The 461,373-nt window shown below is 69.7% G+C and carries 334 protein-coding genes, 3 tRNA genes and 1 pseudogene (2 of these 338 running past the window's edge); 201 read left to right on the top strand and 137 right to left on the bottom strand.

The genetic code is table 11. The features are described from left to right. The 40 genes and pseudogenes from rplA to G6O69_RS03035 all read left to right on the top strand — a co-directional run. A protein-coding gene (gene rplA, locus G6O69_RS03230) for a 50S ribosomal protein L1 (RefSeq protein WP_172302063.1) crosses the window boundary here: on the top strand, nucleotides 1-154 show its final stretch. It extends 545 nt beyond the left edge of the window; the window shows 154 of its 699 coding nt (coding positions 546-699); its start codon lies beyond the left edge, outside the window; its stop codon occupies nucleotides 152-154. A 285-nt stretch (nucleotides 155-439) separates the two neighbouring features. Further along, a complete protein-coding gene (gene rplJ, locus G6O69_RS03225; RefSeq protein ID WP_172302062.1) occupies nucleotides 440-964 on the top strand; it encodes a 50S ribosomal protein L10 in 525 nt (174 codons plus the stop codon). A gap of 72 nt (nucleotides 965-1,036) precedes the next feature. Beyond that, on the top strand, nucleotides 1,037-1,423 hold the full coding sequence (rplL, locus tag G6O69_RS03220; protein WP_172302061.1) for a 50S ribosomal protein L7/L12: 387 nt from the start codon (nucleotides 1,037-1,039) through the stop codon (nucleotides 1,421-1,423). Between the two features lie 165 nt (nucleotides 1,424-1,588). Further along, nucleotides 1,589-5,746 carry a DNA-directed RNA polymerase subunit beta gene (rpoB, locus tag G6O69_RS03215; RefSeq protein ID WP_172302060.1) on the top strand — a complete coding sequence of 1,386 codons (4,158 nt, stop codon included), beginning with the start codon at nucleotides 1,589-1,591 and terminating at the stop codon, nucleotides 5,744-5,746. A gap of 35 nt (nucleotides 5,747-5,781) precedes the next feature. After that, nucleotides 5,782-9,993: a DNA-directed RNA polymerase subunit beta' gene (rpoC, locus tag G6O69_RS03210; RefSeq protein WP_172302059.1), complete on the top strand. Its 4,212-nt coding sequence runs from the start codon at nucleotides 5,782-5,784 to the stop codon at nucleotides 9,991-9,993. Between the two features lie 221 nt (nucleotides 9,994-10,214). Then, nucleotides 10,215-10,586: a 30S ribosomal protein S12 gene (gene rpsL / locus G6O69_RS03205; protein WP_172302058.1), complete on the top strand. Its 372-nt coding sequence runs from the start codon at nucleotides 10,215-10,217 to the stop codon at nucleotides 10,584-10,586. A 17-nt stretch (nucleotides 10,587-10,603) separates the two neighbouring features. Further along, nucleotides 10,604-11,098: a 30S ribosomal protein S7 gene (gene rpsG / locus G6O69_RS03200; protein ID WP_172302057.1), complete on the top strand. Its 495-nt coding sequence runs from the start codon at nucleotides 10,604-10,606 to the stop codon at nucleotides 11,096-11,098. A 195-nt stretch (nucleotides 11,099-11,293) separates the two neighbouring features. Further along, nucleotides 11,294-13,480: an elongation factor G gene (gene fusA / locus G6O69_RS03195; protein ID WP_172302056.1), complete on the top strand. Its 2,187-nt coding sequence runs from the start codon at nucleotides 11,294-11,296 to the stop codon at nucleotides 13,478-13,480. 51 nt (nucleotides 13,481-13,531) lie between these two features. After that, entirely contained in the window at nucleotides 13,532-14,731 is a 1,200-nt protein-coding gene (gene tuf / locus G6O69_RS03190; protein ID WP_172302055.1) for an elongation factor Tu, read from the top strand. A 29-nt stretch (nucleotides 14,732-14,760) separates the two neighbouring features. Next, a complete protein-coding gene (gene rpsJ, locus G6O69_RS03185) occupies nucleotides 14,761-15,066 on the top strand; it encodes a 30S ribosomal protein S10 (protein WP_172302054.1) in 306 nt (101 codons plus the stop codon). Nucleotides 15,067-15,073: 7 nt separating this feature from the next. Then, the gene (gene rplD / locus G6O69_RS03180; protein WP_172302053.1) at nucleotides 15,074-15,727 is read left to right on the top strand and encodes a 50S ribosomal protein L4; all 654 of its coding nucleotides are present in this window, start codon (nucleotides 15,074-15,076) and stop codon (nucleotides 15,725-15,727) included. Next, nucleotides 15,724-16,011 (top strand): 50S ribosomal protein L23, encoded by a 288-nt coding sequence (rplW, locus tag G6O69_RS03175; RefSeq protein WP_172302052.1) that lies wholly within the window; start codon nucleotides 15,724-15,726, stop codon nucleotides 16,009-16,011. The genes rplD and rplW overlap by 4 nt, the downstream gene beginning before the upstream one ends. Nucleotides 16,012-16,015: 4 nt before the next feature. Then, on the top strand, nucleotides 16,016-16,840 hold the full coding sequence (rplB, locus tag G6O69_RS03170; RefSeq protein ID WP_172302051.1) for a 50S ribosomal protein L2: 825 nt from the start codon (nucleotides 16,016-16,018) through the stop codon (nucleotides 16,838-16,840). Then, entirely contained in the window at nucleotides 16,841-17,116 is a 276-nt protein-coding gene (gene rpsS / locus G6O69_RS03165; protein WP_172302050.1) for a 30S ribosomal protein S19, read from the top strand. It begins immediately after the preceding gene. Between the two features lie 2 nt (nucleotides 17,117-17,118). Next, nucleotides 17,119-17,460, top strand: a complete 342-nt coding sequence (rplV, locus tag G6O69_RS03160) for a 50S ribosomal protein L22 (RefSeq protein ID WP_172302049.1) — start codon at nucleotides 17,119-17,121, stop codon at nucleotides 17,458-17,460. Nucleotides 17,461-17,487: 27 nt separating this feature from the next. After that, nucleotides 17,488-18,165: a 30S ribosomal protein S3 gene (gene rpsC / locus G6O69_RS03155; RefSeq protein WP_172302048.1), complete on the top strand. Its 678-nt coding sequence runs from the start codon at nucleotides 17,488-17,490 to the stop codon at nucleotides 18,163-18,165. 27 nt (nucleotides 18,166-18,192) lie between these two features. After that, nucleotides 18,193-18,609 carry a 50S ribosomal protein L16 gene (gene rplP, locus G6O69_RS03150; protein WP_172302047.1) on the top strand — a complete coding sequence of 139 codons (417 nt, stop codon included), beginning with the start codon at nucleotides 18,193-18,195 and terminating at the stop codon, nucleotides 18,607-18,609. Nucleotides 18,610-18,620: 11 nt separating this feature from the next. Next, nucleotides 18,621-18,824 carry a 50S ribosomal protein L29 gene (rpmC, locus tag G6O69_RS03145; RefSeq protein WP_172302046.1) on the top strand — a complete coding sequence of 68 codons (204 nt, stop codon included), beginning with the start codon at nucleotides 18,621-18,623 and terminating at the stop codon, nucleotides 18,822-18,824. Between the two features lie 8 nt (nucleotides 18,825-18,832). Further along, the gene (gene rpsQ / locus G6O69_RS03140) at nucleotides 18,833-19,108 is read left to right on the top strand and encodes a 30S ribosomal protein S17 (RefSeq protein ID WP_172302045.1); all 276 of its coding nucleotides are present in this window, start codon (nucleotides 18,833-18,835) and stop codon (nucleotides 19,106-19,108) included. Between the two features lies 1 nt (nucleotide 19,109). Beyond that, nucleotides 19,110-19,478 carry a 50S ribosomal protein L14 gene (rplN, locus tag G6O69_RS03135; RefSeq protein WP_172302044.1) on the top strand — a complete coding sequence of 123 codons (369 nt, stop codon included), beginning with the start codon at nucleotides 19,110-19,112 and terminating at the stop codon, nucleotides 19,476-19,478. Next, a complete protein-coding gene (rplX, locus tag G6O69_RS03130; protein WP_172302043.1) occupies nucleotides 19,478-19,795 on the top strand; it encodes a 50S ribosomal protein L24 in 318 nt (105 codons plus the stop codon). Before rplN ends, rplX begins: the two co-directional genes overlap by 1 nt. A gap of 10 nt (nucleotides 19,796-19,805) precedes the next feature. Next, nucleotides 19,806-20,450, top strand: a complete 645-nt coding sequence (gene rplE, locus G6O69_RS03125) for a 50S ribosomal protein L5 (RefSeq protein WP_172302042.1) — start codon at nucleotides 19,806-19,808, stop codon at nucleotides 20,448-20,450. Nucleotides 20,451-20,465: 15 nt separating this feature from the next. After that, a complete protein-coding gene (rpsH, locus tag G6O69_RS03120; protein ID WP_172302041.1) occupies nucleotides 20,466-20,861 on the top strand; it encodes a 30S ribosomal protein S8 in 396 nt (131 codons plus the stop codon). A gap of 29 nt (nucleotides 20,862-20,890) precedes the next feature. Then, nucleotides 20,891-21,433: a 50S ribosomal protein L6 gene (gene rplF / locus G6O69_RS03115; RefSeq protein WP_172302040.1), complete on the top strand. Its 543-nt coding sequence runs from the start codon at nucleotides 20,891-20,893 to the stop codon at nucleotides 21,431-21,433. 45 nt (nucleotides 21,434-21,478) lie between these two features. Next, nucleotides 21,479-21,847, top strand: coding sequence for a 50S ribosomal protein L18 (gene rplR / locus G6O69_RS03110; RefSeq protein WP_172302039.1), 369 nt, complete (start codon nucleotides 21,479-21,481; stop codon nucleotides 21,845-21,847). A gap of 9 nt (nucleotides 21,848-21,856) precedes the next feature. Continuing rightward, nucleotides 21,857-22,357 carry a 30S ribosomal protein S5 gene (rpsE, locus tag G6O69_RS03105; protein ID WP_172302038.1) on the top strand — a complete coding sequence of 167 codons (501 nt, stop codon included), beginning with the start codon at nucleotides 21,857-21,859 and terminating at the stop codon, nucleotides 22,355-22,357. 1 nt (nucleotide 22,358) lies between these two features. Next, nucleotides 22,359-22,559, top strand: a complete 201-nt coding sequence (gene rpmD / locus G6O69_RS03100; protein WP_172302037.1) for a 50S ribosomal protein L30 — start codon at nucleotides 22,359-22,361, stop codon at nucleotides 22,557-22,559. 26 nt (nucleotides 22,560-22,585) lie between these two features. After that, the gene (rplO, locus tag G6O69_RS03095) at nucleotides 22,586-23,062 is read left to right on the top strand and encodes a 50S ribosomal protein L15 (RefSeq protein WP_172302036.1); all 477 of its coding nucleotides are present in this window, start codon (nucleotides 22,586-22,588) and stop codon (nucleotides 23,060-23,062) included. Between the two features lie 166 nt (nucleotides 23,063-23,228). Beyond that, complete coding sequence (gene secY, locus G6O69_RS03090; protein WP_172302035.1) at nucleotides 23,229-24,545, top strand: preprotein translocase subunit SecY; 1,317 nt, start codon at nucleotides 23,229-23,231, stop codon at nucleotides 24,543-24,545. 406 nt (nucleotides 24,546-24,951) lie between these two features. Beyond that, nucleotides 24,952-25,065 (top strand): 50S ribosomal protein L36, encoded by a 114-nt coding sequence (gene rpmJ, locus G6O69_RS03085; protein WP_172302034.1) that lies wholly within the window; start codon nucleotides 24,952-24,954, stop codon nucleotides 25,063-25,065. Nucleotide 25,066: 1 nt separating this feature from the next. Next, nucleotides 25,067-25,438, top strand: coding sequence for a 30S ribosomal protein S13 (gene rpsM / locus G6O69_RS03080; protein ID WP_172302033.1), 372 nt, complete (start codon nucleotides 25,067-25,069; stop codon nucleotides 25,436-25,438). Between the two features lie 11 nt (nucleotides 25,439-25,449). Continuing rightward, nucleotides 25,450-25,833 carry a 30S ribosomal protein S11 gene (gene rpsK / locus G6O69_RS03075; RefSeq protein ID WP_172302032.1) on the top strand — a complete coding sequence of 128 codons (384 nt, stop codon included), beginning with the start codon at nucleotides 25,450-25,452 and terminating at the stop codon, nucleotides 25,831-25,833. Between the two features lie 3 nt (nucleotides 25,834-25,836). Continuing rightward, entirely contained in the window at nucleotides 25,837-26,466 is a 630-nt protein-coding gene (rpsD, locus tag G6O69_RS03070; RefSeq protein WP_172302031.1) for a 30S ribosomal protein S4, read from the top strand. A gap of 13 nt (nucleotides 26,467-26,479) precedes the next feature. After that, nucleotides 26,480-27,502 carry a DNA-directed RNA polymerase subunit alpha gene (locus G6O69_RS03065; RefSeq protein ID WP_172302030.1) on the top strand — a complete coding sequence of 341 codons (1,023 nt, stop codon included), beginning with the start codon at nucleotides 26,480-26,482 and terminating at the stop codon, nucleotides 27,500-27,502. 5 nt (nucleotides 27,503-27,507) lie between these two features. Next, nucleotides 27,508-27,921: pseudogene (rplQ, locus tag G6O69_RS03060) on the top strand (50S ribosomal protein L17); the annotation flags it as partial. Between the two features lie 145 nt (nucleotides 27,922-28,066). Then, nucleotides 28,067-28,438: a flagellar biosynthetic protein FliO gene (locus G6O69_RS03055; RefSeq protein ID WP_172302028.1), complete on the top strand. Its 372-nt coding sequence runs from the start codon at nucleotides 28,067-28,069 to the stop codon at nucleotides 28,436-28,438. Next, nucleotides 28,428-29,042 (top strand): hypothetical protein, encoded by a 615-nt coding sequence (locus G6O69_RS03050; RefSeq protein WP_172302027.1) that lies wholly within the window; start codon nucleotides 28,428-28,430, stop codon nucleotides 29,040-29,042. The genes G6O69_RS03055 and G6O69_RS03050 overlap by 11 nt, the downstream gene beginning before the upstream one ends. Beyond that, nucleotides 29,039-29,452, top strand: coding sequence for a flagellar biosynthetic protein FliQ (locus G6O69_RS03045; protein WP_172302026.1), 414 nt, complete (start codon nucleotides 29,039-29,041; stop codon nucleotides 29,450-29,452). Before G6O69_RS03050 ends, G6O69_RS03045 begins: the two co-directional genes overlap by 4 nt. Then, entirely contained in the window at nucleotides 29,449-30,168 is a 720-nt protein-coding gene (locus G6O69_RS03040) for a hypothetical protein (protein WP_172302025.1), read from the top strand. The genes G6O69_RS03045 and G6O69_RS03040 overlap by 4 nt, the downstream gene beginning before the upstream one ends. A gap of 55 nt (nucleotides 30,169-30,223) precedes the next feature. Further along, nucleotides 30,224-31,639, top strand: a complete 1,416-nt coding sequence (locus G6O69_RS03035; protein ID WP_172302024.1) for a hypothetical protein — start codon at nucleotides 30,224-30,226, stop codon at nucleotides 31,637-31,639. 13 nt (nucleotides 31,640-31,652) lie between these two features. On the opposite strand, the gene G6O69_RS03030 is transcribed toward G6O69_RS03035, so the two are convergent. Next, entirely contained in the window at nucleotides 31,653-32,468 is an 816-nt protein-coding gene (locus tag G6O69_RS03030) for a hypothetical protein (protein ID WP_172302023.1), read from the bottom strand. Nucleotides 32,469-32,619: 151 nt separating this feature from the next. Between G6O69_RS03030 and G6O69_RS03025 the strand changes: the two genes are divergently transcribed. Beyond that, the gene (locus G6O69_RS03025; RefSeq protein WP_255215682.1) at nucleotides 32,620-34,758 is read left to right on the top strand and encodes an MYXO-CTERM sorting domain-containing protein; all 2,139 of its coding nucleotides are present in this window, start codon (nucleotides 32,620-32,622) and stop codon (nucleotides 34,756-34,758) included. Between the two features lie 105 nt (nucleotides 34,759-34,863). Here G6O69_RS03025 and G6O69_RS03020 read toward each other — a convergent pair whose 3' ends face one another. Then, complete coding sequence (locus tag G6O69_RS03020; protein WP_172302021.1) at nucleotides 34,864-35,907, bottom strand: hypothetical protein; 1,044 nt, start codon at nucleotides 35,905-35,907, stop codon at nucleotides 34,864-34,866. 865 nt (nucleotides 35,908-36,772) lie between these two features. Here G6O69_RS03020 and tssE point away from each other — a divergent pair. The 4 genes from tssE (at nucleotide 36,773) to G6O69_RS03000 (ending at nucleotide 41,837) form a co-directional block, all read left to right on the top strand. Further along, complete coding sequence (gene tssE / locus G6O69_RS03015) at nucleotides 36,773-37,156, top strand: type VI secretion system baseplate subunit TssE (protein ID WP_172302020.1); 384 nt, start codon at nucleotides 36,773-36,775, stop codon at nucleotides 37,154-37,156. 262 nt (nucleotides 37,157-37,418) lie between these two features. Next, nucleotides 37,419-39,194: a type VI secretion system baseplate subunit TssF gene (gene tssF / locus G6O69_RS03010; protein WP_172302019.1), complete on the top strand. Its 1,776-nt coding sequence runs from the start codon at nucleotides 37,419-37,421 to the stop codon at nucleotides 39,192-39,194. Further along, a complete protein-coding gene (gene tssG, locus G6O69_RS03005; protein ID WP_172302018.1) occupies nucleotides 39,191-40,258 on the top strand; it encodes a type VI secretion system baseplate subunit TssG in 1,068 nt (355 codons plus the stop codon). Before tssF ends, tssG begins: the two co-directional genes overlap by 4 nt. Nucleotides 40,259-40,307: 49 nt before the next feature. After that, nucleotides 40,308-41,837: an FHA domain-containing protein gene (locus G6O69_RS03000; RefSeq protein ID WP_172302017.1), complete on the top strand. Its 1,530-nt coding sequence runs from the start codon at nucleotides 40,308-40,310 to the stop codon at nucleotides 41,835-41,837. Nucleotides 41,838-42,602: 765 nt separating this feature from the next. Here G6O69_RS03000 and G6O69_RS02995 read toward each other — a convergent pair. Continuing rightward, nucleotides 42,603-43,646, bottom strand: coding sequence for a hypothetical protein (locus tag G6O69_RS02995; RefSeq protein ID WP_172302016.1), 1,044 nt, complete (start codon nucleotides 43,644-43,646; stop codon nucleotides 42,603-42,605). Beyond that, nucleotides 43,646-44,290, bottom strand: coding sequence for a hypothetical protein (locus tag G6O69_RS02990; protein ID WP_172302015.1), 645 nt, complete (start codon nucleotides 44,288-44,290; stop codon nucleotides 43,646-43,648). Before G6O69_RS02990 ends, G6O69_RS02995 begins: the two co-directional genes overlap by 1 nt. Before the next feature lie 498 nt (nucleotides 44,291-44,788). Between G6O69_RS02990 and G6O69_RS02985 the strand changes: the two genes are divergently transcribed. From G6O69_RS02985 to G6O69_RS02930, 12 genes are all read left to right on the top strand, one after another. After that, on the top strand, nucleotides 44,789-48,175 hold the full coding sequence (locus tag G6O69_RS02985; protein ID WP_172302014.1) for an FHA domain-containing protein: 3,387 nt from the start codon (nucleotides 44,789-44,791) through the stop codon (nucleotides 48,173-48,175). A 60-nt stretch (nucleotides 48,176-48,235) separates the two neighbouring features. Next, entirely contained in the window at nucleotides 48,236-48,880 is a 645-nt protein-coding gene (gene tssJ, locus G6O69_RS02980; RefSeq protein ID WP_172302013.1) for a type VI secretion system lipoprotein TssJ, read from the top strand. 50 nt (nucleotides 48,881-48,930) lie between these two features. After that, nucleotides 48,931-50,292, top strand: a complete 1,362-nt coding sequence (gene tssK, locus G6O69_RS02975; protein ID WP_172302012.1) for a type VI secretion system baseplate subunit TssK — start codon at nucleotides 48,931-48,933, stop codon at nucleotides 50,290-50,292. Nucleotides 50,293-50,319: 27 nt separating this feature from the next. Continuing rightward, the gene (locus G6O69_RS02970) at nucleotides 50,320-50,997 is read left to right on the top strand and encodes a DotU family type IV/VI secretion system protein (RefSeq protein WP_172302011.1); all 678 of its coding nucleotides are present in this window, start codon (nucleotides 50,320-50,322) and stop codon (nucleotides 50,995-50,997) included. A 31-nt stretch (nucleotides 50,998-51,028) separates the two neighbouring features. Next, nucleotides 51,029-54,688, top strand: a complete 3,660-nt coding sequence (tssM, locus tag G6O69_RS02965; protein ID WP_172302010.1) for a type VI secretion system membrane subunit TssM — start codon at nucleotides 51,029-51,031, stop codon at nucleotides 54,686-54,688. A 6-nt stretch (nucleotides 54,689-54,694) separates the two neighbouring features. Beyond that, nucleotides 54,695-55,642, top strand: coding sequence for a type VI secretion system-associated protein TagF (gene tagF, locus G6O69_RS02960; RefSeq protein WP_172302009.1), 948 nt, complete (start codon nucleotides 54,695-54,697; stop codon nucleotides 55,640-55,642). Between the two features lie 17 nt (nucleotides 55,643-55,659). Further along, complete coding sequence (gene tssC, locus G6O69_RS02955; RefSeq protein ID WP_172302008.1) at nucleotides 55,660-57,810, top strand: type VI secretion system contractile sheath large subunit; 2,151 nt, start codon at nucleotides 55,660-55,662, stop codon at nucleotides 57,808-57,810. Between the two features lie 145 nt (nucleotides 57,811-57,955). Beyond that, a complete protein-coding gene (locus tag G6O69_RS02950) occupies nucleotides 57,956-59,995 on the top strand; it encodes a serine/threonine-protein kinase (RefSeq protein WP_176396598.1) in 2,040 nt (679 codons plus the stop codon). 33 nt (nucleotides 59,996-60,028) lie between these two features. Further along, complete coding sequence (locus G6O69_RS02945) at nucleotides 60,029-61,873, top strand: penicillin-insensitive murein endopeptidase (protein ID WP_172302006.1); 1,845 nt, start codon at nucleotides 60,029-60,031, stop codon at nucleotides 61,871-61,873. A 52-nt stretch (nucleotides 61,874-61,925) separates the two neighbouring features. After that, complete coding sequence (locus tag G6O69_RS41870) at nucleotides 61,926-62,669, top strand: CPBP family intramembrane glutamic endopeptidase (protein ID WP_176396597.1); 744 nt, start codon at nucleotides 61,926-61,928, stop codon at nucleotides 62,667-62,669. Nucleotides 62,670-62,724: 55 nt separating this feature from the next. Further along, a complete protein-coding gene (locus G6O69_RS02935) occupies nucleotides 62,725-64,386 on the top strand; it encodes a SpoIID/LytB domain-containing protein (RefSeq protein ID WP_172302004.1) in 1,662 nt (553 codons plus the stop codon). Nucleotides 64,387-64,465: 79 nt separating this feature from the next. Then, nucleotides 64,466-65,464, top strand: a complete 999-nt coding sequence (locus G6O69_RS02930) for a questin oxidase family protein (RefSeq protein WP_172302003.1) — start codon at nucleotides 64,466-64,468, stop codon at nucleotides 65,462-65,464. A 14-nt stretch (nucleotides 65,465-65,478) separates the two neighbouring features. Here the strand turns inward: G6O69_RS02930 and G6O69_RS02925 are convergent, their stop codons facing one another. Continuing rightward, nucleotides 65,479-66,339: an NAD-dependent protein deacetylase gene (locus G6O69_RS02925; protein ID WP_346016998.1), complete on the bottom strand. Its 861-nt coding sequence runs from the start codon at nucleotides 66,337-66,339 to the stop codon at nucleotides 65,479-65,481. Between the two features lie 56 nt (nucleotides 66,340-66,395). Between G6O69_RS02925 and G6O69_RS02920 the strand changes: the two genes are divergently transcribed. Next, on the top strand, nucleotides 66,396-67,031 hold the full coding sequence (locus G6O69_RS02920; protein WP_172302002.1) for a rhomboid family intramembrane serine protease: 636 nt from the start codon (nucleotides 66,396-66,398) through the stop codon (nucleotides 67,029-67,031). On the opposite strand, the gene G6O69_RS02915 is transcribed toward G6O69_RS02920, so the two are convergent. The 8 genes from G6O69_RS02915 to G6O69_RS02880 form a co-directional block, all read right to left on the bottom strand. Then, nucleotides 67,025-68,311, bottom strand: a complete 1,287-nt coding sequence (locus G6O69_RS02915; RefSeq protein ID WP_172302001.1) for a PHB depolymerase family esterase — start codon at nucleotides 68,309-68,311, stop codon at nucleotides 67,025-67,027. The genes G6O69_RS02920 and G6O69_RS02915 overlap by 7 nt on opposite strands. Nucleotides 68,312-68,375: 64 nt before the next feature. Next, entirely contained in the window at nucleotides 68,376-69,953 is a 1,578-nt protein-coding gene (locus tag G6O69_RS02910; RefSeq protein ID WP_172302000.1) for a metallophosphoesterase, read from the bottom strand. A gap of 16 nt (nucleotides 69,954-69,969) precedes the next feature. Then, the gene (locus G6O69_RS02905) at nucleotides 69,970-71,730 is read right to left on the bottom strand and encodes a SulP family inorganic anion transporter (RefSeq protein WP_172301999.1); all 1,761 of its coding nucleotides are present in this window, start codon (nucleotides 71,728-71,730) and stop codon (nucleotides 69,970-69,972) included. A gap of 66 nt (nucleotides 71,731-71,796) precedes the next feature. Beyond that, entirely contained in the window at nucleotides 71,797-73,989 is a 2,193-nt protein-coding gene (locus G6O69_RS02900) for a phosphatidylserine/phosphatidylglycerophosphate/cardiolipin synthase family protein (protein ID WP_172301998.1), read from the bottom strand. A 145-nt stretch (nucleotides 73,990-74,134) separates the two neighbouring features. Beyond that, nucleotides 74,135-75,544: a DUF2004 domain-containing protein gene (locus tag G6O69_RS02895; protein WP_172301997.1), complete on the bottom strand. Its 1,410-nt coding sequence runs from the start codon at nucleotides 75,542-75,544 to the stop codon at nucleotides 74,135-74,137. Between the two features lie 14 nt (nucleotides 75,545-75,558). Further along, a complete protein-coding gene (locus tag G6O69_RS02890; protein ID WP_172301996.1) occupies nucleotides 75,559-76,449 on the bottom strand; it encodes a hypothetical protein in 891 nt (296 codons plus the stop codon). Further along, nucleotides 76,449-80,537 (bottom strand): DUF6531 domain-containing protein, encoded by a 4,089-nt coding sequence (locus G6O69_RS02885; RefSeq protein ID WP_172301995.1) that lies wholly within the window; start codon nucleotides 80,535-80,537, stop codon nucleotides 76,449-76,451. The genes G6O69_RS02890 and G6O69_RS02885 overlap by 1 nt, the downstream gene beginning before the upstream one ends. Before the next feature lies 1 nt (nucleotide 80,538). Continuing rightward, on the bottom strand, nucleotides 80,539-81,927 hold the full coding sequence (locus tag G6O69_RS02880; RefSeq protein ID WP_172301994.1) for a hypothetical protein: 1,389 nt from the start codon (nucleotides 81,925-81,927) through the stop codon (nucleotides 80,539-80,541). Nucleotides 81,928-82,118: 191 nt separating this feature from the next. Between G6O69_RS02880 and G6O69_RS02875 the strand changes: the two genes are divergently transcribed. The 4 genes from G6O69_RS02875 (at nucleotide 82,119) to G6O69_RS02860 (ending at nucleotide 87,793) form a co-directional block, all read left to right on the top strand. Beyond that, entirely contained in the window at nucleotides 82,119-83,873 is a 1,755-nt protein-coding gene (locus tag G6O69_RS02875; RefSeq protein ID WP_172301993.1) for a serine/threonine-protein kinase, read from the top strand. Next, the gene (locus G6O69_RS02870) at nucleotides 83,873-85,381 is read left to right on the top strand and encodes a protein kinase (RefSeq protein ID WP_172301992.1); all 1,509 of its coding nucleotides are present in this window, start codon (nucleotides 83,873-83,875) and stop codon (nucleotides 85,379-85,381) included. The genes G6O69_RS02875 and G6O69_RS02870 overlap by 1 nt, the downstream gene beginning before the upstream one ends. A 107-nt stretch (nucleotides 85,382-85,488) precedes the next feature. Further along, on the top strand, nucleotides 85,489-86,244 hold the full coding sequence (locus G6O69_RS02865) for a hypothetical protein (RefSeq protein WP_172301991.1): 756 nt from the start codon (nucleotides 85,489-85,491) through the stop codon (nucleotides 86,242-86,244). Between the two features lie 73 nt (nucleotides 86,245-86,317). Beyond that, nucleotides 86,318-87,793, top strand: coding sequence for a hypothetical protein (locus G6O69_RS02860; RefSeq protein WP_172301990.1), 1,476 nt, complete (start codon nucleotides 86,318-86,320; stop codon nucleotides 87,791-87,793). 331 nt (nucleotides 87,794-88,124) lie between these two features. Here G6O69_RS02860 and G6O69_RS02855 read toward each other — a convergent pair whose 3' ends face one another. Further along, nucleotides 88,125-88,280, bottom strand: coding sequence for a hypothetical protein (locus G6O69_RS02855; protein ID WP_176396595.1), 156 nt, complete (start codon nucleotides 88,278-88,280; stop codon nucleotides 88,125-88,127). A gap of 250 nt (nucleotides 88,281-88,530) precedes the next feature. Here G6O69_RS02855 and G6O69_RS02850 point away from each other — a divergent pair, with 250 nt between their 5' ends. The 4 genes from G6O69_RS02850 to G6O69_RS02835 are packed head-to-tail and all read left to right on the top strand — an operon-like array spanning nucleotide 88,531 to nucleotide 92,719. Continuing rightward, on the top strand, nucleotides 88,531-89,163 hold the full coding sequence (locus G6O69_RS02850) for a hypothetical protein (RefSeq protein ID WP_217909759.1): 633 nt from the start codon (nucleotides 88,531-88,533) through the stop codon (nucleotides 89,161-89,163). Then, nucleotides 89,160-90,515, top strand: a complete 1,356-nt coding sequence (locus G6O69_RS02845) for a hypothetical protein (protein WP_172301218.1) — start codon at nucleotides 89,160-89,162, stop codon at nucleotides 90,513-90,515. The genes G6O69_RS02850 and G6O69_RS02845 overlap by 4 nt, the downstream gene beginning before the upstream one ends. 11 nt (nucleotides 90,516-90,526) lie before the next feature. Further along, nucleotides 90,527-91,363: a hypothetical protein gene (locus G6O69_RS02840; RefSeq protein ID WP_172301989.1), complete on the top strand. Its 837-nt coding sequence runs from the start codon at nucleotides 90,527-90,529 to the stop codon at nucleotides 91,361-91,363. A 9-nt stretch (nucleotides 91,364-91,372) separates the two neighbouring features. Continuing rightward, nucleotides 91,373-92,719 carry a sigma 54-interacting transcriptional regulator gene (locus G6O69_RS02835; RefSeq protein ID WP_172301988.1) on the top strand — a complete coding sequence of 449 codons (1,347 nt, stop codon included), beginning with the start codon at nucleotides 91,373-91,375 and terminating at the stop codon, nucleotides 92,717-92,719. A gap of 80 nt (nucleotides 92,720-92,799) precedes the next feature. Here the strand turns inward: G6O69_RS02835 and G6O69_RS02830 are convergent, their stop codons facing one another. Then, on the bottom strand, nucleotides 92,800-94,797 hold the full coding sequence (locus G6O69_RS02830) for an ATP-binding protein (protein ID WP_172301987.1): 1,998 nt from the start codon (nucleotides 94,795-94,797) through the stop codon (nucleotides 92,800-92,802). Between the two features lie 151 nt (nucleotides 94,798-94,948). After that, nucleotides 94,949-96,589, bottom strand: a complete 1,641-nt coding sequence (locus tag G6O69_RS02825; RefSeq protein WP_172301986.1) for an IgGFc-binding protein — start codon at nucleotides 96,587-96,589, stop codon at nucleotides 94,949-94,951. Between the two features lie 56 nt (nucleotides 96,590-96,645). Here G6O69_RS02825 and G6O69_RS02820 point away from each other — a divergent pair, with 56 nt between their 5' ends. Then, complete coding sequence (locus G6O69_RS02820) at nucleotides 96,646-96,789, top strand: hypothetical protein (protein WP_176396593.1); 144 nt, start codon at nucleotides 96,646-96,648, stop codon at nucleotides 96,787-96,789. 113 nt (nucleotides 96,790-96,902) lie between these two features. Here G6O69_RS02820 and G6O69_RS02815 read toward each other — a convergent pair whose 3' ends face one another. The 3 genes from G6O69_RS02815 to G6O69_RS02805 all read right to left on the bottom strand — a co-directional run bounded on the left by G6O69_RS02815 (nucleotide 96,903) and on the right by G6O69_RS02805 (nucleotide 101,257). Beyond that, the gene (locus tag G6O69_RS02815; protein ID WP_172301985.1) at nucleotides 96,903-99,002 is read right to left on the bottom strand and encodes a P-loop NTPase fold protein; all 2,100 of its coding nucleotides are present in this window, start codon (nucleotides 99,000-99,002) and stop codon (nucleotides 96,903-96,905) included. A gap of 252 nt (nucleotides 99,003-99,254) precedes the next feature. Next, nucleotides 99,255-100,823 (bottom strand): M56 family metallopeptidase, encoded by a 1,569-nt coding sequence (locus G6O69_RS02810; protein WP_172301984.1) that lies wholly within the window; start codon nucleotides 100,821-100,823, stop codon nucleotides 99,255-99,257. Further along, nucleotides 100,820-101,257 (bottom strand): BlaI/MecI/CopY family transcriptional regulator, encoded by a 438-nt coding sequence (locus G6O69_RS02805; protein ID WP_172301983.1) that lies wholly within the window; start codon nucleotides 101,255-101,257, stop codon nucleotides 100,820-100,822. Before G6O69_RS02805 ends, G6O69_RS02810 begins: the two co-directional genes overlap by 4 nt. A 95-nt stretch (nucleotides 101,258-101,352) precedes the next feature. Here G6O69_RS02805 and G6O69_RS02800 point away from each other — a divergent pair, with 95 nt between their 5' ends. Continuing rightward, nucleotides 101,353-101,703 (top strand): hypothetical protein, encoded by a 351-nt coding sequence (locus tag G6O69_RS02800; protein ID WP_172301982.1) that lies wholly within the window; start codon nucleotides 101,353-101,355, stop codon nucleotides 101,701-101,703. Between the two features lie 27 nt (nucleotides 101,704-101,730). Here G6O69_RS02800 and G6O69_RS02795 read toward each other — a convergent pair whose 3' ends face one another. The 9 genes from G6O69_RS02795 to G6O69_RS02755 form a co-directional block, all read right to left on the bottom strand. Beyond that, nucleotides 101,731-103,740, bottom strand: coding sequence for a hypothetical protein (locus tag G6O69_RS02795; protein WP_172301981.1), 2,010 nt, complete (start codon nucleotides 103,738-103,740; stop codon nucleotides 101,731-101,733). A gap of 14 nt (nucleotides 103,741-103,754) precedes the next feature. After that, nucleotides 103,755-105,290, bottom strand: a complete 1,536-nt coding sequence (gene malQ / locus G6O69_RS02790; RefSeq protein ID WP_172301980.1) for a 4-alpha-glucanotransferase — start codon at nucleotides 105,288-105,290, stop codon at nucleotides 103,755-103,757. A 16-nt stretch (nucleotides 105,291-105,306) separates the two neighbouring features. Further along, a complete protein-coding gene (glgX, locus tag G6O69_RS02785; RefSeq protein WP_172301979.1) occupies nucleotides 105,307-107,376 on the bottom strand; it encodes a glycogen debranching protein GlgX in 2,070 nt (689 codons plus the stop codon). A gap of 73 nt (nucleotides 107,377-107,449) precedes the next feature. Continuing rightward, on the bottom strand, nucleotides 107,450-109,705 hold the full coding sequence (gene glgB / locus G6O69_RS02780; RefSeq protein ID WP_172301978.1) for a 1,4-alpha-glucan branching protein GlgB: 2,256 nt from the start codon (nucleotides 109,703-109,705) through the stop codon (nucleotides 107,450-107,452). After that, nucleotides 109,698-112,175 carry a glycogen/starch/alpha-glucan phosphorylase gene (locus tag G6O69_RS02775; protein WP_172301977.1) on the bottom strand — a complete coding sequence of 826 codons (2,478 nt, stop codon included), beginning with the start codon at nucleotides 112,173-112,175 and terminating at the stop codon, nucleotides 109,698-109,700. Before G6O69_RS02775 ends, glgB begins: the two co-directional genes overlap by 8 nt. Beyond that, nucleotides 112,160-112,987 carry an aldehyde dehydrogenase family protein gene (locus G6O69_RS02770; RefSeq protein WP_172301976.1) on the bottom strand — a complete coding sequence of 276 codons (828 nt, stop codon included), beginning with the start codon at nucleotides 112,985-112,987 and terminating at the stop codon, nucleotides 112,160-112,162. The genes G6O69_RS02775 and G6O69_RS02770 overlap by 16 nt, the downstream gene beginning before the upstream one ends. Continuing rightward, nucleotides 112,984-114,492, bottom strand: a complete 1,509-nt coding sequence (locus tag G6O69_RS02765) for an aldehyde dehydrogenase family protein (RefSeq protein ID WP_172301975.1) — start codon at nucleotides 114,490-114,492, stop codon at nucleotides 112,984-112,986. The genes G6O69_RS02770 and G6O69_RS02765 overlap by 4 nt, the downstream gene beginning before the upstream one ends. Before the next feature lie 16 nt (nucleotides 114,493-114,508). Continuing rightward, nucleotides 114,509-115,429 (bottom strand): deoxyribose-phosphate aldolase, encoded by a 921-nt coding sequence (gene deoC, locus G6O69_RS02760; RefSeq protein WP_172301974.1) that lies wholly within the window; start codon nucleotides 115,427-115,429, stop codon nucleotides 114,509-114,511. A 187-nt stretch (nucleotides 115,430-115,616) separates the two neighbouring features. Continuing rightward, entirely contained in the window at nucleotides 115,617-116,030 is a 414-nt protein-coding gene (locus G6O69_RS02755) for a hypothetical protein (protein ID WP_172301973.1), read from the bottom strand. A gap of 191 nt (nucleotides 116,031-116,221) precedes the next feature. Between G6O69_RS02755 and G6O69_RS02750 the strand changes: the two genes are divergently transcribed. Further along, a complete protein-coding gene (locus tag G6O69_RS02750) occupies nucleotides 116,222-117,964 on the top strand; it encodes a hypothetical protein (RefSeq protein ID WP_176396592.1) in 1,743 nt (580 codons plus the stop codon). A gap of 73 nt (nucleotides 117,965-118,037) precedes the next feature. Here G6O69_RS02750 and G6O69_RS02745 read toward each other — a convergent pair whose 3' ends face one another. Further along, nucleotides 118,038-118,349 (bottom strand): hypothetical protein, encoded by a 312-nt coding sequence (locus tag G6O69_RS02745; protein WP_172301972.1) that lies wholly within the window; start codon nucleotides 118,347-118,349, stop codon nucleotides 118,038-118,040. Nucleotides 118,350-118,575: 226 nt separating this feature from the next. On the opposite strand from G6O69_RS02745, the gene G6O69_RS02740 reads away from it, so the two are divergent. Next, entirely contained in the window at nucleotides 118,576-119,112 is a 537-nt protein-coding gene (locus G6O69_RS02740) for a hypothetical protein (protein ID WP_176396591.1), read from the top strand. A 40-nt stretch (nucleotides 119,113-119,152) separates the two neighbouring features. On the opposite strand, the gene G6O69_RS02735 is transcribed toward G6O69_RS02740, so the two are convergent. Beyond that, nucleotides 119,153-119,950 carry a hypothetical protein gene (locus G6O69_RS02735; protein WP_172301970.1) on the bottom strand — a complete coding sequence of 266 codons (798 nt, stop codon included), beginning with the start codon at nucleotides 119,948-119,950 and terminating at the stop codon, nucleotides 119,153-119,155. 102 nt (nucleotides 119,951-120,052) lie between these two features. Between G6O69_RS02735 and G6O69_RS02730 the strand changes: the two genes are divergently transcribed. The 5 genes from G6O69_RS02730 (at nucleotide 120,053) to G6O69_RS41865 (ending at nucleotide 123,943) form a co-directional block, all read left to right on the top strand. Next, entirely contained in the window at nucleotides 120,053-120,436 is a 384-nt protein-coding gene (locus G6O69_RS02730) for a helix-turn-helix domain-containing protein (RefSeq protein ID WP_172301969.1), read from the top strand. Continuing rightward, on the top strand, nucleotides 120,384-121,007 hold the full coding sequence (locus tag G6O69_RS02725; RefSeq protein ID WP_172301968.1) for an IS630 family transposase: 624 nt from the start codon (nucleotides 120,384-120,386) through the stop codon (nucleotides 121,005-121,007). The genes G6O69_RS02730 and G6O69_RS02725 overlap by 53 nt, the downstream gene beginning before the upstream one ends. An 81-nt stretch (nucleotides 121,008-121,088) precedes the next feature. Continuing rightward, nucleotides 121,089-121,472: a hypothetical protein gene (locus G6O69_RS02720; RefSeq protein WP_172301967.1), complete on the top strand. Its 384-nt coding sequence runs from the start codon at nucleotides 121,089-121,091 to the stop codon at nucleotides 121,470-121,472. After that, nucleotides 121,420-122,043 (top strand): IS630 family transposase, encoded by a 624-nt coding sequence (locus tag G6O69_RS02715; RefSeq protein ID WP_172301966.1) that lies wholly within the window; start codon nucleotides 121,420-121,422, stop codon nucleotides 122,041-122,043. The genes G6O69_RS02720 and G6O69_RS02715 overlap by 53 nt, the downstream gene beginning before the upstream one ends. 127 nt (nucleotides 122,044-122,170) lie before the next feature. After that, the gene (locus G6O69_RS41865) at nucleotides 122,171-123,943 is read left to right on the top strand and encodes an alpha/beta fold hydrolase (protein ID WP_172301965.1); all 1,773 of its coding nucleotides are present in this window, start codon (nucleotides 122,171-122,173) and stop codon (nucleotides 123,941-123,943) included. Here the strand turns inward: G6O69_RS41865 and G6O69_RS02705 are convergent. Further along, nucleotides 123,930-125,573 (bottom strand): family 10 glycosylhydrolase, encoded by a 1,644-nt coding sequence (locus G6O69_RS02705; protein WP_172301964.1) that lies wholly within the window; start codon nucleotides 125,571-125,573, stop codon nucleotides 123,930-123,932. The genes G6O69_RS41865 and G6O69_RS02705 overlap by 14 nt on opposite strands. 26 nt (nucleotides 125,574-125,599) lie before the next feature. On the opposite strand from G6O69_RS02705, the gene xdhA reads away from it, so the two are divergent. From xdhA to G6O69_RS02685, 4 genes are all read left to right on the top strand, one after another. Next, complete coding sequence (gene xdhA, locus G6O69_RS39685; protein WP_172301963.1) at nucleotides 125,600-127,114, top strand: xanthine dehydrogenase small subunit; 1,515 nt, start codon at nucleotides 125,600-125,602, stop codon at nucleotides 127,112-127,114. After that, nucleotides 127,111-129,447 (top strand): xanthine dehydrogenase molybdopterin binding subunit, encoded by a 2,337-nt coding sequence (gene xdhB / locus G6O69_RS39680; RefSeq protein ID WP_172301962.1) that lies wholly within the window; start codon nucleotides 127,111-127,113, stop codon nucleotides 129,445-129,447. The genes xdhA and xdhB overlap by 4 nt, the downstream gene beginning before the upstream one ends. 195 nt (nucleotides 129,448-129,642) lie before the next feature. Continuing rightward, nucleotides 129,643-130,584 (top strand): hypothetical protein, encoded by a 942-nt coding sequence (locus G6O69_RS02690; protein WP_176396590.1) that lies wholly within the window; start codon nucleotides 129,643-129,645, stop codon nucleotides 130,582-130,584. Between the two features lie 80 nt (nucleotides 130,585-130,664). After that, nucleotides 130,665-131,624 (top strand): hypothetical protein, encoded by a 960-nt coding sequence (locus G6O69_RS02685; RefSeq protein ID WP_172301960.1) that lies wholly within the window; start codon nucleotides 130,665-130,667, stop codon nucleotides 131,622-131,624. A 60-nt stretch (nucleotides 131,625-131,684) separates the two neighbouring features. Here the strand turns inward: G6O69_RS02685 and gspN are convergent, their stop codons facing one another. From gspN to G6O69_RS02615, 14 genes are all read right to left on the bottom strand, one after another. After that, nucleotides 131,685-133,157, bottom strand: coding sequence for a type II secretion system protein GspN (gene gspN / locus G6O69_RS02680; protein WP_172301959.1), 1,473 nt, complete (start codon nucleotides 133,155-133,157; stop codon nucleotides 131,685-131,687). A 3-nt stretch (nucleotides 133,158-133,160) separates the two neighbouring features. Next, complete coding sequence (locus G6O69_RS02675; protein WP_172301958.1) at nucleotides 133,161-133,760, bottom strand: hypothetical protein; 600 nt, start codon at nucleotides 133,758-133,760, stop codon at nucleotides 133,161-133,163. A 1-nt stretch (nucleotide 133,761) separates the two neighbouring features. Then, nucleotides 133,762-135,651, bottom strand: a complete 1,890-nt coding sequence (pilM, locus tag G6O69_RS02670) for a pilus assembly protein PilM (RefSeq protein ID WP_172301957.1) — start codon at nucleotides 135,649-135,651, stop codon at nucleotides 133,762-133,764. Between the two features lie 12 nt (nucleotides 135,652-135,663). After that, nucleotides 135,664-137,124: a type II secretion system protein GspK gene (locus G6O69_RS02665; protein ID WP_172301956.1), complete on the bottom strand. Its 1,461-nt coding sequence runs from the start codon at nucleotides 137,122-137,124 to the stop codon at nucleotides 135,664-135,666. Next, on the bottom strand, nucleotides 137,124-137,822 hold the full coding sequence (locus tag G6O69_RS02660; RefSeq protein ID WP_172301955.1) for a type II secretion system protein GspJ: 699 nt from the start codon (nucleotides 137,820-137,822) through the stop codon (nucleotides 137,124-137,126). Before G6O69_RS02660 ends, G6O69_RS02665 begins: the two co-directional genes overlap by 1 nt. After that, on the bottom strand, nucleotides 137,819-138,706 hold the full coding sequence (locus G6O69_RS02655; protein ID WP_172301954.1) for a prepilin-type N-terminal cleavage/methylation domain-containing protein: 888 nt from the start codon (nucleotides 138,704-138,706) through the stop codon (nucleotides 137,819-137,821). Before G6O69_RS02655 ends, G6O69_RS02660 begins: the two co-directional genes overlap by 4 nt. A gap of 3 nt (nucleotides 138,707-138,709) precedes the next feature. Next, nucleotides 138,710-139,597, bottom strand: a complete 888-nt coding sequence (locus G6O69_RS02650; protein WP_172301953.1) for a prepilin-type N-terminal cleavage/methylation domain-containing protein — start codon at nucleotides 139,595-139,597, stop codon at nucleotides 138,710-138,712. Nucleotides 139,598-139,603: 6 nt separating this feature from the next. Next, on the bottom strand, nucleotides 139,604-140,041 hold the full coding sequence (locus G6O69_RS02645) for a type II secretion system protein GspG (protein ID WP_172301952.1): 438 nt from the start codon (nucleotides 140,039-140,041) through the stop codon (nucleotides 139,604-139,606). A gap of 161 nt (nucleotides 140,042-140,202) precedes the next feature. Then, the gene (gspF, locus tag G6O69_RS02640) at nucleotides 140,203-141,447 is read right to left on the bottom strand and encodes a type II secretion system inner membrane protein GspF (protein ID WP_172301951.1); all 1,245 of its coding nucleotides are present in this window, start codon (nucleotides 141,445-141,447) and stop codon (nucleotides 140,203-140,205) included. 19 nt (nucleotides 141,448-141,466) lie between these two features. Beyond that, complete coding sequence (locus G6O69_RS02635; protein ID WP_172301950.1) at nucleotides 141,467-143,410, bottom strand: ATPase, T2SS/T4P/T4SS family; 1,944 nt, start codon at nucleotides 143,408-143,410, stop codon at nucleotides 141,467-141,469. A gap of 4 nt (nucleotides 143,411-143,414) precedes the next feature. Continuing rightward, nucleotides 143,415-145,691 (bottom strand): type II secretion system secretin GspD, encoded by a 2,277-nt coding sequence (gene gspD, locus G6O69_RS02630; RefSeq protein WP_172301949.1) that lies wholly within the window; start codon nucleotides 145,689-145,691, stop codon nucleotides 143,415-143,417. A 47-nt stretch (nucleotides 145,692-145,738) separates the two neighbouring features. Beyond that, the gene (gspC, locus tag G6O69_RS02625; protein WP_172301948.1) at nucleotides 145,739-146,761 is read right to left on the bottom strand and encodes a type II secretion system protein GspC; all 1,023 of its coding nucleotides are present in this window, start codon (nucleotides 146,759-146,761) and stop codon (nucleotides 145,739-145,741) included. A 22-nt stretch (nucleotides 146,762-146,783) separates the two neighbouring features. After that, entirely contained in the window at nucleotides 146,784-148,199 is a 1,416-nt protein-coding gene (locus G6O69_RS02620) for a sigma-54 dependent transcriptional regulator (protein WP_172301947.1), read from the bottom strand. Between the two features lie 189 nt (nucleotides 148,200-148,388). After that, nucleotides 148,389-148,946, bottom strand: a complete 558-nt coding sequence (locus tag G6O69_RS02615) for a hypothetical protein (RefSeq protein ID WP_172301946.1) — start codon at nucleotides 148,944-148,946, stop codon at nucleotides 148,389-148,391. 29 nt (nucleotides 148,947-148,975) lie between these two features. Here G6O69_RS02615 and G6O69_RS02610 point away from each other — a divergent pair, with 29 nt between their 5' ends. The 3 genes from G6O69_RS02610 to G6O69_RS02600 all read left to right on the top strand — a co-directional run bounded on the left by G6O69_RS02610 (nucleotide 148,976) and on the right by G6O69_RS02600 (nucleotide 158,188). Next, nucleotides 148,976-150,181, top strand: coding sequence for a sulfotransferase (locus G6O69_RS02610; RefSeq protein WP_172301945.1), 1,206 nt, complete (start codon nucleotides 148,976-148,978; stop codon nucleotides 150,179-150,181). Nucleotides 150,182-150,236: 55 nt separating this feature from the next. After that, nucleotides 150,237-156,644: a hypothetical protein gene (locus G6O69_RS02605; RefSeq protein WP_172301944.1), complete on the top strand. Its 6,408-nt coding sequence runs from the start codon at nucleotides 150,237-150,239 to the stop codon at nucleotides 156,642-156,644. Between the two features lie 92 nt (nucleotides 156,645-156,736). Further along, a complete protein-coding gene (locus G6O69_RS02600; protein WP_172301943.1) occupies nucleotides 156,737-158,188 on the top strand; it encodes an ATP-binding protein in 1,452 nt (483 codons plus the stop codon). A 178-nt stretch (nucleotides 158,189-158,366) separates the two neighbouring features. Here the strand turns inward: G6O69_RS02600 and G6O69_RS41860 are convergent, their stop codons facing one another. Then, nucleotides 158,367-159,086, bottom strand: a complete 720-nt coding sequence (locus tag G6O69_RS41860; protein ID WP_172301942.1) for a metallopeptidase family protein — start codon at nucleotides 159,084-159,086, stop codon at nucleotides 158,367-158,369. A 180-nt stretch (nucleotides 159,087-159,266) separates the two neighbouring features. Further along, entirely contained in the window at nucleotides 159,267-160,400 is a 1,134-nt protein-coding gene (locus G6O69_RS02590; RefSeq protein WP_172301941.1) for a helical backbone metal receptor, read from the bottom strand. Between the two features lie 47 nt (nucleotides 160,401-160,447). Between G6O69_RS02590 and metG the strand changes: the two genes are divergently transcribed. From metG to G6O69_RS02560, 6 genes are all read left to right on the top strand, one after another. Then, nucleotides 160,448-162,526 (top strand): methionine--tRNA ligase, encoded by a 2,079-nt coding sequence (metG, locus tag G6O69_RS02585; RefSeq protein WP_172301940.1) that lies wholly within the window; start codon nucleotides 160,448-160,450, stop codon nucleotides 162,524-162,526. 119 nt (nucleotides 162,527-162,645) lie between these two features. Beyond that, nucleotides 162,646-163,542, top strand: coding sequence for an ion transporter (locus tag G6O69_RS02580; protein WP_172301939.1), 897 nt, complete (start codon nucleotides 162,646-162,648; stop codon nucleotides 163,540-163,542). 193 nt (nucleotides 163,543-163,735) lie between these two features. After that, a complete protein-coding gene (locus G6O69_RS02575) occupies nucleotides 163,736-164,377 on the top strand; it encodes a DUF4331 family protein (protein ID WP_172301938.1) in 642 nt (213 codons plus the stop codon). 17 nt (nucleotides 164,378-164,394) lie between these two features. Further along, a complete protein-coding gene (locus G6O69_RS02570; RefSeq protein ID WP_172301937.1) occupies nucleotides 164,395-165,108 on the top strand; it encodes a DUF4331 family protein in 714 nt (237 codons plus the stop codon). Nucleotides 165,109-165,114: 6 nt separating this feature from the next. Continuing rightward, nucleotides 165,115-166,473, top strand: coding sequence for a hypothetical protein (locus G6O69_RS02565; RefSeq protein ID WP_172301936.1), 1,359 nt, complete (start codon nucleotides 165,115-165,117; stop codon nucleotides 166,471-166,473). Then, nucleotides 166,470-167,759, top strand: coding sequence for a serine hydrolase domain-containing protein (locus G6O69_RS02560; RefSeq protein ID WP_172301935.1), 1,290 nt, complete (start codon nucleotides 166,470-166,472; stop codon nucleotides 167,757-167,759). Before G6O69_RS02565 ends, G6O69_RS02560 begins: the two co-directional genes overlap by 4 nt. A gap of 4 nt (nucleotides 167,760-167,763) precedes the next feature. Here the strand turns inward: G6O69_RS02560 and G6O69_RS02555 are convergent, their stop codons facing one another. Beyond that, entirely contained in the window at nucleotides 167,764-169,404 is a 1,641-nt protein-coding gene (locus G6O69_RS02555) for a long-chain fatty acid--CoA ligase (RefSeq protein ID WP_172301934.1), read from the bottom strand. A 209-nt stretch (nucleotides 169,405-169,613) separates the two neighbouring features. Between G6O69_RS02555 and G6O69_RS02550 the strand changes: the two genes are divergently transcribed. The 3 genes from G6O69_RS02550 (at nucleotide 169,614) to G6O69_RS02540 (ending at nucleotide 174,273) form a co-directional block, all read left to right on the top strand. Next, nucleotides 169,614-170,684, top strand: a complete 1,071-nt coding sequence (locus tag G6O69_RS02550) for a Spy/CpxP family protein refolding chaperone (protein ID WP_172301933.1) — start codon at nucleotides 169,614-169,616, stop codon at nucleotides 170,682-170,684. Nucleotides 170,685-170,831: 147 nt separating this feature from the next. Beyond that, nucleotides 170,832-172,760: a HAMP domain-containing methyl-accepting chemotaxis protein gene (locus G6O69_RS02545; RefSeq protein WP_176396589.1), complete on the top strand. Its 1,929-nt coding sequence runs from the start codon at nucleotides 170,832-170,834 to the stop codon at nucleotides 172,758-172,760. 172 nt (nucleotides 172,761-172,932) lie between these two features. Further along, nucleotides 172,933-174,273, top strand: a complete 1,341-nt coding sequence (locus G6O69_RS02540; protein WP_346016997.1) for a 3-deoxy-7-phosphoheptulonate synthase class II — start codon at nucleotides 172,933-172,935, stop codon at nucleotides 174,271-174,273. 76 nt (nucleotides 174,274-174,349) lie between these two features. Here G6O69_RS02540 and G6O69_RS02535 read toward each other — a convergent pair whose 3' ends face one another. The 9 genes from G6O69_RS02535 to G6O69_RS02495 all read right to left on the bottom strand — a co-directional run bounded on the left by G6O69_RS02535 (nucleotide 174,350) and on the right by G6O69_RS02495 (nucleotide 184,036). Beyond that, nucleotides 174,350-174,901, bottom strand: coding sequence for a hypothetical protein (locus G6O69_RS02535; protein WP_176396588.1), 552 nt, complete (start codon nucleotides 174,899-174,901; stop codon nucleotides 174,350-174,352). After that, entirely contained in the window at nucleotides 174,898-175,269 is a 372-nt protein-coding gene (locus G6O69_RS02530) for a hypothetical protein (RefSeq protein ID WP_172301929.1), read from the bottom strand. The genes G6O69_RS02535 and G6O69_RS02530 overlap by 4 nt, the downstream gene beginning before the upstream one ends. A gap of 23 nt (nucleotides 175,270-175,292) precedes the next feature. Continuing rightward, nucleotides 175,293-175,688, bottom strand: coding sequence for a hypothetical protein (locus G6O69_RS02525; RefSeq protein WP_172301928.1), 396 nt, complete (start codon nucleotides 175,686-175,688; stop codon nucleotides 175,293-175,295). A 70-nt stretch (nucleotides 175,689-175,758) separates the two neighbouring features. Continuing rightward, complete coding sequence (locus G6O69_RS02520; RefSeq protein ID WP_172301927.1) at nucleotides 175,759-176,820, bottom strand: hypothetical protein; 1,062 nt, start codon at nucleotides 176,818-176,820, stop codon at nucleotides 175,759-175,761. Nucleotides 176,821-176,959: 139 nt separating this feature from the next. Continuing rightward, the gene (locus G6O69_RS02515; RefSeq protein ID WP_172301926.1) at nucleotides 176,960-179,662 is read right to left on the bottom strand and encodes a PAS domain-containing protein; all 2,703 of its coding nucleotides are present in this window, start codon (nucleotides 179,660-179,662) and stop codon (nucleotides 176,960-176,962) included. After that, nucleotides 179,659-180,393, bottom strand: coding sequence for a response regulator (locus G6O69_RS02510; RefSeq protein ID WP_172301925.1), 735 nt, complete (start codon nucleotides 180,391-180,393; stop codon nucleotides 179,659-179,661). The genes G6O69_RS02515 and G6O69_RS02510 overlap by 4 nt, the downstream gene beginning before the upstream one ends. Further along, entirely contained in the window at nucleotides 180,387-182,255 is a 1,869-nt protein-coding gene (locus tag G6O69_RS02505; protein WP_172301924.1) for a response regulator, read from the bottom strand. Before G6O69_RS02505 ends, G6O69_RS02510 begins: the two co-directional genes overlap by 7 nt. Nucleotides 182,256-182,596: 341 nt before the next feature. Then, on the bottom strand, nucleotides 182,597-183,472 hold the full coding sequence (locus G6O69_RS02500; protein WP_172301923.1) for a hypothetical protein: 876 nt from the start codon (nucleotides 183,470-183,472) through the stop codon (nucleotides 182,597-182,599). Nucleotides 183,473-183,475: 3 nt separating this feature from the next. After that, on the bottom strand, nucleotides 183,476-184,036 hold the full coding sequence (locus G6O69_RS02495; protein ID WP_172301922.1) for a hypothetical protein: 561 nt from the start codon (nucleotides 184,034-184,036) through the stop codon (nucleotides 183,476-183,478). Nucleotides 184,037-184,205: 169 nt separating this feature from the next. On the opposite strand from G6O69_RS02495, the gene G6O69_RS41855 reads away from it, so the two are divergent. The 4 genes from G6O69_RS41855 (at nucleotide 184,206) to G6O69_RS02475 (ending at nucleotide 189,952) form a co-directional block, all read left to right on the top strand. Beyond that, nucleotides 184,206-185,300, top strand: coding sequence for an AAA family ATPase (locus G6O69_RS41855; protein WP_172301921.1), 1,095 nt, complete (start codon nucleotides 184,206-184,208; stop codon nucleotides 185,298-185,300). 28 nt (nucleotides 185,301-185,328) lie between these two features. Next, nucleotides 185,329-185,889 carry a hypothetical protein gene (locus G6O69_RS02485; RefSeq protein ID WP_172301920.1) on the top strand — a complete coding sequence of 187 codons (561 nt, stop codon included), beginning with the start codon at nucleotides 185,329-185,331 and terminating at the stop codon, nucleotides 185,887-185,889. Between the two features lie 40 nt (nucleotides 185,890-185,929). Further along, on the top strand, nucleotides 185,930-188,227 hold the full coding sequence (locus tag G6O69_RS02480) for a hypothetical protein (RefSeq protein ID WP_172301919.1): 2,298 nt from the start codon (nucleotides 185,930-185,932) through the stop codon (nucleotides 188,225-188,227). 72 nt (nucleotides 188,228-188,299) lie between these two features. Then, nucleotides 188,300-189,952: a fumarate hydratase gene (locus tag G6O69_RS02475; protein ID WP_172301918.1), complete on the top strand. Its 1,653-nt coding sequence runs from the start codon at nucleotides 188,300-188,302 to the stop codon at nucleotides 189,950-189,952. 643 nt (nucleotides 189,953-190,595) lie between these two features. Here G6O69_RS02475 and G6O69_RS02470 read toward each other — a convergent pair. The 4 genes from G6O69_RS02470 to G6O69_RS02455 form a co-directional block, all read right to left on the bottom strand. Then, on the bottom strand, nucleotides 190,596-193,925 hold the full coding sequence (locus G6O69_RS02470) for a type 2 lanthipeptide synthetase LanM family protein (RefSeq protein ID WP_217909758.1): 3,330 nt from the start codon (nucleotides 193,923-193,925) through the stop codon (nucleotides 190,596-190,598). Further along, on the bottom strand, nucleotides 193,910-194,896 hold the full coding sequence (locus tag G6O69_RS02465; protein ID WP_172301916.1) for a hypothetical protein: 987 nt from the start codon (nucleotides 194,894-194,896) through the stop codon (nucleotides 193,910-193,912). Before G6O69_RS02465 ends, G6O69_RS02470 begins: the two co-directional genes overlap by 16 nt. Nucleotides 194,897-194,908: 12 nt before the next feature. Next, entirely contained in the window at nucleotides 194,909-195,616 is a 708-nt protein-coding gene (locus G6O69_RS02460; protein ID WP_172301915.1) for a nitrile hydratase subunit alpha, read from the bottom strand. 253 nt (nucleotides 195,617-195,869) lie between these two features. Further along, nucleotides 195,870-197,309 carry an RtcB family protein gene (locus tag G6O69_RS02455; protein ID WP_172301914.1) on the bottom strand — a complete coding sequence of 480 codons (1,440 nt, stop codon included), beginning with the start codon at nucleotides 197,307-197,309 and terminating at the stop codon, nucleotides 195,870-195,872. A 234-nt stretch (nucleotides 197,310-197,543) separates the two neighbouring features. On the opposite strand from G6O69_RS02455, the gene G6O69_RS02450 reads away from it, so the two are divergent. Then, nucleotides 197,544-197,846 (top strand): hypothetical protein, encoded by a 303-nt coding sequence (locus tag G6O69_RS02450; RefSeq protein WP_176396587.1) that lies wholly within the window; start codon nucleotides 197,544-197,546, stop codon nucleotides 197,844-197,846. Here G6O69_RS02450 and G6O69_RS02445 read toward each other — a convergent pair. From G6O69_RS02445 to G6O69_RS02420, 6 genes are all read right to left on the bottom strand, one after another. Continuing rightward, the gene (locus G6O69_RS02445; protein WP_172301913.1) at nucleotides 197,825-199,366 is read right to left on the bottom strand and encodes an outer membrane protein transport protein; all 1,542 of its coding nucleotides are present in this window, start codon (nucleotides 199,364-199,366) and stop codon (nucleotides 197,825-197,827) included. The genes G6O69_RS02450 and G6O69_RS02445 overlap by 22 nt on opposite strands. A gap of 86 nt (nucleotides 199,367-199,452) precedes the next feature. Beyond that, a complete protein-coding gene (locus G6O69_RS02440) occupies nucleotides 199,453-200,688 on the bottom strand; it encodes a hypothetical protein (RefSeq protein WP_172301912.1) in 1,236 nt (411 codons plus the stop codon). 259 nt (nucleotides 200,689-200,947) lie between these two features. Then, a complete protein-coding gene (locus G6O69_RS02435) occupies nucleotides 200,948-201,985 on the bottom strand; it encodes a hypothetical protein (protein WP_172301911.1) in 1,038 nt (345 codons plus the stop codon). A gap of 77 nt (nucleotides 201,986-202,062) precedes the next feature. Continuing rightward, nucleotides 202,063-204,192, bottom strand: a complete 2,130-nt coding sequence (locus tag G6O69_RS02430) for a M1 family metallopeptidase (protein ID WP_172301910.1) — start codon at nucleotides 204,190-204,192, stop codon at nucleotides 202,063-202,065. A 19-nt stretch (nucleotides 204,193-204,211) separates the two neighbouring features. Further along, nucleotides 204,212-206,551, bottom strand: a complete 2,340-nt coding sequence (locus tag G6O69_RS02425) for an ABC transporter substrate-binding protein (protein WP_217909757.1) — start codon at nucleotides 206,549-206,551, stop codon at nucleotides 204,212-204,214. 230 nt (nucleotides 206,552-206,781) lie between these two features. Beyond that, nucleotides 206,782-208,827 carry a serine/threonine-protein kinase gene (locus tag G6O69_RS02420; RefSeq protein ID WP_172301908.1) on the bottom strand — a complete coding sequence of 682 codons (2,046 nt, stop codon included), beginning with the start codon at nucleotides 208,825-208,827 and terminating at the stop codon, nucleotides 206,782-206,784. Nucleotides 208,828-208,927: 100 nt separating this feature from the next. On the opposite strand from G6O69_RS02420, the gene G6O69_RS02415 reads away from it, so the two are divergent. The 8 genes from G6O69_RS02415 (at nucleotide 208,928) to G6O69_RS02380 (ending at nucleotide 217,059) form a co-directional block, all read left to right on the top strand. After that, on the top strand, nucleotides 208,928-209,290 hold the full coding sequence (locus G6O69_RS02415) for a hypothetical protein (protein ID WP_176396586.1): 363 nt from the start codon (nucleotides 208,928-208,930) through the stop codon (nucleotides 209,288-209,290). A 30-nt stretch (nucleotides 209,291-209,320) separates the two neighbouring features. Beyond that, nucleotides 209,321-209,659, top strand: a complete 339-nt coding sequence (locus tag G6O69_RS02410) for a hypothetical protein (protein ID WP_217909756.1) — start codon at nucleotides 209,321-209,323, stop codon at nucleotides 209,657-209,659. A gap of 288 nt (nucleotides 209,660-209,947) precedes the next feature. Then, entirely contained in the window at nucleotides 209,948-210,733 is a 786-nt protein-coding gene (locus G6O69_RS02405) for a hypothetical protein (RefSeq protein ID WP_172301906.1), read from the top strand. A gap of 23 nt (nucleotides 210,734-210,756) precedes the next feature. After that, nucleotides 210,757-214,881 carry a type IV pilin biogenesis protein gene (locus tag G6O69_RS02400; protein WP_172301905.1) on the top strand — a complete coding sequence of 1,375 codons (4,125 nt, stop codon included), beginning with the start codon at nucleotides 210,757-210,759 and terminating at the stop codon, nucleotides 214,879-214,881. Nucleotides 214,882-215,023: 142 nt separating this feature from the next. Further along, a complete protein-coding gene (locus G6O69_RS02395) occupies nucleotides 215,024-215,476 on the top strand; it encodes a VOC family protein (RefSeq protein ID WP_172301904.1) in 453 nt (150 codons plus the stop codon). Further along, complete coding sequence (locus G6O69_RS02390) at nucleotides 215,473-216,429, top strand: sigma-70 family RNA polymerase sigma factor (protein ID WP_172301903.1); 957 nt, start codon at nucleotides 215,473-215,475, stop codon at nucleotides 216,427-216,429. The genes G6O69_RS02395 and G6O69_RS02390 overlap by 4 nt, the downstream gene beginning before the upstream one ends. Before the next feature lie 52 nt (nucleotides 216,430-216,481). After that, nucleotides 216,482-216,676, top strand: a complete 195-nt coding sequence (locus G6O69_RS02385; RefSeq protein ID WP_172301902.1) for a hypothetical protein — start codon at nucleotides 216,482-216,484, stop codon at nucleotides 216,674-216,676. Nucleotides 216,677-216,681: 5 nt separating this feature from the next. Next, a complete protein-coding gene (locus G6O69_RS02380) occupies nucleotides 216,682-217,059 on the top strand; it encodes a VOC family protein (protein ID WP_176396585.1) in 378 nt (125 codons plus the stop codon). 3 nt (nucleotides 217,060-217,062) lie between these two features. On the opposite strand, the gene G6O69_RS02375 is transcribed toward G6O69_RS02380, so the two are convergent. The 5 genes from G6O69_RS02375 to G6O69_RS41445 form a co-directional block, all read right to left on the bottom strand. Then, nucleotides 217,063-219,507 (bottom strand): GH92 family glycosyl hydrolase, encoded by a 2,445-nt coding sequence (locus G6O69_RS02375; protein WP_176396584.1) that lies wholly within the window; start codon nucleotides 219,505-219,507, stop codon nucleotides 217,063-217,065. 72 nt (nucleotides 219,508-219,579) lie between these two features. Further along, complete coding sequence (locus G6O69_RS02370; protein WP_172301899.1) at nucleotides 219,580-220,245, bottom strand: hypothetical protein; 666 nt, start codon at nucleotides 220,243-220,245, stop codon at nucleotides 219,580-219,582. 189 nt (nucleotides 220,246-220,434) lie between these two features. Further along, a complete protein-coding gene (gpmI, locus tag G6O69_RS02365; protein ID WP_346016996.1) occupies nucleotides 220,435-222,093 on the bottom strand; it encodes a 2,3-bisphosphoglycerate-independent phosphoglycerate mutase in 1,659 nt (552 codons plus the stop codon). 123 nt (nucleotides 222,094-222,216) lie between these two features. Next, complete coding sequence (locus G6O69_RS02360; RefSeq protein ID WP_172301898.1) at nucleotides 222,217-224,085, bottom strand: 5'-nucleotidase C-terminal domain-containing protein; 1,869 nt, start codon at nucleotides 224,083-224,085, stop codon at nucleotides 222,217-222,219. A 191-nt stretch (nucleotides 224,086-224,276) separates the two neighbouring features. Further along, nucleotides 224,277-225,956 (bottom strand): glycine-rich protein, encoded by a 1,680-nt coding sequence (locus G6O69_RS41445; RefSeq protein ID WP_172301897.1) that lies wholly within the window; start codon nucleotides 225,954-225,956, stop codon nucleotides 224,277-224,279. Between the two features lie 294 nt (nucleotides 225,957-226,250). Between G6O69_RS41445 and G6O69_RS02350 the strand changes: the two genes are divergently transcribed. Next, nucleotides 226,251-227,096: an intradiol ring-cleavage dioxygenase gene (locus G6O69_RS02350; RefSeq protein WP_172301896.1), complete on the top strand. Its 846-nt coding sequence runs from the start codon at nucleotides 226,251-226,253 to the stop codon at nucleotides 227,094-227,096. Between the two features lie 157 nt (nucleotides 227,097-227,253). Here G6O69_RS02350 and G6O69_RS02345 read toward each other — a convergent pair whose 3' ends face one another. From G6O69_RS02345 to G6O69_RS02305, 9 genes are all read right to left on the bottom strand, one after another. After that, nucleotides 227,254-228,258, bottom strand: a complete 1,005-nt coding sequence (locus G6O69_RS02345) for a phytanoyl-CoA dioxygenase family protein (protein WP_172301895.1) — start codon at nucleotides 228,256-228,258, stop codon at nucleotides 227,254-227,256. Between the two features lie 412 nt (nucleotides 228,259-228,670). Then, the gene (locus tag G6O69_RS02340; RefSeq protein WP_217909755.1) at nucleotides 228,671-229,249 is read right to left on the bottom strand and encodes a YdeI/OmpD-associated family protein; all 579 of its coding nucleotides are present in this window, start codon (nucleotides 229,247-229,249) and stop codon (nucleotides 228,671-228,673) included. Nucleotides 229,250-229,872: 623 nt separating this feature from the next. After that, nucleotides 229,873-234,666: a TIR domain-containing protein gene (locus G6O69_RS02335; protein WP_176396583.1), complete on the bottom strand. Its 4,794-nt coding sequence runs from the start codon at nucleotides 234,664-234,666 to the stop codon at nucleotides 229,873-229,875. Nucleotides 234,667-235,028: 362 nt separating this feature from the next. After that, on the bottom strand, nucleotides 235,029-235,214 hold the full coding sequence (locus tag G6O69_RS02330; protein ID WP_176396582.1) for a hypothetical protein: 186 nt from the start codon (nucleotides 235,212-235,214) through the stop codon (nucleotides 235,029-235,031). Nucleotides 235,215-235,587: 373 nt separating this feature from the next. Then, nucleotides 235,588-236,016 (bottom strand): hypothetical protein, encoded by a 429-nt coding sequence (locus G6O69_RS02325; RefSeq protein ID WP_172301892.1) that lies wholly within the window; start codon nucleotides 236,014-236,016, stop codon nucleotides 235,588-235,590. Then, nucleotides 236,013-236,606 (bottom strand): hypothetical protein, encoded by a 594-nt coding sequence (locus G6O69_RS02320; RefSeq protein WP_172301891.1) that lies wholly within the window; start codon nucleotides 236,604-236,606, stop codon nucleotides 236,013-236,015. Before G6O69_RS02320 ends, G6O69_RS02325 begins: the two co-directional genes overlap by 4 nt. Before the next feature lie 807 nt (nucleotides 236,607-237,413). Beyond that, the gene (locus G6O69_RS02315; protein ID WP_172301890.1) at nucleotides 237,414-240,725 is read right to left on the bottom strand and encodes a tetratricopeptide repeat protein; all 3,312 of its coding nucleotides are present in this window, start codon (nucleotides 240,723-240,725) and stop codon (nucleotides 237,414-237,416) included. Between the two features lie 71 nt (nucleotides 240,726-240,796). Beyond that, nucleotides 240,797-240,979 carry an antitoxin gene (locus tag G6O69_RS02310; RefSeq protein ID WP_172301889.1) on the bottom strand — a complete coding sequence of 61 codons (183 nt, stop codon included), beginning with the start codon at nucleotides 240,977-240,979 and terminating at the stop codon, nucleotides 240,797-240,799. Between the two features lie 173 nt (nucleotides 240,980-241,152). Next, nucleotides 241,153-241,226 (bottom strand) — tRNA-Arg (locus G6O69_RS02305). A 219-nt stretch (nucleotides 241,227-241,445) separates the two neighbouring features. Between G6O69_RS02305 and G6O69_RS02300 the strand changes: the two genes are divergently transcribed. Then, nucleotides 241,446-241,910 (top strand): hypothetical protein, encoded by a 465-nt coding sequence (locus tag G6O69_RS02300; protein WP_172301888.1) that lies wholly within the window; start codon nucleotides 241,446-241,448, stop codon nucleotides 241,908-241,910. A 14-nt stretch (nucleotides 241,911-241,924) separates the two neighbouring features. Here the strand turns inward: G6O69_RS02300 and G6O69_RS41850 are convergent, their stop codons facing one another. Next, on the bottom strand, nucleotides 241,925-242,344 hold the full coding sequence (locus G6O69_RS41850; protein ID WP_172301887.1) for a tetratricopeptide repeat protein: 420 nt from the start codon (nucleotides 242,342-242,344) through the stop codon (nucleotides 241,925-241,927). A 134-nt stretch (nucleotides 242,345-242,478) separates the two neighbouring features. On the opposite strand from G6O69_RS41850, the gene G6O69_RS41845 reads away from it, so the two are divergent. From G6O69_RS41845 to G6O69_RS02280, 3 genes are read left to right on the top strand one after another with little or no spacing between them, the layout of a single operon-like run. Continuing rightward, a complete protein-coding gene (locus G6O69_RS41845; protein WP_172301886.1) occupies nucleotides 242,479-243,465 on the top strand; it encodes a DUF58 domain-containing protein in 987 nt (328 codons plus the stop codon). Continuing rightward, a complete protein-coding gene (locus tag G6O69_RS02285) occupies nucleotides 243,462-245,690 on the top strand; it encodes a BatA domain-containing protein (RefSeq protein ID WP_172301885.1) in 2,229 nt (742 codons plus the stop codon). Before G6O69_RS41845 ends, G6O69_RS02285 begins: the two co-directional genes overlap by 4 nt. Next, entirely contained in the window at nucleotides 245,687-246,217 is a 531-nt protein-coding gene (locus G6O69_RS02280) for a hypothetical protein (protein WP_172301884.1), read from the top strand. The genes G6O69_RS02285 and G6O69_RS02280 overlap by 4 nt, the downstream gene beginning before the upstream one ends. 645 nt (nucleotides 246,218-246,862) lie before the next feature. Here G6O69_RS02280 and G6O69_RS02275 read toward each other — a convergent pair. Beyond that, nucleotides 246,863-247,609 (bottom strand): alpha/beta hydrolase, encoded by a 747-nt coding sequence (locus G6O69_RS02275; protein WP_172301883.1) that lies wholly within the window; start codon nucleotides 247,607-247,609, stop codon nucleotides 246,863-246,865. A gap of 156 nt (nucleotides 247,610-247,765) precedes the next feature. Here G6O69_RS02275 and G6O69_RS02270 point away from each other — a divergent pair, with 156 nt between their 5' ends. Next, the gene (locus tag G6O69_RS02270) at nucleotides 247,766-248,899 is read left to right on the top strand and encodes a rhomboid family intramembrane serine protease (RefSeq protein WP_172301882.1); all 1,134 of its coding nucleotides are present in this window, start codon (nucleotides 247,766-247,768) and stop codon (nucleotides 248,897-248,899) included. Nucleotides 248,900-248,912: 13 nt separating this feature from the next. On the opposite strand, the gene G6O69_RS02265 is transcribed toward G6O69_RS02270, so the two are convergent. The 3 genes from G6O69_RS02265 to G6O69_RS02255 form a co-directional block, all read right to left on the bottom strand. Next, nucleotides 248,913-250,361, bottom strand: coding sequence for a TIGR01777 family oxidoreductase (locus tag G6O69_RS02265; protein ID WP_172301881.1), 1,449 nt, complete (start codon nucleotides 250,359-250,361; stop codon nucleotides 248,913-248,915). Nucleotides 250,362-250,470: 109 nt separating this feature from the next. Then, entirely contained in the window at nucleotides 250,471-250,857 is a 387-nt protein-coding gene (locus tag G6O69_RS02260) for a glutaredoxin domain-containing protein (RefSeq protein ID WP_172301880.1), read from the bottom strand. Between the two features lie 143 nt (nucleotides 250,858-251,000). After that, nucleotides 251,001-252,386 carry a hypothetical protein gene (locus G6O69_RS02255; protein WP_172301879.1) on the bottom strand — a complete coding sequence of 462 codons (1,386 nt, stop codon included), beginning with the start codon at nucleotides 252,384-252,386 and terminating at the stop codon, nucleotides 251,001-251,003. Between the two features lie 31 nt (nucleotides 252,387-252,417). On the opposite strand from G6O69_RS02255, the gene G6O69_RS39655 reads away from it, so the two are divergent. Then, a complete protein-coding gene (locus G6O69_RS39655; RefSeq protein ID WP_255215680.1) occupies nucleotides 252,418-252,540 on the top strand; it encodes a hypothetical protein in 123 nt (40 codons plus the stop codon). A gap of 113 nt (nucleotides 252,541-252,653) precedes the next feature. On the opposite strand, the gene G6O69_RS02250 is transcribed toward G6O69_RS39655, so the two are convergent. Together G6O69_RS02250 and G6O69_RS02245 are read right to left on the bottom strand one after the other, a co-directional pair. Beyond that, nucleotides 252,654-258,260: an AAA family ATPase gene (locus tag G6O69_RS02250; protein ID WP_172301878.1), complete on the bottom strand. Its 5,607-nt coding sequence runs from the start codon at nucleotides 258,258-258,260 to the stop codon at nucleotides 252,654-252,656. Nucleotides 258,261-258,361: 101 nt separating this feature from the next. Then, complete coding sequence (locus G6O69_RS02245; RefSeq protein WP_172301877.1) at nucleotides 258,362-260,074, bottom strand: hypothetical protein; 1,713 nt, start codon at nucleotides 260,072-260,074, stop codon at nucleotides 258,362-258,364. A gap of 83 nt (nucleotides 260,075-260,157) precedes the next feature. On the opposite strand from G6O69_RS02245, the gene G6O69_RS02240 reads away from it, so the two are divergent. Together G6O69_RS02240 and G6O69_RS02235 are read left to right on the top strand one after the other, a co-directional pair. Further along, on the top strand, nucleotides 260,158-260,712 hold the full coding sequence (locus tag G6O69_RS02240) for a DUF3347 domain-containing protein (RefSeq protein WP_172301876.1): 555 nt from the start codon (nucleotides 260,158-260,160) through the stop codon (nucleotides 260,710-260,712). Continuing rightward, complete coding sequence (locus G6O69_RS02235) at nucleotides 260,709-261,944, top strand: MYXO-CTERM sorting domain-containing protein (RefSeq protein WP_172301875.1); 1,236 nt, start codon at nucleotides 260,709-260,711, stop codon at nucleotides 261,942-261,944. Before G6O69_RS02240 ends, G6O69_RS02235 begins: the two co-directional genes overlap by 4 nt. Before the next feature lie 217 nt (nucleotides 261,945-262,161). Here G6O69_RS02235 and G6O69_RS02230 read toward each other — a convergent pair whose 3' ends face one another. Then, nucleotides 262,162-263,415 (bottom strand): glycosyltransferase family 4 protein, encoded by a 1,254-nt coding sequence (locus G6O69_RS02230; protein WP_172301874.1) that lies wholly within the window; start codon nucleotides 263,413-263,415, stop codon nucleotides 262,162-262,164. 176 nt (nucleotides 263,416-263,591) lie between these two features. On the opposite strand from G6O69_RS02230, the gene G6O69_RS02225 reads away from it, so the two are divergent. From G6O69_RS02225 to G6O69_RS02185, 9 genes are all read left to right on the top strand, one after another. Then, nucleotides 263,592-263,665, top strand: a tRNA-Ile gene (locus G6O69_RS02225). 127 nt (nucleotides 263,666-263,792) lie between these two features. Then, complete coding sequence (locus G6O69_RS02220; protein ID WP_172301873.1) at nucleotides 263,793-264,527, top strand: C4-type zinc ribbon domain-containing protein; 735 nt, start codon at nucleotides 263,793-263,795, stop codon at nucleotides 264,525-264,527. A 3-nt stretch (nucleotides 264,528-264,530) separates the two neighbouring features. After that, nucleotides 264,531-265,337 (top strand): alpha/beta hydrolase, encoded by an 807-nt coding sequence (locus tag G6O69_RS02215; RefSeq protein WP_172301872.1) that lies wholly within the window; start codon nucleotides 264,531-264,533, stop codon nucleotides 265,335-265,337. Between the two features lie 196 nt (nucleotides 265,338-265,533). Continuing rightward, nucleotides 265,534-267,087 (top strand): TrkH family potassium uptake protein, encoded by a 1,554-nt coding sequence (locus tag G6O69_RS02210; RefSeq protein ID WP_172301871.1) that lies wholly within the window; start codon nucleotides 265,534-265,536, stop codon nucleotides 267,085-267,087. Between the two features lie 471 nt (nucleotides 267,088-267,558). Next, nucleotides 267,559-268,485, top strand: a complete 927-nt coding sequence (locus G6O69_RS02205) for a hypothetical protein (RefSeq protein WP_172301870.1) — start codon at nucleotides 267,559-267,561, stop codon at nucleotides 268,483-268,485. A gap of 2 nt (nucleotides 268,486-268,487) precedes the next feature. Next, nucleotides 268,488-270,869, top strand: coding sequence for a hypothetical protein (locus tag G6O69_RS02200; protein ID WP_172301869.1), 2,382 nt, complete (start codon nucleotides 268,488-268,490; stop codon nucleotides 270,867-270,869). Further along, nucleotides 270,862-273,504: a hypothetical protein gene (locus tag G6O69_RS02195; protein WP_172301868.1), complete on the top strand. Its 2,643-nt coding sequence runs from the start codon at nucleotides 270,862-270,864 to the stop codon at nucleotides 273,502-273,504. Before G6O69_RS02200 ends, G6O69_RS02195 begins: the two co-directional genes overlap by 8 nt. 52 nt (nucleotides 273,505-273,556) lie before the next feature. After that, nucleotides 273,557-274,234: a TrkA family potassium uptake protein gene (locus G6O69_RS02190; RefSeq protein WP_172301867.1), complete on the top strand. Its 678-nt coding sequence runs from the start codon at nucleotides 273,557-273,559 to the stop codon at nucleotides 274,232-274,234. Nucleotides 274,235-274,365: 131 nt separating this feature from the next. Then, nucleotides 274,366-275,268 carry a hypothetical protein gene (locus G6O69_RS02185; RefSeq protein WP_172301866.1) on the top strand — a complete coding sequence of 301 codons (903 nt, stop codon included), beginning with the start codon at nucleotides 274,366-274,368 and terminating at the stop codon, nucleotides 275,266-275,268. 4 nt (nucleotides 275,269-275,272) lie between these two features. On the opposite strand, the gene G6O69_RS02180 is transcribed toward G6O69_RS02185, so the two are convergent. Continuing rightward, nucleotides 275,273-276,484, bottom strand: a complete 1,212-nt coding sequence (locus G6O69_RS02180) for a TIGR04552 family protein (RefSeq protein ID WP_172301865.1) — start codon at nucleotides 276,482-276,484, stop codon at nucleotides 275,273-275,275. Nucleotides 276,485-277,056: 572 nt separating this feature from the next. Here G6O69_RS02180 and G6O69_RS02175 point away from each other — a divergent pair. Then, nucleotides 277,057-278,799, top strand: coding sequence for a peptide-N-glycosidase F-related protein (locus G6O69_RS02175; protein WP_176396580.1), 1,743 nt, complete (start codon nucleotides 277,057-277,059; stop codon nucleotides 278,797-278,799). On the opposite strand, the gene G6O69_RS41840 is transcribed toward G6O69_RS02175, so the two are convergent. The 4 genes from G6O69_RS41840 to G6O69_RS02155 form a co-directional block, all read right to left on the bottom strand. Beyond that, the gene (locus tag G6O69_RS41840; protein WP_172301863.1) at nucleotides 278,784-281,360 is read right to left on the bottom strand and encodes an amidohydrolase family protein; all 2,577 of its coding nucleotides are present in this window, start codon (nucleotides 281,358-281,360) and stop codon (nucleotides 278,784-278,786) included. The two genes, G6O69_RS02175 and G6O69_RS41840, sit on opposite strands and share 16 nt — an antisense overlap. Nucleotides 281,361-281,493: 133 nt before the next feature. Then, nucleotides 281,494-283,062 carry a choice-of-anchor L domain-containing protein gene (locus G6O69_RS02165; protein WP_172301862.1) on the bottom strand — a complete coding sequence of 523 codons (1,569 nt, stop codon included), beginning with the start codon at nucleotides 283,060-283,062 and terminating at the stop codon, nucleotides 281,494-281,496. Between the two features lie 61 nt (nucleotides 283,063-283,123). Next, on the bottom strand, nucleotides 283,124-284,536 hold the full coding sequence (locus G6O69_RS02160; RefSeq protein ID WP_172301861.1) for a hypothetical protein: 1,413 nt from the start codon (nucleotides 284,534-284,536) through the stop codon (nucleotides 283,124-283,126). Nucleotides 284,537-284,737: 201 nt separating this feature from the next. Then, nucleotides 284,738-285,310, bottom strand: a complete 573-nt coding sequence (locus G6O69_RS02155) for a thermonuclease family protein (protein WP_346016995.1) — start codon at nucleotides 285,308-285,310, stop codon at nucleotides 284,738-284,740. 118 nt (nucleotides 285,311-285,428) lie between these two features. Between G6O69_RS02155 and G6O69_RS02150 the strand changes: the two genes are divergently transcribed. Next, the gene (locus G6O69_RS02150) at nucleotides 285,429-286,019 is read left to right on the top strand and encodes a hypothetical protein (RefSeq protein WP_172301859.1); all 591 of its coding nucleotides are present in this window, start codon (nucleotides 285,429-285,431) and stop codon (nucleotides 286,017-286,019) included. 96 nt (nucleotides 286,020-286,115) lie between these two features. Here G6O69_RS02150 and G6O69_RS02145 read toward each other — a convergent pair whose 3' ends face one another. Both G6O69_RS02145 and G6O69_RS02140 read right to left on the bottom strand, forming a co-directional pair. Then, nucleotides 286,116-286,292 carry a hypothetical protein gene (locus G6O69_RS02145; protein WP_172301858.1) on the bottom strand — a complete coding sequence of 59 codons (177 nt, stop codon included), beginning with the start codon at nucleotides 286,290-286,292 and terminating at the stop codon, nucleotides 286,116-286,118. 64 nt (nucleotides 286,293-286,356) lie between these two features. Then, nucleotides 286,357-286,923, bottom strand: a complete 567-nt coding sequence (locus G6O69_RS02140; RefSeq protein WP_172301857.1) for a hypothetical protein — start codon at nucleotides 286,921-286,923, stop codon at nucleotides 286,357-286,359. Between the two features lie 224 nt (nucleotides 286,924-287,147). On the opposite strand from G6O69_RS02140, the gene lexA reads away from it, so the two are divergent. The 4 genes from lexA (at nucleotide 287,148) to G6O69_RS02120 (ending at nucleotide 292,191) form a co-directional block, all read left to right on the top strand. Beyond that, the gene (lexA, locus tag G6O69_RS02135; RefSeq protein WP_172301856.1) at nucleotides 287,148-287,795 is read left to right on the top strand and encodes a transcriptional repressor LexA; all 648 of its coding nucleotides are present in this window, start codon (nucleotides 287,148-287,150) and stop codon (nucleotides 287,793-287,795) included. A 771-nt stretch (nucleotides 287,796-288,566) separates the two neighbouring features. Then, nucleotides 288,567-290,942 carry a TonB C-terminal domain-containing protein gene (locus G6O69_RS41835; protein WP_172301855.1) on the top strand — a complete coding sequence of 792 codons (2,376 nt, stop codon included), beginning with the start codon at nucleotides 288,567-288,569 and terminating at the stop codon, nucleotides 290,940-290,942. A gap of 215 nt (nucleotides 290,943-291,157) precedes the next feature. Next, nucleotides 291,158-291,823 (top strand): STAS domain-containing protein, encoded by a 666-nt coding sequence (locus G6O69_RS02125; RefSeq protein ID WP_172301854.1) that lies wholly within the window; start codon nucleotides 291,158-291,160, stop codon nucleotides 291,821-291,823. Next, the gene (locus tag G6O69_RS02120; protein ID WP_172301853.1) at nucleotides 291,820-292,191 is read left to right on the top strand and encodes an STAS/SEC14 domain-containing protein; all 372 of its coding nucleotides are present in this window, start codon (nucleotides 291,820-291,822) and stop codon (nucleotides 292,189-292,191) included. Before G6O69_RS02125 ends, G6O69_RS02120 begins: the two co-directional genes overlap by 4 nt. A gap of 163 nt (nucleotides 292,192-292,354) precedes the next feature. Here the strand turns inward: G6O69_RS02120 and G6O69_RS02115 are convergent, their stop codons facing one another. The 4 genes from G6O69_RS02115 to G6O69_RS02100 form a co-directional block, all read right to left on the bottom strand. Beyond that, nucleotides 292,355-293,002, bottom strand: coding sequence for a hypothetical protein (locus G6O69_RS02115; protein WP_172301852.1), 648 nt, complete (start codon nucleotides 293,000-293,002; stop codon nucleotides 292,355-292,357). Beyond that, entirely contained in the window at nucleotides 292,999-293,625 is a 627-nt protein-coding gene (locus G6O69_RS02110; protein WP_172301851.1) for a histidine phosphatase family protein, read from the bottom strand. Before G6O69_RS02110 ends, G6O69_RS02115 begins: the two co-directional genes overlap by 4 nt. 243 nt (nucleotides 293,626-293,868) lie before the next feature. Further along, nucleotides 293,869-294,795, bottom strand: a complete 927-nt coding sequence (locus G6O69_RS02105) for a bile acid:sodium symporter family protein (RefSeq protein ID WP_172301850.1) — start codon at nucleotides 294,793-294,795, stop codon at nucleotides 293,869-293,871. A 317-nt stretch (nucleotides 294,796-295,112) separates the two neighbouring features. Then, on the bottom strand, nucleotides 295,113-296,852 hold the full coding sequence (locus tag G6O69_RS02100; protein WP_172301849.1) for a hypothetical protein: 1,740 nt from the start codon (nucleotides 296,850-296,852) through the stop codon (nucleotides 295,113-295,115). A 107-nt stretch (nucleotides 296,853-296,959) separates the two neighbouring features. On the opposite strand from G6O69_RS02100, the gene G6O69_RS02095 reads away from it, so the two are divergent. Beyond that, entirely contained in the window at nucleotides 296,960-302,836 is a 5,877-nt protein-coding gene (locus G6O69_RS02095; RefSeq protein WP_255215679.1) for an AAA family ATPase, read from the top strand. A gap of 6 nt (nucleotides 302,837-302,842) precedes the next feature. On the opposite strand, the gene G6O69_RS02090 is transcribed toward G6O69_RS02095, so the two are convergent. The 5 genes from G6O69_RS02090 to mxcH all read right to left on the bottom strand — a co-directional run bounded on the left by G6O69_RS02090 (nucleotide 302,843) and on the right by mxcH (nucleotide 310,626). Continuing rightward, nucleotides 302,843-304,894: a DEAD/DEAH box helicase gene (locus tag G6O69_RS02090; RefSeq protein ID WP_176396579.1), complete on the bottom strand. Its 2,052-nt coding sequence runs from the start codon at nucleotides 304,892-304,894 to the stop codon at nucleotides 302,843-302,845. A 93-nt stretch (nucleotides 304,895-304,987) separates the two neighbouring features. Continuing rightward, nucleotides 304,988-305,500, bottom strand: coding sequence for a zinc ribbon domain-containing protein (locus tag G6O69_RS02085; protein WP_172301846.1), 513 nt, complete (start codon nucleotides 305,498-305,500; stop codon nucleotides 304,988-304,990). A gap of 170 nt (nucleotides 305,501-305,670) precedes the next feature. Beyond that, on the bottom strand, nucleotides 305,671-307,188 hold the full coding sequence (locus tag G6O69_RS02080; RefSeq protein WP_172301845.1) for a hypothetical protein: 1,518 nt from the start codon (nucleotides 307,186-307,188) through the stop codon (nucleotides 305,671-305,673). An 80-nt stretch (nucleotides 307,189-307,268) separates the two neighbouring features. Beyond that, complete coding sequence (locus G6O69_RS02075) at nucleotides 307,269-308,189, bottom strand: hypothetical protein (RefSeq protein ID WP_172301844.1); 921 nt, start codon at nucleotides 308,187-308,189, stop codon at nucleotides 307,269-307,271. 52 nt (nucleotides 308,190-308,241) lie between these two features. Next, nucleotides 308,242-310,626 (bottom strand): TonB-dependent siderophore myxochelin receptor MxcH, encoded by a 2,385-nt coding sequence (gene mxcH, locus G6O69_RS02070; RefSeq protein ID WP_172301843.1) that lies wholly within the window; start codon nucleotides 310,624-310,626, stop codon nucleotides 308,242-308,244. Between the two features lie 129 nt (nucleotides 310,627-310,755). Here mxcH and G6O69_RS02065 point away from each other — a divergent pair, with 129 nt between their 5' ends. The 14 genes from G6O69_RS02065 (at nucleotide 310,756) to G6O69_RS02000 (ending at nucleotide 328,577) form a co-directional block, all read left to right on the top strand. Then, entirely contained in the window at nucleotides 310,756-311,037 is a 282-nt protein-coding gene (locus G6O69_RS02065) for a hypothetical protein (protein WP_172301842.1), read from the top strand. A gap of 5 nt (nucleotides 311,038-311,042) precedes the next feature. After that, nucleotides 311,043-312,653, top strand: coding sequence for a PepSY-associated TM helix domain-containing protein (locus G6O69_RS02060; protein WP_172301841.1), 1,611 nt, complete (start codon nucleotides 311,043-311,045; stop codon nucleotides 312,651-312,653). Between the two features lie 2 nt (nucleotides 312,654-312,655). Further along, the gene (locus G6O69_RS02055; protein ID WP_172301840.1) at nucleotides 312,656-313,942 is read left to right on the top strand and encodes a DUF4374 domain-containing protein; all 1,287 of its coding nucleotides are present in this window, start codon (nucleotides 312,656-312,658) and stop codon (nucleotides 313,940-313,942) included. Nucleotides 313,943-314,074: 132 nt separating this feature from the next. Next, nucleotides 314,075-315,790 carry a pyridoxal-dependent decarboxylase gene (locus G6O69_RS02050; RefSeq protein ID WP_172301839.1) on the top strand — a complete coding sequence of 572 codons (1,716 nt, stop codon included), beginning with the start codon at nucleotides 314,075-314,077 and terminating at the stop codon, nucleotides 315,788-315,790. Next, entirely contained in the window at nucleotides 315,787-317,148 is a 1,362-nt protein-coding gene (locus tag G6O69_RS02045; RefSeq protein WP_172301838.1) for a SidA/IucD/PvdA family monooxygenase, read from the top strand. The genes G6O69_RS02050 and G6O69_RS02045 overlap by 4 nt, the downstream gene beginning before the upstream one ends. After that, nucleotides 317,145-318,425, top strand: a complete 1,281-nt coding sequence (locus tag G6O69_RS02040) for an MFS transporter (RefSeq protein ID WP_172301837.1) — start codon at nucleotides 317,145-317,147, stop codon at nucleotides 318,423-318,425. Before G6O69_RS02045 ends, G6O69_RS02040 begins: the two co-directional genes overlap by 4 nt. After that, the gene (locus G6O69_RS02035) at nucleotides 318,422-319,084 is read left to right on the top strand and encodes a GNAT family N-acetyltransferase (RefSeq protein WP_172301836.1); all 663 of its coding nucleotides are present in this window, start codon (nucleotides 318,422-318,424) and stop codon (nucleotides 319,082-319,084) included. Before G6O69_RS02040 ends, G6O69_RS02035 begins: the two co-directional genes overlap by 4 nt. Next, nucleotides 319,081-320,964, top strand: coding sequence for an IucA/IucC family siderophore biosynthesis protein (locus G6O69_RS02030; protein WP_172301835.1), 1,884 nt, complete (start codon nucleotides 319,081-319,083; stop codon nucleotides 320,962-320,964). Before G6O69_RS02035 ends, G6O69_RS02030 begins: the two co-directional genes overlap by 4 nt. Then, a complete protein-coding gene (locus tag G6O69_RS02025; protein WP_172301834.1) occupies nucleotides 320,961-322,061 on the top strand; it encodes a heparan-alpha-glucosaminide N-acetyltransferase domain-containing protein in 1,101 nt (366 codons plus the stop codon). Before G6O69_RS02030 ends, G6O69_RS02025 begins: the two co-directional genes overlap by 4 nt. Then, a complete protein-coding gene (locus G6O69_RS02020; protein ID WP_172301833.1) occupies nucleotides 322,058-324,481 on the top strand; it encodes a GNAT family N-acetyltransferase in 2,424 nt (807 codons plus the stop codon). Before G6O69_RS02025 ends, G6O69_RS02020 begins: the two co-directional genes overlap by 4 nt. Before the next feature lie 61 nt (nucleotides 324,482-324,542). Then, entirely contained in the window at nucleotides 324,543-325,286 is a 744-nt protein-coding gene (locus tag G6O69_RS02015; RefSeq protein ID WP_172301832.1) for a hypothetical protein, read from the top strand. Between the two features lie 14 nt (nucleotides 325,287-325,300). After that, entirely contained in the window at nucleotides 325,301-326,023 is a 723-nt protein-coding gene (locus G6O69_RS02010; RefSeq protein WP_172301831.1) for a hypothetical protein, read from the top strand. Between the two features lie 66 nt (nucleotides 326,024-326,089). Continuing rightward, nucleotides 326,090-327,946, top strand: a complete 1,857-nt coding sequence (locus G6O69_RS02005) for a DUF6345 domain-containing protein (protein WP_176396578.1) — start codon at nucleotides 326,090-326,092, stop codon at nucleotides 327,944-327,946. Then, the gene (locus G6O69_RS02000) at nucleotides 327,933-328,577 is read left to right on the top strand and encodes a hypothetical protein (RefSeq protein ID WP_172301829.1); all 645 of its coding nucleotides are present in this window, start codon (nucleotides 327,933-327,935) and stop codon (nucleotides 328,575-328,577) included. Before G6O69_RS02005 ends, G6O69_RS02000 begins: the two co-directional genes overlap by 14 nt. A 78-nt stretch (nucleotides 328,578-328,655) precedes the next feature. Here the strand turns inward: G6O69_RS02000 and G6O69_RS01995 are convergent, their stop codons facing one another. Both G6O69_RS01995 and G6O69_RS01990 read right to left on the bottom strand, forming a co-directional pair. Then, nucleotides 328,656-329,171, bottom strand: coding sequence for a hypothetical protein (locus G6O69_RS01995; RefSeq protein ID WP_217909753.1), 516 nt, complete (start codon nucleotides 329,169-329,171; stop codon nucleotides 328,656-328,658). A gap of 13 nt (nucleotides 329,172-329,184) precedes the next feature. Further along, nucleotides 329,185-329,979 carry a TetR family transcriptional regulator gene (locus G6O69_RS01990; protein ID WP_172301827.1) on the bottom strand — a complete coding sequence of 265 codons (795 nt, stop codon included), beginning with the start codon at nucleotides 329,977-329,979 and terminating at the stop codon, nucleotides 329,185-329,187. A 157-nt stretch (nucleotides 329,980-330,136) separates the two neighbouring features. Here G6O69_RS01990 and G6O69_RS01985 point away from each other — a divergent pair, with 157 nt between their 5' ends. From G6O69_RS01985 to G6O69_RS01950, 8 genes are all read left to right on the top strand, one after another. Continuing rightward, nucleotides 330,137-332,350, top strand: a complete 2,214-nt coding sequence (locus tag G6O69_RS01985) for a hypothetical protein (protein WP_172301216.1) — start codon at nucleotides 330,137-330,139, stop codon at nucleotides 332,348-332,350. 224 nt (nucleotides 332,351-332,574) lie between these two features. Further along, on the top strand, nucleotides 332,575-333,156 hold the full coding sequence (locus tag G6O69_RS01980) for a MerR family transcriptional regulator (protein WP_176396577.1): 582 nt from the start codon (nucleotides 332,575-332,577) through the stop codon (nucleotides 333,154-333,156). Next, complete coding sequence (locus G6O69_RS01975) at nucleotides 333,153-334,373, top strand: IscS subfamily cysteine desulfurase (protein WP_172301825.1); 1,221 nt, start codon at nucleotides 333,153-333,155, stop codon at nucleotides 334,371-334,373. Before G6O69_RS01980 ends, G6O69_RS01975 begins: the two co-directional genes overlap by 4 nt. 181 nt (nucleotides 334,374-334,554) lie before the next feature. Further along, nucleotides 334,555-334,944: a Fe-S cluster assembly scaffold IscU gene (iscU, locus tag G6O69_RS01970; RefSeq protein ID WP_172301824.1), complete on the top strand. Its 390-nt coding sequence runs from the start codon at nucleotides 334,555-334,557 to the stop codon at nucleotides 334,942-334,944. 121 nt (nucleotides 334,945-335,065) lie between these two features. Next, nucleotides 335,066-335,452, top strand: a complete 387-nt coding sequence (locus G6O69_RS01965) for an iron-sulfur cluster assembly accessory protein (RefSeq protein WP_346016994.1) — start codon at nucleotides 335,066-335,068, stop codon at nucleotides 335,450-335,452. Then, nucleotides 335,424-335,987, top strand: a complete 564-nt coding sequence (gene hscB / locus G6O69_RS01960) for a Fe-S protein assembly co-chaperone HscB (protein WP_172301823.1) — start codon at nucleotides 335,424-335,426, stop codon at nucleotides 335,985-335,987. Before G6O69_RS01965 ends, hscB begins: the two co-directional genes overlap by 29 nt. A gap of 5 nt (nucleotides 335,988-335,992) precedes the next feature. Then, nucleotides 335,993-338,041, top strand: coding sequence for a Fe-S protein assembly chaperone HscA (gene hscA, locus G6O69_RS01955; RefSeq protein WP_172301822.1), 2,049 nt, complete (start codon nucleotides 335,993-335,995; stop codon nucleotides 338,039-338,041). Nucleotides 338,042-338,047: 6 nt separating this feature from the next. After that, nucleotides 338,048-338,398 carry a 2Fe-2S iron-sulfur cluster-binding protein gene (locus tag G6O69_RS01950; protein ID WP_172301821.1) on the top strand — a complete coding sequence of 117 codons (351 nt, stop codon included), beginning with the start codon at nucleotides 338,048-338,050 and terminating at the stop codon, nucleotides 338,396-338,398. 106 nt (nucleotides 338,399-338,504) lie between these two features. Here the strand turns inward: G6O69_RS01950 and G6O69_RS01945 are convergent, their stop codons facing one another. The 7 genes from G6O69_RS01945 to G6O69_RS01915 form a co-directional block, all read right to left on the bottom strand. After that, nucleotides 338,505-340,082 carry a DUF4215 domain-containing protein gene (locus G6O69_RS01945; protein WP_172301820.1) on the bottom strand — a complete coding sequence of 526 codons (1,578 nt, stop codon included), beginning with the start codon at nucleotides 340,080-340,082 and terminating at the stop codon, nucleotides 338,505-338,507. Nucleotides 340,083-340,156: 74 nt separating this feature from the next. Next, nucleotides 340,157-341,161 carry a hypothetical protein gene (locus G6O69_RS01940; RefSeq protein WP_176396576.1) on the bottom strand — a complete coding sequence of 335 codons (1,005 nt, stop codon included), beginning with the start codon at nucleotides 341,159-341,161 and terminating at the stop codon, nucleotides 340,157-340,159. After that, nucleotides 341,154-342,431, bottom strand: coding sequence for a hypothetical protein (locus G6O69_RS01935; protein WP_172301818.1), 1,278 nt, complete (start codon nucleotides 342,429-342,431; stop codon nucleotides 341,154-341,156). Before G6O69_RS01935 ends, G6O69_RS01940 begins: the two co-directional genes overlap by 8 nt. A 432-nt stretch (nucleotides 342,432-342,863) precedes the next feature. Then, nucleotides 342,864-344,579 carry a hypothetical protein gene (locus G6O69_RS01930; protein WP_172301817.1) on the bottom strand — a complete coding sequence of 572 codons (1,716 nt, stop codon included), beginning with the start codon at nucleotides 344,577-344,579 and terminating at the stop codon, nucleotides 342,864-342,866. Nucleotides 344,580-344,707: 128 nt separating this feature from the next. After that, nucleotides 344,708-345,151 (bottom strand): arginine repressor, encoded by a 444-nt coding sequence (locus tag G6O69_RS01925; RefSeq protein WP_172301816.1) that lies wholly within the window; start codon nucleotides 345,149-345,151, stop codon nucleotides 344,708-344,710. Continuing rightward, entirely contained in the window at nucleotides 345,148-347,088 is a 1,941-nt protein-coding gene (argJ, locus tag G6O69_RS01920; protein WP_172301815.1) for a bifunctional glutamate N-acetyltransferase/amino-acid acetyltransferase ArgJ, read from the bottom strand. The genes G6O69_RS01925 and argJ overlap by 4 nt, the downstream gene beginning before the upstream one ends. Next, nucleotides 347,085-348,071 (bottom strand): Asd/ArgC dimerization domain-containing protein, encoded by a 987-nt coding sequence (locus G6O69_RS01915; protein ID WP_172301814.1) that lies wholly within the window; start codon nucleotides 348,069-348,071, stop codon nucleotides 347,085-347,087. The genes argJ and G6O69_RS01915 overlap by 4 nt, the downstream gene beginning before the upstream one ends. 229 nt (nucleotides 348,072-348,300) lie before the next feature. Here G6O69_RS01915 and G6O69_RS01910 point away from each other — a divergent pair. The 6 genes from G6O69_RS01910 (at nucleotide 348,301) to G6O69_RS41830 (ending at nucleotide 355,750) form a co-directional block, all read left to right on the top strand. After that, nucleotides 348,301-348,373, top strand: a tRNA-Gly gene (locus G6O69_RS01910). 239 nt (nucleotides 348,374-348,612) lie between these two features. Continuing rightward, nucleotides 348,613-349,176: a hypothetical protein gene (locus G6O69_RS01905; RefSeq protein WP_176396575.1), complete on the top strand. Its 564-nt coding sequence runs from the start codon at nucleotides 348,613-348,615 to the stop codon at nucleotides 349,174-349,176. A gap of 150 nt (nucleotides 349,177-349,326) precedes the next feature. Then, complete coding sequence (locus tag G6O69_RS01900; protein WP_172301812.1) at nucleotides 349,327-350,871, top strand: thioredoxin domain-containing protein; 1,545 nt, start codon at nucleotides 349,327-349,329, stop codon at nucleotides 350,869-350,871. Nucleotides 350,872-350,927: 56 nt separating this feature from the next. Then, entirely contained in the window at nucleotides 350,928-353,048 is a 2,121-nt protein-coding gene (locus tag G6O69_RS01895) for a thioredoxin domain-containing protein (protein WP_172301811.1), read from the top strand. Nucleotides 353,049-353,192: 144 nt separating this feature from the next. Beyond that, a complete protein-coding gene (locus G6O69_RS01890; RefSeq protein WP_172301810.1) occupies nucleotides 353,193-354,812 on the top strand; it encodes a thioredoxin domain-containing protein in 1,620 nt (539 codons plus the stop codon). A gap of 2 nt (nucleotides 354,813-354,814) precedes the next feature. Continuing rightward, nucleotides 354,815-355,750 (top strand): TlpA disulfide reductase family protein, encoded by a 936-nt coding sequence (locus G6O69_RS41830; RefSeq protein WP_172301809.1) that lies wholly within the window; start codon nucleotides 354,815-354,817, stop codon nucleotides 355,748-355,750. On the opposite strand, the gene G6O69_RS01880 is transcribed toward G6O69_RS41830, so the two are convergent. Both G6O69_RS01880 and G6O69_RS01875 read right to left on the bottom strand, forming a co-directional pair. Beyond that, nucleotides 355,747-357,132, bottom strand: a complete 1,386-nt coding sequence (locus G6O69_RS01880) for a sigma-54 dependent transcriptional regulator (protein ID WP_172301808.1) — start codon at nucleotides 357,130-357,132, stop codon at nucleotides 355,747-355,749. The genes G6O69_RS41830 and G6O69_RS01880 overlap by 4 nt on opposite strands. Continuing rightward, on the bottom strand, nucleotides 357,129-358,745 hold the full coding sequence (locus G6O69_RS01875) for a HAMP domain-containing sensor histidine kinase (protein WP_176396574.1): 1,617 nt from the start codon (nucleotides 358,743-358,745) through the stop codon (nucleotides 357,129-357,131). The genes G6O69_RS01880 and G6O69_RS01875 overlap by 4 nt, the downstream gene beginning before the upstream one ends. Before the next feature lie 29 nt (nucleotides 358,746-358,774). Here G6O69_RS01875 and G6O69_RS01870 point away from each other — a divergent pair, with 29 nt between their 5' ends. Both G6O69_RS01870 and G6O69_RS01865 read left to right on the top strand, forming a co-directional pair. Beyond that, nucleotides 358,775-359,833 (top strand): efflux RND transporter periplasmic adaptor subunit, encoded by a 1,059-nt coding sequence (locus G6O69_RS01870; RefSeq protein ID WP_172301806.1) that lies wholly within the window; start codon nucleotides 358,775-358,777, stop codon nucleotides 359,831-359,833. Between the two features lie 24 nt (nucleotides 359,834-359,857). Further along, nucleotides 359,858-364,663 carry an efflux RND transporter permease subunit gene (locus tag G6O69_RS01865; protein ID WP_176396573.1) on the top strand — a complete coding sequence of 1,602 codons (4,806 nt, stop codon included), beginning with the start codon at nucleotides 359,858-359,860 and terminating at the stop codon, nucleotides 364,661-364,663. 253 nt (nucleotides 364,664-364,916) lie between these two features. Here the strand turns inward: G6O69_RS01865 and G6O69_RS01860 are convergent, their stop codons facing one another. Next, entirely contained in the window at nucleotides 364,917-365,261 is a 345-nt protein-coding gene (locus G6O69_RS01860) for a hypothetical protein (RefSeq protein WP_172301804.1), read from the bottom strand. Nucleotides 365,262-365,376: 115 nt separating this feature from the next. Here G6O69_RS01860 and G6O69_RS01855 point away from each other — a divergent pair, with 115 nt between their 5' ends. The 8 genes from G6O69_RS01855 to G6O69_RS01820 all read left to right on the top strand — a co-directional run bounded on the left by G6O69_RS01855 (nucleotide 365,377) and on the right by G6O69_RS01820 (nucleotide 372,726). Beyond that, the gene (locus G6O69_RS01855; protein WP_172301803.1) at nucleotides 365,377-368,100 is read left to right on the top strand and encodes a lanthionine synthetase LanC family protein; all 2,724 of its coding nucleotides are present in this window, start codon (nucleotides 365,377-365,379) and stop codon (nucleotides 368,098-368,100) included. A gap of 316 nt (nucleotides 368,101-368,416) precedes the next feature. Continuing rightward, nucleotides 368,417-368,710 (top strand): hypothetical protein, encoded by a 294-nt coding sequence (locus G6O69_RS01850; protein WP_176396572.1) that lies wholly within the window; start codon nucleotides 368,417-368,419, stop codon nucleotides 368,708-368,710. A gap of 34 nt (nucleotides 368,711-368,744) precedes the next feature. Beyond that, on the top strand, nucleotides 368,745-369,026 hold the full coding sequence (locus G6O69_RS01845; protein WP_172301801.1) for a hypothetical protein: 282 nt from the start codon (nucleotides 368,745-368,747) through the stop codon (nucleotides 369,024-369,026). Continuing rightward, a complete protein-coding gene (locus tag G6O69_RS01840; protein ID WP_255215678.1) occupies nucleotides 369,013-369,321 on the top strand; it encodes a hypothetical protein in 309 nt (102 codons plus the stop codon). Before G6O69_RS01845 ends, G6O69_RS01840 begins: the two co-directional genes overlap by 14 nt. A 147-nt stretch (nucleotides 369,322-369,468) precedes the next feature. After that, nucleotides 369,469-370,044 (top strand): RNA polymerase sigma factor, encoded by a 576-nt coding sequence (locus G6O69_RS01835; RefSeq protein WP_176396571.1) that lies wholly within the window; start codon nucleotides 369,469-369,471, stop codon nucleotides 370,042-370,044. After that, nucleotides 370,041-371,015: a hypothetical protein gene (locus G6O69_RS01830; RefSeq protein ID WP_176396570.1), complete on the top strand. Its 975-nt coding sequence runs from the start codon at nucleotides 370,041-370,043 to the stop codon at nucleotides 371,013-371,015. Before G6O69_RS01835 ends, G6O69_RS01830 begins: the two co-directional genes overlap by 4 nt. 87 nt (nucleotides 371,016-371,102) lie before the next feature. Beyond that, nucleotides 371,103-372,035 carry an alpha/beta hydrolase gene (locus G6O69_RS01825; protein ID WP_172301797.1) on the top strand — a complete coding sequence of 311 codons (933 nt, stop codon included), beginning with the start codon at nucleotides 371,103-371,105 and terminating at the stop codon, nucleotides 372,033-372,035. Between the two features lie 31 nt (nucleotides 372,036-372,066). Next, nucleotides 372,067-372,726: a hypothetical protein gene (locus G6O69_RS01820; protein ID WP_172301796.1), complete on the top strand. Its 660-nt coding sequence runs from the start codon at nucleotides 372,067-372,069 to the stop codon at nucleotides 372,724-372,726. On the opposite strand, the gene G6O69_RS01815 is transcribed toward G6O69_RS01820, so the two are convergent. Continuing rightward, complete coding sequence (locus G6O69_RS01815) at nucleotides 372,710-373,414, bottom strand: hypothetical protein (protein WP_176396569.1); 705 nt, start codon at nucleotides 373,412-373,414, stop codon at nucleotides 372,710-372,712. The two genes, G6O69_RS01820 and G6O69_RS01815, sit on opposite strands and share 17 nt — an antisense overlap. On the opposite strand from G6O69_RS01815, the gene G6O69_RS01810 reads away from it, so the two are divergent. Next, nucleotides 373,400-373,741: a hypothetical protein gene (locus G6O69_RS01810; RefSeq protein ID WP_176396568.1), complete on the top strand. Its 342-nt coding sequence runs from the start codon at nucleotides 373,400-373,402 to the stop codon at nucleotides 373,739-373,741. The genes G6O69_RS01815 and G6O69_RS01810 overlap by 15 nt on opposite strands. An 8-nt stretch (nucleotides 373,742-373,749) precedes the next feature. Here the strand turns inward: G6O69_RS01810 and G6O69_RS01805 are convergent, their stop codons facing one another. Together G6O69_RS01805 and G6O69_RS01800 are read right to left on the bottom strand one after the other, a co-directional pair. Then, nucleotides 373,750-374,817 carry a DUF2169 domain-containing protein gene (locus tag G6O69_RS01805; RefSeq protein WP_172301794.1) on the bottom strand — a complete coding sequence of 356 codons (1,068 nt, stop codon included), beginning with the start codon at nucleotides 374,815-374,817 and terminating at the stop codon, nucleotides 373,750-373,752. 6 nt (nucleotides 374,818-374,823) lie between these two features. After that, nucleotides 374,824-375,690, bottom strand: a complete 867-nt coding sequence (locus tag G6O69_RS01800) for a hypothetical protein (protein ID WP_176396567.1) — start codon at nucleotides 375,688-375,690, stop codon at nucleotides 374,824-374,826. 508 nt (nucleotides 375,691-376,198) lie between these two features. On the opposite strand from G6O69_RS01800, the gene G6O69_RS01795 reads away from it, so the two are divergent. Then, a complete protein-coding gene (locus G6O69_RS01795) occupies nucleotides 376,199-377,656 on the top strand; it encodes a hypothetical protein (protein WP_172301792.1) in 1,458 nt (485 codons plus the stop codon). On the opposite strand, the gene G6O69_RS01790 is transcribed toward G6O69_RS01795, so the two are convergent. From G6O69_RS01790 to G6O69_RS01780, 3 genes are all read right to left on the bottom strand, one after another. Continuing rightward, nucleotides 377,640-378,407: a PAAR-like domain-containing protein gene (locus G6O69_RS01790; RefSeq protein ID WP_172301791.1), complete on the bottom strand. Its 768-nt coding sequence runs from the start codon at nucleotides 378,405-378,407 to the stop codon at nucleotides 377,640-377,642. The genes G6O69_RS01795 and G6O69_RS01790 overlap by 17 nt on opposite strands. Nucleotides 378,408-378,496: 89 nt before the next feature. Beyond that, the gene (locus G6O69_RS01785) at nucleotides 378,497-379,435 is read right to left on the bottom strand and encodes a sulfotransferase (protein ID WP_172301790.1); all 939 of its coding nucleotides are present in this window, start codon (nucleotides 379,433-379,435) and stop codon (nucleotides 378,497-378,499) included. After that, nucleotides 379,416-380,072, bottom strand: a complete 657-nt coding sequence (locus G6O69_RS01780) for a hypothetical protein (protein WP_172301789.1) — start codon at nucleotides 380,070-380,072, stop codon at nucleotides 379,416-379,418. Before G6O69_RS01780 ends, G6O69_RS01785 begins: the two co-directional genes overlap by 20 nt. A gap of 196 nt (nucleotides 380,073-380,268) precedes the next feature. On the opposite strand from G6O69_RS01780, the gene G6O69_RS01775 reads away from it, so the two are divergent. Next, on the top strand, nucleotides 380,269-382,302 hold the full coding sequence (locus G6O69_RS01775) for a hypothetical protein (RefSeq protein ID WP_172301788.1): 2,034 nt from the start codon (nucleotides 380,269-380,271) through the stop codon (nucleotides 382,300-382,302). Here G6O69_RS01775 and G6O69_RS01770 read toward each other — a convergent pair. The 10 genes from G6O69_RS01770 to G6O69_RS01725 form a co-directional block, all read right to left on the bottom strand. Continuing rightward, on the bottom strand, nucleotides 382,255-382,968 hold the full coding sequence (locus tag G6O69_RS01770) for a 2OG-Fe(II) oxygenase (protein WP_172301787.1): 714 nt from the start codon (nucleotides 382,966-382,968) through the stop codon (nucleotides 382,255-382,257). The two genes, G6O69_RS01775 and G6O69_RS01770, sit on opposite strands and share 48 nt — an antisense overlap. Further along, nucleotides 382,965-383,480: a GNAT family N-acetyltransferase gene (locus G6O69_RS01765; RefSeq protein ID WP_172301786.1), complete on the bottom strand. Its 516-nt coding sequence runs from the start codon at nucleotides 383,478-383,480 to the stop codon at nucleotides 382,965-382,967. Before G6O69_RS01765 ends, G6O69_RS01770 begins: the two co-directional genes overlap by 4 nt. Then, nucleotides 383,477-385,432: a carbamoyltransferase C-terminal domain-containing protein gene (locus G6O69_RS01760; protein ID WP_172301785.1), complete on the bottom strand. Its 1,956-nt coding sequence runs from the start codon at nucleotides 385,430-385,432 to the stop codon at nucleotides 383,477-383,479. The genes G6O69_RS01765 and G6O69_RS01760 overlap by 4 nt, the downstream gene beginning before the upstream one ends. Continuing rightward, complete coding sequence (locus G6O69_RS01755; RefSeq protein WP_172301784.1) at nucleotides 385,429-386,133, bottom strand: hypothetical protein; 705 nt, start codon at nucleotides 386,131-386,133, stop codon at nucleotides 385,429-385,431. The genes G6O69_RS01760 and G6O69_RS01755 overlap by 4 nt, the downstream gene beginning before the upstream one ends. After that, nucleotides 386,130-386,864: a hypothetical protein gene (locus tag G6O69_RS01750; protein WP_172301783.1), complete on the bottom strand. Its 735-nt coding sequence runs from the start codon at nucleotides 386,862-386,864 to the stop codon at nucleotides 386,130-386,132. The genes G6O69_RS01755 and G6O69_RS01750 overlap by 4 nt, the downstream gene beginning before the upstream one ends. Before the next feature lie 12 nt (nucleotides 386,865-386,876). Continuing rightward, nucleotides 386,877-387,173 (bottom strand): hypothetical protein, encoded by a 297-nt coding sequence (locus G6O69_RS01745; protein WP_172301782.1) that lies wholly within the window; start codon nucleotides 387,171-387,173, stop codon nucleotides 386,877-386,879. An 868-nt stretch (nucleotides 387,174-388,041) separates the two neighbouring features. Continuing rightward, entirely contained in the window at nucleotides 388,042-388,635 is a 594-nt protein-coding gene (locus tag G6O69_RS01740; protein ID WP_172301781.1) for a hypothetical protein, read from the bottom strand. A 30-nt stretch (nucleotides 388,636-388,665) separates the two neighbouring features. After that, a complete protein-coding gene (locus G6O69_RS01735; RefSeq protein ID WP_172301780.1) occupies nucleotides 388,666-389,391 on the bottom strand; it encodes a hypothetical protein in 726 nt (241 codons plus the stop codon). A gap of 178 nt (nucleotides 389,392-389,569) precedes the next feature. Next, a complete protein-coding gene (locus G6O69_RS01730) occupies nucleotides 389,570-392,041 on the bottom strand; it encodes a VCBS repeat-containing protein (RefSeq protein WP_172301779.1) in 2,472 nt (823 codons plus the stop codon). 9 nt (nucleotides 392,042-392,050) lie between these two features. Further along, nucleotides 392,051-393,016 (bottom strand): alpha/beta fold hydrolase, encoded by a 966-nt coding sequence (locus G6O69_RS01725; protein WP_172301778.1) that lies wholly within the window; start codon nucleotides 393,014-393,016, stop codon nucleotides 392,051-392,053. A gap of 132 nt (nucleotides 393,017-393,148) precedes the next feature. Between G6O69_RS01725 and G6O69_RS01720 the strand changes: the two genes are divergently transcribed. From G6O69_RS01720 to G6O69_RS01590, 27 genes are all read left to right on the top strand, one after another. Then, nucleotides 393,149-393,724 (top strand): hypothetical protein, encoded by a 576-nt coding sequence (locus G6O69_RS01720; protein ID WP_172301777.1) that lies wholly within the window; start codon nucleotides 393,149-393,151, stop codon nucleotides 393,722-393,724. Beyond that, nucleotides 393,721-394,623, top strand: a complete 903-nt coding sequence (gene cyoE / locus G6O69_RS01715) for a heme o synthase (RefSeq protein ID WP_172301776.1) — start codon at nucleotides 393,721-393,723, stop codon at nucleotides 394,621-394,623. Before G6O69_RS01720 ends, cyoE begins: the two co-directional genes overlap by 4 nt. After that, nucleotides 394,623-395,348 (top strand): SCO family protein, encoded by a 726-nt coding sequence (locus G6O69_RS01710; protein WP_172301775.1) that lies wholly within the window; start codon nucleotides 394,623-394,625, stop codon nucleotides 395,346-395,348. Before cyoE ends, G6O69_RS01710 begins: the two co-directional genes overlap by 1 nt. Then, nucleotides 395,348-395,770, top strand: coding sequence for a cytochrome c (locus G6O69_RS01705; RefSeq protein ID WP_172301774.1), 423 nt, complete (start codon nucleotides 395,348-395,350; stop codon nucleotides 395,768-395,770). Before G6O69_RS01710 ends, G6O69_RS01705 begins: the two co-directional genes overlap by 1 nt. Before the next feature lie 362 nt (nucleotides 395,771-396,132). Continuing rightward, on the top strand, nucleotides 396,133-396,720 hold the full coding sequence (locus G6O69_RS41825; protein ID WP_346016993.1) for a cytochrome c3 family protein: 588 nt from the start codon (nucleotides 396,133-396,135) through the stop codon (nucleotides 396,718-396,720). Between the two features lie 16 nt (nucleotides 396,721-396,736). Beyond that, entirely contained in the window at nucleotides 396,737-400,192 is a 3,456-nt protein-coding gene (locus G6O69_RS01695; protein WP_217909752.1) for a Fe-S cluster-containing hydrogenase, read from the top strand. 3 nt (nucleotides 400,193-400,195) lie between these two features. Continuing rightward, entirely contained in the window at nucleotides 400,196-401,587 is a 1,392-nt protein-coding gene (gene nrfD / locus G6O69_RS01690; protein WP_172301772.1) for an NrfD/PsrC family molybdoenzyme membrane anchor subunit, read from the top strand. Between the two features lie 9 nt (nucleotides 401,588-401,596). Next, complete coding sequence (locus G6O69_RS01685) at nucleotides 401,597-402,148, top strand: DUF3341 domain-containing protein (RefSeq protein WP_172301771.1); 552 nt, start codon at nucleotides 401,597-401,599, stop codon at nucleotides 402,146-402,148. Continuing rightward, on the top strand, nucleotides 402,148-402,843 hold the full coding sequence (locus tag G6O69_RS01680; protein WP_172301770.1) for a cytochrome c: 696 nt from the start codon (nucleotides 402,148-402,150) through the stop codon (nucleotides 402,841-402,843). The genes G6O69_RS01685 and G6O69_RS01680 overlap by 1 nt, the downstream gene beginning before the upstream one ends. Continuing rightward, on the top strand, nucleotides 402,840-404,156 hold the full coding sequence (locus G6O69_RS01675; protein ID WP_172301769.1) for a hypothetical protein: 1,317 nt from the start codon (nucleotides 402,840-402,842) through the stop codon (nucleotides 404,154-404,156). The genes G6O69_RS01680 and G6O69_RS01675 overlap by 4 nt, the downstream gene beginning before the upstream one ends. Nucleotides 404,157-404,168: 12 nt before the next feature. Next, a complete protein-coding gene (locus tag G6O69_RS01670) occupies nucleotides 404,169-404,828 on the top strand; it encodes a hypothetical protein (RefSeq protein WP_172301768.1) in 660 nt (219 codons plus the stop codon). 14 nt (nucleotides 404,829-404,842) lie between these two features. Continuing rightward, nucleotides 404,843-405,730, top strand: coding sequence for an SCO family protein (locus tag G6O69_RS01665; protein WP_172301767.1), 888 nt, complete (start codon nucleotides 404,843-404,845; stop codon nucleotides 405,728-405,730). Next, nucleotides 405,727-406,746, top strand: a complete 1,020-nt coding sequence (gene coxB, locus G6O69_RS01660; RefSeq protein WP_176396566.1) for a cytochrome c oxidase subunit II — start codon at nucleotides 405,727-405,729, stop codon at nucleotides 406,744-406,746. The genes G6O69_RS01665 and coxB overlap by 4 nt, the downstream gene beginning before the upstream one ends. Before the next feature lie 18 nt (nucleotides 406,747-406,764). Continuing rightward, the gene (gene ctaD / locus G6O69_RS01655) at nucleotides 406,765-408,387 is read left to right on the top strand and encodes a cytochrome c oxidase subunit I (protein WP_172301765.1); all 1,623 of its coding nucleotides are present in this window, start codon (nucleotides 406,765-406,767) and stop codon (nucleotides 408,385-408,387) included. Nucleotides 408,388-408,449: 62 nt separating this feature from the next. Continuing rightward, nucleotides 408,450-409,121 carry a cytochrome c oxidase subunit 3 family protein gene (locus G6O69_RS01650; protein ID WP_172301764.1) on the top strand — a complete coding sequence of 224 codons (672 nt, stop codon included), beginning with the start codon at nucleotides 408,450-408,452 and terminating at the stop codon, nucleotides 409,119-409,121. A gap of 13 nt (nucleotides 409,122-409,134) precedes the next feature. Beyond that, nucleotides 409,135-409,566: a cytochrome C oxidase subunit IV family protein gene (locus G6O69_RS01645; RefSeq protein ID WP_172301763.1), complete on the top strand. Its 432-nt coding sequence runs from the start codon at nucleotides 409,135-409,137 to the stop codon at nucleotides 409,564-409,566. Between the two features lie 191 nt (nucleotides 409,567-409,757). Continuing rightward, nucleotides 409,758-410,843 carry a GTP 3',8-cyclase MoaA gene (gene moaA, locus G6O69_RS01640; protein ID WP_255215675.1) on the top strand — a complete coding sequence of 362 codons (1,086 nt, stop codon included), beginning with the start codon at nucleotides 409,758-409,760 and terminating at the stop codon, nucleotides 410,841-410,843. Nucleotides 410,844-410,868: 25 nt separating this feature from the next. Beyond that, on the top strand, nucleotides 410,869-411,279 hold the full coding sequence (locus tag G6O69_RS01635; protein ID WP_172301762.1) for a cytochrome c maturation protein CcmE: 411 nt from the start codon (nucleotides 410,869-410,871) through the stop codon (nucleotides 411,277-411,279). A 13-nt stretch (nucleotides 411,280-411,292) separates the two neighbouring features. Continuing rightward, nucleotides 411,293-413,326, top strand: coding sequence for a cytochrome c-type biogenesis CcmF C-terminal domain-containing protein (locus G6O69_RS01630; protein WP_172301761.1), 2,034 nt, complete (start codon nucleotides 411,293-411,295; stop codon nucleotides 413,324-413,326). Next, a complete protein-coding gene (locus tag G6O69_RS01625; protein WP_172301760.1) occupies nucleotides 413,319-413,801 on the top strand; it encodes a hypothetical protein in 483 nt (160 codons plus the stop codon). The genes G6O69_RS01630 and G6O69_RS01625 overlap by 8 nt, the downstream gene beginning before the upstream one ends. After that, nucleotides 413,798-416,041 (top strand): hypothetical protein, encoded by a 2,244-nt coding sequence (locus tag G6O69_RS01620; RefSeq protein WP_172301759.1) that lies wholly within the window; start codon nucleotides 413,798-413,800, stop codon nucleotides 416,039-416,041. Before G6O69_RS01625 ends, G6O69_RS01620 begins: the two co-directional genes overlap by 4 nt. Then, entirely contained in the window at nucleotides 416,038-416,754 is a 717-nt protein-coding gene (gene ccmA, locus G6O69_RS01615; protein ID WP_172301758.1) for a heme ABC exporter ATP-binding protein CcmA, read from the top strand. Before G6O69_RS01620 ends, ccmA begins: the two co-directional genes overlap by 4 nt. A gap of 165 nt (nucleotides 416,755-416,919) precedes the next feature. After that, nucleotides 416,920-417,096: a hypothetical protein gene (locus tag G6O69_RS01610; protein ID WP_176396565.1), complete on the top strand. Its 177-nt coding sequence runs from the start codon at nucleotides 416,920-416,922 to the stop codon at nucleotides 417,094-417,096. A 132-nt stretch (nucleotides 417,097-417,228) separates the two neighbouring features. After that, entirely contained in the window at nucleotides 417,229-417,975 is a 747-nt protein-coding gene (locus G6O69_RS01605) for a heme exporter protein CcmB (protein ID WP_172301757.1), read from the top strand. An 18-nt stretch (nucleotides 417,976-417,993) separates the two neighbouring features. Beyond that, nucleotides 417,994-418,680 (top strand): cytochrome c biogenesis protein CcsA, encoded by a 687-nt coding sequence (gene ccsA / locus G6O69_RS01600; protein WP_172301756.1) that lies wholly within the window; start codon nucleotides 417,994-417,996, stop codon nucleotides 418,678-418,680. 29 nt (nucleotides 418,681-418,709) lie between these two features. Continuing rightward, entirely contained in the window at nucleotides 418,710-419,003 is a 294-nt protein-coding gene (locus G6O69_RS01595; protein WP_172301755.1) for a hypothetical protein, read from the top strand. Between the two features lie 7 nt (nucleotides 419,004-419,010). Beyond that, nucleotides 419,011-419,193 carry a hypothetical protein gene (locus G6O69_RS01590; protein WP_172301754.1) on the top strand — a complete coding sequence of 61 codons (183 nt, stop codon included), beginning with the start codon at nucleotides 419,011-419,013 and terminating at the stop codon, nucleotides 419,191-419,193. 31 nt (nucleotides 419,194-419,224) lie between these two features. Here the strand turns inward: G6O69_RS01590 and G6O69_RS01585 are convergent, their stop codons facing one another. Continuing rightward, nucleotides 419,225-420,046, bottom strand: coding sequence for an AgmX/PglI C-terminal domain-containing protein (locus G6O69_RS01585; RefSeq protein WP_172301753.1), 822 nt, complete (start codon nucleotides 420,044-420,046; stop codon nucleotides 419,225-419,227). On the opposite strand from G6O69_RS01585, the gene G6O69_RS01580 reads away from it, so the two are divergent. The 4 genes from G6O69_RS01580 to G6O69_RS01565 all read left to right on the top strand — a co-directional run bounded on the left by G6O69_RS01580 (nucleotide 420,045) and on the right by G6O69_RS01565 (nucleotide 423,311). Further along, entirely contained in the window at nucleotides 420,045-420,194 is a 150-nt protein-coding gene (locus G6O69_RS01580; RefSeq protein WP_176396564.1) for a hypothetical protein, read from the top strand. The two genes, G6O69_RS01585 and G6O69_RS01580, sit on opposite strands and share 2 nt — an antisense overlap. Nucleotides 420,195-420,493: 299 nt before the next feature. Beyond that, nucleotides 420,494-420,700, top strand: coding sequence for a hypothetical protein (locus G6O69_RS01575; RefSeq protein ID WP_172301752.1), 207 nt, complete (start codon nucleotides 420,494-420,496; stop codon nucleotides 420,698-420,700). Nucleotides 420,701-420,962: 262 nt separating this feature from the next. Beyond that, nucleotides 420,963-422,387, top strand: a complete 1,425-nt coding sequence (gene ftsZ, locus G6O69_RS01570) for a cell division protein FtsZ (RefSeq protein ID WP_172301751.1) — start codon at nucleotides 420,963-420,965, stop codon at nucleotides 422,385-422,387. A 429-nt stretch (nucleotides 422,388-422,816) separates the two neighbouring features. Next, the gene (locus tag G6O69_RS01565; protein WP_176396563.1) at nucleotides 422,817-423,311 is read left to right on the top strand and encodes a hypothetical protein; all 495 of its coding nucleotides are present in this window, start codon (nucleotides 422,817-422,819) and stop codon (nucleotides 423,309-423,311) included. Here the strand turns inward: G6O69_RS01565 and G6O69_RS01560 are convergent. From G6O69_RS01560 to G6O69_RS01545, 3 genes are all read right to left on the bottom strand, one after another. Further along, on the bottom strand, nucleotides 423,283-435,447 hold the full coding sequence (locus G6O69_RS01560) for a type I polyketide synthase (RefSeq protein WP_172301749.1): 12,165 nt from the start codon (nucleotides 435,445-435,447) through the stop codon (nucleotides 423,283-423,285). The two genes, G6O69_RS01565 and G6O69_RS01560, sit on opposite strands and share 29 nt — an antisense overlap. Further along, nucleotides 435,440-448,489 carry a type I polyketide synthase gene (locus G6O69_RS01555; RefSeq protein WP_172301748.1) on the bottom strand — a complete coding sequence of 4,350 codons (13,050 nt, stop codon included), beginning with the start codon at nucleotides 448,487-448,489 and terminating at the stop codon, nucleotides 435,440-435,442. The genes G6O69_RS01560 and G6O69_RS01555 overlap by 8 nt, the downstream gene beginning before the upstream one ends. Nucleotides 448,490-449,449: 960 nt before the next feature. Continuing rightward, nucleotides 449,450-461,373 carry the 3' portion of a type I polyketide synthase gene (locus G6O69_RS01545; protein ID WP_172301747.1) on the bottom strand. The gene runs 826 nt beyond the window's last position, so 11,924 of the gene's 12,750 nt are visible here — the last part of the coding sequence; its start codon lies beyond the right edge, outside the window; it ends in the stop codon at nucleotides 449,450-449,452.

Below are 461,373 nucleotides of genomic sequence, written 5' to 3'. Positions count from 1 at the left end.
GCGCGAGAACCTCGAGGCTTTCCTGCGCACCCTCCAGCGCCTCAAGCCCTCGACCGCCAAGGGCAAGTACTTCAAGAGCGTCTCTCTGGCCTCGACCATGGGTCCCGGCATCCGCCTGGATACCAACGAGGTTCAGGCGATGGTCACCGACTAACCCTCAACCCCAACCTGGAATCGAAGACCCAAGGAGGCCGAAACACCGCAAGGTAATCGACCCACGCGCCCCCGAACTCCTTCATTCGGGGGACTCCTGCTCGAGACCGTCGGCGGTCCCCATGTGGACCTCAAATGCGCAAGCAGCCGGCCTAGGTAGGGAGAGGACTCGAAGGGCATCCAGCCGGGCCGCCGACAACGCAGGCGCCTGGTGCAGCTGCCGGCGACCTCTTCGACCACCCAGGTCCAAGCGGCACCGGCTCGAGAGCGGGCAGGGAGAACCAACATGGAAAAATCCGTCAAACACGCCCAATCCGCCGCGCTCCGTGAGCAGATCGAGGACCTCACGGCCCTCGTGCTCATCGAGTACGACCGCCTCACCGTCGCGGAGTCCGAGGATCTTCGTGGCAAGTTCCGCGAGGCGGGCTGCACCTACCGCGTCTACAAGAACTCCATCGTTCGCTACGCGATCGCTGGAACCACCCACGAGCCCATCACCCCCTACCTCAAGGGCGTGACTGGCTTGGCCTACAACGAAGACGACCCCGGCGCTCCCGCTCGGGTCGCGCGTGACTACGCCAAAGACAACGACAAGCTCCGGTTCAAGGCCGGCGTGGTCGACGGCGATGTCGTTGGTCCCGAAGCGGTCGGCAAGCTCGCCGACATGCCTGGGCCGCGCGAGATCAAGGCCAAGCTGCTGATGCTGTTCAAGACTCCGGCCACCCGCATGGTTCAAGTCATGCAGGCCGCGCCGCGAGACTTCCTCCGCGTGCTCAACGCCAAGAAGAAGAAGGACGAAGAGGCCGCCTGAGCCCGTCGCCCTTCCGACCCACCAAACTGGCCCCTGCGGCCCAAAAACGGTTTCCCAAGAAAGAAAAGAACAATGTCCGAGAACGTTACCCGTGAGCAGGTCATCGATTTCCTCAGCAACCTTTCGGTCATGGCCATGGCCGACCTCGTCAAAGAGCTCGAGGACAAGTGGGGCGTCGAGGCGGCTGCCGGCGGCGCCGTCATGATGGCGGGCCCCGCCGCCGACGCCGGCCCGGCCGAAGAGAAGACCGAGTTCGACGTGATCCTCGCCTCCTTCGGCGAGAAGAAGATCAACGTGATCAAGGCCATCCGCGCCGTGATCCCCGGCCTCGGTCTCAAGGAGGCCAAGACCCTCGTCGAGGGCGCTCCCTGCCCCGTCAAGGAGGCCGTCTCGAAGGACGAGGCCGAGGAGCTCAAGAAGACCCTCGAAGAGGCCGGCGCGACCGTCGAGGTCAAGTAGGCCGACCGAGCGGTCGCGCCTGTGTTCTCCGTGGATGGGGACCACAGGCGCGACCGATGCGTAATTGCAAGGGCGACCACGGTCGCCCACCGTCCCCGTCCACAAACCCACAACTGAATTACCCGCACGGGGCGGTCACAGACCGACAGCACGCGAGGAGACCGGATGGCGCGAATCCAGAACAACTTCAGGGTCCGAAAAAACTTCGGGAAGCTCAAGAAGATCATCGAGGTCCCCAACCTCATCGACATCCAGAAGCGCTCCTACGACAAGCTGCTTCAAGCCGATGTGCCCCCTGACGAGCGCGATCAGGTCGGGCTCCAGGCGGTGTTCTCGTCCGTGTTCCCGATCAAGGACTTCGGCGAGACCTCGTCCCTCGAGTTCGTCAGCTACGCCCTCGACCGGCCCAAGTACGACGTCGACGAGTGCCGCGCCCGCGGCATGACCTTCGCGGCGCCGATCAAGGTCGTCGTTCGCCTGGTGGTCTGGGACGTCGACGACGACACCAACACCCAGTCGATCCGCGACGTCAAGGAGCAGGAGGTCTACTTCGGTGAGATCCCGCTGATGACGGAGCACGGCACCTTCATCATCAACGGCACCGAGCGCGTCGTCGTCTCGCAGCTGCACCGCTCGCCCGGCGTGTTCTTCGACCACGACCGCGGCAAGACCCACGCCTCGGGCAAGAAGCTGTTCAGCGCCCGCGTGATCCCCTACCGCGGCAGCTGGCTCGACTTCGAGTTCGACCACAAGGACTTCGTCTACGTTCGTATCGATCGCCGGCGGAAGCTCCACGCCACCGTGCTCTTGCGAGCCCTGGGTTACTCCACCCAGGAGCTCCTCGACATGTACTACGACAAGGAGACCATCCACCTGACCGAGGGTGGCTCCTTTGCCCGCGAGATCGACTACGACCTGATCGCCGGCCAGCGCTCGACGCAGGAGATCCGTGACCCGGAGACCAACGAGGTCCTGGTCAAGAAGGGCAAGAAGCTCAACAAGATCCTGATCAAGCGCATGCGCAACGCGGGGCTCTCGCAGATCCCCGTGGAGGGCGACGAGCTCGTGGGCAAGGTCGCCGCCGAGGACGTCTTCGACGAGGAGACCGGCGAGGTCCTGCTCAACTGCAACGAAGAGATCACGGAGGATGTGCTCAACTCCCTCAAGGACGCGGGCATCTCGTCGTTCCGGATCCTCTTCATCGACGACTTCAACGTCGGCTCCTTCCTGCGCGACACGTTGATCGCCGACAAGCTGACCTCGTCCGAGGACGCGATCATGGAGATCTACCGGCGCCTTCGCCCCGGTGATCCGCCCACCCTCGAGACCGCGCGCAACCTGTTCGAGTCGCTCTTCTTCCGCGCCGACCGCTACGACCTGTCGACCGTCGGCCGCCTGAAGCTCAACCACAAGTTCGGCATCGACGAGGACCTCGAGACCAAGGTCCTGACCAAGCGCGACATCATCGAGACGGTCCGCTACCTGATCGAGCTGCGCAACGGTCGCGGCAAGATCGACGACATCGACCACCTCGGCAACCGCCGCGTCCGCGCGGTCGGTGAGCTCATGGAGAACCAGTACCGCATCGGTCTGGTTCGCATGGAGCGGGCCATCAAGGAGCGCATGAGCATGTCCCAGGAGATGGACGCGCTCATGCCCGCCGACCTGATCAACGCCAAGCCCGTGTCGGCCGTGGTCAAGGAGTACTTCGCCAGCTCGCAGCTGTCGCAGTTCATGGACCAGACCAACCCGCTGAGCGAGGTCACCCACAAGCGCCGGCTCTCGGCCCTCGGCCCCGGCGGCCTGACCCGCGAGCGGGCTGGCTTCGAGGTCCGCGACGTCCACCCGACGCACTACGGCCGCATCTGCCCGATCGAGACGCCGGAAGGTCCGAACATCGGCCTGATCGCGTCGCTCTCGACCTACGCGCGGATCAACGAGTTCGGCTTCATCGAGACGCCCTACCGCTCCGTCGAGGGCGGCCAGGCGACCACCGAGGTCGCCTACTACAGCGCGCTCCAGGAGCAGGGCCACTACATCGCCCAGGCCAACGCGCCCATGGACGATGACAGCCGCTACACCGGCGAGACCGTCCAGTGCCGCCACAACGAGGAGTTCGAGATGGTCTCCCCGGCGGAGGTCACGCTGATGGACGTCTCGCCCAACCAGCTGGTCTCCGTCGCCGCCTCGCTGGTGCCCTTCCTCGAGCACGATGACGCCAACCGCGCGCTCATGGGCTCGAACATGCAGCGCCAGGCGGTCCCCTGCCTGCGCACCGACGCGCCGCTGGTCGGCACCGGGATGGAGACCCACGTCGCCCGCGACTCGGGCTCCACGGTCGTCGCCCAGCGCGACGGCATCGTCGAGCAGGTCGACGGCGCGCGCATCGTCGTCAAGCCGGTCTCGAGCCGCGAAGAGGATCGCAGCATCCTCGGCGCCAAGCCCGACATCTACAACCTGGTCAAGTTCAGGCGCAGCAACCAGAACACCGCGCTGAACCAAAAGCCGATCGTCAACGTCGGCGACCGGGTCAAGTCTGGCGACGTGATCGCCGACGGCGCGGCGACGGAGCGCGGCGAGCTCGCCCTCGGGCAGAACCTGCTCGTCGCCTTCATGCCCTGGCAGGGCTACAACTTCGAGGACTCGATCCTGGTCTCCGAGCGGCTGATCCGCGAGGACGTCTACACGACGATCCACATCGAGGAGTTCGAGTGCGTCGCCCGCGACACCAAGCTCGGCAAGGAGGAGATCACCCGCGACATCCCGAACGTGGGTGAAGAGGCCCTCAAGAACCTCGACGACGCGGGCATCGTCCGCATCGGCGCCGAGGTCCACGCCGGCGACATCCTGGTCGGCAAGATCACCCCGAAGGGCGAGACCCAGCTCTCCCCCGAGGAGAAGCTGCTGCGGGCGATCTTCGGCGAGAAGGCCGGCGACGTGCGCGACACCTCGCTGCGCCTGCCCCCGGGCGTCTCGGGCATCATCATCGACGCCCGCGTGTTCGCTCGCAAGGGCGTCGACAAGGACATCCGCGCCCAGCAGATCGAGGACGCGGAGCGCGAGAAGCTCAGCCAGGATCACGGCGACAACGTCGCGATCGTCTCGACCGGCTACTACAACCGGATCAAGGACGTGCTGATCGGCAAGACCACCGCCGCCAAGTTGGTCGATGACCAGGGCGCGGTGCTCGTCGAGTCCGGCGTCGTGCTCGACGCTGGGGCGATCGAGGGCGTGGCCCGCAAGTACTGGCCGCAGTTCTCGCTGACCACCGCCGAGGACACGGAGCTGGTCGAGGCCCTCGGCCGCCGCCTCGAGAAGGATCTCGACGAGATCGAGACCATCTACCGCGAGAAGCTCGCCAAGCTCACCAAGGGCGACGAGCTCCCGCCGGGCGTGATCAAGATGGTCAAGGTCTACGTGGCCATCAAGCGCAAGCTCCAGGTCGGCGACAAGATGGCCGGCCGCCACGGCAACAAGGGCGTGATCTCGCGGATCCTGCCCACCGAGGACCTGCCTTACCTCGAGGACGGCACCCCGGTGGACATCGTCCTCAACCCCCTCGGCGTGCCCTCGCGCATGAACGTCGGCCAGATCCTCGAGGTTCACCTCGGGTGGGCGGCCCGCGAGCTCGGCAACCAGATCAACGCCTACATGGAGACCAACTTCTCCGCGGAGGTGCTGCGCGCCCAGCTCAAGAAGATCTACGAGACCGATGACGCCAACCGCTTCATCGACTCGCTGCCCGACGAGGACGTGATCCGCTTCGCCGACAAGCTGCGCCGCGGCATCCACGTGGCGACGCCGGTCTTCGACGGCGCGTTCGAGACCGAGGTCAAGGGCTTCCTGGGCAAGGCCGGGCTGCCCGACTCCGGCCAGGCCATCCTCTTCGACGGCCGCACCGGCGAGGCCTTCGAGGAGGACGTGACCGTGGGCATCATGTACATGCTCAAGCTCCACCACCTCGTGGACGACAAGATCCACGCGCGGAGCATCGGTCCTTACTCGCTGGTCACCCAGCAGCCCCTCGGCGGCAAGGCCCAGTTCGGTGGCCAGCGCCTGGGCGAGATGGAGGTCTGGGCCCTCGAGGCCTACGGGGCCGCCTACGCCCTCCAGGAGCTGCTCACGGTCAAGTCTGACGACGTCGTCGGCCGCATGCGGATGTACGAGTCGATCGTCAAGGGCCAGCCGACCATGCAGCCTGGCGTGCCCGAGTCCTTCAACGTGTTGTTGAAGGAGCTCCAGGCGCTTTGCCTCGACGTCGAGCTCATCAACGTCGACGACCCCAACCTTCGTAATCGCTCCTCGCTCTCGGCCGCCGAGTAGCCCAGCCGTCCCCCCGCGAAAGAGAGGAACCCCAGATGCGCGACATCTTCAGCTTCTTCGAAAAGCCCAAGGAGGCTGCGGTCTTCAACGCTCTGCGAATCGGTATCGCTTCGCCGAAGTCGATCCGCGAGCGCTCGCACGGCGAGGTCAAGAACCCGGAGACCATCAACTACCGGACCTTCAAGCCGGAGCGCGACGGTCTGTTCTGCGCCAAGATCTTCGGACCGATCAAGGACTACGAGTGCTTGTGCGGCAAGTACAAGCGCATGAAGCACCGCGGCGTCGTCTGCGAGAAGTGCGGCGTCGAGGTCATCCACTCCAAGGTCCGCCGCGAGCGCGCCGGACACATCGACCTGGCCACCCCGGTCGCGCACATCTGGTTCCTCAAGAGCCTGCCCTCGCGCATCGGCACCATCCTCGACATCCCGCTGACCAAGCTCGAGAAGGTGCTCTACTGCGAGAGCTACATCGTCATCGACCCGCGTGACTCGGGCCTCGAGGAGCGCGAGATCCTGTCCGAGGAGCGCTACGACCAGCTCTACGACGAGATCGGTCCCGACTCCTTCGACGCCGGCATGGGCGCCGAGGCGATCCGCGAGCTGCTCGCGCGCATCGACCCCGTGGTCGAGGCTCGCACGACTCGCGCCGACCTCGCGGCCGCGACCTCGGAGGCCAAGCGCAAGAAGCTGGCCAAGCGCCTGCGCGTGCTCGAGGCCTTCCGCAACAGCGGCAACAAGCCCGAGCACATGATGCTCGACGTGATCCCGGTGCTGCCGCCGGATCTGCGCCCGCTGGTCCCCCTGGACGGCGGCCGCTTCGCGTCCTCCGACCTCAACGACCTCTACCGCCGGGTCATCAACCGCAACAACCGGCTCAAGCGCCTGCAGGAGCTCGCCGCCCCGGAGATCATCATCCGCAACGAGAAGCGGATGCTCCAGGAGGCCGTCGACGCCCTGTTCGACAACGGCCGCCGCGGCAAGACCATCACGGGCCCCAACAAGCGCCCGCTCAAGTCGCTCTCGGACATGCTCCGCGGCAAGTCCGGGCGCTTCCGCCAGAACCTGCTCGGCAAGCGCGTCGACTACTCGGGCCGCTCGGTGATCGTCGTCGGCCCGGAGCTCAAGCTCCACGAGGTCGGCCTGCCCAAGAAGATGGCGCTCGAGCTGTTCAAGCCCTTCATCTACAACAAGCTCGAGCAGCGCGGCCTGGTGACCACCATCAAGTCCGCGAAGCGCATGGTCGAGCGTGAGGCCGAGGAGGTCTGGGACATCCTCGAGGAGGTCATCAAGGAGCACCCGGTGCTGCTCAACCGCGCGCCCACGCTCCACCGCCTCGGCATCCAGGCCTTCGAGCCGGTGCTGATCGAGGGCAAGGCCATCCAGCTCCACCCGCTGGTCTGTACCGCCTTCAACGCCGACTTCGACGGCGACCAGATGGCGGTCCACGTGCCGCTGTGCATCGAGGCCCAGATGGAGGCCCGCGTGCTGATGATGTCGACCAACAACATCCTCAGCCCGGCGAGCGGCAAGCCGATCATCGTGCCCTCGCAGGACATCGTCCTCGGCCTCTACTACATGACCCGCGAGCGCATCTACGCCCCGGGCGAGCGCAACGACGACCCCACCAAGGACGGGTTCTACATCGGCTACTTCGGCTCCCCCGAGGAGGTCCGGATGGCCTACGACCACGGCTCGCTGCACCTCCAGGCGCGGATCAAGGTCCGCATGGAGCCCGGCGGCCCGATGGTCGACACCACCTGCGGGCGCGTGCTGCTCTACGAGGGCGGCATCCCCAAGCAGCTGTCCTTCGAGGAGCTGGTCAACCAGCCCCTGGGCAAGAAGCAGCTCAACAACCTGATCGACCGCTGCTACCGCCTGTGCGGCCAGAAGGCCACCGTGCTGATGGCCGACTACCTGCGCAGCACCGGCTACACCGAGGCGACCAAGGCCGGCATCTCGATCTGCATGGACGACATGGCGATCCCCGACGCCAAGGCCAAGCTGCTCGACGACGCCAACTCCGAGGTCCGGCAGATCTCCGAGCAGTACTCGGACGGTCTGATCACCTCGGGCGAGCGCTACAACAAGGTCGTCGACATCTGGGCCAAGGTCTCCGAGGAGATCACGGCGGCGATGATGGACGGGATCTCCAAGGAGGAGATCATCGACCGGAGCACCGGCGAGAAGAAGTCGCAGAAGTCCTTCAACTCGGTCTACATCATGGCCGACTCTGGCGCGCGTGGCTCGAAGCAGCAGATGCGCCAGCTCGCCGGGATGCGCGGCCTGATGGCCAAGCCCTCCGGCGAGATCATCGAGCAGCCGATCACCACGAACTTCCGTGAGGGGCTGACGGTTCAGCAGTACTTCATCTCGACCCACGGCGCGCGCAAGGGCCTCGCCGACACGGCGCTCAAGACCGCCAACTCGGGGTACCTGACCCGCCGCCTGGTCGACGTCGCCCAGGAGGCGGTGATCACCGAGTACGACTGCGGGACCATCCAGGGTCTCGAGGTCTCGGCGCTGATGGAGGACACCGAGGTCATCGAGGCGCTCGGGGATCGCATCCTCGGCCGCGTGGCCCTCGAGCCGGTCTACCGGCCCGGGACCGACGAGATCATCGTCGACGAGGGCGACCTCATCGACGAGCAAGCTGCGACCGACATCGATCAGGCCGGCATCCAGACCGTGACCCTGCGCTCGGTGCTGACCTGCGAGGCCATGCGTGGCATCTGCGCCAAGTGCTACGGCCGCGACCTCGCGCGTGGACAGCTCGTCGACGTCGGCGAGGCGGTGGGCATCATCGCCGCGCAGTCGATCGGCGAGCCCGGCACCCAGCTGACCATGCGCACCTTCCACCTTGGTGGTGCGTCGATGACCACCGTCGCCAAGAGCGAGCTCGAGGCCCGCTTCGGTGGTGAGGTCAAGGTGCTCGACGCCGATCTCGTGCACCGCACGCGCACGGACAGCAAGACCGGTCAGCAGATCGACTACTGGGTGGTGATGAACCGTCACGCCCAGGTCCACCTGCTCGACGAGCGCGGCCGCATCCGCGAGCGCTACGACCTCCTCTACGGCTCGCACCTGCTGGTCGCCGAGGGAGCCAAGGTGCCTGAGAAGACGGTGCTCGCCCGCTGGGACGCCCACGTCATCCCGATCCTCACCGAGGCCAGCGGCACGATCGCCTACGGCGACATCATCGAGAACGTGACCATGCGCGTGACCACCGACGAGGTCACCGGGCACAGCTCCATGGTCATCGTCGAGAGCCGCGACAAGGACGCGCGTCCGCGCCTCGTGATCACCGATGACGAGGGCGAGACCGTGATGATCGGCCGCCACGCCGCCCGCTACTTCCTACCGGTCGGCGCGGTCTTCAACATCCAGGAGGGCCAGAAGGTCCAAGCGGGTGATGTGATGGCCAACATCCAGCGCGAGGCTCAGAAGACCAAGGACATCACCGGCGGTCTGCCCCGCGTCGTCGAGCTCTTCGAGGCGCGCACGCCCAAGGAGCACGCGATCATCGCCACCACCGACGGTGAGGTCTCCTTCGGCAAGGACAAGGGCGGCAAGCGCCGCGTGTTGATCACCCCCGAGGACGGCAGCGAGGTCCACGAGTTCCTCGTGCCCAAGCTTCGCCACCTCCAGGTCCGCGAGGGAGATCGCGTCCGCGCTGGCGAGAAGCTGATGGACGGCCCGGCCAACCCGCACGACATCCTCGCGGTGCTCGGCGAGAAGGCCCTGGCCACCTACCTGCTCGACCAGATCCAGGAGGTCTATCGCCTCCAGGGCGTGAAGATCAACGACAAGCACATCGAGGTGATCGTCCGCCAGATGATGCGGCGGGTGAAGATCATCGACCCCGGTGACACCAACTTCCTCGCCGAGGACCACGTCGAGCGCAAGCTCTTCCGCCAGGAGAACCAGCGCGTGTCCGCGCTGGGTGGCGCCCAAGCCACCGCGCAGCCGCTGCTGCTCGGCATCACCAAGGCCTCGCTCTCCACCGAGTCCTTCATCTCGGCCTCCTCCTTCCAGGAGACCACCAAGGTGCTCACCGAAGCTGCCCTCCAGGGCAAGGTAGATCACCTCCGCGGTCTCAAGGAGAACGTGATCATGGGCCGGCTGATCCCCGCCGGCACTGGGCTCTCGGTCTACGAGCGCCTGCACATGGAGACCGACGATCGCACCAGCGAAGCCGGAGAGCCGGCCGTTCGCCGGGCGACCGACCGCGAACTCGCGGGCCTCGAGTAGGCCCCGAGCCCGCCTCGGGCAGGCTGGCGGACCCCGCGCGGAGATCTCTGGGAGCTAAAAATTGTGCGAATCCCCCCATCTCCCCGCTCTTCAGCCTGCCCGATCCACTTGATCAGCAACCCAACTTCTCTATACTCCGCCTCCCATCGCCGCGGGACCCCCCGCAGGCGGTGACTCGTTGGCGTCCAAACTACGCCTCCCGGAACTTCGAAGAGATCCTCATGCCCACGATTCAGCAGCTCGTCCGCAAGGGACGCACGCGCCAGCCCAAGAAGGAGACCGCGCCCGCGCTCAAGGGCTGCCCCCAAAAGCGTGGCGTCTGTGTTCGCGTGTACACCTCGACGCCCAAGAAGCCCAACTCGGCGCTTCGCAAGGTCGCCCGCGTCCGCCTGACCAACAACATCGAGGTCACGAGCTACATCCCGGGTGAGGGCCACAACCTCCAGGACCACAGCATCGTGCTCGTCCGCGGCGGTCGTGTGAAGGACCTCCCTGGCGTTCGCTACCACATCGTGCGTGGCACCCTCGACACCATCGGCGTCGACGGCCGTCGTCAGCGGCGTTCCAAGTACGGGACCAAGCGTCCCAAGTGATCCGCTAGGAGAAGCAGATGTCGCGCAAGGGAATTAAGGCCAAGCAGCGCAAGCGGATCAGCTACGAGATCCGCTACACCGACCATCCGGCCGACGTGAACTTCGAGATTGCGAAGTTCATCAACGTCGTGATGCTCGACGGCAAGAAGTCGCTCGCCGAGAAGATCGTCTTCTCTGCCTTCGAGATCATCTCGGAGAAGACCAAGGACGATCCCGTCAAGGTGTTTGAGAAGGCCGTGGCCAACGTCCGGCCGCGCCTCGAGGTTCGCGCCCGCCGCGTCGGCGGCTCGAACTACCAGGTCCCCGTCGAAGTCCGCCCCGAGCGCAGCCAGGCTCTGGCGTTCCGCTGGCTGGTGAACTTCGCCCGCAACCGTCCCGAGAAGACCATGCGCGAGCGCCTCGCCAACGAGATGCTCGACGCCGCGCAAAACCGCGGTCTCGCGGTCAAGAAGCGCGAGGACGTTCACAAGATGGCCGAGGCGAACAAGGCCTTTGCCCACTACCGCTGGTGAGCAAAGCGATCTAAGCTCCCACCGCCAAAGACTTCGATGGCGATGCTTCCCGCGCACGGACCGTGCGCGGGATCAGCCACACCGGGCCCGGGCCCTGTCACACCCCCTCCCCCTTGGAGACGGATGACGGCCCCCGCGGCCCTAGCTCAGTTTCCTGCCTAGATCGCAGACCCCACCCCTCCCCGAACCTCCCCGATGAGCGCCAAAGCCAAAGCCCCCGAGCAGCGGATCGACATGATCCGCAACATCGGGATCATGGCGCACATCGACGCCGGCAAGACCACGACCACCGAGCGGGTCCTGTTCTACACCGGCAGCTCGCACTACATCGGCGAGGTTCACGACGGTGCGGCGCACACCGACTTCGACGAGGAGGAGCAGCGCCGCGGGATCACGATCTACTCGGTCGCCACCACCTGCTTTTGGAAGCCGGGTGACCCCGAGGCCCACGGCCCCGAGGACGGCGCTCACCGCATCAACCTGATCGACACCCCCGGACACGTCGACTTCACCGTCGAGGTCGAGCGTTCGCTGCGAGTGCTCGACGGGGCGATCGCCGTGTTCGACGCCGTCGCTGGCGTCGAGGCCCAGTCCGAGACGGTCTGGCGTCAGGCCGAGCGCTACAGCGTTCCGCGGATCTGCTTCATCAACAAGCTCGACCGCGTCGGGGCCACCGTCTCGCGGACCATCGAGATGATGCGCGAGCGCCTCGCCGCGCACCCGATCCTGATCACCATGCCCATCGGGCTCGAGGGCGACTTCGAGGCGATCGTGGATCTGGTGACCATGGAGCTGGTGACCTGGCCCGAGGCCGAGGACGACAAGGACAAGGGCCGGACCTTCGCGCGCGCCCCCCTGGCCGAGGACCACGCCGCCTACGACGAGGCCCGCGAGGCCCGCGAGGCGATGCTCGAGGCCCTGGCCGAGGTCGACGACCAGCTCATGGAGGTCTTCCTGAGCGAGGGCGCCGACGCCCTCTCGGTCGAGGACATCCGCGCCGGCCTGCGCCGCGTCACCTTGAGCCTCAAAGGCTTCCCGGTGCTGTGCGGCTCGGCGCTCAAGAACCGCGGTGTGCAGCCGCTGCTCGACGCCGTCGTCCACTACCTGCCCTCGCCCCTGGACATCCCCCCGATCGAGGCCGAGCTCGTCGACGGCCGCCACGCCGGCGAGCGCGTCGAGCGGACGCCGGACCCCGAGGGACCGCTGCTCGGCCTGGCCTTCAAGCTCGTCCAGGACTCGCACCGCGGCCCCGTGGTGCTCTTCCGGGTCTACTCGGGCACCGTCCACGTCAAGGACCAGATCTACAACGTCGCCCGCGACAAGAAGGAGCGCATCAACAAGCTGCTCCTCGTCCTGGCTTCGAAGACCGAAGAGGTCGAGTCCGTCGGCCCCGGCAACATCGCCGCCGCCGTCGGCCTGCGCTTCACGACCACCGGTGACACCCTGGTCCTGTCCAAGGACAAGGAGCACGTGGTGCTCCCGGGCATGCAGATCCCCGACCCCGTGATCTTCCGCTCCGTCGAGGCCAAGAGCGCCGCGGATCAGAAAGATCTCGATCAGGCCCTCGAGCGGATCCAAAAAGAAGATCCCAGCTTCACCGTCTACGAGGACAAGGACTCGGGTCAGACGCTGATGGCGGGGCAGGGCGAGCTCCACCTCGAGGTCATCGTCAACAAGCTCGAGCGCGACTATCGCGTGAAGGCCCGGGTCGGCAAGCCCCAGGTCGCCTACCGCGAGACCGTCTCCAAGCCCACGACGATCGAGTTCGAATACGACCGCGAAGTTGGCCAAAAGCGCCAGTACGCGAAGGTCAGCGTGGAGATCGAGCCCCAGGAGCGCGGCGCCGGCAACAGCGTGGTCTCCGCGCTCCCCGAGGACGACGAGGCCTACGCCAAGTTCCCGCGCGAGCTGCTCGCCGCCGCGCTGGAGGGGATCTCCGACTCGCTGACGCGTGGGCCGTTGCTCGGCTACCCCGTCGTCGACGTCACCGTGCGTTTGGTCGCTGCCTCCTACATCGAGGGCGACTCCAACGCGGCCAGCTTCCGGGCGGCCGCGACCATGGGGACCAACAAGGTCATTTTGGCCGCAGGACCCCGTTTGCTGGAGCCTGTGATGGATGTCGAGGTCGTCGGACCCGAGGAATTCATCGGCAACGTGCACTCCGACCTGAACACGCGTCGCGGTCGTGTTTTGGGCATGGGGACGCGTGGTAACGCCCAGGTCGTTCAGGCCCACGTCCCCTTGGCAGAGATGGTCGGCTATGCTACGTCGCTGCGCTCCGTGACCCAGGGGCGGGCGAGCCATTCAATGCAGTTCGCCGCCTACTCGGAGGTCCCCAGCGACCTCCAAGATCAAATCATCAAGAAGGTCCGCGGCTACTAGCTGCGCCAAGCTTCCGAGCTCCAACCCTACGCCCCAAGCAGAGATTTTCCCATGTCCAAAGAGAAGTTCGTTCGCGAGAAGCCCCACGTGAACATCGGGACCATCGGTCACGTGGACCACGGCAAGACCACGCTGACGGCTGCCATCACCAAGGTGTTGGGGCTGCGTGGCTGGGCCGAGAAGGTCGACTTCGAGAACATCGACAAGGCGCCGGAGGAGCGCGAGCGCGGCATCACGATCTCGACGGCGCACGTCGAGTACAACTCGGAGATCCGCCACTACGCGCACGTCGACTGCCCCGGGCACGCCGACTACATCAAGAACATGATCACGGGCGCGGCGCAGATGGACGGCGCGATCCTGGTCGTGTCGGCGCCCGACGGCCCGATGCCTCAGACGCGCGAGCACATCCTGCTCGGCCGCCAGGTCGGAATCCCGGCGATCGTGGTCTTCCTGAACAAGGTGGACCAGCTCGACGAGGAGGACGAGGAGATGCTCGAGCTCGTCGAGGTCGAGGTCCAGGAGCTGCTGAGCAAGTACGAGTACCCCGGCGACGACACGCCGATCATTCGTGGCTCGGCGCTGAAGGCCCTTCAGGCGGACAGCTGGGAAGCCGACGACGCGAAGTGCGTCTTCGAGCTGATCAAGGCTTGCGACGAGTGGATCCCGGAGCCGACGCGCGACCTGGACAAGCCCTTCCTGATGCCGATCGAGGACGTGTTCACGATCTCGGGTCGCGGCACGGTGGTGACGGGTCGCATCGAGCGCGGGATCGTGAAGGTCGGCGAGGAGATCGAGATCATCGGTCTGCGCGACACCCAGAAGACCACGTGCACGGGCGTGGAGATGTTCCGCAAGCTGCTCGACCAGGGCCAGGCTGGCGACAACGTCGGCTGCCTGCTGCGCGGCGTGAAGCGTGAGGACGTGGAGCGCGGTCAGGTGCTTGCGAAGCCGGGGTCGATCACGCCGCACACGACTTTCAAGGCTGAGGTGTACATCCTGAAGAAGGAAGAGGGTGGTCGTCACACGCCCTTCTTCAAGGGTTACAAGCCGCAGTTCTACTTCCGCACGACGGACGTGACCGGCTCGGTGGAGCTGGCCGAGGGCACGGAGATGGTGATGCCCGGCGACAACGTGAGCTTCACGGTGACGCTTGGTAAGACGATCGCGTGCGAGAAGGGGTCGAAGTTCGCCATCCGCGAGGGTGGACGTACTGTCGGCGCCGGCGTCGTCACCGAGATCATCGAGTAGCCCGGACCGAACGAACCAGGAGATCGACCGTGGCCAGCAAGCTTCGAATCACCCTGAAGGCCTACGACCACAAGCTGCTCGAGCAGTCGGCGACGGAGATCTCCGAGACCGCCCGCCGCGCGGGAGCCCAAGTCGTCGGCCCTGTCCCCCTCCCGACCAAGATCAACAAGTACACGGTCCTGCGAGGACCCTTCATCGACAAGAAGTCGCGCGAGCAGTTCGAGATCCGCACCCACAAGCGGCTGCTGGACATCATCGAGCCCAACCAGCAGACGCTGGACGCGCTCATGAAGCTCGACCTCTCCGCCGGCGTCGACGTCGAGATCAAGACCTGAGGAAGTCATGGCTAAGCTCAACGTCATCGACCTAGAGGGCAACGGCGTCGCGGAGATCGAAGTCTCCGACGAAGTCTTCGCCGCCGAGGTCAAGGAGCACCTGCTCTGGGAGGTCGTCCGCTGGCAACGCGCCAAGCGGCGCGCCGGTACGGCGAAGACCAAGGAGCGCAGTGAGGTCCACGGGACCCACGCCAAGATGTTCAAGCAGAAGGGCACCGGGCGCGCGCGCCACGGCTCCTCCCGCGTCAACGTCTTCCGTGGCGGTGGCCAGGTCCACGGACCCCGTCCGCGCAGCTACGAGTTCTCGGTCAACAAGAAGGCTCGCGCCGGCGCCCTGCGCTCGGCCCTCAGCCTCCGCGCCGGGGACGGGAACCTGGTCGTCATCCGCGACCTCGACATCCCCGAGGGCAAGACCCGCAACCTCGCGGCCGCGCTGACCAAGCTCAACGCCCCCAAGGCGCTGCTGGTCGACGACCGGGGCAACACCTCGCTGGTCCGCAGCTCGCGGAACCTGACCAGCGCCCAGCACATCGCCCCCGAGGGGCTCAACGTCTACGACATCCTCCGCTTCCCCAAGCTGCTGATGTCCGAGCGCTCGCTGCGCTCCGTCGAGGCGCGCCTGCTCGGCACGCCCGCGGAGACCGAGGGAGGTGCCCAGTGATCCCGCAAGAGATCATCATCCGGCCGATCCTGACCGAGAAGAGCACCGAGCTCGAGGCGGTCAACAACCAGTACACCTTCGAGGTCCATCGCGCGGCCAACAAGATCGAGATCCGCAAGGCCGTCGAGATGGTCTTCGGTGTCCGCGTCGACAAGGTCCGGACCATGGTCATGCGCGGCAACCTGCGCCGCGTCGGCCGCTTCACCGGCAAGACCCGCCAGTGGAAGAAGGCCGTGGTCACCCTTCACTCCGGTGACGCCATCGACCTGTACGGAGAGGACTGAGCCAATGGGCATCAAGAAGTACAAGCCGACCTCGCCCGGGCGCCGAGGGATGACCGCGACCGACAAGGCGCAGGTCACCGCCGACCGGCCCTTCAAGAAGCTGGTCAGTAGCAAGCACCGCAAGCAGGGCCGCAACAACAACGGGCGGATCACCTCGCGCTTCCGCGGCGGCGGCCACAAGCGGCTCTACCGCAAGATCGACTTCAAGCGCGACAACTACGGCGTGCCCGGCAAGGTGGCCACGGTCGAGTACGACCCCAACCGCACCGCCTACATCGCGCTGATCCACTTCGCTGACGGCGACAAGCGCTACATCATCGCGCCCGAGGGCCTCCAGGTCGGCGACACGGTGATCAGCTCCGCCAAGGCCGACATCAAGCCCGGCAACAGCATGCCGCTCTCGGCCATCCCCGTCGGTACGATCATCCACAACGTGGAGATCAAGATCGGCCGCGGCGGCCAGCTCGTCCGCACCGCCGGCGCCGGCGCGCGGCTGATGGCCCGCGAGGGCGCCTGGACCCAGATTCGCCTGCCCTCTGGCGAGGTCCGCCGCGTGCACATCAAGTGCCGCGCGACCATCGGCACCATCAGCAACGGCGAGCAGGGCAACGTTCACATCGGTAAGGCCGGGCGCACGCGCTGGCTCGGTCGTCGCCCGCACAACCGCGGCGTGGTCATGAACCCGGTCGACCACCCCATGGGCGGCGGCGAGGGCCGGACCTCCGGCGGTCGTCACCCGGTCACCCCCTGGGGCAAGCCCACCAAGGGTTACCGGACCCGGCACAACAAGCGCACCGACGTGTTCATCGTCTCGCGGAGGAAGAAGTAAATGCCGCGTTCCATTAAGAAGGGGCCCTTCGTCGATAAGAGCCTCTACGAGAAGATCACTCAGGCCATCACCGAGGGCGGTCGCAAGCCGATCAAGACTTGGTCCCGTCGCTCGACCATCCTGCCCGAGTTCGTCGGTGCCAACGTGATGGTCCACAACGGCAACAAGTTCATCCCCATCTACGTGACCGAGAACATGGTCGGTCACAAGTTCGGCGAGTTCGCGCCGACCCGCACCTTCAAGGGTCACGCCGCCGACAAGAAGGGCAAGCGCTAGTCATGGCCGTCGCAAGGCTTCGCAACCTCCGCATCGCCCCGCGCAAGGCCCGGATCATCGCTGATCTGGTCCGCGGCAAGGACGTGAGCACCGCGATCAACTCGCTGCGCTTCATGAACAAGTCTGGCGCCCGTGAGTTCTTCAAGCTCGTCGTTTCGGCCGTCGCCAACGCCGAGGACCAGGGCGAGCGCGCGGTCGAGGACCTCATCATCACCCGGGTCACCGTCGACCAGGGTCCCACGCTCAAGCGCTGGCGCCCCCGCGCCCAGGGCCGCGGCACTCGCATCCAGAAGAAGACCAGCCACATCACCCTCGAGGTCCAGCCGCCGTCCGCGGAGGCCTGAGTCTCGCACCTAATCAGGACCGTCAAAATGGGCCAGAAGACTCATCCCATCGGCTTCCGCCTCGGAATCGTCAAGACCTGGAACTCGCGTTGGTTCGAGGAGGGTCGCTACAAGCAGTGGCTGCACGAGGACCTCGAGCTGCGCGGCTTCCTCAAGCGCAAGCTGATCGCCGCCAGCATCTCCGAGATCACCATCGAGCGCGCCGCCAACAAGGTGAAGATCAACATCTTCTCCGCGCGCCCCGGCATCATCATTGGTAAGCGCGGCTCCGAGGTCGAGAAGATCCGCCGCGAAGTCCAGAAGATGACCGACTCCAAGGTCTTCCTGAACATCCAGGAGGTCCGCAAGGCCGAGGTCAACGCCCAGCTGGTCGCCGAGAACATCGGCCAGCAGCTCGAGCGCCGCATCGCCTTCCGTCGCGCCCTCAAGCGCGCGGTTCAGACCGCGATGAAGTTCGGCGCCAAGGGCATCCGCGTCAACGCCGCTGGCCGCCTCGGCGGCGCCGAGATGGGCCGCCGTGAGTGGTACATCGAAGGTCGCGTCCCCCTGCACACGCTGCGCGCCGACATCGACTACGGCTTCCACGAGGCCCGCACTCCCGCCGGACGCATCGGCATCAAGTGCTGGATCTTCAAGGGCGAGGTCTACGGTCCGATGAGCGGCGTCGACCCCCGCTTCCCCCGCCCGGTCAACAAGCGCAGCTGAACGACTAGCTAGATAGGAAGGCCAGGCATGCTTTCGCCAAACCGAGTCAAGTACCGCAAGGTCCACAAGGGCCGCATGAGGGGCGCCGCCAAGGGCGGCACCGAGGTTTCCTACGGGGACTTCGGCCTCCAGGCCCTCGAGTGCGGGTGGCTCACCGCCCGGCAAATCGAGGCCGCGCGTATCGCCATCAACCGCCGAGTCAAGCGCGGCGGTAAGCTCTTCATTCGGGTGTTTCCCGACAAACCGATCTCCAAGAAGCCCGCTGAAACCCGCATGGGTAAGGGTAAGGGCGGCCCCGAGTACTGGGTCGCCGTCGTCCGCCCCGGGCGGATGCTCTACGAGATCGAGGGCATCGAAGAGGACCTCGCTCGTGAGGCCTTCCTGCTCGCTCACCACAAGTTGCCCATCAAGACCCGCTTCGTGAAGCGCGAGCGCGTGGTCTGAGGAGGATGATGATGAAGCCCTCCGAACTCCGTGACAAGGACGACGCTGAGCTGGTCGAGCTCGAGAAGTCGCTGCGCGACCAGCTGGTCAAGATGCGCATCGGCAAGGCCACCAGCAAGGCCGTCAACACCGCTGATTTCCGGCGCATCCGCAGGGATATCGCCCGGATCCAGACCATCCAATCCGAGCGCAAGCTCGGCCTCGAGCGTAGCTGAGAGCTGTCATGAGCGAAGCCAACAACGCTAGCCAGTCGCGGCGCCGAACCCTGCTCGGGCAGGTGGTCTCGGACAAGATGGACAAGACCGTCGTCGTCCAGGTCACTCGGCGCTACAAGCACCCCCGCTACAAGAAGTACGTGCAAGAGCGCATCCGCTACAAGGCGCACGACGAGGCCAACGAGGCCCGCACCGGTGACACCGTGCGGATCATCGAGTCCCGTCCGCGCTCCAAGGACAAGCGCTGGGCCGTCCAAGCCATCCTGGAAAGGGGCGTGGGCTGAAATGATTCAGGTCGAGTCCTATCTGGATGTCGCCGACAACTCCGGCGCCCGCAAGCTCCGCTGCATCAAGGTGCTCGGCGGCAGCAAGCGACGCTACGCCAGCATCGGTGACGTCATCGTCGTCTCGGTCCGAGACTCGCTGCCCAACTCCAAGATCAAGAAGGGGCAGGTGATGAAGGCCGTGATCGTGCGGACCAAGAAGGGTGTGCGTCGCCACGACGGCAGCCTGATCCGCTTCGACAGCAACAGCGCCGTGCTGATCGGCAACGATCGCAACCCGATCGGCACGCGCATTTTCGGGCCGGTGGCTCGTGAGCTGCGTTGGAAGCGCTTCTTGCGAATCGTCAGCCTCGCTCCGGAGGTTCTGTAATGCAGAAGATCCGCAAGGGCGACGAGGTCGTCGTCATCACCGGCAAGAACAAGGGCAAGCGGGGCACCGTCCTGCGCGTGTTGCCCTCTTCCGAGCGCGTGCTTGTCCAGGGCATCAACGTCATCACCAAGCACGTCAAGCCGACGCGTCAAAACCAGCGTGGCGGCCTCGAGAAGCGCGAGGCTCCGATCCACATCTCCAACGTCATGATCGCCGACCCGCAAAGCGGTGAGCCGACTCGGGTCCGAATCCAGACCCTCGAGGGCGGCCGCAAGGTCCGAGTGGCCGTCAAGTCCGGCGAACAGATCGACAGCTGAGGGACACATCATGGCCAAGGCACAAGGGGGCGCTACCCCCAAGAAAAAGCAAGAGGCTGGCTACGCCTTCAAGTTCCCCCAGGTCCGTGAGGCCGAGCCCACTCGTGAGGGCTACGTCTCCCCGACCTACCAACGCTACATCGACGAGTGCGTCCCCGCGCTCAAGGAAGCGTTCAACTACAAGAACCCCCACACGATCCCTCGCGTCGAGAAGATCGTGCTCAACATCGGCCTCGGCGAGGCGATCAAGCAGCCCAAGCTGCTCGAGCAGTCCTTCGAGGTCCTGGGCAACATCACCGGTCAGCGGCCGGTCGTGACCCGCGCCAAGAAGTCCATCGCCGGCTTCAAGCTCCGTGAGGGCATGAAGATCGGGGCCATGGTGACCCTACGCCGGGCCCAGATGTGGGACTTCCTCGACCGGCTCCTGCTGGTCGCCCTCCCGCGGACCCGTGACTTCCGGGGCGTCAGCCCCAAGGCCTTCGACGGCCGCGGCAACTACACCCTCGGGATCAAGGAGATCTTGATCTTCCCCGAGGTCGACATCGAGAAGCTCAACGCGGTGCCGGGCATGAACGTCTGTATTCACACCTCGGCGCGCAAAGACGACGAAGCCCGAGCTCTGCTCAAGCACCTGGGGATGCCCTTCCGTAAGTAAGGAGCGCGTGCAACCATGTCCATGACCGATCCCATCGCCGACATGCTCACCCGCATCCGCAACGCTCTGCGGGCGGGCCATCGAAGCGTCGTCATCCCCGGCTCCAAGACCAAGCGCCGTATCGCCGAGATCCTCCAGCAGGAGGGCTACATCGACGGTTTCGAGTGGTTCGAGGACCAACGTCAAGGCAAGCTCGACATCCAGCTGCGCTGGGTGGGCGATCAGCCGGCCATCGAAGGCATCGCTCGCGTGAGCAAGCCCGGCCAGCGCCGCTACGCCCAGAGCAAAGAGATCCCGCAGGTCCGCAACGGCCTCGGCATCATGGTCATCAGCACCTCTCGGGGAATGATGACCGATCGCGCCGCCCGCAAGGCCGGCGTGGGTGGCGAGCTGATCTGTAGCGTCTGGTAGTCCCGCGCTGCCAAAAGGAGAGTTCGACTATGTCCCGCATCGGCAACGCGCCCATCACGATCCCCAAGGGGGTCAAGGTCAAGACCGAAGGTCAGACCATCGCGGTCGAGGGCCCCAAGGGCAAGCTCAGCTTCGATGTCCCCGAGCCGATCAGCTTCGCGCTCGAGGGCGAGGTCATCACCTTCAAGCGCCCCAACGACGAGCAGAAGATCCGTGCCCTGCACGGTATGGCTCGCGCGATGACCAACAACATGGTCGTCGGCTGCTCGGAGGGCTTCAAGAAGACCCTCGAGATCATCGGCGTCGGCTATCGTGCCGCCGTCAAGGGGCGCAACATCGACCTGACCTTGGGCTTCTCCCACCCGGTCTCTTACCCGCTGCCCGACGGGGTCGACGCTGAAGTCGACAAGGAAGGCAAGCTCCACCTGAGCTCGGCCAACAAGGCCTTGCTCGGCTCGGTCGCGGCGGACATCCGTCGCTACCGTCCGCCGGAGCCCTACAAGGGCAAGGGCGTCCGCTACGCTGGCGAGCACATCATCCGTAAGGAAGGTAAGGCTCGCGGTAAGAAGTAACTCGCACCCGCCGACCAACTCGGCGGCGGTATCCGAGACGAAGACATGGCTAAAAAGGACAAGACCCAAGCCCGCTTGCGGCGCAAGAAGAGCATCCGCAAGAGCGTCAGCGGCACCGCAGAGCGCCCGCGCCTTTCGGTGTACCGCAGCAACAAGCACATCTACGCCCAGGTCATCGACGACGACGCCTCCAAGGCGCTGCTCGCCGTCTCCGACCTCGTCAAGGAGCTCGGTGGCGAGCTCGAGAGCTGCGAGTCCAAGGTCGACCGCGCCCGCATCGTCGGTCGCGCCGTGGCCAAGGCTTGCCTCGACAAGGGCATCGAGAAGGTCGTTTTCGACCGCAACGGATACCTCTACCACGGGCGCGTCAGCGCCCTCGCCGATGCCGCCCGCGAGGCCGGCCTGCAGTTCTAGGAAGCACTCATGATCGACGTCGAATCGCTCGGAGATCTCGTCGACCGCGTGGTCGACATCAACCGCGTCGCCAAGGTCGTCAAGGGCGGCCGCCGCTTCGCCTTCTCGGCGCTGGTCGTCGTCGGCAACGAGAACGGCTGGGTTGGCTACGGCTACGGCAAGGCTCGGGAGGTCCCCGAGGCGATCCGCAAGGCCAACGACATCGCGCGCAAGAACCTCTTCAAGGTCCCCCTTCAGGGCGCCACGATCCCTCACCGGGTCCTCGGTCGCTTTGGGGCCGGTGAGGTCCTGCTGATCCCTGCCGCTCCCGGTACCGGCGTCATCGCTGGTGGAGCCGTCCGTGCCGTCGTCGAGTGCGCCGGCATCCACGACGTGCTCACCAAGTGCATCGGGAGCAACAACCCGCTCAACGTCATCCACGCCACGGTCACCGCGCTCAAGTCGCTTCGCAGCCCCGAGCAGGTCGCCCGTCGTCGCGGAATGACGGTGAGCCAGCTGATGGAGGCCTGAGATGGCGCTCAAGCTCAAAGTCACCCTCGTTCGCAGCGCGATCGATCGCTCGCAGAAGCAAAAGGCCACCGTGCGTGGTCTCGGCCTGCGCCGCCTCAACCACTCGGTGGTCCTCGAGGACACCCCCGCGATCCGCGGGATGATCCGCAAGGTTCAGCACCTCGTCACCGTCGAGCCCGCTGACGACGCGGCCAGCGCCTGAGCCGCTGACCCAAAGGAGTCGAGAAGATGGGTACCGAACTACATACGCTCAAGCCCCCCGCCGGCGCGCGCAAGCGCAAGAAGCGGCTCGGCCGCGGTCCCGGCTCGGGCACGGGCAAGACCGCTGGTCGCGGCATGAAGGGCCAGCGCGCCCGCAACACTGTGCCCCTGCACTTCGAGGGTGGTCAAAACCCCCTCCACCGTCGGGTGCCCAAGCGCGGGTTCACCAACATCTACCGCGTGGAGGTCCACGGCGTGAACCTCGACCGCCTCGAGCAGCTCGAGGCCGGCACCGAGGTGACCCCGGAGCTGCTCCACGAGCGCGGCTTCGTCCCCAAGAAGGCCACCATCATCAAGGTGCTCGGCTCCGGCGAGCTCACCAAGAAGCTGGTCATCAAGGTCCACCGGATCAGCGCCAGCGCGCGCGCCAAGGTCGAGGCCGCCGGCGGCAGCATCGAGCTGATCGGCGCCAAAGCCGAAGAAGCCCCGGCTAGCGAGGGCTGAACCAGCCTTCGCCCCTTGCGACCCCACGCTGTCTCTCGGCGTGGGGTCGTATGTATTTTGAGCGCTGCATGCGCTCTTTAGACGGTGTACATAGGGCCCGCGCCGTCGTCAGATTCCGCCGCCGAGCCGGCAAACTGAGCCCGACCCGCGCCAGCAAGTTCAGCCCATGGGCGTCATTATCAACATCTTCAAGCTGCCCGAGCTCCGTCGCCGCGTGCTGTTCACGCTGGCGATGCTCGCCGTCTACCGCTTCGGGATCTTCGTCGCCGTCCCCGGTGTCGACCGCACGGTGATGGACAAGCTGGTCTCACAGCAGACCGGCGGCTTTTTGGGCTACTTCAACATGTTCTCCGGCGGGGCGCTCTCGAACATCTCGGTGTTCGCCCTGGGGATCATGCCCTACATCAGCGCCAGCATCATCATGCAGCTGATGACGGTGGTCGTGCCCCGGCTCGAGCAGCTCCAGAAGGAGGGCGAGACCGGCCGGCGCAAGATCAACCAGTACAGCCGCTACGGGACCGTGGGCCTGGCGATGTTCCAGGGCTACATCATGGCCAATTTCCTGGTCAACGAGACCAGGCCAGGCCAGGCGCTGGTGCTCGAGCCGGGCATGCCCTTCAAGCTGATGACGATGCTGGCGTTGACCGCCGGCACCTGCTTCTTGATGTGGCTCGGCGAGCAGATCACCGAGCGCGGCATCGGCAACGGGATCTCGCTGATCATCTTCGCCGGGATCATCGCCGACCTGCCCGCGGCCACCTACCAGCTGGCGCAGAAGGCGGTCGACGACCCCGAGAACTTCGGCCCCATGAACCTGGGGATCTTGCTCGTGGTGGTGCTCGCGGTGATCGCCTTCGTGGTGATCATGGAGCGCGGACAGCGGCGAATCCCGGTGATCTACGCCAAGCGCGTGGTCGGCCGGCGGATGTTCGGCGGCAGCCAGAACTACCTCCCGCTGCGCATCAACAACGCCGGCGTGATCCCGCCGATCTTCGCGTCGTCGATCATCATGTTCCCGACGCAGATCGCCACCTGGAGCGAGAACCCGACCCTCCAGCGCTTCGCGGCGGCCTTCGGCTACGGCAACTGGCTCTACCTCACGGTCTACGTCGGCCTGTGTATCTTCTTTTGCTACTTCTACACGCAGATCCAGTTCAACCCGGTGGATCTCGCGGACAACCTGAAGAAGCAAAACGCGTCGATCCCGGGCATCCGTCCCGGTAAGCGGACGGCCGAGCACATCGAGTTCATCCTGACCCGGCTGACCTTCGCCGGCGCCTGGTACATCTCCGGCGTCTGCGTGCTGCCGATCTTCCTGCAAAAGGGCTTCGACGTGCCCTTCTACTACGGCGGCACCTCGCTGCTGATCGTCGTCGGCGTCGCCCTCGACACCGCGCAGCAGATCGAGAGCCACCTGGTCACGCGCAGCTACGAGGGCTTCGCCGGACCCAAGGGTCCGCGCATCCGCGGCCGCAAGGGCTGACCCGACGGCCTCCGCGCGCCTGTTCGGGCGCGCGGCTGTGAGCGTGTGCAGGCCCCGCCGGGACCTGTGAAGAAGCTCAACCCGGGGGCTCTGGCCAGTCTGGACACCCCCCAACCCCAGTGGCATCCTCCACCGCCCGGTCCCACTCGTGGACCGGTTTTGGCTTATCCATGAACCCCACCCCCACCTTCGAGGCGACGGTCGTCGCTGAGTTGCCCCAGCAACTGTTTCGTCTCGATTCCCTCGAGGGTCAGCTCGTCGCTGGTCCCTCGGAGGAGTGCAAGCGCTTGGGGGTGTCACTACGGACGGGGCAACGTGTGCTGGTCCGACGGGCCAGCCTCGATCCGGGTCGAGGCGTCATCCTCGGGTACGCCCGCAGCTGACGGCTACGACTGAAGGCGAGAAGATGAAAGTTCGAGCAAGCGTCAAGAAGATCTGTGACAAGTGCAAGGTGATCAAGCGACGAGGCGTCGTGCGGGTCATCTGCGACAACCCCAAACACAAGCAGAGGCAGGGCTGACATGGCACGCGTTGCTGGAGTCGACCTCCCCCGCAACAAGCGCGTAGAGATCGCGCTTACCTACATTTACGGCATCGGCCGCACCACCTCCCGCGAGATCCTCGACAAGGCCGGCGTCGGCCCCTCGATCCGCACCGACGACCTCAACGACGAGCAGCTCAGCTCGATCCGCCGGGTCATCGAGACGGACTACAAGGTCGAGGGTGACCTTCGCCGCGAGGTGCAGACCAAGATCAAGCGGCTGATGGACCTCGGCTGCTATCGCGGCCTGCGTCACCGTCGCAGCCTCCCTGTCCGCGGCCAGCGGACCCACACCAATGCGCGCACCCGCAAGGGTCCCAAGCGGGGCCAGGTCGCGATGAAGAAGAAGTGAGGCGCTGAGTCATGGCTCAATCTCGCGGACGCAAGAAGATCAGGAAGAACGTCCCCACTGGGGTCGTTCACATTCGCTCCACCTTCAACAACACCCTGGTGACGATCACCGACGTCAACGGCAACACGATCTCGTGGGCCTCGTCCGGTGTCCGGGGCTTCCGGGGCTCGCGCAAGTCGACGCCCTTCGCCGCGCAGCTGGCCGCCGATCAGGCTGCCCGCGCGGCTCAAGACCACGGCATGCAGACCGTGTCGATCCGCGTGTCCGGCCCCGGTGCCGGCCGTGAGTCGGCGCTGCGGGCGATTCAGTCCGCCGGCATGCGGGTCACCTCGATCAAGGACGTCACCCCCATCCCCCACAACGGCTGTCGGCCGCCCAAGCGCAGGAGGGTCTGAACCATGGCGCGTTATATTGGACCGGTCTGCCGGCTGTGCCGGCGCGAAGATCAAAAACTCTTCCTCAAGGGTGATCGCTGCTTCTCCGAGAAGTGTGCCTACGATCGCCGCCAGTACCCCCCGGGCCAGCACGGCCAGGGTCGGCGCCGGCGTCCGAGCGACTACGGCCACCAGCTGCGCGAGAAGCAGAAGGTCAAGCGCATGTACGGGCTGCTCGAGAAGCAGTTCCGCGGCTACTACTTCAAGGCCGCGCGCATGAAGGGCATCACCGGCGAGAACCTCCTCGCCCTGCTCGAGCGTCGCCTCGACAACGTCGCCGTCCGCTGCGGCTTCGCTGCCAGCCACGCCGAGGCCCGCCAGCTCGTGCGCCACGGTCACTTCTTGGTCAACGGCAAGAAGGTCAACATCCCCAGCTACCTCGTGCGTCCCGAGGACGAGATCGAGGTTCGGGAGAAGAGCCGCAAGATCCAAAAGGTCGTCGAGGCGCTCGCCAAGCTGGACCGCTCGCCGCTGCCCAACTGGATCGAGATCGACCGCGATAACTTCAAGGGCAAGATCAAGAGCGTTCCGCAGCGGGCCGACATCAGCGCCGATATCGACGAGCAGCTGATCGTCGAGCTCTACAGCAAGTGAGCAGGAGGACCGCATGCAAGAGCAGCAGCAGGACTACAACACCATCGCTCGCAACTGGCGGGACCTGATCCGTCCCAAGAAGCTGGATGTCGAGGGCGAGTCCCTCACCGACAGCTACGGCAAGTTCGCCTGCGAGCCGCTCGAGCGCGGCTACGGCATCACCCTGGGCAACAGCTTGCGCCGGGTGCTGCTCTCGAGCCTTCAAGGTGCCGCGATCACGACCGTGCGCATCGAGGGGGCGCTCCACGAGTTCACCTCGATCCCCGGGGTCGTCGAGGACGTCACCGACATCATCCTCAACATCAAGGCCCTGCGCTTGAGCATGGCCGACGCGACACCGCGCACCTTGCTGATCGACAAGACCGGCGAGGGGCCGGTGACGGCCGCGGACATCCAGGCGCCGAGCGGGGTCACCGTGCTCGACCCCAACCAGCACATCGCCACGCTCAGCAAGGGCGGGCGCCTGCACATGGAGATGACCTGCGACATGGGCCGCGGCTACGCCACGGCCGACCAGAACAAGACCGATGGCATGCCCATCGGGGTGATCCCCATCGACTCCTTGTTCTCGCCGATCCGCAAGGTCAACTACCGGGTCACCAACGCTCGCGTTGGTCACCAGACCGACTATGACCGGCTGATCCTCCAGGTCTGGACCGACGGCTCCGTCCGTCCCGACGACGCGGTCGCCTACGCGGCCAAGATCCTCAAGGAGCAGCTGTCGATCTTCATCAATCACGAGGAGATCGAGGAGACTGAGGCCCCCAGCCAGAGCGAGCAGGACAAGCTCAACGACATCCTGTGGCGCTCTGTCGACGAACTCGAGCTTTCGGTTCGTTCGGCCAACTGCCTCCAAAACGCCAACATTCACTACATCGGCGACCTCGTGCAGCGCACCGAGGCCGAGATGCTCAAGACCAAGAACTTCGGGCGCAAGTCTCTCAAGGAGATCAAAGAGATCCTCGGGCAGATGGGGCTTTCGCTCGGCATGAAGATCGAGGGGTGGCAAGGACCGCCCCCGCACCGTGAGGAGTAGGGGACATGCGCCACCAAAAATCCGGCCGCAAGTTCAACCGCAACTCGAGCCATCGCAAGGCCATGTTCCGCAACATGGTGACCTCGCTACTCGAGCACGAGCGGATCACCACCACCATGCCCAAGGCCAAGGAGCTGCGCGGCAAGGTCGAGCGGACCATCTCCATCGGCGTGCGCCTCGGGGATCTGCTCGACAAGCCCAAGGCCGAGCGCTCCGCCGAGGAGCAGGCCCGCTACGCCCACGCCATGGCGCAGGCTGGCAAGGTCATCCGTGACCGCGAGGTCTTGCACAAGCTCTTCGAGGACATCGTCCCGCGGGTTCGCAAGCGTCCTGGCGGCTACACCCGGGTGATCCGCCTGGGGAAGCGTCCCGGCGACAACGCCGAGGTCGCGATCATCGAGCTCGTCGACCGCGAGGTCGCTGCGGCGAGCGAGTGATTCGAAGCTGAGCGTGTTCGCGCGCTCGTGATGCAGAGGCCGGCGTCCTTCGGGACGTCGGCTTCTCTGTTTGGTTGAAAATTCGGCCTCGTGTGCCGGATGTGTATGGTGACCACGGACCCAGACCATGCTCACTACGCTGCTCGGCCTCGCTAGCCTCGATCCTCTGACCTCCGTGGGCGTCGTGCTCGCCGGGCTCTTCGTTGGCCTGTCGTGGCTGACCAGGCGGCTCCAGAGCCCGGGCTTGCCGGCGGGCTCTCGCAGCGAGCGGAGCTTCACGCTCACGGGTCAGCACGCGGTTCACGTGATCGAGATCGGCAACGAGCGCCTGCTGGTGGGTACCGGCCCCAGCGGGGCGCCGCGCTTGCTCGCGGAGCTCGGCCCGGCGCAGGCGGAGGCCGAGGTGTCCGGCGGCGAGCGGCCCGGCTGGGTCGAGGGCCTGCGCAGCCTGGGCGCGGCGCTGACGATGCGGGGCGGTCGAGGGCAGGGTGGGCGCTGAGCGCCTCGCCGAGCTCGGACTCCCTGCCAGCGCGAGCACCTGGCTGCTGCTCGCGGCCATCCCCCTGCTGCTCGCGGCCTGCACGGCCTTCACCAAGGTCTCGATCGTGCTCGCCGCGCTCCGCCACGGCCTGGGCGCCGAGCGCCTGCTGCCGGCGGCCTCGATGCTGGCGCTCGCCCTCGTGGTCACGGCGCTGGCGATGGCCCCGGTGCTCGAGCTGAGCGCCATGGAGCTCGAGCGGGTCGGTGAGGGCGGTCAGCTCGACTGGGCCGCGCTGCTCGAGCCGCTGTGGGTGTTCTTGCGCGAGCACGTCGACGCCCGGGAGCTCGAGCGCTTCGTGGCGCTGACCGGGCGCGCGGCCGAAGACCCCGCTGCGCTGGTCCCTGCGTTCTTGGTCGGCGAGCTCGCCGAGGGCCTGCGCCTGGCGGTGATGGTCTTGCTGCCCTTCGTGGTCGTGGATCTGCTCGCGGCCCAGGTGATCAGCTTGCTCGGGCTCCAGACCACGCCCGCCTCGGTGCTCGCGCTGCCGGCCAAGCTGTTGCTCTTCCTGGCCGCGGACGGCTGGCAGCTGGTCATCGTCGGGTTGATCGAGGGCTACCAGTGAGCGAGGTCGACGCGCTCGGCTGGTCGCTGCGCGAAGCCTTCGCCCTGGTCCTCGACTGGGCGCTGCCGCTGTGGGTGGTCGCGGCTGCCGTCGCGCTGGTGGTCGGCGGGCTGATGAGCGCGCTCGGTCTGCGGGACCAGGCCCTGGCTCAGATCGCCAGGGCGCTGGCCGTGCTCGCGGTGCTCGTGGCCCTCGCCGAGGGCCTGCGCGACGCGACCTTGGACTTCGCCGCGCGCAGCTGGTCGCTGGCCGGGGGCGAAGATGAGCGCAGGGGCGACGCTCGTGGCCAGGGTTGGGATGGCGGGGATGAAGTGGGTGGCGGGGATGAAGTGGGTGGCGGGGATGAAGTGGGGGGCGGGGATGAAGTGGGGGGCGGGGATGAAGTGGGGGGCGAGGGCTCGCGGCGGTGAGCGTGGTCGTGCTGTGGCGCTGGGGGCTGGCCAGCGCGCGACTCTGGGCGCTGCTGCGGGTTCAGCCGAGCTGGCGGGCGATCTTGGGCCGACGCTGGGAGTGGTGCGCGGCGGCGCTGGCCGTGAGCTTGGCGCTCGGGCCTGCGTTGAGCGCTTCGGCCGAGGTGCCCGAGCTGCCCGCGAGCCTGCTCGGCGCTGGCGTGGCCGTGGGCTTCGAGCTGCTCTTGGGCGGCGTGCTCGGGCTGATCGGCGCGCTCGGTGGCTGGGCGCTGATCGGGGCCGCCGGCCAGAGTGAAGCGGGCTTGGGGGTGGGCGCAGGCGAGGGGCAGGGCAGCTTGGCGACCGCCCTGATCGCGGCGTCCCTGGCCGCGGGCTTGAGCCTCGGCGTGCACGTCCCGGCGCTGCGCGCTGGCTTGGGGCTCTTCGCTCGCTTCGAGCTCGGCGCCCCGCAGCGCTGGGCGCTGAGCCTCGAGCTCGGCCGCGCGGCGCTGCTGCCTGCGGTCGTCGAGGCCAGCGTGCTGGCGGTGGCTCTCGCCACGCCGGTGCTGCTGACCCGCGCGCTGGTGGATCTGGTGGTCGGCGCGCTGGCTCGCGGGCCGGAGCCCTCGGCGACGCTGATCGCCGCCGTGCTCCCAGGGCTGCGGGCAGCGGCGGCCCTGATCGCTCTGGGAGCGGCGTGGTCGGTGGCGCCGCAGGCCTTCGCGCAGGGGCTGTGACGCGGGCGCGCGATGTGCTGATGAAGCGCTGCGCGACTCGTGGCAGACTGTGGTCATGCCTCGGCTGCTGCGGGTGCGTTGGGGGCGGGTGCGTTGGGCAGGCGCCGCGCTGTGGCTCGCCCTGGGCTGCACCCGAGACCCCGAGAGCGCGGCGACCGATGCCCTGAATCTGCCCACGGGCCTGGCGCTCAGCCCCGGGGAGCAGTGGCTGTTCGTGACCAACGGCAACCTGGACCGCGCCGCGAACTCGAGCGTGCTCCTGGCCGTGGATCTCGACGCCCTCGAGCAGTCCCTCGACGATCCGGCCGCGGCGGGTTCGTCTCTCGCGCGCGGTCGGGCCTGTCGCGCCCACGCCGAAGATCCGCGCAGCGAGTGCGACGAGGGCCTGCTCCTCGACCCCGAGCTCGGCCTGCGCATCCCCTCGGGGGCGGGCAACATCGCCCTCGATCGTCCGCGCGGCGAGGACGGCCCGCTGCGCTTGCTGATCCCCTCGCGGATCGACACCGCGTTGAGCTGGGTCGACGCCTACGGCCCAGGCTTTGGCGCCGAAGCTGGCGAGGACCTGCGCTTCGACTGCGGCCAGGGTCCGCTGCGTTTTTGCGACGCCGAGCACCAGCTCGCGGTGACCGACGAGCCCGCGCATGTCCGCGTCGACGACCAGGGCTTTCGCTTCGCCTACCTGCCCCACCTGCTCGGCAGGCGGCTGACCTTGCTGGACCTCGACGGCGCGCGCGGCCCCGAGGTCGTCGACGTGTTCGAGCAATTCTTCCGTGAGAACGGGGCCGGCCTCGGTGGCGGCTACGCCGTCGCGCAGCGGGCCTGCGACGTGGACAGTGACAACGCGCCGGAGGCCAGCTTGGGCTGCAGCCGGCCCTACCTGCTGGCTTCGCAGCGCTACTACAGCGGCCTGCGGAGCTTCCGAGTCGCCCCGGGCCTCGACGTGCTGCTCGGCGGTGAGGAGGCCGAGATCGGCGTGCCCAACACCTCGCTCGTTGGCTCGAAGCCGATCATGGGGGGCGTGCGCTTCGAAGACCCCGAGCAGGGGGAGCGCCTGCTGGTCGTGCAGACCAGCCCGCCGACCCTCAGCCGCGTCGACACGAGCCTGGACGCCGACGGGGCCCCGGCGCTCGAGGTGATGGCCTCCGTGGGCCTGTGCGCCAACCCCAACCTGCTCGTGGTCCACCGCCCGGCGCTCAGCGGCGCCGCGGGTCCGGAGCTGGCGGCGGTCTCCTGCTACGGCAGCGACGAGGTCGCCTTCGTGGATCTCGGGGTGTTCGCCGTCGTGGCCACGGTGGCCGTGGGCGACGGGCCCAACGAGCTGGTGATCGACGCCGCGCGAGAGTGGTTGATCGTCGCGAACACTGCGGAGAGCTCGCTGTCGATCATCGATCTTTCAACGAGCTCGCCGCGCTACCTCGAAGAGTTCGCGACGATCGGCCTCGGCACGCCGACGCGCGAGCGCGTCGAGTGAGGGGCCGCGCCCGTCACAGGGCGCCGCAGTAGCCTGCGTCTTCCTGGCCCGAGATGCCGAGGGCGTAGCAGATCGGCTCGAGCCCGTAGCAGGGCAGCAGCAGCGCGTCGCAGATCTCGGTGCAGCACTGGGCGGCGTCGTTGTTGCACGTCACGCTGTGCTCCTCCACGGGGGTGCACAGCAGACCTTGCTCGCAGTCTTCGTCGACCTCGCAGGCGTCGGCGCTCAGGCCCGTGCCGGGGTTTGGCGTGCACACGGCCTGCACCGCCCCCTCGACGGTCCCGCGGTTGCAGGAGAAGTCGACGTCCGTGCACAGCTGATCCACGAGCGAGCAGGGCGCGCGACACAGCCCGGGCAGCGGCGCGTCGGTGGCGATGCAGAGCAGATCCTCCGCGCAGGCGCCGAGGCTGCCGGGCTCGGGTGAGACGAGCTCGGCGTCACACAGCGCCGAGCAGACCCCCTGGGCGCAGGCCAGGCCGGCGAGGCAGTCGTCCTCGTCCTCGCAGGCTTCGTCGAGATCTCCTTGGCCGGTAGCCTGGGTGCAGGCCAGGGTGGCCGGGTCACACTCTTGCCCCTCGCCACATTCTTCGCTGGGATCGGCCAGGGGATCGCAGTTGGTCGGTAGATCGGGTTCGTCGCCGGTGTCCGTGTCGGCACCCGAGCCCGAGGCCGAGCCCGTGACGGGTCCAGAGGTGGGGCCGGGGAGCTCTCCGATGTTGTCTCCGGGGGCCGGCACGAGGGGAGCGTCTTCTGGGCAGGCCGTGAGCAGCAGCGCAGCAGCGATCAGACACTGGAGGCCAGGCAGGCGCGATTTCGTGACTATGCACACGGTGGCATCTCTAGAGTATCAGCTTTCACGACCAGCGCACCGGTAGACTCGCCGGCAGAAACTTCCGCCCGCGATGTCTCGAGGCTTCCACTTAGTGCAGAGCCTCCCGTGCGACTCGAGGGGGCGGCATCAGAGACGGGATTAAAACCACATGAAACGACTCCTGGGATCATCATGGACTCGCATCGGGCTCCAAGTCGGGCTCCTTGCCGGTATCGGTCTTGCTTTTGCTATTGGCTCCCACGAAGAGCCGGCTCTCGCTGGTGACGACTGCCCCGACGAGGGCATGTGCACCTTCAAGAAGCCCAACGTCATGTTCGTCATGGACTACTCCACGTCCATGAACGAGATTTGGGACGTGGACAACAACCTGTCGCGCTGGCAGGTCACCGTTGCCGCGGTCCAGCAGATTACCCAGCCGGGTAGCTTCCTGAGCCAGAACACGCACCTCGCGCTGATGCGCTTCGGCCACGACCCGGCCCCCGCGTCCGAGGGCACGACGATCACCAACGAGACCTCGGGGATCGTCGACGGCCAGTCGCTCGACGTCCAGTGGGACGACGACGCCAACGAGTACCTGCCCTGCAACGGCGCGGCCATCGTCGAGTCGCTGAACAACACCGTGGACCCCATGCTGGGCTCCTCCGTCGGCATCGGCACCTGGACCAATGGTGCCATGGTTGCCGTCGGTGAGGAGATCGCCCAGACCAAGGCCGATCACCCGGACGATGGTGACGAGCGCGCCTTCGTGAACGTGCTGCTCACCGACGGCGCGTGGACCGGCGTCGACGGCACCACCACGCTCTCGCCCTCGACCCAAAACCCGGCGATCACCACCGGCGACCTCTACGACAACCAGAACATCCAGACCTTCGTCGTCGCCGTGGCCGGTGACGCCGACGCCGAGGCGGCCGCCGACGAGACCGCCGCGGCTGGTGGCACCACCGAGGCCATCGACGGCGCCACGCCGGAGCTCCTCCAGCAGGCGCTCGCCGACGTCGTTCAGAACATCATCGACTCGGTCGTCGCGCCCGAGTGCGTCGGCGGTCTGCCGCGCATCATGGTGCTCCTCGACGCCTCGTCGTCGATGCTCAACATCAGCGGCGGCACCATGTACGGCGCCCAGGGCGAGACTGGTTGGGACCAGGCCCGCTCCGCGCTGTCCGGCGAGAGCTCGATCTTCGACATCGACGTCGGCATCGGCGCGGCCGAGGACGTCACTCACCTGGGTCTGTCGGTCTTCGGTCACAACGACCCCTCGCCGGGTGAGCAGAAGCTGCTCGTCCAGTACGGCCCCTGCATGAAGGACAACTTCTCGTGGGCCCTCGACCCCGAGACCTCCTGCGTCGAGCCCGGCTGCTCGGATCCCTGGGGCGGCCCGGCGATCTCCTGGACCTTCCAGGACGGCTCTCTGGTCGACCCGCCTGGCTTCGACCAGGAGACCATCAGCCACATGCCCAAGTGTGACGGCGCGACCTTCTGCTCCGGCTCGGGCACCTACACCCACCTCGGTCTCCAGCTGATCAAGGAGAACCAGGCCACGTACCACGCCGATGGCCAGCTGGACGGGGCCACCTACCCGACCAGCGACGCGACGCTGTACTTCAACATCCTGATCACCGACGGTCAGTACAACGGCTACTCCACCGACGCTCAGGTCCAGGCCGAGCTCGAGGAGATGTACGACGACGGCATCATCACCTACGTCATCGGCTTCGGTGACGGCGTGAACACGGCCGCGGCGCAGGCTCAGCTCGAGAACATGGCGGGCTGGGGCTCGGGTGGCAACAGCAGCTACTACGACGCCGACAACCAGGACGCCCTCGAGACGGCCCTCGCCGAGATCTTCGGCGGCCTCGAGTTCGACCCCTGCTGCGCCTTCAACGACTGCTCGGAGAACCCCGAGCCGACGACGCAGGAGCCCGACCCCGTCCCCAGCGACGAGAGCGACGACGGGGAAGAGGACACCACCACGGGCGACGACGGTGAGACCTCCGACGGCGAGGAGTCCACCTCGGGCGACGAGGAGAGCGGCACCGAGGACGAGGGCGACACCACCACCACGGACGAGGGTGGCGAGACCACCACCGACGGTGGCGACGACGTGGGTGACGACGGGGGTGACGACGTGGGCGACACCGGCGACACCGGCGGCACCGGCGGCATCGACGAGGACGACGGCTGCAACTGCGCCGCCGCCGACGGCGACGCCGACAAGACCCGCGGCCTGCTCGGGACCTTCTTGGCCCTCGGCCTGTTCGGCATGGTCCGTCGCCGCCGCCGCGACTGATCCATGCGCGTGGAGGCGGGCGTCTGGCTCGCCTCCGCTCGGCTCTCGAGAGGGCGTCCGCTTCGGCGGGCGCCTTCTTTGTTTGCTGCACTTGGCTCAGCGCCGTCAGACGAAGCCGACGACCATCAAGGTGATCAGCGTGACGACCAGGGCGACGAAGGCGATGATCAGCACCTTGGCGGCCTCGACCTGCACGCGTCGGCGCTTTTGCATCTCGTTGGCCACGCGGTGAGCCGCGCTCAGCTCGCGGCTGAGCTCCTCGGGGCGCATTATGGGCGCGTCGTTGCTGGGCGCCCTGGTCCGCTTGCGGGTGGGGACGATCGGCGTCTTGCGAGCCTCACGGCGCACGGGGATGCTCGACCCGCTGGCGCTGGCGAGGCGCTCCCCAAACTCGCCGGCGACCGCGAGCACGCCCGACTCGGCGGCAGGGTCGACGAGCTCGAGCTCCTCGCTGCTGCCCACGCCGAGTTCGAAGGCGAGCTCGTCGCTGGACATGCGCTGGGTCTTGGCCTCGGGCGAGGCCTCCGTCGAGCGCAGGCGCCGGAGCGTGGCCAGGGCCGTGCGCGCTTCGGTGGCGTCGCCGACGCTGGCGAGCAGCTGCTGGAGCTGGCGGGCGAGCTGGGCGTCGCGCTTGCCGACCAAGGTCGACGCGATCTGACCGAGCTCGCGCATGTCGACGGTCGGCGAGGGGTTGGTGGTCACCGGGTCGAAGTCGACCAGCGTCAGGCGGTCATCGCTGCCGCGGCACAGCAAGCTCGACAGGCTCAGGGCGCCGTGGATCATCGGCGGCCAGCGGGCGTGGAGCGGGTCGAGGAGCGCAGCCGCCTCGCCGAGGCGCGCGAGCAGCTGGTCCTTTTCGAGGGGGGCGTCGAGCTCGGCGAGGCTGTGGCCGCGGACGTTCTCGTGGACCATCCACAGCGAGCGCGCGCCGTCGAGGTCGATGACGAAGTGTTCGATGGCGCGCGGGAGCCCGGGCATGTCGAGGGTGAGCAGCTGGTTGACGCGCAGCAGGTAGTCGTCGTCGACGCCGTCGAGATCTCGCCGGAGCATGCGAACGAGGAAGCCGTCTTCGAGGCGCGTCGCCTTGAAGGCGACGCCTGCACTGCCGCTCGCGACCTGCTGATCGAGGCGGTAGCGCTCTGCGACCATTGGATCGTGCCCGCACGCAGGACAATGTGCGGGGCGGGTTTCGAGGACCGCCGAGCAGCGCGCACAGATCATCGCCGCGGACCTTCTCCCGCGTCAGCTCGACCCCGCAGGTCCGCTTTGGCACTGGGATGGTTCACGGCGCGCTCGATGGTCGAGCCTAGCAGGGCGTGATGCGATCCACCACGGGCGGCCATGCGGAGCGAAGGCTGAGGAGCGAGCGGCGCGGAAGCTTTACATCTCCGACTGACGGGTCGTCGCAGAGGTCGGGTACTCGCAACTGTCGAAAGTGCGCGCAGAAAAAAACGCTGGCTCGATCGCGGAACATCGGCCTATGCTTTCCGAGCCTTCATGAGCGACCGACGATCAACGAACGCCCAGCCCATCACCGCACCTGCGTGCGTGAGTTGGTCGTGCTCGTTGTCCTCGTTCGACTCGGGTCGACGCGAGGAGCTCGACGCGAGCTCGCGGTCAGTGCAGGAGTCGCGGCGAGTCTTCACTCGCTGCGGTCTTCGTCACAGGCCTGTCTCGGGTCGAGGCCGGAGTCGAGGCTCGGGCTTGGGCCCGGGACCGCGAGGTGTCTGTGCTCGGCTTCGAAGCTCGAGCACGATCGTTCCCGAAGGCTGGTACCGATGCGGGCGCGCCCACGAAGGAGGGGGGCGCGCCCGCGCCGGTGCCTGATTCACAAACTGCCCATTTTTCTGGCGTCTGAGGGGTCTAGAAGGGCAATTGTCCCCGAACCCCAGGCTGGCCCGACGAGCGGGGCGGCCGCGCTTGGCCCGTGTTTGCCGAAGGGGTTTCAGCCCGGCGCGCGCTCGGGGGCGATCGACCGCGCGACTCGTGCTAGCGTTGCGCCGCAGGGGCAACCATGGCCGCACGAGGCATCCTCTCTCGCATCACGGGCGAGTCGGCTCGAGGGATCGACGACGTCGAGCTGATCGTCGGCAACCTACAGGCGCTGCTCAACACGCGGCTCGGCGACGCCGTGTCGGCGGAAGGTTTTGGGGTCGTGGACCTCGTCGACATCATCCACGACTTCCCGGCGGCAGCGCAGATCATGCAGCGCAGCATCCGGGCGACGGTCGCTCGCTACGAGCCGCGGCTGCGCAACGTCTCGGTCCGCCTCGTCCCTGGAGACGACCCGCTGGTGTTGACCTTCGAGATCTCCGGGCGCCTCGTCGGCGATCGTCGCCGCGGGGTCGTCCGCCTGCGCAGCGAGATGACCCACGGCGGTCGCGTGCGGGTCAGCTAGAGGCGCGCTGCAACGCCGGCGGCCGGCTCCGCGAGCCTGGCCGTCGAGGTCTGGCGGCGATCCCGGTGCCCCCGGCTCGCACGACCGTGGGCGAGCGATGGTTTCGCTACCCCCCGCGGGACGCCCGATGACGTGGCCAGTGACGCGCCGAGGGCCGCCTCGGCGCGAGGCGTTGCCGCCTAAGGACGCGGGGGGGCCACCACATCGCCCGGCGAACGTAGTATGGTCTTCGAGCCCGCCGGCTGCCGGCTGCCTCCCCACCATGTTCGCGAAGTTCTACCAGAGCGAGCTGACCTACCTGCGAGAGATGGGTCGCGAGTTCGCGGCCGCGCACCCGAGCAGCGCCGGGTTGCTGTCCGAACGTAGCGATGACCCCGACGTCGAGCGCCTGCTCGAGGGCTTCGCCTTCCTCTCGGCGCGGATCCGCGAGCGAGTCGACGACGCGGTCCCCGAGGTCGTCCATGGCCTCGCCGAGCTGCTCTTGCCCCAGTACCTGCGCCCGCTCCCGGCGACCTCGATCATCGAGTTCAAGCCGCAGATCAAGGCGCTGCGCGGGGTCCGGAGCGTCCCTCGCGGGCGCGCCGTGGGCAGCAACCCCGTCGAGGGGACCTCCTGTCAGTTCCAGACCTGCTACGACGTCGACCTCCTGCCCCTCGAGCTGCTCTCGGTCGATCACGACGAGTCCCTGGCCAACCGCCCGGCGCTGCGCATCAAGCTCAAGACCACCGAGGCGGGGCGGGCGATCGTCGCGCGCGAGGAGGGCATCCGCTTCTTCCTCGCCGGCGAGTACTCGCTGGCGGCGACCTTGCACCTGTGGCTGCTGCGCCACTGCACCGGCGTCGAGATCCGCAGCAGCGAAGATCGCAGCGTCCCGCGCAGCGATCCCATGCGGACCCTCCGGCGCGAGCAGATCAAGCCCGTCGGGCTGCGCGAGAGCGAGGCCGTGATGCCCTGGCCGAAGTTCGCCCCCGAGGGCTCGCGCTTCGTCCAGGAGTACTTCTCGCTCCCGAGCAAGTACTTGTTCATCGACGTCCTCGGCCTCGAGGGCCTCGAGTTCCCCGGCGACTACATCGAGTTCTCGTTCTTGTTCGAGCGCCCGCCGGACCTGCCCTCGCCGGTCACCGACGACAGCTTCCGACTGCACTGCACTCCGGTCATCAACATCTTCGACGTCTCGGCCGAGCCCGTGAAGCTCGACCCGCTGGTCCCGGATCACCTGATCCGCGCGGCCGGGGTCAACCCCGCGCACATGGAGGTCTACGACGTCAGCACCGTGATCGGCGTGCGCCCTGGCCGGGGCAACCGGCGCAGCTACAGCAACTTCTACAGCTTCGCGCACACGCGCCCGGACTCGGACTACGACGGCTACTACGTGCTCCGGCGGGCCCGCTCGCCCCTCGACGAGGCCACCGACACCTACATCGGCGTGGCCCGGCCCAAGGATCGCAACCGCGGCGGCGTCGAGGCGGTCGACGAGGACGAGACCCTGTCGATCGAGCTGCTGTGCACCAACCGCGCGCTGACCAACGAGCTGGCGATCGGCGACATCTGCAAGCCGGTGCGCGGGAGCTCGGTCCCGCCCTTCTCCAACATCACCGCCGTCAGCCCGCCGGTCCGCGCGCCGCTTGCTGGTGAGCTCCAGTGGCGCCTGCTCGCGCACCTCGCCCTCAACCGCCAGCGGGTCACCCAGCCGGAGACCCTCAAGCTGATGCTCTCGCTCTACAACTTCTTGGCGGGCTCGGGCTCACCGGCGGGGCGAGCCAACGAGATGCGCGTCGAGGCCATCCGGACCACGGAGTTCGAGGCCGTGACCCGCATGCTCGAGGGCGCCCCCGTGCGCGGGGCGGCGACCACCATCGAGCTCGACGAGACACGCTTTGCGAGCATCGGTGACGCGCACCTCTTCGGCATCGTGCTCGACGAGCTGCTCGCCACCTACTGCAGCATCAACTCCTTTCACGAGCTCCGGGTGCGCCTGCACCCGTCGAAGATCGAATTCCGATGGGAGCCGAGGAACGGGTACCACAGGATCCTGTGAGCGAGTCGCCTGACTGGCTGACGCGCTTGCTGGCCGAGCCCAGCGCCTTCGACCCCTTCGTGGTCGTGGGCCTGCTCGAGCAGTTAACCGTCGGCGCCCCGCAGGTCGGCGGCGACGGGCCCTATGACGAGGAGGCGATCCACTTTCGCCACTCGCGCTCGCTGGCCTTCAAGCCCGGCGACATGCATGCCGCCGAGGTCCACGAGGACGGGCGCAAGATCGACGGGGGCAAGGCCGAGCGCTTCGACCTGACCCTCAACATCGTCGGGCTGACGGGGACGAGCAGCCCGCTGCCGACCTACCTCGCCAGTGAGGCGGCGAGCGACGACGACGCCGGCAACACCAAGGCCGACTTCTTCGACCTCTTCCACCATCGCCTGCACAGCTTGCTCTACCGCTCGCTGCGCAAGCACGAGTGGGCCCAGGAGCACACCACCGACGGCGACGAGGTCTGGGCGCGGCGGGTGCTCGCGGCGCTCGGTGTCGACACCTACGACCGCCCGCCGCTCAAGTACATCCGACCGCTCGATCTCCTGCGCATCGCGCCTTTGATGGCGAGCTCGGCTCGGACCGCGCGGACCGTGGAGCTGGCGATCATGGAGATCCTCGGCCACCAGCTCCATGGTGCAGAGGTCTCGGTCAAGCAGTTCCAGGGCGGCTGGGCGAACATCGACCAGGATCACAAGATCAAGCTGGCGGTCGAGAACTCCAACCTCGCAATCAGCGCGATCATCGGTGACATGTGCCTGCACCGTGCGGGCAAGGCACAGGTCGTCGTCGGCCCCCTCGACAAAGAGGGCCTCAAGCGCTTCTTGGCCGGTGGAGACGCGTTTTTGGCGATCCGCGAGCTGCTGGACCTGCTGTCCTACGAGCTCGTGGAATTCGAACTCGAGCTGATCTTGGCCAAGTCCGCGAGGACTGGCACGATCCTGGGCGTGAGCATCATCGGCGACGACGCCTGGCTCGAGTTCGACGACGACGAGGGGAGCGGCAAGGGGGAGGAGACGACGATGATCGTCCCGCTCAGCCAGGCGCTCGACATGGTCGAGAAGGGGGAGCTGTGAGCGGTGGCGCGTCGAGCTCCGTCGGGTGTCGCCGGGGGAGGGCCTAGGCGTGCGCGCGCTCTCGGTTGTCGTCTTCGACTCGGAGACCGGGCGGACCCGCAAGGAGCGATACCTTCGCTCGCCGGTCTCGATCGGTCGCCACCCCAGTAACCAGCTGTGCCTGAGCTTCGGCTTCGTCTCGGGCCGCCACGCACAGATCGACTTCGACGAGCGCGGGGGGACCTTCAAGGACCTCGGCTCGACCAACGGCTCGCTGGTCGAGGGCCGGCGGGTGAACGCGCATCAGATCCACCCGATCGGTGACGGCCTCCAGGTCAAGATCGGCAAGCTCGAGATCAGCTTCGGCTGGGAGGAGGGCGAGGAGGTCGATCTCCCGCCGCCGCCAGGGTTGGTCGAGGCCGGCGCGCCCGTGCGCAGCCGCGCGCCGCGGCTGCCCACGCAGCCGATCCAGGCGGTCAGCGACGGGACCCCGCACGAGCGCGACCCCTACTCGCCGGCGACGATCCGCCACGCGACCACGGGGCGAGGGCCGAGCGCAGACGGTCCGCCGCGCATGGACGGCCCGCCGCGCATGGACGGTCCGCCGCGCATGGATGGACCGCCGCGCATGGACGGCCCGCCGCGCATGGACCGGGGCGCCGCCCCGCCGCTGCTCGACGCCCCGCCGATGATGGACTCGACGCCGGGCACGCCCGGACCGCCGCCGATGATGGACTCGACGCCGGGCACACCCGGGCCGCCGCCGATGATCGACTCGACGCCGGGCAGCGTCGCCCCCGAGCCTCCGCGACGCCCGGGGGCCGAGGCGACCGGCTTCGTCGATCTCTCGGGCGTGCACCGGGCGATCCGCGAGCTGCGGCCGGCCTACGAGGAGTTCCAGGCCGCGCGCGAGCGCTTCGCCGCGGCTATGGAGGAGACCCTCGACGCGCTGCCGCGGACGACCCGGGACACGGCCCAGGCCTTCTTGCGCCGCGAGTTCCCCGACATGCCCGGGGCGACGCCCTTCGCGGCGCCGGCGACCGGCGAGGGCCGCGGGGGCGAGGACGCGAACATCGTGGTCACCAACTTCGCGGCGATGATGCTCGCCGAGGTCGATCCGCCAGGTACGGCCGACGAGGCCGCGGCCTTCTTGGCTCGGGTCGCGGAGATCCTCCAGACGACGGCCCAGGCCTTCGTGGAGATCCGCAACGTCCAGGCGCGCTTTGGCGAGGAGATGGGCGTGCGGACGATCCGCGAGTACACGCCGCTGCACGCGGCGGCGGACGCCCGCAACGTGCTCGACTATCTGCTCGACTGGCGCCGCGGCGGGCCCGAACGCAACGCGCAGCTCTCGGCGGTCTACAGCGACTTCATGCTCCACCAGGTCGCGCTGATCAACGGCGTGGTCGAGGGGGTGCAGGCGTTGACGGATCAGTTCCGGCCGACGGAGATCGAGCGTGGGGTGGGGGGGCTGAACAAGTCGGCGGCGGCTTGGAAGAAATTTGTCGAGCGGTATGCGGAGGTGATTGAGGATCGGGGGATTGCGGCGCTGGTGTTTGGGCCGGAGTTTGCTCGGGCTTATACGGAGGTCGGGGGGTGATGGGGGCTGCTCATGGGGGTGATGGGGGCTGCTCATGGGGGTGATGGGGGCTGCTCATGGGGGTGATGGGGGCTGCTCATGGGGGTGATGGGGGCTGCTCATGGGGGTGATGGGGGCCGCTCATGGGGGTCTGGTTGTTCTCTTGCGAGGTGAGTGGGTGGTAGCGGTGCAGCGCACGGGGCAGCAGGGGACCCCCAGCGCTCAGACAGGCTTGCTGACTTTGGAGAGGGTCGCGGGGGCTGACTTCTAGGTTGGTCTGGGGTGTTGCTTCGAGAGGAGGGAGCGTACGCAAAACTCGCTCTGGGGGTCCCCTGCTGCCCCTTTTGTGCGCTTCTTTGATGGGGGGGACCCGTGGAGGGATGGTGGAGAGTGTCCCTCTCGGAGGGAGGGGAGGGCGTCTCTCGGAGGGAGGAGAGCGCGTCTCTCGAAGGGAGGAGAGCGCGTCTCTCGGAGGGAGGAGAGCGCGTCTCTCGGAGGGAGGAGAGCGTATCTCTCGGAAGGAGAGATCGTGTCTCTCGGAGGAGGGGAGGGCGTCTCTCGGAGGGAGGAAGACGTGTCTCTCGGAGGAGGGGAGGGCGTCTCTCGAAGGGAGGAGAGGGCGTCTCTCGGAGGGAGGAAGGCGTGGCTCTCGGAGGGAGGAAGACGTGGCTCTCGGGGAGAGGGGAGGAGTCTCTCGGCGGAGATTGCAAAGCGAGAGGCCGCGGGGAGCGGTCTCTCGCTTTTTCTCGAGGGGAAGGTGAGCCGACGGGGGAGCTCGGGGTTTGGCTACTCGTCGTCGGCGTCGGCGCTGGCGTCGTGGGCGACGGAGCCGTAGTTCTCGATCATCTCGTCCCAGACGCTGCCGCGGGTCTCGAAGTAGCGGTCTTTGTAGACGAGCTGGCGGTCGTTGGCGGCTTCGCGGAAGTCTTGCGGGGGGGCGTCGGGTTGGTTGGGGTCCTTGTCGCGGACCACGACCTGTTCGGCGACGAGGGGGTACTCGCCGTCGAAGCTGACGCTGCGGACGATCTCGAACTCGCGGATCCAGCCGTCGGGGAGGTCCGAGGTGTGCTGGTCGAACATCGCGAAGGTGGCTTCGCCGAGGCAGTCGCCGCCGGGGTGGTACTCGTCTTCGACGCGCTTGAGCGGGACGGTGGTGAAGCGATCGTTGATGATCGGGAGCAGCTTCATGATCCGCTGGCACATCTTCTCGTCGAAGGTGCAGTTGTCGCTCTCGGCGACGAGCAGGCGCTGGCCGCCGGCGGTCTCGATGCGCATGCGGGCTTTTTCGGTGTAGGTGCGCAGGTTGCCGAGGGCGCGGACGGCGATGCCGCCTTGGGTCCACTCGACCATGGCGACGGGGCCGATGGCCTGGCCGTCTTCGAAGTGGGCGGCTTGGACCCAGACCAGGCTGGAGCCGTCGGGGCCCTCGTTGATGACGATGTCCTCGGCGGTGAGCGGGCGGACGGGGAGGCGGCCGGTCTCGAGGTCGTTGTTGATCGGGCAGCCGGCGACGGTGCCCTCGGCCTCGGCTTCGGCCTCGGTGCCGGGGCCAGGGTCGGCGAGGGGCGGGATGGTGGGTTGGATGGCGGAGCGGCCGGTGCAGTCGCGCGGCTCGTCCTCTGGCCGCATCTTCTCGCGGTCGAAGTTGTTGAGGAGGATCGAGAACCACAGATCCGGCGGGAGCTCCTGCGCCTCGGACTCGATGGCGGTGCCGCTGGCGACCTCGGCGGTGCACAGGGGCATGGGACCGGTCGCCTTCTTGGGGCAGGCGGTGGCGAGCAGGCCGAGGGTGGCCGCGGCGGTCAGGGGGAGGAGGCGTCGGGTGATCATCAGTGGATGCCTTCGTCGCGGATGACGTTGGTGTCGCGCTTCTTGTCTGTGCGTTTCTTGATGATCAGGTCCACGGTGAAGACCTTCTCGCGCCAGTTCTTCCACACGTAGACGTCGTTCTTCTCGGCCAGGGACTTGAGCTTGCCGAGGTCGAGGGGCTTCTTCTCGCGGGCGTAGTAGGCCTTGGGCTGCTTGTAGCCCTCGCGCGGGGGGATGACGGCGAGGCGGAACACGCCGTCTTCGGTCTGCACGAAGCCGTAGGCGCAGCTGATGTCCTTGCAGCTCGAGGTGAAGGTCACCCACAGCAGCGGCGCGCCATTTTTGCTGTCGGTGTCGATGATCAGGCCGCGGGTGCTCTTGGCGGTGATCACCTTGAGCCGGCGCTCCTCCGAGGACTCGGTCACGTTCTTGTTGACCGCGTAGGACTCGGCGTCGTCCTCTTCTTCGTAGATGACGACGAGCTTCTTGCTCACGTAGACGCGCAGGGCCTCGACGGCTTGCTCGCGCTTCTCGATGCGTTCGAACTCCGAGGGTGTGAGCTCGAGCCGCCTCGCGCAGCCACTGCTGGCACACAGACCCGCAGACAGGGCGAGGACACTCAGCGTCCTCAAAAACGGCCGATGAAGCTTGCCCAGAGCGCGCATTTTCGGATTTTAGGGGTACAGCAGGCGCAGGGGGGAGTCAACCAGAGCGGAGGGTGGCCAGCGCAGCTAAAAAACCAGCGCCCCAACTCGCCCCAAACCCGGGCAAGCGAGGCGAACCAGGCCCCAAAAATGACCCGAACTGGGCTCAAACGAGCTCTCGCAGCCAACAAACCCGCCCAACCTGGCCCCCACCCCAAGCGCCGACCAGCCCGCGCAACCCAGCCCCAAAACGACATCCCCGCGCAGCCCCACTCCCGACACAGAACAAACCCCCAGGCCCTCACCTCGGACCTGTCCCAAACTGTCCCAAAGCAAAACCACCACCGCGGCGTCGACCCGTCGTGCATCGCGCGGACGGCTCAGAGAGGCCCCACCGCCGAGGCGGGCTCCATGATGCGGGATCTTCGACCCTGCCCGGGGAAGTGACCCCGCAAATCTACCATAAAGCAGTTGGACCGCGGCTCCAGCCGGGTCATCCTCGGGCCGGTAGGACCGGCCATGCGAATCAGGATCTCGACTCAGAGCGAGCCCCCGCGGATCGAGGAGATCGATCGGACGGAGGTCGCCATCGGCAGGGTGGCCAGCAACGATCTCGTGCTCGCGGAGCGTGGCGTGTCGAGCCGGCACGCACAGTTACAAGTTGGCGCCGACGGGCAGGTGTACATCACGGACCTCGGCTCGACGAACGGCACCTTCGTCAACGGCCAGCGCATCCAGGGCACGATGCCCATCGGCCTGCACGACGAGGTCTACGTCTGTCACATCCGCGTCGAAGTCGCGCTGGGGAACCAGTCGTTCCCGCCGGCGCCGGCGCAAACGCCGGTGCAGACCGGCTCGACGCAGATGGCGACGCCGGAGCAGGCGGCCGCGCTGCGCCACGGTACGGTGTCCGGTGAGATCTCGGGCTCCGAGGGGCAGTACGGGAACGGAGGCTGGAGCGACCAGGGATACGGCCAGCAGGGCTGGGATCAGCAGGGTCAGCAAGGCCAGGGCCAGTGGGGTCAGCAGCAAGGTCAGGGCTGGGATCAGGGCCAAGGCCAACACGGCCAGGGCCAACACGACCAGGACCAGTGGGGTCAGCAGGGTCAGGGTCAGGGTCAGTGGGATCAGGGGAGCGGCCAGGGCTGGGACCAGGGGCAGCAGCAGTGGCAGCAGGGCCACGGCCAAGGTCAAGACCAGTGGGGTCAGCAAGGTCAGGGCCACGGCCAGGACCAGTGGGGCCAGCAAAGTCAGGGCCAAGGTCAGGACCAGTGGGGGCAGCAAGGCCACGGCCAAGGTCAGGACCAGTGGGGGCAGCAAGGCCACGGCCAAGGTCAGGACCAGTGGGGGCAGCAGAGCCAAGGCCAGGATCAGTGGGGCCAGCACGGCCAGCAGGGTCAGGACGCGAGCCAATGGCAGGGCCACGGCCAGGGTCAGGACCAGTGGGGTCAGCAGGACGGGCACTACGGGGACGGCCAGTACGCGGGGGACAACCAGTACGGCGAGGCTGCCTACGGTGGGTCGCAAGCCAGTGATTCGCGCAGGCCTCCACGCCCGGGTGAGGGGGGCTTCGCGGGCCCGGGTGAAGATCTCGAAGAGATCGAAGAGATCGAAGAGATCGAAGAGATCGAGGAGATGCAGGAGGAGGCGCCGAGCATGGACGAGGCGCCGAGCCTGGGCGGACCCGCGGCGCTGGACGGGCCGCCGAGCATGGGCGGTCCTGCGGCGTTGGATGGACCGCCGAGCATGGGCGGGCCTGGGGCGCTGGGTGGCCCGCCGAGCATGGGCGGGCCTGGGGCGCTGGGTGGACCGCCGAGCATGGACGGGCCTGGGGCGCTGGGTGGCCCGCCGAGCATGGACGGGCCCGGGGCGCTGGGTGGACCGCCGAGCATGGACGGGCCCGGGGCGTTGGACGGACCGCCGAGCATGGGTGGACCCGCGGCGTTGGACGGATCGCCTAGCATGGGCGGCCCCGCGAAGCTGGATGGTCCGCCGAGCATGGACGGTCCGCCGAGCATGGACGGTCCCGCGGCGCTGGGTGGACCGCCGAGCATGGACGGTCCGCCGAGCATGGACGGTCCGCCGAGCATGGGGGGCCCCGCGAAGCTGGATGGACCGCCTAGCATGGACGGGCCGCCGAGCGTGGGCGGCCCCGCGAAGTTGGACGGGCCGCCGAGCATGGACGGCCCCGGGAAGCTGGACGCGCCACCGAGCGTGGGCGGCCCCGCGGCCTTGGACGGTCCGCCGAGCATGGACGGCCCTGGGAAGCTGGACGGGCCGCCGAGCATGGGGGATCCGCCGAGCTTGGGAGACCTGCCGAGCCTGGGAGCGCCGCCGAGCCTGGGAGATCCTCCGGCGCTGGGTGGGCCACCGAGCCTGGGAGAGCCGCCCGAGTCAGTGGAAGAGGACGAGTCCTCGGGTCACGACGAGGCGACGCGGATCGACTCGCTCTCGAGCCTCGGCGCCGCGGCGGTGGTCGAGAGCCTCCAGCTGGGCGGTCCGCCCAGCGTCGACGGAGGCGAGGCGCCCGCAGCCGAGCCGCGGACGCCCTCGGCGCAGACGACCTTGGTGCCGTCGGCGGCGCCGGCGGGCACGGAAGAAGAGGCCGCGCGCACGCGGACCTTCCCTTCGCTGCGCGCTCGCAAGGTCCAGGCCGACACGGCCCTCGACGTGGTGCTCCACCGCAGCCCGCCAGACTACGTCGCGCGGGCAGGGGTCTTGCGGGACATGCTCTCGGATCTCGGCGGCCAAGGGCAGCTGCCCGAGGGCAGCGACAAGCAGCGCAAGGCTGCGCGGATCGGCGCCAAGCGGCGGCTCTCGGTCATCGACAAGCAGCACCCGGAGTTCGACTTCGACGACACGGAGAGCGAGGCCGCGGCGCTGCTGCGCGAGCTGTTCGAGTACGGCCCGCTGACCGAGGCGCTCGATGATCCCACGGTCTCGGAGATGCTGATCCGCGGGCCGCATCAGGTCTGGGTCGGGCGCGGGCGCAAGCGTGAGCGCCTGCCTGCCGGCTACTCGGGCCCCGAGGCCGTCGCGCTGACCCTGCGCCGGCTCACGGGCAGGGAGCTGCGCTGGGACGCCAACGCGCCCTGGCTGGACCTCCACCTGGCCAACGGCATGCGCCTGCGGGGCGCCCACGAGAGCGTGGCGCCGGGCGGACCGGTGGTCGTCATCGAGCGCCCGCCTCGGGCGGGCTCGGGCGGGCTGGTCGATCTCGTCGCCGACGGGGTGCTCCCGCCGGCCCTCGCCGAGCTCCTGGTCGCGGTGCTCAAGGCTCGCGGGAGCGTGCTCGTCGGCCTCGAGGACGACGCCGACGGGGCGCCGCTGCTCTCGGCCCTCGCCCACGAGCTCGCCCACATCGAGCCGGCACGGCTCGCGGTGATCCGCACGGGGGCCCGGCTCGCGCCACCGAGCGGCGCGGTCGTGCTCGAGGCGGAGCCCGGGCTCACGGGGGCGCCCGTACGCCTGGCCATGGACGCGGGCGCGACTCGGCTGCTGATCCACCGCGCCGAGGGCTCGGGCCTGGCCAGCGTGTGGTCGGGCTTCGAGCGCAACCTCGAGCAATTCATCGCCAGCGTCCCGGCCGCGAACCCCGAGGCCGCCCGCGCGTGCTGTGTGGACGGCCTGGTGCTCGGAGGTTTTGGCCGCGAGCGGGGGCTGCTCGGCGCGCTGGTCGGGGACGCCTTCGATCTGGTCCTCTCGGTCGCGGCGCGCCCCGAAGGCGGTGACGTCGTCGTGACGGTCTCCGAATTCGACGGCCAGGGCCAGGCGCGGACCCTGCTGTCGCGGGCCTCGCCGAAGGCGGCCTGGCGCCACCACGCGGACCCAACCTTCGTGGCCGAGATGGCGCGCAGGGGTGTTACCTTCGACCCCGCGCGACTCACTTCTCTGGGCGGCGGCTGATCGCAGCCTGCGAACGCACGCCACCCTCGAACGACGATCTCACGAGCAAGTACGAGCAAGATGTTCAAGCCCGCCATCCTTCGCAGCATTCCTGTGTGCGGCCTCGCCCTCGGGCTGGCCGCCTCCTTGGCCCTGGGGGCCTGCAAAAAGAAGCGTGAGCGCGAGACCTGCAACCCCGACGACTACGCCTTCGAGGAGATCACCGTGCTCCTCCAGGCCGCGAGCGACCTCAACCCCGATGACGAGGGTGCCCCGCTCTCGGTCGTCGTGCGCATGTATCAGCTGTCTGGTGACCTCGCGACCCGCAGCCTCGACGTCGCCGAGCTGTGGGAGGACGCCGAGGCGGCCCTCGGCGACGAGTACATCGCCGACAGCGAGCTGACCTTGAACCCCGAGGGCGTCGAGGCCATCCCGGTGACCCTCGAGAAAGAGACGCGCCACGTGCTCGTCGTCGGCGGCTTCCGCCAGCCGGTCGGCAACACCTGGTACCGCGTCTACGAGATCCCCGACACCTACGGCAAGCAGGCCTGCGAGGACAAGCGCGAGGGCAAGAACCCCGACGACCTCGGCCAGCCCTGCGTCTATCTGTTCTTCGAGCGCAACCAGGTCGACGGCGGCAAAAACGTGCCGCCCGGCTTCGACAAGGCCAAGGTCGAGCAGACCTGCACGCCGGTGTACTCGCCGAAGACCGTGCAGGCCGAGTAGTCGACCCACCGCGCGCACCACCACGAGCACCACGGATCCGCGACACCACCATGACCCGCAAGCAGCACTACGACCGTGTGATCTGGCGCGAGGGGATGCTGATCACCCCTCAGCACCTCCAGCAGCAGGAGCTCTACGCGGCCCAGAACCTGCACGAGCGCCTGGCCGCCTCCACGCCGCTGAGCTGGGGCGTGCAGGCCATCGAGTTCGACGCCGGCGCGCTCAAGAGCGGCCGCCTCGAGCTGACCAAGTTCGAGGGCGTGATGCCCGACGGCCTCGACCTCCGCGGCGGCCTCGAGGTCCCCTCGCGGACGATCGGCGACCACTTCCCGGCCACGGCCAAGCAGCTCGAGGTCTCGCTGGGGATCCCCGCCCTGCGCGAGGGCGTGGCCAACTTCCACGAGCCCGACAGCGAGTGGCGCGGTCGCTTCTTGATGGTCACCAAGTCGACCGGCGACCTGTCGATGAGCAAGAACGTGCGCAACCTCGACTTCGGGGCCCCGGCGCCGGTGCTGCTCTTCGGCGAGGAGAAGGACGAGGACCACGTCAAGCTCAAGATCGCCGAGATCGTCCGCGACGAGGACGGCTCGTTCACGCTCTCCGACACCTACATCCCCCCGGTCCTGCACATCGGCGCCTCGCCGGTGCTGATGGCCGGGCTGCGCGAGATCATGAGCCTCTCGGTGGTCAAGCAGCGGGCGCTCAACGCCGGCCGTCGCCAGCGCGACGCCGCGACCATCGAGTTCGCGGCCGCCGACGTGACCCGCTACCTGCTGCTCAACGCCATCAACATGGGCCTGCCGCTGGTCAAGCACTACAGCGAGGAGCCGCGCAGCTCGCCGCTGTCCACCTACCTGATGATGCTCGAGTACGCCGGCGCGCTGACCAGCTTCACCGGCGAGATCGACCCGGCCAGCTTCCCGCGCTTCGCCTTCCTCGACATGCGCTCGTGCTACCTGCCGATGTTCGAGCACATCAAGACGATGCTCGGCGCGGCGGTCAAGGACATGAGCATCAAGATCCCGCTCGAGGCCCGCGAGGACGGCATGTGGATCGGCCGGCTCTCGGAGCAGCGCATGGTCGACTGCAAGGACTGGGTGCTCGCCGTCGAGTCCGACTCGCCGGAGCAGCAGGTCGCCAACAAGCTGCCGCACCTGTCCAAGATGTCGTCGTGGAAGCAGATCAGCGCGATCGTCAAGTCGGCGACGCCGGGCGTGCCCTTGCAGCCCACGCACCGCCCGCCGACCGAGGTCGCGATCAAGCCCGGCCAGGTCTACTTCATGATCAAGAAGGACGACCGCTACTGGCGCGACGTGCTCGCCGAGCGGACGATCGCCATCTACGTCCCGCCCCCCTTCGACCCCAAGCGGGCCAAGCTCAGCTTGATGGGCATCCCGCGCACCGAGGGCTGAGCGCCCGCCCCGATCGAGAGCTCGACCATGGAACGGATCAACGAGGTCACCAAGGACACCTTCAACGCGCTGATACAGTTCCGCGCGCTGGACTCGTCATCGGCGGTCTCGCCCCAGATGCCCTACCAGCGGCTGTGCGGGTTCATCGACCAGATGCTCTCCTACGCCCGCGAGATCGGCTACGAGGAGATCGACGTCGTCGACATGGCCTACGCCATCGTCGCCTTGGCCGACGAGGTCGCGCTGCACAAGGGCGGACCGATCCGAGACTTCTGGATGCAGCGCCCGCTCCAGCTGCACTACTTCAACGAGAACCTGGCCGGTGAGGGCTTCTTTCACCGGCTCAACGCGGTGATGAGCGACCCCGCCCGGGTCGACATCCTGCGCGTCTACTATGTGTGCCTGCTGCTCGGCTTCCAGGGCCAGTACGCGATCCGTGGCGGCGAGCTCGAGCTCGACGCGATCATCCGCCGGGTCAAAGAGGCGCTGCGCAACAACCTCAAGGATCAGCCGCTCTCGGTCCAGCCGCTGCGGCCCAAAGAAGACATGGGCCGGGCCGGCGGGATCCCGGCGATCTGGATCGCGCTGTTCTTCCTGCTCTTCTCGCTCGGTTTGTTGATCGCCCTGCGCATCGGCCTGAACTCGCAAAGCGAGAACGTGGTCGAGCGCATGGCGCCGATGATGAAGGCGGACGGCGAAGGCTGAGCGGCCTCGCGCAGCACGAGGAGACCTCATCGTGAGCATCTTGAAGTACATCTTCGCGGTCCTGCTGATCGCCGTCGTCTGGGGGCTGTGGTGGTGGCTCAAGCTGCCGCTGTGGATCGCCGTCGTCTCGACGATCGTCATCGTCCTGGTCCTGGTCACGATCGTGATCTGGGGCATCGTCAAGTCGCGGCGCGCCGCGGCGAAGATCGAGGCGGCGCTGGCCAAGCAGGGCGCCGCCCAGGCCGCGGGCGCGCGCCCGGACCTCCAGGCCGACATCAACGCGATGTCGTCGGAGTTCAACAAGGCCGTCGGCGCGCTCAAGGGCTCCAAGCTCGGCAAGGACGCGCTCTACACCCTGCCCTGGTACGTGATCATCGGCCCGCCCGGCGTCGGCAAGAGCACCGCCTTGCGCAACTCGGGCCTACAGTTCCCCTACCTGTCCGAGCGCGGCGGCGGGGCCGTCAAGGGCATCGGCGGCACGCGCAACTGCGACTGGTGGATGACCAACCAGGCGGTGATCGTCGACACCGCCGGGCGCTACACCACCGAGGACACCGACCGCGACGAGTGGCTGGCCTTCCTCGACCTGCTGCGTGACACCCGGCCCAAGCGGCCGATCAACGGGATCCTGCTCGCCGTCGCCGTGTCCGACTTCGTCGAGGCCAGCGAGGACGAGGTCAACACCATGGCCATGAAGATCCGCGCGCGCATCGACGAGGTGACCAAGCACCTCGAGATGTCCGTGCCGGTCTACGTGCTGTTCACCAAGTGCGACCTGCTGCCCGGCTTCGTCGAGATGTACTCGGAGATGGGCAAGAACGAGCGCAAGGACATCTGGGGCTTCACGCTCCCGGTGACCGGCGCCTACGCGGGCGTCGACCCCCTGGGCACCTTCTGCGATCAGTTCGACCGCCTCGCCGACCGCACCGAGCAGCGCGCGCTGCGGCGGATGAGCGACGAGCGGCGGATCGACGCGCGCGGCAAGGTCTACGCCTTCCCGCAGCACTTCGAGGCCCTGCGAGACAAGCTCGCCAACTTCATCGGCCTGGTCTTCCAGGCCAACGTCTACGCCGAGACCCCGATGCTGCGCGGCTGCTACTTCACCAGCGGCACGCAGGAGGGCCGGCCCATCGATCGCCTGATGGGCTCCATGGCCCAGGCCTTCGGCATGCAGGCCAGCTCGCTGCTCGGCGGCTCACCCCAGGTCGAGGCGCGCAGCTACTTCCTGGGCAACCTGTTCAACAAGGTGATCTTCGCCGACCGCGAGCTCGCCCGGCGCAGCCAAAAGCACCTGCGCAAGGCCGGGATCCTCAAGTGGGGCGCGGCGGCGGCGATCTTCATCCTGGCCGTGGGCGCGGCGGTGCTCCCGGTCCGCTCGATGCGGGCCAACCAGGAGGTCATCAGCGAGCTCAACACCGCCGTCGAGACCATCGACGAGGAGGGGGCCGAGGACGCCTCGCCGATCCTCTCGGTCGAGCGCGGGTGGCCGATCTACTCGTCCGAGAGCGAGCTCTACGCGTTCGAGACCGACAGCACGCCGGTCAAGCTGCGCTGGGGCATGTACCAGGGCGAGACGCTGATGCAGCCGTCACGCGGGCTCTTTGGCCGGACCTTGCGCGAGGAGCTGGTCGTCCCCTTGATGGAGGAGCGCCGCCTCGAGCTCGCCAACTTCGCCAACCGCTACCCGACCGACGAGGACGAGCCGCCCGTCGACGAGTCGGGCCAGGCCTTCGACTCGCTGCGCGCCTACCTGCTGCTCGCCGGCAGCCTCGCCGACTACAAGGACCTGAGCGAGGACCTGCAGGGCCAGGCCAAGAGCCTGGGCGAGGACAGCTGGCTGGCCGCGGAGCTCGCCGACTGGTGGAGCACGGCGCTGCTCGTCGACTCGGAGTCGGCCAGCTACAAGAAGATGGCCGAGATGACCTCGGAGTACGTCAAGGTGCTCCGCGAGCGCCCCGAGGAGCTCGAGATCGAGTACGACGAGGCGCTGGTCGAGGACGTCCGCAAGGTCCTGCGGCGCAGCGATCGCACCGAGGCCCTGCTCGCCGAGCTGATCCGCAGCGCGGGCGAGACCGACGGGGTCAAGGACGTGACCTTGGCCTCGATGAAGCTCGGGACCTCCGTCTACAAAAACGGGGGCATGCGCGTGCGCGGGGCGTTCACGCGCCAGGGCTGGGAGAAGTACTGCCGCAGCGAGCTCGCCAAGAACCAGGGCGAGTTCGTCGGTCAGGAGTGGGTCTTGGGCCTCAGCGACATCGAGGCCAAGGAGCGGCGCATGGAAGATCGCCTGCGCCTGCGCTCGCGCTACTTCGACCAGTACATCAAGGAGTGGGACCAGTTCGTCGCCAAGATCTACGTCGAGCCTGCGACCACCCTCGTCGGCTCGCTGACCATGTTCCAGGACCTCGCCCGCGGCGGCACGCCGCTGCGCCGGATCCTCAACCAGGTCGGCTGGCACGTCGACCTCAAGGAGGAGGAGCGCAAGCCGGGGGACAAGCCGTGGTGGGATCAGGTCCCGACCGAGATGAAGGACAAGCTCGAGAAGGAGGCGCTCGAGCAGGGCGCCCGGGCGCTCTATGAGCGCCACGACATCAAGACCTACTTCGATCCCTTCGTCGGCTTTGGCATCGACATCAGCAGCAGCGAGGCCGACCCCGACGGTCCGCCCGACGTCGCTGGCAACCTCCAGATCGACGCCTACGCCGAGCAGCTGACCGCGGTCCGCGACGCGCTCCAGGCCGCCGTCGACGACCGCGACGCCCTCGAGGACCTGGGCAAGCGGATCAAGATCGGCACCAACGTGGTCAAGGGCCAGGTCGCCGAGCAGCAAGAGCCGTGGCGCAGCCGCTACGACAACATCCTGCGCCCGCCCTTCGACGCGGTCCGCGGCGCGCTCGAGGGTGACATGGGCGCGCAGGTCGGCGAGTCGTGGTGCGAGGCCGTCTACATCCCCTGGCAGGAGCAGGTCGGCAACCGCTTCCCCTTCGACCCCAAGGGCTACGACATGCCGCTGTCGGAGTTCTCCGCGTGGATCGGCCCGGATCAGGGCCCGATCTGGGACTTCTACACGGCCTCCTTGTCCGGGCGGATCGAGAAGAACGGCAACCGGTTCTCGATCAAGAGCGGGGGCAAGGCCTCGACCCTGTCCTACAACGCTCGCCTGCCGCCTTTCCTGACCGACGTCGCCGACGCGGGCTCGGTGATGTTCCCGCCGGGCAGCGCCGAGCCCAAGTTCGAGTTCGAGGTCCAGATCGACGGCACGCCCGGCGTCCAGGAGATCACCTTGACCGTCGACGGCGCCAAGGTCAGCTACCGCAACGGCCCGCAGACCTGGAAGACCATGGTCTGGCCGGGGACCGAGGGCGATCCCGGGGCGAGCATCCGCGCCAAGGGCCTCAGCCGCAACGGCGACGTCTCGCGCAAGGGGGAGTGGGGCTTTTGGCGGCTGCTCGCCGAGGCCAACGTCAGCGGCGCCGCGGGCCAGCAGGTCTACTCGATCAAGTGGGACCTCAGCGATCAGCAGGTCGGCGTGATCACGATCCGCCTGCGACCCAAACGCAACGAGACGCCGCTCTTTGGCGTGCCCTCGCGGGGCAGCAACAAGTACCTGGGGCTGTTCACGAGCATGACGGTCCCGCGCTCGGTCGTCGCCGGCTACGCCTGCCAGGGCGAGTCCGAAGGGGCGGAGTAGGCTGCCGTGAGCACCGTCGGCCTGTTCGGGAAGACCCCTTCGCAGCGCGACTTCGTGCGCGTGAACATCGGCATGCCAGTGGTCCGCGCCCTCGACGAGTGGCTGCGCGAGAGCGTGATGAGCTTGCCGGCTCGGCGCGCGCACCTGCCCCCGGAGTCGCTGCCTTTCCTGTTCAGGGCGCCGGACGACGCCGGCTTCCTGATCGGGATGATGCGCGACAGCAAGGACGGGGTCGGGCGCGAGTTCCCGCTCGCGGTCTTCCACCACCTCGACGGCCCGGCCCACGCCTTCAACTGGCCGGGGATCCCCCGGGCCTACGCCGGGTTCATGGCCGCGGCCAGCGAGCTGCTCGATCGCGTCGACAGCACCGACCCCAGCCACCTGCCCTGGCTGCTCGAGCAGCTGCCCTGCCCCAGCGCCGCGGAGGTGACCACGGCCCTCGAGCAGGGCTGGCAGGGGCTCGCCAACCTGTCCGCCGACGAGCTCCTCGATCGCCTCTTCGCGCGCCCGACAGGCAACCCGGAGGGCGATCGCTGGACCGACGATCACATCTACGGGATCGGGATGTTGCTCAACGCCTGCTACCGCGTGGCTGGGCACCCGCCTCGAGGCAAGGACTCGATCTGCCTCGACTGCCCGGTGACCTCCGACTCCGAGCTGGTGTTCTGGCTCGAGCTCGCCCGCAGGGTGTTGCGCTGGCGGACGCCGCCGAGCTTCATGTGGTCTCAGCGGCAGTTTCGCATGCTCTTGATCCTCGGCACCCCCAGCCCCAACCTGCTCGGCGTGCTCGGCACGCCGGGGCTCTTCGACGACAAGGTCTGGTCGTTGATCGCCGATGACGAGGAGCACGCCGCGCGCGGCGGGCGACTGCTGACGCCGCACCAACGCGCGGCCATCGAGCGCCCGCGGCAAAGCGGCGCGATGCTCATCGACGGTATCGCGCCGCCGATCTGACTCCAGAGGTCGACGCCATGAGCAGCCAAGACTCCGCCACGCGCGATCGTGTCTCCCTCGTCTATCGCGACCACGAGACCAAGGAAGAGAAGGAGCTGCCCTTCAAGATCCTGGTCATCGGCGACTACACGGGCTGCGAGGACGAGCGCCCCCTCGACGAGCGCAAGCCGGCCAAGATCGACCGCCAAAACCTCGGCGCGGTCATGAGCGGGATGGGCCTGCACCTGCGCTTCAACTGCCAGAGCAAGTTCAGCGACGACCCGGAGGACACGATCCCCGTGGATCTGCGCTTCTCGTCCTTCGCCGACTTTGGGCCGCAGTGGGTCGCCCACCAGGTCCCGATGCTGCGCGAGCTGGTCGAGTCGCGGCGGACCCTGAGCGAGTTCAAAGACTGGCTGCGCGGCTCGCCCTCGCTGGTCTTTCGTCTCAAGAAGGCGCTGTGCGCTCCGGAGACCCGGGCCCAGCTGCGCCGCGAGCTCAGCGTGGGCGGCCAGGCCGAGATGCTCGACTGGGTGATCGAGGGCGCGGAGGTGGGGCCACACGACGCGGGCTATCTCGAGCTGCGCGAGGGCGTGTCGGCCTACCTGCGCACGCGGCTGACGGAGTTCGATGACCCGGATCCCGAGGCGCTGGCCGCGGCCGAGCGCGAGCGAGAGGCGAGGGAGGCGGCAAAGGCTGCGGAGCCGGCGGATCTCGACGCCCCGGATCGCCTCGATGGTGAGCAAGCCGACGCGCCGCCGCTGGCCGCACCGGCCCCGACCCCGGGGTCGGAGGAGGGGGCGGCGCTGCTCGAGGACATGCTCGAGAACGCCGAGGTCACGCCGGACACCCGCGTGCGCGCAGGCGTCCGGCTCAAGCCGGAGCAGGTGCTCGTCGACCTCGCCGGCGTGGATCTGGCGATCGTCGAGATCGATCGCCTGCTCGGGGCCCAGGTCGACGCGATCCTCCACCACCCGGACTTTCAGGCCCTCGAGTCGGCGTGGCGATCGCTGCGCTACCTGGTGGCTAGCGTCAACTTCCGCGAGAACTGCGAGATCCACCTGCTCAACTGCCCCAAGCAGGATCTGATCGACGACTTCGAAGACGCCCCGGAGATCGCCAAGTCGGGGCTCTACCGCCTGGTCTACTCCATCGAGTACGGCACCTTCGGCGGCGAGCCCTACGGGATCGTGGTCTGCGACTACGAGTTCGACCCCTACCCCGTGGACATGAACCTGCTGGCCAACTGCGCCGCGGTCGCGTCCATGGCCCACGTGCCCTTTTTGGCCAACGCCTCGCCGCGCTTTTTTGGCGAGGAGAGCTTCGAGCGCCTGGCGACCTACGCCGACGTGCGCTCGATCTTCCAGGGCCCGCAGTACACGCGCTGGAACAGCTTCCGCGACAGCGAGGACGCGCGCTACGTCGGCCTGTGCCTGCCGCGATTCCTGCTCCGCGAGCCCTACGGGCGCCAAGAGGTCTCGAACTTCAACTACGCCGAGCACACGCCCAAGAAGGCGGACTACCTGTGGGGCCACGCCTCGTTCAGCTTTGCGACCTGCGTGGCGCGTAGCTTCGCCCGCTACCGCTGGTGCCCGAACATCGTCGGACCGACGGCCGGCGGGGCCGTGGAGGACCTCCCCGCCCTCGGCTTCGCGTCGATGCACGGGATCGAGACGCGGATGGCCACGGAGATCCAGCTGACCGAGCGCCACGAGTACGAGCTCTCGGAGGAGGGCTTCACCGGCCTGGTCTTCCTCAAGGCCGGGGACATGGGTTGTTTCTTTTCGGCGAACTCTTGCCAGCGGCCCAAGACCTACGCGAACACCGACGAGGGCAGGGGGATGAGCCTCGGCGCGCGGCTCGGCGCGCAGCTGCCCTATATCTTCATCGTCTGCCGGATCGCGCACTACCTCAAGGTGCTCCAGCGCGAGGAGATTGGCCGTCACCTCGAGCGCGGCGACATGGAGCGCGAGCTCAACTTGTGGCTGCGCCAGTACATCTCCGACATGGACAACCCCGCCCCGGCGATCCGCGGCAAGCGGCCGCTGCGGCAGGCGGAGATCAAGGTCGAGGAGGTTCCGGGCCAGGCTGGCTGGTACCGAGCGCACCTCAAGCTGCGTCCGCACCTCAAGTACATGGGCGCCTCCTTCACCCTCTCGCTGGTCGGCAAGCTCGAGCGCGAGGGGTAGGTTTCACTCGCACGTTTCAGCTGATCCGCGCACGGTGCTTTGGGCTGTCTGCGCGGTCCCGATCGGGTAAAGTCGCCCTGGGACGCGTACGGTCGCTGTCGTCGCGTGCCCGAGCCCGGTGACGCCGGGTGCGATCCGGCCAGCGGTGCCGGACGCAAAGGAGTCTCTCGTGTCGGAGAAGACAGAATTCACCACTGGAGGTCCCCCTTCATCGGTCCCTGGCTGGAAGCCGCCCCCCGACCTGGTCGGGCAGGTGCTGGCCGATCGCTACAAGGTCGTCTCGGTCATCGGCGACGGCGGGATGGGGAAGGTCTACCTCGGCGAGCACGTGACCTTGCGAAAGAAGGTCGCGATCAAGGTGCTCAAGCAGGAATTTTGCCACGACCGGACCAACGTCGAGCGCTTCCTCCAAGAGGCCCGCGCGGCCTCGATGATCCGCCACGAGAACATCGTCGACATCATGGACTTCGGCCAGGTGCCGGGGGGCTCGGTGTTCTTCGTGATGGAGCTGCTCGAGGGCGGCGACCTCTCGGATCTGCTCAAGCAGGTCGGGCGTCTGCCCTGGCTGCGGACCCGCAACGTGCTGCTGCAGGTGGTTCGAGCCCTGCGCGCGGCCCATGACGCGGGGATCATCCACCGCGACATGAAGCCCGCGAACGTGTTCTTGATCGATCGCAGCGGCTTCACCGACTACGCCAAGGTCCTCGACTTCGGCATCGCCAAGGTCGACGACCAGGGCACCGGGCTCACGCGCACGGGGGCGGTGTTCGGCACCGCCGGCTACATGGCGCCGGAGCAGGCCTGCGGCGACCCCGTCGACGCGCGCACCGACGTCTACGCCGTCGGCTGCATGATGTACGAGATGCTCACGGGGCGGCTGCCCTTCCCGGGCACCAACTTCATGCGCGTGCTGACGCAGCACATGAACGAGCCGCCGCCGCCGCCGCGCGACGTGGCTCCGGACGCCGACATCTCCGACGAGGTCGAGACCATCATCCTCACGGCGCTGTCGAAGAAGGCCGAGGATCGCTTTGCGAGCATGGCGGACTTCGAGCGGGCGATCGCCCAGGCCAACGGCGAGGTCGCTACGGTCCCGCCGCAAAACCGCCCGCGGACCTCGGACGGGACGGTGGTGCTCGACACTGGCGCCGCCAGCCCCTTCGCCGGGATGACCCCCGGCCAGCCGCCGTCCGGCTACGGCAGCAATGGCGGCGAGGAGGGCGATGGCGCGACGATGATGCTCGACGGCATGGGCGGCGTGGACCTCGGCTCAGGCGGCGAGGGTGATGGCGCGACGATGATGCTCGACGGCATGGGCGGCGTGGACCTCGGCGCGGGCGAGCAGGACAGCGACTCGACCGTGATGCTCGAGGGCGGCGGCATGTTCGAGGACATCGCGACCGCCGAGTACGGTGGCGCCGAGGCTCAGGCCATGGTCGATCACGCCGCCGGCGTGATGGCGGCGAGCTCGGCCGAGCAGGCCGCCAACAAGAAGAAGCGGATGATCATGATCGGCGGCGGCGTGGGTGCGCTGGCGATCGTGGGGATCCTCGCCGCGGTGCTCCTTGGCGGCGGCGACGAGCTCGCGGCCGGAGACAGCGCGGCCGAGGCGAGCGCGGCCGAGGCCGGCGTGGCGGGTGACCCCGCGGCTGGCGAAGACGCCGCTGACGAGGCGGGGGAGCCCGCCGAGGGCGTGGCCGCTGATGAGGCGGGAGAGGCGGGAGAGGCTGGCGAGGACGCGGCCGAGGCCGGTGAGGACGCCGGCGCGGCCGATGGTGCCGTCGTGGGTGACCCCGCTGGCGGCTCCGACGAGGGCCTCGTCCTCGAGGAGGACGAGGACGAGGGCGCGGCGGACGAGGACGACGGCGAGGTCGAGAGCAACGGCCCCGAGCCGACCAAGAAGGCGACCACCACCAAGGTCAAGGAGTCGCTCTCCGACTCCGACGTCAACCGCGGGCTCAAGCGCATCAAGTCCAAGGTCAGCGCGTGCAAGAGCCAAGGCGGCTTGCCCGGCATGAAGGTCAAGGTCAACTTCTTGATCGCCGACGGCAAGGTCAGCTCGGCCTCGCCACGACCGCCCCACAACAACACCAAGGTCGGCAAGTGCGTCGCGGACGCGGTCAAGAAGGCTCGCTTCACCAAGGCGAAGCAGTCGAAGATCGTCGACGAAACCTTCACGCTCTGACCCTCGCCAGCTCGGGGGTCGAGCTCCCCAGCCATGCAAGGCCCGAGCATCAAGATCATCGCCTCGGACGGGAGCGCGCGCAGCGTCCCCTTCGCGGGCGTGCAGCTGTCCGTCGGTCGTAGCGCGGACAACGACCTCGTCCTCGAGGAGGGCGGGGTCTCGTCGCGTCACTGCCTGATCTCCAGGGATCCCACGGGCGCCTTCTTCGTCCAGGACTCGGGCTCGACCAACGGCACGTGGATCGGCGAGCAGCGGGTCACGGGCGCGACGCGGATCCAGCCCGGGACCAAGCTGGTCGTCGGCAGCTACCTGCTGACCCTCGAGAGCGCGGCGCGGAGCAGCCTCGCCGGGCTGACGGGTCCGCGCCCCGCTGTGGGGGCTGGGCTCGGCCTGGGCGTGAGAGGCCCGCTGCTGCGCAAGTCCGAGAGCGAGCACGCCCGCCGGCGTCTGCTCGATCGCATCGCTCGCTACGCCCAGGAGTGGGACGAGGCCGGGCGCCCCGGGCGGCTGCTGCTGCGCGGTCGAAACCTGCGCGGGGCCCTGGACCTGCTGCATCAAGTCGGGGATCCGGACCTGGCCTTTGGGGATCTCGAGGAGAGCTTCATCCGCGCCAGCGCCGAGGGCCAGACCCGCGGGCGCCTGCTCAAGCGCGTCGGGCTGATCGCCGGCGGCGTGGCCTTCGTCGGGCTGCTGGCGTTCGCGCTGACCCGGGACTGGGGCGGCGACGAGGCCGACGAGGTCGCCAGCGGCGAAGGCGAAGGCGAAGGCGAGGGCGAGGGCGGCGAGCACGGAGGCGCGATCGAGCAGGCCGACGAGGTCGCCCTGGTCGACGACAACTCCTCGTCTTCATCGCCCCCGCTGGACACGCGCAAGGAGTGGATCGAGCACCAGGTCATCCCCGCCGAGAGCCTCGAAGAGATCGCCCTGCGCTACGACGTGCCGATCGACAAGCTCAGCCGCTGGAACGGGGTCGGCGAGGGCGAGGCGCTCGAGGTCGGGAGCACGCTCCGCGTCGAGGTCGACCCGCTCACGGCGCCGCTGCCCTATCAGAACATCACCTACCGGACCGAGAAGCGCGAGTCGTGGTCGAGCCTGAGCAAGCGCTTCGACGTGCCCGTGGACAAGCTGCGCGCCTACAACCCCGAGGTGGGTGACACCTTGAAGGCCAAGGCCGAGCTGTCGATCTGGATCTCGCCCAAGCCGCTGACGCGCAAGCGCGACGTGCAGATCCCCGAGTTCACCGTGCGCGCCGACGCCATCTCCGTGGGCGCGCCCAAGGGCGGCAAGGTCATCAACGCGATCCAGTTCCCCGAGAACGACGACCTCTACAAGCGCCGCTACCCCAACATCATGTGGTGCGGCAGCCACATGGCCAAGCACCTGCAAGAGGCGATCGCCTCGTTCCGCTACACCTACGAGTTCGAGGGCGAGATCGTCGTCGCCGACATGAGCAAGCGAAACGGCGGCCCCTTCAAGCCGCACAAGTCGCATCAGTCGGGCCGCGACGTCGACATCTGGCTGCCCTCGCTCAAGGGCGTCTACAAGAAGAACAACATGCAGCGCGACATCCGGCCGGGCCCCGAAGAGGCCGACTGGTTCGCGCTCTATGGCTTCCTCAAGGCGCTGCACGAGAGCGGTGAGGTCCAGGCCGTGTTCTTGGCCTACGAGCTCCACGACCGCGTCTACAAGGCCGCCAAGCTCATGGGCGCCAGCGACGAGGAGCTCGAGGAGATGATCGCTTACCCGCGCGGCGCTCACGTGCGCAGCACCTTGTTGCAGCACTCGCCAGGGCACACCCACCACGTCCACGTCCGCTTCCGCTGCGGGCCGCAGGATCAGGACTGCTCCAACGTGGCGGACCACGATCCTGGAGACTGAGGGCCTGGGGACCGAGGGCCAAAGGCCGTGGCGTCGGCGGGCCTCGTGCGCCGTGGACGCCGGCTGTCTCCAGCAAGCCCGAGGAGGTGGCAAGCTGGCGCCAACGCCCGCGATCGCCCAGGCGGGCCGCCTCGGTGGTCGGTCGCGGGGCGGGTCGCTAATCTTCTTCGGGGTGCCGGTCATCGATCCCAGCTCGTCGAAGCCCGCGCCGGCACGCGCCGAGGTGGTCGCGAGCTTCTACCTCGGGCTGGCCCTGGTCGGCTTCCTCTGGCACGCCATCGGCCAGGAGAACAACGACTTTTGGCGCGCCGAGCCCGACCTGGCCGGCGACGTCTTCGACCTGCTGTGGACGCCGCTGCTGGGCGTGCTCTTTGGCGCGGCGGTGGTCGTGGTCTTTCGGGTGTTCGAGCGGCGCTGGGCGTGGCTGCCGGCGCTGCACCGCGAGTTTCGGGCGATCCTCGGGCGGCCCACGACCCGCGAGCTGGTGCTGCTGGCGGCGGCGAGCGCCGTGGGCGAGGAGATCCTCTTTCGCGGGGCGATGCTCGACGCCTGGGGCCTGTGGGTGAGCAGCCTGCTGTTCGCCGCGCTGCACGTGTCGCCGCAGCGCGAGCTGTGGCCGTGGACGGCGTCGGCGGGCCTGCTGGGCCTGGGCCTGGCCGGGCTGACGTTGCTCACCGGCAACCTCGGGGCGGCCGTGGCGGCGCACTTCGTGATCAACCTGCTCAACCTCACCCACGTCACGCGCCGCGACCCGGCGGTGGCGCTGCGCGGCCCGGTCCGGCCCTCGGGGCTGTGAGCGCAAAACCGCGGATTTTTTGGCGCCAGCGCCGGAGGATGCAAGACCCCGGAGCATGGCCGGGAGCTCGCGACGTCGCTTTCTCCAGACCTTGGGCGCGTCCTTGGTCGTCACCGGCGCCTCCTCGGCGCTGCCTGGAGACCTATGGGCTTCGGACACGAGCCTGAGTGACCGCCTGGATCTGCTCTACGGCAACCAGTTCAACTTCGACGACCACGGTCGACCGCGGATCACCGTGGGCCTGATGCAGGGCAAGCGCGAGGTCGCGCTCTCGGCCAGTGGCGGGCTCCAGGCGCTGCCCTCCGGCGACGGCGGCACGGCGATCCTCGGCGGCGGCCGCTGGCGGATCCGCGTGGCCGACTCCAAGCCGGCTCAGCAGCGCTTCCGCGTGGTCCTCGACGCGCTCCCGGCCAGCGAATTGCGCCGGGTAAGCGCCGAGTCCGAGCGCTGGAAGGGCCTCGGCTTCGACGTGGCCGAGCGCGAGGTCGGGGCGCTCTTCGGGGTCGCCGGCAAGGTCCTCGACACCCGCAAGGTGCTGCTGACCACGGACCTGTTCTCGTCCGAGAAAGAGGCCGAGGCCCGGGCGCGGGCCCTGGGCGAGCGCTTCGATCTGATCCCCCGCCTGCACCCCGAGGTCGAGCGGCGGGCGAGCGGGCGGATGATCGCCGAGGACCTCGAGACCGGCGTGCGCATCGAGGCCGAGGGCGTGCTGTGGTTCGCGCCGCGCCGCGGCGAGACGGTCACGGTCCACGACGTCGAGGACGATCGCGGGCGGGTCTACGCGAGCCGGCCCTACCGCGGGCAGATCTACGTGGCCATCGATCGCCGCGGCGAGCTCGCGGTGGTCAACCTCGTCGGCGAGAGCGACCTGCTCTCGGGGGTCGTGCCCTCGGAGATCTACGCCTCGGCGCCGCTCGAGGCCCTCAAGGCCCAGGCCGTCGCGGCCCGCGGCCACGTGCTCGCCAAGATCGGCGCGCGCCACCTCGACGATCCTTTCTTGCTGTGCGCGCACCAGCACTGCCAGGTCTACTCGGGCGTCGCCAGCGAGCACGCGCGGACCAACGACGCCGTGCGCGGGACGATCGGCCGGGTGCTGATGCGGCCCAACGAGACCCAGCTGGTCGACACCGTCTACTCGGCCAACTGTGGCGGGCACACCGAGGACAACGAGCACGTGTGGGCGAGCCCTGCGGATCCGCAGCTGCGCGGCGTCGCGGATCCGCAGCTGGGCAAGGACTTCCGCGACGGCATCGACGCCAGCAACCTGAGCGCGTGGCTGAGCGCGACGCCGGACAGCTACAGCCGGCCGGCGAGCGAGCGCATGGCCGCGGCCTACCGCTGGACCGAGACCATCGACCCCGACTCGCTCGTCGGCAACCCGGACATCCCCGCGGACTTCGGCAAGCTGATGAAGATCGAGGTCCACGCCCGCGGGCGCAGCGGTCGGGCGACCCACGCCTCGCTGCACGGCTCGCGGCGCAGCGTGGACCTGCACGGAGAGCTGCGCATCCGCAAGGCCCTGGGCGGGCTGCGCTCGTCGATGTTCGTCGTCGACGGGAAGGACCGCCACGGGCGCCTGGTCCTGCGCGGCGGCGGCTATGGTCACGGCGTGGGCATGTGCCAGCACGGCGCCATCGGCATGGCGGCGGCGGGCAAGAGCTACGGGCCGATCCTCAACCACTACTACAGCGGCTCGAAGCTGATCCGCCTGTGGTGAGCTGGCGCCAGCGTTGACCTCTGGTTAATGCATTGACCAAGGGCGAGCGGGGCGGCCGCGGCGGGTCCATGCTCGAGTCATGAGCACGCACGACCAGGCGCTGGAGAAGCTCGCCCGCTACGGCCCCGAATTTCACGGCGGCCTGTCCAACCACGGCCCGATGGCGGTCGAGGCCCTGCACCACCTCGGCCACGACGCGGCGGTGCCTGCCTGGGTCGAGCGCTACGTCGGGGATCTCGAGCTGCTCGAGCCCGCCGAGGCAGCCCGTGGCCCGCTGCGCCTGGGCGCGCGCGAGCGCTACGTCGACTGGGTCGCGGACTTCGAGAGGCAGCTCGAGGACAGCTCGTGGCGCGAGCTCGTCGCGCGCTGGCTGCCGCAGCTGACCCCGGGCTTGTTCGCGGGGGCGACCCACGGCCTGCTGCGGACCAGCCACGCGATCCGGGCGCTGCGCGAGGCCGACACGCCCGCGCGGCGCAGCGAGCTCGCCCGCGGCCTGGGCTACTGGGCCGCGGTCTACCAGCCCCTGCCCGGCGTGGTTCGGGCCCGGGGGGAGCGCTCGGCGGCCGAGCTGCTCGCCGCGCTGCCGGAGGTCTCCCGGCCCGCCGACGGGTGGCTGATCAGCGAGGTGATCCACGCGGTCGACAGCGTCCCGGCGCTCGCGGTCCAGCTCTCGCGCCTCGACCCGGGCGAGCTCGAACCCAGCCGCCTGCTCGCCGCCCTCGCGCCCTGGGCGGGGGCCGGCGTCGAGGTCTCGCTCTTCGCCCACATCCACGTGCTCACGGCCGGCGTCGCGCTCTTGCAGTTCGAGGGCCTGGTCTCGGAGCTCGCGATGCATGACCTGCTCGAGCAGGGCTGGCACGCCCTCGCGGCGATGATCGCAACCTGGCGACCCGCGGCGCCGCAGGCTCAGCAGGGGCCGGTGCCGCAGGCAGAGCGCTTGATCGCGCGCGCGCTCGCCTGCGCTGACGAGCACGCGATCAAGCTCGTGGACGCTTGCGTGAGCGCGGACCGGCGCTTCGAGATCCCAGCGCTGCTGCGCGCGGCCGATGCCTTGCTCGCCGGCCTCGAGGCCCGCTGAAGTCAGCTCGATGCTCAGCCCGAGCGCAGCCGCGCGTGCAGCTGGGGGAGCAGCTCGCCGACCCGCGCGCCGAGGCGCAGGCTGGCGAGGGGGTCGCCGCGCGTGGGCCCGAGGTTGACGATCGCCACGGGCAGCTCGCGGGCGGCCGCGCGCCGAACGAAGCGCAGGCCCGAGAACACCGCCAGCGAGGAGCCGAGCACGAGCAGGGCCTCGGCGGCGTCGACCATGGCGTAGCCGCGCTCGACCACGGGGGCGGGCACGGCCTCGCCAAAGAACACCACGTTGGGCTTGAGCAGGCCGGCGCAGCGCAGGCAGTCGGCCACGCGGAAGCGGGCCAGGGCGGGGTCTTCGAGGTCGGCGTCGCCGTCGGGGGCCATGGGCGCGCGCAGCCGCTCGGCGTCGAGCCAGCCGGGGTTGAGCTGCTCGAGGCGAGCCTGGAGATCGGCGCGGGCCTCGATCGCGCCGCAGGACAGGCAGCGGACCTCGGCCAGGGCGCCGTGGAGCTCGACGACCTCGCGGCTGCCCGCGGCGTGGTGCAGGCGGTCGACGTTTTGAGTGATCAGCCCCGAGATGAAGCCTTCGGCCTCGAGCGCGGCGAGGGCCGCGTGTCCGGCGTTTGGCCGCGCGGCGCAGAACTTGGGCCAGCCGATCATCGCCCGCGCCCAGTAGCGCCGCCGGGCCGCGGGGTCGCCGACGTAGCGATCGAACTTCACGGGGTTGCGGGCGCGGGCGCGGGTGCCCTCGCCGCGGTAGTCGGGGATCCCCGACTCCGTCGAGCAGCCTGCGCCGGTCAGCGCGAGCACCCTGCGCCCGCGGAGCATGGCGGCGAGGGCGTCGAGCTGCCCGAGGTCGAGGGCGGGCGCTGGGGGGAGCACCAGGGGAGCATGGCCGCGACCCTGGTCGTTGGCTACTTCCGCGCTAAGCTCGCCACATGTCGCCCGCGACCAAATCCTCGCGCAAGCCCGCGCGGACGGCCCAGTCCAAGCCACAGGGCGATTGGCAGACGCTCCGGCGCGAGTGGCGGGCCACCTGGAAGGTCATCGTTGGCATGTTGGCGGTGCTGTGGACGGTCGAGCTCGTCGACCTCTACGCTCTCGGCGGCCGCCTCGACGCTTACAGCGTGCGCCCGCGCGAGCTCGACGGCCTGCTCGGGATCCTCACCCACCCCTTCTTGCACGGCGGGCTGCCCCACCTGATCAGCAACTCCGCGGGCATCCTGGTCCTCGGCACCCTGGTGGCCGCGCGCAGCCGCTGGGCCTGGCTGTGGGTCAGCCTCGCGGGCACGCTGCTCGGCGGCTTGGGGATGTGGCTGCTCGGCGCCTCGGGCTCGGTGCACATCGGCGCCAGCGGGGTGGTCTTCGCCTACTTCGGCTACCTGCTCTTCGCCGGATGGTTCGAGCGCCGCTTCGCCTCGATGCTGCTCTCGGCGCTCGTGCTGCTCGTCTACGGCACGATGATCTTCGGGGTTCTCCCCGGCCAGGTCGGGGTGTCCTGGGAGGGCCACCTGTTCGGCTTCTTCGCCGGGGTGATCATGGCGCGGGTGCTCGCCAAGCGGGCGGATCACTGACACTCGGAGCCGCCGCACTCGCCCACGCGCTCGACGGCGTTGCCCGCCCCCATCGCGCACCAGTCGGGCCAGGGCGCGGGTAGGGCGTCGAATTCCTGGTAGGGCGAGTAGCCGTCCTCGAGCCAGTAGGGGTGGGCGAGCATGAACTCCCAGGTCGGGGCGAAGGTCGGGAGATCGGGCTGGTCCGCGGGCGCCTCGAAGGGCGGGGTCGCGTGGGTGCAGTCGTGGATGCACTCGAGCACGGGGTGGCCGTTGCCCTCGAGGTCGGACTCGAGCTGGTTGGAGGCCTCGGCGAAGTCGATGGCGATGCAAAAGTCGTCGTCGCCGCCCCACAGGACCATGGCCGGCATGATGTTGCCGCCCTCCTCCCACGGCTTGATCAGCCCGCCGACGCCGCCCGAGAGCGAGATCATGCTCGCCAGGCGATCCCCGTGGCGGCTGGCCAGCATGCTCGTGAACATCGCCCCGGCGCTGACGCCCATGGCCGAGACGCACTCCTTGTCGACGCTGAATTGCTCGGCGACGCAGGCCAGCAGATCGTCGAACATCTGGAAGTCCTGCTCCATCGAGAAGTCGAGGTCGGTGACGGCGAACGGCCAGCGGAAGGGCACGAGGTCCGCGGCCTCGCGGCCGTCGGGGATCACCGCGATGAAGCGGTAGTAGTCGGCGGCGTACTGGACCTCGGCGCGGTCGTAGAACTTCTCGGCGTCGGCGCCCAGCCAGTGGAACATGAACATCACCGGGAGGACCTCGTCGTCGGCGATGTCCGTGGGCGCGACCAGGATGAAGCTGCGATCGCCGCCGCCGGTGTCGAGCACGTTGACCTCGCCGGGCTCGAAGAGCGGGCAGCCGATGTAGGTCGGCAGCGCGGGGGCGAGCTGCGCTCCCTCGGGCGCCGGCGTGCCGCATAGCGGGAGCATCGGCAACGCATCGCCGGTGTCGGTGCTGGTGTCGGATTCGGACTCGTCGGTGTCGGTGTCGGTGTCGGTCGAAGACTCCGCGTCGGTCTCGGTCTCGCCTGCGTCGGTCCCGGTGGTCTCGCCTTGGGTGTCCGTGTCGGACCCGCTGGTCTGACCGTCCGCGCCCTCCGTGCTCGTGTCGTCGGACTCGCCCTCGCTCGCCCCGACCTCGTCGTCGGTGCTGCCTGCTTCGCCCGCGCCGCCATCGTCGGCGCAGCCGGGGCCCGCGAGGGCGGCGATCAGCAGCCAGGGGGACGACCAGCGCACGCGCGCCGACCCGGATGCAGAGGAGGCGAGGCGAGCAGACGACGCAGCAGACATGGCGCGATGATACGCCGACCGCGACCCGCCGTGGTCGGTGATTGGGGCGAGTCGCGGGGAGCCCTCAGTTCTCGCTCGGCTCGCTCGGCTGGCTCGGCTGGGGCCCGGCCTCGAGCGCGCAGGCGCAGCGCTCGAAGCCCTCGGGTGACTGGATCTGCATGCCGCACCAGTAGGCCGGCCAGTTGCTGGCGTCGAGCTGCCCGGCGTCTGGCGCCGAGGCGGGGTAGAGGCGCTCGAAGGTCGCGCGGGTCTCGGGCTCGTCGCGCAGGCGCCGACGCAGGGCCTCGACGCCGTCGAGGTCGTAGCGCGGCAGGTCGTAGGTGGCGCTGAAGCGATACTCCTCGGCCCACCGCGGCTGCTCGGCGGACAGGTCGAGGTAGCGGGTGCTGTAGTCCTCGAGGGTCGCCTCGGTGGCCTCGAAGTCGATCACCTGATAGCTGGGGTTGTTGCCGAACATCGGGCTGATCGCCGGGGTGATGTGGACGAGCTCGGTCGCCGCGCCCGAGATGGTGCGCAGGCGAAAGTCGTCGGTGTGGATGTGCCCGGCCAGGCTCGCGGTGATCGTCTCGCCGTAGTCGTCGAGCATGTGCAAGAACGCCGCCTCGGCGCCAGCGCGCCAAAACAGCGCCGCACCGTCGCCGCAGCCGGGCTTTTGGTCGTCGTCGTGCTCGGGGTGCGCCGCGGGGTAGACGTTGATGCCCGGGGGGATGTGATAGATCAGCCACACGTGCTCGCCGGCCTCGCGGGCCTCGGCGAGGGCGGTGGACAGCCACTCGAATTGCAGCTCGCTGGGGCTCTCGTCGGGGCTCGGCTCGCCGCAGGCGTCCCTGTCGTAGTTCGCCGACCAAAATGTGGTGTTGAGCACGATCAGCCGGTGCTCGGGGTCGCTGGGGCTGGGCAGCTGATAGTAACCGCCGACGGCGAAGGTCTCGGTGAAGGCCTCGCGCAGATCCTCGCTCTCTTCACCGGTCTCGGGGCTGACCTGTGGAGCCCAGGTCGCGGCGGCCATGCGCAGGAAGTCGCCCGAGGCGGCCAGGGCGTAGTCGCCACAGTAGCTGTCGTTGTTGCCCAGGGCCGGGAAGATCGGCAGCTCGCCGGTCGCCGCGCGCAGCTCGGCGGTGACGAAGGCGAGGGTCTTGTCGACGAAGCGCCGGTAGGCGGCCTCGTCCCGCGCGTCATCTTGCTGCGTGGCCATGGCAGCGTCGAACTTCCGGCGAAAGTGGTGGGCCAGGAAGTCGCCCGAGATGACCACGAACTCGGGCGCGGGCTCGCCAGCGGCGGGCGAGCCGAGCTGGTCCGCGAGCGCGCGCAGGCTCGAGTCGAGCAGGGCGAAGCTCGTGTCCTGGCCGCGCTCGGCGTTGCTCGGGGCCGCGTCGGGGGCGGCCGCCTCGAAGAGCTCGCGCCACTGCTCGGGCTCGGCGGCGGCGAGCTTGGGCACGAGCGCGGGGTCGATGAAGGGGTCGAAGTGCAGGTCCGAGAGCGAGACGAAGCGCGCGGCGCGGGGCGGGCGTGGGGCCTTGTCGGACGCCTCGGCGTCGTCGAGGGGCCGCGCCCGGGTCTCGGACGTTCCTCGCGGCCCGCAGCCGAGGGCGGCGATCACAGCGAGGAGGAGCGGGGTCGACGAAGCCAGGACGCGGCGCATCGCCGACAGGGTACTTTCACTCGCTCTCGCGCACACCCTCGCCGGTCAGCAGGAAGGGCTGGGCGTGATCGAGGCCGCAGTCCTCGCCGTGCTCGCCGACGAGCTCGAAGGCCCGCTGCCTGGCGGCCTCGAGGGCGGCGAACCATCGCCCGCGGGTCGGGAACAGGCCGTCCTCGCCGATGGCCGCGGCCGCCCCGGAGCGCTCGAGCACCGGCATCATGTCGGGGGTCATGCCGACGAGCAGGAGGTGCTGGCCGCGGCCCTGCATGCTCTCGGCGAGGGCGGCGAGGGCTTCGGCGGCGGTCATGTCGAGGCCGGAGGTCCGCTTGATCCGCACGATGATCACCCGCACGCCCTGCTCGCTGGCGACGCCCTCGAGCGCCCTGCGCAGCTCGCCCGCGGAGCCGAAGAAGAGCGCGCCCTCGACGTGGAGCAGGCGGATCGCGGCGCAGCGGCGCAGCGGACCGAGGGGCGCGCCGAGGGCGTGCTCCTGTAGCAGGCCCTCGGCGTTGACGACCAGCTCGCGGATCGTCAGCAGCCTGGCCTTGCGCAAGAAGAGCACCAAGGACACGCCGACCCCGAGATAGATCGCCTTGTCGAGGTCGAGGGTCCAGGTCGCGACCAGGGTCACGAAGAAGGCCAGGGCGTCGTCGCGCGAGGTCTTCAGGGTCCGGCGGATGCGCGGCAGGTCGACCAGGTCCCAGGCGACCACGAGCAGGAGCCCGGCCAAGCTGGCGATCGGCGTGTGGTCGAGGATCGACGCCGCGAGCGCGAGCACGACGATCATCAGGGCCCCGGTGATCATCCCCGAGGCCCGCGAGCGCGCCCCGGCCTGGGCGTTGAGGGCCGAGCGCGAGAGGCTGCCGCTGACCGGGTAGCCCGAGAAGAAGGCCGCCGAGAGGTTGGCGAGGGCCTGACCGAGGAATTCTCGGCTGGTGTCGAGGCGCTGGCCGGTGCGCGCGGCGATCGAGCGGGCCACGGCGTTGGACTCGACCAGCGAGAGCACGGCGCAGGCGGCCGCGGCCGGGGCGAGGGCCAAGGTCAGCTCGAGCGAGGGCAGGCTCGGGGGCGGGAGCCCCGGGGGGATCGGCGAGAGGTCGGCGATCACCCGCAAGCCGCGGGACTCGAGGTCGAAGACCAGGTTGACGACGATGCCCGCGAGCATGACGAGCAGGGCCTCGGGCAGCTTGCGCTCAAGCTTGCGGGCGAGCAGGCGCAGCGAGATCGCGGCCACGAGGGTGCCGGCGGCGAAGATCACCGAGGACATCGAGGCCGCGGGCAGGGCCTCGAGCCACCCGGGGATCGCCACCCACAGCTTGCCCTTGGGCCCGCTCGTGGCCGTGAGGTTGTGGAGCTGGCCGAGGCCGATGAGCACGCCGGCGCCGGTGATGTAGCCGAGCACCGTGGGCGAGGAGATGTAGTCGATGACCGCGCCGAGGCGCAGGACGGTGGCGAGGATCTGGAAGACCGCGGCGCCGAGCGCCAGGGCGACGCCGACCTGGAGGGGGTCGTGGTCCGCGGCCGCGATCACGGCCCCGCCGACGAGCAGGCTCAGGGCGTTGGTCGGGCCGACGACCACGTGCCTGGAGCTGCGAAAGAGCGAGCCGATGATCGTCGGGAGGGTCGACGCGAACAGGCCCATGGCCGGGGGCAGGCCGGCGATGGTCGCGTAGGCCAGGCCCTGGGGGACGCCCAGGAACAAGGTCGCGCCGGCGGCCGAGAGGTCGGGGACGAGGGCGCGGGCGCGCTCGCCGAGGCTGGGCTTGGGGTCGCTCATGGGGCCCGGGGGCCCAGAGTGTAGGCCAAAGCTCCGGGTGCTCGCGCCCGGGCGGCGAGAGCCAGCTCAGGAGTAGAGCGAGCCCGGCCACAGCGCCCCGACGACCGCGCGCTGGGCTCGCTCGCTGCGCCAGGCCTCGGAGCTGGGGTCGATGGGCACGGCCTGGGCGATAACCTCGCGCAGCTCGGCCTCGAGGTCGCGGCAAAAATTTTCGTCCTCGATCACCACGTTGGCCTCGCTCTCCCAGAAGCTCGCCGTCGCGTCGAGGTTGGCCGAGCCCACGCTGGCGACGCGGCCGTCGACGCTGACGATCTTGGCGTGGACGTAGGGGCGCACGCGCCCGCCGCGGGCGACGTTGAGGGGCGAGGGCGGGGGCTGAAACTCGTAGATCGCCACGCCGGCGAGGAGCAGCGGCTCGAGCCGGGCCTTGACCATGTGCTCGAAGAGGGTGCGGTGCAGCGGCGCCGGAAAGAAGCTGCCGTCGGCCCGGCGCGCGGCGGCGCTGCCCGTGAGCAGCTCCACGCGCACGCCCCGGGCGAGCAGGCAGAGGATCGCGCGCTCGAGGGTGCTGACGATCGGGAAGTCGTTGACGATGATGACGTGGTCCTCGGCGAGCTCGAGCAGCGCTTCGTACATGGCCATGCCGTTGGCGTCGGCGAGGCCGCGGTGGACCACCAGCCGGGCCGCGACCTCGCCGGCGGGCTCGAGCTCGGGCAGCGACTCGGGGCCGAGGCCCCGGGGCAGGGAGCCGCCCTGATCGCGCCAGGTCTCCAGGAAGTTGGCCTGGATCTCGCGCACGAGCGGCCCCGCGACCTCGACGTGGGCGTCGAGCCAGGGGATGCGCTCGTGGCGGGTGTTGTCGTGGATCGGGACCTCGTCGAAGCCCTGGTAATACTCGTCGCTGGCGTTGCGCCCCGAGACCAGCGCCCGCAGCCCGTCGACGATCACCAGCTTGCGGTGGTCTCGGCGCTTGAGCCGGGTCAGCTCGACGTCCTGGGCCGACTCGATGCGCTCGACCGCCAGGAGCTCGATGTTGGCCTCGGCACGCAGCGAGTGCAGCAGCGGGTTGAGGCGGCCGAGCAGCTCTTCTTCGGAGTAGAGCGCGTCGATCATCAGGCGCACGCGCACGCCCGCGCGGGCACGGTGGATCAGCGCGACGATCAGCCGCTCGAGAAATTCGCTCGGGCGCAGGATGTAGAACTGGAGATGGACCGACTCGCGGGCCGCGGCGATCAGCTCGAAGAGGCGCTCGCGGGCGCGGCGGTTGTCGAGCTCGGCGTGCACGGCGTTGTGGGCCACGAGGGTCGAGGCCGTCGCGCGATCGAGGCGCCAGGTCAGCGGGTCCGCGCGCTCGCGGGCCGCGACGAAGGCCCGGGCGCGCTCGTGGGCGGCGCGAAAGCCCTGGCCGTGGGCGTGGGCGAGGACCTGCTCGGGGGAGAGGAAGTCGACCTCGGCGACGAGCCCCGCCGGCCAGGCGCGGGGGCTGACCACGGCGGCGATCGCCACCCCCTTGGCCTGGAGCTTGCGGACCGCCCGCTGGGCGAAGAGCTGATCCACGTCGACGCCGAGGCGCTCGAGGTCTTGCTGGTCCGTGCTGTAGCGCAGGGCCGCCGCCATGCCCAAACCCAGCTGCGCCATGGCCTCGTGGAGCGCGGCCGAGCGGTCCTCCAGGTGGAGGTCGAACACCGCGATGGCCAGGCCGGCGTCGTTCAGGGCGGAGATCAGCGCGTGGGCCGAGGGCTCGGCGAGCGCGGGCGCGGGCGGGGCTTCGCGCAGCAGCAGCTCGGCGTCGATCAAGGCCATGGGGCGCGCGTCCGCGACCTGGAGCGTGCGCCGGCCGATCAGCTCCGCCGGGCGCTGGGCGTCGTCGCGGACGAGCTCGACGGCGATCGCGTAGCTCCCCGGCGCGGGCGCGCGGATCATCGCCCGGACCTCGCCGCGGGCCTCGAGCTCGATCTCGGCGACGGCCTCGCCCGCCAGGGTGAAGCGCGCCCGGCCGCCGAACTTGCCCGCGACCCCGAGCTTGGCCTCGAGCTCGACCCACTCCCCGGGCCGCGTGAGCACGTCACGCTCGACGCCGCCGATCAACCGGCGCAGGCCGGGGCTCCGGCTCCAGCGCTCGAGGGTCGGGCCGAGGGCGCGGGCGGCGACCTCGACGAGCTGCCCGGGCTCCTCGGGGTCGCGCTCGCTCTGGCTGTCGAGGAAGGCGCGGATGGCCCGGCGCAGGCTGCCTCGGTTGGGCTCGGGCCGTTCTCGCATCGGAGGAGTCTAGCAGGGCGCTATGCTGCTAGCGATGCGCAGGCGCTGGCTGCGGGGACGTCAGGGGAGCGGCTACGACAAGCTGCTGCTCGTCGAGGGCCGGCGCTCCGATCTCGACCTGCTGCGCTTCCCGACCGGCTCGAGCTCAGCTCTCCATGGACACGCAGTTGACCTGACCAAAGCGATCCAGCTTGACCGCGAGCACGTAGCGGGTGAGCGCTTCACCAATGGTGTAGTCGCACACGAGCGCCTGATCTTCGTTCCCCGGGTACAGAGCCATGCTCGCCAGCTTTAGCCCGGCCACGAACGCATCAGCGGTGACCTGCGCGGCTTCGCTGACGCCGAAGAGGTCGAGTAGCACGTCCTCGTCGAGCTCTTCGAGGTGGCATGCGCGATACAGAGGCACGGCCATCTCCTCGTCGCCGGTCGCGAGGTTGGCGAGCATCGCCTCACGGGCTCGGCCGTCGACGACGTCGAGCGTGCCGACCAGCCGGGCCGGCTCATCGAGGGCTTCGGTGTCCGGCTCGCCGTCGCCGAAGTCGACGTGCACCGAGAGGGAGCGACCGCCCACGCTCACCGTGGTCGAGGCGAACCCCGCGTCATCGAACTCGAGCACTCCGAGGATCGCGTGCTCGATGACCACGCCGGTCTCGGGTGTCTCGGCCTTGACGGGGCCGTCTTCCCGCGTCAGCCCGGAGCCGTAGATGCGCCAAGCATCGCCGAGCGCTGCGCACAGCTCGGCCTTGGTGTGGCTGTGGTGCTTGCTGGCGGAGAAGAAGACCTTGCGTAGGCTCGGGCTCTCGAGCAGCGGGGACAGGTCGCCATCGGCAACCGCATCGAAGCTCAGGCTCTCGAGGCGTGGCAGGGTCGGAACGAAGGCGAGACTGTCGGGGCGTTCGACCCGCAGCGACGCGAGCCGAGCGTGTCCCGCGAGGATGGCGTAGTCGCTGAGCTTCCCGCACGCCTGGACGCGCAAGTCCTCCAGCGCGGGCGGGATCGATTCGAGGCGGGCCAACTTGCGGCAGTGACCGAGCCCGAGCTTGGTCACCGCGCCGAGGGTGTCGAGACCCGTGAAGGTCTCGGGCTTGGCCTGGATGATGTCGAGCTCCGCTAGCTCGCCGGCTCCGGCGAAGATCGACAGGTCGCCGCGCGCGAGCTTCCAGACTCGAACCCGGCGTAGCTTGGTCAGCGCGTCGAGGCCACGGAGCTTCTTGCTATCGGTGAAGATCAGCTCCTCGAGATCGGACAGCGGGGAGACGTCGAGGCGGGGATAGACGTGTAGAGAGAGGCTTGTCAGCTGCGTCAGGCTGGGGATGGCGTCGAAATTCAGGACCCTGTCGGGTCCGAGGGAGTCGTCGATGCCGAGCGCGCGCAGCGACGACAGGTCGCGCAGCCGCGAGAGATCGACCTTCGGAGGATCGACGTCGCGGCCACGGTAGTCGTAGGAGATGTTGAGGCCCGAGAGCTTCTCGCTGTGGATGAGCTCGATCGCAGCGTCGAAGTAGGCCGGCACGGTGTGCACCGTGCACTCGCGAACTGTCTTGGGATCCTTCATGGGGTGTGACCGGCTCAGATGTCCGCCTCCGGCTCCCGGGTCAAGCTGACGTCGTCGACGCGCCAGTCCGGGCCGAGGGCCGAGAGCAGCTCGGCCTTCGTGTGGCTGTAGTGCTTCTTGAACGGGCGGATCGAGATCTTGCGCAGGCTCTCGCTGGCGAGCAGGGGGGAGAGGTCGCGATCGGAGACACCCGTGATGAACAACCGCTCGAGCCTGGTCATGCTCGGGACGAAGGCGAGGCTGTCGACCTTGGTCATGACGAAGAACACCTCGAGCGAGGTGTTGCCGGCGAGGAAACCGAACTCGGTGAGCTTGGGGCACTGCTGGATGTTGAGGTCGCGCAGCTTGGGCGGCAGCGGGTTGATGCGGACGAGGTCCGAGCTGTTGCTGATCTCTAGCTCGGTGAGGTTGGCGATCGCCTCCAGACCCTCGAGGACCTCTCCTCGAGTCCAAACGAGCCCGAGCACCTCGAGCTGGGCGAGACCACCGAGGAAGGAGAGATCGCCATCGGGGAGGTGGTAGAGGGTCAGTTCCCGCAGCTTCGTCAGCGTGCCGACTCCACGATGCGGCCGATTGCCGGCGATCCGCAGACACTCGAGATCAGGGAACGAGGACAGCTGAAGAGGCGGGCACGCGCCCGGGGCCAGCTTGGTCAGCGCAGTGAGGCCGTAGATCGCTTCGTGGTTGAGGATCCGATCCTCCGAGATGTCGCCCGCGATATGGAGCGAGCGAAGCGAGGGCACGCCGCTCAACAGCGAGAGATCGACGCGTCCGTCTTCCGAACGGCTCCCTTGAGTCCACACGTGGAGCGAGGTGAGTCCTCGCTGGCGTATGAGTGCGGCGGCGAGGTCGAGGCATGCTGGATGTGCCCACACCTGGCCTTCGTCGTCGATCTTGATGAACATCAGCAGATCTTCCCGGTCGTGGCGTTGTACTTGACGAGGAGAGCATTGGCCCGTTGCTCAACCAGAGCTTTCTCCGCAGGGCTCGCGTTGGCCAGTTTCTTCTTGCCAGGCGAGTTGATCTTGTTCAGCAAGTCGGGATTGCCGTCGTCAAACTTGTGCATCTTCATGAGCTCGGCCTCGACCATCAGCCCCATCCGACTGTCGCCGTAGTCCGCGTGCGCGCCCGCGACGATGTTGTCGACCTTCGACTTGACCTGTTCCGCGCGCTGGCGCTGTGACGTACGTGCCCGTTCGACGGGCCCCTTGCCGATGTACATCTCCCCCGAGTCGAATTTGAAGATGTAGGCCCCCGTGAGCCCAAACAGGTCGAGCCACACGAGCGGATCCGGCACGTGCGCGTAGGGATGCATGCCGGCGACCAACCCCGCCGGGTCGCGCGAGATGTAGCACCCCTGCGCGGGCGAGTAGTAGCGGAAGCGATTGTACAGCTCGCCCTGGAACCCGTCGTCGTACTGCCCTGGCCAGCGCCACGGACAGTCTCCGGCCACGCCGAGTTCGACGTCGACCTCGCCGAAGATGTCGAGGCTGGCCTTCCAGCACAGCTCCCCCGCCTCGTTGTACATCCGCGTGGGCGTGCCGAGGTGGTCGCCGACGATCGCGAGGCGCTGACCGTCGCGCTCCTTGACGAGCGGGGTGGCCGTCTCGGGGAGCCAGTGCCAGGTCGTGAGGCCCTCGCGGCTGTCGAGCTCGTGAACGACGACGTGGCCGTCCCAGACGAAGGCGGTCTCGCGCTCGAGCGCGCCGTGAGGAGAGAGCGTCCGTCGGCCGATGCGCCGCGCGAACGCGTCGTACTCGAACTCGATTCGCGCGCCGTCGGGGCGCTCGATGGCGCACAGCAGGCCGTGGCCGTTCCAGGCGTAGGTCCAGTCGCCCTCGGGAGTGCTTCGGCGGACGAGGTTGCCATCGTCGTCGTGGTCGTAGGCGTGGCCATCGAACAGCTCGATGTGACCACCCGGACCGAACTGGCTCTCGCGGCGGTGAACGTTGCCGACCGCGTCGAGGATGCGCAGCGTGACCTCGTCGCCTCGCTGCGCGCGGACCAGCCTACCTCGAGCGTCGTGGCCGTACTCGCGGTCGTCGACGCGCGCGAGCTGCATCTCGCCGCGCCACTGGTAGTCCTGACGATCCAGGAGATCGATCGCCCCTCGCGGGTCGTGTCGGGTGATCCGGCGAGTAGCGGGGCGCCCGGCGTCATCGCGGGTCCAGGCGAGCTCGATGCCGTTGCCGAAGCGGACCGAGCGTAGATCGCCGCCCGGGTCGTGCGCGAGGCGAAGATACGGACGCTGCTGGTGCTCCGCGGCCTCGCCGAGAAACACCTGCGAGGGCTCACCCATGCCCGTGCGGACGATGCCCACGCGAGCTCCCAGCGAGCTCCACACCTCGACCCGTTCACCGGCCGCGTCATGGCGTGAACGAATCTCGGCTCCATCAGTGGCGCCCGCGTGCATGCGGCTGCGCTCCGCGATGACGCGGCCGTCGGCGTCGCGCTCGAACTCGATCTCAGCGGTCTCGTTGTGCGCCTGGCAGAGCAACCCGAGCGCATCATAGGCGAAGCGCGTGAGGCTGCCGTCGTCGTGGCGAACTTCGAGCAGGCGATCGTTTGGATCGTAGCGAGCCGTCCATGATCGGCCGCTGGCGAGCTGGCTCGAGATCGGTCGCCCGGTGCCGTCGAGCACGTAGCGCTGTGTGCGACCGTCGAACCCGGTCTGAGCGATGACCTGGCCCGCGCCATCGCGCTCGAACTCGAAGCGCTCGCCGGCCTGGTTGATGACCGCACGCAGCCGCCCCTCGGAGTCCCATTCCCAGCGTTGACGCGTGCCGGCTTCTTCGCGCTGAGCCAGGCGATGGTGCCCGACATACTCGAAGCGGACCGCCCGACCATCGCCGCGGGCGCTGAGGAGATCGCCCTCGGGATCGTAGACGAACTCGTGCTCGACGTTCGCCGGGCCTCGGGCTTGCACGACTCGACCTTCGAGGTCGTAGATGAAGCGCGTGATCCCGCCTCCGGCGTCGCGGGCTTCGACCAGGCGGCCAAGCCCGTCATATCGGTAGGTCTCGTCGGAGCCGTTGGCCAGGGTCACAGCTGCGAGTTGCTTGTGCTCGTCGTAGTGGAAAAACGTTCGGCGTCCGGCACCTTCGTCGATCGCCGCGAGTAGCCCGGCCGTCCAGCTTCGCCGTACCACGCGACCCGATGGCGAGACTGCATCTTCGAGTCGACCCCCGGGACCGTATCGCCATGTCCACTCTCCACCCCGCGGATCACGTGCGGCGATCTGGTGGTAGCCGTCGTAGGACATGCTCGTCACGGCGCCGTCGGCAGCGACGAATTCGACGGCGTTACCATGCTCATCGAAGCGCTGCCGATGTTCAGCACCGAGCGCGTCGACGCGCAGGATCTCACCGCCGCTGTCCGGGTGGTAGTCATACCGAGTCGTGTTGCCGAGCGGATCCATGACCTGCACGACCTGATTGCGCTCGTTGAACGTGTAGATCGTGAGCTCGCCACGGGAGTCCTCGACGAGAGTCTTCCGGTTGTTCTGGTCGTAAGAGATGAGGTGATCGTAGATGCCGTTGTCACCCCAGGTTCGGACACACTTCGAGAGCGCTCCGACGCCATCGTACTGAAAGAAGAAAGACAGCCCCGCGCGGTTGGTCTCCTGGACCAGCAGGTGACCCTCGTAGGCGTAGCGCCAACTGTGGCCGAGCGCGTCGACGACCTCGACGAGATCGCCGGCTGCGTCATACCGAAATCGTCGATGAACGTAGACGCCATCGGCGTGCGGCTTGGGTGCCAGCAGCGCGCTGAGTCGGCCTTGCTGGTCGTGCACGAAGAGCACGACCCGACCGCAGGCATCCCGGGCCTGGGCGAGGTGAGCGTTCTCGTCGTAGCTCAGCTCCACGTCGTGACACCCGTCGGCGGATCGGATCTTCACGAGCCGAAGGCGATCGGTCGCGTCCCCCGGAATCCGCGCGTATTCGCGGACCAGGTCGTCGGCCGACGCGAGCTCGAAGCGCCCCTCGGCCACGCACGTCAGGCGCAGCTTGTGGATCACACGCTCGATCGTCCGTCCAGGGCGCATGCCCCGTTCGGAGCGCTCGGGCAGATCCCACAGCCCAAACTCGACCTCGCGTCCATCTCCGAGTCGGACGACGGCTCGCCCTCGCTCGAACCACAGTGACTCATCCAGGGAGTGGTTCCAGCCGAAGCCCAGGCTCGACCGCTTGCCCGAGCCCGCGCTCTCGTACACTCGCTCGATCCGCAGAGGGATCGGCCCCGGGAGCTCCAGAACGACGACCTCCGTGAACACGCTGCCGGTCACGACATCGACGGGGTGGCCCGTGACGAAGCGAACGCCGCGATGCCACATCTGTCGCCAGCGCCCTGCGTTGGCCGGCGGCTCGCAGCCCCCGAGTCGCCGGCTGAGACGCTCGAAGAAGCGAGAGTTCTGCCGAACACGGCGAAGCAGCACAGCGCCACGCCGAGCGAGGGCACCGAGACCCTCGATCGCCCCCTTCATCGCGGAAGCGATGGCGATCGCGGCCAAGTCCGGCGCCATTGGTGCGCGGTTCAAGACCGGCCTGCCCTTGGGGATAGCCAGCACGACGCTCGTGGGCAAGCGGTTGGGGTCGCTGCAGCTCAGCGCGACGTCGCCAAGGCGGACGCCGTAGGAGCCCGCGAAGTACACGTCCCGAGAGCCGAAGAACAACTCGGCGTCGCCCTCGAGCTCGGGCAAGCCGTTGCGCATGAACATCACGCCCGGGGCCGAGGCGTGCGGCAGGGTCAGGACGTTGGTCACCGCGGTCCCGCAATTGGTGACGGGCATGCCGTTGATGAGCACGAGACCCGGGCCATCGCTGACCGCCAGGCTGATCGCTGCACCAACGGCGAGTCCCAGCGGATCGAACACGACTCCGACGAAGGGCAAGGGGACTGGTGTGGGGATCGGTGCGGGGGCTGGGGGCGCGGGGACACCGACGACGTGGATGTCGACGCCGATGACGGGATCGAAGGCCGAGCTCTGGAGCATCTCAGGCTGGCTCCGATCCGGTGTCGGCGATCATCGCCTCGAGTGACTCGGCCTGCTCGATCAGCCCATGTTCGCGGCACAGCCCGGCGAGGGCTCGGGCGGCCGCGAGGGCGCTCGAACCTTTGGCTGCGTCCCCGGCTCGGTCTGCGGCGGCCAGGGCTTGGGCGAACGCCGACGCGGCGTCGGCTGGGCGGCCCTTCGACAATAACAGCTGGCCGCACATGCGCTGGGCCTCGATCGTCAGCATGACTGCGCCCAACTCCGCTCCGAGCTCGCCCGCCTTCGCGTAGGCGACGATGGCCTCGTCCACTCGGCGTTGGACGAGGAGACACGAGCCCACGGAGAGCTGAGCGAGCACGGCGAGTTCGGGGAGGCTCGCTGCGACCGCCCGCTCGCGGGCATGGACGAACGACGTCTCCGCATCGTCGGTGCTGCCGCTTTGCAGGGAGTAGCTCCCAAGGATGAGCTCGCTTACCGCGGCCTCGCGTTCGAGACCGTTGGTGACGCAGAAATCTCTCGCTCGTCGCTGGCTCTCGATGGCCCGCTGGACGTCGCCCTCTGCCATCGCAGCCGAAGCACCGAGGATCGAGACCTGTAGCCCGTGCATGGCTTCGACGTCCAGCAGCGCAGGCGAGATGCCGAGCGCAGCGGCCTGCTCGGCGCGTTGCTCGGGACTCGGGGCCGGCGGTTCCCCCTTGCGCGGAGGCGGCAGCACGGAGGGCCCCGCCCCGCCGGTGAGCCTGTACCCCGTCGTCCCCGGGATGATGCTACCCATGGTCTCGATCCGCGCGCGCATCTCGTGTCCCAGCGCGCGGAAGTCGACGCGGGTGTCGACGATCTCGGCGGCAGCGCCGAGCGCCTCGGCGACCGCGATGCCTGCGGTGAGCTCAGATTCGACGATCACGAATCGGAGCTGACGGAGCTGCGGGAGCTCGAGCAACGCGGTGAGGTCTCGTCGCCAGCGCTCGCTGTCGAGGACCCACACGGGTGCGAGCACGAGCACGAGCCCGGCGATCGTGGGCTCACACGAGCCCAGGGCGCTGTGAAGCTCGAAGCAAAAGCGCTCGAGATCCGTCGAGGCCGCGTGCTCGGGCCACAGGGGATCGAGGTGTCGGTCTGCTTTTGCCGCGGCCGTAGTGAGCGCGGCCCAGTCGGCGCGAAGCTCCTCGCAGCGGAGTGACCAACCATCGTCACCAGCCTCCATCGGGGCCTCGAGCACGAAGAATGGGCAATCGTTGGGCTCGAGCAACTCGCTGGCGGCCAGGTGCTCGAGCACGGCGAGTCGCAGCACCTTGCTGGTCACGATGTACAGTACGCGCAGCGAAGGCGTGCGGACGAACCACTCGCCAGCCTCCACGACCCGCTCCAAGGGCGCGACCAGTGCTTCCATGGCGAAGGAATCATCTCACCGGAGGGCGCGAAAGCATGTGAGCTTTGCTGACCGGTGATCGGTCAGCCTCTGCACCGCACACGAGAGTATGTGAGCTTTGCTGACCGATCATCGGTCACCTCGGCAACACGAATTTGCGAACAACTCGCCAGGCAGACCCGTGTTAGCCTCCGTACCGGGGCATCGACCGCATGCGCGACCTCTCCGGGAACTATCGTCTTCTCTACCAGCTCGGCCGCGGTGGCATGGGTCAGGTCTGGGGGGGCGTTCGGCTCGGGCGCGAGAACATGGTGATGCCCTGCGCGATCAAGGTCCTTCACCCTGCCCTCGCTCAGACCGAGCGGGACCGCGAGCGCTTCTTCAACGAGGCTCGCATCGCCGCCCAACTCGACCACGGCCGCATCGTCAAGGTCACGGACACCAGCGAGTTCCAGGGCGCTCCGTGTCTCGTGATGGAATGGGTCGACGGCGTCAATCTTCGCGAACTCCTCGACAAAATCGGGGTGCCGCTGAGTGTAGAGGCTTGCCTCTACATCGTCGGAGAGATCCTCGCCGCTCTCGAGTATGCGCACGAGCGCACGGTCGGTGGCGCGGACGCCGGGGTCATCCACTATGACGTGACCCCGGGCAATATCTTGATCTCGTCGAGTGGCGAGGTGAAGTTGACCGATTTCGGCATCGCGCGCTTCGCCGCGGCCGGCGACGGCACCATGTCTCGCTCGATGGGCACGCCTCGCTACATGTCTGCGGAGCAGATGAGCGGTCGCGCGAGAAGGGAGACCGACATCTACAGCCTCGGGGTCGTGCTTCACGAATTGCTCGACGGCGCGCGCTACCTCGACGGGTGTGATCGGCAGCAATTCCAGACGCTGGTGCTCGACGGGTACGTGCCCGAGCTGAAGGGGCGGGAGGTGCCGGCGTGGATCGATCAGCTTCGCCGGCAGATGCTGGCCGCCCGGCCCGACGACCGGCCGAGCGCTGCCGATGCACGGTCGCTGATCCTGCAAAAGACCAGTCACTATCATCTCGCGGGTCAACAGCTGCGCGAGCTGTACCAGCGCTTTGTCGGGGAGCGGCGCTCGGGGCTCACCGAGCTGATGAACGTCGAAGCGCTCCAGGGCGTGGATCAGGAGATGCTCCCGTCACACGCCTCCACGCCAGTGCCCGAAGCCGAAGTCGATGTGCCTCGCTCGGCGCTGAGTCAGGAGCTGACGGCCACCGGTCTGCCGCCCGGTCTGAGGGAGGACGAGGAGCCCCTCGATGCCACTGAGATTCTCGAGGATCCCGAACCGAAGTCAGCGGCGATCGCTCCTGCAGTTGCGGCCACACTGCCACGGCGATCGCGTCGAATTGTGGACGGTCTACTCGGCGGCGCGCTCGTGCTCGCCAGCATCACGCTTGGTGTATTCGTGACCGACCGCGCGGACGAAGACACCGAGGCCGAGGAGCGATCCCGCGAGACGGCGCTGGCCGAGCCAGAGCCCGCACAAACCGAGCCCGCACCTCCCGCGACGAGGACCGGCGACGACACCGAGAGAGGCGACGACACCGAGACCGGCGACGACACCGAGACCGGCGACGAGACCGAGGGCCGTGGCACCGAGACCGGCGACGACACCGAGAGAGGCGACGACTCCGAGACCCGGGGGAAGGACCCTCCCTCCCCGCCCCCCGTGCGGCTGCCCAGGGTCGAGGTCACATTCATGATCTCCGGTGTAACGAAGGCACAGATCCGGGTCGGGTCGCGCTTGCTCGCCCACGACCACGTAGCGATGATCAAGCTGCGTCCAGGCAAGTACGTGGTTCGCTGGCGAGAGTCGGAGGACGCGCCCTGGCACCAGCCCGGCACGTTGGTCGTCGACGCGCTTTCCAAGGGCGCATACTACGAGGCCCGGCTCGGCGCGACGAACATGAGCGTCAAGACGAAGCAGGGAGGATCGGGGTAGTGAGCGTCGAGGCGCGCGAGCTCCCGGCGGTCGGCGAGACGATCGGCATGGGTCGCTTCGAGCTGCTGGCCAAGCTCGGCGAGGGCGGCATGAGCGGGGTGTTTCACGCCCGAGATCACCTCCTCGGCCGCGAGGTCGCGCTCAAGATCTTGCTCCCGCGCTACCTCGGTCGACCCGAGCGGGAGCAGCGACTCGTCGACGAGGCGAAGTACCTGGGGCGAGTCCAGGGCCACCCCAACATCATCGAGCTGTGCGACAGCGGCAGGCTGCGCGACCACGACTGGCCATGGCTCTCGACCGAGCTGCTCCGCGGTGAGGTGCTCGACTGGCTGCTGGTACGAAGCAAGCTCGAGGCTGATCGCGTCATCGACATCGCCCGGCAGGTGGCGGCCGCGCTCGCAGCTTGTCACGCGCATGGGATCGCCCACCGAGACGCGACACCCGGAAACCTGTTCATCCTCGAGGATGGCACCGTCAAGCTGTTCGACTTCAGCCACGCCGGTGACCTCCGGGGGCCGCGTCTCGTCGCGGGCGCCCCCGGACGACTCACCGGGGCCCACGACACCCCGGGGACCATCGGCTACATGAGTCCCGAGCAGGCCGCGAAGGCGCCCGCGGATCCTTCAATGGACGTGTTCGCGTTCGGGGCGCTGCTGTTCGAGCTCATCACCCGCCGCAATCCCTTTCGCCAGTTTGGGGCTCGAGACGAGTTCATTCGGGCGCAGCGCGAAGGCGCGATCGAGGTGCCCAAGCTCCATGCGTGGGCCTACGAGGTGCCCGAGGCGCTCGCGGTCATCGTCCACGAGTGCACCGATCGCGCAGTGGGTGGACGACCGACGATGGCAGAAGTCGTCGACCGTCTCGGAGGCATCGGGCCCGAGCGTGGCGCTTTGTGTGTGGCCATCAACGCACCCGAGGAGGAGCCCGGGGCGGCTGTCGCGTCGCGTACGTCCGACGCGAGGAGGGGACGCAGCGTCGCGTTGCTCCTCGTCATGTTGCTGCTCGCTGCTGGTGCTGGTGCCTTCTTGCTCGCGCGGTCCTCGGGATCTGCGAGCGCCGACGCCCGAGCGCCGGCGCCGATCGGCGACGCGCCGCCCAGGGCCACACGTCAATCCGAGCCTGCGCCGCCACCGGAGCTCGCGCTGACACCGGAGCCGGAGCCGATGATCGAGGCCGAGGTCGAGCCCGAGTCTCCTCGCTCGATGGTCAAAGCCCCGGCAACGCCGGGGCCCAAGCCCGAGGTCGGGGACTCGTCATGCGACGGCGTCGAGGCGCGAGGTCGGGCGGCCTTCGAGCAACGAAGGTGGCGTGAGGTCGTCGAGCACACGGCCCGCAAGGCCTGCTGGTCGAAGAAGGACGCCCGCGTGCTCCTGCGCACGACCGCGCTGTTCAACCTCGGTCGCTGGAAAGAGTGCGCTCAGACGGGTAGGAAGTCGACTGATCCCAAGGTCCGCTCGAAGGCCGAGGTCTGCTCAGCCAGGCTCGACGCACCGGAGTCCGCCAAATGAACAAGCCGTCAAAAGCCATGCTCGCCTTCTGTTGGGGGATCGGAGCGTTGACATGTCCACGTCCGGGTCTCGCCGCCTCGCCAACAGCCGAGCCTGACGCCCGAAGGGTGAAGCTCGAGGTCGACGTCGACGATCTGGGCGACAACGGCATCGGTCTCGACCAGGCGATCAGCGAGCGTCTCGAGCCCCACATCACGAAGGCCGACTTCGAACTCGCGGGTGAGGGAGATGACGCCGCGATGACTTTGCGCGTCCGCTTTCGAGTCCTGGAGTCGGGTGACTACGACTACGGCATCCACTTCGAGTTCATCGACGGGCAGAGCCAGGAGCCTGCGATCGAGTGGGTCGACTGCCACATGTGCGTCGACGCCCGGTTGATGCCCGTGCTCGACGAACGGACCCCGGCACTGGTCGCGGCCCTCGACGCTCGCGCGGCCGAGCTCGAGCGCGAGGCTGCCGAAACGAGCGAGCCCGTCGATGAAGGACCGTCAGGTGAGGGATCGCCTGAAGAGGGAGCGCCCGACGCGGGGCCCGCGCCAAAGCCGCTCACGGGCCTGGGGATCGGGGGGATCGTGCTCGCCGGCCTCGGAGCCGGAGGGCTGATCTGGGGAGGCGTCGAGCTCTCGCGCGGCGTCGTCGTCGAGGAGTCGCGGAACAACCTGCGTGAGCGCGTCGACCATCGACCCGCCGGCTACACGCTCATCGCAGTGGGCAGCACGGCCCTCGTCACGGGTGCCGTGCTGCTCGCTGTCGATCTGAGCCGGCAGTCGAAGAAGCGCAAGCAAGCGCGAGAGCGACAGGCCCACTTTTATCCAGTACTCACTCCCGATGGCGCTGGTCTGGGCGTCTCGGGTAAATTCTGACCCACGCACTCGAGCACTCGCCATGTCCAAATACGTCGTTTCCATCGCTCTCGGTTTCACCACGAGTCTCGTGGTGTCGGCTTGCATCACGACCTCGGAGCCCAACCCGGACCACTGCCGCTACGCAGATGGTGACCAGACCTGTGCCGAGCGATTCGATGGCGAGCGCCCGTTTTGTAGCTCGTCGCCCTGCACCCCCTCGGGCGAGGGGTTCTACGGCTGTGTCGACGAGCTGCCGACCGACGAGTGCTACTACGCGTGCGGCGATGACAAAACCGTCGAAGAGGACGGCTCGTGTCTGACCGCTGGCGAGGGAGAGGGCGAGGGAGAGGGCGAGGGCGAGGGCGAGGGAGAGGGCGAGGGAGAGGGCGAGGGAGAGGGCGAGGGAGAGGGCGAGGCGGCCTGCATGGGTGACGCAGACTGCTCCGAAGGGGCGCCCTTTTGCGACCTCGGCAGCGGGGAGTGCGTAGACTGCGAGGGCACTGCGGACCCGGACGGGGCATGTGCAGCTGCGGATCCGGGGCAGCCGCTGTGTCACGTGGGGGTCTGCGTGGCTTGCACGGAGGAGGATGGGAGCGTCTGCACCGGGAGCACGCCGCTTTGCGAGGTGGAGACCAACACCTGCGTTGGCTGTGAGGAGCACGGGCAGTGTCCCGAGAGCGCCTGCAACCTCGCGGCGGGGAACTGCATTGACCCAGGGGACATCCTCCATGTCGACGGTGACGCGCAGACCTGCCCGGGCGGGGACGGGACCGAGGCCATGCCCTACTGCACCTTGCTCGAGGCGTTCGTCGCGGCCCCAGCAGAGGCGCTGATCATCGTCCATGAGCTCACGGGCAACGATCCTTATGTTGAAGACGTCGCACTCATGGGCACGGCCGCAGTCTTCGGCGCTCCGGGAGAAGACCCGGGGTGGCAGGGGTCCAACGGAGCGCCGGCCCTGACGGTGGGTGGCTCGGGGGTTCTATTCATGCGCGACATCATGATCGCCGGGACGCAGAACGGAGCGCCGGGACTCGAGGTCGTGGGTGGGAGCGCGTGGGTCGAGCAAGCGAAGATCGTCAACAACACCGGCGGTGGTATCGTGGTCGACGGGGGCGGGGCGCTGGTGCTCGAGAACAGCTTCGTGGGCGGCAATGAGAACCAGCGCATCATCGACGTTGTGGATGGTCAACTCTCTGTAGTCTTCAGTACGATCGGAGCGGGGTTCGGCAACACCGCTCGTGCACTCGCATGCACCGACGGAAGCGGATCGACCATCCGCAACAGCATCGTCGTTTCCTACAGCGATCAGCCCGAGATCGACTGCCCCAACATTCAAGTTGTCGACTCGTTTACCGAGGCCGACTCCGGGATGACGTTTGATGACCTCTCCGGCTGGTTTGCTGACTTCGAGGGAGGTGACTTCCACCTCGCCCCCGGCATGTACCCGCCGACCATCGAGACCACCGCCACCTGGACCCCCGGCGACCCGCCGACGGACATCGACGACGACCCCCGCCCCACCGAAGAGGGCCCCGACTTCGCAGGAGCCGACCGCATCCCATGACGCGACACGACCACATGACGCTCACTGCGCTCTGTCTCGTCATCGGGGCGCACTCGGCTTGCTCCTCAGCCCCCGAGCCGGATGGCACGGAGACCAACTCCGAGACGGAGACGGAGACGGAGACGGAGACGGAGACTGATACTGAGGCGGAGACTGATACTGAGGCGGAGGGCGAGGGCGAGGGAGAGGGCGAGGCGGCCTGCATGGGTGACGCAGACTGCTCCGAAGGGACGCCCTTTTGCGACCTCGGCAGCGGGGAGTGCGTAGACTGCGAGGGCACTGCGGACCCGGACGGGGCATGTGCAGCTGCGGATCCGGGGCAGCCGCTGTGTCACGTGGGGGTCTGCGTGGCTTGCACGGAGGAGGATGGGAGCGTCTGCACCGGGACCACGCCGCTTTGCGAGGAGGAGACCAACACCTGCGTTGGCTGCGAGGAGCACGGGCAGTGTCCCGAGAGCGCCTGCAACCTCGCGGCGGGGAACTGCATTGACCCCTTGGCGATTCGCTACGTCGATGGGGGAGACGTTAACTGCGATAACGGTGGAGGCGGTAGTCAAATGATACCCTATTGTTCAATTGCCTCAGCATTGTCTGATAGTCCAGCCGAGTCAATACTGTATGTTACTGGTTTGGATGGTGGCGTGCCTTACTCTGCTGCCCATGTGGTAAGTGGAACGAAGGCGATTTTTGGAGTTCCGAATGCAATGAGTGAGATGCCCGTGATTCAAGGCGCCAGTATGGCTACGGCCATCACCGTTTCGCCGTCGGCCGTGTTGTTTGCACGAGCCTTGATCGTGTCAGGTACACCCAATTCACAGCCAGGCCTGCGAATTGCGGGAGGCTCCGCGTGGGTCGAGCAAGCGAAGATCGTCAACAACACCGGCGGTGGTATCGTGGTCGACGGTGGCGGGGCGCTGGTGCTCGAGAACAGCTTCGTGGGCGGAGGCAACGTCAACAACACCGCTGCGCTCGACGTTGTCGATGGTTCTCTGCAGATGGACTTCACAACGGTTGGTTCGGGGTTCGGCACGTCTGCGGCGCTCGTTTGCGTAGACGGAGCAGCAACTATTGTCCGCAACAGCTTGCTTGTCTCGGCATCGGAAGACGACGAGGTGCAGTGCTCCGGTGCAACCATTACGGACAGCGCGCTCGAAATGTCCGAGGGCGACAATGCCGCCCTCGGAGCGCTCGTGGCAGGCTGGTTCCTCGATTACGACAACGGCGACTTTCACCTCGCCCCGGGGATGTACCCGCCCGCCATCGAGACCGCAGGCACGTGGACACCCGGGGACCCAGCCATGGACATCGACGACGACCCGCGCCCGACGGAAGAGGGCCCCGACTTCGCAGGAGCCGACCGCATCCCATGACGCGACACGACCACATGACGCTCACTGCGCTCTGTCTCGTCATCGGGGCGCACTCGGCTTGCTCCTCAGCCCCCGAGCCGGACGGCACGGAGACCAACTCCGAGACGGAGACTGATACTGAGGCGGAGGGCGAGGGCGAGGGCGAGGGAGAGGGAGAGGGAGAGGGAGAGGGCGAGGGAGAGGGCGAGGCGGCCTGCATGGGTGACGCAGACTGCTCCGAAGGGGCGCCCTTTTGCGACCTCGGCAGCGGGGAGTGCGTAGACTGCGAGGGCACTGCGGACCCGGACGGGGCATGTGCAGCTGCGGATCCGGGGCAGCCGCTGTGTCACGTGGGGGTCTGCGTGGCTTGCACGGAGGAGGATGGGAGCGTCTGCACCGGGAGCACGCCGCTTTGCGAGGTGGAGACCAACACCTGCGTTGGCTGTGAGGAGCACGGGCAGTGTCCCGAGAGCGCCTGCAACCTCGCGGCGGGGAACTGCATTGACCCAGGGGACATCCTCCATGTCGACGGTGACGCGCAGACCTGCCCGGGCGGGGACGGGACCGAGGCCATGCCCTACTGCACCTTGCTCGAGGCGTTCGTCGCGGCCCCAGCAGAGGCGCTGATCATCGTCCATGAGCTCACGGGCAACGACACCTATCAAGAAGACGTCGCACTCATGGGCACGGCCGCAGTCTTCGGCGCTCCGGGAGAAGACCCGGGGTGGCAGGGGTCCAACGGAGCGCCGGCCCTGACGGTGGGTGGCTCGGGGGTTCTATTCATGCGCGACATCATGATCGCCGGGACGCAGAACGGAGCGCCGGGACTCGAGGTCGTGGGTGGGAGCGCGTGGGTCGAGCAAGCGAAGATCGTCAACAACACCGGCGGTGGTATCGTGGTCGATGGTGGCGGGGCGCTGGTGCTCGAGAACAGCTTCGTGGGTGGGGATGTTAATGATCAAAACGCCCTCGACGTGACCGATGGAGCCGCGGATATCCTCTATTCCACACTCGCTGGTGGTTTTGGCGCAGCCTCGGCGCTGACATGCGACGATGGTTCGAGCACGACCGTGCGCAACTCGATGCTCGTTGCCCGAACCGATGCCGACGAAGTCTCATGTCCAGGGGCGACGCTGGTCAGCAACACGCTCGAGTTGGAGCTCGCGGACAACACTTCTCTGGGCGCGATGCCAGACACGAGTTGGTTCGTCGGCTACGCGAGCGGGGACTTCCACCTCGCCCCGGGGATGTACCCGCCCGCCATCGAGACCGCAGGGACGTGGACACCCGGGGACCCAGCCATGGACATCGACGATGACCCGCGCCCGACGGAAGAGGGCCCCGACTTCGCAGGAGCCGACCGCATCCCCTGATCGTGGAGCCCATGTCCTCAGTGCCAAATCGCCACCTCGTCATCAGCGTCGCGCTGTTGGCCACGCTGGGCTCGACGTCGCCCGCCTTCGCGCAACAGCCCGATGCTCCAGCAGTCGAGTCCGCGAGCGCGGATGACGAGCCGCTCAGCGCCCGCGTCGAGATCGCCGCCGACACGCTGCCCGGAGACACTCGGGCCGAGGTTGAGAGCGAGGTCGAGGCCCAGCTCGCAGCCCTGGCCGCGGCGCATGGCTTGACCATCTCCAAGTCCGAGTCCGCCGAACTGCTCCTACGTGTCGAGCTCGGCCAGCCCAACCACAAGAACCCCGTGTACGTGGTCCACTCCGTCGCGCTCCACGATGGCCGAGTCTTGCAGCGCGGAGAGGCGCAGACCTGCCTGCGCTGTACCCCCGCCGAGCTCGTCACCGAGGCCCTGGCGATCCTACCGAGCGCGGTCGAGCGAGCCCTCGCCGAGCGCCCCGAACCTGTCGAGGAGTCAGCTCCTGCTGCGGTCGACACCGCTCCCGAGCCCGGAGCAGAGCGCGGCGCCCGTTCGGCCGGACCCGGCGCGGCCGCGTACGTGGGGATCGCTGCGGGCAGCCTTGGCCTCGTCAGCGCGATTACGGGCGGGGTGCTGCTCGCTCGTGACGACAACACGACGCCCAGCAACGATCCGTCCCAGCTGACGGTCATCAACTATCGCCCACCCGGCGTCGCCCTGCTCAGCGTCGGTCTGACCAGCATGGTCGCAGGCACGGCGTTGCTGGCGATCGATGCCTGGGTGCTCGCACCGCGCCGGTCGGCCAAGACCGCGCGAGTCGAGCTCAGCGGCGTCGGCCTGCGATTTTGAACCTGCCCCATGGCCAAGCCCGAGCACACCGAGTCGACCGCCGCCTCCCCAGGCCCACTCATCGCCCGTCGCCCTGGCCAGCTTCGCGTGCGCGTACTCGACGGTCCGCCATCCGAAGTCGAGCTCACCAAGGGTGCGACCGTCACCTTCGGCCGCAGCCGAGCCGCGAGCGTGGTGATCAGCGATCAGTCGGTGAGCAAGCTCCATTTTTCGCTGCGGGTGGTCGACGGTGGAGTCGAGCTCGAGGATCTAGGCTCCAAGAACGGCACCTGGGTTGGCAAACATCGAGTTCGCCGCCTGACCTTGGCGCCCGGCGACAAGTTCTGGGCTGGGCAGTGTTGCGTCGAGGTCATCGACGTCGGCCACGTCGACGTCGAGGTCACATCAGGCAAGGAGTGCGGCCTGCTCCACGGGGAGAGCGTGGCCATGCGCGAGCTGTTCGCCTCGCTGACCAGGCTCGCCGATTCGTCCCTCGATCTGCTCATTCAGGGCGAAACAGGCACGGGCAAGGACAGGGCCGTACGCACGATCCACGAACTGTCAGCTCGACGAGCGCGCCCCTTCATCATCCTCGACTGTGGCGCGTTGCCCGGGGGACTCGCCGACGCGGGCTTGTTCGGCTTTCGGCGCGGAGCCTTCGTGGGGGCGGACTCCGACCAGCCCGGGCTGGTCGAGCAGGCCCACACCGGGACCCTGTTCATTGACAAGATCAACCTGCTCTCACTCGAGCATCAGGCCAAGCTCCTGCGCGTGCTCGAGCGGCGAGAGCTGTCTCGCCTCGGCGAGGCCGAGAAGGTGCGCGGAGTCGACGTTCGAATCCTCGCTGCGAGCAACGTCGATCTCGAGGCCGAGATCCGCGCCGGACGGTTCCGCGAGGAGCTCCTGCACCGAGTCGCCCAGGCGACCCTGTGGTTGCCGCCGCTGCGCGAGCGCGAGATGGACGTGCTCATGCTTGCGGAGCACTTTTTGGCGGAGCAGAGGGATCGCGCGGAACCGCCTGTCAGCTTTGGTGAGGACGCAAAGATCCTGCTCGTTGCCTACGACTGGCCGGGGAACGTGCGCGAGCTGAGCAACACGATCCGCCGCGCCGCGGTCGTCTGCCGCGACCAGGTGATCCGGTCCGAAGATCTGAGCTTGGGTGAGCAAGATTGGTGGGGGCGACAATTGGCGGAGCGCTTGCAGGGCTGCCGATACGACTACGAGACCTTGCATGCGATCGTCGATGAGCTGTACCTGCCGCAGGTGTTCGCCGAGTGCAAGACGATCAGCGCGACGGCCCGGAAGCTGGGCATCACGCGAGCTCGGTTGCGCAACAGGCTGCGGGCGTTTGGGCTCCACGACGCCAGGGAGACTTGAAGACACGGTCGTCAGCGAAGAAGCCTCGAAGTCGCTATCGAGCGCGCGTTTGGGCCACGGCTGGCCGCCGGGTCTGAGGCTCACTCGCGGCGCATGGCCTCGTGGATCGTGGCCAGCAGCTGGGTCAGGCGGTAGGGCTTCTTCAAGAAGGGCACCGGCCGGCCGCTCTGATCGCGCAGGTCGAGGTCGAGGTCGTCGTAGCCGCTGCTGACGACCACGGGCAGCCCGGGGGAGCCGTCCACGAGGGCGGCGAAGAGGGCGTGGCCGTCGACCCCGGGCATGGTGAGATCGGTGAGCACGAGGTCGAAGCCGCGGGGGTCTCGGGCGATGAGCGAGAGCGCCTCGGCGCCGTCCTTGGCGGCGACGACCTCGAAGCCGAGGCCGCCGAGGGCGGAGCGCAGCATCCGGCGGATGTCTTGCTCGTCGTCGACGACGAGCAGGCGGCCCTTGGCCTCGCGCGTCGGCGCGGGAGCCTTGGCGAGGGGCGCCGAGGCCCGGTGGTCGAGGGCCGGGAAGAGCAGGCAAAAGCAGGTCCCGTGGCCGAGCTCGCTGTCGACGAGCATCGCGCCGTGGTGGGTGCGGACGATGCCCTGGAGCGAGGCGAGGCCGAGGCCGCGGCCGGTGAACTTGGTGGTGAAGAAGGGGTCGAAGATCTTGTCGAGGGTCTCGGGGCTCATGCCCGCGCCGTCGTCGGTGACCGACAGGCGCAGGTAGGCCCCGGGGCCGAGGGAGCCGCCGCGGGCCTCGGGGAGATCGAGGGGCCGGGCGAGGCGCTCGAGGCTGACCTCGACGCGCACGCGACCTTGCCCCTCACCGATAGCCTCGGCGGCGTTGATCACGAGGTTCATGAGCGCCTGGCGCAGCTGGGTGAGGTCGGCCGCGATCGCCGGGAGCTCGGGCCGGAGGTCGAACTCGAGGGCGATCTGCTTGGAGATCGAGACCTCGAGCAGCGGACGCATCTCGGTGATCAGCGCGCACAGATCAACGGGCTCGCGCTGGCTGTCCCCGCGGCCGGTGTAGTCGAGGAGCTGGCGGGTGAGATCCGCGGCTCGCTCGGCGATCGACGCGATCTCCTCGAGGTGGGGGATCAGCGGCGAGTCGGGCGGGGCCTCGAGCAGCGCGATGTCGGCGGTGCCGAGCAGGGCCGCGAGCATGTTGTTGAAGTCGTGGGCGACGCCGCCGGCGAGCAGGCCGAGGCTCTCGAGCTTCTGGCGCTCGAGCGCCGCCTGGGCGGCGCGGCGGGCCTCGGTCACGTCGCGGATGATCGAGGCCACGCCAGCGCGGAGGCCGTTGGGATCGACGATGTTGGTGTTGTGCCAGCCCGTGACCAGCGGGCCGTCGCCGCCGAGGTCGTGCTCGAGCACGAGGCGCTGGTGCTCGGTGAGCAGGGTGAAGCCCTCGTGGGCCTCGTGCTCGCCGGGCTCGAGCACCGCGCGCATGCGCAGGACCTCGATGCCGCGGCCGAGGGCCTGCTCGAGGGGGAGCTCGAAGAGCCGCGCGGCCGCGGGGTTCCACGACACGATCTCGCCCTCGGTGTTCCAGCCGATGATCGCCATCGGCGTCTGGTTCATGTACAGCTCGATGCGCTGGCGATTCTCGGTGAGCTCGCGGTGCTGGGCCTCGAAGCGCTGGGCGAGGCGGCGGGTATCGTCGAGGCCCGTACGCAGCGAGCGGATCAGCGCGAGCTGGTCACTGATCGGGCTGTGCAGGGGAAAGTCGGCCAGGCCGAGATCCCAGCGCCCGAGCTCGGCCTCGTCGCTGATCCGCGGCGAGAGCAGCAAGACCAGGCTGTCGTCCTCGTCCACGCAGATCAGCTGGCCGCGCAGGCGCATGTCGATGGCGAAGGCCTCGAGCACGAAGAGCTGCGACTCGTGCTCGCGCAGCGCCTCGGCGTCGAGGGGGCAGCTCGGCTTGAGCAGGCGAAGCGGGCCAAAGGGGGGGGCGCCGACGCGGAGCGTGGGGAGCAGCTGAACAATGAGCGCGCCGGCCTGGATCAGGCATAGCTGCGCGTCGAGCCACAGGTGAAAGGGGAAGGCCTCGACGAAGGCGGCAGGGGGAAGGCCGCGCAGCACACTCATGCTCGTTCACGGTAACGGAGGCCGCAGGACTCGAGCAACGCGGGGATTTGCGCGAGTGCATCGCGTGGAGAGAACGCGGCACCGTGAGACGCAATGATCGCGAGCGAAGCGCGCGAGCGAAGCGGGCTCGCGCGGCCTGAACGCTGGGTGATCAGCCGATGGGCGGGTTGGGGTTGATGACTCCCGTGCCGGTGCCGCCGAGGTAGGCGTAGCTGTCGTATTCGTCGTAGCCGACGATGACGACCGAGAAGGCGTTTTCATCGCCGTCGAACACGTGGATGCCATCGCTGACCGGGACGCGGGCGACCTCGAAGCCGCTGGTCGACACGGGGATGAACAGGCCGTCGTCGATCGCGGCTCCGTCGAGGGTGATCGTCGCTCCCGCGGGGCGCGCGATCACGGCGACGTCGTTGATCCAGGTGCCTGGGACCAAGACCACGTAGCGCGGCAAGAATTGCTCGATCGGGCTGAGCTGAACCATGGCGGGATCACCGATGCCCGCGCCAGGGTTCTCCGAGCCGGTCATGTAGTTGACCACGGCGATCGGCTTGTCGGCCTCGACCTCGAAGTCCCCGGGCGTGCTCGCGTTGCCGCCGACGTAGAGCTCGACGACGTCGCCTGCGTTGAGCACGAAGTTGTCGGCGGGGATGCCGGAGATCGCCGCGTCGCGGTTGATGGAGATCGAGGTCCCGTCCTCCGAGGCGTAGATCTGCCACAGCGAGGTGTCCGTGGCGCTGCGGGGGGGGACCCGCGAGGCGATGAAGTGCTGGCCCCACAGGCGCACGCCCGAGAGCTGCTCCTCGAGGTGGTCGCAGGCGTAGGTGTTGGTCGGGATGAAGGTGCACTCGCAGCCCGAGAACACGGCCACGGGGTGGTCCTCGTCGGATACGACGCGGGTGCCGGTCAGGCCCACGTTCATGGTCTTGGTCATGACCTCGGCGACGTCGCCCTCGTCGAGGTTGATCGCAAAGGGCACGCCCGCGGGGCTGGGCGGGACGTTGGTGCCGGCCAGGGTCGTCGCGCTCGGGGTGACCACGACCTCGGTCCCGTCCTTGGCGGCGACGATGGTCAGGTAGGCGCCCTGGACGTCGCCCTCGTCGATGACCTTCCAGCCGACCACGTGGTTGATGTGATCCCAGGTCGGGACCGGGTAGAGCATCGATGCGTCGGACAGGTAGGAGCTGCCCCCGTCGATCGGGTTGAACTGGTAGGCGATGATCGGCACGTCCGAGCTGACCCGGTAGGCGCCGCCGACCTTGACGCCGCTGTCGTCCTGGTGGAGGTCGGGCAGGTTGAAGGTGTAGAGATCGAGGGGCGAGACCTGCTGGGGCCCGGCGATGGTCGACCACGCCCCGTTTTGCTTCTGCTCGACGGTGACCGTGGCGATCTGGCTCTCCTGGACGTTGGAGACGACGATCGCAAACTGCTGGGTCTCGACCCCATCGTGCGAGTCGAGGTCGACGCCGTAGAACAGGCAGCCCACGGTGCTCTCGCCGGCCTCGGCCTGAGTGCAGGTCTCGGGGATGATCGGGCTGGCGTCCTGATCCGGGATGTCGGAGAAGTTCGTGGTGTCGAGCTTGATCCCGCCCTCGTCGTCGCCTTCGCCGACGGTGTCGTCGCCCTCGCCGACCTCGCCCTCATCCGCGTCCTGACCGTCGTCGAGGGTGTAGATCCCATCGTCCGAGTCGGTGTCGGCTCGGGAGTCGGAGCCGCAGCCCGAGGCCAGCGTGGGGAGGCTCAGGCTCGAGAACAGCAGCGTCGCGGCGCGAGGGTTCCAGGTCAGATCCAGCATGGGCCGATGGTATCTGGGAATCGATCCCCGCAGCGTGCGGTGACTCCCCCCGCCTCATGAACGCTCGCCGTCGCCGCACCCTCGCCCTGTTGACCCTCCTCTTTGGCCTGTGCTCGAGCAGCCCAGCGCGGGCCGCTCATGCGCAAGCCGATGCGCAGCCTCAGGAGGATGGGGGCGAGGCCAAGGGCCGAGAGCGCTGAGCCTCGCTCTCGCTGCGCCCGAGCGCCGAGGCGGAATCTACACCCGGACGCGAAACGACCCGCGGCGCTCGCACCAAGCAGCGAGCATCGCGGGTCGTCGTCGTTGTCCTCGTTCAGTTGCAGGCGGCGTAGCGAGTGCCCCGCGCCCGGCCCTTGTAGGTCACCAGGCCCTGCTCGATGAGTCGGTTGAGGGCGCGGCGCAGCTGAGCCATGGAGCCGCCGACGTTCTCTTGAACCTGACGGGCGGGGATGTAGCCGTCTTGGTTGCGCATGTAGGCGAGGATCCGCCGCTCGAAGGCCTCGCGTCCGTCGGAGCTACGCATGTCGACGTTGGCGTTGCCGATGTTGAGCCGCTTCCACGCCTCGCGGACCGCGGTCACGGTCCGCTCCTCCTCGTCGCCCTCGATCACCCAGTAGTTGGAGGAATTGACCCGCCCGGCCTGCTCGGAGGCGGTCTGGGCTCGCCCGCCGCGCTCTTCTTGAAGCGCGAGCACGCGCAGGGTCTCCTCCTTGAGGCTGACCGAGGCGCCGTCGACGACGACGCGCAGGCGAGAGACGCTGGACTCGTAGTCGGGGATGCGCTTGAAGTTCTCGTTGTACTCCGAGGTCTCGGGGTCCCAGAACACGAGCATCGGGCGGTCGACGAAGATCTCCGGGAGCAGCTCCGAGAGCTCGCGGAAGCCGACGTTGCGGCGGACCCTGGGCGCGGTCTCGACCTCCTCGTCGTCCTCGGCCTTGACCGAGGTCGTCGAGGTCACGCTCAGGGCCGAGTCGAGGACCTCGAGCTCGGCCTGGGAGTAGACCTCGTCGCCGTTGACGTTGATCGCGTCGAGGGCGATGCCGGCGAGCTCGCGGATGCGCTTTTGCTTGCCGGTCTCCTTGGCGAGCACGAAGCGGCGCAGGTCCGTGACCAGCGCCTCGACGGAGGCGGCGTCGTCATCGGTGGTGTCGTCGTCGTCGTCCTCGGTCGGCTCGCGCAGGCGGTGGAGGGTCTCGTTGATCCGCCCGGCGACCTCGGCGAAGCCCGGGGCGCCCTCGGGGGCCTCGAGCAGCCCATGGAGCGAGGGCTCGCGCAGCGCGACCAGCGTCCAAAAGGGCGACTGGTGCTTGGACAGCAGCGCGTACATCTGTGGGAGCGCGACCTGGACGCAGGCGAACACCAAGGTCACGAGGCGCTCGCCCTCGCCGACCTCCTCCTCGCTGCTCAGGCGCATCAGGTGCGAGAACAGCGAGTGGATGTTGAGGGCGCGCTTGAGCCCGCGCGGGTTGTTGCCGACCGAGGCCTGGATCAGCCGGCTCGCCGAGGCCTCGAAGAAGGCCGAGGTCTGCTCGCCGAGCTCGCCGTAGACCCGCTCGAAGTGGCTCTGCAAGAAGGTGTGGGTCGTGTAGCGCTCGACCGGCATGCGGTAGGGCACCTGGATGATCTTGTCGAAGAAGCTCTTGCCTTCGGCCTCGCGGAAGTCCTCGGCGATGTACTCCTTGCGCTGACGCAGGCCGCGGATGACCACGTCGTAGTCGATCGCCAGCACGAACACGCAGCCGTCGACGTCGATCAGGTTCTTGACGGCCTCGAGCAGCTCGACGGCCTTGCTCGGCGCGAGCCGGTCGAGGTCGTCGATGTAGATGACCACGCGCTGAAAGCCGCTGCCCTCGCCGCCCTGGGCGAGGACGTCCTGGATGACCTCGCTGAAGTCGGCCTTCATCTGCTCGAACAGGCCGGCGTCGTCGAGGTCGCCGCGGCCCTCGAGCGCGTCGAGGAAGGACTTGCCCTGGATCGAGATCCCGGCGGCCATCCCCGAGGTCAGCGCGGAGGCCTGGACGACCGAGCGGATGAAGCGGCTGGCGTTGTGCCAGACCTTCTTGGTCGGCTTGCCCTCGGCCTTGATCTTCTGCATCAGGTTCACGAGCATCGAGCTCGCGAGCTGGGCCTCGTTGCCAAATTGCGAGTACTGCCAGGTGTTGAACCAAATGTTGAGGGCGTGCTCGTTGCCTAGCTTGGCCCGGACCAGGTTCATCAGCGAGGTCTTGCCAGAGCCCCAGTCGCCCTGGATGCCGATGGTCATCGGCATGCTGCACATCTGGATGAAGCCAGAGAGCGCGGCGGCGTGCTGTTCGAGGCCGAGGAGATCGCGGTTGTCGTCACCCTCCGCGCGCAGGGGATCGATCGGCAGGTCTGGAAAGCCCGTCGTGCTCAGCTCTCTGACTTCACTCATGCCGCCATCGTGCCAGGATATGGGACAAACTCGAACTGTTGGTTTGAGCAGATCGTTGAGTGAGATAGTGCGTGCTCCAGAGGGCTCGATGGGCCTCAGGCTTGGAGCAACGGTCGCTGACTTCGTTGCTCGTCAGTCATTTGTGCCCGACAAACTCGATGCCACATATATCATGACTCCTAGTGCCAACTATCCGAGGGAGCGCGTTAACGCTTCCTCGGACCGAGGCCTCGAAGGGCCGTGTGAATTGGCCTATTGGGGCCGCTCGGCCGCGTGGCGTGCCTGCCACAGTTCGGCGACCGCTGCTCGATAGTGCTCGGTCTCCTCGCTGAGCGCAGCTTCACCCGCGAGCCAGCGCTCGACCAGCTGCGGGCCGCCGTTGTAGCTGGCGGCTGCGAGCTCGACCTCGCCCCAGCGCTCGAGTTGCTGGCTCAAGAAGTAGGCGCCGAGGTCGAGGTTGTAGGCCGGGTCCCACAGGCGCTCGAGCTCATATTCGCTCAGCTCGCGCTCGGCTGCGATCTGGGCGGCGGTCGCGGGCATCAGCTGCATCAGGCCGCGGGCGCCGGTCGGGCTCTGAGCTTGGGGGTCTCCGCCAGACTCGAGGAGCACGACGATCGCCAGCAGGTCCGGGTCGACGCCGTGGTGATGGGCGGCGGCCTCGATGGTCTCGCGGTGGGCGGTGACGCTGGCGGGCAGCCAGGGCACGTCGAGGGTCGCGGTGGTGTCGTCGAGGTCGATGGTGCCCTCGACGAGGGCCTCGGGGCTGTTCGCGTCGCTGTCGCCGGGGCCGCAGGCCGGCGCCGCGAAGGTGAGGCCGAGGCCGGCGACGAGGGCGAGGCTGGGGATCCAGGAGGGCAGGTGTTCGCGATGTTTGGTCAGGGGTTTGGTCATGGTCTTGGTCGCTGAGGTGTCGGGGTGGAGGAGACGCTGCACGCGAGCGCGCAGCGGGGCGCCGTCGGCCCCCAAGCTGGGGCTTGGCGCGGACGTGGTGTGGGGATTGGCGACGCGCGCGAGCTCGAGATCGAGGAGCGCGCGGGCGTAGCGAGCTGGCGGCTGGACGCTGGCGACCACGAGGTCGTCGCAGGCGTGCTCGCGCTCGCGGCGGGCGAGGTCGGCCATCCACCACACGCAGGGGTGATGGAAGAAGAGCGCCTCGCTGATCATGATCGCGGCGTTGAGCAGGTAGTCGCCGCGGCGCAGGTGGGCGAGCTCGTGGGCGATGGCGGCCTCGAGGACCTGCGGTTCCACGCGCGCGGCGAGGCCGGCGGGGAGCAGGATCAGCGGGCGCAGCCAGCCGACCACGGCGGGGACCTCGAGGGCGTCGGACTCGGCGATCGGGGTAGTCCGGGTCAGACCGAGGCGCTCGCCGAGCTCGCGCGCCAGGCCCTCGATGTTGGCGTCGAGGCACTGGCGCGCCGTGGCCCGCAGGCGGCGGACGCCTGCGAAGCCGAGGCCGACCCGGGTCAGGCGGTAGCTCGCGCCCAGGAGCCAGGCGATCACGATCCAGGGCATCGCGAGCTCGAAGGCGGCGAGCAGGCGCGCGCGCAAGCCCACGCTCGCCGGGGCTGGCAGGGGAGGCGCGGCGAGGAGGGCCGCGCGCGCGAGCAAGGTCTGTGCGGCCTCGAACTCGACGCGCCAGGTGAGCACGAAGGCCAAGCTGAGCGCGGCCAGGCCAGACCACGCCCAGGCAAAGCGAGCGCGAGGTGTGCGAGCGCCGAACATGGCGACGCGGACGATCAGGGCGATGAGCGCGGCTTGCCACAGGCCGTGGAGGAGCGCCCAGGCGAGGGCGATGGCGGCGGGGGTGGCGAGCAGGTTCATCCCCGACCTCCGCGAGCCGAGCGCCCGCGCTTGCCCGCCTGGGCGCTGGTGTCGGTGTTGGTGTCGGGGTCCGCCTCGAGGTCGTCGAGCAGGGCGCGGATCTCGGCGAGCTCCTCGGCCGAGGCCTTGCGGCTGCTCAGCGCGCGCATGACCAGCGCCGAGGTCGAGCCGCGAAACACCCGCTCGACGAGCTCCCCCAGGGCCTTGCCCTGGATGGCCTCGCGGGCGACGGCTGGCGCGTAGACGTGGCTGCGCGAGGACTCGTCGCGGGTCAGCAGCTGCTTGCCGACCATGATCTGCATGAGCTTGAGGATCGTGGTGTAGCCGGTGCCGCGGCGGCCCTGGAGGTCGCCGTGGACCTCGCGGACGGTGGACGGCCCGCGCCTCCACAAGACCTCCAGGATCTCCTGCTCCGCCGGTGTCGGTGGCGTCATGGAGGGGATTCTACGAAGGAGTTCGTAGAAGTCAACGAAAGTCTTCGTACTTTATCGAGGGTGACGCGGACCGGCGCCCGTGCGATGCAGTGGTGGTGAAGCCGGACCGCCCGCCACGCTGCGCCACGGAGCGCGAGCACGTGCTGCTGCAGCGGATGTGCGCGCGCGCCGGGGTCGAGTTCACCGAGTGGGAGTGCGCCCGGCTGCTGACCGAGTTCAAGCGTCAGCTCAGCGAGCCGCAGTGGGCGACGCTGCGCAACGACCCGGAGATCCGCAGCCCCGAGGACGCCCTCGAGGCGCTGATCGTGTTCGGCTTCGAGAACCGTCGCTTCGCTCGGCTGCGCCTGCGCGGACGCGGGCGCGAGCGGATCTGGGCCGAGGCCGGGCAGCGCCAGCGGATGAGCGTGCTGCTCGGGGCGGGGCGCAGCCGGACAAAGCGACGCTGAGCGAGCAAAGGCGGCCGCGGGCCCCGCTCACAGCGGGAGCGCGTGGACGGCCAGGAGCTGCGCGCCCTCGGGCTCATCGAGGTAGATGCGCGTGCGAAACAGCAGCTCCTCGTGGCCCGGGCGGAAGGCGGCCTCGCGGTGCTCGTCGTCGTCGTCGATCAGCAGGCGCAGCGCCTTGGCCGGCGCACCGCGGCCGGGGATCTCGACGATCCCGAGGTCGACGCCGAGGTCGCCCTCGACGGTGAGCGCGACGCGCTCGCCCGCGGTGTCGATGTCGAAGCCGCGGATGTGGCCGTCGTCGCTGAGCACGTGGGTCCAGGTGAAGAGCTCGGGCTGCGTGGGCGGGGCGTCGAAGGGCCCGGGCTCGTCGGCCTCGTCGGGCTCATCGGCCTCGTCGGCCTCGGGCGGCCGCGGGTGCTCGAGCTCGTAGGCCGCGACCAGGCCGGCGAGCTCGGACCAGGCGTGGTCGGTGTCGAGGCGCGAGAGGTGGAAGCCGGCGTCGTCTTCCCAGCGCAGGAGCAGGGCCGGGGTGTCGCCGGGGATGCGCTGGAGCTCGCGGACGTACCAGGGCGAGCCGACGTCCCCGCGCTCGGGATCGAAGGGGTGCGCGGGGTTGTCGAGGGGCAAGAGCACGACCTCGCCCGCGCGGGTCAGATCGGCCAGGGCGATCGCCGGCCAGTCGCCCTCGAGCGCGACCAGGGCGGCGAGGCGCTCGTCGTCGAGCCACAGCAAGGAGCTGCTGCGCGTGAGCTCGGGCCCGACGATCACGCTGGGGCCCCGATCCCGATCCTGGCTGGGGTCCTGGTCGAAGCGGTGGACCTCGAGGGTCAGGCGGCCGCCCTGGACGTCGCGGGTGGCGATCGCCCGGCGGCGAACGGCCACGTACTCGTCGACCAGGCCAGGCATCTCGAGCTTGTCGACCAGGCGCAGGCCGCAGGCGCCGGCGTCCTCGTCTCCGGGCTCGGCGAGCTCGAAGAGCCCGCCGCGGCCCGCGTCGTTGAGCACGAAGATCGCGTCGCGCTCGGCGGACAGGCGGACCTGATCGATGACGCCACGTGGCCCGCCGCCGTCGAGGAATTCGGGGCAGGGGAGCGTGGTCTCGGCCGCGCCGGGGGTGGTGGCCGCGGCCGCTGCCGGGAGCGCGCGCAGGTAGAACTGGCTGGCCGAGTGCAGGTCGATGCCGGTCAGCCCGACGCCGAGGTCGAAGCTGCTGGTGTAGAAGATCACCCGGCCGTCGGCGAGCGGGTAGATGCTCGCGCCGGTCAGCGGGTCGTGCAGGGGCGTGGCCTTGGCCGCGCTGCCGACCACGGTCAAGGCGTCGAACTGGGCCGCGAGGTCGGCGACGATGTCCGCGGCCCGGCGCTCGTTTTTTACGATCTGGGCGTGGGCTTTGATGGCGTCGTCGAGCTGCCAGCGCCGGGTCTGGACCTCGCTGGAGGGGTGCTGATCGTCGAGGGTCTCGGCCAGGCGGGGCTGGCCAAAGAGCGCGCGCAGGACCTTGGCGCTGCGTCGCAAGGGGAGCTCGCTGGTGCTCGGCGGGTCGAGGCTGAGGGTGTGGGGGGAGGCGAAGTCGCCGACGCTGAGCACGGCGAAGCTCGCCTCGCTCAGGTCGTCAGCGGCCTCGCGGGTGGCGTCACCAGTAGCGTCACCAGTGGCCTCGACGTCGAGCTCGGCGATGGCGCTGGCGAAGCGCTCGGGGGCCTCGAGGACCAGGTAGCCAAAGCCCTGGCGGTCGGCGTAGTCGAGCAGCGCGTCGAGATCGACCTCGCTGGGCTCGAGGTCCTCGTCTTGCTCGGCGATGCTCGACTGCCAGACCTCGAAGGTGCCCGCGAGGCCCTCGAAGCCCTCCTCACCGAGCAGGTGGATCAGGTTGCTGGGCTGGGCTTCGACGAGCAGCACGCGCGTGTCGGTCTCGGCGACGCCGCGGCCCTTGGGCAGCAGGTAGACGACGATGCCGATGAGCGCGGCGCAGGCGAGCACGCCGGCGATCGCGGCGCGTAGGCGGCTTTGTCCCTGGATCTCCTCGAACTCGCGCATGCGCCGCGAGTCTATCAACCAGGCAGCTGAAGACTAGCGAAGTCGGCGCGCCCGTAGGTGGCAGCCAGCTGGCGCAGGCGCATGGCTGGCTCGCCGCCGACCATGTCCCAGCCAAAGCGCCACGTCCAGCACTCGGTCTGCCCTGGGGTGTTCATGCGGTGCTCGGTGCCGAGGCCGAGGATGTCCTGGAACTGGGCGATGGCCAGCTCGGCGACGGAGCCGACGGCCGCGTGGAGCATCGCCCAGTGCAGCTCGTGCGGGGCGCAGGCCAGGTAGGTCAGGGCGAAGGCGCGCTCGCGCGGCGAGGCGCTGGTCAGCCAGCCCTGCACGGTGTCGTTGTCGTGGGTGCCGACATAGACCACGCAGTTGGCGGTGTAGTTGTGGGGCAGGTAGTCGTGGTCGGCCTCGCCACCGAAGGCGAACTGGAGCACCTTCATGCCCGGGAAGCGCAGCTGGGCGAGCAGCGCCTTGACGTCGGGGGTGATCACGCCGAGGTCCTCGGCGATCACCGGCAGCTCGCCGAGCGCGGCCGCGAGGGCCTCGAAGAGCGCGGCGCCGGGCCCCGTGACCCAGCGACCCTCCATGGCCGTGGGCGCGGACGCGGGGATCTCCCAGTAGCCAGCGAAGCCGCGGAAGTGGTCGACGCGGACGAGATCGGCGAGCTCGAGCTGCCGGCGCATGCGGGCGATCCACCAGCGGTAGCCGTTGTCGGCCATGGCTTCCCAGTCGTAGAGCGGGTTGCCCCAGCGCTGGCCGGTCTTGGAGAAGAGATCCGGGGGCACGCCGGACACGACCACGGGCTCGCCGGCGTCGTCGAGCTGGTAGAGCGCGGGCTGGGCCCAGCAGTCGGCGCCGTGGTGGGCGACGAAGATCGGCATGTCACCGACGAGCTCGACGTCGCGCGCGTTGGCGTAGGCCTTGAGCGCGGCCCACTGCTCGTCGAAGCAAAATTGGACGAAGCGCCAGAAGTCGAGGGTCTCGGCGTGGCGCTCGCGGGCGGCGGCGAGCGCCGCGGGCGTGCGCTGGGCCAGGCCGCCGGGCCACTTGGTCCACGGCACGAACTCGCCGGTCTGCGCCTGGTAGTGGTCGTCGAGGGCCATGAACAGGGCGTAGTCCTCGAGCCAGTGGGCCTGGGCGGCGACGTAGGCGTCGAAGCGCGCGCGGGCCGGGCTGGGCTCGGCGGCGAAGAAAGCCTGGGCGGCGGCGCGCAGCTTGGCCATGCGCCAGGGGATCACCCGGCCAAAGTCCACGCGCATGGGATCGAAGGACTCGCTCTCTCGGGGGGGGACCGGGTCGAGCCAGCCGGCTTCGATCAACGGCTCGAGGGCGACCAGCAGCGGGCTGCCGGCGAAGGCCGAGACGCTGGCGTAGGGCGAGTTGCCGGGGCCGATGGGGTTGAGGGGCAGGACCTGCCAGCTGCGCGCGCCGGCGGTCACCAGCCAGTCGACGAAGTGATAGGCGCTCGGCCCGAGGTCGCCGATGCCGTGCGGCCCGGGCAGGGAGGTGGGGTGAAGCAGCACGCCGCAGCGGCGTCGAGGTTGCGTGGACATCAGGCTCTCGTGGGGGTCAGCTGACCTTGGGTCGGGGGCGGGCGAGGACGACGACGGTCTCGGGCGAGACGATCAGGTGGCGGTCGTCGACGGGGCCGCGGCGATCGGGGGTGGCGCTGTGCAGGAGGATCCGCCAGGGCCCGGGGGGGAGGTCGAGGTCGACGGCGCTGCGCTCGGCGTTGAAGAGCATCAGCAGGGCCTCGTCGGGCTCGCCGATGCGCACGCTCAAGAAGCGCACGCGCGGGTCGTTCCAGTTCTCGACGCGCATCGGCAGGCCCTCGTTGCCCAGCCACTCCACGGGCAGGCCGCCGTCTTCGCGCCACTGCTCGCTGAGCCAGCCGGTGTGGCGCAGGGCCGCGTGGGCCCGGCGGCCGCGCAGCAGCCCGCGCACGAACTCGAGCAGCTCGAGGTCCGCGCCCAGCCAGTCGATCCACCCGGTCGGGTTGTCCTGGCAGTAGGAGTTGTTGTTGCCGCCCTGGCCGTTGCCGAGCTCGTCGCCGGCGAGCAGCATGGGCGTGCCCTGGGAGAGCAGCAAGCTCGCGAGCATCGCCCGCTGGAGCCGCGCCCGGCGGGCGAGCACCCCGGGGTCGTCGCTCGGGCCCTCGGCCCCGCAGTTGGTGCTGAAGTTGGCGTGGTGGCCGTCGCGGTTGTCCTCGCCGTTGGCCGCGTTGTGGCGCTGCTCGTAGCTGACGAGGTCGGCGAGGGTGTAGCCGTCGTGGGCGGTGATGAAGTTGATCGACGCGCTGGGCTGCCGGTGGCCGCGCTGGAAGAAGTCGGCGGAGCCGGCCAGGCGCCGGGCGAACTCGCCGCGGGGCACGTCGCGGGTCAGCCAAAAGCGGCGCAGGCCGTCGCGGTAGCGGTCGTTCCACTCCAAGAAGCGCCCGGGGAACTGGCCGAGCTGGTAGCCGCCGGGGCCGACGTCCCAGGGCTCGGCGATCAGCTTGGTCCGCGCGAGCAGGGGGTCCTGGCCGAGCGCGACCAGGAAGGGCGAGCGCGGGTCGAAGCCGGCCGTGGTCCGCCCGAGGATCGGCGCGAGGTCGAAGCGGAAGCCGTCGACGCCGTACTCGCTGACCCAGCAGCGCAGCGAGTCGAGCACGAACTGGCAGACCCTGGGGCAGCGCAGGTCCAAGGTGTTGCCGCAGCCGGTCCAGTTCTCGACCCGGGCGCGGTCCTGGCCCCAATTCATCCGGTAGTAGAGCGCGTTGTCGAGGCCGCGGAAGCTGAGCGTGGGCCCGTCGTCGCCGGCCTCGGCGGTGTGGTTGTAGACCACGTCGAGCACGACCTCGAGGCCGGCGCGGTGCAGGGCCGCGACCATGTCTCGAAACTCGCGCCGGGTCGCCGTGGGGTCGTCGGGGGTGCTCGAAAAGCGCGGGTCCGGGGCGAAGAAGCCGATCGTGTTGTAGCCCCAGTAGTTGCGCAGCCCGAGGGGGTGGAGGTGGCGCTCGGACAGGTGGTAGTGGACGGGGAGCAGCGAGAGGGTGGTGACCCCGAGCTCGCGCAGGTAGTCGATCACCGCCGGGTGGGCGAGGCCGGCGTAGGTGCCCCGCAGGGCCTCGGGGACCCGGGGGTGGAGCTTGGTGAAGCCCTTGACGTGGAGCTCGTAGATCACCGTGTCGGCGGGCGCGACGTGGACCCGGGGCGGGGGCGCGTCGAGGGCCGAGAGCGGCGCGGCGACCCGGGCCTTGAGCATCTGCGCGGCGTTGTCACGGGTGTCGAAGCTGCGCTCGCCCTCGGGCTGATCCACGCAGTAGCCGTAGTGCTCGTCGCGCCACTCGAAGCTGCCGACGATCTCGCGCGCGTAGGGATCCAAGAGCAGCTTGTGCGGGTTGAAGCGGTGGCCGTGGGCCGGCTCGTAGGGTCCGTAGGCTCGGTAGCCATAGACGAGGCCCGCGCCGGCGTCGGGCAAGAAGCCGTGCCAGATCCCGTCTTGCTGCCGGGGCAGCCGCAGGCGGCGCTCCTCGCCGGACTCGCCGGCGAAGATGCACAGATCCACGGCCATGGCGTGCTCGGAGGCGACGGCGAAATTGACCCCGCCGTCGCGCAGGGTCGCGCCGAGGGGGTAGGGCAGGCCGGGCTCGAGATGCATGAGGTGACGCGTCGAGGGTAGCGAAAAAAGACCGCGCGGGCGCGCCGGGGAGGCGCGTCCGCGAGAGAGGCGCTCAGGCCGGGACGAGGATCAGCGTCGCCAGCGGGGGGAGCGTGAGCGCCACGGAGCGCGGCCGGCCGTGGGCGGAGACCGCCTCGCTGGTGAGGGCGGCCTCGACGTTGCCGACGTTGCTGCCGCCGTAGTGGTTCGAGTCCGTGTTGAGGCGCTCGCGCCAGGCCTCGACGCCGGCGGGCACGCCCACGCGGTAGCCGTAGCGCGGCACGGGGGTGAAGTTGCAGACCACCAGGGCGAGCTGCCCGGGCTCGGGGCCCTTGCGCAGGAAGCTGTAGACCGAGAGCTCGACGTCGTCGGCCTGGACCCACTCGAAGCCCGCGCCCTCGCAGTCGAGGGCGTGGAGCGCCGGGAGCTCGCGGTAGACCGCGTTGAGGTCGCGGATCAGCGCCTGCACGCCGCGGTGCTCGGCGCTGCCCGGGTGGTGCTCGTCGAGCAGGTGCCAGTCCAAGGAGCGGTCGTGGTTCCACTCGCGCTCCTGGGCGAACTCGCCGCCCATGAACAGCAGCTTCTTGCCCGGGTGGGTCCACATGAAGCCGTAGTAGGCGCGGAGGTTGGCGAACTGCTGCCAGCGATCGCCGGGCATCTTGGCGATCATCGAGCCCTTGCCGTGCACGACCTCGTCGTGGGACAGGGGCAGCACGAAGTTCTCGTCGAAGGCGTAGAGCAGCCCGAAGGTCAGGCGGTTGTGGTGGTACTTGCGATGGACCGGGTCCTGGCCCATGTAGTCGAGGCTGTCGTGCATCCAGCCCATGTTCCACTTGTAGTAAAAGCCCAGCCCGCCGGCCGAGGTCGGGCGTGAGACCCCGGGCCAGGCCGTGGACTCTTCAGCCACGGTGATCGCCCCGGGGGCCTCGCCGCCGACGACCTCGTTCATGCGCTTCAAAAACGCGATCGCCTCGAGGTTCTCGCGGCCGCCCTCGGCGTTGGGGATCCACTGGCCCTCGGCCCGGGAGTAGTCGCGGTAGAGCATCGAGGCCACGGCGTCGACGCGCAGGCCGTCGACGCCCCAGCGCTCGAGCCAGTAGAGCGCGTTGCCGACGAGGAAGTTTTGGACCTCGTTGCGGCCGAAGTTGTAGATCAGCGTGTTCCAGTCCTCGTGGAAGCCCTCGCGCGGATCCGCGTACTCGTAGAGCGCGGTCCCGTCGAACTCGGCGAGGCCGTGCTCGTCCGTGGGGAAGTGGGCCGGGACCCAGTCCAGGAGCACGCCGAGGCCGGCGGCGTGGCAGGCCGCGACGAACCTGGCGAAGCCCTCGGGCGGGCCAAAGCGGGCCGAGGGCGCGTACATGCCGATGACCTGGTAGCCCCAGGAGCCGTCGAAGGGGTGCTCGGCCACGGGCAGGAGCTCGATATGGGTGAAGCCGAGCTCGGCGGCGTAGGCCGGGAGCTGCTCGCTGAGCGCGTCCCAGTCGAGCATCGCGCCGGCCTCGGCGTCGGGCTGATCGGGGCTGGCCGGCCCGCGCCGCCACGAGCCGAGGTGGACCTCGTAGATCGAGATCGCGGCCGAGCGATCGTTGGCGGCCGCGCGGCCCTCGGGCAGCTTGCGCTCGGGCGGCTCGGGGGCGACGACGCTGGCCGTGGCCGGGCGCAGCTCGCCGCGAAAGGCGTAGGGATCGGCCTTGGCCGGGAGCGGCTGACCGCCCTGATCGCGCAGCTGATACTTGTAGGCGACGCCGGCGTCGAGGCCGGGGATGAACAGCTCCCACAGCCCCGCGCCGGGGTGCGGGCGCATGCCGTGGACGCGCTCGTCCCAGCTGTTGAAGTCGCCGACCACCGCGACCCGCGAGGCGTTGGGCGCCCACAGGGCGAAGCGCACGCCGGCCACGCCCTCCTGCGCGCACGGCCGCGCGCCGAGCACGGTCCACGGGCGCAGGTGTCGGCCCTCGCCGAGCAGGTGGCGGTCGAGCTCGCCGATCTCGGAGGCGAAGCGGTAGGGGTCGTCGATCACGACCGTGTGGCCCAGGGGGTAGTGGACGCGCAGGCGGTAGTCGAGGGGCGGCGGCTGATCGAGGCGACCCTCGAACAGGCCGTCGGCGTGGATCTGGTCGAGCGCGGCCAGGCTGGCGCCCGGGCTGTCCGCGGGATCGGGGGTCGCGTCGGCGCGCACGACCTCGATCTGGAGCGCGCCAGGCAGCAGCGCGCGCACCCAGGTGGGCGAGCGCGGGGCCTCGGGGTCCTCGCGGTGGGGGCCGAGCAGGGCGAAGGGATCGCCGTGCTCGCCGCTGATCAGCGTGTTGACTCGATCGGCACTAAGCATCGGGCTCGCGGGTGGGGACGGGCATCCCCCAGATGTTCTCGGCGTAGTCGCGGATCGTGCGATCCGTGGAGAAGTAGCCCATGCCCGCGATGTTGTGGATCGTCTCGCCGGCCCAGCGCTCGCGCTGGCCAAAGAGCATGTCGACGCGGGCCTGGGCCTCGAGGTAGGCGGCGAAGTCGGCGAGCAGCAGGTAGCTGTCGCGGTTGAGCAGGTTGTCGACCAGGCCGCGGTAGCGGGCGTGGTCCGCCGGCGAGAACGCCCCGCTGGCGATGGCCTCGAGCACCTTGAATAGCCGCGGGTTGTCCTCGACGTAGGCGCGGGGGTTGTAGCCCTCGTTGCGCAGCTCCCGGACCTCGTCGGCGTCGTGACCGAAGATGAAGAAGTGGTCGCGGCCGACGGCCTCGGCCATCTCGATGTTGGCCCCGTCCCACGTCCCGATCGTCATCGCGCCGTTCATCGCGAATTTCATGTTGCCGGTGCCCGAGGCCTCGGTCCCGGCCGTGGAGATCTGCTCGGAGAGGTCGGCGGCGGGGATGATGACCTCGGCGGCCGAGACCCCGTAGTTGGGCAGGAAGACCACGCGCAGCCGGCCGTCGATGCGCGGGTCGCTGTTGACCACCCGGGCGACGTCGTGGATCAGCCGGATGATCAGCTTGGCCTTGTGGTAGGCCGAGGCCGCCTTGCCGGCGAAGAGCACCGTGCGCGGCTGCCAGTCGGCCTCGGGCGCGGCCGAGATCGCCTGGTAGCGGGCGATGACCTGGAGGATGTTGAGCAGCTGGCGCTTGTACTCGTGGATGCGCTTGATGTGGACGTCGATCAGGCTGTCGGGATCGATGATCAGCCCGAGCTCGCGGCGCACGAGCTCGGCGAGGCGCTGCTTGTTGCTGAGCTTGGCGGCGAGGATCTCGGCGCGGAATTCGGCGTCGTCGGCCAGCGGGCGCAGCTCGGCGAGGCGCTCGAGGTGCGTGCGCCAGTCGTGCCCGCCGGCCAGGCGACGGTCGAGCAGCGTCGACAGCTCGGGGTTGGCCTGGGCCAGCCAGCGCCGCGGGGTCACGCCGTTGGTCACGTTGCAAAAGCGCCGCGGGAGGATCTGCGCGTAGTCGGCGAAGATCGTCTCGACCATCAGGTCCGAGTGTAGCTTGGACACGCCGTTGACCTGGTGCGAGGCGACGATCGAGAGCGGGGCCATGCGGACGCGGCGCTCGCCCTGCTCGTCGATCAGCGAGACCCGGGCGATGAGCTCGTTGTCGTCGGGGAAGTGGCGGGTGACGTGGCCGAGGAAGTGGGCGTTGAGCTGATAGATGAGCTCGAGGTGCCGGGGCAGCAGGTCCTCGAGCATGCGCACCGGCCAGGTCTCGAGGGCCTCGGGCATCAGCGTGTGGTTGGTGTAGCTCAGCGCCCGCTGGCACTGCTCGAGGGCCGCCTCCCAGGTCATGCCGTGCTCGTCGATGAGCAGGCGCAGGAGCTCGGGCACGGTCAGCGCCGGGTGGGTGTCGTTGAGGTGGATCGCCGCCTTCTCGCCCAGGTTGGTCAGCCGGCCGTGGTCGGCGATGTGCCGGGCGATCAGGTCCTGGAGCGAGGCGCTGACCAGGAAGTACTCCTGGCGCAGGCGAAGCTCGCGGCCCGCCGGGGTCGAGTCGTCGGGGTAGAGCACCCAGTTGATGGTCTCGGCCGCCTGCTTGGCCGCGCCGGCCGAGGCGTAGTCGCCCCGGGAGAACGCGGCGAAGTCGATCGGTCGGCTGGGCGCGGCCTGCCACAGGCGCAAGACCGCGACCCGGCGCGTGGCGTAGCCGGGGACCACGAAGTCGTAGGCCGTGGCGTGGAGGGTCTCGCCGGGCTCCCAGCGCCGGTCCTGGCCTTCGCTGACCACGCGGCCGCCAAAGCCCACGCGGAAGTGGATCTCCGGGCGGTGGAGCTCCCAGGGGTTGCCGTCGCGCAGCCAGTCGCTGGGCTCCTCGGTCTGGGCCCCGTCGTGGATGTGCTGATCGAACATCCCGTACTCGTAGCGCAGCCCGTAGCCGAAGGAGGGCAGCTCGAGGGTGGCCATGGAGTCGAGGAAGCAGGCCGCGAGCCGGCCGAGGCCGCCGTTGCCGAGGGCCGCGTCGGGCTCGCGCTCGAGCACGTCGCGGGGCTGATGGCCGGCGCTCTCGGCCGCGCGCTTGAACGCGGCCTCGAGGCCGAGGGCCGCCAGGGCGTTGCTCAGGGCGCGGCCCATGAGGAACTCCATGGACAGGTAGTGAACGCGCTTGGCCCCGGACTTGCGATCGCTGCGCAGGGTCTGGTTCATGCGCTCGGCGAGCTCGGCCCGGCAGGCGTGGGCCGCCGCGCGCATCCAGGCGCTCAGCGGCGAGCGCTTGGGGGTGACACCGCTCTCGCGCTCGACGCGATCGAGCAGCGCCTGGGTCGCGCCGTCCTCGCTGAGCTCGGTCAGGGTCAAGGTGGGATCGTTGGGGTTCAGCTGCTCATCCATACGGTTTTAATCTCTGCGAGCTGCTGCAAGGTCAGGGGAGAGGCGGACTCGGCCGCGCCGGTGACGTGGATCAGCCGGCGCATGACTCGGGCGGCCTCGCGCTGGGTGCTTGCGCGCAGCTCGGGGTCGACGGCGCCCTCGGCGATGTAGATCGCGTCGAGGTCGTCGTGGTGGTTGGCCCAGGCGAGGAGCCCGGGCACGTCGGTGGTCATCACGTCCACGACCCCCGCCGGCATGTCGCAGGTCGCCAGCGCCTCGGCCAGGGCCGTGGCCAGCTCGCCAGCGGCGAGGGGCACGAAGAGCTTGACCACGTTGCCCATCAGCGTGGCGGCGCACAGCGCCTCGACCATGCCCAGGAGCTCGTCGGCGGGATCGGGCACGGCCACGACCACGCCCACGGGGCGGAGCATGGAGTAGTTGACGTGGGCCGTGGCCACGGGGTTGAGGGTCGAGAGCAGCGCCTGGATCTTGTCGCACCAGCCGGCGTGGTGGACGACGCGGTCGACGGCCAGGTGGACGTGCTCGTCGTCGATCGGCAGGGCGTGGGCGCGGTCCTCGAGGATCTCCGCGAGGCGGTAGAGGATCTGCCCGCGGTTGTAGGCGCTGCGCCCGGACCAGCCGGCCAGGGCGGCGCGGGCCTGATCCATGGCGTCACGGAAGTCCTTGCGGCTGGCTCGGCACACGTAGATATCCCTGGGTTGGACGCCGGTCGCGCGGATGCGGTCGACGCGGCCGGACTCGGAGCGGATGAATTTGCCGCCCACGTAGAGCTTGAGGGTCTTCTCGACGAGGAGGCGGGGTTGGACGGTCATGGGCTCACCTCGCGCAGGTAGGGCCACAGCCCGGCGACGCCGCCCTCGCGGCCGAAGCCCGAGTGACGCACGCCGCCAAAGGGCGAGGTCGGATCGAAGAGGTTGTAGCCGTTGGCCCAGACCACGCCGCAGTCGAGGGCGTGGGCGGTGCGGAACAGCTTTTGACTCTTCTCGGACCAGACCCCGCAGGCGAGGCCGTACTCCGTGTCGTTGGCCTTGCGCACGGCCTCGTCGGGGGTGCGGAAGGTCAGCACCGAGAGCACCGGGCCAAAGATCTCCTCGCGCACGACGGTGTCGGTCTGCTGCACGCCGGTGAGGATCGTGGGCAGGTGGTAGTGCCCGGCCGCGGGCGGCTCACAGGCGGCGCCCTGCCAGACCGTCGCGCCCTCGCGGGTGGCGATCTCGAGGTAGCCGGCGATCGTCTCGTGCTGCTGCTTGGAGTTGATGGCCCCGATGTCGGTGTTCTTGTCGAGGGGGTCGCCCACGCGCAGGGTCTGGACGCGACGCTGGAGCCGGGCGACGAAGTCCTCGGCGATCGACTCCTCGACGAGCAGGCGAGAGCCCGCGCAGCACACGTGGCCCTGGTTGAAGAAGATCCCGTCGACGCAGCCCTCCACGGCCTGGTCGAGGGCCGCGTCGGCGAACACGATGTTGGCCCCCTTGCCGCCCAGCTCCATGGTCGCGCGCTTTTGCGTGCCGGCGATGGCCTGCATGATCGTGCGCCCGACGGCGGTGCTGCCGGTGAACGCGACCTTGTCGACGCCGGGGTGCGCGACCAGCCGGGCGCCTGTCGGGCCGGCGCCGTTGATGATGTTGACCACCCCCGGCGGCAGCCCGGCCGCGTCGAGGACCTCGCAAAACAGCGCCGCCGTCAGCGGGGTGGTCTCGGCCGGCTTGAGCACCACCGTGTTGCCGGTGGCCAGGGCGGGAGCGATCTTCCAGGCCAGCATCAGCAGCGGGAAGTTCCAGGGGATGATCTGGGCCGCGACGCCGAGGGGGGCGACGCTGCGCCCCGCGGCCGCGTGGCCGAGCTTGTCGGCCCAGCCCGCGTAATAAAAGAAGTGCGCCGCGGCCAGGGGCACGTCGATGTCGCGGGTCTCGCGGATCGGCTTGCCGTTGTCGATGGTCTCGAGCACCGCGAACTCGCGGGCGCGCTCTTGCAGGCGGCGAGCGATGCGGAACAGGTACTTGCCGCGCTCGAGGCCCGAGAGCTTGGACCAGACCTGCTCGTAGGCCGTGCGGGCCGCGCTCACGGCCGCGTCGACCTCGGCCTCGGTGGCCGCCGCGACGCTGGCCAGGCGCGCGCCCGTGGCCGGGTTGAGGGTCTCGAAGCGCGCCTCCTCGGCGCCCTCGACCCACGCGCCGGCGATGTAGTGCCCGTAGTGATCGCGGATCTCGACGGGGGTGCTCTCGAGGGCGGGCGCGAGCTCGAGGGCGCCGGCGAGCTTCAGCTCGTGGCGGGCCTGCTCGCGGCCGGGCTCGGGGGGAGTCTTGGAAGTGCTCATGTCGCGCTACCGGGGGTCAGTCGACGGAGAAGCGGCGCGGGGACTGGTAGTAGCCGTCCTCGCGCCAGAAGATCTGCCGCAGCAGGTCGTTGGCCAGGGAGCTCGCGCCGAAGCGGAACAGCGCCGGCGTCATCCAGTCGGCGCCGAGGATCTCGGCGAGCATGGCCAGGTAGTGCAGGGCCTGCTTGCCCGTGCGGATGCCGCCCGCGGGCTTCATGCCCACGCGCACGCCGGTTGCGAGGTAGTGCTCGCGGATCGCCTCGAGCATGACCAAGGTGACCTCGTAGGTGGCGGCGGGCTGGATCTTGCCCGTGGACGTCTTGATGAAGTCGGCGCCCGCGGCGATCGCCAGGCGCGAGGCCGCGGCGACGTTGTCGAGGGTGCGCAGCTCGCCGGTCTCGAGGATGACCTTGAGGTGCGCCTCGCCGCAGGCCTGCTTGGTGGCCACGATCTCGTCGAAGACCCGACGATCGTCGCCCGACAAGAAGGCCCCGCGGTTGATCACCATGTCGATCTCGTCGGCACCCGCAGCCACGGTCTGGCGGACCTCCTCGAGCTTGAGCGCCAGGGGCAGCTGGCCCGAGGGGAAGGCCGTGGCGACCGCGGCGAGCTTGACTGGGCTGTCTTCGCCGAGGGTGGCCCGGGCCGTGGGCACCATGGAGGGGTAGACGCAGACGGCCGCGCAGCTGGGCAGCTGGGGCGCGGGCGGATGCGGGCGGAGGGCCTTGTGGCAAAGGCCGCGGACGCGCTCGGGGCTGTCGGCGCCCTCGAGCGTGGTCAGGTCGACCATCGACAGGGCCAGGCGCAGGAGCTGGTCCTTGGACTCGGCCTTGATGCTGCGCTTGCGGACGCGAGCGACGCGGGCAGCGGCGCTGACCTCGTCGACGGCGGCGGCACGCCAGCGGCGGATGTCGGACTCGGTGCAGGTCTGGGGCATGGGCTTGGGGTCTGCGTGGGCTCGGGGGAGGCTCGGGAGACGCTACACCGATTTGGCGGTCGGGGATCCCCGCGCGATTTTGCCCAGAATTATGGGGAATTGGCGACCTGGGCTGCCGCGGTTTATGCGCTGAAGACGGCTGTGCTTCGTGTCACGAGAAAGGCTGCGAGGCGGTGTCTTGCGCGCCTCAGTCCCGTCCTTCTCGCAGGCGGAGGCGCCGGCTGCCGTCGGCCTCCAGCTGCTCTTCGAGGCTGAGCCCGGCAGCCGCCGCCGCGCCGCGGACCCGGGCGAGCGCGAGGGTCTGGCGCAGCGGCGCGAGCAGCTCGGCCTCGAGAGTGCGGGTGTCGAGCTCGCCGCAGACCAGGCGCCAGCGATCCGCCTCGCGGACGAAGCCGAGATCTTCGACGCTGCCCAGGGTGCCGGCGGGCAGGCGAAGGTCGACCGGCTCGCCCGCGCACTCGAGGCTGCCCTCGAGCATCACGCGGTCGTCGACGAAGGCCGCCTGCTCGATCTCGACGCCGAGCTCGAGGGCCGCGAGGGCGGCGAGGAGCTCTTCGCGTGCGACGGCGAGGCCGAGATCGACGCGGACGTAGCGACTCACTGCGCCACTTTAGCGCAGCGTGTCGCGACGACAAGGCGGCGAAGATCCGCGTTCACGGCGATGGCCGAGTCAGGCGGTGGCGCGAGCCACAATTCCGGCGCTCGGGCACGCCTCGGCGTCCAGCGACGCACTCGAGGTCGCGCTGCCAGGTTCGTCTGGTCTCGCGTCGCGTCCGAGTTCAACATCGCAGGATGCAGATTGGCGAGCGAGCGAGTGGGTGCGTCTTGGTGCTCTTGGTGTCGGGCTGTCCGCTCGGAGACGACGGCGATGAGGACACGCAGAGCGCCGGCACGGGCGATGACACGGCGGAGACCGGCGCTGACGCGCACGACGACGACACCGAGCTGGACGGCAGCGATCTGGAGACGACCAGTGGGTCCGAGTCGGAGAGCGAGAGCGAGTCGGAGAGCGAGAGCGAGTCGGAGAGCGAGAGCGAGTCGGAGAGCGAGGGCGAGTCGGAGAGCGAGGGCGAATCGGAGAGCGGAAGCGAGTCGGAGAGCGAGAGCGAGTCGGAGAGCGAGAGCGAGTCGGAGAGCGGCGAGTCGGGCGGAGAGGACCCCGGGGAGGCCATGGTCTGGCCGGCCTCCGAAGCCGAGGAGCCGTGCACGACCTTCGCCGCCGACCCGGATCGGGTGCTCGGGGCCTACGTCGCGCGCAACGGCTTTGGCAACGACGCCGGCGAGGTCAGCTTCGTGCGCGCCGACGGCAGCGACTTCCTGGTCCGCAGCGACGCCGCGCTCGACTTCACGGTTGGTGGCTACGGCGACGCGGTGATGATCGTCGAGGAGCCGGAGTGTGCCTGGACCTCGACCGCGTCATTGGTCGCGCGCGACAGCGGCGAGCTGATCTGGGGCGGCCTGGCGCTCCCCCACGCCGTGGGGGTCGGTGAGGTGAGCATGCAGGCCGACGGACGCGCGGTGATCTCGGCCTACGACTGCGACGACCCCGAGCCGAAATTCATCGTCGTCGATCAGGGCGAGGTCGTGGCCAGCGGCCAGGGCGAGCCCGTGCTCCGGCGGATCCGCGAAGACGGCTACCTGCCGCTCTACGTGCCCTACTACGAAGAGGAGGTCGACGCCGTAGACCACTGGCGCTGGTACGGGGTCGACAGCGGGCTGTGGAAGTCTCCAGTTCACCCCTTTGACGACGACTGGTGGACGGGCCGAGCCAAGTACCTGGCGAGCGGCGAGCTCGTCTACTTCGCCGAGGTCGAGGGCGAGCACGTGCTGGTCGTCGACGAGCCGGACGAGACGGAGCTGATCTCGAGCCCGATCCACGCCCTGGTGGAGACCGGCTGGAGCCTGAGCCTCGACTGGGGCTTTCCGCAGTACATCCGGCCCAACGCCTGGGACAGCGAGTGGACGTTGATCCGCGCGATCAAAGACGACGCCCACCGCCTGTTCGCGCTCACCCCGGAGCACGACATCGTCGAGGTCACCCCCGCCGCGCCCGCGGGCACGGTGCCCCTGGCCTGCGCCAACCCAGGCCTGGACGATGCGGGCCGGCTGCTGATGCCCTGGCTGGGCGAGGACACGGCGAAGGTGTGGATCGAGTTCGCCCCCGACCAGTGGACCGCGCGGAGCCTGGCGCTGCACGACGTCGGCCGGGTCGCCGTCAGCCATGTGGGCGAGACGACCTTCATCCGCGCCGCCGCCGACAGCTCCGATGGCTGTGACGACGCCTGGGGTCAGGCGCCAGAGGAGGGGATCATCGGGCAGGGCGACCAGTACGTGTTCGAGGCCAACATTTATGTCCCGCCGGTGAGCGTGGCCCACCGCCCGGACCCGAGCGCACGCTGTGTGGCTGCGCCGCAAAGCGCTGCGTTTTTGGGCTCGAGCTGGGGGACTGGATGGGAGCTTCGCGACCTTGGTGCGAATGAGTATTTCCCGCTGCCAGATTGGGGGACGGGGAGCTTTCGGTGGTTCGCGGACTGAGTTGCTGAGAGTAGGGGGTGTTGGGCCTCCTGCGTCGCTACCAGGGTCCGGGGGGCTTGGTGTTCGCTACTTCTCAGGTGCGTCGGTGGTCCTGTATCGTGGCGATCACCCGCGCGCCTGCCTCTCGTGAGGGGTTCTCCGGCTGGAGCATGGCGTCGGGGAAGCCTTGGAGCGGCGGGGCGTTGAGTTGGCGCACGATCCCCGCGCCGCGGGCTCGGGCGCTGTCGTGGAGCTGCTGGATCTGCGCTGCGCTCGGGCCGATGTCCCCGGCTTGCTGATCCGCCCGCGCGCTCGCGCTGCCGCCTCCGCCGATGTCGCCTTGTTGGGCTTGGCCGCTGCCGGCGACGCCCTCGGCGGCGCGCGTGCCGACCACGGGCACGGTCATCTCGAAGCCGAAGTCTTGGGGTCGCTGTCGCTGCTGCTGTCGGGATCGGTGGACGCGGCCGTGGGCATGAAGCCCGAGGGATCCGTGCGCGCCAGCGGTTAGGCGTAGCGGTTCCAGCCGCTGCTGCTCAGCGGATCCACCACGAAGGGATCTGCCGACGCCATCCGGCCGGTGTCGACGATGGCAGACATCCGAAGAGACGCTCGATCAGCTCGAGACCGGAGATGTGATCGTCTTTGGCGTCGAGAGTCGACCGGTCGGCCCTTATGAGGCCGCACGCGAGTTGATCTCGGCGAGCGTGATCGTGGCCGAGAAGACAGTGATCCGTGCGCGCGTCACCGGTGAGATCCGCTATGCCGAGCACTTCGGGACCAACGCGGGTCACGGCCTGCGCGCAGGGATGGCCGTCGATGTGCCGCGCTCCGTCGTGCTCGGGGCCGGTCGCCCGCAGCCCGCCGAGGGCTACGGCAGCAAGGGGGATCCCGTGGACACCTTCAAGGCCAGCACCGAGACCAAGAAGACCTACAAGATCCACCCGAGCACGCCCTACGACCTCCAGCTTCCCTATCGCACGAAAGAGCTGGAGTGGTACGTGGATCCGCAGCTGGCGACGATGAAGCACATCGGAGAAGACGGGCTGCTCGAACAGATTTCGTTCACCGAGGGCAGCATGCGCGGGGACGTCACGGTGCGAGCGATCGACAACGACCCGATGCAGGGCAAGGTCCTCGTCGGCCGCTGGGACTTCGTGCTGGACGACTGAGCGTCCGCTGGCATGGACAAGCGGCCAGGTGCATGGGCTCTCACCCGAACGGCCATATCAACGGGAGCGTCTCACCGCGCTCATCCGAAGACTCGAGTGCTATCTTCTCTGGAACCTCGATCCCGAGGGATTGAGTGTCAGACCAGCACTCGACCTCATTGTACGAAAGTCCGTTTTCGAGGAGCGCATTCTTGGGCCGCCAGTGCTCCAGGTAGCGAGGCCCCAGCACAAGCGCAACGCCGAGCTGTCGAGGAATTCCCCGCCAAAACCAGGAACGCACCGGGTGCTGATCCGTGGAAGAGTCACTGCCGAGGCATGCCCCCCAGACATGTCCGTGAAGGTGCCGAGCCTCTCCATAGAATGGGCTCAGGAACGAAGAGAGCTTTCGCCAAAGACGACGAAGGGCATTCTCCATCCCTGGTTGATGTAGCGCGGCGAGTTCGACATCGATCGAAAGCATGTTGCAGCGGAAGCGTCCTCGCAGGTCTGGCGCCATGCCGGAGTATGCGAGGTGAAATCCAACCACTGGACGAGTTGGGTAGTAGACCGCCGACTTCCCCAAATTCTCGAGCATGAACTGCACGAGCGCCTCCACACCAGTCTCCTCAGTCTTATGCTGCGGTGGCTCCCATAGCCCATAGCGCCGCGGCAAGGCTTCGGGAAGGTACTCTAGGAGCAACGCGACGAACCGCTGCATGCCTTCGAGCGTGGCGAGGTGCTGACCCGTGAACCACCATGAGAGCCTCAGGGTAGACACGCGTTCTTCCCGAGGCAGCTCACGGTAGCGCTTGACCCCTCGCGGTAGAACAAGCTCGCCTTGTTGGGGATCTTCGAGCACGCCAGAGAACAAAGACGCGATCTGCCGCGCGGTCTTTAGTGTACGATCCAGAGGATCGGAAGGGGGATCGACATCGAGTCCCCATGGTGATCTACTGGCCGGGTGACGACGCCAATCTCCGTCGACCTCCGCGCCCGGATCGCCGAAGCCATCGAAGCTGGCGAAGAAAGTCAGCCCCTCATCGCCGAGCGCTTCTCCGTCTCGGTCACCACCGTCGAACGCATCTCGCGGAAGCTGCGCCAAGGCGAGAGCTTGGTGCCGAAGAGTCCACCTGGCCGGACGCCCAAGTTGAAGGAGCGCCACCTCCTGTGGATTCGTGGCGAGATGGAGAAGGACCCCTACCTCGGCTCCTACCACCTCTCGGAGCGCTTCAATCGACGATTTCCCAAGAACCGGGTCCATCGCTCGACGATCCTCCGGGCGCTTCACCAACTTGGCCTCAGCTTCAAAAAAAACTCCCTACGCTCCCCAGCAGGACCGACCTGACGTCGCCGAGGAGCGCGCCCAGTTTCGGTTGCGACAGCGGCGACTCGACATCGGACGTCTCGTCTTCGTGGACGAATCGGGCACGCATCCAGGGATTGGTCCGCGCCGGGGCTGGTCCCCACGCGGCGAGCCGCTCTACGGACCGCACGAGCCCTATTCCCGCGGTCGCCACGTCTCGATGATCGCGGCCTTGCGAGTCGACGGCATCAGCGCCTTGATGACGACCGATGGCGGGGTCAAGACCGCTGACTTTCTGCGCTTCGTCCGACAGCACCTGGCTCCCACGCTCGAGCCGGGCGACATCGTTTGCTGGGATAACATCAACATGCACAAGAATGCAGAGGTCGTGGCTGCGGTGCTCGAGACGGGTGCGAAGGTCGTCCGCTTGCCCCGGTACAGTCCCGACTTCAACCCGATCGAGGCCGCTTGGGCGAAGGTCAAAGCTTGGATACGCCGAGCGATGCCCACGAGCGTCAGCGAGCTCAAGAAGGCGATGCGTAGGTCCCTGCGTCGGATCCGAGCCTCGGACGCACTCGGCTGGCTCAAGTACTGTGGATATCGCCTTCCGTGATTCTGATCCGTACACTAGTGTACGATCCAGAGGACCGGAAGGGTGATCGACATCGAGTCCCCATGGTGATCTACTGGCCGGGTGACGACGCCAATCTCCGTCGACCTCCGCACCCGGATCGCCGAAGCCATCGAAGCTGGCGAAGAAAGTCAGCCCCTCATCGCCGAGCGCTTCTCCGTCTCGGTCACCACCGTCGAACGCATCTCGCGGAAGCTGCGCCAAGGCGAGAGCTTGGTGCCGAAGAGTCCACCTGGCCGGACGCCCAAGTTGAAGGAGCGCCACCTCCTGTGGATTCGTGGCGAGATGGAGAAGGACCCCTACCTCGGCTCCTACCACCTCTCGGCGCGCTTCAATCGACGATTTCCCAAGAACCGGGTCCATCGCTCGACGATCCTCCGGGCGCTTCACCAACTTGGCCTCAGCTTCAAAAAAAACTCCCTACGCTCCCCAGCGGGACCGACCTGACGTCGCCGAGGAGCGCGCCCAGTTTCGGTTGCGACAGCGGCGACTCGACATCGGACGTCTCGTCTTCGTGGACGAATCGGGCACGCATCCAGGGATTGGTCCGCGCCGGGGCTGGTCCCCACGCGGCGAGCCGCTCTACGGACCGCACGAGCCCTATTCCCGCGGTCGCCACGTCTCGATGATCGCGGCCTTACGCGTCGACGGCATCAGCGCCTTGATGACGACCGATGGCGGGGTCAAGACCGCTGACTTTCTGCGCTTCGTCCGACAGCGCCTGGCCCCCACGCTCGAGCCGGGCGACATCGTTTGCTGGGATAACATCAACATGCACAAGAATGCAGAGGTCGTGGCTGCGGTGCTCGAGAGGGGTGCGAAGGTCGTCCGCTTGCCCCGGTACAGTCCCGACTTCAACCCGATCGAGGCCGCTTGGGCGAAGGTCAAAGCTTGGATACGCCGAGCGATGCCCACGACCGTCAGCGAGCTCAAGAAGGCGATGCGTAGGTCCCTGCGTCGGATCCGAGCCTCGGACGCACTCGGCTGGCTCAAGTACTGTGGATATCGCCTTCCGTGATTCTGATCCGTACACTAGCCGGTGTGAACAGCGAGTCTCTGCGACCTCGCTGACATAGTTTGCAGTCCAGCCCACCACCTCGGGGCGAGCGCTTGGCGAGCCGCTGTGGGCCTGCCAAACTGCGCCCGTGCGTCGCCTCGCCCCGCGCTTGCTCTCTCTGGCGCTCCTCTTCGCCGCCACGGCCAGCCTGGCCTGCAAGCCCCAGCCCCCCGCCGAGCCGGTCGCCGCCGCACCCCCGCCGCTGCCCGCCACGCCCCCGGTGACCCTGCCGGCGCTATGCGCCGAGCCGCTGCGCAGCTGGGGCGTGCTCGATGACGCCGGCTCGATCGTCGCGGTCTCGCGCGGGCGCTGCCTGGGCCCGGTCGAGCACCCCGAGGACGGCCGCCTGTGGCACCTTGTCGCCCAGCTTCAGGACGTGGGCGCGGCGGCGTCGAGCTGGGAGCTGCACACCTGGGTCGACGACGACGGCCAGCCGCGCCACGCCGAGTTCCGCACGCCGCTGCTGGTCACGCGCTACACCTGGGAGGCGCAGCGCCTGGTCCTGCGCAGGCTCGGGGATCGTCTGGAGGTCCCGCTGGAGGGTCCAGACGCGAACCCGGGGGCGCTGTGGCCCACGCCGAGCCACGCGCTCTTCATCCGCGAGGTGATGCTGCGCCTGGGCGTGGGGGTGGGCAGCGAGGAGATCATCCAGCGCAGCTGGGTGCCGGAGGCGGACGCGTTCACCGAGCTGCGCGCGAGCTTGCGGGTGGACGATGACGGGGAGCACGGCCAGGTCGGCGTGGGCGAGAGCGTGCTGGCCCTCGAGGGCCTCGGCGAGGGCCTGGCGGGGCTGCGGATCGCGGCGGTGATGGCCGGCGAGCGCCTGCGCTATCGCCCGCTGCCCTCCGAGTCGGACGCGCTCGCGGACTTCCTGCCGGCGACCCCGATGCCGCGCTACGTGCCGCCTGCGGATCTCGAGCTGGTCCCCGTGGAGGTGCCGGCGGCGGGGGAGCAGCCGGCGCTGGCGGGTGAGCTGGTGCTGCCGGCGGGGGCGAGCGTGGCGGTCGCGGCCGGCGAGCGCGAGCGCCTGCCGGGGGTGCTCTTCCTGTCCGGGGCGGGGCCGCAGGATCGCTACGGCATCGTCCCCCACAGCCCCGTGGACCTCGGCAGCCACGAGCTCCAAGACGCCCTCGCGCGGGCCGGCTTCGCGGTCCTGCGCCTCGACGATCGCGGCGTGGGTCGCAGCGAGGTCGGCGAGGATCCAAACCCGGGCTTCGACGCGCTCGTCGACGACGGGCGCCGGGCGCTGGCGAGCTTGGCGGCGCGGCCCGAGGTCGACGCCAGGCAGCTGGTGGTCGTCGGCCACGGCGAGGGGGCGCTGCACGCCGCGATCTTGGCGGGGGAGCGGCGCAAGGGCGGCAAGGTCAGCGCCCTGGTCTTGCTCGCGGCCCCGGGGCGAAACCTCCGCGAGCTGATCTACGACGAGATCCGGGCGTCGATGGCGGGCGAGCGCGAGGGCAAGGTCCGCGCCGTGGTCGACCGCGCCCGCCGGGTCCACGCGGCCGCGCTCGCGGGCGGCGAGCTCCCGGCGAGCAGCGAGGGGGCCCGCGCGTGGATGATCGAGGCCTTTGGCGAGGATCCGCTCGCGCGCCTGGCCAAGGTCCGCGCGCCGATCCTCGCGCTCCAGGGCGGCAAGGACTTTCAGGTCAGCCCCGAGCGAGACTTCGAGGCGGTCCGCGCCCTGGTCGAGACGCGCGCGGCCGCGGGCAGTCAGGCGGCGCTCTTCCCCGAGCTCGACCACCTGTTCAAGCTCGAGCCTGGAGAGTCGACGCCGGGGCACTACGCGGATCTGACCCGCGGCGTGGACCCGGCGGTGAGCGAGCGGATCGTCGCCTGGCTGGTCGCGCTCACAGCTCGATGACGACGCCCGGGCTCTCGACGTTGTGCCAGCCGGCAGCGCTGATCGCCCAGCGCCCGGCGTCGAGGTCGATGAGCGCGGAGTCCTCTCCGCTGGGCACGGGGACGATGCGGTCCAGGACCCATTCGCCGCCCTGGTCGGCGTAGACCACCCACGCGCGCAGGCGCTGGGCCGAGAGGTCCTCGACGAGGGCGCCGGCGCCCTGGACCGTGACCAGGGGCGGGTCGACCTCGGCGTCGAGGCGCTCGGCGAGGGGCGGGGTCAGGGCCGGCTGGCCATAAAATTGCTCGGCCAGGGCCGCGTTGACGCCCATGGTGTCGGCGAGCAGCGGCTGGACCTGAAAGAGGATGTTGCCCAGGGAATTTTGGTCGGCGTAGGCGCGCGAGAGCGCGAGCTGGGCGAGGATCTCGTCGAGGCCCCACTCGCCGATGTTGCTGAGGTAGTTGCCCACGAACACGTAGCGATCGGGGTTGAGGGTCGACCACCAGTCGAGCAGGAGCTCGTAATTTTGCTGCTGGCTGTAGGTCGGCCAGTAGAGCTGGGGCGCGGCGTAGTCGAGCCAGCCCTCCTCCATCCACAGCAGCGGGTCCGCGTAGAGCGAGGCGTACTGGTCGAGGCCGACGATGCCCTCGGGGATGCCCGAGCGGTAGATGCCGAAGGGCGCGATGCCGAAGCGGACGTCGGGGTCGGTGAGGGCGATGGTGTCGTGGAGCTCCTCGACCAGGGCGTTGACGTTCTCGCGCCGCCAGTCGTCGCGCGCGAGCTGGCCGCCGTCTTGGACGTAGGCGGACCAGGTCAGCTCGTCCGGGAAGTCCTCGTCGGTGGGGTAGGGGTAGAAGTAGTCGTCGAGGTGGATGCCGTCGATCTCGTAGCGCTCGACGACGTCGGCGACGACGTCGACGACGTGCTCGCGGACGTCGACGGAGCCGGGGTCCATCCACAGCGCGCTGCCGTAGACGTGGGCGTGCTCGGGCAGCTGCAACGCGATATGCGGCTCGCTCAGCGCCGAGCTGGCCCCGGCGGCGGCGCGGTAGGGGTTGAGCCAGCCGTGGACCTCGAGGTTGCGGACGTGGGCCTGCTCGATCAGGAAGGTGAGGGGATCCCAGCCGGGGTCGCTGCCTTGACTGCCGGTCAGGTAGCGGCTCCACGGCTCGAGCGAGGACGCGTAGACGGCGTCGGACTCGGGGCGGATCTGGAACACGATCGCGTTGAGGTTGATCGCGGCGGCGGCCTCGACGATCTCGATGAGCTCGGCCTGGGCGGCGACCTGGCCGAGCCCCGCGCTGCTCGGCCAGTTGATGTTGTAGACGGTGGTCACCCACACGCCGCGGAATTCCCGGGCGTGGGCGACGTCGACGAGCTCCTGGTCCCAGACCTCGCTGGTGTCTTCGGTCTCGGTCTCGCTCTCGCCGCCGGTGGTCTCGGCGCTGTCGCCTGCGTCGACGCCGGTGCTCGACTCGTCGAGGGTGTCGAGCTCGTCTTGGCCCTCGCTCTCGCCGGTGCCGGTCTCGAGCCCGCCGTCTTCGTAGCCGGTGCCGCCGGAGCAGCCGACGAGGGCGAGACCCAGGGCGCCAGCGAGGGCCGAGGTCGAGAAGGTGCGCGCGAGAGAGAGCCCCTGGATCCGTCGAATCATCGCGGTGCAGGTGATAACATCGCGCGGTGCAGCCACGCACCCTAATCGTCAACGGCCGGCCGCTCTCGGCGGCCGAGGTCGACCCCCACACCACGGTGCTCGACTTCTTGCGGTCGCGCGGGCTCGTCGGCAGCAAAGAGGGCTGCGCCGAGGGCGAGTGCGGGGCCTGTGCGGTGATCCTGGTCCGCCCGGAGTGGCGCAGCGAGGGCGAGAGCTCGCGCTATGTGGCGATCAACAGCTGCCTGACCCTGGTCGGCTCGGTGCTCGGGGCCGAGCTGCTCACGGTCGAGGGCCTGCGCCCGCGGCCCGACGCCCTCCACCCGGTGCAGCAGGCGATGGTCGACGCGGGCGGCTCGCAGTGCGGCTATTGCACGCCGGGCTTCGTGGTCAGCATGTTCGCCGAGTACTACCGCCGCGAGCGCCCCGACTGGGATCCCGAGAGCGTGGCGGGGAACCTGTGCCGCTGCACCGGCTACCGGCCGATCCGCGCGGCGATGCGCGGCCTCGAGCGGCCGCGCGAGCTCGATGATCGCTTCTTGGCGCGGCTCGAGGCGCCGGCGCCGGCGCTGGCCAAGCAGGGCCGCCAGGAGCTGCTGCGCATCGGCACGGCCAGGCACGGCGGCGCGGAGCGGTCGCATCGGCTGATCCGCCCCGGGACGCTGGACGAGCTGCTGGCGCTCCTGGCCGCGGAGCCGGAGGCCAAGATCGTCGCCGGCGGCACCGACGTGGTCGTGGGCGTCAACCAGGACCTCGCGCGCTGGCCCCTGCTCGTCAGCCTCGAGGCGGTGGACGAGCTGCGGCGCTTCGAGGTCGGCGAGCAGTGGGTGGAGATCGGGGCCGGGCTCGCGCTCAGCGAGCTCGAGGAGCGTCTGCACGCCCACGCCGGCCTGCTGCCCCTGCTCGGCGAGCTGCTGCCGCTGTTCTCGTCGCGGCTGATCCGCAACCGCGCCACCTTGGGCGGGAATTTGGCCAACGCCTCGCCGATCGGCGACTCGCCGCCGGCGCTGCTGGCCCTCGACGCCGAGCTGATCTTGCGCTCGGCCTCGGGCCGCCGCGTGGTCCCGCTGGCGGAGTTCTTCATCGGCTACCGCCGCACGCTGCTCCAGCCCGGCGAGCTGATCGACGCGGTGCGCGTGCCCAGGCGCGCGCCGACTCACGCGCACTTTTATAAGGTCAGCAAGCGGGTGCTCGACGACATCTCCACGGTCGCGGCGGGCTTCGCCATCGATCTCGGTGAGGATGGGACGATCACCCGGGCGCGGCTGGCCTACGGGGGCGTGGCGGCCACGCCAGTCCGGGCGCACGCGGCCGAGGACGCGCTGCGCGGTCGGCCGTGGACGCGCGAGAGCGTGGCGGCGGCGAGCCAGGCGTTGGCGGGGGCGTTCACGCCCATGAAGGACCACCGCGGCAGCGCCGAGTATCGCCAGGCCATGGTCGTGCGCCTGCTCGAGAAATTTTTCCACGAGACCCAGCTGGGTCGGCGCGTCGGTCCGCAGCCACCTGCGACGAGCGAGGGCGCGAGCGCGGAGGTGCGCTCATGAGCGAGCGCAGCACCCAGGTCGGTCGAGCCCTGGCCCACGAGTCCGCCCACGGCCACGTCACTGGCGAGGCTCGCTACACCGACGATCTTCTGCCGCGCACGCCCGAGGCCCTGCACGCGTGGCCGGTGCAGTCGGTCCACGCCCACGCGCGGGTGGTCAGCGTCGACACCGAGGCGGCGCAGGCGGTGGTCGGCGTGGTCGCGGTGCTGAGCGCGGCCAGCGTGCCTCCTGGGGGACAAAATCAGGTCGGAGCCGTGCGCCTCGACGAGCCGCTCTTCCCCGATGAGGTCAGCCACCACGGTCAGCCCGTGGTCTGGGTCCTGGGCGAGACCCTCGAGGCTGCCCGCGAGGGCGCCGCGGCGGTGGTCGTCGACTACGAGGTGCTGCCGGCGATCCTGACCATGGCCGAGGCGCTCGCGGCAAAGAGCACGCTGAGCGAGGCGATGATCATCGTCAGCGGTGAGCCCGAGGCGGCTTTGGCGAACGCGCCGCGTCGCCTCGAGGGCGAGCTCGAGATCGGCGGTCAGGAGCATTTTTATCTCGAGACTCAGGCGGCGCTCGCGACCTGGGACGAGGCTGGCGGAGTGTTCGTGCACAGCTCCACGCAGCACCCCAGCGAGACCCAGCACATCGTCGCCCGGGTCCTCGGCTTGCCGGCTCACGCCGTCACCTGCCAGTCGCTGCGCATGGGCGGCGCCTTTGGGGGCAAGGAGGTCCAGGCCAACCCGATCGCGGCCGTGGCCGCGCTCGGGGCCAAGGTGACTGGTCGACCCGTGCGCGTGCGCCTGGATCGTCAGCGCGACATGCAGATCACCGGCAAGCGTCACCCCTTTTGGGGGCGCTACCGCGTGGGCTTCGACGACGAGGGCCGGCTGCTCGCCCTGGACGTGGCGCTCTACAGCGACGGCGGCTGGTCCATGGATCTGTCCAAGCCGATCATGTATCGGGCGCTCTTTCACATCGACAACTGCTATCGCCTGCCCAACCTGCGCGTGGTCGGTCGGGTCCTGCGCACGAACAAGACCTCGCAGACGGCCTTTCGTGGGTTTGGCGGGCCGCAGGGCATGGTCGTGATCGAGGAGATCGTCGACCGCGTGGCCCGGGCCGTGGGCCGCCCCGCCCACGAGGTCCGCGCGCTCAACTTCTATCGCCCCGGCGACTGCACCCACTACGGCCAGGAGGTCCGCGACGCGGATCGCATCGCGCGGATCTGGGATGCGCTGATGACCAGCGCGCAGGTCGAGGCGCGGCGGGCCGAGGTCGATCGCGCCAACGCGACCTGCACCCACGAAAAGCGCGGGCTGGCGATCACCCCGGTCAAGTTCGGGATCTCGTTCACGACCAGCTTCCTCAACCAGGCCGGCGCGCTGGTGCTGATCTACGCCGACGGCTCCGTGCAGGTGAACCACGGCGGCACGGAGATGGGTCAGGGGCTGCACACCAAGATGATGCAGATCGCCGCTGACGGCCTGGGCGTGCCGCTTTCGTCCGTGCGGCTGATGCCCACGCGCACCGACAAGGTCCCCAACACCTCGGCGACGGCGGCCTCGAGCGGCTCGGACCTCAACGGCGCGGCGGTCGAGATCGCCTGCACGCAGCTGCGCGAGCGCCTCGCCGCGGTCGCCGGGCGCATGCTGGATCTCCCGCCGGCGGACCTGCGCTTCGCCCAAGGTCGCGTGTTTCCTTTTTGGGGCGAGCCGACGGGCGAGCGCAGCCAGGGCTTCGCCGAGGTCGTGGCCCGGGCCTACCTCGAGCGCGTCCAGCTCTTCGCCGCGGGCTACTACCGCACGCCGGAGATCCACTACGACGAGCAGCTCGGACGCGGGAAGCCCTTTCACTACTACTGCTACGGCGCGGCGGTGACCGAGGTCGCCGTCGACGGCTTCACTGGGCAGTACGAGATCGTCCGCGTCGATGTGCTCCATGACGTCGGGCGCTCGATCTCTCCGCTGATCGATCGTGGGCAGATCGAGGGCGGCTACATCCAGGGCCTTGGCTGGCTGACCTGCGAAGAGCTGGTCTGGAACGAGCAGGGTGCCCTGGCCACGCGGGGGGCCTCGACCTACAAGCTCCCGAGCCTGGGCGAGTGCCCCGAGGTCTTCAACGTCGAGCTGCTGGCGATGGCCGACGAGCCCAAGGTGGTCAAGGGCAGCAAGGCCGTGGGCGAGCCGCCCTTCATGCTGGCGATCAGCGCCCGCGAGGCCCTGCGGGAGGCGGTGGCGGCCTTTGCTCCCGAGGGCGCGCCTGCGTCGAGCGTCGCCTTGGACTGCCCGAGTACGCCGGAGGCGGTGTATTGGGCGATCGAGGCGCTGCGAGGGGACGGCCGCTCGTGAGGCCGTGCCCCGGGCGCAGGCCCGGGGACGCTCGGTTTGCAGTGCCCGGTGTGGCGTGACGACGGCAGCCTCGCGGGGTCGTCGGCCCTGGTTGTGAGCACGCTGCGCCGGTCACCGGTGTCCCGGATCTCGGCCAATTCGAGCGTGCGGCGAAATAGTCTGCATCGAAGATGTTCGCGGGCCGAAGAGGAGGATGTGACTGGCATTCTCCATCAAGGCATCCTCCAACTCTTCCGTGACGAGCCGTGGCTCGCCTTCGATCTCCAGGGGATCCCGCGTCCCGTGGACGGTCAGCCCATCGACCGGCGGGCCGAGGTCGAGGTCCCCCTGGAAGGCGATAAAATGGTGGTCCGTCAGGGCTTTCCAGACCTGGTGATGGTCTGCCTGGGCCCCGATGGGCGGGCTTCACCATCGCGGCCGGACGGCGCGGTGCTCTCGATCGAGGCACAAAAGGCCCGAGATTGGCGGTTGCGCTGGCGCCTGCCCTTCTTTCAAGCGGTCCTGGCTCGGGACCACGAGCTGCCTTGCTGGGTGATCGTGGTGTCCTTCTCGGACGAGATGTCCGCAGATCTACGAGCCTGGGCCCACGGTCCGCCGCCGCGGGTGGAGGCGATCGTGCTGGACGTTCATACGGTGGCGGGGATCCATGATCCCGAGCAGGCGAGGAAGCATCCGCAGGCAGCTGTGCTGGCGGCGGCCCTGCATGGATCCAGAGGAGACTTGAAAGCGGCGGAGGCCGGGTTGCTGGCCACCCGGGAGCTGCCCGAGGCGAAGCGCCGGGCGTATACTATGACCATTCTCGCGGCGGTACCCCGCGCAGAGAGGAGCAAATTGATGGAACTGATCCCAAAAGAGGAGCACGACCCGCTGTGGGAGATCGAGATGAACAGCGGGACCTTTCACCTGGGGCTCGAACAGGGCCTCGAGAAGGGCCTCGAGCGCGGTCTGGAGAAGGGCCGCGAGCAGGGCCAGCAGGCGGTGCTCACAGAGATGATCCTCGCGCTGCTGGAGGTGCGCGGCGTCGAGGTGGACGCGGCCAGCGAGGCGCGGATACGTGGCGAGTCATCGCTCACTCGGCTGCGGGCATGGGCCGCGGCGGCGCGGAAGATCCCTCGGGTTGAGGTCCTCTTCGAATGAGAACTGTCGGGGAGACAGGCGATCGGTCCGTAGTCGAAAAAATACTGCATCGAAGGCATCCGCGGGCCGAAGAGGAGGATGTGACTGGCATTCTCCATCAAGGCATCCTCCAACTCTTCCGTGACGAGCCGTGGCTCGCCTTCGATCTCCAGGGGATCCCGCGTCCCGTGGACGGTCAGCCCATCGACCGGCGGGCCGAGGTCGAGGTCCCCCTGGAAGGCGACAAAATGGTGGTCCGTCAGGGCTTTCCAGACCTGGTGATGGTCTGCCTGGGCCCCGATGGGCGGGCTTCACCATCGCGGCCGGACGGCGCGGTGCTCTCGATCGAGGCACAAAAGGCCCGAGATTGGCGGCTGCGCTGGCGCCTACCCTTCTTTCAGGCGGTCCTGGCTCGGGACCACGAGCTGCCCTGCTGGGTGATCGTGGTGTCCTTCTCGGATGAGATGTCCGCAGATCTACGAGCCTGGGCCCACGGTCCGCCGCCGCGGGTGGAGGCGATCGTGCTGGACGTTCATACGGTGGCGGGGATCCATGATCCCGAGCAGGCGAGGAAGCATCCGCAGGCAGCTGTGCTGGCGGGGGCCCTGCATGGATCCAGAGGAGACTTGAAGGCGGCGGAGGCCGGGTTGCTGGCCACCCGGGAGCTGCCCGAGGCGAAGCGCCGGGCGTATACTATGACGATTCTCGCGGCGGTACCCCGCGCGGATAGGAGCAAATTGATGGAACTGATCCCAAAAGAGGAGCACGACCCGCTGTGGGAGATCGAGATGAACAGCGGGACCTTTCACCTGGGGCTCGAACAGGGGCTCGAGCAGGGCCTCGAGCGCGGTCTGGAGAAGGGCCGTATAGAAGGCAGCGAGCACGGCCAACGGGCGGTGCTCACAGAGATGATCCTCGCGCTGCTGGAGGTGCGCGGCGTCGAGGTGGACGCGGCCAGCGAGGCGCGGATACGCGGCGAGTCGTCGCTCACTCGGCTGCGTGCATGGGCCGCAGCCGCCCGAGAGGCGCCCCAGGCAGACGCGCTCTTTCGGGTCGAGTGAAGGGGAGGCCGAGGAGACACGGAGCGGAGGGCTACGCAGCCCTCCTGCCCCCGCGTCGGCTCACTGGATACCGCCCTCTTCGACCTCGTCGCCCGCGCCCTCTTCTTCTTCGTTCTCGGGCTCTTCGCCGGCTTCTTCGGCGGCCTCTTCTTGCTCGGGCTCCTCCTCCTGCTCGGGCTCCTCACCCTCGTCGTCACCGGCGGCGGCCTCAGCCAACTCGACCTCGACGCGTCCGCTGGCCTCACCGCCCGCCTCGCCGCCGCGGTCGACCTCTGCCGCGCCCTCTTCGGGGCTGGGGATGCCCTCGTCGTCGCCTTCGCGCTCGGCGACGGCCTCCTCGGCCTTCTCGCGCGCGGCCTGCTGCTGCTCGCGCTGGGAGCGGAGCTCGGCGCGTCGCTGCTCGCGCTCGCGAGCGCGGCGCTGGGCGTCCTCTCGCTTCTTGCGCTGCTTTTGAGCCTTGGTCAGCTCGTTGATCCCGCGGAAGCGGCGGTTGTCGAAGTTGCCCTCGAGCACGTAGCCCATCCAGCCCTCGTCGGGGCCGTCCATCTTGACCTTGTCGCTGGCGGTGGCGACCACCAGATCGATGCTGTCGCTCTTCTTGCGCAGCTCGGGGCTGATGAACACCTTGAAGACCAGGTCGAGGCGAGAGGTGCCGATCGGGTCCTTGAAGGCGATGTCGCCGAGGAGCTCGATCTTCATGTCGTCGCTCTCGCTGCCGAAGTTCTCGGCCTTGGCCTCGCCATTTTTTACCTCGAGCACGCCGTCGAGGTTGCCGAGGTTGATCTCGGGGATGACCACGCCCTTGGCGAGCATGCTGCGCTTGTTGGTCTTGCTGGGGACGTAGAGCTTGGTCTTGCCGTCGCCGATGGTGCAGGCGACGCAGTGGACCTCGAGCTTGCCCTCGGCCTTGGCCCACTCACCTTCGGGCGCGCGGATGTCGACGTCGAGGGCGAAGGTCCCGCGGACCGGGGCGTTGACCACCCCCTGGAGCTTGGGCACCGAGTAGAGCGGGAGATCCTCGATCTTGAAGGCGATGTGCCCGTCGTCGTCGGCCTGGAGGTAGGCCCCGGCGATCATGCCCTGGTCGAGGGTGCCCTCGAATTCGGCGTCGATGTCATCGAAGACCAGGTACTTGAAGATCGAGAAGCTGACGTCGAGCTCCTCGATCACGAAGGGCACCATGTTGGTCTCGGGGCGCGCGGGCTCGAAGCTCCAGACCACGCCCTTGGCCGTGGCCGAGCCCCAGGGGCGCAGCGAGATGTCCTCGATGCTGATGTTGAAGCCGGCCTTGCGGGCCTCGTGGGAGATCCGCCAGCAGATCGCGTCGGTCGGGAGGCTGACCCAGACCGAGACCAGGAACACGACGAAGAGCGCGACGAACCACGTCAGCCCGCGGATCAGCTTGCGGCTGAGGGCGCCGAGGTCGACGCCGCCAGACGGCTCGAGGGGGGCTGGGGTGGTCGACATGCTCGCGCCGGCGCTCATGCCTGCGCCGCTGACCGAGGTGCCGGGTGCGGGATCGAATTCACTCATGTCCTACTCCTCCTCCTCGGCCGCGTCCGCGTCCGCGTCTTCGCTGGCCTCGGTGCGCTCGTAGGTCGCCAAGGTGATCTCGACGTTGAGGCGATCCTCGCTCGCGCTCGGCGAGCGGATCGACAGGCCCGTGGTCAGCACCGTGTGGCCCTCCTTGCCCTCGACCTCGCTGAGGAACTTGGTCAGCTGCGCCAGGCTCACGCTGCGCAGATCGACCTCGATGGCCCGCATCTGCAGGCCGGAGGTGAGCTCCACCGGCGGCTTCTCGGCCTGGCTGCCGGTCTTGACCTCGGCGACGGACTCGGCCTGCTCGATCAGCGAGGAGAAGAGCAGCTTCTCGGACGAGAACTTGTCCTTCTTCTTCTCGATCTCGGCGAGCTTCTCCTGATAGGAGGCGCCAAAGGTCCGGGTCATGTCGAGGCCCTCGCGGAGGTCGGCGACCTCCTCGTCGATGGCCGAGAGCTTTTGGTGGCGCAGGAAGAAGAGCAGCGCCGTGGACATCACGAAGAACACCCCGATCAGCGCGAGCACCAAGGTCCGCTCGCGCGGCTGGAGCTTCTCCCAGAAGTTGGGGCCAGCGTGTTTTGCGTCGACCTTGGCCATCTCAGTCCTCCTCCTCTTCGTCGTCTTCGAGCTCCTCGGGCTCCTCCTCCTCGGGCTCCTCTTCCTCGCTGGTCATGCCGGTGGCGAGGTTTCCGTAGAAGCAGTTGTGGTCGAAGTTCATCTCGAACACGCGACGGTCGTTGCGCTCGTTGACCTTGCCGGTCTTGACCTCTTGGATGCAGTTGACCTGCTCGAGCTTGCGCGCGAGCCGGTCCTGGGCGGAGGTCCGCGTGGCGCTGAGCTTCATCTCGGTCTTGAGCTCGCGGATCTCGATGTAGCTGAACACGAGGTCGTCGTCGGCGAGGATGCCGGCGTTTGGATCGGTGACCACGGGCGGGCCGGCGGCGGGATCCTCGGCGGGGGTCTCTGCCTCGGGCTGGCTCGCGGCCGCGCCGGTCGGATCGTCGGCGGCCGGGAGCATCGGGGTGCCGTCGGCGGCCAGGGGTACGGGCTGGCCGTCGGGGGTCAGCACGACGACCTGGCCGGTCTCGTCCACGCTCGAGGTGTAGCCCGGCGGCAGCTCGATCGGGGCCGCCTGCTCGCGGCCGCCCGCGGGCGCGGCGAGCTTGGTCAGGGCCTCGAGCACCTCGAGGGCGCCGCGCTCGGGGATCTTGCTGTTGATGTCGCCGCCTTCGACGGAGGCGAGCTTGGCCTGGACCTCGGCGCTGCTCGACAGCTGCTGGCCAAAGGCCCGGAGGCTCTCGCCCTCGAGCTCGGCCAGGTAGGCGTCGCGGTGGCGCTCGGCCGCGCGTACGCGGACCAGGGTGTCGACGGTGGCGAAGCAGAGAATCGCCACGCCGAGGGCGAGCAGGGTCGAGAGGTGCTGCTGGATCCACTGGCCCTCGCCGCCGCCCTCGAAGGCGTCGTGGAGCTGGATCAGCGGGCGCCGGCCGGTGGCCATGGCCGTGCCCAGAGCGATCAGCGAGCCGCTCCAGTCGTGGCCCTCGACCCCGCGCAGCTGCGGGCTCTCGCGCGGGGCGACCGGGCCGACCTCGACGCCGGTCTCGGCTTGCAGCCAGGTCCCGAGGTCGCGGAGCAAGGTGCCGCCCGAGAGGCGGATCTCGACCACGTGACAGCCGACTTCGGCGCGCAGCCAGGTCCGAGTGTGCTCGATCTCCCGCAGCAGCGGCTGCATGGCCCGACGGACCGCGGGGTCGTTGAGGGTGCCTTCGCGCTCGAGCGCGGCCTGAGCCGCGGCCTTGTCGATGCGCCACAGCTTGGCGAGCTCGCGGACCAGCTGGCGACCGCCGCGGCGGAGGCTGCGGGCGGCGACCGGGCCCTTCTCACCGAGCGTGACCAGGTCGGTGCTCTTCTCGCCCATGTCGACGATCAGGCTGACCGGCTGGAGCTCGGGCTCGACGCTCGGCGGGAGCGGGGGCGTGGGCGTGCCCGCCATGGCCTGGGCCATGGCCAGCGCGCCGGTGGTCACGACCCGGAGGTCGACGCCGGCGAGCTGCATGCGCGCCACGATGTGGTCGATGTTCGCGCGCTTGGCCGCGACGACCAGCGCCCGCCCGCGGCCGTCGCCGCGCTTGACCGCGAGGTGGTCGACGGCGAGCTGCTCGATCGGCAGCGGGAACTGGCCGTCGATCTCGAAGTCGATCGCCTGGGCGATCTGCCGCGGGTCGTCGAAGGGGAAGCTGAGCACGCGGTAGCTGCCCTCGCCGCCGGGCAGCGAGATGCCCGTGGGCAGGTGCTTGAGCCCGCGCTCGCGGATCAGCTGCAAGGTGGCGTCGATCGCCGGATCGAGGGGGTGCCCCCCCTCCTTCTCCGCGGGCTGGATGGCCTGCTCCCAGACGTGCAGGACCTGGACGCCGCGCAGGCCAGAGGTGATGACGGCGATCTTGACCTTGCGGTTGCCGAGGTCGATGCCTACGAACTTCTGCGCCATGTGGACCTTCAGTCAGTCTTCCCGGTAGTAGAGCCACGCGCCCTTGCCCTGACTTTGGCTGCGCGCGTACTGGATGTCGTAGACCGCGGTCAGGCGCTTGCTGACGCTGCCCACGGTGGTGATGATCTCGATGCGATAGATGCGCTCGGGCTCGACGGTCGCGACGTCGCGGAGCCCGCCCCAGCTCGCGCCGTCCTTGGTCCCGGCGATCTCGCGGACCACGATCCCGTCGGGGATCTTGGGCATGTTGGCGAGCATGTCCGCGTCGCTCTCCTCGCCCATCATGGTCAGCGGGTTGGCGTACTTGTCGGGGTCGTTGACCAGCTCTTTGAAGTCTTCGAGCTTCTTGAACAGGCTGAACTCGCGGGACTCGACCACGTAGTTGGCCAGCGGCATGGTCATGGTCAGGAAGTTCTCGCCCTCGGTCTTCCAGCGGTCCTCGCCGCGGACCGAGTGGCGGATGACCTGAGCGATCTGCTCGGCGCTGGCGAAGTTGATGTTGACCTTGCAGCCGCCGTAGACCGTGAGCTCGGGGGCGAAGGCGGCCATCCAGTCGTCGTCGATGCCCTCGACGAGCTGGAGCTCCTGGACCGAGTCGAGGCGGGCGTCGCGGGCCTCGTAGGGATCGACGAGCTCCTGGTAGCGGTAGCGCTCGTCCTGGGAGCTGTTCGCCAGGCGGTAGGTGCTGAACTTGCGGGTGTCGGGGTCGATGTAGTCGACCAGCGCGCGCAGGACCTCGTAGCGCGGGTAGCGGTTGCCGTCGCTCTTCTCCTCGTCGAAGAGCGGGTCGTAGAGCTTGGGCATCAGCAGCGCGTCGAGGGTCTCGTAGGTCCGCGCCTGGGGCGTGTCGTTGCCCTCGCTCTCGACCGCGAGGCAGTTGACGTTGATCTTGCCGCTCTCGGCCTCGAGCCGGACCTCGAAGGTGCCGCCGCCGTCGAGGGCGAGCTCGTTGAGCGAGCTGGTGTCGAGGCCGACGAGCGCGCCGAGGCCCTCGGCGCCGTCCTGGGTGCCGAAGATCGACATCAGGTAGGGCGCCAGCTGGGTGATGTCCATGGCCCCGACCATCTCGCGGAACTGCTTGGAGTTGAACACCATGCGCTGGAGCTCGAAGAGCAGGGTGGACAGCTGCATGGCGCCGCGCTGGATCGCGCGGGCGCGGACCTCGTCGCCGTGGTTGACGGCGGACTGCCAGTCGACGCGCGCCTTGTAATTGAAGGTCGCCGTGAACGGGAAGAGGATCGCCAGGGCGATCAGCACCAGCAAGATCGCCACGCCCTGCTGGTTGCGGGCCTTGGGCTTGCGCGGGCGGCTGGACTTGCCGCCGGGCGCGGGCTTGCGCGGGCGCTTGGACCCGCGGGGCCGCTTGGACCTGGCCTCGGGCTTGGACCCGCGGGGCCGCTGGGATCGCCTCGCTCCGCGCTTGGGGGAGCGCTCGCGGCGGGTGCCCTGCTGTGTCTCGCGCTGCGCCATCATCACTTCTCCAGGTCGATCTTTTCCTGCATCGGCAGGGTGGTCTGGGTGACGAAGTAGCGGACCTCGTTGGTGATCGGATCCTCGATGCCGAGCTTGATCTCGACGCGCTGGGGCAGGCGATCGGGCTGGGCGTCGTTGGCGGTCGTGCGCCACTCGTCGAGCCACTCTTGGTTTTGATCGTCCCAGTAGCGCAGCTCGAGGCTCTCCACGTCCTCGCACAGCACGTAGGCCGGGGCGTAGCGGCGCAGGTCCTCGGGCAGGTCGCCGGTCAGGCGCTTGGTCTCGCGGCGGTAGAGGTGGCTGCGGCTCGAGTCCTCGGGGTCGTCGGCGAGGAAGTACTGGATGACGGTCTGATCGCTCTCGTTGCTGTCCCTGCGGATGCGCAGGTGAGAGAAGCTCGAGAAGCTCAGGTTGCTGCCGTCGGCGTTGGTCCGGCCCTCGAAGAGGGTGAAGTGGCGGGTCTCGGCGCGCGGGCGGTTGAAGGACAGGTAGGCCCCGGAGATCTCCGCGGCCATGCGGTCGACGGTGTTGCGGATGTTGGCGTGGCGATCCTGGATGGTCTCGGTCGCGTCCATCGCCCGGATCGTGGCGCTGAAGCTGCTCCACACCGAGACCATCATCATCGTGATGATCGCCATCGCTACCATGACCTCGATCAAGGTCATGCCGCGCGCGCGGGCCAGGGCCGCGCGGCTCACTTGTCGACCCCCACCTGCATGCTCTTGGTGCTCGTGCCAGAGGACGAGCTGCTCGAGGTGTCGCTGTCCTCGGTGGTGCCCGAGTCGTCGTCCTCGTCGGTGAATTCGTCGTCGCTGGCGGCGCTGACGTTCTGCAGGGCCATCGGGTCGGTCCAGAACGTCTGGATCGCGTAGCGCTGCTCGATCCCGCCGGAGGTCCACTGGACCTCGCAGTCGACCTTGCGGATCGCGGCCTCGATCGCCTCTTTGATCATGGCCCAGACCATGCCGAGGCCGGCGAAGGCCTGGTCGCCGGCGTCCATCATGTTGTCGTCGTCGCCGGCGGCCTCGTCGACGTCGTCCTTGGCCTCGATCAGCTGGTTGTACTCGGGCAGCTCGATGAAGTGGATCGTGCACTTCCAGGTGATGTCGTCCCAGCCCTGATCGCTGAAGTCGCCCTCGACCTCGACGTCGGAGTTGGTCCAGCCGTCCTTGCGGTGCTGCCACTCGAGCTCGATGATCTGCCAGTCGGCGAGCAGCGCAGCCGCGCTGATGTCCCGGGCGTAGCGCGTGGCCTGCATGCTGTTGAGCTGCGAGCCGAGCATCGAGGTCATGACCACGGAGAGGATCGCCACGGCGATCAGCACCTCGAGCAAGGTGAAGCCGGCGGCGCCGCCGTAGCGGTGCTCGTCGTCCTCGTACTCGTCGTACTCGTCGTCGTCGTACTCGTCGTTGTCGTAGGCGTCGTCGTCGTAGGCGTCGTCGAGATCGGGCGCGCAGTCGTCCGCGGCGAGGTCGTCGTCTCGCGGGTCCTCGCCGTCGACCAGGGTCTCGCCCGCGTCGACGGACGCGAGCCGATCCTGGCCGCGCGTCTGCTCGTCTGCGTGGGTGTGGGCGTCGGCCATGGCTCAAAAGCTCCTCTGCTCGGCCTTTTCGCCGAGCGCGTCTTCCTCGTCGCCGACGAGGCTGGGCAGCTCGAGATCGATGAGCCCCGGCTCGACGGTGACCTTGCCGGTCAGCGGCTGGACGATGATGGTGTACTCGAGCGCCTCTTCGCCGGACATGCGCTGGCGCAGCTTGGGCTCGCCGCGCAGCTGGATGTGCGCGAGCTGAGTCTGGCCGCGGGGAAAGAAGTAGAGGTCGGCCTCGCCCTCGGTGACCGGCTCGACGTAGGCGTCGGTGTGCACGCTGATGATCTCGACCCCCTCGGGGAAGACGATCGGCTCACCGAGCTCGCCGAGGGTGCCGTCGGGCTCGAAGGACTCGAACAGCGGCTTGCGAGCGCGCGGGACCTGCTTTTGCTGGACGGCGTAGGGGTCGAGGGTGTCGGACTCTTGCCCGGCCTGCATGTAGGCCGAGGCCACGGAGCTGTAGTAGGCGTCGGCGGCCCGCTCGTCGCGCTCGGCCTGATCCTCGAGCTGGTCCGCTTCGGGCACGAAGAGCTCGCCGTTGCGGTCGGTGGCCGGGAGGTACATGGCCTCGTCGGCGCGCTGGATCTGGAAGCTGCGCTCCTCGAAGTTGACGTGGATCCGGTAGTGCGCGCTGGTGAAGCGCGCGCGGTCGTAGGTGAAGCGGATCGTCGAGGCCAGCTGGTTGGTCGAGCGGACGATCTCGGCCTGGTTGGCCGCGCCCATGGTCACCGTCGCGCTCCACATGATCAGCACGATGATGAAGAGCACGACGAGGATCTCGATCAGGGTCAAGCCGCGCTGGCCGGCGCGCGCGCGTGCGCAGCCGCCGGCGGGTCGTCCCCCCCGGCAGCGCGCGCGCGCGTTCACGATGGCCAGCCCGAGCATGACGACCTACTTGTCCTCTTCCTCGGGCTTGTCCTCGTCCCAGCTGTTGACGTCGTCCTCGGTCCCGATCGTCTTGTCCTTGCCGCCCGAGGTGATGTCGACGCTGCCGTGCTCGCCGGGGCACTTGATCTCGTAGGGCTGCCCCCAGGGATCCTTGGTGACCTTCTTGATGATGCCGGCGGCCTTGAGATCCTCGACGCTCTTGGGGCAGTCGTTGCGCTGGATCTGGTACATCTCGATGCTGGTCTCGAGGTTGACGATGTCCTTCTTGGCCGTGTCGACCTTGGCGTTGCCGAGGGCGTTGGACGCGACCACGGCCACGCCGCCCATGATCAGGCCGATGATCGCGAGCACGACCAGGATCTCGATCAGGGTCATGCCGCGGGTGCCACGGGAGGCGGCCTTGCGGATCGCCTGCTTGCGGGTTTCAACGAGGGTGCTCATCTGGGTCTCCATTCGCTCTGAGATCGTGAACGCTGCGCGCTGAGATGCAAAGGGCGCGCTGATGCTTGTCAACTCGGCGGTGACCGCCGCTGCTTTTGTCGAAATGTCGGGCCAGGCCGGGGCGCGGGTGGCGGCCTGCGCCCTGCGGTGAGGTGCGCGCGTCACTGGGCCCCCAGCTGGTTCATCTGGAGGATGGGGGTCATGATCGCGAACACGATGAAGCCGACGCTGCCGCCCATGAGCACGATCATCAGGGGCTCGAGCAGGGCGGTGGCGCGGGTGATCGCCGAGGAGGTCTCGCGGTCGTAGGCGTCGGCGAGGTCGGTGAGCATCTGCTCGAGCTGACCGGAGCGCTCGCCCACGGCGATCATGTGGGTGACCAGCGCCGGGAAGTGCCCGCTGCGCTTGAGCGCGGGGGCGATGCCTGCGCCCTCGCGGATCTCGTCGCGCGCCTGGGTCAAGACCTTCTCCAGGATCACGTTGCCGAGCAGGCTGCGCACGATGTCGAGGGCCTGGAGCAGCTGCACGCCGCTCGACAGCATGGTCGCGAGGGTGCGGGCGAAGCGGGCGATGGCGATCTTGCGGGCGAGGCCGCCGATCACCGGCAGCGAGAGCAGCAGGTGGTCGGTGGTCTCGCGGCCGGCGGGCGAGTTGCGGTACTTGCGGGCGAGGTAGACCACGCCGATCGCGGCGAGGATCACCAGCCACCAGAACTTGGTCACGAAGTCGGAGGTGGCGATCAGCGTGCGCGTGGTGAAGGGCAGCTCGGCGCCCTGGCCCGCGAAGATCTCGGAGATGCTGGGCACGACCTTGACCATCAGCAGGGCGACGACGCCGATGCCGACCACGGCCATGGCCATGGGATAGAACATCGCCGTGGTCAGCTTGCTGCGCAGCTCCTCTTGCTGATCCATGAAGTCGGCGATGCGGATGAGCACGGTCTCGAGGGAGCCCGAGGCCTCGCCGGCGCGGATCATGTTGATGTAGAGCTTGGTGAACACGTGGCCGTGGCTGGCCATGGCGTCGGCGAGCGACGAGCCCTCGTTCACCTTGCTGCCGATGTCCGAGAGGATGTTCTTGAAGTTCGGGCTCTCGACCTGCTCGGTCAGCGCGACCAGGGCCTCGGGCAAGGTGACGCCGGCGCACAGCAGCGTGCTCAGCAGCCGGGTCATGCCCGAGACGTCCTTGGGGCGGATGCGATCGAAGAGTTGGCCGAGGTCGATCTCGCGGCCTCCGCCGGTCGCTCGGCTGCTGCTCGCGGACCCGGCCGCGGCCTCGGTCACGGCGGTCAGGTAGACGCCCTTGCGCTTGAGCACGCCCTTGAGCGCGGCCACGCTGTCGGCGGTCTCGATGCCCTTGACGGTCTTTCCGCCGGCGTTCAGTCCGGTGTAGGCGTAGGCAGGCATGGGCGCTCTCTAGCTTGACTCAGGCTTCCTCTGCGGTCACTCGCATGACCTCGTCGACGGTGCTCAGGCCGCACAGCACCTTGTGCGCCCCGTCGTCACGAAGGGTGCGCAGGCCCTGCTCGATGGCGGCGCGCTTGATCTCGGCGCCGCTGGCGTTGCGGGTCGCCAGGCGACGGATCTCCTCGGTCACGGCGAGGACCTCGTAGACGCCGGTCCGCCCGCGGTAGCCGGTGTGGTTGCACTTGTCGCAGCCCTCGGCGACCCACAGCTTGCCCGGGGGCGGGAGCTGGTAGCCGGGCGGGGCCGAGAGCGGCATGACCTGGTCGTGCTCGTCGCGGATCGGCACCTTGAGGCACTGCTCGCCGGCGAAGAAGGCCTCGGGGATGATCCCGAGCTCCTCGAGCTCCTTGGGGTCGGGGGCCTGGGCCCGAGCGCAGTGCGGGCAGACCCGCCGGATCAGGCGCTGGGCCTGGAGCGCGACCAGGGAGCTGGCGACCAAGAAGGGCTGCACGCCCATGTCGACCAGGCGGGTGATGCCCGTGGCCGCGTCGTTGGTGTGGATCGTCGAGAGCACGAGGTGGCCGGTCAGCGACGCCTGGATGGCGATCTCGGCGGTCTCGCGGTCACGGATCTCGCCGACCATGATCACGTCGGGGTCGTGGCGCAGGAAGGAGCGCAGGCCGGCGGCGAAGGTCAGGTTGATCTTGGCGTTGACCTGGACCTGGCTGATGCCCTGGAGCTGGAACTCGACGGGGTCCTCGACCGTGAGGATGTTGAGGTCGGGGGTGTTGATCTCCGAGAGCGCCGAGTAGAGCGTGGTCGTCTTGCCCGAGCCGGTCGGGCCGGTGACCAAGAAGATGCCGTGCGGGCGGTTGATGGTCTCGCGGACGACCCGCAGGTGGTCCGGGGCGATGCCGATGCTGTCGAGGTCGAGCATGACCGCCGACTTGTCGAGCAGTCGGATGGTGATCCGCTCGCCGTGGGAGACCGGGGCCGTGGCCACGCGCATGTCGACCTCCTTGCCGGCGATCTTGCGGCGGATGCGGCCGTCCTGGGGCAGGCGCTTCTCGGCGATGTTGAGCCCGGCCATGATCTTGACGCGGGCGATGATGCTCGAAAGGTGGCCCTTGGGCGCGCGGCGGACCTCCTTGAGCACGCCGTCGACGCGGTAGCGGACCACGACCTCCTTGTCGCCGGGCTCGATGTGGATGTCGGAGGCCTTGACCTTGGAGGCGTTGAAGATCAGCGAGTTGACGAAGCGGATGATCGGCGCGTCCTCGGCCGAGGCGTGGAGGATGTCCTCGTCCTCCTCGTCGAAGTCGTCCTCTTTCTTCTCGAGGTCGACGTCCTTGGTCCGCTTCGAATAGGTCTTGTTGATGAGCTCGAGCAGCTCGGTGCGCGAGGTCAAGATGATGTCGAGCTCGGCGTCGTAGACCGTCGACAGGTCGTCGAGCTCGTCGAGGCGCAGCGGGTCGGCGGCGAGGACCTCGAGCAGGTCGTCGTCCTCGTCGAAGCGCATCGGGAGCACGAGGTTGCCGCGGGCGTAGCCGATCGGCAGCTGCTCGACGAGCTCGTCGTCGAGCTCGGACTCCTCGACGCCGAGGCGCACGGGCAGGCCGAACTGCTGGGCGAGGGCGCGGGCGATGTCGGCCTCGCTACAGTGCTCGAGGCGGACCAGGGTCTCGCCGACGCGCTCGTCCTCGAGGTGCTGGGCCGCGAGCGCCTCGTTGAGCTGCTCGGGGGTGACCACCCCGGCCTCGAGCAGGAGCTCGCCGATCTTGCGGCGATCGAGGGCGGGCGCGGGCGAGGGCTGAAAGGCCTGGGCGGCGTGGGCCTGGGCGGCGTGGGCCTGGGCGGCCGCCGGCGGCTGCGGCGGCGGACGCCTGGCGCCCGTCGGCGGCTGCGGCGGGCTGGCCGAGGGTTGCTGCGGCGGCGGAGGAGGGGGCTTGCGCGGCGCTGCCATCAGCTCACTTGGTCCTCGTCTTGGTCCGCACCTTGGGCGTGGCCTCGGCCTCGGCCTCGCTGTCGGCAGGCCGCGGGCTCATGCCGATCTCACCGGTGATCCGCTCGGCGGCGAGCTCGGACTCGGCCTGGCGCAGGAGCAGCTCCTGGGACTCGAGCCGCCGGGCCTCGCGGTCGATGTTGGCGAGCAGCCCGGCCTTGGACCGGTAGTTGACGTTGATGTCGAGGTCCTTGCGCTTGAAGCTGGTCTCGCGCTCGAGGAACTCGTAGCGCTCGCGGGTGCGCTGCTCGTGGATCCGCCGGATGTCGTCGGCGGTCTCGACCACGTGGGGGACGAGGATGATCAACAAGTTGATCTTCTCCTTCTCCTTGACGCGGCGCTTGAACAGCCAGCCGAGGATCGGGATCGAGCCGAGGCCGGGGACCTGCTGGACGTTCTCGACGTCGCGCTCGCGCATCAGCCCGCCGAGCACGACGGGGAGGTCGTCGCGGGCGAGCACGTTCTCGAGCTTGATGCGCCGCTTGGTCGTGGTCACGCCGAGCACCGGGTCCGGGGCGCCGACGAGGTCGCGGTCCTCGAGCTCGATGTCGAGGGTCAGGCTCTCCTCGTCCTTGACGTGGGGCGTGACCTTGATGTCGAGGGTGACGTCCTCGCGGTTGATCGACTGCAGCGGGGTCAGCGAGGACCCGCCGGTGCCGGTGCCGAAGGACAGCGCGCCGGGGGTCGGGACCTTGCGCCCGACCTCGATCTCGGCCTCCTTGTTGTCGGCGGTGTAGATATGCGGCTCGGCGACGACGTTGACGTCGTCGTTGGTCTGCAGGGCCTGGATGACCACGCCAAAGGCCGGCGGGGCGGTGTCGAGGCCGAGCACCGAGGTCGCGCCGGTCAGCTGCGGGCCGAGGATGCCGGCGGCGAGGCCGGTCAGCGCCGTGGGCGAGATCAGCAGCGAGCTGGTGTCGATGGACGGGGACGACGAGACCAGGCCGTAGGCGTTGCCGCTGTCGAGGTTGAACTCGTGCATGTAGTGCGCGCCGGCGCCGGTCGTCAGCGTGTGGCTGACCGAGACCTCGAGCAGGTAGATCTCGAGGTAGACCTGGCGACGGTCGGCGTCGAGCTCGTCGATGACCGGCTCGAGGCTCTTGTAGTCCGCGGCCGAGGCGATGATCACCAAGGAGCGGGTCGACTCGTCGGCGGTGATCTTGACGTCGCCGGAGAACAGCTCGGCCGAGGCCCCGCCCTGGGCCGCGCTCTTGTTCGCGTTCGCGTTCCTGGACGAGGCGCCGCCGCTGCTCGCGCCCTGGACCAGGTTCTGGAGCACGGTGGCGACCTCCTTGGGGTCGGCGTTGCGCAGCTTCTTGACCCGGATCCGCCCGCCGCCGCCGGGCAGGCGCACGTCGAGCTGCTGGATCAGCCGGAGGATCGTCGAGTAGTCGCTCTCGGAGGTGGTGATGATCAGCGTGCCGGTGCGCGCGTCGACGATCACCCGCGAGAAGTTGGCCTCGCTGCCGCTGTCCGAGGACTTCTTGCTCTTGCTGCTGCTGCCCGAGGACTGGCCCTCGCCGAACACGTCGCGGATGATCTGCGCGACCTCCTCGGCGTCGGCGTACTGGAGCTGGTAGAAGAAGATCTTCTCGCCGGTCCCGCCGCCGGTGTCGAGCTCCTGGATGATCTTGAGCAGGCGGCGGACGACCGAGCCGCGGTCGGTGACGATCAGCAGGTTACCGACGACCTCGACGCTGCCCTGCTTGCTCTTGAGCTTGTTGGCGAGGTCGGCGATGTCCTTGGTGTTGCTGCTCGTGACCCGGACCAGCTGGGTCACGTAGCGGTCGTTGTTGGGGACGGGCTTGCCGTCCTCGTAGACCGGGAGGTTGAGCGACTTGGCGTCGGCGCTCTCGACGATCTTGAAGTAGTCGCCGGTCGGCTCGACGGTCAGGCCCATGCTCTCGATCGCCGCGTAGAAGGCCGCGTAGGCCTCGCGCAGCGTGACCTTCTCGGGCGAGAGGACGGTGACCTTGCCGCTGCGGATCTTCTCGTTCCAGATGAACTTCTGGCACGAGATCGTCATCATCCACTGGACCAGCTGCTCGAGCTCGGCCTCGCGCGGGATGGTGATCGTGAACTTCTTGCCCGCGGGCCACTTCTTACACGAGTTGGCCCCGGCCTCGTCGCCGCTGAGCTCGCCGCCGGGGCTGGCGGCGCCGGTCGTCGTGCGGGTCGGCGGAGCGGCGGATGCCGGGGCCGCGCTCAGCAGCATGGCGGCGGTCGAGGACGCGATCGTCAAGCCAAAGACGGCTCCACGAGCTTGGCCCCTGAGGGCGTTCGAGACGCTCATTTGATGTCGATTTCCTTGTTGATGGTCTGCCCCTTGCGCTCGATGACCACCGAGAGGTGGGAGGCGCGGCGGAGCTTGGTGTAGAGACCCATGGCTTGATCGATGGACTTGAGCTGCTGGCCGTTGACCGAGGTCAGCAGGTCACCGTTCTTGAGCCCGAGCAGCTTGGGGAGGCTGCCGGGGCGGATGCCGTAGAACTTGTAGCCGGTGGTCTCGCCGTCGCGGACGGCGGGGACGATCCGGGCTTGCTTGGTCAGCTGCGCCGGGTTGGCGAGCAGCTTCTCGACGAAGGCCTTGTCGACGGAGCAGCTGGCGTAGTCGGAGTCGCACTGGATGGCCTCGGTCGCGCCCTCGATCTCGCGGCTGTTTCGCTTGCGCTCGCGGGTCTCGGGCTCCGGGGCGGCGGCCGGGGCGGCGGCGACGGGCGGCGGCTCGGCCCCGAGCTCGATGTACTCGAGCTGCTGGCCGTTGCGGAACACGACCTTGCCCCGCTCGACGCGCTGGACGACGACGTTGGTGCGCAGCTCGTCTTGGGGCACGTAGGCCGCGAGCACGTTGCTGTCGGTGTGCAGGATCGTGGCCATGGAGTACTCGGGGTCGTCGGACTCCATGGTCGCGAGCAGCTGCAGGGGCAGGCGGCTCTTGATCTCGCCGGGGCGGACCGGGGCGTTGACGCCAGGCACGGCGGCGGCGTTCTCGATGAACTCCGGCGGGGTGCAGGTCGGGCAAAAGATGCTGCCCGCGAGCACGGCGTCGGCGACCTGGCGCTTGCGCGAGGCGGTGGTCGGGGCGTCGCCGGCGAGCTTCTCGAGCATGCGCTGCTGCTGCTCGAGGCGCTGGGCCTCGGCCTCGTCCTCGTCGAGCGCCTCGTCGTCCTTCAGCACGACGGCCTCACCGGCGGGCTGAAGCAGCACCTTGGTGCCGACGAAGTTGACCAGGGCGCTGCCGGCGAAGAGCACCACGATGGCGACGCCGACCAGCCTGATCAACCAAAAGTACTTCTTGAACGCGGCTTCCATCGCTGCGGCACTCCTGGGGGTCTCAGTGGATCACGCCCTTGCCGTCGCCATCTTTGCTCTTTTGCGGGGTATAGCTCTCGTCGCGGATCAGCCCCGACTCGAGCTTGCGGTAGATGGTTCGCGTGGCGATGCCGAGCAGGTCGGCGGCGAGGCGCTTGTCCCCGCGGGTGAACTTGAGGGTTTCCATGATCATCCGGCGCTCGACCTCCTCGAGGGGGGTGCCGACGGTGAAGGTCAGCTGGCGTCCGTGTCCGGCCTGAGGGTCGCGCAGCTCCGGCGGGAGATCATCGACCTGGATCACCGACCCGCGGGCGAGGACCACGGCGCGCTCGAGGGCGTTCTCGAGCTCGCGCACGTTGCCCGGCCAGCCGTAGTTGGCCATCATCTCGACGGCCTCGTCGCAGATGCCCTCGACGGCCTTGGCGTGGCGGGTGGTGTACATGCGCAGGAAGTGGTCGGCGAGCAGCGGGACGTCCTCGAGACGATCGCGCAGCGGGGGGACACGGATGGGGACCACGTTGATGCGATAGAACAGGTCCTCGCGGAAGCGCCCAGCCTTGACCTCGTCCGTGAGATCGCGGTTGGTCGCGCAGACCAGGCGAAAATCGACGCTGGTCGTGCGCCCGCCGACGGGCTCGACCTCGCCCTCCTGCAGGGCGCGCAGGAGCTTGACTTGGACCTGGAGGGGGACCTCGCCGATCTCGTCGAGGAAGAGCGTGCCAGCGTCGGCCTCCTGGAAGCGACCCGGGCGAGCGCGCACGGCACCGGTGAACGCGCCCTTCTCGTGGCCGAAGAGCTCGGACTCGAGGATCGACTCGGGCAGCGCCGCGCAGTTGGTCGCCACGAAGGCCTGGTTGACCCGCGGGCTGTGCTCGTGGATGTAGCGCGCGAGCAGCTCCTTGCCCGTGCCGCTCTCGCCGAGCAAGAGCACCGTGGCCGACGAATTCGCGGCCTGGCGGGCCATCTCCAGGGTCGCGCGCATGACCTGGCTGTTGCCGATGATGTCGCGCTTGGTGACCGCGGCGAGCTGGGCCTTGAGCTCGCGGTTCTCGGCCACGAGCACCTGCTTGTCGAGGGCCTTGCGGACCGCCGAGACCACCGCGGCGCGCTTGAGCGGCTTGCTCACGAAGTCGTAGGCCCCGAGCTTCATGGCCTCGACCGCGTTCTCGACCGTGCCGTAGGCGGTCATCACGATCACCTCGACCTCCGGGGTGATCGCCTTGACCGCCTTGAGCAGGTCGTCGCCGGTCATGCCCGGCATGCGCAGGTCGGTGATCATCACCTGCACGGGCTGACGGCGGAGGATCTCGAGGGCGCGGCGGCCGTTGCCGGCCGTGAGCACCTCGAAGCCTTCCTTGTTCAGGACCTTCTGGAGAGCCTCGAGGATGTTGGCCTCGTCATCGACGACGAGCACGGTCGGCGCGCTAGGGTCGGACATCGAAGCGGATGTTCTAGCAAGTTCGAGGCCGATCCCTTTATCACCAGATCTCGGTGACTTGAGGAGGGACCCAGAGGCCCTTCACGGTCCTCATGTCACGGTGTCTGGGCATCGCTGACATTTTGTCAGCTAGAGTGAGCGCAAATAATTCGCCATGAGCGCTTCCGCGCTGGTGACGCGGTGCCGGTGTCAGCGTGCGCCGCTGAGCTCGTCGCGGCAGTGCCCGGCGATCACACGATAGATCAGCGCGCAGTGCTTCTTGGCCGCGCGCCGAGCATAGTGTTCTTCGATCTCGTCGTAGCGCTCGGCGCAGGCCTGGTAGCCAAAGCGCGTCGAGCCGATCTCCTCGCCGGCGTCCTCGCAGTAGCTGCGGGAGTCGACGCTCCCCAGGCAGAGGTTGGTGACGTCGGGCAGGGAGCCCTCGCACCAGCTCGAGACCCCGGGGCAGGCCTCGATCCAGTCGAGCACCGCGTCGACGCAGCCGTCGACGTCGAGCTGCTCGCGCTCCCAGGCGGGCGGCGACTGGGGATCTTCGAGGGTGACTCGGCGATAGTCCTCGAACTGCTTGTAGTTGCGAGAGGTCGTCGCGCCGAAGATCAGCATGAGCAGCGCGAGGGTCAGGCCGAGGACCACCAGCACCTTCAGGCCCGTGCGGCGGCGCGCCTCCGCGTCTCGGGCGTCTTCTGCTTCGCCGGCGGCGGGGGCGGCCCCGTCGGGCTCGATGGGCTCGGAGGAGGGCTCGGTCACCGGGCGGGTTTTAGCGCCGCCGTCGGCGGGTGTCGACGCGACACGCGGTCACGGCGGCGGCGCCGTGGTACTCCTCTCGGGGCATGGTCGCCCTCGACGAAGACAGCCTCCTCGCAGCCGCTGCGGCGCGCACCGGGGTCGAGGCGCCCCTCGAAGACACCTTCGTCCCTGCTTTTCGGGCGCTGTTGGGGGCCCTGCGCCGGGAGGCGCGGCTGTCTGCCGCTGGTCGCGCGCGGGCCTCGGAGCGGATCATGCGTGAGCTCGAGCGCCGAGTCGCGCTGGCGAGCCTCGAGGCCCGGGAGCCCGCGCTGGCGACCATCGCCATCGAGCGGCCGGTGGTGATCACCGGCTTCCCGCGCACGGGCACGAGCTTGCTGCTCAACTTGCTGGCCCGGGTCGAGGGCCTGTGGGCGCCGCCGCTGTGGCAGCTGCGCGAGCCGGTTCCGCCCGCCGGCGCGTCCGAGGACAGCCTGCGCGCGCAGGCCCAGGCCCAGCTCGACGCGCTCTTTGCCGCGGCGCCGCAGCTGCGGGCGATCCACCCCATGGATCCGGACTGGCCGGACGAGTGCAACTGGCTGCTGCGCAACAGCTTCTCGACGCTGCACAACGCGTTTTCGTGGTTCGTGCCCAGCTATGTCGAGCACCTCGGCAGCGGCGACATGCGCCCGGCCTACGCGGATCACCGCCGCTGGCTGCGGGCGCTGGTCCACCGCCGCGGCGGGGCGCAGCCGCGGCTGGTGCTCAAAGATCCCCTCCACCTGTGGCAGCTCGAGGAGCTGTTCGCCGTCTACCCCGACGCCACGGTGATCCACCTGCACCGCGACCCGGATCAGGTCGCGCCCTCGCTGGCGAGCATGTGTGCGACGATGCAGAGCGTCGACAGCGACGCCCCGCGCAGCGCCGCGGAGATCGGGGCCTACTCCCTGCGGATCCTCGAGCGCGGCCTCCAGGCCCTCGAGCGCAGCCGAGCCACGCTGCCGGCGGCGCGCTTCATCGACATCCCCTACCGCGAGCTGATCGCCGCGCCGGGGGAGGTCGTGCGTCGGCTCGGGCGTCAGCTCGAGTTTCGGGTCGACACGGAGGCCCTCGCAGATGCTGGCGAGTGGCTGACCGCCAACCGCCCGCCCCGGGTCGGGGGCCACCGCTACGAGCTCGAGGACTTCGGCTTCAGCCCGGAGCTCCTCGCCGAGTCGTTCTCGGACTATCGCGGGCGCTTCCGCGGCCAGATCAGCTGAGCGGTCGCCAAAATCGGGCGACGGCAGCGGCCGCGCGCGATTACACTCGCGGGGTATGGAACTCGAGCAACTCGAGGCGCTGGCCCTGAGCCCGGCCGACGAGCGCGAGCAAGCCCTCGCGCAGCTGACCCCCGGGAGCGAGGACGACTTCTTCTATCGCTGCTTGAACCATCAGCTGCGCGGTGAGCTCGAGGCCGTGGACGGGCTGCTCAGCGCCTGGGTCGCGCGTCACGGCGAGACCGCCCGCGTCCAGGAGATCCGCGATCGCCAGGCGCTGCTCGGCTTCCCCCGCGATCCCAAGGCCAGCTGCGAGCACCTGCGCTGGCGCCTGGGCCTGCGCTTCGATCATCAGCCCGAGGTCGAGGGCACGGCGGGGAGCCTGGCGACGCGCCTCGATCCCGAGCTGGTCTCGCGGGCGCGCTTCGAGGGTGAGGCCCTGCGCAAGCACGCGAACTTCGAGGGCTGCACCGACCTGGCCCTGCGCCGCCTGGGCGCGCGCGAGCTCTCGCTCCCGCGTCTGCGCGACTGGCTGGGTCGCCAGGACTTTCCAGATCACCCGCGCCTGGTCGAGCACGTGCTGCGCGAGCTCGAGGACCGGCACTCGCGGGGCTTTGGCGGGTTCGCGATCCACACGCGCATGACGCTCGCGCAGCTCGACGCCCTGGCGGCGCACCGGCCCGCGCTGCTCGCCGATCACCGCTTCGTCGAGACCCGCTGCGCGCGGCTGATGCCCGGCCCCGACGTGGACCTCGAGGGCGAGCGCGAGGCCCGGGCCGCGCACCTGGACGCGCTTTGGGCCTACGTCGGCGCGCTCCCGCCGACCCACGCCTCGCTCGCGGTCCACGTGCTCTATCACCGCCTCGACCACGCCCGCCGTCGCGGCGTCGCGCTCGAGCCGGGGGCGCTCGAGACCTACCTTCAGCTGCCGCGCTCGGCGGCCCGCGGGGGCCTCGAGCAGCGCCTGCGCACGGCCCGGGGCGAGGCCGTCGAGTGGGCGGATCTGCAGGCGGACTTCTCGGGGATCACCGGGCTGCCGCCCGTGGGCGACGACGAGGCGCTGATCCGCGCGCTGCTCGAGCAGCGCTTCGCGGATCCGGCCGTCCAGGACTTCCGCGCGCTGATCGAGCTCGTCGACGCCGACTACCTGCGCCGGGTGTTCGCCGAGGCCAAGATCCTCGCCGCCTCGGGGGCAGGGGCGAGCCGCGAGAGCGAGGCCTGGGCGGCGTTGCTCGACGATCCCAGCGACTACCGGCGGATCGCCGAGCGCGTGGAGATCCGCTTCGCCCCCGACAACCCCGAGCGCTTCGCCCCCGGGCAGCCCGTCGCGCTCGCGGTCGAGGTCAAGAACGTGGCGACGCTGCTGGTCAAGGTGTTCGAGATCGACACCCGGGCCTACTACCAGGCCCACGGCCGGGCCCTCGACGCGGACCTCGATCTCGACGGGATCGTGGCCAACGACGAGCGGACGATCGACTATGACGCGGCGCCGACCCAGCGGGTGCGCCGGCGCCTCGAGTTCCCGGGGATCTGCGAGCCGGGGGCCTACGTGATCGAGCTGATCGGCGGCGGGCGCAGCAACCGGGCGCTGATCCAGATCGGTGACCTGCGCGTGCTCGAGCGCCCGAGCGCGGCCGGCCACGCCCTGACGATCCTCGACGATCAGGGGCAGATCCTGCCCGCGGCCAGCGTGGTCTTTGGCGGCCGCGAGTACCGGGCCGAGGGTGAGGGCCACGAGATCTACCTGCCCTGGGTGCACCGCTCTCGGCGCGCGGATCTGCTCTTGTGCCACGGCAAGGTCACCGCGATCCGCCCGCTCGAGCTGCGCACCGAGGACTACGACTTCGAGGCCGGCTTCCACGTCGAGCGCGAGCAGCTGCTCGCCGGCGCGCGGGCCAAGCTGGTCGTCCGCGCCCGCCTGAGCCTGCACGGGGTCGCGCTCCCGCCGGCGCTGCTGCACGACACGGTGCTGAGCATCAACGCCGATGATCAGCAGGGCGTGCGGACCAGCGACCGCGTCCCGCTGCGCCTCGCCGGCGACGACGAGGGCCTGCGCTGGGCCGAGGCTTGCCATGAATTCGAGGTCCCCGCGGGGCTCCGGCGGCTGTTCTTGCGCCTCGACGCCAAGGCCCGCAACGTCAGCCAGCAGCGCGAGCTCGACCTCTACTTTTGCGAGGTCCTCGAGCTCAACGTGATCGACGGCGAGGCGGCGATCGCCGGGCTGCACCTGCTGCCCGCGGCCGAGGGCTACGTGCTCGAGGTGCGCGGAAAGTCCGGGGAGCCGCGCCCGGGGCTCGCGGTCAATCTGCTCATCGAGCACCGCGAGTTTCGCGACAAGCTCGCCCTGGCCGTGCAAAGCGACGCCCGCGGGCGCGTGGAGCTGGGGGCTCTGCCGGGGATCGCCACGCTCGAGGCGACCCTCGAGGGCGGGGCGACGCAGCGCTGGGCGCTGCCCCAAGCCGAGCTGCACGTGCCCCGGCTGATCCAGCTGGGCGCCGGCGAGGTCCTGCGCCTGCCCCTGGACGACGCGCCGGCGAGCGAGGCGAAGCAGGGCGCGGGGGAGGCCTTGGCGACGCTGCTCGAGCGCCGCGGCGAGGGCTTCGTGCGGGAGCTGGGCGCGGCGCTGCGCGTCGAGGACGGCCAGCTGTGCGTCGCCGGCCTCGAGCCGGGGGACTACCTGCTGCGCTTCTTGGACGGCCGGGCCCAGATCGAGCTGCGCGTCGGCGGGGCGCAGCGGGTCGCTGGCTGGGCGCTCTCGCCACGCCGCCACCTCCAGCTCGGTCGCCGCCGCTTCGCGCGGGTGGCCGAGCTCGCGCTCGAGGCGGGGGGGGAGGCCGGGGGTGAGGCCGGGGGTGAGGGAGACCGAGAGGTCCTGCGCGTGCGCGTGGACGGGGTGGCCGAGGACGCCCAGGTCCACGTGTTCGCGAGCCGCTACCTGGGCCCGCGAGATCCTCGGGCCCAGCTCGACCGGGATCCGAGCCCGCGCCTGGCGACCCGCGAGGTCGAGGCGCCGCGGGCCCGCTACCTCTCGGGCCGAGACATCGGCGACGAGCACCGCTACATCCTCGAGCGCCAGCGAGGCGAGCGCTTCGCCGGCAACATGCTCGCGCGCCCGAGCATGCTGCTCAACCCCTGGGCGCGGCGCCGGACCTCGACGAGCCTGGCCCACGCGGCCGCCGGTGGCAGCTACGGCGCGGCGCCGTCGGCCTCCGCGAGCATGGGCTACGACGGCGGCGGGGGCTCCAAGGGGGCGTCTCGCGACAAGTCCTACGTCAACCTCGACTTCCTGCCGCAGCCCGGGGTCGCCTGCGTCGGCCTCGTGCCCGACGCGGCCGGAGAGGTCCGCGTCGACGCGGCGCTGCTGGCTGGCGCGAGCCTGGTCCAGGTCGTGGTCAGCGACGCCGATGGCCTGGCCACGAGGCGCCTGCGCCTGCCGGAGCGCAGCATCGAGCCGCGAGACCTGCGGGTCCTCGACGCCCTCCCGGCCACGGCCCACGTGATCCAGCGTCGGCGCCACGAGGGCCTCGCGCCTGGGCAGGGCCTGGTCGTCGAGGACCTGCGCACGGCCAAGCTCGAGCTCGTCGACAGCCTGGCCAAGGCCTACGCGCTGCTGCGCAGCGCGAGCGAGAACGTGCTGCTGCGCGAGTTCGAATTCGTGACGCGCTGGCCGACGCTCTCGCCCGCCGAGCAGCGCGAGCGCTACTCGAAGTACGCCTGCCACGAGCTCAGCTTGTTCCTGGCGCGCAAGGACCCCGAGTTCTTCGCCGCGGTGGTCCGCCCGCACCTCGCCAACAAGCGCGAGCGGACCTTCATGGATCGCTACCTCCTGGGCGAGGCGCTCGACGCCTACCTCGAGCCGTGGGCCTACGGCCGCCTCAACACCCTCGAGCGCATCTTGCTGGCGGGGCGCTGCGCCGGCGAGGGCGGGCCGCAGGGGCCGACGAGCCGGCACATCCGCGAGCGCTACGAGGTCCTGCCCCCCGACCCGGCCGGACAAAACACGGTCTTCGAGCTGGTCTTGCAAGCCAGCGCCCTGAGCACCAGCGACGGCCAGGGCGTGCGCGCGGCCGCGAGGCAGGCGATGGCCGCACCTCCACCGGCGCCGCGCAGCCCGGCCCCGGTCAGCCCACAGATGGCGCGGCCCAAGGGCGCGGCCAAGCGGGGGCGGGCGGCCAGCAAGAAGATCGCCGAGGAGGTCATGCGTGGGTCGGCGCTCGAGCTGGCCGAGAAGGCCGAGAAGATCGAGCGCGAGCAGGCGGCCCTCGAGGAGCTCGAAGAGGGCGCGGATGCGGAGGGCTTCGCCTCCGCGCTCGGGGGCCGGGCGGGGGGAGGCGCCGGCGCGCGGGCGGACCTCGACGCCCGCGAGCGCTCGCGTCGCTTGTTTCGTCCCGCGGACGAGACCCAGGAGCGGGCCGAGACCCACTACTATCGCCTGCACCTCGAGAGTCAGGGCCCGGAGCTGATCCCCGTGGGCGCGTTTTGGCGGGACTTCGCCGCGCACGTGCCCGCGGACGGCCCCTTCCTCTCGGGGGAGTTCTTGCGCGCGACCTCGAGCTTCGCCGAGATGATGGGCGCGCTCGCGGTCCTCGATCTGCCCTTCGCCGCCGAGGCCTCGGCGACGCACAGCGAGGGCGCGCGCCTCGAGCTGCGCGCGACCACGCCGCTGATCGCCTATCACCGTCAGATCACCGCGGCCGAGCCCGGTGAGGGCGTGGGCGTGATGGTCAGCCAGCAGTACTTTTGCGCCGGCGACCGCGAGCGCTGGGAGGGCAACGAGCGCCGCGAGAAGCCCGTGCGCGGCGAGCTGCTCGTGCACACGATCTACGCCTGCCGGGTGGTCCTGACCAACCCCACGGCCGCGGCCCAGACCCTCGAGCTGCTCGTGCAGCTGCCCGCTGGCTCGCTGCCGGTGGCCGGGGGCAAGCCGACCCGCGAGCACCTCGTCGGCCTCGAGCCCCACGGGACCCACGCCTTCGAATATCAATTTTACTTCCCCAGCCCCGGGCGCTTCTCCCACTTCCCGGCCCACGCGGCCAAGGACCAGCGGCTGGTCGCCTTCGCCGAGCCGACCAGCCTGGAGGTGGTCTCGCGCCCGCGCAGCGTCGACCACGAGTCCTGGGCCCACGTCTCGCAGCGGGGGGATGACGCCGAGCTGCTCGCCTTCCTCGCCCGCGAGAACCTCGAGCGCGTCGAGCTCTCGCGGATCCAGTGGCGGATGCGCGATCGCGGGCTGTTCTCGGCGGTGCTCGAGCTGCTCACTCGCCGCCACGTCTACAGCAAAGCGCTGTGGTCCTACGCGCTCTTCCACGCCGAGCCCGAGGCCTGCGCGACCTACCTGCGCCACGAGATCACCTTCTTGCGCGGCTGCGGCCGGGCCGTGGACGCGGCGCTGATCCGCGTCGATCCCTTCGTCCACGGCTGGCTCGAGCACCTCGAGTACACGCCGCTGATCAACGCCCGGGCCCACCGCTTGGGGGCCAAGCTGCGGGTCCTCAACGAGTCCTTCGCGATTCACTACCGCGAGTTCCTGACCGCGCTGACTTATGTGCGCGAGCCCGGTGCCGAGGCCCTGCTCGCCGCTTGCGCCCACATGCTCAACCAGGGTCGCGTCGCCGAGGCGATCGCCTTGCTCGAGCGCGTCGACCCCAGCGCGGTCGTGGGCCGCATGCAGTACGACTACCTGCGCGCCTACGTGGCGCTGTGTCGCCTGGACGCGGCCGGCTTGGCGGCGGCCAGGTCGATCGCCGAGCGCTACGCCGAGTATGGCGTGGATCGCTGGCGAAAGCGCTTCGTCGCGCTGCTCGCCGTGCTCGACGAGGCCGAGGGTGAGGGGGCGCGGCTCGTCGACGCCGACGACCGCGATCAGGAGCAGGCCGTGCTCGCGCAGCGAGAGCCGAGCTTGGAGGTCGAGGTCGAGGGCGAGGCGCTGGTGATCTCCCACCATGGCCTGACGCGCTGCGAGCTTCGCCTGCACCGGATCGATATCGAGCTGCTGTTCTCGCGCCAGCCCTTCATGCAAGATCCCTCGGCGCGCTTTTCGATCGTCGCGCCCAACTACCGCCAGGAGATCGCGCTGCCCGAGGCCGGCGGGGAGCTGCGGGTCGAGCTGCCCGCGGGCTACCGCCGGAGCAACGCGGTCATCGAGCTCGCGGGCGGAGGCGCGCGGGCAGTCCGCGTGAACTACGCCCACGACCTGCGCGTGCGCATCAGCGAGGCCCTCGGGCAGCTGCGGGTGGGGGCGCGGGAGAGCGGGCGGCCGCTGGCGGGGGTCTACGTCAAGGTCTACGCCCGCGGCCGCGGCGGGAGTGTCGCGTTTTACAAGGATGGCTACACGGACCTGCGCGGGGCCTTCGACTACGCCTCGCTCTCGACCAGTTCCCTCGAGGGCGTCGAGCGCTTCGCGGTGCTGATCGTCAGCGAAGAGCGAGGGGCGCTCACTCGCGAGGTCGCGCCGCCGCAGGCTTGAGCCGCGGCCCCGCGGCCGGCTGAATCTGGGTTGATCCGCGCACGTGACGGGACTTCGATGACGGCGGGGTGGAGTCCTGATACCTTAGCCGGATGACCGCGGAGCCCGTCGACTCGCAGGTCTATCGGCGTCTGTTGGAGCGGACGTCGGAGCTGGCGCTGCGCGTGCGCCTCGGCCCGCCGCGCGTGGTCGAGTACCTCAGCCCGGCCTTCGCGGAGCTGCTCGGGCTCCCGCTCGCTGACTGCTACGCCGAGCTGGCCACGCTCGAGGCCAGGGTCCTTCCCGAGGACGCGGCTCGGCTCGCGCTCCCGCGCGCGGGCGGGGACGCAGCCGAGGTCGCCGCCGAGGGCGAGCCGTTCACGCTGCGCTTCCTCGACAGCGCTGGGCGGCCGCGCTCGACCGCTGCGCGCCAGTGGCTGGTCGAGGACGAGGGCGGCCTCGCGCTCGAGCTGCTCGCGCGCCCGAGCGAGATGTTTGGTCAGGGCCTCGGCGAGCGGGACTTCGCGCAGCGCCTGTGCGACACGGCCCACGCCATCGTCTTGGTCCTCGATCCCGAGGGGCGGATCGTGTTCTTCAACCCCTTCATGCGCGAGCTCAGCGGCTACGAGCTCGACGAGGTCCGCGGCCGGGACTGGTTCAAGACCTTCATCGTCGAGGACGAGCGCCCGCGGATCTCCGCGCTCTTCGAGCAGGCCATCGACGACCTCGAGATCGTCGCCAACGTCAACGCGATCCGCACCAAGTCCGGGGGCGCGCGCGAGATCGAGTGGTACGGCAAGACCCTGCACGACAGCCAGGGCAAGATCGTCGGGCTGCTCAGCGTCGGCTGGGACGTCACGGACAGGCGCGCGCTCGAGGGCGAGCTGGCCCGGGCGCAGCACCTGGCGAGCATCGGGACGCTGGCCTCGACCTTCGCCCACGAGGTCGGCAACCCGCTCAACGGCATGTACCTGCAGGTCCAGATGCTCGAGCGCCGGCTGGGGCGGATCCACGAGGACGAGCCGCTCTTGCTGCGCGTCGAGGCGATCAAGTCCGAGATCCTCCGGCTCAACGCGCTGCTCGAGGAATTTCGCAGCCTCAACCGACCCCAGGCCCTCTCGCTGCGCGCCATGGAGCTGCGCGGCGTGCTCGAGGGGGTGCTCGCGCGTCAGGTTCGACCGCTCGCGCCCGAGGGGGTCCGCGTCGAGTCCGAGATCGCGCCGGGCCTGCCCCCGGTGCTCGGGAACGCCGACAAGCTCGAGCAGGTCTTCCTCAACCTGTGCAAGAACGCGATCGAGGCGATGCCCGAGGGCGGGACCCTCGTGGTGCGTGCGCGGGCCGGCGGCAAGGAAGGGCGGGTGCTCGTCGACATCGTCGACACGGGCACCGGGATCCCCGACGAGCTCGACGTGTTCGAGCCGTTTTGCACGACCAAGGTCGAGGGCACGGGCCTGGGCTTGCCCCTGGTCCGCGAGATCATGCGCGCGCACGGAGGCAAGATCAGCTACGCCAGCGAGATCGGGCGCGGGACCTGCTTCACCGTCGAGCTCCAGGCGAGCGGCTGAGGCCTGCCTGGCGCCTGGGGCAGCCTGCTCGCGTCACTGGCCGCGTCACTGGCAGGCGAGGTGGACGTCGACGAACTCGCTGACGTTCGCCTGGCCGCCGGCGCCGACGAAGGCTGGGGGTGCCCCTGGGATCTCGATGTATCGCCTCGAGTGAGGGGGCGGGTCTGGGCGGGGTCGCTCAGGCCAGGCCGAGGCGCTCGACCTCGTCCTCGTCGAGGCCGAAGTAGTGGCCGATCTCGTGCAGCAAGGTGACCTCGATCTCGTCGGCGAGGTCGTCTTGCTCGTGGAAGGTCGCGAGCAGGTTGCCGTAGTAGAGCACGATGCGCGTGGGCGCGGTGTGGAGCTCGCTGGCCTGCTGAGCGTGCTCGAGGCCCTCGAAGAGCCCGAGCGCGCGGGGGTCGAAGCCGGTGCGCACGAGCTCGAGGTTGGGGCGCTCCTCGAGCACCACCGGGACGTTGGACAGGAGGTCACGAAAGCGCTCGGGGACCGTGTCCAGGGCGGCCTCGGCCTGCGCCTCGATGAAGTCGAGCTCGCCCTCGGCGACGCCGCCGGACTCCTCGAAGGCCAGGGCGTCGAGGCGGCGGACGGACTCGAAGTGGCGGAGCATGCCCTCGCGGTCGTCGGCTTCCTCGCAGATCAGCGCCCGGGCGTAGTGGGCGTCGGCGTACTCGGGCTCGCGGCGCAGCAGGCTGTCGAGCAGCTCGACGGCGGCCTCGGGTCCCTCGCGCTCCCAGGCGAGCACGGCCCGCTGATAGAGGACGTCGGCGTGGTCCTGCCCGAGCTCGTCTTCGAGGGCGTCGAGGAGCGACGCGGCCGCCTCGAATTCTCCGTAGGTGATGGCTTCGTCGACCTCGGAGAGGCGCGCTTCCAGGAGATCCTCGTTGCCAGCTTCGGACACGGCCGGACTCTAGCAGTCGGCGGACCGGCGCGACCATGGGGAACCATGGTCGCCGCTGGTGCGATCCGCCAATCGCGGGGTGGGTCGCGGGGGTGGGTCGCGGGGGTGGGTCGCGGGGGGGGGGTCGCAAGGGTCGGTGGGCGAACGTGGATTGGATGCGCCCGCGCGGCAACGAGGGTGTCACCGCCGCGCGTCGCGGATCGCCGCGGCCATGCGCCGCGCTGCCTCGAGCATGCGCGGCCCGGGCCGGCCGGCGTAGCGCTCGTCGAGGGCGAACACGGCTTCACGCCTGGCCGCGCCGAGCCGCTCGAGGCCGGGGCGCTCGATCAGCTTGCGGGGATCGAGCTTGGCCGCGTCGACGCCACACCACGACACGAAGCACAGCTCGGGGTCGGCGGCGAGCAGCTCGGCCGCGTCGATCTCGAGGCTCGAGCCGGGGCGCTCGGCGAACACGTTGACGCCGCCGGCGAGGCGGATCAGCTCGTTGCTGTAGCAGTCGCGTCCGGGGGTGAACATCGGCCGCGGCCACCACTCGAGGTAGACGCGGGCCGGGCCGCCCGCCTGGACGAAGGCCGCGGCCTCGCAGGTCAGGCGCTCGACCTCGGCGCGGAGCTCGGCGACGACGGTCGCCGCCCGCTCTTCGACACCGAGCAGCGCGGCGAGGCGCTCGAGCTCGGCGAGCACGTCGGCGACGCCGCGCGGGGCGAGCACGACCTGGTCGAGGCCGCGGGCGCGCAGACCGGTGACCACGCGCTCCATGCCGGGGACCGAGAGCGAGGACACGACGAGGTCTGGGGCGAGGGCGGCGACGCGATCGAGGTCGGGGCCGAGGTCGGGGCCGAGGCGCTCGAGGGCCTCGACCCCAGGCGGCCAGTCGGAGCTGTCCTCGCAGGCGATCACGCGCTCGAAGCAGCCCAGGGCCGCGAGCGCCTCGAGGTTCGAGGGGCACAAGCTGACCACGCGGCGGGCGGGGCCGCGGCTGGGATCGGGCTGGACGCCGAGCTGCGCGGGCTCGATGGCGCCCTCGGCCAGGACCGCGCCGTGCTCGTCACGCAGGGCGACGCGCCGAGCTCCGCGGGCGATCAGCCAGGCCGAGACGGCGTGGACGAGCGCCGGATCTTCTGCGCCGCTGCGCGCGTCGACGCGCTGGGCGTCGAGACCGAGCTGCGCCCAGCCCAGGCGCTGCTGCGGGTTCGTGGGCGCGACGAGCTCAAAGGCCTCGGCGCGGGGCCCCAGGCCCGCGTCTTCGCCGAGGCTGGCCTCGCGCAGCGCCACCGCGCGCCGCGTCTGCCACTGCTGCGTGGGCTTGACCACGGCGCCAGTGTAGCCGGGCCTGCGCGTGGCTGCTAAAACGGCGCCCCATGGCCAACAAGGTCCTCGTCACGGCAGCACTGACCTACGCCAACGGTCCGGCCCACCTCGGCCATCTCCTCGAGGCCATCCAGACCGACGTCTACGCCCGCGCGCGCAAGATGTCCGGTGACGAGGTCATCTTCATGTGGGCCGACGACACCCACGGCACGCCGATCCAGGTCCGCGCGCGCCGGGAGGGCATCGAGCCCGAGGCGCTGATCGCCCGGGCCTACGAGGAGCACCTCGCGACCTACCGCGGCTTCGGCGTCGGCTTCGACATCTTCTACACCACGCACAGCGAGGAGAACCGCAAGCACGCCGGGGCGATCTTCGCGGCCCTGCGCGCCCGCGGGGACGTGGAGGTCCGCGACGTCGAGCAGCTCTATAGCGAGGTCGACCAGATGTTCCTGCCGGATCGCCTGGTCAAGGGCACCTGCCCCGTGTGCAAGACCCCGGATCAGTACGGCGACTCCTGCGAGGCCTGCGGGAGCACCTACCGACCCACGGAGCTGATCGAGCCCTACTCCACGGTGTCCGGCGACAAGCCGGTGCTGCGCACCTCCGAGCACCTCTTCGTCGGCCTCGGCCGCCACGAAGACTTCCTGCGCGAGTGGCTCGCGCCCACGGACGAGGGCGGGCGCACGATCTTGCAAGATAGCGTGCGCAAGTTCGTGCTCGACTGGGTCGACAAGGGCCTGCGCGACTGGGACATCTCCCGCGAGGCGCCCTACTTCGGCATCGAGATCCCGGGCTTCCCGGGCAAGTACTTCTACGTGTGGTTCGACGCGCCGATCGGCTACATCGCGGCCACGGACAAGTGGTGCCAGGACAACGGCCAGGACGTCGACAGCTGGTGGAAGGCCCCGGCCGGCCGCGGCGACGGTGAGGTCGAGATCGTCCACGTGATCGGCAAGGACATCGTCTACTTCCACTGCCTGTTTTGGCCGGCGATGCTCCACGCCTCCGGCTACACCGTGCCCTCGCGCGTCCAGGTCCACGGCTGGCTCAAGGTCAACGGCGAGAAGATGTCCAAGTCCCGGGGGACCTTCATCCTCGGCAAGACCTTCCTCGAGCACGTCGATCCGGCCTACCTGCGCTACTACCTGGCCGCGCGCCTGTCCAACAACCAAGACGACTTCGACCTCGGCATGGACGACTTCGTCAACCGGGTCAACGCGGATCTCGTCAACAAGGCGGCCAACGTCGCGAGCCGCAGCGTCAAGGCCCTGGCCAAGCTCGGCGGCACCCTCGGCGCCCTGCCCGAGGACGCGGGCGAGCTCGTCGCCGCGTGCACGGCCCGGCTCGCCGAGGTCCCGGGGCTCTACGCCAACTTCGAGTCGGCCCAGGCCCTGCGCCTGGCCATGGAGATGGCCGAGGACACCAACGGCTACCTCAACGAGCGCGCGCCCTGGAAGCTGACCAAGACCGAGCCCGAGCTCGCGCGCAGCATCCTCAGCGTGGGCGTCTACGTCAGCAAGCTGATCGCCGCGGTGCTCAAGCCGGTGCTCCCCGCCTGGGCCGAGAAGGTCGAGGCCCTGCTGAAGCTCGACGCGCCGCTGACCTGGGCCAACGCCGCGGCGCCCCTGCCCGCGGGCCTCGAGCTCGGCGAGTACCAAAACCTCGCCGTGCGTCTCGACCCCAAGCAGCTCGACGCGCTGATCGAGGCTAGCAAGCAAGACGTCGCCGCCGACGCGGCCCTCGACGGAGGCGGCGAGGGCGAGGCCGAGAGCTTCGACTACGAGGTCGAGGCGCTCGCCGACGAGGTCGGGATCGAGGCCCTCGACGGCGTCGACCTGCGCGTGGGCAAGATCGTCGAGTGCGAGGGCGTGCCCAAGGCCAAGAAGCTGCTGCGCCTGACCGTGGACCTCGGCCCGCTCGGGCGGCGCAACGTGTTCTCGGGCATCGCCAAGAGCTACGCGCCCGAGCAGCTCGTCGGGAAGCACGTGGTCGTATTCGCCAACCTCAAGCCCCGCAAGATGCGTTTTGGCCTGAGCGAGGGCATGATCATGGCCGCCGGCGCGAGCGACGACGCCGTCACATTGCTCGAACTCGACCCGCGCTCGCTGCCCGGCGACAAGATCAGCTGAGCCTCGGCCGAGCTCCGGGCGAGCCCCGCCGGCAATCTCCGGTGGGGCTGCTCGGACTTGGGAAAGGTCAATTCGCGCATTGCTCGCTGCGCGCGCTGCCCTTACCCTCCGGCCGCGCCATGGACAAGGTTCAGCAATTTTTCAAATCGATCGCCGACGCGGCGTGGTTTCAAAATACGATCACCATCGTCATCTTGCTCGCCGGGGTGCTCGTGGGCATGGAGACCTATCCGGCCCTGGTCGAGCGATTCCATTCGGCGCTGCACCTCGGTGATCAGATCATCTTGTGGATCTTCGTGGTCGAGATCGTGGTCAAGATGGCGGCCGAGGGGCGCAAGCCGTGGCGCTACTTCCTCGACCCCTGGAACGTGTTCGACTTCGTGATCGTCGCGGCCTGCTTTTTGCCCTTCGAGGGCAACGCCGTCACGGTGCTGCGGCTGCTGCGGCTGCTGCGTGTGCTCAAACTGGTCAAGGCGCTGCCCAAGCTGCAGATCCTCGTCGGCGCGCTGCTCAAGAGCATCCCTTCGATGGTCTACGTGAGTGTGCTTTTGTTCATGCTCTTTTACGTCTACGCGGTCGCGGCCGTGTTCTTGTTTGGTGAGAACGATCCGCTGCACTTCGAGAACCTCGAGATTGCGATGCTCTCGCTGTTTCGGGTGGTCACCCTCGAGGACTGGACCGACGTCATGTACATCAACATGTACGGCTGTGATCGCTACGGCTATGGGCCGGACTCGGTCGTCCAGTGCACCTCGCCCAACGCCCAGCCGCTGCTCGGGGCGCTGTTCTTCGTGTCCTTCGTGTTGACCGGTACGATGATCATCTTGAACCTGTTCATTGGCGTGATCATGAGCGGCATGGACGAGGCCCAGGCCGAGGCCAACGAGATGCTGCGCGCCGAGCAGGCCAACGAGCCGCCCACGCTGGCGGGGGAGCTCGACGCGCTGCAAGAGCAGCTCGACGCGATCCAGTCGCGGATCGGATCGCTCAAGCATCTGGCCAAGCGTCAGGTGTGAGGCGGGCTGGCTCGATCCGGGCCTCGCCGTCAACGAATTTTCTGGGCTCGGCCGCGCGCAGCCCGGCGGGACTGGTCTTTCGATCAACTCGGACCAGAGGGGCGCCGAGATTTCCGTGCCTGGGGGTGGTGTCTGCGCGGCCAAAGCGTCACTCTAGTGAGACTTCAACGCATACGCGAGTGGAGCCTCCAGCATGACTCAACGCAAGACTTTCCTGAAGTATGGTCTCGCCGCCGGTGCCCTCGTGGCCTTCGTCGCGGGCAGCTTGGTGACCACGGGCGTGCTCGCCTCGGACCACGCCGAGGCCCCGGGCACGATGACCGACGCCGAGGCCGACATCTCCGACTTCTACGCCTGGTACACGGGCGAGAACATCGTGGTCGCGGCGACCTTCAACGGTCTGCAAGAGGCCGGCGCCGAGCTCGAGCTGGACACGGCCGTGCTCTACAGCTTCCACTTCGACGTCGACGGTGACAACGTCTCGGATCACGACATCCACTGCCGCTTCGGAGACAACGGCGAGGGGCGCTACGGCATCCAGGTCAGCGACCTCCCCGGCGTCGGCACGGTCGAGGTCGACCTCCCCGATCTCGAGGACGCGGGCTACGACGTGGGCGGGGCCATGGTCTTCGCCGGTCAGCGCGACGATCCCTTCTTCTTCGACCTCGACGGCTACGCGGAGACCCTCGACACCGAGGAGCTGATGCTGGATCCCGAGAACGACAGCTTCGCGGGGACGAACGCGGACGCGATCGTGCTCGAGTTCAGCGCCGCCGAGCTGCTCGGTGACGCGACCTCTTTCCAGACCTGGGTGACCACGGCCCGGCTGCCTTGAGCCAAGCAGGAGACGACATGAAGATTCAAGCCAAGCTCTCGAGCCTGCTGCTGCTCCCCGCGTTGCTGACTGGCTGCCCCAGCGATGACGGCAACCAAGACGAGGTCGGGACCGAGACCGATACGGACGCCTCGTCGGGCGGCGAAGAGATCGATGAGTCGACGACCGGCGACGAGTCGACGACCGGCGAGTCGACCACCGAAGAGGCCACGGACAGCGAGGAGACCACGGACACGACGGGGGATCCGGTGCCCGAGGTCGTCTACTCCACGGCCGCCTATGAAGACTATGTCCGCGTCGACCGTGCGGGCATGCCGGCGATCAACACCGTCCTGATCAACTCCAAGGACGACTACAACCAGGCCGATCCCGAGGACGACGCCCTGGAGGCCTTTGGCTTCGAGATCCTCGCCAACGTGCTGGGCTTGCACAACGTCCTGGACGGGGCGCTGATGGACGCTGGCTACACCCCAGCGACCGCCGGCAAGGGGATCGACCAGGCGGGCGTTTGGATCCTCCCGGACACGCTCAAGGTCGACCTCGAGGGCGAGGGCGGCTTCCCGGCCGGGCGCGCCCCGGGGGATCCTGTCATGGGCATGACCTTGTCGCTGCTGCTCCTCGACCTCGACGTCGACGGCCAGGATGCGCAGACGATGGTGCCCCTGCTGCCCACGGACAACGACGTCAGCTTCCTCGCTGACTTCCCCTACCTCGCCGAGCCGCACGAGTGAGCTCCGATGCGCAGCGGCCCCGTCCTCGTCCTCTCGTTCGCGCTCTCGCTCTCGGCCTGCGCTCAAAGCTGCGGCCAGGAGCGAGCGGCGAAGGGCGAGGGCGAGGCCGCTGACGCGGCGCAGGCTCCGACCCCTGCCTCCGCCCCCGCCCCCGTGGCAGCGCCGGCCCTCGCGTTCGCGCGCGACGACCAGGCGTACCGTGACGCGCTCGCGGACCTCGACTGGGAGATCGCGGCCGCGGAGGCCCGCGCCGAGGCCAACCCGCGCACCTGGCTGGTGCTCGAGAAGGTCGCCGGGCTCCATCTACAGCGCGCGCGGCTCAGCGGGAGCTACGACGACTACGCGGCGGCCGAGGACGCCCTGACGCGGGCCTTCGAGCGCGCGGCCGAGGGCTCGGGCCCGCTGCTGACCCGGGCGGCGCTCAACTTCAGCCTGCACCGCCTCGACCGCGTCGAGGCCGACCTCGACATCGTCGCCAAGCGGCCGGTGCTCGGGGATCCGACCCGCGCCAGGATCGAGAGCATGCGCGGGGCGGTGGACTTCGAGCGCGGCGACTACGAGGCCGCGCTCGCCCACTTCGAGGCCGTCGAGGGGCTCGACGAGACTGGGACGGTCCTCGCCCAGCGGGCGCAGTGGTACTGGCGGCACGGGGACATCGAACAGGCCGAGGCGCTCTATCGTCGGGCGGGGTCGCACTACCCCGAGGACGCCCTCGAGCCGCGGGCCTGGACCGAGCTTCAGCTGGGGATCATCGACCTCGAGCGCGGCCGCTACGAGGACGCCTTCGAGCACTGCCGCGCTGGCGCGGGGATCCTCGGGGGGTGGTGGCTGCTCGAGGAGCACATCGCCGAGATCGCGGGCTTGCTCGGGCACCGCGAGCAGTCGCTGGCGCTCTACGCCGAGATCATCGCGCGCACGGGCAAGGGCGAGTTCATGGACGCCCGCGCGGCGCTGCTGCGCGAGGATCCCAGCGAGGCCGCGCAGGCCGAGGCCGACGCGCTCATCGAGCGGGCGGGCCAGACCTTCGCCGCCGAGCTCGAGCGCTACCCCGAGGCGAGCTACGGCCACGCTCTGGGTCACTACCTGGAGTTTGGCCCTGCGGACAGAGCCCTCGAGCTGGCCGAGGCCAACCATCGCCTGCGTCCGGGGGTGCCCGCGAAGATCGCCCTCGCCGAGGCGCGCTTGGCCAGCGAGGATCCAGAGGGCGCGCGCGCGGTCATCGACGAGGCCCTGGCGACGGGCTGGTCGTCGGCGGCGCTGTCTTGGACGGCGGCCGAGGTCTACGCCGCCCTCGAGGACGAGGCCCGCGCCGCCAAGCTGCGCGCCCAGGCCAAGGCCATCAACCCGCATATTGGCGAGCCATGAGGCGCGCTCTCGTGGCGCTCGGCCTCGCGCCGTGGCTGTGTCTGGCTTGTCCAGGCTGCTCGAGCTGCGCGGACGAGCCGAGCGCGGCGATGGGGGCCGCCAATGCGCGCGACGGCGACGGCGACGGCGACGGCGGGGGCAGGAGCGGGGACGGTGGCGAGGACGAGGCGCGGACGAGCGCGGGGAGCGACGCCAGCGAGCGCAAGCGAGACTGCCTCGACGCGCTGATGGCCCGCGACGACCTCGAGGGGCGCTTCGTGGCGATGCTGCGCGCGCTGTGTGGGGAGTCGATCAACCGCGAGATCCCCGGGGTCGCGGTCGCGGTGGTCGAGCGCGGGGGGGAGGGAGAGCCCCCACGCATGGTCATGCACTTCGAGCGCGGGGTGAGCTGCTTTGGCGAAGACGCCCCCGTCGACGCGAGCACTCGCTTTCGCCTGGGCTCGATCTCCAAGGTGCTCACGGCGGCGCTGGTCCTCGGGTTCGTGGACGAGCGCGAGGGCTTCGCGCTCGAGACCCGCGTCGGCGCGAGCGGCCTGATCCCCGGCCTCGTCCTCCCGCCGGGGATCCGCGATCCCAGCGTGGAGGCGCTGCTCGGCCAGCGCGCGGGGCTGGGCCCGATCGAGCCCGAGCAGGTCGTGGCCGACGATGGCGACTGGCGGCGGGCGCTGACGGCCGCGCCCCAGCGGGAGGGCGAGCACAGCTACGTCAACGCCAACTATGTGGTCCTCGGGGCCATGCTCGAGGGCCTCGCGGGGAGTGACTATGGCCAGCTCGTGCGCGCGCGCCTGGCCGGGCCTTTGGGCCTGAGCACCCTGGGCGCCGACGCGGAGGTCGCCGTGGCCGAGGGGGCGGCCTGTGGCCACCTCGAGGAGGATCCGGACCGCCACCCGATCCTCGTCAGCGAAGACCTCGACTTCATGCCTGGCGACCCCAGCTGGCTGCGACCCACGGGGGGCGTGCTCGCCGACGCCGAGGACCTGGGCCGCTTCGCGCTGGCGATCGGCGGCCCCGAGCTGCCGGGCTCCGCGGCGATGCTCGAGCCGGGCGCGCCGGTGCTCGAACGATCGGGGGAGCCGCGCAGGTACGACGAGCGCTACGGCCTCGGGCTGCGCGCGTGGACGCTGCCCAGCGGGCGGCTGGTCTACGGCCACAGCGGAGACAACGGCAGCTTCCGCGCGGAGCTGCTCTTCGTCCCTGGCCAGCGCGCGGTGGTGATCCTCGCCAACCGCGGCGGGGAGCTGGCGGTGACGCGGGCGGCGGCGCTGGAGCTCCTCGACGAGCCCTGAGCGCTCAGCTGGGCTGCCAGCTCGCCAGCTGCTCGCGCAGGGCCGCCTTGAGGAACTTGCCCGTCGAGGTCCGCGGGATCTCGTCGCGGACCACGTAGCCCTCGGGCAGCCACCACTTGGCGAAGCCCTTGGCGAGCAGGTACTCGGCGAGGGCCTCGTCGCTGGGCGCGGTCTGACCGTCGCGCAGCACGATCGCGGCGAGCGGACGCTCGACCCACTTCTCGTGGGGCAGGGCGACGACGGCCGCCTCGCGGATCGCCGGGTGCCCCATGAGCGCGTTCTCCAGCTCGACGGAGCTGATCCACTCGCCGCCGGACTTGATCAGGTCCTTGGTCCGGTCGGTGATCTTGATGTAGCCCTCGGCGTCGATGGTCACGACGTCGCCGGTGCGGAACCAGCCGTCGGCGGTCCACTTGTCCGGGGCCGCCCCGTCGCCGCTCTCGTCGGCGTAGTAGCTCGACGCGACCCACGGCCCGCGAACCTGGAGCTCGCCCATGGTCTTGCCGTCCCAGGGGACCTCGCCCTTCTCGCTCACGGCGCGGACGTCGACGAAGGGGACGGGCACGCCCTGGGTCGCGCGCACGCGATACTGTTCGTCCTCGCTGGCGTCGCGCATGGTCGCCTTGAGGGCGGCGACGGAGCCCAGCGGGGCCGTCTCGGTCATGCCCCAGGCGTGGATGACTCGCAGGCCGAGCTCGTCCATGGCGCGGATCATCGACTCGGGGGCGGCCGAGCCTCCGACGACCATGCGCAGGTCGGGCTCGAGCTTCCAGCGCCCAGGGTTGGCCTCGAGCAGCTGTTGAATGCCGAGCCAGACCGTGGGCACCCCGGCCGAGCAGGTCGCGCGCTCTTTTTGATACAGATCGAGCAGGCTCTCGGGATCGAGGTGTGGCCCTGGGTGAACCTGCTTGGCGCCGACCAGGGTCGCCGTGAAGGGCAGGCCCCAGCAGTTGGCGTGGAACATCGGGACCATGGGCACGACGGTGTCGCGCTGAGATAGAGCCAAGGTGTCGACCATGGCCGAGGCGAAGCTGTGCAAGACGATCGCGCGGTGCGAGTAGATGACGCCCTTGGGGCGGCCCGTGGTCCCGGACGTGTAACACATGCCCGCGCCCATCTCCTCGCGCAGCGGCGGTGACTGCCAGTCCTCGCCGACCTCCGTGAGCAGGGCTTCGTAGTCGATGTAGGGCTCGGGGACCTCGGCGCCGGACAGGCGGACGACGAAGACCTTCTCGAAGGGCGCGTCGGCCTCGAAGGTCTTCAACAGCGGGAGCAGGACGTCATCGACGATCAGGAAGCGGTCCTGGGCGTGGTTTGTGATGTAGGTGAGGTCGCCAGGCGACAGGCGCAAATTGAGGGTGTGATAGACGCCACCGGCGAGGGGCACGCCGAAGTAGGCCTCGAGGTGCGCGTAGTGATTCCACATCAAGGTGGCGACGCGCTCGCCGGGTCGCAGGCCAGCGTCGAGCAGGCCCTTGGCGAGGGCCCGGGCGCGACGGCGCAAGGCGGCGTAGTCGTGGCGGCGCAGCGACTTGTCGGGCATCTGCGAGACCACCTCGACCTTCGGGAACAATTGCGCGGCGCGGTCCAGGAGATGGTCCAGGGTCAGCGGGAAGTCCATGATCGTGGCAGTCGTATCGGTCATCGCGTCTGCATGCTCCCACATTCGGGCCCCAAAGGGCGCTGGGAGCCGTCCTGAGCCAGTTTGGGGCGCCTGCGTCGGCGTGAGCACGCTCGCGGGAGGGGGGCCTGAGGGTGTTTGCGTTCAGTTTACGAACCCCCTTCCTACGAATGACGGCCCTTACGAGGTCGGGCGCTATCTTGATTTTCGTCAGCCACCGAAAGGACCCACCGATGACCATCACCAAGTTCACGACCGGTATCTCCCTCGCCTGCGCCATGCTCTTCACCGCCGCTGCCTGTGACAGCGAAGAGGTCGACGACCTCACCGAAGAGCGCTCCGCTGCGGCCTCGGAGCTCGACGTCGAGACCGAACTGGATGCCGCGCCCACCGACGCCGAGGGCAAGCGCCCGCGCCCCGAGCCCGGCGACTTCCTGTGCAAGGACCTCGAGTGCAGCGACGAGCAGGCCGCTCAGATCTCCGCGCTCTTCGCCGAGCGCCACGAGGCGCGCAAGCTGGCCCACGAGAGTAAGTCCGAGTCACGCGAGGCCTTCAAGGCCGCCCGGGCCGAGAAGGACGCGACCCTCGCGGCCGCCTTCCGGGCGGAGAGCTTCGACGCCAGCGTCCTCGAGGATATTCGTCCCAAGATGGATCGCTCGGCGCACGTCGACGAGGCCGTCGAGTTCGCCAGCGAGCTCCACGCCATCTTGACCCCGGCGCAGCGGGCCACCCTCGCCGACCGCATTCAGGAAGGCGGCCCGATGTTCTTCGCGGGCGGTCCGCGGGGCGGGAAGCACGGGATGAAGGGTCCCAAGGGTCCGCGCGGCAAGAAGTCCTCCGATAGCGAGGACAGCGAGAGCAGCGAGCGTCCTGCCCCGCCGGCCGGGGATCGCGTCCCGCCCTCCTCCGAAGAGCGGCTCGCGCGTCACGTCGAGAGCTTCTGCGAGCCCATCGAGTGCACCGACGCGCAGAGCACCGCGCTCGCGGCCGCCTTCCAGGGCGCCCACGAGGCACGCAGGGACATGCCCAAGCCCGACTTCTCGTCGGTGGCGACGGCCTTCCGCGCGGACAGCCTGGACAGCTCGGAGCTGCGCGCGGCCATGCTCGCGGCCAAGCCCGAGGTCGAGTCTTCGGGGTCGTCCTTCGGCGAGGTCATCGCCGAGGTCCACGACATCCTCACCGCCGAACAGCGTGAGGTGCTCGCGGAGCGCATCGAGTCTGACGGCCTTCACGGCCTGATGGGGAAGGGTGGACGCCGCGGTCACCACGGCCCTCGCGGAAAGAGTGATCGCGCTCCCGAGTGAGCGGATTCGATAGCCTCGAGGCTGCTCGAAAAGACCCGGCTCGCGCGTGGCGCGAGTCGGGTCTCGTATTTGGTCGAAGCGTCCCAAGCGCGGGCAGACTGGTCTAACGTCGACGCGAGGTTCATGGGACGAAGTCGGATCCTTCGCTTGCAACTCGTCGTGCTCGCCATCGACGTGGTGGTGTGTCTGCCCTCGTCGTTGGCGTGGGTGCTGCTCTTTGGGGTCAGCGAGCCCACCGCAACGACCGTGGTGATGCTGCTGCGGGCCGTGACGTGGTTCGTGGCGCTTCGGCGGATGCTGGCTCCAGCCCGGGCGTGGGAGCGAGCGCGGCGCGCTGGCGGTGACCCGCTCGATGTCGAGACGCTGCGCGCGGCAAACCACAGCTTGCAGCAAACCCCGCGCCACTTTTGGCGGATCTATGCCTGCAGCTGGGCGCTCGCGCTGGGCGTGTTGTTCGCGATCGGGATGGTCCGGGGGATGAGCGCGGCACAGGAGGTTAGCGCGCTGTGCAATTGCGTTGCGATCATCTTCGCCATCCCGACGCTGATGGTTCCCATTTTTCGCAGCGTGCTCTTCGAGACCAACGCGGCGTTGGTCGATGATCTGTGGGCCCGCGGGCTGTCTCCAGAAGGCCCTCGCGTGCCGCTCGTCGAGGGCCTCGTGGGGGTGTTCTTGGGCCTGGTCATCGCGTTGATGCTGGGCATGGTCTCGTCCGTCACCTGGTACCGCGCGGAGGAGCGGACGAAGCTCGCTGTGAGCGAGGCACTGCGTGATGTCGAACTCGACGCCCAGCGGATCGCGCTCACGGGCGGGCTCGACGAGCCCACGGCGGAAGGCGCGAGCATGGTGGCGGGTGTGGGGGAGCTGCCCCCGCAGCTGCGGGCGCTCGACGGGGAGGAGACCCGCGGCATGGCAGAGCTGAGCAGCGAGCGGGTGTTCGCGGCGGCGGCGGTCGGGGACGGGCGCTGGGTCGTCTACGAGGGCCCCCTCGATGACGATGGCTGGGCCTTTGGTCTGTTCATGATCATCGCGGTCGTGCTCGGCGCTGCCCCGGGCCTGGCGGCAGGCCCCGCGCTCAACCGTGGGCTGACGGCGCCGCTGACCCAGCTCGAGGCCAGCGCCCGGAAGATCGCGGAGCACGGTCGGCTCCGGGATCAGGCCCGCGTGGTGACCTTCTTCAACGACGAGATCAGCGACGTGGCCCGGGGCTTCAACGCGATGTTCGACACCCTCGAGGAGCTCGCCGCGGTCGCGTCCGTGGTCAGCGAGGGCGACCTGCGGGTCGATCTCGAGGCGCCCGGTGACCTCCAAGATGCCTTCCGCGCGATGATCTCGAACCTCGGCGAGATGGTCGTGCAGATCCGCGGCACGGCGCTCGAGGTCGCGGCCGCGGCCGCGGAGATCCAGGCGGCCGCGCAAGAGCAGGAGCGCGCGGTCGAGCAGCAGTCGAGCAGCGTCCAGCAGGTCGGGAACACGGTGGCCTCGCTCGCCGAGGCGGCGGAGCAGATCAACTTGGCGGCCTCGAACGTGCTGGCCAACGCCGAGCAGACCCGCGTGACGACCGACCTCACGACGGCGAGGATCAGCGAGCTCAGCGCGCTGGCGGGGGGCATCGACGAGCTGCTCTCGCTGATCCGCGAGGTCGCCGAGCGCAGCGATCTGCTCGCGCTCAACGGCTCCCTCGAGGCCGTGCGCGCCGGTGAAGCCGGGCGGGGCTTCGCCCTGGTCGCCGCCGAGATGCGCCGCCTCGCCGAGCGGGTCACGGGCACCGTCGCCGACGTGGGCGAGCGGGTCACGGGCATCCAGGAGGCGAGCCGGGGGACCGTGGGCGCGACCGAGGAGAGCCGCCAGCTCGCGGTGAGCACCGCCGAGGCTGCGCGCAAGATCTCGACGGAGACGCAGCGCCAGAGCCAGGACACGGATCAGCTCGCGGTCGCGGTCTACCAGGTCGCGGAGGTCGCGGCCTCGACCTCCGAGGCGACCTCGCACACGCGCGCCACCGCCGAAGGCCTGCGCATCCACGCCGAGGCCCTCGAGGGGCTGACGCGGCAGTTCAAGCTCCGCGGTGACGACTGAGGCAGGGCCTGCGCCCTCTCGCCTCGGCGTGCTCGCAGCTCGCCGGTGAGGCGGGCCGCTCGCAGCCTCGCCAGAGGGCGAGCGGGCGGGGGTGCTCAGGTCCGCCGCAGGGATCCGGGTTTTTTGGCTGGGCGCTGTGAACGCGGCCCCCGGGCGCTATGCTCCGCCGACCGTGAACGACTGGACTCCGGACTCCTGGCGCAGCAAGCAAGCCACTCAGCAGGTCAGCTACCCCGACGACGAGGCGCTGGCGAAGGTCCTCGACGAGATCGCCTGCCTGCCGCCGCTGGTGACCTCGTGGGAGGTCGAGACCCTCAAGGCCAAGCTGGCCCAGGCGGGCCGGGGCGAGGCCTTCTTGCTGCAGGGGGGCGACTGCGCCGAGTCCTTCGATGACTGCCGCGCGGACATCATCACCGCGAAGCTCAAGATCCTGCTGCAGATGAGCCTCGTGCTCGTCCATGGCACGCGCAAGCCGGTGATCCGCGTGGCTCGGATGGCGGGCCAGTACGCCAAGCCGCGCTCGAAGACGACCGAGACCCGCAACGGCGAGACCCTGCCGACCTACCGCGGTGATCTCTTCAACCGCCACGGCTTCACCAGCGCCGAGCGCATCCCCGATCCTCAGCTGATGCTGCGCGGCTACGAGCGCGCCGCCTTGACCCTCAACTTCATCCGCGCCCTCGCCGACGGCGGCTTCGCCGACCTCCACCACCCCGAGTACTGGAAGCTCGACTTCGCTGACGCGGCGCATCACGGCCAGGAGTACGAGCAGATCGTCAACTCGATCCGCGAGGCGATCGACTTCGTGCAGGTCGTCGGCGGTGAGCTGCCCGGGCTCCAGCGCGTCGACTTCTACACCTCGCACGAGGCCCTCGCGCTCAACTACGAGCTCGCCCAGACCCGCAAGGTGCCGCGTCGCCCGGGCTGGTACAACCTCTCCACCCACCTGCCGTGGATCGGCATGCGCACGGCCCAGGTCGACGGCGCGCACGTCGAGTACTGCCGGGGGATCCGCAACCCGATCGGCGTCAAGGTCGGCCCGGGGATGAGCCCCGAGTGGCTGCTCGAGCTGATCGAGCTGCTGTCCCCCGAGGGCGAGCCCGGGCGCCTGGTGCTGATCCATCGCCTCGGCGCCGACGCGATCGCCGAGCACCTGCCGGGGCTGATCGAGGCCGTGCGCGGGACCGGAAAGCCGGTGACCTGGGTCTCCGACCCCATGCACGGCAACACCGAGACCACGGCCGAGGGCATCAAGACCCGCCACTTCGACAAGATCCTCAGCGAGCTCCAGCAGGCCTTCGAGATCCACGCCAGCATGGGCTCGGTGCTCGGCGGCGTGCACTTCGAGCTGACCGGCGAGGACGTGACCGAGTGCGTGGGTGGAGCCAGCGGGCTCGCGGCCGCGGACCTCGGCCGGGCCTATCGCTCGCGGGTGGACCCGCGCCTCAATTACGAGCAGTCGCTGGAGATGGCCCTGCTGATCGCTCGGGCGGCCCGGCGAGCGCGGGGCTGAGCCTCGCGCTCACCGGAGCCGCTGGCGCGGGCGAGGGCGCTGGGGCAGCGGCGCCCTCGGCGGTCGAAGGCTGCGCTCAGCGGCGCGCGGGCAAGTGCGGTGGTGCGTGTGTGGAGGCGCTAGCGAGGGCCTGCGTCGGCTCGCGCTCAGCCTCACCGCGGTCGAGCTCGAGCAGGTGGAGTAGGTGACGCTCGCGCTCGCTGTGGTGCTCGATGGTGTCGAGGCCAGTAGGCGCGAGCAGGTCGATGAGCAGCGGCGCGGCCTCGCCCCCAAAGAGTCGGCGCAGCAGGCCGACGATGCGGGTCTCGAGCCGCTTGTTGCGGACGGCTGCGCGACCATACTCCTCGCGCAGCACGCTGACGGCGGCCTGCGCCGAGCGCAGCTCCTCGCCGAGGCCTTCGAGCTGGCGCTCGAGCTCGTCGAGCTGAGACGAGACGCCGCGCAGCTGGGCCTCGGCCGCGCGCGCGCGCTGGCGCTGGGCGTCGAGTTCGAGCGCCTGGGCCTGGAGCTCGGCGTGCTGGAGCTCGACTTGACGGCGCAGCGCCACGGCGGCGCCGCGGCTCGTGTGCAGCGCACGATCGCGCGCGTCAAACAAGATCCTTCCCAGCCAACCATCATTGTCATTCATGAATTGTCCCCCTCTCGTCGTGTCTGAATCCAGGACCGGAGCTTGGCGACCGCCAGGCCCATGACCGAAGAATCGCTGGCGATCACCGCCACGAAGGCGCCGACGGGATCGCAGGCCAGGGCGATCAACCGGTCGTCGCAGCTCAAGGTCAGCAGGCGCGGCGCGCCATGATCGAGCTCCTCACACATGCGGGTCGATGTCGCCGAGAGGATCCTGAGCCACGAGCGAGTCGACTCGATCTCACCTGGGCTCAAGCTCCCCTCGGCCCCCTGCCCGAGATCACCCCCCGACCACAGCACGGCCTCGACCCCAGGTAGGTGCGCGAGTTGGGTGTGCAGCGCTTCGCTGGACGGAGAGGTCTCGGGCATGGGCTGCTCCTGGTCCAAAGGGGCTAGATGGTCTCGTTGGCCGAGATCGAGCGCATCTTCATCAGCGCCATGCCGATGTTGGTGTCGAAGCGGCAGACCACGACGGTGACCGCGGACTGACTGCGCGTGAGCCTGGCGAAGATGTGGATCAAGTTGGTGGAGACCACGATGATCTCCTTGAAGTAGCGCTCGCTGGTCGTGACCCCGCGCATGCGCTTGAAGGTGCTCTCGATGGTGCTGATGTTGTCGCCCTCGAACAGGTCGCGGGTCGCGGCGGCGACGAGATCGAGGATCTCTTGCGGGTGGCTGTCGACGGTCTTGACGCCGAGCAGCATGCCCGTGGACATGTCGACGACGCCGGCGGCGACGGACTTGGGAATTTCGCCCATTGCCTTGGTGAGGATGGATTCGACGCTCATCTTCGCGCTGTCAGCATGTTGGAGGCGTGGCTGCTCGGCCGAGGTGGTGGCGTCGGCCGAGCGCCCCGGCCTAGTCGCGCAGCTGGGCGAGCACGCGCTCGGCGGGCTCCCGCCACAGCTTGGCGTCGAGGTCGGCGAACACCCCGAGCAGCTCGTCGAGCTCCTCGTCGCGGCCGCGCAGGGTCTTGAGGACGCGGTAGAAGGCGGGCTTGTCGGTCGCCGGCTGGTCGAGGGCGACGAGCAGGCGCTGGAGGACCTCGCAGTCGTTCTCGATCAGCGCTGGCCGGCGGTTGACCTCGAGCAGCAGCGAGGCGAAGGCGAACACGTCACCGAGCAGGCGCTGGCCGTCCTTGTCGCTGCCCCCGCCGCGCAGCCAGTCGATGACCCGGGTCTGGAGCTGGCGCAGGGATCGGCGATCCTCGATGCGCAGCTCCTCGTAGATCTCGCGGCCGACGAGGGCGGCGATGCCGGTCCCGACCAGCCGGAGGCTGCGCTCGACCCCGAGGGTCTCGGTCCGCGCCTCGACCCCGCGCAGGCCGTCGATGAAGCGCAGGTAGGCGGCGCGGGTGGCCACGGCGCGCTCGCGCTCGGTCTGGTAGAGGTTGGCGAACACCGAGGCCTGGCCCTCGACGGAGGCGAGCACCCGCTCGACGCCGCTGACCGCCTTGATGACGCGCCGGCGCGCGGAGCAGCACTCGGAGATCAGGCCCCAGTCGTCGAGGCGCTCGGCGCTACGCAGGGAGTCGCGCTTGCGGACGAGCTCCCAGCGGGCCATGAAGCTGACGTCGGCGACGCGCTGGTACTCGCCCTTCGAGCTGGCCTTGCTCGACCCGGCCTTGTCCGAGTCCTCGACGATGTCCTCGAAGAGCAGGTTGAACACCCCCGAGTCCTCGGGCTGGTCGATGGCGGTGGGGCTGTCGTAGTGGTCGAGGACCTGGTCGAGGCTGGTGATCGCGTCCTCGATGGCGGCGTAGACCGCCGGGAGCAGCTCTGCGCGCGCCGAGGCCCGACCCTCGAGCTCGTAGCGGCGGGTGTCGATACGCCGAGCGCCCTCGACCACGGCGTGAAGCGCCAGCTGGTGGGTGTCGCTCGTGCGACCGTCCTGAAGGTTGCTCGCGGTGGCCGTCATCATGTCTTGATTAAGATCCCGAAGGGGCACAGCGACAATGACTCGGGCAGGTCAAAAACCGGGCTAAGCAAGGGCCTCGAACACCACCTCGGGGGCGATGGCGCCCCGAATTGCCACAACTCGGCGCTCGCGGCGGCGTGGGTCATCGGTCATCAGCGGGCAGGCGCAGGTGGAAGCGAGCGCCGCGGCCCTTGGGCCCCTCGTCGACGCGAAGCGAGGCGTCGAGCTGCTCGGTCAAGGTCCGGATCAGCCGCAGCCCCAAGGTGCTGCCCTCGTTTTGGTCGAAGCCCTCGGGGAGCCCGACGCCGTCGTCCTCGACGAGCAGTCCGGCCTCGCTGATCTCCACGCGGATCTGCTGGCTATCGGGGGTGGGAGCGGCGGCTCGCTCGGCTCGCGGGTAGGCGTACTTGAGCGCGTTGGTCAGCAGCTCGTTGGCGATCAGCGCCAGCGGGACCGCGCGCTGGATGTCGAGGTGGAGCCCGGCTCCGCGCACGTCGATGCTCGCCGCCGTCGTGGTTGCGAACACGCGCTCGAGCTCGCTGGACAGGCGCAGCAGGAACTCGCGCATGTCGATGCTCGAGAGCTGGCCCGAGAGGTAGAGCTGCTCGTGGATCAGGACCATCGACCGGATCCGCCCGCGGCACTCGTCGAGGACCGCGCGCATGGCCTCGTCGAGGCCGAGGCCCTGGAGGTAGAGCAGGCTGACGACGACCTGGAGGTTGTTCTTGACCCGGTGGTGGACCTCGTTGAGCAGCGCGTCCTTCTCGGCCAGGGACGCGCGCAGCTGGGCCTCGACGCGCTTTTGTCGGGTGATGTCCAAGGTCGTGCCCTGCAGACGGAGCGGCCGGCCGTCGGCGTCGCGGGTCAGCTCGCCTTGCTCGAAGAGATAGCGCACCTCGCCGTCGGGGCGGACCAGGCGGTGCTCGATGGTGTAGGGCTCGCCGTGTTCGAAGCTGCGCTGGAGCGCGGCGGCGACGAGCGGGCGGTCCTCCTCGTGGACCATGGCCATGAAGCCGTCGTACTTGGGGGTGGTCGAGCCGACCTCGAGCCCGAAGATGCGAAAGATCTGATCGGACCACGAGAGCTTGTCGGCGCAGATGTCCCAGTCCCAGTCGCCGACCTCGGCGAGGCGCTGGGCGTCGGCGAGGCGGGCCTCCTTGATGGCGAGGGCGGCGAGCGAGGCCCGCAGGCGCTGCTCGTTGTCGCGGGCCTCGGTCACGTCGACGCCGGTTGCGACGATCTCGGTCACCTGGCCGTGCTCGCCGCAGATCGGGCCGAGGCCGACGTCGATGACCCTGGGCTGGCCGTCGGGGGTCGTGAGCTCGAGGTCGAAGCGCGCTGGCCGACCGGCCTGGGCCTGGCGCAGGGCTCGGCCCGCGCAGCTGCGGCAGCTCGCGTTGGGGTCGAGGCCCACGATCAGCTCGAAGGCGCGTCGGCGAGCGCCCTGGTCGCGGACCTCGAAGCGCTCGCGGGCGAGGTTGTTGAGCTCGAGCAGGGCGCCCTCGGGGTCGAGGATCGCCACGAAGGCGGTCATCCCGTCGAGCACCCGGCGCAGGCGCTCGCGCTCCTCGGCGAGGCTGGCCGTGCGCTCGGCGACCCGGGCCTCGAGCTCCTCCATCAGCTCGAGCAGGCGCTCCTCGGCCGCGTGTTGGGCGGTGATGTCGCTCGAGATCGTGACCATCGCCCCGGGCATGGCCGAGCGTTCGTCGAGGATATGCGAGCGACACAGCACCCAGCGCTCGCGGCCCTCGGGCAGGCAGACGCGAAATTCGATGGCCTGTGGGCTGGGCGCCTGTGCGCCCCCGTGGGCGGGCGCTGGCCGAGTCAGGGCCGCGCGCACGCGCTGGCGATCCGCCGGGTGGATGACCGAGAGCTTGGTCCATGGCAGCGCCCCGTAGAGCGCCTCGCGCTCGACCCCGAACACGCGCTCGACGGACTCGCTGGCGTAGAGCACCCGCTCGCGGCGCTCGTCGATCAGCAAGAACACCTCGTCGATGGCCGTGTCGATCAGCGTGAACAGCCGGCCGAGCTGCTCGCGCTCGAGGGTCGCCTGCTTGCGCGCGGTGATGTCGGTGAGCGTGCCGGCGATGCGCAGGCCGTGCTTGCGCGGGGCGTCGACGCAGCTGTAGCGCAGCGAGAGCCAGCGCAGCTCGGGCTCGCCGCCGTCGGGATCGGGGCGCAGCAGCCGGTAGTCGTGCTCGACCTGGACCCCGGGGGCGAGCGGGCTGGCGAAGGTCGCGGAGAAGTGCTCGCGGTCGTCGGGGTGCAAGCGCGCGATCAGGGCCTGGATGTCGGCGCAGGCGGCATCGCGCGCGAGCCCGGTGATTCGCTCGAAGGCCGGGCTGATGTAGAGCATGCGCGCGTGGGCCTCGTCGGCGATGAAGAAGGCCGCGTCGACGCGCTTGGCGAACAGCTCGAAGCGCTCCGCGAGGGCGGCGCGCTCGTTGGCCTCGCGCACGCGATCGCTGATGTCGACCCCGATCGCGACCAGGTAGACCTCGCCGCCCTCGCGCAGCTCGACGGTGCGGTCGTACCACTCGATCAGCCGCGGCGGCCCGCCGACGACGTGGATCGGGTTGATGTTGGCGTGGGCCTCCTGGCCGCGGATCGAGCGCGAGAACAGGTCGCCGATCCACTCGCGGTCGTCGTCGAGGATGAACTCGTCGAACCAGCTGTGACCGCGGGCGTCGTCGAGCGGGCGCCCGCACAGCGTCTCCATGAACGCGTTGTAGTGGACGACGCGCCCGGCGTCGTCGAGCACGAGGACGATGACCGGGGCGGCGTCGAGGACCGCGAGGGCGAAGGCCGGCTCGTCGAGCAAGGCCGCGAGGGGCTGCTGGCTCATGACGAGTGGGCGCGCTCGGCCTCGCTGAGGTGGGCGAGGAGCTCGGCCTGGGAGCCGACCTCGAGCTTGCGATAGATCGCCTTGAGGTGGTTTTTGACCGTGTGCGGGGAGATGTGCAGGGAGCTGGCGACCTCGGCCGGCCGCGGCATGCGGCGAAAGGCGAGCAGGACTTCGCGCTCGCGCGGGCTGAGCTTGTCGGCGACCACGGCGGGCAGCTCGTCCTCGCTCGCCGAGCTCGCGCCGGCGCTGGCAGCATCGGGCTCCTCGTCGTCGCGCTCTCCGCCAGCGACGAAGAGCGAGGCGCGCAGCCCCGCGACGAGCTCGAGCTGGGCCTCGAGCCGGCGCTCGGCGTCGTCGAGGCGGCGCAGGGCTCGGGCCCGGGCGACGCCCTCGGCGACCCGCGCCAAGAAGCGCTCGGGCGAGAGCGGCTTGGTCAGGTAGTCGACCGCCGAGCCGCGCAGGGCCTCGACGGCGGTCTGCAAGCTGGGGTCGCCGGTGACCACGAGCACGGGCACGGTCTGCTGCTCGCGCAGCACGGTGAGCCCGTCGTTGCCCGGCATGTGCACGTCGGCGATCAGCAGGTCGAAGACATGGGCGCTGAGCTGGGCGAGGGCCTCGTTCGCGTCGGCGGCGAGCTGGACCTCGCAGCCCTCGCGTTCGAGCAGGCGCGCGGCCGCCTTGCGGAAATGTAGCTCGTCGTCAGCGACGAGGATCTTGGCTCCTTTCAGCATTGACTGATCTCCTCTTCCTCGAACTCGAGCACCCGCGAGACCTCGCGGAGCAGCAGCTCCGGGTCCACGGGCTTGTGCAGGATCGGTGAGCGGGTGCGCTGCTCCTCGGCCGCGGCCGAGCCCGAGAGCAGGAGCACTGGGAGCTCGCGGGGGCCCTGCTCGAGGCGTCCCGCGAGCTCGAAGCCGTCCATGTAGGGCATGTCGATGTCGACGAGGGCGAGGGCGAGCGCGGCCTTGCTGCGCTCGGCGATCAGCATGGCCTCGCCCGCGCCGGTGGCGTGGACGACCTGCAGGCCCCAGCTGCGCAGCAGCCTGGCCATGATCCGGCGGTGGAGCTCGTCGTCGTCGACGATCAGCACGCGGCGGCTGCGACCGTCGAACTCGTGGGTCTCGAAGGGCGCGTCGTCGTCCTCGCAGGGCTGGCCGCGCCGGGGGAAGTACACGCGAAAGCAGGTCCCCCGGCCGGGTTCGGAGTTGAGCTCGAGGAAGCCGGCCGCGCCCTCGACGATCTCCTTGACGATCGACAGCCCGAGGCCGGTGCCGCCGGCGTCTCCGCGCGTGGTGAAGAAGGGCTCGAAGATCCGGCGCTGGATGGACTGATCCATGCCGACCCCGGTGTCCTCGATCTCGACGACGACCCACGCGCGGTCCTCGTCCTCGGGCCGCGTCCGGACCGCGCTGCGGATGTTGAGCACGCCGCCTTCGGGCATGGCTCGGTTGGCGTTGATCGCCAAATTGAGCACGATCTGCTCGAAGCGAGTGGGATCGATGGTCACGCCGCCGACCTCGGCGGAGAGCTCGAAGCGCACGTCGACGGCGGGGTTCATCGAGCGTCGGACGAGGCGCTCGAGCGCGCCGAGGATCTCGTTGACGTCGACCTCGCGGGCCTCGGCCTGGGCGCAGCTGCGCCGCGCGAGGGCGAGCAGGCGGGTCGTGAGCGCGCCGCCGAGCTCGATCGCGCTGTTGAGATCGTCGACGAGCTCGGGGAGCTCATCGGGGCCGGCGTCGGGCAGCATGTAGGTGGTCATGCTGACCACCGAGAGCAGGTTGTTGAGGTCGTGGGCGACGCCCGAGGCCAGGCGCCCGGCGACCTCGAGCTGGCGCGCGCGGGCGAGCTCGCGCTCGAGCTCGCGCTGGATCGACACGTCGCGGGCGATCAGCACCAGGCGCTCGCCGTCTTCGAGGGGCGCGAGGCCGACGGTGAGCTCGACGGGGAAGCGCTGGTCGCTGCGCTGGCCGAGGGTGCTCAGCAGCGCGCCCGGCTCGGCGCGGGCCTGCTCCAGGTCGAATTCGGGCAGCAGGGTGGCGATGTCGAGGCCGGTGAGCTCGCGCTCACGCGGCTGAAAGATCGCCCCGGCTGCGTGGTTGGCGAGCTCGATGTGGCCGTCGTCGTCGACGACGAGGACCGCGTCGGGGGAGTGGGCGAGGATCGTGGCCTGGACGGCCTCGCTGCGCCGGCGGGCGAGCTCGGCCGCGATCCGGGCGCGCTCGCTCGCGTGGCGGTGCAGCGCGGTCTCGATGGTCAGCCGCAGCAGGCGTTCGTCGAAGGGCTTGAGCAGGTAGCCCTGAGCGCCGACGGCCTTGACCCGGCGCAGGGTCTCCTCGTCGCCGTGTGCCGTGAGAAATACGATTGGGACGTCCCAGGGGCGCAGATCCTCGGCGAGCTCGATGCCGTCGCGACCGCCGGCCAGGCGGATGTCGAGCAGGGCGAGGTCGACCTCGCCTCGCTCGACGCCGGACAGGGCTTGCTCGGCGGTGCGCGCGACCGCGGCGATGGCATAGCCCTGACGACGCAGACGCTCCTCGAGCTCGAGGGCGACGATGAGTTCGTCTTCGACGATCAGGATGCGGGGCGAGGGCATCAGCGCTTCGTGGCTTCGAGCATCGAGAAAGCCATCTGATGATATTGTGTTTGAGTTTCTGCATCCTGTCTTTGACCAGAGGCAGAAATGATCACTGTGGTGCGAATGGCGACAGTCCCATTCGCGAGGATGGGGGGCGGCCGTCAGGTACAGTCCTGCGGGTGGGAATGGGCGAAACGAGGGGTCCCGCGGCATGTTTTCTAGCGCAGAACGAGGGCCGTGGCTGCTTTTATGGCGACTTCAGTCAGGTCGACGAATGCCAAATGCTCGGAGCCAATGACGCGAGTCCATTTTTACGCAGTTTCCAGGCTCGCCATGTTACACGCGCGAGCCGGGGCGCGTCAGGACCACTTTATCGCAGGCAGTCCAGAGACCGGTTCTGCCCGCGGCGCGCCGCCGGCCTTGCTCGCGCGCTCGACCTGCGCGCTGGCGAGTTCGCGCTGGAGCGAGGCGAGGCGAGACAGCAATGACTGGTTGGTCTGGTTGAGGGTTTGGAGGAGGGCGCCGGACAGGCCGTGGCCTCCGCGGACCGCGGCGTAGAGATCATCGAACACGCGCGCGAGCGCGGGCTCGATCTCGTCGGCGGCGTCGAGGTCGGGATCGCGCTGTGTTCGGCGCTCGGGGTTGATCGCGGCGACGCCATCGGCGACGCGCTCGGTGGGGACGCCCAGCCAGGTCAGCAGCTCGGGCAGCAGCGCCTCGGGCCGCTCGACCAGCTGATCGTAGGCCTGCAAGCGCGCGGGGTAGCGGCGCAAGCTGAGGTCGCGGACGAGGGCGAAGTTCTCCATCCACCACTCGAAGGCCGGCGGGAAGCGGAAGGGGTCCTTCGAGTCGGGCAGCTTGGCGCGGCGGGCCGCGTCCTCGAGGGCGTAGAGCCGGCGCAGCGAGCTCACGTACTCTCGCCACGGGCGGATGTTGGCGACGAGCTTGGTGATGTAGGCGCGCTCGCTACGGATGACCCCGGGGATGAAGACCTTGACCGCGTAGCCCTCGACGTGCTCGGGCAAGAAGTACTCGCCGGTCAGCGGGTGGGGGTTGGTGCGGTAGTAGATGCCCTGGCGCAGCAGGCTCTCGTAGAAGCCGTCGGGGTTGGCCTCGTGCAGGCTGCTTCGCCAGTTGCGCGGGAAGGCCTCGCCGAGGACCGGCACGCCCGCGGCGCGCAGGACCTGCATCCACATCGAGGTCCCGCTGCGCTTGGTCCCGGAGACGAGGATCATCGCTCAGGCCGAGCAGGCGTCCTCGAGGTCGCCATGCTCGCCGTTGCAGGGCCCGGCCCCGGCCTCGAGCTGCTGACAGTTGAGCCCGGAGAGACAGGCCATGTACTCCTCGAAGGCGCCGAGGCAGTCGATCCCGTACTGGCTGTAGTAGGCGAAGTTCACCGCGCAGTAGTTGTAGCCGTCCTCGAGGTACTGCGAGCCGTAGCACTCGGCGATCAGGTCCGCGTAGCCGTTGCAGATCACCGGGTCGCCGTAGGTGTCGGCCGTGGTCTCGGTGGTGTCGGTCTCGGTGGTGTCGGTCTCGGTCGAGGACTCGGCGGTGTCGGTCTCGGTCGAGGACTCGGTCGAAGACTCGGTGGTGTCGGTCTCGGTCGAGGACTCGGTGGTGTCGGTCTCGGTCGACGATTCGCTCGAGGACTCGCTGTCCGTCGTGGTCGATCCGATCTCGTCGCCGCCGTCGGTGGTGTCGTCCTCGCCGCCTTCGCCTCCGCCGGAGTCCGAACAGGCCAAGCTCATGGGTGCAGCGGCGAGCAGGAAGAGGAGGTTTCGCGTGCTCTCATGCATGCTTGGAACTAGATTAGCAGCGCAGGGACCGGCGCAAATCATCAAATTTCGTAGTTGGGATCGCGTCTTCGTGTCGCGTCATCGCCGCGCGAAGTAGTGAAGCGGCGTGGGCCCTGCTAGCCTTCGGCCGCACGAGCGCCACTTCGTGCCCGATCGAGCCGAGCCAACCGTGACCGACGCAAACTCGAACCCGCCGAGCCAACCTTCGAGCCCGTCCGCGGATCCAGTCGCGAGCGACTTCGATCAGAGCGAGCACATCACGCACACCCTCGCGCCGCCGATCACGGACGTCGCTGGGGCCTACGGCGTGGTCCAGCGCGTCCGTGATCGCCTGCGCCTGGCCGTGCGTGGCCGCGACAACGAGATCGAGCTGATCATCATCGCGTTGCTCGCGGACGGCCACGTGCTGCTCGAGGATTACCCCGGATCGGGCAAGACCACGCTGGCCAAGGCCCTCGGTGACTCGATCATCGACGACCAGCCCCATGACGACATCGTCACAATTCGCCGGATCCAATTCACGCCGGATCTGCTGCCGAGTGACGTCACGGGCACGACGATCTTCGACCCCAACACCAACCGCTTCTTCTTCCGCCCCGGGCCGATCTTCGCCCACGTGGTCCTGGCCGACGAGATCAACCGGACCTCGCCCAAGGTCCAGTCGGCGCTGCTCGAGGCCATGGCCGAGAAGCAGACCACCGTCGACAACCGCACGCGCAAGCTCGACGAGCTGTTCTTCGTCATCGCCACGCAAAACCCCCTCGACCTCGCGGGCACCTTTCCGCTGCCCAGCGCTCAGCTCGATCGCTTCTTGTTCAAGATCATCATGAAGCACATCGATCGCCAGGCCGAGCTCGAGGTCCTGGCGAGCATCAAGAGCCGCCGCGACGGGGCCGGCCGCGACCTGCCCCGGGTCACGCGCACGGAGATCATCGACGCGCGCCGGGTCGTCGAGTCGCAGATCTTCGTCCACGACGCGATCCGCGAGGCCCTGGTCGACATCGCCAACGCCACGCGCAGTCACGAGCAGGTGCTCCAGGGCGTCTCGACCCGCGCGCTGGTCCTGATGATCCCCGCGCTCCAGGCCCGGGCCATGTCGCAGCAGCGCACCTACGTCAGCGCCGACGACGTCGAGGCGCTGAGCTACCTGGTGTTCACCCACCGCCTCGAGTGCGCGCCCGGAGCCGAGAGCGTCGAGGCTATCATCCGCGAGTGCAGCGCCGACGCCCTCGAGACCCTGGCTCGCAAGACCTTGAGCGCCTGAGCGCGTTGTTCGAACCCGATGGACGCCCGTGAGCACGACCGCCGATCGCCGCCGCCTCCTCGCCGGGCGCGCCTCCGTGGCCGTGGCCGTGGCTCTGGTGCTGATCGGCGCGCTGCGCTTTTTGACCGACACGCTCCACGAGATGAACCCGAACTACTGGCGGGCGCTCTCGGGCACGCCCTTGCGCTACCTGGTGCGCGCGCCCAGCGACGGGAGCGTGGCCGGCTGGCTCAACGCCCAGTGCTTCAAGCTGCTGGCCATGCCCACGGGCTTGGCCCTGGTCTGGCTGGGCTTTCGCTTCGGCTCGGGGACCCTCGAGGACAAGCGCGAGCGCTTCGTGGATCCGGTGATCCGCGGCGTGTGGCTGGGCAGCTTCCTGGCCGGGTTCACGCTGATCGAGCTCGAGAAGCAGTTTCACATGCTGGGCATGGGCACGATGCTGCTCGAAGGCGAGCGGCCGTGGCTCAACCACCTGCTGCATCTGATCGGCTTTGGCCTGGCGTGGGGGCTGGGCTCGCTGCTGGCCTTCGAGCCGCTGCGCCAGTCGGAGATCGATCTCGAGCGCGAGCTCGAGGAGCTGGGCACATGAAGCGGTCGAGCGGGTCGAGCTGGTGCGGGGGAGGGGCGTCGTGAGGGCCTGGCGTGCGCGCTGGCAGCTTCGCCGCGAGCGCGAAGACCAGGCCGCGGGCAAGGTGGTGCGCGCGACAGTCGTGCGCGCGACAGTCGTGCGCGCGACTGTCGTGCGCGCGGCGGGGGGTCGACGGCGGCGGCGGATCCTCGCCACGCCGGCGCTGGTCCTGGCCTTCGGCGCCGGCCTGGTCCTCGCTCAAGACCCGATCGTCGGGGCCCCGGTGGGCCTCGGTCAGCCCCGGGACTTCGCGCGGACCGCCGCCGAGGACGAGGTCTGGGTGCTCTACCAGGACGACAAGCTGCTCACGGCGCGGCGCAAGGTCGAGGCGCTGCTCGAGGACGAGCCCGACTCGATCGTCGGGCACTACGTGTTCGGGCAGATCCTGCGCCGGGCGGAGGCCTCGCTGCCCCGGGCCATGAAGGAGCTCGGCCGGGCCCGCGAGCTCTACGAGCGCCGCTACCAGCCCACGGTCGTCAACGTGTCCGAGACCCCCTGGCTGCTCCACCGCGAGATCCTCTACGCGGCCCAGGCCACCGCCGGCGAGCTCGAGCGCCACGAGTATCAGCTCCAGCTCCTCGACTATCACGACTCGCTCTACGACCCGCGGCTGACCGCCGAGCACGCCTGGCCGCTGATGCTCCTCGGTCGCTTCGACGAGGCCCGCAAGTACGCCGAGAAGGCCACGGACAGCCCCGACGCCTTCCAGCGCTCCTTGGGTCGCAACGCCCTGTGCGCCATCGAGGGCGAGGCTGGGGCCCGAGGGGCGCGCTTCGACGCCTGCCTGGCCGCCTACGAGCAGGCGGCGGAGGCCGCCCGCGGCGACGATCCCCTGGCGCGCCCCGACGAGCTCAACTCGGTCACGGTCCACGCCTACAACGCCGCGCTCGCGGCCCTGGGCGTGCTGCGCCCCGACGAGGCCGAGCGCCTGGCCCAGGCCGGGGCGACCCGTGTCGAGTTCACCCCCGCCAACCCCTGGCGCCTGCTCGTGCGCCTCTACATCGCCCAGGGCCGGGGCAACGAGGCCGTGGAGGCCCTGCGCGAGATGCAGGCCTGGCGGCGCAAGCAGCCGCCCAACCTCCGCGAGCAGGTCCGGGCCGAGAGCGACGTGGCCTTCGCCAGCTTGCTGCTCATCGCCGGCGACACCGAGACCGGCATGCGCGTCGTCGACCGGGCGATCATCAACCCCGATCGCCGCGGCCTGACCACCGCCTCGCGCGAGCAGACCCTGGGCGCCCACGCGCTGCTGCGCCGGGCGATGCGGCGGACCCACGCCGAGCGCGAGCGCGAGCGGGCGGTGTGGTCGGGCAGCGTCGAGGCCGTGGAGATCCGCGCCGCGGGGGCGCAGCGCCAGGTCGATAGCTGGGCCGACGCCGAGCGCATCCGCAGCGTCGGCCACGACAGCGAGGTCCTCTACCGCAGCTTTCGGCCCTATCTCTCCGGCGGCCTCGAGCCCGTGCCCAGCTGGCTGCTGGGGGACCTCATCGATGTCCTCGGCGCCGGGGTGACCGCGGTGATCCTCGAGGAGGTCCGCGTGCGTGAGGGCGAAGACGGCTCGGAGGAGCTCAGCGAGCAGTTCGAGCCCTATTTCCAGGGGGTCGAGGCCGAGCTCGCGCTGCGCGACGGCGACGAGGCGCGCGCGCTGGCGCTGGCCGAGGAGGCCCTCGACGGGTTGCCACAATTCGAGGCGTTGCTGCGCGCGCGGGTCGAGGCCGTGGCGGGCGAGGCCGCCCTCGCGCAGGGGGATCTCGAGGCCGCGCTCGGCTTCTTCGCCGCGGCCATGCAGCGCGACGCGGGCATCGCCCGCCGCCGCGGCCTGGCGCTCCCGGCCGAGCTCAGCGGCGAGGCCAGCGGCCCCGTGGCCGAGCGTGTGCGCGAGCTGCTGGAGAGCTCGCCGCGCTTCGACTTTGGCGGCCGAGGCTTCGGCGTACGCGTGAGCGGCTCGGGGCGGGCGATCGAGGTCTGCCTGCTCGCGCCCGAGGGCGAGGTGCTCAGCTGCGCCGAGACCCCGCCGGAGCCCGAGGCCGATGCGCCAGGCGAGGGCGCAGGCGCAGACGCAGACGCAGACAATGCGGGTGAGGCTGGCGATGAGAGCAGCGAGCCCCCCGAGCCCCTCGATGATGACGACTACGCGGCGATGACCGCGGCGGCCTTCCACGAGCAGGCCTTCGCGATGCCCGTGGGCCTGTCGAACATCGACCTCGGCTCCCTCGACGGGACGGCGACGATCGCCGACGAGGCCGCGCGCGAGCGCATGCAGGGCCTGCTCGACAAGGTCCGCGCCGAGGCCGAAGACTGAGCCCAGCCGCGCTGTCTCGGCTCGGCGTCTCGCCTTGATCGCGCCACGCCCAGGGGCGATCCTCCCCCCGAGATGGCCGACTTCGCCTACGCCCCGCTGCTCCCCCTCGCCGAGGACGACACCCCCTATCAGCTGCTCACCCGCGACCACGTCGAGGTCGTCCAGTTCGGTGATCAGAAGATGCTGAAGGTCGACGCCGAGGGCCTGCGCCTGCTCGCCCGCGAGGCCATGAAGGCGATCGCCCACAAGCTGCGCCCCGGCCACCTCGCCCAGCTCGCCAAGATCCTCGACGACCCCGAGGCCACGGCCAACGATCGCTTCGTCGCCTACGACCTGCTGAAGAACGCGGTCATCGCCTCGGCCGGGGTGCTGCCGATGTGCCAGGACACGGGCACGGCGATCATCATGGGCAAGAAGGGTCAGCGAGTGTGGACCGGCGGCGGCGACGAGGCGGCCCTGGCCCACGGGATCTACGACACCTATACCCAGACCAACCTGCGCTACTCCCAGCTCGCGCCGCTGACGATGTATCAGGAGAAGAACACGCGCACCAACTTGCCGGCGCAGATCGAGCTCTACGCCGAGACCGACCCCAAGGTCGAGCTCGCCTACAAGTTCCTGTTCATGGCCAAGGGCGGCGGCTCGGCCAACAAGACCTACCTCTACCAGGAGACCAAGGCGCTGCTGAACCCCGAGAGCCTGCTGGCCTTCGTCGACGCCAAGATCCGCACGCTGGGCACGGCCGCCTGCCCGCCCTACCACCTGGCGCTGGTCGTCGGCGGGACCTCGGCCGAGCACAACCTCAAGACCGTCAAGCTGGCCTCGGCGCGCTACCTCGACACCCTGCCCAGCGAGGGCTCCGAGGCCGGCCACGGCTTCCGGGACCACGAGCTCGAGGCGCAGATCCTCGAGATCGCGCGCAAGACCGGGATCGGGGCCCAGTTCGGCGGCAAGTACTTCTGCCACGACGTCCGCGTGATCCGCCTGCCTCGCCACGGCGCGAGCTGCCCCGTGGGCCTGGGGGTGTCCTGCTCCGCCGACCGCCAGGCCAAGGCCAAGATCACCGCCGACGGCATCTTCCTCGAGCAGCTCGAGGCCGACCCGGCCAAGTACCTGCCCCAGGTCGACGAGTCGGCCCTGTCCGCCGACGTGGTCCGCATCGACCTCGACGCCCTGAGCATGGACCAGCTGCGCGCCGAGCTGTCCAAGTACCCGATCAAGACGCGCCTGTCCCTGAGCGGCACGATCATCGTGGCTCGCGACATCGCCCACGCCAAGCTCAAGGAGCGCCTCGACCAAGATGGCGAGCTCCCCGGCTACTTCCGCGACCACATCGTCTACTACGCCGGCCCAGCCAAGACCCCCGAGGGCATGGCGAGCGGCTCCTTCGGCCCGACCACGGCCGCGCGCATGGACCCCTACGTGCCGCTCTTCCAGCCCCACGGCGGCTCCATGGTCATGCTCGCCAAGGGCAACCGCTCGCGCCAGGTCACCGATAGCTGCAAGCGAAACGGCGGGTTCTACCTGGGCAGCATCGGCGGCCCCGCGGCGCGCCTGGCCCAGGACTGCATCAAGAAGGTCGAGGTGCTCGAGTACCCCGAGCTCGGCATGGAGGCGATCTGGAAGATCCGCGTCGAGGACTTCCCGGCCTTCATCGTCGTCGACGACAAGGGCAACGACTTCTTCGCGGGGATCTCCGGGCACAGCTTGCCCGTGACCAAGTAGCGACGAGCGCTGGGCTCGAACATGCGAGCGGGCCAGCAGGGAGACTGCTGGCCCGCATTCGCGACGGCGCCACGAAGCTGCTCACAGCGAGCTCGGGTGCGCCTTCACGGCTCTACCCTCGAGCACGGCGTACGCGTCCGTGAAGGCTCCTGGACCAAGAAGGTAGCTTTGAGCGTGTGACGCCTTCCACGAGTGGACGCAGAGACCCTCTCCCTGACAGCCGCGGCCACGGGTGTGCGAGAGGAGCAGAACCGATTGCCACTGACCTCGGTGTACTCGGCTCTGGCGAATGCGCCCATTGTGGGGACAGATTCCTCCCATCGGTGTCGCTGATTTGGAGTAGACGAACCACCACGGTGAGGAGGATGGCCATACCCTCGAGCTCTCACCGACAACCTCCCGCTCCGGGCGCTCGACACCGCAGTGTATGGAATCCGCGCTGCGTCCCATGTGGGCACTGTCGGCGGCGTGTAGGTCATCCAAACGGACAAGAAGAGCTCGCGCATACAGCTCATCCATTGCGCGCCCACATGTGGACGCAGAGAACCTCTCCCTGCCCCCACAGACGAGAGCTCAATCACGGTTGGAACCACGACCGGCGCCCGTCAACCGATTCTATCGATCCCGCGCTCGATCCCGCCGCTCAGGGGCTCGACGCGAGCAGGCCCAGCGAGGGCAGGCGCGCGGGCTCGAGCTGGCGCAGGAAGTGCCAGCCGATCCCCGACAACCCACGGAACAGCCCGGCGTGCTCGCTGCTGCGGTGCGGTCGCCGAGCCAGGGCCCAGGCCCCGCGGGCCTCGGCCCGCTCGCACATCGCCCCGGCGATCTCGCGGGCTCGCTCGACCAGGGCCGCCTCGCCGAGCGAGCGCCCGGCGTCGAGCAAGAACTCGGCCCGCCCGACGTTGCCGCAGCAGAAGTGGTCGAGGGAGCCAAAGCCGTGGCGCGCCGTGGTCTGGAGCGCGGCCATGAGCTCCTCGCCGCGGTGGGGCTCGTCGGCGGGGATCCGCAGGCGGACCATGCCGATGCCCGGGGCGCCGTTGCACCACGCGTGCATGAACGAAGGCCCGCCGGCGGGGACGTCGGGGCGGACGTCCTCCCAGTTGCCCTGCGCCGGGTGATAGAGGGTGCGCTCGAAGGCCAGGGCCTCGCGGGCGGCGGCGGCGAAGCGGGCCTCGCCGGTCTCGGCGGCGAGGCGATGCAGCGCCCAGGCGGTCCCGCTGGCCCCGTGGGCCAGCCCCGAGAGCCGCTGCCCCGAGGGGATCGGCCACGAGCGCGGCTCGCCGGTCCGCGCCGCCAGCAGCTGCTCGCCGCAGCGGCGCGCGAGGGCGAGGAAGTCCTGCTCCGGCCGCAGGCCGTGGACCTCGAGCAACACCAAGATCGCCCCGGCTGCGCCGCTGGACAGATCGTAGTGGCGATCCGCCTCGATGCTGGCCTGGTCGATGCGCCCGAGCACGGCGACGGCGTCGTCGAGCAGGGCCTCGTCTTCGAGCAAGCGCCCGGTCCAGGCCAGGCCGTAGGCCGTCGAGGCCAGGCCCATGACGCCGCCGAGGTTGCTCGGGATCAGGCTGGTCTCGCTCGCCGAGCCCATCGAGGGCCGCGCCGGACGCAGCGCGGCGAGGGCCAGGTCGCGGGCCTCCGCGTCGTCGAGCATGACCGAGGCCGCCGCGAGATAGAGCGCGACCCCGGCGACGCCGCTGTAGAGGCTCGCGGCCATGGGGTAGAGGCGAAAGGCGCTGCTGCCCTCGGAGACGTCGACGCTGAGCCAGGTCGCCGACCCGTCGGCGCCGCGGGTGGCCAGCTCCTTGACCCGCGCGGTGATCTGCGCGGCGGCGCGGCGCAGCTGCTCGTCGCTCGCCGCTCGGGCCTGCTCGTGCTCGTGCTCGTGCGCGTGGCCGTGGCCGTGGCTGTGCTCGTGCTCGTGCTCGTGCTCGTGCCCCTTGCCCTTGCCGACGGGCGCCGCGCCCTGGGGCGCCGGCGCGGGCCTGACCGCATCGCGGGCGTCGAAGGAGCCGCGGATGAAGCCGACCTGCTCGGCGATGTTCGCCTCGCTCAGCGCGGCGACGCGGCCGAGAGAGAGCTCGAAGCCCGAGCAGGTCCAGTCGACCTGCCAGCAGCGGGCGTCGGCGTCGGCCCGGAGTTCGAAGCGGGGGATGTCGAGGCCCTCGAGGGCGGCGAGCTCGGCCTCGACCATGGTCCAGCCGGCGACGCGCTCCTCGGCGCTGATGCTGGGGTTGCCGAGGGGTCGGGCCATCGAGTCCAGGGCGATCGAACGCCCGGCCCCGCTGCGCATCGCCTCGGGCACCAAGGAGCGCTGCCGGGCGTGCTCGTAGACCGGGGTCCCGCGCAGCAGCACCCGCACGGGCACCTCGCCGAAGGCGCGCAGCGGCCCCTGCTTTGCGAGCAGGGCCTCGCGTTGTGCGAGCAGGAAGCGGGCGGTGGCCTCGAAGCCGGCGACGAGCGCCTCGACGTGCTCCTCGGCCCGAGCGAAGCGCTCGCCCGCTGCTCCCTCGACATAGGGCACGTTGCGCTGCGGCGGGAGCTCGACCCGCAGCGCCTCGCGCCCGGCCTCGTCGGTGTTGCGGCGCTGGGGCACCCGGGCCTCGATCGTCGTCCGCAGCGATCCGCCGGGCCCGATCCCACCGCTCTCGTAGCCGCCCCCGGCGGGCACCGGCGACCAGTGGGGCAACAGCGAAGTGCCGATCACCGAGTGGCTGATCCGCCGCCCGAGCCGGGTCCAGGCGTCGTCGTCGGCGTGCTCGGGGGCCCAGGCCGGGTGCATCAGGGTCTCGACGTCGACGAGCACCGGATCGGCCCCGACGGCGATGAGGTTCTCGCGGTGGCAGTCGTTGCCGGCGAGCAGGTGAACGAGGCACAACAGCGCCCCGGCCCGGCGGTAGAAGTCGGCGAACTCGTCGACGCTGGCGCAGGGCGTCGCCCGGGCGAACTCGACCCAGCCGTGGCCCGGGCGAGCCAGGACCCGCAACCCGCGGAGCGAAACCGGAGCCCCGCGGGCCCGCAGCCACTCGAGCAGCCCGGCCCAGCGCGCCTCGATCGCGACGTCGCGCGGCTTGTAGACGATCTGGTGATCCCCGCCGAAGGACAGTATGCCCACGGTGCGGCCGCCGTGGTGGCGATCGGACATGTCGGCCTGCAGCGCCTCGACCGGCGGCAGCGCCCCGGCGATCCCGAGCATGTCGGCGAGCGCGGGGGCGTCGGCCTCGAGCTGCTCGAGCAGCGCCCGGTTGCTGGCGATCCAGTCCTCGACCAGCCGGCCCCAGCAGCGCGGGAGCGCGGCGTAGCGCTCGGCGATCCCCATCAGACCCTGGCCGCGGTGGAGGGCGACGAAGCGCTCGTAGAGCGCGGTCGAGCCCGGGTTGCTCGCGAGCTGGAGCAGGCGCTCGACCGACGAGCGCGCGCGGGCGCGGAAGATCGTGAACTCCAGGCTCAGGGTCGGATCCGAGACCTCCGAGAGCCGCCACAGGAGCTGGCGCTCGAGCTGCGTCCAGGCCAGCGGCGAGAGCAGGGCGACGCGCTCACCGAGCTGCGCCCGCAGGCGCTCGCTCGCGGCGGCGGCGATCGGGGCCAGCAGCTCGGCGAAGGGGATCGGGACCTCGAAGTCGAGGGCGGCCGGGCGCCCGCGCGGGGCCTCGCGCGCGTAGCTCTCGAGCACCCTCGTCGCGGCCTCGGCCCAGGGCAGGGGCTCCGTCGACGCCGGGCGCACCGGGCCGAGCAAGGCCCGCAGCTGCGCCGGGCTGCGGCCGGTGTCGGCGATCCGCTTGGCCCAGCGATCCTCGTGCTCACCGGCGACCAGCGAGCGCCAGCTCTGCCACAGCGCCTCGCCATGATCGGGGGCGCGCGCCTCCGAACTCGCCTCCTGCTGGGGAACCGGCTCGACCAACCCGGCGAGGCGCTCGCTCAGGCTCGCCGCCTCACTCGCCCGCCATCGCGGCTCGCCGTTCATGTCGTCGACCATCCTCGTTGCACTCCAAAGTAGATCTTGGCCCCGCGCAGCGTGGGGCCCTCGAGCACGAGCTTGACGTGGTGAAGCAGGTAATCCTGACGCAGGATCCGATCGTGCATGAGCCCGACGGCGGCCGGCGAGGCCTCGCGCTGAGGCCAGCGCATCAGCGCCCGCAGCTGCGCCGGTGTGCACAGCTCGTCGTCGACCAGCGCCTGCAGCAGCCCATCCCAGCGCTGAAGCGGCACCGCGGCCTGGGCCCCGCCGTAGCCGAGCTCGAGGCCGAGGCGGGCCCCGACCCGGCCGCCGCCGACGTCGACGGCCAGGGAAAATTGGCTGACGTGCTCGCCGTAGCGCCGGCACAGCTGGGCCAGGAGCTCGCGCTGTCGAGCGTCGTCGAGGCGCGCGAGCAGGGCCGCGAAGTCGTCGCGCGTGCGAGCGCACAGGCACAGCCGCAGCCCCGGCCGTGAGCGCCCGAGCATCCAGCCGACCTGAAACAGCTCGACGCCGGGGAGCGGCGCGGCCAGGCGGGCGAGGGCCTCGGCCTCGGGCCCGGGCAAGGGCGCGCCGAGGGCCAGCGCGCTCGCCTGCGCCGCCGCGTCGAGGCGCGCCTCGCCGCGGGGCGAGACGAAGATCGAAGCTCGGCGACCGCCGCGGCTGAGGTCGTACTCGAGCCACAGCAGATCGAGGCGCCCGACCAGCGGCGAGTCCTCGGACTCGGCGGCCGCGAGCAGCGAACGCAGCGGCGCCCCGCCCTGCCCCGCCGCGACCAAGGCCCGGGCCACTCGCTGCCCCGGGCGCACGCACAGCGCGAGATCGAGGCCGGCGGGGCCAGGCCCCAACCAGCGCTCGAAGCCCGCGGCCTGCACCTGCGGCAGGCCGCGGGCGAAGCCGTCGATCGCGTCGAGCTCATCCGCGGAGCTCAACTGCGGGATCAGCTTCGCCCGCGCCGAGGCGAGCATGTCCGCGAGGGTCGCAGCGGTCACGCAGCGCCGCGCTCAGCCGAGCTTGATGCTCAGATCGATGTCGGGGTCCGTGGTGCAGCAGCGGGCGATCGACGAATTGTAGGGCGAGTTCTCCGAGTAGCAGTTGCAGACCTGGCCGCTGCAGATCGTGCCGCCGGTGGTCTCCTTGGGCGGATCGCCGCCGCCGCCCCAGAAGGACGCGGCCTCGGCCTCGGTGATGATCGCCTCGCTGTCGGCCGCCGGCAGGTGGATGATCCGCTTGCTCGGCGTCTCGGCGACGGCGATGACCTCGAGGTTGACCGGCAAGGTCGCGTCGGTCTCGTACTCGAACACCTTCTTGGGGTCGCTGAACATCGCCTGGCGGTAGTTGGCGTTGTTGCGACACTTCGTCAGCATCGTCGCCATGTCGCCGTACTCGACGCCGCGCATGCCCTCTTGCGAGCACAGCACCACGTGGGCGACGTTGAAGTCGTCCTCGACGACTTCGACGCTGACCTCGGCGCCGAGCTCGATCCCGGCCTCCTCCAGGGTCTGCTTCGGCTTTTCAATCAGCTGCGCGCGCCACTGCGGGTCGGTCATGGCCTTCTCGACCACGTTGCCGTAGGGGATGTAGTCCCAGGACGCCGCCCGGGCCGCTTCGGGGATCACCAGCGCCACGCCGAAGGCCGACATGAATTGCAGCAGCTGTCGGCGAGAGGGTTCGAAGCGGCGGGAGGAGGAGTGCTTGTCATCGTCGCGCATCAATCACGGGTAACATCTTCGGCCCGAGTCGATCATGACTATCTCGGGAAAAACTCCCTCTGCACCGCTGGTACGCAACGCCTTGGTCCTACGAAGAGTCGCGCGTCCTCGCGACCAAGGTCGTGGGTGGGGCCCCTGCCCGATCGCCCGCCTACTCGGCCGTGCCGAAGAGCAGGTCCGGAACCGGCGAGACGGACGAGAAGAGCTCGCGAATATGGCGCTTGGCTCGCGTGGATGACGCCCCCACAGACTCTCAGGCTTTGAAGGTCAGCAGCGGTCGCATCCGCGCAACCGGAGCCACGATCCCCGCCTCGACCTGCACGTCGATCACCGGCGCGATCGCCTTGTAGGCCGCGGGCGCCTCCTCGCGCAGGCGCTCGCGGTGCAGCGCGACGCACTCGACCTGCGCGAGCCCGAGGGCGTCGTCGTCGAGGTGCCGCGCCGCATGCCGGGTCAGCGCCCGCCCGGCCCCGTGGGACGCCGAGGCCAGCCACTGCTCGCTCCCGAGCCCGACCATCAAGAACGACGCCTGGCCCATCGACCCGGGGATCAGCACGGGCTCGCCGGCGTGGGCCGGGGTCGCGCCCTTGCGGTGGACGTTGCGCCCGGCCTCGACGCTGATCAGGTTGTGCGGCCCGTCCCAGATCAGCGGGACCTCGAGCGCCCCGTAGCGCTCGCGCAGGCGCAGGCGCACGAGCTCGGCGAGGAGCAGGCGGTTGACGCTGGCGTAGTTGGCCGCCGTCGACATCGCCTCGAGGTAGCTGCGCGCGGCGTCGCCGTGGATAGCGAACACCCCCGGGCGCGGGTGGGCGAGGCCCTCGGGCCACAGCTCGCGGGCGCGCTGGCGCCAGTGCTCGCCGACGGCGACGCCGACGCTGCGCGAGCCCGAGTGGACCATGAACGCGAGCTGACCCTCGCGCACGCCCCAGGCGTGGGCCTGGGCGCTGTCGAGCACGGCCTCGACGACCTGCAGCTCGACGAAGTGGTTGCCGCCGCCGGGGGTCCCGAGGCAGGGGTCGCGGACGACGTCGAGCTTGCGCTTGGGCAGCCAGCGGTCCGAGCCGGGGAAGCTGCCGAGTTCGTGGGTCCGCTCGAGTTCGGCCTCGAGCTGGTCGAGCTCGGCGTGGCGCATGCGCCCGAGGGGATCGCGGGCGACCTGCTCGAGCCAGGCCGGGGCCCCGGCCTCGTAGAGCGCGCGCAGGGCCGCGACGCGCATCGGCAGGTCGCGGGTCCCGAGGAGCAGGTCGCCGCGCAGATCGTCGATCAGCTCGGCCTTGTGGGCCAAGAATCGGTCGAGGTCGAGGTCGACGACGTGCAGGCGCATGCCGCAGTTGATGTCGGTGCCGATCGCCTCGGGCACGAGCATGTCCTCGCTGGTCGCGACCACGGCGCCCACGGGCACGCGCGCGCCGGCGTGGAAGTCGGGCGTGGCCCGGGCGGCGACGACCTCGCCGCCTTCGGGGTGGCAGGCCGCGGCGAAGCGCAGGAGCTGGTCGGCGGCCTTGGTCGACAGCTCGAAGCCGTCGGGGAGCAGGACCTCGGCGGTGACGCCGTCGGGGGAGTCGGCGGCGCGCAGCGACCAGACGCTGCCGTCTCGGGTGACGTCGAGGCCGCGGCGGGCGAGGGCCGCGATCACGCGCTCGAGCTTGGGCCCGCGCCGGGCCTTGGAGTTGGGTTGTTCTTGCTTGCACATGGGTCGATGTCTGGCTGGTGCGTCGATCCGGTGAGACGCGCTACGGCGCGGTCACCAAGTCGGCGAGAGGAGGGTTGGGTTTTGGCCCGGGGGTCAGCAGCCAGACACCGACGAGCACGCGCAGGGTAGCCGAGGTCGAGGGGGGCGCAACAAACTTTCGCTACCATGGCCGACGTAGGAACCCAGATCGCCCCGGCCGCGCCGCTGGGCAGATCGTAGTGGCGATCCCCCTCGATGCTGGCCTGGTCGATGCGTCCGAGCACGGCGACGGCGTCGTCGAGCAAGGCATCGTCTTCGAGCAAGCGCCCGGTCCGTGGCCCACTTCTCACACTTGCCGCGCAGCTCCTTCACGGCAGCGTCACCGGGCTCGACGCCCTGCTTCTTCATCTCTGCGACGGTGAGCTCCTCGACGTTGTCGCAGACCTTCACGGCCGGCGGCGGACGCAGCCAGCCGACGTAGAGCACGACGATCGCCAGGATGATCGTCGCAAAGAGGCTCTACTCGAGCCGCCCGCTCAGAAGCTGAGGTCGAGGTAGAGGTTGCCCACGGTCATCGCCTGCTTGTACACGCCGTCGGCGCTGGGCTGGCGCGTGGGCGACTGGAAGTCGTCGAACACGCTGCGCCCCTTGGTGTCCAGGGGGAAGTAGATGAGCTGGGTGATCGTCGCGCCCATGGCCACGTGGCGGTGGGCCTGCCACAGCGCGCCGATGGACACGCTGACCTTGTCCATGTCGAAGAGCACCGGGTCCACGGTCTCCGGGGGGATCGCCGAGCTGTCGTAGCCCACGCCGAGGTAGGTCTCGAGCTCGGGCACGAACCAGTAGCCGACGCCCACGCGCACGCCCCCGGCGTCCTTCCAAAAGCGCGGGAGGTGCTGGGTGACCCCGAGCGTGTCCTCGCCACCGTCGCCGCCGAAGCTGCTCGGATCCTCGAGCGCGGTGTCGGCGTTGGCGAACTCGCACTTGCGGTCGTCGACGTCGGCGATCAGCACGCACTGCTTGTCGAGCACCGACCAGCGCGTGTAGTCGCCGAACATGCGCAGCTCGAGCTTGGGGATCGGGCGCACGCGGAAGCCGAAGCGGACGATGTCGGGCATCGACTGGGTGAGCTCGATCTCCGTGGTGTCGGCGGCCGGCGAGGCCCCGAAGATGTTGGTCAGCGTGCCCTTGAGGGTCATGCCCCCGCTGACGTTGGGCTGGCTGGTGTAGGAGGCGCCGATCCACAGCACGTCGTCGATCGGCTCGGCGGTCAGGCCGACGCCGAAGCCACCTTGCCAGCCGCTGGCCTTGAGCCAGCTGCGGCCCTCCTTGAGCGTGAAGTTCTCCTCGGAGGTGCCCGAGACCAGGTTGTCCGAGCTGTCGGCGTTGCGCGCCCGGACGGTGTCGAGGCTGCTGTAGATCGCGCTGCCGCTGAAGCCGATGGTCAGCTTGGCCGGCTTGATCTTGAAGGCGATCGCGCCGGTGAAGTACATCGAGCGCAGGTTGCCGTCGATCGCAAACCACCGCTGCTGGCCGTCGTAGGCCCCGGGGTAGAGCTCGCTGTTGGCGTAGCGCTCGTTCTTGTTCCAGCTCGCGCCGCCGCCGAAGGGCACGGAGAAGGACGCGCCGGCGTAGACCAGGTCGGTGCCGAAGTCCGAGGTCACGCCGAGGTAGGGCGCGCCCGCGACGTTGAAGAGCGAGGCCTTTCCGTCGTTGGCCCCGGGGGCGTAGTCGAGGCTGACGTTGGGCGCGCCCTCGACCTTGTTTTGGGTGTCGACGGCGCTCGCCGGGCGGTCGTAGCTGACCCAGCGCAGGGCCATCATCCCGTCGACGTACACGTGGGTGCCCTTGGACAGGGCGATGGCGCCGGGGTTGTAGTAGATCGCCGTGGCGTTCTCGGTGGTCGGGTGGCCGTGCTCACCGCCAAAGCGGGCGGTGCTGATGCCCGAGGCCTGGGCGGGGCTCGACCACAGGCACAGGCCGAGGCCGAGGCAGGCGCCGCCGACGAGGGCCGCGGTGGAGAGCGAGGAGAGCGAGGAGAGCTTGCGCTGCGAGAGGCGAGGGGAGGGAGCGGTCATGGGTGGTCGCGAGCCGAAGAAAGAGAGGGGGAGGAGGGCGCGGGCGCCGAGGTGAAGAGGAGCGGGGAGCGGACGCAGGGGCGCGCTCAGCCGCCCTCGGGCGCGACCATGTCGCAGCGGTAGGGGAACTCGGTCGGCAAGCTCGCGGGGTCGGAGCCGTCGTCGGCCAGGCGCATCGCGCCAAAGGTCGAGCCGGCGAGGTCGTAGGTCAGCGGGCTGGTGACCTCGCCCGAGAGCTCGCCGCACATCGCGTCGACGTGGACGATGTCACCGCTGACCACCAAGGTGGCCTCGATGTCGCTGCCGGTGATCGGGTTGGCCTCGCCGGACACCTGCACGGTGCCCATGTCGATCTCGAAGGCGCCGGCCTCGTCGACGGCGATGTCGCTGTAGCACAGCGGCTCGTCCACGAACTCGCGCGGCTCGGTCTTGGCGCCGACGTCGAGGCTCAGCGGCTGGAAGCAGAATTCTGCCGTGCCCGAGGCCCCGTCGGCGGCGTAGCTGAAGTCGACGTGGGTCGCGAATTGCAGCGGGGTCTCGGGGTCCAAGGTCGTGACCAGGGCGAACAGGAAGTCGCCGCTGATGTCGGGCAAGCTGGGATCCGCGGGCGGGACCATGTCGCAGCGGTAGGGGAACTCGGTCGGCAAGCTCGCGGGGTCGGAGCCGTCGTCGTCGAGCATGATCGCCGCGAAGGTCGAGCCGGCGAGGTCGTAGGTCAGCGGGCTGGTGACCTCACCGGTGAGCTCGCCGCAAAAGGCCCTGGCGTGGACGATCTCGCCGATGACCTGGAGCGTGGCTTCGATGTCGCTGCCGGTGATCGGGTTGGCCTCGCCGGACACCTGCACGTTGCCCATGTCGAGCTCGTAGTTGCCGTCGGCGTCGAAGCTCACGTCGGTGTAGACCAGCGGATCGCCCACGAACTCGCGCGGCTCGGTCTTGGCGCCGACGTCGAGGCTCAGCGGCTGGAAGCTGAAGTCGGCCGTGGCGCTCTGGCCGTCGTCGGCGACGACCATGTCGATGGTGGTCACGAACTGCAGCGGGGTCTCGGGGTCGAGGGTCGTGACCAGGGCGAACAGGTAGGTGCCGCTCATGTCGGTCAGCCCCTCTTCGCCGGAGTCGCCGCTATCGTCTTCGCCCCCGTCTTCGGTGCCCCCCTCGTCCTTGATGCGGTCGTCTTCGGTCGCGTCCAGGAACTCGTTGAAGCGCGCCTCGGGGTCGGGGCAGCCCGTGGTCAGCAGCGCGAGGGCGAGGATCCCGAGCGCTCGGCTGGCCCCGGGTCCAGGTGCATAGGCCATGTCGATCATCCGCAAAGGATGGTACACGAACCGTCATTGTGGGGGGCAATGGTCGATCGTCGATAGCCGATTGGGCCCACGGTCTCCCAGTGCCCGGCCAGTGCCCGGATAGTCGTCTGCACGCGTGCAGTCGTCTGCGCGTATGGCCATTCGTGCACGCAGGCGCAGCGAAGATATGCCTGTTTTTTGCTCGGGGTCCGCTCGGAACATCGTAATGGCGGCCATTCGTGGCCATTCGTGGCCATTCGTGGCCATTCGTGGCCACTCGTGGTCATTCGCGCGTGGCTCAGACCTGCCGCTTGCGCACGGACCACACGAAGCCGTCGTACCAAAAGTGCATCAACGAGACGACCAGCGTGATCGCCCATAGCGAGTGGAGCTGCGTGTCCAAGTACTGAACCCAGGTACCGTAGAGCAGCGGGAGCGCGATGAAGAGCGCGAGCACCAGCCACTTGCCCCCGCGCGTGCCCTCGAGGCGCAGGCCCCTGAGCATGGTCTTCTTCTCCATCGCCCAGACGATCCCGAAGTACTGGAGGGCGTGGAAGAAGTTCATGATGAAGAAGGCCTCGCCCCAGCTGTTGAAGCCCCAGGCGTAGAGCGAGACGGCGCCGGTGCTCGTGTACAAGAACACCTTCTGCCACGAGACCGCGTGGCCCTTGCGGGCGAGCTGAACGTAGTGGTGGACGTAGACGATCAAGAAGCCCGCCCCGCCGCCGATCAGCGCCCAGGTGAAGTAGGCCTGGTTGCCCTCCATCCACGCCGGGACCTCGGAGAAGAAGAGCACCCCGACGCTCTCGAATTCCTCGAAGTCCTCGAAGTGGTCGATCATCGTCGCGCCGGCGACGATCGGCCCGGCGTAGAGCAGCTGGTTGAGCGCCCAGTCGAGGCGGCGCCCGGCCTTGGGGTCGTTGCCGGCCTTGGCGTCGTAGATCCGGCCAAAGCCGAAGGTCTGCATGCCCGAGTGGTAGACGTCCCAGAAGGTACCGACGACCGAGGCGGTGATCAGCACATGGTCGGAGCTGATCATGCCCAGGTAGAGCAGCGCGGGGATCAGCAAGAAGCGCGCCTTGTGGAGGCGAAAGATCTCGCGGTTGGCGTGGCTGCGCAGGAACACCAGGACCAGGTGGGCGTGGATGAAGATGCCGATCAGCAGCCCCGCCCAGGTCACCTCCCAGCCCCACCAGCCAAAGCTGGCGTCGGAGAAGTCGGTGCCCGAGATCCCCCAGCCCAGGCCCAGGGCCAGGATCGGCGGGAACAAGAAGAACACCCAGTCGAACCAAGGGCTGACGATGTAGCCCTTGGGCTTGTCTGCGCTCGTGCCCATCGCGGGGTCGAGACTAACAGCCCCATCGGTGCGCCGTCAGGTCCGCGGCGAAGCGATGGGGCGTGGCGTCGCGGCGCTCAGTCGACGCCGACGATGCCGTCGATGGTGTTGCGCGAGATCGCGTGGTAACCGGGGCGCGCCTTGGCGTAGATCGCCTTGGCCTGGGTCTTGCCTTCTTCGCTGGTGACCAGCGCGCGGTAGATCGGGGTCAGGAATTTTCGCCGCCCGACCTGGATCAAGAATTCCTCCATGCGCGCGTAGGCGGGCTCGTAGCGCTTGTTGGCGGCGAGCACGAGCCACTGGCCGAGGATCTCGGCGTTTGTCGAGTCGGTCAGCGCGAAGCGCTCGTCGAGGGCGGCGAGCTGCTCGGCGCTGACGGTGTCGGGGAGCTCGCGCAGGAAGTGCAGCCACAGCCAGGGAGACCAGCGCTCGCGCTGACCGGTCTGGCCAGCTTTGGCCGGCTTGCCGGGCTTGCCGGGCTTGGGCTGGACCTCCTTGGCCGTGAGCTCGCCCGCGGCGAAGGCCCGAGCGGTGGCGGCGACCTCGTCGAGGATCGGGGCCACGGGCTCGGGGGCGGACTCGGGCAGGCCGGCGCCCGAGACCCACTGCGCGAGGTCGGGCTCGACCCCGCCACCGAGCACGGGGTGGGCCGCGATCAGATCCCTGGAGGCGTAGTCGAGGAAGTCCTCGGTGGCCACGGAGCCGAAGGCGTGCTCGTCGAACCACTTGCGCAAGAAGGCGTCGAAGACCGGGCGGCCGTAGGCCTCCTCGAGGGTGCGCAGGAGCAGGTAGCCCTTCTCGTAGGGCACGCCGGAGAAGTAGTCGTCGGGGTCGACGCCGACGAGATCGGCGTCGAGGCGCTGATACTCGGGGTGCTTGGCCAGGCCCTCGGGATCGGAGAGCTCGGCGAGCAGCTCGCGCTTGCCGATCACCGCCTCGATCTCGGCCTGCTCGCGGCCATAGATGGCCTCGACGATGCGCCGCTCGAAGTAGACGGTGAAGCCCTCGTTGAGCCACAGGTCGCCCCAGGTCGCGTTGGTCACCAGGTTGCCCGACCACGAGTGCGCGAGCTCGTGGGCGATCAGCGAGACCAAGGAGCGGTCGCCGGCGAGGATCGTGGGCGTGGCGAAGGTCAGGCGCGGGTTCTCCATGCCGCCGAAGGGGAAGGCGGGGGGGAGCACGAGCACGTCGTAGCGGCCCCAGGCGTAGTCGCCGTAGAGGGCCTCGGCCGAGCTGATCATCGCCTCGATGTCGGTGAACTCGTTGGCGGCGGCCTCGACCACGGTGGGGTCGGCCCACACGGCGCTGCGATCGCCGAGCTCGCGGCGCTCGAGGTCGCCGACGCCGATGGCGATCAGGTAAGAGGGCACGCGCTGGGGCATGGCGAAGCGCCACGTCCGGCTGTCGGCTTCGGCACCTGCTGCGCCCTCGCTGCCCGGCAGGGGATCGGGGCCGAGCTGCTCGGCGGCCATGACCGCCGCGCGCGGGCCGTCGACGACGACCTCCGCGTCCCAGGTGGTGCGCACGCCGGGGCTGTCCTGGCAGGGGATCCACGAGCGCGCGTGGATGGCCTGGGACTGGCTGTACAAGAAGGGCTGGGTCTTGCCGGCGGTCTGGGCCGGGTCGAGCCACTGGAGGCCGGTGGCGGCGGGCCGGGTGGCGTAGGTCAGCTTGACGACGTTGGCTCCGGGCGGGAGCTCGACGACGAGGGCGCGGCCGAGGTCGCCCGTGCTCTGATCGGGGTCGTCCTCGAAGCGCCACTTGGTCTCGGTCAGCGCGGGGTCTTGGCGGGCGCTCGCGCGGGACAGCTCGGGCACGCCCTGGGGCCCCGGGGTGAGCGAGAGCGTGCCGGCGTAGGCGTGGCGGATGTCGAGGTCGCGGGTGTCGAGGCGCAGCGGGGCCTCGGGGTCGGGGCGCTCGACGGCCAGGAGCACGTCGCCGGTCAGGGTCTTGGTGTCGAAGTCCACGACCCACGACAGGCCCATGTGCGTGACCCGGACCTGGTCGGGGCGGCTGAAGGAGTGGGGGTCGGGGCGCTCGCGGGCCGCCTGATGGTCGATGGTCGGGGTCGGCATGGGCTCGGTCGTCTGGGTCGCGGGGGTGTCGCGCGGGGAGGACTCGGTCGGGCGCTCGGCCTGGGGGCAAGCGCTCAGCGCGAGTACGCAGGCGAGGGCGATCAGCGGGGTCTCGAGGCGAAGCGCAGGCACTGCGCCAGACGCTACCAGATCAGCCCAGGCGCAGCTCGTCGAGCCGACCTCGGGTGTCGAGCTGCGTGCCCCAGACGCGCTCGCAGCCCTGGTGATCCGAGGCCGAGAAGCTCAGTCCGGCGCCGAAGCCGAGGTCGAGCTCGTGGAAGCCCTCGAGGGCGTCGATGAGCGCCTCGCGCTCGGGGGCGTCCACGCGGCGCAGGGCCTCGACGACCATGTCGGCGACGATGAAGCCCTCGAGGGACACGAAGTCCGGGGGCGGGCGACCGGCGGCGGCGAGGGCCTCGCGGCAGCGCAGCACCCCGTTGGCGGACGAGCCCGGGTGGGGGACGACCTGGGTGATCACGATGCCAGCGGGGTCGTGGCCGAGGCTGCGGATCTCGTCGGAGAAGACCTCGCCGCCCGTGGGCGAGAAGGTTGCGAAGCGTGGGCTGCGCGAACCCTTGGCCTGGCGCACGCCGGCGACGAACTGCGCCGCCGGGCGGTAGGCCGCGAGCAGCAGCGCGACGGCGAGGTCGTCGCGGGCGCTCACGGCCTCGACGGCCTCGCGCACGTTGGCGGTGTTGGCCGGGTAGCGGCAGACCAGGACCGGGTCGAAGTCCGAGAAGCCCTGGGCGATCAGGGCCCGGCGCACGCCCTCGACCCCCGAGTCGCCAAAGCCGTCGTCCTGGGCGAGCACCGCCACGCGCTCGGGGGTCAGGTGATCGTGGATCGAGAAGTGCTCGATGATCGCCGCGGTCTCGCGGGCGTAGCCGGCCCGGTAGTTGAACACGTAGCGATCGGGGGGCTCGCGGCGCAGGTGCTCGGCCCCCGAGTGCGCGCCGATCAAGGGGACGCGCGCGTCGAGCAGCGCGGGCAAGCTCGCGGCCGTGGTCGCGGTGCCGACGTTGCAGACCAGGGCCAGGGCGCGCCGGGAGAGCGCCTCGACGTTGGCGAGGGCGCGCTCGGGCTCGTAGCCGTCGTCGAGGACCTCGAGCTCGATCGGCCAGGCGAGCTCCTCGCGGGCGTTGGCGAGCTCGAAGCGCGCGCGCAGGCCGTGCTCGAGGCCGCGGCCGATCGCGGCGGCCTGACCCGTGAGCGCGCCGCTCATGCCCAGGCGGATCGGCCGACGCGGGCGGAGGATCGTGGGCACGGCCCAGACCCCCGCGGCGCCGAGGCCCACGGCGCCGAGGCCCACGGCGCCGAGTATGGCCCGACGCGAGAGCCGGCCGCGCGCGGGCTTGGGGGAGGCGCAGTGGCGCTCGGCCGCGCTCGGGGAGCGCGGCCGCGGGCTCGCGGCGATGTCCTGGGTGATCTCGGCGGGCGAGCTGTCGAGCAGGTGGCCGGCGGGGGTGGTCGCCTCGCTGGGGAAGTCGTCGCGCTCGACGAGGGCGTCGACGGCCGCGCGCAGGCTCGCCACGGTGGGGTGGCGGGCCTCGGGGTCGGGCTGGAGCGCGCGCTCGATCACCGCGGCCACGGCCGCCGGGCCGTCGTGGGAGCCGGGCTCGAGCGGAGAGAAGGTGCCCGAGAGCTGGGCCGTGATCACGGCGGCGCCGCGGCCCGTGAAGGGGCGCTGGCCGCAGAGCATGAAGTAGAGGATCGCCGCGAGGGCGTAGACGTCGGTGCGCTCGTCCATGCCCTCGCCCGAGGCCTGCTCGGGGGCCATGTAGCCCGGGGTGCCCAGGAACTCGCCCTCGGCCGTCAGCCCCGTGGTCTCGGTGTCGAGCTCCTTGGCCAGGCCAAAGTCGAGGATCTTGACCACGCTGCCCCTGGGCAGGTTGCGCGTCGACGAGGTCCCGCCGGAGCCGGTGGTGCCCTCGACGAGCATCACGTTGCGCGGCTTGAGGTCACGGTGGACCAGCCCGGCGAGGTGCGCGGCCTCGACCCCCGTGCACAGCTGCTCGAAGATCTCGCGGGCCTCGTCGAAGGGCAGCCCGCGGCCGCCGTGCTCCTCGGCCACGTACTGCTCGAGGGTGCGGCCCTCGAGCAGCTCCATGACCAGATAGCAGCGGCCCTCGCGGGTGTTGCCGCCGTCGATGATGCGCACGACGTTGGGGTGGTCGAGCTTGCTCGACAGCCGCGTCTCCTGCAAAAACCGGCGGATGGCCTTGGGCTGGTTGCGCTCGGCGTGGAGGATCTTGATGGCCACCGGGCGCTGGAGCGAGAGCTGGACCCCGCGGTAGACCTTGCCCATGCCGCCGCTGCCCAGGGGCGCGTCGATGCGAAAGCTCTCGGCGATCACCGAGCCGATCAGCGGATCGGGGCCGGGGCGCTCGATGAGCACGGCGCCGTCGTGCGGGCAGGTCATGCCCGACTGCGTCTGGTCTCCGCACAGTGGGCAGATTCGAGAGTCGATCTGCCCTTTGGCCTCGTGGCCCATTGTGAGCGATTGTATGGCATTACCCATGTTATTGGGCGACGCTGGTGCTTGCTTTTGTCGACCCCTGGGAAGCGCGCGGCGGGCGTGGCGTCACGGTCCAATTCGCGCGAGCGCGCGTTTCCTCGTGGATTGCCGTTGTCGGCTAGCCAGTTGGAATTAGCCCACTGTGCGCGATACCCAAGGCGAGACGTGTGCCGGGTCTCGCGCAGTGAGTGAGTCGGCCGGGTCGATCAATTGGCCCAAGGATTGCGCAATTCCGGCGCAAAGGGGAGGGCCTGCTCGCGCTCGGGCTCGCGCTTCGCAGGCTCGCTGGCGGGCGTGGGCGAGGTCCCAGGGGTCTGGCCGCGGGCCTGGTCCTGCGCTGGGGTCGAGGCCCCCGACGCGTGCCCCGACGTGTGCACGTGGCTCGGGCTGGGGGCGGGCTCGAGTTCGAAGTAGAGCGACTGGTCGCGGTTGGGGACGATCACCGTCGCCTGGTCGAGGAAGCCCTCGGCGCGCAGGATGATCCCCATGGGTCGATCCTCGCGGGGGAGGTGGACGATCGCCGACTCCTGGGTGTCGCCGAGGATCGCAAAGTCGTCGGCCTCGAGCACGCGCACGGGCACGTTCGCGTGGAGCTCGAGGTGCACGGGCTGCGCGGCCATGGCCTGGATGCTGGGAGCAGGGGCGGGCGCGTCGTCTGGGCTGGCCTGGCCGTGGCGCTCGCCCAGCTCATCAGCTTCATCAGGCTCGCTGCCTTCGTCCGTCGCGTCTCCTTCGGGCGCGGCGACGCCCAGCGCGGCTGCGCCCGAGATCAAGGCGAGGGCGGTCAGCGACAAGATGAGCGCGCGGCGAGGCCGAGCGGGCCGCGAGGTGGGCGGCGCGGCCGAGGGCGTGGCCGCGCCCGCGTCTGGCGTGGATGTGTACAGCTCGCCGTCGGGCCGCCGGGCCCAGTCCATGGACGCGCCCGCCCCGAGCACCAGGCTCCCGCTGGACAAGCTCGCGGCCTGCTCGACGCTGAGCAGGTGGGTGCGGCGCTCGAGCAGGGGCACGGGTCCGCGGCCCTCGCCGACGGCGTCGATGGCCGCGGCGAACTCGGTCATCGACGCGAAGCGATGCTCGGGCTCCTTGGCCAGCGCGCGCAGGGCCAGGGCGTCCATCTCGGCGTCGATGCCCGCGTCCGGGGCCCAGCGCGAGGGCGGATCCGGCGGGGCGAGCATGTGCTGGTTTCGCATGGCCGCGAAGCTGCTGGCCACGAAGGGCGTGCGCCCGCACAGCAGGCGGTAGAGCACCACGCCCGCGGCGTAGAGATCCGTGCGGTGATCGAGGGCCGCGCCGCGGGCCTGCTCGGGCGACATGTAGCCGGGCGTGCCGAGGATCATCCCGGTCCGGGTGAGTCGCAGGCCGCCGCTGGCTTGGAGCTTGGCGAGGCCGAAGTCGAGGATCCGCAGGGCGTCGGGGTCGTCGCCGTAGGTCGTGCGGATGATGTTCCCGGGCTTGACGTCGCGGTGGACCACGCCGACATCGTGGGCGGCCTGGAGCCCGTGGCACAGCTGGATCATGAGGTGGCGGATCCGCGGCCAGGGCAGGGGCGCTGACTTGGCAAGGTCCTCGAGGGCCTCGCCGTGGAGCAGCTCCATGACCAGGAAGGCCGCGCCGTCCTCGGTGGCCCCAAAGTCGACCACGCTGACGACGTTGGGGTGATCGATGCGCGAGACCGCCTGGGCCTCGAGCAGGAAGCGCGCGGCGATGTCCTCGCGCTTGGCGTATTGATCGTTGAGCAGCTTGAGGGCGAAGCGCCGGGGCAAGGTGGTGTGCTCGGCGAGATAGACCGTGCCCATGCCGCCGCGACCGATCGGCTCGATCAGCCGGTAGCGGCCAACGATGACCACGCCGCTGCGATCGCCAGCGGAGGGCGTGGGGCCGGCCAGGGGGGGAGGCAGCGGGTCGGCCAGGGGGGCGGCCAAGTGGGGGGGGAGCGAGTGGGGGGGGAGCGAGTGGGGGGGGAGCGAGGCGGAGCCGGGGACGGGCAGCGAGGTCGGTGGCGGCGCGGGCGAGGTCGAGCGAAGCCGCCGCGTCGAGAAGGCGCGACCTCGCGCGGCGCCCCTGGCCATGAGCGCGCTGATGGTGTCGTTCCCCGTGAAGGACTCGGCGTCGAGGATGGCGTGCTCGTCGACCTCGACCCCAGCAGCGACCTTGGCCTTGGCCTTGGCATCGGCATCGGCGGGAGCCGGCGCCTTGGTCGGGTCCTCGTCGGAGGGCGCCATGGTCGGCGCGGCGACGTAGCGATCATCCACGCTCGAATCATACGCGCTCGACGGCCCGCGCTGTTATGCTCGCGCCGTGTATCGTCAGCGTTTGCATTTCTTTGCAATTCCTCCCGTATTGAGCGCGCTCGTGGCCTGCTCCGGCGCCTCGCCCCCAGATGAACAGGGCGGCGGCGAGAGCGAGAGCGAGACCGAGATCGCCAGCGATGAGGCCGAGACCAGCCCCGAGGCCGGCTCGACTAGCGCTTCCACCACCGGCACCACGACCGAGGGCGGCGAGAGTGAGACCAGTGCGGTCTGCGCCTATCCCGAGGGGGCCGTCGAGCCCATGGCCCTCGACGAGGTCCTGTGGCCCTACGCCTGGCCCGAAGCGATCCACGCCGACGGCAGCGAGCTCGCCCTCGACCTCGAGCACGCGCCTTGCGACACGGACCCCGAGATCGACTGGAGCATCCACGAGCTCTTGGTGTTCATCTCCGTCCCAGCCTGGTGACCCGACTGTGTAGAGCACGCCAGTTCGGTCGTGCAGGTGGAAGATCAGATCATCGCGGCCGGCGCTCAGATCATCTGGGTGCTCGAGGCCGACAGCTTCTTGCAGCCGGGGACCGCCGAGGTCTGCCGCAACTTCGTCGACTCCCTGGGCAGCGAGCAGGGCTGGTGCGTGGGCGACGGCCAGACCATGCCCACGCCAGGGGTGTTCGACGACTCGCCCTTCAGCGTCAGCCGTGGCTTCGACATCATCGTCCCCCGCGAGACCATGGTGATCGAGTACGCGACCAGCCACGGGACGCCGCAGGGCAACGACAACATCAGCGGCGAGGCGCTGCTCGAGGTCATCGAGATGATCGCTGACTCGCTGTGAGCGCCGCCTTCGTGCATTTGGACATCGCTCGATCTCGAGTGTGAGCGAGTGGAGTGTGGTGATTGCTCTCGGGCCCAACTCCGAATCTGTATGTGTTCCAAAGGACGCGGCTTGGTCAAACGGCCAGCAGGGTGCATTCTACGCATGTTTTGAGATCTTTGATGATTGAAAATGAGCATTCGAGCGAATGTGAGCGGTCACGTGCTGTCATGAATGATGTGTGAAAAAGGCATGGGGGGACCGCGATTTTTTGCGAGATTAAAATAGAAAAAATTGTATTCTCCATTCATGGATATGCAGTCGAGGAGGTCGAGCGCCAGGGGCGCGACCATGGTCAGCGTGATGCTGCTGACCGTCTCCTTGATGGCGATCAGTGTCTTGGTGATCCGCAGCTCGCAGCGCGAGGTGGATCAGGCCAACGCCGCCGTGGCGCGGGAGAAGGCGCTGATGGCCGCACAGGCCACGGTCGACCTCGGCGCGGCGCAGCTTCGCCAGGCGATCGAGCAAGGCGGGAGCCTGACGAGCGTCGTCGACGCGGCGCTGGCCGGCTACAACCCGCCGGCGGATCCGCAGCTGTGCGCCTCGCTCTTCGAGGACTGTGTCCCGGGCGCCGGGGCCAGCCCGGGCACCGGTCAGAAGAATCGCTGGGTCACCGGCCTGTCCGACTGCGCCGGGCGCCCCTGCATGCGCCAGGGGGCCCTCGCGCGCCTGCCCAACGCCCAGGGACAGGTCCAGGACTGGGTCCGCGTCCCCCTGCGTGACCTGCTCGCGGGGGCCGATCCAGAGGCGCGGGTCAGCTTGTGGATCCGCAACAACGCCGCCGACGCGATCGACAGCGGCGGCGGGAGCGGGAGCTGGACGAGCGACGGCGACGGCCGCGTGGTGCTCACGGCCATGGCCACGCTGCGCAACACGACCATCGCCGTCGAGCAGGAGTTCCTGCTCGCGCCGGCCGGCGACAAGCAGGCCTGGTCCATGCCCACCCCGGACGTCGGCTACGGCGGGGGGCACAACAACGACAACGTGATGGCCGACGTCTGCGCGGAGAACTTCGTGCGCTACACGACACCTTGAGCGGACTTTTGGAGATGAACGTCATGAACGAGCGAGGCCCACGTCCTCGGCCGCTCGGTCTGCTCGGCCTGCTGATGCTGGCCGCGGCCGTGTTTGGCCTCCCGCGCCCGGGCGCCGCGCGCCTGGACCCCTTTTATATCGTCCACGGCCAGAGCTTCGGCGCGGTCACGCCGAGGATCCTCTTCGTGCTCGACACCTCGGGATCGATGGGCTTCGAGCAGCCCTGGCCCGACAAGAAGTGCAGCTGGGACGAGTGCGAGGACGACGAGGCCGGCAGCCAGCGAAGCCGCATGACCGTCGCGCGCCAGGTCATCGGCAAGATCGTCGCGGACAACGAGGACACGGCGAGCTTCGGGCTGATGACCTTCGGCATGGCCAAGCCGCCCAAGTCGAGCAGCGAGGTGCCCTATCGCTGCTACTCGTGGGATCTCGGCCGCTGGGTGCGCTTCGCCTGGGTCACCTACGTCAATCAGCCCTACTCCAACGTGTGGAAGCCGCTGACCAACGCCTTCGGCGGCCAGGGTACGTGGATGCTCTGCGGTGACAACCGGCCCTTCCCCTACCTGCGCCACGACGAGCTCGGGGGCTTCGAGCTGCCCAACAACTCGAGCGAGGCGCTGCCCGATCAGCCCCTGGTGGTGGCCAAGGCCAGCCACTCGGCGCTGAAGAGCTCGGCCAACTACGATCGCAAGGTCCAGTTCTTCCCGCGCTTCTTGGGCCGGCGGGTCAACCTCGACTGTAGCGACCCCAACCAGGAGGCGATCGTCGCGGCCTCCCACGGGGACTGGGGCGAGAACGCGTCGGAGCGCGCGACCAAGGTCTGCGGCCACGACTTCTACTACTGGCCCTACGTCGACGGGAACCCCGGCTACTCCTACTACTCGGGCTACAGCTTCGACGATCTGTGGCACGTGGAGTGCGACGACAACGGCAGCTGCAGCTCGACGACCAGCCACGCCCACCGCCTGGGCGTGACCCGCCGCAACCAAAACGAGGGCGCCTCGCTCTACGTGCCCTTCTACTCCGAGGCCGTGCTCGCCGACGACGACGTCCCGGCCGAGGACAAGGGCCCGCAAGACGAAGACGACCAGCGCGAGATGCTGCGCGGGCTCACCGACAAGTCCTACGCCGGCGGCGTGGACCTCAGCGGGGGCACGCCCTGGGCCGTGGCGATCGGCGAGCTCGACTACATGGTCAAGACCAACGCCCAGGGCCAGCTCGAGCTCAAGAGCGCGGTCGCCAAGAGCAACGCCGCGTTCGCGCACGAGACCGTGGGCTCCTACCTGTCCTATCTGACCCTGGCGACGGACGCCGACGTCTGCCGGCCCACGGTTGCGATCTTGGTGTCCGACGGCCAGCCGGACCCGTGGTCGAGCCAGGGCGGGACCAAGCTCTACTCGCGGCTGCGAAAGCTCCGCGCCGTGCTCGGGGTCAAGACCTATATGGTGGGCTTCTCCGACGGAGCCTGGAACGACTCGACCAAGTGGGAGCGCATGCATCACATCGCCTGCGCGGCGGCGGGGGCCGACAGCGTCTACGCGCCCTGCGAGGGCGACAACCCCTACGCGTGGGACACCTGCCGCGACAGCGAGGACCCGGCGGACGGCTGCGCGTGGCTGGCCAGCGACGACGAGGAGCTCGCCGACGCGCTGACGACGATCATCGAGGACAGCATCCACAGCACGGTGCCCGCGGGTCCGCCGACCCTGGCGAGCGACTTTCAAAGCGCCGACCCCGACGACCCGGAGGCCGACGACGCGGCGGTCCAGACCTCGATCAGCGCGTGGACCGAGACCCCGGGCTGGTTCGGCCACGTCGCCCGCGAGGCCTGCGACGACGAGGACCCCGACAACCCCGGTCAGCTCGCCGACTACTGCGCGGCGGCCTCGGAGCTCGCCCTGGACAGCGAGGAGAGCGAGAGCTTCGGGCCCTGTCCCCTGGGTCGGGTGTGGGACGCGGGCGAGTGCCTGGCGCAGACCGAGGCCAGCGCGCGTCGGCTCTACACCCACGACGCCAGCGGCCAGCTGGTGACGATCGCCGTCGACGGCCAGCCCACGCCGGAGTTCATCGCGCTCGTCCACGAGCTCGACGACGCGGGCGAGCTCCAGCCGCCGCTGACCGTGGGCTCCGAGAGCCAGGAGATCGCGGCGATGGTCGACCTGCTGCTCGGCGCGTCGAACCCCGAGGACTGGAAGCTCCCGGGCATCGCCAACGCGGCGCCGCTCCTGGTCCGACGGATCCCCCGCTATGACAGCAACTACCTGCCGGGGGTGGGGATCCGCGATCCCCACTGCGCCGGGCGGCGCAACGCCCTGGGCGACGACGTGCCGGCCACGCTCCAGAGCTTCGCCGGCGAGGCCTGGGCGCTCAGCGAAGGCGGTGGCCTGGCCGCGCACTACGACTACGCCGAGGCCGTGCTCGTGGGCGACGACTTTGGCCTGGTCCACGCCTTTCACTACGACAGCGGCAACGAGCTGTTCGCCTTCTTGCCGCGGGCCCTGGTCAACAACGCCCGGGTGCTCGCGCTCAACGGCCCGCAGGGCTTCGGCCAGCCCGACGCCCTGGCCGAGCACGTCTACGGCGTGGCCTCGACGGTCAACGCCGGGTGGATCTTCGACGACCAGATCGGGATCTGGCGCCACCTCGCGGTGTTCGGCTTTGGCCCGGGCGGCGCCGAGATCGTCGCCCTCGACGTCTCGCACATGGGGCGGCTGCAGGAGGACGACCCCGTCGAGGTGCTGTGGACCAGCGAGACCAGCGGCCTGGCCGCGCGCTACGAGGAGAGCCTCGGCCAGACCTGGTCGCGGCCAGCGCTGACCTACGCCGTGCCCAACGATCTGATGTCGGTGGAGCCGCGGGCCTACCTGGTGTTCGGCAGCGGCTACGCCGAGGCCGGGCAGGGCGAGCTCGCCGGGCGGGTGCTGTGGAAGGTCGACGCGCTGACCGGCGAGGCGTCCAGCGAGCGCGCGCTGATGGCCGCCCCGGAGCAGGGGACGAGCTTCGACGATCCCGCCGAGGTCGCGGCCGTGGGCGACGTGGTCGTGACCTCGCACTGCCTGTCGCGCTACTGGGGCGAGATGCAGGAGGCCTACCTCGCGGACCCGGCGGGGCGGCTCTATCGCTGGGATCTCGCGGCCTCGGGGCCGACGGCCGAGAGCTTCGCGCACGCGGCCGACAGCGGCGGCGCGTGGACCCTCGACGCCCAGGGCTTCGCCCAGGCCAAGCCGGCCCTGCGCCTGCCGGCCTGCCAGGGCGCCGGCGACTTCAGCTGCTCGATCTCACCGATTGGTCAGGGCGGCAGCAAGGGCGAGGTGTTCGTGTTCTCCCCGGCGGTCGCGGCCAAGAACCGCATCGACGCGATCGACGATCCGGGCGAGGCCCTGGCCGTGGGCGAGCGCGACCAGCTGCTCATCGCGCTGGCCAGCGGCAGCCCCAACGACGCGGCGATCGACGGCGGCGAAGACGACAACGACTTTCACAGCAGCTTGTACCTGCTCGTGGACGACCACCGCGAGGACCCCGAGGCCGGCTTCGACGTCCCCGCCGGGGCCCCGGCCGCCGCGCCCGGGACCCACCCGCACTACATGCGTCTGCCGCTGGCGCAGATCGAGCGCACGCGGACCATCGCCTACCCCGACGGCAGCGTCGAAGATCAGACTCGGGCCTTCTCGCGCCGGGCTCGACCCCTGCGCGCGCCGCTGATCCGGGTCACCGGCGCGTTCGCGGACGACCTCCAGACCGACGCCGAGATCTTCTACGTGACCTACACGATCTACGAGCCCGGGGACTCGAGCTGCGACCCGCGCTGGTACGACGAGGACGAGCAGCGCTGGGTCTACGATCAGGGCGCGACCTACGAGCTCGAGCTGCGGCTGATCTCCCGGCGCGGTCAGGGCTTCGACTTTCAGACGGGGGAGAAGCTGCCCGGCGAGCCCGACGACGGCTTTGGCACGAGCATGGGCCTCGTCGCCTCGGCGGTCCGGCAGATCGGCGACTGCGACGACGGCAACTGCGGGGCCGTGCTCGCCGCGCCAGAGAGCTCGCCTTGCAACCCCAACGAGGACGCGCCGGTGGTCGGGGGCATCACCTCGATCCAGACCGGCTGGACCGAGCTCGACGGCTTCTCGCCCCTCGAGATCCCGCTGTGATCGGGTGAAGACGCGGAGGGAAGGAAGGAGGAGGGAGGCGTAGCGGGTGTTGCGCCTCCCTCCTCCTGGCCGCGAGACACCCGAGGACGACAAAATTCTCGGGTCGCGATGAATTTGGATCCCCGCCGGCGTCCAACTGGACATGCGCAATGCTCCCGGCTCCCGAGCGCTGTTCTTGAACCTGCCCGTGGCGGACCTCGAGGCGACCAAGGCCTTCTTTGGCGGCCTCGGCTTCGACTTCGAGCCGCGCTTCACGGACGCCCGCGCAGCGGCCATGATCCTCAACGAAGGCGCGTGGGTGATGCTGCTGAAGCGAGAATTCTTCAAAACCTTCACACCGAGGTCCCTGTGTGAGACGAGCGCGGCCGTCGAGGCCCTGATCGCCTTCGAGGTCGGTTCGCGCGCAGAGGTGGACGCGCTGACCGAGACCGCCGTGGCTCAGGGCGGCCAGGAAGCGCGCCCGCCCATGGAGCACGGTAGTTTCATGTACTCGCGCAGCTTCTTCGACCTCGACGGGCACCAGTGGGAGGTGCTGTACACGGATCACGAGGGTCTCGCGGGCGAGCAGGGCGCGGGCTCGGAGGACCGGCCATGAGCGCCGCCGAGCTGCTCGAGCCGCACCGCGCGGAGCTGACCGGGCATTGCTACCGCATGCTCGGCTCGGCCGTCGACGCCGACGACGCCGTGCAGGAGACCATGCTGCGCGCCTGGAAGGGCCTCGAGCGCTTCGAGGGTCGGGCGGAGGTCCGCACCTGGCTGTATCGCATCGCGACCAACGTGTGCATCGATCATCTGCGCAGCCGCGAGCGCCGGCGGCTGCCGACCCTCGAAAGTCCGGTCGGCAGCGTCCACGACGAGCTCGTCGAGGCGCCGCGCAGCCACTGGCTCGAGCCGATCCCCGACGCCCACGTGGTCCCGCAGCTGGCCGAGCCCGAGCGCCAGGCCGAGCTGCGCCAGAGCCTGCGCCTGGCCTTCGTGGCCGCGCTCCAGCACCTGCCGCCCAGGCAGCGGGCCGCGCTGCTGCTCAAGGACGTGCTGGGGTTTTCGTCGGCGGAGATCGCCGAGACCCTCGAGCTCTCGCCGGCGGCGGTCAACAGCGCGCTCCAGCGGGCGCGCAAGGCCGTGGCCGCGGGCGCGTCGGGGGCCGGGGCTCAGAGCACGCGACCGCTCTCGCTGACCCAGGCCGAGCTCGTCGAGCGCTACGTCGACGCCTTTCACCGCTACGACGTCGAGGCGCTCGTGGCCCTGCTGCGCGAGGACGGCAGCTTGTGCATGCCGCCCTTCACCTTGTGGCTGCAAGGGCGCGAGGCGGTCCACGACTGGATGCTGGGCCGGGGGATCGGCTGCCGCGGCTCGCGGCTGGTCCCGGTCGCCGCCTGCGGCTCCGCGGCCTTTGCCCAATATCGCCGCGACGAGACCGGCGGCTACGCGGGCTGGTCGCTGATCGTCCTCGAGCTCGGCGACCAGGAGATCACCTCGATCACCCACTTCTTGGACGTCGAGACGCTCTTTCCGATCTTCGGTCTCGCGCTGACCCTCACCGACTGATCCCTCTCACGACCCCCTCACACGAATACGACACACGCGAAGAGAGACCACCATGCCCGTGAAATCAGCGACCCCCTACATCTTCTTCGACGGCGACGCGAGCGCGGCCATCACCCTCTATCAGGCGGCCCTCGGCGCCGAGGTCCAGTCGATGACGCGCTTTGGCGACGTCCCCAACGGCCCCAAGGGGGCTAGAGTGCGCGGCAGAGGACTTGAAGGGCCCCAGGCTTGGAGCACCGGCTGCTGACTTCGTTGCTCGTCAGTCATTTGTGCCCGACAAACTCCCTCCTCGCGCCTCGTCAGCAACCGGCGGTCCGGCGCCTGGGACCCTTCAAGTCCTCTGCCGCGCACTCTAGCGAGCGGGTGTTGAACGCCGCCTTGATGATCGGCGGTGACACCGTGATGATCAGCGACACCGTGCCGGGCTCGGGCATCGGGCGCGACAGCAACATCCGGGTGGTGCTCGACTATGACGACGTCGACGAGATGATCCGGGCCTTTGGCGCCATGGCCGAAGGTGGCGAGGTGACCATGGAGCTCCACCAGGCTTTTTGGGGCGCGACCTTTGGGGTGCTCGCCGACCGCTTTGGGATCAAGTGGATGTTTCAGGGTCCGGCGAAGCCGGACTGACTCTCAGTCGGCGCCGAAGTCCGTCGGCGTCGCGCTCAGGCTCAGGCGCAGGCTCCCGCCCTCGCGCAGCTGCGCCCAGGTGATCCACGGTCGCTCGAGCTCGACGCCCTCGTAGCGCGCCCCCGCGAGGTAGCGCCCGCCGGCCTCGCCCTCGGTGATGATCGCCAGCTTGCGCTCGGGCGCGTCGGGGTCGCTGATGTCGATCTCGACGCGCTCGAAGATCGGCGCGGTGATCCAGTAGCCGTCGGCGCCGGGCAGCGGGTACAGGCCGATCGCGGCCCACACCAGCCACGCGCTCATGGTCCCGGCGTCATCGTTGCCGGGCAGGCCGCTCGGGCCCTCGTCGTACCAGCGCTCTCGGGCCCAATCGACCCAGCGCTGGGTCTGGGCCGGATCCCCGAGCGCCGTGAACAGGTAGGCGTCGTGGAGCGAGGGCTCGTTGGACTGCCAGTAGTAGGGGATCTGCTCGATCGGATCGTACTCCGGGCCGTCGAGGAACTCGGCCGAGAGCTCGAAGTAGTCGGACAGGCGGGCGCGCGCGGCCTCGCGCCCGCCCATGAGCTCGGCGAGGGCGTCGGCGTCGTGGGGCGCGGCCCACAGATAGTGATAGGCGGTGCCCTCGGAGTAGTGGTCGTTCCACACGCCGGGGCTGAAGTCCTCGTTGTCGAAGCTGCCGTCGGCTCGGCGCCCGACCAGGTACTCGGTCTCGGGGTCCCAGAGGTTCTGCCAGTTGTGGGCGCTGGCCGAGAACAGCGCCGCGTCCTCGGCATAGTCGGCGCCCATGGCCTCGGCCCAGCGCCCGAGGGCGAAGTCGGCGTGGGCGAACTCCAGGGTCCGCGAGGCCGAGGAGCTGGTCTCATCGCTGGCGACCCAGCCGAGCTCGCGGTAGCGGTCGATGCCGCCGCGGCCGGCGTGAGGCCGGACCTCGAGGGCGTGGGCGCGGGCGTGGGCGAAGCCCCCGGCGACGTCGAAGTCGAGGATGTCCTTGAGGTAGGCGTCGGCGAGCACCAGGTCCGCGCTCGTCCCGAGCATGCCGCCGGTGTAGCCGATGCCCAGCGGCCACTTGGGCAGGTCGCCGCCCTGGTCGGCCATGGTCACGAGCGACTGGATCATGTCGGCGTGGCGCTCGCGCTGGATCAGGTTGAAGAGCGGGTGGATGGTCCGGTAGGTGTCCCACAGCGAGAAGTCGCTGTAGTAGGTGTGGCCGTCGGCGACCTCGTGGACCGCGTCGTCGAAGCCGCGGTAGCTGCCGCTGGCGTCGGTGAAGGTGGTCGGGGCCAGGAAGGCGCGGTAGAGCGCCGCGTAGAACTGGCGCCGCCAGCTCTCGTCGCCCCCGAGCACGCGCACGCGCGAGAGCTCGCCTTGCCAGGCCGCCGTGGCGGCCGCGCGCGTGTCGTCGAAGCCCTGGCCGTCGAGCTCGGCGAGGTTGGCCTCGGCCTCGGCGATCGAGACATAGGAGAGCGCGACGTCGAGCTCGACGCCCAGCGCGTCGGGGCTGGCCGAGAGGTCGAAGGTCAGCCACGCGCCGATCTGATCGCCGTCGACGCTCGCGCTGGCGTCGACGAGCTCACCCTCGTCGTTCCAGGTGCCGAAGCCGGTCAGGGGCCGCGAGGCCCGGGCGACGAAGTAGGTGGGCAGGCCGCCGAAGCGCTTGGAGTAGCCGCCCTGGACCGTGGTCACGCCGCGGATGATCCCCGCCTCGGCGTCGATCTCGAGGCTCGCGGCGGTGGTCGGGTGGTTGCCGGGGCCGTAGCCGAGGTCGAAGATCACCGTGGCCTCGGCCTCGGCGGCGTCCCAGGTGTAGCGGTGCCGAGCCACGCGGGTGCTCGCGCTGAGCTCGGCGTAGATCCCCGGCTCGAGCAGCGAGACCGCGTAGTAGCCGGGCTCGGCGATCTCCTCGGCGTGGTCGTAGAGCGAGCGCGCTCCGCCGCCGCCGGCCTTGGACGCGTCCATGCCCACGCTCGGGGTGATCAGCAGCGGGCCGTAGTCGGGCACGCCCATGCCGTTGATGCGCGCGTGGCTGAAGCCCCACAGGTGGGTCTGATCGTAGTGGTAGCCGGTGCAGTTGGTGAACGAGACCTGGAGCGGCCCGTAGCCCGAGTCGGGGCCGGGCTTGACCATGCCAAAGGGCACGCTGGCCCCGGGGTTCATGGTCCCCACGGTGTAGCCCACGCCGCCGCTGCCGATCAGCGGATCGACCAGCGCGGGCAGGTCTTCCTCGGGCCAGGGGTAAGGCTCGAAGCCGTCCTCGCCGCCCGTGTCGGTCTCGCCGCCCGTGTCGGTCTCGCCGCCAGAGCCAGCCTCGCCCTCGGCGGTCTCGGACTCGCCGCCCGCGGACGTGTCGACGCCGGGGTCCTCGTTGCTACACGCCAAAGCCGCGCCAAAGAGCGCGGCCGTGATCAGAGAGGAGGAGCCGGCACGCATCATGCCGGCGATTGTACCGGTCACACGACCCATTCGCGTGACCGGGTTTCGCTATTGCGAGCGGCCCTGAGCCGCTACTGCGCCGCTACTGAGCCGCTACTGGGCGGGGGCGGCCTCGAGGTCCTCGACGAACTCGAAGTACCAGAGGATCCGTTCCCAGTCGCTGTTGATCCCGCTGCGGTCGTCGCCGTAGGGGTAGTCGACGTGCGCGATGAAAAGAACGTCGTCGCGGGGGAAGAGGAAGCGGCGGATCTCTTGGTCGGGGTAGCCGGTCTCGGGATCCAGGGTGTGCGCGCGGACCTCGATGCCACGGCGCCCGGGCTTGGCCAGGTACTCGTCGAAGTAGCCGATCTCCTCGACCTCGAAGCCGGCCTGCTGATACTGAGTGCCCATCGAGGTGGTGGCGCGCTCGTTGATCAGCGTGTCGCCCTTCTCGGTCACGTAGATCGTGAGCTCGCGGGTCTCGCTGCTGCCGCTGTCGTCATCGTCCCACTCGTCGCTGTCGCCACCATCGTCGCCAAAGGGGCTCGAGCAGCGCAGCACGGGGACCCAGGCCTTGTCGGGGCCCTCGGGGGTGTGGCTGGGCTCCTCGCAGCTCTTGTAGACGTAGAGGACGTCGGGGATGTCGAAGGTGACCCCGAGGTCGGGGATCTTGATGGTCTTGCCTTCGGTCGAGCCGCTGGTGGGCTTGTCGACCCAGCGCAGGCGCTCGGACTTGCCCCGCTTGCCGCCGCTGCCCTTCTTGCAAGCGGGGAGCGTCACAGCCGCGGATGCGATGAGAGTGCAGAGCAGGATACGGGAGTACTTCGCCTTGAACATCATCTTCGATCGCCGAGTCTCGCCTCGGCGGCCGCACCTTAGCAAAGCCAGGGCCGGCGGTGAAACCCATCTCGGCAATGCGAGCTGGCGGTTGTGAGCGGGATGACCGGAAGGACCCCGCGTTTTGTGGGTTCAGGGCTTGGCGCGCAGCAAGCTGGGCTCGTAGCCCTCGGGGGTGGCGAATCCCAGCAGCTCGAGGGCGGTGGCCGCGAGGTTGGCGAGGCCGGCTTGGCCGACGCCGCCTGCGGGGCCGAGATCGAGGGCTGGGCCGCCGCTGGCCTCACGGGGGTCGTAGATCACCAGCGGCACGGGGTTGAGGCTGTGGGAGCTGCGGACCCGGCGCTCGTCCCCGCTGCCGTCGAACATCTGGTCGGCGTTGCCGTGGTCGGCGGTGACCAATAGCGCGCCCTTCATGGCCCGCGTCGCCTCGACGAGGCGGGCGAGGCAGAGGTCCACGGACTCCACCGCCAGCCGGGTCGCCCGCAGGTCTCCGGTGTGACCGACCATGTCGCCGTTGGCGTAGTTGAGGCGCACGAAGTCGGGTGCCGGCTGGCCGTCACGCAGCGCCGCTAGCAGGGCGTCGGTGACCTCGGCGGCCTTCATCCACGGGCGCTCCTCGATGGGCGCGAGCTCCGAGGAGACCTCGAGGTAGCGCTCGAGCGCCGGGTCGAAGGGCTCGCTGCGGTTGCCGTTCCAAAAATAGGTGACGTGGCCGAACTTGTGGGTCTCGGCGATCGCCAGCTGGCGGCGCCCGGCCTTGGCGAGCAGCTCGCCCATGGTGTCGTCGATCTGCGGCGGGTCGACCAAGAAGCGCGCCGGCAGGCCGAGGTCGCCGTCGTACTGCATCATCCCGGCGAAGCGGACCTTGGGCCGAGGCCCGCGCTCGAAGGCCGAGAACTCGTCCTCCTCGAAGGCGCGGGTGATCTCGATGGCCCGGTCGCCGCGGAAGTTGAAGAACACCACCGAGGCGCCGTCGTGGATCCGCCCGACGGGATCCCCGAGCCCGCCGTCGTCGGCGATCACGAAGCCGGGCATGAACTGATCGTCGATCTTGGGGTTTTGGTAGCCGGACTCGACCGCCGCCTGGGCGCTGGCGAACTTGGGGCCCTCGCCGCGCACGTGCAGCTGCCAGCCGCGCTCGACCATGGCCCAGTCGGCCTCGTAGCGGTCCATGGTCACGAGCATGCGCCCGCCGCCGCTGGCGATCTGATAGTCGTAGCCGGCCTCGCGCAGCTCGCTCAGGCAGGCCTCGAGGGCGGCGATGAAGCGCAGGGCCGAGCGCCCGTCGACGTCGCGGCCGTCGGTCAGCACGTGGACCCGGGCCGTGCGCACGTCGTCGTGGCGGGCGGCGTGGCGGAGCATCGCCAGCAGGTGGTCGATGTGCGCGTGGATGTTGCCGTCGGAGAGCAGGCCGATGAAGTGCAGGGCCTCGCCGGACTCGCGCACGCCGTCCACCAGCCAGCGCCAGGTCTCGCCCTCGAAGAGCGCGCCGGAGCGCAGCGACTGCTCGACCAGGGCCGCGCCCTGCTCGAACACCCGCCCGGCCCCGATCGCGTTGTGGCCGACCTCGCTGTTGCCCATGTCCTTGTCGCTGGGCATGCCCACGGCCGTCCCGTGGGCGCGCAGGCGCGTGGCCGAGGGCAGGCCGCGCAGCCAGTCGAGGGTCGGGGTGTAGGCCTGGGCCACGGCGTCGCCCTCGCCGCCGTCACCGAGGCCGACGCCGTCCATGACCACGAAGAGCAGCGGGCCCTCGGGGGCCACGCGGGTAGGGTGGGGGCGCAAGCTGAGCACGGGCCGAGCCTACATCGCCGGGCCGTGCCTCGAAACCAGGCCAAAAAGAGCGCGCCCCGCCGCGCCTCGGTCGGCGCGTGCGGGGCGTGCTTCACCGGCGACGGGCGCCAGCGCGAGCGCAGCTCACTGCGTGGCGATCCGGCCCTCGCCGCCCTCGGGGTAGTCGGCGGCGCTGATCACCCCGGCGAGCCCCTCGACGATGAAGTTGGCCAGCGCTTGCTGGTAGCTCACGCCGAGGCTGACGAACTCGGCCCCGCCGAAGTCGTACTGGTCGCCGCCCTGGGCCAGGAAGTTGATGGTCGCGACGTTGAGGCTGGGCGCGCCGTCGACCGGCTCGCCGTCCTCGATGATCTTGGTGTTGTCGTCCAAGCTCACCTCGATGATCCGCTCGCCCTCGGTGACCACGTTGCCCTCGTCGTCGAACTCGAGGCCCTGGGCGTCGGGGTCGTAGACCACGGTGAAGCCCGAGATCTGCGCGAAGCGGCCGTCGACGTTCTCGACCTGGGAGTAGGCGTTCTCGAGCACGAACTCGAGCTGGGCGGGGCTCACGTCCTCGACCACGACCACGAAGTTGTCGAAGGGCGCGATGTCGAAGGTGTCGAGCACCGAGATCTCGCCGATCGGGAGCATGGTGTCGTTGCGGATCCCGCCGCCGTTTTGGATGCCGATGTCGGGCGTCGCGGCGCCCCAGTCGGCGGCCAGCTGCGCGGCCTGCCACAGCAGCGCGTCGGCGATCAGGTCGCCCTCGTTGGTCTCCATCACCCGGACGTTGGACTTCACGCCGTCGAGCTCGACCTCGCTCTCTCCGACGATCTCCATGTCGAGGGCCTCGAGGCCCGCGACGACCGGCTCGATGACCGCGGCGTAGACCTCGGCGTCGCCCGCGATCGCGTCGTCCTGCTCGCCACCGGCGACGCGGACGACCCCGCTCTCGTCGGCGATCGCGACCAGCTCGCCGGCCTCGAAGCTGGCGATCAGCTGGCCGACGTAGCGGTAGCCGCCCTTGGTCGTGACCACGGGGATGCCGTTGTCGGACATCATCGGGTAGCTGCCGTAGACCTCCTCCTCGTCGCCAGGCACGAGCACGTCGCCCTCGTTGGCGAGGACCTCGTCGCCGCCGCCGGCGATCATCACGTCCACGCCCTCGAGCATGGTCGCGAGCTCGAGGTCTTCTTCGATGCTCTGGAGGTGGGAGATCAGCACGATGATCTCGACGCCCTGGGCCTCGAGGGCCTCGACCTCGGCGAGGATCACGTCGGCCAGGGCCGCGTCGACCACGACGCCGCCGGGGCTCGAGATGAAGGGCAGCATCGGCGTGGTCGCGCCGATCACCCCGACCTGCTGGCCGCCGAGGTCGACGACCGTCGAGCTGGCGATCACGCCGGCGTCGACCAGGGCCTGGAGGTCGGCCTCGGCCGCGAAGTCGAGGTTGGCGCTGAGGAAGGCCGGCTGGGGGTCGAAGCCGGCGATGAAGTCGGCCAGGGTCGCCGGGCCAAAGTCGAAGTCGTGGTTGCCCAGGCAGATCGCGTCGTAGCCGACGGCCGCCAGCGCGAGGCTGTCGTAGAAGGGCACGCCCTTGTCGAGGGAGAGCGAGAACTCGGGGCCGGCGAGGAAGTTGTCGCCGGAGCTGAGCACGACCACGCCCTCCGAGCTCGCGCCCGCGCGCAGCTCGTCGACCTTGGCCACGAAGCGGTCGACGCCGCCGAAGTCCTCGAGCCCGCTGCCAGCGTCGACGAGCTGGGACTCGCCGTCGTTGTTGTGGAGGATCGTGAGGCTGAAGGCCTCCTCCTCGCCGGTGGTGTCGGTGGTGTCGGTGCCTGCGTCGGTGGTCTCGGTGCCGTCAGTGGTGTCGGAGCCGTCGGTCTCGGACGTCCCGCTGGTCTCGTCGCCGATGTCGTCCTCGCTGCCATCGTCGCCGCCGCAGGCGACGGGCAGGGTCAAGCTGAGGAGCATGGTCCAAGTCAGGGTCGGGTTGGAACGAAAGGCGCTCATGGGCGCGCCAAGTAGTTCGCCGGGGAGGGGCTCTCAACGCGTCGACGCCCGCTCGCCCCAGAATCCACGAACTCGTCACGGAGCCGTGGCCGAGGCGTCTCGTGTAACACTGGCGAGACCTTTGGGCACGACGCGCGCGGACGACTCGAGTCGACTCGAGCCGTCCGCGCTCGGTCAGCGGTGGGCGCGGCTCACCAGCTGATGATCACCTGGCCGTCGCCGGCGTTGACCCCTTCGGAGGTCGAGCCGTCATCGACCCCGTCGACATAGGACGAGCCGCCACCGCCACCGCCTCCGGCCCACGAGCCGCCGCCCCCACCCGGGCCGCCGCCTCCACCGGCGCCGCCGTAGTAGCCGCCTCCGCCCCCACCGCCGCCGGCACCCATGAAGCCGCCGCTACAGTCGTGCGCGTCTCCACCGGCGCCGCCTTGGCCGAACTCTCCAGCGTCGCCATCGCCAGCTTGGAGCGCGCAATTGGTGGCGCCGATGCCCTGGCCGCCGCCGGCGTTTTGCGTGCCGCCGCCGCCACCGGTGCTGATCTTGGTGCCGCAGCCGCTCCCGTCGGTCCCGACCTCGCCGATGCTGCCGCCGCCGGCCCCACCGTCGCCACCCGAACCGTCGGCGGCGCACGAGCCCAGCGCGTCTCCGGACCCGCCCCCGCCGCCGCCCGCGACGATCGCCCGATCGCCGATCAGGATGCTGTTGAGGCGGACGTCCGAGGCCCCGCCGCCGTTTCCGCTGGTGTTCACGTTGCCCGCGCCTGGGTCACCGCCGCCGTTGAAGCCGTCTTGACCGCCAACGTAGATGTAGAGCGTGTCCCCGGTCTCGACCAGCAGGTCTCCGATCGCCTGGCCGCCGAGACCGCCGACGCCGCCGTCGTCGTTGAGCGCGTCGACTCCCTCGGCGCCAAAGGCCTCGACGACCACCTGGCCCTGCGTACAGGCCGGGATCTCGAAGGACTGCTCGGAGCCCGTGTAGTCGAAGACGACCTCGTTGCCCGTGCACACCCAAAAGCTCGCCTCGCCGTCGGTGCCGCAGCCATCGGAGAGCCCGGCAAAGCCGAGCTCATGGACGTCCTGGAGGCCAGAGAGCGTGATCGTGAAGCTCTCCGAGCTCGCCGGCAGCGCGGGGTCGACCGTGTCGATCACCGCGCCGTTGCTGACGCTCAGGTTGTCCATGGACAGCTCGATGGCCTGGTCGAACTCGACCTCGACCACCGTCACGGTCGTGCCGCCGTCGAGCTGGACGAAGTCCTGGCTGACGATCTGTGGCAGCGAGGGGGCGACGCAGTCGCCCGCGATCGACAGCTGCGTGTCCGCCTCCAGGGCGTTGCCGCAGGTGTCGAAGACCTCGGCGGCCGCGAGCGAGAGGGTGTAGTCCTGGCTCGCGTCGACGTCGTCGATCACGACCTCGAACTCCATGCCCTGGGCGGGCAAGCTGGGCGCGCTGATGCTCGCGCCGTTGTCCACGCTCAGCGCGACCTCGCCCAGGTTGACGATCTCGTCGAAGCTGAGCGTGTACATGATCGAGCTCTGGCCGAAGGGGACACTCAGCGGCTCCAGTGAGCTGGTGATCACCGGGCCGCTCATGTCGGTCTCGCAAGGGTCGCCCTCGGTGGTCTCGCCCTCGGAGTCCGTGTCCGTGTCCGTGCCGACGTCCGAGTCCGTATCCGAGTCCGTGTCCGAGCTCTCGGAGTCCGTGTCCGTGCCCTCCGAGCTGGTCTCGGTGTCGGCGGTGGTGTCGGTCCCCGAGTCGGTCCCGGTCTCGGGATCGCCGATGTCGTCATCTCGCGTGCTCGAGTCGTCGCTGCAGGCGAGCAGCGTGCAACTCGAGAGCGCGCCAAATAGGAGAGAAGCTTTTCCGAAATTCATTGCACGATGATGGTAGGGCGCCAAGTTCGCGTCGGGAGGCATGAAAATCGTCGAGTGCAAATATGGCGTGAGTTAGTGAATCCCATTCATGAGAGGGGCGAAGGCGAGCGCCCTCAATTCCAGGAAAACGCTTCCTGGAGCAGCAAATTCGCGCTATTTCTTAAGGCGCCGAGTCCGCAAGCTGTATGAATTGTTTGCTTGAAGCCTGATCTATTCAGGAAATAGGTGGAGGTTTTCGGTCGGTTTACGGAAATATTAAGGAAACACCGGATCACCAGGCGTAGGGTGACATCGATGGTCAAGATTAGCCGACGCGACTTCACGATTGGGACTCTGGCCGCCACCGGCGCCCTCGCCTGCACGGATGACGGGGGCGGGGAGGACGGCGTCACCGGGACCGACGACGGCTCCGACACCAGCGAGGGGACGGACAGCACCGACGCCGCTGGCACGGACACGACGGACACGACGGACGGGACCGACACGACGGACGGGACCGACACGACCGACGGCACGGATACGACGGACGGGACCGACACGACCGGCTCCGAGAGCTGCGATGTCGCCGACGACACCACCGCCGGGCCCTACCCCGACACCGAGGGGATGATCGACGACGAGGCTTTCTACCGCACCGACATCACGGAGGGCCTCTACCCCGACGCGGTCCCCCTGACCCTGACCTTGACGGTGGTCGATGGCTCGACCTGCGACGTGCTCTCGGGCTACACCGTCGAGATCTGGCACTGCGACCCCAGCGGTCACTACTCGGAGTACGCCGAGCAGCCTGGCGGCTACGACGGCACCGGCGAGACCTACCTGCGTGGGCTCCAGATCACCGACGACGCCGGTCAGGTGACCTTCGAGACCATCTACCCCGGCTGGTACATCCCCCGGACCACGCACATCCACGTCCAGGTGTTCAAGGACGGGAGCCTGCTCAAGACCACGCAGATCGGCTTCGACGACACGATCAACGCCGAGGTCAACCTCTCCGACGGCTACGGCGGCGAGAGCCAATTCAACAACGAAAACGACCAGGTCTTCGTCGACGAGGGTGACGGCGCCGACGACAACTTGTGTGACACGACCGGTAGCATCGCAGACGGCTTCGTCGCTACCTACCAGGTTGGTGTCTAAAGAGATGGGTCGCACCTGCGCGCGGGCGATGCCCCTCGCTTGGCGCAGGTGCGTTCGGTGGTGATGCGGATGTGGCTGTCCGCGCGTTGGCGGTCCCGGGTCGAGAGGCCCGGGGCCGTCGGCGTCTTGGTTTGGGATCTGGTTTGGGTTTGGGTGCTCAGCGCGAGCCAGCGGCGCTGTAGAGCACGGGGTTGAGCGGGCTGGCGATCGCCTGCCCCGGCCCGGTGTCCTGCACGAACTTCTCGTAGTCGCCGCTGATCATCGTGGGCGAGTCGACCAGGCGCGCGCCGTCCTCGAAGTAGGTCGTCGAGAACGCGAGCCGCGAGCGCTGGGTGTGGTTGGCCCCGGCCGTGTGCAGGCAGCGGGTGTGGTGGAAGCTGAGCTCCCCGAGCGCGAAGGGCCCGTCCTCGACGGCGACCGCGTCGCGCCGCAGGGTCTCGCCGATCTGCCGGTCGTAGGAGTCGTCGAACTTGGAGAACTCGAGCGCGGCGAAGCGCCGCCAGGTCTCGACGCCCTCGGCGAAGGCCAGCGGCCCCATCGCGCGGGGCGTGGGCTGCAGGGGCATCCACAGCGTGACGACCTTCTCCGAGGCGATCGGGTAGTGGTGGGCGTCGTAGTGCCAGGGCGTCCGCCCGCCGCCGGGCAGCTTGGCGAGCACGTTGTCGTGGTAGAGGCGCACGGCCTCGACGCCCATGAGCTGAGCGGCGATGCGCCCGAGCCGGCGGCTGAACACGAAGGCCCGCGAGAGCGGGGCCATGGTCCACAGCATCTCGACGCTCTGAAACTGCACGCCCGGCGTCGCCGATGCGCTCGCCAGCAGCGCCTCGAGCTCACGCCGCAGCGAGAGCAGCGCCTGCGCGGAGCAGACCTGCTTCAGCTTGATGTAGCCCCTGGTCCTGAACTGCTCGATCCCCGCCTGGGGGAGCGGATAGTCCTCGTCGAGCTCGCGCTCGAGCGCGGCCATGGGGATGGGCGGGAGCGCGGGCAGGGGCGGGAGAGCGAGGCGCTCGCCGGGCGGAGGCGCCTCGTTGTGGGCGAGGGAGAGGTACCAGTCCCACCACTGCTCGTTGCTGGCGGCCCACTTCTCGTCGATGGTCGAGCTGTGAGCGTTGGCGTCTTCGAGGAAACGGGCGGGGGCGGCTTGGTGTCGTTGGGTGCTCACTCGGGATCCGGGCGCGTGCTGAGATTGGGGGCGCCGTAGTGGGTCGAGCTTATGTGAATGTGGTTGGAGAGGCTATGTTTGGATCCGCTTGGAGATGGATAATTCGATTGTGGGCCACTTTGTTCACATAAACGGCTCTCTGGCCGGTGGGGATGGGGACCCACCGGAGGTGTTGGGGTTGCTCTGGGCCGAGCAGAGCGAGTGCGAGCAGCGTTTTTCGAGGAGGGAAGAGTCTTGGTCGAGAGGGCATGGGAATGGTGGCGTGCTTCATTTTTCAATGTGTCATTGTTAGACGTGCCGGTCGCTGACTTTGCTGCTCGTCGGTCATTTGCGCTCGATAGCGCCCTCGTCAGCGACCGGCGGTCCTGTGCCTGGATCCCGTCGGGTCTTTTGGATCGCGCCCGCGCGGGCCTCAACGCAGCGCTCGCCCCTCCGCGAGCGCGGCGAGGATCTTCTCCATCCGCCTGGCCCGCGTCTCGGGCCGCTTCGCGCCATGGAGCTGGTGGTAGATACTGTAGATCTGTGCCCGCCGGAGCGTGGCAAAGAAGGCCTTGGCGGCGGGTTGAGCATCGAGGGCGCGGAGAAAGTCCTCGGGCAGCTCCATATCGGCCGAGCCGGCGTAGGCCCGCTCCCAGCGACCGTCGGCGCGTGCGGCCTCGACGTGGAGCAGCCCCGCTGGCTGCATGCGCCGCTCGGCGATGAGGCGCTCGGCGTGCGCGCGGTTCTTCTTCGACCAGCCCGACTTTGGGCGCCGCGGCGTGATCCGCTGAAGATAGGAGACCTCGTCGAGGGAGCGCTTGACGCCGTCGATCCATCCCCAGGTGAGGCAGGCGACGACGCAGTCCTCCCAGCTGATCGAGGGGGTGCCAGAGGCCTTCTTGTAGATGCGGACCCACAGCTCTTGCTTGCGGCTGTGGTTGGCGCGCAGCCAGGTCTCGAGGGCCTTGGGGGTGGCGAAGGCCTTGGAGTCGACCGGGGTCATGGCTGACATTGTCATGAGGATGGTGCTGGCGAGCAATACGACTGACGATCAGACGAAGAAGAACGCCGCGCTTCACTCGAACTCCGGCACGATCCGGCCCGAGAATGGCAGCCCGGAGGCCCGGTCGGCTGTCTCCATGCGAGCGCAACCACGCGCACTCGAGGAGCAGATCTCCCCGGGCATCGGCGGCGTTGGTCAAACGCAAAAACAGCCAGCCGAGGTACCTCAGCTGACCGTCTTCAGTTGCGCGCGGCAGGATTCGAACCTACTCAGGCACATGCGGAAAACATCAACTGTGACGGCTACTTGTCCCGGATGTGCCTGAGATCTTTGGGTTTTGGTTGTGCCGTTGGGTTCCGTCTGGAGGGAGGGCGTGGGGGCTGGTTCCGCGTGGGAGGGGCACATGAACGGCACATGGTTTGGCGGGAGCGTTCGTGTCGAAGCGTGGAGGAGGCTCCGCCCCCTGACCGGCGACTCTCCAAGTAGGTGAGATTGTGTGTCTTTCCCGGTAAGGGGGGCGAGATCACTGCGCTTTTGGCGGTCTGTTGAGTTCTCGGGAGCTCTCGATGGTCTTCCCGGTCTGTCCGCAGTCTTGGAGACATCAGGGAAACGAACACCCGGCCTTCATTCGATCAGTCTCGAGTGAGGAGGGGATCGCAGATCGCGGAGACTTCTTGATAGCGGGTGGCGTCATGGATGCTCTGGCACGTGAGTTGGAGGGCGAGTTTGGGCATGGGCCAGATCCGAGCGGTGTTGTCGTAGCTGGCGGTGGCGATGCGATTGCCGTCGGGAGAGAACGCCACCGCGTACACCGGGTCTGAGTGAGCGTCGAGGGTAGCGAGGAGCTTGCCGTCGTTGGCGGCCCACAGCCGAGCGGTGTTGTCGTAGCTGGCGGTGGCGATGCGATTGCCGTCGGGAGAGAACGCCACCGCGTACACCGGGCCTGAGTGAGCGTCGAGGGTAGCGAGGAGCTTGCCGTCGTTGGCGTCCCACAGCCGAGCGGTGTTGTCGTCGCTGGCGGTGGCGATGCGATTGCCGTCGGGAGAGAACGCCACCGCGTACACCGGGCCTGAGTGAGCGTCGAGGGTAGCGAGGAGCTTGCCGTCGTTGGCGTCCCACAGCCGAGCGGTGTTGTCGTAGCTGGCGGTGGCGATGCGATTGCCGTCGGGAGAGAACGCCACCGCGTACACCGAGCCTGAGTGAGCGTCGAGGGTAGCGAGGAGCTTGCCGTCGTTGGCGGCCCACAGCCGAGCGGTGTTGTCGTCGCTGGCGGTGGCGATGCGATTGCCGTCGGGAGAGAACGCCACCGCGGTCACCCTGCTCGAGTGAGCGTCGAGGGTGGCGAGGAGCTTGCCGTCGTTGGCGTCCCACAGCCGAGCGGTGTTGTCGTCGCTGGCGGTGGCGATGCGATTGCCGTCGGGAGAGAACGCCACCGCGGTCACCCTGCTCGAGTGAGCGTCGAGGGTGGCGAGGAGCTTGCCGTCGTTGGCGTCCCACAGCCGAGCGGTGTTGTCGTAGCTGGCGGTGGCGATGCGATTGCCGTCGGGAGAGAACGCCACCGCGTGCACCGGGTCTGAGTGAGCGTCGAGGGTAGCGAGGAGCTTGCCGTCGTTGGCGTCCCACAGCCGAGCGGTGTTGTCGTGGCTGGCGGTGGCGATGCGATTGCCGTCGGGAGAGAACGCCACCGCGTGCACCGGGTCTGAGTGAGCGTCGAGGGTAGCGAGGAGCTTGCCGTCGTTGGCGTCCCACAGCCGAGCGGTGTTGTCGTGGCTGGCGGTGGCGATGCGATTGCCGTCGGGAGAGAACGCCACCGCGTTCACCGAGCTCGAGTGAGCGTCGAGGGTAGCGAGGAGCTTGCCGTCGTTGGCGTCCCACAGCCGAGCGGTGTTGTCGGAGCTGGCGATGGCGATGCGATTGCCGTCGGGAGAGAACGCCACCGCGTGCACCGAGCTCGAGTGAGCGTCGAGGGTAGCGAGGAGCTTGCCGTCGTTGGCGTCCCACAGCCGAGCGGTGTTGTCGGAGCTGGCGGTGGCGATGCGATTGCCGTCGGGAGAGAACGCCACCGCGTGCACCCAGCCTGAGTGAGCGTCGAGGGTAGCGAGGAGCTTGCCGTCGTTGACGTCCCACAGCCGAGCAGTGTAGTCCCAGCTGGCGGTGGCGATGCGATTGCCGTCGGGAGAGAACGCCACCGCGTGCACCCAGCCTGAGTGAGCGTCGAGGGTAGCGAGGAGCTTGCCGTCGTTGACGTCCCACAGCCGAGCAGTGTAGTCCCAGCTGGCGGTGGCGATGCGATTGCCGTCGGGAGAGAACGCCACCGCGTACACCGGGCCTGAGTGAGCGTCGAGGGTAGCGAGGAGCTTGCCGTCGTTGGCGGCCCACAGCCGAGCGGTGTTGTCGTCGCTGGCGGTGGCGATGCGATTGCCGTCGGGAGAGAACGCCACCGCGTACACCGAGCCTGAGTGAGCGTCGAGGGTGGCGAGGAGCTTGCCGTCGTTGGCGTCCCACAGCCGAGCGGTGTTGTCCCAGCTGGCGGTGGCGATGCGATTGCCGTCGGGAGAGAACGCCACCGCGGTCACCCCGCTCGAGTGAGCGTCGAGGGTGGCGAGGAGCTTGCCGTCGTTGGCGTCCCACAGCCGAGCGGTGTTGTCCCAGCTGGCGGTGGCGATGCGATTGCCGTCGGGAGAGAACGCCACCGCGGTCACCGAGCTCGAGTGAGCGTCGAGGGTTGCGTACTCGACAACCGGCACGGTGTTCGCCACATGTAGCAGTCCCTCGTATACAGCGGCGGATGGGTGGGAAAAGTCGGGGCCGAAGGCTCCAAATGCCTCAATTGCAAGTAACGCGGCCTCCACGGAGAAGCCCTGGGTTCCAACCAGCATGGACGCACGCAGCCCTTTTTGTGCCGCAACCCCTTCGTCTGACGCGCGTCTTGCCTCGCGCTCGGACCTCGCCAACTCGGCATTCTCATCCGCCCTCCGTTCGTTCTCGGCATTGAGGTCCAAGATGAACGCCAGCGCCCCAACCAACACCACAAAGACCGCCACGACGGCGACCCAGACCTGACGGCGTCGCTTCTGCTCCCCTTGGAGCTGCTCCCGTACTGCCCGCTCCGAAGCCTCGACAAACCCCCGCTCTGCATCGTTGAGCGTTACCGAACTCGCATTGAGAACCCGCCGCGCCTCCTCGATCCGCCCCTTTCCCCACAGATACTCCCTATCCTTTCCCCCGTACTTCGTCGCGTCCCAGGCAATCTCCTCCCGAAGCCGCAGCGCTACCCGATCCTTGTTCACCCACTCGACCAGCGTCGTCCATTCTCGCAGCAGTGCCTCGTGGGCGATCTCGACCACTTCGATCCCGCCCTGCTCGCCGCTGACCAACACCCGGGCCTCCCGCACGAAGGCATCGAGCACCAGCCGGGTCTCTTCATCCCTCCCGAGCTCATCCAGGGTCGCCCGCTGCCGCGTGTCCCACTGGGGCCCCTCGCCGATCCGCACCAGCCGGGTCATCAGCCGCTGGGTCACCGCCAGCGCCCGATCGCCGAGGGTCTTCCGTAGTTCCACCAGCGCGCCCTCGGCCGCCTTGGCGATCGCCCCCTCGAGTCCGCCGGCTTCCTCATAGGACGCACGACGGAGGAATCGGGCGTCATCGTCCCGCCGTTGCCATAGCTCACGCAGCATGTGTTCCAACAGCGGCAGCCGCCCCGCATGCTCGGCGGCACCGTCGACAAGCTTCTCGACCAGATCGATCTCGAATTCGAATCCGACCCGCCGTGCCGGCAGCACCACTGCCTCGCGGATCTGCTTGGCGCGCATGGGCGGTAGCGCAAAGTAGATGCCCGTGTTGTAGATGCCCGTGTTGAGGGTCCGCGCGAGCTCGGCCACGGCCAGACAGCTGGGCAGGAAGTCCGCACGCAGCGTGGACACCACCCACAACGGGGTGTCTGCGTCCTTGCTCGCCGCGATCAAGTTGCGAACGAAGGCCATCGCTTCGGGCGGCGCGTCCGTCTGTCCGAGCTCCGCCTGGGTGAACAGCTCCTCGAGCTGATCGACGACCAACAAGATCTTCGCGGCCGGCTCATTCCGACCCGTCGAGGCCATGCGACCCAAGTTCAGACGCAGGGCATCGTCGTTCTCGAGCAGCTGCTGTCGCAGCCCGGCGATCTTCCCCGCGCCCGTGATCGAGTCGACGGCCTCACCAAACTCGATCTGTAGATCCACGACCGCACTCGCCAGCGCCTCGCAAGGGCGGCTTCCCGGCCGCAGGGTCGCCAGCCGCCACACCCGGCCGTCCTCGAGCACTCCATTGCGCAAGGCCGGACACAGACCGGCCTGCACCAGCGACGACTTGCCCGAGCCCGAAGCACCGATCACCGTCAAAAAGCGCGCCTGCTCTTTCGCTCCGGCTTCGAATCGTGCAAGCAGCTCGACAATCTCGTCGTCACGCCCAAACATCCACCGGGCGTCCCGCTCGCCAAAGGCCCGCAGCCCGCGATAGGGCGTAGGGTCGCCGGCAGAGGCCCGCGCCTCGAGCTCCAGCCACGACCGTCGCTCGTGATCGATCCCGAGCTGCACCGCGAGCTTGGAGACGTCCTCCTCCCACTCGGCGAGCACGAGCGTCGCGTCATCAGCCACCTTGGCCCCCGGCAGCGCAGCTCTCACTACCGTACCGTTGTCCCGGCTCAACTGCTCGATCCGCTCACCGAGCACTTCGCCGTACTCGAGGTTGTCCTTCGCCGCGCCCGATGGCCCATCGACCAGCAACACCGCAGGCGCCCCCCGCAGCGCCTCGTGCATCTGCGCTCGCCAATCGGGGCCGGGACGCAGGTCCCACAGATCCAGCCACGGCCGTACCCCCGAAGCGAGGAGTCCTCGACACAGGTTCGCCACCTCCAGCTTGTCTCGCCGCGCATGGGCCACGAACACATACTCGGGCGGCGTCCGTTTGCCGCTCCCAGCCCGAGCGCGGCGCAAAGCCTCTTGCAGGGCATCGGTGCCCAGCTTGGGCTTGTCGCCGAAGTCGACCCCCATATGCGTGTAGATGTCGCGGGCGATGGCCGTGACGTCGTCGTGGCTCAACCACCGGCGCCCGCTCAGGAACAGCGGTAGCTCGTCACTGGCCTCGAAGCCGTCGAGCACGGGCAGGACAAAGGCCTTCTTGCCGGTGATCTCGGCTTTGATCACCGCCGTGTATTCCCTGGCGGCGTAGCGCTCACCAAGACCGAGCTTGCTGACGAACACCAGCGCCCCGTCGGCCTCGGCCATGCCCTGCTCCATCGCGGTGATCACATCGTCGCCCGCGCGGATCTCCCACTCGTCGAACCACACATCGACGCCCCAGTCTTTACGCAGCGCCCTGGCCAGTTCGCGGACTTTGTCTTTGTCCGGCGAGCGGTGGATCAAGTACACGCGTGGAGTCGGGAGTGTCACTGCGGACCGACTCTAACCCGGTCGGCTGCCGCATGCCTATGTCGTTTTGCTCCCAGATCCGCCAGGCTGTCGGATCTACAGTCACTCGCCGCGGTAGTTGACGAAGGACCCTGGCCCTCTGTGCCAACAAGGGTGAGACAGCGAAGTCCCCGAGATTAGTGTAGAGGGCGAGAACCAGCCAGCTGATGACTCAGACAATCAAACCACGCCAGACTCAGCCCGAAGTACAGGTGGTGGCAAAACCAAAGCGGCGGCGCTTCACGGCCAAGTACAAGCGCCACCTCCTCGAACAAGCCGATGCCTGCACCAAGCCTGGTGAGGTCAGCGCGCTGCTGCGTCGTGAGGGGTTGTACTCGTCGCACCTATCGAGCTGGAGGCAAGCCCGCGAACTCGGTGAACTCGCGGCCCTCGAGCCGAAGAAGCGCGGCCCCAAGTCGAAGACCGACCCCCGCGATCAACAGATCGCCGAGCTCGAGAAGCAGCTCGCCAAGGAGCGCGCCCGCCGTGAGCGCGCCGAGGCCCTGGTCGAGGTCCCCAAAAATTGGCATCGATGCTCGAGCAACTCGGCAAGGACGAGGAGCCATGATCGACATCGTCAACCGGGTCGCCCCCGAGCTCGGCGTCGAGTCGACATGCGCCGCCCTTGGCCTGTCTCGTGCGACCTAATACCGCAAGCGCTACGGAGAGCCCCACGGACCCAAGCGGCCGAGCCCGAAGCCCTCGCGCGCACTGTCGGAAGAAGAGCGCCAGGAGGTGCTCGACACCCTCCACGAACAACGCTTCGTCGACCAAGCCCCTGCTGAGACCTACGGGTGGCTACTCGACGAAGGCAAGCACCTGTGCTCGGTCCGCACCATGTACCGGATCTTCTCCATCCGCCTCGCCCGCGTCTCGGGCCTGTGGGGCCATCCAAGCGTAAGTTCAACGAAGGGAGCACCCCTCGAACTCATCCTCACAGGGCTGCGGAGGTTCGCCAATCGGATAGAGCGCGAACATTACATCCCCCCAGTGATTGAGTTCGTACCAGTCGGCACAGTCATGAGCATCGGGATACCCCAGCCCCGCAGCATCTGCCTGACAGATATCATAGGCCTCATCGTTGACCTGGGAAAGCACCTCCGGATCCTGTGCTTCCTCGAGTGTCACACATCGACACACGAGATTGTGGCCACCAGTCTCAGGGTCGACGACCATCCCCACGACCTCGCCCTGCTGATCATAAACATGGGCAGCGTTCACGGGGGCACAGAATAAATAGCGCTCTTCTTCCTCCATGTTGACCAGACGCTCTTGGCAAGCAAGAAGCACAAAGAACACGACCAGGAACGCTCGATAGATATTCTTGTTCACGGCTGTTTCCCTCCCGGTAGGTCTGGTAGAGGCCTCCCGCCATCACCCTCCCCAGTCTCGCTCTCCCCACCATCGCTTTCCTCGTCGGCCTCGGTTTCTCCAACTTCGTCTTCTCCGCCATCATTTTCTGGAAGCGGGCATTTCTGTGGATCTGAGGAGTCATAAATATACCAGCATGCCTCGCTGGTCTGCTCGCCAACGGAAACCGATCCCACATTGAGATTGGCCTCGAGACAAGGTTCAGGCTCCGCGCCCAGTTCCTGAGCAAGCTCGACGCAGTTTTGACGGGCGCTTGCTTCAATGTTAGCAATGACTTGATTGACTTCCTGGCTGGAAGGTTCGGTGCTGAGAATCTCCTTTTGCAGTTCTGTGACACAGGTGCATCCGGATGGAGGCTTACCATCGAACTCTTCGATCGCTACCATGCCTTCTGAGTTTGTACTCACCACGGGCTCGAGGCGGCCACAGCCTTGATAACCATAGGTTGCAAAGTAAATACAATCATCAAAAACGCAACCCTGTGAGGGGATAAAGCCGATGCTCATGCCCAGGAGCGCGCTCAACGAGAGGACAATGCGTTTGGTACGCATAGGCTCCGGTAGCACATCTGCCTGGTTCTGAGCAACGCCCCTCCAGCGGGGCGTGACTCGAGCATCGCCTGGAAGGGGCAAAATGAGACCAAAACATCTGTGTGAGATGGTTCACGCCTCTTGTTTGGCTCGGAGAGACCGTGGTGCGACATGTAGGTCCACAGACTCCGAAGGAGCCCTCAACGCTCCAGCAGGTCCGCCAGAAGGCGCCAGTGGCCCTCGGCACAGTACCTCGGACGCGATCGCCGAAGATCCAGTAGACGATCCGGTAGCCCTTCCTGATGATCTCGCGGACATCCTCGCGCCCGAGTTCAGGCACGGCGCGGCCAGAGAAGGAGAGGTCGACGGCGCGATCGGCCACGGCGACCAGGGTCCTCGGGATCCGGCCGGACCGGTATCTGCGACACTCTCGCTCGGGCTGCTTCTGCCTGCGGTGTCACTCGCCTTGCCATCTCGACCACGGTCTTTTGTCGATCAAGCCGCCGCCGCTCTGAGGCTACCGGTCTCCTGCCGATCTGGCCATCGTCCAGGGCAAGCTCGCCATTGGCTGTTACCAATGCGGAAATGTCAATGGTGACGGCTACTTGTCGCGCATGTGCCTGAGCTCATTGGGTTTGGGTCGTGCAGTTGCGTTCCGTCTGGTTGAGTTGCCACCGCGCGAAGCGCAGCCCATGTCCAACAAAATCTCCACGGCTGCGCTTGGAATTTTTTCGATAGTGGGGTGGGCTTGGGTTCCGTACCGTTGGGGCACTCGAGGGGCACATGGTTTTCCGCTGGAGCTTGCGCCATCCCGGGTGCACGGGGTTGTTAGGGGGTGGGGTTGGCGAGGTATGCGAGGAGTGGGGCGAGCTCCTCGTCGAGGGGGATGTTGGCGTCGGCGCAAGCTTGGCGGTAATGATGGGCGAGTAGTCGAATCAGGGGGGCGAGGACTCGGGGTTGGGTGGGGAGTAGTTGGAGTGCCGCGCGGAGGCCTTCGGCGAACGATTGTGCGGCGGGGTCGGGTTGACCAGCCGCGTGGAGCACGACCCCCTGTGTGCCCAGAGCGCGCGCGAGGTAAGGCAAGAAAGCGTCGGGCCGGGTCTTCGCCAGCTGCCGACGAATGGAGACGGCCTCCTTCGCAGCCTCCAGCGCTTGCTCGCGGTCGCCTAACTCGCTCAGAAACGCGCCGAGGTTGTTGAGGGAGGTAGCGAGGTAAGGCAAGAAAGCGTCGGGCCGGGTCTTCGCCAGCTGCCGGTAGATGTCAGCGGCTTCCTTCGCAGCCTCCAGCGCTTGCTCGCGGTCGCCTAACTCGCTCAGAAACGCGCCGAGGTTGTTGAGGGCCATGGCGAGGTCAGGCAAGAAAGCGTTGGGCCGGGTCTTCGCCAGCTGTCGGTAGATGTCAGCGGCCTCCTTCGCAGCCTCCAGCGCTTGCTCGCGGTCCCCTAACTTGCTCAGGCGACCGCCGAGGTTGCTGAGGGCCATGGCGAGGTCAGGCAAGAAAGCGTCGGGCCGGGTCTTCGCCAGCTGCCGGTAGATGTCAGCGGCCTCCTTCGCAGCCTCCAGCGCTTGCTCGCGGTCCCCTAACTCGCTCAGAAACGTGCCGAGGTTATTGAGGGCCATGGCGAGGTCAGGCAAGAAAGCGTTGGGCCAGGTCTTCGCCAGTTGCCGGTAGATGTCAGCGGCCTCCTTTGCAGCCTCCAGCGCTTGCTCTCGCTCCCCAAACTCGCTCAGGCGGTTGCCGAGGTTGTTGAGGGAGGCCGCGAGGTGAGGCAAGAAAGCGTCAGGCCGGGTCTTCACCAGCTGCCGACGAATGGAGACGGCCTCCTTCGCAGCCTCCAGCGCTTGCTCGTGGTCCCCTAACTCGCTCAGGCGGTTGCCGAGGTTGTTGAGGGAGGCCGCGAGGTGAGGCAAGAAAGCGTCGGGCCGGGTCCTCGCCAGCTGCCGACGAATGGAGACGGCCTCCTTCGCAGCCTCCAGCGCTTGCTCGCGGTCCCCTAACTCGCTCAGGCGACCGCCGAGGTCGTTGAGGAAAGCAGCGAGTCGACTTTCATCTCCGTCCACTCCTCGCTCTGCCACGACGAGTTGCTGCAAGGCGAGCACCGCGAGCTCTCGCAGTTCGACTGTCTGCTCGGGTATCGCTGCATACAACCGCTCCGCGAGCGGAGCGTCGAGCACCAGCTGCGCCGCGGAGGTCAAGGCCAGACCTGGCGGCTCGGTCTGGGTCGTCTGTTCATCGCCACTGTCGCCCGCTGCTTTGGCGATGCGTTCAACGAACACTGGCCCATGTTCATGCAGCAGCTTCCCTAGCCATGGGCGAGTGTGTTCGCGTTTATCGGCCACCCGCGTCAGCACCAACAGCGCCCGGGTCAGCTGAGCGAGGGTCCGCTCGGGAGCCGCCACCAGCTGCAACCACGCATCGGCCCCGCGCTCGAGGGTCTCGGCGACGAGTTGCTCGCCGAGTGGATCGGGCTCGAGTGGCCGGCCCTGCTCGCCGTACAGGTCGCGTGCGCAGCAGCATGCTGTGAGCAACTCGCCTCGGTCGAGCATGTTCAGCGTGCCGATGGCGAGGCCGTGCACCAGGTCGAAAGGGCACTCCCCGATCAGCGTCGAGACCGAGATGACCGCATCCATCGCGGGGAGGAACCCCGTCGGTGTGGGGAGCTTCTTGGTGTTCTCGTACCAGCGTGCCCAGGCCGCTCGCTCATGCCGCAGGATCTCGGAGAGGATCCCATGCTCGGTGAGGTTGTCGAGGTCCGGCGGCGTGTCCCTGGCGCACAACAGCGCCACCCCGTGAAGATAGAGCGGTCGGCCGAGGAGGTCTGCGTCGAGGGATGGCAGGGGCTGGGGGACCTCACCGAGAAAGGCTTTGACGGCCGCTGTAAAGCCTCGCGTGCGCGAGTTGGCGTCCTCGTACATCCGCGGGAGCTGGGTCCACGCGCCGGCGTGCTTTGGCACCCCCGAGGTCTCGACCAGGCGCTTCCACCACAGGGGACCTCGTTCATCGAGGTGGTCACGGCTGAGCATGACCACGCGGACCTCGAGCGCGCGGAAGGCTGCGTGGGCGATGACCTTGGCCGCCAGGAGTGGGGCGGTCTCGACGTAGTCGAACACCAGCAGCCGTGGCGCCTTGCCGGCGGTGAGGGTCGTGACGAGCCGATCGATTTCGGTATGGGGCCGGTTGGGCACGAAGCCCGCGATCCAGTCACGCTCCCGCATGCGGCGGCAGAACTCGAGCAGGAGACGGGTTTTACCCGAGCCACCAGCAGCTGCGAACACGTGGTAGGGGAGGTCGCCGGCGGCCAGGGCCTCGAGGGTCTCCAGGTCGTCCGCGCGCCCTTCGAAAGGCACCACTTGGTTTTGCGCGCGCAGCAATTCCGAGGGGGCTTCCTCGAGGCGGTCTTCCGGGGAGCCAAGCGGCTTCGGCAGGACGAGGAGCTCGCTCGCGGTGCGGTCGCGGTGCGTCCACGACTGCGGACAGGGCCAGCCCAGCGTGGCGGCGAGTTGCTGAATCGGGTTGGCATAGACCGTCCCATGCTCGGCGAGCATGGGCTCGATGCCCTCGTTCCCACGGCTATAGAACGAGCGGACCACCCCTACCACCCGATCGCCGACGACGATCGGCCCTCCAGAAAATCCGGAGGCGGGCACCGGCTCCTCGCTCTGCATCTGGTCGACGAGCAGCTCGAGCACGGGGATCTGATCGGGCGACTCGACCTTGGCGTACGGCCCAATCGCCCCCTCCGTGGTGGTTAGCGTGCCGGAGGCCCCGATCCCGAGAACGGTCAAATAGGCAAACCCGTAGCACGACCACGAGCGGTCTTCGTCGTCGGTGAGCGGCTCGAGGGCCCGGGCGAGCTTCCATCGCTTGGTCTTGTTGTAATCGTGGACGCGAAATACCACCCAGTCATCGACCAGGTTGGGATTGTTGATTGGATCCCAAGGAACCGTCTCGGACCAGGTCTTTCCGTCTTCCCAGTAGGTGCAGACGAAGTCCTTCGGCGGGACCGGGGCCGGCCCGATCTTCACGAAGGTGTGAAATGTCGTGACCAGGTAGACCCCGCCGTCGGGCCCGTCGACGAGGAAGCCCGTGCCGCGATACCCACCACTTTCGACTCGAACGACGTCTGCTCTCCCGACCATCGCCGATCAGGGTACGGCTCCACGCCGCCAAGCGGGACCAAAAACCGCCTCACAGCAACGGGAGGTCGGTTTCACTCGCGCCGCTCGGCGAACCGGGCCCGCATCCGAGCGACTACCTCGGCATGGGGGATGGTCCGCCCAGCCTCGGAGTCGGCCAGGCCCGCCTCGATCTTGGCGACCACGTGCCTCCGGTAGGCTTCGTCTGGTGTCTCGAGCGCGAGCTCGTCCACCGCGGGGCTTGCGGGCTGCGACATGAGGCGAGTGTACTTTGCGACTTCATCGCCGAGCATTCAGAGATCGAGGACCCTCGACCTTCTCCATGCGAGCGCAACCACGCGCACTCGAGGAGCAGATCACCCCGGGCATCGCCGGCGTTGGTCAAACGCAAAAACAGCCAGCCGAGGTACCTCAGCTGGCCGTCTTCAGTTGCGCGCGGCAGGATTCGAACCTGCGGCCTTTGGCTCCGGAGGCCAACGCTCTATCCAGCTGAGCTACGCGCGCGGGGCCGCAAGGTGTACCCAAGCCCGCCCCCGCGCGCAACCCCGTTTCGACCCGCTCCCGCGCGAAACCTCCCCGCGCCCCTGCGGGTCCTGCAAAGGCCCCCACAGGCCGTGCTAGGCTGATTTCGCCATGCCCCACCCCGGATCCACACGTGGTCACGCGCGCTTCGCTCTTTTCCCGGCTCGTGTGACCTTGCCCCTGGTTGGCATGTCCGCGGTCATGGCCTCGACGCTTGTCGAGCTGCCGGACCTCGACACGATCCGCCGCTGGCTCCGCCGCATCCAGGAGATCCTGGTGCTCGGCGGCGTCAGCTTGGCGGTGGTCCTGAGCCTGGCCTTCATCGGGGCCTGGGTGCTCTCGCATCTGCGCCGGGCCAAGGCGCAGGACGAGCCCAAGATCACGTGGCTGTCTCACGTGGCGCTGGTCGGCAGCTTGGTGCCGGTGGGGCTCACGGTGCTGGCGGCGGCGGGGATGTTCATCCCGGTGCTGCGGCCCTTGATGCTCAAGTTCTTCGCCTACGCGGCGGCGGGTGCCGCCGTGTCCTGGCTGATCTCGGTGGCGGCGCTGATCGTCGGTGGGGGTCAGCAGGAGCTGCGGCGGATCCGTCGGGCGCTGCTCCTGGCAGGGACGCCTTTTTACTGCCTGGCCGTGTGGCTGGCGCGCTTCTTGGTCCTGGGCTTCTAGAGCGCGCTGGGCTTCTAGAGCTTCTCGCCGCGGACCTGGGCGAGCAGGCGCTTGGCCTCGGGGTAGCCGGGGCGAAGGTCGAGGGCCTGGGCCAAGGAGCGCTCGGCGGCCTCGAAGTCCCCGGCCTTCCACTCGATCTCGGCCTTGGTGGTCCACAGCTGGGGGTCGTCGGACTGCCAGCGCAGGGCGTCGCCGATGTGGCCGCGGGCGGCCTGGAGGTCCGGGGGGTCGCGCTCGAGGGCCAGGCGGGCGCGGATGTAGGCCTCGTAGGCGAGGGGCGGGGGCGGGGCAGTGCGGACGAGCTCGTCGTCGACGTAGTGGAGGTTGCGGTGGGCGAGGTAGCCGCTCGTGATGCATCCGCCCGCGGAGCCCGCGAGGGCGAGCAGGGCGAGGCTTGTGGCGACGAGAGGTCGCGCGCTGCGAGGGCGAGCCACGGGCCCATGCTGCCACGAACGCGAGGCGAGCGCTCGCGTGGGCTGGCGAGGAGGGACGGGGGCGGGGCTTTGGGTCTCGCTGCGCTGCGAGGGGCGCTCGTGCGTCCGGGCCGGTGGCGATGTAGCGTTGCGCGGTGCAGGACCCCGTCGAGCGGCTGCTGCCCCCCGCCGTGCGCGCCGCCTTGGCGCGCCGAGAGCTGCTGGTTCGCCGCCCCGTGGCGGGCGGGCGGCATGGGGTTCACCGATCTCTCCGCCCCGGAGTGGGCCGCGACTTTCGTGACTACCGCGCCTATGTGCCCGGCGACGATCCCCGGCGCCTGGATTGGCGAGCGGCGGCGCGCAGCGATCGCTTGGTGGTCCGTCAGACGGAGAGCCAAGAGGAGCTGACGATCACCTGGTTGGTCGACGGCTCGGGGGGCATGGGCTACGGCGAGGGCGAGGCGCGCAAGTGGGCGCGGGCGGGGACGGTGGTCGCGGCGCTCAGCAGCCTGGCGCTGCGCCAAGCTGACGGCGTGGGCGTGGTGATCGGCCGCGAGGGCTCCGTGGATGCGGAGCTGATCGACGCGAGCACGCGCCGAGATCGGCTGCGCGCGCTGGCGGGGCGCTTCGTCGGGGCCGAGCCCGCGGGCGCCTGCCCCTGGGAGGCGATGCTCGAGGCCGCGGCCCCGCGCCTGCGCCCGCGCTCGCTGGTTTTGGCGGTCTCGGACTTTCTGGATCCGGGCGCGGGCCAGGTGGCCTCGGGCGAGGGCGAGCGCGCGGCCGACGAGGCGCTGTTGCGCGGCCTGGGCCTGATGCGCGCCGCCGGCAGCGACGTGGTGCTGATCCAGATCCTCCACCGCGACGAGCTCAGCTTCCCCTGGGAGCAGCCGCGGGTGCTTCGCCTCGAGGATCCCCGCGGGCGGCGACCCCTGGTGGAGGGTCCGGGGGCGAGCATGCGCGACGCCTATCTCGAGCGCCTGGGCGCGCACTTGCGCTGGCTCGAGGGCAGCTGCGAGCGCGGCGGGCTGCTCCTGGTCCGGCTGGTCAGCGATGGAGATCCGGCGGGGCAGCTGATCGATCTGCTCGGGCGCCTGGCGGGTGCGCCGAGCGAGGTGAGCCTGGGCGAGGAGGGGCGCGCGTGAACGTGCTCTCGCCCCTGGCGCTGCTGGGCCTGCTGGGCCTGGGCCTGCCGCTCCTCGCTCACCTGCTCGGGCGCGAGCGGCCGCAGACGATCCGCTTCGCGGGCATGCGCTTCGCCGCGGCCGAGGATCCGGTGATCACCCAGCGCCGCTCGATCCGCGACTGGCCGCTGCTGATCTTGCGCCTGCTGCTGCTGGCCGTGCTGGTGCTCGTGCTGGCGCGGCCGGTGGTCGGCAGCGAGGCCGCGGTGGCGGTGCTCGCCGAGCCCCACGACGCGGTGGTGCTGCTCGACGCTTCGGCGAGCATGGAGCTGCGCGTCGACGGGCGCAGCGATCGCGTGCGCGCGCGCGAGCGGCTGGATCAGCTCCTGGACGCGCTCCCGGCCGGCTCGCGGGTGGGGCTGGTGATCAGCGATCCGCGGGCGCCGGCGGTCGAGCTCGAGGGCATCGCCGACAACGCCGGGCGGATCCGTGCGGCGGTCGACGGCTGGATGGAGAGCAGCGAGGCCGGGCCGCGCGCGGGGGCGTGGACCCTGAGCGAGGCGCTCCCGCGGGCCACGGGCCAGCTGGGCGAGCGCAGCGGCGAGGCGCGGCCGCGGGTGGTCTATGCCCTGGGCGACCCCACGGATCGCGGCCTGGGCTCGCTGCCCGCCGTGGCCGAGGGGGCGATCACGGTGATCCCGGTGCCGACCCGCGGCAAGCTCGGCGAGGCGCCCGCGCCCACGCCCGAGCACGTGGGCATCCGCGAGCTCGAGTGGGAGCCGGCGCCGGAGCTCGATCCCCGGGCGCTGCGGATCCACGCGGTGATCCACCGCCATGGTGGCGAGCCCGACAACGAGCTCGAGGTCGAGGCCGCCCTCGAGCTCGGCGATCGCGAGGTCGGCCGGGCGCGGGTCAGCGTGGCCGCCGACGCCGACGCGGCGCTGGCCTTCACGCACACCCTCGACGGCGAGCAGGGCGAGACCCGGGCGCGGGTGCGGATCATCGGCCGCGAGGACGATCCGCTGCCGATCGACGATCGCCGCCACCTGTGGCTGTCGATCAGCGACGACGTCGAGGTGTTGGTGGTCAACGGCGACCCCAGCGAGGCCCGGGCGAACGACGAGATCTTTTTCCTGTCGACGGCCCTGGCCAACAGCGACCTGGGGGATCGCCTCTCGCTGCGCGGGCTGACCGAGGACCAGCTCGAGCAGCGCGTCCGCGAGGCCGAGCGCGACGCCAGCAAGGATCCCCTGGCTGGCGTCGACCTGCTGATCTTCGCCAACGCCCGGGCCGTCGAGGCCGACGTCGCGGCCAAGGTCTCCGCGCGGGTCCGCGAGGGCATGGGCCTGCTGATCAGCGTGGGCGACCGCGTGAGCGCGACCGACTACAACGCGCGCTTTGGCGAGGTCCTGCCCCTGCTGCTGCGCGAGGCCGTGTTCGCGGGCACGGCCCCGGGCCGCACGGAGGCGCGCAGCGAGGCCCTGGCCCCGGTCCAGCTCTCGCACCCGATCTTCGCCGGGCTGTCCGGGGAGGACGAGCTCGTGGGCGATCTGGACCTGGGCACGACGCGGACCCGGCGGATGTTCCTGCTCGAGCCGGATCCGCGGCGTGGGGCCGACATCGCCCTGGCCTTCAGCAGCGGCGCGCCAGCCCTGATCACCCGCGCGGCAGGCCGCGGCCGAGTCGCCCTGCTCACCACCACCGTCGACCGCGACTGGGGGGACCTGCCCCTGCGCCCCGGCTTCGTGCCTCTGGTGACGCGCACCGCAACCTGGCTGGCGAGCGCAGAAGGGGGCAGCCAGGGCAGCGTCGTCGGCGTCGGCGCGAGCAAGGCCCTCGCCCGCCCGCAGCCCTACACGGTGACGACCCCCGAGGGTCGCGTGGTCCCGGTCACCCCCAACGAAGGCGAGCCCGCGCGCTTCGACGCCACCGACCTGCCCGGCCACTACCTGGCCGAGCCCGGTGTCGAGGCGGTCGAAGCGGCCGGGGCGAGCGCAGCGGACTCGGCCGAAGACGGCGAGCTTTCCGGCGTCGAGCGCTTCGTCGTCGCCGTCGACTCGCGCGAGTCCCAGACCGCCGGCGTCGAGCTGGCCGCCGTCGAGGTCGCCGAGGGCGGCGAGAGCGGCACGGTCACGATCTACGAGCCGCGCTGGCGCGAGCTGGCCATGCTGGTGCTGCTGCTGCTCGGGATCGAGAGCGTGGTCCGAGGCTGGCAGGCCCAGCGGCGCAAGGGAGCGCGCTCGTGATCCTCGCCAGCGCCGCCCCCATGCTCGAGCAGCTGCCCAGCCTCCTACTCGAGGCCTTCGTGCTCGGCGTCCACGTGCTCGGCGGAGGCATCTGGGTCGGCGCCATGGTGTTCTCGATCTTCGTGCTCCACCCGCGCGCCGAGCAGTTCTTCGCCCGCGCCCTCGACTTCGAGGACTTCATCTTCACGGTGGTCCACGGCGCCCGCTGGAAGGTCTTCTCCGGCGTCATGGCGATCCTGCTCTCGGGCGTCGCGCTCAGCCTCTGGCCAGGGCAGCTGGGCCACGCCGACTTCGCCGACCCTCCCTGGCTCGTTGTCTACGCCCTCAAGCTCGCCCTCTTCCTGCTCGCCGCCGGCTGCTTCATGTACGTCTCCTGGGTGCTGTGGCCGCGCCGCACCTTCGCCAAGCCCGACGAGCTCCCCGCGATCAAAGCCCACTTCACCCGCGTGGGCGTAGTCATGGTCGTCGCCAACGCCCTCAACATGGCCCTGGGCATCGGCGCCCACGTCTGGCGCGCAGCCGCCTGAACCCACCAGCTCACGCGAGCAATCGCTCCCCCACGCGAGCGAGCCCCATCCCAGCCCGCGAGGGCCGACACGTAGCGAGCAAAGGGCCGCTCTCCCCGACAAAGACGAGCCCCCGAACCTAGCGAGGGCCGGCATGTCGCTCGCAAAGGGCCGCTCTCCCTGACAAAGACGACCCCCCGCATCCCGCGAGGGCCGGCATGTCGCCCGCGAACGTAGAGCAGGCCGCTCGAGCGGAAGGGGCCCGCGCCGAGCACCGAGCCGGCTAGGTTGCTACGTCATGTTGGTCGCCCGCCACCCGGCGAGAGCGCAGGGGTGGGAAGGCTTCCGCCGAACAGGCCGCGGTGCACCGCCCGAAGCGAGAACCCCCGCAAAAGAACCAGGAAGAACGCCCTCAAAGAAACGCTCTTCCCGACACAGACGACCTCCCCCCCCGCATCCCGCGAGGGCCGGCATGTCGCCCGCGAACGTAGAGCAGGCCGCTCGAGCGGAAGGGGCCCGCGCCGAGCACCGAGCCGGCTAGGTTGCTACGTCATGTTGGTCGCCCGCCACCCGGCGAGAGCGCAGGGGTGGGAAGGCTTCCGCCGAACAGGCCGCGGTGCACCGCCCGAAGCGAGAACCCCCGCAAAAGAACCAGACGACCGAAATTCACCAAGACCCAGGCGGATACCCATCCAAAAACCCCCGCAGCAACCCCATGAAGGTCTCCCACCCATGCTCCCCCGCCCCCTCGTGCCGCCGCTCCTCGGGCAGCACCGCCGCGAGCAGCTCCAGCGAGCGCAGCCCTGGATCATTCTCCCCCCACAGCAGGTCCAGCCTGGGCCGCTCGGCCCCCTCCGCGTAGCCGCGCAGCCACTCCCACACCCGCTCGATGTCCTCGATCGGCTCATTGGGCCGCCAGCTCGCCAGCCCACCTTGCTCCTCGATCTCGTCGATGATCAGCTTGGGCCCCAGATAGGGCGCGTAGGCGATCAGCCGGTCCACGTCCTCGGGGTAGGTGCGCGCGTAGCTGAAGCTGACCAGCGCCCCCGCCGAGATCGCCAGCCAGATCCGCCGCTTGCGGTCTCCCTGGCGGAGCACGTCGGCGTGCAGGTCTCGCTCGACGTGGCCGAGCAGATAGGACGGCCCGAGGCGGTAGGGCACGGCGATGTCGTACTCGCAGCCGCGCTCGCGCAGCAGATCGATGGCGCCGTACTTCTCGAGATCCTCGGGCGTGTCCGTGGCGCCCGGCACGAAGACCAACAAGGTCTCGGTGGGCTCGGTCGCGTCCCGGTAGGGGTAGTCGACGACCGGGGGCACGACCTCGGCATCGATGGCCCGGCAGCCGCCCACGGCGAGGCTGGGCAGGGCAGCGAGGGTCGTCAGCATCGTGCGGCGGCTGGGGAGCGTGGCCAAAGCGCGGAGATTTTAGGCGAAAGCGGGGGTCCGGGCCTGGACCGGGGGCTTGGACGGGTATTTTTTTGCTTCGCGGGGCGGGCCAGCGCGCGGCTCCAGGGCGTCGCGCCCGCGCCTCGCTGGCCCTAGCGACCCGGGACGTCTACTGTTGAAGGCGTGAGTGAGGACGACTCAGGCGCCGAGGTCGTGTCCCTGGCCCAAAAGCGTGTCGAGGCCGCGCGCCGCGAGGCAGCGGCAGCGGCTGCTCGAGACAGGGCCGCGCGCTCGCAGAGCGCCAAGCCCGGCGAGCTGCCCAAGCCATGGCTGACCTACACGCTCATGGCCGCCAACGTGCTCGTGTGGCTGGTGATGGTCGGCGTCGGCGTCGACGGCTTCGACCCCAAGCCCACGCAGCTGATCGAGTGGGGCGGCAACTTGGGCATCTTCACGGCCTCGGGCGAGTGGTGGCGGCTGCTGACCGCGACCTTCCTGCACGCGGGCATCACCCACCTCGCCTTCAACGTCTACGGCATGTGGGCCGTCGGGCGGATCACCGAGCAGATCTTCCGCCCCGCCGCCTACGCGCTGATCTATTTTGGCAGCGGGCTGATCGCCAGCCTGACGAGCTTGCTGTGGAGCCCCATGGTGGTCAGCGTCGGCGCCTCGGGGGCGCTGCTCGGCATCCTCGGCGCCTTCTTTGGGTTCACGATCCGCCGCCGCGACGTGCTGCCCGAGCCCTTCGTCAAGAGCGTCCGCCGCAACGCGCTGATCCTCATCGTGCTCAACGTGGGCATCAGCGTGATGGTGCCCAACGTCGACGTGGCCGCGCACCTCGGCGGCCTGGGCACGGGCCTGGGTCTTGGCTATCTGATCGCGCGCATGGCCGAGCGACCCGCGGCCACCCGCGAGCAGGGCCTGGCCTGGCGCCGCAAGGCCCTGCTCGCCAACGCCGGCATCGTGGTCGCGTTGCTCGGCCTGGGCATCCTCGCCGTGCCCGCGCAGATCGGGGCCGTCGGCCAGGCGATGCGCCTCGACGAAGAGGCCGGCGACGCCCTCGACGCCGCCGGAGACGACGAGGACGCGCGCCTCGAGGCGCTCGAGGACGTGGCGCTACCGGCGATGCTCGAGCTCGAGGCCGAGCTCGAGGGCGTCGAGGGGGACATGGCGGCGAGCTTGCTGCGTTATGCGAGCTTGCTGCGGGAGTCCTATGAGCGGGAGATCGCGGGGCTGCGGGATCAAAACCCGGTCGACCTGCTCGAAGCTCGACGCTTGCGCGAGGAGGCTTCGCGGGTGGTGATCGATCCGGGCTGAGCGAGCGTGACGCTCATTCGAACGCGAGGGCGGCCCGCTCCACGTCGCGCTCGTCGGCGCGGCCGAGCTGGTGGCGGAGGCTGTCCTCGAGGCTGGGAAAGTCCCAGTGAAAGCCCGCGGCCTCGAGGCGGCGGGGGAGCACGCGCTGGCTGGCGAGCAAGACCTCGTCGCCCAGCTGGCCAAAGATCGCGCGCACGATGGCCGCGGGCAGGGGCATGACGGCCGGGCGGTGGAGCAGGGCGCCCAGCTGGCGGGCGAAGTCTCGCTGGCGCAGGGGCTGGGGTCCGACGGCGTTGACGGGGCCGCGCAGGCGCTCGTCGTGGATCGCGTGGAGGACGACGCCGAGCAGGTCGTCGAGGTCGATCACGCTCTGCCACTGGCGGCCGCTGCCCACGGGGCCGCCGAGGCCGAAGCGGGCGGGGAGCAGCAGGCGCGAGAGGGCCCCGCCCTGCGGGCTGAGGACCACGCCGATGCGCAGGTTGACCACGCGGATGCCCGCTTCTTCGGCGGCGCGAGTGGCGTCCTCCCAGGCGCGCACGACCTCGACCAGGAAGCCCTCGCCGGGGTCCGAGTCCTCGTCGAGCTCGTGGTCGCCACGGTCGCCATAAAAGCCGACCGCGGACGCGCAGACGAGGACCTTGGGCTTGTGATCGAGCTTGGCCAGGGCCTCGCACAGCAAGCTGGTCCCGTCGACGCGCGAGCGCATGATCGCCTCGCGCTTTTGCGGCGTCCAGCGACCAACCACGGGCTCGCCGGCGAGGTGAACCACGGCGTCGAGGCCCTCGAGGGCGGCAGTGTCGATGCTGCCCTCGCGCGGGGACCAGGCGATGCTGGCGGCCTGATTTCGGTTCTGGTCCGGGTTCTGGGCCGAGTTCTGGGCCTGCTTGGCGCGGCGGACCATGGGCAGCACCGTGTGCCCGCCGGTGGTCAAGAAGGCCCCGAGGGCCGCGCCGACCATGCCCGAGGCGCCGCTGAGGGCGACGCGCTGCGGGCCGGCGGCGGCGAACTGCTGGTGTCGGCGCAGGTCGTTGGCGGTCCGGACGTGGCGCTGTCGAAACATGCGCTCGACCTCGCCTTGGACCATGCCGCCGACGATCGGCCAGCTCAGGGGGTCGAGGGGCAGGGCGAAGTCGATGGCGTCGACCAGGGCGCTGCGCTCGGCGGCGAGAGACTCGAAGCGGTGGACGTGGTGCCAGCGCGCGAAGGGGCCGCGCTCGGACTCGTCTTCGAATTTTTCTGGGGGCGCGTAGCCCTGGTGGCGGGCGATCCAGTCGACGCCCAGCGGGCCCTTGCGCAGGCGAATGTGCAGGCGGGCGCCGTCCTCGATGCCGCCGCGCTTGTCGACGACCTCGACGCGCTGCCAGCTCGGGGACAGGCGCTCGAATGCGCCCGGGCGGGCGTGCCAGGCGAAGAGCGCCTCGCGGGAGACCGGGAGGGTCAGGCGTCGCTCGAAGTGGTGCACGGCTCAGGCATGACCCAGCGCGGCGGGCTTGGCCAGCGAAGAGCGCCTGGCACCCGCGAGAGCGGGCGCAGCGAGGATGCGCGAGGGCGCGAGGGCCTCCCCGGCGGGGCTACTGCTGGTCGAGCTTGCTGGCGAGGGAGCCGTCGGCGAGGGCCTTTTGCAGCTCCTCGTTGCCGCCGATCAGCTCGCCGCGGACGAAGACCTGGGGGAAGGTCGGCCAGCCGCTCCACAGCTTGATCGCCAGGCGCTCGCGCCAGTTGTTGAAGTAGCTGCCGTACTCGAGGTAGGTGAAGCGGATGTTGGCCTTGTCGAGGGCCGCGCGGGTCTTCTTGACGAAGGGGTTTTGGGCCATGCCGACGACCACGAGGGCGTCGCCCTCCACGGCGGCGCGGATCTCCGTGACGATCGCGGCGTGGAAGCCCGCGATCTCGGCGCGGACGTGCTCGCTCTTGTTTTCGTCGGCGAGCAGTGGACGGGGATGGCTGAGGTCGCTCATGTTCGGCTGCTATCGCATGCGCGCGCCCAGGGCCAGGGGCGCGCGCGTAAAATTGCAGGCGCCTGACCAGCTGGGGAGGCGAGCTGAAACACTTCACCAGGCGCGGCGTTGTGCGTCACTCGGGGTTGCGAGCGTGGCCGCTGTCACCAGCGCATGCTCAGCGAGAACCCACCTTGGTCGTAGCGGTTGGTGGGGTCGTCGAGGTCCCAGCCCACGCCAAAGGTGAAGCGCACGTGGGGTCCAAACACGAACGCGAGGCGGGTGTGCAGGCGGTGGTTGGTGCCGGTCAGGTAGTCGGCGAGCTCGCTGACGGCCTTGCCCTCGGCGGGCTCGCCCTCGGCCAGGCGGTCGAGGATCAGGTAGCCGATCTCCAGGCCGAACACGCGGGTTGGCATCCAGGTCGCGCGCAGCTGGGCCAGCCAGCTGCGGTCCCGGGTCACGCTGCCGTACTCGAATTCGTGGGCCGGGAGCAGGGTCCGGCGCAGCGCCAGCGAGGCCTCGATGTCCGTGTGCCCGCGGGTGCCGGCGCCGAGCTGGGCGAGGGCGTAGGCCCGGGCTCGGAGCTCGCGCTCGGGGGTGCTCGACAGCCGCGCGCCGGCGTCGTTGCGCAGCACGTGGCCGGTCTGCACGCCCAGGCCGCTGACGCCGACCTGGACCGGGGCCCGCGGGGCGCTGAACTCGACCCAGCCGCCGCCGAGCACGGCCGTCTGCTCGCGGACATAGGGGGTGCGCGCTTCGTCGGCGAAGCTCAGCCGCGTGCGCGAGGGCAGCAGCCCGCCAAAGAAGAGCTGGACGCGGGTGTGGGGGATGAGCTCGAGGTCGAGCTCGCTGGCCAGGCCGAGCGAGAGGTTCTTTTGCAGGACGCGGACCTCTTGAGGCGTGGCACGATTTTGCGCGAGGGCGTCGCTGGCGTTGTTGGCCGGGTCCATGAAGAAGGCCCGGGCGGCCACGCGCAGCAGCCCCGGCCGCGCCCAGCCGACGACCAGCTCGCCGTCGAGGTCGGGCTTCTCGAAGCGGGCGATCGGGCGGATCTCCACGAAGGCACCGGAGCCGCGGATGTCCGGGAACGCGAAGTTCAGGCGGACGATGTTGGAGTCGACCTCGCGCACCTGCGTGCGGTCGAAGCGGATGCCCGCGGTCGCGATGCCCATGGGCACGCGCTCCTTGATGCGGACCTGGTTGAAGAAGGACAGCTCGTCGTCGGAATTGAGGAAGACCCGCGCCCCGCGAGTGCGCGTGTTCCAGTCGCGCTCGAGGATGAAGGGGTGCTGGGCCTGGGCCAAGGTCAGCTCGTACTCGGGGCGCTGGAGCTCGGGGCTGGGCTGGAGCAGCGGGCCCTGGGCGTCGGGGCGACCGTTGCGGTCTTGAAAGCGCCGCCAGACCTCGTCCCACTGCTCCTGCATGTCCCAGCCGGGCTGGATCTGCGGCGGCGAGAAGCGGGGGCCGTCGCCTTCGCCTTCGCCTAGCAGCGCGCTCGGGGCGGTCGCGGCGAGCAGGCCAGCGGCGAGACCGAGTGCGACGAGGGCCACGGGCAGAGCTTACTGCAAGGCTCGCCTGCGCGTGGCAAAACCCGGCGCGAGCTCGAGCGCTGCCAGAGTTCGCAACCCGCTCCTCGAGCTCGAGCGCGCCGTCCTCGACACCTACGCCGAGCGCCTGGGCGCGAGCGTGGAGCCCGAGGAGTGAGCCGATTCGGCGATGGATTCGAGGCTGGTCATTCGTGAATGCTGGGTTGGGGTCGGGAGTGCTGAGCGCGGAGATAGCGGGATCTACGCTCGTGTTGGCTGGCGGCTGGCCGCTCAGGCCCCGGGGCCCCGGGGGAGATCGAGGAAGAAGCGCGTGCCCTCGCCGACGGTGGTGTCGACGCTGAGCTCTCCGCCGTGGTCGAGGACGATGCCGTGGCTGACCGCGAGGCCGAGGCCGGTGCCCTGGTCGCGGCCCTTGGTGGTGAAGAAGGGGTCGAAGATGTGCGGGAGCACGTCGGGGGGGATGCCCGGGCCGCTGTCCTCGACGACGATCCGCACCCAGCCCTCGGCTGGCTTGCCCGCTTTGCCAGGCGGCCGCGTGGCGCGGATCAAGATCCGCTTGCGCTCGTCGTAGCCGTGGCCGTAGCTCTCGTTGAGGGCGTCGCGGGCGTTGGCGACGAGGTTCATGATGATCTGCTGGATCTGCTGGGCGCGGCAGCGCAGCGGCGGGAGCTCGGGGTCGACCTCGACCGCGAGGGCGATCTGATCCTTGCGCAGCACGGCGCGCAGCAGCGAGAGCGTGGTCTCGATCAGCGCGTCGGCGCTGGTGTCCTCCATGGCCTGCTCGCGCTCCTGGCGGGAGAAGGCCAGGAGGTTGCGGACGATGGTCGCCACGCGCTTGGACTCGATGGTGATCTCGCCGGCGAACTCCTGGATCATCTCGCGGTCGCTGGGGTTGTCGGCGATCAGCTCCGCGTAGTTCATGATCCCCTGCACGGGGTTGTTGATCTCGTGGGCGACGCCGCTGGCCAGGGTGCCGAGGGACTCGAGGCGCTGCTGCTGGCGCAGCTGGGACTCGAGGGTCTGCTTCTCGAATTCGGCGACGCGGCGCTGGGTGACGTCCGTGGCCACGGCGATGGCGTTGCGTCGCCGACCCCCGGACTGGTTGGTGGTCCCGTCGGCCTCGAATTCGATCGGCGCGAGCCGGGTTGAGAACCACCGCGGGGCGTGACCCTCGCGGACCATCTCGAGCTCGAGCTCCTGGGGCAGGCCGTCCTCGAGCACGGCGGTCACGGCCTCGCGCCAGTCCCGGGCCGAGTCCTCGCTGAGCAGACGCTCGAGCAGGGGCTCGCCATCGGTCTGGGTCAGGGAGAAGAGGTCGTCGCGGTTGACGAATTCGATCTCGCCGCGGGCGTTGAGCAAGATGATGATGTCGGGGGCGCCGTCGACGAGGGTGCGCCAGCGGGCCTCGCCGCGGCGCAGGGCGGCGTAGAGCCGGGCGTTGTCGAGGGCGCTGGCCGCCTGGTTGGCGATCAGCCGCAGGGCCTCGAGGCGCTCGGGGGTGAAGCAGTAGCTCGACAGCCGGTTCTCGAGCACGAGGGCGCCGAGCACCTGCTTGCCCTTGATCACCGGCAGCGCGAGCAGCGAGAGCACGCCGCTGCGGGACACGTAGGTGTCGCCGGCGAAGCGCGGGTCGACGCGGGCGTCGTCGATGACCAGGGCCTGGCGGGTGCGGAGCACGAAGTGGATCAGCGCGATCGGGGCGAGGCCGTCGGCGGCGCTGAGCTGGATCGGCTCGGGGAGCAGCTCGCGCTCGCCGCTGACGGTGGCCCGGGCGAAGATCGCAAACCCGCTCCTGCGCTCGAGCACGAGCGTGCCCCGGTCGGCGCCGGCGTTGCCGAGCGCGGCCTCGAGCACCCGGAGCATGACCTCGTCGAGGCTGAGGTCCTCGTTGATCACGCCCACGGCCTGGACCACGCTTTGAAAGTCGAGCGCGGCGCTGCTGCTCCCGGAGCTCTGCGGCCGGCTGGGCGTGCGCTCGTAGAGGCCGGAGGGCCCCGACTCGTCGCTGCGCTGGGCCCGGGCGAGGTCGCCGAACTGCCGGGGGTAGGCGCGGCGCATGTAGTCCAGGCGGGTGCCCGCGCCCCAGGCCTCGTAGGCCTCCCAGGCGCTGGCCCGCGCGCCCTCGGCGAAGGCCTCGAGGCCGAGGCGCTCGGCGAGCGCGGCCAGGCGCTCGGCGGCCAGGCCCTCGACCCAGCGGCAGCCCTGCTTGGCGGCGTGGTTGCGGGCCTGCTCGAGCAGGTGCATGGCCGGGTGCAGGCGTCCGCGCAGGGCGAGCGCGAGGCCGCGACCGAGGTCGCGATAGTGGGCGTAGTTCTCGGGGCAGTTCTTGGCCCAGCGCTCGATGATCCGCAGGCCCTTGCGCATGGCTCGGGCGACCGCGGGGGGCTGGGGCTGGTCCGACTCGAGGCTGATCGCCGCGCTGACCACCGTGGTCAGCGCGGCCCGGGGCACGGTCCACGTCCCGAGCATGATCTGCTCGACGTCGTCGATGATCTTCAGGCCGCTGGCGAGGGCCTGGTCGACCTCGCCGGATAGCAGGCTGACCATGGCGTGGTTGATGATCGCGGCGTAGACGGAGACCGGGCTGCCGCCGCGCGAGGCGATGTGCTCGGGGTCGACGGCGTCGAGCAGCGCGGCCTCGTCGTCCGAGCCCAGCATGCTCTCGCGCCGGGCCTCCTCGCCGCCGAGCAGCAGCGTCAGGCTGCGGACCATCCACGCGACGATCATCATCTCGTGGGAGCCCCAGCGGCCGAGGTCCTGCTCGAGGCGGCGGCTGAGCCGACCGACGACGCGCAGGTGGGTGCCGACCTCGAAGTGCATCGACAGGCCGAGGGCGCCCATGTAGCCGGCGTACTCGAAGTCGCCGACCTCGAGGGCGCGGCGGTAGGCGTCGTCGATGTGCGCCAGCGGGGTGGCGAAGGGCCGGCCGAGGTGCCAGACGAACACGTAGGCGGCGGACTCGACCCGCGCGCGGACCGGGCCCGCGGAGGTCTGGTCGCACAGCGCCAGCCCACGGTCGCACAGCGCGATCGCGTCCTGGACCCTGCGCAGGCCCGAGCCCACGCCCATGGCGAGCTGGCCCATGGCCACCGGGGTGCTGGGGTGAAAGCCCCGCCGACGGATGAGCGAGGCGTGGGCGCCGAGCATGGTCACGAAGAGCTTGGAGTCGATGACATAGGCCGCGGTCTTGGCCGCGCTGAGCAGCTCCATGGCCGCGTTCGCGGCCTCGTCGTTGCAGGCCGGCATGGCCTGGAGCTGCTCGAGGCTCAGGTTGCGAAAGTCGAGCCACGCGCGGATCAGGATCGCCAGCATGCGCGGCGTGCTGGGCTGGCGGCGCAGCTCGACGCCGCAGCGGGCGAGGGACTCGAGGGCGAGGTCGATGGCCGCCTCGGGCTGGTCGGAGAGGGTCAGCAGGCGCACGCGGCGGGCGGCGACCAGGCCAAAGTGGCGCGTGGCCAGCGGCCAGTCGAGCAGGTCGTCGAAGGCGAACTGGGCGTCTTCGCGGCGCTGGCTCAAGGTCAGCGCCTGGGCGCGGGCGAAGTGCAGGTCGACGACGAGGTCGTAGTGCTCGGCGGCCTCGCCCCGGGCCGCGACGGCGCCGCGGAGGTCGGCGACCAGGGCCACGCCGCGCTCGAGGTAGCGCAGCGCCGGCGCGTAGGCCCCCGCGCCGATGGCTCGCTGACCCGCGCGCAGCTCGAGGCGGGCGAGGGCGCGGCGCTGCTCGGCGTCGAGCTCGGGCGGCCGCCCGGCGTCGAGGTGATCGACGACCTCGAACAGCTTGGCGTCGCTCTCGTCGAGGTCCGCGCGCAGGGCCTGGCCCAAGGTCCAGTGCAGGGCGCGGCGCTGGTCTTCATCGAGCAGGCGGTGGGCGGCCTCGTGGATGCGGTCGTGGGCGAAGACCAGCTCGGCGCCGGCGTGGGCGAGCAGCCCGGCGTCGACCAGGGCGTAGATCGGGGCCGCGAGCTCGGCCCGCGGGCGCCCGCAGACCAGCGCGAGCAGGTCGAGGTCGAAGCGCGCGCCCACGCAGGCCGCCCGCGCGAGCAGCTCGCGGTCGTCTGGCGCGAGCTCGTCGAGCTTGGCGGTCATCAGCTCGAGCACGTCGTCGAGCAGCGCCGCGCCCTCGACCTCGTCGAGGTCCCAGGCCCAGCCGCGCCGCCCCGGGCGCAGGATCCCGCCCTCGGCCAGGCTGGTCAGGAACTGGCGCACGAACAGCGGATTGCTCGCGGTCTTGCGGCAGACCAGCGCCGCGAGCTCGCGGACCTCCTCGGGCGGGCGGACCAAGGTGTCGCTGAGCATCGCGGCGACGGCTTCTTGGGCGAGGGGGCGCAGCTGGTGCGGGCGCAGGTGATGGCGCTCGCGCAGGTGGGAGAGCAGCGCGAGCAGGGGGTGCTCGGGGTCGAGGGCGTTGTCGCGGAAGGCCCCGAGCATCAGCAGGGCGCCGGGCGGGCGGCCCTCGAGCAGGGCGCGGAGCAAGGTCAGGCTGCTGGCGTCGGCCCACTGGAGGTTGTCGAGCTCGAGGACCAGCGGGCGATCGTCGGCGCAGAAGGCCGACAGAAAGCGCGAGACCGCGAGGTGCAGGCGGTTGCGGGCCTCGTGGGGCTCGAGCTCGGTCAGCGAGGGCTGCTCGCCGATGACCAGCTCGAGCTTGGGCACGAGCTCGCAGATCACCTGGCCGATGCCGCCGAGGGCCTGCTCGAGGGCCTCTCGCCAGCGCGAGAGGCGAAGCTCGCTCTCCGTGAGCAGCTGGTCCACGAGGCCGCGAAAGGCCACGACGAAGGCCGAGTAGGGCAGGTCGCGGTGGGCCTCGAAGCGGCCGCGGGCGATGTAGCCGCCGAAGCCCGCGACCACGCCCTCGAAGTCGGCGAGCAGCGCCGTCTTGCCCACGCCCGGGGGGCCGGACAAGAGCATGAGCCGGCAGCTGCGGGTGCGGACGACCGCGTCGAGGGCGTCGACCAGGGCCAGGCGCTCGCGCTCGCGGCCGTAGAGCTGCTGGGGGAGCTGGAGCGTGGTCGGGTAGTCGGTCGCGGCGAGCTCGAAGGCCTCGTCGAGCCTGCCGGCGGCGCAGCGATCCCGCAGCGCGCGGAGGTCCGCGGCCAGGCCCGTGGCGGTCTGGTAGCGGTGCTCCGGCGCCTTCTCGAGCAGCTTGAGGAGCAGCGCGTCGAGGCTGCGGGGCAGGTCGCTGCGCAGGCTCCGGGGCGGCTCGGGGGCCCGGGCGAGGTGGGCGTGGATCAGCTCGACGGGGGAGCTCGAGACAAAGGGCCGGCGCCGGGTCAGCAGCTCGTAGAGGGTGACGCCGAGGGAGTAGAGGTCGCTGCGAAAGTCGACCGCGCGGCTCGTGCGGCCGGTCTGCTCCGGGGAGATGTAGGGTAGGCTGCCCGTGATCACCTCGGGGTCGTAGAGCCGGCGGCGCTCGCTCTCGAGCAGCACCGAGATCCCAAAGTCGGCGAGGTGGACCCGCCCGGTCTCGGGCTCGATCAAGATGTTTGTCGGCTTGATGTCGCGGTGGATGACGTGGCGGGCGTGGACCCGCGCGAGGATCTCGGCGATCTGCGTGGCGATCGCCAAGAACGCGGGGAGCTCGAGGTCCCGGTTTTGCGTGTACGCGGCGAGGTCGAGGCCAGGCACGCGCTCGAGCAGGAGCACCAGCTGGTCCCCGACGCGGCGCAGCGACAGGGCCTTGACCACGCCCTCGACGTCGAGGCTCTGGATCAGCGCGAACTCGTGCTCGGCCCTGGCCTGGGTGTCTTCGTCGACGAGCTCGAAGATCTTGGCGATCACCACGAGCCCGTCCTCTTCGCGGATCGCCTCGTAGACGCGCGCCTGTCCCGAGGCGCGGACCAGCCTCACGGTGCGGTATCCGGTCAGGGGGACGCCCATGGTCGACCGTTCATGCTAACGCAGGCCCGCGCCCCTCGACTGTGGCGGCGGCCCCCTCGTGTCGGCTGGTCGCGGGCCCGGTCCTTGGACCAGTCGCATGGTCAAAAATCACCCACGAGCTGAAGGATGAAGCGATCGTTGGCGATCTGGTTGGTCTGGCCGCCGTCTTCGAAGATGAATGTGTAGTCAGCCTTGACGGTGAAGCGAGGGACGACCAGCCAGCGCAGGCCCACGCTGTGCGAGAGCTGGGTCTCGTCGTAGAGATAGGCGTCGGCGTAGTCGGAATTCAAGGCGACTTGGGTGTCGGCGCCCTGCGCTCCGCTCACGCCGGGGACAGCGCGATCGGGATCGGCCCAGTCGACGCGATACTGGAGCATGAGCCCGGGGAGGTTGCTGCGCCGGCGGCGGTAGAGGGGCTGGGCAATTTGCGCATAGGCCCCCATCACCGCGCGATCGGCAAGGGTCTGGACTTCACCGTCGCGGGCGGCCGGGGCCTCGTCGACGCCATAGACGAACTCCCCGCGGATCATCGGCAGGGGATAGGGGCTGGCGACGATACGGTCGAGGTCGAGGTCGAGGTGAGCGCCCACGCGCCAGCTCGGCGCCTGGGGGACGTCGATGGTGGTCACGCCGGCGACTTGCTCGTCGGCGTCGAGCAAGCGCGGATGCTTGCCGTAGATCATCGAGGCGCCCAGCTGGAGGTCGGGCAGGGGGAAGACGCTCACCCGGGCGAGGACCGACTTGTTTTGGTTGTTGTCGGGGCCGATGCCCAGGAACCCGAGATCCGCGCGCGGATCGAGGCCAGCGAGGGCGCTGTCGGAGTCGGCCTCGGCGAGCTCGCCGGGGCGTCGGACCCGCTCGCAGGGGGCCGTGACCCCGGTGGGCTGATAGAGCGAGTCGGTCCACCGGGTCTGGGTGCAGGGGTCGCCGTTGATCACCCCGAGGTCGATCTGGATCGGGCGCAGGGGATCGTGCTCCCGGAAGGTCGGGCGAAACTCGAGCACCGCGCCCACGTCGCTCCACGTGCCCGGGTAGACGCGGCCGTTGGTCATCGAGCGCGGCCGGGTGGTGAACCAGTTGATCGGGGCGGCGTGCTCCTCGTCCTCGATCCCGAAGGGCACGATGAACACGCCGGCGGTCAGCTTGAAGCCCTCGCGAAACCACCGCGGGGCCTTGCTCGCCCAGAAGAAGGGGTTGATCTCGAGGGCCGCCGACTCGACGAGGAGCTGGCGCTGGGCCGGGGCGAGGATGTCCTCGCTGCCGGCGGTGACCTGGGGGATCGCCAGGTACTCGAGGGACATGCGGGCATAGATGGCGTCGGCCCAGATCGCCGCGCCGACGTAGAGCGTGGCCGTGCCCGCGCCAAAGTAGGGCAGGGGGGCGACGCGCTCGAAGCCGCCGCCTTCGTCCTCGGGCAGGCGGGCGCGCAGGTTGCTGCGCTGGGTGACCACGAAGGCGCCGCCGACGTAGCCGCGCAGCTGGATGATCCCCCCGCCGGGGCCGACGTCGGCGAGCTTGCCGGGGTCGAAGAAGCTGCCGCCGTCGCTGCCCGCGGGCGCGCGATCGGGGTCGAAGGTGATCACCGGGCGCCGGGTCGGGGCGCTGGGCTCGGGCGCGCCGGCTTCGGGGTCGCGGCTCGGGAGCGTCTCGATCTCCGGCATCGGTGGGGCCGCGCCTTGGCTGGGGTCCGCGAAGAAGCCGGGGTCCTCGGCTTCGGCTTCGGCTTCGGCCTCGCCTGCGTCCTCATCGAGCACATCCGGCAGGGGCGTGGGCTCGCCCGGCGGCGCCCAGCTCAGCCAAAAGGCGAACGACATCGCAGGAGCGGCCAACATGCGGGGGCACACTCTACCCCAAGCGCGGGGCTGCGAGCGCTGCGCGCCTGTGGTATCGCGCTGATGTGGCGACATGGACCCGAAGGCGCTGGCTGACGACTGCCCTCGCGGGCGCATGCTGGGCTTGCAAGGGCAAGCGCGAGGAGGACGAGGCGAGCCCGGAGGTCCGCTACGAGTCCGTGCTCGCCTGCTACCTGGGGATCGGCGAGATCCTGGCGGGCGACAGCATCGAGGGCGTCTCGCAAGCCGGCGCGAGCCTGGTGGTCCTCGCCGGCCTCGAGCCCACCGACGCCGGCCTCGACGAGCTCCTCGCCGGGGTCCAGCGCCTGGGCTCGCCGGACATCGCGACCGTGCGCATGGCCTACCGCAAGATGAGCGAGGGGATGATCGCCTGGCTCGCGGCGAACCCCGGCGAGCGCGAGGGCCTCGAGCTGATCTTTTGTCCGATGACCTTCACCAACGAGGGCGCCTACTGGGTGCAGCGCGCGGGCAAGATCGAGAACCCCTACGAGGGCGCGATGATGCTGCGCTGCGGGGCCAAGCTCGACTGGTCGGACTACCGCCGCGGGGCGCCGCCGGCCGGCGAGGTCGCGGTCGAGGGCATGGAGGCGGGCCAGTGAGCGGGCGGCGAGGACAGGCGGCTGCGCTGACGCCGAGGTTGACGGTCCAGGCGACGGCCGTGGTCGCGGGCGTGACCCTCCTCGGCGCGCCGCGTCTGGCCCAGGCCGGCAACGAGACCCACCCGCGCACGCCCGTGGCCTGGACCGAGGTGCCCTGCATGAGGGTGGTCGATCGCAGCCAGAGCCCGCTGATCGCGTTCGACTACACGATCCCCTTCGAGGACACCGAGGTCACCCCCGACGAGGTCTCGGACAGCCGGACCCACCAGTTCTTCGCCTTTTGCCGCGACCGCCACCCCGAGGACATCCTGCCCGGGTGGATCACCGAGGCCGACGTCACGGCGGCGGACGCCAAGGGTCTGGGCGACCTCGACAGCGTCGACCTCGAGCTCTACGTGCTCGAGAACAACGCCGAGTGGGCCGACTGCTGGAGCCGGATCACCACCGACGCGCAGCGCCGGGCGATCACCTTCGCGGCGGCGAGCGAGCCCGTGGCCTGGGACACCATGGCCCTGCCCGCGGGCAGCTACGTGGTCGACGGCTACACCTACGAGCCCTGGTACAACCTGTGGACCCCGCGGCCGGGGGTGTTCAAGATCGTCGACGACCCCGACCCCGCGGCCAGCGGCCCGGCGGCGGCGCTGACCTTTGGCGAGCAGGCCGTGGGCGTGGGCGAGGCCGCCACGCTGACCGGCTGCGTCGACGCCATGGCCGGCTCGACCATGAGCCTGGCGTGGTCCAAGGGCGGCGTCGGCAGCGATCCGACCTGGGCGGTGTTCGCCTCCGAGCTCGCCGCCGAGACCGGGAGCTTCGAGCTCGCGTTCGAGCCGCCCGCGGAGGCGGCCGCGAGCTCGGTGATGATCCGCCTCGAGATCAGCGACCCCATGGGCCGCAGCTGGACCGCCTTTGGTCACGACTACATCGCCGTCGTCGACGTCGGCGACTCGGGCTGCGAGGAGGGCGGGAGCTTCGTGTCCACGCCCTGCGACACGGAGACGGGCGAGGAGAGCGGGGCCGGCAGCGAGGGCGGCCTCGACGTGGGCGAGTCCGAGGCGACCGGCGCCGACCAGGGCGAGGTCGCGGACGCGGGCGCGGAGGGGGCGAGCGAGGGCGGCGGGTCGGGCTGCGCCTGCGCGAGCGCCGACGAGCCCGGCGGCTCGGGGGCGGCGCTGGGTCTCGCCCTGCTCGCGCTTCTCGGGCTGCGCCGGCGCCAAGTTCAGTTGTCACAATGACAATTGTGAGCTGATGCAACCTGCCGCCTCGTCGTGGGCGTGGGAGCACGCAACGTTGCAGGTCGCATCACCGACTTCTCTCCATGGCCCCAAGTATTTGAAAACAAAGGGCTTTGATCGCGCCCTTGGCTGGCCCGGATCTCGAAGATTCAGGCAGGCATGAAGCTCCTCGGCTCCGCCTGCTTGCTCAGCCTGCTCGCCCTGGCCCTGACGGTCCTCAACGCCTGCTGAGCAGCTCGCGGTGCAAAGCCGCGAGGTCCGCACCCATCCTTGCGGACGAGAAGGCGTCACGGACGAGACCCGTCGCGTCGTGTGACATGGCCAGCAAGGTCTCGGGGTGTCCCGCGAGATCGTGGACGGCGGCGACGAGGGCCTGCGGTCCCAAGGAGGGATCGACCCGGACGCCGACGTTGCGAGCGCGGCTCTCGCCGACGGAGAAGATCTCGCGGATCGGCGCGCGGTCGAGGGCCACGAGGGGGAGCCCGTTGGCCAGGCCCTCGAGCACGACCAGGGGGATGTCGAGGCGGCGGTGGATCTTGTCGGCCACGAACACCTGGAGCGCGCAGCGACGTTGGAGCGCGCCCATGTCGTCGACCTCGCCGTGGATCTCGACCGTGCCCGCGCCGATGGCCCCGGCGAGCTCGCGGGCGAGGCGGGCGCGCTCCGGCTCGTCGACGATCTGGTCGGGGCGGCAGGCGATGATCAGCCTCCACCCGCGCAAGTTGGGCTCGCTGAGCGTGCGCGCGAGCTCGATCAGCCGGTCCGTCGCGCCGACGTCGAGCTCGCCGGCGTAGAGGATCGCGCGGCGGCGGGCGAGGGCGTCGGGGTGGTCGATGGCGCCGCCGATGCGCGGGTCGACGCCCGGGTAGATGCGGTGGACCCGGCCGCGGGGCAAGCCGCCAGCGAGCAGGCGGTCACGGGTGTGGTCCGAGAGCGCGACCACGGCGTCGAGGGCCTCGAGCTGGAGGATGTAGTTCTCGAGGCCCGTGGCGCAGGTCAGGGTCTGGACCACGGGGGCGGGGCGCGGGTGCTCGTGCTTGCGGCCGCGGAGCACGGTGCCGGCGACGCCCCACAGCGAGCGCATCCCGCCGGTGGCGCGGTGGACGAGGCTCGTGGTCGTGGAGATCGGCTCGGGCGTGGCGACCAGGGCCGCGGCCACGCGCTCGGTGACCGGGCCCGGGGCGAGGAAGATGTGCAGAGGTTGTCGGCGGCGGTCTCGGCTGAGCAGGGCGCTGGCGATCGCCGCACGCTCGAGGACCTCGGCGCCAAAGCCTCCGGGCAGCCGGGGCACCCGGAGCAGCCCGTCCCCCGCGCTCGCGCGGCGCAGCGGCCGGAGCGGATCTCCAAAGTAGTCGACGGGTTCGCCCGGGGGCAGCGCGGGGATCAGCTCGCGCAGAAGCGCCGGGCCCCCGTCGAGTCCGGGGCCGATCACGGGTCGGGACACCAGCAGCCAGCGTCGTTCTTGGCTCATGCGCGCTCTCTCGGCGAGGGCCGCGAGGGTAGCAGTGACTGCCGTACTTGGGGGCAAGAGAATGTTCGCAGATCGCGCATGCACAGGCCGCCAGGGGCCGGCTCGTGCTTCGCGTGGACCCCTGCACGCGCGTGTCGTTTGACGTCGCGTGCGGCGCTACCTATCGTTCGCTCCGCGGGCCCATAGCTCAGTCGGTTAGAGCAGCCGGCTCATAACCGGTCGGTCCCAGGTTCGAGCCCTGGTGGGCCTACTTCGTCACCCGCGCACGGACGTCTTTGACGTCCGGGTTTCGTGACGAGCACTCCCGAGAAGGCACGCCCCAACGCATGAAAGATCAGATCGAAGCGCTCCATCGGCTCCAGGTTCACGACCGACGGATGAGTTCGATCGAGCGCAAGCTCGCGGCGATTCCCAGGCGCAAGCGCGAGATGGACCGTGACCTCGAGAAGCTCGAGGCCATGTTGCACAACGAGGTCGAGAAGCTCGACGAGAGTCACGCCTTCCGCCACGACCAAGAGCGGCTGCTCGACGACGAACGCGAGCAGATCCGCAGCAGCAAGCAACGCATCTCGCAGGTCAAGACCCCGCGCGAGCTGGCCGCCGCCCAGCGCGAGCTCGACGCGACCCAGCGCATGTCCAAGACCCGCCAAGACGAGCTGGTGCGCATCGACGAAGCGGTCGCCGAGGCCGAAGGTCGGATCAAGGCCATGCAGGCCGGTCTCGACGACCTGCGCCAGACCTTCGACGCCGAGCGCACGCGCCTCGACGAGATCGACGCCAAGCTCCAGCGCTCGGCCAAGAAGGCCCGCAAGTCTCGCAAGCACCTGCTCGACTCGGTCGAGAAGGGCCTGCTGCGTCGCTACGAGCGCATCCGTCGGCGCGGCGGCGTGGGCTTCGTGCCCGTCAACGAGCGCCGCTGCTCGGCCTGCAAGATGGCCGTCGCCCACCAGACCTACGTCTCGCTGCGCGCCGGGGAGATCATCCCGGTGTGCGAGAGCTGCGGTCGCCTGCTCTACTGGAGCGGGCTCTTCCCCGACGAGGGCAAGGCCAAGGAGCCCAAGCCCAAGTCGGCGCCGGACGACAAGCCCAAGGCCGAGCCTGCTGGGGACTGAGGCGTGCCGCACCAACGCGCCGGGGACCTCGAGGTCTTCTATCGGCAGTGGCAGGGCGAGGGCGACGAGCCGCTCGTCCTCGTCCACGGCAACTGGTCCACGCACCGCTGGTGGATCCCCACCGCCGAGGCGCTGCTGAAGCTCGAGGCCGGGCGCGCCCGCTTCGGGGAGATCCTCGCCATCGACATGCGCGGCCGCGGCGACACCCGCGGCCCCGACAACGACTACACGATCCCCGCGCTCGCCGAGGATCTGCGGGCCTTCATCGCGGCCCGCGAGCTCGGCCCGCGCCTGCACCTCGTCGGCCACTCGCTGGGCTCGGCCGTGGCCATGCAGTTCGCCCTCGAGCACCGCGAGCGCCTGGCCTCGCTCTGCGTCGTCTCTCCGGCCTGGGTCGACGGCATGCCCGAGGCCTGGAACCGCCCCGAGCTCCAGCGCGTCACCCAAGACGACATCGAGCGCTTCGCCTCGGTGCTCGCGCCCATGGCCCCGACGGCGCCCCGCGACGCGTTTTGGCGCGAGCTGGTCGAGACCGGCCACCGCCAGCGCTGGGCGGCCACGCTCCACAACCTCGACGCCCTGGTCAACTGGAAGCCCGGCGACGCGCTGAAGCAGCTGACCATGGCGCGGATGGTCGTCGAGGGCGAGCAAGATCCGCTGTGCGGGGGCGAGACGGCCCGCCGCGCCGCCGAGGCCCTCGGCGCCCGGCGAGTTCGCATGGCCGGCGTGGGCCACTCGCCCAACCTCGAGGTCCCCGCTCGCTTCGCCGCGCTCCTGGTCGAGCTCGCCGAGATCGCGGCCGAGGGCTGAGCACGGCGCTCGTCGGCGAGCGCCGGGGGAGTCCGCGCCGAGGGCCGAGCACGGCGCTCGTCGACGAGCGCCGGGGGAGTCCGCGCCGAGGGCTGAACACGGCGCTCGTCGACGAGCGGCTGGTGAGCGCCCCAAAGCGCCGACGGGGATCGAGGCGCTGAGAGCCTGCCAGCGCGCGCGATATAGTTTCCCGGCCATGCGCCCGCATCAGCGCACGCTCTCGGCCGTGGGCCACGCCCTGGGCGTGCTCTTGGTGATCCTCGCCGTGGCCATGGCCCTGGTCGGCCTGGTGTCCTGGGCCGTGGGCGAGGCCCCAGGTCTGCTCGCGCGGGCCTTTGGGGTGCCGGCCGCAGGCGCCGCCCTGGTCGGCGGCCTCTCGTGGTGGCGCACGCAGATCCGCACCCTCGACGCCGTCGAGGCCATGCTGGTCTGCGCCCTCGGCTGGATCGTGCTCTCGATCGTCGGCGCCCTGCCCCTGGTCGTGCTCCTCGACGCCAGCTGGATCGACGCCAGCTTCGAGGTCGTCAGTGGGTTCACGACCACGGGCATCACCGTGTTCACCGGCCTCGACGCGCTCCCGCGCAGCGCGATCCTCTGGCGGGCGCTGACCCAGTGGATCGGCGGCGTGGGCATCTTGAGCCTGTTCGTGGCCCTGACCCGCAGCCCCAGCCTGGCCCACCGCCTCGGGCCCACGGAGGCCCACAAGATCCAGGCCAGCCGCCCCGTCCCCGGCCCGCTGCGGACCTTGCAGTTCTTCGCGCTGATCTACGTCGGGCTCACGATCCTCGTCGCCCTCGGTCTGCGCCTCGGCGGCGTGGGCTGGTTCGACGCCATCACCCACGCCTTCACCACCCTGTCCACGGGCGGCTTCTCGGGTCACGACGCCAGCGTCGCCCACTGGCGCGCCCCCGAGCAGATCGCCGCCGGTGCCCGCCCCGTGGTGATCGAGTGGGTGATCATCGCGGGCATGGCCGCCGGCGGGACCAGCTTCGTGGTCCACTTTCGCCTCGCCCGCGGCGAGTGGCGAGCGCTCGGCGACGGCGCGGAGATCCGCGCGTGGATCGGCCTCTTGCTCGGCGCGCTGCTCGTGCTGCTCGGCGAGCAGTGGCTGCGCGGCACCGGCATGTTCGCCGCCGACGCGCTCGAGACCACCCACGCCCTGGGCGAGGGCTGGCTCGCCCGCGCCGAGGCCGGCGTGCGCACGACGTTGTTTCAGGTCCTGGCCATCGCCACGACCACCGGCTACGCCACCGCCGACATCGCCACGCCCTTTTGGGGCTCGACGGCGCGGGTGCTCTTCTTGGTCCTGATGTGCGTGGGCGGCTGCGTGGGCTCGACCTCTGGGGGCTTCAAGGTCACGCGGATCTTGCTGCTGCTCGGGCTGATGCGCCGCGAGCTGCGGCGGACCATCCTCCCGCGCGGCGCCGCGCTGCCGGTGGTCCTGGACCGCAGCCCGGTCGAGGCCGGAGAGCTCGGGCGCGTGGGGGGGCTGGCGGTGGCCTGGGTCGTGCTGTTGATCGTCGGGACCCTGGTGACGACGCTGTGCTCACCCCACGCGGGCTGGGCGGCCTTCTCCGGGGTCGCGTCGGCGCTCAACAACATTGGGCCGTGTTATATGAACATCCCCGAGGTGGCGGGGCTGCCGCCGGGGGTCAAGGGGGTTTGGATGTTGGCGATGTTGGTGGGGCGGCTGGAGGTGCTGCCGCTGGCGGTGTTGTTCAGCGCTCGGGCTTGGCGGGGGATTCACTGAGGCCGGGGGCCAAATTGTCGCTTTGGGGGTGACAGGCCTCGGTTCGTAGCCGCTCAGAGGCATCGTGAGCCTCAGTGGGGTCGAGTCTCCCCTGTATCTGGGCAAGCTGAGCTCCATATTCGAAATGTCCGTGTCAGAAGGCCGATGGGCAATTCGCTCGATAGTGATGTTCATATTCGGGGTTGTTGAGTGCGCTATTCCGAGCACGCTGACGCATTAATTGCCGTTCGGCGGCGGAGATGTCGCCATAGACTCGACGCGTCGATGATGTCACATCTTCGTACGAGGGGCGGTCTTGGACTCGGGCTGGCTGGGCTGGTCCCAATATTCTTTTCATCGCCGGCTTGCTCATCGAGTGAGGGGAAGGCTGGTGAGTGCGCAGCTGATCAGTGCGAACTCGACCCTCTCCCGCGCTGCCTGGCCGAGAGTGGCTGTGAGGACCACGAAGATTGCCCGCAGGGCAGCTTTTGTGTGGTCGACAGCAGCACGGAGAAGAAGTCTTGCCGCGGCCCCGTGGGGGACGAAGTGTTCCGCACCGACCTCATCGATGGGTTTGGTGTGCCCGAGCTGAGTTCGACGCTCGAGGAGGTGAAGCTGGTGGAAGGAAGTGAAGGAGCCGAAATCGTCGGCTATGAACTCGAGTGGACGGCGCCCGAGGAGAGCGTGCTCGTGACCTGCGCGTTGTTCACCTGCCCGCCAGTGTTCGATGTATCGGGGTCGGTGGTGGACATCGCCAACTTCGATCGCTGTGTCAGCGCGCTGAGCTACACGAGTGAGACCGCCGGGACCTTCAGCCCTGGAGACAGCGAAAATGCCTATATTCCTGGCGCCGACGCCTACGCAGCCCTCGCTCCCGGCTGTCCGCTCCCGGATTCGGGGGACAATCCCCGGGAAGGGCAGGCCGTCACCGCGCTGTTGGTCGGGTGCTGGGCCTACGACGAGTGGTCGTTGATCCGCGCCTCCAAGCTCTACTATGTTGGGAGCGAATTCGTCATTGATACAAATGAATCGCTCGCTCGTGGAGTGGACGGAGACTGTTTGGATGATGATGTGGGTGAGGGGCGAAGCTGTGTCCTGGAGATTCGAGATGGGCTCGTGGCCTTCGGGGTCTGTGTTGATGCCACAGAAGACGCGAGCGACGATATGGGAACGAGCACGGGGACCGATACGGACTCGGGGAGCGAGACGGACTCGGAAGGCGCCGGTACGACAACGGACACTGGGGACGATGAGGAAAGCGCGGGTTCCGTACAGCGCTGCGCGCAGCGCTGTACGAGCAAGAAAGACTGTGAAGAGCGCTGCGCCCTTCTTGGTGAAGTCGACGCGGAGCCGTCGTGCATGAAAGAAGCCGGCGCCGATGACGACGTTCTTGGATACTGCACACCCTGTACTGAATAATCATGAGCTTTCGCGCACGAATCATTGACCGCCCAGAGGGCAAGGACACCCCGACGACCTGGACCATCTGCGTCCCAGGCGAGCTGATCGGCGTCGAGCTCGAGTGGAGCTGCCCGCGGAAAGTCCTCGGGGGCCGCTCGCGCAAGGCCAAGCACCCGCGCGGGGCGGAGAACATGCGCCGCGAGGGCGACTCCCCCCGGGTGATCATTCGCCACGACTACCCCTACCGACGCACGCCCTTCGACATGAAGCTCCCCGACGAGGTCGAGCTCGATCACGAGGACGAGGACGAGGACGAGGACGAGGACGGCTACGCGACCTGGCGCAAGCTGATCGAGATCCCCGCGCCCAGGATCTGGCCAGCTCGCATCGCGCTGACCCTGCACGCGCCTCATGGACCGCCGCTCCAGGCCGCGATCCGGCTGATCCCGCGGGCCTCGATGATCTACTCGTTGCTGATCCTCGGCGTCGCGTTGGTGATCGTCTTGTTGGCGGGGGGCGTCTTGCTCCCGGCGCTGCGCATCTCCGTGCAAGACGGGCTGCTGAGTCTCGGCGGGGTCTCGCTCTTCAGCGGGGCGGTCGCGCTCTTTCAACGCATCGCGCGACGCTCGTGGCCGAACCTGCTGCCCTATATCGGGATCCCCTATCTCATCCAGCGCGCGCTGCTGACCTCCTTGCTGCTCCTCGGCGCGCTCACGCTGGTGTCGCGCAGCACGCTGACCACGGTCAACAACGGCACCAAGGCGGAGATCGTGCTCGCGTTGACCGACAAGGCCACGACCGAGTCTCTGCTGCCCAAGAATTCGCTGATCTTGGCCGAGTCTCCGCAGGAGTTCGGCGAGCACCTCGACAATTACTTGTCAAAGGAGGTCGCCGATCGCTTTTGCCCGGTCTGGGTCGAGGAGGGGCAAGGGAAACCCGAGCCGTTGCTCGACTGCACGCCGCAAAGCGAGGCGGAGATCTACGATGGCCTGGGCTTCGGCCCCTTCACGCCGCCGCTGGTCCAGCTGCGCTGCCGTGACCGGGACTGGGTGGGGCTCAAGGAGGATCAGTTCATCGACCCCTCCAGCGATATCTTCGATCTCGGGGCGAGCGGCAGGAAAGTGGGCGGACGCCGGGTCGCGCACCTGCGGCCGGACGACAAGTGCGAGCTGCGCTCGGAGGTCATCGCGAGCATGTACCTGTCGAGCTTCGAGAGCCTGCAGAGCAGCGGGCTGGAGGGGCTCTATCAGGCCAGCTACCCGTGGGTCCCCAGCGATGACGGCGGCCTGGTTCAGCTCGCCGTCGATGTTCGGCACGACCCGGAATTCCAGCGCTTGCGGGTCGGGGCCAAGCGGGAGTCAGGGAAGCCGGTCGCTCCGGGAACCCTGCTCATCGCTCAGCTCGGGGTGCGAGGGGCGAGCTCTGGCCGGCGGGCTGTACCGGTGCCTGGGGAGAGCCTGACCGAGACGCTCGAGATTTCGATTGGCGCAGGTACGGCGGAGGTCCTCGACTTCTCGCCCGACTCGACGTTGACCTGCCATCGGCCGGTGCCGAGCCGCGATAGTCACTTTCGGGCGATCGCCTTGCGCGTCGAGGGGCACGTGGAGCTGCTGCACGGTGTCGAGGCGAGCGCGAGCTTTCCGCTCAGCTGGAACTCGACATGGGAGCGGACGGAAGACAGCGGCGCCCGTGATGTCTGGCTGTGCGCGGTCTCGGCGGGATCGGGCAGGGAGGCGGTTCAAAATGATCGCCCCTTCGGCCTGGAGAAGCTCGAGCTCGATCTCGAGCTCGAGCATCTCGCCGAGTTCGACGCCCTGACGCTCAGGGTTCCACCGCAGTGGATGTCCAAGTCGATCACGATCTTCGATGGTGGAGACTTGCTCGGGACCTTGAGCTGCGCGGCCAACACCAAGGACGCCACCGAACCGATCTTGGTGACGGCGCTGTGGCCCTACGGCGAGGACAACAGGCCGTTTTCCGAGGGGATTCGCAGGCTCAAGATCGCCCCGCAAAACGACCAGATCAAGACCTGGCGCTCGGTCTGGATGGCCAAGGGAGAGGGGCACCACGGGCTCCCGCCGGTGTTTGCCTGCTGGCCCGAGTCCTACTCCGAGCAGGCGGCGCTCGGCATGAAGGCGAACATCGCGGCGGCGCTGGTCGACGGCGCCGATCGCACGGGCAAGCTGGTCCTGGAGAAGAGCCAGCTGATGATCTCCTCACGCAGCAAGCGACGCTGCTGGCACGACCGCTCCAGTCGCTCGGGTTCTCCGCTGAGGAACAAGCCCATGAACTGCTCGGACCCGCGACCCGCGAAGACCTTCGAGCTGCGCGAATTCAGGGATACGCGGGGCAACGAGTGTGAAGAGCTGTGGATCTGCGACGCGGACGGGAACCATGACTGAGTCTCATCGACGCTGGTTGCTCGGGATCGTCGCGTTGGTTGTCGGCTTGGTCCTGGCGCCGAGCTCGGCGCACGCGCGCAAGGGCGAGTGGAAGCTGTCGGTCACGCTCGGCGCCGAGTCGGAGGCCGCCCCCGGTTCGACGACTGCGCAGGCGACCCACGTCTGCGTGATCACTCGCGGGGCGGGGCCACACAGCGTTCGGCTCGACGATCTGTGGATGCTCAAGAGCGAGACCGCCAAGCTGCGCGAGTACGACGGCAAGATCGACAAGGCGCTCGCCGAGAAGATCGAAGACGGGAAGCTGGAGCTCCTCGATGAGATCCAGCTGGGGCTGCGCGAGCTCGCCGAGTTCAACAGGCCCTGTGGCGGGGTGGACCTCGGCGACGACGACGAGGTGCGCAAGTACTCCGGGCAATATCCCAGCTGCCAGCCTCGCCTGGACCCGGTGTTTGGGACCGACGACGAGGACTACCTGACCTGCGCCAAGAACAACGCGACGACCGGCGTGTCGATGCGCTCCTTGGAGGCGTTCGAGGGGACGAAGGGGAGGGACTGGGACGTGGAGATCCCCGCCTGGCGGGTGCTCCTCCTCGATCTGCGCAGCTCGATGAGCGAGGGTATCAACCACTTCCCGATCCAGGAGATGCGGGTGATCGGCGACGAGCTCGAGCTCAGCTTGGGCGTCGACTATGAAAAGACCCCGCTGACGCTCACGGTCGTCGGTGGGCACTATCTCTCGGGCGCCCAGACCAAGCTCGAAGATGGCGAGCACATCGATATCGAGCCGCGCTGCCAGTGGGCCGACTTCGAGCTCCCTCCCCAGCTAGAGCTGGAGAGCCTGGACGACCTGGCCTACTTGGAGGGCAGGTCCTCGAAGGAGCCATATTTTGCGAAGCTCTTTCGTGGCAAGGAGAGCTTCGAACTCGACTGGGACAGCTGTATCCGCGGCGTGCCAGGCGAGCGAAGCCTCAGCGTGCTGACGCCGGTGATCGCCTCGAGTCAGGACAAGCGCCTTCGTGTCGAGATCAGAAATGGAACGCTGCCCTCCGAGTCGGCGTTGGAGCCCGAGGACGCGTCGACGAGTCGCGCCAAGAAGAAGCGGGTCCAACGAGGAGAGGTGGTGCTCGAAGCGCGCTGGAACACGCCCTTTCCGCAGCCGGGGGCCGCCCTCCAGGCGACGCAGCTGACCTTCTCGTGGGAGGTCGACAGCTGCTTTTACATGCCCAGCCGGGACTGTCCGGAGGCCGAGATCCAGGAGTTTGGGCTGTCGTGCGAGCGGCTCAACGGCGGCGAGATCATCCAGTCGACAAAGGAGGGCCAAAGCGGGGTCTGCTACTACTCTTGTCCGAGGCAGACCGAGGAAGAGGAGGGCGAGGACAGGAAAGACAGGAAGGACGAGCGAGACAGGCGGGAGGACTGGCAAGGCGGCGTGGTGCTCCCCTTCGTCAACGGTCAGCCCCTACATATTCGGTTCTGGAACGCAGACGACAGGCGCGGCTGGACCGAGGAGCTGAGGATGATCAATCAGCGTCTGCAGGGCCATGTCGAGCCAGGTCAGCGTCAGCTGGAGATCGAGCTCGATCCCAAAACCGTGTTGCAGCTTCCTGGCGGAAAATTCGATGAGCCCACAGGGAAAGAAAGGCGAGACGCTCGCAGGGATCTGCCCTGGCGGGAGCGCTTCATCAAGCCGGAGTCGATTCGAGGGATCGAGTTCTCCTATGCCAACGAACTCGGTGAGCACGTGACGAGGAGGATGTCCTTCTCCGAGGAGACAAAGGGGAAAGCAAAGGGCTCCGAGGGTGAGAGCTGCACGTGTGCGGTGGACTGCGACTGTACGAAGAAGAAGGGCGGCGGTGAGTCTCTGCGAGCGCACTTTCCACTCCTGAGCTGCACCGAGACCGTGCAGTATCGCTATCTCGGCGATCGTCACTATCGACCGATGAACGCAAGCGTCAACGCGGGGAAGCTGAAGCTCGCCGGGCACGGCGCGGCCGGGATTGGGCGTCGAGTCTACATCTTCGTCGCGGGTGGATACATGCCGAGCCTCGCCCTGAGCGAGCGCACCGAGAGCACGCCGGTGTTCAACTTCGCGGGGGGAGAGTTCCAAGTCGGGCTCGCGCAGTGGCCGTTGAGCAATCGTGAGGGGAATTTGTCTCCGGCCCAGGGCTGGCGCTTCGAGTACACCGTCGAATTTTCGTTCTCGAGGGTCTTTGCGTACCCGATCTCCGGTGACGGGAGCACCGCGGAGCGACCCGTGTCGATCCCCTACACGCGCATGGGCGGAGGCTTTGCGTTTCTCCGCCGGGTGGGCCACGACGACTTCGTCGCGCTCGGGGCGGGGCTGAGCCTCATGTGGGGTCACGCGATGTGGCAGACCCAGCGCAGCGCCTTCGATCCGCGCTACGCCGGCTTCGACTTCTCGATGCGCCCGCGCTTCGAGATCCGCCTGCGGCCTTTTTACGCGGGCAAGAACCTGATGGTCCGGCGGCTGGAGGTGATGCTCCGCCCGGGGCTGATCTTGCTCGAGGATGTGCCTCGGCACTCGACGGACATGCACGGCGCTCCGCAGCTCGACCTGCGCGAGAACAGGGCGGTGTGGGCGACGATGACCGGTGGGCTGGCGATGTCCTTTTGAGCACTGCCCGCCTGTCCCAAAAGCAGGGCCGGCGCCCTGCTAAGCTCCCCCCATGTACGTGCTCATCGCCGGCGGAGGCGCCCTCGGCCGAGAGGTCGCCGCCTCGCTCACCGCCCGTGGCCACGACGTCGTGGTGATCGACCGCCTCGAGTCGGTCTGCGCCACGCTCTACGCCGAGCTCGGCGTGGTCGCGGTCAAGGGCAACGCCACGGACCTCCACGTGCTCCGCGACGCGGGGGCGGGGCGGGCGGACATCCTGGTCACGGCCCTCAACGTCGACGCCGACAACATCGCCTGCGCGCTGCTCGGTCGCAGCCTCGGTATCGAGCGGGTGATCGGCCGGCTGCGCGACGCGTCCTACGAGGCGGCCTTCCGCGCGGCGGGGGTCAGCCACCTGATCCGCGCCACGCAGCTGCTGCGCAATCAGGTGGTGCTCCACGTCGAGCACCCGCAGGTCGAGGAGATCGTCTCGGTCGGGGACCCGCACACGCACATCGTGTCGGTGCGCGTCCCGGCGGGGGCGTGGTGCGTGGGCAAGTCGGTGGCCGAGCTGGCGGCGGACCGGCGCTTCCCGGAGGACTGCTTGCTCGTCGGCCTGCGCCGCCAGGGGGAGACGGGGATCCACATCCCGCGGGGGGGCAGCTGCCTGCGCGCTGGGGACGAGGTTCTGGCGATCGCGGCGGCGGATCGCGTGGACAAGGTGCTGGCGGTGCTCACCCGGCGGGGCTGAGGCGCTTGGCTTGTCCCTGCCCGCGCGGGGCGCCGAGCGGGGGGCGTCTGTCTGCGGAGCGCTGGCTTCGCTGCGCTCGCCGGGCAGTCGGAGCCAGCGAAGGATCCGGCGCTCGCGGCCATGCACGGGCCGTGGGTTCGCGTCGCGTCTTTGTCTGCTCTGGTCGCGTCCGCGACCTCTCGCTGGGCTCGCTGGGGCTGCTGGCCGCGCTGGGCCTGCCGATGAGCCTGGTGGCCTGCAACGAGTCGGCCTGCGAGGACGGGATCGGCGATGAGGCCGACGATGGGACCGACTCGGACTCACAGGGCGAGATCGCGCAACCCTGGCTGTTGGCCATCGACGAGGACGAGGCGGGCAGCGACGCGCTGATCCAGATCAGCGTGGTGCCCGGGAGCGAGGGCGAGGTCACGGTGCTCTGCCCCGACCTCGAGCTGTCCGCGGGCCTGCCCGCCGACACCAATTTCAGCGCGCTGGCGGTGGTCGGCGAGGCGCTCTACGCCTCGGCCTACCGCGAGACCTGGGGGGACACGCTGGTGCGCATCGACCCCTGCGCGTGCACGGCGACGGAGGTCGGGGGCTACGGCTACGAGCTGGTCAGCGGCCTGGCCTCGGACGATGGCGAGCGCCTGCTCGGGGTCGCGGCCGAGCAGGGCCGCTTCATCGCCGTGGATCCCCAGAGCGCGAGCTCCCAGGAGACCACGGCGCTCACGGAGGCCTGGGGCTCCAACGGGCTCAGCCGCGGGGACGGGGACGCGCCGCTGTTCGGGATCAACGCGCTGAGCGACCGCCTCTACGAGTTCCGCACCGACGGGACGATCCGCGCCTTCTTGCCCCTGGCCGAGGACTTCGTCAGCGTGGGCCTCGAGTATCACCGCGGCCGCGACGAGATCTTCGCGTGTGGGGTGGCCGGGCACGAGCGCGACCTGCTGACCGTGGACCGCGAGTTCGGCGGGGTCGAGGTCGTCGCCGAGGAGGTGTTCACCACGGCCTGCGACAACCTCACGGCGCCAGCGGGCGCGCTCGCCTGCGAGTGAGCGCTCAGTCGACCGCGGGATCGTCGATCTGCGGGACGCGGCCGAGGACGTCGTCGCGGACGCTCGGGGCGGGCTCGGTCGGCTCGGCGGGCTTGCCGTTCTTGGCCTTGCTCTCCGAGGGCGCCCGCAGCATCCGCTCGCGCACGCGGGCGTGCTGGCGGGTCTTGTAGGCGTCGTGGGAGGACTCGCCCTGCTCGTTGGTCTTGGCCGTCTCGAGGTCGAGGATCTGAAACTCGACGAGCACGAAGACCACGTTGCCGCGCTCGGGGTCGAGGCGGCTGGGGTCGACGAGGTCCTCGACGCGGACCGGGAGGTCGGCGATGAAGTTGATCACCCGGAAGTTGGCGCCCGAGAACTCGTTTTGGTCGGCGTTGCGGCCCTCGCTGCTGACGAGGGGGCTGGGGCCGATGCGGTCGAGGCGGGAGGTCTCGACCAGGGTGTTCACGGTCTGACCGGGGACCACGTAGTTGTAGGGGATCAGCTTGCGCAGCATGATCCGCAGGGTCGGGAGGATGTCCTCGCGGCGCTTGACGATCAGCCGAAAGCGCAGGCGGTCGAAGACCCGCGCGGCGCTGGTCTCGCGCTTGACCAGCATCTTGGTCAGCAGCGAGTCCCGGGTCTTGCGCGACCACTGGAACTCGACCACCGGCGCGCCCATGTTGCGCAGCTGGTCGAAGACCTGGAGCACGCTGTTCTCGACGCTGCTGAACAGGTCGCTGTCCGAGAGCGCCAGCCGGGTACGCAATTCGCGGGCGTCGAGGTGATACAGGATGTGCATCACCTTGAGCAGGGTGCAGGCGTTACGCTGCTGCTTGCGGGTGCCGAGCTTGCCCGAGGCCATCAGCGGCAGCTGCACGAAGGGCGCGGCGCTGGCCACGACCTCGTCGACGTGGAGCTTGAGGACCTCGCGCAGGTAGTCGGTGGCCGAGCCGCGCAGGAACTCGATGCGCTCGCGGTCGCGGTCGTCGTCCCAGTCGAGGCTGTTGAGCGCGAGCATGCGCCGCGAGTCCTCTTCGCTGTCGTAGTCGAGGCGGTGCCAGTCGACCACCGACTCGCCGCGCAGCAGCAGGCGCAGCTCGTTGGCGTCCTGGAGGCTGAACGAGCCGATGAAGTCGTCCGCCTGGGCCTCGTGCCGAAGGATCTCCGAGACCCGAAAGGCGCTGCCCAGGCGAGTGGTAGACGAGCTGTCGGGCGCGTTGTCTTGCGGCTCGGTCATGGGCTGCGCTTGGGTGCGATGGCGTCCGGTCCGTGGGGTCCGGCGGCGCCACGCATATCCGAGGTTAGCTCAGTGAGCCGCATCACCAAACCGGCCGGTGGTATGGGCCGGTGGGATGGAGGGGCTCAGCTAGCCTTGCGGGTATAGCGCAGGGTGCCGACGAGAAGACCGATGGAAACGAGGGCCGCGGTGATGTTGCCGATGTAGGCGAAGACCATTGGATTCTGCTCCGTTTGGGGGGTGGTAGTCGTGAGCTACCACAGCGACTTGAAGTGACCTACAAAGTGGCAGATGTAGGACATGCGCTTTGGGCGGTGCTTGTGGGGGGGAGGTTCTTCAAGCGGGCCAGAACCCGGACCAGACCGCGTTTGCAGGCACTTCGGCCTCCAGACGCGCGGCGGCATCTAACACATTCCCGGGGCTGCGAAAAGTCGCTCGCACTCGATTTTGTTCGTTTTTGAGCTGGTGGCACGGGACTGAGCGCACGGTGGCACCCAGACCGCGGAAATTGGCTCTTGGGCCGGTAAAAGGCCCTTGCACGACTACTCTCGAGCAGGCTTAGTAAGTTTGTAATGAAAGATAAGCCTGCCTTTGGGACCACAGTTTTTGTATTGGGAATTGCGCTGAGTGCATGTCAGTCGGGCGATGACGGCGGCGGCGCGGACGAGGTCGGCACGACCTCCGGGGGCGAGTCCGAGGGCGGCTCCGAGAGCGAGTCGGGCACGGGCGCGGACACGGAGACCGACACGGGGGAGACGGAGACGGACACCGGGGACACGGGCGAGAGCGGGGCCTGCTTCGACGGGCTCGAGCGCTACGCCTGGGACGCCTCGGCGAGCGAGGTCGGCTACGACCTGCCGGCGCCGGACTTCAGCGTCAAGACCTTGCGCGACGACGCGGTGAGCTTCTCCGAGCTGTGGACCGGCTGCGACAACCACGTGTTCGTGATCTACGCGGGCAACTGGTGGTCGACCTCGATCGACGAGCTCGTCGACGACAGCGCCGAGAACACCCACTACTGGTTCGTGGTCGCGGCCGACGACGCGGCGCTCGACGAGGACACGCGCACGGGGCTGATGCTGTCCTTGGCCCAGCGCATCGAGGGCTACCTCGAGGAGCTCGGCCCGGAGGTCCACGAGGCGATGACCGACCGCTTCCATTACGTGGTCGACTCGGGCCTCGACATCCCGGTGGTCGCGGGGATCCACGAGCAAAACGCCAACGAGGCCCACTTCACCGTGGACCGCCACCAGCTCGTCCGCGAGGGCCACAACGTGCGGGTCTACAGCGGCAGCTGGGTGCCGCTGCTCGGCCAGACCCGCTACTGGGCCAAGTACTTCAACGGCCAGTACCAGCTCGACGCGAGCCTGGCCGAGCAGGCCGAGTCACAAGACGTGCTCGTCCACCGCGTGGCCGATGGCGTGGAGATCAAGGGCGGCGAGCCCTACGAGTGGGTGCTGCCCGACGCGGCCGAGATCGCCGACTACGACAAGCTCGAGATCGACATGCACATCGACTGCCCCGGGGAGGGCCACCCCTACGGTTCGACCTGCGGCGAGTGGGACACGATCGCCTCGATCTTCTTGTGCGGCGACGACGAGTGCACGGGCGAGAACCGCCGCCGGGTGGTCAAGTGGATCACGCCCTACAGCGCCCCGGGGCGCTGGCTGATCGACATCACCCCGGAGCTGCTCCACCTCTACGGCGAGGGCAACGAGGGCGGGGCGCTGCAATTCGTCTCGGCCCACGGCGACAACGACGTCGGCCAGTACACCTACCGCTACACCGTGGACCTGCGCTTTGGCCACGCCGAGGACGGGCTGCGGCCGATCGCCAAGCAGACGCTGATCTCCCGGGGCGGCTACGGCTGGAACGAGAATTTCCACGCCAACTGGGACGACTTCGCGTTCGAGGCGCCCGAGGGCACCGAGAAGGTCGAGCTCTACGCGCGGATCTCGGGGCACGGCTCGGCCGACGGAACCAGCTGCGCCGAGTTTTGCACCTTCACCCACAGCTTCGCGGTCAACGACCAGCCCTTCGAGCATCAATACAAGATGGAGAGCGCCAACCGCTGCGCCGAGTGGGTCGAGCAGGGGGTGACGCCCAACCAGGGCGGGACTTGGTTTTACGACCGCTCGAGCTGGTGCCCGGGCTGGGTGACCGAGGAGTGGCGCGAGGACGTGACCGACGCGGTCCTCTTCGGTGAACAGAACACGGTCGACTACACGAGCTGGTACAGCACGGCGACGGACTCACCGCCGCCGGGCGGGACCATGAACATGCGCGTCGAGCTGGTGTTCTACGGCCAGGGCTGACAGTCGAGCTGACCGAAGTCCTCGGCGCCGCGCGGCTCGAGCTTGAAGTTCGAGAAGCCGTAGTCGAGGACGCCGGTGATCGAGGCGAAGCTCGAGCCCACGGCGCAGGTGTTGTCGAGGTCGGCGAAGAGCGCGTCGTTGATGCGCAGCCCGTCGACGGAGAACTCGTCGTAGTCGTCGGGGTTGTCGGGGTTGAGCACGTCGAGGACCACGTCCTCGACGACGAGCAGCATCGACTCGTGGGCCTCGGCCAGGGCGCCGCCGGTCTGGATGTCGGCGGCGGACATCAGCTTGGCCGAGAAGGGCAGCTCGCCGGGGGTCGCGGTCTGGGTGGTGATCGTGACCGTGGGGTTGGTGATCTCGGTCAGGTCGTAATACTCGGTGACCACGCCCTCGACGGAGACGACGTCGCCGACGTCGAGGTCGTCGGGGTTGCCCGAGCCGGTGTAGATCATGATCCCGGTCCAGGCCTCGCCGGTGCCGGTCTCGGCGAAGAAGCCGGCGTCGTCGCTGCGCAGGCCGGTGACCGTGAGCCCCGCGAGCAGCACGGTCTCGCCCTCGGGCACGTGGTCGGGGTGATCGGGGTTTTGCACGGCCTCGACGCTGACCGAGCAGCCGAGCAGGCCGGGGTTGGCGTCGGCGCAGGCGTCACAGGCGTCGCCGTGGCCGTCGGCGTCGGCGTCGGCCTGGTCGGCGTTCTGGTCGTAGGGGCAGTTGTCGACGCCGTTGGCCACGCCGTCGCCGTCGAGGTCGTTGGCCGAGGGCGCGGCGCACTCGGTCCCGACGTCGAAGGGGCAGGGGTCGCAGACGTCGCCGATGTCGTCGGCGTCGGTGTCGGGCTGCTCGTCGTAGTAGGGGGCCGCCGGCGTGGTGAACACGGGGTTGAAGACCGTGGGGCAGTTGTCGACGTCGTTGGCCACGCCGTCGCCGTCGTCGTCCTCGCCGGGGATGATGCCGTCGGGGAACTCGACGGGGCGCCAGGGCACGCAGCTCGGCTCGTCCTCGGGCACGTCGCAGTAGAACAGCGGGTAGGTGACCTCGGAGACGACGTCGGCCAGGGTCGTGGTCGTGTCCTCGGCGACGCAGGCGAGCTTGGCCTCACCGCAGACGTCGAGGGACTCGCAGGCGCTGGCCCCGAGGGCCGCCGAGGCGAGCAGCTCGGCGTCGCCGTAGAGCGGGGTGCCGCCGCGCAGGACCAGGGAGACCGTGGACTCGTGGCCGCGGATCACCGCGCCGTGGTCGATCTCCTCGCCCTTGGCGAAGATCGCCAGGTCGGCGACGTAGCCGGGCTTGATCATGCCGACCCCACGCTGGCCGCCGATCGCGAACGCGGCGTTGGTCGTGACCATCTCCCACAGCTGCTTGTCGCTGAAGTGCCCGGCGAAGTAGTCGTCGTTGAGGCCCTGGGCGCAGGCGAGCTCGCGCAGGAGGTTCATGGAGCCCGAGGGGATCCAGTCGGTGCCCAGGGCGATCTGCACGCCGAGGGCGTCCATCAGCGTGACCGGGGCGGTCTGGCCGTAGAGCACCACGTTCGAGCGCGGGGACCAGATCACCTTGGCCTGGGTCTCGGCCATGGCCTGGACGTCCTCGGCGGTCACGCCGACGGCGTGGACGAGGGCGGTCTGGCGCTCGAGCAGGTCGGGGTTCGTGGACGCGCACTCGAACTCGTTTTGCGCGTAGCTGTCGATGCCCTCGGACAGGTGCGGGAGGTAGGCCTCCTGCTGGGCGACCCAGGCGGCGGTGGTCGTGTCGCCGTAGTTGCAGCCCGAGGCGATCTGGGTGCCGTTGGAGTCGTCGAGGGGGAAGGTGTCGGAGTCGGCCGGGGTCAGCGACAGGCCCTCGAGGTCGCCGGAGGAGTCGACGTTGCGCAGCAGCCCCCAGCGCCCGCCGGCGCTGGCCGTGGACGTGGCCCCGCCCATGACGAAGCGCAGCTCGGCGCCGGTGACCTCCTCGGCCGAGGCCGAGCCGTTGTAGGGCAGGGTCGAGTGGCCGTTGAGGCCCTTGCGCCAGTCGTGGCGGTGCTCGTAGCGGTCGACGCCCTCGCCGATCGGCCAGTTGTTGGCGTAGGTGATGTGGTCGTGGGTGTTGATCAGCCCGGGGCTGATGACCGCGTCGGCGCAGGTGATGGTCGCGTCGACGGGCTCGTCGCTGCAGTCGCAGCCGGCGCAGGTGACCAGCCCGTCCTCGATTCGCACCGAGCCGCCGCGGTAGACGGTCTCGGGGGTGAGCACGTCGCCGCGCAGCAGCGTGCTCGTGCCGGCGCTGCCCTCGGCCACGCAGGTGCCCGAGGCCGCGGGCTGGAGCTCGCCGCACTCGACGATCGCGGCTTCTTCTTCGCCGCCGGTGGTCCCGGTGTCCTCGCTGTCGGTCTCGTCCTCGCCCGTGGTGTCCGTGGACTCGCCGGACTCACCGGACTCGTCGGTGCCCACGTCGTCGGTCCCGCTGGTCGTTCCGACCTCGTCGTCGGCGCTCGTGCCGTCGTCGCTGCAGGCGGCGGTCAGTGGGAGAACCAGGGGGAGGACCAGGGGCAAGGGCAGGGACAGGCGCGCGCGCGTGGACATGGCAGATCTCTAGTGAAGGTGACGCTGCGAAGCGATCGAGGCTAGGCAAACGAGATGAAACGAAACGAACGAAGCTGTGCGGGCTGGCGCGTGCGGCAGAGCACGGCGGCGCGCGCGGGGCCACCCGGGGTGGTCAGGGGGTCGTCACACCCGGCGAGGCGGCGTCGACCTGCCAGGTCCAGTTGTCGAGCAGGACCAGGGCGTCGAAGAGGTGGCCGCCCGCGTCCCAGACGGCGAAGCGGATGTCCATGACCTCGCCCGGCTCGACGTTGCCGGCCATCTCCAACCAGCCGGTGCCGCCGCCCACGGGGAAGCTGCTGCCGTTGCAGGAGGTGCTGGAGTCGATGGCGTCGAAGCCGGTGCCCGCGAGCAGGTTCGCGCCGTCGATGCAGTCGTACCACTGCTCGGCGAGGTCGCCCTGGCAGCCGACGTAGCCGCTCTCGCACGAGCGAAACAGCCCCGGCGCGGCCTTGAGGATGTTCAGGCCCACGGGCCACTGATCCCCGTTGTCGTCGTAGATCGCGATGTTCTTGTCGCTGGGGTTGTCGACGGCCTGGCTGTCGAGCAGCGCGACGAAGAAGTCGTTGTACTGGCTGCACACCCACTCGGGGTACTCGGCCGTGAAGAAGAACATGCGCGTGGTGAACGAGCGCGCGTTGGTCGGCACGCGCACGCGCAGGCTGAGCATCACCGAGTCGTTGGCGTCGGTGTCGGAGGTGGGGTTGACGCCGTCGCAGCTGGCCGGGAACTCGCCGCCGTTCGCGGCGATCCAGTCCTCCGGCGCGGGCACGGAGGTGCCCAGGTTCTCGCCGCTCTCGAACTTCTCGTAGCTGGGGTTTTGCTGCCCGGGGGCCGCGGCGTTGCCCGAGGACAGGACGACCATGCGATCGCCGCCGCTGGGCACGATGTTGTCGCCGAAGGCCGGGCGGATCGCGTGCTGGACCGAGAGCGGCGCGCTGCTGCCGTCGGCCAGGGTCAGCTCGGCCGAGATCACGCCCCAGCGCCGCTCGGCCAGCGGGGCGTTCTCGGTCGTGGTCTCGCAAAGGTCGAGGGCGGCGGCGTAGTCGAGGCCGTCGCCGGAGTTGCTGCTCAGGCCGGCGTCGCAGGCCGTGGTGGGCTCGTCGATCTCGCCGTCGCAGTCGTCGTCGACCCCGTTGCCCGCGACCTCGAAGGCGCCGGGGTTGACGAGGTGGGCGTCGACGCAGCCGAGCAGCTCGTCGTCGCAGCAGTCGCCGGAGCACGCGCCCCAGCCGTCGCCGTCGGCGTCGGCGTCGGCCAGCGAGCCGTCGCAGTCCTCGTCGATGTCGTTGCCACAGATCTCGGCGCTGGGCTCGACGGCGCCCACGCAGGCGCCCCACGTCCCGTCTTGGGCGCAGGTCCAGGTCCCGGCCGTGCAGATGCCCACGCCCTCGGTCCCCGCGGGGCCCTCGTAGCAGTCGTCGACGTCGCCGGGCTCGCACTCCGGGAAGCACAGGCCCACGGCCTCGTCGCAGACGGGGCCGGCGGGGTTGTCGGCACAGTCCGCGTCGTTTTCACACACGCCCCCGGTGTCGTCGTCGTCGCCGAGGTCGGCGCTGTCCCCCACGGTCAGGGCGTCGCCGTTGGAGTCCTCGGTGGTCTCGTAGCGCGGGCCACAAGCGGCGAGGGTCAGAGCGAAGGTGAGCGTGGGCCCGGTGAGCGTGACGAGTGTGCGAGCAGACATCTCGAGTCCTTGATGCTGATGCGAATCGCCCCGCCGCGTCAGCGACGGGGCGGGGCGAGGATCAGTTGGCGACGAGGTCCGAGGCGTCGCGCGGCGCGATCTTGTTGACCTCGTAAGAATACGTGAGCGGCCCGGTAATCGATGTATAGGCGTCGTCGAGGGCGGGCAGCGTCCACGAGTCCTGATCGAAGAAGATGTCGGTGACGACGAGGCCGCCGGTGACCTCGAACTCGCCGTAGCCGAGGTCTTCGTTGGTCACGCTGACGTCCGCGACCTGGATCAGCACGCCCTCGTAGTCCTCCGCCATGGCGCCGCCGGTGGCGACGTCGGCCGGGTCGACGACCTCGGGGGAGGGGGCCGAGCCGCTGCCGCCGACGGTGACCTTGCTGGCGTCGGACACGGTGACCTGGCTCATGTCGTAGTACTCGTTGTACGAGCCGACCACGGTGACCTGGTCGCCGGGCTCGATCGACAGCCCGGCGCTGTCTTGGACGTAGACCTGGATGCCCGAGTAGGCGCCGCCGGTGGGCTCCTGGATGAAGAAGGTCGCGGTCGAGTCGTCGCTCCAGGTCAGCCCGGCGCTCACGGTCACGTCCTCGATCTTGACCAGCGAGTCCTCGCTCACGCTGCCCATCTGGATGTCGTAGATCTCGGTGTCCTCGGTGGGGTCGGCCGGGGCCGTGTAGCCCGCGAGGTCGTCGGCGGAGGTCGGCTCGACCTTGAACTCGCCGTAGGTGTAGTGCAGCGGCCCGGTGATCGAGGCGAAGGTGCCGCCGGCCTGGACCGAGGGCAGCTCGGTGAACAGGTTGCCGACGAGGGCGTCGCCCTCGAGCAGGTACTGACCGTAGCCGTCGTTGGCCTCGTCGATCACGGCGTCGCTGATCTGCACGCGCACGCCCTCCCACGGCTCGGAGCCGGCGCTGGTCCGCGCGACCTCGGCGGCCGTGACCACGTCGGGGCCGGGGATGGTGGCGCCCGTGTCGACGACCGTGATGTCGGTGATGTCCTCGATCACCAGCTGCGAGACGTCGTAGAACTCCTGGTAGCGGCCGACGAGGTTGACGACGTCGCCGGGCTGGAGGTTGGCGGCCGCGGACACCTCGCTCCACAGGTACAAGGAGATGCCCGAGTACTGCCCGCCCGCGGGGTCCTCGACGAACACGGTGCCACCTTGGTCGTCCTCGTCGATGTAGAGCGGCGAGGTCACGACCACGCCGTTGACGGAGACCACGGTCTCGGGGGTGATGACGCCACCTTGGATGTCGAAGATGGTGGTCTCTTCCCCACCTCCGGTGGTCGTCCCCTCGGACCCGTCCGTGGAGGTGGGGTCGTCGCTGGAGTCCGTGCTGTCGATCTCGTCGTCGCTGCTCTCATCGCCGTCTTCGGAGATGAAGCCGACGCAGCCCGCGGTCAGCAGCGGGACGAAAGAGACGAACGCAAAGGCGAGGGAGCGGGGCGGGCTTGGCATGCGCATGGGTAAACTTCTTGGCGCCCCCCCCATAGCAGATGAGCGGGGGGAGATCCCAGCCGGGAAGTGGGGCAAATCTGTATCATTTGGGCGCTAGCGGGCCACTGGAGAGGTGTTGAGCGCATGCGCGCACGAGAGATCACTCCCGGCGCGACGAGCGGGTCGAGCCGGGGAGATCTGCCTGGTTCGTGCTCGATCGCGGCGCGATCAGTCGCAGGGGACGGGATCGCAGGCGCCCCACATGCCGATCCCATCCTGGCGCGCCGCGTTTTCGAGGTTTTGGTACTCGGCGAAGTGATCAGCCCCATTGGGCGGGATCCGCAGCACGCAGGCGTAGCCGTTCTCGACCAGCAGGCGGTTGACCTCGTAGCCCTGCACGCTGATGTAGGCGAGCAGGCGCCCGTATTGATCCGCGCACTCGACGTCGTACTCGAGCGAGACGGTCTGTCCGAGGACGAGCTCCGAGTTGTACTCCTTGGCCTCTTGCCCCCAGCACTCGTCCTTGCCGTTGGTGATCTCGGTGGTGTCGATGAGCAGGTAACGGATCCGCTCACCCGACTCGAGCACGACGGTGTCGCCGTCGATCACCCACTCGACGACGCCCTCGCTGGGCCCGCAAGATGACACGCTGGTGTCGTCGGTGCCCTCGGTGCCCCCGGTCTCGGCCGCGTCGTCTCCCGTCTCGCTGTCGTGATGATCCACGAGCGGGCCGCCAAAGCCGCAGCCGGCGGCGAAGAGGAGTGCGGCCGCAGGGATGGCGAGGCGAGGTCGAAGAGCCACGACCATGGTTGTGCCTCAGCCCTGACACATTGACCAGGGCACGCAGGCGCTCCCAGCCCACGCCTGCCAGGCGGGCGCATCGCTTGGCAAGCGCGGGCGGCTGGCGCAAGCTTCGGGCGTGTCGGAGACCAGCGAGCCCAAGGGGAAAGAGCCCGAGGCGCCGGAGGGCGAGGACGAACACGGCGCGCACGATCGCGAATCCCGTGAGCGCGAGCACGGTCCGCACGATCGTGAGCGGTCCTTCCGCCGCCTGGGAGACCAGCTCTTCTCCAGCTTGATCGGGGAGCCGAGCGCCGCCTTCAAGCGCGGCCAGGGTCTGGTCACGGGCGTCGCTCAGGGCACCAAGGAGGAGCTCGTGCGCATGATCTCCGCCGAGGTCCGCGGCTTTCTCGACAAGATGGACGCCGCCGACCTGGTCCAGGAGATCGTCTCTGGCCTGGTCATCGAGATGAAGACCGAGATCCGCTTTCGCCGTGCGGAGGACGGCCGGCTCGAGCCGGACATCCGCAGCAGCGACGCCAAGGTCGGCCATGAAGATCTGCACGCCAAGCGAGAGGGCGGCAGGCGGGAGGGCTGGCGATCCCGCGGCGACAAGGGCGAGCGCGGCGACAAAGGTGAGCGCGGTGACAAGGGCGACGAAGCCGAGGACAAGGCGAGCAAGGTGTCCAAGGCGGCCAAGCCCAAGCTCGACTTCGACGAGTCCAAGTGAGCGCCCGCCTGGGTGCGCGGTGCAACGTCGCGCTCCCCGCTGGTCACGCCTCGCTGTCGACTGGTCGCCGAGGGACAGGGCGCCGGCGCGGGCAGCTCAGAGCTGCGGGCCGTCGGGGTTGATCGTCTGCAGGGAGTCGTCCTCCCCCTCTCCTTCGTCGCCGCCGTCCTTGGCCTCGTCGTGGGGGATGAGCTTCTTGGCGACGAGCTTGCCGAGCTCGGAGCCGATGCGCAGGCCAAAGCCCGTGATGATCGCGCGGACGAGAGTGTTCATGCCCGCCAGTGTGGCATGGGCTGGCGCGGGGGCAGGTGAACCCGCGAGATGGGGCCGCTGCGGGTCAAGGCGGGGAGAGTAGGCCCACGCGTTCCAGGGCAGCGACGGTCGCGTCGAGCTCGACGCGGATCGCCTCGGGCGTGTGTGGATCATCGCGGGCGAGCTCGATCATTGGCACGCGGGGGGCCCAGCGCTCCGCGGCGCGCTCGTCGAGGGAGACCTCGGCGGGGGTCAGCGCCTCGGCCTCGTCGCGCAGGGCCTGGATCGCCGCGAGCTCCTGGGGATCGACGAGGGCGGCCGCGGGGATCCCCGCGAGCAGCAGCTCCGTCGCGGACCGCGGCGCGCCGAGCATCAGGGCCGCGACGACACCCAGCCCCGCGGCCAGGACCACGCCGACGCGGCGCTGCCAGGGGGCGCTGGGCAGCTCTGCGGTGCGCCGTGGGCCGCTGCGTCGCTCGACCCCCGCGTAGAGGTGGGCGCGGCGTGGATCCCGGCGATCCTCTCGTCGGCGACGCTCGGGTCGGGCCGGGGCAGACCCAGCGCTGGGGTCTGGCTCCCGCTCCTCGGCGAGTGCTTGGTCACGGCCCAGTGACTGATCCGAAATTCGGTGTTTTTTTGCGCCCCCAGCCACACGTCCAGCATCCTACGTCCAGGTCGTCGTTCGCCAGTTCTCGGCCCTTTTCAACCGCCCACCGTTGGGCGGGGGTGCCACCCGGAACCGACCGCGGCGATCCAATCCAGCTCGTGGCTTGACCTCGAGCGAGACATTCCTTACACATGTTCAGTGCTGAGCGTCTGTGGCGCTCGGCCCAAGCCACAAGCTGCCCGGCCACGCGATCGGCGACGACGCCGACGATGGCCCTGCCTCCGAGGGAACAAGTGCGACAGCCACTCACCGCTCGTCAGCGAGAAGCGCTCGATTTCATCACCTACTGCCTCGATGAGCGAGGGTACCCGCCCACCCTGCGCGAGATCGGGGAGCACATGGGGATCCGCTCGACCAACGGGGTCAACGACCACCTCAAGGCCCTCGAGCGCAAGGGCTACCTGGTCCGCGAAGAGCTCAAGAGCCGCGCCCTGCGGCCGGTCGACTTCGACGACGCCAAGGTCAACATCCCCATCGTCGGCCACGTCGCCGCGGGTCAGCCGATCCTCGCCCAGGAGAACGTCAGCGACCGCGTCACCGTGGACCGCTTCTTCGTCGGCAAGGTCCCCTCGCGCGAGGTCTTCGGGCTCATCGTTCGCGGTGACTCGATGATCGAAGACGGGATCTACGACGGCGACTACATCTTCGTGCGCAAGCAGGCGACCGCGGAGAACGGGGAGATCGTCGTCGTGATGATCGACGGCGACGCGACCTGCAAGCGGATCTTCCACGAGGGAGAGCGCGTGCGTCTGCAGCCTGCCAACGAGACGATGGCGCCGATCTATGTGCACCGCTCGGAGTTCCGGTCGGTGGACATTCTCGGCAAGGTCGTCGGCGTCTACCGCAAGCTGCACTGATTTAGCCCCCCGCGGTGCGTCAGCTACTGGGGCCATGCACGTCCGTCCGCTCCGCGGACGAACGCCCCCTCTGCGAGGGGGATGGGCTGGGTATGTAGTTGGCGGTGAGCACGTAGTGGCCCCCCAGAGGGGGGCCTGGTCTGCTTGGGGAGCAGGGCTGCTTTAGCTCCCCGCGGTGCGTTGGCTACTGGGGCCATGCACGTCCGTCCGCTCCGCGGACGAACGCCCGGGCTGCTTTAGCCCCCCGCGGTGCGTTGGCTACTGGGGCCATGCACGTCCGTCCGCTCCGCGGACGAACGCCCCGGGCTGCTTTGGCCCCCCGCGGTGCGTCGGCTACTGGGGCCATGCACGTCCGTCCGCTTCGCGGACGAACGCCCCCTCTGCGAGGGGGATGGGCTGGGTATGTAGTTGGCGGTGAGCACGTAGTGGCCCCCCAGAGGGGGGCCTGGTCTGCTTGGGGAGCAGCTCGTTTCGAGTCGACTGCTCGGCTCGTCATCGAGTCGTTCGGTCTCGAGTCGCGTCGGTGGATGTGCTCTCGGGTTCGCGACGTGGTTGCTCTCGTGATGCTCGTGGGGGCCTTGCTCGATTGGGCGTTCGTGCTTCGGCTCGGGGCCTCGCGAGGGTGCGTGGTTCTGGGGCAAGTGGGCGAGCGTGGCTTGCGTCGGTGCCGGAAAACGCCGTGTTAAGTAGGGGTTTGGCTCACTAGGGGGCGGCTGGGGCATGTGTAGCGGGGGGGCGGCCGGGATTTGCCTTCCCTGCTAACCTCTGGCCGTGGCCCACCGGGTCCAAGACCGCCTCTCCGAGCAGCGTCGCCGGCGCCCCCCCTGGGGCCTGGCGCTGATCTTCTTGCTGTCGTCGGGGGCGTTGAACCTCGCCGCGGTCGGTGGGGTGGTGAACATGCTCGAGACGGATCCCTGGGAGGATCGCGAGGAGGAGCTGTTCATCGTCGAGTTCACGGAGGCCGAGCTCGAGGAGCCGGAGCCCGAGCCGGAGCTCGACGAAGAAAAAGAGCCGGAGCCGCCGGAGGAGCAGCAGCTCGAGAAGCAGGAGTTCGAACTCGTCGAGCCGGAGCCTGAGCCCGAGCCGGAACCCGAGCCCGAGCCGGAACCCGAGCCGCTGCCGGAGGAGCAGCCCGAGCCGCCGCCGGAGCTCGAGCCGCTGCCCAACAACATGAAGATGGTCGAGCAGCTCGACGAGCTCGACGACAACCAGACAAACGAGGACGCGGACTATCTGTCGAACATCGACCGCAAGGTCGAGGAGCAGACCCGCGCCGAGATGACCAACCTCGAGCGTGACGCGCTCGAGGCCGAGGCCAGCCAGCTCGAGCCCTCGCCCTCGCCGGAGCTGGGCACGGCGGCGGAGACCAAGATCGCCGACGCGCAGACCCAGCGCAGCGCCAAGGATCGCCAGGCGCCGGACGTGACCCCCAAGAAGGAGGACATGCGTCCGGAGCAAAACGACAGCAAGCCCGAGTCGCTGCTCGCGGCCCGGGAGATCGAGGCCCGCGAGCACAGCGAGGCGATGATCGCCCAGGACGATCTCGCCATCGAGGCCGAGGACGGGGTCGTCGACACGGCCCGCGAGCAGTCGTCGACGGTGCTCGAGCGCGACCAGCAGGCCAAGATCACCCGCCGAGATCCTCGCTATCAGTTTCGCCTCAGCCACCGCGAGATGGACGCGGTCTTTGGCCACGACCACAACGCGCACAAGAACGTCGAGTCCCTCGAGCAGAGCAAGAAGCAGGGGATGTGGGACAACGCGCGGGCGGCCTATCAGTCGCCGCTCGAGAACATGGTGCCCGAGGTCAAGGTCGGCAATCAGACCGCCCTCAACTCGCGCAAGCACCCCTTCGCGCGCTTCATCGCCACGATGCACCGCGACATCCACGAGGCCTGGGCCTACGGCTACCTCGTGGCGCTCGAGACCCAGCCCGCCAGCCACCCGCTCAACGACCTCAACTTGTGGACCAAGGTGGAGATCGTGCTCAACGGCGACGGGACCATCGACAAGGTCCGCACGGTCCACCACTCGGGCAACTCGTCCTTCGACGCGGCGGCCCGCGAGGTCGTGGTCGCCAACGGGCCGTACCCGGAGCCGCCCAAGGCGATCCGCAGCGGCAACGGCAAGATCTACATTCACTGGGCCTTCCACCGTAACGAGCGGGCCTGCGGCACCTTCGGCGCCCAGCCCTTCATCCTCGATAACGCCGGGGCGGGGGACATCCCCGATCCGCACCGCGAGGTCATCCTCGGCGCCGGCGGAGCGTCGGGCGAGGAGGGGCCGCGGGCCATGGCGCGCGAGCAAGGCGGGGCGCTGTCTTCGGCGCGCGGCGAGGAGGCTCAGACCCTGCGCCGCGGTGGGGCAGGGACTGGGATCTCGTCGGGGGGGGAGGGGCCGATGCGCCCGTCCGCGCCCCAGCCGGCGCCGGCCAACCCAGGTGCGGGTGGGGGTGTCGCGGCGCCCGGCGGGAGCGGTGGGGGAGGCTTTGGCGGTGGGGGCAAGGGGACGCCCGGCGCGGGCGGGCGTGGGCCTGGCGGCGGCGGCTCTGGCGGCGGCGGTCAGGGCTACGGAGGTGGCGGCTCTGGAGGCGGCGGGGCTGGAGGCGGCGGCGTGCCCTCTCCCTCGGTCCCGGGGGCCGCGCTGGGCCCGTCGCGCTCGCGCGGCGGTGGAGCAGGCGGGGGCGGGAGCATGCTCTCGGGTGGGCGCTCGCCCGCGATCGAGCCGGCGCCGGGCGGCGCAGGCCAGGCCGAGAGCGCCGAGACCAAGTCCGACGACAACGAGGTCGACCCCATCGCCACGGCCATCGCCAAGAACTGGGTCCGTGCGTTCACCAAGGGCGAGGTGACGACCATGGCCAACCGCAGCTCGGTGCCCTTCCGCTCGGGCACGACCGTGGCCGCGCGCAACAAGGACGAGCTCGCGGGGCTGCTCGAGGCCCTCTCCGACGAGGTCAGCGGCAAGTCGGCCAAGCACTCGGGCACCTATACGGCGGCCGGGCTGCGCAAGAAGTTTGGCTCGGTCCCGGCGGGGATCAAAGAGGGCGACAAGCAGCTCTACGCGGTGTTCGAGATCGCGGGTGACTCCGTGATCATCATGCTCGAGAAGCGCTACGGGAGCTGGCGCGTCGTCGGGGTCACGCGCTGAGCCGGGCGCGTCTGACTGGCTTCGTTTCGCTGGGTTTCGTTTCGCTGGGCTTCGTTTCGCTGGGCTTCGTCGCGTCGGGACAGAGCTGCGCGAAGCTGACCGTGGCGTGGCATCGCGCGCGTCGGTGGCATCGCGCGCGTCATGGTTGAGTTCGCGCATGAAGGATGTGCGCCACGCCTGGTTGGTGCCGATGGATCCGACTATGCTGCTTTCGAGTGCAGCCTTGGGCTGCGCGCATTCGAATCATGGTGATCGAGGACATCGACGCCCGCCTACTCAAGCTCGAAGAGCACCTCGCGGCCGCGGCGGCCGGCGACGTTCGGCCGATCGAGATCACCCGGGACGATCCGCTCGCGGCCATCGAGGTCGGGGTGAACGTCGTGCTCCACGACTTGGTCGAGGAGATCGCCCGGGCCCAGACCGCCCGCGACGAGCTCCAGGTCAAGCTCGAGGAGCTCACCGCCCAGGCCGAGCTGATCCGTCGCCAGCGCGAGACGATCCTCCAGCTGTCCACGCCCTTGCTGCAGCTGTGGGACGAGATCCTCGCGCTGCCGATCATCGGCAGCCTCGACGACACCCGGGCGGAGAGCCTGTCCAAGCGCATGCTCGACGAGGTCCACGCCAGCAAGGTGCGCTTCGTGATCCTCGATCTCACGGGCATCGAGATCGTCGACACGCACACGGCGGGGCGGCTGATGCAGGTGATCCAGGCCGCGCGGCTGCTCGGGGTCGAGTGCCTGCTCTCGGGCATTCAGCCCGAGGTCGCGCTGACCCTCGCGCACCTCCAGGAGGGGCTCGCGGGCGTCCAGACCCACCGCAACCTCAAGCAGAGCCTCGCGGCTTGTCTGAAGATCATGGCCAAGGAGCAAGGTCGAGCATGAACAGGGGAGAGCATCGCTGCTGGTGGGACGCGGCCAACGGCTGCGCGCGCATGGAGCTCGTCGACGAGCTCTCGGCGGCGCAGGCCGAGCTGTTGATGGACGATCTCACCGAGGTGTTCGCAGACAAACCCAGGCGGCTGCTGCTCGTCGATCACCGCAGGAGCCCGCAGCCGGCCAACCGCGAGTCGCGGGAGGTGCTCGAGCGCCGCGGGGTCACCTTGGACTACGAGAAGCTCGCCTTCGTCGGGATGAGCAACGCCAGCCGGATCGTCGCGCGGATCATCGTGACCTTGCACGGGCGCTCGGCCAAGGTCCGCTTCCTCGCCAAGGAGGAGGAGGCCCTGGCGTGGTTTCACGAGCAGGGCTGAGAGTCTGTGAATCTTTCCCCCACGACGCCATGCACGCCCCTGGACCCCGATCCCGGTGTCCCGAAGCCTCGAAATACACCGGGTATGCCTTCGGCTCCGGTCCTGGGTCTCGGGGCCCAGCGACGCACCTGACGACGCGCGGGAAAAAATCACAGACTCTGAGTCAGGACGCGGCCAGCCGGGCCTCGACCTGATCCATGAGCGCGTCGGCGCGGGCGTCGACGAGTCCGCGGGCGCGCGCAGCCCAGGCGAAGACCTCGGGCTCGTTGCCGGCCTCGACCGCCAGGCGCGGGCGCTTGGCGAGGATCCAGATCAGCCGGTCGGCGACGAAGTCGGGGGCCTGGTAGCTCTCGGGCAGGGGCGCGTCGCGGAGCCGGCCACACAGCGTGCGCCAGCGTCGGCAGCCCTCGAAGCGGCCGAGGTCGTGAAAGCGCAGGTTCTGGTCGAGCTCGGCGGCGGCGGCCATGGCCGCGCGGTAGCTGGGCAGCACGCCGAGGCGGTCGACGAGCAGGCCGTCGAGGAGCAGCTCGACGCCGACGTGGCCGATCGCGGCGGCCGGGCCAAAGCCCAGGCCGCGCGCCTCGAGCTCGACGCGGGCGTCCTCCATGAGCTCGACGAAGATCGGCGCGCCGTGGAAGGCGTCGTCGCTGCGGTGGTGAAAGTCGACGCCGCGGGCGAGTTCGTCGTCGTCTTCGATGCCGACCAGACGCATGCCGGCCATGCTCGCGAAGTCGGGAGCCATGGCGCCGACGATCCAGCTGGGGGACTCGCTGCGGCGAGCGGCGAGCACGGCGTGGGCGAAGAAATTCATGACGCGCGCTCCCAGTGGCGACGCGAGTCGGCGCGCGTGTGCATGGGCGCCGCGCGCAGGCGGTGGACGCTGCCCAGGGCCGGATCCCACTCGCTGGCCAGCTCGTGGACGGGGACGCCGAGCAGGCGCGCAGCGATCGCCTTGATCACGCCCTTGTGGACGACGACGAGCAGGCGCTGGGCGCCCTCGCCGAGGGCGGCCTCGAGGCTCGGCCCGACGGCGGCCTGAACCCGGTCGACGAAGCCCCGCCGCGACTCGCCGGTGGGGTACGAGAAATTGGGCCCCTCGCGGTGGAAGCTGGCGAAGCCCTCGGGATCCCTGGCCTCGACCTCGGCCCAGGTCCAGCCCTCCCAGCGGCCAAAGTCGACCTCGCGGAAGCCCTCGACGACCTCGACGCCGACCGGCGGGTGGGGGATGTTGGCGAGGACGATCTCCGTCGAGCGCCGGGCGCGAGACAGGGGGCTGGTGAACACGCGATCGAAGCGCGCGCCGGCGAGGGCACGGCCGGCCGCGGCGACCTGGGCCTCACCCTCGGGGGAGAGCTCGACGTCGGTCGCGCCGTAGAGGCGGATCGAGGACTGGCCGAGGGTCTCGCCGTGGCGAACGAGGACGATCTCCTGCACCGGGGGACCATAGCAGCGTCTGCTGGCGATGCCTGCGTCCTGCGGCGACGCGGCATCCCCGGCATCCGAGATCCGGAACTCCTAGGAGCCCGTGGTGGAACCCAGCGCGGCTCCTCGCGCTGGGGTTTTCGTCGAGGGCGCGAAGCCAAAACGCCGCTGTACCGGGCGTACTGCCAGTTTTGGCGACAAAGCCCTCGGCGAAAAGACCAAGCGAGGTGTCGTGTTGGGTTTCACCACGGGCTCCTAGGTCGCGGCAGCGGCCCGGCGGTCGTGGCGGGTCCACAGCCCCGCGAGGCTCAGCCCCGCGATGATGTGCCAGACCCCCCACCACGCGGCGATCAGCGCCAGCCCGCCCAAGCCCTCGAAGAAGCCGAAGATCAGCACCAGCCCCAGCCCCGAATTTTGAATCCCGACCTCGATCGACACGGCCCGGCGGTCTGGGCCGTCGAGGCCGATCAGCCACGCCGAACTCCAGCCGAGCGCGAGGGCCAGGGCGTTCATGATCGCCACGGGCACGAAGACCGCGGGCAGGTAGGTGACGAAGGCGTCGAAGTTGGCGTGGATCGCCATGAACACGAAGCTGACGAAGAAGAGCAGCGACAGCCACTTGAAGGGCGGGTGGAGCTTGGCGGCGAGCGCAGGCAGGCGCGTGGACACGAACACGCCGGCGACCAGGGGCACGCCGAGGATCAGCGTGACCGAGCGCAGCATGTCGATCGGCTCGAGGGCGACCTCGGTGAGGATCGCGGCGGTGTCGGGAGACAGCCCGCCCCACAGCCCGATGTTGAGCGGGGTCATGACGACGGCGGCGGCGGTCGAGACCGCGGTCATGCCGATCGAGGTCGTGGTGCGGCCCCCGGCGAGGTGGGTCAGGAAGTTCGACATGTTGCCGCCGGGGCAGGCGGCGACGAGGATCATGCCCAGGGCCATGCTCGGGGGGATCAGGCCGATCGCGAGCAGGCCGCGGCTCAGCGCCCAGGTCAGCGCGGGCAGGAGCAGGAACTGGCACAAGAGCCCGACCAGCGGGGCCTTGGGCGAGCGCAGCAGGTGGCGAAAGTCGTCGAGCTCGAGGTCGAGGGCGACGCCGAACATCACGAAGCCGAGGATGATCTCGAGCACGAAGAGCACGTTCGCGTCGAAGGCCAGCCGGACCTCGTCGATGGGCACCACGCCATGGGTAGTAACACGCCCGGACATGCGGGCGGGGGGCGTGACTGGCCGCGGTGGTGGGCCCGGCTGGCCACGCTGGCGGCGTGCAAGGGGGGTCGCGGCGACGCTGCGTGGCGTCGAGTTCGAGGTGTGCAGGCGCGGCCGCGGGCGGTGCTGGGGGATCGTGGGGCGCCGAGTTGACGGGCTCCTAGGCGAGGAGGGTGCCGGATCGGGCGGTCGGGATCGGCGGGGCCGGCCGCCACTTCGCGCTGGCCTGCGGTGGCGTCGACAGGTCCGCGAGGTCAGCGAGACCGGGGAGCTGAGCGAGCTCAGCGAGATCAGGGGGAGGGCTCGAGCTCTTCGAGGTCTGCGTCGTCTTCCTCGTCGCGGATGATGAAGACCTTGCCTCGCTCGGGCTCGGGCTCGGGCTCGGGCTCGGGCTCGGCTGCGTCGGGGTCCGCGTCGGGATCGAGTGCGTCGGGATCGAGTGCGTTGGGATCGAGTGCGTCGGGATCTGCGTCGGGGTCGAGAGCGTCGCCCTCGCCCCCCTGTGACCAGGAGCCCAAGGTCACGGGGATCACCAGCTCGCCTGCGGCCGGCGGCAGCGTCCAGGTGAAGACCTCGGCGCGCAGGCAGTCCTCGACGGCGTGGTTGCTGGGCCCGAGGGCGTCGATGTTCAGGTCGTCGACGTGGCCGTCCTCGTCGACGGTCAGGGCCAGCTCCCAGCGCGAGCCGGTGATCGCCAGCTCGTCGCCGGCCAGGGAGCGCAGGCACTCGCCCACGCTGTCATGATGTCGGTTGAGCAGGGTCCGCAGTGACGAGTCGTCCCAGGGACCACCGGTGAGCGGGAGGACGGGGCCGAGCTCGACGGTGCCGCCGAGCTCGAACAGCTCGCTGCGTCCAAAGACGTCGCCGTTCTCCACGGGGTCGAGGGCGACCAGGGAGTCGGGGCGCACGCAGATCAGCGCCTCGCGCTCGAAGGGCTCGAGCTCGGGGCCGAGGGGGAGGGCGAAGCAGCGCAGATCGTTCCAGGTCTGGCCGACGCCGAGGGCGATGGACCAGTCGCGGAGCAGCTCGCCGGCGAGGTCGCCGTCGGGCCAGCGCAGCGGCTCGCCCGAGGGGATCAAAAAGTCGGCGTCGGGCTCGATGGCGGGCGGGGGCTCGGCGGGGGGGCGCTGGTCGTAGAACACGTCGAGGGCGAGGGCGCGGAGGTCCTCGACCTCGCCGGGGGCGTCGACCAGGCGATCGTGCTCGCCACAGCTGTTGCGCACGCTGAGCGCGACCGACTCGCCGCCCTCGTCGCGGAGCCACAAGGTCGAGCCCTCGGCGTCGCGCATCAGGGGATCTCCTGGTTGGGCGCCGCCCTCGGGCGCGGGCAGGCCGCGGCTCGGATCCCAGGCCTTGCCCACGGCCGCGTCTGGGACGGGGGCGATGGTACGCACGCCGTCGGCGTCGACCCAGCGCCAGCGCGCGCCGGGGGGCGGCGTGGGCATGCCTCGCGCCACCAGGGGCGGACCCACGCGCGCACCAGGGGCGACCCGCAGGCGCTCGCTCGTGTCGGTCTGTGGACCGGGCAGGGGAACGAGCTCGAGCGGCTCGCGGATGATCTCGGCGAGGTGGACCTCTGGCACGAAGAGCAGCATCCGCAGGTGCTCGATGCCCCGCGGCGCGAGGCCGCAGCCGGGCGAGTCCGCCTCGTTCGCGAGATCGTTGGTGACGGCCAGAAAATTGCCGATGGCGCTCAGATCGCCGGCAGGCGCCTCGATGACGCCGACGACACGCAAAGCCCGCGCTCGGGGAGGTGCCTCGCCGGCCGAGAGGGGGGGCTGTGGCAGGCGCAGCTCGTAGCTCGGGCTGGAGAACGAGGGGCGGGTGTAGACCCTGGCGCCGGCGGGCAGGGCGACGCGGCCACGCAGGTGCTCGGGGGCCGGCTGGATCACGACCTGCCCGGCCCGCGCGGCGAAGGGGCTGACGCTGGCTGCGTTGTCGCTGCCACCGTCGCCCGAGCGGCACGCGGGAGCGACACTCAGGGCAAGTCCCAGGGCGAAAGCGAGCGAGCGCGGGGGTGAGTCTGACACGGCGTGAGGGTGTAGCAAGAACCGATCCTCGCCGATCAAATTGTGCGTCCTGCGAGGGGGCTCTGCGGTGGTGCAGCCATGAAATCTACGTCGTAGCATGACACCGAATGGCGCCGAAGGGCTATCGACTCATCGAAACCCTGTGCGAGTCGGGACGCAGCGTGGTCTCGCGACGTCGTGATCCTCTCGGCCGATCGGTGATCGTCAAACAGCCCGCGCAGAACCTCGAGCGCGAGGCCTTCTTGGCCCGCTTCCTCAACGAGCGCGAGATCTATGATCGCCTCGCGGGTGACCACCGCCCGCGCCTGCTCGAGTTCGACGACGGCCCCGAGGGCGTGGCCCTGGTCTTCGAAGATCTCGGCTGGCGATCCCTGCGCGAGCACGCCGACGACCAGGGCCTGACTCTGGCCGAGGCGCTGCACGTGACGCTGCGCCTGCTCGACGCCCTGACCATGCTCCACGGCCACGGGGTGATTCATCGAGATCTCAAGCCGGACAATGTTCTGGTCGACGGGACCTTGTCCCAGGTCTCGATCATCGACTTCGGCATCGCGACCACCGTGGTGAGCAACGGGGCGCGGGCGGGGTCCCGGGGCCGCCTCGAGGGCACGCCCGAGTTCATGGCCCCGGAGCTGACCGGGCGGGTCAACCGGGTCGTCGACTACCGCAGCGACTACTACTGCCTGGGCGCGACGATGTACTGGATGCTGACGGGGGAGCCGCCCTTTGGCGACTCGGGCGACCGCAGCGAGCTGATCCACGCCCACATCGCCCGGGTGCCCGAGCGCCTCGACCGGCGCGACCCCAGCGTGCCGGCGCCGGTCGCCGGGATCGTCGCCAAGCTCCTGGCCAAGTCCGCGAGCGATCGCTACCAGGGCGCCTTCGGCCTGCGCCGGGACCTCGAGCGCTGCCTGCAAGAGATCGAGCGCGGCGGCGAGGTCGTCGACTTCGAGCTCGCCTCGGTCGACCCTTCGGAGCAGCTGCGCATGCCCCAGCGCCTCTACGGCCGGGAAGCCCAGCGCGACCGCCTGACCACGGCGCGGGCGCGGGCCTGCCTCGGCCCGGTGCTGGTCCTGCTCTCGGGGCCCACGGGCTGCGGCAAGACCAGCCTGGTCCGCGACCTGTGCGGGAGCCTCGAGGAGGACTCGGCCGACTACATCGAGTACGTCGCGGAGCTCGAGCCAGGTGAGCCGCTGGCCGCCGTCGAGGCGATCCTCGGCGGGCTGCTGCGCCGCTACGCCCAGGGCCCCGCGGACCTGCGCGCGGCGGTCCGCGAGCGCCTGCGCGATCGCCTGGGCGACCTCGCGGCGCTGCTCGCGGAGCTCTGGCCGGCCCACGCCGAGATGCTCGAGGTCGACGCGCCCCTGGCCACGGTCGGCCCCGGCGAGCTCCGGGCGCGCTTTTGGGAGGCGGTCTCGCGGCTGATCAGCGCGCTGCTCCTGCCCGAGCGCGAGCTGGTGATCTTCATCGACGATCTCCAGTGGGCCGACGAGACCTGCCTGCGGCTGATCGAGCGCCTGCTCGAGCCCGGGGCCGAGGGCGAGGCGCGCTCGCTGCTGGTCATCGCCTCGCTGCGCGACGAGATCGGCGGCGAGCCCAGCCCGATCCGCGGGCGCCTCGAGGCCGTGGGCTGCGAGCAGGTCGAGATCCCCGTCGGCCCGCTCGGGGCCGCGCAGGTCCGCCAGTGGGCCGAGGCGCTGCTCGGCGGCTCGGCCCAGACCGACGCCTTCACCCGCCTGCTCATGGAGCGGACCCGGGGCATCCCCCTCTACCTCGGTCAGTTCATCGTCGCGCTCCACGACACCGGCGTGCTCGCCATCGACCGGGCCACGGGGACCTGGCACGTCGACCTCGAGCGCGCCCGGGCCCAGCAGAGCAGCGGCGACGTGCTCGACTTCCTCGCCGAGCGCTTCCACGAGCTGCCCGAGCAGAGCCGCCAGCTCCTCGGCCTCGCCGCGCACCTGGGCGTGCACTTCGACCAGGCGGCGCTGGCCATGGTCGCCGACGAGGACGCGGCCAGCGTGGGCTGGGTGCTGGCCTCGGCCCTGGCCGCGGGCTTCTTGCTGCCGGCGCAGCACGAGCGCGAGGCGGGCCGCTACCGCTTCGTCCACGAGCGGGTCCGCCGGGTCGCGGCCCAGAGCCTCGAGGGCGACAGCGGGGCGCTGCACCTGGCGATCGCCAGGCGCCTGGGCCACGCCGACGACTGGGAGACGGTCCACGCCGTCGCCGAGCACGTCGCCCGGGCGGTCGAGCTGATCACCGAGGGCGAGGAGCGGGCTCGCTTCGCCCAGCTGTGCATGCGCGCGGCGGAGCGCGCCCGGGCGGCCGCGGTCTTCGACGGCGCGGCCCGGGACTACGCCACGGCCACGCGCCTGCTCGACGACGAGGAGGAGCACGCCGTGCGCTTCGACGCGCTGCTCGGCCTGGCCGAGTGCGCGTTCATGGCTGGCTCCCTCGACCAGGCCGTGCGCGCCTACGTCGAGGCCCGCGCCCAGGCGAGCTCGCGCCTCGAGCAGACCCGGCTGCTGCTCAGCCGCGCCAAGCTCTTCATGGTCCCCGGCGACGCCGAGGCGGCGCTCGAGGTCGTGCTCGAGGCGGCGCGGCTGTACGAGCTCGAGCTGCGCCGCGGCGCCCCGCGGATCTGGGCCGAGGCCCAGCTCGACCAGCTGCTCGCGCGCCTCGAGGCCATCGAGCCCAGCGAGATCAGCCGCGGCCCGCTGCTCGACGACCCCGAGCTCGAGGCTCTGTTCGCGCTGCTGCTCGCGGGCACCAACCCGGCCTACATGTCCGGGGACATCGGGCTGATGGTCGGGCTGGTGTCGATCGTGCTCGATCTATCCCTCGAGCACGGCCAGAGCGACATCTCGGCGACCTGCTTCGTGCAGCTCGCGGTCTTCCTGGCCAACATCGACGACTACGCCGGAGCCCGGCGTCAGGCCGAGATCGGCTTCGCGCTCTTCGAGCGCTTCCCCGCGAGCGTGCTCTTCGACGTGGCCAGCTTGATCTACGCGGCCACGGTCCAGCCCTGGGTGGCGCCGCTGGGCTCGAGCCTCGACACCCTCGAGCGCGCCCACGCCCACCTGCGCAGCGCCGGGCGCTACGTCGACGCCGGCTACGCCGTGACCTCGCGGGTCTACGTGGGCCTGGCGCTGGGCGTGCCCTTGCCCGAGGCCGTCGAGTATCCCGTGCTCGCCCTGGCCTTCCTGCGGACGATGGGCTCGCGCTCGCAGTGCATGATCATGGAGATGGTCCGCGACGCTCAGCGGGCGCTCATGGATCCGCGGGTCAGCCTGCCCGAGCCGCCGCCGGCCGCGGAGCTGTCGTCGACGAACTTCTACTTCTCCCGGGCGGCGCTGGCCTTCGCCGCGTGGTTCCTGGGCGCCGAGGAGCACGCGCGCAGCTGCATCGCCGAGGTCGCCGAGGCGCGCGCGGCCGGGGCCGGGGCCGGCTCGGTGTTCACCGAGATCGAGGCGGCGATGAGCCTGATCATCGTCTGTCGCGGCTACGAGGCGCTCGACCCGGAGGCGCGCGCGGACCTCGACGTCGAGGTCGAAGATCGCCTCGTGCACATGCGGCGCTGGGAGACCAGCTGCGCCGAGCTCGCTCGTCCCCTGCGCCTGCTTGTCGAGGGCAGCTGGTCGCGGGCCGTGGGCCAGCTCGAGCGCGCCTTCACCTGCTTCGACGAGGCCGCGGACGCGGCCGCGGCCGCGGGCCTGGTCCACTTCGAGGCCATGGCCAACGAGAAGGCCGCGAAGATCCTGCGCATCCAGGGCCGCTCCAAGTTCGCCGTGGGCTACCTCGAGCAGGCCCGGCGCTGCTACGCGCGCTGGGGCGCGCGGGCGGTGCTCGAGCGCTTCGACGAGCTCCTGCGCGCCGGCGACGAGGTCGTGCGCGTCGAGTCGACCACGGCCCACGAGACCGAGGACGAGGGCCTCCAGACCCTCGACGTCGCCAGCGTGGTCAAGCTCTCCCAGGCGCTGGCCGAGGCCAGCAGCACCGCCGCGGTGATCGACAACCTGCTGCGCGGGAGCATCGAGAACGCCGGCGCCGACCGGGGCGCGCTCGTGCTCGAGGCCGACGGCGGCCCGGAGCTGGTCGGCCTGCTCGAGCACGGCCGCGAGGGCGTGCGCCTACCCAAGGCCCGGCCGCTCACGGGCAGCGACGAGCTCGTGGTCGTCGGCTTGATCCGCGCGGCCCGGGACAGCGCCGAGGCGGTGGTCGTCGACGACGCCCCCGTCGACGAGCGCTGCGTCCGCGAGCGCCGGGTCGTCGAGCACGGCCCGCGCTCGATCCTCGCGCTGCCGATCGTCGTCCAGGGCGGCCCCGCCGGGGTGCTCTACCTCGAAAACCGCGTGCTCGAGGGCGTGTTCTCGACCCTCGACCTCGAGGTGCTCTCGACCCTCGCCCGCCAGGCGATCATCGCCCTCGAGAACCTGCGCCTGTTCGACGTGCTGCGCACCAGCGAGGCCCGCTGGCGCTCGCTGGTCGACAACGCCCCGGACTTCATCGCGATCATCGACCGCGAGCACCGCTTCGAGTTCGTCAACCGCGTCGAATTTGGCCTGAAGCCCGACTCGGTGTTCGGCGCCCACGTCGAGGCCTTCGTGCCCCCGGACGTCGTCGACAAGACCCACCGCGCGATCGAGCTGGTGTTCGAGACCGGCGGCCACGGCAGCTACGAGTCGGTCTATCGCCTGCCCACGGGGGAGCAGCGCCACATGACCACGCGCCTCGGCCCGATCAAGCGCGGCGACGAGATCGAGCGGGTCACGATGATCACCACCGACCGCACGGACCAGGTCCACCTCGAAGAGCAGCTCCACCAGGCCCAGAAGATGCAGGCCATCGGCACCCTCGCCGGCGGCGTCGCCCACGACTTCAACAACCTGCTGACCGTGGTGTTCGGCGCGAGCGAGCTGGCGAGCCTGGAGATCGGCGAGGACCACCCCGCGGCCTCGGCCCTGGCCGAGATCATCGAGGCCGCCGAGCGGGCCGCCGAGCTCACCCGCCAGCTGCTCGCGTTCAGCCGCAAGTCGGTGCTCAAGCCCCAGCGCGTCGACCTCAACGAGCTGGTCAACAAGATCGTCAAGCTCCTGCGCCGGCTGATCGGCGAGCACGTCGAGCTCGCCCTCGAGCTCGCCGACGCCAAGCTCGAGGTCGACGTCGACCCCGGGCAGATGGAGCAGGTCGTCATGAACCTGGCCGTCAACGCCCGCGACGCCATGCCCGACGGCGGCGTCTTGACCCTGCGCACGGGCAGCCGCCAGCTCGGCGAGGCCGCGGCCGCGGAGCTCGGCCTGGGCGTGGGCGCGCACGTGGTCCTGGAGATCCAGGACTCGGGCGTGGGCATCCCCGAGCACCAGATGGCGCGGATCTTCGAGCCCTTCTATACGACCAAGGCGCCCGGCGAGGGCACCGGCCTGGGCCTGTCGACGGTGCTCGGGATCGTCGAGCAAAGCGGCGGAGTGGTCCGCGTGAACAGCCGCCCCAGTGAGGGCGCGTGCTTCTCGATCATCTTGCCGGTGGCCACCGTCGTGCGCGAGCAGTCCGGGCCGGTGCGCATGCCGGTGGACATGACCTCGGGAGACGCGACGGTCCTCGTGGTCGAGGATGAGCCCGCGGTCGCACGCCTGGCGGCGCGGGTGCTCGCGCGCCAGGGCTACACGGTGCTGCGCGCCAGCGACGGCGAGGAGGCGCGGCGCGTGGCGGATCGCGCCGAGACCATCGACCTGCTGCTCATCGACGTGGTCATGCCCGGCGCCAACGGGCGCGTGGTCGCGGACGAGCTGCTCGAGCGCCACCCGCGGATGCGGGTGCTCTACATGTCGGGGTACACGGACGACGCGATCATGCGCCACGGCGTGCTCGACGGCAGCCGGGCCTTCCTGCACAAGCCCTTCACGCGGGTCTCGCTGATCTTGGCCGTGCAGGAGGCGCTGGGGCGGGGCGGCGCCGAGCGGCGCTCGGGCGGCGCCTGGAGTTAGGAGCCCCTACTCGCCGCCGAGCTGGCGGATCTCCAGCTTGGGATCGCGCTTGTCGGGCTTGGCCACCCGATCCGCGAAGTCGTCCGCGACGTCGCTCGCGACCTCGAAGGTCGAGGCCCGCCCGCCGATGCGCACCGGGCCGATCGAGCGCGAGCTGATGCCGCCGCGGCGGCAGACGTGGGCGAGCAGCCGGCCCGTGGTCGCGCCGCTGTGCTGGCCCCAGTTGATCTCGAAGCGCACGAAGTCCCCGGGCTTGTCGTCGTGCCGAGGTCCGCGGTCGCGGTCGCGGCCACGGCCACGGTCGTCACGGCCGCCGCGGCTGTCGCGGCCGCCGCGGCTGTCGCGGCTGTCGCGGTCGTAGCGGTCACGCTTGGCGCGGCGACCCGAGACGATCTCCATGGGCTCGCGGGCCATGGGCGGCTTGGCCATGCGCAGCAAGGTGGCGACGAGGACCTCGGGGTCGTTCTCGGCGAGCAGCTTGGCGGCGTACTCGCGCTCGTTTTCGGAGATCGGCTCGAGTCCGGCGTCGTCGGTGTCGGGGGGGAAGACGGGCGCCTCGGCAGGAGCCTCGAGCTCGACCTCCTCGCTCGTGTCCTGCTGGGCGGCGAGCTGCTCGAGCTGCGCGTGGAGCTCACGGCGCATGCGCTTGATCAGCGACTTGTGGACCTTGCTGGGGCCGGGGACGCTGCCCCAGCTGGCGTCGACCTTGGCGCTGCGCAGCAGGCCGCGGATCCGCCGCTCGGCGCGGCTGGGGACGAGCAGGAAGCTCGAGCCCTTGCGCCCGGCGCGGCCGGTGCGGCCGCTGCGGTGGACGTAGTTGGCGACGTCGACGGGGAGGTCGGCGTGGATCACCGTGGCGATGTCGGGCACGTCGATGCCGCGGGCGGCGACGTCCGTGGAGATCAGCGTGTTGACGATGCCGTGGCGGAAGGCGTCGAGGGTGCGGGTGCGCTGGGCCTGGCTGAGGTCGCCGCTGAAGGGCAGGGCCGAGAAGCCGTCGCCGGCGAGCTGGCTGGCGAGCTCGGCCGCGTCGACGCGGCGGCGCACGAACACCAGGCAGCGCCGGCCCTGGGCGAGGAGCAGGAGGTTGACCAGGGAGGGGTAGAGGTCGCCGTCGACGAGGTAGGCGGTGACGTCGATGTCGCTGTGCGGCTCGCCGAGGGCCGTGCCGGTCACGCGCAGGGCCTCGCCGCCCTGGAAGCGGTTGGCGAGCTCGCGGACCTCGCGGGGGAAGGTGGCCGAGACCAGGTGGCTGGCGCGTTCTTCGGGCAGGGCCGCGACGATGGCGTCGAGCTCGTCGCGGAAGCCCATGTCGAGCATCTGGTCGGCCTCGTCGAGGACGACGTGGGTGACGTCGCTGCAGTCGAGGCCGCCGCCGCGGATGTGATCCAGGAGCCGGCCGGGGGTGGCGACGAGGATCTCGGGGCGCCGGGCGAGGCGGCGGAAGTCGCCGCGGATGTCGACGCCGCCGGTGACGACCTCGACGTTGACGCCGCGGACGCGGGAGAACAGCCAGGACAGCTCGCCCTGGACCTGGGCGGCGAGCTCGCGGGTCGGGGTGATCACGAAGGCCGCGGGGCCGCGGCGGCGCTTCTTTTCGCCGTCGAGCAGGGCGTCGGCGAGGGCCAGGCCCAAGGCGACGGTCTTGCCCGAGCCGGTCGCCGAGGAGATCCGCAGGTTCTTGCCGCTGGCCTCGGGGGCGCAGGCGGCCCGCTGCACGGCGGTCAGGGCGGTGAAGCCCTGGTCGCGCATGGCCGCGGCGAGGGGCGCGGGCACGCCGGCGAAGGGATCCTTGGACGCGGGCTTGGCCTGAGCTTCGGGCTTGGCCTGAGCTTCGGGCTCGGGCTGAGCTTCGGGCTCGGGCTGAGCTTCGGGTTTGGGCTGCGCCTCGGCCTGGGCTTCGGGCTCGGCCGAGCTCGACGGCTCGGTCGCGGAGGAGAGATCAGCAGTGTTGGTGGGGGTTTCGGAGATCGCGTTCATCACGAGCGTGGGGCGGCTCGAGACGAAGGGCGAGCAGCACGAAGGCGCCGGGTAACACGCGTTCGTGGGGCTGTCCACCGCCCCTGCGCATCGCCAAGGCCGTGCTCAGGGGCTCGAACACTCGCTTCGGCGCGCACGCCGGAGGCCGACATTCGGCATCGGCGCCCGCGCTCAGTCGCTCGATCCGGCGTCCGCGCTGGCGTCGTCGACGGCGATGTTGGCCTCGGCAGCGTGGGACGCAGCGCCCTCGGGCTCGTCCCACAGCTCGCCGGCCTGCTCGTAGCGAAAGCCCTGCGCGGGGGACTCGCCGAGGCCGGTCACGCCCTCGGCCTCCACGCCGATCTCACCGGTGAGGAAGGCTTCGAGGGCGGCATGGCTGACGGCGTAGTAGCCCTCGCTGTCGCGGCATTGGTGCACGCGACCGCTGTGCTTGCAGTCGATGCACCAGGAAAAGAGCGAGCGCGACTCGCCGTCGGGGCCCTTCTCGGTCCACGAGCGAAAGCCGCGGGCGTCGCAGGCCGGGCAGTCGACCTCGCCGACCCTCTCGCGGCTCTCTCGGGCCTTTGCCTGGCGCTCGGCGGCCTGGCGCTCGGCGACCCACTCGCTGACTGGAAAGCCGCAGTCGGGGCATGCCTTGGCGCGATCCGAGACCTTGCGCTCGCACTCGGGGCAGGGGATCAGCATCACCGAACTGATAGCATCGATCGTGGCGGCGTGGACGGTCCCGCGGCAGGGGCTCGCGCTGGTGCCAGAGGTGGACGTCCGCGGCCGAGCCGCAGCGCGCGGTGCCGCTGCGGCTCGGGTCAGGGGCGCGGACGAGCGCGCCCATTACGGCTCGGGGGGCGCTCGGAGGCTCAGGGCGAGCACTGGTCGGCGCCGATGACCGTGGGCGAGTCCCGCTCCTCGAAGTCGATGTCGACCCCGACCTCCGGGTGCAGGGCGGCCTCGCCCGGGCCGTCGCACTGGCTCAGGTGGAGGTCACCGCCGGCCGCGTCGACGAACCACCCGGCGTCGGCGTCCTCGGCTCGGTTGTCCGAGAGCGTGGCCGTGGCGCTGTCGCGGGCGCGGATCTGCCGGTTGCTGAGGTTGCCGTGCAGGCTCAGGTTCGAGGTCTCGGCCCAGCGATACTCGATGCCCGAGCCGTAGCTGTTGGGGTCGCTGAAGTAGACGGTGTTGTGGGCGACGAGGGTGTCGACGGCGCGGTCGACGGTGATGCCCACGTCGTGGCTGCCGTCGGCGGCGAAGCTCGACGAGACCGCGTTGTTGGTGATCACCCCGCCGTGGACCACGGCGTTTTGGCCGAAGCCGATGCCGCGCGCGCAGTTGATGATGGTGTTGCGGGTGAGCACGTGGCCGCTGCCCTCGGCGCTGTCCCACATGTGGATGGCGTGCTCGGCCAGGCCGCCGGTGTAGACCATGTCGTCGCGCAGCTCGGGGAACTTGCCGTGGGCCGGGTGCTCGGTCGCGTCGCAGTAGATGCCCTCGAAGTGGCTGTCGCGGACGGTCCAGTTTGTCGAGTCGTGGGTGTCGATGCCGCCGGTGTAGCAGCGGGTGTTGCCGCTTTGGCCGCCGTAGCCCCACACGTTGGCCCGGCCGGCGTCGGTCATCTCGAAGCGCGTGCACGAGACCTCGACGCCGTCGACCTCGCCGGAGCCCACGCTGGCCTTGACGAATTGCTGGCCGCCGTCGATCAGCTCGAGATCGTGGAGGATCACGTCGTCGGCGTTGGCCCACAGGTGGACGAGGTGGAAGATCGAGCGGCGCACGCCGATGCCCGCGACGGCCACGCCGGGCGCGTCGATGGTGATCACGGCGCTTTGGTTGCCGAGGCCGCGGTAGTCGGCGTCGAGGATCACCGCCGAGGGGTCGCCGCTGACCGAGCGGATCGTGATGTTGGGGGTCGTGACGTAGACGCCGGTGTACTCGTTGTCGCCGGCCTCGGTGAAGGTGTAGGTGCCGTCCTCGAGCAGGATCGTGTCGCCCTCGCTCGCGCCCGTGACCACCGCGCGCAAGCTGGTCTCCTGGCCGTCGACCATGACCTTGCCCTCGGCCCCGGGCGAGACCACGATCTCGGCGCCCTCGCGCAGGGGGAGCTCGGTGTCCTCGCAGGCGCTCGAGCCCTCGCTGCCGCCGGTGGTCGAGGTGTCGGTCTCGGTGCCCGCGTCGGTCTCGGTCCCGACGTCGGTGTCGGTGTCGGTGGACGACTCGCTGCCGGTCTCGGTCCCGGCTTCGGTGCCGCTGCTGCCCTCGTCGGCGCTGCTGTCCTCGTCGGCGGTGCTGTCGGTGCCCTCGGTGCCCTCGTCGGCGCTCGAGTCCGAGCAGGCCAGGCTCAGCCCGGCGGCGCAGATCGTCAGTCGAAGTGCGTGTCGCATCCGCGCAGGGTAACCCACTGGAGCAAGCAGGTCGCAGGGGCGAAGTCGCGCGGCCAGGGCGGCCCGCCGGCGCCCCGTGCTCAGGTCTCGCCGGGGGTGTTTGACGCGGCGGGCTCGGCCGGCGCGCTGGGCTGGTCTGCCTGGGGCGCCGGCTCGGGGCGCTCGCTCGCTGCGCCGAGCGCCTCGACCTGGGGGCCCGTCTCGGACGGCTTGCTCGCGGCGTGGAGGTCGTAGCTCTGGAGCACGGTGGCGACGAGCTCCTCGCGTTGATAGCGGTCGTAGCGGCCGGCCTCGTAGAGCGCGAAGCAGGCCCCGACGAGGGTGACGAGGGCGGGGAGCCACTCGCCCTCGACCCCCAACACGAGCACCCAGGTGAGCGCGGCGATGAACAGCCCGTCGAGGGTGGCGGCGCTGACCCAGTAGCGGCGCAGGAGCACGAAGGAGGGGCTGAGGCCCTCGCGCTGGCGCAGCTCGGCCCACATGCGCACGTAGAGGGCGCTCTCGTTGCGGGCCTGCTCGGCTTGGCTGCGCGCTTGCTCGTCCTCGCCGTGGACGTAGCGGCGCAGCCAGGGCAGGTGCTCGCCGTACGCGGTCAGCGTCCACCAGGTGGTCGTCTGCCTGGGCGAGATGTCCTCGTGGCGGACGAGCACGCCGTGGCGGGCGAGCTCCTCGAAGGTGATCAGCCGGCTCGGATGGTTGCGCAGCGTGGCCCAGCCCTTGCGCAGCTTGGTGCGGGTGAAGCGACCCACGGCGAAGCAGGTCATGCCCGAGATATAGGACGCGAAGATCAGCACGATCACGCCCAGGGGCGGGATGTCGCCGGCGTCGAGGCCCGCGCCCGTGCCGATGCCGAGCAGCTCGCCGAGGCGCGGGGTCATGCCCGCCCAGGCCACGGCGGCCACGAAGGTCACCCCGGACACGAAGAAGGACAGATCGAAGATGTCGAAGAAGTCGATGAACTTGTCGAAGAGCGGCTTGACGGCCTTGGCGACCTCGGACATCGCGGACCACGCTACCACGACTCGGCGGGCGCCGGGGGGCGCGGGCCTCGGCTCAGAACTCGAGGGTTGTCTTGAGGTAGACGCCCCGGCCGGGGCGCTGCACGCCGAAGTAGTCGTAGGCCTTGGCGTCGGTCAGGTTCTGGAGCTCGGCGGTGAAGCTCAGCGCGAGCGGGTCCCCGCGGATCACGTAGCTCAGGGCCAGGGCGTGGGTCAGCTGGGCGGGGACGACCTGCTTGAAGGCGACCAGGCCGATGCTCTCCCAGCCGCGGTAGAACTCGTGGACGTAGCGCGTGCGCCAGGTCAGCGAGAGCTCGTCGATGGGCGTGGCCAGCCCCGAGAGCTGTAGGCGCGCGCTGGCGTTGGCGAACATGTAGGGCCGGTTGGGGATGCGGTCGCCCTCGTAGTCGACGAAGGCGCCGTCGTCCGAGACGTTGCGGAAGTCCTGGTAGGTGAAGTTGGCGTCGAGGGCGAGGTAGTCCCCGGGCGAGGTCCAGCCGCCGCCGGCCTCGACGCCGACGGAGCGGGCTTCGTAGACGTTTTGATAGGTGTAGAGCTGGTCGTTGCCGAGCAGCACGATCAGCTGGTCGGCCCCGCGCCAAAAGCCGTTGAGATCGAGGCGCCAGGCCCCGGCGATGGTCTGGCGCGCGTCGATGGTCAGGCCGAGGTTGGCGTTGTGGCTGGTCTCGGGCTCGAGCTCGAGGTTGGCCGAGATCCGCGTGCCGTCGCCAAATATCTCGTCGGGCCGCGGCAGGCGAGTGGCCCACTCGTAGGATGCCTTGGCCCAGATCCACGGGGCGAAGCGGTAGCGCAGGGCGTCGCCGGCCCCGAACTGTAAGGTGTCGCGGTTGCGCTCGCGCGGCTCGCCGCCGGGCAGGGGCTCCTCGGCGCGGGCGAGCTGGGCGTAGTTCTTGACGAAGAGCTCGTTTTCGAGGCGCTCGTCGAGGACGATCAGCGTGTAGGCCAGGCCCGTGACGATGGTCGTCAGGTCCTGGCGGGCGGTCAGCGGATCCCGGAGGCTGGGATCGTCGAGGGTGTGGTCTTCGCCCGTCCGGGTCACGTAGGTCGGGGCCACGGACAGGCTCAGGCCGTGGGCGGCCCGCGGCTGCCAGCGCAGGTTGGCGCGGCCAAAGCTGGTGTGCTCCCAGATCGACTGATCGATCGGCCCGAGGCCGAGCTCACCGGCCAAGGAGCGCTGGTAGATGCAGCGCCCGTACCAGTCGTAGACGCACTCGCCGATGTCGCGGAAGTCGGTCTGACTCCAGGTGTAGCCGCCGACGAGGTCGAAGTCGATGTGATGCGCGAAGCGCTGGCGGTAGTCGAGGGTCAGCCCCGCGCTGCGCTCGCTGGTCTCGACCTCGCCGTAGGGCACGGTCATCACGATGTTGTGCTGGATGTCCTTGTCGACGGCGGACGCGAAGCCGCGGACGATCAGCCGCTCGGCCCAGGGCTGGTCGACGACCCCGAGCTCGAGCTTGCCCCCGTAGGCGCGGTAGCCGTCGTGGAAGCGGCGGACCCTGGCCGTGCTGATCTGACCCTCGTCGTCGGCGACCTCGACGTCGATGGGGTAGTCGTTGGCCGAGGTGTCGAAGAAGCCCGAGGCCCGGGCGAACAGGCCGATGGGCGCGAGCAGAGCCTGGGCCGAGGCGGTCAGCCGGTGCGTAGAGAAGGAGCCGCCCTGGTAGGAGGCGGCGCCGTGGACTCCGGGGCGGGGCGCTGGGCTGGCCAGGTTGATCGCTCCGCCGAGGGCGTCGGCGCCAAAGCGGACCGGCACGACCCCGCGGTAGACCTCGACGCGCTCGACGAGGTTGACCGGGACGTTGCCCAGGCCGATGCCCTCGGGGAAGCCGGACACGCTCAGGGGCACGCCGTCGAGGAACACGCGGACCTGGTCGCCGGTGAGGCCGTTGAGGGACAGGCGCGAGCTCGAGCCCAGGCCGCCGCCGCGGCGGATGCCCACGCCCTGGGCCCGGGCGAGGACCTCGCCGAGGTCGGCGGACTCGCGCTTGGCGGTCTCGGTCTCGATGACCTGCACGGCCTCGGCGGACTCGCGCAGGCGCTCGGCCTCGGACTGCTCCTCGACCACGATCTCGCGGACCTCCTCGAACTCGCCCTCGTCCTCGTCCTCGCTCTCGCCATCGCTCTCGCTCTCGCTCTCGTCGTCGCTCTCGCTCTCGTCGTCGCTCTCGCTCTCGTCGCTCTCGCTCTCGAGGTCCGGCGCGTCGTCGCCGGTGTTCGTGTCCGGCACGGGGCTCGGGGTGATCGTCGGCGAAGGGAAGTCTTCGACCGGCCGAGGGGGGAGGTCGGGGTCGGCGTTCGGATCGAGCTCGGGGGGATCGACGTCTTCGCCAGCGGCGTCGGGAGACGCGTCGTCCAAAAGCGAGGGAGCAGGCGCGGCCAAAGGAGCGAGCAGCGCGGCGATGAAGAGCCCGGTGGGCATGGCCTGAGCGTCTTATCTGAAAATGACTTTCACGCACAGAGTTCCGAAGAACACCGTATGACATCGTGAGAATTGTCTAAAATGTGATTTTGAAAATTGATTTCATTTTTAGTAGAAGGATGAAGAACGATGGAGAACCCCTCCAAGCAACGCCTGGGCTGGGAGGCCGCGGGCTCGCTGCTCGGCGCCTTCGTGGCCGCGCTGCTGATCTGCTTGGGCGCCAATGCCTGGTTCCCTCCAGGCGAGGCGGGCATCGACGCGATCGTCGTCCCCGGGGTGTTCTTCCCGCTGATCTGGCTGGCCTGCGCGCTGGCTCTCTATGCCGCCCCCAACCAACGCCGCGCCCGCGCGGTGGTCGGCGGCGCTGCGCTGCTGAGCCTTGTCGCGGTGGCCTCGCAGCTCGGAAGCTGACGACGATGAGCGAGCACGCCAAGGACGCTCTACGCCGGCCACGACCGCGGCTCTATGTGCTGCATCGCTGGATCGGCCTGGTCCTCGCCGTGGTCGGCACGCTGGTGTTCTTCAGCGGCGCGCTGGCGACCTTCGCCGCGGAGATCGATCGCTGGGCGTCGCGCGAGCACTACCCGAGCGTCGACGCGATCGCCGACTTCGACTTCGACGAGGCCGTCGCGCGCGCGGCCGAAGAGGTGGACCCGCGCTTTCACGAGAACATCGACGCCGAGCAAGAGCCGGGCGAGCCGCTGCAATTTCACTTCTACCGGCTCGAGGACAGCGGCGAGTGGGCGGGGGTCGGGATCGACATGGACCCGCGCACCCTCGAGATCCTGGATCGCCGCGAGGGCGGGGTCGACGAGGTCTGGGGCGTGTCCCCGCGCCACGCCCTGGCGCGCTTCGTGATCGACCTGCACGTGCTGCTGCTGTTGCCGCGGACCTTGGGCCTGCTGGCCACGGGGCTCGTGGGTCTGGGCCTGCTGATGCTCGTGGCCAGCGGGGTGTGGGTTCACAGGCCGACGCGGGCCAAGCTCGCGCGCAGGCCTCGGCGCAAGCGCCTGCGCCTGTGGGTCGGCGACCTGCACACCTTGGTGGGCTCGTGGACGCTGCCCTTCACGGCCGTGCTGGCCATGACCGGGGCCTTCTACAGCCTGTCGTCGACCGTCCTGCTGCCAGGGGTCACCGCGGTCGCCTTCGATGGCGACGTCAACGCGATGTACGAGACCCTCTACGGCGAGGCAAAAGTTCCCCCAGCCGAGGGGTCGGCTGCTCCAGAGAGTCTCTATCGTGACGCGCGAGCTCGCAGCGAAGGGGCGAGCTTTCGTAGTTTGGGCCTGCACGCGTGGGGTGGGGCAGGCGCACATGCGATGGTGACTCTCGAGCGCAGTCGGCCCCTCGCTGGCGGTGAAGTCCTCTACTACCTCTACGAGGGGCACGGAGGCGAATTTTTACAGGCCAAGCCCGAGTTCGGCGGGCAGCCCTCGGCGGGCGGATCGCTGCTGCGCCTCGTCGACGAGCTGCACTTCGGCACCTTGTTGGGCCTGGCCACGCGCGCGGCGTGGTTGCTGCTGGGCCTGGCGACCTGCGGGCTGTCGGCGACGGGGCTGCTGATCTACACGCAGCGCCAGCGTAGGGCCGAAGCGGGGGGCGAGGGCGACACCGGCACGCTGCGCCTGACCCGGGCGCTCGCGGTCGCGATGTCCGCCGGGCTGCCGGCGACTGCGGCGTTGGTCCTGGCGGCCTGGGCCCTGGGCTACGGCCTGGGCGGCGACGCGGTCGGCGAGCTGATGTGCGCGGGGCTGGTCCTGGGCCTGGGCCTGACCGCGACGATCGGCTGGCGCCTCGAGCTGCGGGCCGCGCTCGCCCTCGTCACCGCCGCCGCGGGCCTGGGCTGGCTCGTGGCCCCCTTGCTCGTCGCCCTGGCCAACGGCTGCGCGCCGCTGCGGGCCTGGTCCCAGGGCGAGTTCGCGATCAACGCGACTGGCGATCTCATGGCTGTCGCGCTGGGCGTGGGCTTGCTGGCCCTCGCCCGACGCCTGCGTACCCCCACACCCACCCCCCAAGAAGCGAACTGACCATGACCATGACCTCCAACACCGACACCTCTCGGGCGCTGCGCGTCCTCGGCCTCGCCGCGCTGACCTTCGCAGCCGCGCCGGCGCTGGGCTGCTCCACGGACGCGGGCGGCGACGACCAGGACGAAGACAGCGATGGCGAGGGCGAGAGCGGCGAACAGGCCTGGGAGGGCGGCTACGTCCTGTCCTCCGTGGTGATCAGCGACGTCGGGCGAACCACCTACTTCTCCGTGGTCCCCGAGCTCGACGGTCACATGACCAACGAGGACGCGATCGAGATCCCCGGCAACGCCGTCTACCTCGTCGAGGGCCGCAACCTCTACGTGGGCATGGCCGAGGAGCCGACCTGGGTGAAGTTCGAGATCGGCGACACCGGCGAGCTCAGCGAGCTCGGGCGCATGAGCCTGGCCAACTACGGCCTCGGGGCCATCGACTACGGCAACGCCATGGTCGACGAGACCACCGCGGTCTCCGTGTCGAGCACCTCGCTGCTGGCGATCGTCTGGAACCCCTCGACGATGACGATCACCGGGACCGTCGACCTCTCGCACCTCGAGCGCGACGGCTACGACCTCGAGAACTGGACCACGACCACGGGCCCCGACGGCATGGTCTACATCCCCGGACGCTGGGCTGACTGGAACGGCGCGCGGATCCTCCAGGAGGTCTCGCTGACCATCGTCGACCCCAAGGCCCTCGAGGTCGTCGCGGTCGCCGAGGACGATCGCTGCGCCAGCGGCGGGCGGCCGGTGTTCGACGCCGCGGGCAACGCCTACGTGCTCGGCGACGGGCGCAACTACTCGGCGCAGATGTTCGAGAACGCCGGGGCAGGGGAGGCCGCCGACAACTGCCTGCTGCGCATCCCCGCCGGCGAGACCGACTTCGACGCGGACTACTACTTCTCGATCCCCGAGCTGACCGGCGGGCTCGAGGCGATCACCGAGCTCGGGACCGCCGAGCAAAGCTCGGGCGTGGGCTTCTTCAAGATCTTCGACCCCGCGCAGCTGCCCGAGGGCGTCGAGCCCGTCGACTTCACCTTCTGGGACTCCAACGCCCACCAGACCTGGCGCATCGAGCTGGGGGATCAGCCCACGGTCGAGGCGGTCGAGGGCGCGCCCTTCTCGGCGATCGGCTTCGCCGCGGTCGCTACCGACGGTCTGCTCTACGTGGGCGAGACCGAGGACGCCGGGGCCAACACCGTGGTCTATCAGATCGACCCGACGACCAACGCCATGACCGAGGCCTTCTCCATGGATGGCTACTTCTACGGTGTGCACGCGCTGCCCTGAGCGCGTCCGCGCTGACCCGAGCGCTCTCTAGAAAGTCACCGCCCCTCTTCGACCGCGAGCCTGCCTCGGACCCCGCCCACCCGCGGGGGCCGACGCGGCGTCGCGACGTGTTTGTACGCCCTGGAGTCTTCGATGCAGCCGCAGCCACAGCCCAAGCCCGAACCCTCGCCAAAACCTTCGGCTTCGCCCAAACCTTCGGCTTCGCCCAAATCTTCGGCTTCGCCCAAACAAGGCGCGAGCTCGCGGGCCGCTCAGCCCTCGAGCCCGCGGCCGGCGGATGGGGGAGACGCGGAGCCGAGGGTCAGCTGGGCCGGATCGAGCGAGGGTCTGGCGCGCTTCGTCACGGATCTCTCCTTGGCCTCGCTGTCGAGCTTTCATCGCCCCGACGGGCCGCTGCCCTCGGGCTCGGCCCTGGAGGTGCTCGAGGTCGCGATGGCCGAGCTCGGCGCGGCGGAGCTGCCCGAGGTCGGGATCGGCGAGCGCGAGGCCCTGACCCGCGTCGCCGACGTGCTCGCGCGCCACGGCCTGGACCTGACGCACCCGGCCGCCGTCGCTCACCTCCAGCCGCCGACCCTGGCCCTGGCCACGGCCGCCGACGCCCTGGCGAGCATCGTCAACGCCTCCGTCGACACCTTCGACTCGGGGCCCTCGGCGATCGCCATCGAGCGCTGGGTGATCTGCGCGCTGACCAAGCTCGCGGGCCTCGGCGCGCGCTCGGGCGGGGTGATGACCCCGGGCGGCTCGATGTCCAACCTGCTCGGGCTGATGCTCGCCCGCGACGCCGCCGGGCGGCGCCTGGGCGTGGACATCCGCCGCGAGGGGATCGCCAAGATCCCCGGCCCGGTCGTGCTCTGCTCGGCGGCCGCCCACTTCTCCGTGCACCGGGCCTGCGCGGCCCTGGGTCTCGGCGAGGACGCGGTGATCCCCGTGCCCGTGGATCGCTGCCGACGCATGGACGTCCAGGCCCTGCGCGAGCGCCTCGATGCCCTGGGCAGCGATCGCACGCCGGTGGCGATCGTCGCCACGGCCGGGACCACCGACTTCGGCACCGTCGACCCGCTCCCGCAGCTGGCCGAGATCGCCCGCGCGCGCGGGATCTGGCTGCACGCCGACGCGGCCTATGGCTTTGGCGCGCTCTTCTCCCGCCGCCTCGCCCCGCGCCTGCAGGGCATCGAGCTCGCCGACTCGATCACCTTGGATCTGCACAAGATCGGCTGGCAGCCGGCGGCCGCGAGCGTGCTGCTGGTCGCCGACGTCGGCTGCTTCGGCTCGACCGAGCGCAACGTCGAGTACCTAAACCCCCTCGACGAGGCGCGCTTCGGCTACTCGGGCCTGCTCGGGCGCAGCTTGCAGACCACGCGCCGGGCCGACGCCCTCAAGGTCGCGGCGACCTTCCTGGGCCTGGGCCGCGAGGGCCTCGAGCGCATGGTCGACGGCTGCCACGAGCTCGCCCGCTACGCCCAGGCGCTGATCCTCGACGAGCCCGAGCTCGAGCTGGTCTCGGCCGCCGAGCTGACCACGGTGGTGTTCCGCTACCGCCCGCCGACCCTGGCCGACGAGACCACCCTCGACGAGATCAACGCGGCGATCCGCCTGCGCCTGCTCGAGTCCGGCGAGGCGCTGATCGGCCGGACCAAGGTGCGCTCGCAGAGCTCGCAGGTCGATCGCCTCTGCCTCAAGTTCACGCTGCTCAACCCCCGGACGAGCCGCGCCGACATCGACGCCCTGCTGGCGGCGGTGGTGCGCACGGGCCGGGACATGGCCGTCACCGCGGGCAGCTCCGCCAACGACGGCGCCTCGAACCCTCTAAACCCCCGGATCTCCAACACCGAAGGAGCGCGATCATGACGACCCTGCGCGATTCCAACGCCCCCCACGACCTGCTGGCCATCGGCTGCGGGCCCTTCAACCTCGGCCTCGCCGCGCTGGCCTCGACCGTCGACGAACTCGACTTCGTGGCCCTCGACGCCAGCGCGGAGCTGCGTTGGCACCGCGGCCTGATGTTCGACGACGCCCGACTCCAGGTCAGCTTCCTCGCCGACCTGGTCTCGATGGTCGACCCGACCCACCCGCTGTCCTTCCTCGCCTACCTGGCCGACGTCGACCGCATGTACCCCTTCTACGTGCGCGAGCGCTTCCACATGATGCGCCGCGAGTACGAGGACTACCTGCGCTGGGCGATCGCCCGCCTCGACAACATCCGCTTTCAGACCGTGGTCGAGCGCGTCGAGTGGGACGCGACCCGCGAGCGCTTCGTGCTCGCGCTGCGCGACGCCGAGGGCAAGGCCAGCGAGGTCGGGGCGCGCAACCTCAGCGTGGGCATCGGCACCCAAGGCTGGGTCCCGGACTGCGTGCGCAGCGTGGACAGCAAGCGCTGGCTGCACTCGGGCGAGTACCTCGATCGCCTCGCCGAGGTCACGGCCGCGCCGCGGGTCACGGTGATCGGCTCGGGCCAGTCCGGGGCCGAGGTCATGCTCGACCTGCTGCGCCGCCGCCCCGGGCCGCGCACGGGGATCAGCTGGCTGACCCGGACCTGCGCCTTCGCGCCCCTGGACTACACCAAGCTCGTGCTCGAGATGACCACGCCGGAGTACGTGAAGTACTTCCACGCCCTGCCCGAGGCGACCCGCGACGCCCTCGTCTCCAGCCAGTGGCGCCACTACAAGGGCATCTCCACCGACACCCTCGAGGACATCCACAACGAGCTCTACCGCCAGGCCGTGGAGTACGGCCACCCCGACGTCGAGCTGCGCCAGACCGTGGCCATGCGCGAGGTCCACGAGCTCCCCGACGGCAGCCTGCGCCTGGTCTGCGAGCACACCGAGACCGGGGTGCGTTTCGAGCACGAGACCGACCTGCTGATCCTCGCCACGGGCTACCGCCACCGCCAGCCCGACTTCCTCGCGCCCCTCGAGTCCGAGCTCGTGCGCGACGCCAGCGGGCGCCTGTCCCTCGACCTCGACCACGCCGTGCACACCTCGGCGCAGATCGGCGGGAAGATCTTCGTGGTCAACGCCGACATCCACACCCACGGCGTCGCGGCCCCGGACCTGGGGATCTGCGCCTACCGCAACGGGCGGATCATCAACACGGTGCTCGGCCGCGAGCGCTACCGTTTGCCCAAGCGCACGGCCTTCACCCGCTTCGGCACCGGCGACCTCGCCGGGGCCGTGCGCGCGGACCTGCGAGGAGAGAGCGCGGCGTGAGCTCGGGGGTCAGCCCGCGGCGTCAGCGTGACTTGCTGATCGCCACCACAGCCGTGGCGGTGGTCACCGACGCCACGCTGATCCCCTTTTACCCGCGGCTCTTCGCCGAGGCCTTTGGCGTCGCGGATCCGCAGCACGTCGGGATCTATCTGGCCGCGACCTGCCTGATCGTGATGCTGGTCCTGCCGCTGTGGGCCCGGCTCGAGCGGCGGTTCACGACCTTGCAGCTGCTCTGCGTCGGCCAGCTCGGCGCCGGGCTGCTGGCGCTGGCGAGCTTCTCGACCACGCAGCTGTGGATGTTTTGGCTGTGCTCGCTGGGGATGATCGTGTTCAAGGCCAGCTACCTGCTGGTCTACCCCTACGTGATGCGCATCGAGCCCAAGGCGCGCCACGCCGACACGATCGGGCTGCTCGCCGTCATCGTTCACCTCGGGGGGATCCTCGGGGCGACGATCGGCGGCTGGGTGCTCGAGCACAACGACCCGCGGGCGGCCTACCTGGTCATGGCCGCGGGCGACTTCTTGCAGATGGGCGTGTCGATCGCCTTGGTTCGCCGCGGCGCGCGGGTGCCCGAGGTCACGCTCGAGTCCGAGTCCGAGCTCGAGTCTGGTTTGGCGCCAACGACCACGGTGCCCACGGCCTCGTCCACGCCCGCGTCCACGCCCGCGAAGATCTGGGGCCTCGGCCCGCTCGCCCGCCTGGGCGTGATCATGGTCGTGGTCTACTTCAGCGACTACATCTTGCGCCCCTTCTTCGTCGAGTACTGGAGCGCGCGCACGAGCCTTGGCAGCGAGCTGATCGCCGGCTGGATCTACGCGATCCCGGCGCTGGCCTCGCTGCTCGCCCTCGCGGCCCAGCGCGTGGGCTGGAGCCGCTCGTGGAGCCTGTCCACGGTCCTCGCCCTGGTCTTGCTCGGCGTCCTGCTCCAGGCCGTCCCGCACCCCGCGGCGATCATCGGCGGGCGCCTGGTGTTCGGCTGGGCCGCGTTTCGGGGCATCGTCGACCTCGACCTGGCGCTCTTCGAGATCAGCCCGCCGGAGCGCTACGCCGAGGACTTCAGCCGCATGAACCTCTGCCAGCAGGGCGGAGCGCTGGTCGCGTTTTGGGCCGCGGGCGCGGCGGTCTCGGCCGGCGGCCTGACGCTGCCCTTCTTCGTGGCGGCCGGGGGCTTCTTCATCGCGATGGCGATCTTCGCCGTATTCGGCGGGCGCTTCATCTCGGCCGCGCCGGCGGGCGAGGTCCTCGACGCGGGCGCGACGGTGGAGGTGGGGGCGTGAGCGCGGGTGCGGGTGCCGAGCGTCGCGGGGCAGGCGAGGTCCTCGACGCGGGCTCGTCGTCGTTCGAGGTCGAGCAGCCCGGCGTGGGCCGGTTCTCGCTGCGCGAACTCGAGATCCCCGGAGACATGGCCACGGTCCACGACTGGGTCCGCCGCGACTACGCGCGTTACTGGGGCATGCAGGGCCTCGACCGCGCGGGCGTGACCGCGGCCTACCGCGAGATCGTGGCCCCGGCCCACGTGCGCGCGCTGATCGGCAGCTTCGCCGGGGCTCCGGCCTTCTTGACGGAGCTCTACTCGCCGATCGAGGAGGCCTTCGCGGGGCTCTACGACGCCCGGCCCAGCGACCGTGGGCTGCACATCCTGCTCGCGCCGCCGCCCCTCGAGACCGAGCGCATCCCGGGCTTCAGCCGCGCGGCCTTCAAGACCGTGCTCGACCTGCTCTTCGCCGACCCCGCCGTCGAGCGCATCGTCGTCGAGCCGGACCAGCGCAACCACAAGATCCGGGCGATCAACCGCGCCTTTGGCTTTCGCGAGATCGGCCCCATCGACCTGCCCGCCACGCCCACGGCCCCGGGCAAGGTCGCGATGCTGTCTTTTTGCACGCGCGAGGACCTGAGCCGGGCCCTCGCGCGGGCCTCGGAGCATGAGCCGCGATGACCAACCTCCCCGTCCAAGCTTCTTCTTCGGGTCCGTCGGACTCTCTGGCCCACCTGCGCCCCGAGCCGTGGCGCGCGGCGACTCGGGCGATGGTCGCCAAGATGATCGCCGAGTTCAGCCACGAGCGCCTGCTCGCGCCCGCGGCCGTGGGCGACGGGAGCTACGCCCTGGTCGCCGAGGCGCCGGGGCGTCGCTACACCTTCGTGGCCCGGCGCTGGGGCCTGGATCACTGGGAGGTCGACCCGGACTCGATCCAGCGTCGCCAGCATGAAGCTGGTCATGAAGCCGGGCTCGACCTCGACGCCCTCGAGTTCGCCCTCGACTTCCGCGAGACCCTGGGCCTGGCCGGGGATCAGCTGATCGCCTACCTCGAGGAGCTCAGCGCGACCCTGGAGGGCGACGCCTACAAGCGCTGCAACCAGCGCGAGGACGCGGCGACCCTGGCGACGGCCGACTTTCAGACCGTCGAGACGGCGATGACCGCCGGCCACCCCTGCTTCGTGGCCAACGCCGCGCGCCTTGGCTTCGACCTCGACGAGCGCCGGCGCTTCGTGCCCGAGGCCGCGGTGCCGATGCGCTACCTGTGGCTGGCCGGGCGCCGGGATCGCGCGGCCTTCCACGCCATCGAGGGCATCGACTACGCCGACTTCATCACCGAGGAGCTCGGCGCGCAGGAGCGGGCGCGGCTCGAGGCCGAGCTCGGCGCGCGCGGGCTGGATCCGGCGGACTATCTGCTGATCCCGGTCCACCCCTGGCAGTGGCGCAACCACCTGTGCACCGCGCTGGCCGGGGATATCGCCCGCGGCGAGCTGGTCGCGCTGGGCGAGGGCGAGGACCGCTACCAGCCGCAGCAGAGCATCCGCACCGCCTTCAACCTCAGCCACCCGCGGCGCTGCTACATCAAGACCGCCCTGGGCATCGTCAACATGGGCTTCGTCCGCGGGCTCTCGCCCTACTACATGGAGGCCACGCCGGCGATCAACCAATGGGTCGACGAGCTCGTGCGCGGCGACGCGACCTTGGCCGAGTGCAATTTCGAGATCCTGCGCGAGCTCGCGACCGTCGGCTACCGCAGCCGCAGCTACGAGCGCGCCGGGCCGCGGTCGAGCCGGCTCAACAAGCTGGTCGCGGCGCTGTGGCGCGAGAGCCCGCTGCGCCGGGCGGCCGAGGGCGAGCAGTTCATGACCATGGCGGCGCTGCTCCACCTCGACCTCGGCGGGCGCTCGCTGCTCGCCGAGCTGCTCTCGCACCACGCCCTCGATCCCGAGGCCTGGCTGCGCCGCTACCTCCACGTCTACCTGCGCCCGGTCCTGCACTGCTACTTCGCCCACGAGCTCGTGTTCATGCCCCACGGCGAGAACCTGATCCTCGGGCTGCGCGGAGGCATGCCCGCGCGCGCGCTGATGAAGGACATCGGCGAGGAGGCGCTGGTCTTCCGCCCCGCGCACACCATGCCCGAGGCGGTCCGGCGCATGGCCGTGGACTTCCCCGAGGACGAGCGCTCGCTGCACATCTTCATGGACGTGTTCGACTGCTTCTTCCGCTTCCTGGCGCCGATCATGGCCGACCAGTGCGGTCTGTCCGAGGTCGTGTTCTGGCGCGCCGTGGCCGAGTGCGTCGAGCAGTACCAAGACGACCACCCCGAACTCGGCGAGCGCTTTGCGAGGGACGACCTGTTCGCGCCGCGCTTCATGCTCTCGTGCATCAACCGGCTCCAGCTGCGCAACGCTCGTCAGCTCCTCGACCTCGGGGATCCGGCGTCGAGCCTGCGCTTCTCGGACATGGTCGCCAACCCGCTCGCGGACTTTCGCCCGCCCGCCGCGACCGCAGCCGCGACCCCGACCGCAGCCGCAGCCGCGGGCAATGAGGAGCGACCTTGAGCGGGGCAGACACGGCCCCGAGCGAGGGCGCGCGGCGGCTCGGGCGGGTCGAGACCATCGACGTCGGCCGCGGGCTGAGCGTGGTGATCATGATCATGGTCCACACGCTGTGGATGTACGGCAGCGTCGAGACCCAGACCGAGTCGGGCCTGGGCATGGCCTTGCACTTCTTGGGCAAGGGGACGGCCGCCTTCCTGGTCGCGATGGGCTTTTCCTTCATGCTCTCCCGCGACCAGAGCGTGACCGGGCCGATGCGCCGCGGGCTGATGTTGATGGCCATCGGCTACGCCATGAACCTGCTCAAGTTCGTGGTCCCCGCGGCCCTGGGCCTGCTCCCCGACGCCTTCATCGCGGCCTACGGCTGGACGCCGCCAGCGCGGCCCGATCAGCTGCTCTACATGCTGATGACCGGCGACATCCTCCAGCTCGCCGGGCTGTGCTCGATGATGATGGGGCTGATCCGCAGGTGGTCCGCGGGCAGCAAGTACTGGCTGCTGGTCTGGGCCGCGGTGTTCGCCGCCGGCACCCACCTGCTGCGCGGGCTACACGTCGGCGTGGCGGGGATCGACGGCGTGCTCGACCTGCTGTGGGGGACGCAGTGGAACGTCTACTTCCCGGTCTTTCCGTGGTTCGCCGCGATCTTGTTCGGGATGTTCCTGGGCGCCGAGTTTTGCGAGCACGGCGACGAGGACCGCCTGTTTCGCCGCGGGCTGGTCTATGGCCTGTGCCTGATCGTGCCTGGCGTGGCGCTGATCGCCGCGTGGCCGCAGACGCACTTCGTCGACTTCTTCCACCTCGGCTTCGGCGGGATCATCTACCTGATCGGGGTCAACCTCGTGGCGCTGTGGGTCGTCCACCGGCTGATCCGCAGGCGCGAGCGCGGGCGCCTGCGAGCGCTGCTCGACTACGCCAGCGCCCGCGTGACCTCGCTCTACGTGATCCAGTGGGTGGTGATCTGCTGGGGCATGAGCGTGGTCGGCTACCAGACCCTGGGGACCTGGGGCGTGGTCGCGGCGATCCCCCTGACCTCGATGTTGAGCTTTGGGATCCGCGTGCTCCTCGACGAGGTCGCGGCGCTGTGGCGGGGGCGGCCATGAGCCGGCCGCGGGCGGGCAAGGCCCGGCGCAAGGACCCGGCGGTGTTTCGCGTCGCGCTCCCCGGCTTCGGCGAGGTCCGCCTGCGGCCCTTCGTGGTCGAGGCCGACGCGGGCTTCTTGCACGACTGGGTCAACCGCGACTACGCGTTCTTCTGGGGCCTCCAGGGCGCGAGCCTGGCCAAGGTCGAGGAGGAGTATCGGCGGCTGCTGGCCCCCGAGCACTACGAGGTCTTCGTCGGCGAGTTCGAGGGCCGCCCGGCCTTCGTGCTCGAGCGCTACGATCCGCGCCAGGACCTGATCGCCGCGCACTACCCGGTTCAGCCCGGTGACCGCGGCATCCACGTGATCGTCGCCCCGCCCACCGGCCGCAAGATCCCCAACTTCACCTGGCATTTGTTCGAGGCGATCCTCGAGTTCGTGTTCGCCGACCCTGCGGCCGAGCGCGCCCTCGTCGAGCCCGACATCCGCAACAAGAAGATGTTCACCCTGTGCGAGCGCGTGGGCTTCGAGACCGAGCGCGTCGTCGAGCTCCCGCACAAGACCGCCCAGCTCGCCTTCGTGACCCGCGCCCGCCACCTCGAGATCCGCGCGGCCGGCGAGCCCCAAAAACGCAGCGCCATGAACCAAGCAGACAACGTCGTCAGCCCCCAGCAGTCCGTCCGTCACCTCAGCCGCGAGCGCTGGGAGCGAGCCAACCGAGCCCTGGTCCGCAAGGCGATCTGCGAATTCACCCACGAGCGTCTGCTCGAGCCCCGCGTGGTCGAGCCGCTCGCCAGCGGGCGCTCGCGCTACGAGCTGCGCAGCGCCGCGGGCGAGGCCTACACCTTCGTGGCCAAGCGCCTGCCTCTGGACCACCTGAGCATCGAGGCCGCGTCGATCCGCACCCTCGCCGAGCCCAGCGCCCCCGTCGACGCGCTGCGCTTCATCGAGGCCTTTCGCGCCGAGCTGGGGATCAGCGACAAGCTCATGCCCCTCTACCTCGAAGAGATCCTCAGCACCCTCCAGGGCAGCGCCTTCAAGCTCGCCAAGCAAAACCCCTCGGCCCGCGAGCTCGTCGACGCCGACTTCCAGACCATCGAGCAGTCGATGACCGAGGGCCACCCCTGCTTCGTGGCCAACAACGGGCGGATCGGCTTCGACAGCGCCGACTACCGCTCCTACGCTCCCGAGGCCGGCAACTCCTTTGCCCTGATGTGGCTCGCCGGCCACCGCCGCCGGGCGGTCTACGCCGGGACCGAGGACCTGCCCTACGAGACGCTGATCGCCAGGGAGCTCGACGCGGACACGCGGGCGGCCTTCGCCGAGCGGATCATCGCCGCCGGCCGCGACCCCGCGGACTACCTGTTCATGCCGATCCACCCGTGGCAGTGGTTCAACAAGCTGACCTCGGTGTTCGCCTCGGAGATCGCCTATGGCGACCTGATCTGCCTGGGCTACGGCCCGGATCAGTACCTCGCCCAGCAGTCCGTGCGGACCATGTTCAACGTGTCTCAGCCCGAGAAATTCTACGTCAAGTCGGCGCTGTCGATCCTCAACATGGGCTTCATGCGCGGGCTGCCGCTCTACTACCTGGGCACCGCGCCCAAGATGGCGGTGTGGCTCGAGCAGCTGCTCTACAGCGACCCCTACATCGAGGAGACCGGCTTTCGCATGCTCGGCGAGATCGCCTCGGTCAGCTACGTCAACCCCTACTTCGAGCGCTTCGGGCCGCACGACGACTTCAACAAGATGCTGGCCGCGCTGTGGCGCGAGAGCCCGACCAGCGTGATGCAGGAGGGGCAGCAGGCCATGACCATGGCCGCCCTGCTCCACGTCGACGACGAAGGCGAGGCCCTGCTGCCGGCGATGATCGCTGCCTCTGGGCTGTCGACCGAGGACTGGCTGGCGCGCTACTTCGAGGCCTACCTGGCCCCGCTGCTGCACTGCTTTTATCGCTACGACCTGGTGTTCATGCCCCACGGGGAGAACCTGATCCTGGTCATGGACGGCCACGTCCCGGTCCGCGCGCTGCTCAAGGACATCACCGAGGAGGCGGCGATCCTCTCGCCCGAGGTCGAGCTGCCCGAGGGCCTCGAGCGCATGCACTTCGAGGTCCCCGAGGACGTCAAGGCGCTGTCGATCTTCATCGACATCTTCGACGACTTCTTCCGGCTGATGGCCGCGGTGCTCGAGGAGACGGCCGAGTTCGCCGCCGAGGACTTCTGGGCCGCCGTGGCCAGGAGCGTGCGCGCCTACCAGGCCCGCTTCCCCGAGCTCGGCGAGAAGTTCGCTCGCTACGATCTGTTCGCGCCGAGCTTCACCTTGTCCTGTCTCAACCGGCTGCAGATCCGCAACCACCGCCAGATGATCGACCTCGACGAGCCCGTGGCCAAGCTCCAGTTCGCCGGACAGATCGCCAACCCGCTGGCGGATTTTCGCTGACCGGCGGCGGTGAGCGCGGGCTGCGGGCCCGGCGGGCGCTCGCCCGCTATGCTTGGCGCTCGTGCTCTGGAGCTCTCTCGCGCTGACGCTCTCGGTCCTCGTGTCGCGGCCGGCGACCGGCGGCGAGGAGACGGGGGAGGCGGGACGAGAGGCGGCGCGGCGCGGGCCGGAGACGGAGGCGGAGGCGGCGAGGGGCCGCGAGGCGGGCGATGAAGACTGGCGGATCCGCGGTGGTTGGCTGTCGATCGCGCCGATCGGCTTCGCCCTGCCCAGCCCCGGGGGCGACGTGGCGACGCTGCGCCAGGCCGTGGCCGGCGGCTACCGCTGGGGCTTCTCGGCCGGCTTCAGCCTCGAGCCGCGCCCGCACCTGCTCGTCAACGTGACGGGGAATTTCGACCAGACGATCTGGGTGTTCCGCAATTTCGCGGGCTACGAGCTGTGCTTCGCGGGCGACTGCTACGGCTGGACCGAGCGCGGCCTCGGTCAGCTGATGCGCCTGGGCGCGAGCTTGCGCCTGGGCTACGTCGATCGTCACCTGCTCGCCTGGGCCCAGCTCGGGGCGCACGTGGGCGTGTCACGGATCCATCTCGACTGTGACCATAGCCGCGAGGCGCACTGCGATCGCCGCGAGACCGACGTGGGGCCTGGGGTCTCGGGCGGCCTGGGCATCGCCGCTCGGCTGACGCCTCGTTTTGCGCTTGGCCTGGAGGGGGGCGTCGACCACAGCTGGCTCGATCGCCGCGACGATCCCTTCGCGGCTGCGCGCTGCCTGAGCCTCGCGATGATCGCGGCGCTGCGCTTTTAGGCTTACCCTCGGTCGTGGCCGACGATCCGATCAGCGCGTGGGAGACGATCGCCGCCGAGGCGAGGACTCTGCGTGGCTCACCGGACGAGACCATCACCAGGCTGAGCGCGCGATCCGAGTCGGTCGGAAGCACGGGCCGGGAGCTGCTCGAGCGCTACGAGCACGAGCTCGAGCGCATGCGTCGAGATCACGACCTGCGGATCGGCCAGCGCACCCGGGTGTTCGTGTTCCTGGTGATCGGGGCGCTGGCGATGGGCTTTCCGCTCTACGAGCAGGCCCACTTTCAGTCGCGGACCAGCGCCGAGGCCTACCCGCTCTACCTGAGCTCTCTGGCGCTCATGCTGCTCAGCTTCCTCGGCCTGGTGGTGTGGGCGCGCGAGTCCTTGACGCGCACGCGGATCAACCGCCTCGTCGTCGCCACCGTACTGGTCACGCTGCTGAGCAACATTGCGATGTTTGCCGGCGCGTGGGCCATGGGGGTGGCGCCGGTGCAGATCGTGACGCAGCTGTTCTTGCTGATGGGCGCGATGGTGATCCTGCCCTCGCTCTTCGTGGATCGCCGGATCATGGTCAGCGCTGGCGGCTACCTCGCTGGCTTCGTGCTGGCCGTGCTCTTCCCCCAGTGGCTGTTCGTGCTGGTCGCCGGCGTCAACTTGGTGTTGATGCTGGTCGTGCTCGTGGCGTGGTGGCCCGAGCGCTTGCGCGGAAAGATCCCGGAGCGGGACTATCGGGCCTGATCCGGCGCTCGAAGCCCGCGGTGTCTGAAGATTGACCGTCTCGGGTGCGCGCACTAGCATCGAGGCATGGCCGGGTGCGCCTTCGCTAGAAGTCACTCGCTACTTCTCCTGGTCGGCGCTCTCGGGTGTACGGAGACCCCCCTATCGAGTGTGGGCTCGACCGCCGCTGAAGAGGTGGGGGAGGGCGAGGCCACGGACCAGGGCGAGGATGACGGCGGCCTGCCCAAGGCGGGCTACGCGAGCTTCTTCATCGGGGAGAGCACCAAGTTCGACGGTGGCGGCAAGTGTGACGCTGCCAACCTCAACACGGTCACCAGGACCTTGCGCAATCGTCTCGACGATGCGGGCTGGTCTGGCCTGCGCTTCGTCGACGACAACAGCTGGCCAGAGGACTTCATCGAGGCGGAGATCGTGCTGGGGGGTCTCGACGGGAGCTACGGCGACGCGGCGACGCTCGCGGTCTATGCGGGTCACGGCGACGTTGGCTTCTTGAGCTGGGGGCGGCCCTCGGACACTGGGTTGTGCTCCTTGAGCATCCCGCCTGTAGCTCGCCTCGGGCGCATGTCTGGCGGCCAGGCCAAGGTTGCGATGTTCCTGACTTCTTGCACGTCACGGCAGGATCAGGCCTGGGAGGTCTATCGCTTCAACGCGTTTCGACACGTCATGGGCTACCACAACTCCCCCTATGTTGGTCCCGACGAGGCGCGCAAAGTCTTCAAGCGCATGCAAGACGGCCAGCCTTCGGTCTATGCCTGGCTCGACGAGATGGAGCAGAACGGCGCACCGGGCAAAAACTCGCCAGTAGCGATGACCATGGGGGACTCGGGTCCCGAGGCCGAGGCGGTGCATCCCTTCACGAACCTGGCATCGGGCGCGGGCTTTGACGTCGACGTGGGTGAGCCCGCGGGGGGCTACTACCTGGAATGGCTCAACAACGGCTGCACGGTCAGCTGTGGCAACTGTGCGGACGCGTCTGGGGCCAGTCCTGGGGCTGGTCTCGACATCGAGCTCGTGGGGGAGCGGGCGCCGCTGTTGAAGATGACTCGACCCAAGCGTGAGGCGAGCGAGATCCATGCGCGAGCGAGCGCGGCGATCCTCGCGCTCGCGGGGGCGCTCGGCCAGCACGACAGCGAGCGCCTCGAGCGTTGGGCGCAGGACATCGCGGCTACCGGGGATGTTGCCTATATCGCCCTCGACGCCGCGGCGATCGATCTCAGCTACGACCCGCGGATGGATCTCTTGCGAGTCACGAATCGCGGCGCCCTCGCCCGGGCGCGCCCGAGCGCGAGCGCACGAGAGGGTGCACTGGCGACCACGGGGCTCGACATCGGCGAGGCGGAGCTACTCGCTAAGAGCGTGCGCGATCAGCTGGAGCCTGCGCTGGCGGGGGGGGAGCCGTGGTCGGAGGCCGTCGCAGTGTCCACGCGCGAGGTGGCCTCTGGGGTCGGATCGGCGCTGAACTCGACTCCCTTCGAGTATCGCTTCTCGGTCGGGCGCAGGCGTGGTGAGTTCGAGATCTTCGGCGCTGAGCTGCGAGTCGGCGTGACGCGCCTGGGGGAGCCGAGCTCGATCCTCGTCTCGGAGGTCGAGGTCGAGGCCGTCGACACGCTGAAGATCGAGCGGGATCCCACGCAAGCTCTGGCGGCGCTCGAGGCGACGATCTTGGCCTCGGAACCGGCGCTCAGCGAGCTCGAATTCGACGTGGCGCGGATGGGCTACGCTCTCGCAGAGGATGAAGACGCGGCCCTCGTCGAGCCCAGCTTGCTCGTGGGCTATGTGGGGATCGTGCTTGGCTCGCAGGGCGATCGGGTCGTCACCCGCCGCGTGCCGCTGCGCTTGTCGCTGATCGATCCTGCGAGCGTCCCCGAGCGCCTCGCCGCCGCCGACGTGCCCGACGCAGGAGATCCCCGTGACCCGCGCTAGCATCTTCATCGTGTTGCTCTCGTCTGGCTGTGGCTTCAACCGGACGCAAGAGGGCCTGGAACCTTGCCGCTACGAAGCGACGCCGCTGAGCGCGGAGGACCTCGCCCCCTGGGAGACCGTGCTCGCGGATGACTTCGCCGAGCTCGTGGGACCCTACGAGGGCACCTGGACGTGGGCCGAGAACGACGAGTCGGTGACGCTGGCCGACGCGGGGCAGGTCCTCGCCGCCCGCGCCACGTTGAGCGTCGACCTGGACAGCGTCCGCAGCGTCGAGCAGGTAGGGGATCGCTGGGGCTGCAAGCCGATGTGGATCGAGGTCGACGGTACGCTCAGCTTCGTCGAGGCCAGCGACTCCGAGCCGTTGATCCTCTCGATCCCCGTGACGCTCACACGCTCCGAGGACAGCGCTCAGTATATTGCGCTCCCCGAGATCGACCCGATCGAGGAGCATACGGACAAGATCATCCCCCACCCGGAGCCCGAGCTCGACGTCGAGGGCCTCGCCGGGCGGGCCATCTGGGGCCAGGAGGGGGAGGGGTTCTACGCGGAATTCCGCTATGGCGGCCAAGTCGAGCTCACGGATCACTCCTCTTGGATCCTCGACGTCGAGGTCGCCGAGTTCGTGCAGTGAGCCCGCAGCGCGAGCCGGCCGCGGCGCGAGCCGGCCGCGGCGCGAGTCGGCCCGCCGTACCATCAGTGTGGCCGGCCGTCAGTGCGGCCGCGGGAAGATCGTCACGTCCCGCTTGGTGCCGTCGGGCCCCGCGTGGGTGATCGCGTGGTGCAGGGGCACCACCGCGCCGTGCTCACGGCCGAGGCGGATGAGCTCGTAGGTCTCGGCCCCGGACTCGCGGCGGAGATCGACGATCACCTCCCAGTAGGGCTCCTCGCCCTCGTGCTGCTGCATGATCTCGATGATCCGGCTGCAGCCGTGGTTCCAAAACGTCTCCTTGATGGCGAGGCGCTCACCTTCTTGGCTGGTGAAGGTCACCTCGGTCACGGCGATGTCCGTGGCCTCGATGTCGTCGAGCAAGCTGGCCGCGGCGTGCTGGGGGATCCAGTCGACGTCGCCAAAGAGGTCGTCGGGCTCGCTCGCGCCCCCGCCAAAGAACTCGTCGAAGTCGACCTCGCGCGTGCACCACTCGTCCGCGTCATGGAGGCGGTAGCGGAGCGTCACCTTGGGTTGCTCGAGCATGCTGAGCTGATCTTGTGCGGTCGCGGTCGTCATCATCCACCTCTTCTCAGGGGCTTGGGGTTGGGCGCTCGTCGCCAGGGTCGGCGCTGCGGTCCTGGCTTTGGGCACGGGCTTCGTCGAGTTTGTTTCGGCGCTCGCTGAGCTCTACGGCGAGGGCCTCCACCTCTGGGGTCAGGAGATCGATCTGCGAGGCCTTGGCGCCCCAGCCGAGCAAGATGGTGCGCAAGGCGATCGGCGCGAGGCGATCGAGCTCGACACCGGCGACACCAAAGCGGCCGAGCTTGCGCAGCTGGAGCACGCCCTGCATGCCCGCCCACAAGATCACGCCGCGCTCGCGGCCGTTGCCCTCGTCGAGGGCGCCCGCCTTGGCGGCGCCGTTGATGAGCTCGGTCAGCGTCAGCTGCAGGCGGATCAGCGCGGGGACGATGGGCGCGGCGGCCTCGGTGGCCAGGAACTCGCGGGGGTCGCCGATCAGCGTGCTGATCAGCCCGTACTCGGCGGGGCGACGCTGGGCGAAGCCGATGTAGACGTGACAGATCGCAAGCAAGCGACGCATGGCCCGCTCGTCGGCCGGGTCGTCGGCGCTCGCCGCAGCGTCCCGCTCTTGCAGCCAGTCCTGCGCGGCCTGCAGGTCCTCGCCGATGCGGTCCATGATCCGGTGGAGCAGCGCGACGAGCAGCGCGTCCTTGGAGCGGAAGTAGCGGTACAGAGCGCCGACCGCGTAGTTGAGCTCCTTGGCCAGACGCTGGATCGTCAAGGCCTCGAACCCTTCGGTCTCGAGCAATCGAAGCGCGGTCTCTACGATCCGCTCGATGGTGGCTTCCCTGCGCTTCTCTCGCATGTTGGACCGGCTTCCTGAGCGAACTCAGTTCACCACTGTGCTGGAGTTTCGCAGGTGTGTCAATGCTTGCACGCCTGCGGTCGTTGTTTCGCTCCTAGATCCTGTATTCTCTCGCTCTATGCGCACTTCCCGATGTGCCAAGACGCTCCCGCTCCCGTTGACGCTCGCCATCAGCCTCGCGCTTCCGCTCGGCGCCGGCTGCAACAAGAAAGACGAGGCGGCCGAGGGCGAAGGTGGAGCCAATGCAGACGGCGCGGCCGATGGCGAGGCGCAAGCGGACGAGCCGGCCGCCGACGAGGCCAAGCAAGCGGGCCTCGCTCAGTCGGCGCTGGCGCCGACGCCCGCAGCCGGGCCGATGACCAAGCTCGACGATCTCCTCGCGCTGGCACCCAAGGGCGAGTCCTACGAGGTCGTCGGTGTGATCCGCGACGCGGGCGTCTTCCTCGATTACGTCGACGAGGGCACGCGCTTCAGCGAGGGGCCGATCAAGCAGCTGGCCGCGGCCGCGTCGAAGAACGACGACCTCAAGCAGTTCGCCGGACTGAGCATGGCCTACCCCGCGGTCAAGGCTCAGTACGCGCTGATCAAGGACAAGATCGGCAGCAGCGGGATTAAGCTCGACCACGGCATGCTCTTCGCCGAGGCCGACTCCCGCAACTACCTGATCTACGCGGCCGACCGACCCGAGGCCCTCGGCGAGCTGATCTCCGCCTTCGACCAGGAGGCGGGAAAGATGACCTGCAAGAACACCGAGGCCGCGGGCTATGTGGTCTGCGCCGACAGCCAAGGTGATCTCGACGCCTACGTCGCGGCCGGTGAGGTCGGCGCGACGGCCATGCGCGCGCGCTGGACCGCGGGCTTGCCGGGCGTGGACCTCGAGCAGTCCAACATCGTCATCGAAGCCGAGGACGGCCTGGTCGCGATGCAGACCCCGCCGGGCCTGACGGTGATCAGCGTGGCCGCGCCCATGGACGACGCCGAGTTCGCGGAGATCGGCCAGACGCTCACGCCCGCCCAGGGCAAGCTGCTGGGCAGCGTGCAGCCCGGGGCCGGCTTCGTGTGGGCCAACGTCAACCGCCAGGTGGTCAACGCCCAGCTCGACTCGGACATGTCCGACGCGCCCAAGGCCGTCCAGGACATGTTCACCAAGGTCAACGGCGAGCTGCTGCTCGGCGGCCACTACGAGCCGGCGAGCGTGGCCATGCAGTTTGGTCTCGACAGCGACGACGACTGGGCCGGGGTCGCCGAGGCCATGGGCGGCGAGGTCAAGAACATCCGCAAGGGCCTCGAGAAGGACATGAAGGTCGAGGGCGGCAAGTGGAGCGTCGACATGGTCGGCATCCCCGTGGACGGCAAGCAGGTCGACGCGCTGCACGTGGGGCTCTCGGGCGTGCCCGAGGCCGACGTGCTCGCGGAGCTCACCGGCCTGACCATCGACGGCTGGGTGTTCGCGGCCGACGACGCCCTGCACGTCGCGCTCGGGGCCACCCCCGAGGCCATCGGCCTGGTCGCCACCGGGGTGGGCAGCGGCGCGAGCGAGGGCCTGCGCGCCTACCTGCCCCCGACGCTGACCGCGGCCTACGAGGCCAACCAGGTCAGCATGATCGCCCACTTCCCCCTCGACGCGCTCCACGGCCCCAAGAGCCGCCAGCTGATCCGCACCTCGCTCAAGAACGTGGAGGAGGTCAGCCCCGAGCTGGTGCTCTCGTTCTTCGACCTGATGGCGCCGCTGTCGAGCGGGACGGTCTGGATGACCCACAACGGGGGCAAGGTCCAGGTCCACATGGCCGTGCAGGGCATCGGCCACCACGCGGATCAGGAAGGCAAGGACGCGCTCGCGGCCGCGGCCGCCGTGACCGCGGGGACCGAGCCGGCGGCCGCCTTTGGGCCGCTCGTCGACAAGTACCCGAGCTCGCCGCGGCTCGCCTCGTACAAGGCCCGCGCCGGCCAGGCCGAGACCGCGCTGGTCGCCTCGGGGGTCGGAGCCATGGTCGCCACCGGCGTGCTCGCGGCGCCCTTCATCCTCGACGCCGAGCGCAACACGGCGATGCTCGAGGAGCTCGACATCGAGGAGGGCGCGGCCGACAAGGCCAAGGAGGAGTCCAAGAAGGACACGGCCGACAAGCAAAAGGACACGACGCCGACGCCCGCGGACGACGATGACGACGACGAGAGCGCGCCGACGCCGACGCCTCCCACGCCGACGCCGACGCCTCCCACGCCGACCCCGACCCCCGCCGGTGATGACGATGGCGGTGACGAGGACGAAGGCGGCGACGAGGGCAGCAGCACCAAGCCCACGCGCCCGCAGATCATCCCCAAGAACACCAACGACGACAGCAAGGACAGCAAGCCCAAGCGGGTCCGCTGAGCTGACGCGTTCGCGAAGAGGCGCGCCTCCAGCTGGGCTGGGGCGCGTCTTTTTGCGTCTGCTGGGGGAACCGTGGCGACGTGGGCGCGGCGCCGGGCGAAGGCGCGCTCAGCTGCCCAAACACTCACGTGTGGCGTAGCTTTGTGCTCGTGGACGCTTGACAGGCTGGACAACCTTCGTCATTGTCGTCCCGCACTCAAACTCCAACGTCAGGGTGAGGTTCAGTGAACGACTTCGAGAGCAGCCTGGTCAAGGCGGTAGACGCAAGCCGCGCGGAGACCGCAAGCGGAAAGCGCGCAAAGCGCATGAAGATCGGTCAACTGGCCCGCAAGACGGGGAAGACCGTGCGAGCCCTGCACCTCTACGAGGAGCTCGGCTTGCTCTCGCCGGAGCGATCGAGCGGAGGCTTTCGCCTCTACGGCCCGGACGAGCTGGCGCGAGTGTACTGGATCAGCAAGCTCCAGGACATGGGCTTCAAGCTGGCGCAGATCCGCGGCCTGCTCGACGCGGTCGCCGCGTCGAATTCTGCGCCCAACGCCATGCAGGGCGTGCGCGAGCTGTTTCAAAACAAGCTCAGTGACACCCGAGAGCAGATCCAAAAGCTCCTTCAACTCGAGCGCGACATCGTCGAGAGCCTCAGCTACCTGGAGGCCTGCCGCAACTGCGACGCCCCCTCGACCCAGTCTTGCGCCGAGTGCGGTGAGGAGCGCCACAACGGCCTGTCCGAGCCCAAGCTGGTCGCCGGCATCCACATCAAGCGCGGCGAGGCCAAGGGCGGCAACAACGAAGAGATCCCCAGCCCATGACCGTCAAGACGCCCATCTACATGGACTACGCCGCGACCTGCCCGGTCGACGAGCGCGTGCTGTCGGCGATGCTGCCCTACTTCACGGAGCACTTTGGCAACGCCGCGAGCCGGACCCACAAGTTCGGCTGGGTCGCCGAGGAGGCCGTCGAGAACGCGCGCAAACAGGTCGCCGGGCTGCTCAACGCGAGCGCCAAGGAGATCGTGTTCACGAGCGGCGCGACCGAGTCCAACAACCTGGCGATCAAGGGCACGGCCGAGTACCTGCGCCAAAAGGGCAACCACATCATCACCTGCGTCACCGAGCACAAGGCGGTGATCGACCCTTGCAAGTACCTCGAGCGCAGCGGCTGTGAGGTCACCTGGCTGGGCGTCGACGCCCAGGGGATGATCGACTTCGACGAGCTCGAGCGCGCGTTTCGGCCGGAGACCATCCTGGTCTCGCTCATGACCGCCAACAACGAGACCGGGGTGATCCAGGACATCGCCCGCATCGGCGCGGCCTGTCGGGCCCGCAAGGTCTTGTTCCACACCGACGCGGTCCAAGCCTACGGCAAGATCCCCCTCGACGTCGAGGCCATGAACGTCGACCTGCTCAGCCTCTCGGGTCACAAGATCTACGGGCCCAAGGGCATCGGCGCGCTCTATGTCCGCCGCCGCAAGCCGCGGGTTCGCCTCGCGCCGCAGATCCTCGGCGGCGGCCACGAGCGCGGCAACCGCTCGGGCACCCTGGCGGTCCCGCTGATCGTCGGCCTCGGGGCCGCGGCCGAGCTCGCCGCCAACACCATGGCCGACGAGTCCACGCAGATCCTGGGTCTGCGCGAGCACATGCGCGAGCGGCTGTGCGCGGAGATCCCCGAGAGCATCGTCAACGGCTCCGTCGAGCGCCGCCTGCCCGGCACCCTCAACGTCAGCTTCGCCTACGTCGAGGGCGAGTCGCTGCTCATGGGCCTCAAGGACGTGGCCGTGTCCTCGGGCTCGGCCTGCACCTCCGCCAGCCTCGAGCCCAGCTACGTGCTGCGGGCCATGGGCCTCAACGACGAGCTCGCGCACTCGAGCCTGCGCATCACCATCGGGCGCATGACCACCCGCGAAGAGGTCGACTACGTCGTCGACCGCATCAAGGAGCAGGTCGAGCGCTTGCGGGCCATGTCTCCGCTGTGGGAGATGGTCCAAGACGGCATCGACCTCAACTCGATCGAGTGGACGGCGCACTAGGAGCCCGTGGTGAAACCCAACACGACACCTGGCTTGGTCTTTTCGCCGAAGGCTTTGTCGCCAAAACTTGCAGTACGCCCGGTACAGCGGCGTTTTGGCTCCGCACCCTCGACAAAAATCCCGGCGCCAGGGGCCGCGCTGGGTTCCACCACGGGCTCCTAGCCCCAAAGAGAGAAGCATCATGGCGTACAGCGACAAGGTCATCGACCACTACGAAAACCCGCGCAACGTCGGCTCCCTCGACAAAGGAGACGAGGGCGTCGGCACCGGCATCGTCGGCGCCCCGGCCTGCGGCGACGTGATGAAGCTGCAGATCAAGATCGAGGGCGACGTGATCACCGACGCCAAGTTCAAGACCTACGGCTGCGGCAGCGCGATTGCGAGCTCCAGCCTGGTCACCGAGTGGGTCAAGGGCATGAAGGTCGACGAGGCCATGCAGATCAAGAACAGCCAGATCGCCGAGGAGCTGTCCTTGCCGCCCGTGAAGATCCACTGCTCGGTCCTGGCCGAGGACGCGATCAAGGCGGCGATCGCCGACTACCAAAAGAAGCGCGGGCAGGGCGGCGAGTAAGCCGCGCGCCTGCGCACCCCGCCCAGTACCGCCCGCCCAGCATCGCCCCGCCCGCCGACTTGCCGAGCGTAGCTCGCCGGCTTAGTGTCCGCGGGCCCTGGGGCACCTCTAGGAGCCAGACGTGCACGCGCAGATGACCAGCTCAGACAGCCAGCCGACGACCACGAGCGAGCGCCCCAAGCTCGACGTGAGCGCGCGCGCGGCCAAGATCATGCACGAGCAGCTGGTCAAGCGCGGCACCCCCGAGGCGGCGATCCGCTTCGGGATCCGCGGTGGCGGCTGCACGGGCTACAGCTACGTGTTCGAGTTCTCGGACAAGGCCCCGCGCAAGAACGACCAGGTGTTCGAGTTCGACCTCGGGGTCCGGATCTACGTCGACCCCAAGAGCATGGTCTACCTCGAGGGCACGCGGATCGACTTCGAGACCGGCATCCGCGGTCACGGCTTCAACTTCGACAACCCCAACGTCAAGAGCGATTGTGGCTGCGGAGAATCGGTCAGCTTCTGAGCGCGAGCTCCCGCCCTTCGACCCCGGCCTCGATCACTTCGCGCGCTTGGGTCAGGCGCGGACCATGGACCTCGACGGTGACGCGCTCGAGCGCGCCTACCTCGAGCGCTCGCGGGAGGTCCACCCGGACCGCTTCGCGGCCGCCGACGCGGGCACGCGGCGCCTGGCCATGGAGCACAGCGCGGCCCTCAACGCGGCTTATGCCGCGCTTTCCAAGCGGATCTCCAGGGCCGAGTACCTGGTCAAGCTCGGCGGCGTCGACCTCGACTCGAGCGACCCGAACACCGGCGCGCCGCACCCCGACCAGGCCTTCCTGATCGACATGATCGAGCGCCGCGAGCAGCTCGCCGAGCTCGCGGGGGACGAGGACGGCCTCGACGAGCTGCGCGAGCAGGTCGAGGACGAGGGCAAGCGGGTGCTGGCGGCGGCCGAGGCCGCGCTCGCCGAGCAGGACACCCGCGCCGCCGCGGCCCACCTCGTTCATCATCGCTACCTGCGGCGCTTCCTCGCCGAGATCGACGCGCAGCTCGACTGACACCAATGGCCCAGAGCATCGACATCTCCGGCGGTGGCCTGTTTCAGATCGCCGAGCCCGAGGGCGGCTCCGGCCGCAAGCGCAAGCGCGCCGTCGGCCGGGCGATCGGCATCGACCTCGGGACCACGCACTCCCTGGTGGCGATCGCCCCCAAGGGCGAGCCGCCGCGGGTGCTGGCCGACGAAGACGGCCACGCGCTGCTGCCCTCGGTGGTCTCCTACGCCGGCGAGTCGGCCAGCGGCGAGGTCGTGGTCGGCCGCGCCGCGCGGGCCCAGTCTGTCGAGCATCCCGAGCAGGTCCTGGCCAGCGTCAAGCGCTTCATGGGCCGGGCGCCCAAGGACATCGACTTCGCCCACCCCTACCGCATCGGCGAGGACGAGCAGGTCGTGCGCATCGACGTCTCGGACCCGTCTGGCTCTGGCTCTGGCTCGGGTTCGGGTGCGAGCCCGCGCTGGGTCAGCCCCGTCGAGGTCTCGGCGCGGATCCTCGAGGTCCTCGAGGAGCGCGCCTTCCAGGAGATCGGCGAGGTCGCCGGCGCGGTGATCACCGTGCCCGCCTACTTCGACGACGCCCAGCGCCAGGCCACCAAGGACGCCGGGCGGATCGCGGGCCTCGAGGTCTATCGCCTGCTCGCCGAGCCCACGGCCGCGGCCCTGGCCTACGGCCTCGACCGCCAGGGCAAGGGCGAGCACGGCGAGGGCCTGTTCGCGGTCTACGACCTCGGCGGCGGGACCTTCGACATCTCGATCCTGCGCCTGCGCGACGGCGTGTTTCGGGTCCTGGCCACGGGCGGCGACTCGGCCCTCGGCGGCGACGACTTCGATCGCGCGCTCGCGGACGCGCTGCTCGAGCGCGCGGGCTTCGGCGAGGGCCGCGAGCCCAGCCCGGCCCAGCGCCAGGAGGTCAACCTCGCCGCGCGCCGGGCCAAGGAGGCGCTCAGCGACGCCCAGGAGACCAGCCTCAGCCTCGAGCGCTGCGGCCTCGGCCCGACCACGCTGACCCGCGACGAGCTCGACGCGCTGATCAAGCCGCTGGTCCGGCGAACCATCCGCGCCTGCCGGGCGACCCTGAGCGACGCCGGCCTCGAGGCCAGCGAGCTCGACGGCGTCGTGCTCGTCGGCGGCTCCACGCGCGTGCCCCTGGTCCGCGCCCAGGTCGCCAAGGCCTTCGGTCGCGAGCCCCTCGCCGACATCGACCCGGACAAGGTCGTGGCCTACGGTGCGGCGATCCAGGCCGACATCCTCTCGGGCAGCGAGCGCGAGGGCGTGACCTTGCTCGACGTCGTGCCCCTGAGCCTCGGCCTCGAGACCATGGGCGGGATCGTCGAGAAGATCATCCCGCGCAACGCCACTATCCCGATCTCCGCGCGCCAGGTGTTCACAAACTACTCGGAGAAGCAGACCGGCATGACCATGCACGTGGTCCAGGGCGAGCGCGAGCTGGCCGAGGACTGCCGCAGCCTGGCGCGCTTCGAGCTGCGCGGGATCCCCCGCCTGCCGCCCTCCATGGCCCGGGTCGAGGTCAGCTTCGAGCTCGACGCCGACGCCCTGCTCACGGTCACCGCCCGCGAGCTGATGACCGGGGTCAAGCAGTCCATCGAGGTCAAGCCGACCTATGGCCTGGGCGCCGAGGAGGTCGACAACCTGGTCATGGACAGCCTCGACCACGCCCGCGAAGACTTCGCGGCCCGCAACCTCGCCGAGGCCCGGGTCGAGCTCGGGCGGGTGATCCTGGCCGTGCGCGCGGCCGTGGACGAGGTCGGAGACATCGCCGGGATGCTCGCCGACGACGAGCGCGCGGCCATCGAGGCCGCCCTCGCGGCGGCCGAGTCGACCATGGCAGACGGCGAGCAGGTCGCCGACGCCGTCAACGCTGCCCGCGAGCAGCTCGAGGCCGTGTCCGAGCCCTTCGCCCGCCGCCGCATGGAGCGGGCGCTTCGCTCCGGCATGTCCGGCAAGAGCCTCGCCGAGATCGAGGCCAGCCTCGCCGAGGAAGAGCAGCTCGCGGCGCGCCGCGGCGCACACTCGGCCGAAATCATCGACGAGGATAGCTAGCAGACCATGCCCAAAGTGATCTTTCGTGGCGGCCCCGACGGCGAGCGGACAGTCGAGGCCCGCGTCGGCCAGACCCTGCTGGACCTCGCCGAGGACAACGACGTCAAGATGGGCTCGGCCTGCGGAGGCGTGTGCGGCTGCTCGTCTTGCCACTGCTACCTCGTCGAGGGCGAGGACTCGCTCGAGGAGGCCAGCGACGCCGAGGAGGACCGCCTCGACATGGGCTTCGACGTGCGGCCCAACTCGCGCCTCGGCTGTCAGGTGAAGGTTGGCGAGGAGGACCTCGTGGTCGAGCTGACCCAGGAGACCGTCGAGGTGTGGTTCAACGAGCACCCCGACGCGCGCCCCGAATCTTGACGAGGGCTCTCGGGAGTCTGGGGCGCCTGAATGGGAGGTGCCTGAATGGCGGCGCCGAGCCCAGGCCCTGGTGAGGCCTTGGGCTCGCCCGCGGACCTGCGCCCGCTCAGGGCAGGGGCAGGAAGGATACGTCCCCCGCCGCGCTCGGGGCCTCGTCGTCGCCGATGATCTCGGTGTTGCCGTAGCCGAGGCGCCCGTTGTTGTTGGGGCCCCAGCAGCGCAGCCCGCCGAGGGTCGTGATCACGCAGGTGTGGCTCGCGGTCGTCGCCACGCGCTCGACCGACTGGCCGACGTCGACGGGGTCGATGGCGGTGGGCAGCTCGTCGTCGCCGATCGAGTTGGTGCTGCCAGACCCGAGCGTGCCGTTGGAGCCGCGGCCCCAGCAGCGCAGCTGGCCGTCCTCGAGGAGGGCGCAGTTGTGGCGCTCGCCGGTGACCAGCTGCGTCGCCGCGAGCCCGCCCAGCTCGACCTCGCCGACGCTCGTGGGCAGCTCGTCGTCGCCGATCTTGTCGGTGTTGCCGTAGCCGAGCTGGCCGTTGTTGCTCTGGCCCCAGCAGCGCACATTGCCGAGCGAAGTGAGCACGCAGGTGTGATGGTTGCCGACGGCGACCTGGGCGACCGAGTCGTCGAGCGCGACCAGGCCCTCGGTCGGGGGCTCGTCGTCGCCGATGTCGTCGGTGTGGCCCAGGCCCAGCTGGCCGCTGAGGTTGAAGCCCCAGCAGTAGAGCTGGCCGTCCGCCGTGATCGCACAGGTGTGCTCGTCGCCGGCGGCGACGAAGCCCACCGGCGCGGGGAGGTCCACGGGGGCCACGCTCGCGGGGGTCTCGTCGTCGCCGATCTTGTCCTCGTTGCCGAGGCCGAGCTTGCCCGAGACCCCGCTCCCCCAGCAGCGCAGCGCCCCGCCCTCGAGGATCACGCAGGTCGTGTTGTGGCTGGCGATCAGGGTCTCGACCGCGCCGCCGACATCGACGAAGCCGGCGTCGGCGGGGTCTTCGTTGTCGCCGACGTCGCCGAGCGTGCCGTAGCCCAGGGCCCCGCTGAAGGCCCAGCCCCAGCAGACCAGGTCGCCGCCCTCGAGCAGCGCGCAGCTGTGGGCGCTGCCGGCCGCGATGGCGATGGCCGGGCCGCCGAGGTTCAGGGGCTGGAGCGCCTCGCTGGGCAGCTCGTCGTCGCCGATGTTCTGGTCGAGGCCGGGCAGGCCGAGGCGCCCGTCGCTGACCAGCCCCCAGCAGTACACCGCGCCGTCGGAGGTGAGCGCGCAGGTGTGCGAGGCCCCGGTCGCGACCTGGACCAGCGAGGGTGTCAGCGTGCAGTCGGCCTGGCAGCCGTCGTTGTCGACGAGGTTACCGTCGTCGCATTCCTCGTTGGCGTCGAGGCTGCCGTCGCCGCAGACCGGGGCGGGCACGCACAGCTCGTCGGCGCACACGAGCTCCGCCTCGCAGCTGCCCTCGTCGCAGGGGCAGTCGAGGGTGCCGGGGGGGCAGGGGGAGGTCTCTCCAGAGGACGACTCCGACTCTTCGGAGGACGACTCCGACTCTTCGGAAGACGACTCCTCTCCGGTGGACTCGTCCGAGGAGTCAGCGCCCGTATCGCCGATCTCGTCGTCCTCAGTCGAGTCGTCTGTGCAAGAAAACACCCAGACCGTCGAGAGCAGGACGGCGCTTGCCCGAATGAGATTGTTCACCGGTGAGAGGCTAGCAGTCTTTATCGGCCTGCCGAGATCTTCATCAGCCTCGGAAAGAAAATCCGCAATGCCAGCTACTCGGTGATCGTGCTTGTTCCGCCGTAGCCGGGACACTTACTCGTGTCTTCGGCAAGGTTGACAATCCACTGTTTTACGTCCACCTCGACCATGTTCGCCTGGTCCGTTCGGAGCCGCAGAGCGAAGCTGTAGGAGATCCCTTCTTCGGTGATCACGGTCTTTGTGTCCGCAAATGAACCATCCATTGGATAGTTCGCGTCAGGGCTTGTGGCGGCGTCTCCTCCATCGTTTCCCGAGCAGCTCAATTGACCGATCCAAGTCTTGCCGTCACCCGCGACTTCGGTTACTAGAAACTTACAGTCCGCGCCCACATCTAACTTGTCATTAACTGGCAGAGACTCCTTTTCATAGGAAAACTTTCGCACCTGATAGCACTGGACCTTCCTAGCGAAGTAGAGATTGACGCCAGACCAACCCTTGGCGTACTTGATGTCTGCGTTCACGTCGAGTTTCACCGGAACTTCGCTCGCCTCGGGCAACTGAATGCCAATCGCCGAAACACTGTCCACAGAAGATCCAATCTCAAGGTTTCCCGCGACGGCCGCAGCTGTGATGACATTGTAGTACTTGGTGGCTTTTCGTGGTATCCAGACCTCGTCGTGTGCGCACCCAGAGCGAGGAGAGAAAGAAAGACGCTGGAGTTCAGTTACCTTGACATCACCGAGTGCTACCTTCAGCTTGCGCACAGTCTGCGAATCAAGCCCAATCAACACCTTGTCGAGTGCAAGGCCGAAACGGACACCGCCCTTGCCGACGTAGTCGAGCCACTGTTTGTTCCAGCTGTTGCTCGTCGGCGATTCGACACCAACGAAGCACCTATTCGAACCGAGGTCGGCACCGACAAAACGTCGGCCCAACTGTGACTCCGAGGTTGCAGGTACGACGATGTCGTAGCGGGGGAAATTTTGTAAAATGTATTTGTCGAACGGGTTTGGGCTTTTTGGCTTGCAACTGCAAAGCACAAGTGCCGCACACGCGCTAGTTATCAGCATCTTATTCACTATCGGAGATCCTTTCAAGTTTTGCAGTGAGTCGATTTCCCAACTCATCCAGGATTTTCGTCATGCTTGCGAGCGCGATGCGCTTCTTCTCATCGTCTGATGTCATGTAGTTGAGAGTTTTGACCCGTGTCGCTGGGGTAGCCAGAATACGCATGTGCGCCTTGATCAACGGGTCCTCGGAGTACTCAATTCGCGTGTCGATCACCACTTGTGCAGCAGCGCCATCTTTTTCGGACGCTGCCAGGTCGATGGTGAGAACGTGATCGTTGAGCATGCAGTTGATCGGCTTGAGCTTGACCTGACTAATCGGCGTCTTGACGGTGAAATCCTTGAGCTCAAGCATTGTCGTATCGACAATTTTCTGAACTTTGGCCTTGTCGTCGTATAGTTTGCGGTCGGCCACCATGAACAGGGCTTCGACGGAGGTCTCGTAGGTCACTGCGTCATCAGCAACCACCAAACGCGACGTCAGTTGCTCGCCAAACTCCGGAAGCACGATTCCGTGGGATGTCGACGCGGGTTCTCGCCTGCCGTCGGCAGGCAACGGTTCCGGCGGTGGTTTCGGCTTCGCGGGTGCACTGGAAGAGAATAGTGAATGCAGCAGGAGCGTGACCTCTTTGTGGAAGGTCTTGAGGTGATAGACTTCGTCTGCACACGCCGGATAGACCTGCCCATCTTTGCGAATCCAGGATGTCGAGATAATGGTCGGTACGCCTTCGTCCGAGTCGGGGTTGAGCGCCATCAGCGTGATTTGGGTTAATACCTCGCGCGATATCGCTCCCCACTCATGGTGAGACTCTTTGCTGCTGAAGCGCAGGACAATGACTTGTGAAAAATTCGGGTCGATCGTTGCGTCGATATTGCGTCCGTCCGATAGCTTGTCACGGATGATGGTCTTGATTGACTGAACAAAGTCTGGAAGTTCGCCCTGAAATCGAAACTTCGTGCCCCGATCCGTTCGATGGCTCAGCGTGCCGGACGTCTTGCACATACTCTCGCCGTGGGCGACATTGACAATAGGCAACGAGCCCGCCATCGCAAGCATGCAACTGGTGACCAGTGCTTTTCGCCGGGAAATCATGCTGGCACCACGTGGGGGCTTCACTGGCGGATGTCGGTCCGTTGGCCACCCAGTGAGTGTCACGATCCGCCTGCGCTGAATGGTGTCCACGAACATTTCTTCGGTATTTTGCGTCGCATGCTTTTCGCAGTCCCAGCATGAGATGTTATTCGCGCTTTTGTTGTTGTCGAAATCGTCGTCTTTTGTCATGATTCCATATCCAAACTGGTGTTCCCGGAGGAATGGTGCGATTCGAGGGGCTCGTGGGCGGTGACGGTACCATTAACGTTTGGAGGAGTGGAAGAGGGAAAATGATGGGTTTTGGACTTCGTGTTGGTGATGACTGTGTTGTGGAAACTGTGATGCCTGAATCTATGTTGAACTTTGTTTTTTAAACTCGAGCTAAAGGCCTGAGCGTGTTGACTCTGTGTGACTGGTCTGTGTGACGTTTCCAAACTGCAACATTTTAGGCGGTGTCGGGGGGGAGCGATTTGCCCACGTGCTCGCTCTTCAGGGCTGGCCCGCTGCGTGCAGGGGGGCCCGCTGCATGCTGATCGCCTTCGCGCGGCCACTGCTGTCGAAGTGTGACCTCCTTCGACAGCAATGCCGCGCGAAAATACCGGGCGAGACGCTCGCTCGAGCTCAGGGAATGAAGGACACAGCCCCCACATCAGCCGGGGCTTGGTCGAGGCCGACGGACCAAATGGGGTATCCAATACGCCCATAGTTGTTGAGCCCCCAGCAAACGACCATGCCTCCCTGGGTGACCGTACAAACATGGTTTCGTGTCGATGCGATCATATCGATCGGATCGACTTCGACGGGATCGAAGGCGGCCGGGGTCTCGTCGTCACCCACGGTCTGATAGTCCTGGAGGCCGAGTGTTCCGCTGTCGCTGCTGCCCCAGCAGCGCACGTCGCCGTCTTCGAGCAGCGCACAAGTGTGGAGCTGGCCGGCGACGACCCCTGTGGCCGCGACGCCGCCGAGCTCGACGTCAGCGAGGAGCGAGAGGTCGCCTTCGTCACCGATGGTCTGGGTGTTGCCGTAGCCGAGCTGGCCGTCGCTGCCCAGGCCCCAGCAGCGCACGCCGCCGGACTGGGTGAGCGCGCAGGTGTGGGAGCCGCCCGCGGCCACTTGGCTGACGAGCTCGCCGAGCTCGACGAGGCCTTCGCTCGGTGACTCGTCGTCGCCGATGTTCTGTGTGTGGCCGAGGCCGAGCTGGCCGGAGGTGTTCGCGCCCCAGCAGTAGAGCTGGCCGCTCTCGGTCACCGCGCAAGTGTGCTCTTGGCCAGGGCTGACGAAGCTGACGGGCTCGGGGAGGTCGACGGGGTCGACGCTGCTCGGGGTCTCGTCGTCGCCGATCTTGTCTTCGTTGCCGAGGCCGAGCTTGCCGGAGGTGCCGATCCCCCAGCAGCGTAGGGCGCCGCCCTCGAGGATCACGCAGGTGGTGGTGTGGCTGGCCGCGAGCGACTCGACCGCGCCGCCGACGTCGACGAGGCCGGCGTCGACGGGGTCTTCGTCGTCACCGATGACCTCGGTGTTGCCGTAGCCGAGGACGCCGCTGAAGGCCCAGCCCCAGCAGACCAGGTTTCCACCCTCGAGCACCGCGCAGGTGTGGGCGCCGCCCGCGGCCACGGCGAGGGCTGGCGCGCCGAGGTTCAGGGGTTGCAGCAGGGTGCTGGGCTCTTCGTCGTCGCCGACGTCCTGCTCGAGGGCGGGGAGACCGAGGCGTCCTTCGTTGAAACGGCCCCAGCAATACACCGACGCATCGAGGCTGAGGGCGCAGCTGTGATAGGTGCCGGCCGTGACGGACAGGGCCTCGGGGGACTCGACGCAGTTGCTCTCGCAGCCGTCGCCATCGACGAGGTTGCCGTCGTCGCAGTCTTCGCCGAGGTCGAGGTTGCCGTCACCACAAAGCGCGCCGTCTGGGATACAGATGTCATCGGCGCACAGCAGGGGGCTCTCGCAGCTGCCCTCGTCGCAGGGGCAGTCGAGGGTCCCGGGCGGGCAGTCCGAGCTCTCTTCGGACTCGGAGTCGTCGTCCGAGGATTCTTCGGACTCGGACTCGGACTCGGACTCGTCGTCCGAGGATTCTTCGGACTCGGACTCGTCGTCCGAGGATTCTTCGGACTCGGACTCGGACTCGGAAGAGTCTTCCGATGACGATTCGTCGTCTGAAGATTCCTCCGAAGAGGAGTCGGTGTCCGAAGCGTCTTCCGAAGAGGAGTCGGTGTCCGAGCTGTCCTCGGATGACGAGTCGGTGTCCCCGATCTCGTCGGCTCCGGTGGTGTCGTCCGTACAGGCCAGCGCCCAGACCGTCGCCAGCGCGACGGTGCCCCTCCGCATCGTGTCTTTCACGGGCGAGAGGCTAGCAGCCGGAGGCCGAGGGGCTCGTGTCGAGCGTAATTTTTCGTGCGCGAGCTTTCGGGCTGTCTGGGTGACGCCGAAGCGCGGCCGAGCGGGCGAGGAAGGGATCGCGCAGGGGCTCAGCTCAGCTTGGAGAGCTCGAGCAGCTCGCTCGCCAGCGCCCCGACGCGGCTCGTCGAGCGCGGGATCACGAGCACCGCGTCGTCCCCCGCGATCGTCCCGAGCACGTCGGGGTGGCCCATGTCGTCGAGCTCCGCGCCCACGGCCGGGGCCCGGCCGACGTGGGTGCGGATCACGATCATGGTCTCGTTGTGCTCGACGCTGAGGACCATCTCGGCCGGGAAGTCGCTGCGCGTGGTCGGCTCGAGGCGGTAGACGGTGGTCCCGTTCTCGCGAGCTTGGCGCTGGGCACCGAGGCGCTTGAGGTCGCGCGATACCGTACTTTGGGTAGTCTGGATCCCGCGCGCGGAGAGGGCCTCGACCAGCTGATCCTGGGTGCTCCCGGCGACGCCGGAGAGCAGCAGCTGGCGGAGGATGTTGCGCCTTTCCTTGGTCGAGCTCATCGCAGCTGGCGGGTGATCAGGGTGCCCACGCCCTGGTCGGTGAACAGCTCGGCGACCAGCGCGTGGGGCAGGCGGCCGTCGATCAGGTGGAGAGCCGGGAGGCCCTGGCGGGCGGCGTGGCGGGCGATGGCCAGGTTCTCGTCGGCGTCGGTGTGAAAGCGCCCGCGGTCGAGGCCGGTCAGGGCCTGCTCGGGGGTCAGCTCGCGGACCAGCCCGCCGGCGTCGTGCAGGCCCTGGTCGTCGGCCAGGCACAGCAGCTTGCCCACGCCCAGGCGCAGGCACAGGGCGACGAGCTCGCCGGGGTCGGGGGTGGCCTGGACCAGCGCGCAGGCCTGGCCGCGATCGAGGCGGCGGGCGATGGCGTGGGCGTCGCGGGTGGCCTCGGCCAGGCGGTAGGCGCCCTCGGCCATGTTCTCGCGCAGGGCCGCGAGGGCCTCGGCGTCGGGGACGATGACCAGCACGCGCAGCTCGGCGTCGAGGATCAGCTCGACGTCGCGGGCCACGGCGGCGAGCAGGTTGGGCCGGCGCGCGGCCGAGCCGCTGAGCTGGACGATGATCCGCAGCCCGGTGAAGCGGCGCAGGTAGGACAGGCCGTCGACGAGCAGGCGGTGCTTGAGGATCGGCGTATAGGAGGAGAGGCTGACCTGGCGGCCGACCTGGCCCTTCTCGTTGACCGCGAGCTGGAGGGCCTCGTCGGAGTTGATGCGCACGTAGTCGTAGGAGAAGTCGCAGCCCAGGGCGGTGAAGCTGCCGGGGCCCTGGCCGAGGCTGACGCGCCAGCGGACCGTGGGCTCGCGCAGGCGCCGGGTCAGCTCGCCGGCGACGCCGGGGTCCGCGTCCTGGACGAGCACGCCGCCGCGGACCAGGGGCAGGCCCATGGCGTCGATCTCGATGGTCTCGAGGTCGAGCTCGCCGACCCCGGCCTCGAGCGCGGCCTGGCCGGCGGCGGCGGCCAGGCGACCCCAGCCGGCGCGCTCGCCCGCGAACACGCTGCACTTGAACAGGCTGCTGCGGCAGCAGCCGCGGGCGACCGAGCGGGCGATGTCCGCGGACGGGGCCCCCTCGACGCTGACCTCGAGCAGCCGCGTGGCGCCCTCACCGTCGCGGGCGACCTGCTCGGCGAGGGACAAGAGGATCGCGCGCAGGGCCTCGGTCAGCGGGCGCAGGGCCTGCTCGTCGTCGGCGCTGACGCGGACCTTGGACTCGCCGCTGGCGAGCACGAGGACCGTGTCGTTGGTCGAGGTGTCGCCGTCGACGGTGATCGCGTTGAAGGTGGTCTCGATGGTCTCGGCGAGGGCGGCCTGGAGCAGCGCCGGCTCGATCGCGGCGTCGGTGCACACGAAGCCCAAGGTCGTGGCCATGTTGGGGTGGATCATCCCCGAGCCCTTGGCGACGCCGAACAGGCGCACGGTCCCGCCGGGGAGGGCGAGCTCGCCGTGGGCGACCTTGGAGATGGTGTCGGTGGTCAAGATCGCGGCGGCGAAGCCCCGCGGGTCCTCGCCGAGCTCGCCGCGCAGCTCGGGCAGCGCGTCGGTGATCCGCCCGGCGTCGAGGGGCACGCCGATCACTCCGGTGGAGGCGGTCATCACGGCCGCGGGGGCGCACTCGAGCGCCTGGGCCGTGGCCGCAGCGAGGGCGTCGTTGGTCGCCACGCCGGCCTCGCCGGTCATCGCGTTGGCGTTGCCGCTGTTGACCAGCACGGCGCGCACGCCCGCGGCGGGGAGCAGCGCGGCGTTGCGCTCCACGCAGGGGGCGCGGACCAGGTTGCGGGTGTAGACGCCGGCGGCCGCGGCCCCCTGGGGCGCGTAGCAGTGGATCAGGCCGAGGTCCTTGCGCGAGCGCTTGATGCCGGCGTGGACGCCCGCGAAGCGAAAGCCGAGGGGGATCGGGAGCTCGCCCTCGAGGCGGGTGGAGACGTCGAAGCTCGGGGTGGTCATGGCGTGGCGATGGACAGCTGTGAAGCGAAGGCTGGGGGGACGCCGGCGGGCTCGTCGGCGAGAGGCGGCGGCAGCCCCATGAAGGGGTCGAGGCCGAGCCAGAGGTTGAGGTTGTGCACGGCCTGGCTGGCCGCGCCGCGCATGAGGTTGTCGATGCTGGCGAACACGGGGACGAGGCCGCTGCGGGCCACGGGGCCCACGGCGAGCACGGCCTGGTGGCTGCCGACGACGTGGCCGAGGCCCAGACCTTCGTCCGGGGCCGCGAGCACGCTGACGTAGGGGTGAGCTGCGTAGCGCTCGCGCAGGGCCGCGAGCAGGCGCGCGGGCGCGTCCTCGGCCGCGCCGGTGGGGCGCACGAAGCAGGTCACGAGCATGCCGCGGACGACCGGGAGCAGCTGGGTGACGAAGCTGATCGGCGCGCCGAGGTGGTGCTCGATCTCCGGCACGTGGCGGTGCTCGCCAACCTTGTAGGGGAAGCTGTTGCCGGCGAGGTTGCAAAAGTGCAGGCGCTCGGCCAGCCCCTTGCCCGCACCGGACGCGCCGCTGGTCCCGAGCACGGCGATGGACTCGGCGGTGATCAGCCCGGCCTCGAGCAGCGGGCGCAGGGCGAGCAGGGTGGCCGTGGGGTAGCAGCCCGGGTTGGCGACCAGGCGGCGCTCGGGGGCCGGGGCACCAGTGAGCTCGGGCAGGCCGTAGTGCGCCGAGGGATCGCGGCGGCGGGCGTCGGAGAGATCGAGGATCTTCGCGGTGCCGACGCGCTCGAGGGCCGCGGTCCACTGCTGCGCGGGCTCCCGAGGCAGCGCGAGGGCCACGACGTCCGCCTCGGCGAGCTCGGCCTCGCTCTTCGCGTCGAGATCGTCCGCCGAGCGCACGGGGGCGACACGTGGTGTGATGCAAGGATGCTGCATGCACAGCGCATGAAGAACCTGCCCCGCGTAGCCGCTGGCGCCGACGATGGCCAAGGTGAATCGTGTCTGCGTCACGTCGAGTCCGGACTTATGCCGGAAGAAAGTGGTGCCGCAAGACCTGGGGGATGCAGAAGGTAGTGAGCTTGCATGCAGCGCTCATGGGTGTTCATGCAGGCAGATTGCGCGTCCGTGGACCCCCGAGACGACCGGAGAACACGCGTGAGAACTCTTTCTAGTTTTCGTATCGAATCGAAAAAAATAGTCTTGACTCGCTATCGCGCTGCTGTAGAGTTCGCCCCCCGACGCGGGAATAGCTCAGTTGGTAGAGCGCAACCTTGCCAAGGTTGAAGTCGCGAGTTCGAGTCTCGTTTCCCGCTCAAAGCAAAGAGCCCGGCCCTACAAGGCCGGGCTCTTTGCTTTTCGAATTCCCGTCGAGATCCCCCGGCGCGGCGAGTTCGACTCGGGTCTGCACAAACCAACCCGATCGGGGAGTTGGTCGGCACAACTGGCCCGCACAATTGGGCGGAAGCTGCGCCTGGGTGGCTCGAGACGCCCCAGCAGTTGGCATCTCGGCCCGCTTGCGCACCAGCGCGAGCGCGGATAGCCTCCTCACCCAGTGGGCACCTGCTCGCCACGACGGCTCCGCGCGCGCGGAGCCCTCCTCACGAGGACCCTTCAGCTCATCGGGCTGCTGGCGGTGTTCGTGGCGCTCGTGGGTCCAGGCCGCGCCCGCGCGCAGACGCGCGAGTCGCTCGCGCCGGCCCCCGTCACCCACAGCTACGGTGACGACGGCTCCTGCGGCGAGATCGGCGAGGAGCAAGAGCTGGTCGACTGCGGCTCCGAGTGGTCGCTGACCTTCGACGAGCCCGCGCTGGTCACCCTGCTGCGTCAGGCCGGCCTGCGCACCTCTCGGGATCAGTGCAGCGACCTGTTCGTGGATCTGTGGGAGCGCGAGCGCTGCCAGGCCCAGGGCCGCGACTGCGGCAAGCTGCTCCCGGGCGCGCCGCCGCCCCCCAACGTGAAGATCGCCTCGTCCTCGTCTGCTGGCGCGCATCAGCTCGCGCTGGCGGCCCTCGACGACGCAGGCCAGCGCCGCCTCGCCATCCCTGGTGACGAGCGCCTGCCGGCCGACCTGGATCGCGCTCCGCCGGAGCCGCCGCCAAAGCTCCTGGCTCGCTGACCGCCCGCCAGCGCGCGCATACCGGAGTTTCAAAGCTCCGGGGTCGCCAGCGTGGACGGGCGAGGGGATGAGCTGCGATTGGATCGCGGCCTCATCCGGCTCGGCGAGGGGGTCGAGTCTGGCCCCGATCCCAGGAAGCGATGGTGCGCGATGAACGAAAACATTGAAATTGAAGCCGGTCGCCTCGGCGCCCGCTCGAAGTGGTTGCTCGGCCGTGGACTCCAGCTCGCCACGGTGCTGACCTTGGGCCTCGCGGCCACGGGTTGCCCCGCCAAGCCGGACAAGGCCCAAGCCGCCGTCGACATCGACCTGCGTCGCCTCCGCGTCGACCTGCTCGAGGACGAGTACGCCCTCGGCGGGGACAAGGCTCTGGTCACCATCGTGATCTGGAGCGACTACGCCTGCCCGCCCTGTGGGCGCAGCTGGCAGGTGATGAAGCACCTCGTCGAGGACTACGGCGAGGATCTTCGCGTGGTGTTCCGCGCCGGCACGGTCCCGGGCTTCGCCCACGGTGAGCGCGCCAGCGAGGCCGCGTTCGCGGCTGGCGCTCAGGGCAAGTTCTGGGACATGCACTGGCGGCTCTTCGAGCACCCCGACGACTTCTCGCGTCCGGTCCTGCGCAAGCACGCCGAGGCCATCGGCCTCGACCTCGCGCAGTTCATGGACGACCTCGACACCGGCCGCTTCGCTGGCCGGCGGATCCGCGACCGTCGCGCGTCGATGGAGCTGGGCGTCAGCGCCCTGCCCGTCGCCTTCGTCAACGGTCTGTACGTGCTCGGCTTCAAGGACGAGGCTGGCTGGCACGCGTTGATCGACCGCGAGATCGCCACCGCCAAGCAGATGATGCAAGAGGGCATCCGGCGCGAGGGGGTCTACGACGAGTTCATGCGCACCGCCAAGCGCGGGAGCGTGGACGAGGACAGCGACGAGGCCAAGCGCCTCCGCGCTCAGCGCGAGGCGCAGGCGAAGTCGGCCAAGCCGGCTCAGCTGGCCAGCCCCGCCTACGATCAGCGCTACGCGATCCCCACTGGCGCGCCGGGCTTCGGGCCCGAAGACGCCCCCGTGGTGATGGTCGAGTTCATCGACTACCAGTGCCCCTACTGCCAAAAAGCGCAGCAGGAGGTGATCCCGGCCCTGCTCGAGCGCTACCCCGAGGACCTGCGCATCGAGCTTCGTCACCTGCCCCTCGAGATCCACCCCTCGGCCCCCGCGGCCGCGCGGGCGGTGATCACCGCGGGGGCGCAGGGCAAGGCCGCGGAGTTCTCGGACGCGCTGTGGCATCGCGGCGCGGATCAGGGCCTGGGGCTGACGACCTTCGTCGCCGTGGCCAAGCAGATCGGCATCGACGCCGATCGCTTCGAGCGTGACTTCCAGACCCGCGAGATCGGCGAGCAGCTGATGCGTGACGTGCTCTTGGCGCGTCGCCTCGGGGTCCAGGGGACGCCTGGCTTCTTCGTCAACGGTCGCTACGTCGACGGGGCGCGCAGCCTCGGGACCTTCACCGACATGATCGACGAGGAGCTCGCCAGCGCAGAGAAGCTCGCGGAGCAGGGCACTGCGCGCGCGGATCTGCGAGAGGCGCTGATGCGCGGGGCCCTCGAGCCCGAGCAGTTCCCCAACGCCCAACTCGACACCTCCGGGGCCGCCCAGGCCGCGGACTCGAACCCAGAGAATTCATCCCAAGCACCCGAATAGAGAATTCGCGCGTGCCAGCACCATTCGAGCGCGCGCCACAGGACAAGGAATCAATCATGAAGCGTTTTGCACTTCGCACCCTCATCTCCGCCGGCCTGCTGATTGGCCTTGGCGCGTCTTCCTCCACCGGCTGCGTGGCCCCGCCCAACAAGTCGGGCGAGGGCGAGGCCGCGACCGCGGCTTCCGGCAGCGGCTCCTTCGTGACCATGGACCAGGTCGACGGCTCGCTCGACGACAAGGTCACTGGTGAGCGCTACCAGATCACCTACAACGAGAGCGACATGTGGAAGGGCGCCCCGAAGGGCGCGCTGGTCACCATCGTCGAGTACTCGGACTTCCAGTGCCCCTACTGCTCGCGCCTGACCGACACCCTCAAGACGGTCGCCGAGGAGTACCCCGACGACGTCCGCGTCGTCTTCAAGCACTTCCCGCTGCCGATGCACAAGGACGCCCGCCCGGCCTCCGAGGCCGTGCTCGCCGCCTACGCCCAGGACAAGGACAAGGGCTGGGCGCTCCACGACTTGGTGTTCAAGAACGCCCGCCAGCTCTCGACCGACGACCTGATCAAGTACGCCGAGCAGGTCGGCGTGCCCGACATCCAGAAGTTCCGCGCGGACCTCGAGCACCACATCTTCGGTGACAAGGTCTCGGCCGACACCGAGCACGGCAAGAAGTTCGGCGTCAGCTCGACGCCCAGCTTCTTCGTCAACGGCGTGGCGCACCGCGGTGCCAAGAGCGCTGACGACCTCAAGAAGATCGTCGAAGAGGAGAAGAAGTTCGCCGAGTCGCTGGTCGCCGCCGGCAGCAAGCGCGAAGAGGTCTACGCGCGGATCATGCACGCGGCCAAGGCCGAGCGCGCGGCCCCGCAGCGTCCCAAGTCGAAGAACACCCAGCGTCCCGGCAAGCCCGACCCGGCCAGCAGCTACGCCGTGCCCGTCGACGACCGCCCGGCCAAGGGCCCCGAGACCGCGCTCGTGACCATCGTCGAGTACTCGGACTTCGAGTGCCCCTTCTGCCGCAAGGTCCTGCCGACCCTCACGCAGATCGAGGAGGAGTACGGCGACGACGTGCGCGTGGTCTTCCGCCAGCAGCCGCTGCCCATGCACAAGAACGCCACCCCGGCGGCGCTCGCCGCCCTCGCGGCGCACAAGCAGGGCAAGTTCTGGGAGATGCACGACGCGCTCTTCGCGAAGGCCGCCGAGCGCGGCGCGCTCGGCAAGGAGGGCGTGTTCACCGAGCTCGCCACGCAGCTCGGTCTGGACACCGCCAAGTTCGAGGCCGACATGAAGGACCCCGAGCTCGCCAAGATGATCGCCGAGGACCAAAAGGTCGCCCAGCAGTTCGGCGCTGGCGGCACCCCGGCCTTCTTCGTCAACGGCCGCCCGCTCTCGGGCGCGCAGCCCTACGAGGCCTTCAAGGCCGTGATCGACCAGGAGATGGCCAAGGCCAAGACCTTCATGGCCGAGAAGGGCGTCAAGGCCGAGGACCTCTACGAGGAGATGATGAAGGGCTGGGAGACCGAGGTGAAGGCGCCCCCGCTCGCGGACCACGTGCGCCGCGAGTTCGACCTCGCCAACGTCCCCGGCAAGGGCAACCTGAAGGACCCCAAGCTGACCATCGTCGAGTGCTCGGACTTCGACTGCCCCTACTGCTCGCGCGGTGCGGACCTCGTCGAGCAGATCTTCAAGGCCCCCGAGTACAAGGACAAGGTCGCCTTCTACTTCCTGAACTTCCCGCTGCCCATGCACAAGAACGCCGAGTCGGCGCACCGCGCCGCGATCGCGGCTGGCAAGCAGGGCAAGTTCTTCGAGATGCACGACCTGCTCTTCGCCGACCGCTCCAAGCGGACCGAGCAGGACTACCGTGACATGGCCAGCCAGCTCGGCATCGACGCTGACAAGTTCATCGCCGACTGGAACTCCGAGGAGGTCGCCCAGGTGATCAAGGACGACAAGGCCGTGTGCGCCAAGCACGGTGTCTCCGGCACCCCGAACTTCTTCATCAACGGCCGCTCGATGCGCGGCGCGGTGCCCTTCGAGATGACCAAGCAGATCCTCGACGAGGAGCTCGCGGGTGGTTTCGAGGCCAAGAAGGCCGGCGGCGCCGCCCCGGCCAAGCCCGCGGGGGCTCCGGCCAAGCCCGCCCCCGCCAAGGTCAAGCCCAGCGAGAAGGGCTGAGCCTCGCTGACGGTGGCGCCCGAAGCCAAGGAGCAGCGTTGTTCCTCGGTTTCGGGCCGCCTCCGGCCTGAGCGCGTCAGCTCACGCTCGCGCGCTCAGGCCGGGGTCGACCCCCGACTACTCTCCACCTAGCCGGAGTCCTTGATGTCCAAAGTAGACGACGAGAGCAAGCCCAGCGACGACGAGACCCTCGAGGAGTCGCGGACCATCGAGCGCCTCGCCAGCCTCGAGGCCGAGAAGGCCAAGCAGGCGCCAGCCGACGACGCCAAAGCGGTCGCCGAGGCGTCGGCGGCGGTCGCCGCGGGCGCTGGCGGCGGTGAGCCGCCCGCTGGCGGGAGCAAAGCCAAGGCCAAGGCCAAGGCCAAGGGCGAGGACAAGAGCAAGGGCAACAAGCTGCTCGGCAACCTGGTGTTCGTGCTCGGCTTCTTCGCCACGCTGGTCGCGGGCTACTACGTCGGCCAGTGGGTGCGGGTGAAGTTCGGGGACAAGCCCCAGCTCGAGGACGACCAGCGCTACCGCGTGGCCCTGCGTGGGGACGAGCCCCAGCGCGGCCCCGACGACGCGCTCGTCACGATCATCGAGTTCGCCGACTTTCAGTGCCCCTACTGCGCCGACTCGGCCGAGCCGCTCGAGAGCGCCATGAGTGGCTACGAGGGCGACGTGCGCCTGATCTTCAAGCACTACCCGCTGCCCGGCCACAAGCGGGCCGCGCCGGCGGCCTACACCGCCTGGGCCGCCCACCAGCAAGACCAGTTTTGGGTCTTCCACGACCGCCTGTTCGCGGCCAAGTCGGCCATCGACAAGGTCCCCGACTGGATCAAGGAGCTCGGCCTCGACGCCTCCAAATTCGGTGAGGACATGGAGTCGGCGGCGGCCAAGCAGGCCGTCGATCAGGACACGCTCTCGGGCTCCAAGGTCGGCGTGACCGGGACCCCCGCGTTCGTGGTCAACGGCCACATGTACCGCGGCAAGCGCGACGAGGTCGGCTGGAAGCAGATCATCGAGGCCGAGCTCGAGTACGCCAAGGACGTCGCCGACGACCAGGACCTCGAGCGCGGTGAGCTCTACGACTTCTTGATGCAGGACGCCCTCGACCGTCAGGTCGGCGCGCCGGCCACCGGTCGGACCAAGCGCGAGCGTCGACCCGGGGAGCCCGACGACAGCGCGGTCTATGCCGTGCCGGTCGAGGGGGCCCCGAGCACCGGCCCCGACGACGCCCTGGTGACCGTCGTCGAGTTCGCCGACTACCACTGCCCTTACTGCGCGCGGGTCAAGACCGCCGTGGATCAGCTGCTCGAGACCTACCCGGACCAGGTCCGCCTGGTCTATCGCCAGCGCCCGCTGGCCATGCACCCCCAGGCCCGCGACGCCTCCAAGGCGGCCCTCGCCGCCGCCGAGCAGGGCAAGTTCTGGGAGATGCACGACCTGCTCTTCCTGCGCCAGTCCAAGACCCTCGACGAGTTCAAGACCCTCGCCGAGGAGCTCGGCCTCGACGTCGCCAAGTTCGAGGCCGACTACCAGAGCCAGGCCATCGAGGACGCCGTGGCCGCCGACGTCACCGTCGCCCAGCGCTTTGGGATCAGCGGCACGCCGGCCTTCTTCATCAACGGGCGCTACCTCTCGGGGGCCCAGGACTTCAGCGTGTTCGAGCAGATCTTCCAAGAGCGCCTCGTCGAGGCCAAGACCCTGCTCGAGGGTGGTACGCCGGCGAGCGGCGTCTACGCCAAGGTCATCGCGGACGGCAAGTCGTCCGTGAAGGAGTGAGGGTGAGCGCCGACGTGGACGAGTCGCGCCGGGAGACCGGCGAAGAGGCGGCCGGAGGCGAGACCTCCAGCGACGGTGATATTCGCGCGACGATCGACGACGAGGTCTCCGGCGAGCTCGGCTACTTGGGCGATGTGCTCGCGGGCACCGAGCCGGCCGCGTCCGCGGATCAGCCGGTGACCGAGCCTGGCGAAGGCGCCGAGCTCGGGGAGAAGACCGCGAGCGGAGAGCAGCCTCGGGGTGGGGAAGAGCGCGAGCCTGGTGGGGCGGCGGTCGAGCGAGCCGCTGTCGCCGAGGAGGCCCTGGCGGCGGCTCGAGCGGCCATCCCCGCGCCCACGCTCGGCGCCAAGCCCAAGCCCGAGCGCCGGGGCTTCGACGCCCTCACCGCCCTGGCCATGCTCTTCTTCGTCGCCGTGGGCGGGCTGCTGGTGTTCGGCTTCGCCCAGGCCCTGGGCCCCGCGGCCGAGGCCCAGCTCGGCGCCGCCTGCCGCCCGCTCAACCCGGAGCCCCGCGAGGGCGCGGCCCCGACCCTCGACCTCGAGGACCTCGAGGGCAACCCCGTGAGCCTCGCGGACTTCGGCGGCAAGTTCTTGATCGTGAACTTCTGGGCGACGTGGTGCGAGCCCTGCACCCGCGAGTGGCCGGACCTCGATCAGCTGGCCGAGCGCCTCGCGGACCGCGACGACGTCGTCATCGTCGCGGTCGGGGTCGACCAGGACAAGGCCGAGATCGGGCCCTACCTCGAGCGCATGGGCCTGTCCGACACCAAGGTCCGGGTGCTGTGGGCCAAGGGCGCCGCGGCCCACGAGGCCTTCGGCAGCGAGAAGCTACCGGACACCTACTTCGTGGACCGCGAGGGCCAGCTGCAGTCGGTGTTCGTCAACGTCCGCGCGTGGGGCAAGGCCGCGGCCTTCCGCTGCGTCGAGAGCATGATCTAGCGGCCTGCCCCGAGCAGGCCGTACTTCTTGAGCTTGTCGATCAGCGACGCCCGGCTGACCCCCAGGGCCCGGGCCGTCGCCGATTGATTGCCGCCTTGCTCGACGAGCGCGCGGGCGATCACGCCGCGCTCGAAGGCCTCGACCTGCTCGCGCAAACTCAGGCCCTCGTAGGCGCTGGTGTCCCCCGCGTGCTCGCTGCCGGCGGCGTTGGCCGGGCGGGCCGCGCCGCCGATGTGCTCGCGGTAGTCGACGAGGGTCAGCGGGCCGGTGGCCGCGAGCGCGGCCAGGCGGGCGATGGTGTTCTCGAGCTGGCGGACGTTGCCCGGCCAGTCCTCGCCGGCCAGGGCGTCGACGAGCTCGGGGTCGAGGGCGAGGGGGCCGAGGCCGAACTTCTCGCCGTAGCGCCGGGCGAACTCGCTGGCGAGGGCGGGGATGTCTTCTCGGCGCTCGCGCAGCGGGGGGATGACGAGCTCGACCACGGCGAGGCGATAGAAGAGATCCTCGCGGAACTGCCCGGCGCGGACGCTCGCGGCGAGGTCGGCGTTTGTCGTCGCGACGACGCGGACGTCGACGCGCTGGAGCTCGCGGCCGACGGGCTGGATCTCGCCGTCTTGGAGCGCGCGCAGCAAGGTCGCCTGGATGCCCATGGGCATCTCTCCGATCTCGTCGAGGACCAAGGTGCCGCCCTGGGCCTGGCCAAAGAAGCCCTCCTTGGCCGCGGTCGCCCCCGTGAACGCGCCCTTGCCGTGGCCAAAGAGCTCCGACTCGGCGAGCTCGGCCGGGATCGCGGCGCAGTTGAAGCGGACCAGCGGGGCCTTGGCGCGGGGCGAGTAGGCGTGGACGAGCTGGCCGATCAGCTCCTTGCCAGTGCCGGTCTCGCCGCGCACGAGCACGGTCACGTCGCGGGTCGCGACGCGCTCGACCGCGCCGAGCAGGCGACGCATGGCCGGGCTCTCGGCGATCACCGGGCGGCCGATCAGCCGCTCGACCGCGCTGCGCCGGCTGGCCACGCGCAGCCGCCGGGTCTCGAGCGCGCGCTCGATCGTCACGGTCAGCTCGTCGATGTCGAAGGGCTTGGCGAGGTAGTCGTAGGCCCCGGCCTTGAGCGCCTGGACGGCGACGCGCTCGGAGCCGTGGGCGGTCAGCAAGACCACGGGCAGCGAGGGGTCGTGCTCGACGACCTCGACGAGCAGCGCGAGCCCGTCCTTGCCGGGCATGTTGAGGTCGCTGAGGATCGCGTCGGCCTCGTCGAGCTGGGCGAGGGCCTCGTCGGCGGAGGCGACGGCGATCACCCGGTGGCCGCGCTCGCCAAAGAGCTCCGAGAGGGCGAAGCGCACGCCCGGCTCGTCGTCGACGACCAACAAGGTGGCGGGCTCGCTCATGCGCTGTGCTTCTCCTGATCTGGCTGATCTGGCTGATCTGGTCGAGCTGGGGGCGGCTGTCGCAGCGAGCTCGAGCGGAGCAGGGTCGGCGAGCTCGCCAGCGGGGCAGGGCGCTCGGGCAGGCGCACGCTGACCCGAGTCCCGCGGCCGAGCTCGCTGGCAAAGTGGACCTGGCCGCCGTGCTGGGCGACGACGCCGAGCACCAAGACCACGCCGAGGCCGTTGCCGTCGGGGCGGGTGGTGAAAAAGGACGTCCCGAGGCGCTCGAGCTGCTCGGGCGAGAGCCCGCGGCCGCTGTCGGTGATCTCGAGCAGCCCGCCGCCCTCTGGCTGCGGCCGGGCCATGACGCGGATCGAGCCGCCGGGCGGCGTGGCCTCGACGGCGTTGGCCAGCAAGTTGAGCAGCGCCTCCTGGAGGCGCTGCGGGTCCCCGACGATCGGAGCGGCCTGGAGCTCGGTGATCAGCTGGACCCCGGCGTGCTCGGCCCGGCCGGAGATCACCAGGCTGACTCGCCGGGCGAGCTCCGCGAGATCGAAGGTCACGGGCTCGAGGTCCTCGAGCGGACGCGAGAACGAGAGGTACTCGCGCAAGATGACCTCCATTCGCCCGATCTCGCCCTCGACGACGTCGAAGCGCTGCTGGGTGCGGGGATCGTTGGCGCCGCGGGCCATCAGCTGGATCAGGCTCTTGATCGCCGCGAGCGGGTTCTTGAGCTCGTGGGCGACCTTGCCGCCGACGGACTGGAGGCGGCGGCCGTGGGCCTCGGCCTCGGCCACGCGCTCGTCATAGAGCGCGATGATCGCCTCGGTCGCCTGGTCCTGGATGTTTGTGTTGATGCGGATCAGCTCGCCGACGATGAACAGCGCCACGACCAGCGAGAGCACGAGCAGCGCGGCGTAGGGCCAGCCCTCGATGGTCGGGCCGGTGATCTCGGCCGGGAGCAGGCCGACGATGATCACCATGAGCAGCGTCCAGATCCCGTAGCGGACCCCGGACCGCCCGGGGCCGAAGGTGAGGATCGGCTGGACGATGCTCGCGCCGAGCACCGGGAGCAGCGGGCTGTGCAGGCCGCCGGTGAGGGCCAGGCGCGCGCCGGTGTTGATCAGGAAGATCAGCCGGCCGCGGACATAGTCGCGCTCGCTCGGGGGGCGGGCGCGCCTGGCCAGGCCAAAGACGATCGGCATGGCGATCATGAAGGCGAGCGCGAGCAGGCGCGGGAGCTCGACGCCGCCGGCCCACATCAGCAGCAGCTCGAGTGAGCCGAACACGAGCCCGATGACGATGTAGCGCCGGACTTGCTCGGGGTCCGGCCTGTGCAGCAGCTCCCGGCTCATGCGAGCGCGGACCGTTGCGAACTGCGTGCCAGGCGCGGAACCCTCGGGGGCTCGACCATTTTCGGGGTCGGGTCCGGGTTTCGACTCGGAATTGGGCTCGCGCACCGCGTGCAACTGTATAGTCAGCCGACAGCTGGTTGTATGGCTGCCCGACAGGAGCATGAATGCGCGGCCCTGACGGTGGCTGCCGTGGCTGTAGAGCACGGGCAGGCGCGCGTCGGGGTGCTGGCATGTGTCTTGCTCAGCCCCGCTGCGCCCGAGCCATGCCTGGTCTCTCATCATTGCGCAGTCTTGTTCCTTGTCTGGCGGTGCTGCTGGCGCTCGCCACTTCGTGCACGAGCGGGAAGGCCTCCCCCGAGCCCGAGCCCGAGCCCGAGGCGAGCCGCGAGGCGCCCCCCACGGTGCCCGAGTCGGCGGTCCAGACCGCGGCGAAGGTCGAGGTCCCAACCTGGATCGTCACCACGGGTTCGCTGGTCGCCCATGACCGCTCCGAGGTCGTGCCCAACGTGCCCGGCAAGGTCATCGAGGTGCTCGTCGAGCGCGGCGACCACGTCGAGGCCGACGATCCGCTGGTTCGCCTCGATGTCCGCGACGCCAAGATCTCGGCGCGCGAGGCCAAGGCCAACCTCGCGGGCCTCGAGGCCGCGCGCGAGCTCGCCGACAAGACCTGCGCGCGCACGGAGAAGCTCGCGGAGCGCGGGGCCGTGTCGAGCGCGGACGTCGAGCGCGAGACGGCCAACTGTCGCCAGGCAGAAGAGAACGTGCGCGCGGCCAAGGAGCGCGCGCGGGCTGCCGCGAAGTCCGTGACCGACGGGCTGATCCGGGCGCCCTTCGCCGGCACCGTGGGCGAGCGCGCCGTGTCGATCGGCGAGTGGGCCAACCTCGGCACGCCGATCGTGACCCTCGTCGAGGATGGCCCGCTGCGCGCCGAGCTCGAGCTCAGCGAGGCCGCGTCGGTCCACGTCGCGCTCGGCACCAAGGTCGAGGTCAGCCCCGTGGCGCTGCCCGAGCTCGCGCTCGTCGCCGAGGTCACGCGCGTGGCCCCGGACCTCGACCCGAGCTCGCGCACCCGGGTGGTCGAGGTCGAGCTGCCCCCTAACCCCGAGCTGATCGCCGGGATGTTCGTGCGCGCCAAGGTGATCACCGGCAGCCGCGAGCTCGCGGCCGTGCCGCGCACGGCGGTCGTCGAGCGCGGGACCAGCCCGCGGGTGTTCGTCGCGGTCGAGGGCGTCGTCGAAGAGCGCCTGGTCGTGCTCGGTCCCGAGCTCGAGGGCGAGCGCGTGGGCATCGCCCGCGGCCTCGAGCCGGGCGAGATGATCGTCGCCGAAGGGGTCGCCGAGGTGCGCGACGGCCAGGTCATCCATTAACCCGCGCCCGGTGGTTGCAACATCATGCAGTGGCTAGCCAGTCTCTCCGTTCGTCGCGCGGTGTTTGCCGCGGTCATCAACATCGTCGTGATCGTGGTCGGCATCGTCGGCTACATGGGCCTGGGCGTCGACAAGTTCCCGAACATCGACATCCCGACCCTCACGATCACCACCGTCTATCCAGGCGCCTCGCCGAGCGCGGTCGAGACCGACGTGACCGAGACCATCGAGGCGGCGGTCAACGCCGTCGCGGGCCTCGACACGCTGACCTCGACGAGCAGCGAGGGCGTCTCGGTGGTGATCGCCTCGTTCACCCTCGAGACCAGCGTCGACGTGGCGGCCCAGGACATCCGCGACCGCGTCGAGACGGTGCTCGACGAGCTCCCCGACGGGGTCGAGGCGCCCCAGGTCCAGAAGATCGACCCCGACGCCGTGCCGATCCTGACGCTCTCCGTCCAGGGCGACGTGCCGATCGCGGAGCTGACCAAGATCGCTGACGACGACGTCAGGCGCCGGCTCGAGACGATCTCGGGCGTCGGCCAGGTCGACATCATCGGCGGGCGAGAGCGCCGCGTGGAGGTCGAGCTCGACCCGATCCGCATGCGCTCGGCCAAGATCGGCGCGACCGAGGTCCAGATGGCGATCGCCCGGGCCAACGCCGACACCCCAGGCGGCACCCTCGAGTTCGGGGCGACCGCCGAGAACGTGCGCGTGGTCGGGCGGGCGGCCAACGCCGAGCAGATCGGCGCGATCGTGGTCCGTCAGCTCGGCGACCGTCCGGTGTTCTTGCGCGACATCGCCGATGTTCACGACGGGATCGAGGACGCCGAGTCGGCGGCCTACCGCGACGGCGAGTCGACGGTCGCGCTGACCTTGCGCAAGCAGTCCGGCGGCAACACCATCGAGGTCGTCTACGCCGCCCGCGAGGTCGTCGAGGCGCTCGCCAGCGAGCTCCCCCCCGGGGTCTCGCTCGAGATCGTGCGCGACAACTCCGAGTCGACGCGCACGAGCATCGACTCCGTGCTCGAGCACTTGCTCGTCGGCGGCATGCTGGCCGCGCTGATCGTGCTGCTCTTCCTCGGGGATCTGCGCTCGACGATCATCTCGGCGATCTCGATCCCGATCTCGGTGATCGGGACGTTCGCGCTGATGTCCATTCTGGGCTTCACGCTCAACATGATGACCCTGCTCGCGCTCGCGCTCTCGGTCGGCATCGTGATCGACGACGCGATCGTCGTGATCGAGAACATCCATCGCTTCATCCACGAGAAGGGCATGAAGCCGTTCCCGGCGGCGATCGCCGCGACCGAGGAGATCGGCCTGGCGGTGCTCGCGACCAGCCTCTCGCTGATGGCGGTGTTCTTGCCGGTCGCGTTCATGGACGGGATGGTCGGTCGCTTCTTGCTCAGCTTCGGCGTGACCATGGCCTGCGCCATCGCCGTGTCGGTGGTCGTCAGCTTCACGGTCGTGCCGATGCTCTCGGCCCGGCTGCTGCCCCCGGAGGACGCCGCGCACAAGCCGGGCCCGGTCTCGCGCTTCGTCGACGCCTGCTACCGCCCGGTCGAGCGCGCCTACATGGCGATGCTGCGCTTCGCCCTGCGCCGGCGCTGGGTGATCGTGCTCGCCTGCATCGCCTCGATGCTCGCGGTCGGTCCGCTGGCCAAGGCCGCTGGCTTCGGGTTCATGCCCGTCAACGACGACGCGCAGTTCGAGCTCTACGTCGAGGCACCCAGCGACACGACCATCGAGGGCACGGCGCTGATCAGCGAGCGCATCGCCCGGGAGACCCGGAGCATCCCCGGGGTCGCCTACACCCTCGCGACGATCGCCGACAACACCCAAAAGCAGGCCAACGTCGCACGAATCTACGTTCGCCTCGTCGACCCGGCGGAGCGCGAGGTCAGCCAAGAGCAGCTCATGAACCAGGCCCGCGAGCTGCTCGCTGGCAAGGTCCCCGAGGGCGTCACGGTCGCGGTCCAGACCGTGAGCGACTTCGGCAGCGGCCAGACCCAGGGCGTCCAGTTCGCGCTCGTCGGCCCCGACCTCGAGCGCCTCGACGGCTACGCCCGCGAGGCCATCGCCCAGCTCGCCGAGGTCCCTGGCGTGGTCGATCCCCAGGCCAACATCGACCCGCCGATCCCCGAGCTGCGCCTGCGCCCGGACCTCGACCGCGCGGCCGCCCTGGGCGTCTCGCCGGGGGACATCTCGTCGAGCCTGAGCCTGCTCGTTGGCGGCGCCAACGTGTCGAAGTACCTGGCCGAGGACGGCGAGCAGTACGACGTGTTCGTGCGCGCGTCCGAGGACGTCCGCCTCGACGAGAACCTGCTCTCGCTGCTCACCGTGCCCTCGCAGACGGTGGGCCAGGTCCCGCTCTCCGACGTCGTGGACGTCGACCGCGGGCTCGGGCCCTCGGTGATCAACCGGCTCTCGCGCGAGCGCCAGATCACCATCGGCGCCAACGTGGCCCCGGGCGCGGCCCAGGGCGCGATCATCACGGCGCTGCAGGAGATCATCGCCGACCTCGACATGCCAGCGGGCTACAAGGCCGTCCCGCTCGGGCAGACCAAGGAGCTCGAGAAGATGGGCCAGGCCTTCGTGTTGGCCTTCTTGCTCGCCTTCGTGTTCATGTACCTGGTGCTCGCGGCGCAGTTCGACTCGTGGCTGCACCCGCTGACCATCCTGCTCGCGCTGCCGCTGACCTTGCCCTTCGCCTTCGCCTCGGTCGTGCTCTTTGGTCAGCAGCTCAACTTGTTCTCGATCCTCGGGCTGCTCGTGCTCTTTGGCGTGGTCAAGAAGAACTCGATCCTCCAGATCGACCAGGCCAACCAGCTGCGCGAGCAGGGCATGGAGCGGCGCGAGGCGATCTTGACCGCCAACCACCAGCGCCTGCGGCCGATCCTCATGACCACGATCGCCTTCGTGGCCGGCATGCTGCCGATGGTGTTCTCGCACGGCATCGGCTCGGGGCTCTCGCGGGCGATGGCGACGATCGTCGTCGGCGGCCAGACCCTCTCGCTGCTGCTCACGCTGCTGGCGATCCCGGTGATCTATTCGATCTTCGACGACGCGGCGAGGCTGTTCGCGCGCATCGCCGAAAAGCGCGGCACGGCCGTGGACCGCGGGCGCGCCGAGGTCATGCTGCCGATCGTCTTGGCGATGGTCCTGGTCCCGAGCGTGGCCCTGGCGGCGCCGCCCAGCGAGCTTCCAGGCGAAGTCCAAGGCGAGCAGCTCCATGAAGGGCAGGCCGGGGTCGACACCGACGGCTCCGAGCCCTTCCCCGAGCCGGACTACGCGAGCACCGAGGACAGCCTGCCCTTCGCGGCCGAGTCGCTCCAGCTCAGCGAGGTGATCGCGGCCGCGCTGACCGAGAACTACGAGTATCGCGCCCAGCTGATCGAGGTCGAGATCAGCGAGGCCGACATCCTCACCGCGCTCGGGGCCTTCGACGTCACGCTCACGGCGGGCTTTGGGGTCGAGGTCCAAAAGTCCGTGCCGCGCGGCTCGGCCTTCGTGTTCAGCACCGGATCGCGGGAGTTCAGCGGCTACCTCGGGGTCTCGCGCAGGCTCGAGAGCGGCGGGACGATCGCCTTGCGCTTCGACATGAGCCGCACGACGACCGACCAGCCGATCAGCTTCCTCGACCTCTCGCTGGGCTCGGCGCCCCTCGACCAATACCTGATCCGGCCGACGCTGAGCTTCTCGCACCCGCTGCTGCGCGGGGTCGGGGTCAAGGTCAACCGCGCGCCGATCGAGCAGGCCAAGATCGCGCGCTCGATCGCCGAGGCCGAGCAGCTGAGCACGGCCCAGGTGCTCGTCGACGACCTGGTCTCGGCCTACTGGGACACGCTCTACGCCGAGCGCGACCTGGCCAACAAGCGCCGCGCCGTCGAACTCTCGCGCCGCCAGCTCGCCGACACCTCGGCCAAGGTGGAGACCGGTCAGCTCCCGGCGATCGAGGCCCAGGCCGTGGAGCAGGGCCTGGCCCAGCGCGAGGCCGAGGTCATCGTCGCCGAGAACCGCCTGCTCGACGCGGGCCTGCGCTTGCGCACCTCGATGGGTCAGCGCTACGAGCCCGGTCGCCCGCTGGGGGTGATCCCGACCACCGCGCCGGACGAGTTCGCGGTCGAGCCCGTGGACGTCGACGCGACGATCGAGACCGCCATGGCCAACGACCCGCGCGTGCGCCAGCTGCAGCTCGCCGTCGCCAGCCGGCGGATCGACGAGACCGTGGCCGCCCGCGACCGCCTCCCGCAGCTCGACTTCACCGCGAGCTTCTCGCCCCAGGGGCGCAGCGTCGACACCTTCGCCGACGCCCAGGAGGGTACGGCGGCCATCGACGGCAGCTGGGGCGAGGCCTTTGGCAACTTCATCAGCGACGACGTGTCCGAGGACGGGCTGTTCGCCGAGTACACCGTATCCGGCGCCCTCGACTTCAGCTGGGCGATCCAAAACCGGACCGCGCGGGGCAGGCACCAGCGCGCCGCCGCCCAGCTGCGCCTGGCCGAGCAGGACCTCGAGCAGCTGCGCATGAACACGGCCAGCGCGGTGGTCAGCGCGACCAACGAGCTGCGCAGCGCCAGCAAGCGCCTCGAGCTCGGCCATCTCTCGCTCGCCCTCGCCGAGCAGAACCTCGAGCTCGAGCGCGCGCGCTTCGAGCTCGGCCAGGCCACCAATTACGACGTGCTGCTGCGCATCGACGACGTCGCTGACGCCGACACGGCGATTTTGCAGGCCCAGCTGGACTATCTGCGCGCGCGCCTCGAGCTCCAGCGGCTGACCGGCGAGATCCTGCCGGCCTATGGCCTGGACCTCGCCGGCTCCCCCGCTTGAGAGCTGGAACTCTCGGCTCGCAGGTCGAGCCGCGCAGTGTTGCCCCGGAGACCCTGCTGGTTCGCCGAGTGGCGCTTTCGACAGGCTGGTCTACCAGCCCGAGGGCCATGGTCGAAGTCAGCGCTGCTTGGCTCCAACTCCACGCTTGAATCGCTTCACCGCCGAGTTCGAGTACCACCAATGAAAATGGCCGGGTCGAAAACCATCGACCCGGCCAATCCATATACATGGATTGGGATCAAACCCCGACTAATTAGGTACTGAGGATGACGCCCGAGGTGTGGCCACAGCTTGCCCCGCAGGTCGACTCGCACGACTTCGCGCAAGTGTCGAGGCAGCTGCGGTTGCCGCAGGTGTAGCCGCAGCTGTCGTTGCCGCAGGTCGGGTCGCAGCCAAACGCCGTCGTCCCCATGGCCCCAATCACCGCGGCCATCGCCGTGTTGGGGTTGAGCACGGAGAACGAGTCTTTCTCTTCTTGCGTCAGGAATTGCAGCGAGCCTACGGCGGCCTCCGGCTTGAACGCGAGGTTGTGGAAGAACTGGGCGTCGCCCTGAGCGATCGCCGCAATTTGTTGGAGCTTATCCTTTGTGATTGCCATGGTTTTTCAGCCTATTGCATTGGTTATCGTGTCGTCATTCATTTAATCGAATTAAGTGATGAGAAAACACAATGCTCATTGCGATTACCGAATGGGTAGGGTAGGGTGCTCGCCGATGAACGTGATTGTGGCGATGAGTGGCTATGAAGGACCCGACGCTTACGCCGAGCTGGCGCGTCGATTGGGCGCGAGCCCACACCTGCGCGGGCCCTGGGCCGTGGTCAGCAAGACGCCCCGTCGCGCGGGCTGGAAGCTGCACCTGACGAGCACCCCGATCGACGCCCCAGCCCTGCTCGAGCGCGTGTCCCCGGTGCTGCTCGAACGCGGGATTCCGTTCAAATTCGTGCGAGACGCCGACCACCTGCGCCGGCTCAACGACGGCGAGTATGGCCCGCAGCAGGTCGGCAAGGTCGTGACGATCTACCCCGAGTCCGACCGCGTCGGGGCCGAGCTCGCGCGCGAACTCGTCGAGCTGACCGAAGACCTATCCGGCCCCATCGTGCGCACCGACTGGCATGTCGGCGCGATCGTGTACACGCGCTACGGTGGGTTCGAGCCCCATATCCGCGTCGATCGTCTGGGGATCCCGAGGCTCATGCTGCAAACGCCATCGGGAGAGTTCATCGAGGACGAATACACGATCCCGCATCTTCCCCCAAAGTGGGCGGGCGACCCATTCGATGGATTGGCCCGACCCCGGCCCGAGCTGTCTGCGGATATTCGTGGCAATTCTCTATTCGGGCCAGGCTACCTCGTGACCGGGTTGATCCACGCCCGATCTTGGGGGGGAACCTACCTCGCCCTGGATCTGCAATGTCGTGAATCGGCGCGGGTCGTGGTCCTCAAGCAGGGCTATCTCCACCATCGCATCGACGCCCATGGCCGCGACGCACGCGCGCGCCTCGCTCACCAGGCGGCGATCCACCGCGCGCTCGCCCCGAGCGAGCGCGTCCCGGCCGGGGGCGGGTACTTCGAGGTCGAGGGCCACGGCTACTTCGCGGTCGACTTCCTCGACGGACGCTCGATCGAGTCCGTGGCCGAGGAGCTCCTCGCCAGCGGGAGCTGGGCCGCGGCCACGCGCGAGGCACAGCTCCGCGGGCTGTCGATCCTCGCCGACCTCGTCGACGCCGTGGCTGCGGTCCACGCGTGCGGCTACCTCCACCGTGACCTGTCCGCGAACAACATCTGGGTCGGCGAGGACGACCGGGTCAAGCTCCTCGACCTCGAGCTCGCCCACGCCATCGGCTCGGACGAGCCGGCCTATGGCGCCGGGACTCCGGGCTTCATGTCGCCCCAGCAGCAGGCCGGCGAGCAGCCCACGCCCGCGGACGACGTCCACGCCCTCGGCGCGTGCATGGTCCTGACGCTGACGGGGCTGGATCCGCGGCGCCTGGCCACGGACGACCCCGTGGAGATGCGCGCGCGCCTGTGCGCGATGATGGGCTGCGACGAGGGTCCGCTCCTCGACGCGATCGTCGCGGCCCTGCACGCCGACGCCGACGCCCGGCCGACGGTCGCGGCGCTGCGGCGCGTGCTCGCGGACAGCCTCGCGCGCGCCCGCTCGCGGGTGAGCCCGGGGCCGCGAGCGAGCCCAGGGCCGCGGGCGACATCACGGCCACAGGCGCTCATGGACGCGGCCGCGCGCGCGGTCGAGCGCGGCCTCGCCGGGCTCATCGAGGGGGTGGCGATCGATCCAGACACGGGCCTGTGGGCGACCACGGCGATCCAGGGCCGGACGATCCCCGAGCACGCGGCCCAGGCCACGCTCGCCCGCGACGCCAACAAGGGCGTCGCGGGAGGACTCTACGCGATCGCCCGCCTGGCCGAGCTCGGCTTCGAGACCCCGGCGACGAGCGAGCGCGCCCGCCAGGCCGCGACCTGGCTGACCACCGAGCCGCCCGCCGACCCGCTCCCCGGTCTGCACTTTGGCGAGGCCGGGGTCGCCCTGGCGCTGCTCGAGGCTCGCCGCGCGGGGCTGTGGTCGACGCCGGATCTCGAGCCGGTCTTGGCTCGCCTGCGCGGCCCGATCGACTGGCCGGACCTGACCCACGGCGCGGCCGGTCAGGGCCTGGCCTGCGTGGCCGCCGAGCAGCTGGTCGAAGGGCTCGAGCTGAGCGCCCAGCGCGAGGCCGCGGTCGCGTACTTGCTCTCGACCCAGGAGGCAGACGGGTCGTGGCTCATGCCCGAGGGCGTGTCGGGGATGTCGGGCGAGGCGCTGACGGGCTTCGCCCACGGCGCCTCGGGGATCGCCTACTTCCTGCTCGATCACGCCGAGCGCTGCGCTGCCCGAGAAGGCGCGGAGCAGGCCTCCGGCGTCGAGGCTGCGCGCGCGGCCGATCGCGCGTTCGCGTGGCTCGACGGCCTCAGGAGCGAGGCCGGCCACGCCCTCCAGTGGCCCTACGGCAGCGAGCACGCCGAGCCGTGGAAGTGGTGGTGCCACGGCTCGCCCGGGATCGCGCTGGCCTACGCCAAGCTGGCGCGCTCGCGCAAGGACGCGGCCGCGGCCGAGGTCGCTCGCCGAGCCCTGGCGATCCACCCACGCGACGTGCGAGCCGGCAACCTCGGGGTCTGTCACGGCCTCGCGGGGCTCGGTGAGATCTACCTCGAAGCCTGGCGCATGCTCGATGATGAAGAGTGGCTCGACCGCGCGCTGGCGATCGCGGAGCTGCTGACCGCCGTCGGTCATGCGACGCCGAATGGTGGGCTGACCTGGACCGTTGAAAACGCCTACGTGCACACGGCAGACCTGATGGTCGGCTGCTCGGGGATTCTGCACTTCCTCGCACAGGTTGCGAGGCAGACCTACCTCGGGTTTCCGCTGATGCCCCGGGTGGAGTGAGGGCGCGCCACCGGCACCGCGGCCGAGCTTCGCCTGAGTTCTTCGAGCCGCAAACTCGTTCTTGACAGCGAAGGATCCTCCGCTAGGGTTGGGCCCATGCGAGCTTGACAGCCTTGGTTGTCCCTCCCGGAGTCAGGGACAAAGCACGACGAGCGAAGACGATCCGCGCGGATTGATTCGCTGGCTTGGGTCGCTCCTCGTGCAGGTTGTCAGGCACGAACGCTCGCGTTCGGCCATCGGTATGGGGTTTGGGGGTAAGCACCCGAAACCTAGCGGGTTCGACTCCCGTCGAGCGCAGACGCTCACACACTACTGCTTGGTCCGTGAGGACCTGCCCCGTGGGGTTCTGGCCGCGCAGCTGATTCACGCTGCAGGCGAGTCTGCACCGGGAGGTCTGGCCAGCGGGACGATCGCCGTGGCGCTCGCAGCTCGCGACGAGGGCCACCTCGTGGCCCTCGAGCGCGAGCTGCTGCGCCTGGCGATCCCCCACCGAGCGATCCGTGAGCCCGATCCTCCCTGGGACGGCGCGCTGATGGCGATCGGGCTCGAGCCCATTGCCGATCGAAGCCGCGTCCGACCCATGACCGGCAGCTTGAAGCTGCTCCGATGACTCGACCGAATCACCCAATTTCGAGAAAGAAACCATGAATACACGTATCGACATGCACCTCATCCACGCCCAGCGACGAGCCTCGGAGGCCGAGCTGCGCGAACTCAAATCCAAGCTGAGGACCCGCTGGACCGCGCCCATGGGCGCTCGCCAGCGCCGAGCCCTCGTCCTCGCCCGCGAGCTGACGGGGATCTACGCCCTGTTGGCCTGGGCTCGCGGCCGCAGCCACCTCGCCGACAGCGAGCGCTCGCGCGAGCTCGCCGAGGCCCTCGCGCCGCGCTATCGCATCGAGGAGCCGCTTCGTGAGTTGGGCTGATCGAAGCATCGCCCAGCTTCGCGCTGGTCAGGTCACCCGCTGTCGCCCGCATGGCGGCTCGATGCGCGGGCGGATCGAGAGCGGCCAGCTCGTGACCCTCGATCCGCGGATCGAGCCCACGATCGACGACGCTGTCATGTGCCGACTTCGGGGCAATGTCTTGGTCCACCTCGTCAAGGCGGTCCAGGGGCAGGGCAGCAAGCGGCGCTTCCTGATCGCCAACAACCTCGGCAAGATCAACGGCTGGGTCAGCCGCGGGGCCATCTACGGCGTCGTGACCTCGGTCGAAGATTGAGACCTCGCCGAGTGAGTGCCTGCGTACAGCGACGGGGCAGACCCGGTGGCGCGAGCGTCATCTCCTAGGCTGGCGCCGTCATGACACGCGGGGCCATGTTCGAATCCGGTCGGGAAAAACACAACTCCCACGCGACTCACCGTCTGGATGCCCACGACCCCCATGACCACAGCCGCGTCTGTGGCGCAGGTGCCCGTGCGCGCGGATGAGCGAGAGGACGCGCAGCGCGAGCGGCTGGCTCGCTGCTACCGCGATCACGGCCCGCGCCTGGCTCGGCAGATCGTGGCGATCACGGGTAACCCGAGCTGCGTCGAGGATCTCGTCAACGAGACCTTCATCCGGGCGCACGAGCACTTCGATCGCTTCGAGGATCGCTCGGCGCTCTCGACATGGCTGCACGGGATCGCCATCAACGTCGCGCGGGCCCACGTGGCGAAGCGGAGCCGTCGCCGTCGCCTGGACGCGGCCTTGCCGGAGCCGGCGAGGCAGGGGGAGGACGTCGAAGACGCGGTCCGCGGGCGCGAGGCGGTGCGGCGCCTCTACCTGGCCCTGGATCAGCTCGACGCGGACCTGCGGGTGGCCTTCGTGCTGTGCGTGCTGGAGCAGCGCTCGCTCAAGGAAGGCTCGGCGCTCCTCGGTGTCCCGGTGTCCACGCTCCACGCCCGCAGGCAGCGCGCCGAGGCCTTCGTGCGCGCGCAGATCGAAGGAGAGGGAGAGCCTTGAGCGCAGCCTACGACGAAGTCCTGGACCAAGCGCGCGGGTGGCTGGGGTCGACGAGCCCCGCGCTCGGGGGACCGGAAGCCATGCTCGCCGAGCTCGACGCGCGCCAGCGCCGAGCGGCGCGTGTTCGTGTGCTCGCGGCGCTGCTCTCGTGCCTGGTCCTCGTCGCCTTCGCGGTCAGCGTGCTCGCCCATCCCCTGGGTGCTTCGACTTGCGACTGGGTCAGCCCCGGCGGCGTGCTGCGCTACGGCCTCGTCCACGTCGCTGGCTTCGTGCTCGCCTCGGTGCTCGTGGCTCGCCAGCGCACGTGGACCCAGCTGCTGGTGCGCGCGTGCTGGTGGTCCTCTTTGCTGGCGGCGTCCGTGGGGCTGTGGACCGAGCTCGGGACGCTGCCGCTGCTCATGCCGACGCTGCTGCTCGCGTCGGGGATCGGGCTGTGGTCCCTGGGAGAGCTCCCCCTCGACGTCCACGCGCCCGACGGCGGCTTCCCGCTGATCCGCCACCGCGAGCTCGTGGTCGTCATGCTGGTGTTCGCGGTCGCCGACGTCGAGACCCTGCTGGCGTCGGCGCTCAACCATGACGAGCCGGGCTCCCTGGGCTACGCGCTGACGGACCTGGCGTGCGCGCTGACGATGATCGTGGGGATCATCGGCCTCTATCGCCTGCGAGCGTGGGGCTTTGCCCTGGTCGTGCTCGCCAACCTGGGGATCGCGGGTCTGGCCCTCGGCGGGCTGCTCAACTACGACCCCGGCTTCTCCGTCCTGTTCGCGACCACGGCGGGGATCCAGATCGGGCTCGGGATCCCGCTGATGCGCGCGCTCTCGGGGGCCCAGGCGCGGCTGCGGGCGCCGCTCGTGCGCTGGCCGCGGTGGACGTCGCGGCCGCTGCTCGCGGCGGCGATCGGGCTCGGGGCCTTCGCTTCATGGCGGGCCGCGCAGCCCGAGATCCTCGCGGCTCACTGCGCCGACACCTGAGCCGATCCCGCGGGAGTCCAGGACGTCGGGAATTCGGACCGTCGGGAATTCTGGACGGCTCGCGTGACTCAAGCAGCGATGCTGACAGTGCCTCGTCCACGGCTCGCGCTCCTCGGCGCGCTCGCCATCTTCGGCTGCCTCGATCCGAGCGAGCCCGGCAACCTCGTGCCGGCGACGGTCCTCGACGACCCCGAGCTCCCGGCGCTCGATCTCGCCGACACGCGGGTCCACCTCGAGACCTTTGGCGACCCCGACGATCCGGTGATCGTGGTCCTCCACGGCGGACCCGGGAACGACTACCGCTACCTGCTGCGCCTGGTCGAGCCGATCGCGGGCGAGAGCCTGGCGGACGACTACTTCTGGGTGTTCTGGGACCAGCGCGGCGCGGGCTTGTCCCAGCGCCACGGGATCGAGGCGCTGACCCTCGACGCCTACCTCGGGGATCTCGAGCAGGTTGTCGATCATTTCGCCGCGGACCGCCGCGTCGTGCTCCTGGGTCACTCCTGGGGAGGACAGTACGCGGGGATGTACATGAACGCTCACCCCGAGCGGGTCGCGGGGGCGATCCTGGCCGAGCCGGGGCGGCTGCGCTGGGACATCGAGGAGCTCGAGGACGACTTCGACTTCGACTACTTCGCCGAGCACCTCGGCGACCTGCTGTGGGCGCGGCAGTTCGTCTCGATGCAGGACCACGCCCGCGCCGACTACGTGACCTCGCTGTTGCTGCTCGAGGAGACCAACGCGCGGCTGGAGGATCCCAGCCCCAACTGGCGGGTCGGGGCGGCCGTGCTGCTGGATCTCTACCTCGAGCAGATCGAGGCCACGCACTTCGACTGGACGCCCCGCCTGGGCGAGGTCGAGGCCGAGGTGTTGTTCATCACTGGCGGGCTCTCGATCGATCTGGGCACCGAATTTCAGCTTCGGCAGACGCCCTGTTCGTGGACGCGCGGATCGTCGAGATCGCCGACGCCGGTCACACGGACGTGGTGTGGGCGAAGGCGGCGGACACCGTGCCGGTGATCCGCGACTACCTCGAAGGGCTGGAGCTCGAATGAGTGCCCTGACTTCACTGGCGCTGACGGCGATGTTGGCCGGGGCTGGTCTGGGTCAGCGGCCCTCGCCGGAGACGGGGGCCAACGTGGTCGGGACCGAGCTCGGGCTCGACGGCGCGACGCTGGCGTGGTCCCTCGGCTACGCCCGCGCGCTCTTCTTGCCCCGCGAGCGCAGCTTGGTGCTGGCGACTCGCTTCGCGCTGCCCATGACCCAGCCCGACTTTGGCGACTGGCGCTGGGAAGCGGGCGCCCGGGTCGACGCCCTCGCGCTCGGCCGCTTCGCGTGGCCCGTGGAGCTGGACCTCGTGCTCCGCGGGCTCTCGAACCGCTCCGTCGGTGCCCTGGGTATTGGCACGGAGCTGATCACCATGCCGGGGTGGTACCCAAAGCGGTGGTTCATCGCCGCGGAGCTGAGCTGGGATCAGCAGTGGGGCGTTCGCCTGGAGCACAGCGCGGCCTACGAGCGCTTCGTGTACGAGGGGGTCCGAGACGGGTGGTATGGCCCGACGGGCGCCACGATGCGCTACGGGCTGCGGGTCGGAGGGCTGCCGTGGCGTCACATGGAGCTGTGGGCGCGCGGTGGCTACGAGCAGCACGGGCGCTTCGATCTGCTCGCGCCTCCGCTCTACGCGATCGCGGGGGTCAACTTCCGCTTTTGAGCCGGCGGCCCGATTGTGTGTCGGCCCAAGGGTCTCGCACGACGACCGCTGCTCGGGGGCCGGAAGGGTCGCTGCAAGTGCACAGCGCGACTCGTCCTGGCGCATATCCCCGAGCCCAGGCCTGCATGGCCCAGATGATCTCCACGAGTCCGCTGGCAGCACCGACGTCGCCGATGAACGCTGCGGGCTGCCAAGTCGGCACGTCGGACCGCGGGGCACGGAGCAAGCGGGCGAGCGCCATGTCGTGTTCTTTGACGAACATGGTCTCGTCTGCGTGGTCCACGAGCCGCCAACCGACGTGGTCCATGTCGACTCGAGCGCTGACGAGCGCGCTGCGGATCGCCTCGGTCAGCCCAAGGCCACGCACGGGCGCGTCGTTGAGCAGCGTGGCGACCTCGTGGGCAGCTCCGTGGGACGCGATCTCGAGGCCGCCACGATGCGCATCGAAGGCGGACACCAACAAACACGCAGCAGCCTCTCCGGGGATGATGCCGTGCGGGTTGCCCGGCTCGCGCAGTCGCCTGCTCTGGCGTAGGGCCTGAAGCTCGAGCGCTCCGAGCTGGCAGTCGACCGCGCACAACAGAACATGAGGCGCGCCCTCTGCGATCCAGCGTGCTGCCGCGGGGAGGGCGTCGAAGGCCGTCGGGCTGCCGCCACGCATGGTCGCGGTGAGTTGGCGGTTGGGCATGCGATCCAGCAGGGCTTGCGCTGTCCTGGGTCGACCATCGCGGGTGACCAGGATCGCGGGACAGCGAGCGAGAGCGTGCTGCGGAACACGGCGCGCGAGATCATCGAGCGCGCATTCGAGGAGCGCGGTCGCGCGATCGCGCTGGCTTCGCGCACCGACGACGCTCAGATAGGATCCGTAAATCGACTCACCATCGACATCGAGTCCGAGCAATTCGTCGAGCGCTTCGATGACCGCAATTCCGGCCCGCATCGCCGCACAAGCGGCCTCGGCGTACGTCCCTGCTGGACAACACAAGCCCGCGGCGTCGAGCCGAAGTCCGAGTGAGGTCCCGTTCATCGGCGAGACTCCTCGCGGGCTCGAGCTCGCCAGCGCAGGTAGGTGCCCAGGCTCTCGAACAGCGGCTTACCACGGCGGTAACCTATCGGCCCGTCACGGACGGGTCGCTCGCCGACGTGGACACCTCTGAGGCGAGTGAGCTGCTTGGGTAGTCGGGTCGAGGTGCGCCAGGTCAGGTGCATGCGATGCAGGTGCGGCTCCACCACGACCGTGTCGAGGACAGCCCGGCTCGACCGAACTCCGTCGACGAACGCAAAGTGGATCCAAAGCTCCTCCCTTGGCACGACAAATTCGACGACCGGCACCTCGGACATGTGGACGCAGCGAATTCGCTCACCGCCTCGAAAGTGTGGGAACTGCTGGTCGGCGGGGGCCGACTGAAAATAGTGCTCGTCGAAGTCCTCGGGGAGAAGCGGGCAGATCTGCTCTCTCCACCGCTGGTCGTAGGTGCCTGCCCAGGAGATCCGTGGTTGCCAGGAGCGACCGACCCACGCGAACCCATGCGGTCGAGGACGATCCGAACGCGACAGGATACGCGCGTCGACGGCCTCGACGTTGGGCAGGACGTCTGCATACCCGACACCCACGAGGTTGCGGGGATCGACCTGGCCTTGTGAGTCTGCGCCGCCAAAGCTGTGCTCCCAGGTCAGAGGTATCTGGCAAAAGGGGAGCGGGGACGATGCGCGTGCGAACCTGCCGGACGAGGTCCAGTGGCGCTCGCCCGAGACGAGCGCGTCCTTGCCTCGCCCGTTGACTTCGAGCCGAACTGGTAGTTCACGTACAGGGGTGCCGCCAGGTGCGATGGCACGGCCGAGCACGATGACATCGGTCAGTGGCTTGTAGCGGCAAAAATCGCTTTCCCAGGCGATGCTGCTGGTCCCCGGGTCGCCCGTGTGGACGTCGGCATGGACGAAGGGCGCGGGCTGGTCAGTCGAGATCGTCGCGCCGCTCGATATCACCGCATAGCTACTCCGCGCGACGACGACGCAGTGGTCGTGGCCGAGCTTGTCGGTCGCGACCGCGAGCGCTGCGAGCAGTGGCGTGGTGTTCGTCGTGATCTGCATCGCGCGCTAATCGGGGACTCGCCGGCCAAAGAAGTAGCGGACGCCTGGCTCGTACTGGTCGAGGTTGCCGGTCTCGAGCAGCTGCTCGAGCATGGCGATGGCGGCGATGGTGTCGTGGCGACCGTTGTCGAGGTAGAAGCCGGTGAGGTCGCAGCCCGTGTAGGCCTCGAGCAGCATCCGGTGCGTGTAGGTGATGTCGGGCTCGCGGCGCTCGCGGATGTGTACGATGGCCTCGCGGGCAATGTCTTCGAGCGCGAGCACCCGGCCGCCCCACACGCACGAGTGCGAAGGGAGCGATGCGGTGACTTCGGCGATCTTGGCCGCGGTGCCCTCGAGGTAGCTGGCGACGTCGTACTCCTTGGGCGGGATGTACCAGTCGGGCTCGTCCGGGTGTGGGGGGAGCTCCTCTGGACCGAAGAACACAGGGCCCCACTCGGGTTCGAGGAGGCGCGAGAGCATGAAGCACGCGGAGCTGTATTTGAGTTTGTTTTCGATGCCCCGATACAGATCGAAGATCACTGGCGCCGTCCACAGATAGTTGCTCATGCCGAGGATCTCGATCGTCCACTGGGCGTGGACGTCGGCCCAGGCGGGGAAGTCCTGCTCGACAGGCTTCAACGTCGAGGGGAGCGAGCGCAGCAGTGACGTTGGCGCTGCGTGGGAGAGTAGCTCCGCACCAACTCCCCAGACCCACGCGTCGTCGTGGGCCTCCATCGTGCGAACCAGGTGGTGGAAGCAGCTGAAGTCTCCTGCACGCGCGCGAGCGAGGACCGCATAGATGACCGGCTCTGGCTTCTCGGAGCGGAGATTGTGCTCTGCACCAACATCTGCCGGTGGTGGACTGGCCCAGTGGAACCCGCGACCGCCCGACATGAGGGTTTTACTGGCGAAAGTGTACTCTCTCATTTTGCGTGGAGGTCGGCGGCGAGGCCTTGTAGGCGGGTTTGTGCGTCATCGAGTTCGGAGCATGAGGGACTGAGGACGTCTTTGGGGATGAGGTTAGGTTGATGTAAGGGACATCCACCCGCGGAAAGGGGGGTCTTGTGGCAAATCTCCGAGTGTGAGCTGCACTGATAGCCCTTATTTCGATATTCCTGAATGCAGTCCCGTCGTACCTTGTTTCTGAAGCCCAACTCATGACGAACTCCGGGCTCAGATGTACGAGGCTCAGGGTTGGTCTTCTTGAGGTAGGTCCGACACCCCTGGTCCTCAGGCTTGTTCGTCAGGTTTTCACAAGGCGGGTCCTCGTTCTGCGCGTCGACGAGGCGTTGAAAGCGGGGCGGATCCGATCCTGAGCAGGCTCCCCAGCGCGTTGCAGGAGGACGGCGACTCTCCGGTTGTGGTTTCCGAGGTCTGAGATCATGCTGGGCTGGAGGTCACCATGGCAAGCCGGAAAAAGCCCAAGAAGCAGCCCAAGAAGCCGAACAGTGAGCTGGTGCGGAAGCTCGCGGCGATGATCAAGCAGAAGGTCGACGAGCAGCTCGGGCCAGATGCGACCTTCGAGCAGCGGCGTGATCTGGAGGCGGAGCTGATGCGAGACGTGCTGTGGCAGCGTGAGGACGACGACTTGCGCGAGTCTGTCTCGGAGGCCGACGTGGTCGAGGTCGGAGGCCGACGCTACGCTCGCCTGTCGCAGCGGTCGTCGGCGACCTACCACGGACGCTGGGGGCCGCACACGATCGAGGAGGCGCTCTACCGGGAGCTCGGCGTGCACAACGGGCCGACGATCAAGCCGCTGGAGCTGTGCGTCGGTATGATCGCCCGACGCTTGACCCCCGACTTCGCCCGCATCGCTGGTGAGCTGAGCGCGGACCTGAACAGCCGCGAGCTCGAGAACATCCTGAGGGTGGTCGGGATGCGGCCTCCGAGCCGTTCGTTGCTCGAAAAGCGCGTCAAGCTGATGTCCGCCGACATCGTCGAAGACGTCGACATGCTCGAGGCCGCGAGCAGGGCCGTGGAGGCCATCCCGCCGGGAGTGGCCTCGATCAGCTGCGGGCTCGATCGCTTCTCGGTGCGCATGGCTGAGCAGCTCGACGCCGACCTCGCGGAGGCGGCGCGACCGAAGCGGCGGCTCGCGGAGTACGTCCGCAAGCCGCCGCCCCCCAAGGAGCACCACTGGCGAAAGGCGTGGGTGGGCAGCGTCACCATCCCCGACGCGGAGGGACAGGAGCTGCACACCTGGCGATACGCAGCCGATGCGGGGGAGGACGTCCGAAAGCTCGCCGAGCGGGTCGCGGCGGACGTGGCGTGGATCCTCCGTAGCCACCCACAGCTCCCGGTTCACGTGGTCCAAGACGCCGCGCCCGAGCTGCGTGCGCTGCCCGAGGCGTTGGCTCGAGTGCTGCCGAGCGACGCGAAGGTCCGGACCTTGATCGACTTCGAGCACCTGACGAGCAACTACCTCGATGCAGTCGTGGATGCCTGCGAGCCCGAGGGCGATCCCTTCAACATGAAGAGCTGGTATCGCGGCGAGCTCCTGCGCGACGACGGAGCGATCGAGCGGATCTGGCGAGGTCTTCTGGAACGGGCGAAGCGACTGCCGGGCCGGGACACGACCGCTCGCACGGCGGTCGCGGCCGCGCTCAGCTACATACGCCATCGCAAACCACTGATGCGTTATGCGTCGTCGTACGCGGCCAACCTGCCCATTGGTAGCGGCGCGACCGAGAGCACCTGCTGGACGATGCAACGCCGCGTCAAGCGCCCCGCGCAGTCCTGGGAGGTGCCTGGCCTGCGAGGAACGCTCGCACTGCGAGCCCTCGTCATCTCGAAACGCTGGCGCGCCGTTTGGGCCACCTATGCCGCTGTCCATCGCCACGAGGTCACGCTCGCCCATTGATCAGGATCGAATCCACCTCGGTTGAAAGTCTGCTCGGGTCTTGTCGAGCTGCGCACGTGCGTTGTCGATCTTGGTCTGGTTGGGCTGTCCGGTCTGCGCGTCGAGCTGACCTGCCCAGCCAGGCCGCTGCTGCGCCAGGAACGAGCCAATCCCCGCGACTTTTTTTCTCGTGATAGTCGAGCGCCACCTTGTACCACTCGAGCTCATCGATGGGCTCGTAGGGGCTACTCGTGTTCGGGTCGAACTGGTTCGCATGGAGAGGGCCCTTGCAACACGGGCACTTGTCGAGCTGCTCGCTGACCGCAGGGGGGTCCACGGCCATGTCTTCTAGTTCCGGTGACGGCCCCTCACCCGGCTCGCTTCCATGGTTCGAGGTCGTCATGTCGAGGTGGCGGCAGACCTTCTTGCCCTCGACCTTGACGTCGATCGAGCCCGAGGAGAACTGCGTCTTACCGGCGATCTGATGCGTGACGAGCGAGGCTCCAAAGTTTCGCGTGGCAGCTTCGTTGCCGAGCGCTTTGCTGCGATAGAAGCTCTGCCCCTGCAGCGCCACGGGCTTGCCCCCGATCTTGACCCGCTTCGAGCCCTTCTCGAGATCGCGCGAGAACGACGACAGCGGGTAGGGGACCGGCACCGGGCCGCTCGGCGGTCCAGGCGGGCTGGAGCACACGCTCGGGAACGCCGAGACGACCTTGCCCGAGCCCGCCTTGCAGGCGATGGCCATGCCGTTGGCGAAGACATTCTTCGACACGCGCCCACGCTAGCACGAAGTCCCCCACGTGCCCACAGCATCACTCGACGGGTGCGATGAGCCGATAGAGAATACCCTCCCGTGGTTGATCAGGGGCGAGCGCCAAAGTCGTCGAGTCCGCGGCCCGGGAATTGGTCGGCCATCAGGGCCTGGCAAGGCCCGGCGAAGATCTGCTCGAGCCGTGAGCGCTCGAGCGTGCGCAGCGACAGGCTCGTCCGCGGTCGAGCGTTGCGCTGGCTCGGCTCTAGACCCCCGGCGACCGGAATCCCGAGCAAGCGAGTCAGCGCCGGGCCGGCACGACCGAGCTCGTCGGTATGGACGACGAGCGAGCGCGCGGGCGGGAGCTCGCGCAAGATCGCCGCGTTGTGACGAGCCCAGGCACCCGCGAGCGCGGCTGCGATCACGTCGAGCTCGCGCTCGAGATCGTCACGACCCGCGAGCCGACCGACGAAGGACTCGAGCCCACACTGCACGAGCAAGAACTCATGCACCCTCGACGGCATCCCCTGCGTGCGTCGGGCGAGAAAGTTGATCATCGAGTCAACCCAGCCATAGACCTCGCGCAGCGTGAATACGAAGCAGGAGTCGGGGAAGGCCTCGCTAAGCTGCGGGATCAGCCAGGCGTTGCAGCCCGAGGCGTCGAGTTCGAGCATTCCGGCCTCGTCGCGCGCGCGAACGAAGGCGCGCAGCTCCTCGGCGCTCGCCTCACCCGCGCGCCATCGGCTGAGCAGCTCGACCGACTCGCGGAGCATGAATTCGTGCTCGACGTGGTAGTCGCGCAGCAGCTGGCACAGCGCAAAGGTCCCGGTCCGAAACAGGCCGACACCGAAGGCCTGAAAGCGACGCGCGCGGTGATCGAGGCCCCGACGCACGCGGAGCTCGAGGTGCGAGCGCAGCGAGACCTGCTCGCGCTCATGGATGTCGGTTGCGAGACAAAAGTGCTCGAGCTCGGCGCGGGTCGGCGGACGCCCGAGCGCGAGCAAGTCTGTGACCAGGGCGAGGACCTCGTCAGCGGCTCGCGTCGACATCGACGCCTTCGGTCCCAGAGTCCAGGCGATAGCCGATCGACAGGGTCGTGACCGACTCACCCGGAGCGACAGCTGTGCGGGCGTGGACTACCGCGCCCGAGTACACGATCACCGCCTCGCCGGGAGCCAGCTCCACTCGCTGAGGCTCGCGGCCCACGGGGTAGACGAAGAATGCCGAGCGCTTCGGGCCCGAGGCTTCGTGGGCGACGAGGTAGTGGGTGATCAGCGAGAAGCGAGGCTCATCGATGTGTGGCGCGATCCCAGCTCCGCTACGATCATAGTAGTGATAGACGGGTGCAGGCTCGACCGTGGGGTCGGTCGCGCCGACGAGGCCCTCGAGCCAGGCGATCTGGCCCGGATCATGAGCGAGCTCCTGAGCCGCTCCGCCGGGCTGGGGGTCCCAGTGGGCGATGAGCGGTCGCGTCGTCACGTAGCTCGAGCCACGCCCACCCCGGGCCTCGACCTGTAGCTCGGCCAGCCGCGTGTTGGTCATGTGTGGGGGACGACCTCGCCACACGAAGCCCCGCGGGCTGACCCGAGCGCGCAGCTCACTAACCGACGAGAGCTCGGTGATCGCCATGTTGACGATCGCAGCCGCGCTCGGGTCGCGCGGTAGCTGGCCATCGCGCAGCTCCATGGCTGCGCCAGATAGTACAGTATGCAACATTTGGAGATATGCCCGCCGCTCGTCGGGGTTGGACGCGACCTCGCGCAGCTTGTCACCAAGGCTAGCTGTAGAGCTTTTTGTCATATATTATCAGCCCGACAAATCGTGGCAGAACAGCTCGGGTCCCACAAGCCGACCTCGAGGTCTGTATCCAAGGTGAATGTCCGTGAGTGGTCCAATTGATCTTCTCCTCCTCAATGCCTCCAATTATCCGGGGCAGCCAATTTTTCCCTATGCCTTCGTCCAGGTCTCGGCGCTCGCGCGGGCTCGCGGGCTCGCGGTCACGCGCCTCGACCTCCTCGGCCGCCCACGCGACGAGTGGCCGGCGTTGATCGCCGAGCACATCGCCGAGCACAGCCCGCGGATGGTCGGCTTTCACATCCGTCAGCAGGACAGCCAGTACCTCCACCAGTACAAGCAAGTCTCGGGCCTGTCTCGGCCAAAGACCCGCTATTTCCCTGTCGACGACACCCGCTGGCTCATCGAGCAGGTTCGCGAGCGCAGCGACGCGCCGGTGGTTGTCGGCGGGTTTGGGTTTAGCGTTCACGCCGCCCGGGCCTACGAGTTCCTTGGCCCCGACTATGGCGTGTGCGGGGGGCCCGACGCGTTTTTTGAACACTTCGAGGCGCTCGTTTCGCGCGATGTCGATGATGCCTCATCCGTCGCTAACTTGATCTGGCGTGATAGTCAAGGGGTCGTGCAATTCGGTCCGCGCGAGTTTTTTGAGCCCGCGTCCCACGTCGAATACGACGATCGGATCTTCTCGGAATTGTGTCAGTTCTACGCTCGTCATGGCGTCCGTCTGAGCCTCGGAGGGCTCGGCGAGGTCGACGTCCCCGTCGAGATCATGCGTGGGTGCCCGTGCAAGTGCTATTTCTGTACGGAGCCCACGGTCAAGGGGCGCAAGGTTCGCAAGCGTGACCTCGACGTGGTCATGGCCGAGGTCGAATTTCTCGCCGCACGCGACGTCCGCTGCGTGTGGTTCATCTGTTCGGAGCTCAACATGGCGGGCATGAGCCACCCCCTCGCTCTCGCCGAGCGAATGCAGGCCTTCAACCGCGACCGCGGCTCGAGGCGGGTATTGTGGAAAGCCTACAACATGCCGCGGCCGGGGATGACCCGCGAGCAGCTGCGCTTCATGATGTCGACGGGCTACATCCCGGGCTGGAACGAGTTCACGTCCTTCGACGACACCAACCTCGCGCGCACGCGCATGCCCTATCGTAGCGCCGACGTGGTCGCGTACCTAAACGACGTGCTCGAGCTCAGCGAAGACCGGGAGATCTACTACGGGCCACCACTCGTCAAATTCGAGATGTTCCTCGGCAACGCATACATGGACGCCGCGGCGCTGCGCAACACCCTGGCCGTCGTCGACCGCGAGGGCTTTCAAACCCGCCATCCCTACGGCGGCGCGATCCTTGCCACGCGGGTCTACGAACTCGACGGAGCGCTTGGCTGCGGCACATCCGAGACCTCGTTCAGCATCGGCCCCGAGGGTCCGACCGAGTCTCCGGATCTGCTTCGCCCGACCTTCCACTACTCACCTGCGTTGCTCGACGCGCTCGGCAGCAGGGCTCGCGTCGAAGACTTCCTGCGCTACGTCGGGAGCACCTTCTTGTCGTATCGCTACCGCGCGTTCCTCGATCTGCGCAGCTTCTTGTTGGCGACGAGCTCGCCTGCACAGCTTGCAGGGCACCTGGCCACCCGCGCGCTGCTCGGCCAGCTGTGCAGCCTCCATGTCCAAGCCCACGCTGGGCGCAGGCGTCACCCCGAGCAAGAGGTGATCGATGCGCGGGTGCTCGAGTTGTGGCAGGACCCCTCGGAGGTCGCCCTCGCGGCCCTGCTCCAGGCGTCGATGCCCGAGGCGAGCGTCGCCAACGGGATCCTCGACGAGCTCCTGCGTGTGCTCTTTCAGCTCGCCGAGCCCGAGCTCGAGCCACTCTACACCTACCTCGGCATCGAGGCTCCCGGCGATCGCAAGACCCCCTATCGGGTCATGCGCCAGCTCTACGCGCGCTTCGAGGACGAGCCCGCGTTGATCGAGGGGGCAGTCTCGACCCTCGGCCTCGCGCCCGGCTCGCTCGCGCGCTTGCGCTTGCACCACATTCTGTTCGACTACAACGTCCGTCTCGAGCCCGAGCTTGGCGAGCTACTCTTCGAGCCCCGCGCAGAGCCGGCTCAGCTCGTCGGGTCCTAGGCCACGCAGGGCCTCGCGCTCACTCGCGCTCAACGAGCCCAATAAGGCCGCGAGCTTGGCTCCTGCGCCTTCACCTCGGCGCGGGGTCGGGCCGATCGCAAAGCGAGGAACCAGGCCGAGGAGCGGAGGCTCGAGCACGTACTCCTCGATGACTACGCTGATCCGGGTCGAAGAAGTTCGCGCGGCCGTGATGCCGTGGACGAGGTCACCGCGGAACTGAACGAGGAGACCGATCTGCGGATGCACACGGTGCAGGTGCCCGTCGGGCTCGAGGATCTCTAGCGCTCCGCCCTCGAGATCTTCGGGCACTTGGACGTAGACGACGCAGACCCGACGCGGGACGGTATGCACACCGAGGTGGGTATCGAGGCTGCAGTCGAGGTGGGCCTCGACGCGGGCGGCGTCGTGGATGATCAGGGCGTTGATGAAAAATGCGTTGCTTTCGGGGGATGTGGCGCAGGCGAAGGCCGGCGCGAGCATCCCAAGCTCGTCGTGAAGTCGGTTGAGCCCCTCGCGGGTGAACACGGCCTGGACGCCCGAGCTGCCCGTGAACGCTGGTGAGAGCGCGTTGTCTCCGACCAGCGGTGAACGCTTCAACGCGGCACAGATCGCCCGGCAGGTCGCGGGATCGAGGGCTTCAGATCGCTCGGCGTGGAGCCCGTTCACGCGTCCACGCTCCAGTCTGTGCGGCGCAGTTCGTAGAGGTTGTCCTGCTCGTCGAGATCCTGGCCGACTACGCGAAAGCCGAGGCGCCCGACGAGCGCCGCGGAGCGGTGGTTGTCGAAGTGGACCTCGGCTCCGAGCGCGTCGATCTCGAAGCGCGCGAACAGGTGGCCGATCAGCGCGACGCTGGCCTCGTGGGCTAGGCCCTGGCCCCAGTGGGTCGGGTCGAGGACGAAGGCGATCGAGCTGCGGCCATCGGGCCGAACCGTCGCCTGCCAAAATCCGATCGCCGTGTCGGTCTCGCGCAGGAACAAGATCCAGTTGAGCCAGTATTCGCTGCCGTCGGGACTGCGCCCGCCGCTGAGGAAGGCGTAGCGCCGGCGAAGGTCCTCGAGTGAGGCCGGGGGCTTGCCTGGCAAGTAGGTATAGATTCGCGGGTCACTCAGAACCGAAAACATCGACTCGGCGTGATGTTCTTCGACGGGTTCACAGCGCAGGCGTTTGGTCTCGATCATGACTGGGTCTCCGGGTTGGCGACGATCAACACGTCGGCGAGGATCAGCGGGGCGAGGAGCTCGACATCTTCGGGTCGCGGCGCGAGCTGGTCGACGAGCACGCGAACAGGCCGAGGTCGCTCGCCAAGCGAGATGAGGTGGTCGTGCATCTCTTGCGAGATCGGCCAGCTGTCTGTGCCGTTGGTCAGCGTAGCGATCCGCCGGCCGTCGGCATAGAACTGGGTCAGGAACACTCCCGGCGCGAGGCTGAGCTCGCGCTCGGCGAGGACAACGAGGGGATCGCGGCGCTCGACGAGGAGCCCGTCGAGCACGAGCCAGTCGATGTCCGGTTTGTCGAGGAACATCTCGAGCGCGTTGGCTGGGGTCTCGACGATCGGCTCGCCGGCGCGGTTGAACGAGGTGTTGACGAGGATCGGGTAGCCGCTGCGCTCGCCGAAGCGCTCGAGCAGCTCGTGGAGGGCCGGATCCTGGGCCTTGGTCAGCGTCTGGGCCCGCGTCGATCCATCGGGGTGGCTCAGGGCCGCGAGCGCGTAGCGATGCTCGGCGGGGATCGTCTGGGACATCGTCATCCACCAGCTGTCGTCGGGCCCGTCGAGAAAGTGTTGGGCGCGAGTCTGGGGAACGATGGGCGCGACCGGGCGCCACGATTGGCGACCCTTGATTCGATTGAGGCGATCTTTGTTGGCGGCCAGCAAGGGCGACGCGAGCAGGCTGCGGCCTCCGAGCGCGCGCGGGCCAAACTCCGCCCGGCCGTCGTAGCGTGCGATGAGCTTGCCTTCGACCAGGGCCTCGGCGAGCTCGTCGGTCGTGACCGGGCGGGTCGTGACGAAGGCATCGCGGTGGCCGAGGGCCTCGGCGCGGTCGGCCTCATCGTAGCGCCGGCCGAGGCGGTCGTGGACGACGGTCTGAGCGCGAACGCCGAGCTCGCGGGCGCCGTGGAACGCACAACCAACGCTGACGCCCGCGTCATGCGGTGCGCTCGGAACGTGAAAGCCCCCGCAGAAATCGGCCTTGGCGAGGCGGGTGTTGGCGAGGATGTTGAGGAATACACCGCCAGCCACGGCGAGATTGCGCGATCCTGCGAGGCGCAGGCAGCGACGCGCGAGGGCTTCGAGCGCGAGCTCGGTCGCTTCTTGGCAGCGCCAGGCCAAGCAGCACTTTTGCTCCCTGCTCGGCCCGAGCACCATGTTGTGCTGCCAGTCGTTGCGGAATACGAGAGTCTCGTCGTCTACGCGTGTGACCAGAGGCCCGGGATCGGCCTCGCTGCCTTCGAGGGCGACGCCGTGGGCCGCGAGCGCCATCAGCTGACCGTGGGCATTGTCGCGACCGATGACGTAGCGGGCGATGTTCTCGTAGAGCCCCGCGATCGAGTATACGAAGGATCCCTGGCCTGGGTGGGCAATGTTGAACTGGCGCTCGAGCAGCGTGTAGCTCCCGGGAGTCTGCGCCTCGTAGAGGCTGACGCACTCGACCTTGGGCACGGCTGGCGCATCGAGGCTGGTCAGCCAGGAGTACCAGTCGCCAAAGCCCATGGCGTAGTCAGCCCCGTCGAAGGTCGCCGACCCGGCGTAATCACAAATCAAAATAGCAGCTTCGTCGAAGCTGCTGGCCTCGTAGGTCGCGTAGGCGTGGGCGAGGTGATGGGAGATGACCTGGTGGCGAGGATCCCAAGGATCGAAGAGTGAAAAGCCCGGCTCGATCAAGGGGCGATGGAGGCCGAAGCCCCCGGGACACGCACCCTGAAAGCAGCTGACGATGCGCTCGACATCGTCGAGGCGGACACCCGCGATGTCTAGCGCCGCCGCGACCGGGAGCTCGTCGCTGAGCGTCCGGATCACGTGGTGCTTGCGCCGGCTCAGGCGTTCGGTTTGGACCGCCGCGACGAGCTCGCCATCGCGGACGACCGCGCACGAGCTGTGGTGGCCAATATGGATCCCGAGCGAGACGCTCATGCCCCCGCCCTCCGCTCGAATCCCCACGAGGCCGTGATCACCGACTCACCACGGCCGGGCGCCGAGCGAGCATGAACGACGCTCCCCGAATAGAACACAACGCACTCACCCTCGCGCAGGGCGATTGGGGTCGGGCCCTCGCCGGGGGGACAGACGTAGAAGCGAGAGCGGGGCGTGGTCGTGTGGCTGTGACGTAGGAGCATCAGGCAACTCAGCGAGAATTCATCGGTGTCGAGGTGTGGCTCGACGCGATCGTCGACCGCGTCGTAGTAGTGGTAGTAGGTCGAGGTCTGGGTCACGCTCTGGCCTTCGCCCTCGGTGACGAGCGCACGAACGAAAGCATCGAGTTCGGGCTGGGCGGCGAGGGCCATTGCTGCCTCACCGCCTTCGAGCAAGCGGTGGCGCGTGGCGTGAACGGCCTCGCTACGTCGGATTTCGGCGTCGGCCACGAGCCGATCGAGGACTGCGTCGGTCACGAAGGGCATCCGCCCAACCCACAGGCAGCCGCGCTCGCCGAGGGCTCCGTAGTGCGGACGACGACGGGAGATCGCGTCTGCCAGCGCTGCGCACATCCTCGCCTCCTCGGTGCTCATCTCGGGGCCTGGACGGATGCCTGCGACGGCTGCCTGCAGCAGCTTGACGAGGGCATTCGACTCCGCGCCGGTGAGCGAGAGCTGACTGAAGATCGACTCGAGGTTCATCGGTGAAACTCTCCTTCGGGCTGGTAGCCAAGGGACAGAGCCCAGACCCGCTCCTCCGGTCCGAGCGGGGTCCGGGCATGGACGACACAGTCGGCATGAAAGAGCACGAGCTCGCCGGGCTCGAGCGCGATGAGGCGGGGCTCGCCCGCGAGCGGATACACGACCAGGCTCGAGCGTCGCTCACCCTCGTGGGAGACGAGCAAGTTAGCGTTGATACAAAAGCGATCGGTGTCGATATGTGGGCGGATGTGCGCGCCCTCGCTATCGTAGTAGATGCAACTCGCCTGACGTTGGGGGCTCAAGGGTCCGACGTGAGTCGACACGAGCTCGACGAGCTCCGGATCGTGGAGCAGGGCCTCGACCACGGGCCCGCCTTTGGCGAGGTGCTGACCCCATCGATCGTGGACCGCTCGCGCCTGTCCGGTCGCAAATTCACGCTCGAGCGCGGCGAAGCGCTCCGGAGTCAAGAAGCTCGGCCGACCGCGCCACAACACGCCGTCGTCGCCGAGCCCTGGCCGCGCGCCGCGGAGCTGGAACAACATGGCCTGCGCCAGCCGGAACCCGGCCAGCGCAGGCGCGTCCGTGGGTAGCCTGCCGTCGATTGGCATGGCTGCGACCGCGAGCTCGAGTAGCTCCTTGGCCGCGAAGAAGTCCTCGGCCGAGTCGATCTCGAGGGCTTCGAGCATTCGTGCAGCGAGCTGCGCCTGAGAAGACTCCACCGAGGACTCCATGTCGCCTTCCGCTCAGCCCTGCTCGTCGACGAGCTGATCGAGCTGGGAGGGGGTGAAGACCGAGTGCTCGGACTGGGTCTTCCACATGCTCTGGAGCTGCTCCGGGGTCAGCTGCGAGTGCTCGGACTGGGTCTTGTAGATCGAAGGATCGACGATCTTCGCCGGCTCCGACCCCTCGACGACAACCCGCTCGGCAGCGCCGGCGGCGAGCTTGACCATCGCGGCGAAGGCAGCGCGCTCCTCAGGGTCGAGTTTACCGCGCAAGGTGGTGAGCTTTTGGATCAGACTTTCAACAGCTTGATTACTCATTGTGATGACTCGATTCTGCTACTAGCTATGTCGGCATGTGATTACACCGACATAGCGGCCTTATACAGGACGCCTGCCCAGGGCGCACCGCTCCGAGGTATGGTCTCTTGTCAAAACATTTTCTGAGGATGGTCGTCAAGCCGGTCTGACGACGGGTAATCATCGATGAAAGATGTCATTTAGTTTTGTTGCGACGTTCTCATTTACTTTGTTTTTGGGCCCAGCTCCCCCGCGGCCGACTGGGATGTCCTCGCCCCATCCCGAGAGCGAGCTCTCCCGGCACCCAGCTGGCTTGCAGGCCCCCACGAGTAGATTGCGAAGCCATTCGAACTTTGCTGGTGTGCACAGCAAAAAACGATCGAGCGCTGTGGGGTCTCAACCCTCCGCGCGAGCACCAGCGAACTCAGCCTCGCCGGACCGCCGGCTGCTGACGAGGCGCGAGGAGGGAGTCTGTCGGGCACAAATGACTGACGAGCAACGAAGTCAGCGGCCGGTGCTCCAAGCCTGGGGCCCTTCAAGTCCTCTGCCGCGCACACTAGGCGCTGGTGGAGCGTCGACGACGAAGGCAGGCTCGCCGTCCCCCGGCTTCGGGCCCCAACTCGGGCCGATGGCTCCCTGGATTTCGGCGCCGCGCATGAACCTGCGATCGCCGACCAGATAGGTCTGGATCTCGTCACGGTGGCGCGCGATGGCGTTCGGGGTCTCGGTTGCGAGACCCCATCCCCCTCACAGACTCTCAGTCCATGATGCTCCTCCCCCTTGCTTCAACCATGCTGAGTCATGGGTGAAAAGCAGGGGGCGCTCGAGCTGACAACGAGCTCAGGAGAGGGGATCGTGGCCGCGCGCGCGTCTCTCGGGTGTCGTGGTCCTACGCGTCCCCCTCGAACCCAAACAGCTGCTCTGCCCACATCGCGACATAGTCCGGGCGCCCGAGGATCACCAATTTCGCGTCGCGCCCCGCCCCCTCGCGAGCGAGGCTCGGCTCGACGGCGATGCACTCGCCCCGCTGCGCGTGCTCGTTGGCCTGCTCGAGGGTGGCGCAGCGATGGACCTGCTCGCCGCAGCGCTCGCAGTCGCGGATCCGCGGATCCCCGGTGGCCGCGAGCGTCGTCCAGCTCTCGGGGCAGAGCAGGCGAAAGCGCAGCGGCTTGGGTCGGGCTCGGCCGGCGCCGCAGTTGCGGATCTCGGTCCGTTGGAACAGCCACCACCACTGGGGATCCACGCCCTCGAGCAGCGCGGCGAGGCGCTCCGTCGCCGCTGGATCGTCGCTGTCCTCGAGGCGCGCGGCGAGCTCGAGGAGCTCGGCGCGGACCGGGTCGTGGGCCTCGAGCCAGCGGACATAGACCCCGCGGTCGTGCTCGCTCTCGAGGGCCGGAAAGAGCAGCGGGCGCTCGGCCTCGCTGGCGCGGTTGTAGACCTGGGCCAGGGCCTGCGCGGGGTCGAAGTCCTCGTCGATGCTCACGGGCTAACCCTGGCCATTAGGGCCGCTTCATCACAGACAGAAGCACTCGTCGAGCACGCCCTCGCCCTCGACCAGATCCACATTCAGCGTGTAGTCGCCAAAGTCGCTCTGGGCGATGCTGCGGCCGTCGGCGACGATGGTGAACCAGTCGTCCTTGAGCGCGGTGTACTCGATGGTCTCGACGCCGTCGTCGGAGCAGATCTTGGCCTTGCCCACGCACTCGGCCTCGTCGTGGACCTTGACCCGGTGCTCCCAGCCGCTGGGGTTTTGGGTCACGGTGATCGTGTCACCGGTGTACATCCAGATCCGGAAGAAGTGGTCGTGGCTCGTGTCCCAGTTCGAGGGGTCGTCGTTCGAGCCGCAGGCCTCGTTGTCGTCATCGGTGGCGGCGTTGGTGCTGCCGCCAAAGAAGAAGCCCTGCTTGGCCTTCGTCCGCCCGATGATGTAGGGCGCGTCGCAGGTGTTGGGGGTCGAGTCGACCAGGCCGTCGCAGATCAGCGGGCAGGGGTCCTCCTCGCCGGTCTCGGTCTCGGTCTCCTCGGTCGACTCGGTCGTGGTCTCCTCGGTCGTGTCGGTGGAGGTCGACTCGGCGGTGTCGTCGGTGGAGGTCGACTCTTCGGTGCTCTCGTCTTCGCCGAGGGTGTCTTCGACGTTCGCCGTGTCGGCGACGTCGGAGGTGTTGGAGAAGCCCGAGTCGTCCTCTTCGCTGGAGCAGGCGGGGAGCAGCAAGATCAGGGGAAGCAAGCGCTTATTCATGGCAGAACCGTTCTTCAGTGTCGGGCGCGGCGGGGCTGGCTGCAAGCGCTACTGATCGCGGGCAGGGGAGGGGAGTCGCCGCCCTCCGCGGGGAGCGTCGGGCAGCCTCGATGTTGCGCGACGGGCGCGAGAGGCCCTGGCTGCGTCGCAGACGAGCGGCGCCGCGGGTCACGGACTCTCAGCCAATGGGGATGCAGGCGTCGACCTCGACGACGTCCGAGTTGTTGTTCTCGAAGCACTCGATCGTGGTCTTGCCGCCCATGCCGTCGTCGTTGGTGACCATGGTGATCAGCCCCTCGATCTCGTTGTCGATGTTGCACGAGACCTCGCGGCACTCGTCGACCGGCACGGGCTCCTCGGTGTAGGCCACGCACAAGACCACCCCGTCGGCGGGATCGCCGAGGTAGAAGGCCGCGGGGAGGGCCGAGCCCACGGCCTTGAGGCCGCGGTTGCAGACGGTGCCCTCGAGGATGGTCTGGCCCTCCATGATCGAGCAGGTCGCGTCGTCGAGCTCACCGGTGATGTCGGGCATGGCCTCGGGCGGGGCGTCGCCCTGGCGATTTTGCCGGTAGTTGTTGAGCTCGGGATCGGAGAAGTTTTGGTTCAGGCCCCAGGTGGCGGAGTCGGGCACGCTGAGGTCGTCCTCGATGTTGGTGATCGAGTAGGCGTGCTGGTTCCACAGCGTGCGCGAAGACGCCCAGCGGTCGAGGCGATCCCGGAGTACGCGCACGCCGGTCACGGCGATGCCCGCGGGGTGCTCGGCGCGGCAGACGTTGCTGCCGTCTCCGGGGGTGCCGGCCAGCGGCGCGGTGCAGGCGTGGCCCTCGGCGCACTCGCTGGCGTCGGCGCAGCGGCAAAAGCCCTCGTCGCAAACGCCGGACACGCAGCCCTCGTCGTCCTCGCAGCGGATGCCCTTGTGGATCGGGTCGAGGGTGGGGCAGGCGACGTTGCAGTTGGTGTTGCTGCCGACGAGGATCTCGGTGTTGTCGTCCTTGTCGGGGTCGGCGACGATCGGGTTTTCGTACCAGGTGCAGGAGGTCCGCGCGGCCGAGTAGAGCACCTCGCCGCTCTCGCCCTCGTAGACCCGCACGAAGCACTCGTCGCCGTAGATCGCCTCGGCCTTGCCGTCGCCCTCGAAGTCGAAGATCGACGAGCCGGTGGTCCGCGAGCTCAGGTCCTGGCTGGCCTGGATCCACCGCACCCAGGTCCCGGCGCAGCTCGGGTCGCCGCCGTCGCAGTCGAGGTCGAAGACCCGGTAGTAGTTGCCGCCGGCCGAGGCGATCTCGGGTCGGCCGTCGTTGTCGAAGTCGCCGATCGTCGGCGGCCCGCCGCCGAGGATGCCCTCGGCCTGGAGCAGGAGCTCGCCGTCGAGGGTGTGCAGATAGACCACGTTTTCGCCGACGGTCACGATCTCGGCGATGTTGTCGAAGTTCTCGGCGTCCCACTCACCTGGGTTGAGCCCGGGCTGGCCGAAGTCGGCGAAGGCGTAGTGGCGCCCGCCGGGGCCGCCGTCGGCCTTGTAGATCCAGGTGCTGGTGCCCATGTCCCACTCGTAGATGTCGGTGGCCAGGAGCTCGGGGACGAAGTCGTGGTCGAGGTCGCCGATCACCGAGAGCACCATGTTCGCGGCGCCGCCGACGACCTGCCCGGGGTTGAGGCGGGCGCCCGTGGCCCCGTCGTAGACCTCGCTGCCGGAGATGACCTCGGGCATGCCGTCGCTGTCGAGGTCGTGGATCGCCGGCCCGTCCCAGCGGTTGACGCTCGACAAGTTGGACTGGCCCTCGCTGGTCCACATGGTCACGTAGGTCTGCTGGGCCTCGTCCCAGGTGTAGGCGACCAGGCCGGTGATGGCGCGCTGGGTGACGATCTCGGGGTCGCCGTCGCCGTCGAGGTCGGCGATCGCCGGGGGCGAGGCGGCGACGGCGAGGTTTTCGGGGTCGTGGATGTTGGCGATCAGCGAGCAGTCGTCGCCGTTGAGCACGCGGATGACCCCGTAGTAGCTGGCGCTCTGCCCCCAGCCCGCGGAGGCGCCACCGTCCGTGTAGTTGTAGGTGACGATGACGATCTCGCCGGAGGTCCCGGAGTCGTAGGGGAGGTCGGCGACCAGGGGGGTGGTCAGCACGTTGACGTGGCCGGGGTAGGGGTCGCCCTCCGGGGGCTCGAGCCACTCGCACTGCACGTCGGGCTCGAACAGGCCGATCACGATCTCCTGCTCGCACTCGGGGTTGGACGTCCCGAAGGGGCCGGCGCCGAAGGGGATGCACACGCCGGGCTCTTCGTCGGCCGGGAGGCAGTCCGGGGCGTCGCAGCAGTAGGTGTCGCCGTCGCAGTCGTCGTGGGTCGAGCACTCGCCCTCGCCCTCGATGCAGGTCCCGTCGACGCAGTACTCACCCTCGGCGCACTCGCTCGAGCTCGTGCAGCTGGCGCCGCCGGTCGTCGTGTCCGTGCTCTCGCCGGCGGTCGTCTCGGCGCTCTCGCTGGACTCGCCCGACTCGTCGGTGGACGAGCTCGTCGAGTCGAGGGTGCCGACTTCATCATCGAGGCCCGCGTCTTCGCGTCCGCCCGAGTCACCGCAGGCGGTGAGCTGGACGAGGCAGAGCGTGGCGGTGGGGAGCAGGAGAGGGGCGAGGCGAAGGTCGAAATGCAGCATATCCGGGCCCTAGGACCCGAAATGTACCAGCTGCTCCTCGCACCAGCTCAGCACTTGGTTCATCAGCCCTGGGGGGCCCGCCATGCCCAGCTCGATCCGCGGGGGGAAGCCGACGTGGCCGCCGCGCCGCGACCAGGCCACGTCGAGGAGCTCGCCGCGCTGGGCTCGGCCCTGCCGCAGGTAGGGGCGCAAGATGTCGGCGGGGATCATCGGGTCGGCCTCGGCGGCGACGAAGAGCACCGGGACCTCGATGTCGACCAGGCGCGGGCCCGCGGTCTGCGACTCCCAGTAGTCGCGGACGTCGGCGAAGCCCCAGCGCGGCACGATGACCTCGCGATCCCAGTGGTGGATCGAGTCGAAGCGGCGCGATGCGCCGTGGACCTTGCGGTAGACCTCCTCGAGTCCACTGAGCACGTGGCGCCGATACAGCCAGGCGCGCGGGCGGTCGAGGGCGGTCGCGTTACGTGTGAGATCCAGCGGCGCGCAGACCGTCACGATGCCCGCGATGCGTGGGTCGCGGTCGGCCGCCCAGCCGAGGTGCAGCGCGACGTGGCCGCCGAGCGAGAAGCCGATCACGAACACCCGCCGGAAGCGCTCGAGCGATGGATCCGCGAGCAGGGTCGTGAGATCCGCGGACAGGCCCGCGTGATAGAAGTCGGGGCCGCTCTCGCCGGCGCCGCGCATGGAGATCCGCAAGCTCGCGTGACCGCGCGCCTGCACGGCGGCGGCGGCTTCGCGCATGTAGGGGCTGTCCGCGCTCCCGCCCATGCCGTGGACAAAGAGATAGAGGACCTCGGCCGCGTCTCCCTCGAGGGATGGATCCGGCAGCGCGATGGCGCCTGCGAGCTTCAGGGGCCCCGCGGGGCCCGCGACGGTCGTCGACCAGGGGCGGTCGGTGACGCTCGCTGGTCGAACCCGCCCAGCCAGATTCGGCGCGATTGTCCACCAATGGCCGGCGCTTCGAGCAGGAATCATGGCTCGATGATTCAACATGATTCAACAAAACCCCAACGGGTAGCACAGGTGTGATCAAACATGCCGTCGCTCGCAAAACTTGCTGGTAACCGCTTCGTTGACGGCCTCGACTCTGCCGAGTAGGGTCCGCGCGTGCCCCAGGTCACGGAGGGTCGAGAAGACCCCACCTCCGCCGAGCATGGCGCTCCCGAGCTGCCCCAAGATGGTCCCAGCTTGAAGGTCATTCTCATGATCGTATCGGTCGTGATCGTGGCAACCGGCGTGCTCGCATACTACCGCTACGCAAGGTCGGAGCGCTGGGTGGTTCAAGGCATCGAAGCGATGGACGAGGCCGGCAAGGGCCTCGACGCCGAGGGTTGCATCGACGCGGCCATCGAGTGGCACGACGCCTGCGACCAAGAAGACACCAACGCGGCGGTGTGCTTCAAGGGCGTCGACATCCTGATGTTCCACTGCCTCGCTGCGCAGGACCGCAGCGACACCTGTGAGCTCTATCTCGATCCCGAGTCGGAGATTCACCAGGCCACCGAAGACATGCGCGAGCGCGCGCGCAACCCGGACAAGGCCGGGGAGAGCGGGCGCTGGGTCTATGGTCGCTGCGAGGAGCGCGGGATGCGATGCATCAACAAGCGCGAGTGTGCATGCGCCGAGGCCTACCGAGCAGTTGACTCTTTTTGCCGAACAGGGCAACAGGCGGTGCAGCTGTGACCGAGTTCCGCCAGCGCGCTCGTGACCTCCTCGAGCTCACCAAGCCGGGGATCGTGCGCATGTGCCTGGTGATGACCGCCGGCGGCTTGTGGCTCGCGCCCACGATCGAGGGCGACCTGTCCACCAAGGTGTGGCGGTGGGTCGCGGCGCTGATCGGATCCGGCCTCGCGGTCGCCTCGGCCAACGCCTTCAACATGGTGTGGGAGCGCGAGGGCGACCGCTCGATGGCCCGCACGCGCAATCGGCCGCTGGCCGCTGGCCGCATGCCGGCGCTCGGGGCCAACGCCTTCGCGGGCTTGCTCGGGGTGGCGGCCATGGTCGTGCTGATCCTCGGCACCAACTTGCTGACCGCTGGGCTCGCCGCCTTCGCGCTGGCCAGCTACGTGCTGGTCTACACCCCGCTCAAGCGGATCACGCCGCTGGCCCTGGTGATCGGGGCCGTGCCCGGAGCCATCCCGCCGCTGCTGGGCTGGACCGCGGCCACCGACAGCTTCGACCTCCCGGGCGCGGTGCTCTTCGGCATCCTGCTCGTGTGGCAGATGCCCCACTTCCTGGCGATCTCGATCTTTCGCAAGCAGGACTATGCGGCCGCGGGCATCCGCTGCGTGCCGGTCGTCCGCGGCGAGCTCGTCGCCAAGTTCCAGGCCATCGCCTGGGCGCTGGCGCTGATCCCCGTGAGCCTGGCGCTCACGCCCCTGGGCATCACCGGCAACCTCTACATGGGCCTGGCCTTGGCCCTGGGCCTGGTGTTCCTGGCCTGGTCGATCAAGGGCCTGAGCAGCCGCGAGGCCAAGAGCGACATCCGCTGGGCGCGGCAGCTCTTCGTGCTCTCGCTGGTCTATCTCCCGGCGCTGACCCTGGCGCTGGTCGCTGATCTCCTGTGGGAGGCGAGGTTCTGATGGAGCCCCCTGGCACGCTCGCGGACGCCGGCGGTGCCGGCACCGTCGGCGCTGCTGCTGCCGACGCGCCGTGGAACGAGCCCGCGCCGTGGATCAAGTTCCTGCGCCGGCACATCTGGACCGTCGGCATCGTGTTCTTCGTGGTGATGATCACCACGATGCGCTTCTTGCTGATCCGCCGCCCGCCGCTGCCCGAGGCCATGGGCGAGGTCCCGGCCTTCACGCTCCAAGATCAGCGCGGCGAGAACTTCACCCGCGAGGACATGATCGCCGCCGACAAGACCTGGGTGGTCGGCTTCGTGTTCACGCGCTGCCCCAGCACCTGCCCCGCGGTCAGCCGCGCGATGCTCTCCTTCCAGGAGCAGATCGACCGCTCGCGCCTGAACGACCACGTCGAGCTGCTCACGGTCACCGTCGACCCCGAGTACGACACGCCCGAGGTGCTCGCGGCCTACGCCGCAGACATCGGGGCGGACCTCGAGAACTGGCGCTTCCTCACGGCTGACGAGCAGGCCATCGAAGACTTCGTGGTCGGCGGCTTCAAGCTCGCGGTCGGCGAGCGCGAAGAGGTCGAGCCCGGCGTGTTCGATATCGCCCACTCCACGAAGCTGGCCCTGGTCGACCGCTTTGGCAACATTCGCGGCTACTACGCGATCGACGAGGACGGCCTCGCCGAGCTCTACCACCGCACCTTGAGGGTCATGCGCGTGGAGGAGGGCGAGTGATGCAGGCGCGCCCGGCAGCTTGCTCGGTCTTCGCGCTGATGTGCGGGGCGTGCGTGCAGTCGAGCGCGCCGACCTTCAGCGAGCCGATGACCTTCGGCGAGCGCGAGGTCTCCGCACAGACGCTCAACGAAGGGCGCGATCTCTACTTCAAGTATTGTGTGTCTTGCCACGGCGAGACCGGTGCGGGCGATGGACCGGCCGCGCGCAACCTGAAGTTCCCCCCACGCGATTTTCGCACTGCGGCGTTCTCCTTCGTTCCCGAGGGGACCCTGCCCAGCCACGAAGCCCTCGTCGAGCGCATCCGCTCCGGGGTGCCAGAGCGAGGCATGCCCCCGTGGACGGGCATGCGAGAGGACGACCTCTCGGCTCTGGCCGATTTCATCAAGACTTTCTCGCCCCGCTGGAAGGCGGCCGGATCGTGAACGTGTACGGCGCACGGGCTCGCTCGGCTCCTCGAAGCATCGATTATCGCAATCGATATTCGAATTCAATAGAGACCCTAATCGGACGTTGGGGAGGTAGTTGCCTCCAGAACCATCGACTGATAGGTTCCGCGCCCGGAGAGTCTCGTTTGGGCGCGAATTTCAGCGTTTTGGCGACTCAATTGCCGACTCCTCGGATGAACTGGGGTGGACTGCGGTGCCTGCTTCGAGTAGGCGCCCGCAGCCATGGTGGGGGGCATCGAAGCCTCGCGCCCACCAGTGAAAGGTGAACTGTCGTGCCGGCCATCTTTCCTCGCTGGACAAACAAAATCCCCCTCGCCGTTGGCGTGGGCGCTCCTCTCGTGGGGGCCTTCCTCATTTTTGCCATCTGGTACTGGTGGTCGCCGTCCTTCACGGACGTCGGCTATCGGCCCAAGCAGCCCGTGCCCTTTAGCCACGCGCTGCACGCAGGCGACATGGGGATGGACTGCCGCTACTGCCACAACACCGTGGAGCGTGCTGCTCACGCAGCGATCCCGCCCTCGGCCACGTGCATGAACTGCCACTCGCAGGTCAAGACCGACAGCCCCCGGCTGGCGCTGATCCGGACCAGCTACGAGACCGGCGACTCGGTCCCCTGGGTCCGCGTGCACCAGCTCCCCGACTACGCCTACTTCGACCACCGGCCGCACCTCGCGGCGGGCGTCGGCTGCGTGAGCTGCCACGGCCGCATCGATGGCATGGACGTGGTCGAGATGGCCAAGCCCATGTCCATGGGCTGGTGCCTCGACTGCCACCGCAACCCCGGACCCAACCTCCGCCCGCCCTCCCAGGTCACCAACATGAACTGGGCCGAGTCGGAGGAGGCCAAGTCCTACGACTACAAGAACGATCCCGAGCGCAAGCGCATGCCGGCCCCGCCGGTTCACTGCTCGGGCTGTCACCGCTGACGTGGGGCGTTCAACGATGAACAAGCCGAACGATAGCCTCAAGACTTACTGGCGCAGCATTCAGCGCCGCAAGACCAAGCTCAAGGTGCTGGGCAGCGATCACGCTGGCGGCGCGGAGTTCCCCCCGGGAGCCGACGAGCTCGTGGTCGAAGGCGGCGCCTCGCGGCGTCGCTTCATGGGCATGCTGGGCGCCTCCACGGCGCTGGCTGGGCTGACCTCGACGGGCTGCGTGCGCAAGCCGGTCGAGAACATCATGCCCTTCGCCAAGCGGCCCGAGGATCGCATCCCCGGCGAGCCGGTCTACTACGCGACCGCCGTGCAGATCGGCGGCACCGTGCAGGGCCTGCTGGTCGAGAGCCACGACGGGCGCCCGACCAAGATCGAGGGCAACCCGCAGCACTCCGGCTCGCAGGGCGCCACCGACGTGTGGGCCCAGGCCACGCTGCTCAACCTCTATGATCCGGAGCGCTCGACCGAGGTCCAGTCGCGGATCATCAGCGCCTACACCAAGGGCCCGGCGGGTCAGATCGAAGAGGCCAAGAGCCAGACGATCCACACGCTGTGCTCCACCATCCACGACCGCGCGCTCGAGACCAGCAAGTCGATCGACGCCGCCAAGGAGGCCGAGGCCCGCTGCGAGCAGGCCATCGAGGCCCAGGCCGAGCGCTGGAAGCTGTCCACGGACGAGGGCGGTCGCGCCGTCGCCGAGATCAGCATCGACTGGGACGAGCAGATCGGGACCACCTGGGACGACGCCCGGACCTCGCTGCTCGAGGTCTTCGAGGGTCTGCACGCCGGTGGCGGCGCGGGCCTGGCCGTGGTCGTGCCCGGCAGCCTCTCGCCCAGCTTCCGGGCGATGCAGCAGCGCTTCGTCCAGGCCTACCCCGAGGCCAAGGTCGTGCTCAGCGACCCCAGCTACCCGGTCAACGCCCTTCGCGCGGCGGAGATGGTCGCTGGCGAGGGGTCGACCTACTACCACAGCCTCCAGGAGGCCTCGACCATCCTGGCCGTGGACTCCGACTTCCTGGGCACCGGTCAGGACCACGTCCGCCTGGCTCGGGAGTTCGCTAGCCGCCGCAAGTGCGACGACCCGGCCTCGGCCGAGCGCATGAACCGGCTCTACGTGGTCGAGCCGCACCTGACGAGCACCGGCGCCCAGGCCGACGAGCGCCTGCGCCTGCGCGCGGGCGACATGGTCGACTTCCTGGCCGCGCTGCTCATCGAGCTGACCAACAAGCCCGGTGTCCAGCTCCCGCCCGGCTCCGAGTCCTTCGCCTCGGTCATCCGCACTCGCGGTGGCTTCGACGAGCGGACCCAGCGCTTCATCGCCGCCCTCGCCGAGGACCTGGCGGAGAACGGGATCAAGACCCCGAGCAACGGCCGCCGCGGCCCCCGCGACAAGGTCGCCGTCATGGTCGGCGAGCGCCAGCCCCCGCTGGCCCACGGCCTGGGCTTCCTGATCAACAGCGTCCTTCAGGCCGCCACGCCCAACCCGCCCGGCACCCTGCGCTTCAGCCATCGCCTCGACACGGTCCCCTACGGCGACCTGAGCGAGCTGGCCGCGGGCCTCGAGGACGGCAGCATCACCACGGTGCTCTGCCTCGGGACCAACCCGGTCTACGACGCGCCCGGCAGCCTGGAGATCGACAAGAAGCTGGCCAAGGCCAAGCTGCTGATCCACGCCGGCACGCACCGCGACGAGACCGGTCAGGTCGCCCACTGGCACCTGCCCCTGTCCCACTACCTCGAGGCCTGGGGTGATCTCGAGGCCATGGACGGGACCGTCAGCATTCAGCAGCCGCTGATCGCTCCGCTCCACGACTCGCGCAGCGCCATCGAGATCCTGGCGATGCTCGTGCCCACGGAGAAGGACGGCGAGTGGACCTTCTCGGCCCGCGAGCGCACCGGCCACGAGCTGGTCCGCAGCTTCTGGGACAACGAGATCGCCACCGCCACCCGCGGCAAGATGGAGCTCGCCGACCAGGTCTGGGAGACCTGGCTGCACGAGGGCCTGGTCTCGGGTATCCCCCGCAGCCGGCTCAACGTCTGGGCGAACAAGTGGACCGCGTTTGGCGACTTGATGGCTCGGCGCAGCGTCGAGGACACCAAGTACGAGGTCAACTTCCACCTCGACCCCAAGGCCTACGCTGGCGAGTTCAGCAACAACGCCTGGATGCAGGAGCTGCCCCACCCGATCAGCAAGGTCGCCTGGGACAACGCCGCCTACATCTCCGCGGCCCTCGCGGCCGAGCTCGGCGTCGAGAACGGCGACAACCTGTCGATCAAGGTCGGCGACGCGAGCATCCAGGTTCCGGCCTGGATCGCCCCGGGTCAGCACGACATGACGGTCTCGCTGACCCTCGGCTACGGCCGCCAGAACCTCGGCAGCGTCGCCGAGGGCACGGGCTTCGCCGTCAACGGCCTGCGCACCGACGAGTCCAAGTGGTTCGCCGGCGCCGAGGTCTCGCGCGGCTCGGGCAGCTACGAGCTGGTCTCGACCCAGGACTATGGCTCCCTCGACCCCGACGGGACCGAGGGCACGCCGATCGGCATCAACTACGAGAGCCGGCCGATCTACCGCGAGACCACCGTCGAGGGCTACGCCAAGGATCCGGAGTTCGCCCGCGCGGGCGACCTGATGACCCCCGATCGCCTGGTCTCGCCGTGGTCGCGCTACGACCCGGAGGTCGACCGTGACCTCGCCGTGCCGGTGCTCACCGGCCCCCACCAGTGGGGCATGAGCATCGACCTCAACAGCTGCACCTCCTGCAACGCCTGCGTCGTTGCCTGCCAGGCCGAGAACAACATCGCGGTCGTCGGCAAGAAGGAAGTCAGCAACGGGCGCGAGATGCACTGGATCCGCATCGACCGCTACTACACGGGCCCCGAGGACAACCCCGAGGCCGTGGTCATGCCGATGCTCTGCCAGCACTGCGAGACCGCGCCCTGCGAGAACGTCTGCCCGGTCCAGGCCACGGCGCACAGCCCCGAGGGCATCAACGACATGGCCTACAACCGCTGTGTCGGCACGCGCTACTGCGCCAACAACTGCCCCTACAAGGTCCGGCGCTTCAACTTCTACAACTACAACAAGGACCTCCCGCTGACCGAACAGATGTCGAAGAACCCCGACGTCACGGTTCGCTTCCGCGGTGTCATCGAGAAGTGCTCGTTCTGCGTGCAGCGCATCAACGCCGCCAAGATCGAGGCCCACGTCGAAGGCCGCGACAAGGTCCGCGACGGAGAGATCATCGTCGCCTGCGAGCAGGTCTGTCCGACCCAGGCGATCACCTTCGGTGACCTCACCGACCCCAACAGCGCAGTCTCCAAGCTCAAGTACTCGGGCCGCCAGGAGAACTACGCGGAGCGCGAGGCCGCCAAGCGCGACTACTCGGTGCTCTCCGACCTCAACACTCACCCGCGGGTCAGCTACCTGGCTCGTGTCCGCAACCCCAACCCGAAGCTCGCGTGAACCATGGCCTCTTCCATTAAAGAACGCGATTCGCTCGACCCCGTCCGGGGGCGCAAGCTCCTGGTTGAAGGCGGGCCGAGCTTTCACGACCTCACCGAGCAGGTCTGCGCCCCGGTCGAGTCCCCGGGCCTGGCCTGGTGGGTGGCTTTCCTGCCCTCTTTGGGCCTCCTCGGTGTCTACGGCATCGCCCTGGGCTGGCTGCTCTGGGAAGGCGTCGGCGTCTGGGGCCTCAACAACCCCGTCGACTGGGGTTGGGCCATCGTCAACTTCGTCTTCTGGGTCGGCATCGGTCACGCCGGTACGCTGATCTCCGCGATCTTGTTCCTCTTCCGGCAGCAGTGGCGCACCGCCGTCAACCGCTCCGCGGAGGCCATGACGATCTTCGCGGTCATCTGCGCCCTGCAGTTCCCGACCTTCCACACCGGTCGCCCCTGGCTGCTCTACTGGACGGCGCCGCTCCCCAACCAGATGGAGATGTGGCCGAACTTCCGCAGCCCGCTGCTGTGGGACGTGTTCGCGGTCTCGACCTACTTCACGGTCTCGCTGCTGTTCTGGTACGTGGGCCTGGTCCCCGACCTCGCCACCATGCGCGACCGGGCGACCACCAAGATCCGTCGCATCGCCTACGGCATCTTCTCGCTGGGCTGGCGCGGGTCCACCCGCCACTGGCAGCACTACGAGAAGGCCTACCTGCTGCTCGCCGGCCTGGCCACGCCGCTCGTGCTCTCGGTGCACACCATCGTTAGCTTCGACTTCGCGGTCTCGCAGCTGCCCGGCTGGCACACGACGATCTTCCCGCCTTACTTCGTCGCAGGCGCCATCTTCTCGGGTTTCGCCATGGTGCTGACCCTGCTCATCCCGATCCGCAAGTGGTACGGGCTCGAGCACATCATCACCATCAAGCACCTCGAGAACATGGCGAAGATCATCCTGCTCACGGGTAGCCTGGTCGGCTACGCGTACGGCATGGAGTTCTTCATCGCCTGGTACTCGGGCAACCCCTACGAGAGCTTCGCCTTCGTCAACCGCGCCTTCGGGCCCTACGCCTGGGCCTACTGGATCATGATCAGCTGCAACGTCATCTCGCCGCAGCTGGTGTGGTTCAAGAAGATTCGCCGCAGCCCCAAGGCGCTGTTCGTGCTGTCGATCTTCGTCAACATCGGCATGTGGTTCGAGCGCTTCGTCATCACGGTGACCTCGCTGCATCGCGACTTCCTGCCCTCGAGCTGGGACTACTACAGCCCGACCATCTGGGACCTTGGGATGCTGATTGGCTCCTTTGGCCTCTTCTTCACCCTCTTTTGCCTCTTCCTTCGCTACCTGCCGATGATCGCCCTCGCGGAGGTCAAGGCCGTGATGCCCGAGGCGAGCCCCCACTTCGGGGAAGATCACTGAGGTACTCCCATGGCCAAGAGCAAGAAAAAGGGCGCCAAGAAGTTCGGCCTGCTGGCCGAGTACGACACCCCCGCGGCCGTCTATCACGCCTGTGAGAAGGTCCGCGACGCCGGCTACAAGCGCTGGGACTCCTACACCCCTTACCCGGTCCACAACCTGGACAAGGCCATGGGCATCAAGCCCTCGGTCCTGCCCTGGATCGTGTTCGCCTGCGGCATGACGGGCGCGGCCTGTGGCCTGCTCCTCCAGTGGTGGAGCTCGACCATCGCCTACCCGATCGTCATCGCCGGTAAGCCGCTGTTCTCCTTCCAGGCGAACGTTCCGGTCACCTTCGAGTGCGCCATCCTCTTCTCCGCCTTCGGGGCGGTGTTCGGGATGCTCGGGCTCAACAAGCTGCCCCAGTTCTATCACCCGCTGTTCAACGTCGCCCGCTTCGCACGTGCGACGGACGACCGCTTCTTCATCGCCATCGAGGCCGCTGACCCCAAGTACGACCTCGAGAAGACCCGCGAGCTCCTCGAGGAGACGAGCGCGGTCCAGGTCGAGGAGGTCGACGACTGATGTCCCGCCAACGCCAACATCGCAAGCCGCTCGTCGGAGCTCTGGCCGGGCTCGTCCTCGCCGGAGCCGTGCTGGCCTCGGGCTGCCAGGGCAACCGCTCCGACAAGCCCCCGGTCCACATCATCTGGAACATGGACTTCCAGCAGAAGTTCGACCCCCAGGAGCGCAACCCCTTCTACGAGGACGGTCGTGCCGCGCGCTTGCCGGTCGAGGGCACCATCGCCCGCGGCGAGCTCAAGACCGACACGCACCTCTACGAGGGCCGCGGGCTCGACGGCCTCCTGGTCGACGAGCTGCCCAAGGGCATGGAGCTCAGCGCCGAGCTCCTCGATCGCGGTGAGGAGCGCTTCAACATCTACTGCGCCCCCTGCCACGGTCAGGACGGCCAGGGCGAGGGCCCGGCCACGCGCCGCGGCGGCGGCTTCAAGGTCCCGCCGGCCAACCTTCACAAGAAGGAGCTCCAGCCGGCGCCCATGGGTCACTTCTACGACGTGATCGCCAACGGCAAGGGCACGATGCTGCCCTACGCCGCGCAGATCCCCGTGACGGATCGCTGGGCCATCGTCGCCTGGGTCCGCGCGCTTCAAGCCCACGGTCGCACCAAGGGCTGGGACAAGGACAAGATGCCGGCGACCGCCGCGGCCAACGTGCCCGCGGCGAACGAGCCCGCGGCCAAAGAGGAAGGTGAGGGATGAGCTATCACCCCAAGAAGGTCTCTGACCTCGACGACGCCAAGATCACCATCGACAGCAGCTCGATGTGGTCCAAGCTGTGGCTGATCGGCGCCGCCGTGGCGGTGATCGGCTTCATCGTGGGCTTCGTGCTCCCGGCTCAGGGCGCCTTCGCCGAAGACGCCGAGCTGTGGCAGTCCAAGCTGTGGACCGGCTACCTCAACGGCTTCATGTTCGCCATGGCGCTGAGCTTTGGTGGGTTGATCTTCGTGGTCATCCAGCACCTGGTCCGCGCCAACTGGTCGATCGTGGTGCGCCGCATCGCGGAGAGCGCCATGTTCGCGCTGCCCTTCGTGGCGCTGGCGGGTCTGCCCCTGCTCTTCGGGCCTGGGCACCACGTGTTCGAGTGGATGCACACCGAGCACGTGCTCCACGACCCGATGCTCAAGGCGAAGCTGGCCTACCTCAACCCGGCCTCGTTCAAGGCGCGCTACTGCTTCTACCTGTTGTTGTGGAGCGTCGTCTCGTTGCTGCTGTGGCGCTGGTCTCGCGCCCAGGACAGCGCCGCCGACGATCAGGCCGCGGCCGAGTACTCCTACAAGCAGCGCTTCTTGGCTCCCATCGCGCTGGTGATCTTCGCGCTGTCGATGACCTTCGGGGCCTTCGACTTCATGATGTCGCTGGACCCGCACTGGTTCTCGACGATGTTCGGCGTCTACTACTTCGCCGGCATCGCGCTGACCTTCCACTCCGTGCTGGTCATCGTCTGCTTCTTCCTGCAGCGCGGCGGCAAGCTCGTCGATGTGGTCACGGCGGAGCACTACCACGACCTCGGCAAGTTCATGTTCGGGTTCACTGTGTTCTGGACCTACATCGGGTTCAGCCAGTACTTCCTGATCTGGTACGCGAACATCCCCGAGGAGACCCACTGGTTCATGTACCGGGCCCACGGGCAGTGGCTGAACGTCAGCATGCTGATCGTCTTCGGTCGCTTCGTGATCCCCTTCTTCCTGCTGCTGCGTCGCGGCTGGAAGCGCAACCCGAACTACCTGGTGTTCATGGCGATCTGGATCGTCTGCATGGAGTTCGTGGACATGTTCTGGCTGATTCAGCCGCCCTTCGCACACCACGCGTCGGCGGCTCAGGAGGCGGCGGGCCACACCGAGCTCGCGCACTTCTTGTCGGAGCACGTGGTCATCACGGGGGCCGACATCGGCTTCCTGGTCGGCTTCATCGGGCTCTTCCTGGCGCTCTTTGGCTGGTCGCTCAAGACCGCCAAGCTGGTGCCCATCAAGGACCCGCGGCTCGAGGAGTCGCTCAACCACGAGAACTTCTGATCGGAGGACGTCATGGCTGATCATGGACATCACGATCCCGGCGGTCACGAGCTCGAAGCCGTCAACACCAAGCTGCTCTTCCGGCTGGTCATCTCCCTCTCGCTGGTCACCCTGCTCGCGGCCATGGCCGTGATCCAATGGTTCAACAGCCAGCGCCGGGAGCTCCAGGAGCGCTACGCCGAGCAGGGCTCGTTCCGCCTGGCCGAGTACGAGACCGAGATGCAGGACAATATGTCCGGCGTCGATCAGGTCGCGCAGGGGATGGTCGGCAAGCCCGACGCCCTGAAGGCGCAGCCGGCCTACGCCGGCTGGGTCAACCCCGACACCGCGGCGGCCAGCGCCGCGGCGGCCGCCCCCGCGGCTGTCGAGGGTGAGGGCGAGGACACCCCCGAGGACGAGACCGAGGACGACCCCACCCCGGGTGAGGACGCCGCGGCCGTCGCTGCTGAGGGCGCTCAGGACGAGGTTGCCGCGCCCGAGGGCGGGGAGACCGAGACGACCAACGACAAGCGCGACATGCACGAGAAGCCCGGGTCTGACGCCAAGCCCGCGGACGGGGAGTCCGCGAAGCCCGCCAAGCCCGCAGCCGAGAAGGCTGACAAGGCCGAGAAGCCCGCCAAGCCCGCAGCTGAGAAGGCCGACAAGGCCGAAAAGCCCGCCGACGGCGAATGAGGCAGGATCTTCCCATGCGTCTGCGTCGATTCTTCGCCACCTTGCTGCTGACCGCCGGTCTCTCGACCGTCGTGGTCGGGCAGGGCGTGGCGGAGGCTCAAGGTCCGCGCGGGCGCGAGGGGATCGGTCTCAACCAGCAGTCCGGCGACCGGGTGCTCTCGCCCGAGGCCAACGAGGTCAGCGTCGACGAGATGCTCAACGCCGAGCTCGACATGGACCTCGCGTTCGTCGACCACCTCGGCAACCCCGTGCACCTGGGCGATTTCTTCGATGGCGAGCACCCGGTGCTCGTCACCCTCAACTACTACCGCTGCCCCACGCTGTGTAACCTGCAGCTCAACGGGCTGACGCGCACCCTCGAGCAGCTCGACTGGGTTCCGGGCAAAGAGTTCCGGATCGTCACGGTCAGCATCGACCCCCGCGAGGGGCCCGAGATCGCCTCGGGCAAGCGCGCGAACCACCTCGAGGCCCTCGGCCGCGGGGAGGTCGATTGGAACTTCCTCACCGGCGACGCGCTGCAAGTCCGCATGCTCGCCGCCCAGCTCGGCATCGGCTACGCCTACGACGCCGAGCAAGATCAGTACGCCCACCCGGCCGTGCTGATGTTCGTCTCACCAGAGGGCAAGGTCGCCCGCTACCTCTATGGCCTCGAGTATGAGCCCGGGGACGTCAAGTTCGCGCTCATGGAGGCCGCCGAGGGGCGGGTGGGGAGCCCCGTCGACAAGCTGATTTTGTCCTGCTTCCACTACGACGCCACGTTGGGGAGGTACGGACCTTTTGCCATGGGGATCATGCGCCTCGGCGGCGCGATCATGATCCTCATCGTCGGAATTCCTCTGATCCTGGTCTGGCGGCGTGAGCGTCGCCGACGCGAGGATCAACATTTGGAGGCACGAGCGTGATCGCTACATTCATCCCACCGGACAAGCTCGGGACCCCCCCGATGTCGGACTCGCCCTGGGAGCTGCTGCCCACGGCGTCGAACCACGCGGCATCGTTGGACGGGCTCTACCTCTTCTTGACCGCTGTCGCCTTTGTCTCCTTCGTGCTGGTCATCGGCGCGATGGTGTACTTCATCATCAAGTACAAGCGCCGGGGCGACAACGACAAGACCTCTCCGCTGACCCACAATGGCAAGCTCGAGTTCGCGTGGAGCGCGATCCCGGCTGTGTTCTTGATGGTGTTCTTCGTGTGGGGTGAGCTCGACTTCGTCAAGCTCAACGCCCCGCCGCCCGACGCCATCGACGTCCGGATCACCGGTCAGAAGTGGTACTGGACCATCGAGTACCCCGGACGCCCCGTGGCCTCGACGACCACCGTCGTCGACGGCGAGGTCGCGCCGCTGCTGATCGTCCCCAAGGGCCAGCCGGTCCGCCTGGTGATGACCTCCAAGGACGTGATCCACTCCTTCTACATCCCGGCTTTCCGGGTCAAGAAGGACGTCGTCCCCGGGCGCTACACCACCGCCTGGTTCGAGGCCATTCAGACCGGTCGCTTCCCGATCTTCTGCACCGAGTACTGCGGTGACGAGCACTCTTCGATGCTCGCCGTGGTCGAGGTCGTCGAGCCGGAGGACTACGAGGCCGCGATGCTCGCCGCGACCACCCTCGAGCAGGGTGATGGCGAGACCGTCGAGCAGTTCGGCGAGAAGGTCTACAAGTCCTACGCCTGCAACTCCTGCCACGCCCTCGACAGCAGCGTGAAGGTCGGCCCGGGCTTTGGTGGCCTGTACGGCAAGACCGAGTCGTTCACCGACGGCAGCAGCGTGACCGTGGATGAGAACTACATCCGCGAGTCGATCATGGACCCCAACGCGAAGATCGTCGCCGGCTTCACGCCGCAGATGCCGACCTTCGCCGGACAGATCAACGACGACCAGATGAACGCGCTGATCGCGTACATCCGCTCGCTCAAGTAGACAATCGGGAGAAGCAGCATGTCTGACGACAGCAAGAAATCCGCGCCCGAACCCAGCTACCTGACCGCCAAGCGCGGCCTGATGTCGTGGCTGGTGACCGTCGACCACAAGCGCATCGGGTTGATGTACCTGGGCGCGACGGCCTTCTTCTTCCTGGTCGCTGGCCTCCTGGCCATCGCCTTGCGCACCGAGCTGTTGACCGGGGAGCAGGACTTCATGTCCGCCGCGACCTACAACAAGGTCTTCACGCTGCACGGCGCGATCATGGTGTTCTTGTTCATCATTCCGTCGGTGCCGGCGGCGTTGGGCAACTTCATGCTCCCGCTGATGCTGGGGGCCAAGGACGTCGCCTTCCCGAAGCTCAACTTGCTGAGCTTCTACGTCTACTGCATCGCGGCGATCCTGCTGGTCCTGACCCTGGTTCTGGGCTCGCTGGACACGGGGTGGACGTTCTACACGCCCTACTCCAAGACCACCGGCGCGGCCGTGATCATGGCGACGATGGGCGCGTTCGTCGCGGGATTCTCATCGATCCTGACCGGCCTGAACTTCGTGGTCACGGTCCACAAGATGCGCGCCCCGGGCATGACCTGGAACCGCATGCCGCTGATGATCTGGGCGCTCTACGCGACCGCGCTGATCCAGATCATGGCGACGCCGGTGCTGGCCATCACGCTCTTCCTGCTCGTCATCGAGCGGACCTTGAGCATCGGCATCTTCGACCCGGCCATGGGCGGCGACCCGGTGCTCTACCAGCACTTCTTCTGGTTCTACAGCCACCCGGCCGTCTACATCATGATCTTGCCGGGCTTCGGGATCATCTCCGAGCTGGTCACGGTCCACAGCCGCAAGCACATCTTCGGCTACCGGGCCATCGCCCTGTCCTCGGTGGCGATCGCCGTCATCTCCTTCATCGTGTGGGGCCACCACATGTTCGTGTCGGGCCAGTCCGAGCTCGCCGGCATCGTGTTCTCCTTCCTGACCTTCGCGGTCGCCGTGCCCACGGCCATCAAGGTGTTCTCGTGGGTGGCCACGCTCTACGGGGGCTCGATCCGCTCGACCACGCCGATGTGGTACGCGATCGTGTTCTTGTGGACCTTCACCGTCGGCGGCCTGACCGGCGTCTACCTGGGCACCCTGTCCATCGACGTCCACCTGCACGACACCTACTTCGTCGTCGCTCACTTTCACTACGTGATGGTCGGCGGCACCGTCGTGGCCTTCCTGGGCGGCCTGTTCCACTGGTGGCCCAAGATGTTCGGTCGCATGTACAACGAGTTTTGGGGCAAGGTGTCCTCGGTCCTCGTGTTCATCGGCTTCAACATGACCTTCCTGACCCAGTTCTTCCTGGGCCACCAAGGCATGCCGCGGCGCTACTACGCCTACCTGCCCGAGTACGAGATCATGCACCGGGTCTCGACCTACGGCTCGTGGGTCCTGGCCGCTGGCCTGTTCATGGTGCTCTTCACCCTGCTCGCCGCGCTCAAGAAGGGCGAGCGTGCCCCGGCGAACCCCTGGAACGCAGTGTCCCTGGAGTGGCAGACCGCCAGCCCGCCGATCGAGCACAACTTCCACGTGACCCCGCGGGTCACCGGCAGCCCCTACGACTTCCCGGAGATCGACAAGAGCGGCCACCACTAGGCCCGCGGTCGATCTTCCCGGTCAAGTCCTAGATTTTCCTGCGATCTCTGGAGAGTGATTCCATGAGCAGCACGGCACACCAGCACGACGAGGAGCGTCCGTGGTTCCTCGCCCACCACTTCGACACTGTCGGTCAGCAGATGAGCGCGGCCAAGCTCGGCATGTGGCTCTTCGCATGCACCGAGATCTTGATGTTCAGCGGCCTGTTCCTGGCCTACTTCATCTTGCGGACCATGTATCCCGAGATGGTGTTGACCGCCTCGGAGGAGCTCAACAAGACGGCCGGTGGCGCGAACACCATCGTCCTGTTGACCTCGTCCTTCACCATGGCCTTGGCCGTGCGGGCGGCGCAGACCAACAACCAAAAGGCGCTCGAGCGCAACCTGCTGATCACCATCGGCTGCGCGATGACCTTCATGGTCGTGAAGTACTTCGAGTACACGGCCAAGATCGAGCACGGCCTGCTTCCGGGTGAGTGGTACGCCGCCGCCCAGCACGGCATCGCGCTGCCCAAGTACTCGCGCGTGTTCTACGGGCTGTACTTCACGATGACCGGCCTGCACGGCGTCCACGTGATCGTGGGCATCGGCGTGCTCAGCTGGATCCTGATCCGGGCGCGGCGCCGCGAGTTCAACTCGCGCAACTACGTCGCGGTCGAGAACGCCGGTATCTACTGGCACATCGTCGACCTCGTCTGGATCTTCTTGTTCCCCCTACTCTACCTGGTGAAGTGAGGAGGCCGCCGTCATGTCCGATCCCAAGGTTTTCCTGAACGGCAAGCCCGTCGAGCACCCCCACGAGGACCACCACCACGTCAGCCCGGTCTGGGAGTTCACCGCGGTGTTCATCGCGCTGCTCTTCCTGACGATCCTGACCTACGTGGTGTCCTTCGCCGGCCTCGGCCCGGCGAGCCTCCCGGTTGCGATGGTCATCGCGGCCACCAAGGGCGCGCTGGTCGCCGGCTACTTCATGCACCTGAAGTACGAGGACCGCTTCTACTCCTTCGTCTTTCTGGTCTCGCTGCTCTTCGTGGCCATCTTCTTCACCTTCACGCTCTTCGACATGAAGACCTCGGGCGGGCTCAACATGGAGTCCGACATCGAGTTCAAGCGCAACGTCGAGGATCACGCCGAGGCGGCCGAGAACGCCGCGGCGATGCGGGCTGCACAGCAGCACTGAGCGACGCTCGGGGGGTCCTCGGACCTCACCTGTTTCGACGATGGGGGAGCCTGGCCTAGCGCCGGGCTCCTCGCATTTTGAGCCTCGCTCGTAACCCCAGCAGCCGGGTTTTCGTCTATCGCGCTAGCGCTGCATGCCACGGGGCGCTGTGGCAAGCTAGCGACAGCGCTCAGGACGCTCCGGAGCCAGGTTTGAAGCTCGTCTCGATACGCACCATCGACTCCAAGGGGTCGCGCCTGGTCGACCCGGTCGACCCCGGTGAGGCGCGCCTGGTCGATCGTCACGCCCGCGAGGTCCGTTATCTGCGGGTCTCGCTGACGGACCGCTGCTCGATGCGCTGCACCTACTGCATGCCGCCCCAGGGCGTGGAGCATGTCCCACGCAGCGAGGTGCTCAGCCTCGAGGAGGTCGTCGAGGTCGTCGCCGCCTTCGCGCGCTGGGGGGTGGCTCGCGTGCGCCTGACCGGCGGCGAGCCGACCCTGCGCCGGGATCTGCCCTGGCTGATCGAGCGCCTGGCGCGGCTCCAGGTGGGGGAGACGGGGCGGGCCCTCCAGGTGGTCATGACTACCAACGGCGAGCGCCTCGAGGCCCTGGCTCGCCCGCTGCGCGCGGCCGGGCTCAGCGGGCTCAGCGTCAGCCTCGACAGCCTCGATCCCGAGCGCTTCGCGGCGATCACCCGGCGCGACCGGCTGACGCGGGTGGTGAAGGGGATCGAGGCTGCCGCGGAGGCTGGCTTTGGTCTCAAGATCAACACCGTCGCGGTCCGCGGCTTCAACGACGACGAGCTCGCCCAGCTGTGCAGCTTCGCCTGGGAACGCGGTGCCACCCCGCGCTTCATCGAGCTCATGCCCATGGCGGGCGGCCAGCTCTTCGTACCCGGCGAGCTGATGCCGGCGGCGGAGATCCGCGCAGCGCTCGCCAAACACTTCGATACCGAGCTCGACGCCGAAGGTCGCCCCGACGCCCCGGTCGGGCCGGCCCACTACTGGCGCTCGACCCGTGGCCGCTCGGCCGGCCGCCGCGTGGGCATCATTGCCGCGATGACCGAGAACTTCTGCGCGTCCTGCAACCGCCTGCGCGTCTCGGCCACCGGCCAGCTCCACGCCTGCCTGGCGCGGGACGAGGCGGGCGACCTGCGGGGCGCGCTGCGCAGCGGCCGTCCAGGTGCGCTCGCGGCGGCGGTCGCGGCCGCCCTCGGTGAGAAACGTGAACGCCACGCCTTCGAACTCGACGGCGCGGGCGGCCCTCGCAAAGCGATGATCAGCATCGGCGGGTAAGCTCCAAGCACCCAGGAGACGACGCATGGCTCTGTCCAAGACAACTCAATTCGCGATCGGCGGGGTGGTCCTGACCGCCGTCGCCTTCTTGGTGCTCTCCTCCCCCGAGGAGGGGGTGCTCGAGTACGTCTACGTCGACAAGGTCGTGGCCAGCCCCGGCGACTACGACGGCCGCGAGTTCAAGGTCCACGGCAACGTGGTCGAAGACTCGCTGCGTCAGGCCGAGAACGGCGACTACTTGTTCGTCATCGAGTACAAGGGCGAGCGCCTCAAGGTCGTCTACGACGACCTGCTGCCCGACACCTTCATGGAGGGCGGTGAGGTCGTGCTGACCGGCAACCTCGATGAAGACGGGACCACGCTGCGCAGCAGCGAGATGACCGCCAAGTGCCCCTCGAAGTACGAGGAAGAGCCGGGCGCCCCGGCCAAGACCTGAGCCCAGGATCTCCATGAGCGTCGCAACCCTCGGGACCATCACCCAGCTCGTTCTCTTCGCCGTCTGCCTGGCGACCATCGCCCTGGCGATGCTCGGCGCCCGGCGCAGGTCTCCACGGCTGATCGAGGCCGCCGTGCAGGGCGTCTACGCCACCGCCGGCCTGGCCACCTTCGCCTCGTCGCTGATCGTCTACGCGTTCTTGGCGGACGACTTCTCGATCCAGTACGTCCACCACACCAGCGACTCGGCGATGCCGCTGTTCTACAAGATCACCGCGTTTTGGGGCGGTCTGGACGGCTCGCTGCTGTTTTGGGTGCTGCTGCTGAGCCTGTTCTCGGCGCTGGCCGTGCGCGCCAACCGGCGCCGCCACGAGGAGCTGATCCCCCACGTGGTCTGGATCCTCGCGCTGATCGATCTCTTCTTCATCGCGCTGCTGATCTTCGTCAAGAACCCCTTCGAGCCGTTCATGCTCGACCCGGAGATGGCCGGCCCGGCGCGGGGCCTCAACCCGCTGCTGCAAAACGCCTACATGGTCATCCACCCGCCCAGCCTCTACCTGGGCTACGTGTCGCTGGCGGTGCCCTACGCCTTCGGCATGGCCGCGGTGATCACCGGCAGCGTCGACTCGGCCTGGCAGCAGAGCGTGCGTCGGTGGACGCTGTTCTCGTGGGCCTTCTTGAGCTTCGGCCTGGTCCTCGGCGGGCTGTGGGCCTACGAGGAGCTCGGCTGGGGCGGCTACTGGGCCTGGGACCCGGTCGAGAACGCGGGGCTGATCCCCTGGTTCACGGCCACGGCCTTCCTGCACTCGATCATGATCCAGGAGCGCCGCGGCATGCTCAAGCGCTGGAACGTGTCGCTGGTGATCTTCAGCTTCTGGCTGAGCATCGTCGGCACCTTCTTGACGCGCTCGGGCGTGGTCCAGAGCGTGCACGCCTTCGGCAAGGACCCGGAGCTGGCGTGGATCTTCGGGATCTTCCTGGTCGTGATCCTGGTCGGCAGCTTTGGCGTGCTGCTGTGGCGCTGGCCGCTGCTGCGCTCGCGCGCCGAGCTCGAGAGCCCGCTCAGCCGCGAGTTCGCGTTCCTGCTCAACAACTGGCTGCTCCTGGCCATGGCCTTCTTCGTGCTCGGCTCGACGCTGTGGCCGACGCTCAGCGAGTGGCTGCTCGGGGAGCGGATCACGATCCGCGAGAGCCACTACAACCACTACATGACCCCGGCGGGCCTGGCCCTGCTGCTGCTCATGGGCGTGGGTCCGCTGCTCGCCTGGCGGCGCAGCTCGAGCGAGAGCCTCCAGCGTCAGTTCCTGATCCCCCTGGTCGTCGGCGGCGTCGGCCTGCTCCTGGCCATGGTCGTCGAGGCCATGCGCCTCGAGGGGCAGGCCTCGGCGGCGCAGCTCGGCGCGGCCTGGGGCGACCACGTGTGGGCCCTGGCCTGCTTTGGGCTGTGCGCGTTCACGGGCGCGACCATCGTCCAGGAGTTCGCGCGCGGGGTCGCCGTGGCCAAGCGCAACAACCCCAAGCTCTCGCTCGTCGACGCCAGCATCCGCCTGCTGGGCAAGGCGCGGCGGCGCTACGGCGGCTACATCATCCACCTCGGCGTGGTCCTGATCTTCTTCGGCTTCGCGGGCAAGTCCTACGGCGTCGACCGCAAGATCAACGCCACCCCCGGCGAGGTCATCGTCCTCGGTGACTACGAGATCACCCACCTCGGCCTGCGCGCGACCGAGGACTGGCAAAAGCAGATGATCACCGCCGAGCTCGAGGTCCGCCGCGCGGGCAGCGAGCGGGCCGTCGACGTGCTCCGTCCGGCGCGCTGGTGGTACTTCCAGCTGCCCGAGCAGCCGACCACCGAGGTCTCGCGCTACATGAGCGTGGGCGAGGACGTCTACGCCTCCATGCAGGCCGTCGACATGACCACGGGGGTGACTCAGCTGCGGCTGTTCATCAACCCGCTGGTCAACTGGGTCTGGGTCGGGACCATGGTCATGCTCCTGGGCTCGGCGATCTGCATCGGGACCCGGCGCAAGAAGGGGCTCAGTCATGGCTGAGCGTACGCAGGGCAGCGCGCTGTCCATCTGGATCTTCCTCGGCTTCTCGCTGCTCGCGGCGGGGGCCGTGCTCGTGGGCCTCAAGGTCTTCGTGGGCGTCGATCTCGACGCCCCCACGCTCGCCCTGGCGGCGGCCTGCGCCCTGATGATCTGGGCGCTGCGCGGCATGTGGGGCGTGCTCACGGCGCTCTCGCGCTCGAACGTGGAGCTGCTCGTCGAGCAGCAGGCCGAGGCCAGCGCGCACCAGTCGAGCCGCGCCGAGCTGCGCGAAGAGAAGCTGCGAGTGCTGCGAGCGATCAAGGAGCTCGAGTTCGATCACGACATGGGCAAGCTCTCCGACGAGGATTTCGAGGACGTGATGTCGCGTTACAAGCTGCGGGCCATCGAGGTCATGCGCGCGCTCGACGAGGGCGAGGAGCTGCACCCCCTGCTCGCGGATCACCTGCGCTTGCTGGGCGAGGGGGCGCGCTCGTGAGCGCCCGCTGGTCGACGATGACGCGGACGGGGAGGCGGCTGCTGGCGGGGACGCTGGCGACCTCGAGCTGTCTGGGTCTGGGTCTGGGTCTGGGTTTGGGTTTGGGTCTGGCGGTCGCGCTGGCCCCGGCCGCGAGCGTGGCCGCGCCGCCGGCGGGGATGCCCGATCCCAGCCAGATGTCGGGGATCCCCCGGCCGGATCCGCAGATCCCCCCGGGTACGATCACGGTCCGCTGCCTCGACGGCAGCTTCGCCAACCCGGCCATCGGCGTGGCGGTGAGCCTGGACGTCCAGCTGCCTGACGGCAGCGTCGAGACCATCGAGGCGACCAGCGCCGCCCAGGGCCGGGCGACCTTCTCCGGCCTCGACGCCCACTACGGGCGCAGCGTGAGCGCGCGGGCGACCATCGCCGGCCAGGCGCTGACCTCCCAGCGCTTCGTGCTCACCGCCCAGTCGGGCGTGGCGCTCTTGCTGGTCGCCAGCGGCGGCGGGGCGGGTCAGGCTGGTCAGGCCGGTCAGGCTGGTCAAGCAGCGCAGGCGGGTCAGCCCGGCGGCGCGAGCAGCCACGGCGGGCAGGGGGCGATGCCCATGCCCGGCAAGCCCTTCCCCCTGGCCGGGCGGCCACGCGGCACGCTGATCGTCGGCGCCCTCGATCTCGGCCGCGACGACCCCGATGACCCCGAGGCCGTGCCGGCGGGCATGGGTCCGATCGCGGGGATCGAGGTCCGGCTGCGGGCGACCGTGCCCGGGCAGGTCGATCCCATCGAGCTGACCGCGACCACCGACGCCGAGGGCCGCGCGCTCTTCGAGAACCTCGACACCACCTTGCCCGAGGGCGCGGCGATCGTCGTCGAAGCTCTGCTCGAGACCGACGACGCTGGCGAGAGCGACGACGCTGGCGAGTCGGGCGAGACCGACTCGCCCCCTCAGCCCACGCGCTCGCAGAGCTTCACCCTGGGAGACACGGCCTACGCCATCGTCCTCACCCGTGGGGGCGGAGGCGGAGACGGAGGCGGACAAGCTGGCGCGGGTCAGGCGGACGCGGCGGCGGGGCAGGGCGGGCATGGCTCCGCGCCCCCGCCCGTGCAGCGCCAGCCCCTGCCGGGGCCGCGCGTCGACAGCAGCCTCGAGCGCGGCCAGGTCCGCGTGTTCTTGCTCGACGCGCAGGATCGTCCGGTCGCCGACCACAGCGTGGCCGTGGTCAGCAGCCAGGCCGGCGGCGCCTCGGTGGTCCGCCGAGCGCAGACCGACGCCAGCGGCCAGGCCATCGTCTCGGACGTCCCCATCGATCCCGACAGCTTCGCCCAGGTGCGCGTGGCCTACGACGGCGCGCCCTACTCGAGCACCATGTTCCAGATGCCCGAGGCGGGCGGGGCCGTGGCCGCGCTGCGCGTGTTCGGGGTGACCTCGGACCGCGACAAGGTGCGCAGCGCCCTGCAGATCGACGTGGATCCGCGGGAGAACGACTTCGCCGCCGTCACCTTCTTGTACGCGGTCTTCGTCGACGGCGACGAGGCCTTTTGGGTGCCCGGCGGCATGCGCATGTACGGCCCCGTGGGCACCCGCAGCATGCACGTCATGCCCGAGGCCGAGGGCCAGGTCTTCCACGACGGCGAGGCGCCCTGGGTGGACATCGACCGCCCGCTGCTGCCCGGTGAGGAGCTGCGCCTGAGCTTCGCCGTGGGCCTCGAGCACGACGGCAGCCTCGAGGTCGACTGGAGCGCGCCCTTCCCCCTGGTCGAGAACGCGTCTTTGGTCAGCGTGCCCGAGGCGCTCTCGGTCACCCACGGCGTGGCCGGGGCCCCCGAGGTCAACCCCCACGCCGGCCGCGACGGCGGGGCCGTCGAGCTCTACCAGCTCGGCCACGAGCGCTTCAGCCCGCGGATCTGCGACGGCCTCGCCCAGCTCGGCCAGCCCTGCAGCTACGGGCTGTGGAGCGGCTCGGACATGTCCATCGTCGTCGAGGACCTGCCCGTGCGCAGCCGCCTGTGGCCCACGGCCGCCTGGGTGATGCTCGGCGTGGCGGTGTTCGGCATCGGTCTGGGCCTGCTCTTGCGTCCCGGGGTCAGCCCGCGCGAGGCCCTGCTCGCCCGCCGCGAGGCCCTGCTCAGCGAGCTCGTCACCCTCGACGAGCGCCTCGAGCGAGACGGCGACGGACCCGAGCTTCGGACCGCGCGCAAGCGCTTGCTCGACGCTCTCGACAGCATCTATCGCCAGCTCGAGGCCCTGGGCGGCAAGTGAGCGGCGTGCTGCCCGTCGAGCTGCGGCGGATCTCCTGCCGCTTCGGGCGCAAGGCCGTGCTCCGCGGCGTCGACCTGCGCGTCGACGCCGGGGAGGTCGTCGGCCTGCTCGGGGCCAACGGCGCGGGCAAGACCACCTTGTTCTCGATCCTCGTCGGCCTGCGTCAGCCCGACGCAGGCGAGCGCAGCTTCGGCGGCCAGGTGTGTCGCGATGTCGAGCGCGAGCAGCGAGCGCGGGTGGCCTGGCTGGCCCACAACCCGCAGATCTACCCGCTGCTCAGCGCGCGCGAGAACGTCGAGCTCTTCGTCGATCTCGCCGGTGACGCGCGCCCTGCCGGGGCGCCTCAGCCTACGGCCGTGCTCGAGCGCCTGGGCCTCGGCGAGGTCATCGAGCGCCCGGTGCAGACCTTCTCGCGCGGCATGGCGCAGCGCGTGGCCCTGGCGCGGGCGCTGGCCTTGCAGCCCGAGCTGCTCGTCCTCGACGAGCCGTTCACGGCCCTCGACCGCGCGGGCCGGAGCCTGCTCGCCGAGCTCCTGCGCGCCGAGGCCGAGCGCGGCGCGGCGGTGCTGCTCTCGAGCCACGACCTCGACGTGGTCGCCAGCGTGGTCGACCGCGCGCTGATGCTCCACGCGGGGGTGATCGCCGGTGAGGCGGTGCGCGGCCCCGAGGACGACAGCGCGTCTTTGCGCGAGCGCATTGCCGCGCTCGGCTGAGCTCGCGGCGAGCCCAGCGGTCTGCTCGAGATCGGGGCGGCGAGGAACAGCGGTCGAGCGCTGTATTCGTCGAGCTGCCTCTACGCTCGCAAAATTAGGTGCATGTAGGTGCATGGGTGATAGGATCTCACACGCCGTTCGACGGACGAGTGGAGGTGCTGAGCCATGCATGAGCAACTACGAGGATGCGGTTGGGCCCGGGGTCAGAGCTGCCCGACCAAGCGACTGACGGTGCTGGGTTGGCGCGAGCAGCGGCGTCACGACGCTTTCGTGGGCATGACGCTGATGGTCCTGGCGGTGCTCACCGCGACCGTGGCGACCCTCGCGTCGCTCCTGGGCTGAGCCCCCTCGCCGTCTCGGTCGAGGGGGCGCTCGCCACCCCCTCACCGGCTCGAGGTCGACTCGAGACCGACTCGGGCGAGCTTGCTGGCTGGGCGTGCGCCGGCTGCTGGCGTACCTTCCAGCGGCCCACGCATGCACCTGCTGCGACAGACCATCACCCTGGCACGCAATGATCTGCGCCAGGAGGCTCGCCGCCTCGAGCTCGTGCTCACCGCCGGCTTCTTCACGCTGGTGGTGGTCGTGATGTTCGCCCTGTCCTTCTTCAACCTGGACGCCGAGGTGCAGCGCAAGGCGATCCCGGGCATGGTCTGGCTGTGCATCGCCTTCGTGGGCGCGCTGACCTTGAGCCGGGTGTTCGAACGCGAGCGCGAGGCGAACACGTTGACAGCGCTGCTGGCGGCGCCGGTCGATCGCCTGGCGATCTATCTGTCGAAGCTGATCGTCACCGTGCTGATCCTGCTGATGTGCTCGGCCCTGCTGGTCCCGGGCCTCGGCCTGCTCTTCCCCTCGGCCGAGGTCTTCGCCGCCGACCCGCTGGCGCTCGCGGTCCTCATGGCCCTGGGCTGCCTGGGCTACGCGGCGATCGGCACCTTGTTCGCCGCGGGCCTGGCCAACGGCAGCGGCAAGAACGTGCTCTTGTCGGTGATCCTCTATCCTCTGACCACGCCGATCCTGCTCTTCGCCCTGGTCGCGACCCAGCGCCTGCTCGAAGGTCACCGCGAGCTGTGGGCGACCCTCGGCCAGCTGGCGGCCCTCGACGTCGCGCTGATCGGCGTGGGCTGCTGGCTCTTCGAGGTCGTGCTCGTCGGCGCCGCCGGCCCCAGCGAGGGCGCGCAGGCACGCCGCGTCCGCGCCCGCTCTTCTTCTACCGCGAGCTGAACACCGCGAGCTGAAGCCATGAAGTACTTCCCCTACGCCCTGCTGGGCATCTCGGCCCTGCTCTTCCCCTACTGCGTCCAGCGCGTGTTCCTGGCCACGCCGATCGAGGCCGAGATGGGCACGGCCCAGAAGATCTTCTACTTCCATGTGCCGCTGGCGTGGATCTGCATGCTCTTCGCGGTGATCTGCGGGGTCGCGGCGGGGATCCAGCTGCGCAAGCGCTCCGCTCGCGCCGAGGCCCTGGCCGTGGCCGCGGGCGAGATGTGCGTGCTCGCGGGCGTCGGCGTGCTGATCACCGGACCGATCTGGGGCGACGCCACCTGGGGCACGCCGTGGACCGGCGACGCCCGCCAGGTCTCGACCGCCCTGCTGTGGATGGTCTTCGTCGCCTACCTGCTGGTCCGCCGCTTCGGGCCGAGCAACTCCGATCGCCTGGCCGCGGCGCTGGCGATCTTCGGCGCCTTCGACGTGCCGATCATCTATTACGCCGTGAAGATCTGGAAGACCACGCACCCCAAGACGGGGGTGGTCGGCTCGCTGCCCCAGGAGATGTGGAACACCCTGTGGATCTGCCTGGTGCCGCTGATGATGACCTGCGTCGCGTTGGTGTGGATCCGCGCCCGCCAGGAGCGCATGGCCATGGCCCTCGACGAGGCGTGGATCGCCACCGAGACCGAAGTCGAGCCCGCGCCTGCGCCCGCTTGATTGAACTTTTTCGAGAGGACTGAGCTGACATGGAAGAGATCGAGCAACAACCCGGAGCCGAGGGCCAAGCCGACGCCGGCGCAGCCGAAGCTGCCGCCGAGGCGGGGACCAAGAAGGTCGAGGGCCGCGACCCCAAGACGGTCCGGCTCAAGCGCGCCTACGAGGCCGAGGTCCACGCCAAGGTCGCCTCGGACCACAGCCACATCATCTGGGCCTACGGGATCATCTGGTCGATCTTCGTGATCTACGGCGTGATCTTGTGGCGGCGCTCCGTCGCCCAGAGCGCCGACCTCGAGGCCCTGCGCCGCAAGATCGGCGGGTGAGCGCGCCGTGACCCTCGGCCACTTCATCTATATCCCGGGGATGCTCCTGCTGGGCGTCGTGATCGGCTTCGTGCTCGGCGGGCGCAAGGCCGAGCTCTCCCAGGTCGAGGCCGACGAGAAGGATCAGCGCCGAGCCGCCCGCGAGGCTCGCCGGCGCGCCCGCGAGCGAGAGCCCCAGCCGCCAGCTTGAGGGGCCCGAGGCTCGGCGCTGCGGTCCGGAACTACCAGCGCAGGTCGTGGTTGACCCGGGCCGTGTCCCCGGCGGCCGCGGGCGGGAAGCTCCAGCCGGCGATGGCCGCGAGCATGCAGCGCTCGGCGGCCGCGGGGAGGCTGCCGGCGTAGCGCGAGATCGCGGTGACCCGCCCGCCCTCGTCGATGGTGAAGGCGACGCCGAGGCTGGCCGAGCCAGCTGGGTCTGGGGCTTGGTCTTGGTCCGCGCGCAGGCAGGCCGCGAGCTCGTCCGCGCGCGCGTCGAAGACCGCGCCGACGGCCGCCGGGGAGACCGTGCCCTGGACCCGGGGCAGCCCCGCCGCGCGCAGCGTGTCCTCGGCCGTGAACACGAAGGGGTAGGCCACGCGCACGGCCTCGCCGCGGCGCGGCAGGGGAAATTGCCAGCGCGAGAGGGCCTCGATCAGGCAGGCGCTCACGATGCCCGCGGCGCGCTCGGTCGCGCCGGCGTCGAGCTCGGAGGTCAGCGCGTGCTCGATGACCGCGACGTCCTCGGCCCGGCCACGCGCGCCGATGGTGAAGCCCAGGACCACGCGTCCGCCGAGCCCCGGGGCCTCGGCCAGCCCGGCGTCGAAGCAGCCGCGGACCTGAGTGATCTTGGCACGGACGACCACGCGAATCTCTTCGCGCTCGAGGGCGGGGGGCTGCTCGCCGGCCGCCGTCTCGGGCTCGGCGGTGGGCGCCTCGGGGGCCGTGGATTCGCTGTCGGATAGCGAATTCACGCGCGCACAGGCCAGCGGCGCCAAGCCGATCATCGCCGCCAGGCAGCGCCAGGAGCCGCGCTGGGTTCCACCACGGGCTCCTCGCTCGCGCATGGCGAGCAGCCTACCGCCTCGTCGGGGCGAGCTCGATGAAGTGGGAGATCCTTGGGTGCTTCGCTGGTCGAGCGGGGCTCGGCCGGCCTCGACCTGGCGCGACGAGCCAGGCCTCGCCAGCCTCGAAAAGCCGCTCAACGCTCTCTGACCGGCTCTCAGCGCCTATTTACGAAGTTCGAGGTCGGTCGAGACGATGTGAGCGAGGGTCCGAAAGTGGTCCACTGATCCGCCGCGCAGCCTTTGAGATCTGCCGAATTCAGGGAATTCCTTCGGTGCTGAGCAACAAAAACAGTCAAAATTGCCCAAATTCGGGCAATTTTCGTGTTGTAAGCCGATCCAAAGCCCCTACAATGTCCAGCGTTCACGCCAAAAGGCGCGAAAACCGGGTCTGAAGGCCCTCTCTCAACCGATCCCCGTTCCCCAGCGACAGCTCCAGGAGACTACAAAATGGCCAAGAAGAAGACCGCAAAGAAGAAGGCGCGTGAGATCGTCGTCGTCGGCAGCAAGGTGAAGGACGTCGTCCGTTCCGCCGGTTACCGTAGCGATGGTGAGCTCGTGCAGGCCGTGTCCGACAAGGTGCACGACATGCTCGAGGCCGCGATCAAGCGCGCCGAGGCCAACAAGCGCGGCACCGTCCGCCCCTACGACCTGTAAGGCCTCGCGCCACCACAGGTGACGCGAAGAGCGGCTCCCTCCCGGGGAGTCGCTCTTCGCTTTTTGCGGCCGCGGAGGCAGGGCGCTCGAGCACAGCCCGGTGGTCGTGGGGCTCGGTCGCCAGCGCGGAGGGCGGTCGGTCGGGGTCGGGCGGCTCGATTTTTTCGATTTTTTTGCGTCGTGGATCCGGCTCCGATAAGGGCTGAACACCGACCCTCCCCCGCGAGCTTGCGGGACCCAACCCCTGACCGAGGAAGAGAAAATGGCTCACTTCGAACTCGACGAGGCCTTCAACGACCAGGCCAAGATCAAAGTGATCGGCGTCGGCGGTGCCGGCGGCAACGCGGTCAACACGATGATCGCCTCCAAGGTGCCCGGCGTCGAATTCATCGCCGCGAACACCGACGTCCAGGCGCTCGAGCGCAACCACGCGCCGATCACCCTCCAGCTCGGCCGTCAGGTCACCCGTGGCCTCGGCGCGGGGGCCAACCCCGAGCGCGGCCGCGAGGCGGCGCTCGAGAGCGTCAACGAGATCGGCGAGCTGCTCGAGGGCGCCGACATGGTGTTCGTCACCGCCGGCATGGGCGGCGGCACGGGCACCGGCGCCGCGCCGATCATCGCCCAGGTCGCCCGCGAGTGCGGTGCGCTGACCGTGGGCGTCGTCACCAAGCCCTTCCGCTTCGAGGGCCGGCGACGCATGAAGTTCGCCGAGATGGGGATCGAGCGCCTCGAGCAGGCCGTCGACACCCTGATCACGATCCCCAACGATCGCTTGCTGCAGGTCACCTCGGCCAACAGCACGCTGATGGACGCCTTTTGCCTCGCGGACGAGGTGCTCCAGCACGCCACCCAGGGCGTCTCGGACCTCATCACGATCCCGGGCATCATCAACGTCGACTTCGCCGACGTGCGCACGATCATGTCGAACCAGGGCCGCGCGCTCATGGGCATGGGCGTGGCCGGCGACGAGGGCCGGGCGGTGGCCGCCGCACAGCAGGCGATCAACAGCCCGCTGCTCGAGGACGTGACCATCCAGGGCGCCAAGGGCATCCTGATGAACATCACCTCCGGGCCCAACCTGCGCCTGCACGAGGTCGAGGAGGCCGCCTCGCTGATCATGGAAGCGGCCCACGAGGACTGCAACATCATCTTCGGCGCGGTCGTCGATCCCAACATGGGCGAGGCCCTGCGGATCACGGTCATCGCCACCGGCTTCGATCAGCACGAGCCCGAAGAGGAGCTGCTCGGCAACGCGATCGCTGCCCACGCGCACCGCGTCCGCCGGCAGTCGCAGCAGATGCCGATGCCGGGCATGGGCGCTCAGGGCTCGCAGAGCGGGATGCCCGTCCTCGGCGGCAGCATCCAGCGCAAGCCCAAGGTCAAGGCGCAGCAGCCCAGCCTCAACCCGATGTTCGCCGGCCCTGCGCGCGGCGGGCAGCCCCAGCCGCGGGGCGCTCAGCCCCAGGGCCAGCCGATGCAGCAGCAGCAGATGCAGCAGCAGCAGATGCAGCAGCAGCAGATGCAGCAGCCCATGGCGCCGCAGGAGTCTGGCCCCTACCAGCAGACCCGCACGCCTGGCATGAGCGGCGGCTGGAGCCGCGGCGACATGAACACCGTCGACCCCCACGAGGTCCCGGCCTTCTTGCGCCGTCGGGCCGACAGCGACGGTGGCGGCTACGTGCGCTGAGGCGCGCGAGCTCTCCACGACTTTTCGAGCTTCACTGACTTGATTTACTGCCTCGCAGGGCACTCCTGCGAGCTCGAGGGAACGGTCGGAGGGAGCGGGCCAATGGTGGTCCGCTCCCGACTTTTTAACCGGCCGCGCTCGAAAACCCGGTGTCGACTTCTGCCCCAACCGCGCCGCTCACCTCGGGGCTGGAGCCCCGTGCAGCGCGAACTGCGGTGTAACGCGATGTCGGTGCTCGAAAGCGTGGGTTTTCAAAGCGCGAGAGGGGACTTCGAAGTCGTTCGAAGCGACGGCAAAGAGCGCACTCGCGCCGATCGTCCGCTCCTGGGGCGGGCGCTCCCCAGGCTGAACGCTGGCCCTTGCGGTCGACCCCGGGATGCGGGAAAACTCGGGTACGGGAGGTCGGGTTCACTGGCCCCGCACCACGCCATGACCGAGCAACGGGGAGTCCATCATATCCAGGTTGGCAAGGGCTACGTGTCGACCGATATGAGCTTTTTCCCCATCGTCCCCCTGTGGTGGGCGGGCGAGATGAGCCCCAAGCTCTTCGACGAGTGGTGGGCGTATCGCGACCGCGAGATGCTCGGTCGCGTGCCGGCCGTGGTCCTGGTCCACGACATCAACGACATCAACCCGGTCACGCCGACGACCCGAAAGTACCTGGCCGACCTCGCCAAGAAGGACGCGCCGATTCAAGCGGGCGAGACCTTCAGCATCGTCACGGTCGCGTCCCCGGTGTTGCGTGGCGTGATGACGGCGGTCACCTGGATGGCGGGTGACAGGTTCCCCGTGGAATTCGTGCCCAGCGTGCGCGACGGCTTCAAGGCCGCGATCCGACACTACAAAAAGCGCGGCATCGAGGAGTACCCGATCGTCGACGCGTCGGACTACGTGATCAAGAAGAACCCCAACGCGAAGCTGTAGCTGCGGCGATCATCCGCAGGGTCTCGTCGGCTTCGGCGGCGCTGGGGAAGGTCGCCAGCGCCCGGCTCGCGCGGGCGGTGGACAGCGGCGGGAGGGCGGCGATGGTCGACAAGAAGCGAGGCAGAGGCGCGAGCTCGACCGCGCCGGCGTCGATGAGCTGGTCGAGGCGCGCGCGCCAGGCCGCGGGGGAGAGCAGCTCGCAGCGGCCTGGCTGCCCGCCGGGCGACTCGCTCGGGGACTCTCCCAATAATTGGGCGAAGCGCTCGGGGCTGTAGGCGCAGGGCTGGGCGGTGTGCAAGATCCCCACGCCGACGGTGGGGTCGAGGGCGGCCTCGACGGCCATCTCGGCGACGCGATCGACGGGGGTGAGGTCGAGGCCGAGGGAGAGCGCGGGGACGGCCCGCAGGCGCGCGCAGGCGCTGAGGTAGCGCGACTCGATCTGGGCGTCGTTGGGCCGCTGACTGCGGCGCGCGGCCGAGATGAAGGCGGGGCGGAGGACGACGGTGTCGAGGCCCAGGGCGGCCGCGCGCAGGACCAGGCGCTCGCCGACGAACTTGGACAGGGAGTAGCCCTGGGTGGTGAGCGGGGCGTCGGCGCGGGCGCTCTCGGTCAGCTCGCCGGCGGCGTCGAGGTCCGTGGCGGCGCCGATCGAGGACACGTAGGCCAGGCGCGTGGGTCGGCCGCGGCGGGCGAGGGCGAGGACCCGGAGGGCGCCGAGCACGTTGCTCTGGCGTAGGGCCGCGTAGGGTTGGAGCCAGTCGACGCGGGCGCCGACGGCGAGGATCAGGTCGACGCAGGCGGCGAGCTCGTCGAAGCGCGCGCCGCCGAGGCCGAGGTGCTCGTGCTCGAGGTCGCCCAGGTGGAGGCGGACGCGGTCTTGGTTGGCGCGCAGGAGCTCGGGCGCGAGGCCCCAGCGCTCGAAGGCGGCGAGCAGGCGGCGCTCGGCGTCGCCGGGGCTGGCCGCGCGGACGAGCAGGTGCAAGCTCGGCCCCGAGGTCGACTCGAGCAGCCTGGCGAGGACGTGGGCGCCGAGGAAGCCGGTCGCGCCGGTGAGCAGCACGTGCTCGAAAGGCGCGCCCGGGGCCCTGGTGGCGAAGGGCTCGTCGGGGAGCAGCTCGAGGTCGGCTCGCCAGCGCTCGGGCGAGGTCGAGGTCGAGGCTGTCGAGGTTGTCGTGGCCGTCGAGACTGTGGGGGAGCCGGGCGCCTGGGCGAGGGCGCGGGCGAGGGCCGCGACGGTGGGGTGCTCGAAGAGCAGCGAGGTCGGGAGCTCGCGGCCGAGGCGACGGTGGAGGCGGTTGAGCAGCTCGAGGCCGAGCAGGCTGTCGACGCCCAGGGCCGTGAAGGGCTGGTCGAGGTCGAGGGGCTCGTCGGCCTCGCCGTGTCGCAGCACCCGGGTCAGGGCGGCGGTGATCACCGGGCGCAGGGCGGCCGCGCGGGCGCTGGGGTCGTCGAGCTCGGTGAGGCTGCGGCGCAGCGCGAGGTCCTCGGCGGTCGCGGGGGCCGGCTCAGCCGGCTCAGCCGGATCAGGGTTGCTGCTCGAGAGCCCGGCGAGCAGGGGCGCGAGCGAGGGCCTGTGGGTGATCTCGGGGGCCGCGTCGCGCCAGCGCCGGAGATCCATGGGGCAGGGCGCGAGGTAGGCGTGGCCCGAGGCGAGGGCGCGGGCGAAGAGCTCGACGCCCTCGCCGGGGCGCAGGGGGATCGGCCCGCGCGCGCGCAGCTGATCGAGGCGGGCAGGCTGGGCGGCCATGCCGACCTCGGCGAAGGCGCCCCAGCCCAGGGAGAGGGCCGCCAGGCCGTCGCGCCGGCGCAGCTGGGCGAGGCTGTCGAGGAAGGCATTGGCGGCGCAGTAGCTGGTCTGCCCGGGGTTGCCGAGCAAGGCGGCGACGGAGCTGTAGAGCACGAAGAAGTCGAGGGGGCGGTCGCGGGTCAGGGCGTGGAGGTTCCAGGCGCCCTCGACCTTGGGGGAGAACACGCGCAGGAGGTCGGCCGGGCGCAGCTGGGTGAGGGGGGCGTCGGCGAGCACGCCGGCGGCGTGGACGACCCCGGCCAGGGGGCGCGCGTCGGGCAAGGCGGCGAGGAGCTCGGCGAGGGCGTCGCGATCGCTGACGTCGGCCGCCGCCAGGGTCAGCGCCGTGCCGCGCTCGCGCATGGCCGCCAAGATCGGCTCGGCGGCCGCGTCGGGGCTGCCGCGGCGGCTGACCAGGACCAGGTGGCCCGCGCCGGCCTCGGACATCCAGCTGGCCAAAGAGAGTCCGAGGCCGCCCAGGCCGCCGGTGATCAGGTAGCTGGCGTCTGGGCGCAGCGGGAGGGCGGAGGCGCCTGCGCTCGGCAAGCTCAGGGTCTCGACGCGGGCGGCGAAGAGCGCGGCGTCGCGCAGGGCGAGCTGGTCCTCGCGGGTGTCGGCGAGCAGGAGGTCGACGAGGCGCCCGAGCTGGGCCTCGTCGCGCGCCGCCTCGCCCAGGTCCACGCGCAGCGTGTCGAGGGCGGGGTGCTCGGCCGAGAGAGCCGCGCCCAGACCCCAGGCGAGGGCCTGCTCGGGGCGGGAGAGGTCGTCGCGCGTGACGGCCTGGGCGGCGCGCGTGAGCAGGGTGAGGCGAGGGGGCTCGCCCGGGCGGGAGACGAGGGCCTGGGCGAGGTGGAGGGCGCCGCGCCAGGCGTCCGTGCTCGCGGAGGCGCGGGGGTCTCGGGGCTCGAGGCGGGCCGCGTCGAGGCCCCAGCTAGCGATGACCCCCCGGGGCGCGGCGAGCTCCGCCGAGTCGCCCGGGGAGAGGGCGCTGGCGAGGGCGTCGGCGATGGCCTGGGGGTCGCCGGGGTCGAGGTGGGCGACCTCGAGGCCGGCGCCCCGGTCCGCGAAGCGCTCGCGCATGGCGGCGGCGAGGGCCCGATCGTCGGGGCCACAGCACAGCAGCCAGCGCTGGCTCGAGGGGCGGGCCGGCGGCGGCGGGGCGAGGGCCTCCCAGCGCAGCGTCAGCGGGGTGTCGAGGCTGATGACGTTCGCCCGCGGCGGCGAGAAGGGGGCGACGCGCAGGCCCGCGAGGTGGAGGAGGACGCGGCCGCTGGGGTCCCAGCAGGTCAGGTTGCCCGTCGGCAGCCCACCCTTGGCGCGGGCGGGGGAGAGCGTGACGCCGCACCAGACCGTCCGGGGCAGCGGCTGGCCGTGAAAGACGACGCGCTCGATGCCCACGGGGACCAGCGGCCTGGGGTCGGCCTCGCGCCCCGGGAGCAAGAGCACGAGGCCGACGTGGAAGCAGACGTCGACGATGGCCGGGTGGGCGAAGAAGGCGGCGGGGTCGAGGTCTGCGGGGAGCTCGACGCGGCCGAGGGCGCGGGCATCGTCCGGGCTGGTCCACAGCGCGCGCAGGCCGTGGAAGGCGGGGCCATAGCCGAGGCCGAGGGCGGCGAAGCGTTCGAGCAGGGCCTCGGGTTGGGCGGGCGCGGTGCACTGGGCCTCGAACTCGGCGAGCGCGGGGGTGTCGGTGCGCTCGCGCTCGCTCTCGCCGGAGGCCGGGGCGAGGGTGGCGGCGGCCAGGAGCTGCCAGCGCTCTCCCACCGCCTGGGCGAAGCGCAAGCGCTCACCTCCGTGGCCGTCGCCCGCCTCGCTGCGGCCGCCGGTGAGCGCGACCTGGACGCGGACCGAGCCGGCCTCGGGCAGGATCAGGGGGCGCTCGAAGCTGACGTCGCGCAGCGTGAAGGGGTCGGCCCCCCTGCGCTCGCGGGCCGCGTTGGCGGCCATCTCGAGGTAGCCCGCGGCCGGGAACACGATCGCCGCGCCGACCCGGTGATCCGCGAGCCAGGGCAGCCGCCGCGTCTCGAGCTCGCGCTCCCAAAACAGCGCGTCCTCGGGGAAGGACATGCGGTAGGGCCGACCCATGAAGAGGTGGCCGTCGGCGGGCGGGCGCCGGTCGGCGGCGGGCCGTGGGGCGCTCGCGGGCGCGGGCACATCGAGCCAGTAGCGCCGGCGCTGAAAGGGGTAGGTGGGCAGCGCGAGGGTCTCGGGCGCGGGGAGGCCAAATGCCCCTGCGAAGCCCTCGCCCCAGTCGAGGGCGAGGCCGTGGGCGTGGAGCTGGCCGAGGGCCTCGACGATGGACTCGGCCTCGTCTTGCCCGCGGCGCAGGCTGGGGATGACCGTCAGCGCGGGCTGGCAGCTTTGGGCCACGGGCGTGAGGGCCGGGTGGGGGCCGAGCTCGACGGCGAGGTCGGCGAGCTCGGCGAGGGTGTGCACGCCCGCGAAGAAGCGGACGGGGGCGCGGACGAGCTCGACCCAGTAGTCGACGCTGCGCAGCTGGGCCGCGGTCGCGAGCGCGCCGCTTTGGCTGGAGACGATCGGGATCGTCGCGGCCCGGCGCTCGACGGAGGCGACGAGCTCGCGAAACTCGGCGAGCATCGGATCCATGCGCTGGGAGTGAAAGGCGTGGCTGACCGCGAGGCGGCGGTGCTTGCGACCGATGGCCTCGAAGTGGGCCGCGATGGCCAGGGCGGGCTGCTCGTCGCCGGAGATGACCGTGGACATGGGCGCGTTGAGAGCGGCGATGTCGACCCCGGGGTGATCGGCGAGCAGCGGGCGCAGCTCGGCCTCGCTGGCCTGGATCGAGATCATCGCGCCGCCGGGGGGCAGGGCCTGCATCAGGCGGCCGCGGGCGGCGACGAGGGTGGCGGCGTCCTCGAGCGAGAACACGCCGGCGACGTGGGCGGCGACGAGCTCACCCAGGGAGTGGCCGAGGAGCGCGGCGGGGGTCGGGCCCAGGGACGCGAACAGCCGATGGAGCGCGCGCTCGATGGCGAAGAGGGCGGGCTGGGCGTAGGCGGTCTGGTGGAGCTTGGCGGCGCCAGGGTGCTCGGGGTCGGCGAAGATCAGCGCGCGCAGGTCGAGGTCGAGGTGGGGGGCGAAGGCCTGGCAGGCCTCGTCGAGGGCGGCGGCGAAGATCGGGCTGCGGCCCGCGAGCGCGCGGCCCATGGCGTGTCGCTGGGCGCCCTGGCCAGTGAAGAGCAAGGCGAGCTCGGGCGCGCCGCGGGCCGTGCGGGGCTCGAGCTCGCTGGGATCGTCGAGGCGCGCGAGGAGCTGCTCGCGGGCGCTCGCGACGATCACCGCCCGGCGATCGAGCTGGGCCCGCGTGGTCAGCAGCGAGTGGGCGAGGTCGGCGAGGGGGAGCTCGGGGTCGGCGGCGAGCCGGGCACGCAGCCGAGCGGCCTGCTCGCGCAAGCCGGCGTCGCTGCGTGCGGACAGCACGAAGGCCAGGGGGACGCGCGGCGCTGGGTCTTTGTCTGGGTCTTTGTCGGGCTCCGCGGCGCGCTCGCGGGCAGGCGCGGGCGGTGCCTGCTCGAGGATCACGTGGGCGTTGGTGCCCGAGATGCCAAAGGAAGACACGGCGGCGCGGCGCGGCCGGGCGGTCTGCGGCCAGGGGCGGGCGCGGTCGAGCAGCGCCACGCCCCCGCCACGCCACTCGATCTGGCTCGAGGGGGTCTCGGCGTGGAGGCTGCGCGGGAGCAGGCCGTGCTCGACGGCCAGCGCGGCCTTGATGATCCCCGCGACCCCGGCGGCGGCCTGGGCGTGGCCGATGTTCGACTTGATCGAGCCCAGCCACAGCGGCGCGTCGTCGCTGTGCGCCCGGCCGTAGGTGGCCTGGAGGGCCTGGGCCTCGATGGGGTCGCCGAGGGCGGTGCCGGTGCCGTGGGCCTCGACGAGATCGACCTCGCCGGGCTCGAGGGCGGCGTCGGCCAGCGCGGCTTGGATCACGCGCTGCTGCGCCGGGCCCTTGGGCGCGGTCAGACCCTGGCTGCGCCCGTCTTGGTTGATGGCCGAGCCGCGCACGATCGCGACGACCGGGTGGCCGTTGGCGCGGGCGTCGGACAGGCGCTCGAGCACGAGCAGGCCGGCGCCCTCGCCCCAGGCCACGCCGTCGGCCTGCTCCGAGAAGGGCTTGCAGCGCCCGTCGGGGGCCAGGCCGCGCTGGCGGCTGAACTCGATGAAGGGCGCCGGGGTGGCCATGACCGTGGCGCCGCCGGCGAGGGCGAGGTCGCACTCGCGGCGCTGGAGGGCGCGCGCGGCCAGGTGCAGGCTGACCAGCGAGCTCGAGCAGGCGGTGTCGATGGTCAGCGCCGGGCCCTCGAGGCCGAGGGTGTAGGCGATGCGCCCCGAGGCCACGGAGGGCGCGCTGCCCAGGCCCAGGTGACCCTCGCGGGCCGCGCTGTCGGCGGGGAAGCGCCCCGCGTAGTCGGCGTACATGATGCCCACGAACACGCCGGTGGCCGAGCCGCGCAGGCTGTCCGGGGCGATGCGCGCGCGCTCGAGGGACTCCCAGGCGAGCTCGAGGAGCAGGCGCTGCTGGGGATCGATGGCCGCGGCCTCGCGCGGGCTGACGCCGAAGAGCGCGGGGTCGAAGTCGGCGGCGTCGTGGACGAAGCCCCCGCGCCGGGTCAGGGACTTGCCGAGCGCGGCGGGGTCGGGGTCGTAGAGGTCCTCGGGCCAGCCGCGGTCTTCGGGGAAGGCGGAGCTGAGGTCGCGGCCGTCGAGGAGCAGCTGCCACAGCGCCTCGGGGTCGTGCGCGCCGCCGGGGTAGCGGCAGGCCATGGCGACCAGGGCGATGGGCTCTCGCGCGGCGCCGGGGGCCTCGCGCGCGGGCGGGGCGGGGGAGGTTGCTGGCGTCGGGGCCTCGGGCTCGATGCGCGCGAGCAGGGCGTCGACCAGGGCCTCGACGCTGGGGTGATCGAAGAGCAAGGTCGCGGGCAGGCGCGCGGGGACGAGGCGCTGAAGCTGGTTGCGCAGCTCGACGGCCATGAGCGAGTCGAGGCCGAGGTCCTGGAGCGGGCGCGCGGGGGCGAGCTGCTCCGCGGAGGCGCCGAGGACCGCGGCGGCCTCGCGGCGGACGCGGGCGAGGAGCTGGCGGCGGCGCTCGGGGGCGGGCAGCGAGGCGAGGGCGCTGTCGCCGGTCGAGGGCTCGGGCGCGCTGGGGATGGGCGCGGGGGCGGGGACCAGCGCGCGGAGCAGAGGCTGGAGGGCGTCGCCGCGCGAAGCGAGGGCGCGAAGATCGAAGCGGACCGGGACCAGGGTCGCCTCGGGCCGGCGCAGGGCGGCGTCGAGGCAGGCCAGGCCGTCCTCGGGCCGCAGCGGCACGAGGCCCTGGCGAGCGAGGCGGGCCTTGGCCTGGTCGCCGAGGCGCGCGGCCATGCCCGCCTCGGCCCAGGGTCCCCAGGCCAGGCTGGTGGCGGGCAGATCGAGGGCGCGACGCTGGGCACACAGCGCGTCGACGAAGGCGTTGGCGGCCGCGTAGTTGGCCTGGGCGGCCGCGCCGAGGGTGCCGGCGATGGACGAGAAGGCGACGAAGTGGCTGAGCGGGCGCGCGCGCGAGAGGGCGTCGAGGTGGGCGAGGGCGTCGACCTTGGGGGCGAAGGTGGCGGCCAGGCGCTGGGGATCGAGATCGGGGATCAGGCCGTCGTCGAGCGCGCCAGCGGCGTGGATGATCGCGCTCAGGGGGTGCTCGGCGGGGGCGCTGTCGAGCAGCGCGGCCACGGCCTCGCGGGAGCTCAGGTCACAGGCGAGCAGTTCGACGCGGGCGCCGAGGCCCTCGAGCGTGGCCTGGAGCGCGGCGGCCCCCGGCGCCTCGGGGCCGCGCCGCGAGCTGAGCAGCAGGTGGCGGACGCCGCAGTGCTCGACGAGGTGGCGGGCGACGAGCGCCCCGAGGCCACCGGTGGCGCCGGTGATCAGCACGGTGCCGCGCGGGTCGAGGGGCTGGGCGGTCTTCGTGCTCGTGCTCCCTGCGGCGGCCGGAGCGGGGTCGGCCGGAGCGGGGTCGGCCGGAGCGGGGTCGGCCGGCACGAGGCGAGGCGCGAGCAGGTCGCCCCCGCGGACCGCGAGCTGGCCGTCGTCGCTGGCCAGGGCGCGCTCGAGCAGGGCGGGATCGGGCGCGTCGGTGTCGACGTCGACGAGCTGGAGATGGCGCGCTGGGGCCTCGGCCTGGGCGGCGCGGACCAGCCCCCAAAGCGGCGCGTGGGCGAGGTCGTCGACGCCCTCGCTGGCCGCGGCCGTGTCCGCGGCGACGGCCCGGCGGGTGAGGAAGGTGAGGCGCGTGGCGGCGGGGTCCTGGAGCGCGGCGAGGCCTTCTTCGGTGGCGCGCAGAGGGTCATCGACGCGGACACGGCCAAGGGCGCTGACGAGCAGCAGCCCGCGCGGGCCCGCGGCCTCGAGGGCGGCCGCGAGCGAGGCGTGGGTGGGGACGTCTTCCATGCCCGGGAGCGGCTCGGGGCTGGCGCCTTCGGGGGTGCCGAGCTGCCAGATCGCGTCGGGCCTGCGCGCGCGCTCGGGGGGCGCGAGGGGGCGCCAGCGGAGCAGGTAGAGGGGCGGCCTGTCCGAGTCGGTGGGGTCAGTGGGGTCGAGGCCGAAGCGCAGCGCCTCGGGGGTGGCGGGGCGCGTGCGCAGGCGAGCGGCGCCCAGCGCTTCACCTTCGCCGTTGGCGAGGCGCAGGTCGAAGCCGCCGTCCTTTGTGGGGCTCAGGCGCGCGCGCAGGTGGCTGGCGCCGGCTCGGTGCAGGCGCGCGTCCGACCACGCGAAGGGCAGCTCGACGCGCAGCTGATCGCCCTCGCCGAGCAGCAAGCTGTGCAGGACTGCGTCGAGCAGGGCGGGGTGGAGGCCGAAGCCGCCGGCGTCGAGGCCCTCGGGGAGGACGGCCTCGGCGTAGCGCTGATCGCCGCGCTGCCACGCGCGAGCGAGGCCGCGGAAGCTCGGGCCATAGCCGAGGCCGCGGGCGGCGAGGCGGGCGTAGAGGTCGTCGAGGGCGAGGGGCGTGGCGTCGCTGGGTGGCCACTGGGCAAGCTCGGGGCGCGGCCTTGGCTCGTCGCCCGCGGCCCGCATCGGCGCGAGGGTGCCGGCGGCGAAGCGGACCCAGCCGTCCTGGCCGCGGGCGTGCAGGCTCAGGGCGCGGCGGCCCGCGGCGTCCGGGGCCGCGACGCCGAGCTCGAGATTGCAGCCGCGTTGGCCGAGGACGAGGGGCCGCTCGAGATCGAGGGTCTCGATCATCAGGGGGGCGCCCGCGCGCGCCTCGAGCTGCGCGGCCGCGAAGGCGGCGAGGTCGAGGAGCGCCGCGCCGGGCAAGACCACGCGCTCGAAGACGCGGTGATCCGCCAGCCAGGGCGCGCTGGCGAGATCGAGGTGGGCCGTGAACAGCAGGCCGCCGTCGGGGCGCTCGAGGGCGGCGCCGAGCAGCGGGTGGGCGCAGCGCTGGAGCCCGACCTCGCCGAGGGCGAGGTGGCCTCGCGCCGCGCCGGCGCGGGCGTCGAGCCAGTAGCGCTGGCGCGAGAAGGCGTAGGTGGGCAGCGCGATGGCGGTGGCTTTGGCCGAGTGGGGCGCAAACAGGGCGTCCCAGTCGAGGCGCAGGCCGTGGGCGTGGAGCCGACCGATGGCCTCGGCGATGGTCTCGGGCTCCGAGCGAGCGCGGCGCAGGCTGGGGATGAGGGTCGGCGGAGGCGGAGCTGGTGTCGTCTCGGGCTTGGGCTCGGGCTCGGGCTCGGGTTGGGCGAGGGCCCCGGTGGCCATGGGGATCAGCGCCGGGTGCGGCCCGAGCTCGACGACCACGGTGGCGTGCTCGGCCAGGGTGCGCACGCCGCTGAAGAAGCGGACGGGGGCGCGGACGAGCTCGACCCAGTAGTCGACGCTGCGCAGCTGCTCGCTGCTCGCGAGCTGGCCGCTGAGGTTGGAGACGATCGGGATCGTCGCGGGCCGACGCTCGACCGAGGCGACGACCCGGCGAAAGTCGGCGAGCATCGGATCCATGTGCCGCGAGTGAAAGGCGTGGCTGACCTCGAGGTGTCGGACCTTGCGGGCCCTGGCCACGAAGCGCTCGGCGATGTTGCGCACCGGGCCCTCGTCGCCGGAGATCACCAGCGCCGCGGGCCCGTTGATGCCGGCGACGTCGACCCCGGGGTGCTCGGCGAGGATCGGGCGCAGCTCCGCCTCGCTGGCCTGGATGAAGGCCATGGCGCCGCCTCGGGGCAGGGCCTGCATCAGCCGGCCGCGGGCGGCGACGAGCTGCGCGGCGTCCTCGAGGGAGAACACGCCGGCGACGTGGGCGGCGACGAGCTCGCCCAGAGAGTGGCCGAGGAGGATGGCAGGGGTCAGGCCGAGGGACGCGAACAGCCGATGGAGCGCGCGCTCGATGGCGAAGAGGGCGGGCTGGGCGTAGGCGGTCTGGTGGAGCTTGGCGGCGCCAGGGTGCTCGGGGTCGGCGAAGATCAGCGCGCGCAGGTCGAGGTCGAGGTGGGGGGCGAAGGCCTGGCAGGCCTCGTCGAGGGCGGCGGCGAAGATCGGGCTGTGGGCCGCGAGCGCGCGGCCCATGGCGTGTCGCTGGGCGCCCTGGCCGGTGAAGAGCAGGCCGAGCTTGGCGCGGGGGCGGGCGAGGGTGCTCGCGGAGCTCAGCCCTGCGTCGAGGTTGTCGGCGAGGGCGAGCAGGCGCTCGCGGGCCTGGCCGCGATCCCGGGCGACGACGAAGGCGCGGTGGGAGAAGGCCGAGCGCGTGGTTGCGAGGGAGAAGGCGAGATCGATGACGGCCTGATTGGCCTGATCGGCCTGATTGGCCTGATCACTTGGCGCGGACAGGGCGTCGGCGAGGCGGCGGGCTTGGCCGGCGAGGGCGGCCTCGCTGCGCGCCGACAACACCAGGGGGAGGGCCGGGGTCGGGGCTGCTTCAGCGTCAGCGGGAGAGGGCTCCCGCGTGGGGTTCACGGTCGCGTCGGCGCTCGGCGCTGGCGGGGGCTCCTCGAGGATCACGTGGGCGTTGGTCCCCGACAGGCTGAAGGCCGACACGCCCGCTCGCCGCGGGCCGGCTGCGGCGCGCGGCCACGGCTCGGCGCGGGTCAGCGGGCGCAGCGGCGTGCCGGCCAGGGGCAGCCGCGGGTTTGGGGTCCGCAGGTGCAGGTTCGCCGGCAGCCGCTGGTGCTGCATGGCGAGGATCACCTTGGTCAGCCCGGCGACGCCGGCCGCGGCCTCGAGGTGGCCGATGTTTGTCTTCACGGCGCCGAGCCAAAGGGGCGGGCGCTGGCCCTCGCCCTGGCTGGCGAACACGCCGCGGATCGCCTCGACCTCGATGGGGTCGCCCAGGGCCGTGCCCGTGCCGTGGCACTCGAGATAGGCGATGTCCTCGGGCCGGAGCGCGGCGTCGGCCAGGGCGTCGCGGAGCAGGGCCTGCTGCGAGAGCACGTTGGGCGCGGTCAGGCCGGTGGAGCGCCCGTCCTGGTTGACGGCGCTGCCGCGGACGATGGCGAGGATCGGGTGACCCTTGGCGCGGGCATCGGACAGGCGCTCGAGCACGAGCACGCCGCAGCCCTCGCCGCGCACGAAGCCGTCGGCGGAGATGTCGAAGGTCTTGCAGCGCCCGCCGGGGGACAGGGCCTTGCTCGGGGTGAGCGCGGTCGAGGACTCCTCCGAGGCGATCACGTTGACGCCGCCGGCGAGGGCGAGGCTCGACTCGCCCCGGCGCAAGCTGGCGCAGGCGAGGTGCACGGTGACCAGCGAGCTCGAGCAGGCCGTGTCCAGGGTGATCGCCGGGCCGTGGAGGCCGAGCACGTAGCTGAGCCGGCCGGCGGTGGCGCTGGCCATGTTGCCGGTGAGCGCGTAGGCGTCGCGCTCGCGCGCCGGCTCGCCGATCACCCGCCGGCCGTAGTCGGCGGTGCTCTGGCCCATGAACACGGCGGTCGCCGAGCCCACGAGGGTCGCGGGCACGATGCCGGCGCGCTCGAGGGCCTCCCAGGCGACCTCGAGGGTCAGGCGCTGCTGGGGGTCGAGGCTCGTGGCCTCGCGCGGGCTGATGCCGAAGAAGGCGGGGTCGAAGCCCTCGATCCACGCCTGGTCGAGGAGCCCCGCCCAGCGCGGGACGTCCTCGGGCCAGCTGCGCAGGGCTCGGCTGTCGGGGATCTCGCGGATCCGGTCCTCGCGGCCGTCGAGCACCCGCCAGAAGGCCTCGGGCGTGTCGGCGCCGGGGAAGCGGCAGGCGAGGCCGACGACGGCGATCGCCTCGCTGGCCGCGCTGTTCGTCTCGGGCTCGCCGGCCGCGGCGAGCTGGGCCTCGAGCTCGGCGATGCGGGCCTTGGCGCGGCGGAGGGCCAAGGCGGCGCGGGCGAGGGTCTGCTTGTCTTTATCCGCCTCACTCACCGAGCATGTCCTCTAGATCCGAGAGCTCGTCGGCGAGGAGCGCCGCGACGTCGTCCTTCGAGAGCGCGTCGAGGTCCTCGAGAGGAGCGTCTTGGTCTGCGGAGGAGGAGGAGGAGGAGGAGGAGGAGGAGGAGGAGGAGGGCTGGTCTGCCGTGCCCGCGGCTTGGTCCGTGTCTGCGAGCCGCTCGGCGAGGTGCCGGGCCATGGTCGCAGCCGTGGGGTAGGTCCAGATCGCCGTCGAGGGCAGGGCCTGGCCGGTGGTCGCCTCGACGCGGTTGCGCAGCTCGATGCCCATGAGACTGTCGACGCCGAGGCTGGCGAAGGGCGCGTCGGCGTCGATGCTCGCGGGGTCCATGCGCAGGACCTGGCCGGTCAGCTCGAGCACGTGGAGCACGAGCAGCTCCTCGGCCTCGGCGGGGGTCGCCGCCCGCAGGCGCGCGGCGAGCTCGGCCCCGGCGTCGGCGCTGGCCGAGCGCGCCCGCGGCTGGGCGAGGAGCTCCGCCAAGAACGGCCACGACGCGGCCTCGAGGTAGTAGTCGGTCCACTCGTGGGCGTCGAAGGGGCAGGGCGCGGCGAGGCTGCGATCGCTGCGGGCGAAGGTCGCGAAGGCGCTCAGGGTTTCCTCGGGCTGGAGGGGCTCGAGGCCGCGGCCGGCCAGGCGGGCGCCTCGCCTGTCGTCGGCGGCGGCCAGGCCGAGGGCGGCGACGGGCCCCCAGGCCAGCGAGAGCGCGGGCAGGCCGAGCGCGCGGCGGTGGCCGGCGAGGGCGTCCAAGAAGGCGTTGGCGGCTGCGTAGTTGCCCTGGCCGGGGGAGCCGAGCAGCGCGGCCGCGGAGCCGTAGAGCACGAAGAAGTCGAGCTCGCGTGCGGCGGTGAGCTGGTGGAGGTTCCAGGCGCCGACGACCTTGGGCCGCAGGACGCGGGCGAAGCGGTCCTCGTCGAGGTCGCGGAGCAGGCCGTCGTCGAGGACCCCGGCGGCGTGGACGACCCCGCCGAGGGGCAGGGTCTCGGGGATCTCGGCCAGGGCGGCCGCGAGCGCGGGCTGATCGGCGACGTCGCAGGCGAGCGCGCGGACCTGGGCGCCGGCGGCCTCCATGGCAACGATGGCCTCGCGCTGGTCCGCGCTCGTGACCCCCCGGCGACCGAGGAGCACCAGGTAGCTCGCGCCGCGCTCGGCCATCCAGCGCGCGAGGGTGAGGCCGAGGCCGCCGAGGCCGCCGGTGATCAGGTAGCTGCGCCCCGGCTGGATCAGCGCGCGGTCGCTGGCGAGGGGCGTGGAGATCGGCAGCGGCGCCTGCTCGACGCGCAGCGCCAGCTTGGTGCTGGCGTTGGCGTTGGCGCTGGCGTTGGTTGGTTGGGTGAGCGCCGCGATGGCCGCGCGGGCGGAGGCGAGCGGCTGGGTGTGCAGGGGCAGCTCGGCGAGCTCGCCGGCGCGCAGCCGAGCCATGGTCGCGTCGAGCAGCGCGGCCACCCGCGCCGGATCGCGGAGCAGCCCAGCGAGCTCGAAGCGCACGTAGCCGACCCCCGCGGCGATGGCCGAGCGCAGGGCGGGGCGCAGGGCGGGGTTGTCTTCGCCGTCCCGGCTGCTCGCGCTCGGGGGCGCGCCGAGCTCGACGAGGCGCCCGCCGGGGCGCAGCTGGGCCAGGGCCTCGCCCAGCCGGGGGCCGTCGAGCTCGGCGCCGACGAGCAGGTCGACGCCGGCGGTGGCGGGGCGAGCCCAGGCCGCGAGCTTGGCGGAGAAGTCGGGGGCGCGGGGATCCGCGATCCGTGCCTGGTCGAGGCCGCGCTCGCGCAGCCAGGTGGCCGTGGTGTCGTCGGTGTCGGCGGGCAGGGCCGCGAACACCTCGGCGCCAGCGCGCGTGGCCGCGTCGATCAGCGCGAGGTCGACGGCGTCGAAGCAAGGGTAGACGAGCACGCGCTCACCCGGGCGCAGGCGGGCGAGCTGCTCGACGATGTAGCAGGCGCGCAGGTGGGCGGGGAGGGTGGCCGCGCGGGCGCTGTCGATGTCCTCGGGGATGGGCGCGCAGGCGAGGGCGGGGGCGCGGACGTGCGAGCCCAAGCTGCCCTCGGCGAGGGCGAGGACCCGCTGGCCGGGGGCGAGCCGGCTGGGCTGTGTGCTCGAGTCGCCGGGCTCGCTCGAGTCGCTGGCTTCGACGCGGCCGACACACTCGAGGCCCAGGCCGCGCGGCTCGGCGCCCGCGGGCGCGAGCCCTGGATCGTCTCGGCTCAGGCCGGCGAGCTCGACCGCGATCACGACCTCGGTCGGGTCGTCGCCGTGGGCGGCCGCGCGGACGAAGCGGAGCGCGCCGCCCTCGTCCGCGGGGCTGCGCTCGAGGCGGTAGGGCGGCCCGCCGTGGACGACTCGGCGCGTGGCCGGCGGGGGCAGGGCCTCGCGCTGGAGCCTCGGCACCCACGCCTGGTCACCGCGCAGGGCGAGCTCGGACTCGGGGCTGTCGCTCAGGGCGGCGCGGGCCAGGGCCTCGAGCTCGGCGGTGGAGCCCTGGGCGAGGTCGACCCGCAGGGGACGCAGGCGCGGATGCTCGGCGCGCACGCTCCCGCCCAGGCCCCACAGCAGCGCCTGCTCGGGGCGCAGGGGATCGCCAGGGCGCAGGGCCACGGCGCGCTCGCTGACCACGACCAGGCGCGGCGGATCTCGGCGGGTCTCGTCGCTCACGGCCTGGATCAGCCGCAGGGCGGGGGCCCACAGCGCGCGGCCACCGGTAGCGAGGCGCTCGGGCTCTGCGCTGGCCGCATGGCTGGGCCCGCGCAGATCGATGACGCCACGCAGCGCGTCGAGGTCAGCGCGCACGCCAGCGTCCAGGCCAGCGTCGAGCTCGACCTGGGCACCGAGGGCACGCATGGCCGCGGCCAGGGTCTGGGCGCGCCGCGCTTCGCCGCCGAGGATCAGCCAACGGCCAGGCTCCTCGGTGGTGCTCGGGGCAAAAGTGGAGAGCGCGGCGGGGATCCAGCGGATCCCGAGCAGGCCGTCGGCGAGGCGCGGGCTGAGGTCTGCTGCCTGCTCCGCGCCGGCCTGGGTCGCGGACAGGGGGGCGACGGTGAGGCCTGCGATCTCGACGAGGAGCTCGCCGGCCTCGCTCCAGATCCGCAAGTCGCTGGTCGGCAGCTCCCCCGAGCCAGCCTCGGTCGTGGCGAGGCGAGCCTCGCACCACAGCGGCCCGGCCGGGAGCGCGGCCCAGCTGCGCACGCTGGCCATGGCCGTGGGCACGAAGGTCCCCGGCCTGTCCGCGCGGCGAGGATCGAGGAGCGCGGCCGCGGCGACCTGAAGGCAGGCGTCGAGGAGCGCGGGGTGAGCCAGGTAGGGCGCGGCCGCCCCAGCGGACGCGGGCAGCCGGAGCCGGGCGAGGGCGCGGCCGTCCTCGACGCGCAGGCGATCGATGCCCTGGAAGGCGGGGCCGTACTCGAGGCCGATGGCGTGCAGGCGAGCGTAGAGCCCGGCGGGATCGTGGCCGTCGCGCTCGAGCTGGGCGAGGCGGGGGTCGGCGGCGGCCCGTTCGCGCGCGCTGGCGTCGTCCGGGGCGAGCAGGCGCGCCGTGGCCTGGGCGAGGAGCTGCCAGTCGTCGGCGACAGCCTGGCAGATCCGCAGCTGCCAGCGCCCTGGCCCGGTCGCGCTGGCGGTGGTCTGGATCTGCGCGTCCTCGCCCTCGCGCAGGACCAGGGCGCGGCTGAGCTCGAGCTGCTCGAGGGCGACGTCCTCGCCGCCCTCGGCGAGCTCGCTGGCCGCGGCGAGGAGGACCTCCACGAAGCCCGCGCCCGGGAACAGGCAGGCCTGCGCGACGCGGTGATCCGCGAGCCAGGGGGCGCGCGCGAGGGAGAGCGCGCCCTCCCACAGCCGGGGCAGCTGCGGGCTCGACAGGCGCAAGCTCGCGCCCAGCAGCGGCCGCCCGCTCGCGGCGAGGCGGAGCTGTCCGCCCTGATCGCTTGGCTGATCGCTGGCCGCGGGCCAAAAGCGCTGGCGCGAGAAGGGGTAGGTGGGCAGGTCGACGAGCGCCGGCTGCTCGTCGGCCCACAGCGCGCGCCAGTCGAGCTCGCGGCCGTGGACGTGGAGCTCGGCCAATGAGGTGAGCGCGCGGGCGAGGCTGCCCTCGCCGCGGCGCAGGCTGGGCACGCTGAGCGCCGCCGCGCCGGAGGCCGCGAACAGCCCGGCGAGGGCCACCGGCATGACCGGGTGCGGGCTGAGCTCCACGAAGAATGTGTGGCCGTCCTCGAGCAGAGCCGCGGTCGCCTCGGCGAAGCGCACGCGCTGGCGAAGGTTGCGATACCAGTACGCGGCGTCGAGCGTGGCGCCGTCGACGAGCGTGGCGTCGACGGTGGACAGCATCGGGACGCTCGCGGCCCGCGGGCGCAGGTCGGCCAGGGCCTCGAGCAAGGGCGCGCGCAACGGCTCGATGTGCGCGCAGTGAGAGGCGTAGTCGACCTTGACCTGGCGGGCGAAGATCCCCTCGCGCTCGAGGGCGGCGACGAGCTCGGCGATGGCCTCGGGGTCGCCGGCGGCGACCGAGGCGGCCGGCCCGTTGTCGACGGCGACGGCCAGGCGATCCCCCCACGCGGCGGCGCGCTCGGCCAGGGCCGCGGCGTCGAGGGAGACCGCCGCCATGGCCCCGCTGCCCGCGAGCTCGGCGATCACGCGGCTGCGCAGGGCGACGACCTTGGCCGCGTCCTCGAGGCTCAGCGCGCCGGCGACACAGGCCGCGGCGATCTCTCCTTGCGAGTGACCGACGACCGCGTCGGGCTCGACCCCCAAGCTGCGCCACAGCGCGGCGAGGCTGACCATCATGGCGAAGAGCACGGGCTGGACGACGTCGACGCGCTCGAGGCTCGGCGCCTCCGGGGCCTCGCGCAGGACCTCGAGCAAAGACCAGTCGGTGTGCGGGGCGAGGGCGCGGGCGCAGGCCTCGATGGACTCGCGGAACACGGGGGCGTGCGCGAGCAGGTCCCGGGCCATGGCCGGCCACTGGCTGCCCTGGCCGGGGAAGACGAACACCAGCTTGCCAAAGAGCCGGGCCGAGGCGCTGACGTAGCCCGGGGCGGGGGTGCCCTCGGCGAGGGCGGCGAGGCTGGTCGAGGCGCTGGCGAGGCTGTCGGCGACGACCACGGCGCGCTGGCCGAGCTGGGCGCGGGTCTCGACCAGGGAGCGCGCGAGGTCGAGGGGACGCAGCTCGGGGTTGGCGTCGAGGTGCGCGCGCAGCTGGGTGGCCTGCTCGCGCAGGCCAGCGTCGTCGTGGGCCGAGAGGCAAAGCGCGAAGGCCCCGGGGGACTGTGACTGTGACTGTGACTGTGACTGTGGCTCGTGCAGGGCCGGGGCCTGCTCGAGGATCACGTGGGCGTTGGTGCCCGAGATGCCAAAGGAGGACACGGCCGCGCGGCGCGGTCGAGCGAGCTGCGGCCAGGGGCGGACGTGATCGAGCAGCGCCACGCCGCCGCCGCGCCACTCGATGTGCGCGGAGGGCTGCTCGGCGTGGAGGCTGCGCGGGAGCGTGCCGTGCTCGAGGGCCAGCACGGCCTTGATCACGCCGGCGACGCCGGCGGCCGCCTGGGCGTGGCCGATGTTCGACTTGAGCGAGCCCAGCCACAGCGGGGCGTCGTCGCCGTGGGCGCGGCCGTAGGTGGCCTGGAGGGCCTGGGCCTCGATGGGATCTCCGAGGGGGGTGCCGGTGCCGTGGGCCTCGACGAGGTCGACGTCGGCGGGCTCGAGCCTGGCGTCGGCGAGCGCGGCTTTGATCACGCGCTGCTGGGCGGGCCCGTTGGGGGCGGTCAGGCCCTGGCTGCGCCCGTCTTGGTTGATGGCCGAGCCGCGGACGATCGCGAGCACGCGGTGGCCCTTGGCGGTGGCGTCGGACAGGCGCTCGAGCACGAGCAGGCCGGCGCCCTCGGACCAGCCGGCGCCGTCGGCCTGGTCTGAGAAGGGCTTGCAGCGGCCGTCGGGGGCCAGGGTCTTGAGGCGGGAGAAGGTGAGGTAGGGGTCGAGGGTGGCGAAGACCGTGGCGCCGCCGGCGAGGGCGAGGTCGCACTCGCGGCGCTGGAGGGCGCGGGCGGCCAGGTGCAAGGTGACCAGGGAGGTGGAGCAGGCGGTGTCGACGGTGATCGCGGGGCCCTGGAGGCCGAGGGCGTAGGCGATGCGGCCGGAGGCGACGGAGTCGATGTTGCCGAGGGTTGGGTAGCCGTCCTCGGCGTGCTCGGGATCCGGGAGCAGGCGGCGATAGTCGTCGTAGCAGACGCCGACGAACACGCCGGACAGGGAGTCGCGGAGCGAGGCGGGGTCGATGCGGGCGCGCTCGAGGGACTCCCAGGCGAGCTCGAGGAGGAGGCGCTGCTGGGGATCGAGGGCGATGGCCTCGCGCGGGCTGATGCCGAAGAAGGCGGGGTCGAAGCGGTCGTGGTGATCGATGAAGCCGCCGCCGCGGGTCGCGAGGGTGCCGGGTCGGTCGGCGGCGGGATCGAAGCGGGCGTCCGCGTCCCAGCCGCGCTCGGCGGGAAAGGGGGAGATGGCGTCGACCTCGTCGACGAGGAGCTGCCACAGCTGCTCGGGTGACTCGACGTGGCCGGGGAGGCGACAGGCCATGGACACGATCGCGACGGCGTCGTCGTCGAGCTCGACGCCAGCTTCGACACCAGCTTCGAATTGGGGCAGGTGCGGGGGGACGAGGGAGAGGGCCGGGGCCTCGATCGCCGGCAGCAGGCGCTCGCGCAGGTAGTGGGCGAGCGCCACCGGCGAGGGGTGGTCGAAGAGCAAGGTCGCAGGCAGGCGCAGCTCGACGGCGCTCTGCAGCCGGTTGCGCAGCTCGACGGCCATCAGCGAGTCGAGGCCAAAGGACTGCAAGGCGCGGTCGCGGGGGACGGCGCCGGGGCTGGCGAGGCCGAGCACCAAGGCGGCCTCGCGCTGGACGATCTCGAGGATGACGCGGGTCCGCTCCTGCTCGGAGGCGCCGGCGAGGCGAGCCGCGAGGCCCTGGGCGCCGATGTCCTTGGTCGCCTTGGCGCGCCTGGGCACGGCGCGGACGAGGCCGCGGTAGACCGAGGGCAGCGCGTCACCGCGCCGGGCGAGGGCGCGCAGGTCGAGGCGGATCGGCGCGAGCGTGGGGTCGGGGTAGCGCAGGGCCGCGTCGAGGAGCGCCAGGGCCTCCTCGGCGCGCAGGGGCACGAAGCCGCGGCGCTCGAGCCGGGCCTTGTCGAGGGTCGAGAGCCGATCGGCCATGCCGGAGGTCGCCCACGGTCCCCAGGCCAGGCTGAGCGCCGGCAGGCCGAGGGCGCGGCGTTGGGCACAAAGCGCGTCGACGAAGGCGTTGGCGGCCGCGTAGTTGGCCTGGGCCGCGGCGCCGAGGGTGCCGGTGATCGACGAGAAGGCGACGAAGTGGGCGAGGGGCAGCGCGCGGCTGAGCGCGTCGAGGTGGGTGATGGCGTCGACCTTGGGGGCGAACACGGCGGCCAGGCGCTGGCGGTCGAGGTCGGGGAGCAGGCCGTCGTCGAGCACGCCGGCGGCGTGGATGATCGCGGTCAGCGGGCGCTCGGCGGGGACGCTGGCGAGCAGCGCGGCCACGGCCTCGCGCGCGCTGAGATCACAGGCGACGAACTCGACCGAGGCGCCGGCGGCCTCGAGCTCGGCCCGCAGCGCGGCGGCCCCCGGGGCCTGGGCGCCGCGGCGCGAGGCCAGCAGCAGGTGGCGCGCGCCGAAGCGCTCGGCGAGGTGCCTGGCCGTCAGCGCCCCGAGCCCGCCGGTGCCCCCGGTGATCAGCACGGTGCCCGCGGGCTCGAGGGCGCGCGGGAGCTCGAGGACGATCTTGCCGATGTGCCTGGCCTGGCTGACGAAGCGGAAGGCCTCGGGGGCGCGGCGGAGATCCCAGGTCTTGGTCGGGAGCGGCTCGAGGGCGCCGGACTCGAACAGCTCGAGCAGCGCGAGCAGCATGGCCTGGGTGCGCTCGGGGCCGGCGTCGCTGAGATCGAAGGCCTGATAGCGCACGCCGGGGTGGGCCGCGGCGACCTGCTCGGGGTCGCGGACGTCGGTCTTGCCCATCTCCAAGAAGCGCCCGCCGCGGGGCAGCAGGCGCAAGGAGGCGTCGACGAAGTCGTGGGCGAGGGCGTCGAGGACCACGTCGACGCCCTCGCCGGCCGTGGCCGCGAGGAAGTCACGCTCGAAGTCGAGGGTGCGCGAGTTGGCGATGTGCCGGTCGTCGAAGTCGAGCGCGCGCAGGGTGGGCCACTTGGGCGCGCTGCCGGTGCCGAAGACCTCGGCGCCGAGGTGGCGGGCGAGCTGGGTCGCGGCCATGCCCACGCCGCCGCTCGCCGCGTGGATCAACACGCGCTCGCCGGGCTGCAGGGCCGCGAGGTCGACGAAGGCGTAGTAGGCCGTGAGGAAGACCAGGGGGACCGAGGCGGCCTGGGTGAAGGACCAGCCCGTGGGGATCGGCGCGACCATGCGGCGATCGATGACCGCGTGGGTGGCGAAGCTCGCGCGCAGCAGGCCGAACACCGCGGCGCCCACGGGCAGGTCGGTGACGTCGTCGGCGACGGCCTCGACCACGCCGGCGCCCTCGCAGCCGAGCGGGCCGGGGTCGCCGGGGTACATGCCCAGGGCGTTGAGCACGTCGCGGAAATTGAGGCCGGCCGCGCGCACGCGCACGCGGATCTGGCCGGGGCGCAGGGGCGCGGCCAGGTCCTCGCGCGCGTCGATCAGCGCGAGGTTCTCGATCGTCCCGCGGGCCGAGGTGTGCAGGCGCCAGGCGTGGGCCTCGTGGGGAGGCAGGCGCAGATCGGGGTCGCCGGCGGGGCCGAGGCGGGGGCAGAGCAGGGCGTTGGCGCGGATGGCGAGCTGCGGCTCGCCGCTCTCGAGGGCGCGGGCCAGGGCCTCGTCGGCGCCCGGCCCCTCGAGCTCGTCGACGTCGATGATCGTCAGCGCGCGCTCGGGGAACTCGCGCTGGGCCGCGCGCATCAGCCCCCACAGCGGGGCGTGGACGAGATCGAGGGCGCTCTCGTCGTCGCCCTCGGCCCTGGGCCGCGCGAGGGGGAGCGCGCGGTGGGTGAGCAGGCTGACCCGGGCCTCGCTCAGGCGCTCATCGGCGAGCACGCGCTGGAGCGCGTCGAGGGCGGCCGCGCTGGCGTCGAGGGCCGAGCCGTGAGCGTCGTCGAAGGCGGTGATCAGCAGGTGGGCGGGGGGGCGCTCGCTGGCCAGCAGCGCGTCGAGCTCGTCGAAGCAGGGCAAGGCGGCGCCGCCGAGCACGAAGTCGGGCAGGGGCGCGTGGTCGGGGCGCCCGCTCGCGCGGGCCTGCGCGCTGCACAGGACGAGGACCCGCGAGGGCGCGGCCGTGGCCTTCGCCTGGGGCCGGCCACCCACGCCGAGCAGCGGCAGCCAGCGCAGGCGGTACAGCGAGGTGCTGCGCGGCAAGGCGTGGCGCAGATCCGCGGGCGAGGCCGGACGCATCTGCAGGTGGGCCGTCGCGCACAGCTGCCCGCCGGCGTCGGAGAGGTCGAGATCGAAGCCGCCCTCGCGCGGGCTGATGCGCACGCGCAGGGCCGCGGCCCCGGTCGCGAACAGCCTGGCGTGGGACCACACGAAGGGCAGCGAGAGCCGGGCGCCCTCGCCGGCGTCGCTGGCCTCGGCGGCCTCGAAGGCGAGCAGGTGCAAGGCGGCGTCGAGCAGCGCCGGGTGCAGGGCGAAGCCCTCGACCGACCGATCCTCGTCGAGGGCGACCTCGGCGAAGAGCTGCTCGCCGTGGCGCCAGGCTCGACGCAGCGCGCGAAAGCTCGGGCCGTAGTCGAGGCCGAGGCTCGCGAGGCGCTCGTAGAGCCCGCCCAGGGCGATGACCGTGGCCTCCGGCGGCGGCCAGATCGCCGCGGCGGCCTGGGCCCCGGAGTCCGCGTCTTCGCTGGGGACGAGCGCGCCGTGGGCGTGGCGGATCCACCCCGCCGAGCTGCGCGAGTGCAGGGCGAGCTCGCGGCGGCCGCTGGCGTCGGGGGCCTCGAGGGTCAGCTGGAGGCTGCGGCCCTGGCCCTCGCGGAGGATCAGCGGGGCGTCGAGGGCGAGCTCGTCGAGGTCGAGCTCGCCGAGGTGGGCGGCGGCGGCCAGGGCGAGGTCGAGGAAGCCCGCTCCGGGGAAGAGCGCGTGCTCGAAGACCTGGTGATCCCCAAGCCACGGCGCGCGCGAGAGCTCGAGGCGGGCGCTGAGCATCAGCCCGCCGTCGGGGAGCTCGATGGCGGCCCCGAGCAGGGGGTGCTCGCTGGCGTCGAGGCCGGCGGCCGCGAGGTCCTTGCCCGCGCGCAGCCTGCCCGCGTGGCGAGCGTCGACCCAAAAGCGCCGGTGCTGGAAGGGGTAGGTGGGGAGCTCGACGAAGCGCGGGCGCTGGGGCGCGAGCAGGGCCGACCAGTCGAGCTGAGCGCCGCGGGCGTGGATCGTGGCCGCGGCCAGGGCGAGGGACTCGGGCTCGGGGCGATCGCTGCGCAGCGCGGGGACCAGCAGCAGCGCCGAGCCCTCGCCGAGGCAGCCCGCGGCCATGGCCGTGAGCTGCGGGCGCGGGCCGAGCTCCACGCCCAGCGTGATGCCCTGGGCCTCGAGGGTGCGCACGCCGTCGAGGAAGTGGACCGGGGCGCGGACCAGCCGGACCCAGTAGTCGACGGAGGTCAGCTGCTCGGCGGTCGCGAGCTTGCCGCTGAGGTTGGAGACGATCGCCACCCGCGGCGGCTTGCGCTCGAGGCCCGCGACGACCCGGCGAAAGTCCTCGAGCATCGGCTCCATGCGCCGCGAGTGGAAGGCGTGGCTGACGGTCAGCCGCCGGGTCTTGCGGCCGAGGGACTCGAAGTGCGCCTGGAGCTGGGTGAGCTCGTCTTCGTCCCCGGACACGACCGTGGACATGGGGCCGTTGAGCCCCGCGACGTCGAGCCCGGGGTAGTTTGCGAGCACGGCCCGGAGCTCGCCCTCGGAGACCTGGAGCGAGGCCATGGCGCCGCCCCGGGGCAGGGCCTGCATCAGCCGGCCGCGGGCGGCGACCAGGGTCGCCGCGTCCGCGAGCGAGAACACGCCAGCGACGTGGGCGGCGACGAGCTCCCCGATCGAGTGGCCGAGGAGGAGGTCGGGCTCGAGGCCCCAGGACGCGAGCAGGTGGTGGAGCGCGACCTCGAAGGCGAACAGCGCCGGCTGGGTGTAGAGGGTCTGGTCGAGGTGCCCGGCGAGCGCGGAGCCGGGCTCGGCGAGCACGACCTTGGCCAAGGGCAGCTCGAGCAGGCCGTCGAAGGCGGCGCAGGTCGCCGCGAAGGCGCTGGCGAAGGCCGGGTAGCGCTCGCTCAGGGCGCGGCCCATGCCCAGGCGTTGGGCGCCCTGGCCGGTGAAGAGCAGCGCGATCCGGGGCTGGTCGCTGGCCGCGACGCTCTCGAGGCGCGTGGGGTCGGCGAGGCGCTCGAGCAGCTGCTCGCGGTCGTGGACCACGAAGGGGGCGCGGCGCTCGAGCTGGGCGCGGCGCGTGGCCAGGGTGTGGGTGAGGTCGACGGGGCGCAGCTCGGGGCGCTGGGAGAGGGCCTCGTGCAGCCGCGTGGCGAGGTCGCGCAGGGCCTCGTCGGTGCGCGCGCTGAGCACGAAGGGCAGGGGCGCGGGGGGTGCTTCGGGGGCCGGCGCCTCGGGGGCCGGCGCCTCGGGCTGTGATTCGGGGGCTGGCAGCGCCTCCTCGAGGATCAGGTGGGCGTTGGTCCCCGAGATGCCAAAGGCCGAGACCGCGGCGCGGCGCGGCGCCTCGCCGCGGGGCCACGCCCGGGCGTTCTGGAGCAGGCGGACGCCGGGGGTCCACTCGACCTGCGAGGAGGGCCGCTCCGCGTGCAGGGTCTTGGGCAGGCGCTGATGCTCGAGGGCGAGCACCATCTTGATCACCCCAGCGACGCCGGCGGCGGCCTGGGTGTGGCCGATGTTCGACTTGATCGAGCCCAGCCACAGCGGGCGCTCGCTGGGTCGCTCGACGCCATAGGTGGCGAGCAGCGCCCGAGCCTCGATGGGGTCGCCGAGCTTGGTCCCGGTGCCGTGGGCCTCGACCACGTCGATGTCCGCGGGCGCGAGCTGGGCGTCGGCGAGGGCGTCGCGGATGACCTGGCGCTGCGAGGGGCCGTTGGGCGCGGTCAAGCCCTGGCTGCGCCCGTCTTGGTTGACCGCCGAGCCGGTGATCAGCGCGAGCACGCGGTGGCCCTTGGCGCGGGCGTCGCTGAGGCGCTCGAGCACGAGCACGCCGGCGCCCTCGGACCAGCCGGCGCCGTCGGCCTCGTCGGAGAAGGACTTGCAGCGCCCGTCGGGGGACAAGGTCCGCAGCCGCGAGAACGAGAGGATCGGCTCGGGGGTCGAGAAGGCCGTCGCGCCCCCGGCCAGGGCGAGCGCACACTCGCCGCGGCGCAGGGCCTGGCAGGCGAGGTGCACGGTCACCAGCGAGGAGCTGCAGGCCGTGTCGATGGTCAGCGCGGGGCCCTGTAACCCGAGCGCGTAGGCGATCCGCCCCGAGGCCACGCTGTAGAGGTTGCCGAGGGTGCCGTAGCCGTCCTCGGCGATCTCGGCCGGCGGCAGCAGGTTGTTGTAGTCGTCGTAGCAGATGCCGACGAACACCCCGGCCTTGGTCTTGTTGAGCGCGCTCGGGACGATGCCGCCGTGCTCGAGGGCCTCCCAGCTGAGCTCGAGCAAGATGCGTTGCTGAGGATCGATGCTCGCGGCCTCGCGTGGGCTGATCTCGAAGAAGCTCGCGTCGAACTCGGCGGGGTGTTGGATGAAGCCCCCGCCGCGGGTGTAGGTGGTGCCGACGTGATCGGGGTCGGGGTGGTAGAGCGCTTCGGAGGCCCAGCCGCGGGTCTCGGGCAGGGGCGTGATCGCGTCGTCGCCAGCGTCGAGCAGGGCCCACAGCTGCTCGGGGCTCTCGACCTCGCCGGGCAGTCGGCAGGACATGCCGACGATCGCGATGGGCTCGTGCTGACGCTGCTCGATCTCGTGCAGCCGCTGCTTGGTCTGGCGGAGAGCCGAGGTCGCTCGCTCCAAATAGGCGCGCAGCTTGTGCTCGCTCTTTTGCTCGCTCACGTCGCTCATCCCGTAGCCCGCGGCGCGCGGGGGGGGCGGCCTCGGGAAAGGCCAGGATAGCCGAACCCGGGCGCGCGAAGAGCTGCGCTGAAGCTGGCGCTTGCTACACGGTGCCGATTGAAAGGGGCGGGAGCCTGGTCAGAAAATCACCCCTTCGAGTGCACTGTCGAGCATTCCGAATAGCGCGTCATCGCTCTTACTTCGTGAGCCTCTGGTGTTGTCTTCAGGCCGTTGGGCGGTGCTCCTGCGCCGAGCACTCAAACCTCACGCAAACGCCATTCGATGCCAGATTACACGGGTCTTTTGCAGAGAAAGTGATGACAAATGCCCCAACCCGATCGATTTTTTCCGTGATCGTGGTGTCGATGATTAATGTATTTGCATCGTTGAAAGCGAGAACACTAAAGTCATACCCGAGTTGGCACTTGGGTTCGGGTGTTCGAAAAGCGGGATCGAAGGCGCGCACAGACCGGTCACGATCTGCGCCTGGCTGCGCAAGCCCGTGGCGACCGATGGGTCGAGACCTGGGTGATGTCGAGCGCCGAGCGGTTGATGTCGAGCGGCTCGGCGAAGACTGCTCGGGTCAGGCGAAGGTCGCTCGGGGCTGAACGCGGCGCCCCTCGCACCCTGCTCCGCGGGCCTGGGCCACGGCTCGCTCACGCGGCGCCTCTCCAGGCAGGGGGGCTCCTAGGAGCCCGTGGTGGAACCCAGCGCGGCTCCTGGCGCAGGGATTTTCGTCGAGGGCGCGAAGCCAAAACGCCGCTGTACCGGGCGTACTGCAAGCTTTGGCGACAAAGCCCTCGGCGAAAAGACCAAGCCAGGTGTCGTGTTGGGTTTCACCACGGGCTCCTAGAGGACGCGCGCGGCCCCGGGAGAGGCCGTGTGAGCCAAACCCGGGGCCGCGCTATCGAGCCGCGTGCGGCCGCGATGTGGTGCCGGCGACCAGGCGCCGGTGCCTGGTCAGGAGTTCACGCCTTCGAGCTCACTGTCGAGCATCTCGAACAGCTCGTCGTCGCTCTTGCTCGACAGGTCCTCGGCGCTGTCCTCGGGCTCCTCCGCGCTGACCCCTGCGTAGCGCTCGAGGACCTCGCGCAGGCGCCCGCCGATGCCAGAGCGCTCGAGATCTTCTGTGGACAGGGCGGCGACCATGGCCTCGAGGCGATCGATCTCGGCGGCGATCGGCGCGCTGATCATCGACGCGTTCGCGTCGTCGAAGTCGAGCTCACCCGAGATCATCCCCGTGAGGGCGCCGGGGGTCGGGTAGTCGAAGAGCAGGGTCGAGGGCAGACGCAGGCCGGTCACGGTCTGTAGGCGGTTGCGCAGCTCGACGGCGACGAGGGAGTCGAGGCCGAGATCCTTGAGCGGGCGATCGGGGCCGAGGCTCTCCGGTCGAGACAGGTCGAGGACAGCGGCGATCTCCGAGCGGATGATGTCGAGCAAGGTCCGCTCGCGCTCCGACGCGGGCACGCTCGCGAGGCGCTGCTCGAGGGTGGACACGGCCGCGCCCGCGGCTCCTGCTCCGCTGCTCTGGGTCGCGGCCCGCCTGCGCGGCGCGGCGCGGACCATGCCGCGGAGCATCGTCGGCGGCTGCTCGTCGTGGGTCGAGAGCGCGCTGGTGTCGAGGTGCACGGGGACGAGCGCGGCCTCGTGGCGGACCAGCGCGTTGTCGAGCAGGCTCATGCCCTCGTCGGGGGCCAGCGGGATCATCCCGCGTCGGCGCATGCGGGCGCGGTCGGCGTCCGAGAGCCTCGCGGCCATGCCCTCACCGCCCCAGGGCCCCCACGCGAGGGCCTGGGCGACGCCGCCTCGGGCCTGGCGGTGGCTGGCGAGGGCGTCGAGGAAGGCGTTCGCGGCGGCGTAGCTGGCCTGGCCGGCGTTGCCCATCACGCCGACGATCGACGAGAAGAGCACGAACTCGGCCAGCGGGAGCTCGCGGGTGAGCGCGTCGAGGACCAGGCCGGCGTCGACCTTGGGCTTGAACACCTTGGCGAGGCGCTCGGGCGTCAGCGAGGGCAAGGTCCCGTCATCGAGGACGCCCGCGGTGTGATAGATGGCGGTCAGCGGGTGCTCGGCGGGGACCGAGTCGAGCAGGGCCTGGAGCTGGGCGCGATCGCTGACGTCGCAGGCCGCGATCTCGACCGTGGCGCCGGCGAGCTCGAGGGCGGCGCGGGTGCGTCCGGCCTCGGGCGAGTCCTCGCCGCGGCGCGAGACCAGCAGCAGGCGCTGGACGCCGTGGACGTCGACGAGGTGCCGCGCCAGGCGAGCGCCGAGGGCCCCGAGGCCGCCGGTGAGCATCACCGTGCCCTGGGGGTTGAGGGCGCGCGGGACATCGAACACGACCTTGCCGACGTGGCGGGCCTGGCTGACGTGGCGGAAGGCCTCGCTGGCGTCGTTGAGCTCCCAGCGCGAGATCGTCGTCGGCGAGAGCACGCCCTGCTCGAAGAGCAAGACCAGCTGCGCGAACATCTTGGCGATCAGCTCGGGATCGAGGACGAGCAGGTCGAAGGGCCGATAGTTGACGCCCTCGTAGTTGCTGGCGATCTCCTGCGGCTCGCGCAGGTCGGTCTTGCCCATCTCGAGGAAGCGGCCGCCGCGGGGCAGCAGGCGCAGCGAGGCGTCGACGAACTCGCGCGCGAGGCTGTTGAGCACGAGGTCCACGCCCTCGCCGCCGGTCGCCGACAGGAACTTCTGCTCGAAGCCCACGGTCCGCGAGCTCGCGGTGTGCTCCTCGTCGTAGCCGAGCTCGCGCATGGTCGACCACTTGCGCTCGCTCGCGGTCCCGAACACCTCGGCGCCGATGTGCCGGGCGATCGCGGTCGCGGCCATGCCCACGCCGCCGGTCGCCGCGTGGATCAGCACGCGCTCGCCGGCTCGGAGCTTGCCGACCTCGACGAGCGCGTAGTAGGCGGTCAGGAACACGATCGGCACGGACGCGGCCTGGGCGTAGCTCCAGCCCTCGGGGATCGGCGCGAGCTTGCGGACGTCGGTGATCGCAACCGGGGCGAAGGCCGCGGGGATCAGGCCCATGACGCGGTCGCCGACGGCGAGGCCCTCGACCTTGGGGCCGACCTCGACGATCTCGCCGGCGCCCTCGATGCCGAGCTCGCCGGCCTTGCCGGGGTACATGCCCAGGGCGTTGAGCACGTCGCGGAAGTTGAGCCCCGCGGCGCGGACCTCGACGCGGACCTCGAAGTCGCCGAGCGGGGCGCGGGCCTCGGGGCGCGGCGCGAACACCAGGTTGTCGAGCGAGCCCTTTTGGCTGACGTCGAGGTGCCAGGCGCTCGCGCCCGTGGGCGGGAGCAGGCGGGCGCTGTGCTGGGGCCGAGCCAGGCGCGGCGCGAGCATCATGCCCTTGCGGACCGCGAGCTGCTCCTCGTCACAGGCCAGGGCGGCGGGCAGGGCCCACAGCGAGACCTCGGTGTCGTCGACGTCGACGATCGCCATCTGACGATCGGGGTTCTCGACCTGGGCGGTGCGGACCAGCCCCCAAAGCGGCGCGGCCGAGAGGTCGAGGACGTCCTCCTCGGAGCCGGCGGCCACCGCCCGCCTGGTGATGAACACCAGCCGACAGTCGCGCATGCGCTCGTCGGCGAGCCAGCGCTGGAGCAGGTCGAGGGCCTCGACCGTGGTCGCGTGGGCGAGGGCGCCGGGCGCCGCGTCGGTGTCGGCCAGCCAGGGGATCAGCAGGGCCTCGGGCGCGGGCCGGCCCGCGTCGAGGCCGGCGATCAGCTGGTCGTAGTCCGGGAGCCGGCTGGTCGTCAGCGAGGAGCGCGAGAGGTTGTCGGCGAGCTCGAGGCGGTCGTCCTCGTCGACGAGGATCATCCACTCGCCGGTCGACGAGACCGCGCCGGTGTCGAGCGGGATGGTCCACTCGACCACGTAGAGCCCGTCGAAGTGTTGGCTGTCGATCGAGTCGTGGATCATCGCCGGGGTCGCCGGGCGCGTGGCCAGGGCCCCGATGAAGGCCACCGGGTCGCCGCTGCCGTCGGCGATCGCCATGGTGAAGTTGCCCTCGGCGCCCGTGGGGGTGAAGCGCACGCGCAAGGTCGTGGACCCCGTGGCGTAGAGCTCGACGTTGGACCACGACACGGGCAGCGGCACGGCCTCGGGCTCGAGGTGCTCGAGCACCAGCGGGTGCAAGGCGGCGTCGAGCAGGCCCGGGTGGATGGCGTAGCGGCCCGCGGCGCGGCTGGCCTCGTCGGGCAGGCGCAGCTCGGCGAGCAGCTCGGTGCCGTGTCGCCAGGCTCGCTGGAGCCCGCGGAAGTCGCCCGTGTAGCTGAAGCCGGCCTCCTCGAGGGTCTCGTAGGCCGCGGCGGCGTCGGCCCCGAGCTCGATGGCCTCGGCGCCCGGCGGCGGCCAGGCGTGGAGGTCGAAGTCGGCGCTGCGCGGGCCCTGGCCGATGCGCCCGCTGGCGTGGCGCTGCCAGCTCGCGCCCTCGCGCTCGGCGCGGGCGAAGATCGTCAGCGCGCGGCTACCCGACTCGTCGGGAGTGCCCACGGACAGCTGGAGCAGGACCCCGCCCTTGCTGGGCAGGGCGAGCGGGCGCTCGATGGTCAGCTCCTCGACGCGGTCGAGGCCCACGCGCAAGGTCGCGACCAGGGCGAGCTCGAGGAAGGCCGTGGCCGGGACGATGGTCGCGTCGAAGACCACGTGCCCGGCCAGGGTCGGCTGATCCGCGAGCGAGAGCCGGCTGGTGAACAGCACGGCGTCGGAGTCGGCGAGCTGGACCTTGGCGCCGAGCAGCGGGTGCTCGGCGTCGTCGAGGCCGGCCGAGGCCACGTCGGCGGCCCGGCCCTCGCCGCGCTCGACCCAGTAGCGCTGGCGCTGGAAGGCGTAGGTCGGGAGGTTGATCCGCCGCGGGCCGAAGGGCGTGAAGAAGCCCTCCCAGTTGATCTCGTAGCCGTGCACGTGCAGCCCACACAGCGCGGCGGTCAGGGTCTCGACTTCGGGCTTGCGCTTGTGCAGCGAGGGCAAGACCACGGCCCGGGGCAGGGCGTCGTCGGACAGCGAGGGCGGGACCATGCCCGAGAGCACCGCGTGCGGCCCGAGCTCGAGGAAGGTCGTCACGCCCTCGGCCTCGAGCACGCGCACGCCGTCGACGAAGCGCACGGCCTGGCGGATGTGCCGGGCCCAGTACTCGGGTGAGCACAGCTCGTCGCCGACGCTGCGCTCACCGGTGACGTTGGAGACGATCGGGATCGAGGGCCGGTTGAACTCGAGGGTGGCAGCGATCTTGCGGAACTCGTCGAGCATCGGCTCCATGCGCGGCGAGTGGAAAGCATGGCTGACGCTCAGGCGAACCACGTTGCGCTCGAGCTCCTCGAAGTGCGACATGATGTCGAGCACGGCCTGCTCGTCGCCGGAGATCACCGTGGACATCGGCCCGTTGAGGCCGGCGATCCCGACCCGGGCGTCGAGCATCGGGCGGACCTCCTCCTCGCTGGCCTGGAGCGAGACCATCGCGCCGCCCTCGGGCAGCGCCTGCATCAGCCGGCCGCGCGCGGCGACCAGGGTGCAGGCGTGCTCGATCGACAGCACGCCGGCGACGTGGGCGGCCGCGAGCTCGCCGATCGAGTGACCGATGAGCAGATCCGGGACCACACCCCAGGCTTCCCACATGCGGTAGAGCGCGACCTCGAGGGCGAAGAGCGCCGGCTGGGTGTACTTGGTCTGATCGAGCAGCTCCGCCTCGGGGGTGTCGGGCTCGGCGAACATCAGCTCGAAGAGCGGGCGATCGAGGTGGAAGTCGAGGTGGGCGCAGACCGAGTCGAGGGCGTCGCGGAAGGTCGGGTAGCGATCGTAGAGATCGCGGCCCATGCCCGGGCGCTGGGCGCCCTGACCGGTGAACATGATCGCCAGCTTGCCGCGGCGCAGGTCCTTGGGCGTCATCGCCGAGCCGCGCGAGGGCGAGCCCGTGCGCGCGAAGGTCTCGAGCACGTCGATGAGGATCTCGGGCGTGCTCTCGGCGTCGATGGTGATCGCCAGGCGCGTGCCAAAGTGGGTGCGCGTGGTCGCCAGCGAGTGGGTCACGTCGAGGGTCGAGCCCTCGTAGGGGTGCGCGCGCAGGTGCTCGGCCAGGCGGTTGGCCTGGGCGACGAGGTCGGCGGGCGTGCGCGCCGAGAGCACCAGGGGCAGCTCGCTGGGCGGCGGCACGTTGAGCCCGTCGGCCAGCGGCGGCTCGGGGGCGCGCTCGAGGATCGCGTGGGCGTTGGTCCCCGACATGCCAAAGGAGGACACGCCGGCTCGCCACGGCCGCCCGCCCTCGACCGTCGGCCACTCGCGCAGGCTGTCGACGACGTCGATGGGCAGCGACTGCCAGTCGATGTGCGGGTTGCGGGGCTTGGTGTGCAGCGTGGCCGGGAGCTTGCCGTGGCGCATGCAGGCCACGACCTTGGCGACGCCGGCGAGGCCGGCCGCGGCCTCGAGGTGGCCGATGTTGGTCTTGACCGCGCCGAGCAGCAGGGGCTGATCCGGCGGGCGCTGCTCGCCGTAGACCGCGGAGATCGCCTGGACCTCGATCGGGTCGCCGAGCGAGGTCCCGGTCCCGTGGCACTCGACATAGTCGACGTCGGTGGGCGTGAGCCGGGCGTCGTCGAGGGCCGAGCGCAGCAGCTTTTGCTGCGAGGTCCCGTTGGGCGCCGTGATCCCGCTGCTCGCCCCGTCGTGGTTGACCGCCGTGCCGCGCACGACCGCGAGGATGTCGCGGCCGGCCGCCTGGGCGTCGGACAGGCGCTCGAGGGTGAAGACCAGCGCCCCCTCGCCGCGGCCGTAGCCGTTGGCGTTGGCCGAGAAGGTCTTGCAGCGCCCGTCGGGGGCGAGCGCCCGGGTCCGCGAGAGCTGCACGAACACGTCGGGGGCGGCGAGGATCTGCACGCCGCCGGCGAGGGCGAGCTCGCACTCGTGCTCACGCAGCGAGCGGCAGGCCATGTGGAAGGCGACCAGCGAGGACGAGCAGGCCGTGTCGATGGCCAGCGCCGGGCCCTGCAGACCCAAGGTGAAGGCGATACGCCCGGCGGCGAAGGAGGTCTGGGTGCCGGTGAAGGTGTAGGCCTCGCCGGGACCCTGGCGCAGGTGGTCGTAGTCGCTGGGCCCGAGCCCGACGAACACGCCGGTCAGCGAGTCGCGCAGCGAGCCCGGGACCACGCCGGCGTTCTCGAGCGCCTCCCAGGCGGCCTCGAGCAAGAAGCGGTGCTGGGGGTCGATGTTCTTGGCCTCGCGCGGGCTGATCCCGAAGAAGGCCGGGTCGAACTGATCGATCTGCTCGAGGAAGGAGCCCTCGCGCACGTAGCTGTGGCCCTTGCTCTCGGGGTCGGGATCGTAGAACTCGTCGACGTTCCAGCGCGCGGGCGGGAGCGGGCCGACGGCCTCGCGGCCCTCGGACAGGAAGGTCCACAGCGAGGAGAGATCGAGGATCCCGCCGGGCACGCGCATGCCCACGCCGATGATCGCGATCGCCTCGTTGGTCGAGCGCGGGCCGACGCCGACGTGCTCCTCGTGCTCGTCGGCGGCCACGCCCAGGGCGGGCGCGAGGGCCTCGTAGACCATCAGCGCGACGTGCTGGGGCGAGGGGTGATCGAAGACCAGGGTCGCCGGCAGGCTCAGGCCGGTCTCGCGCTGGAGCCGGCGGCGGACCTCGACGGCCATCAGCGAGTCGAGGCCGAGGTCGACGAAGCCGGTCTGGGGGTCGAGGCGCGAGGCGTCGTCGTAGCCGAGCACGGCCGCGGTCTCGCGCAGGACGAGGTTGACCAGGGTCCGCGAGCGCTCGGTCTCCGAGAGCGGGCGGAGCTTGGCGAGCAGCCGGGCCTCGTCGCCCTCCTCGCCGCTGTTGACGGCCTCGAGCGCGGATCGGGCCTCGGGCAGATCGTCGAGCAGCGGGCTCGGGCGCGTGGCCGTGAAGCTCGGCGCGAACCGGGACCAGTCGATGTCGGCGACGATCACCGTCTCGTCCTCGGCGTCGAGGGCCTGCTGGAGCGCCGCGATCGCGAACTTGGGATCCATGGGCTCGAGCCCGCGGCGGCGCAGCTCGTGCTGCGAAGGGTCGTCGGACTGGCCGCTGGCCCAGGCGCTCCAGGCCACGGACATCGCCGGGAGCTCGAGGCTGCGGCGGTGCTCGGCGAAGGCGTCGAGGAAGGCGTTGGCGGCGGCGTAGATCGCCTGGCGGCCGCTGCCCCAGATCCCCGCGATCGACGAGAAGGTGATGAACGCGTCGAGGTCGACGTCCTTGAGCAGCTCGTGGAGGTGACGGGCGCCGGCGACCTTGGCCGAGGCGACCTCGATCAGCTCGTCCATCTCGATGTCGGCCAGCGGGGTCTGCTGCGAGACGCCCTCGGCGTGGATCACCGCGGTCAGCTCCTCGCCCTCGGCCTCGAGCTGATCGAGCAAGGTCGCGATCGACTCGCGGTCGGTGGTGTCGCAGGCGCGCAGCGAGACCCGGGTGCCGAACTCGGTCAGGTCGGCGTCGGGGCTCTGGGCGCTGGCGAGCACGAGGTGCTCGGCGCCGTTGGCCGCGAGCCAGCGGGTCACGCGGGCGCCGAAGGAGCCGGTCCCGCCGGTGACCAGGACCGTGCCGCGCGGCCGCCACTCGGCCTCGGCTTGATCGATCAGCGGGGCGCGGACCAGCCGGCGCACGAACAGCCCGGTGTTGCGCAGCGCGAGCTGATCCTCGCGGCGCTGGCCGAGGGCCGAGGCCAGGCGGCGGGCGCCCTTGAGGTCGAGCTCCGCGGGGATGTCGATCAGGCCGCCCCAGCGCTCGCCGTGCTCGAGGGCGATGACCCGGCCGAGGCCCCAGGCCATGGCCTGGAGCGGGTGCTCGAGCACGTCCGAGCCGCCGACCGAGACCGCGCCGCGGGTCAGCAGCCACAGCGGCGCGCCGAGCTCGATGTCGCCGAGGGCCTGGGCGAGGGCGAGGTTGAGGGCCAGGCCCGAGGGCAGCGCGGGCTGGTCGAGCAGCGGCTCCTCGACCAGGGCGAGCAGCGAGAGCACGCCGCGGACCTCGGCGCCCTCGAGCTCGGCGAGGGCGCGGCGCAGGCGAGCGACGACGTCCTCGCGGTCGGGCTCGTCCTCGTCGACGGTCACGCGGATCACCGTCGCGCCGGCGCTCTCGAGGTTGGCGATCACCATGTCGTGGACGGCGGCGTCCTCGGGCTCCGAGGCCGTCGCGACCAGCCAGGTCCCGCGCACGTCGCCCACGGAGGCGCTCGCGGACATCGGCTTCCAGCTGATCCGGTAGCGCCACGAGTTGAGCGTGGTCCGCTCCTGGTGGTTGCGCCGCCAGCTGCTCAGCGCGGGCAGCAGCACGTTGAGCGAGGCCCGCTGCTCGTCGCCGTCGACGCCCAGGGCGAGGGCCACGCTGTCGGCGTCGCCGGACTCGACGGCGTTCCAAAACGAGCTGTCGGCGGCGGGCGCCTGGGTCTGGATGCCCGCCTCGGCGCCGGCGCGCTTGGCCACGTCGAGCCAGTAGCGCTGACGCTGGAAGGGGTAGGTGGGCAGGCCGACGCGGCGACCCGAGGACACCTTTTGCCAGTCCACGGGCAGGCCGCGGGTGTGCAGCTCGCCGAGCGCGTGCATCAGGCGATCCGGCCCGCCCTCGCCGCGGCGCAGCGAGTCGACCGCGGCCCCGGGCGAGTCGGCGTCCTCGACCATGCGCGCGAGCACGTCGCGGAGCAGGGGGTGAGGGCTGAGCTCGATGAAGAAGCGGTAGCCGTCGGCGAGCATCTTGTCGACGGTCTCGGCGAAGCGCGTGGGCAGCCGCAGGTTGCGGAACCAATACTCGGCGTCGAGCTCGCGACCGAGCAGCTTCTCGGCGCGGATCGTCGAGTACATCGGGACCTCGAGCTCGCTGGGGCTGAGGCCCTCGAGCGTCCCGACCACGCGCTCGCGGGCGTGCTCGAGCAGCGGCGAGGCCCAGGGGTAGTCGATGTCCAGGCGGCGGGTGCCCTCGAGCGTGGACACGAGCTCGTTGATGACCATGGGTTCGCCGGACACGAGCACGGCCTCGGGGCCGTCGTGGGCGGCGATCGCCAGCATGTCGTCCCAGCGCTTGAGCTCGGCCTCGACCTCGGCGAGCGAGCGCGGGACGAGGGCGACGGCGCCCTGGCCAGACAGCTGGGCGAGGGCCTGGCTGCGCTTGGCGACGATCCGCGCGGCGTCGTCGAGGCGCAGGGCCCCGGCGGCGTAGGCCGCCGTGATCTCACCGAGGCCGTGGCCGATGTAGCCGTCGGCCTCGACGCCGACCATGTGCCACAGCAAGACCAGCGCCGAGCTCACGGCGAAGAGCGCCGGGTGGAGCACGTCGACGCGCTCGAGCGAGGGCGCGTCCTCGCTGCCCTCGAGGACCGCGCGCAGCGACCAGTCGACGTAGGGGGTCAAGGCGCGCTCGCAGGCCACGAGGTGCTCGCGGAAGCGATCGGAGACCTGCATCAAGGTCCGCGCCATCTCGGGCCACTCGGAGCCCTGACCCGAGAACACGAAGGCGATCTTGCCCTCGACGCGAGCCTCGCCCTCGATCACGCGGGCGTCCTTGGCTCCGCGCGCGAGCGCGTCGAGGGCGAGCAGCGCCTCCTCGTGCTCGCTGGCCATGACCATGGCGCGGCGATCGAAGTGCGCGCGGGTCGTGGCCAGGGAGTGGGCGACGTCGACCAGGGGCAGGTCGGGGTTGGCCTCGAGGTGCGCGAACAGGCGTTCGGCCTGGGCGCGCAGGGCGACCTCGGAGCGGGCCGAGAGCAGCAGCGGGAGGTGGTGGCCGCCCTCGTCGTTGACCTCGATCGAGACCTCGCCGAGGGTCTCGTCCATGCGCTCTTGCAGGTCGGGGCGCAGCATCGACAGCTGCGGCGCCTGGGTCCACACGGCGCGCCAGTTGGGATCGAAGCCGAGCTCGAACAGCCGCGCGAGGCCCTTGAGCATGGTCCCGCGCTCGTCCTCGTGGCGGTAGCACGAGGGCAGCACCCAGAAGCTGCCCTTGACGTTCTCGAGGGTCTGCTCCATGGCCTGGGCGAGCACCGGGTGGGCGCTGAGCTCGAGGAAGACCGTGGGCCCCTCGTCGGCGAGGCCCTCGATGACCTGGCGAAAGCGCACCGGGCTGCGCAGGTTTCGGGTCCAGTAGGCCGGCCCGCACTCGCTGCCGTGCAGCGCCTCGAGCAGCACCGTGGACAGCATCGGGAGCTTGGCGGGGCGCGGCGAGATCCCGGCGATGGCCTGCTCGAAGACCGGGACGACCGGGAGCATCTCGGGGCTGTGCGAGGCGAAGTCGATCTCCAGCCGTCGGGTCCTGACCCCGCGGTGGGCGAGGATCTCCTCGGCCTGCTCGATCGCCGGGCGCGGGCCCGAGAGCACCGTCGAGCGCGGGCCGTTGAAGGCGCCGATGACCAGGTCGTTGGCGGTCTCGCCGAGGCGCTCGAGCAGCATCGACTCGGGCAGCGAGACGACCAGCATCGCGCCCTTGCCCGCGGCCAGCTCACCCACGGCGCGGCCGCGCTCGATGGCCACGAGCGTGGCGTCGGTCAGCGAGAGGATCCCGGCGAGGTGGGCGGCCGCGATCTCGCCGATGCTGTGGCCGACGATCGCGTCGGGGGTGAAGCCCCAGGCCCGCCATAGCTCGCCGAGGGCGACCTGGACGGCGAAGAGCACGACCTGGAGGACCTCGGTGCGATCGAGGCGCGAGCGCGGGCCGTCGGTGAGCAGCTCGTCGATCAGCGACCAGCCGCAGTGCTCGCGGACCAGGCGATCGATGGTCTCGAGGGTGCGGCGGAACTCGGGCTCGCCGACCATCAGCGTGCGGCTCATGCCCAGCCACTGCGAGCCGTGGCCCGAGCACACGAACACCAGGCGCGGGCGCGCCGGCGCGGGCTTGAGCGCCTTGAGGCCGCCGGACAGCAGCTTGGACAGGCCCTCGATCAGCTGGTCGGGGGCGTTGAGCATCAGCGTCGAGCGGTGCTTGCCCTCGCCGGCGCGCTCGCTGAGCGCCCGGCACAGCGCCGCGCTCTCGTTCCAGTTGCGGACCTCGAAGGCGAAGTCGAGGGACGAGAGCACCTGCATGCGCAGCATCCCGGCCGAGGGTCCGACCAGGGGCAGCATCAGGACCTCGCTCTTGGGCGCGGCCTCGAGCACGGCGTGGCAGTTGGTCCCGCCGAAGCCGAAGCTGCTGACGCCCGCGCGCGGGGTCTCGTCGCCGGCCGGCCAGCCCTCGAGCGCGGTCTGGACCTGGAGGTTGAGGTTCTCGAAGGGGATGTGCGGGTTGGGCTGCTCGAAGTGCAGGTTGGCCGGGAGCATGCGGTGATGCAGGGCCAGGGCGGTCTTGATCAGCCCGGCGATGCCCGCCGCGGACTCGAGGTGGCCGATGTTGGTCTTGATCGAGCCCAGGCGCAGCGGCGCGTCCTTGGGCCGCTGGCTGCCGATCACCGCCCCGAGCGCGCTGGCCTCGAGCGGGTCGCCGAGGATCGTCCCGGGGCCGTGGGCCTCGACGTAGTGGATGGTCGCGGGGTCGACCTGGGCGTTGGCCAGGGCCGCGCGCACGCAGGCCTCCTGGGCGCGGGGGTTGGGCGCGGTCAGCCCGTTGGAGAAGCCGTCGTTGTTGCTCGCGGTCCCGCGGATCAGGCAGTAGATCCGGTCGCCGTCGGCGATCGCTCGGCTGAGCGGCTTGAGCACGATCAGCCCGCCACCCTCGGCGCGCACGTAGCCGTTGGCCGAGGCGTCGAAGGCCCGGCACTGGCCGGCCGGGTTTTGGGTCCCGACCTTGCTCATCAAGATCGTCCCGTGGGGCGTGACGATCAGGTTCACGCCGCCGGCGATCGCCATCGAGGACTCGCCGGTGCGCAGGCTCTGGCAGGCGAGGTGGACCGCGACCAGCGAGCTCGAGCTCGCCGTGTTCACGGTCATGCTGCTGCCCT

This window comes from Pseudenhygromyxa sp. WMMC2535, assembly GCF_011083025.2.
The sequence above is the reverse complement of the archived record's forward strand: the minus strand, read 5'-3'. Positions and strand labels throughout refer to the sequence as shown.

Bases quoted from the DNA above. Each gene is read 5' to 3' on its own strand.
- rplJ (WP_172302062.1), top strand. From the start codon at position 440: ATGGAAAAATCCGTCAAACACGCCCAATCCGCCGCGCTCCGTGAGCAG.
- rplL (WP_172302061.1), top strand. From the start codon at position 1,037: ATGTCCGAGAACGTTACCCGTGAGCAGGTCATCGATTTCCTCAGCAAC.
- rpoB (WP_172302060.1), top strand. From the start codon at position 1,589: ATGGCGCGAATCCAGAACAACTTCAGGGTCCGAAAAAACTTCGGGAAG.
- rpoC (WP_172302059.1), top strand. From the start codon at position 5,782: ATGCGCGACATCTTCAGCTTCTTCGAAAAGCCCAAGGAGGCTGCGGTC.
- rpsL (WP_172302058.1), top strand. From the start codon at position 10,215: ATGCCCACGATTCAGCAGCTCGTCCGCAAGGGACGCACGCGCCAGCCC.
- rpsG (WP_172302057.1), top strand. From the start codon at position 10,604: ATGTCGCGCAAGGGAATTAAGGCCAAGCAGCGCAAGCGGATCAGCTAC.
- fusA (WP_172302056.1), top strand. From the start codon at position 11,294: ATGAGCGCCAAAGCCAAAGCCCCCGAGCAGCGGATCGACATGATCCGC.
- tuf (WP_172302055.1), top strand. From the start codon at position 13,532: ATGTCCAAAGAGAAGTTCGTTCGCGAGAAGCCCCACGTGAACATCGGG.
- rplD (WP_172302053.1), top strand. From the start codon at position 15,074: ATGGCTAAGCTCAACGTCATCGACCTAGAGGGCAACGGCGTCGCGGAG.
- rplB (WP_172302051.1), top strand. From the start codon at position 16,016: ATGGGCATCAAGAAGTACAAGCCGACCTCGCCCGGGCGCCGAGGGATG.
- rpsS (WP_172302050.1), top strand. From the start codon at position 16,841: ATGCCGCGTTCCATTAAGAAGGGGCCCTTCGTCGATAAGAGCCTCTAC.
- rplV (WP_172302049.1), top strand. From the start codon at position 17,119: ATGGCCGTCGCAAGGCTTCGCAACCTCCGCATCGCCCCGCGCAAGGCC.
- rpsC (WP_172302048.1), top strand. From the start codon at position 17,488: ATGGGCCAGAAGACTCATCCCATCGGCTTCCGCCTCGGAATCGTCAAG.
- rplP (WP_172302047.1), top strand. From the start codon at position 18,193: ATGCTTTCGCCAAACCGAGTCAAGTACCGCAAGGTCCACAAGGGCCGC.
- rpmC (WP_172302046.1), top strand. From the start codon at position 18,621: ATGAAGCCCTCCGAACTCCGTGACAAGGACGACGCTGAGCTGGTCGAG.
- rpsQ (WP_172302045.1), top strand. From the start codon at position 18,833: ATGAGCGAAGCCAACAACGCTAGCCAGTCGCGGCGCCGAACCCTGCTC.
- rplN (WP_172302044.1), top strand. From the start codon at position 19,110: ATGATTCAGGTCGAGTCCTATCTGGATGTCGCCGACAACTCCGGCGCC.
- rplX (WP_172302043.1), top strand. From the start codon at position 19,478: ATGCAGAAGATCCGCAAGGGCGACGAGGTCGTCGTCATCACCGGCAAG.
- rplE (WP_172302042.1), top strand. From the start codon at position 19,806: ATGGCCAAGGCACAAGGGGGCGCTACCCCCAAGAAAAAGCAAGAGGCT.
- rpsH (WP_172302041.1), top strand. From the start codon at position 20,466: ATGTCCATGACCGATCCCATCGCCGACATGCTCACCCGCATCCGCAAC.
- rplF (WP_172302040.1), top strand. From the start codon at position 20,891: ATGTCCCGCATCGGCAACGCGCCCATCACGATCCCCAAGGGGGTCAAG.
- rplR (WP_172302039.1), top strand. From the start codon at position 21,479: ATGGCTAAAAAGGACAAGACCCAAGCCCGCTTGCGGCGCAAGAAGAGC.
- rpsE (WP_172302038.1), top strand. From the start codon at position 21,857: ATGATCGACGTCGAATCGCTCGGAGATCTCGTCGACCGCGTGGTCGAC.
- rpmD (WP_172302037.1), top strand. From the start codon at position 22,359: ATGGCGCTCAAGCTCAAAGTCACCCTCGTTCGCAGCGCGATCGATCGC.
- rplO (WP_172302036.1), top strand. From the start codon at position 22,586: ATGGGTACCGAACTACATACGCTCAAGCCCCCCGCCGGCGCGCGCAAG.
- secY (WP_172302035.1), top strand. From the start codon at position 23,229: ATGGGCGTCATTATCAACATCTTCAAGCTGCCCGAGCTCCGTCGCCGC.
- rpmJ (WP_172302034.1), top strand. From the start codon at position 24,952: ATGAAAGTTCGAGCAAGCGTCAAGAAGATCTGTGACAAGTGCAAGGTG.
- rpsM (WP_172302033.1), top strand. From the start codon at position 25,067: ATGGCACGCGTTGCTGGAGTCGACCTCCCCCGCAACAAGCGCGTAGAG.
- rpsK (WP_172302032.1), top strand. From the start codon at position 25,450: ATGGCTCAATCTCGCGGACGCAAGAAGATCAGGAAGAACGTCCCCACT.
- rpsD (WP_172302031.1), top strand. From the start codon at position 25,837: ATGGCGCGTTATATTGGACCGGTCTGCCGGCTGTGCCGGCGCGAAGAT.
- G6O69_RS03065 (WP_172302030.1), top strand. From the start codon at position 26,480: ATGCAAGAGCAGCAGCAGGACTACAACACCATCGCTCGCAACTGGCGG.
- G6O69_RS03055 (WP_172302028.1), top strand. From the start codon at position 28,067: ATGCTCACTACGCTGCTCGGCCTCGCTAGCCTCGATCCTCTGACCTCC.
- G6O69_RS03035 (WP_172302024.1), top strand. From the start codon at position 30,224: ATGCCTCGGCTGCTGCGGGTGCGTTGGGGGCGGGTGCGTTGGGCAGGC.
- G6O69_RS03025 (WP_255215682.1), top strand. From the start codon at position 32,620: ATGAAACGACTCCTGGGATCATCATGGACTCGCATCGGGCTCCAAGTC.
- G6O69_RS03020 (WP_172302021.1), bottom strand. From the start codon at position 35,907: ATGGTCGCAGAGCGCTACCGCCTCGATCAGCAGGTCGCGAGCGGCAGT.
- tssE (WP_172302020.1), top strand. From the start codon at position 36,773: ATGGCCGCACGAGGCATCCTCTCTCGCATCACGGGCGAGTCGGCTCGA.
- tssF (WP_172302019.1), top strand. From the start codon at position 37,419: ATGTTCGCGAAGTTCTACCAGAGCGAGCTGACCTACCTGCGAGAGATG.
- G6O69_RS02995 (WP_172302016.1), bottom strand. From the start codon at position 43,646: ATGATCACCCGACGCCTCCTCCCCCTGACCGCCGCGGCCACCCTCGGC.
- G6O69_RS02990 (WP_172302015.1), bottom strand. From the start codon at position 44,290: ATGCGCGCTCTGGGCAAGCTTCATCGGCCGTTTTTGAGGACGCTGAGT.
- G6O69_RS02985 (WP_172302014.1), top strand. From the start codon at position 44,789: ATGCGAATCAGGATCTCGACTCAGAGCGAGCCCCCGCGGATCGAGGAG.
- tssJ (WP_172302013.1), top strand. From the start codon at position 48,236: ATGTTCAAGCCCGCCATCCTTCGCAGCATTCCTGTGTGCGGCCTCGCC.
- tssK (WP_172302012.1), top strand. From the start codon at position 48,931: ATGACCCGCAAGCAGCACTACGACCGTGTGATCTGGCGCGAGGGGATG.
- G6O69_RS02970 (WP_172302011.1), top strand. From the start codon at position 50,320: ATGGAACGGATCAACGAGGTCACCAAGGACACCTTCAACGCGCTGATA.
- tssC (WP_172302008.1), top strand. From the start codon at position 55,660: ATGAGCAGCCAAGACTCCGCCACGCGCGATCGTGTCTCCCTCGTCTAT.
- G6O69_RS02945 (WP_172302006.1), top strand. From the start codon at position 60,029: ATGCAAGGCCCGAGCATCAAGATCATCGCCTCGGACGGGAGCGCGCGC.
- G6O69_RS02935 (WP_172302004.1), top strand. From the start codon at position 62,725: ATGGCCGGGAGCTCGCGACGTCGCTTTCTCCAGACCTTGGGCGCGTCC.
- G6O69_RS02930 (WP_172302003.1), top strand. From the start codon at position 64,466: ATGAGCACGCACGACCAGGCGCTGGAGAAGCTCGCCCGCTACGGCCCC.
- G6O69_RS02920 (WP_172302002.1), top strand. From the start codon at position 66,396: ATGTCGCCCGCGACCAAATCCTCGCGCAAGCCCGCGCGGACGGCCCAG.
- G6O69_RS02915 (WP_172302001.1), bottom strand. From the start codon at position 68,311: ATGTCTGCTGCGTCGTCTGCTCGCCTCGCCTCCTCTGCATCCGGGTCG.
- G6O69_RS02910 (WP_172302000.1), bottom strand. From the start codon at position 69,953: ATGCGCCGCGTCCTGGCTTCGTCGACCCCGCTCCTCCTCGCTGTGATC.
- G6O69_RS02905 (WP_172301999.1), bottom strand. From the start codon at position 71,730: ATGAGCGACCCCAAGCCCAGCCTCGGCGAGCGCGCCCGCGCCCTCGTC.
- G6O69_RS02900 (WP_172301998.1), bottom strand. From the start codon at position 73,989: ATGCGAGAACGGCCCGAGCCCAACCGAGGCAGCCTGCGCCGGGCCATC.
- G6O69_RS02895 (WP_172301997.1), bottom strand. From the start codon at position 75,544: ATGAAGGATCCCAAGACAGTTCGCGAGTGCACGGTGCACACCGTGCCG.
- G6O69_RS02890 (WP_172301996.1), bottom strand. From the start codon at position 76,449: ATGTTCATCAAGATCGACGACGAAGGCCAGGTGTGGGCACATCCAGCA.
- G6O69_RS02885 (WP_172301995.1), bottom strand. From the start codon at position 80,537: ATGCTCCAGAGCTCGGCCTTCGATCCCGTCATCGGCGTCGACATCCAC.
- G6O69_RS02880 (WP_172301994.1), bottom strand. From the start codon at position 81,927: ATGGAAGCACTGGTCGCGCCCTTGGAGCGGGTCGTGGAGGCTGGCGAG.
- G6O69_RS02875 (WP_172301993.1), top strand. From the start codon at position 82,119: ATGCGCGACCTCTCCGGGAACTATCGTCTTCTCTACCAGCTCGGCCGC.
- G6O69_RS02855 (WP_176396595.1), bottom strand. From the start codon at position 88,280: ATGCAGTTCCCCGCCGCGAGGTTGCAGGCGCTCTCGGGACACTGCCCG.
- G6O69_RS02850 (WP_217909759.1), top strand. From the start codon at position 88,531: ATGGCTACGGCCATCACCGTTTCGCCGTCGGCCGTGTTGTTTGCACGA.
- G6O69_RS02845 (WP_172301218.1), top strand. From the start codon at position 89,160: ATGACGCGACACGACCACATGACGCTCACTGCGCTCTGTCTCGTCATC.
- G6O69_RS02840 (WP_172301989.1), top strand. From the start codon at position 90,527: ATGTCCTCAGTGCCAAATCGCCACCTCGTCATCAGCGTCGCGCTGTTG.
- G6O69_RS02835 (WP_172301988.1), top strand. From the start codon at position 91,373: ATGGCCAAGCCCGAGCACACCGAGTCGACCGCCGCCTCCCCAGGCCCA.
- G6O69_RS02830 (WP_172301987.1), bottom strand. From the start codon at position 94,797: ATGAGTGTGCTGCGCGGCCTTCCCCCTGCCGCCTTCGTCGAGGCCTTC.
- G6O69_RS02825 (WP_172301986.1), bottom strand. From the start codon at position 96,589: ATGCTGGATCTGACCTGGAACCCTCGCGCCGCGACGCTGCTGTTCTCG.
- G6O69_RS02820 (WP_176396593.1), top strand. From the start codon at position 96,646: ATGAACGCTCGCCGTCGCCGCACCCTCGCCCTGTTGACCCTCCTCTTT.
- G6O69_RS02815 (WP_172301985.1), bottom strand. From the start codon at position 99,002: ATGAGTGAAGTCAGAGAGCTGAGCACGACGGGCTTTCCAGACCTGCCG.
- G6O69_RS02810 (WP_172301984.1), bottom strand. From the start codon at position 100,823: ATGAACCTGCTCGCCACCCCCGCCGCCATCGCCCTCGCCTGGGCGCTC.
- G6O69_RS02805 (WP_172301983.1), bottom strand. From the start codon at position 101,257: ATGACGCCACCGACACCGGCGGAGCAGGAGATCCTGGAGGTCTTGTGG.
- G6O69_RS02795 (WP_172301981.1), bottom strand. From the start codon at position 103,740: ATGCGCGAGTTCGAGGAGATCCAGGGACAAAGCCGCCTACGCGCCGCG.
- malQ (WP_172301980.1), bottom strand. From the start codon at position 105,290: ATGTCCACGCAACCTCGACGCCGCTGCGGCGTGCTGCTTCACCCCACC.
- glgX (WP_172301979.1), bottom strand. From the start codon at position 107,376: ATGCATCTCGAGCCCGGCCTGCCCTACCCCCTCGGCGCGACCCTGCGC.
- glgB (WP_172301978.1), bottom strand. From the start codon at position 109,705: ATGCTTAGTGCCGATCGAGTCAACACGCTGATCAGCGGCGAGCACGGC.
- G6O69_RS02775 (WP_172301977.1), bottom strand. From the start codon at position 112,175: ATGGATGAGCAGCTGAACCCCAACGATCCCACCTTGACCCTGACCGAG.
- G6O69_RS02770 (WP_172301976.1), bottom strand. From the start codon at position 112,987: ATGACCGTCCAACCCCGCCTCCTCGTCGAGAAGACCCTCAAGCTCTAC.
- G6O69_RS02765 (WP_172301975.1), bottom strand. From the start codon at position 114,492: ATGAGCACTTCCAAGACTCCCCCCGAGCCCGGCCGCGAGCAGGCCCGC.
- deoC (WP_172301974.1), bottom strand. From the start codon at position 115,429: ATGCCCCAGACCTGCACCGAGTCCGACATCCGCCGCTGGCGTGCCGCC.
- G6O69_RS02750 (WP_176396592.1), top strand. From the start codon at position 116,222: ATGCAGATTGGCGAGCGAGCGAGTGGGTGCGTCTTGGTGCTCTTGGTG.
- G6O69_RS02745 (WP_172301972.1), bottom strand. From the start codon at position 118,349: ATGACCGTGCCCGTGGTCGGCACGCGCGCCGCCGAGGGCGTCGCCGGC.
- G6O69_RS02705 (WP_172301964.1), bottom strand. From the start codon at position 125,573: ATGATTCGACGGATCCAGGGGCTCTCTCTCGCGCGCACCTTCTCGACC.
- xdhB (WP_172301962.1), top strand. From the start codon at position 127,111: ATGAGCGAGCGCAGCACCCAGGTCGGTCGAGCCCTGGCCCACGAGTCC.
- gspN (WP_172301959.1), bottom strand. From the start codon at position 133,157: ATGAGTGAATTCGATCCCGCACCCGGCACCTCGGTCAGCGGCGCAGGC.
- G6O69_RS02675 (WP_172301958.1), bottom strand. From the start codon at position 133,760: ATGGCCAAGGTCGACGCAAAACACGCTGGCCCCAACTTCTGGGAGAAG.
- pilM (WP_172301957.1), bottom strand. From the start codon at position 135,651: ATGGCGCAGAAGTTCGTAGGCATCGACCTCGGCAACCGCAAGGTCAAG.
- G6O69_RS02665 (WP_172301956.1), bottom strand. From the start codon at position 137,124: ATGATGGCGCAGCGCGAGACACAGCAGGGCACCCGCCGCGAGCGCTCC.
- G6O69_RS02655 (WP_172301954.1), bottom strand. From the start codon at position 138,706: ATGGCCGACGCCCACACCCACGCAGACGAGCAGACGCGCGGCCAGGAT.
- G6O69_RS02650 (WP_172301953.1), bottom strand. From the start codon at position 139,597: ATGCTCGGGCTGGCCATCGTGAACGCGCGCGCGCGCTGCCGGGGGGGA.
- G6O69_RS02645 (WP_172301952.1), bottom strand. From the start codon at position 140,041: ATGAGCACCCTCGTTGAAACCCGCAAGCAGGCGATCCGCAAGGCCGCC.
- gspF (WP_172301951.1), bottom strand. From the start codon at position 141,447: ATGCCTGCCTACGCCTACACCGGACTGAACGCCGGCGGAAAGACCGTC.
- G6O69_RS02635 (WP_172301950.1), bottom strand. From the start codon at position 143,410: ATGGCAGCGCCGCGCAAGCCCCCTCCTCCGCCGCCGCAGCAACCCTCG.
- gspC (WP_172301948.1), bottom strand. From the start codon at position 146,761: ATGGAAGCCGCGTTCAAGAAGTACTTTTGGTTGATCAGGCTGGTCGGC.
- G6O69_RS02620 (WP_172301947.1), bottom strand. From the start codon at position 148,199: ATGTCCGACCCTAGCGCGCCGACCGTGCTCGTCGTCGATGACGAGGCC.
- G6O69_RS02605 (WP_172301944.1), top strand. From the start codon at position 150,237: ATGGAACTCGAGCAACTCGAGGCGCTGGCCCTGAGCCCGGCCGACGAG.
- G6O69_RS02600 (WP_172301943.1), top strand. From the start codon at position 156,737: ATGACCGCGGAGCCCGTCGACTCGCAGGTCTATCGGCGTCTGTTGGAG.
- metG (WP_172301940.1), top strand. From the start codon at position 160,448: ATGGCCAACAAGGTCCTCGTCACGGCAGCACTGACCTACGCCAACGGT.
- G6O69_RS02580 (WP_172301939.1), top strand. From the start codon at position 162,646: ATGGACAAGGTTCAGCAATTTTTCAAATCGATCGCCGACGCGGCGTGG.
- G6O69_RS02575 (WP_172301938.1), top strand. From the start codon at position 163,736: ATGACTCAACGCAAGACTTTCCTGAAGTATGGTCTCGCCGCCGGTGCC.
- G6O69_RS02570 (WP_172301937.1), top strand. From the start codon at position 164,395: ATGAAGATTCAAGCCAAGCTCTCGAGCCTGCTGCTGCTCCCCGCGTTG.
- G6O69_RS02565 (WP_172301936.1), top strand. From the start codon at position 165,115: ATGCGCAGCGGCCCCGTCCTCGTCCTCTCGTTCGCGCTCTCGCTCTCG.
- G6O69_RS02560 (WP_172301935.1), top strand. From the start codon at position 166,470: ATGAGGCGCGCTCTCGTGGCGCTCGGCCTCGCGCCGTGGCTGTGTCTG.
- G6O69_RS02555 (WP_172301934.1), bottom strand. From the start codon at position 169,404: ATGACCGATACGACTGCCACGATCATGGACTTCCCGCTGACCCTGGAC.
- G6O69_RS02550 (WP_172301933.1), top strand. From the start codon at position 169,614: ATGACCATCACCAAGTTCACGACCGGTATCTCCCTCGCCTGCGCCATG.
- G6O69_RS02535 (WP_176396588.1), bottom strand. From the start codon at position 174,901: ATGAATGACAATGATGGTTGGCTGGGAAGGATCTTGTTTGACGCGCGC.
- G6O69_RS02530 (WP_172301929.1), bottom strand. From the start codon at position 175,269: ATGCCCGAGACCTCTCCGTCCAGCGAAGCGCTGCACACCCAACTCGCG.
- G6O69_RS02525 (WP_172301928.1), bottom strand. From the start codon at position 175,688: ATGAGCGTCGAATCCATCCTCACCAAGGCAATGGGCGAAATTCCCAAG.
- G6O69_RS02520 (WP_172301927.1), bottom strand. From the start codon at position 176,820: ATGATGACGGCCACCGCGAGCAACCTTCAGGACGGTCGCACGAGCGAC.
- G6O69_RS02515 (WP_172301926.1), bottom strand. From the start codon at position 179,662: ATGAGCCAGCAGCCCCTCGCGGCCTTGCTCGACGAGCCGGCCTTCGCC.
- G6O69_RS02510 (WP_172301925.1), bottom strand. From the start codon at position 180,393: ATGCTGAAAGGAGCCAAGATCCTCGTCGCTGACGACGAGCTACATTTC.
- G6O69_RS02505 (WP_172301924.1), bottom strand. From the start codon at position 182,255: ATGCCCTCGCCCCGCATCCTGATCGTCGAAGACGAACTCATCGTCGCC.
- G6O69_RS02500 (WP_172301923.1), bottom strand. From the start codon at position 183,472: ATGATCCTCGTCTCCGGGACCAAGCGCAGCGGGACCTCGATGTGGATG.
- G6O69_RS02495 (WP_172301922.1), bottom strand. From the start codon at position 184,036: ATGCATGAGAGCACGCGAAACCTCCTCTTCCTGCTCGCCGCTGCACCC.
- G6O69_RS02475 (WP_172301918.1), top strand. From the start codon at position 188,300: ATGGCCGACTTCGCCTACGCCCCGCTGCTCCCCCTCGCCGAGGACGAC.
- G6O69_RS02470 (WP_217909758.1), bottom strand. From the start codon at position 193,925: ATGGTCGACGACATGAACGGCGAGCCGCGATGGCGGGCGAGTGAGGCG.
- G6O69_RS02460 (WP_172301915.1), bottom strand. From the start codon at position 195,616: ATGCGCGACGATGACAAGCACTCCTCCTCCCGCCGCTTCGAACCCTCT.
- G6O69_RS02455 (WP_172301914.1), bottom strand. From the start codon at position 197,309: ATGTGCAAGCAAGAACAACCCAACTCCAAGGCCCGGCGCGGGCCCAAG.
- G6O69_RS02450 (WP_176396587.1), top strand. From the start codon at position 197,544: ATGCTGGCCTGGTCGATGCGTCCGAGCACGGCGACGGCGTCGTCGAGC.
- G6O69_RS02445 (WP_172301913.1), bottom strand. From the start codon at position 199,366: ATGACCGCTCCCTCCCCTCGCCTCTCGCAGCGCAAGCTCTCCTCGCTC.
- G6O69_RS02435 (WP_172301911.1), bottom strand. From the start codon at position 201,985: ATGGGCACGAGCGCAGACAAGCCCAAGGGCTACATCGTCAGCCCTTGG.
- G6O69_RS02425 (WP_217909757.1), bottom strand. From the start codon at position 206,551: ATGGGCCACGAGGCCAAAGGGCAGATCGACTCTCGAATCTGCCCACTG.
- G6O69_RS02405 (WP_172301906.1), top strand. From the start codon at position 209,948: ATGGATATGCAGTCGAGGAGGTCGAGCGCCAGGGGCGCGACCATGGTC.
- G6O69_RS02400 (WP_172301905.1), top strand. From the start codon at position 210,757: ATGAACGAGCGAGGCCCACGTCCTCGGCCGCTCGGTCTGCTCGGCCTG.
- G6O69_RS02395 (WP_172301904.1), top strand. From the start codon at position 215,024: ATGCGCAATGCTCCCGGCTCCCGAGCGCTGTTCTTGAACCTGCCCGTG.
- G6O69_RS02390 (WP_172301903.1), top strand. From the start codon at position 215,473: ATGAGCGCCGCCGAGCTGCTCGAGCCGCACCGCGCGGAGCTGACCGGG.
- G6O69_RS02385 (WP_172301902.1), top strand. From the start codon at position 216,482: ATGCCCGTGAAATCAGCGACCCCCTACATCTTCTTCGACGGCGACGCG.
- G6O69_RS02360 (WP_172301898.1), bottom strand. From the start codon at position 224,085: ATGAGCGCCTTTCGTTCCAACCCGACCCTGACTTGGACCATGCTCCTC.
- G6O69_RS41445 (WP_172301897.1), bottom strand. From the start codon at position 225,956: ATGAATTTCGGAAAAGCTTCTCTCCTATTTGGCGCGCTCTCGAGTTGC.
- G6O69_RS02350 (WP_172301896.1), top strand. From the start codon at position 226,251: ATGGTCAAGATTAGCCGACGCGACTTCACGATTGGGACTCTGGCCGCC.
- G6O69_RS02340 (WP_217909755.1), bottom strand. From the start codon at position 229,249: ATGTCAGCCATGACCCCGGTCGACTCCAAGGCCTTCGCCACCCCCAAG.
- G6O69_RS02330 (WP_176396582.1), bottom strand. From the start codon at position 235,214: ATGCCAATTTTTGGGGACCTCGACCAGGGCCTCGGCGCGCTCACGGCG.
- G6O69_RS02320 (WP_172301891.1), bottom strand. From the start codon at position 236,606: ATGCGTACCAAACGCATTGTCCTCTCGTTGAGCGCGCTCCTGGGCATG.
- G6O69_RS02315 (WP_172301890.1), bottom strand. From the start codon at position 240,725: ATGGTCGGGAGAGCAGACGTCGTTCGAGTCGAAAGTGGTGGGTATCGC.
- G6O69_RS02310 (WP_172301889.1), bottom strand. From the start codon at position 240,979: ATGTCGCAGCCCGCAAGCCCCGCGGTGGACGAGCTCGCGCTCGAGACA.
- G6O69_RS02300 (WP_172301888.1), top strand. From the start codon at position 241,446: ATGGCCTCGACGCTTGTCGAGCTGCCGGACCTCGACACGATCCGCCGC.
- G6O69_RS02260 (WP_172301880.1), bottom strand. From the start codon at position 250,857: ATGAGCGACCTCAGCCATCCCCGTCCACTGCTCGCCGACGAAAACAAG.
- G6O69_RS02250 (WP_172301878.1), bottom strand. From the start codon at position 258,260: ATGGGCGTCCCCCTGACCGGATACCGCACCGTGAGGCTGGTCCGCGCC.
- G6O69_RS02245 (WP_172301877.1), bottom strand. From the start codon at position 260,074: ATGTCGTTCGCCTTTTGGCTGAGCTGGGCGCCGCCGGGCGAGCCCACG.
- G6O69_RS02230 (WP_172301874.1), bottom strand. From the start codon at position 263,415: ATGAGCCAAGAACGACGCTGGCTGCTGGTGTCCCGACCCGTGATCGGC.
- G6O69_RS02220 (WP_172301873.1), top strand. From the start codon at position 263,793: ATGAGTTCGATCGAGCGCAAGCTCGCGGCGATTCCCAGGCGCAAGCGC.
- G6O69_RS02210 (WP_172301871.1), top strand. From the start codon at position 265,534: ATGCGCCCGCATCAGCGCACGCTCTCGGCCGTGGGCCACGCCCTGGGC.
- G6O69_RS02200 (WP_172301869.1), top strand. From the start codon at position 268,488: ATGAGCTTTCGCGCACGAATCATTGACCGCCCAGAGGGCAAGGACACC.
- G6O69_RS02195 (WP_172301868.1), top strand. From the start codon at position 270,862: ATGACTGAGTCTCATCGACGCTGGTTGCTCGGGATCGTCGCGTTGGTT.
- G6O69_RS02190 (WP_172301867.1), top strand. From the start codon at position 273,557: ATGTACGTGCTCATCGCCGGCGGAGGCGCCCTCGGCCGAGAGGTCGCC.
- G6O69_RS02180 (WP_172301865.1), bottom strand. From the start codon at position 276,484: ATGACCGAGCCGCAAGACAACGCGCCCGACAGCTCGTCTACCACTCGC.
- G6O69_RS02175 (WP_176396580.1), top strand. From the start codon at position 277,057: ATGAAAGATAAGCCTGCCTTTGGGACCACAGTTTTTGTATTGGGAATT.
- G6O69_RS41840 (WP_172301863.1), bottom strand. From the start codon at position 281,360: ATGTCCACGCGCGCGCGCCTGTCCCTGCCCTTGCCCCTGGTCCTCCCC.
- G6O69_RS02165 (WP_172301862.1), bottom strand. From the start codon at position 283,062: ATGTCTGCTCGCACACTCGTCACGCTCACCGGGCCCACGCTCACCTTC.
- G6O69_RS02160 (WP_172301861.1), bottom strand. From the start codon at position 284,536: ATGCGCATGCCAAGCCCGCCCCGCTCCCTCGCCTTTGCGTTCGTCTCT.
- G6O69_RS02145 (WP_172301858.1), bottom strand. From the start codon at position 286,292: ATGAACACTCTCGTCCGCGCGATCATCACGGGCTTTGGCCTGCGCATC.
- lexA (WP_172301856.1), top strand. From the start codon at position 287,148: ATGGCCCTGCCTCCGAGGGAACAAGTGCGACAGCCACTCACCGCTCGT.
- G6O69_RS02120 (WP_172301853.1), top strand. From the start codon at position 291,820: ATGAACAGGGGAGAGCATCGCTGCTGGTGGGACGCGGCCAACGGCTGC.
- G6O69_RS02115 (WP_172301852.1), bottom strand. From the start codon at position 293,002: ATGAATTTCTTCGCCCACGCCGTGCTCGCCGCTCGCCGCAGCGAGTCC.
- G6O69_RS02095 (WP_255215679.1), top strand. From the start codon at position 296,960: ATGGCGCCGAAGGGCTATCGACTCATCGAAACCCTGTGCGAGTCGGGA.
- G6O69_RS02085 (WP_172301846.1), bottom strand. From the start codon at position 305,500: ATGCTGATCCCCTGCCCCGAGTGCGAGCGCAAGGTCTCGGATCGCGCC.
- G6O69_RS02080 (WP_172301845.1), bottom strand. From the start codon at position 307,188: ATGCGACACGCACTTCGACTGACGATCTGCGCCGCCGGGCTGAGCCTG.
- G6O69_RS02075 (WP_172301844.1), bottom strand. From the start codon at position 308,189: ATGTCCGAGGTCGCCAAGGCCGTCAAGCCGCTCTTCGACAAGTTCATC.
- mxcH (WP_172301843.1), bottom strand. From the start codon at position 310,626: ATGCCCACCGGGCTCTTCATCGCCGCGCTGCTCGCTCCTTTGGCCGCG.
- G6O69_RS02065 (WP_172301842.1), top strand. From the start codon at position 310,756: ATGGAGAACCCCTCCAAGCAACGCCTGGGCTGGGAGGCCGCGGGCTCG.
- G6O69_RS02060 (WP_172301841.1), top strand. From the start codon at position 311,043: ATGAGCGAGCACGCCAAGGACGCTCTACGCCGGCCACGACCGCGGCTC.
- G6O69_RS02055 (WP_172301840.1), top strand. From the start codon at position 312,656: ATGACCATGACCTCCAACACCGACACCTCTCGGGCGCTGCGCGTCCTC.
- G6O69_RS02050 (WP_172301839.1), top strand. From the start codon at position 314,075: ATGCAGCCGCAGCCACAGCCCAAGCCCGAACCCTCGCCAAAACCTTCG.
- G6O69_RS02045 (WP_172301838.1), top strand. From the start codon at position 315,787: ATGACGACCCTGCGCGATTCCAACGCCCCCCACGACCTGCTGGCCATC.
- G6O69_RS02030 (WP_172301835.1), top strand. From the start codon at position 319,081: ATGACCAACCTCCCCGTCCAAGCTTCTTCTTCGGGTCCGTCGGACTCT.
- G6O69_RS02020 (WP_172301833.1), top strand. From the start codon at position 322,058: ATGAGCCGGCCGCGGGCGGGCAAGGCCCGGCGCAAGGACCCGGCGGTG.
- G6O69_RS02005 (WP_176396578.1), top strand. From the start codon at position 326,090: ATGGCCGGGTGCGCCTTCGCTAGAAGTCACTCGCTACTTCTCCTGGTC.
- G6O69_RS01995 (WP_217909753.1), bottom strand. From the start codon at position 329,171: ATGACGACCGCGACCGCACAAGATCAGCTCAGCATGCTCGAGCAACCC.
- G6O69_RS01990 (WP_172301827.1), bottom strand. From the start codon at position 329,979: ATGCGAGAGAAGCGCAGGGAAGCCACCATCGAGCGGATCGTAGAGACC.
- G6O69_RS01975 (WP_172301825.1), top strand. From the start codon at position 333,153: ATGACCGTCAAGACGCCCATCTACATGGACTACGCCGCGACCTGCCCG.
- iscU (WP_172301824.1), top strand. From the start codon at position 334,555: ATGGCGTACAGCGACAAGGTCATCGACCACTACGAAAACCCGCGCAAC.
- hscA (WP_172301822.1), top strand. From the start codon at position 335,993: ATGGCCCAGAGCATCGACATCTCCGGCGGTGGCCTGTTTCAGATCGCC.
- G6O69_RS01950 (WP_172301821.1), top strand. From the start codon at position 338,048: ATGCCCAAAGTGATCTTTCGTGGCGGCCCCGACGGCGAGCGGACAGTC.
- G6O69_RS01935 (WP_172301818.1), bottom strand. From the start codon at position 342,431: ATGACAAAAGACGACGATTTCGACAACAACAAAAGCGCGAATAACATC.
- G6O69_RS01925 (WP_172301816.1), bottom strand. From the start codon at position 345,151: ATGAGCTCGACCAAGGAAAGGCGCAACATCCTCCGCCAGCTGCTGCTC.
- argJ (WP_172301815.1), bottom strand. From the start codon at position 347,088: ATGACCACCCCGAGCTTCGACGTCTCCACCCGCCTCGAGGGCGAGCTC.
- G6O69_RS01900 (WP_172301812.1), top strand. From the start codon at position 349,327: ATGAACGAAAACATTGAAATTGAAGCCGGTCGCCTCGGCGCCCGCTCG.
- G6O69_RS01895 (WP_172301811.1), top strand. From the start codon at position 350,928: ATGAAGCGTTTTGCACTTCGCACCCTCATCTCCGCCGGCCTGCTGATT.
- G6O69_RS01890 (WP_172301810.1), top strand. From the start codon at position 353,193: ATGTCCAAAGTAGACGACGAGAGCAAGCCCAGCGACGACGAGACCCTC.
- G6O69_RS01880 (WP_172301808.1), bottom strand. From the start codon at position 357,132: ATGAGCGAGCCCGCCACCTTGTTGGTCGTCGACGACGAGCCGGGCGTG.
- G6O69_RS01875 (WP_176396574.1), bottom strand. From the start codon at position 358,745: ATGAGAGACCAGGCATGGCTCGGGCGCAGCGGGGCTGAGCAAGACACA.
- G6O69_RS01865 (WP_176396573.1), top strand. From the start codon at position 359,858: ATGCAGTGGCTAGCCAGTCTCTCCGTTCGTCGCGCGGTGTTTGCCGCG.
- G6O69_RS01860 (WP_172301804.1), bottom strand. From the start codon at position 365,261: ATGGCAATCACAAAGGATAAGCTCCAACAAATTGCGGCGATCGCTCAG.
- G6O69_RS01855 (WP_172301803.1), top strand. From the start codon at position 365,377: ATGAACGTGATTGTGGCGATGAGTGGCTATGAAGGACCCGACGCTTAC.
- G6O69_RS01845 (WP_172301801.1), top strand. From the start codon at position 368,745: ATGAATACACGTATCGACATGCACCTCATCCACGCCCAGCGACGAGCC.
- G6O69_RS01835 (WP_176396571.1), top strand. From the start codon at position 369,469: ATGCCCACGACCCCCATGACCACAGCCGCGTCTGTGGCGCAGGTGCCC.
- G6O69_RS01820 (WP_172301796.1), top strand. From the start codon at position 372,067: ATGAGTGCCCTGACTTCACTGGCGCTGACGGCGATGTTGGCCGGGGCT.
- G6O69_RS01815 (WP_176396569.1), bottom strand. From the start codon at position 373,414: ATGCCCAACCGCCAACTCACCGCGACCATGCGTGGCGGCAGCCCGACG.
- G6O69_RS01805 (WP_172301794.1), bottom strand. From the start codon at position 374,817: ATGCAGATCACGACGAACACCACGCCACTGCTCGCAGCGCTCGCGGTC.
- G6O69_RS01800 (WP_176396567.1), bottom strand. From the start codon at position 375,690: ATGTCGGGCGGTCGCGGGTTCCACTGGGCCAGTCCACCACCGGCAGAT.
- G6O69_RS01795 (WP_172301792.1), top strand. From the start codon at position 376,199: ATGGCAAGCCGGAAAAAGCCCAAGAAGCAGCCCAAGAAGCCGAACAGT.
- G6O69_RS01785 (WP_172301790.1), bottom strand. From the start codon at position 379,435: ATGTCGACGCGAGCCGCTGACGAGGTCCTCGCCCTGGTCACAGACTTG.
- G6O69_RS01780 (WP_172301789.1), bottom strand. From the start codon at position 380,072: ATGGAGCTGCGCGATGGCCAGCTACCGCGCGACCCGAGCGCGGCTGCG.
- G6O69_RS01765 (WP_172301786.1), bottom strand. From the start codon at position 383,480: ATGATCGAGACCAAACGCCTGCGCTGTGAACCCGTCGAAGAACATCAC.
- G6O69_RS01760 (WP_172301785.1), bottom strand. From the start codon at position 385,432: ATGAGCGTCTCGCTCGGGATCCATATTGGCCACCACAGCTCGTGCGCG.
- G6O69_RS01755 (WP_172301784.1), bottom strand. From the start codon at position 386,133: ATGAACCTCGAGTCGATCTTCAGTCAGCTCTCGCTCACCGGCGCGGAG.
- G6O69_RS01750 (WP_172301783.1), bottom strand. From the start codon at position 386,864: ATGGAGTCCTCGGTGGAGTCTTCTCAGGCGCAGCTCGCTGCACGAATG.
- G6O69_RS01745 (WP_172301782.1), bottom strand. From the start codon at position 387,173: ATGAGTAATCAAGCTGTTGAAAGTCTGATCCAAAAGCTCACCACCTTG.
- G6O69_RS01735 (WP_172301780.1), bottom strand. From the start codon at position 389,391: ATGAATAAGCGCTTGCTTCCCCTGATCTTGCTGCTCCCCGCCTGCTCC.
- G6O69_RS01730 (WP_172301779.1), bottom strand. From the start codon at position 392,041: ATGCTGCATTTCGACCTTCGCCTCGCCCCTCTCCTGCTCCCCACCGCC.
- G6O69_RS01725 (WP_172301778.1), bottom strand. From the start codon at position 393,016: ATGATTCCTGCTCGAAGCGCCGGCCATTGGTGGACAATCGCGCCGAAT.
- G6O69_RS01710 (WP_172301775.1), top strand. From the start codon at position 394,623: ATGGAGCCCCCTGGCACGCTCGCGGACGCCGGCGGTGCCGGCACCGTC.
- G6O69_RS01705 (WP_172301774.1), top strand. From the start codon at position 395,348: ATGCAGGCGCGCCCGGCAGCTTGCTCGGTCTTCGCGCTGATGTGCGGG.
- G6O69_RS01695 (WP_217909752.1), top strand. From the start codon at position 396,737: ATGAACAAGCCGAACGATAGCCTCAAGACTTACTGGCGCAGCATTCAG.
- nrfD (WP_172301772.1), top strand. From the start codon at position 400,196: ATGGCCTCTTCCATTAAAGAACGCGATTCGCTCGACCCCGTCCGGGGG.
- G6O69_RS01685 (WP_172301771.1), top strand. From the start codon at position 401,597: ATGGCCAAGAGCAAGAAAAAGGGCGCCAAGAAGTTCGGCCTGCTGGCC.
- G6O69_RS01680 (WP_172301770.1), top strand. From the start codon at position 402,148: ATGTCCCGCCAACGCCAACATCGCAAGCCGCTCGTCGGAGCTCTGGCC.
- G6O69_RS01675 (WP_172301769.1), top strand. From the start codon at position 402,840: ATGAGCTATCACCCCAAGAAGGTCTCTGACCTCGACGACGCCAAGATC.
- G6O69_RS01670 (WP_172301768.1), top strand. From the start codon at position 404,169: ATGGCTGATCATGGACATCACGATCCCGGCGGTCACGAGCTCGAAGCC.
- G6O69_RS01665 (WP_172301767.1), top strand. From the start codon at position 404,843: ATGCGTCTGCGTCGATTCTTCGCCACCTTGCTGCTGACCGCCGGTCTC.
- ctaD (WP_172301765.1), top strand. From the start codon at position 406,765: ATGTCTGACGACAGCAAGAAATCCGCGCCCGAACCCAGCTACCTGACC.
- G6O69_RS01650 (WP_172301764.1), top strand. From the start codon at position 408,450: ATGAGCAGCACGGCACACCAGCACGACGAGGAGCGTCCGTGGTTCCTC.
- G6O69_RS01645 (WP_172301763.1), top strand. From the start codon at position 409,135: ATGTCCGATCCCAAGGTTTTCCTGAACGGCAAGCCCGTCGAGCACCCC.
- G6O69_RS01635 (WP_172301762.1), top strand. From the start codon at position 410,869: ATGGCTCTGTCCAAGACAACTCAATTCGCGATCGGCGGGGTGGTCCTG.
- G6O69_RS01630 (WP_172301761.1), top strand. From the start codon at position 411,293: ATGAGCGTCGCAACCCTCGGGACCATCACCCAGCTCGTTCTCTTCGCC.
- G6O69_RS01625 (WP_172301760.1), top strand. From the start codon at position 413,319: ATGGCTGAGCGTACGCAGGGCAGCGCGCTGTCCATCTGGATCTTCCTC.
- G6O69_RS01610 (WP_176396565.1), top strand. From the start codon at position 416,920: ATGCATGAGCAACTACGAGGATGCGGTTGGGCCCGGGGTCAGAGCTGC.
- G6O69_RS01605 (WP_172301757.1), top strand. From the start codon at position 417,229: ATGCACCTGCTGCGACAGACCATCACCCTGGCACGCAATGATCTGCGC.
- ccsA (WP_172301756.1), top strand. From the start codon at position 417,994: ATGAAGTACTTCCCCTACGCCCTGCTGGGCATCTCGGCCCTGCTCTTC.
- G6O69_RS01595 (WP_172301755.1), top strand. From the start codon at position 418,710: ATGGAAGAGATCGAGCAACAACCCGGAGCCGAGGGCCAAGCCGACGCC.
- G6O69_RS01580 (WP_176396564.1), top strand. From the start codon at position 420,045: ATGGCGAGCAGCCTACCGCCTCGTCGGGGCGAGCTCGATGAAGTGGGA.
- G6O69_RS01585 (WP_172301753.1), bottom strand. From the start codon at position 420,046: ATGCGCGAGCGAGGAGCCCGTGGTGGAACCCAGCGCGGCTCCTGGCGC.
- G6O69_RS01575 (WP_172301752.1), top strand. From the start codon at position 420,494: ATGGCCAAGAAGAAGACCGCAAAGAAGAAGGCGCGTGAGATCGTCGTC.
- ftsZ (WP_172301751.1), top strand. From the start codon at position 420,963: ATGGCTCACTTCGAACTCGACGAGGCCTTCAACGACCAGGCCAAGATC.
- G6O69_RS01565 (WP_176396563.1), top strand. From the start codon at position 422,817: ATGACCGAGCAACGGGGAGTCCATCATATCCAGGTTGGCAAGGGCTAC.